376 protein-coding genes, 7 pseudogenes, 2 CRISPR repeat arrays and 1 riboswitch (2 of these 386 cut by a window edge) are annotated in these 461,373 nt (G+C 71.4%); of the genes and pseudogenes, 179 read left to right on the plus strand and 204 right to left on the minus strand.

The window, feature by feature from the left end; translation table 11 throughout:
• Nucleotides 1–95 carry the start of a TerD family protein gene (locus B7R87_RS25555; protein ID WP_006346154.1) on the minus strand. The gene continues 430 nt to the left of window position 1, outside the view, so 95 of the gene's 525 nt are visible here — the first part of the coding sequence; it begins with the start codon at nt 93–95; its stop codon lies beyond the left edge, outside the window.
• A gap of 120 nt (nt 96–215) precedes the next feature.
• Between B7R87_RS25555 and B7R87_RS25560 the strand changes: the two genes are divergently transcribed.
• The 3 genes and pseudogenes from B7R87_RS25560 to B7R87_RS25570 all read left to right on the plus strand — a co-directional run bounded on the left by B7R87_RS25560 (nt 216) and on the right by B7R87_RS25570 (nt 2,503).
• Nucleotides 216–821 (plus strand): YdbC family protein, encoded by a 606-nt coding sequence (locus B7R87_RS25560; protein WP_006346153.1) that lies wholly within the window; start codon nt 216–218, stop codon nt 819–821.
• A 107-nt stretch (nt 822–928) separates the two neighbouring features.
• Nucleotides 929–1,588, plus strand: a pseudogene (locus B7R87_RS25565) (histidine phosphatase family protein).
• A 12-nt stretch (nt 1,589–1,600) separates the two neighbouring features.
• Nucleotides 1,601–2,503, plus strand: a complete 903-nt coding sequence (locus tag B7R87_RS25570; RefSeq protein WP_006346152.1) for an ADP-ribosylglycohydrolase family protein — start codon at nt 1,601–1,603, stop codon at nt 2,501–2,503.
• Between the two features lie 131 nt (nt 2,504–2,634).
• Here B7R87_RS25570 and B7R87_RS25575 read toward each other — a convergent pair whose 3' ends face one another.
• Nucleotides 2,635–4,188 (minus strand): MFS transporter, encoded by a 1,554-nt coding sequence (locus B7R87_RS25575; RefSeq protein ID WP_040913903.1) that lies wholly within the window; start codon nt 4,186–4,188, stop codon nt 2,635–2,637.
• 123 nt (nt 4,189–4,311) lie between these two features.
• Here B7R87_RS25575 and B7R87_RS25580 point away from each other — a divergent pair, with 123 nt between their 5' ends.
• The 3 genes from B7R87_RS25580 (at nt 4,312) to B7R87_RS25590 (ending at nt 6,427) form a co-directional block, all read left to right on the plus strand.
• Nucleotides 4,312–4,986: a TetR/AcrR family transcriptional regulator gene (locus B7R87_RS25580; RefSeq protein WP_045852833.1), complete on the plus strand. Its 675-nt coding sequence runs from the start codon at nt 4,312–4,314 to the stop codon at nt 4,984–4,986.
• 52 nt (nt 4,987–5,038) lie between these two features.
• The gene (locus tag B7R87_RS25585) at nt 5,039–5,740 is read left to right on the plus strand and encodes a ribonuclease HII (protein WP_006346149.1); all 702 of its coding nucleotides are present in this window, start codon (nt 5,039–5,041) and stop codon (nt 5,738–5,740) included.
• An 81-nt stretch (nt 5,741–5,821) separates the two neighbouring features.
• Nucleotides 5,822–6,427, plus strand: a complete 606-nt coding sequence (locus tag B7R87_RS25590) for a hypothetical protein (RefSeq protein WP_040913897.1) — start codon at nt 5,822–5,824, stop codon at nt 6,425–6,427.
• Nucleotides 6,428–6,659: 232 nt separating this feature from the next.
• Here B7R87_RS25590 and B7R87_RS25595 read toward each other — a convergent pair whose 3' ends face one another.
• Both B7R87_RS25595 and B7R87_RS25600 read right to left on the minus strand, forming a co-directional pair.
• Nucleotides 6,660–7,277 (minus strand): hypothetical protein, encoded by a 618-nt coding sequence (locus B7R87_RS25595; protein WP_006346147.1) that lies wholly within the window; start codon nt 7,275–7,277, stop codon nt 6,660–6,662.
• 227 nt (nt 7,278–7,504) lie between these two features.
• Entirely contained in the window at nt 7,505–9,685 is a 2,181-nt protein-coding gene (locus B7R87_RS25600) for a RecQ family ATP-dependent DNA helicase (protein WP_006346146.1), read from the minus strand.
• 112 nt (nt 9,686–9,797) lie between these two features.
• Between B7R87_RS25600 and B7R87_RS25605 the strand changes: the two genes are divergently transcribed.
• The 6 genes from B7R87_RS25605 to B7R87_RS25630 all read left to right on the plus strand — a co-directional run bounded on the left by B7R87_RS25605 (nt 9,798) and on the right by B7R87_RS25630 (nt 18,242).
• Complete coding sequence (locus B7R87_RS25605) at nt 9,798–11,252, plus strand: DUF4192 domain-containing protein (RefSeq protein WP_233168925.1); 1,455 nt, start codon at nt 9,798–9,800, stop codon at nt 11,250–11,252.
• Nucleotides 11,253–11,426: 174 nt separating this feature from the next.
• Entirely contained in the window at nt 11,427–12,191 is a 765-nt protein-coding gene (locus B7R87_RS25610) for an NUDIX hydrolase (protein ID WP_040913896.1), read from the plus strand.
• 247 nt (nt 12,192–12,438) lie between these two features.
• Nucleotides 12,439–14,211: an ATP-binding cassette domain-containing protein gene (locus tag B7R87_RS25615; protein ID WP_006346143.1), complete on the plus strand. Its 1,773-nt coding sequence runs from the start codon at nt 12,439–12,441 to the stop codon at nt 14,209–14,211.
• A gap of 190 nt (nt 14,212–14,401) precedes the next feature.
• On the plus strand, nt 14,402–15,286 hold the full coding sequence (locus B7R87_RS25620) for a FadR/GntR family transcriptional regulator (RefSeq protein WP_063838379.1): 885 nt from the start codon (nt 14,402–14,404) through the stop codon (nt 15,284–15,286).
• Between the two features lie 360 nt (nt 15,287–15,646).
• Nucleotides 15,647–17,197: an RNA polymerase sigma factor gene (locus tag B7R87_RS25625; RefSeq protein WP_006346141.1), complete on the plus strand. Its 1,551-nt coding sequence runs from the start codon at nt 15,647–15,649 to the stop codon at nt 17,195–17,197.
• Between the two features lie 229 nt (nt 17,198–17,426).
• Nucleotides 17,427–18,242, plus strand: a complete 816-nt coding sequence (locus B7R87_RS25630) for a S1 family peptidase (protein ID WP_006346140.1) — start codon at nt 17,427–17,429, stop codon at nt 18,240–18,242.
• Between the two features lie 192 nt (nt 18,243–18,434).
• On the opposite strand, the gene B7R87_RS25635 is transcribed toward B7R87_RS25630, so the two are convergent.
• A complete protein-coding gene (locus B7R87_RS25635; protein WP_006346139.1) occupies nt 18,435–18,665 on the minus strand; it encodes a DUF7455 domain-containing protein in 231 nt (76 codons plus the stop codon).
• A 433-nt stretch (nt 18,666–19,098) separates the two neighbouring features.
• On the opposite strand from B7R87_RS25635, the gene B7R87_RS25640 reads away from it, so the two are divergent.
• The 3 genes from B7R87_RS25640 (at nt 19,099) to B7R87_RS25650 (ending at nt 23,191) form a co-directional block, all read left to right on the plus strand.
• Nucleotides 19,099–21,216: a DNA gyrase/topoisomerase IV subunit B gene (locus B7R87_RS25640; RefSeq protein ID WP_006346138.1), complete on the plus strand. Its 2,118-nt coding sequence runs from the start codon at nt 19,099–19,101 to the stop codon at nt 21,214–21,216.
• 104 nt (nt 21,217–21,320) lie between these two features.
• Nucleotides 21,321–22,490 (plus strand): sensor histidine kinase, encoded by a 1,170-nt coding sequence (locus B7R87_RS25645; RefSeq protein ID WP_006346137.1) that lies wholly within the window; start codon nt 21,321–21,323, stop codon nt 22,488–22,490.
• Entirely contained in the window at nt 22,487–23,191 is a 705-nt protein-coding gene (locus B7R87_RS25650) for a response regulator (RefSeq protein WP_006346136.1), read from the plus strand. The genes B7R87_RS25645 and B7R87_RS25650 overlap by 4 nt, the downstream gene beginning before the upstream one ends.
• A gap of 207 nt (nt 23,192–23,398) precedes the next feature.
• Here the strand turns inward: B7R87_RS25650 and B7R87_RS25655 are convergent, their stop codons facing one another.
• Together B7R87_RS25655 and B7R87_RS25660 are read right to left on the minus strand one after the other, a co-directional pair.
• Nucleotides 23,399–24,127, minus strand: coding sequence for a response regulator (locus tag B7R87_RS25655; RefSeq protein ID WP_006346135.1), 729 nt, complete (start codon nt 24,125–24,127; stop codon nt 23,399–23,401).
• Nucleotides 24,124–25,785 carry a sensor histidine kinase gene (locus B7R87_RS25660; protein WP_006346134.1) on the minus strand — a complete coding sequence of 554 codons (1,662 nt, stop codon included), beginning with the start codon at nt 25,783–25,785 and terminating at the stop codon, nt 24,124–24,126. The genes B7R87_RS25655 and B7R87_RS25660 overlap by 4 nt, the downstream gene beginning before the upstream one ends.
• 254 nt (nt 25,786–26,039) lie before the next feature.
• On the opposite strand from B7R87_RS25660, the gene B7R87_RS25665 reads away from it, so the two are divergent.
• Nucleotides 26,040–27,248, plus strand: coding sequence for a CobW family GTP-binding protein (locus B7R87_RS25665; protein ID WP_045852832.1), 1,209 nt, complete (start codon nt 26,040–26,042; stop codon nt 27,246–27,248).
• 68 nt (nt 27,249–27,316) lie between these two features.
• Here B7R87_RS25665 and B7R87_RS25670 read toward each other — a convergent pair whose 3' ends face one another.
• The gene (locus B7R87_RS25670) at nt 27,317–29,767 is read right to left on the minus strand and encodes a DNA gyrase/topoisomerase IV subunit A (protein WP_006346132.1); all 2,451 of its coding nucleotides are present in this window, start codon (nt 29,765–29,767) and stop codon (nt 27,317–27,319) included.
• A 263-nt stretch (nt 29,768–30,030) separates the two neighbouring features.
• Between B7R87_RS25670 and B7R87_RS25675 the strand changes: the two genes are divergently transcribed.
• From B7R87_RS25675 to B7R87_RS25690, 4 genes are all read left to right on the plus strand, one after another.
• A complete protein-coding gene (locus B7R87_RS25675) occupies nt 30,031–31,413 on the plus strand; it encodes a M16 family metallopeptidase (protein ID WP_006346131.1) in 1,383 nt (460 codons plus the stop codon).
• A gap of 26 nt (nt 31,414–31,439) precedes the next feature.
• Nucleotides 31,440–32,807: a M16 family metallopeptidase gene (locus B7R87_RS25680; RefSeq protein WP_040913893.1), complete on the plus strand. Its 1,368-nt coding sequence runs from the start codon at nt 31,440–31,442 to the stop codon at nt 32,805–32,807.
• Nucleotides 32,808–33,082: 275 nt separating this feature from the next.
• A riboswitch (cyclic di-AMP (ydaO/yuaA leader) is annotated at nt 33,083–33,245 on the plus strand.
• 13 nt (nt 33,246–33,258) lie between these two features.
• The gene (locus tag B7R87_RS25685; protein ID WP_040913889.1) at nt 33,259–34,086 is read left to right on the plus strand and encodes a M23 family metallopeptidase; all 828 of its coding nucleotides are present in this window, start codon (nt 33,259–33,261) and stop codon (nt 34,084–34,086) included.
• Nucleotides 34,087–34,346: 260 nt separating this feature from the next.
• Nucleotides 34,347–35,051, plus strand: a complete 705-nt coding sequence (locus tag B7R87_RS25690) for a GntR family transcriptional regulator (protein WP_006346128.1) — start codon at nt 34,347–34,349, stop codon at nt 35,049–35,051.
• A gap of 354 nt (nt 35,052–35,405) precedes the next feature.
• Here the strand turns inward: B7R87_RS25690 and B7R87_RS25695 are convergent, their stop codons facing one another.
• Nucleotides 35,406–35,687, minus strand: a complete 282-nt coding sequence (locus B7R87_RS25695; protein ID WP_040913891.1) for an HPr family phosphocarrier protein — start codon at nt 35,685–35,687, stop codon at nt 35,406–35,408.
• Nucleotides 35,688–35,899: 212 nt separating this feature from the next.
• Here B7R87_RS25695 and B7R87_RS25700 point away from each other — a divergent pair, with 212 nt between their 5' ends.
• The 4 genes from B7R87_RS25700 to B7R87_RS25715 all read left to right on the plus strand — a co-directional run bounded on the left by B7R87_RS25700 (nt 35,900) and on the right by B7R87_RS25715 (nt 42,238).
• On the plus strand, nt 35,900–39,583 hold the full coding sequence (locus tag B7R87_RS25700) for a bifunctional GNAT family N-acetyltransferase/acetate--CoA ligase family protein (protein WP_130585270.1): 3,684 nt from the start codon (nt 35,900–35,902) through the stop codon (nt 39,581–39,583).
• 57 nt (nt 39,584–39,640) lie between these two features.
• Nucleotides 39,641–40,240: a DUF5998 family protein gene (locus tag B7R87_RS25705; RefSeq protein ID WP_006346126.1), complete on the plus strand. Its 600-nt coding sequence runs from the start codon at nt 39,641–39,643 to the stop codon at nt 40,238–40,240.
• Nucleotides 40,240–41,442, plus strand: a complete 1,203-nt coding sequence (locus tag B7R87_RS25710; protein ID WP_006346125.1) for an alkaline phosphatase family protein — start codon at nt 40,240–40,242, stop codon at nt 41,440–41,442. Before B7R87_RS25705 ends, B7R87_RS25710 begins: the two co-directional genes overlap by 1 nt.
• A 127-nt stretch (nt 41,443–41,569) precedes the next feature.
• Nucleotides 41,570–42,238 carry a thymidine kinase gene (locus B7R87_RS25715; protein ID WP_006346124.1) on the plus strand — a complete coding sequence of 223 codons (669 nt, stop codon included), beginning with the start codon at nt 41,570–41,572 and terminating at the stop codon, nt 42,236–42,238.
• Nucleotides 42,239–42,284: 46 nt separating this feature from the next.
• Here B7R87_RS25715 and B7R87_RS25720 read toward each other — a convergent pair whose 3' ends face one another.
• Nucleotides 42,285–43,055: a VOC family protein gene (locus tag B7R87_RS25720; protein WP_045852830.1), complete on the minus strand. Its 771-nt coding sequence runs from the start codon at nt 43,053–43,055 to the stop codon at nt 42,285–42,287.
• 295 nt (nt 43,056–43,350) lie between these two features.
• On the opposite strand from B7R87_RS25720, the gene B7R87_RS25725 reads away from it, so the two are divergent.
• Together B7R87_RS25725 and B7R87_RS25730 are read left to right on the plus strand one after the other, a co-directional pair.
• A complete protein-coding gene (locus tag B7R87_RS25725) occupies nt 43,351–44,211 on the plus strand; it encodes a sulfurtransferase (RefSeq protein ID WP_045852829.1) in 861 nt (286 codons plus the stop codon).
• Between the two features lie 392 nt (nt 44,212–44,603).
• Nucleotides 44,604–44,963, plus strand: a complete 360-nt coding sequence (locus tag B7R87_RS25730) for a BlaI/MecI/CopY family transcriptional regulator (RefSeq protein ID WP_006346121.1) — start codon at nt 44,604–44,606, stop codon at nt 44,961–44,963.
• A 116-nt stretch (nt 44,964–45,079) separates the two neighbouring features.
• Here the strand turns inward: B7R87_RS25730 and B7R87_RS25735 are convergent, their stop codons facing one another.
• The gene (locus tag B7R87_RS25735) at nt 45,080–46,732 is read right to left on the minus strand and encodes a VanW family protein (RefSeq protein WP_233168927.1); all 1,653 of its coding nucleotides are present in this window, start codon (nt 46,730–46,732) and stop codon (nt 45,080–45,082) included.
• A gap of 1,315 nt (nt 46,733–48,047) precedes the next feature.
• Here B7R87_RS25735 and B7R87_RS25740 point away from each other — a divergent pair.
• The 5 genes from B7R87_RS25740 to B7R87_RS34180 all read left to right on the plus strand — a co-directional run bounded on the left by B7R87_RS25740 (nt 48,048) and on the right by B7R87_RS34180 (nt 71,996).
• Nucleotides 48,048–49,610 carry an NB-ARC domain-containing protein gene (locus B7R87_RS25740; protein WP_157997803.1) on the plus strand — a complete coding sequence of 521 codons (1,563 nt, stop codon included), beginning with the start codon at nt 48,048–48,050 and terminating at the stop codon, nt 49,608–49,610.
• 178 nt (nt 49,611–49,788) lie between these two features.
• Nucleotides 49,789–56,130 (plus strand): RHS repeat-associated core domain-containing protein, encoded by a 6,342-nt coding sequence (locus tag B7R87_RS25745; protein ID WP_130585272.1) that lies wholly within the window; start codon nt 49,789–49,791, stop codon nt 56,128–56,130.
• Nucleotides 56,131–56,259: 129 nt separating this feature from the next.
• Nucleotides 56,260–62,196, plus strand: coding sequence for an RHS repeat domain-containing protein (locus tag B7R87_RS25750; protein ID WP_006346116.1), 5,937 nt, complete (start codon nt 56,260–56,262; stop codon nt 62,194–62,196).
• Nucleotides 62,197–62,211: 15 nt separating this feature from the next.
• A complete protein-coding gene (locus B7R87_RS25755; RefSeq protein ID WP_130585273.1) occupies nt 62,212–70,845 on the plus strand; it encodes a proprotein convertase P-domain-containing protein in 8,634 nt (2,877 codons plus the stop codon).
• Between the two features lie 254 nt (nt 70,846–71,099).
• The gene (locus B7R87_RS34180; RefSeq protein ID WP_130585274.1) at nt 71,100–71,996 is read left to right on the plus strand and encodes a CHRD domain-containing protein; all 897 of its coding nucleotides are present in this window, start codon (nt 71,100–71,102) and stop codon (nt 71,994–71,996) included.
• A gap of 78 nt (nt 71,997–72,074) precedes the next feature.
• Here the strand turns inward: B7R87_RS34180 and B7R87_RS25765 are convergent, their stop codons facing one another.
• On the minus strand, nt 72,075–73,037 hold the full coding sequence (locus B7R87_RS25765; RefSeq protein ID WP_006346111.1) for an SCO0930 family lipoprotein: 963 nt from the start codon (nt 73,035–73,037) through the stop codon (nt 72,075–72,077).
• 331 nt (nt 73,038–73,368) lie between these two features.
• Complete coding sequence (locus B7R87_RS25770; RefSeq protein ID WP_130585275.1) at nt 73,369–75,051, minus strand: hypothetical protein; 1,683 nt, start codon at nt 75,049–75,051, stop codon at nt 73,369–73,371.
• A gap of 161 nt (nt 75,052–75,212) precedes the next feature.
• On the opposite strand from B7R87_RS25770, the gene B7R87_RS25775 reads away from it, so the two are divergent.
• The 3 genes from B7R87_RS25775 (at nt 75,213) to B7R87_RS25785 (ending at nt 85,856) form a co-directional block, all read left to right on the plus strand.
• Entirely contained in the window at nt 75,213–80,825 is a 5,613-nt protein-coding gene (locus B7R87_RS25775; protein WP_006346109.1) for a hypothetical protein, read from the plus strand.
• Between the two features lie 130 nt (nt 80,826–80,955).
• Nucleotides 80,956–81,252: a WXG100 family type VII secretion target gene (locus B7R87_RS25780; RefSeq protein ID WP_006346108.1), complete on the plus strand. Its 297-nt coding sequence runs from the start codon at nt 80,956–80,958 to the stop codon at nt 81,250–81,252.
• 62 nt (nt 81,253–81,314) lie between these two features.
• On the plus strand, nt 81,315–85,856 hold the full coding sequence (locus B7R87_RS25785) for an FtsK/SpoIIIE domain-containing protein (RefSeq protein ID WP_130585276.1): 4,542 nt from the start codon (nt 81,315–81,317) through the stop codon (nt 85,854–85,856).
• Nucleotides 85,857–85,922: 66 nt separating this feature from the next.
• Here B7R87_RS25785 and B7R87_RS25790 read toward each other — a convergent pair whose 3' ends face one another.
• Nucleotides 85,923–86,570 (minus strand): hypothetical protein, encoded by a 648-nt coding sequence (locus tag B7R87_RS25790; RefSeq protein WP_006346105.1) that lies wholly within the window; start codon nt 86,568–86,570, stop codon nt 85,923–85,925.
• Nucleotides 86,567–86,875: a hypothetical protein gene (locus B7R87_RS25795; RefSeq protein WP_130585277.1), complete on the minus strand. Its 309-nt coding sequence runs from the start codon at nt 86,873–86,875 to the stop codon at nt 86,567–86,569. Before B7R87_RS25795 ends, B7R87_RS25790 begins: the two co-directional genes overlap by 4 nt.
• 131 nt (nt 86,876–87,006) lie before the next feature.
• On the opposite strand from B7R87_RS25795, the gene B7R87_RS25800 reads away from it, so the two are divergent.
• The 4 genes from B7R87_RS25800 to B7R87_RS25815 all read left to right on the plus strand — a co-directional run bounded on the left by B7R87_RS25800 (nt 87,007) and on the right by B7R87_RS25815 (nt 90,571).
• The gene (locus B7R87_RS25800) at nt 87,007–88,002 is read left to right on the plus strand and encodes a DUF1996 domain-containing protein (protein ID WP_130585278.1); all 996 of its coding nucleotides are present in this window, start codon (nt 87,007–87,009) and stop codon (nt 88,000–88,002) included.
• Between the two features lie 68 nt (nt 88,003–88,070).
• Nucleotides 88,071–88,655 carry a sigma-70 family RNA polymerase sigma factor gene (locus B7R87_RS25805; protein WP_006346102.1) on the plus strand — a complete coding sequence of 195 codons (585 nt, stop codon included), beginning with the start codon at nt 88,071–88,073 and terminating at the stop codon, nt 88,653–88,655.
• Nucleotides 88,652–89,365: an anti-sigma factor family protein gene (locus tag B7R87_RS25810; RefSeq protein ID WP_006346101.1), complete on the plus strand. Its 714-nt coding sequence runs from the start codon at nt 88,652–88,654 to the stop codon at nt 89,363–89,365. Before B7R87_RS25805 ends, B7R87_RS25810 begins: the two co-directional genes overlap by 4 nt.
• A gap of 123 nt (nt 89,366–89,488) precedes the next feature.
• On the plus strand, nt 89,489–90,571 hold the full coding sequence (locus B7R87_RS25815; protein WP_100249071.1) for a phosphotransferase enzyme family protein: 1,083 nt from the start codon (nt 89,489–89,491) through the stop codon (nt 90,569–90,571).
• On the opposite strand, the gene B7R87_RS25820 is transcribed toward B7R87_RS25815, so the two are convergent.
• Both B7R87_RS25820 and B7R87_RS25825 read right to left on the minus strand, forming a co-directional pair.
• Nucleotides 90,561–92,882, minus strand: a complete 2,322-nt coding sequence (locus B7R87_RS25820) for an ATP-binding cassette domain-containing protein (RefSeq protein ID WP_006346099.1) — start codon at nt 92,880–92,882, stop codon at nt 90,561–90,563. The two genes, B7R87_RS25815 and B7R87_RS25820, sit on opposite strands and share 11 nt — an antisense overlap.
• Nucleotides 92,883–93,053: 171 nt before the next feature.
• Nucleotides 93,054–93,785, minus strand: coding sequence for a DUF4097 family beta strand repeat-containing protein (locus B7R87_RS25825; RefSeq protein WP_040913859.1), 732 nt, complete (start codon nt 93,783–93,785; stop codon nt 93,054–93,056).
• A gap of 253 nt (nt 93,786–94,038) precedes the next feature.
• Between B7R87_RS25825 and B7R87_RS25830 the strand changes: the two genes are divergently transcribed.
• Both B7R87_RS25830 and B7R87_RS25835 read left to right on the plus strand, forming a co-directional pair.
• Nucleotides 94,039–94,713, plus strand: coding sequence for a 4'-phosphopantetheinyl transferase family protein (locus tag B7R87_RS25830; RefSeq protein ID WP_040913869.1), 675 nt, complete (start codon nt 94,039–94,041; stop codon nt 94,711–94,713).
• Nucleotides 94,714–94,776: 63 nt separating this feature from the next.
• Nucleotides 94,777–94,995 (plus strand): DUF5988 family protein, encoded by a 219-nt coding sequence (locus tag B7R87_RS25835; RefSeq protein ID WP_006346096.1) that lies wholly within the window; start codon nt 94,777–94,779, stop codon nt 94,993–94,995.
• 128 nt (nt 94,996–95,123) lie between these two features.
• On the opposite strand, the gene B7R87_RS25840 is transcribed toward B7R87_RS25835, so the two are convergent.
• Together B7R87_RS25840 and B7R87_RS25845 are read right to left on the minus strand one after the other, a co-directional pair.
• Complete coding sequence (locus tag B7R87_RS25840; RefSeq protein WP_006346095.1) at nt 95,124–95,891, minus strand: thioesterase II family protein; 768 nt, start codon at nt 95,889–95,891, stop codon at nt 95,124–95,126.
• A 170-nt stretch (nt 95,892–96,061) separates the two neighbouring features.
• A complete protein-coding gene (locus B7R87_RS25845) occupies nt 96,062–96,604 on the minus strand; it encodes a PH domain-containing protein (protein ID WP_006346094.1) in 543 nt (180 codons plus the stop codon).
• 662 nt (nt 96,605–97,266) lie between these two features.
• On the opposite strand from B7R87_RS25845, the gene B7R87_RS25850 reads away from it, so the two are divergent.
• Complete coding sequence (locus tag B7R87_RS25850) at nt 97,267–100,020, plus strand: helix-turn-helix transcriptional regulator (protein ID WP_157997804.1); 2,754 nt, start codon at nt 97,267–97,269, stop codon at nt 100,018–100,020.
• Nucleotides 100,021–100,418: 398 nt separating this feature from the next.
• On the opposite strand, the gene B7R87_RS25855 is transcribed toward B7R87_RS25850, so the two are convergent.
• A complete protein-coding gene (locus B7R87_RS25855; protein WP_006346092.1) occupies nt 100,419–100,691 on the minus strand; it encodes an acyl-CoA carboxylase epsilon subunit in 273 nt (90 codons plus the stop codon).
• 203 nt (nt 100,692–100,894) lie between these two features.
• Nucleotides 100,895–101,773, minus strand: coding sequence for a metallophosphoesterase family protein (locus tag B7R87_RS25860; RefSeq protein ID WP_006346091.1), 879 nt, complete (start codon nt 101,771–101,773; stop codon nt 100,895–100,897).
• A gap of 462 nt (nt 101,774–102,235) precedes the next feature.
• On the opposite strand from B7R87_RS25860, the gene B7R87_RS25865 reads away from it, so the two are divergent.
• The 6 genes from B7R87_RS25865 to B7R87_RS25890 all read left to right on the plus strand — a co-directional run bounded on the left by B7R87_RS25865 (nt 102,236) and on the right by B7R87_RS25890 (nt 108,937).
• Nucleotides 102,236–103,192 (plus strand): siderophore ABC transporter substrate-binding protein, encoded by a 957-nt coding sequence (locus tag B7R87_RS25865; protein WP_233168929.1) that lies wholly within the window; start codon nt 102,236–102,238, stop codon nt 103,190–103,192.
• A 70-nt stretch (nt 103,193–103,262) separates the two neighbouring features.
• Complete coding sequence (locus B7R87_RS25870) at nt 103,263–104,225, plus strand: ABC transporter permease (RefSeq protein ID WP_006346089.1); 963 nt, start codon at nt 103,263–103,265, stop codon at nt 104,223–104,225.
• Entirely contained in the window at nt 104,218–105,216 is a 999-nt protein-coding gene (locus B7R87_RS25875; protein ID WP_006346088.1) for an iron chelate uptake ABC transporter family permease subunit, read from the plus strand. Before B7R87_RS25870 ends, B7R87_RS25875 begins: the two co-directional genes overlap by 8 nt.
• Nucleotides 105,213–105,971, plus strand: coding sequence for an iron ABC transporter ATP-binding protein (locus B7R87_RS25880; protein WP_006346087.1), 759 nt, complete (start codon nt 105,213–105,215; stop codon nt 105,969–105,971). Before B7R87_RS25875 ends, B7R87_RS25880 begins: the two co-directional genes overlap by 4 nt.
• 300 nt (nt 105,972–106,271) lie before the next feature.
• On the plus strand, nt 106,272–107,615 hold the full coding sequence (locus B7R87_RS25885) for an MFS transporter (protein WP_006346086.1): 1,344 nt from the start codon (nt 106,272–106,274) through the stop codon (nt 107,613–107,615).
• 155 nt (nt 107,616–107,770) lie between these two features.
• On the plus strand, nt 107,771–108,937 hold the full coding sequence (locus B7R87_RS25890) for a thiolase family protein (protein WP_006346085.1): 1,167 nt from the start codon (nt 107,771–107,773) through the stop codon (nt 108,935–108,937).
• A gap of 81 nt (nt 108,938–109,018) precedes the next feature.
• Here the strand turns inward: B7R87_RS25890 and B7R87_RS25895 are convergent, their stop codons facing one another.
• On the minus strand, nt 109,019–109,813 hold the full coding sequence (locus B7R87_RS25895) for an SDR family NAD(P)-dependent oxidoreductase (RefSeq protein ID WP_233168930.1): 795 nt from the start codon (nt 109,811–109,813) through the stop codon (nt 109,019–109,021).
• A gap of 204 nt (nt 109,814–110,017) precedes the next feature.
• Between B7R87_RS25895 and B7R87_RS25900 the strand changes: the two genes are divergently transcribed.
• Both B7R87_RS25900 and B7R87_RS25905 read left to right on the plus strand, forming a co-directional pair.
• Nucleotides 110,018–111,184 carry a thiolase family protein gene (locus B7R87_RS25900; protein ID WP_006346083.1) on the plus strand — a complete coding sequence of 389 codons (1,167 nt, stop codon included), beginning with the start codon at nt 110,018–110,020 and terminating at the stop codon, nt 111,182–111,184.
• Nucleotides 111,185–111,206: 22 nt separating this feature from the next.
• The gene (locus B7R87_RS25905) at nt 111,207–112,124 is read left to right on the plus strand and encodes an acyl-CoA thioesterase (RefSeq protein ID WP_006346082.1); all 918 of its coding nucleotides are present in this window, start codon (nt 111,207–111,209) and stop codon (nt 112,122–112,124) included.
• Between the two features lie 76 nt (nt 112,125–112,200).
• Here B7R87_RS25905 and B7R87_RS25910 read toward each other — a convergent pair whose 3' ends face one another.
• The 7 genes from B7R87_RS25910 to B7R87_RS25940 all read right to left on the minus strand — a co-directional run bounded on the left by B7R87_RS25910 (nt 112,201) and on the right by B7R87_RS25940 (nt 117,989).
• A complete protein-coding gene (locus tag B7R87_RS25910) occupies nt 112,201–113,400 on the minus strand; it encodes a CaiB/BaiF CoA transferase family protein (RefSeq protein ID WP_006346081.1) in 1,200 nt (399 codons plus the stop codon).
• The gene (locus tag B7R87_RS25915; RefSeq protein WP_006346080.1) at nt 113,397–114,554 is read right to left on the minus strand and encodes an acyl-CoA dehydrogenase family protein; all 1,158 of its coding nucleotides are present in this window, start codon (nt 114,552–114,554) and stop codon (nt 113,397–113,399) included. The genes B7R87_RS25910 and B7R87_RS25915 overlap by 4 nt, the downstream gene beginning before the upstream one ends.
• A gap of 44 nt (nt 114,555–114,598) precedes the next feature.
• A complete protein-coding gene (locus B7R87_RS25920) occupies nt 114,599–115,402 on the minus strand; it encodes an SDR family NAD(P)-dependent oxidoreductase (RefSeq protein ID WP_006346079.1) in 804 nt (267 codons plus the stop codon).
• 26 nt (nt 115,403–115,428) lie between these two features.
• On the minus strand, nt 115,429–115,860 hold the full coding sequence (locus tag B7R87_RS25925; RefSeq protein ID WP_006346078.1) for a MaoC/PaaZ C-terminal domain-containing protein: 432 nt from the start codon (nt 115,858–115,860) through the stop codon (nt 115,429–115,431).
• Nucleotides 115,857–116,312, minus strand: coding sequence for a MaoC family dehydratase N-terminal domain-containing protein (locus tag B7R87_RS25930; protein WP_006346077.1), 456 nt, complete (start codon nt 116,310–116,312; stop codon nt 115,857–115,859). The genes B7R87_RS25925 and B7R87_RS25930 overlap by 4 nt, the downstream gene beginning before the upstream one ends.
• Nucleotides 116,313–116,314: 2 nt before the next feature.
• On the minus strand, nt 116,315–117,502 hold the full coding sequence (locus tag B7R87_RS25935) for a lipid-transfer protein (RefSeq protein ID WP_006346076.1): 1,188 nt from the start codon (nt 117,500–117,502) through the stop codon (nt 116,315–116,317).
• A 157-nt stretch (nt 117,503–117,659) separates the two neighbouring features.
• On the minus strand, nt 117,660–117,989 hold the full coding sequence (locus B7R87_RS25940) for a winged helix-turn-helix transcriptional regulator (RefSeq protein ID WP_040913863.1): 330 nt from the start codon (nt 117,987–117,989) through the stop codon (nt 117,660–117,662).
• Between the two features lie 62 nt (nt 117,990–118,051).
• Here B7R87_RS25940 and B7R87_RS25945 point away from each other — a divergent pair, with 62 nt between their 5' ends.
• Entirely contained in the window at nt 118,052–118,924 is an 873-nt protein-coding gene (locus B7R87_RS25945; protein ID WP_006346074.1) for an NmrA family NAD(P)-binding protein, read from the plus strand.
• A gap of 103 nt (nt 118,925–119,027) precedes the next feature.
• A complete protein-coding gene (locus tag B7R87_RS25950; protein ID WP_006346073.1) occupies nt 119,028–119,249 on the plus strand; it encodes a hypothetical protein in 222 nt (73 codons plus the stop codon).
• Nucleotides 119,250–119,266: 17 nt separating this feature from the next.
• Here the strand turns inward: B7R87_RS25950 and B7R87_RS25955 are convergent, their stop codons facing one another.
• Nucleotides 119,267–119,728 carry a hypothetical protein gene (locus tag B7R87_RS25955; RefSeq protein ID WP_006346072.1) on the minus strand — a complete coding sequence of 154 codons (462 nt, stop codon included), beginning with the start codon at nt 119,726–119,728 and terminating at the stop codon, nt 119,267–119,269.
• Between the two features lie 136 nt (nt 119,729–119,864).
• Between B7R87_RS25955 and B7R87_RS25960 the strand changes: the two genes are divergently transcribed.
• On the plus strand, nt 119,865–120,437 hold the full coding sequence (locus tag B7R87_RS25960) for a MarR family winged helix-turn-helix transcriptional regulator (protein ID WP_006346071.1): 573 nt from the start codon (nt 119,865–119,867) through the stop codon (nt 120,435–120,437).
• 9 nt (nt 120,438–120,446) lie between these two features.
• On the opposite strand, the gene B7R87_RS25965 is transcribed toward B7R87_RS25960, so the two are convergent.
• A complete protein-coding gene (locus B7R87_RS25965) occupies nt 120,447–120,962 on the minus strand; it encodes an ATP-binding protein (RefSeq protein ID WP_107069926.1) in 516 nt (171 codons plus the stop codon).
• Nucleotides 120,963–121,108: 146 nt separating this feature from the next.
• Between B7R87_RS25965 and B7R87_RS25970 the strand changes: the two genes are divergently transcribed.
• The 3 genes from B7R87_RS25970 to B7R87_RS25980 are packed head-to-tail and all read left to right on the plus strand — an operon-like array spanning nt 121,109 to nt 122,392.
• Nucleotides 121,109–121,978 (plus strand): helix-turn-helix domain-containing protein, encoded by an 870-nt coding sequence (locus B7R87_RS25970; RefSeq protein WP_006346069.1) that lies wholly within the window; start codon nt 121,109–121,111, stop codon nt 121,976–121,978.
• The gene (locus B7R87_RS25975; RefSeq protein WP_006346068.1) at nt 121,975–122,166 is read left to right on the plus strand and encodes a DUF397 domain-containing protein; all 192 of its coding nucleotides are present in this window, start codon (nt 121,975–121,977) and stop codon (nt 122,164–122,166) included. Before B7R87_RS25970 ends, B7R87_RS25975 begins: the two co-directional genes overlap by 4 nt.
• Before the next feature lie 25 nt (nt 122,167–122,191).
• Complete coding sequence (locus tag B7R87_RS25980) at nt 122,192–122,392, plus strand: DUF397 domain-containing protein (RefSeq protein WP_006346067.1); 201 nt, start codon at nt 122,192–122,194, stop codon at nt 122,390–122,392.
• A 69-nt stretch (nt 122,393–122,461) separates the two neighbouring features.
• Here the strand turns inward: B7R87_RS25980 and B7R87_RS25985 are convergent, their stop codons facing one another.
• Complete coding sequence (locus B7R87_RS25985) at nt 122,462–122,665, minus strand: hypothetical protein (RefSeq protein WP_006346066.1); 204 nt, start codon at nt 122,663–122,665, stop codon at nt 122,462–122,464.
• 164 nt (nt 122,666–122,829) lie between these two features.
• Nucleotides 122,830–122,988: pseudogene (locus B7R87_RS33795) on the minus strand (XRE family transcriptional regulator); the annotation flags it as partial.
• A 193-nt stretch (nt 122,989–123,181) separates the two neighbouring features.
• On the opposite strand from B7R87_RS33795, the gene B7R87_RS25995 reads away from it, so the two are divergent.
• The 3 genes from B7R87_RS25995 to B7R87_RS26005 all read left to right on the plus strand — a co-directional run bounded on the left by B7R87_RS25995 (nt 123,182) and on the right by B7R87_RS26005 (nt 127,044).
• Nucleotides 123,182–123,808 carry an SAM-dependent methyltransferase gene (locus tag B7R87_RS25995; RefSeq protein WP_006346064.1) on the plus strand — a complete coding sequence of 209 codons (627 nt, stop codon included), beginning with the start codon at nt 123,182–123,184 and terminating at the stop codon, nt 123,806–123,808.
• 263 nt (nt 123,809–124,071) lie between these two features.
• A complete protein-coding gene (locus B7R87_RS26000) occupies nt 124,072–125,256 on the plus strand; it encodes a 4-hydroxybenzoate 3-monooxygenase (protein WP_233168931.1) in 1,185 nt (394 codons plus the stop codon).
• A 66-nt stretch (nt 125,257–125,322) separates the two neighbouring features.
• A complete protein-coding gene (locus tag B7R87_RS26005; protein WP_006346061.1) occupies nt 125,323–127,044 on the plus strand; it encodes a methyltransferase in 1,722 nt (573 codons plus the stop codon).
• A gap of 13 nt (nt 127,045–127,057) precedes the next feature.
• Here B7R87_RS26005 and B7R87_RS26010 read toward each other — a convergent pair whose 3' ends face one another.
• The 7 genes from B7R87_RS26010 to B7R87_RS26040 form a co-directional block, all read right to left on the minus strand.
• Nucleotides 127,058–129,343, minus strand: coding sequence for an AfsR/SARP family transcriptional regulator (locus tag B7R87_RS26010; RefSeq protein WP_233168932.1), 2,286 nt, complete (start codon nt 129,341–129,343; stop codon nt 127,058–127,060).
• 153 nt (nt 129,344–129,496) lie between these two features.
• On the minus strand, nt 129,497–130,369 hold the full coding sequence (locus B7R87_RS26015; protein ID WP_006346059.1) for an AfsR/SARP family transcriptional regulator: 873 nt from the start codon (nt 130,367–130,369) through the stop codon (nt 129,497–129,499).
• Nucleotides 130,370–130,511: 142 nt separating this feature from the next.
• On the minus strand, nt 130,512–130,973 hold the full coding sequence (gene lepB, locus B7R87_RS26020; protein ID WP_006346058.1) for a signal peptidase I: 462 nt from the start codon (nt 130,971–130,973) through the stop codon (nt 130,512–130,514).
• Nucleotides 130,970–132,889, minus strand: coding sequence for an ABC transporter ATP-binding protein (locus B7R87_RS26025; protein WP_006346057.1), 1,920 nt, complete (start codon nt 132,887–132,889; stop codon nt 130,970–130,972). Before B7R87_RS26025 ends, lepB begins: the two co-directional genes overlap by 4 nt.
• 6 nt (nt 132,890–132,895) lie before the next feature.
• Nucleotides 132,896–133,471 (minus strand): TlpA family protein disulfide reductase, encoded by a 576-nt coding sequence (locus tag B7R87_RS26030; RefSeq protein ID WP_006346056.1) that lies wholly within the window; start codon nt 133,469–133,471, stop codon nt 132,896–132,898.
• Nucleotides 133,472–133,487: 16 nt separating this feature from the next.
• A complete protein-coding gene (locus B7R87_RS26035; RefSeq protein ID WP_006346055.1) occupies nt 133,488–134,006 on the minus strand; it encodes a MauE/DoxX family redox-associated membrane protein in 519 nt (172 codons plus the stop codon).
• A 78-nt stretch (nt 134,007–134,084) separates the two neighbouring features.
• Complete coding sequence (locus tag B7R87_RS26040; RefSeq protein WP_157997805.1) at nt 134,085–134,252, minus strand: hypothetical protein; 168 nt, start codon at nt 134,250–134,252, stop codon at nt 134,085–134,087.
• Between the two features lie 294 nt (nt 134,253–134,546).
• Here B7R87_RS26040 and B7R87_RS26045 point away from each other — a divergent pair, with 294 nt between their 5' ends.
• Together B7R87_RS26045 and B7R87_RS26050 are read left to right on the plus strand one after the other, a co-directional pair.
• Nucleotides 134,547–135,176 carry a tetratricopeptide repeat protein gene (locus tag B7R87_RS26045; RefSeq protein ID WP_078902094.1) on the plus strand — a complete coding sequence of 210 codons (630 nt, stop codon included), beginning with the start codon at nt 134,547–134,549 and terminating at the stop codon, nt 135,174–135,176.
• Complete coding sequence (locus tag B7R87_RS26050) at nt 135,173–136,489, plus strand: glycosyltransferase (protein ID WP_006346053.1); 1,317 nt, start codon at nt 135,173–135,175, stop codon at nt 136,487–136,489. The genes B7R87_RS26045 and B7R87_RS26050 overlap by 4 nt, the downstream gene beginning before the upstream one ends.
• Nucleotides 136,490–136,501: 12 nt before the next feature.
• Here B7R87_RS26050 and rfbD read toward each other — a convergent pair whose 3' ends face one another.
• The 4 genes from rfbD to rfbA are packed head-to-tail and all read right to left on the minus strand — an operon-like array spanning nt 136,502 to nt 139,969.
• Nucleotides 136,502–137,446: a dTDP-4-dehydrorhamnose reductase gene (gene rfbD, locus B7R87_RS26055; RefSeq protein WP_045852814.1), complete on the minus strand. Its 945-nt coding sequence runs from the start codon at nt 137,444–137,446 to the stop codon at nt 136,502–136,504.
• Nucleotides 137,443–138,417, minus strand: a complete 975-nt coding sequence (gene rfbB / locus B7R87_RS26060; RefSeq protein ID WP_006346051.1) for a dTDP-glucose 4,6-dehydratase — start codon at nt 138,415–138,417, stop codon at nt 137,443–137,445. The genes rfbD and rfbB overlap by 4 nt, the downstream gene beginning before the upstream one ends.
• The gene (locus B7R87_RS26065) at nt 138,402–139,025 is read right to left on the minus strand and encodes a dTDP-4-dehydrorhamnose 3,5-epimerase family protein (protein ID WP_006346050.1); all 624 of its coding nucleotides are present in this window, start codon (nt 139,023–139,025) and stop codon (nt 138,402–138,404) included. Before B7R87_RS26065 ends, rfbB begins: the two co-directional genes overlap by 16 nt.
• Nucleotides 139,022–139,969: a glucose-1-phosphate thymidylyltransferase RfbA gene (gene rfbA / locus B7R87_RS26070; protein WP_006346049.1), complete on the minus strand. Its 948-nt coding sequence runs from the start codon at nt 139,967–139,969 to the stop codon at nt 139,022–139,024. Before rfbA ends, B7R87_RS26065 begins: the two co-directional genes overlap by 4 nt.
• Before the next feature lie 491 nt (nt 139,970–140,460).
• Here rfbA and B7R87_RS26075 point away from each other — a divergent pair, with 491 nt between their 5' ends.
• Nucleotides 140,461–141,921 carry a collagen-like protein gene (locus B7R87_RS26075; protein WP_198965079.1) on the plus strand — a complete coding sequence of 487 codons (1,461 nt, stop codon included), beginning with the start codon at nt 140,461–140,463 and terminating at the stop codon, nt 141,919–141,921.
• 247 nt (nt 141,922–142,168) lie between these two features.
• Nucleotides 142,169–143,425, plus strand: coding sequence for an FAD-dependent monooxygenase (locus tag B7R87_RS26080; protein WP_187144528.1), 1,257 nt, complete (start codon nt 142,169–142,171; stop codon nt 143,423–143,425).
• A 37-nt stretch (nt 143,426–143,462) separates the two neighbouring features.
• Here the strand turns inward: B7R87_RS26080 and B7R87_RS26085 are convergent, their stop codons facing one another.
• Both B7R87_RS26085 and B7R87_RS26090 read right to left on the minus strand, forming a co-directional pair.
• Nucleotides 143,463–145,250, minus strand: coding sequence for a cytochrome c biogenesis protein DipZ (locus tag B7R87_RS26085; protein WP_006346046.1), 1,788 nt, complete (start codon nt 145,248–145,250; stop codon nt 143,463–143,465).
• Nucleotides 145,251–145,426: 176 nt separating this feature from the next.
• Nucleotides 145,427–146,074 carry a fasciclin domain-containing protein gene (locus tag B7R87_RS26090; RefSeq protein ID WP_040913824.1) on the minus strand — a complete coding sequence of 216 codons (648 nt, stop codon included), beginning with the start codon at nt 146,072–146,074 and terminating at the stop codon, nt 145,427–145,429.
• A gap of 497 nt (nt 146,075–146,571) precedes the next feature.
• Between B7R87_RS26090 and sigK the strand changes: the two genes are divergently transcribed.
• The 5 genes from sigK (at nt 146,572) to B7R87_RS26115 (ending at nt 153,116) form a co-directional block, all read left to right on the plus strand.
• Nucleotides 146,572–147,159, plus strand: a complete 588-nt coding sequence (gene sigK / locus B7R87_RS26095) for an ECF RNA polymerase sigma factor SigK (RefSeq protein WP_040913823.1) — start codon at nt 146,572–146,574, stop codon at nt 147,157–147,159.
• Nucleotides 147,156–147,899 carry an anti-sigma factor gene (locus tag B7R87_RS26100; RefSeq protein ID WP_006346043.1) on the plus strand — a complete coding sequence of 248 codons (744 nt, stop codon included), beginning with the start codon at nt 147,156–147,158 and terminating at the stop codon, nt 147,897–147,899. Before sigK ends, B7R87_RS26100 begins: the two co-directional genes overlap by 4 nt.
• Before the next feature lie 214 nt (nt 147,900–148,113).
• Entirely contained in the window at nt 148,114–149,634 is a 1,521-nt protein-coding gene (locus B7R87_RS26105; RefSeq protein ID WP_006346042.1) for an alpha/beta fold hydrolase, read from the plus strand.
• Nucleotides 149,635–149,891: 257 nt separating this feature from the next.
• The gene (locus B7R87_RS26110) at nt 149,892–151,130 is read left to right on the plus strand and encodes a cytochrome P450 family protein (protein WP_040913822.1); all 1,239 of its coding nucleotides are present in this window, start codon (nt 149,892–149,894) and stop codon (nt 151,128–151,130) included.
• 75 nt (nt 151,131–151,205) lie between these two features.
• Complete coding sequence (locus B7R87_RS26115) at nt 151,206–153,116, plus strand: amidohydrolase (RefSeq protein WP_006346040.1); 1,911 nt, start codon at nt 151,206–151,208, stop codon at nt 153,114–153,116.
• 83 nt (nt 153,117–153,199) lie between these two features.
• Here the strand turns inward: B7R87_RS26115 and B7R87_RS33800 are convergent, their stop codons facing one another.
• The 6 genes and pseudogenes from B7R87_RS33800 to aztB form a co-directional block, all read right to left on the minus strand.
• The gene (locus B7R87_RS33800; RefSeq protein ID WP_233168933.1) at nt 153,200–154,063 is read right to left on the minus strand and encodes an alkyl sulfatase dimerization domain-containing protein; all 864 of its coding nucleotides are present in this window, start codon (nt 154,061–154,063) and stop codon (nt 153,200–153,202) included.
• On the minus strand, nt 153,969–155,213 hold the full coding sequence (locus B7R87_RS33805) for an MBL fold metallo-hydrolase (protein WP_233168934.1): 1,245 nt from the start codon (nt 155,211–155,213) through the stop codon (nt 153,969–153,971). Before B7R87_RS33805 ends, B7R87_RS33800 begins: the two co-directional genes overlap by 95 nt.
• A gap of 1,124 nt (nt 155,214–156,337) precedes the next feature.
• A complete protein-coding gene (aztD, locus tag B7R87_RS26130) occupies nt 156,338–157,540 on the minus strand; it encodes a zinc metallochaperone AztD (RefSeq protein ID WP_006346037.1) in 1,203 nt (400 codons plus the stop codon).
• A 105-nt stretch (nt 157,541–157,645) separates the two neighbouring features.
• Nucleotides 157,646–158,602, minus strand: a complete 957-nt coding sequence (gene aztC, locus B7R87_RS26135) for a zinc ABC transporter substrate-binding protein AztC (RefSeq protein WP_006346036.1) — start codon at nt 158,600–158,602, stop codon at nt 157,646–157,648.
• A pseudogene (locus B7R87_RS26140) lies at nt 158,599–159,833 on the minus strand (hypothetical protein). The gene aztC and the pseudogene B7R87_RS26140 overlap by 4 nt, the downstream one beginning before the upstream one ends.
• Nucleotides 159,830–160,753, minus strand: a complete 924-nt coding sequence (gene aztB, locus B7R87_RS26145; protein ID WP_078902091.1) for a zinc ABC transporter permease AztB — start codon at nt 160,751–160,753, stop codon at nt 159,830–159,832. Before aztB ends, B7R87_RS26140 begins: the two are co-directional and overlap by 4 nt.
• 14 nt (nt 160,754–160,767) lie before the next feature.
• Here aztB and aztA point away from each other — a divergent pair, with 14 nt between their 5' ends.
• Entirely contained in the window at nt 160,768–161,517 is a 750-nt protein-coding gene (aztA, locus tag B7R87_RS26150; RefSeq protein WP_045852812.1) for a zinc ABC transporter ATP-binding protein AztA, read from the plus strand.
• Between the two features lie 176 nt (nt 161,518–161,693).
• On the opposite strand, the gene B7R87_RS26155 is transcribed toward aztA, so the two are convergent.
• The gene (locus tag B7R87_RS26155) at nt 161,694–162,668 is read right to left on the minus strand and encodes a helix-turn-helix transcriptional regulator (RefSeq protein ID WP_006346032.1); all 975 of its coding nucleotides are present in this window, start codon (nt 162,666–162,668) and stop codon (nt 161,694–161,696) included.
• 79 nt (nt 162,669–162,747) lie between these two features.
• Between B7R87_RS26155 and B7R87_RS26160 the strand changes: the two genes are divergently transcribed.
• Together B7R87_RS26160 and B7R87_RS26165 are read left to right on the plus strand one after the other, a co-directional pair.
• Nucleotides 162,748–163,482, plus strand: a complete 735-nt coding sequence (locus B7R87_RS26160; protein WP_006346031.1) for an alpha/beta fold hydrolase — start codon at nt 162,748–162,750, stop codon at nt 163,480–163,482.
• A 26-nt stretch (nt 163,483–163,508) separates the two neighbouring features.
• Nucleotides 163,509–164,585 carry a winged helix DNA-binding domain-containing protein gene (locus B7R87_RS26165; protein ID WP_006346030.1) on the plus strand — a complete coding sequence of 359 codons (1,077 nt, stop codon included), beginning with the start codon at nt 163,509–163,511 and terminating at the stop codon, nt 164,583–164,585.
• Nucleotides 164,586–164,636: 51 nt separating this feature from the next.
• On the opposite strand, the gene B7R87_RS33205 is transcribed toward B7R87_RS26165, so the two are convergent.
• From B7R87_RS33205 to B7R87_RS26180, 3 genes are all read right to left on the minus strand, one after another.
• Nucleotides 164,637–164,858, minus strand: a complete 222-nt coding sequence (locus B7R87_RS33205; protein ID WP_052704605.1) for a Tn3 family transposase — start codon at nt 164,856–164,858, stop codon at nt 164,637–164,639.
• A gap of 78 nt (nt 164,859–164,936) precedes the next feature.
• Nucleotides 164,937–165,485: a L,D-transpeptidase gene (locus B7R87_RS26175; RefSeq protein WP_233168937.1), complete on the minus strand. Its 549-nt coding sequence runs from the start codon at nt 165,483–165,485 to the stop codon at nt 164,937–164,939.
• Between the two features lie 501 nt (nt 165,486–165,986).
• Nucleotides 165,987–166,388 carry a hypothetical protein gene (locus B7R87_RS26180; protein ID WP_130585279.1) on the minus strand — a complete coding sequence of 134 codons (402 nt, stop codon included), beginning with the start codon at nt 166,386–166,388 and terminating at the stop codon, nt 165,987–165,989.
• A 669-nt stretch (nt 166,389–167,057) separates the two neighbouring features.
• Nucleotides 167,058–167,930: a CRISPR direct-repeat array (repeat unit 29 nt; unit sequence CGGAACACCCCCACGCGGTGGGGAGGACC).
• A 91-nt stretch (nt 167,931–168,021) separates the two neighbouring features.
• A CRISPR array of direct repeats spans nt 168,022–171,146; the repeat unit is 29 nt; unit sequence CGGAACACCCCCACGCGGTGGGGAGGACC.
• 238 nt (nt 171,147–171,384) lie between these two features.
• Here B7R87_RS26180 and cas3 point away from each other — a divergent pair.
• Entirely contained in the window at nt 171,385–174,228 is a 2,844-nt protein-coding gene (gene cas3 / locus B7R87_RS26185; RefSeq protein ID WP_006346026.1) for a CRISPR-associated helicase Cas3', read from the plus strand.
• 146 nt (nt 174,229–174,374) lie between these two features.
• Here the strand turns inward: cas3 and B7R87_RS26190 are convergent, their stop codons facing one another.
• The gene (locus B7R87_RS26190) at nt 174,375–174,545 is read right to left on the minus strand and encodes a hypothetical protein (RefSeq protein ID WP_157997806.1); all 171 of its coding nucleotides are present in this window, start codon (nt 174,543–174,545) and stop codon (nt 174,375–174,377) included.
• A gap of 310 nt (nt 174,546–174,855) precedes the next feature.
• Between B7R87_RS26190 and casA the strand changes: the two genes are divergently transcribed.
• The 8 genes from casA to B7R87_RS26230 all read left to right on the plus strand — a co-directional run bounded on the left by casA (nt 174,856) and on the right by B7R87_RS26230 (nt 182,239).
• Entirely contained in the window at nt 174,856–176,442 is a 1,587-nt protein-coding gene (gene casA, locus B7R87_RS26195; RefSeq protein WP_006346025.1) for a type I-E CRISPR-associated protein Cse1/CasA, read from the plus strand.
• An 86-nt stretch (nt 176,443–176,528) separates the two neighbouring features.
• The gene (casB, locus tag B7R87_RS26200) at nt 176,529–177,179 is read left to right on the plus strand and encodes a type I-E CRISPR-associated protein Cse2/CasB (protein ID WP_006346024.1); all 651 of its coding nucleotides are present in this window, start codon (nt 176,529–176,531) and stop codon (nt 177,177–177,179) included.
• The gene (gene cas7e, locus B7R87_RS26205) at nt 177,176–178,309 is read left to right on the plus strand and encodes a type I-E CRISPR-associated protein Cas7/Cse4/CasC (protein ID WP_006346023.1); all 1,134 of its coding nucleotides are present in this window, start codon (nt 177,176–177,178) and stop codon (nt 178,307–178,309) included. Before casB ends, cas7e begins: the two co-directional genes overlap by 4 nt.
• The gene (gene cas5e, locus B7R87_RS26210; protein WP_006346022.1) at nt 178,306–179,076 is read left to right on the plus strand and encodes a type I-E CRISPR-associated protein Cas5/CasD; all 771 of its coding nucleotides are present in this window, start codon (nt 178,306–178,308) and stop codon (nt 179,074–179,076) included. The genes cas7e and cas5e overlap by 4 nt, the downstream gene beginning before the upstream one ends.
• The gene (locus B7R87_RS26215; protein WP_006346021.1) at nt 179,073–179,723 is read left to right on the plus strand and encodes a type I-E CRISPR-associated protein Cas6/Cse3/CasE; all 651 of its coding nucleotides are present in this window, start codon (nt 179,073–179,075) and stop codon (nt 179,721–179,723) included. Before cas5e ends, B7R87_RS26215 begins: the two co-directional genes overlap by 4 nt.
• A 56-nt stretch (nt 179,724–179,779) precedes the next feature.
• Nucleotides 179,780–180,721, plus strand: a complete 942-nt coding sequence (gene cas1e / locus B7R87_RS26220; RefSeq protein ID WP_006346020.1) for a type I-E CRISPR-associated endonuclease Cas1e — start codon at nt 179,780–179,782, stop codon at nt 180,719–180,721.
• Nucleotides 180,721–181,038: a type I-E CRISPR-associated endoribonuclease Cas2e gene (gene cas2e, locus B7R87_RS26225; RefSeq protein WP_006346019.1), complete on the plus strand. Its 318-nt coding sequence runs from the start codon at nt 180,721–180,723 to the stop codon at nt 181,036–181,038. The genes cas1e and cas2e overlap by 1 nt, the downstream gene beginning before the upstream one ends.
• 313 nt (nt 181,039–181,351) lie before the next feature.
• Nucleotides 181,352–182,239 carry a DUF5655 domain-containing protein gene (locus tag B7R87_RS26230; protein WP_040913819.1) on the plus strand — a complete coding sequence of 296 codons (888 nt, stop codon included), beginning with the start codon at nt 181,352–181,354 and terminating at the stop codon, nt 182,237–182,239.
• Between the two features lie 197 nt (nt 182,240–182,436).
• Here B7R87_RS26230 and B7R87_RS26235 read toward each other — a convergent pair whose 3' ends face one another.
• From B7R87_RS26235 to B7R87_RS26320, 18 genes are all read right to left on the minus strand, one after another.
• Nucleotides 182,437–183,813 (minus strand): DUF317 domain-containing protein, encoded by a 1,377-nt coding sequence (locus B7R87_RS26235; protein ID WP_153227295.1) that lies wholly within the window; start codon nt 183,811–183,813, stop codon nt 182,437–182,439.
• Entirely contained in the window at nt 183,810–184,907 is a 1,098-nt protein-coding gene (locus tag B7R87_RS26240) for a DnaB-like helicase N-terminal domain-containing protein (protein ID WP_006346016.1), read from the minus strand. The genes B7R87_RS26235 and B7R87_RS26240 overlap by 4 nt, the downstream gene beginning before the upstream one ends.
• The gene (locus B7R87_RS26245) at nt 184,907–186,157 is read right to left on the minus strand and encodes a DNA cytosine methyltransferase (protein WP_040913843.1); all 1,251 of its coding nucleotides are present in this window, start codon (nt 186,155–186,157) and stop codon (nt 184,907–184,909) included. The genes B7R87_RS26240 and B7R87_RS26245 overlap by 1 nt, the downstream gene beginning before the upstream one ends.
• Before the next feature lie 5 nt (nt 186,158–186,162).
• Nucleotides 186,163–187,029: an adenine nucleotide alpha hydrolase family protein gene (locus tag B7R87_RS26250; protein ID WP_100249062.1), complete on the minus strand. Its 867-nt coding sequence runs from the start codon at nt 187,027–187,029 to the stop codon at nt 186,163–186,165.
• A 111-nt stretch (nt 187,030–187,140) separates the two neighbouring features.
• A complete protein-coding gene (locus B7R87_RS26255; protein WP_006346013.1) occupies nt 187,141–187,875 on the minus strand; it encodes a DUF317 domain-containing protein in 735 nt (244 codons plus the stop codon).
• On the minus strand, nt 187,865–188,023 hold the full coding sequence (locus tag B7R87_RS26260) for a hypothetical protein (protein ID WP_157997807.1): 159 nt from the start codon (nt 188,021–188,023) through the stop codon (nt 187,865–187,867). The genes B7R87_RS26255 and B7R87_RS26260 overlap by 11 nt, the downstream gene beginning before the upstream one ends.
• 161 nt (nt 188,024–188,184) lie before the next feature.
• Nucleotides 188,185–189,000 (minus strand): hypothetical protein, encoded by an 816-nt coding sequence (locus tag B7R87_RS26265; protein ID WP_006346012.1) that lies wholly within the window; start codon nt 188,998–189,000, stop codon nt 188,185–188,187.
• Complete coding sequence (locus B7R87_RS26270) at nt 188,997–190,784, minus strand: type IV secretory system conjugative DNA transfer family protein (RefSeq protein ID WP_040913818.1); 1,788 nt, start codon at nt 190,782–190,784, stop codon at nt 188,997–188,999. The genes B7R87_RS26265 and B7R87_RS26270 overlap by 4 nt, the downstream gene beginning before the upstream one ends.
• A 25-nt stretch (nt 190,785–190,809) precedes the next feature.
• A complete protein-coding gene (locus B7R87_RS26275; protein ID WP_006346010.1) occupies nt 190,810–191,577 on the minus strand; it encodes a DUF317 domain-containing protein in 768 nt (255 codons plus the stop codon).
• A 577-nt stretch (nt 191,578–192,154) separates the two neighbouring features.
• On the minus strand, nt 192,155–192,997 hold the full coding sequence (locus B7R87_RS26280) for a DUF317 domain-containing protein (RefSeq protein ID WP_006346008.1): 843 nt from the start codon (nt 192,995–192,997) through the stop codon (nt 192,155–192,157).
• Nucleotides 192,982–193,614 (minus strand): hypothetical protein, encoded by a 633-nt coding sequence (locus B7R87_RS26285; protein ID WP_006346007.1) that lies wholly within the window; start codon nt 193,612–193,614, stop codon nt 192,982–192,984. The genes B7R87_RS26280 and B7R87_RS26285 overlap by 16 nt, the downstream gene beginning before the upstream one ends.
• A 340-nt stretch (nt 193,615–193,954) precedes the next feature.
• Nucleotides 193,955–194,758 (minus strand): DUF317 domain-containing protein, encoded by an 804-nt coding sequence (locus B7R87_RS26290; RefSeq protein WP_006346006.1) that lies wholly within the window; start codon nt 194,756–194,758, stop codon nt 193,955–193,957.
• Nucleotides 194,755–195,144: a hypothetical protein gene (locus B7R87_RS26295; protein ID WP_006346005.1), complete on the minus strand. Its 390-nt coding sequence runs from the start codon at nt 195,142–195,144 to the stop codon at nt 194,755–194,757. The genes B7R87_RS26290 and B7R87_RS26295 overlap by 4 nt, the downstream gene beginning before the upstream one ends.
• Before the next feature lie 273 nt (nt 195,145–195,417).
• Nucleotides 195,418–196,161, minus strand: a complete 744-nt coding sequence (locus B7R87_RS26300; protein ID WP_006346004.1) for a hypothetical protein — start codon at nt 196,159–196,161, stop codon at nt 195,418–195,420.
• Nucleotides 196,162–196,191: 30 nt separating this feature from the next.
• Nucleotides 196,192–196,884: a hypothetical protein gene (locus tag B7R87_RS26305; protein ID WP_006346003.1), complete on the minus strand. Its 693-nt coding sequence runs from the start codon at nt 196,882–196,884 to the stop codon at nt 196,192–196,194.
• Between the two features lie 19 nt (nt 196,885–196,903).
• Nucleotides 196,904–197,494 (minus strand): hypothetical protein, encoded by a 591-nt coding sequence (locus B7R87_RS26310; protein WP_006346002.1) that lies wholly within the window; start codon nt 197,492–197,494, stop codon nt 196,904–196,906.
• Nucleotides 197,491–197,916, minus strand: coding sequence for a hypothetical protein (locus tag B7R87_RS26315; RefSeq protein WP_040913839.1), 426 nt, complete (start codon nt 197,914–197,916; stop codon nt 197,491–197,493). The genes B7R87_RS26310 and B7R87_RS26315 overlap by 4 nt, the downstream gene beginning before the upstream one ends.
• A 149-nt stretch (nt 197,917–198,065) precedes the next feature.
• Nucleotides 198,066–198,794 (minus strand): hypothetical protein, encoded by a 729-nt coding sequence (locus tag B7R87_RS26320; protein ID WP_006346000.1) that lies wholly within the window; start codon nt 198,792–198,794, stop codon nt 198,066–198,068.
• Nucleotides 198,795–199,248: 454 nt separating this feature from the next.
• Here B7R87_RS26320 and B7R87_RS26330 point away from each other — a divergent pair, with 454 nt between their 5' ends.
• The gene (locus B7R87_RS26330; protein ID WP_006345999.1) at nt 199,249–200,124 is read left to right on the plus strand and encodes a hypothetical protein; all 876 of its coding nucleotides are present in this window, start codon (nt 199,249–199,251) and stop codon (nt 200,122–200,124) included.
• A 62-nt stretch (nt 200,125–200,186) separates the two neighbouring features.
• Here the strand turns inward: B7R87_RS26330 and B7R87_RS26335 are convergent, their stop codons facing one another.
• Both B7R87_RS26335 and B7R87_RS26340 read right to left on the minus strand, forming a co-directional pair.
• The gene (locus B7R87_RS26335) at nt 200,187–200,684 is read right to left on the minus strand and encodes a hypothetical protein (RefSeq protein WP_006345998.1); all 498 of its coding nucleotides are present in this window, start codon (nt 200,682–200,684) and stop codon (nt 200,187–200,189) included.
• 4 nt (nt 200,685–200,688) lie between these two features.
• Entirely contained in the window at nt 200,689–201,882 is a 1,194-nt protein-coding gene (locus tag B7R87_RS26340) for an MFS transporter (RefSeq protein ID WP_006345997.1), read from the minus strand.
• A gap of 215 nt (nt 201,883–202,097) precedes the next feature.
• Between B7R87_RS26340 and B7R87_RS26345 the strand changes: the two genes are divergently transcribed.
• Nucleotides 202,098–202,706: a DJ-1/PfpI family protein gene (locus tag B7R87_RS26345; protein ID WP_040913815.1), complete on the plus strand. Its 609-nt coding sequence runs from the start codon at nt 202,098–202,100 to the stop codon at nt 202,704–202,706.
• Nucleotides 202,707–202,912: 206 nt separating this feature from the next.
• Here B7R87_RS26345 and B7R87_RS26350 read toward each other — a convergent pair whose 3' ends face one another.
• The 15 genes from B7R87_RS26350 to B7R87_RS26415 all read right to left on the minus strand — a co-directional run bounded on the left by B7R87_RS26350 (nt 202,913) and on the right by B7R87_RS26415 (nt 215,466).
• Nucleotides 202,913–203,218, minus strand: a complete 306-nt coding sequence (locus B7R87_RS26350) for a hypothetical protein (protein WP_006345995.1) — start codon at nt 203,216–203,218, stop codon at nt 202,913–202,915.
• Between the two features lie 133 nt (nt 203,219–203,351).
• Complete coding sequence (locus B7R87_RS26355) at nt 203,352–204,482, minus strand: hypothetical protein (RefSeq protein ID WP_006345994.1); 1,131 nt, start codon at nt 204,480–204,482, stop codon at nt 203,352–203,354.
• 16 nt (nt 204,483–204,498) lie between these two features.
• Nucleotides 204,499–205,278 carry a DUF317 domain-containing protein gene (locus B7R87_RS26360; RefSeq protein ID WP_052704603.1) on the minus strand — a complete coding sequence of 260 codons (780 nt, stop codon included), beginning with the start codon at nt 205,276–205,278 and terminating at the stop codon, nt 204,499–204,501.
• A gap of 39 nt (nt 205,279–205,317) precedes the next feature.
• Nucleotides 205,318–205,839, minus strand: coding sequence for a hypothetical protein (locus B7R87_RS26365; protein ID WP_006345992.1), 522 nt, complete (start codon nt 205,837–205,839; stop codon nt 205,318–205,320).
• Nucleotides 205,840–206,024: 185 nt separating this feature from the next.
• The gene (locus B7R87_RS33210) at nt 206,025–206,543 is read right to left on the minus strand and encodes a hypothetical protein (RefSeq protein WP_040913814.1); all 519 of its coding nucleotides are present in this window, start codon (nt 206,541–206,543) and stop codon (nt 206,025–206,027) included.
• Nucleotides 206,544–206,628: 85 nt separating this feature from the next.
• Nucleotides 206,629–206,880 (minus strand): hypothetical protein, encoded by a 252-nt coding sequence (locus B7R87_RS26370; RefSeq protein ID WP_006345990.1) that lies wholly within the window; start codon nt 206,878–206,880, stop codon nt 206,629–206,631.
• A gap of 254 nt (nt 206,881–207,134) precedes the next feature.
• The gene (locus B7R87_RS26375) at nt 207,135–207,680 is read right to left on the minus strand and encodes a hypothetical protein (RefSeq protein ID WP_006345989.1); all 546 of its coding nucleotides are present in this window, start codon (nt 207,678–207,680) and stop codon (nt 207,135–207,137) included.
• Nucleotides 207,681–208,070: 390 nt separating this feature from the next.
• A complete protein-coding gene (locus B7R87_RS26380; RefSeq protein WP_006345988.1) occupies nt 208,071–209,585 on the minus strand; it encodes a VirB4 family type IV secretion system protein in 1,515 nt (504 codons plus the stop codon).
• A gap of 32 nt (nt 209,586–209,617) precedes the next feature.
• A complete protein-coding gene (locus B7R87_RS26385; protein ID WP_006345987.1) occupies nt 209,618–210,040 on the minus strand; it encodes a DUF6238 family protein in 423 nt (140 codons plus the stop codon).
• Between the two features lie 98 nt (nt 210,041–210,138).
• Nucleotides 210,139–210,282, minus strand: a complete 144-nt coding sequence (locus B7R87_RS26390) for a hypothetical protein (protein WP_157997808.1) — start codon at nt 210,280–210,282, stop codon at nt 210,139–210,141.
• The gene (locus tag B7R87_RS26395; protein ID WP_006345986.1) at nt 210,279–211,742 is read right to left on the minus strand and encodes an SCO6880 family protein; all 1,464 of its coding nucleotides are present in this window, start codon (nt 211,740–211,742) and stop codon (nt 210,279–210,281) included. The genes B7R87_RS26390 and B7R87_RS26395 overlap by 4 nt, the downstream gene beginning before the upstream one ends.
• Nucleotides 211,743–211,848: 106 nt before the next feature.
• A complete protein-coding gene (locus B7R87_RS26400; RefSeq protein WP_006345985.1) occupies nt 211,849–213,237 on the minus strand; it encodes an SCO6881 family protein in 1,389 nt (462 codons plus the stop codon).
• Nucleotides 213,238–213,270: 33 nt separating this feature from the next.
• Entirely contained in the window at nt 213,271–213,960 is a 690-nt protein-coding gene (locus B7R87_RS26405; RefSeq protein WP_006345984.1) for a hypothetical protein, read from the minus strand.
• A complete protein-coding gene (locus B7R87_RS26410) occupies nt 213,960–214,268 on the minus strand; it encodes a DUF6112 family protein (protein ID WP_006345983.1) in 309 nt (102 codons plus the stop codon). The genes B7R87_RS26405 and B7R87_RS26410 overlap by 1 nt, the downstream gene beginning before the upstream one ends.
• A gap of 76 nt (nt 214,269–214,344) precedes the next feature.
• A complete protein-coding gene (locus B7R87_RS26415; protein WP_006345982.1) occupies nt 214,345–215,466 on the minus strand; it encodes a C40 family peptidase in 1,122 nt (373 codons plus the stop codon).
• Nucleotides 215,467–216,007: 541 nt separating this feature from the next.
• On the opposite strand from B7R87_RS26415, the gene B7R87_RS26420 reads away from it, so the two are divergent.
• The 16 genes from B7R87_RS26420 (at nt 216,008) to B7R87_RS33215 (ending at nt 227,417) form a co-directional block, all read left to right on the plus strand.
• Complete coding sequence (locus tag B7R87_RS26420; protein WP_006345981.1) at nt 216,008–216,763, plus strand: DNA-methyltransferase; 756 nt, start codon at nt 216,008–216,010, stop codon at nt 216,761–216,763.
• A gap of 202 nt (nt 216,764–216,965) precedes the next feature.
• The gene (locus B7R87_RS26425) at nt 216,966–217,616 is read left to right on the plus strand and encodes a DUF4913 domain-containing protein (RefSeq protein ID WP_006345980.1); all 651 of its coding nucleotides are present in this window, start codon (nt 216,966–216,968) and stop codon (nt 217,614–217,616) included.
• On the plus strand, nt 217,613–218,077 hold the full coding sequence (locus B7R87_RS26430) for a hypothetical protein (RefSeq protein ID WP_006345979.1): 465 nt from the start codon (nt 217,613–217,615) through the stop codon (nt 218,075–218,077). Before B7R87_RS26425 ends, B7R87_RS26430 begins: the two co-directional genes overlap by 4 nt.
• On the plus strand, nt 218,074–218,700 hold the full coding sequence (locus B7R87_RS26435) for a DUF3631 domain-containing protein (protein ID WP_006345978.1): 627 nt from the start codon (nt 218,074–218,076) through the stop codon (nt 218,698–218,700). Before B7R87_RS26430 ends, B7R87_RS26435 begins: the two co-directional genes overlap by 4 nt.
• Before the next feature lie 429 nt (nt 218,701–219,129).
• Nucleotides 219,130–219,423, plus strand: a complete 294-nt coding sequence (locus B7R87_RS33815; RefSeq protein ID WP_006345977.1) for a hypothetical protein — start codon at nt 219,130–219,132, stop codon at nt 219,421–219,423.
• 45 nt (nt 219,424–219,468) lie between these two features.
• On the plus strand, nt 219,469–220,176 hold the full coding sequence (locus B7R87_RS26445) for a hypothetical protein (RefSeq protein ID WP_006345976.1): 708 nt from the start codon (nt 219,469–219,471) through the stop codon (nt 220,174–220,176).
• Nucleotides 220,177–220,338: 162 nt separating this feature from the next.
• Nucleotides 220,339–220,689: an SH3 domain-containing protein gene (locus B7R87_RS26450; protein WP_100249061.1), complete on the plus strand. Its 351-nt coding sequence runs from the start codon at nt 220,339–220,341 to the stop codon at nt 220,687–220,689.
• Nucleotides 220,690–220,753: 64 nt separating this feature from the next.
• Nucleotides 220,754–221,233, plus strand: a complete 480-nt coding sequence (locus B7R87_RS26455; RefSeq protein WP_006345974.1) for a hypothetical protein — start codon at nt 220,754–220,756, stop codon at nt 221,231–221,233.
• Complete coding sequence (locus B7R87_RS26460) at nt 221,233–221,655, plus strand: hypothetical protein (RefSeq protein ID WP_006345973.1); 423 nt, start codon at nt 221,233–221,235, stop codon at nt 221,653–221,655. The genes B7R87_RS26455 and B7R87_RS26460 overlap by 1 nt, the downstream gene beginning before the upstream one ends.
• Nucleotides 221,656–221,755: 100 nt before the next feature.
• Nucleotides 221,756–222,487 carry a winged helix-turn-helix transcriptional regulator gene (locus B7R87_RS26465; RefSeq protein WP_006345972.1) on the plus strand — a complete coding sequence of 244 codons (732 nt, stop codon included), beginning with the start codon at nt 221,756–221,758 and terminating at the stop codon, nt 222,485–222,487.
• The gene (locus B7R87_RS26470) at nt 222,484–222,969 is read left to right on the plus strand and encodes a hypothetical protein (RefSeq protein WP_006345971.1); all 486 of its coding nucleotides are present in this window, start codon (nt 222,484–222,486) and stop codon (nt 222,967–222,969) included. Before B7R87_RS26465 ends, B7R87_RS26470 begins: the two co-directional genes overlap by 4 nt.
• Nucleotides 222,966–223,802 carry a DUF317 domain-containing protein gene (locus B7R87_RS26475; RefSeq protein ID WP_006345970.1) on the plus strand — a complete coding sequence of 279 codons (837 nt, stop codon included), beginning with the start codon at nt 222,966–222,968 and terminating at the stop codon, nt 223,800–223,802. The genes B7R87_RS26470 and B7R87_RS26475 overlap by 4 nt, the downstream gene beginning before the upstream one ends.
• 22 nt (nt 223,803–223,824) lie before the next feature.
• Entirely contained in the window at nt 223,825–224,307 is a 483-nt protein-coding gene (locus B7R87_RS26480) for a hypothetical protein (RefSeq protein WP_006345969.1), read from the plus strand.
• Nucleotides 224,297–224,944, plus strand: a complete 648-nt coding sequence (locus B7R87_RS26485; protein ID WP_006345968.1) for a hypothetical protein — start codon at nt 224,297–224,299, stop codon at nt 224,942–224,944. Before B7R87_RS26480 ends, B7R87_RS26485 begins: the two co-directional genes overlap by 11 nt.
• 73 nt (nt 224,945–225,017) lie before the next feature.
• Nucleotides 225,018–226,775: a SpaA isopeptide-forming pilin-related protein gene (locus tag B7R87_RS26490; RefSeq protein ID WP_006345967.1), complete on the plus strand. Its 1,758-nt coding sequence runs from the start codon at nt 225,018–225,020 to the stop codon at nt 226,773–226,775.
• A gap of 324 nt (nt 226,776–227,099) precedes the next feature.
• Nucleotides 227,100–227,417, plus strand: a complete 318-nt coding sequence (locus B7R87_RS33215; RefSeq protein WP_198965080.1) for a hypothetical protein — start codon at nt 227,100–227,102, stop codon at nt 227,415–227,417.
• A 578-nt stretch (nt 227,418–227,995) separates the two neighbouring features.
• Here the strand turns inward: B7R87_RS33215 and B7R87_RS26500 are convergent.
• From B7R87_RS26500 to B7R87_RS26515, 4 genes and pseudogenes are all read right to left on the minus strand, one after another.
• On the minus strand, nt 227,996–228,706 hold the full coding sequence (locus tag B7R87_RS26500) for a type 1 glutamine amidotransferase domain-containing protein (protein WP_006345966.1): 711 nt from the start codon (nt 228,704–228,706) through the stop codon (nt 227,996–227,998).
• Nucleotides 228,707–228,775: 69 nt separating this feature from the next.
• Nucleotides 228,776–230,367 (minus strand): annotated as a pseudogene (locus tag B7R87_RS26505) (succinic semialdehyde dehydrogenase).
• Nucleotides 230,368–230,373: 6 nt separating this feature from the next.
• Nucleotides 230,374–231,299: pseudogene (locus B7R87_RS26510) on the minus strand (acetoacetate decarboxylase family protein).
• 106 nt (nt 231,300–231,405) lie between these two features.
• The gene (locus B7R87_RS26515) at nt 231,406–231,981 is read right to left on the minus strand and encodes a TetR/AcrR family transcriptional regulator (RefSeq protein WP_040913812.1); all 576 of its coding nucleotides are present in this window, start codon (nt 231,979–231,981) and stop codon (nt 231,406–231,408) included.
• A 203-nt stretch (nt 231,982–232,184) separates the two neighbouring features.
• Between B7R87_RS26515 and B7R87_RS26520 the strand changes: the two genes are divergently transcribed.
• Entirely contained in the window at nt 232,185–233,105 is a 921-nt protein-coding gene (locus B7R87_RS26520) for an NAD-dependent epimerase/dehydratase family protein (RefSeq protein WP_006345964.1), read from the plus strand.
• Here B7R87_RS26520 and B7R87_RS33820 read toward each other — a convergent pair.
• The 7 genes from B7R87_RS33820 to B7R87_RS26555 all read right to left on the minus strand — a co-directional run bounded on the left by B7R87_RS33820 (nt 233,069) and on the right by B7R87_RS26555 (nt 241,635).
• Entirely contained in the window at nt 233,069–233,719 is a 651-nt protein-coding gene (locus B7R87_RS33820; RefSeq protein WP_233169089.1) for a helix-turn-helix domain-containing protein, read from the minus strand. The two genes, B7R87_RS26520 and B7R87_RS33820, sit on opposite strands and share 37 nt — an antisense overlap.
• 313 nt (nt 233,720–234,032) lie before the next feature.
• Nucleotides 234,033–235,007 (minus strand): alpha/beta hydrolase, encoded by a 975-nt coding sequence (locus B7R87_RS26530; protein ID WP_040913811.1) that lies wholly within the window; start codon nt 235,005–235,007, stop codon nt 234,033–234,035.
• A 557-nt stretch (nt 235,008–235,564) separates the two neighbouring features.
• On the minus strand, nt 235,565–235,921 hold the full coding sequence (locus B7R87_RS26535) for a hypothetical protein (protein WP_006345961.1): 357 nt from the start codon (nt 235,919–235,921) through the stop codon (nt 235,565–235,567).
• A 206-nt stretch (nt 235,922–236,127) separates the two neighbouring features.
• A complete protein-coding gene (locus tag B7R87_RS26540) occupies nt 236,128–237,735 on the minus strand; it encodes a TniQ family protein (RefSeq protein ID WP_006345960.1) in 1,608 nt (535 codons plus the stop codon).
• Nucleotides 237,732–238,847, minus strand: a complete 1,116-nt coding sequence (locus B7R87_RS26545; protein ID WP_006345959.1) for an AAA family ATPase — start codon at nt 238,845–238,847, stop codon at nt 237,732–237,734. Before B7R87_RS26545 ends, B7R87_RS26540 begins: the two co-directional genes overlap by 4 nt.
• Nucleotides 238,844–240,970, minus strand: coding sequence for a helix-turn-helix domain-containing protein (locus tag B7R87_RS26550; RefSeq protein ID WP_006345958.1), 2,127 nt, complete (start codon nt 240,968–240,970; stop codon nt 238,844–238,846). Before B7R87_RS26550 ends, B7R87_RS26545 begins: the two co-directional genes overlap by 4 nt.
• Nucleotides 240,967–241,635, minus strand: a complete 669-nt coding sequence (locus B7R87_RS26555) for a TnsA-like heteromeric transposase endonuclease subunit (RefSeq protein WP_164516024.1) — start codon at nt 241,633–241,635, stop codon at nt 240,967–240,969. Before B7R87_RS26555 ends, B7R87_RS26550 begins: the two co-directional genes overlap by 4 nt.
• Nucleotides 241,636–242,000: 365 nt before the next feature.
• Here B7R87_RS26555 and B7R87_RS26560 point away from each other — a divergent pair, with 365 nt between their 5' ends.
• The 4 genes from B7R87_RS26560 (at nt 242,001) to B7R87_RS26575 (ending at nt 244,473) form a co-directional block, all read left to right on the plus strand.
• The gene (locus tag B7R87_RS26560) at nt 242,001–242,354 is read left to right on the plus strand and encodes a DUF317 domain-containing protein (RefSeq protein WP_006345956.1); all 354 of its coding nucleotides are present in this window, start codon (nt 242,001–242,003) and stop codon (nt 242,352–242,354) included.
• A 122-nt stretch (nt 242,355–242,476) separates the two neighbouring features.
• Complete coding sequence (locus tag B7R87_RS26565; protein ID WP_006345955.1) at nt 242,477–242,782, plus strand: hypothetical protein; 306 nt, start codon at nt 242,477–242,479, stop codon at nt 242,780–242,782.
• Between the two features lie 28 nt (nt 242,783–242,810).
• Nucleotides 242,811–243,551, plus strand: a complete 741-nt coding sequence (locus B7R87_RS26570; RefSeq protein ID WP_040913825.1) for a DUF317 domain-containing protein — start codon at nt 242,811–242,813, stop codon at nt 243,549–243,551.
• Between the two features lie 157 nt (nt 243,552–243,708).
• Nucleotides 243,709–244,473, plus strand: a complete 765-nt coding sequence (locus tag B7R87_RS26575; protein ID WP_040913810.1) for a deazapurine DNA modification protein DpdA family protein — start codon at nt 243,709–243,711, stop codon at nt 244,471–244,473.
• A gap of 114 nt (nt 244,474–244,587) precedes the next feature.
• Here B7R87_RS26575 and B7R87_RS33220 read toward each other — a convergent pair whose 3' ends face one another.
• The 9 genes and pseudogenes from B7R87_RS33220 to B7R87_RS26615 form a co-directional block, all read right to left on the minus strand.
• Nucleotides 244,588–244,749: a hypothetical protein gene (locus B7R87_RS33220; RefSeq protein WP_164516021.1), complete on the minus strand. Its 162-nt coding sequence runs from the start codon at nt 244,747–244,749 to the stop codon at nt 244,588–244,590.
• Nucleotides 244,750–244,795: 46 nt separating this feature from the next.
• Entirely contained in the window at nt 244,796–244,951 is a 156-nt protein-coding gene (locus B7R87_RS33825; RefSeq protein ID WP_006345951.1) for a hypothetical protein, read from the minus strand.
• Between the two features lie 356 nt (nt 244,952–245,307).
• On the minus strand, nt 245,308–247,035 hold the full coding sequence (locus B7R87_RS26585; protein WP_006345950.1) for a relaxase/mobilization nuclease domain-containing protein: 1,728 nt from the start codon (nt 247,033–247,035) through the stop codon (nt 245,308–245,310).
• Nucleotides 247,032–247,379: a plasmid mobilization protein gene (locus B7R87_RS33830; RefSeq protein WP_006345949.1), complete on the minus strand. Its 348-nt coding sequence runs from the start codon at nt 247,377–247,379 to the stop codon at nt 247,032–247,034. The genes B7R87_RS26585 and B7R87_RS33830 overlap by 4 nt, the downstream gene beginning before the upstream one ends.
• Before the next feature lie 654 nt (nt 247,380–248,033).
• Nucleotides 248,034–248,225, minus strand: a complete 192-nt coding sequence (locus B7R87_RS26595) for a hypothetical protein (protein ID WP_006345947.1) — start codon at nt 248,223–248,225, stop codon at nt 248,034–248,036.
• Between the two features lie 920 nt (nt 248,226–249,145).
• Nucleotides 249,146–249,569: pseudogene (locus tag B7R87_RS33835) on the minus strand (DUF2637 domain-containing protein); the annotation flags it as partial.
• A gap of 107 nt (nt 249,570–249,676) precedes the next feature.
• Entirely contained in the window at nt 249,677–250,348 is a 672-nt protein-coding gene (locus B7R87_RS26605) for a WhiB family transcriptional regulator (RefSeq protein WP_006345945.1), read from the minus strand.
• Between the two features lie 131 nt (nt 250,349–250,479).
• On the minus strand, nt 250,480–251,244 hold the full coding sequence (locus B7R87_RS26610; protein ID WP_006345944.1) for an ATP-binding protein: 765 nt from the start codon (nt 251,242–251,244) through the stop codon (nt 250,480–250,482).
• Nucleotides 251,241–252,263 (minus strand): hypothetical protein, encoded by a 1,023-nt coding sequence (locus tag B7R87_RS26615; RefSeq protein ID WP_006345943.1) that lies wholly within the window; start codon nt 252,261–252,263, stop codon nt 251,241–251,243. Before B7R87_RS26615 ends, B7R87_RS26610 begins: the two co-directional genes overlap by 4 nt.
• Before the next feature lie 721 nt (nt 252,264–252,984).
• Here B7R87_RS26615 and B7R87_RS26620 point away from each other — a divergent pair.
• The 5 genes from B7R87_RS26620 to B7R87_RS26640 all read left to right on the plus strand — a co-directional run bounded on the left by B7R87_RS26620 (nt 252,985) and on the right by B7R87_RS26640 (nt 257,947).
• Nucleotides 252,985–253,602 (plus strand): helix-turn-helix domain-containing protein, encoded by a 618-nt coding sequence (locus B7R87_RS26620; RefSeq protein WP_130585280.1) that lies wholly within the window; start codon nt 252,985–252,987, stop codon nt 253,600–253,602.
• 57 nt (nt 253,603–253,659) lie between these two features.
• The gene (locus B7R87_RS26625) at nt 253,660–254,190 is read left to right on the plus strand and encodes a hypothetical protein (protein ID WP_052704600.1); all 531 of its coding nucleotides are present in this window, start codon (nt 253,660–253,662) and stop codon (nt 254,188–254,190) included.
• A gap of 75 nt (nt 254,191–254,265) precedes the next feature.
• Nucleotides 254,266–255,456 carry an MAB_1171c family putative transporter gene (locus B7R87_RS26630; RefSeq protein WP_006345940.1) on the plus strand — a complete coding sequence of 397 codons (1,191 nt, stop codon included), beginning with the start codon at nt 254,266–254,268 and terminating at the stop codon, nt 255,454–255,456.
• A gap of 46 nt (nt 255,457–255,502) precedes the next feature.
• A complete protein-coding gene (locus B7R87_RS26635) occupies nt 255,503–256,633 on the plus strand; it encodes an FAD-dependent monooxygenase family protein (protein WP_130585281.1) in 1,131 nt (376 codons plus the stop codon).
• 330 nt (nt 256,634–256,963) lie between these two features.
• Nucleotides 256,964–257,947 (plus strand): IS481 family transposase, encoded by a 984-nt coding sequence (locus B7R87_RS26640; protein WP_130585460.1) that lies wholly within the window; start codon nt 256,964–256,966, stop codon nt 257,945–257,947.
• On the opposite strand, the gene B7R87_RS26645 is transcribed toward B7R87_RS26640, so the two are convergent.
• The 14 genes from B7R87_RS26645 to B7R87_RS26705 all read right to left on the minus strand — a co-directional run bounded on the left by B7R87_RS26645 (nt 257,944) and on the right by B7R87_RS26705 (nt 274,002).
• A complete protein-coding gene (locus B7R87_RS26645; protein WP_006345939.1) occupies nt 257,944–259,059 on the minus strand; it encodes a hypothetical protein in 1,116 nt (371 codons plus the stop codon). The genes B7R87_RS26640 and B7R87_RS26645 overlap by 4 nt on opposite strands.
• A 31-nt stretch (nt 259,060–259,090) precedes the next feature.
• Nucleotides 259,091–259,954 (minus strand): thiopeptide-type bacteriocin biosynthesis protein, encoded by an 864-nt coding sequence (locus B7R87_RS26650; RefSeq protein WP_006345938.1) that lies wholly within the window; start codon nt 259,952–259,954, stop codon nt 259,091–259,093.
• A gap of 14 nt (nt 259,955–259,968) precedes the next feature.
• A complete protein-coding gene (locus tag B7R87_RS26655; protein ID WP_006345937.1) occupies nt 259,969–261,204 on the minus strand; it encodes a lanthionine synthetase C family protein in 1,236 nt (411 codons plus the stop codon).
• Nucleotides 261,201–264,251 (minus strand): lantibiotic dehydratase, encoded by a 3,051-nt coding sequence (locus B7R87_RS26660; protein WP_006345936.1) that lies wholly within the window; start codon nt 264,249–264,251, stop codon nt 261,201–261,203. The genes B7R87_RS26655 and B7R87_RS26660 overlap by 4 nt, the downstream gene beginning before the upstream one ends.
• Nucleotides 264,252–264,329: 78 nt before the next feature.
• Nucleotides 264,330–264,524, minus strand: a complete 195-nt coding sequence (locus B7R87_RS26665; protein ID WP_006345935.1) for an FxLD family lanthipeptide — start codon at nt 264,522–264,524, stop codon at nt 264,330–264,332.
• Between the two features lie 71 nt (nt 264,525–264,595).
• On the minus strand, nt 264,596–265,816 hold the full coding sequence (gene fxlM, locus B7R87_RS26670; protein WP_040913801.1) for a methyltransferase, FxLD system: 1,221 nt from the start codon (nt 265,814–265,816) through the stop codon (nt 264,596–264,598).
• Between the two features lie 435 nt (nt 265,817–266,251).
• On the minus strand, nt 266,252–267,142 hold the full coding sequence (locus B7R87_RS26675; protein WP_006345933.1) for a hypothetical protein: 891 nt from the start codon (nt 267,140–267,142) through the stop codon (nt 266,252–266,254).
• The gene (locus B7R87_RS26680; RefSeq protein ID WP_040913800.1) at nt 267,139–267,735 is read right to left on the minus strand and encodes a CYTH domain-containing protein; all 597 of its coding nucleotides are present in this window, start codon (nt 267,733–267,735) and stop codon (nt 267,139–267,141) included. Before B7R87_RS26680 ends, B7R87_RS26675 begins: the two co-directional genes overlap by 4 nt.
• A 14-nt stretch (nt 267,736–267,749) precedes the next feature.
• A complete protein-coding gene (locus B7R87_RS26685; RefSeq protein WP_006345931.1) occupies nt 267,750–268,640 on the minus strand; it encodes a Scr1 family TA system antitoxin-like transcriptional regulator in 891 nt (296 codons plus the stop codon).
• Nucleotides 268,637–269,065, minus strand: coding sequence for an NUDIX hydrolase (locus tag B7R87_RS26690; protein ID WP_006345930.1), 429 nt, complete (start codon nt 269,063–269,065; stop codon nt 268,637–268,639). Before B7R87_RS26690 ends, B7R87_RS26685 begins: the two co-directional genes overlap by 4 nt.
• 151 nt (nt 269,066–269,216) lie before the next feature.
• Nucleotides 269,217–271,247, minus strand: a complete 2,031-nt coding sequence (locus tag B7R87_RS26695; RefSeq protein ID WP_006345929.1) for a lactate/malate family dehydrogenase — start codon at nt 271,245–271,247, stop codon at nt 269,217–269,219.
• The gene (locus tag B7R87_RS33840) at nt 271,235–272,395 is read right to left on the minus strand and encodes a hypothetical protein (protein WP_233168939.1); all 1,161 of its coding nucleotides are present in this window, start codon (nt 272,393–272,395) and stop codon (nt 271,235–271,237) included. Before B7R87_RS33840 ends, B7R87_RS26695 begins: the two co-directional genes overlap by 13 nt.
• 306 nt (nt 272,396–272,701) lie before the next feature.
• Nucleotides 272,702–273,190 (minus strand): DUF6302 family protein, encoded by a 489-nt coding sequence (locus B7R87_RS26700; protein ID WP_006345927.1) that lies wholly within the window; start codon nt 273,188–273,190, stop codon nt 272,702–272,704.
• Nucleotides 273,191–273,594: 404 nt separating this feature from the next.
• On the minus strand, nt 273,595–274,002 hold the full coding sequence (locus tag B7R87_RS26705) for an ATP-binding protein (RefSeq protein WP_006345925.1): 408 nt from the start codon (nt 274,000–274,002) through the stop codon (nt 273,595–273,597).
• A 206-nt stretch (nt 274,003–274,208) separates the two neighbouring features.
• On the opposite strand from B7R87_RS26705, the gene B7R87_RS26710 reads away from it, so the two are divergent.
• Together B7R87_RS26710 and B7R87_RS26715 are read left to right on the plus strand one after the other, a co-directional pair.
• Complete coding sequence (locus B7R87_RS26710; protein ID WP_006345924.1) at nt 274,209–274,889, plus strand: GntR family transcriptional regulator; 681 nt, start codon at nt 274,209–274,211, stop codon at nt 274,887–274,889.
• 330 nt (nt 274,890–275,219) lie between these two features.
• Nucleotides 275,220–276,452 carry a helix-turn-helix domain-containing protein gene (locus B7R87_RS26715; protein ID WP_040913798.1) on the plus strand — a complete coding sequence of 411 codons (1,233 nt, stop codon included), beginning with the start codon at nt 275,220–275,222 and terminating at the stop codon, nt 276,450–276,452.
• Between the two features lie 9 nt (nt 276,453–276,461).
• Here B7R87_RS26715 and B7R87_RS26720 read toward each other — a convergent pair whose 3' ends face one another.
• From B7R87_RS26720 to B7R87_RS26725, 3 genes are all read right to left on the minus strand, one after another.
• Complete coding sequence (locus B7R87_RS26720) at nt 276,462–276,719, minus strand: Thoeris anti-defense Tad2 family protein (RefSeq protein WP_157997809.1); 258 nt, start codon at nt 276,717–276,719, stop codon at nt 276,462–276,464.
• A 31-nt stretch (nt 276,720–276,750) separates the two neighbouring features.
• A complete protein-coding gene (locus B7R87_RS33845; RefSeq protein WP_078902082.1) occupies nt 276,751–277,074 on the minus strand; it encodes a DUF6087 family protein in 324 nt (107 codons plus the stop codon).
• Nucleotides 277,075–277,151: 77 nt separating this feature from the next.
• Nucleotides 277,152–278,147 (minus strand): methyltransferase domain-containing protein, encoded by a 996-nt coding sequence (locus B7R87_RS26725; protein WP_006345922.1) that lies wholly within the window; start codon nt 278,145–278,147, stop codon nt 277,152–277,154.
• 1,196 nt (nt 278,148–279,343) lie between these two features.
• On the opposite strand from B7R87_RS26725, the gene B7R87_RS26730 reads away from it, so the two are divergent.
• The 4 genes from B7R87_RS26730 (at nt 279,344) to B7R87_RS26745 (ending at nt 285,143) form a co-directional block, all read left to right on the plus strand.
• Entirely contained in the window at nt 279,344–280,297 is a 954-nt protein-coding gene (locus tag B7R87_RS26730) for a helix-turn-helix domain-containing protein (protein ID WP_006345921.1), read from the plus strand.
• A 513-nt stretch (nt 280,298–280,810) separates the two neighbouring features.
• The gene (locus B7R87_RS26735) at nt 280,811–282,724 is read left to right on the plus strand and encodes a hypothetical protein (protein WP_006345920.1); all 1,914 of its coding nucleotides are present in this window, start codon (nt 280,811–280,813) and stop codon (nt 282,722–282,724) included.
• Nucleotides 282,725–283,785: 1,061 nt separating this feature from the next.
• On the plus strand, nt 283,786–283,992 hold the full coding sequence (locus tag B7R87_RS26740) for a helix-turn-helix domain-containing protein (RefSeq protein WP_006345919.1): 207 nt from the start codon (nt 283,786–283,788) through the stop codon (nt 283,990–283,992).
• A gap of 164 nt (nt 283,993–284,156) precedes the next feature.
• Complete coding sequence (locus tag B7R87_RS26745) at nt 284,157–285,143, plus strand: tyrosine-type recombinase/integrase (RefSeq protein ID WP_006345918.1); 987 nt, start codon at nt 284,157–284,159, stop codon at nt 285,141–285,143.
• Between the two features lie 263 nt (nt 285,144–285,406).
• Here the strand turns inward: B7R87_RS26745 and B7R87_RS26750 are convergent, their stop codons facing one another.
• A complete protein-coding gene (locus B7R87_RS26750) occupies nt 285,407–286,756 on the minus strand; it encodes a class I SAM-dependent RNA methyltransferase (protein WP_006345917.1) in 1,350 nt (449 codons plus the stop codon).
• 187 nt (nt 286,757–286,943) lie between these two features.
• Nucleotides 286,944–288,983 carry an APC family permease gene (locus B7R87_RS26755; protein ID WP_006345916.1) on the minus strand — a complete coding sequence of 680 codons (2,040 nt, stop codon included), beginning with the start codon at nt 288,981–288,983 and terminating at the stop codon, nt 286,944–286,946.
• A gap of 254 nt (nt 288,984–289,237) precedes the next feature.
• Here B7R87_RS26755 and B7R87_RS26760 point away from each other — a divergent pair, with 254 nt between their 5' ends.
• Together B7R87_RS26760 and B7R87_RS26765 are read left to right on the plus strand one after the other, a co-directional pair.
• Complete coding sequence (locus B7R87_RS26760; protein ID WP_006345915.1) at nt 289,238–289,906, plus strand: potassium channel family protein; 669 nt, start codon at nt 289,238–289,240, stop codon at nt 289,904–289,906.
• Nucleotides 289,906–290,574, plus strand: a complete 669-nt coding sequence (locus B7R87_RS26765) for a potassium channel family protein (RefSeq protein WP_006345914.1) — start codon at nt 289,906–289,908, stop codon at nt 290,572–290,574. The genes B7R87_RS26760 and B7R87_RS26765 overlap by 1 nt, the downstream gene beginning before the upstream one ends.
• 803 nt (nt 290,575–291,377) lie before the next feature.
• On the opposite strand, the gene B7R87_RS26770 is transcribed toward B7R87_RS26765, so the two are convergent.
• The 11 genes from B7R87_RS26770 to B7R87_RS26820 form a co-directional block, all read right to left on the minus strand.
• The gene (locus B7R87_RS26770; RefSeq protein WP_006345913.1) at nt 291,378–292,394 is read right to left on the minus strand and encodes an ABC transporter ATP-binding protein; all 1,017 of its coding nucleotides are present in this window, start codon (nt 292,392–292,394) and stop codon (nt 291,378–291,380) included.
• 32 nt (nt 292,395–292,426) lie between these two features.
• A complete protein-coding gene (locus tag B7R87_RS26775) occupies nt 292,427–295,168 on the minus strand; it encodes an FtsX-like permease family protein (protein WP_130584676.1) in 2,742 nt (913 codons plus the stop codon).
• Nucleotides 295,169–295,331: 163 nt separating this feature from the next.
• Nucleotides 295,332–298,706, minus strand: a complete 3,375-nt coding sequence (locus B7R87_RS26780; RefSeq protein WP_130584677.1) for an ABC transporter permease — start codon at nt 298,704–298,706, stop codon at nt 295,332–295,334.
• A gap of 184 nt (nt 298,707–298,890) precedes the next feature.
• A complete protein-coding gene (locus B7R87_RS26785) occupies nt 298,891–299,724 on the minus strand; it encodes a DUF3159 domain-containing protein (protein ID WP_006345908.1) in 834 nt (277 codons plus the stop codon).
• A gap of 3 nt (nt 299,725–299,727) precedes the next feature.
• A complete protein-coding gene (locus tag B7R87_RS26790; protein ID WP_006345907.1) occupies nt 299,728–300,078 on the minus strand; it encodes an OB-fold nucleic acid binding domain-containing protein in 351 nt (116 codons plus the stop codon).
• A 232-nt stretch (nt 300,079–300,310) separates the two neighbouring features.
• Complete coding sequence (locus tag B7R87_RS26795) at nt 300,311–300,997, minus strand: response regulator (protein ID WP_006345906.1); 687 nt, start codon at nt 300,995–300,997, stop codon at nt 300,311–300,313.
• A gap of 217 nt (nt 300,998–301,214) precedes the next feature.
• A complete protein-coding gene (locus B7R87_RS26800; RefSeq protein ID WP_006345905.1) occupies nt 301,215–303,758 on the minus strand; it encodes a sensor histidine kinase in 2,544 nt (847 codons plus the stop codon).
• A 199-nt stretch (nt 303,759–303,957) separates the two neighbouring features.
• Nucleotides 303,958–304,698, minus strand: coding sequence for an ABC transporter ATP-binding protein (locus tag B7R87_RS26805; RefSeq protein WP_006345904.1), 741 nt, complete (start codon nt 304,696–304,698; stop codon nt 303,958–303,960).
• 211 nt (nt 304,699–304,909) lie between these two features.
• Nucleotides 304,910–305,695, minus strand: a complete 786-nt coding sequence (locus B7R87_RS26810) for a DUF3710 domain-containing protein (protein WP_006345903.1) — start codon at nt 305,693–305,695, stop codon at nt 304,910–304,912.
• Between the two features lies 1 nt (nt 305,696).
• Nucleotides 305,697–306,230: a dUTP diphosphatase gene (gene dut / locus B7R87_RS26815; RefSeq protein ID WP_006345902.1), complete on the minus strand. Its 534-nt coding sequence runs from the start codon at nt 306,228–306,230 to the stop codon at nt 305,697–305,699.
• Nucleotides 306,230–306,832: a PaaI family thioesterase gene (locus tag B7R87_RS26820; protein WP_006345901.1), complete on the minus strand. Its 603-nt coding sequence runs from the start codon at nt 306,830–306,832 to the stop codon at nt 306,230–306,232. Before B7R87_RS26820 ends, dut begins: the two co-directional genes overlap by 1 nt.
• 251 nt (nt 306,833–307,083) lie before the next feature.
• On the opposite strand from B7R87_RS26820, the gene B7R87_RS26825 reads away from it, so the two are divergent.
• Nucleotides 307,084–307,557, plus strand: a complete 474-nt coding sequence (locus B7R87_RS26825) for a DUF3093 domain-containing protein (RefSeq protein ID WP_040913791.1) — start codon at nt 307,084–307,086, stop codon at nt 307,555–307,557.
• A 136-nt stretch (nt 307,558–307,693) separates the two neighbouring features.
• On the opposite strand, the gene B7R87_RS26830 is transcribed toward B7R87_RS26825, so the two are convergent.
• The 4 genes from B7R87_RS26830 to B7R87_RS26845 all read right to left on the minus strand — a co-directional run bounded on the left by B7R87_RS26830 (nt 307,694) and on the right by B7R87_RS26845 (nt 311,271).
• Nucleotides 307,694–308,656: a hypothetical protein gene (locus B7R87_RS26830; protein ID WP_045852806.1), complete on the minus strand. Its 963-nt coding sequence runs from the start codon at nt 308,654–308,656 to the stop codon at nt 307,694–307,696.
• A gap of 13 nt (nt 308,657–308,669) precedes the next feature.
• On the minus strand, nt 308,670–308,966 hold the full coding sequence (locus B7R87_RS26835; RefSeq protein ID WP_006345898.1) for a DUF4193 domain-containing protein: 297 nt from the start codon (nt 308,964–308,966) through the stop codon (nt 308,670–308,672).
• A 409-nt stretch (nt 308,967–309,375) separates the two neighbouring features.
• Nucleotides 309,376–310,614: a sensor histidine kinase gene (locus B7R87_RS26840; RefSeq protein ID WP_006345897.1), complete on the minus strand. Its 1,239-nt coding sequence runs from the start codon at nt 310,612–310,614 to the stop codon at nt 309,376–309,378.
• 3 nt (nt 310,615–310,617) lie between these two features.
• Nucleotides 310,618–311,271, minus strand: a complete 654-nt coding sequence (locus B7R87_RS26845; RefSeq protein WP_006345896.1) for a response regulator transcription factor — start codon at nt 311,269–311,271, stop codon at nt 310,618–310,620.
• Between the two features lie 383 nt (nt 311,272–311,654).
• On the opposite strand from B7R87_RS26845, the gene B7R87_RS33225 reads away from it, so the two are divergent.
• The gene (locus B7R87_RS33225) at nt 311,655–311,822 is read left to right on the plus strand and encodes a hypothetical protein (protein ID WP_006345895.1); all 168 of its coding nucleotides are present in this window, start codon (nt 311,655–311,657) and stop codon (nt 311,820–311,822) included.
• Nucleotides 311,823–312,125: 303 nt separating this feature from the next.
• Here the strand turns inward: B7R87_RS33225 and B7R87_RS26850 are convergent, their stop codons facing one another.
• Nucleotides 312,126–312,935: an inositol monophosphatase family protein gene (locus B7R87_RS26850; RefSeq protein WP_006345894.1), complete on the minus strand. Its 810-nt coding sequence runs from the start codon at nt 312,933–312,935 to the stop codon at nt 312,126–312,128.
• A 125-nt stretch (nt 312,936–313,060) separates the two neighbouring features.
• Nucleotides 313,061–314,188 carry a ferrochelatase gene (locus tag B7R87_RS26855; RefSeq protein ID WP_130584678.1) on the minus strand — a complete coding sequence of 376 codons (1,128 nt, stop codon included), beginning with the start codon at nt 314,186–314,188 and terminating at the stop codon, nt 313,061–313,063.
• Nucleotides 314,189–314,407: 219 nt separating this feature from the next.
• Between B7R87_RS26855 and B7R87_RS26860 the strand changes: the two genes are divergently transcribed.
• Both B7R87_RS26860 and B7R87_RS26865 read left to right on the plus strand, forming a co-directional pair.
• A complete protein-coding gene (locus B7R87_RS26860; RefSeq protein ID WP_006345892.1) occupies nt 314,408–315,655 on the plus strand; it encodes an MFS transporter in 1,248 nt (415 codons plus the stop codon).
• Nucleotides 315,612–316,934, plus strand: a complete 1,323-nt coding sequence (locus B7R87_RS26865; protein ID WP_040913787.1) for a D-arabinono-1,4-lactone oxidase — start codon at nt 315,612–315,614, stop codon at nt 316,932–316,934. Before B7R87_RS26860 ends, B7R87_RS26865 begins: the two co-directional genes overlap by 44 nt.
• A 19-nt stretch (nt 316,935–316,953) precedes the next feature.
• On the opposite strand, the gene B7R87_RS26870 is transcribed toward B7R87_RS26865, so the two are convergent.
• The gene (locus tag B7R87_RS26870) at nt 316,954–317,913 is read right to left on the minus strand and encodes a hypothetical protein (RefSeq protein WP_006345890.1); all 960 of its coding nucleotides are present in this window, start codon (nt 317,911–317,913) and stop codon (nt 316,954–316,956) included.
• Nucleotides 317,914–318,368: 455 nt separating this feature from the next.
• Between B7R87_RS26870 and sepH the strand changes: the two genes are divergently transcribed.
• A complete protein-coding gene (sepH, locus tag B7R87_RS26875; protein WP_006345889.1) occupies nt 318,369–319,448 on the plus strand; it encodes a septation protein SepH in 1,080 nt (359 codons plus the stop codon).
• Between the two features lie 38 nt (nt 319,449–319,486).
• Here the strand turns inward: sepH and B7R87_RS26880 are convergent, their stop codons facing one another.
• Nucleotides 319,487–320,242, minus strand: coding sequence for a gamma-glutamyl-gamma-aminobutyrate hydrolase family protein (locus B7R87_RS26880; protein WP_040913788.1), 756 nt, complete (start codon nt 320,240–320,242; stop codon nt 319,487–319,489).
• Nucleotides 320,243–320,948: 706 nt separating this feature from the next.
• Complete coding sequence (locus tag B7R87_RS26885) at nt 320,949–321,887, minus strand: ParB/RepB/Spo0J family partition protein (RefSeq protein ID WP_006345887.1); 939 nt, start codon at nt 321,885–321,887, stop codon at nt 320,949–320,951.
• 152 nt (nt 321,888–322,039) lie between these two features.
• On the opposite strand from B7R87_RS26885, the gene B7R87_RS26890 reads away from it, so the two are divergent.
• The 13 genes and pseudogenes from B7R87_RS26890 (at nt 322,040) to B7R87_RS26950 (ending at nt 341,971) form a co-directional block, all read left to right on the plus strand.
• Nucleotides 322,040–325,732, plus strand: coding sequence for an AfsR/SARP family transcriptional regulator (locus tag B7R87_RS26890; RefSeq protein ID WP_130584679.1), 3,693 nt, complete (start codon nt 322,040–322,042; stop codon nt 325,730–325,732).
• A 232-nt stretch (nt 325,733–325,964) separates the two neighbouring features.
• Nucleotides 325,965–326,384 (plus strand): cell division protein SepF, encoded by a 420-nt coding sequence (locus tag B7R87_RS26895; protein WP_006345884.1) that lies wholly within the window; start codon nt 325,965–325,967, stop codon nt 326,382–326,384.
• Nucleotides 326,385–326,629: 245 nt separating this feature from the next.
• Nucleotides 326,630–327,892, plus strand: coding sequence for an AAA family ATPase (locus B7R87_RS26900; RefSeq protein ID WP_202489004.1), 1,263 nt, complete (start codon nt 326,630–326,632; stop codon nt 327,890–327,892).
• Complete coding sequence (locus B7R87_RS26905) at nt 327,889–328,308, plus strand: nucleotide pyrophosphohydrolase (protein ID WP_006345882.1); 420 nt, start codon at nt 327,889–327,891, stop codon at nt 328,306–328,308. Before B7R87_RS26900 ends, B7R87_RS26905 begins: the two co-directional genes overlap by 4 nt.
• Nucleotides 328,309–328,628: 320 nt before the next feature.
• Nucleotides 328,629–329,165: pseudogene (locus tag B7R87_RS26910) on the plus strand (DUF6099 family protein); the annotation flags it as partial.
• A gap of 712 nt (nt 329,166–329,877) precedes the next feature.
• Complete coding sequence (locus B7R87_RS26915; protein ID WP_006345880.1) at nt 329,878–330,801, plus strand: LLM class F420-dependent oxidoreductase; 924 nt, start codon at nt 329,878–329,880, stop codon at nt 330,799–330,801.
• A gap of 4 nt (nt 330,802–330,805) precedes the next feature.
• On the plus strand, nt 330,806–331,744 hold the full coding sequence (mmuM, locus tag B7R87_RS26920; RefSeq protein ID WP_006345879.1) for a homocysteine S-methyltransferase: 939 nt from the start codon (nt 330,806–330,808) through the stop codon (nt 331,742–331,744).
• Between the two features lie 116 nt (nt 331,745–331,860).
• Complete coding sequence (locus tag B7R87_RS26925; protein ID WP_006345878.1) at nt 331,861–333,459, plus strand: 3' terminal RNA ribose 2'-O-methyltransferase Hen1; 1,599 nt, start codon at nt 331,861–331,863, stop codon at nt 333,457–333,459.
• The gene (locus B7R87_RS26930) at nt 333,456–336,095 is read left to right on the plus strand and encodes a polynucleotide kinase-phosphatase (protein ID WP_006345877.1); all 2,640 of its coding nucleotides are present in this window, start codon (nt 333,456–333,458) and stop codon (nt 336,093–336,095) included. Before B7R87_RS26925 ends, B7R87_RS26930 begins: the two co-directional genes overlap by 4 nt.
• A gap of 147 nt (nt 336,096–336,242) precedes the next feature.
• Nucleotides 336,243–337,475 carry an arginine deiminase gene (locus tag B7R87_RS26935; protein ID WP_006345876.1) on the plus strand — a complete coding sequence of 411 codons (1,233 nt, stop codon included), beginning with the start codon at nt 336,243–336,245 and terminating at the stop codon, nt 337,473–337,475.
• A gap of 208 nt (nt 337,476–337,683) precedes the next feature.
• The gene (gene argF, locus B7R87_RS26940) at nt 337,684–338,697 is read left to right on the plus strand and encodes an ornithine carbamoyltransferase (protein ID WP_006345875.1); all 1,014 of its coding nucleotides are present in this window, start codon (nt 337,684–337,686) and stop codon (nt 338,695–338,697) included.
• Nucleotides 338,698–338,826: 129 nt separating this feature from the next.
• The gene (locus tag B7R87_RS26945; protein ID WP_006345874.1) at nt 338,827–339,654 is read left to right on the plus strand and encodes an enoyl-CoA hydratase family protein; all 828 of its coding nucleotides are present in this window, start codon (nt 338,827–338,829) and stop codon (nt 339,652–339,654) included.
• Nucleotides 339,655–339,667: 13 nt separating this feature from the next.
• A complete protein-coding gene (locus tag B7R87_RS26950) occupies nt 339,668–341,971 on the plus strand; it encodes a bifunctional salicylyl-CoA 5-hydroxylase/oxidoreductase (RefSeq protein WP_006345873.1) in 2,304 nt (767 codons plus the stop codon).
• Nucleotides 341,972–342,109: 138 nt separating this feature from the next.
• Here the strand turns inward: B7R87_RS26950 and B7R87_RS26955 are convergent, their stop codons facing one another.
• Both B7R87_RS26955 and B7R87_RS26960 read right to left on the minus strand, forming a co-directional pair.
• Nucleotides 342,110–342,919 carry a PaaX family transcriptional regulator gene (locus B7R87_RS26955; protein ID WP_006345872.1) on the minus strand — a complete coding sequence of 270 codons (810 nt, stop codon included), beginning with the start codon at nt 342,917–342,919 and terminating at the stop codon, nt 342,110–342,112.
• 15 nt (nt 342,920–342,934) lie between these two features.
• A complete protein-coding gene (locus tag B7R87_RS26960; RefSeq protein WP_006345871.1) occupies nt 342,935–344,551 on the minus strand; it encodes an AMP-binding protein in 1,617 nt (538 codons plus the stop codon).
• A gap of 96 nt (nt 344,552–344,647) precedes the next feature.
• Between B7R87_RS26960 and B7R87_RS26965 the strand changes: the two genes are divergently transcribed.
• The 8 genes from B7R87_RS26965 (at nt 344,648) to B7R87_RS27000 (ending at nt 352,269) form a co-directional block, all read left to right on the plus strand.
• Nucleotides 344,648–345,892, plus strand: coding sequence for an acyl-CoA dehydrogenase family protein (locus tag B7R87_RS26965; RefSeq protein WP_006345870.1), 1,245 nt, complete (start codon nt 344,648–344,650; stop codon nt 345,890–345,892).
• Nucleotides 345,889–346,287: a RidA family protein gene (locus B7R87_RS26970; RefSeq protein ID WP_006345869.1), complete on the plus strand. Its 399-nt coding sequence runs from the start codon at nt 345,889–345,891 to the stop codon at nt 346,285–346,287. Before B7R87_RS26965 ends, B7R87_RS26970 begins: the two co-directional genes overlap by 4 nt.
• 159 nt (nt 346,288–346,446) lie before the next feature.
• Nucleotides 346,447–348,174 carry an MFS transporter gene (locus tag B7R87_RS26975; protein WP_006345868.1) on the plus strand — a complete coding sequence of 576 codons (1,728 nt, stop codon included), beginning with the start codon at nt 346,447–346,449 and terminating at the stop codon, nt 348,172–348,174.
• A gap of 261 nt (nt 348,175–348,435) precedes the next feature.
• A complete protein-coding gene (locus B7R87_RS26980; protein ID WP_006345867.1) occupies nt 348,436–348,975 on the plus strand; it encodes a DUF2617 family protein in 540 nt (179 codons plus the stop codon).
• Nucleotides 348,972–349,397: a DUF4247 domain-containing protein gene (locus B7R87_RS26985; protein WP_006345866.1), complete on the plus strand. Its 426-nt coding sequence runs from the start codon at nt 348,972–348,974 to the stop codon at nt 349,395–349,397. Before B7R87_RS26980 ends, B7R87_RS26985 begins: the two co-directional genes overlap by 4 nt.
• A 110-nt stretch (nt 349,398–349,507) precedes the next feature.
• Nucleotides 349,508–349,945, plus strand: a complete 438-nt coding sequence (locus B7R87_RS26990) for a DUF350 domain-containing protein (protein ID WP_006345865.1) — start codon at nt 349,508–349,510, stop codon at nt 349,943–349,945.
• 17 nt (nt 349,946–349,962) lie between these two features.
• The gene (locus B7R87_RS26995) at nt 349,963–351,567 is read left to right on the plus strand and encodes a polyamine aminopropyltransferase (RefSeq protein ID WP_006345864.1); all 1,605 of its coding nucleotides are present in this window, start codon (nt 349,963–349,965) and stop codon (nt 351,565–351,567) included.
• Nucleotides 351,568–351,816: 249 nt separating this feature from the next.
• Entirely contained in the window at nt 351,817–352,269 is a 453-nt protein-coding gene (locus tag B7R87_RS27000; RefSeq protein WP_006345863.1) for a phospholipase, read from the plus strand.
• Nucleotides 352,270–352,338: 69 nt separating this feature from the next.
• On the opposite strand, the gene B7R87_RS27005 is transcribed toward B7R87_RS27000, so the two are convergent.
• Complete coding sequence (locus B7R87_RS27005; protein ID WP_040913755.1) at nt 352,339–353,163, minus strand: TetR/AcrR family transcriptional regulator; 825 nt, start codon at nt 353,161–353,163, stop codon at nt 352,339–352,341.
• A gap of 110 nt (nt 353,164–353,273) precedes the next feature.
• Here B7R87_RS27005 and B7R87_RS27010 point away from each other — a divergent pair, with 110 nt between their 5' ends.
• Nucleotides 353,274–354,206, plus strand: coding sequence for a daunorubicin resistance protein DrrA family ABC transporter ATP-binding protein (locus B7R87_RS27010; protein ID WP_006345861.1), 933 nt, complete (start codon nt 353,274–353,276; stop codon nt 354,204–354,206).
• Nucleotides 354,203–355,009: an ABC transporter permease gene (locus B7R87_RS27015; RefSeq protein ID WP_006345860.1), complete on the plus strand. Its 807-nt coding sequence runs from the start codon at nt 354,203–354,205 to the stop codon at nt 355,007–355,009. Before B7R87_RS27010 ends, B7R87_RS27015 begins: the two co-directional genes overlap by 4 nt.
• 123 nt (nt 355,010–355,132) lie before the next feature.
• Here the strand turns inward: B7R87_RS27015 and B7R87_RS27020 are convergent, their stop codons facing one another.
• The 6 genes from B7R87_RS27020 to B7R87_RS27045 form a co-directional block, all read right to left on the minus strand.
• Nucleotides 355,133–355,450, minus strand: coding sequence for a hypothetical protein (locus tag B7R87_RS27020; protein WP_006345859.1), 318 nt, complete (start codon nt 355,448–355,450; stop codon nt 355,133–355,135).
• Between the two features lie 688 nt (nt 355,451–356,138).
• On the minus strand, nt 356,139–356,900 hold the full coding sequence (locus B7R87_RS27025) for a nicotinamide mononucleotide transporter family protein (protein WP_006345858.1): 762 nt from the start codon (nt 356,898–356,900) through the stop codon (nt 356,139–356,141).
• Nucleotides 356,901–357,016: 116 nt separating this feature from the next.
• Nucleotides 357,017–357,475 carry a riboflavin kinase gene (locus B7R87_RS27030; protein WP_006345857.1) on the minus strand — a complete coding sequence of 153 codons (459 nt, stop codon included), beginning with the start codon at nt 357,473–357,475 and terminating at the stop codon, nt 357,017–357,019.
• Nucleotides 357,468–357,992, minus strand: coding sequence for a flavin reductase family protein (locus B7R87_RS27035; protein ID WP_045852804.1), 525 nt, complete (start codon nt 357,990–357,992; stop codon nt 357,468–357,470). The genes B7R87_RS27030 and B7R87_RS27035 overlap by 8 nt, the downstream gene beginning before the upstream one ends.
• 34 nt (nt 357,993–358,026) lie before the next feature.
• Nucleotides 358,027–359,373: an NtaA/DmoA family FMN-dependent monooxygenase gene (locus B7R87_RS27040; RefSeq protein WP_006345855.1), complete on the minus strand. Its 1,347-nt coding sequence runs from the start codon at nt 359,371–359,373 to the stop codon at nt 358,027–358,029.
• Nucleotides 359,374–359,416: 43 nt separating this feature from the next.
• Nucleotides 359,417–360,337 carry a ribokinase gene (locus B7R87_RS27045; protein WP_006345854.1) on the minus strand — a complete coding sequence of 307 codons (921 nt, stop codon included), beginning with the start codon at nt 360,335–360,337 and terminating at the stop codon, nt 359,417–359,419.
• 129 nt (nt 360,338–360,466) lie between these two features.
• On the opposite strand from B7R87_RS27045, the gene B7R87_RS27050 reads away from it, so the two are divergent.
• The 5 genes from B7R87_RS27050 (at nt 360,467) to B7R87_RS27070 (ending at nt 367,762) form a co-directional block, all read left to right on the plus strand.
• Nucleotides 360,467–361,453: a LacI family DNA-binding transcriptional regulator gene (locus tag B7R87_RS27050; RefSeq protein WP_006345853.1), complete on the plus strand. Its 987-nt coding sequence runs from the start codon at nt 360,467–360,469 to the stop codon at nt 361,451–361,453.
• Nucleotides 361,454–361,559: 106 nt separating this feature from the next.
• On the plus strand, nt 361,560–363,329 hold the full coding sequence (locus B7R87_RS27055; RefSeq protein ID WP_006345852.1) for a sensor histidine kinase: 1,770 nt from the start codon (nt 361,560–361,562) through the stop codon (nt 363,327–363,329).
• Nucleotides 363,326–364,069, plus strand: a complete 744-nt coding sequence (locus B7R87_RS27060) for a response regulator (RefSeq protein ID WP_006345851.1) — start codon at nt 363,326–363,328, stop codon at nt 364,067–364,069. Before B7R87_RS27055 ends, B7R87_RS27060 begins: the two co-directional genes overlap by 4 nt.
• A 185-nt stretch (nt 364,070–364,254) precedes the next feature.
• Entirely contained in the window at nt 364,255–365,022 is a 768-nt protein-coding gene (locus B7R87_RS27065) for an ABC transporter ATP-binding protein (protein ID WP_006345850.1), read from the plus strand.
• Between the two features lie 160 nt (nt 365,023–365,182).
• Complete coding sequence (locus B7R87_RS27070; protein ID WP_006345849.1) at nt 365,183–367,762, plus strand: ABC transporter permease; 2,580 nt, start codon at nt 365,183–365,185, stop codon at nt 367,760–367,762.
• Nucleotides 367,763–367,848: 86 nt separating this feature from the next.
• On the opposite strand, the gene B7R87_RS27075 is transcribed toward B7R87_RS27070, so the two are convergent.
• Entirely contained in the window at nt 367,849–368,772 is a 924-nt protein-coding gene (locus B7R87_RS27075; RefSeq protein ID WP_006345848.1) for an alpha/beta hydrolase, read from the minus strand.
• 255 nt (nt 368,773–369,027) lie between these two features.
• Here B7R87_RS27075 and B7R87_RS27080 point away from each other — a divergent pair, with 255 nt between their 5' ends.
• Nucleotides 369,028–369,936: an MmyB family transcriptional regulator gene (locus tag B7R87_RS27080; protein WP_006345847.1), complete on the plus strand. Its 909-nt coding sequence runs from the start codon at nt 369,028–369,030 to the stop codon at nt 369,934–369,936.
• Between the two features lie 79 nt (nt 369,937–370,015).
• Here the strand turns inward: B7R87_RS27080 and B7R87_RS27085 are convergent, their stop codons facing one another.
• Complete coding sequence (locus tag B7R87_RS27085) at nt 370,016–371,545, minus strand: helix-turn-helix domain-containing protein (protein WP_006345846.1); 1,530 nt, start codon at nt 371,543–371,545, stop codon at nt 370,016–370,018.
• Between the two features lie 381 nt (nt 371,546–371,926).
• A complete protein-coding gene (locus tag B7R87_RS27090; RefSeq protein ID WP_006345845.1) occupies nt 371,927–372,283 on the minus strand; it encodes a MerR family transcriptional regulator in 357 nt (118 codons plus the stop codon).
• Nucleotides 372,284–372,369: 86 nt separating this feature from the next.
• Here B7R87_RS27090 and B7R87_RS27095 point away from each other — a divergent pair, with 86 nt between their 5' ends.
• Both B7R87_RS27095 and acnA read left to right on the plus strand, forming a co-directional pair.
• Nucleotides 372,370–373,473 (plus strand): alkene reductase, encoded by a 1,104-nt coding sequence (locus B7R87_RS27095; protein WP_006345844.1) that lies wholly within the window; start codon nt 372,370–372,372, stop codon nt 373,471–373,473.
• A gap of 269 nt (nt 373,474–373,742) precedes the next feature.
• A complete protein-coding gene (gene acnA, locus B7R87_RS27100; protein WP_006345843.1) occupies nt 373,743–376,457 on the plus strand; it encodes an aconitate hydratase AcnA in 2,715 nt (904 codons plus the stop codon).
• Nucleotides 376,458–376,525: 68 nt separating this feature from the next.
• On the opposite strand, the gene B7R87_RS27105 is transcribed toward acnA, so the two are convergent.
• Nucleotides 376,526–380,395, minus strand: coding sequence for a GH92 family glycosyl hydrolase (locus tag B7R87_RS27105; protein ID WP_130584680.1), 3,870 nt, complete (start codon nt 380,393–380,395; stop codon nt 376,526–376,528).
• Nucleotides 380,396–380,960: 565 nt separating this feature from the next.
• Between B7R87_RS27105 and ngcE the strand changes: the two genes are divergently transcribed.
• The 9 genes from ngcE (at nt 380,961) to B7R87_RS27150 (ending at nt 393,618) form a co-directional block, all read left to right on the plus strand.
• Entirely contained in the window at nt 380,961–382,406 is a 1,446-nt protein-coding gene (gene ngcE / locus B7R87_RS27110; protein WP_006345841.1) for an N-acetylglucosamine/diacetylchitobiose ABC transporter substrate-binding protein, read from the plus strand.
• A gap of 97 nt (nt 382,407–382,503) precedes the next feature.
• Complete coding sequence (locus B7R87_RS27115) at nt 382,504–383,433, plus strand: carbohydrate ABC transporter permease (protein ID WP_006345840.1); 930 nt, start codon at nt 382,504–382,506, stop codon at nt 383,431–383,433.
• Between the two features lies 1 nt (nt 383,434).
• A complete protein-coding gene (locus B7R87_RS27120) occupies nt 383,435–384,376 on the plus strand; it encodes a carbohydrate ABC transporter permease (protein WP_006345839.1) in 942 nt (313 codons plus the stop codon).
• A 199-nt stretch (nt 384,377–384,575) separates the two neighbouring features.
• Nucleotides 384,576–385,772: an ROK family transcriptional regulator gene (locus B7R87_RS27125; protein ID WP_006345838.1), complete on the plus strand. Its 1,197-nt coding sequence runs from the start codon at nt 384,576–384,578 to the stop codon at nt 385,770–385,772.
• A 152-nt stretch (nt 385,773–385,924) separates the two neighbouring features.
• Entirely contained in the window at nt 385,925–387,040 is a 1,116-nt protein-coding gene (locus tag B7R87_RS27130) for a substrate-binding domain-containing protein (protein ID WP_006345837.1), read from the plus strand.
• A 170-nt stretch (nt 387,041–387,210) separates the two neighbouring features.
• Nucleotides 387,211–387,999, plus strand: coding sequence for an ATP-binding cassette domain-containing protein (locus tag B7R87_RS27135; protein WP_006345836.1), 789 nt, complete (start codon nt 387,211–387,213; stop codon nt 387,997–387,999).
• On the plus strand, nt 387,996–389,375 hold the full coding sequence (locus B7R87_RS27140) for a sugar ABC transporter permease (RefSeq protein ID WP_006345835.1): 1,380 nt from the start codon (nt 387,996–387,998) through the stop codon (nt 389,373–389,375). Before B7R87_RS27135 ends, B7R87_RS27140 begins: the two co-directional genes overlap by 4 nt.
• Nucleotides 389,376–390,037: 662 nt before the next feature.
• Nucleotides 390,038–391,963: a 1-deoxy-D-xylulose-5-phosphate synthase gene (dxs, locus tag B7R87_RS27145; RefSeq protein ID WP_006345834.1), complete on the plus strand. Its 1,926-nt coding sequence runs from the start codon at nt 390,038–390,040 to the stop codon at nt 391,961–391,963.
• A 134-nt stretch (nt 391,964–392,097) separates the two neighbouring features.
• Nucleotides 392,098–393,618, plus strand: a complete 1,521-nt coding sequence (locus B7R87_RS27150; protein ID WP_006345833.1) for an amino acid permease — start codon at nt 392,098–392,100, stop codon at nt 393,616–393,618.
• A 5-nt stretch (nt 393,619–393,623) separates the two neighbouring features.
• Here the strand turns inward: B7R87_RS27150 and B7R87_RS27155 are convergent, their stop codons facing one another.
• The 6 genes from B7R87_RS27155 to B7R87_RS27180 all read right to left on the minus strand — a co-directional run bounded on the left by B7R87_RS27155 (nt 393,624) and on the right by B7R87_RS27180 (nt 401,432).
• Entirely contained in the window at nt 393,624–394,010 is a 387-nt protein-coding gene (locus B7R87_RS27155) for a PIN domain-containing protein (RefSeq protein WP_130584682.1), read from the minus strand.
• A gap of 57 nt (nt 394,011–394,067) precedes the next feature.
• The gene (locus B7R87_RS27160) at nt 394,068–396,194 is read right to left on the minus strand and encodes a 3-hydroxyacyl-CoA dehydrogenase NAD-binding domain-containing protein (protein WP_006345830.1); all 2,127 of its coding nucleotides are present in this window, start codon (nt 396,192–396,194) and stop codon (nt 394,068–394,070) included.
• Nucleotides 396,191–397,408: a thiolase family protein gene (locus tag B7R87_RS27165; protein ID WP_006345829.1), complete on the minus strand. Its 1,218-nt coding sequence runs from the start codon at nt 397,406–397,408 to the stop codon at nt 396,191–396,193. The genes B7R87_RS27160 and B7R87_RS27165 overlap by 4 nt, the downstream gene beginning before the upstream one ends.
• Nucleotides 397,409–398,436: 1,028 nt before the next feature.
• Nucleotides 398,437–399,723, minus strand: a complete 1,287-nt coding sequence (locus B7R87_RS27170; RefSeq protein WP_130584683.1) for an HRDC domain-containing protein — start codon at nt 399,721–399,723, stop codon at nt 398,437–398,439.
• Nucleotides 399,724–399,801: 78 nt separating this feature from the next.
• The gene (locus B7R87_RS27175; RefSeq protein ID WP_006345827.1) at nt 399,802–400,467 is read right to left on the minus strand and encodes a response regulator transcription factor; all 666 of its coding nucleotides are present in this window, start codon (nt 400,465–400,467) and stop codon (nt 399,802–399,804) included.
• Between the two features lie 284 nt (nt 400,468–400,751).
• Nucleotides 400,752–401,432 (minus strand): DUF3000 domain-containing protein, encoded by a 681-nt coding sequence (locus tag B7R87_RS27180; protein WP_040913722.1) that lies wholly within the window; start codon nt 401,430–401,432, stop codon nt 400,752–400,754.
• A gap of 91 nt (nt 401,433–401,523) precedes the next feature.
• Between B7R87_RS27180 and hemE the strand changes: the two genes are divergently transcribed.
• On the plus strand, nt 401,524–402,588 hold the full coding sequence (gene hemE / locus B7R87_RS27185) for a uroporphyrinogen decarboxylase (protein WP_006345825.1): 1,065 nt from the start codon (nt 401,524–401,526) through the stop codon (nt 402,586–402,588).
• Between the two features lie 47 nt (nt 402,589–402,635).
• Here hemE and B7R87_RS27190 read toward each other — a convergent pair whose 3' ends face one another.
• Nucleotides 402,636–404,030, minus strand: a complete 1,395-nt coding sequence (locus B7R87_RS27190) for an FAD-dependent oxidoreductase (RefSeq protein ID WP_006345824.1) — start codon at nt 404,028–404,030, stop codon at nt 402,636–402,638.
• A 35-nt stretch (nt 404,031–404,065) separates the two neighbouring features.
• On the minus strand, nt 404,066–405,067 hold the full coding sequence (locus B7R87_RS27195) for a DUF4349 domain-containing protein (RefSeq protein ID WP_130584684.1): 1,002 nt from the start codon (nt 405,065–405,067) through the stop codon (nt 404,066–404,068).
• A 154-nt stretch (nt 405,068–405,221) separates the two neighbouring features.
• Here B7R87_RS27195 and hemG point away from each other — a divergent pair, with 154 nt between their 5' ends.
• Together hemG and hemQ are read left to right on the plus strand one after the other, a co-directional pair.
• A complete protein-coding gene (hemG, locus tag B7R87_RS27200; RefSeq protein ID WP_006345822.1) occupies nt 405,222–406,733 on the plus strand; it encodes a protoporphyrinogen oxidase in 1,512 nt (503 codons plus the stop codon).
• Between the two features lie 4 nt (nt 406,734–406,737).
• Nucleotides 406,738–407,451 (plus strand): hydrogen peroxide-dependent heme synthase, encoded by a 714-nt coding sequence (gene hemQ / locus B7R87_RS27205; protein ID WP_006345821.1) that lies wholly within the window; start codon nt 406,738–406,740, stop codon nt 407,449–407,451.
• 247 nt (nt 407,452–407,698) lie between these two features.
• Here hemQ and B7R87_RS27210 read toward each other — a convergent pair whose 3' ends face one another.
• The 8 genes from B7R87_RS27210 to B7R87_RS27245 form a co-directional block, all read right to left on the minus strand.
• Nucleotides 407,699–409,309 (minus strand): alpha/beta hydrolase, encoded by a 1,611-nt coding sequence (locus B7R87_RS27210; protein WP_006345820.1) that lies wholly within the window; start codon nt 409,307–409,309, stop codon nt 407,699–407,701.
• A gap of 116 nt (nt 409,310–409,425) precedes the next feature.
• Nucleotides 409,426–410,229: a TIGR04222 domain-containing membrane protein gene (locus tag B7R87_RS27215; protein WP_006345819.1), complete on the minus strand. Its 804-nt coding sequence runs from the start codon at nt 410,227–410,229 to the stop codon at nt 409,426–409,428.
• Nucleotides 410,230–410,343: 114 nt separating this feature from the next.
• Entirely contained in the window at nt 410,344–411,381 is a 1,038-nt protein-coding gene (locus tag B7R87_RS33230; protein ID WP_006345818.1) for a TIGR04222 domain-containing membrane protein, read from the minus strand.
• A gap of 126 nt (nt 411,382–411,507) precedes the next feature.
• A complete protein-coding gene (locus B7R87_RS33235) occupies nt 411,508–412,482 on the minus strand; it encodes a TIGR04222 domain-containing membrane protein (protein WP_130584685.1) in 975 nt (324 codons plus the stop codon).
• Nucleotides 412,483–412,670: 188 nt separating this feature from the next.
• Complete coding sequence (locus tag B7R87_RS27230; protein ID WP_130584686.1) at nt 412,671–413,627, minus strand: TIGR04222 domain-containing membrane protein; 957 nt, start codon at nt 413,625–413,627, stop codon at nt 412,671–412,673.
• A gap of 4 nt (nt 413,628–413,631) precedes the next feature.
• Nucleotides 413,632–414,933: a DUF692 domain-containing protein gene (locus tag B7R87_RS27235; protein ID WP_130584687.1), complete on the minus strand. Its 1,302-nt coding sequence runs from the start codon at nt 414,931–414,933 to the stop codon at nt 413,632–413,634.
• Nucleotides 414,934–415,135: 202 nt separating this feature from the next.
• Nucleotides 415,136–415,912, minus strand: a complete 777-nt coding sequence (locus B7R87_RS27240) for a DUF4142 domain-containing protein (RefSeq protein ID WP_187144604.1) — start codon at nt 415,910–415,912, stop codon at nt 415,136–415,138.
• Between the two features lie 229 nt (nt 415,913–416,141).
• Nucleotides 416,142–416,861: an aminoacyl-tRNA hydrolase gene (locus tag B7R87_RS27245; RefSeq protein ID WP_006345813.1), complete on the minus strand. Its 720-nt coding sequence runs from the start codon at nt 416,859–416,861 to the stop codon at nt 416,142–416,144.
• A 229-nt stretch (nt 416,862–417,090) separates the two neighbouring features.
• On the opposite strand from B7R87_RS27245, the gene B7R87_RS27250 reads away from it, so the two are divergent.
• Together B7R87_RS27250 and B7R87_RS27255 are read left to right on the plus strand one after the other, a co-directional pair.
• A complete protein-coding gene (locus B7R87_RS27250) occupies nt 417,091–417,765 on the plus strand; it encodes an AIM24 family protein (RefSeq protein ID WP_006345812.1) in 675 nt (224 codons plus the stop codon).
• 94 nt (nt 417,766–417,859) lie between these two features.
• Entirely contained in the window at nt 417,860–418,069 is a 210-nt protein-coding gene (locus B7R87_RS27255) for a hypothetical protein (RefSeq protein WP_006345811.1), read from the plus strand.
• Between the two features lie 9 nt (nt 418,070–418,078).
• On the opposite strand, the gene B7R87_RS27260 is transcribed toward B7R87_RS27255, so the two are convergent.
• From B7R87_RS27260 to zapE, 4 genes are all read right to left on the minus strand, one after another.
• Nucleotides 418,079–418,924 (minus strand): polysaccharide deacetylase family protein, encoded by an 846-nt coding sequence (locus B7R87_RS27260; RefSeq protein WP_130584688.1) that lies wholly within the window; start codon nt 418,922–418,924, stop codon nt 418,079–418,081.
• Between the two features lie 298 nt (nt 418,925–419,222).
• Nucleotides 419,223–420,584 (minus strand): alkaline phosphatase PhoX, encoded by a 1,362-nt coding sequence (locus B7R87_RS27265; RefSeq protein WP_006345809.1) that lies wholly within the window; start codon nt 420,582–420,584, stop codon nt 419,223–419,225.
• 212 nt (nt 420,585–420,796) lie between these two features.
• Nucleotides 420,797–421,222, minus strand: coding sequence for an OsmC family protein (locus tag B7R87_RS27270; RefSeq protein WP_006345808.1), 426 nt, complete (start codon nt 421,220–421,222; stop codon nt 420,797–420,799).
• A gap of 104 nt (nt 421,223–421,326) precedes the next feature.
• Entirely contained in the window at nt 421,327–422,460 is a 1,134-nt protein-coding gene (zapE, locus tag B7R87_RS27275; RefSeq protein WP_078902069.1) for a cell division protein ZapE, read from the minus strand.
• Between zapE and B7R87_RS27280 the strand changes: the two genes are divergently transcribed.
• From B7R87_RS27280 to B7R87_RS27305, 6 genes are all read left to right on the plus strand, one after another.
• Nucleotides 422,459–423,241: a pyrimidine reductase family protein gene (locus tag B7R87_RS27280; protein ID WP_130584689.1), complete on the plus strand. Its 783-nt coding sequence runs from the start codon at nt 422,459–422,461 to the stop codon at nt 423,239–423,241. The genes zapE and B7R87_RS27280 overlap by 2 nt on opposite strands.
• A gap of 107 nt (nt 423,242–423,348) precedes the next feature.
• Entirely contained in the window at nt 423,349–423,819 is a 471-nt protein-coding gene (locus B7R87_RS27285) for a hypothetical protein (protein ID WP_006345804.1), read from the plus strand.
• A 61-nt stretch (nt 423,820–423,880) separates the two neighbouring features.
• Nucleotides 423,881–425,290, plus strand: a complete 1,410-nt coding sequence (murC, locus tag B7R87_RS27290; RefSeq protein WP_006345803.1) for a UDP-N-acetylmuramate--L-alanine ligase — start codon at nt 423,881–423,883, stop codon at nt 425,288–425,290.
• A 26-nt stretch (nt 425,291–425,316) separates the two neighbouring features.
• A complete protein-coding gene (gene msrB, locus B7R87_RS27295; protein WP_006345802.1) occupies nt 425,317–425,730 on the plus strand; it encodes a peptide-methionine (R)-S-oxide reductase MsrB in 414 nt (137 codons plus the stop codon).
• A 64-nt stretch (nt 425,731–425,794) separates the two neighbouring features.
• A complete protein-coding gene (locus B7R87_RS27300; RefSeq protein ID WP_130584690.1) occupies nt 425,795–426,451 on the plus strand; it encodes a nucleoside/nucleotide kinase family protein in 657 nt (218 codons plus the stop codon).
• A 135-nt stretch (nt 426,452–426,586) separates the two neighbouring features.
• Nucleotides 426,587–427,594 carry a hypothetical protein gene (locus tag B7R87_RS27305; RefSeq protein WP_006345800.1) on the plus strand — a complete coding sequence of 336 codons (1,008 nt, stop codon included), beginning with the start codon at nt 426,587–426,589 and terminating at the stop codon, nt 427,592–427,594.
• Between the two features lie 19 nt (nt 427,595–427,613).
• Here the strand turns inward: B7R87_RS27305 and treZ are convergent, their stop codons facing one another.
• Nucleotides 427,614–429,371 (minus strand): malto-oligosyltrehalose trehalohydrolase, encoded by a 1,758-nt coding sequence (gene treZ, locus B7R87_RS27310; protein WP_006345799.1) that lies wholly within the window; start codon nt 429,369–429,371, stop codon nt 427,614–427,616.
• 141 nt (nt 429,372–429,512) lie between these two features.
• Nucleotides 429,513–430,403: a GNAT family N-acetyltransferase gene (locus B7R87_RS27315; protein ID WP_006345798.1), complete on the minus strand. Its 891-nt coding sequence runs from the start codon at nt 430,401–430,403 to the stop codon at nt 429,513–429,515.
• A 428-nt stretch (nt 430,404–430,831) separates the two neighbouring features.
• Here B7R87_RS27315 and B7R87_RS27320 point away from each other — a divergent pair, with 428 nt between their 5' ends.
• Nucleotides 430,832–431,404: a DUF1707 and FHA domain-containing protein gene (locus B7R87_RS27320; RefSeq protein WP_006345797.1), complete on the plus strand. Its 573-nt coding sequence runs from the start codon at nt 430,832–430,834 to the stop codon at nt 431,402–431,404.
• A gap of 51 nt (nt 431,405–431,455) precedes the next feature.
• Here B7R87_RS27320 and treY read toward each other — a convergent pair whose 3' ends face one another.
• Both treY and glgX read right to left on the minus strand, forming a co-directional pair.
• On the minus strand, nt 431,456–433,831 hold the full coding sequence (gene treY, locus B7R87_RS27325; RefSeq protein WP_006345796.1) for a malto-oligosyltrehalose synthase: 2,376 nt from the start codon (nt 433,829–433,831) through the stop codon (nt 431,456–431,458).
• Between the two features lie 142 nt (nt 433,832–433,973).
• Nucleotides 433,974–436,121, minus strand: a complete 2,148-nt coding sequence (gene glgX / locus B7R87_RS27330; RefSeq protein WP_006345795.1) for a glycogen debranching protein GlgX — start codon at nt 436,119–436,121, stop codon at nt 433,974–433,976.
• A gap of 433 nt (nt 436,122–436,554) precedes the next feature.
• Between glgX and B7R87_RS27335 the strand changes: the two genes are divergently transcribed.
• Both B7R87_RS27335 and B7R87_RS27340 read left to right on the plus strand, forming a co-directional pair.
• Nucleotides 436,555–437,805 (plus strand): SAV2148 family HEPN domain-containing protein, encoded by a 1,251-nt coding sequence (locus B7R87_RS27335; RefSeq protein ID WP_040913687.1) that lies wholly within the window; start codon nt 436,555–436,557, stop codon nt 437,803–437,805.
• A gap of 67 nt (nt 437,806–437,872) precedes the next feature.
• A complete protein-coding gene (locus B7R87_RS27340) occupies nt 437,873–438,610 on the plus strand; it encodes an exonuclease domain-containing protein (protein ID WP_006345793.1) in 738 nt (245 codons plus the stop codon).
• Between the two features lie 412 nt (nt 438,611–439,022).
• Here B7R87_RS27340 and B7R87_RS27345 read toward each other — a convergent pair whose 3' ends face one another.
• Entirely contained in the window at nt 439,023–439,874 is an 852-nt protein-coding gene (locus B7R87_RS27345) for a phosphotransferase enzyme family protein (RefSeq protein ID WP_130584803.1), read from the minus strand.
• A gap of 170 nt (nt 439,875–440,044) precedes the next feature.
• Here B7R87_RS27345 and B7R87_RS27350 point away from each other — a divergent pair, with 170 nt between their 5' ends.
• From B7R87_RS27350 to B7R87_RS27360, 3 genes are read left to right on the plus strand one after another with little or no spacing between them, the layout of a single operon-like run.
• Complete coding sequence (locus B7R87_RS27350) at nt 440,045–440,950, plus strand: carbohydrate ABC transporter permease (RefSeq protein WP_006345790.1); 906 nt, start codon at nt 440,045–440,047, stop codon at nt 440,948–440,950.
• On the plus strand, nt 440,947–441,816 hold the full coding sequence (locus tag B7R87_RS27355; RefSeq protein WP_006345789.1) for a carbohydrate ABC transporter permease: 870 nt from the start codon (nt 440,947–440,949) through the stop codon (nt 441,814–441,816). The genes B7R87_RS27350 and B7R87_RS27355 overlap by 4 nt, the downstream gene beginning before the upstream one ends.
• Nucleotides 441,813–443,126 carry an ABC transporter substrate-binding protein gene (locus B7R87_RS27360; RefSeq protein WP_006345788.1) on the plus strand — a complete coding sequence of 438 codons (1,314 nt, stop codon included), beginning with the start codon at nt 441,813–441,815 and terminating at the stop codon, nt 443,124–443,126. Before B7R87_RS27355 ends, B7R87_RS27360 begins: the two co-directional genes overlap by 4 nt.
• 157 nt (nt 443,127–443,283) lie before the next feature.
• Here B7R87_RS27360 and B7R87_RS27365 read toward each other — a convergent pair whose 3' ends face one another.
• Nucleotides 443,284–445,578: an MMPL family transporter gene (locus B7R87_RS27365; RefSeq protein ID WP_045852798.1), complete on the minus strand. Its 2,295-nt coding sequence runs from the start codon at nt 445,576–445,578 to the stop codon at nt 443,284–443,286.
• A gap of 219 nt (nt 445,579–445,797) precedes the next feature.
• Here B7R87_RS27365 and B7R87_RS27370 point away from each other — a divergent pair, with 219 nt between their 5' ends.
• Nucleotides 445,798–446,343: a DUF1697 domain-containing protein gene (locus tag B7R87_RS27370; protein ID WP_006345786.1), complete on the plus strand. Its 546-nt coding sequence runs from the start codon at nt 445,798–445,800 to the stop codon at nt 446,341–446,343.
• Nucleotides 446,344–446,355: 12 nt separating this feature from the next.
• Here B7R87_RS27370 and B7R87_RS27375 read toward each other — a convergent pair whose 3' ends face one another.
• From B7R87_RS27375 to B7R87_RS27440, 14 genes are all read right to left on the minus strand, one after another.
• Nucleotides 446,356–446,550 carry a DUF4236 domain-containing protein gene (locus tag B7R87_RS27375; RefSeq protein WP_006345785.1) on the minus strand — a complete coding sequence of 65 codons (195 nt, stop codon included), beginning with the start codon at nt 446,548–446,550 and terminating at the stop codon, nt 446,356–446,358.
• A 147-nt stretch (nt 446,551–446,697) separates the two neighbouring features.
• Entirely contained in the window at nt 446,698–447,477 is a 780-nt protein-coding gene (locus B7R87_RS27380; RefSeq protein WP_006345784.1) for a sirohydrochlorin chelatase, read from the minus strand.
• 8 nt (nt 447,478–447,485) lie between these two features.
• Nucleotides 447,486–448,391 (minus strand): ABC transporter permease, encoded by a 906-nt coding sequence (locus tag B7R87_RS27385; protein ID WP_006345783.1) that lies wholly within the window; start codon nt 448,389–448,391, stop codon nt 447,486–447,488.
• Nucleotides 448,378–449,184: an ABC transporter ATP-binding protein gene (locus tag B7R87_RS27390; RefSeq protein WP_040913675.1), complete on the minus strand. Its 807-nt coding sequence runs from the start codon at nt 449,182–449,184 to the stop codon at nt 448,378–448,380. Before B7R87_RS27390 ends, B7R87_RS27385 begins: the two co-directional genes overlap by 14 nt.
• A gap of 31 nt (nt 449,185–449,215) precedes the next feature.
• Entirely contained in the window at nt 449,216–450,325 is a 1,110-nt protein-coding gene (locus tag B7R87_RS27395; protein WP_006345781.1) for an aliphatic sulfonate ABC transporter substrate-binding protein, read from the minus strand.
• Between the two features lie 204 nt (nt 450,326–450,529).
• Nucleotides 450,530–451,909 carry a sulfate adenylyltransferase subunit 1 gene (locus B7R87_RS27400; RefSeq protein WP_006345780.1) on the minus strand — a complete coding sequence of 460 codons (1,380 nt, stop codon included), beginning with the start codon at nt 451,907–451,909 and terminating at the stop codon, nt 450,530–450,532.
• 2 nt (nt 451,910–451,911) lie between these two features.
• On the minus strand, nt 451,912–452,883 hold the full coding sequence (cysD, locus tag B7R87_RS27405; RefSeq protein WP_233168942.1) for a sulfate adenylyltransferase subunit CysD: 972 nt from the start codon (nt 452,881–452,883) through the stop codon (nt 451,912–451,914).
• On the minus strand, nt 452,850–453,383 hold the full coding sequence (cysC, locus tag B7R87_RS27410) for an adenylyl-sulfate kinase (protein WP_006345778.1): 534 nt from the start codon (nt 453,381–453,383) through the stop codon (nt 452,850–452,852). The genes cysD and cysC overlap by 34 nt, the downstream gene beginning before the upstream one ends.
• Nucleotides 453,384–453,439: 56 nt before the next feature.
• On the minus strand, nt 453,440–454,138 hold the full coding sequence (locus B7R87_RS27415; protein ID WP_006345777.1) for a phosphoadenylyl-sulfate reductase: 699 nt from the start codon (nt 454,136–454,138) through the stop codon (nt 453,440–453,442).
• Nucleotides 454,135–454,320, minus strand: coding sequence for a hypothetical protein (locus B7R87_RS27420; protein ID WP_006345776.1), 186 nt, complete (start codon nt 454,318–454,320; stop codon nt 454,135–454,137). The genes B7R87_RS27415 and B7R87_RS27420 overlap by 4 nt, the downstream gene beginning before the upstream one ends.
• A 91-nt stretch (nt 454,321–454,411) precedes the next feature.
• On the minus strand, nt 454,412–456,109 hold the full coding sequence (locus tag B7R87_RS27425; protein WP_006345775.1) for a nitrite/sulfite reductase: 1,698 nt from the start codon (nt 456,107–456,109) through the stop codon (nt 454,412–454,414).
• 682 nt (nt 456,110–456,791) lie between these two features.
• Nucleotides 456,792–457,358, minus strand: coding sequence for a GNAT family N-acetyltransferase (locus tag B7R87_RS27430; RefSeq protein WP_006345774.1), 567 nt, complete (start codon nt 457,356–457,358; stop codon nt 456,792–456,794).
• Between the two features lie 464 nt (nt 457,359–457,822).
• The gene (locus B7R87_RS27435; RefSeq protein WP_006345773.1) at nt 457,823–459,040 is read right to left on the minus strand and encodes a helix-turn-helix domain-containing protein; all 1,218 of its coding nucleotides are present in this window, start codon (nt 459,038–459,040) and stop codon (nt 457,823–457,825) included.
• 234 nt (nt 459,041–459,274) lie between these two features.
• Complete coding sequence (locus B7R87_RS27440) at nt 459,275–460,936, minus strand: acyl-CoA dehydrogenase family protein (protein WP_006345772.1); 1,662 nt, start codon at nt 460,934–460,936, stop codon at nt 459,275–459,277.
• Between the two features lie 17 nt (nt 460,937–460,953).
• On the opposite strand from B7R87_RS27440, the gene B7R87_RS27445 reads away from it, so the two are divergent.
• A protein-coding gene (locus tag B7R87_RS27445; protein WP_233168943.1) for a YihY/virulence factor BrkB family protein crosses the window boundary here: on the plus strand, nt 460,954–461,373 show its 5' portion. It continues 948 nt past the right edge of the window; the window shows 420 of its 1,368 coding nt (coding positions 1–420); the start codon lies at nt 460,954–460,956; its stop codon lies beyond the right edge, outside the window.

Genomic DNA, 461,373 nt, shown 5'->3' on the forward strand with positions numbered 1-461,373 from the left:
ACGATGTCGAGATCGTGCGGTGACCGTCCCAGGGGGCTCGGATCCCAGCGCAGGGCCACTTCGACCGTGCGGACGCCTTTGTTCGGGCTGCTCACCACATATCCCTTCCCCAACAACTGCCGGTAACTCTCCGTCCCTTGACCGTATCCGCTCGTGGGGCCGCGAGGCGAGGGAATGGCGGGTGTACGCCATGTTCCGGGCCGTACGATGGCGCGGTGCTGGTCAAGTGGATTCGCTGCACCGTGATCGACCGTCGTGGCTTCGATCGGGGGCAGCGGAAATGGGCGGGGCTGCTGGGTGAGCCGGGATTCCGGGGCCAGGGCGGGGGCTGGAGCAGGGGGCGGCCCCAGGTCGCGCATGTCTTCGCCTTCTGGGAGAGCCGGGCCTTCTACGACTCCTTCATGGCCCGGGCGCACGGCCGGCTGGCCTCCGGGCAGGCGGGAACCTACCGCGATGCCCAGGTCAGGCTCTTCGACCACCGCTTCGATGTGAAAATGGGCTTCGAACCGCTGTTCACGGGCGCCGATGTGGTGCGGGTCGCCCACTGCAAGGTGCGCGAAGAACGGGTCGCGCACTATGCGCTCATGCAGGAGAAGGTGTGGAACCCGGCGATGGCAGGATCGCCCGGGATGGTCCGCGGGCTGTTCGGCGAGGCACCGGGGAACGAGTTCCTCGTGATGTCGATGTGGCAGTCCGAGGCCGAGCACGGCAAGTACCGCAAGGAACGGGTGGAGCGGCTGCTGTCGCGGGCCCAGACGGAGGCGGACGTCGCGGCGCTCAGCGGAGACGTCGTCCAGCTCGAACCCTCGTGGACGGTCTGATCGCCGGATCCCGCGGCGGTGCCACGTTCCGGGCGTCCCTCCGGGGCGTACGCCGGATGGGCCGTCCCGGACGACCGGGGGCGCCGGGTCCGATCTAGGGTCGTGACATGGCACGACCGCGACGCATCGTTCTCGTACGGCACGGAGAGTCGGAGGGGAACGTCGACGACACCGTCTACGAACGCGAGCCCGATCATGCGCTGAGGCTCACCGCGACCGGATACGCCCAGGCCGAGGCGGCGGGTGCCGAGCTGCGTACGCTGTTCGGCCGGGAGCAGGTCAGTGTGTAAGTCTCGCCGTACCGGCGCACCCATGAAACGTTTCGTGCCTTCGGTCTCGACCCCGCCCGGGTCCGGGTCAGAGAGGAGCCCCGGCTGCGCGAGCAGGACTGGGGCAATTGGCAGGACCGGGACGACGTACGTCTCCAGAAGGCGTACCGGGATGCCTACGGGCACTTCTTCTACCGCTTCGCCCAGGGCGAGTCGGGAGCGGACGTCTACGACCGCGTCGGAGCCTTTCTGGAGTCCCTCCACCGGAGCTTCGAGGCCCCCGACCATCCGCAGAACGTGCTGCTGGTGACCCACGGGCTGACGATGCGGCTCTTCTGCATGCGCTGGTTCCACTGGACCGTGGCGGATTTCGAGTCGCTCTCCAATCCGGGCAACGGAGAGACCCGGATACTCCGGCTCGGTGAGAACGGCCGCTACACACTGGACCGGCCGTTCGCACAGTGGCGTACTCCCGAGCCGTACGGCATCACCGGTTAGAGTGGCGGGAAGATGACCGCTGACTCCCCTCACGAACGGCGCCTCGACCGCGCCCTGGACAGCCTGCGCGGACTGTCCGTGGGAGACGCCCTGGGCTCCCAGTTCTTCGTACCGTCCCATTCCCCCTTTCTGAAACGGCGCGCCCTGCCGCCCGGTCCCTGGCAGTGGACCGACGACACCGAGATGGCCTGCTCGGTGGTGGCCGTGCTCGCCGAGCACGGGCGGGTGGACCAGGACGCACTGGCGCACTCCTTCGCCGAGCGCCACGATTTCGACCGCGGCTACGGCCCCGCCGTCAACCGTATGCTCCGACTGGTCCGTGAAGGGGGCGACTGGCGAGAACTCGCCACAGGCCTTTTCAGCGGCCAGGGTTCGTGGGGCAATGGTTCTGCGATGCGGATCGCGCCCCTCGGAGCGTGGTACGCGGACGACCCCGAGCAGGCCACCCACCAGGCCGAGATCTCCTCGTACACCACCCATCAGCACCGGGAGGCCGTGGTCGGGGCGATGGCCGTGGCGGCGGCCGCGGCGCTGGCGGCGAACCCGGCGGGTGCCCCGCTGCCCGGCGAGCTGCTGGACGGTGTCATCGCGCTGGTGCCGCGCAGCGCGGTGGGACAGGGGCTGCGCCGCGCCCGCGACATGCTCGACTACGGCGACGCGGCGACCGTCGCCGCGGTGCTCGGCTGCGGGCGGCGGACCAGTGCCCATGACACGGTTCCGTTTGCCCTCTGGTCGGCCGCCCGGTCGCTGGGCGACTTCGAGCAGGCGTTCTGGACGACCGCGCAGGTGGGCGGGGATGTCGACACCACCTGCGCGATCGCCTGCGGAGTGGTTGCGGCCGGCTGGGGCGGGCGGCCGCCCCAGCCGTGGCTGGAGCGGACGGAGGCGCTGCCGGACTGGGTACCCGAGTCCTGAGCGCCCGCCCGTATCGGCATGCGGGCGGGTGCCCGGTCAGGGGGGGCCGAGAGGCGGTGCTCCCGGTGGCGGGGCGGCCGGGCGGAGCGTGTGCCCGTCCCCGCGCGGGGTGGTCCGCAGTTTCTCCCCGCCTACCCGATGTGGGCGCCGGGGCCGGTGCCACCGCTGAGGGCCTGAAGGTCGCTCTTGCGGACCCGGATGACGAACATCGCCGTCAGTACCGCCAGGGCGACCAGACCGACGCCCGCCCAGAAGGCGGTGGAGATGCCCTCGGCGAGCACCTGGTGACCCCAGGGCGCCGGCAGCTCTCCGGTCTTCTCCAGGGCTGCCTTCTGCGCCGGGGTCGAGTCCGCGAGGAAGGAGGGCAGCTGCTGCCGGGCCTCGTCCTTGCTGGCGGTGCTGAAGACGGTCATCAGGATCGACAGGCCCAGGGAACCACCGACCATCTGGGTCGCGTTGAGCAGGCTGGAGGCCGCCCCGGACTCGTGCGGTGCCACGCCCGAGACCGCCGTCAGGGTCGCGGTGACGAAGACCAGGCCCATCCCGAAGCCGAAGAGCAGCATCGGCCCCAGTACCCCGCCCACGTAGGAACTGCCCGGGCTTATCGCGGTCAGCCAGGTGATGCCCGCACCGGTGATGACCGCGCCGGCCACCAGGAACGGCTTGGGGCCGACGGTCGGCAGCATCCGGGACGAGAGGCCCGCCGCGATCACGATCATCACCGTGATCGGCAGGAAGGCCAGCCCGGCGCCGATGGGGCTGTAGCCGAGCACGTTCTGGACGAAGAGCACGATGAAGAAGAACATGCCGAACATTCCGGCGGATAGGCTCACCATGATCACGTACGTTCCCGAGCGGTTCCGGTCGGCGAACATCCGCAGCGGGGTGATGGGCTCCCGGACCCTCCGTTCCACCAGCACGAACGCGCTCAGCAGGGTGACGGCGAGAGCGAAGGCGAACAGGGTGAGACTGTCGGACCAGCCCTCCTCGGAGGCCCGGACGAAGCCGTACACCAGGGAGGCCATCCCGACGGTGGAGGTCAGGGCGCCGGTGAGGTCGAACCGGCCCGAGCTGCGGTCGGACTCGTCGATGAAGACCGGGGCCAGCACGGCTATGAGCACCCCGATGGGCAGGTTCACATAGAACACCCAGCGCCAGTCGAGCCATTCGGTGAGCATGCCGCCGGCGAGCAGGCCGATGGCCCCGCCGCTGGCCGAGACGGCGGCGAAGATACCGAAGGCCCGGTTCCGTTCCGGACCTTCCGCGAAGGTGGAGGTGATCAGGGCGAGTGCGGTGGGTGAGGCGATGGCGCCGCCGACGCCCTGCAGTGCCCGGGCAGCGAGCATCTGCCAGGGTTCCTGTGCGATGCCGCAGAGAAGGCTGGCGAAGGTGAACAGCAGTACGCCGGAGACGAAGACCCGGCGGCGCCCGAGGATGTCACCGATGCGGCCGCCGAGCAGCAGCAGTCCGCCGAAGGTGAGCGTGTACGCGTTCACCACCCAGGAGAGTTGGGCGGTGGTGAAGTCCAGCGTGCCCTGGATGTGCGGCAGTGCGATGTTCACAATGGTCGTGTCCAGCACCACCATGAGCTGCAAGGCGGCGATGACGGCGAGTGCCGCGCCCGGACGCCCCGGTCGGCGGGCCTCGCCCGCTCTGATGGGAGCCGAGAGCTGAGAGGTTGTCACGTGCATCCCCCACAGAAGTAAATAGTGAACGGACCCGTTCACTGTCATCCTCGACCGTAGAGAGTCCTCGCCAGTGAACGCAAGCGTTCACTAGAGATGTTTGTCCCCAACGGAGGCAGAAAGATGGGCAGTTCGGGATGGAAGGCCGCCGGTGAGGCGCCTTCCGTGACGCCGAGGCGACGGGGGAAGGTGCTGGAGTGCGCGATCCTCGACGCAGCCCTGGAGCAGCTCGGCACGGTCGGCTGGAGCGGGCTCACCATGGAGGGCGTCGCGGCCGGGGCCCAGACCGGCAAGGCGGCCGTCTACCGGCGCTGGCCGTCCAAGGCGGACCTGGTCGCCGATGCGCTCCGGGCGGGGATGCCGCCCCTCGACGAAGCGCCGGACTGCGGCGGGGTGCGTGAGGATCTCTTCCAGCTGTGCCGTGCGATGCGGGACGCCTTCTTCTCCCGGCCCGGGCTGGCCATCCGGTCCGTCCTTCACGAATGCGATCCGGCCACCGCGGAGAGATTCCACGCGGTGATCATGAGGCAGGTCGTCGAGCCGTCCGTCCGGCTGATCCGGGCTGTGGTGGACCGGGGTGTTGCCCGCGGGGAGGTCCGGGGGGACGCGATGGACGGCATGGTCTTCGAAGTGATCCCCGGGTTGATGATGTACCGCTCGAAGGTGTGCGGGAGCGAATGGGGGGATCGCGAGATCGCCGAGATGGTCGACGGGGTGATGATCCCCCTGCTGAGGTCGTGCGGAGAGCTTCGTGGTGTGGCCGGTGGGGACTGCGCGACAGGTGGTGCGGAACCGTGATCGGAATCCGGTTGTCCCCGGTGGGGGCGGGCGGCGTACCCTTGCTGGCGCCATGCCGTACGAACCACCCACTCATAGAGTCGAGCGCTCCATCCGGGCCACCACCGGAGCCAGGATCGTCGCCGGTGTCGACGAGGTCGGGCGCGGAGCCTGGGCCGGTCCCGTGACAGTGTGCGCCGCCGTCACCGGACTGCGCCGTCCGCCCGCCGGTCTCACCGACTCCAAGCTCCTTTCGACGAAGCGCCGTGAGGAACTCGCCGCCGAGCTGGAGACCTGGGTGACCGCCCATGCGCTCGGCCACGCCTCACCGGAGGAGATCGACGAACTGGGTATGACCGCTGCGCTCAGGCTGGCCGCGTGCCGGGCGCTGGAGGCCCTGCCGGAACGCCCGGACGCGGTGATCCTCGACGGAAAGCACGACTACCTCGGTGCCCCCTGGCAGGTCCGCACCGTGATCAAGGGGGATCAGTCGTGTGTGGCGGTCGCGGCTGCCTCGGTGATCGCCAAGGTGTACCGCGACGCGCGCATGGCGGAACTGCCGGAGGAGTTCGCGGACTTCGCCTTCTCCGCCAATGCCGGATATCCCTCACCCGCCCACAAGGCTGCCCTTGCGGAGCTGGGACCCACCCCGTACCACCGGCTGTCCTGGGCCTATCTCGATGCGCTGCCCCGGTGGCGGCATCTGAAGAAGGTCCGGACCGTGCCGGAGCCGACGACACCGGAGAGCGGGGGCCAACTCGGCTTCGACTTCTGAACCCAACCGCCACCAGGGAATTCGCACGTACGTGCCCACCCGCTGATGCCGGTCGAACCGGCATTTGATAGACATCCACTTATGCCTCTCCTTCCCGAGGAGTCTCAGATTCACGAGAGTGCCCAGGGTCCCCGCGCCACTCCGGCCGCCGGCCGCACCGCGCCGACCCCTCGTCCCGTACCCGGACCGCGTTCCACGGCATCGCCCCGCCCGGGGAGCCCCGGCCCGGCGAGGCCGGCGCCTCCGGCCCGTACGAACGCCCCTGCCGCGACGCCTTCCGCGCCGCAGAATCGTTCCCAGCCGCAGATTCAGTCGATCCCCGCTCCGGCGGACGGTGCGCTGGACGCGGCCGAGGAAGCGGTCGATCTGCTGCTCGACTCCGGGCGGGCGCCCGGAGACGTACTGATGCTGACCACCGGTGAGCGCCACCCGTGGGCGACGCACGAGCTGACGTTCGGCGAAGCCGCCTACTGGGCTCAGCACGATGCGGGTGACGACGTCTTCCATGCCGATGCGGGCGCCGTGGACCGGGCCGCGGTCCGGCCGGTGGTCGTGGTCGCGCTCAACGGAGGCGCCGACGACGCCGCTGCCCGTGTCCTGCCCGAGGCGCTGAAGAAGGCGTCGGCCCTGCTGATCGTGTGCGGCGATCCCCAGCGGATCAACGCCGTGCTCGGTGTGACGGTCTGACCTTCGCCCGTGACGGCCTCAAGGCCGGTGGGGGCTGCAGGCTGCCCGGAGCCGGTCTCCGGCTGTCCCGGTGGGGACAGCCGGAGACCGGGCCGGGGATGGCGTGAACTCGTATCTCCGGTGCCCGTCCCGAGCCGCGGATGCTTCGATGGGCGGCTCCGGCCCGGCGCGGTGTCCGGGCGGCCGGACACTCGGACGGTGCGGCATGCGGCCCTGGCGGTGTGTGCCGCCCTCAGCGGGCCGCCGTGCGCCGCAGGACCTCCGGAGAGCCGCCCGCGGTGCGCAGCTCGTAGGGCTCGGACGCCAGCGCGTCGGCGAGATCGCCCGGTACGGAGGTGGAGTTCGGCCGTCGGCCGCCCCGGCCTTCGCCGAACACCTGCCAGCCGCCCCGGGTCAGCGTGATGTAGGCGCCGCAGCGCAGGCCGTGCAGCGTGCAGGCGTCGCGCAGTCCCCACATCCACGCGCCGTCCTCCTCGGTCCACCGTTCGTCGCCTTCGCGGCAGTAGAGCAGGACGGCGGTGCGCACCGGAGCCCGGCGGCGGAGGTCGTGCGGGATGACCCGGCGGAGATGGGCCAGCAGGGCGTTACGGAACTCCCAGCCGTCGGCCGGTGCGGAGCGCCGGGCGAACGAGGCGCTCGCGGCCAGCCGTTCCTCGGGGTCGAGTACGGCGACAACGGCAGTGGAGGGGGTGGGCCGGTGGCGGGTGTGCAGTCCGCTGACCACTTCTCGGGGGTTGCGGAGCAGCGGGATCCCGGCCGCCGTCCACTCGGAGGGCTGGAGCATCCGGGCGAGACGGCTGGCGGAGCCGCTTGTCGAAGTGGCTGCGGACGAAGCGAATCCGAAGGTCACGATCCTCCCTTCGCATACGCGCCCACAGTGCGGGCAGGGTCGGGTGAGGGCGCACCGCGGCACAGCCCTTCAGACCACCGAGGGACCGCGCGGGGAGCATTTCAATTCTTCCTGGCTCGTCCGGATGCGGCAACGAGCAATTCGAATGCACTGGCAGGAATGGGCGGGTATGCCGTGGATATCCCTGCCCCCAGACTTCCCGGTGACCTCTATCGTGCCCATCGGCGTCATCCTTGAACCGCGAGGACCAGCGGAAACACCCCCTTCGCGCCGGATTTCCGCAGGAGCCGCGACGCGACGGCAAGGGTCCAGCCGGTGTCCGAAAGGTCGTCGACGAGCAGTACCGGGCCGTCGGCCGCCGCCAGAGCCGCGGCGAGGGGCGCCGGGACGGTGAACGCCTCGTGCAGTGCCCGTACGCGCTGGGCGCTGTTGGAGCGGGAGGGCCGGGCGCCCTCGCCGTCCGGCGTGTATTCGACGGAGCCCAGCAGCGGCATCCGGCCGATGTCGGCAATCCGGGCACCGAGCGATCCGATCAACTGCGGCCTGGTGCGGGAGGCGACGGTGACCACACCGGCGGGCCGGGCGGGGGCGTCCGGCGCCCCGGATGCCCAGCCGCCGGGCCCCTTGGCCCAGTCGGTCAGCACCGTCACCACGGCGTTCGCGACATCGTCGGGCACCGGAACGTCCGGCGCCTGGGGTGCCAGCATCGGGCGGAGGCGATTGCCCCAGCCGATATCGGAGAGGCGTCCGAGCGCGCGGCCGGGAAAGGTCTGTTCGCCTTCGGGGATCCGGCCCTTGAGGGGGACGCCGACCGCCGCGAGACCGGTGGGCCACATCCGGCGCGGCTCCACCTCGACACCGGGCCGCCCCAGCTCGCCGCGTGCGGCGTCCAGCGCGGAGTCGGAGACCTTGTCGCTGAACCGGCTGCCCGCGCAGTTGTCGCACCGGCCGCAGGGAGCCGCCTCCGCATCGTCCAACTGCCGGCGCAGGAACTCCATCCGGCAGCCCGTCGACAGCGCGTACTCCCGCATGGCCTGCTGCTCGACCTCGCGCTGACGGGCGACCCGGGCATACCGCTCCGCGTCGTACACCCAGGGGTGGCCGGTGGCGGTCCAGCCGCCCTTGACCCGCCGCACCGCCCCGTCCACGTCGAGGACTTTGAGCATGCTCTCCAGCCTGGTGCGCCGCAGGTCGACGAGGGGCTCCAGCGCGGGCAGGGACAGCGGCCGGTCGGACCCGGCCAGCACGTCGAGCGTGCGGCGCACGAGCTCCTCGGAGGGGAAGCCGACCGAGGCGAAGTACTGCCAGATGGCCTCGTCCTCCCGGCCGGGCAGCAGCAGCACCTCCGCGTGTTCCACCCCGCGGCCGGCCCGGCCCACCTGCTGGTAGTACGCGATGGGTGAGGACGGCGAGCCGAGGTGCACCACGAAGCCGAGGTCGGGCTTGTCGAAACCCATGCCCAGTGCCGACGTGGCGACCAGTGCCTTGACGCGGTTGGCGAGCAGATCGTCCTCGGCCTGCTGCCGCTCGGCGTTCTCCGTGCGGCCGGTGTACGAGGAGACGGTGTGGCCGCACTGGCGCAGATAGGCGGTGACCTCCTCGGCGGCGGCGACCGTGAGGGTGTAGACGATTCCGGAGCCCGGCAGCTCACCGAGGTGATCGGCGAGCCAGGCGAGCCGGGACGCGGCATCGGGCAGTCTCAGCACTCCGAGACTCAGGCTCTCCCGGTCCAGCGGACCGCGCAGGACGAGGGCGTCGGTCCCCGCACCGGTCCCCAACTGCTCGGCGACATCGGCCGTGACCCGGGCGTTGGCCGTCGCCGTGGTCGCGAGGACGGGGACGTCGGCGGGCAGCTCCGCCAGCATCGTGCGCAGCCTGCGGTAGTCCGGGCGGAAGTCGTGACCCCAGTCGGAGATGCAGTGGGCCTCGTCCACCACCAGCAGCCCGGTCGCGGCGGACAGCTCGGGCAGCACCTGGTCGCGGAAGTCGGGGTTGTTCAGCCGCTCGGGGCTGACCAGCAGGACGTCCACGTCGCCGGAGGCGATCTCGGCCCTGACCGTGTCCCACTCCTCCGGGTTGGACGAGTTGATCGTGCGTGCGCGAATACCGGCCCGGGCCGCCGCGTCCACCTGGTTGCGCATGAGCGCGAGGAGCGGAGAGACGATCACCGTCGGACCCGCGCCGCGCCGCCGCAGCAGGGACGTGGCGACGAAGTACACCGCGGATTTGCCCCAGCCCGTGCGCTGGACGACCAAGGCTCTGCGCCGGTGCGCGACCAGCGCCTCGACGGCCAGCCACTGGTCCTCCCGCAGCCTGGCCGCACCGGTCTGGTCGGAGACGAGACGGGCGAGCACGGCGTCGGCCGAGACTCTGAGGTCCGCGGGATCCGCGAGGTCTGCGTGGGTCATGGCTCCATGGAACCCGATGGCACCGACAGGAAGCGAACGCGGCCGCAAGCCTGTGGATAACGTTATCCACAGGGGTCGCGGGGATTGCCGCCTCCCTGCGACCGTCTGGGGCATGAACGAGCAGCGAGATTCTCAGAACGGTGCGCACCGCGCGCACGACATCGAAGCGGCGGGCGGCCCGGGTCCGCTCGGCGACGCGGGGCGGGCCGGAGGTCCGGACGAGCAGATCACCCTGCGCGGACCGGCCGAACTGGCCGACTGCCTGCCCTATCTGCTGGGCTACCACCCCTCCGACTCGGTGGTCCTGGTGGCCCTGCACGGCGAACGCGGACGGTTCGGCGGCCGGGTGAAGCTGGGCATCCCCGGGTCCCCCGCGGAATGGGAGCCGACCGCCCGGCAGCTCGCGGAGTGTCTGATCGAGACGAGCCGACGGCGGGACGGGCGCCCCGACGGCATCGTGCTCTTCCTCTGCAGGGAACCGGGCGCGGGCCAGACCGGGCGCGATGTGATGCAGTGGCTGCGCCCCTTCGCCCAGCGGCTGCGCACCGCCTGCGGCACCCTCGACGTTCCCGTGTTCGAGGCGCTGTGCATCTCCGGCGGCCGGTTCTGGTCCTACTGCTGCCCGGACGAGCGGTGCTGCCCGGCGGAGGGGGCAGCGCTGGTCACCCCCGGCACCTCCGTCCTGGCGGCGGCCGTGACCTATGCAGGGGTCGGACTGAGGGGGTCCCAGAAGCAGCTGGAAGCGCGGCTCGAACCGATTCCCGAGCCGGTCTCGGGTGGGCAGCGGCGCGCTCTCGACGACACGGGTGCGGACCTGGTCCGGGGCATGCTCATCGGCGGAAAGGAACGCAGGGAGATCGGTGACGACACGATCGCCCTGGCGAAGATGCTGATGGACCGGCTGGCCGCAGCGGAGCGGATCACGAGCCCGCCGTCGGCCGACGCGGCCGATGACCGGCTCATCGGCGACGACGAGGCGGCGTTCGTGATTCTCGGGCTCCAGGACCGGGAGACCCGCGACCGGGCCGCCGCCTGGATGGAGGGGCCGGACGCCGAACCCGCCCTGCGACTGTGGCGGGCCCTGGCCAGGCGCTGTGTCGGGCCCTACATCGAGCATGCGGCCGCACCCCTCACCCTCGCGGGCTGGGTCGCCTGGTCGACCGGCGACGAACCGGCCGCGAGGATCGCCCTTGCCGCGGCCCTGCGCAGCGACGCCGAGTACGTCTTCGCCCTCCTGCTCCACCAGGCGTGCAACGAAGGCGTGGAGCCGGAGGCCATCCGGAAGTGGCTCCGCCGGGCCGGGGCGGAAGCGCGCGACCGGGCGGACACAGACGCCGGGGCGGCCGACGAGGCCCCGGGTGCCGGGGCGCCGGACTCCGCGGAAGGCCCGGGCGGTCCCGCCCGGCCCCGGGTCCGGACGGTGCGCCCGGCCGGGGGCAGGCCGGCGGGCCGGGAGACGGCGGCAGGTCCGGGCAAGCAGCGACGTCCGGCGGGCACCCGGGGACGGGCAGCGGGTGGAGGCGGCCGCAGTGGCGGCCGGACGGAGGACGCCCTAGGCGATGCGTGAAGGCGGTGGTACGGGAGGCATCGGGCCGCCGCGACCGGCCCGATGCCCGACGGGGAGCCCGGCGGCCGTCAGCCGGTTTGACGGCAGAACGGACCGCGAGGAAGGAGGATCAAAGAAGCGGGGGAGAAGACGAAAGGAGTGTTTATCGTCAGGCAGACGACTATGATCACGGCCATGTCTCCCTACGACCCGTCGGCCTTTCCCCCCTTTGCTGTCACTGTCGATCTGGTCGTGCTCACGGTGCGCCGACACGAGCTCTGTGCGCTGGTGGTGCGCCGCGGGGAGGCGCCTTTCCAGGGGCGGTGGGCGCTGCCGGGCGGGTTCGTGAGGGCGGACGAGGATCTGGCGGGGGCTGCTGCCCGGGAGCTGGCCGAGGAGACCGGGCTGTGCGCCCATGACCCGGCGACGCCGGAGCTCGGCGGTGCCCATCTGGAGCAGCTCGCCACCTACGGCGCTCCCGATCGCGATCCCCGGATGCGGGTGGTCAGCGTCGCCCATCTGGTGCTGGCGCCCGATCTGCCCGCGCCCCGTGCCGGTGGGGACGCGCACGGCGCCCGCTGGGCGTCCGTGAAGGATCTGCTCGCCAGGGAAACGGAGTCGTTCCAGGAGGGCGACGAGCAGTCCGGACCACTCGCCTTCGATCATGCGCGGATTCTGGCGGACGGGGTGGAACGGGCCCGATCCAAGATCGAATACTCCTCGCTGGCCACCGCCTTCTGTACGCCGGAGTTCACCGTGGGCGAGCTGCGGCGGGTGTACGAGGCGGTCTGGGGCGTGGCCCTGGACCCCAGGAACTTCCACCGCAAGGTGACGGGTACACCGGGGTTCCTGGTCCCGGCGGGCGGGACGACCACCCGGCAGGGCGGGCGACCGGCCCAGCTGTTCCGGGCGGGCGGGGCGACGCTGCTCAATCCGCCGATGCTGCGCCCCGAAATCTGACCGTTCGGCCCGGAGCGGTCGGATGGCCGTCCGTTGGCGGTCGGGGTGGGCTCGGGTGGATTCGGGACGGGTCCACCACACGATCGCGGAGGGGGCGTGTCCCGGGCCCGGGGCCGCGGGGCCGGATGCGGCGTACGGAACGCCCGGGCAGAGACAATGCGCAAAAAGTCCGAAATGTCGAGTTATTGTGCTCGGTGCCCGCATGCCGCCGGGCGGCCTTCGAGGCCGCCCCTCCGTGGGAGACGCGATGCTCCAGGCCATCGGACTGACCAGCGCCCCCCGGCGGGAGCTTCCTCCCGCCGTCGACGACCTCTCCTTCGACGCCGCCCCCGGCCTGGTCACGGTCCTGCTCGGGGCCGAAGGGGCGGGCAAGACGACCGCACTGCGCCTGATGCTGGAGCTCGACGCGGGCCAGGGGGTCACGTACTACCGCGGGAACAGACTGGCCGACCTCGCACACCCCGCGCGCGAGGTGGGTGCCCTGCTCGGCGACGTACCCGGGCATCCGGCCCGGACCGCCCGGGGCCAGCTGCGGATGCTCTGCGCGGCCGCCGGGGTCCCGATGGCCCGGGCCGGGGAGCTCCTGGAGACGCTGGGACTCGCGGGCGTCGCGGACGAACACCTCGGTACGCTCCCGCTCGCCATGGACCGGCGGCTCGGGCTCGCCTCCGCGCTCCTGGGCGACCCCGCCACGCTCCTCCTCGACGAGCCCGCGAAGGGGCTCTCGCCCCGCGACCAGGCGTGGCTGTACGGCGCGCTGCGCGGCCACGCCGAACGCGGCGGGGCCGTGCTGTGCACCGTCGCAGACCCCAAGGAGGCGGCCCGGATCGCGGACCGGGTCGTCACCCTCGACGCGGGGCGCCTCGTCGCGGATCAGGACGGTGCCGAATTCGCCCGTACCCGGCTGCGTCCACGCGTCTCCGTCCGGACCCCGCACGCGGCACGCCTCGCCGACGTCGTCCACCGCGAGGCGCGCGCCGCCCGGCGCTCCGTCGAGGTCGTCACGGAGCACGGCGGGCTGCTGTCGGTGTACGGGAGCACCAGCGCCGAGGTCGGTGAGACCGCGTTCCGGCACGGCGTCCTCGTCCACCGTCTCGCCGACGAGACCGGCGACTGCCCGCCCGCTCCGGCCGAGGCGCGGCCCCGGCCCGGTTCCGCCGCCGAAGCCACCGAGCCCACCCGCGTCTCCCGGCTCCGCCGGGGAACCACCGAAGGGCTTCCCGGCACACTGCCCGTGCCCCGGCCGGTGACCAGCCCCGCCCGCCCCCTGCGCTACGAACTCCACCGTCTGCTGGGAGTGCGTACCGCCTGGTGGATCGCCGTCGCGACCGTACTCGTCTCGGTGGCCCTCGGACTGCTGCTCGCCCGGTCCCGGGACACCCCGGTGCAGGCCGCCGTCGCCGCCTGGCCCGGCTTCCTCCCGCTGCCCCCCGCCGCTTTCGCGGCCGGGCTGGTCGGCGCGCTCTCCTTCGGGGACGAGTTCCGCTATCCGGCGCTCGCAGCCGCGCGCGGCACCGTACCGCGCCGCATCGGCCTGCTGCTCGCCAAGCTCGCGGTGACCGCCGCCTATGCGCTGGTGCTCGCCCTGCTCGTCGCCGTCGCAGGTTTCCAGGCGCTCGGGCTGGTGTACGGCTCCGACGCGACCGCGCTGCCGGAGAACTGGCCCGCGCTCGCCGCAGGCTGGGGCGGGCTGGCGATCGGTTGCGCCTGGGCCGGGCTCCTCGCCGCCGGAACGTTCCGGTCGACGGCGGCCGGGGCCGCCGCCGTACTGGCCGTCCCGGTCCTCGTCACCCCTCTGGTCCAGAAGGCGCTGGCCGCCGCGTCGGTACGGTCCTTCGCCGGTCTCCCCGGCCGGCTCCGCGAGCTGACCTGGGTGCAGCTGCCGCATCAGGCGGACGTATGGCTGGTGGCGGGGGCCCGGCTGCTCACCCGGCCCGTCGGCATGGCACTCGCGCTGTCGCTGGCGGGACTCGTCTGCGCGTACGCCGCCATCGGGCTCCGTCGCCGGGTGCGGTGGTGACGGCCGCGGCCGGCTTCCGTGCGACCACCCACCACCCCTGCGATGATCCGCTGATCGGATCGACGGCACTCGGGGAAATAGCCACTTCTATCCGATAAGTCGTCAATTGTGGGGGAAGCGCCGATCACCCTTTCGTGTGCTTTTCACCAAAGACCTCAAGGCCCGCGAAAGCCGCGCCGACAAAGGATGCGTGAGTACCCTTGCGCAGACCATGATGACCGCCCGCCCCGCCGACTCCGGCCTCGCCGGTCCGGGCGAACTCGACCGATACTCCTACGCGGAGCCGCACGCCGCCGAGCGCGTCGCGCCTCCCGCGTGGGACGGCCCGGACACCGAGCTGGGCCGGGCCGGGCGCCGTGCGGCAGGCAGCCGGGGCCGTGGACTGCACGGCCAACTCGTTCAGCAGCTCGGTCAGATGATCGTCTCCGGCGATCTGGGGGCGGACCGGCCGCTCGTTCCGGAGGAGATCGGCCAGCGGTTCGAGGTCTCCCGGACCGTCGTCCGCGAGTCGCTGCGGGTCCTGGAGGCCAAGGGGCTGGTCAGTGCCCGGCCCAACGTCGGCACCCGGGTCCGGCCGGTCAGCGACTGGAATCTGCTCGACCCCGACATCATCGAATGGCGTGCCTTCGGCCCCCAGCGTGACGACCAGCGCCGGGAGCTGTGCGAACTGCGGTGGACCATCGAACCCCTCGCTGCCCGTCTGGCCGCGGGACACGGACGCGAGGACGTCCAGCAGCGGCTCGGCGACATGGTGGAGATCATGGGGCACGCCCTTGCCCAGGGCGACGGCATCACCTTCTCCCGGGCCGACGCCGAGTTCCACACCCTGCTCATCCAGCTCGCCGGGAACCGCATGCTGGAGCACCTCTCCGGGATCGTCTCCGCCGCACTCCAGGTGTCGGGCGGCCCCGTCACCGGCTGTGACCGGCCGAACGAGGTCTCCCTCGCCCACCACGCCCGGATCGTCGACGCCCTCGCCGCCGGCGATGCCGCCGCTGCCGAATCGGCAATGCGGCAACTGCTCACCGTCCACCCGGAGGTGGAACGCGTGGTGCCCGCGCCGCGTGAGCACTGAGCGCCCGGCCGCGGGGCCGGACGCACGGAGGCGTACGCACGCCGTGCCCGGATGTGCACGTGCCGCCGGATTCCGCGGGAATCCGGCGGCACGGTTGTGCGTAGAACATCCGATCTATCCGGTTCGCCCTTCTTGGGGTGTGACTCGGGCCACGTGGATTGGGCGTAACGCTCCTCGAAGCCGTGCGATGACCTAAGAGGTGACAGCCGAGGAGGGAATACGGCAGCCGTTGACGGCGCTGTTCTGTTCCGAGGTGTGTTCCGCCCGCGCCACCGGCACATCCGCAGCCCGGTGGTCGTCGGCTCCGGCCCGATCATGGGCTGAGCCGGAAGCCGTTTCCATCGTTCCGAGAGGTTGTTCGTGTCGGCCAGCACATCCCGTACGCTCCCGCCGGAGATCGCCGAGTCCGAATCCGTGATGGCGCTCATCGAGCGGGGAAAGGCTGATGGGCAGATCGCCGGCGATGACGTGCGGCGGGCCTTCGAGGCCGACCAGATTCCGCCAACCCAGTGGAAGAACGTTCTGCGCAGCCTCAACCAGATCCTCGAGGAAGAGGGTGTGACGCTGATGGTCAGTGCCGCGGAGTCGCCCAAGCGCTCCCGCAAGAGCGTCGCTGCGAAGAGCCCGGCAAAGCGCACCGCCACCAGGACCGTCGCCGCCAAGACCGTCACGACGAAGACCGTCGCCGCCACCGCGGCACCGGCGGCCGAGACCGTGGACGCTCAGACCGGCGACGACGCGACGGCGCCTGCCAAGAAGACGGCGGCCAAGAAGGCCACCGCCAAGAAGACGGTGGCGAAGAAGACCGCCGCGAAGAAGACCGCGGCCAAGAAGACCGCGGCCAAGAAGGACGCCGACGAGCCGGTCGACGGCGAAGAGCTGCTCGACGACGTCCAGCCCGGCGGCAAGGACGACGAAGAGGCCGAGGGCGAGAGCAAGGGCTTCGTCCTGTCGGACGAGGACGAGGACGACGCGCCGGCGCAGCAGGTCGCGGTCGCCGGTGCCACGGCCGACCCGGTCAAGGACTATCTGAAGCAGATCGGCAAGGTCCCCCTCCTCAACGCCGAGCAGGAGGTGGAGCTGGCCAAGCGCATCGAGGCCGGTCTCTTCGCCGAGGACAAGCTCGCGAACTCCGACAAGCTGGCGCCCAAGCTCAAGCGCGAGCTGGAGATCATCGCCGAGGACGGCCGCCGCGCCAAGAACCACCTCCTGGAGGCCAACCTCCGGCTGGTGGTGTCGCTCGCCAAGCGCTACACCGGCCGCGGCATGCTCTTCCTGGACCTGATCCAGGAGGGCAACCTGGGTCTGATCCGCGCCGTGGAGAAGTTCGACTACACCAAGGGCTACAAGTTCTCCACGTACGCCACCTGGTGGATCCGGCAGGCGATCACCCGTGCCATGGCCGACCAGGCGCGCACGATCCGTATCCCGGTGCACATGGTCGAGGTCATCAACAAGCTGGCCCGTGTGCAGCGTCAGATGCTCCAGGACCTGGGCCGCGAGCCCACCCCGGAGGAGCTGGCCAAGGAACTCGACATGACCCCCGAGAAGGTCATCGAGGTCCAGAAGTACGGCCGTGAGCCGATCTCCCTGCACACTCCGCTGGGCGAGGACGGCGACAGCGAGTTCGGTGATCTGATCGAGGACTCCGAGGCCGTCGTGCCGGCGGACGCGGTCAGCTTCACGCTCCTCCAGGAGCAGCTGCACTCCGTGCTCGACACCCTCTCCGAGCGTGAGGCCGGTGTGGTCTCGATGCGCTTCGGCCTCACCGACGGCCAGCCGAAGACGCTGGACGAGATCGGCAAGGTCTACGGGGTCACCCGGGAGCGGATCCGGCAGATCGAGTCCAAGACGATGTCGAAGCTGCGCCACCCGTCGCGCTCGCAGGTCCTTCGCGACTACCTCGACTGACCGGGACCGGCTGGTCCGGTCCTGCGGCGTCATCAGGGCCCGTGCCCCCTTCCGGGGGGTCGGGCCCTTCGCCGTACCCCGAGCGGAATGTCCACCTCCGCCGTCAGGAGGGCGGCATATTCCGGTCGAACGGACATCTGTGCGTCAACAGGGTGTGGTGCGAGGGTGCGCCGGACGGCTCGCTGACTGACGCTGAGTGGACGCCACTCACGCAGAGTCAGGAGACCGTATGCGCCCTCTTCTCGTCCGAGCCCTGACCGGAACGCTGGCCCTCGCCGCCACCGGGGGCGTGGCGCCCTTGGTGGAGCCGGTCCCCGCGGTGGCCGACAGCGTCGTCGTGGGCGGTTTTCCGGTACGGGTGTCGGATACGCCGTGGGTCGTCGCGCTCGCCAGCCGTGACCGGTTCGGGGGAACGCGCGCGGGCCAGTTCTGCGGGGGCGTGGTGATCGCGCCGACGAAAGTCATGACCGCGGCGCACTGTCTGAGCCGGACCGTGCTCGGCGGGGAGGTGAGTCAGGTGCGGGACCTGCGGGTGATCACCGGGCGGACGGAGCTGACCGCGTCGGACGGGCAGGAGATCGCCGTCAGCGAGAGCTGGGTCTCTCCCGCGTACAACCCCCGGACCAACAGTTCGGACCTGGCCATACTGACTCTGGCGGAGGCGCTGCCGGATTCCCGGGTGATTCCGGTCGCGGCGGAGGGTGACGAGGCGTACGTACCGGGAACGGCAGCCACGGTCTTCGGCTGGGGCGATACCGAGGGCAACGGCAGCTATGCCACCGCGCTGCGCGCGGCCGATGTCACGGTCCTGGCGGACCGGAACTGCCAGACGGCCTATCCAGGGGGGCTGGGCGGGCGCTACGACGCCTCGACGATGCTCTGTGCCGGAGACCTCCGGGGCGGCCACGACGCCTGTCAGGGGGACAGCGGAGGGCCGCTGGTGGCCCGGGGGAAGCTGATCGGGCTGGTGTCCTGGGGGAGCGGCTGCGGAAGGGCGGACAGTCCGGGGGTCTACACCCGGGTGTCGGCCGTACGCCTGCCGTAGCAGCGGGCCTCTTCCGGCCGGGCGGAGAGCCGTCCCGTCGTTCCGGCGTCCTGCTGTCCCGCCGACGGGACGGGTACCGCGCCCGACAGAAGGGCCGCCGGTGACGAGAGCGGGCGGTCACCCCTGCTGATGAGGGGTGACCGCCCGTCGGTCGGTCCTGGACCGGCCTTGGCTCGTCGTGGATGCGAGGTGTCAGTGATCCTCTTGCCCGGCACCGGCCGGCACGGCCGTGAGTCGGTCGGTCTCATCCTGTATTTCCGCGGCGATCTTCTTGAGTTCCGGCTCGAACTTGCGTCCGTGGTGGGCGCAGAAGAGCAGTTCACCGCCGCTGGTCAGTACGACGCGCAGGTACGCCTGGGCGCCGCAGCGGTCGCAGCGGTCAGCGGCCGTCAGCGGGCTCGCGGGTGTCAGAACAGTAGTCACGTCGCCTCTTCTCTAGCTCGACGAGCTGTCGTACCAGGGTCAACATCCAACCAGGCCGAAAACGTTCCCGCTCGGGGCTTTTCCTCGAAAGTTCCTTCCGAGGTGGCTGTCTGCTACCAGGTGGCGGCGAATGAGCCGTATTGCTGTGCTCTACGGGTTTCGCGTTGCTTGTCTCGGTCCGGCCCTCCCGGCTGGGTTGCCGGTGTTCATGAGGACGTGCCCGGAGCCTAAATGGTTCATGCCTGGAAGGGAACGTGATGTTCACGTCACCTCATCGGGCTATCGAACGTCCGTGCGATAATGGGCGGGGGCGGGAAAACCCGAGGGTGGCGTTACATCGGCTCTATCAGGGCTCGGTACCCTCTGACCGGCGACCGACGCCGGGCCCTTACCCCACTGGGCCACATCTGAAATTCAGCGAGGAGCGAACCGCGTGACCGCCGAAAAGTCCGGGCCGTCCACAGCTTTGCTGACAGCGGAGCGTGACGGCTCCAACTACACAGCGCGGCATCTCCTTGTTCTCGAAGGTCTCGAAGCGGTCCGCAAGCGTCCGGGCATGTACATCGGATCGACCGACAGCCGCGGTCTGATGCACTGCCTCTGGGAGATCATCGACAACTCGGTCGACGAGGCACTCGGCGGCTACTGCGACCACATCGACGTCATCCTCCACGACGACGGCTCGGTCGAGGTCCGCGACAACGGGCGGGGCATCCCGGTCGACGTCGAGCCCAAGACGGGTCTGTCCGGGGTCGAGGTCGTCATGACCAAGCTGCACGCCGGCGGCAAGTTCGGCGGCGGTTCCTACGCGGCGTCCGGCGGTCTGCACGGCGTCGGCGCCTCCGTGGTCAACGCGCTGTCCGCCCGGCTCGACGTCGAGGTCGACCGCAACAGCGCCACGCACTCCATCAGCTTCCGCCGCGGAGTGCCCGGGATCTTCACCGAGCAGGGACCCGAAGCGCCCTTCGACCCGGGGAACGGGCTCCGCAAGGCCAAGCGCGTCCCCAGGACCCGTACCGGTACCCGGGTGCGGTACTGGGCCGACCGGCAGATCTTCCTCAAGGAAGCGAAGCTCTCGCTGGAGACCCTGCACCAGCGTGCCCGGCAGACCGCCTTCCTGGTGCCCGGGCTGACGATCGTCGTCCGTGACGAGCGGGACCTGGAGGGCGAGGGGAAGAGTCAGGAGATCTTCCGCTTCGACGGGGGCATCAGCGAGTTCTGCGAGTACCTCGCGCAGGACAAGGCCGTGTGCGACGTGCTGAGGCTGACCGGGCAGGGCACCTTCAAGGAGACCGTGCCCGTGCTCGACGAGCGCGGACACATGACTCCCACCGAGGTCACCCGGGAACTCGGCGTCGACATCGCCCTGCGCTGGGGAACGGGCTACGACAGCAAGGTCCGGTCCTTCGTCAACATCATCGCCACGCCCAAGGGCGGTACGCACGTCACCGGGTTCGAACGCTCCGTGACCAAGACGATGAACGAGGTGCTCCGCTCCGCCAAGCTGCTGAGGGTCGCCGAGGACGACATCGTCAAGGACGACGCCCTCGAAGGACTCACCGCGGTCGTCACGGTCCGCCTGGCCGAGCCGCAGTTCGAAGGTCAGACCAAGGAGGTCCTGGGGACGTCGGCGGCCAACCGGATCGTGGCCAATGTGGTGGCCAAGGAGCTGAAGGCCTTTCTGACCTCCACCAAACGCGATGCGAAAGCACAGGCCAGGGCTGTGCTGGAGAAGGCCGTGGCCGCCGCGCGGACCCGGATCGCGGCCCGTCAGCACAAGGAGGCGCAGCGCCGGAAGACGGCACTGGAGACCTCGTCGCTGCCCGCGAAGCTCGCCGACTGCCGCAGCGACGACGTGGAGCGCAGCGAACTCTTCATCGTCGAGGGCGACTCCGCGCTCGGTACGGCCAAGCTCGCGCGGAACAGTGAGTTCCAGGCGCTGCTGCCGATCCGGGGCAAGATCCTCAACGTGCAGAAGTCGTCGGTCTCCGACATGCTGAAGAACGCCGAGTGCGGTGCGATCATCCAGGTCATAGGAGCCGGGTCGGGGCGGACCTTCGATATCGACGCCGCCCGGTACGGAAAGATCGTGCTGCTGGTGGACGCCGATGTCGACGGCGCCCACATCCGCTGTCTGCTGCTCACGCTCTTCCAGCGCTACATGCGGCCGATGGTGGAGGCGGGGCGGGTCTTCGCCGCGGTGCCGCCGCTCCACCGGATCGAGCTGGTCCAGCCCAAGAAGGGCCAGGACAAGTACGTCTACACCTACTCGGACAACGAGCTCCGGCAGACGCTGCTGGAGTTCCAGCGCAAGAACATCCGCTTCAAGGACTCCATCCAGCGCTACAAGGGTCTGGGCGAGATGGACGCCGACCAGTTGGCCGAGACCACGATGGACCCGCGGCACCGCACGCTGCGCCGGATCAACATCGGCGACCTGGACGCCGCCGAGCAGGTCTTCGACCTGCTGATGGGCAATGAGGTCGCGCCGCGCAAGGAGTTCATCACCAGCTCCGCGGCCACGCTGGACCGTTCGCGCATCGACGCCTGAGCGGTGAACCAACCCGGGGGTGGAGTCGAGGACTCCACCCCCGAGCCGATTCCGGGGTCCGCCCCCGCTCCGTAGCATCGAAGCACGGAGGAAGGGGGGACGCCGTGCTGAACCGGAACGAGATCGGATGGCCGGGGCCGGAGGCGCTGTCCAGGGTCGGGGTGCCGCGCTCGCAGGTGGTGCTCGACGTGGTCCTGTTGGGGGCTCTCGCGACCTGGGCGGTGTCCGACGCCTATGCCTCGGGGCACTTCGACGATCTGCTGCGGGTTCCCCTTCCGGTCCTTCTCCTGGCGTTCGGGGCCTTCCTCCTCTGCGTCTTCCAGTGCACGACGCAGCGGCAACTGCTTCTCCGGTCCGTGGGGCTGCTCGCGGTTCTGGCCGCGGTGGGATGGGTCGCGCTGATGACGGGGGCGGTGGTGATGGCGGCGGTGCTGTTGATAGCCGGCGCCGCGATGGCTGTCGAGCGGCTGCCCCTGTGGGCCGGGCTGCTGTGTGCGGTGCCGCTCGCGCACTTCTTTGCGATACAGATCCCGGAAGCCGACACGGTCGGGATCGCGGTCGCCATGGCGGGCATTCTGCTCGGCGGTTACGCCTTCCGGCTGGACGCGCAGGCGAGGGGAGCCGGGTTCCGGCTGCTGGCGCAGGAGCGGGCGGCGCACGAGGCCGAGGCGGTCTCGGCGGCCCTCGCCGAAAGGGCCCGGATAGCCCGGGAGATACACGATGTGCTGGCGCACAGTCTCTCGGCACAGCTGGTTCATCTGGAGGCGGCGCGCATCCGGATCGAGCGCGGGCCGGAGGGCCCGTTCCGTGACGAGCTGCTCGAACGGGTGACGGCGGCCCGGGGCATGGCGCGCAGCGGGCTGGTCGAGACCCGGCAGGCGCTCTCCGCGCTGAGGGGCGAGCTGACCCCGGTGGAGGAGTTCCTGCGGGAGATCGCCGCTGAGGAGGGCGCGGACAGTGTGGTCAGCGGTGAGCGGCTGTCGATGCCGCCCGAGGTGTCGCAGGCGGTGCGGCGAGTGGCCCAGGAGGCGCTCACCAATGCCCGTAAACATGCTCCCGGGGGCCGGGTGCGGCTGCTGTTCTCCTACGAAGAGCGCGGAGTGAGGCTGGAGGTGAGGGACTCGGGGGCGACTGTCCACAGGGGCGAGCTGAGCAAGTCCGGATCCGGCTACGGTCTCCTCGGGATGCAGGAACGGGCGGAACTGCTCGGCGGCACCCTGGAAGTGGGACCGGAGGGGGCGGGATTCATGGTGCGGTTGCGAGTGCCGGTATGAGCCGGGCGGGGGACGGAGCTGTCGACGAAGAGGCCGATGCGGTCCGGGTGGTGGTAGCGGACGACCAGGCGATCGTGCGCGAGGGGATTGTGATGCTGCTGGGGCTGCTCCCGGGGATCGAGGTCGTCGGCGCGGCACGGGACGGCGAGGAGGCCGTGGCACTGGTTGCGGAACTCTCGCCCGATGCCGTGCTGATGGACCTGCGGATGCCCCGCTGTGACGGGGTGTCGGCGACACGCCGGATCCGGGAGCAGTATCCGGGTACCCAGGTGGTGGTGCTGACGACCTACGCCGACGACGATTCGCTCTTTCCCGCGCTGCGGGCGGGGGCCCGGGGCTATCTGACCAAGGACGCGGCGGGTGAGGAGATCGTCCGCGCGGTCCGGGACGTGGTGGCCGGGAGGGCGGGGCTCTCGCCCGAGGTGCAGCAGAGGTTGCTGGAGCGGGTGACCGAGACGCCGGAGCCGCCGGTGCCGAAGCTGCCGGACGGGCTGACCGGACGGGAAGGCGAGGTGCTGAGCCTGATCGCGGACGGGCTGAGCAACACCGAGATCGCCCGGCGGCTGCATATCTCCGCGGCCACGGTGAAGACGCATATCAACAATCTGTTCGCCAAGGCCGGACTGCACGACCGGGCGCAGGCGGTGCGGTACGCCTATCGGACGGGGCTGGTACGGCCGCCGGGAGCGGACGCCATATAGGCAGGCCCTGTGAGCCCTGTGAGCCCTGTGAGTTGTGGGGGTCGTGAGGGTCGTGGAGGTTGTGCATCGTGGGAGTCGTGCGGGGTTCTGATGGGGCTGAGGCTCAGGGGGTGTTGGGGTTGGGGGCCTGTTCCCGCCTCTGCCTCTGCGCCTTGTCCCTGACGCTGCCGGTTCCGTAGCGGCGATCGGTGGCGGCGGTGGGGTGGGTCAGGTGCCCGGGGCCCATTCGTAGAGGTGTTCCGGGCGGCCGGTTTCGCCGTACTTCAGGCTCAGTCGTACGCGGTCGGTGCGCTCCAGCAGCTTCAGATAGCGCTGTGCGGTCTGGCGGCTGATGCCCGCCCGGTCGGCGATGTCCTGGGTGGAGAGTTGCCCGTCGGCGGCGAGCAGCACCTGCCGGACCACCTCGGCGGTGGTGCGGGAGTGGCCCTTGGGCAGGTCGGGGGCGATGGCACCGGCCGACAGTGCGCCGAAGATCCGGTCCACCTCGGCCTGTTCCGCCTCACCGCCCCGGCGCAGGGCGCGGCGGAGTCCGGCGTACGCCTCCAGTTTGGTGCGCAGACCGGCGAAGTTGAACGGCTTCACCAGGTACTGGAGCGCGCCATGGCGCATCGCCGCCTGCACGGTGGCCACGTCACGGGCCGCCGTCACCATGATCACATCCGTCTGGCGGCCGAGTCTGCGCAGTTCGCGGACGACCGCGAGACCATTGCCGTCGGGCAGATAGTGGTCCATCAGCACCAGGTCCACCGGGGATTCGGTGATCCGGGCGACGGCTTCGGCGGCGGAGTGGGCGGTGGCGGCGACCCGGAAGCCGGGCACCTTGGCGACATAGGCCGCATTGATTCCGGCGACCCGGACGTCGTCGTCCACGACGAGGACGTCGATCGTGATCTCGGGGCCGCCCGGGGCGGTCTCCGTCGCGGTCGCGCCGGTCATCGCAGCTCCCCGGCGGCGACGGGTGAGTTCTCCCCGGGTTCGGTCAGTTCGGAGAGTGCCTCGGGGAGGACGACGATGAACTCCGCGCCGCCGCCGGGCGCCTCCCGGACCTCGGTATGACCACCCTGTCGCTCCGCGAGCCGGCGCACCATCGCCAGGCCCAGTCCGCGCTTTCCATGGGCGGGCAGCTCCTTGGTGGACCAGCCCTCGGTGAAGATCTGCTCCCGGTGCTCCGGTGGGACGCCCGGCCCGCTGTCGGTGATTCGCAGCACGGCCGTGCTCCCCTCCGCATAGAGCTCCACCTCGACCCACGCGTCCTCGGACCCGGCGGCCGCGTCCATCGCGTTGTCGACCAGATTGCCGACCACCGTGACCAGCTCGCGCGGTTCCACCACCCGGTCGGGCAGCAGCGTCTCCGGCGCGATGGTCAGGGAGACCCCCCGCTCCGCGGCCACCGCCGCCTTGCCGACCAGGAGGGACGCCAGCAGCGGATCGTGGACCTTCTCGGTGACCTGCTCCGCGGTGGCCCGGTGCACGCCGACCACCTCGTTCACGAACTCCACCGCCTCTTCGTGCATCTCCAGCTCCAGCAGACCCAGCAGGGTGTGCATCCGGTTGGCGTGCTCATGGTCCTGTGCGCGCATGGCGTCGATGAGACCGCGGGTCGAGTCCAGCTCACGGCCGAGCCGCTCCAGCTCGGTGCGGTCGCGCAGGGTGGCGACCGCACCGCCGTCGTCGGTGGGCATCCGGTTGGCGATCAGCACCCGATGGCCACGGACGGTCACCAGATCGACCCCGGTGGCCCGGCCGGTCAGCACATCGGCGGTCCGGCCCTCGCCCAGGACCTGCTCCAGCGGCAGACCCCTGCCGTCGGACGCCAGACCGAGGAGCCGCTGCGCCTCGTCGTTCATCAGCCGCACCCGGCCCGAGGCGTCCAGCGCCACCACCCCTTCACGGATGCCGTGCAGCATCGCCTCCCGCTCTGCGAGCAGGGCCGAGATATCGGAGAAGGCCAGATCGTGCGTCTGCTTCTGGAGCCTGCGGGAGATCAGATAGGCCGCGATGGCGCCCGCGGCGAGCGCTCCGCCCGCATAGGCCACCAGACCGGGGATCGCCGAGAACAGCCGGTCGCGGACGCTGTCGTATTCGATGCCCACCGAGACCGCGCCGACGATATCGCCGTGGCTGTCGCGCAGCGGGACCTTGCCCCGGGCCGAGCGGCCGAGGGTGCCGCTGTCGATCTCCATCACCTCGTCGCCCGCGAGGGCGCGGCTGGGATCGGTGGAGACGACCCGGCCGATCTCCTCGGTGGAGGTGTGCGACCAGCGCACCCCGGTCAACCCCATGATCACGATGTACTCGGCATCGGTCGCCTTGCGGATCCGCTCCGCTTCGGCCTGGACCGGCCCGCCGGGGGTCGGACGGCTGCCGAGGAGCTTGTCGGCGATCTCCGGGGAGGCCGTGGTCTGGGCGATCGCCAGGGCCCGGCGCATGGCCTGGTCGTCGAGCTGGGCGCTGAGCGGCGCCAGGAAGAGCCCGGTCGCCAGCACGGTAACCCCGGTGGCGATCAGCAGCTGCATGAGCAGGACCTGCGAAAACACCCGCTGGGGCCAGCCGAGGCGGCGCCGGCGAGGAGGGGTGTACCGGTCGTTGCTCATGGAAAGAAACGGTACGGGGCACCAGGGCATTCGGGAAACGTTCCAGCGATGGGACTCAGGACACATCCGGCCAGAACCTTGTATTTGCGGAGATAAGGCTCCATTGTCCGGGACCGCCCCGGCCGGGCCCCGGCGGCGGGCCTATTCTGGGGCCCGCCGGGCCCGCGACGCCCCGCGGCTGTGCCCGTGCCCGTGCGGGACGCCGTACGGGCCCTGCACGCCCCCGAACCAGACCCCGCATCCGTCAGGGGCGGATGGAGAGCCCAGGTGACCTACGCGTGAGCCCGACCGAACCGAGCCCTCAGGAAGGCCCGGCCGCCGGGCGGATCCCCGTCCTGGTACTCGCCGGATTCCTCGGCTCCGGGAAGACGACCCTCCTCAACCATCTGCTGCGCAGCTCCCGCGGCACCCGGATCGGGGCGATCGTCAACGACTTCGGGTCCATTGAGATCGACGCCATGACGGTGGCCGGGCAGCTCGGGGACTCCACGGTCTCTCTGGGCAACGGCTGCCTCTGCTGTGCCGTCGACGCAAGCGAACTGGACGTCTTCCTGGAACGGCTCACCCGGCCCGCCGCCCGGCTCGATGTGATCGTCATCGAGGCCAGCGGCCTCGCCGAGCCGCAGGAACTCGTCCGGATGCTGCTGGCCAGCGACAATGAGCGGATCGTCTACGGAGGACTGGTCGAGGTCGTCGACGCGGCCGAGTACGAGGCCACCCGCGAGCGGCATCCGGAGCTGGACCGCCATCTCGGCATCGCCGATCTGGTGGTGCTCAACAAGACCGACCGTATCGACGGCGGCGAGCGGGAGAAGCTGCGGGCGGTGATCGGGACGCGGCTCGGCCCGGGCGCGGCGGTCGTCGAGTCGGTGTACGGGCGGGTCGATCCCGAGCTGTTCTTCGAGCCCCGGCCCGCCTCGGAACGCGTCGGGCAGCTCGCCTTCGACGATCTCCTCCACGACGAGCACGAGCAGGGCGCCGGGGGTGATCACGGCACGCATCTGCACGCCGCCTACGAGTCCGTCGCCTTTACCGCGCACCGGCCGATGCACCCCCGGCGCCTGCTCGACCTGCTCGACTCCCGCCCCGGCGGTCTCTACCGGATCAAGGGGTACGTGGACTTCGGGCCGGCCGACCCGGACCGCCGGTACGCGATCCACGCCGTCGGCCGCTTTCTGCGCTTCACGCCCGAGCCCTGGCCCCGGGACGCCCCGCGCCGCACCGATCTGGTGCTCATCGGCTCAGGTATCGACGGCCCGGCCCTGCTCGGCGGACTGGAGACGGCCCGGCGCACCGGCACGGACGCGGCACCCGACGAGCGGAGCATGTGGGGTGTGCTGCGGTACGTTCCCGAGCCCGCAGACCCCTCCGACGGAACCGACGGCACTGACGCCGCCGACGCCGCCGCCGATACCACAGGGGAGTATCAGGAGCCCGACGCGTCGTACGAGGGCTACCGCTAGCCGGTGCTCCGGGCGGCGGGGTGTACGGGCCGAACCCGGCCCGTACATCCCCGCACGCCTCCGGGGGATCAGAGCGCCGGGCCCGCCAGCACCGCGACGGACGACACCGGCGGGGTGCCCGATCCGTCCCGGCGCGGGTCCGGGTCGGGCAGTGCGGCGGGCGTCCCGTTCTGCTGGGCCGCCCGGGCCGGGGCCCCGCCGGCCCAGGCCAGCAGCAGCACGTCCTCGCCCTTCAGGAACCGCTGGCAGCGCACACCACCGGTGGCCCGCCCCTTGCGGGGGTACTGGTCGAACGGGGTCAGCTTGACCGTGGTGACCGAATCGTCCAGGGCGCCGGTCGAACCGGCGGCCGTGAACACCACCGCGTCCGCCGCCGGGTCGACCGCGGCGAAGGAGAGAACCACGGCACCCTGCCCCAGCTTGATCCCGGCCATACCGCCCGCGGCCCGGCCCTGCGGACGGACCTGCGAGGCCTGGAAGCGCAGCAACTGGGCGTCGGAGGTGATGAAGACCAGATCCTCCTCACCGGTACGCAGTTCGCTGCCGCCGACGATCCGGTCGCCGTCCTTGAGGGCCATCACCTCCAGCTCGTCCTTGTTCGCCGGATAGTCCGGCACCACCCGCTTGACCACACCCTGGACGGTGCCGAGGGCCAGCCCGGGGGAGTCCTCCGCGAGCGTCGTCAGACAGACCACGGTCTCGTCCGTCTCCAGCGACAGGAACTCGGAGAGCTGCGCACCGCCGGAGAGGTTCGGCGCCGACACCGTCTGCGGCAGCTGCGGCAGGTCGATCACCGCCAGCCGCAGCAGGCGTCCGGCCGAGGTCACCACGCCGATATCGCCGCGCGCGGTCGCCGCGACCGACGAAACGATCAGATCGTGCCTGGCCCGCTTCTCGGCCGGCTCCGGCAGCGGGTCACCGCTCGCCGTCCTGGCCAGCAGGCCCGTCGACGACAGAAGCACCCGGCAGGGGTCGTCCGCGACCTCCAGCGGCACCGCGGCGACCGGGACGGCCCCCGACTCCAGCAGGACCGTCCGCCGCTCGGTGGCGTACTTCTTGCCCACCGCGGCCAGTTCGGCGGAGACCAGCTTCCGCAGCTCGGCGTCCGACTCCAGGATCGCGGTCAGCTCGTCGATCTCGGCCGTGAGCCGGTCCCGCTCGCTCTCCAGCTCGATCCGGTCGAACTTGGTCAGCCGGCGCAGCGGGGTGTCCAGGATGTACTGCGTCTGGGTCTCGGACAGCGAGAACCGCGCCATCAGGCGCTCCTTGGCCTGCGCCGAGTTCTCGCTGGAGCGGATGAGCCGGATCACCTCGTCGATATCGACCAGGGCGGTCAGCAGGCCCTCCACCAGATGCAGCCGGTCGCGCCGCTTGCTCCGGCGGAACTCGCTGCGCCGCCGCACCACGGTGAAGCGGTGGTCGAGATAGACCTCCAGCAGCTCCTTCAGCCCCAGCGTCAGCGGCTGGCCGTCGACCAGGGCGACATTGTTGATGCCGAAGGACTCCTCCATCGGCGTCAGCTTGTAGAGCTGCTCCAGCACGGCCTCGGGCACGAAGCCGTTCTTGACCTCGATGACGAGACGCAGCCCGTGGGCCCGGTCGGTCAGGTCCTTGACGTCCGCGATGCCCTGGAGCCGCTTGGCGCCGACCAGGTCCTTGATCTTGGCGATGACCTTCTCGGGGCCGACGGTGAACGGCAGTTCGGTGACGACCAGGCCCTTGCGGCGCGGGGTGACGTCCTCCACGGTCACGGTGGCCCGGATCTTGAACGTGCCCCGGCCGGTCTCGTACGCGTCGCGGATGCCCGCCAGTCCCACGATCCGGCCGCCGGTCGGCAGATCGGGCCCCGGCACGTACCGCATGAGGGTTTCCAGGTCGGCGCCCGGGTGGCGGATCAGATGGCGCGCGGCCGCGACGACCTCGCCCAGATTGTGCGGCGGCATATTCGTCGCCATGCCGACCGCGATCCCGGAAGCGCCGTTGACCAGGAGGTTCGGATACGCGGCTGGGAGCGCAACCGGCTCCTGCTCCTGGCCGTCGTAGTTCGGGGCGAAGTCGACCGTGTCCTCGTCGATGGACTCGGTCATCAGGGACGTCGCGTCGGCCATCCGGCACTCGGTGTACCGCATGGCGGCCGGGGGGTCGTCATTGCCGAGGGAGCCGAAGTTCCCGTGGCCGTCGACCAGGGGGAGGCGCATGGAGAAGGGCTGCGCCATCCGCACCAGCGCATCGTAGATCGACTGGTCGCCGTGGGGGTGGAGGCGGCCCATGACCTCACCGACGACCCGGGCGCACTTCACATAGCCGCGGTCCGGGCGCAGCCCCATCTCGTTCATCTGGTACACGATCCGGCGCTGCACCGGCTTCATTCCGTCGCGGGCGTCCGGCAGGGCCCGGGAGTAGATGACCGAGTACGCATACTCAAGGAAGGAGCCCTGCATCTCGTCGACGACGTCGATGTCGAGGATCCGCTCCTCGAAGTCATCGGGCGGCGGGGTTTTGGTGCTGCGGCGGGCCATCGCGGCTCCTGCTCCTTCACGACCGGTCGGGTTCTGATGCCGACCATTGTGGACCGTGGCACCGACAACCCCGACCACCCCCCGCGAACACGCCCCGCGCGGGCGCACGGCGGCGCGCTCCGCTGCGGGCCCGCGCGCCGCGACTTCGCCCAGCGCGAACGAGCAGGCGGGCCGGAACTTCGCCACCTGTCAGCGCGCTTGCATACAGTGGCAGTCCTGGGGGGACCAGCTACAGCATCGCGATCGAAGGGACGTACATGCCCATGGGTCACACGGCCACAGCGCAGGCCGGTTCTGGCGGCCTGACAGCTACGGAGCACCGCCTGGCCAACGGCCTGCGCGTGGTGCTCTCCGAGGACCACCTGACCCCGGTCGCCGCGGTCTGCCTCTGGTACGACGTGGGCTCGCGCCACGAGGTGAAGGGCCGCACCGGCCTGGCCCACCTCTTCGAGCACCTGATGTTCCAGGGGTCGAAGCAGGTGCAGGGGAACGGCCACTTCGAACTGGTCCAGGGCGCCGGCGGCTCGCTCAACGGCACCACCAGCTTCGAGCGCACCAACTACTTCGAGACCATGCCCACCCATGAGCTGGAGCTGGCGCTCTGGCTGGAGGCGGACCGCATGGGCTCGCTGCTGGCCGCCCTCGACGACGAGTCGATGGAGAACCAGCGGGACGTCGTGAAGAACGAACGCCGCCAGCGGTACGACAACGTTCCGTACGGCACCGCGTTCGAGAAGCTGACCGCCCTCGCCTACCCGGAGGGCCACCCGTACCACCACACGCCCATCGGCTCCATGGCGGATCTCGACGCGGCGACCCTGGAGGACGCCCGCGCCTTCTTCCGCACCTACTACGCGCCGAACAACGCGGTGCTGTCGGTCGTCGGCGACATCGACCCGGAGCAGACCCTCGCCTGGGTCGAGAAGTACTTCGGCTCCATCCCCTCCCACGACGGCAAGCAGCCGCCGCGCGACGGCGCCCTGCCCGACGTCATGGGGCGGCAGCTGCGCGAGGTCGTCGAGGAGGACGTGCCCGCCCGCGCCCTGATGGCCGCCTACCGCCTCCCGCACGACGGCAGCCGCGCATGCGACGCCGTCGACGTCGCCCTGACCGTCCTCGGCGGCGGGGAGTCCTCCCGGCTCCACAACCGCCTGGTGCGCCGGGACCAGACCGCCGTCGCGGCCGGTTTCGGACTGCTGAGGCTGGCCGGGGCGCCGTCGCTGGGCTGGCTGGACGTGAAGACGTCCGGCGGGGTCGAGGTGGCGCAGATCGAAGCCGCCGTCGACGAGGAGCTGGCGCGGTTCGCCGCCGAGGGGCCGACGGACGAGGAGATGGAGCGGGCCCAGGCCCAGCTGGAGCGCGAGTGGCTGGACCGGCTGGGCACGGTCGCGGGCCGCGCCGACGAACTCTGCCGCTACGCGGTCCTCTTCGGCGACCCGCAGCTCGCCCTCACGGCCGTCCGGCGGGTGCTCTCCGTCACCGCCGACGAGGTGCGCGAGATCGCCGCGGCGCGGCTGCGCCCCGACAACCGGGCGGTGCTGGTGTACGAACCGGTGCCCGGCACCGAGGGGGAGACGGACGGGGACGCCGAGGGCGCCGCCGCCGACCGCAACGACAACGACGCAGAAGAGGGGGCGGACCAGTGACCGACGCCACCGAGCCGCTGATCACGATGGACTTCCACCCCCGGCCCGCCTCCGGGGAGCCCACCCCGTGGGCCTTCCCGGCCCCCGACCGCGGAACGCTGCCCAACGGGCTGACCGTTCTGCGCTGTCACCGCCCCGGCCAGCAGGTCGTGGCCGTGGAGATCAACCTCGACGCCCCGCTCGGCGCCGAGCCCGACGGTCTGGACGGCATCGCCACCATCATGGCCCGGGCTCTGTCCGAGGGCACCGACAAGCGGTCCGCCGAGGAGTTCGCCGCCGAGCTGGAGCGCTGCGGCGCCACCCTCGACGCCCACGCCGACCACCCCGGTGTCCGGGTCTCCCTGGAGGTGCCGGTCTCCCGGCTGCCCAAGGCCCTCGGGCTGCTCGCCGAGGCGCTGCGCGCGCCCGCGTTCGACGACGGCGAGATCAAGCGGCTGGTACGGAACCGGCTGGACGAGATCCCGCACGAGACGGCCAACCCGGGCCGCCGCGCCGCCAAGGAGCTGTACCGCAGCCTCTTCCCGGCGTCGCTGCGGATGTCCCGCCCCCGGCAGGGGACGGAGGAGACGGTGGCCCGGATCGACTCCGCCGGGGTCCGGGCGTTCTACGAGGCCCATGTGCGGCCCGCGACCGCCACGGCGGTCGTCGTCGGCGACCTGACCGGTGTGGACCTCGACGCGCTGCTCGCGGAGACCCTCGGCACCTGGCAGGGCGACACGGTGGCGGCCCGTGCACAGCCGGAGATCACCGCCGACGACAGCGGCCGCGTGATCATCGTGGACCGGCCGGGCGCGGTGCAGACCCAGCTGCTCATCGGCCGGATCGGCGCCGACCGGCACGACCGGGTCTGGCCGGCCCAGGTGCTCGGCACGTACTGCCTCGGCGGCACCCTCACCTCCCGGCTCGACCGGGTGCTCCGCGAGGAGAAGGGGTACACCTACGGCGTCCGGGCCTTCGCGCAGGTGCTGTGCTCCGCCCCGGACGGTTCGGGCGCCGCGCTGCTGGGCATCAGCGGCTCGGTCGACACCCCCAACACCGGCCCGGCGCTGGAGGACCTCTGGCAGGTTCTGCGCACCCTCGCCGAGGGCGGACTGACGGACGCCGAGCGCGATGTCGCCGTACAGAACCTGGTCGGGGTCGCCCCGCTGCGGTACGAGACGGCGGCGTCGGTCGCGGGCACCCTCGCGGACCAGGTGGAGCAGCACCTTCCGGACGACTTCCAGGGGCAGTTGTACGCCCGTCTGGCACAGACCGGGACGGTCGAGGCCACCGCGGCGGTCGTCAGCGCGTTCCCCGTGGACCGGCTGGTGACCGTGCTCGTCGGTGACGCCTCCGAGATCGCCGGGCCCGTCCGGGCGCTGGGCATCGGGGAAGTGACGGTGGTGAAGGGCTGACGGACCGGCAGCCGTACGGGTGGGCCGGGCCGGTCGGTCCGGTGGCCCGGCGGCACGCGGTTCGGCAGTGCCGGTGGTACGGGCGGAGCCCCGGGCGTTGCGCGTTGGTGCGCCGCGCCCGGGGCTCCGCTCCGTCAGCTGTCCGTTTTGGTGGGAAGTTGACCGGCATGGGCTGTGGCATGAGCAACAAAGAAGCCCGTTTGTTTGGTGATCGACATGCCGCCCGCCTAGCGTCGATCCGGCTGTTCGCCTGCAGGCGCCGCAAACCGCGGCACGGACAGCCATCGCCGAGTCCCCGCCGGGCGCGAGCCCTGGGGAGCCGGGGACCCATGTCCCCACCGGGGTGAATCGGACCCTTCGCAGCCCGCGGAGGAGCCGTAGGAGACCTTCCTCTCTCCGAACCCGTCAGCTAACCCGGTAGGCGAGAAGGAAGGAAAGGACCAGCCTCTCCATGGCGTTTGCCCGAACCAGTGGGAAGCACCGTGGCCCGAGCCGGATGACGCGCCGCAGCGCGAGCATCGCCGGAGCCGCGACCCTCGCCACCACCGGCGTCATCGGCACCCTCGCCGCCCCCGCGTTCGCCTCCGACGGCGACGGCCGGGAGCAGAACGGCGACCCGGGCACCCTGAGCGCCGAGGACACGGGCACCCTTCAGATCCTCGCCGCCGAGCAGCCCGGCACCCTGCAGCCGCTCTCCGCGTCGGATTCGCTCTCCGGCCAGGTCGCCGACCAGGCCCACGCCCAGAAGCAGCAGGCCGTGGCCCGTGCGCAGGCGGAGGCGGAGGCCAAGCGCGAGGCCGAGGCGCGGGCCGAGGCCGAGCGGGAGGCCCGTGAGCGCGCCGCCCGTGACGCCGAGCGCAAGCGGCTGCTCAACACCTGGACGTCCCCCGTCGAGGGTTCGGACGTCACCACCTCCTACCGGGCCAACAGCGCGCTCTGGTCCTCCGGTACGCACACCGGCATCGACTTCCACGCCTCGACCGGGACGAAGATCGTGTCCGTGGGCGCGGGCACCGTCGTCGAGGCGGGCTGGGGCGGGGCCTACGGCTACAACGTCGTCATCGAGATGCGCGACGGCTCGTACACCCAGTACGCGCATCTGTCGTCGCTCTCCGTCTCCGCCGGGCAGACCGTGATGCCCGGCCAGCAGATCGGCCGCGCGGGCTCCACCGGGAACTCCACCGGGGCGCACCTCCACTTCGAGGTCCGCACCGGCGCGGAGTACGGCTCGGACGTCGACCCGGTCTCGTATCTGCGCGGAAAGGGCGTCAGGGTCTGACCTCCCGGGTCCGCCCGCCCCGCTTGTATCGGGCGTAGCCGCTCCTCGGCTTTCTCGCCTGTTTTCGCTCGTTTCGCAGTGCCCCGGCGCCCGGCGCCGGGGCACTGCGCGTTTCGGCCTGCCGTGTTTCCCGGTGGCCGGAAGATATCCACGGTTTATCGGGGGCTGTCGGAATTTCCGGGTGCCTGGCATAGAGTCGTTCGGTAAATGCGAGCGGCTGCATTCCGTCGCTTCGTCCGGATCACAGCGGAGGTACGGGTATGCGGGTTCCCGCGCAATCGGTCTGCAGGGCGATTCGCGACGACATCGTCTCCGGGGTCTTCCCGCGCGGCGGTCGGCTGGCGGAGGAACAGCTCGCCCGGCGGTACGGGGTCTCCCGGGTGCCGGTCCGGGAAGCGCTGCGGACCCTGGAGTCGGAGGGTTTTGTCACCACCCGGCGCCATGCGGGGGCGTGTGTCGCCGAACCCACCGAGCAGGAGGCCGCCGATCTGCTGGAGATCCGGGCGCTGCTGGAGCCGCTGGCGGCGGCCCGGGCCGCCCGGCACCGTACGGAGGCGCATCTCAAGGTGCTGCGCGGTCTGGTGCGGCTCGGGCAGGAGCGGGCGGCCCGGGGCCAGGTGGGAGAGTTGCGGTCGCTGGACGGCTGGTTCCACGAGACGCTCGCCCAGGCGTCCGCAGGCTCCGGGCTGATCGCGCTGCTGCTGCCGTTGCGCCGGAAGATCGCCTGGATGTACGCGGTGGAGCCGGCGGCCCGGCGGCCCGTGGAGTCGTGGGCCGAGCACGGGGCGATCGTGGACGCCGTGGGGCGGCGGGACCCGGAGCGGGCACGGGCGCTGGCGGTGCTGCACATGGAGCGGGCGGTTGATGCGTACCGGCTGCGCTTCGCGGAGCGGGAATCGGGGGGCCGTGACGCGGGGGCGGGCGCCGGATCGACCGCCGGGGCGGGCGCCGCGGTCCGCCGCTGACCCGGAGTCCGGCAACATTCCGTCAACACAACATGCGATCGCATTTAACACGGGCGCGGTAGAAAAGAGCGGGGGCTATTCTTTTCCCCGGGTCTTCGGTGTTCCAGGAGTGGTCCGACGGGATTTCCCGTACCGGATTCCCGGGTGGGATCGGCGTGGGGTTATTGGGGTTATTCAGGCTTTCCCGGGCGGCTTCGGGGGCAGGGTGATCACCTGCGCGGTGTGCAGCCCTGTGCGGTGTGCGGTTCTCGGTGTGCGGCGGGAAAAGGAACAGGCGCCGATCCCGGCCGGGGGATCGGCGCCTGAGTTCCGGGACCGCGGCGAGGCGCGGCCGGGCCATGCGGCGGAGTCGGCTCAGACCGTCTCCGGAAGCTCCTCAAGCCCTTCGGCGACGAGCTTCGCCAGCTTGTCCAGGGCGGCGTCCGCACCTTCGGCGTCGGAAGCGAGGACGATCTCCTCGCCACCCTGGGCACCCAGACCCAGCACGGCGAGCATGGAGGCCGCGTTGACCGGGGAGCCGTCGGCCTTGGCGATCGTCACCGGGACACCGGAAGCCGTGGCGGCCCGGACGAAGATGGAAGCGGGGCGGGCGTGCAGGCCCTCGGCCCAGCCGACGTTGACGCGGCGCTCAGCCATGGTGTTGCCCTTCACGTTCAGTGGTTGTCTAGACCAGTTCCCGGTCAGTGTCTCACGGCGCCCCCGGTGCTCGTGCCGCCTCGGGGACGGGCCCGTGCACCCCTAGATTGCCCCGCCCCGCCCCCCGTCGCGAGCCGTGACCGGACGGCTGCGTCCGGCGAACGCCGGGACGAGCCCGCCGTGCTCCGCGGGCGCGCCGTACGCTTTCTGCCATGCAGACCGAGCGGGGCGCCGAGCGGGACGAGAGCCGGGACAACGGACCGGGAGCGGGGCCGGGGGCGGGCACCGCGGGGCCGGAGCCCGGCGCGGCCGGGCCCGGCCGGCCGGCCGCGGCCGAGCACGCCTACCCCGACCACTGGGAGGCCGACGTCGTCCTGCGGGACGGGGCGACCGCCCGGATCCGGCCCATCACCGCCGCGGACGGCGACCGGCTGGTCAGCTTCTACGAACAGGTGTCGGACGAGTCGAAGTACTACCGCTTCTTCGCGCCCTACCCCCATCTGTCGGCCAAGGACGTCCACCGCTTCACCCACCACGACTTCGTCGACCGGGTGGGGCTCGCCGTCACCGTCGGAGGCGAGTTCATCGCGACCGTCCGCTACGACCGGATCGACCGCACCGGGCGGCCCGCGAGCGCGCCCGCCGACGGCGCGGAGGTGGCGTTCCTGGTCCAGGACGCACACCAGGGGCGGGGGATCGCCTCGACGATGCTGGAGCACATCGCCGCCGTCGCCCGGGAGCGCGGCATCCGCCGGTTCGCGGCGGAAGTGCTCCCCGCCAACAACAAGATGATCAAAGTCTTCCGGGACGCCGGATACACACAGCGGCGCAGCTTCGAGGACGGCACGGTCCATCTCACCCTCGACCTCGAACCCACCGCGGAGTCCGTCGCGGTCCAGCGCGCCCGCGAGCACCGGGCCGAGGCCCGGTCCGTGCAGCGGCTCCTCGCACCGCGCGGCGTCGCGGTCGTCGGGGTCGGCCGGGCACCCGGGGGACTGGGACGGACGGTGCTGCGCGATCTGATCGCCGCCGGGTACACCGGCCGTACGTACGCGGTGAACCGCGCGTTCCCCGCGGACCGGCGGGAGATCGACGGCGTGCCCGCGTACCGCTCCGTCCGCGAGATCACCGGCCGGGAGGGCGCGGAGTCCGGGTCGCCGGTGGACCTCGCGGTCGTCGCGGTGCCCGCCGAGCGGGTGCCGGACGTCGTGACCGACTGCGGCGAGGCCGGGGTACGGGGACTGGTCGTGCTCAGCGCCGGATACGCGGAGAGCGGGGCGGCCGGACGGGCGCGCCAGCGCGAGCTGGTCCGCCGGGCCCGTTCGTACGGGATGCGGATCATCGGCCCGAACTCCTTCGGCGTCATCAACAACGCGGAGGCGGTACGCCTCAACGCCTCCCTCGCGCCGTACGCTCCGGCTCCCGGCCGGATCGGGCTCTTCACCCAGTCCGGGGCGATCGGCATCGCGCTGCTGGCGGCGCTGCACCGGCGCGGGGCGGGACTCCCCGGCGGGGCCGCTCCCGCCGGGCCCACCGGTGCTGCCGGTCCGGCCGGTCCGGCTGGTCCGGCTGGTCTCTCGACGTTTGTGTCGTCCGGCAACCGGGCGGACGTCTCCGGCAACGACATCCTCCAGTACTGGTACGAGGACCCGGACACCGATGTCGCCCTGCTCTACCTGGAGTCCATCGGCAACCCCCGCAAGTTCACCCGGCTGGCCCGGCGCACGGCCGCGGTGAAACCGGTCGTCGTGGTCAAGGGCGCCCGCCACAGCGGCAGCGAACCGCCGGGGCACGCCGTGCCGGTCGCGAGGATCCCGGACGCGGCCGTCGACGCGCTGCTGCGGCAGGCCGGTGTCATCAGGGTCGACACGGTCACCGAGCTGGTCGACGTCGGCCTCCTGCTGGCGGGCCAGCCGCTGCCCGGCGGGCCGCGCGTGGCGATCCTCGGGAACTCCGAATCCCTCGGCCTCCTCACGTACGACGCCTGCCTCGCGGAGGGCCTGCGTCCGCTGCCGCCGCTCGACCTGACGACGGGGGCCACCCCCGCCCACTTCCGGGCGGCCCTGGTCCGGGCCCTCGCGGCCGACGACTGCGACGCGGTCGTGGTCACGGCGATCCCCTGGGTGCGCGAGAGCGGTACGGACGAATCCGGCGACGGCGAGGAACTCGCCGGGGCGCTGCGGGCGGCGGCCACGGCCGCGCCCGGGAAGCCGGTCGTGGTCGTCCAGGTCGAACTGGGCGGCCTGACGGGCGCGCTCGCCTCGGGCGGCGGGCCCGCTGCGGGTGGCCGGGGTGCCGGGACGTTCGCGCCACCCGGGTACGACGGCTCCCCGGCTCCTTCCGCCGGTGCCGGTGCCTCCGGCGGGACCCGTGCCCCGGGTGACCGATCCGGGCGTCCCGGACAGCAGCCGGAGACGGGACCCGTGCCCGGATACCCGGACCCGGAGGCAGACGGGACGGGTGCGGCGCCGGAGGCGGTCGACCGCGCCGGGGCGCCGGGCGGCGCACCGGTCACGGCCGGTGGTGCGGGTGCAGGGACACCGGAGGCCGGACTCTCGGGCACGTCCACCGGGACGAGTGCGGCGGGAGCCGGGCCCGGCGGAACCGATGGCGCCGGGACCGGCGCGGTCGGAGCGGCCGATGGTACGAAGGCGGTTCCAGGAGCCGACGAGAGTACGGGCCCCGGGCGGCCGGCCGTGGCTGCCGCGGACGGTGGTGCCGGTGGTGCGGGGGAGGCCGCCGGAGGTATGGCGGCCGTCTCGGGCGGTGGTGCCGGTGGTGCCGTGGGTGCTGGTGGTTCGGGACGGGCTGCCGGGAAGCCTGAGACCACCGGTGCGCCCGAGGGCAGGGCAGGTGCCCCCACCGGTTCCGGGCGGGGCGATGGCAGGTCCGGGTCCGGGGCGGGTGTCTCCGCCGGTGCGAACCCGGCCGGTGGTGGGTCCGGGGCGAGCGCCTCCGCCGGTGCGAGCCCGGTCGACGGCGAGGCCGGAGGTCCGGCGAGCGTTCCCGGTGAGGAGGCCGGGGTGCGGGGGATTCCCGCGTACCCCGCCGCCGAGCGCGCCGTGCGGGCGCTCGCCGAAGCCGTCAAGTACGGGCAGTGGCGGCGCGAGGCCGCCACCGGCGGGAAGGTCCCCGAGTACGAGGACATCGACGAAGCCGGGGCCGCCGAACTCGTCGGAGGGCTGCTCGCCGGAGAGACCGACGCGCGCGGCATCACCCTCGCGCCCGGGGACGCCCACGCCCTCCTCGCCGCCTACGGGATCCGCGTCGAGCCCGCCCTCCCGGCGCCCGGGCCCGACGAGGCCGTACGCGCCGCCGAACGACTCGGCTACCCCGTGGCGCTCAAGACCACCGCCCCCCATCTACGGCACCGCGCCGACCTCGGTGGCGTACGGCTCGACCTCGGCGGCGAGGCACAGCTGCGCCGCGCCTACCGGGAGCTGACCGAACTGCTCGGCAAGCCCGTCGAGCTCCAGCCGGTCGTCCAGGCCATGGCCCCCCGCGGGGTCGACACCGTCGTCCGTGCCGTCGTCGACCCGGCCGTCGGCCCCTATCTCTCCTTCGGGCTCGCGGGCGTCGCCTCCGAGCTGCTCGGCGACACCGCGCACCGGCTGATTCCGGTCACCGACCGGGATGCCGCCGGGCAGATCCGGAGCATCCGTACCGCCCCCCTCCTCTTCGGCTGGCGCGGCTCCGCCCCCGTCGACACCGCCGCACTCGAACACCTCCTGTTGCGCGTGTCACGGCTGGTGGACGACCATCCGGAGGTCGTCGGCGTCGGTCTGGAGCCGGTGGTCGTATCCCCGGCAGGGCTCTCCGTGCTCGGCGCCTCGGTACGGCTCGCGTCCACCCCCGTACCCACCGATCTCGGCCCGCGCCGACTTCCGAGCTACTGAGCATCCGCTCGGCACCACGAGCGTCCGCCGCCCCCCGGGGCCCGTAGGATGGACCACATGGCGAAGACCGGTACGACGACCCAGGGGCTGCGCGCGGCGATCGAGCGCAGCGGCTACTACCCGGCTCTCGTGGCAGAGGCGGTGGAGGCGGCCGTCGGCGGCGAGCGGATCGTCTCGTACCTGGTCCACCAGGAGACGACGTTCGACGCCAACGAGGTCCGCCGTCATGTGACCGTCCTGGTCCTCACGGGCAACCGTTTCATCGTCAGCCACACCGACGAGCAGGCCGCCGACTCCAGCTCCCCGACGCCGTACGCCACCACGTCCACCGAATCGGTCAAACTCGACCGGATCTCCTCCGTCGTGGTCAGCCGTGTCGTCGCCAACCCCGAGTCGTACACCCCGGGCACCCTGCCCCGCGAGGTCGTCCTCACCATCGGCTGGGGCGCCGTCTCCCGGCTCGACCTGGAGCCCGCCGCCTGCGGCGACCCGAACTGCGACGCCGACCACGGCTACACCGGCAACTCCACCGCCGACGACCTCAGCCTCCGGGTCAGCGAAGCGGGCGACGGCCCGGACACCGTCCGCCAGACGCTGGCCTTCGCCCAGTCGCTCTCCGAGGCCACCGCCGCCACCCCGACGGCGGCCTCCCGCTGATGGTCCAGCCCGACACGGCGGCCTTCTGGCCGGACGATCCGCTGCCGCTGGCGGTCAACAGCGCACCGGTGCCCGAGTACGGCTCCGGATCCCTCGCCGATCTGCTGCCGACGCTCGCCGCCGGGCTCGGAGTGCCCGGTTTCACCGCGGCCATATCCGAACTCGTCCCGGCCGACCGCGTCTGCGTCTTCCTGATCGACGGCCTCGGCTGGGAACAGATCCGGAACCACCCGGAGCACGCCCCGTACCTCCACTCCCTGCTGCACACCTCCCGCGGCGGTACGGGCCGGCCGATCACCGCCGGATTCCCGGCTACCACGGCCACCTCACTGGCCTCCGTCGGCACCGGGCTCCCCCCGGGCCTCCACGGACTCCCGGGGTACTCGGTCCGCAACCCCGCCACCGGCGCCCTGATGAACCAGCTGCGCTGGAAGCCGTACACCGATCCGCACGCCTGGCAGCCCCACCCCACCGTCTTCGGGCTCGCCCACGAGGCCGGGGTCCGTACGGCCCAGGTGTCGTCCCCCCTCTTCGAGACCACCCCGCTGACCCGGATCGCGCTCAGCGGCGGAACGTTCCACGGCAGGCTGAGCGGCGAGGAGCGGATGGACCTCGCGGCCGAGCAGCTCGCCGCCGCCGACCGCTCCCTCGTCTACACCTACTACAGCGACGTCGACGGCATGGGCCACCGCTACGGAGTCGACTCCGACGCCTGGCGCGGACAGCTCGCCCACGCCGACCGGCTGGTCCAGCGGCTCGCCGAGCAGCTGCCGCGCCGTACCGCGCTCTATGTCACCGCCGACCACGGCATGATCGACGTGCCGTTCGACGAGGAGTCGAGGGTCGACTTCGACGAGGACTGGGAGCTGCGCGCCGGGGTCGCCCTGCTGGGCGGCGAGGGCCGGGCCCGTCATGTCTACGCCGTTCCCGGTGCCGCGGCGGATGTGCTGACGGTCTGGCGCGAGGTCCTCGGTGACCGGTTCTGGGTGGCGAGCCGGGAGGAGGCGATCGCGGCGGGCTGGTTCGGTCCGGTCGTCGACGAGCGGGTCCTGGGCCGGATCGGTGATGTGGTCGCCGCCGCCTGCGAGGACCTCGCCATCACCGCGTCCGTCCAGGAGCCCCTGGAGTCGGCGCTGGCCGGAATGCACGGTTCGATGACGCCCGCCGAGCAGCTCGTACCGCTGATCGAAATCCGCTCCTGATCCGAGGCCCGGCCCCGGGATCGGGTTCCGGGACCCGTCTCCGGCACGGGACGCCGTGCCCCGCCCCCGGTCCCGCCCCGTACCGCCCTCCCCTGTTCCACCACTGCCGAAAGGTCCTCAGCAACCCATGTCCGAGCTGGTGTTCTTCTCCGGAACCATGGACTGCGGCAAATCCACCCTCGCCCTCCAGATCGAACACAACCGGTCGGCCCGCGGCCTCCAGGGCATGATCTTCACCCGCAACGACCGTGCGGGCCAGGGCAAGCTGTCCTCCCGGCTCGGACTGGTCACGGATGCCGTCGAGGCCCCGGACGCCTTCGACTTCTACGCCTATCTCGTCGACCGGCTCTCCTCGGGGCTGCGCTGCGACTACGTCATCGCGGACGAGGCGCAGTTCTTCACCCCCGCCCAGATCGACCAGCTGGCCCGGGTCGTGGACGATCTGGAGCTGGACGTCTTCGCCTTCGGCATCACCACCGACTTCCGCTCCAAGCTCTTCCCCGGCTCGCAGCGGCTGGTGGAGCTGGCGGACCGGGTCGAGGTGCTCCAGGTCGAGGCCCTGTGCTGGTGCGGAGCCCGGGCCACGCACAACGCCCGGACCGTCGGCGGCCGGATGGTCGTCGAAGGCGCGCAGGTCGTCGTCGGCGACGTCAACGGCTACGACGAGGACGTCGTCGGATACGAGGTGCTGTGCCGCCGCCACCACCGGCGCCGGATGACGGCGGCGAGCGCCCGGGCCGCCGTGCTCTCCCCCGATGTGCTGCCGGTGGACCAGCCGGTCACCCCCGGACCCTGACGTCCGCCGGGCCCGGGGCATTCCCGGGCCCGGCGGACGTACCGGATCAGCCCGCGGTACGTACGACGGTGAACACCGCGCCCTCCGGGTCGGCCACGGTCGCCGCGCGCCCCCGGTCCCCGTCGGCCGCCGCTTCGACCACCCGGCCGCCCAGCTCCACCACCCGTCCGACGGCCGCGTCCACGTCGTCGACCTCGAACCAGGTCAGCCAGTGGGAGCCGCGGTCGCGCGGCAGCGCCCTGCCGACACCGCGCACCGCGGCCACCGGACGTCCGTCCGCGATCAGCGTCGTCCGGTCGGTGTCCGCCGCCGGATCACGCTGCTCCTCGTAGCCGAAGACCGTCCGGTAGAACTTGACGACCACCGAGGTATCGGCCGTCACCAGCTCGTTCCAGACCGGGGTGCCGTGGGTACCGTGTGCCGCGATGCCCAGATGGCCGGCGGCCTGCCAGAGTCCGAACACCGCGCCTGCGGTGTCCGTGACGATCGCCAGCCGCCCCGCGTCCTCGGCGTCCAGCGGGCCCACGCCGACCGTGCCGCCGCAGCTGCGCAGCTCCTCCGCCGTCCGGTTCACATCCGGGGCCGCCAGATAGGGCGTCCAGGCGACGGGCAGCCTCTGATCGGCGGGCAACCGCCCGATGCCCGCCACCTCCTTGCCGTCGAGCAGTGCGCGGACATAGGGGCCGAGCTGCTGTGGGCCGGGGTGGAACTCCCAGCCGAAGAGCGCTCCGTAGAAATCCGTCGTCGCGTCGGGGTCGTGCACCATCAGACTCACCCAGCAGGGTGTGCCGGGCGCATGCCGAGTCGCCTCGGTCATTGTCAATCTCTCCTCGGACCATCGTGGTGTCCGTGCGGGGGACGGGGCCTTGTGGATCAGGCCCGTGGGCGTGCGCAGCTTTCGTCCGGTGGGTTCCTGGCCGCACGTCCCGTGCGCATGCTTCCACTCCCCGGCAAGGACCACGCCCCGGCCGCGCCGCTTTTGGCGGGTTCCTGCCGGAGGTTGCCCACTTTGGTGAGTTTTAGGGCTTGCGGTGCGCGCCTGTTTCTGCGTGGTACGCCCTCCCGGGGCGCCCCGGGAGACCGGAGGGGCGGCTGTGGGCCAGGATGGCCGTATGACTGAGACACCGACCTCCGTACCCGTGCCGAGTCCGATCATCTCGGCCGCCGGACTTGCCGAGGCGCTCGCCGGACCCCGGCCGCCCGTGGTCCTCGACGTCCGCTACCGGCTGGGCGGGCCGCACGGCCGGCCCGACTACGACGCCGGCCATATCCCCGGTGCCGTCTTCGTCGACCTCGACGCGGAGCTGGCGGGGGTGCCGGGGGAGCGCGGGCGCCATCCGCTGCCCGACGTCGCGGACTTCGGCGCGGTCATGCGGCGGGCCGGGGTGTCGGCCGGGACGCCGGTGGTCGCGTACGACGGACATCTCGGCTGGGGCGCGGCGCGGGCCTGGTGGCTGCTGCGGTGGACCGGGCATGCGGATGTACGGGTGCTGGACGGTGGACTCGCCGCCTGGCGCGGGCCGCTGGAGAAGGACGCCCCGTCGCCGGCGGAAGGCGATTTCGAGCCCCGCCCGGGCGGGCTGCCGCTGCTGACCGCCGACACCGCCGCCGAGCTGGCCCGGACGGGGCTGCTGCTGGACGCCCGGGCGGGCGAGCGGTACCGGGGCGAGGTCGAGCCGATCGACGCGGTCGCCGGGCACATCCCCGGCGCGGTCTCCGCGCCGACCGGTGAGAACGTCGACGGCGACGGGCGTTTTCTGGCGCCCGCGGCGCTCACGGCCCGGTTCGCCGCGCTGGGCGAGGTGGAGCCGGGTGCGCGGGTCGGCGTCTACTGCGGCTCCGGGGTGTCCGGGGCCCAGCAGGCGCTGGCGCTCGAACTCGCCGGATTCGTACCGGCGCTGTACGCGGGCTCCTGGTCGGAGTGGTCCCGCGATCCGGCGCGGCCGGTGGCGACGGGCGCCCAGCCGGGCTGAGCCGCCTCCCGACGCCGCCCGGTGCGCTCCCGGCGTCTGCCGGTGTGTCGTGGCGGCGGTGCGGTGGGCCCGGGTTCTCGCAGGTCCTGCCAGGGGTTCTCCCGGGGATGATGTCGACGGCCCGGGCGTTGGCATGCGGTGACTCCGTGAACGGGGCGCTGATCCCGTCCGGGCGGCGGCAGTTGAACGCGGCCGGTGCGAGGGGTCCCGGAGGGGGCGGCGGGGAGCAACGGCGCCCGGCCCCCGGGGCGTTCATATGGAGCTAAATTACTACGTTGTGTAGACGTTTAGTGGATCACGGTACCGGGGGCTGCCGGGCGGGCCGGGCGGACTGGACGCCGGTGGCCGGGCGGCGGAACCCGGCCCGGTGAAGGTGGAGAGGGAGTACGGCGATGGGTGCGCTGGGCGAGCTGGAGGCCGAGATCATGGGCCTGGTGTGGCGGAGCGGCGAGCCGCTCGGTGTGCGGTCCCTGACGGACGCGCTGAACACCCGCCGCCCGCTGGCCTATACGACGGTCATGACCGTCACCGAGCGGCTGCGGGCCAAGGGGTGGCTCACCCGGGAGAAGGACGGCCGCTCCTACCGCTACAGCGCGGTGCGTTCGGCGGAGGACTACACGGCGGAGCTGATGGAGCAGGCCCTGGACGCCTCGGCGGACCGGACGGGCGCGCTGCTGCGGTTCGTGGACCGGCTGGACGCGGCGGAGGCCGCGGTCCTGCGGGACGCGCTGAAGCGCGGGGGCCGGGCGTAGGGTCCGCGCGCCTCAGCGCGTCCCGCAGGGCCGGTCCCGTTGCGCGAACGGCCGCCCCTGTCCACCGGATGCGGTGGGCGGGGGCGGCCGTCGGGGCAGCCCGGTGCGGGTGGAGGTCAGTCGCAGGTGACCTCGTCGCGCGGCGTGTAGCGGGTCTTGAACGGCTCCCGCTTCACTTCCTGGCCGTTGTCCATGAAGATCCGCTGGACCGTGACGTCGAAGCCCTCCAGCGGGGTCTGCGGCTGGCAGTCCTTCTCCGCTCCCGGGCGGGTGCCGGGCTCCTTCACATTGGTCCGGGGGCCCTTCTCGGCCTTGATCTCGTCGTACTTCTTGGTGCCGACGAAGGTGACCGTGACCGAGGTGTCGTTTGCGCTGGTCAGGATCTGGATGGCCTTGCCGGTGTCGTTCTTGAACCGGAGGTCCAGGCTGCCCCAGGCGACCGTCGCCTCGCGGCCCTCGGGGTAGCGCTCGATGTAGAAGGAGTGGGCGCCGTACTCGACGGGCTTGACCCCGGCGAAGAACATGGCGTTGAAGACGGCGGTGGCCACGGTCGACACCCCGCCGCCGGCCGCCTTCGTGTACTTGTCGTTGAGGATGATGATGCCGTCGGTGAACCCGTTCTCCTTGGTCCGCTCGCCGACGGTCTCGTTGAAGCTCCAGGTCTCGCCCGGCATCACCGTCGAGCCGTTGATCAGCTCGGCGGCCCGGCCGATGTTGATGCTGCGGTACGCGGCCTTCTCGAAGGTGGCGGTGAAGGACGACACCTTCTCCACCAGGCCCAGCTGGGCGGCGCTGGCCCGGGTCAGCTCGGGCTGCGCGGTGACCGTGGCGACCGGGCCCGTACGGGCGGCGGTGCCTTCCTTGGTCAGCAGGGGCATGACGGCGTCCGTCAGGGCCTTCGCGGTGATCTCCTGGCCGGGGGTGCCGTCCGACACCACCTCCACCTTCGCGCCGTTCAGCCGGAGCACGGCGTCCTTGGGCTCTTCGGTGGCGGCCGCGATATTGGGGGCGATCACGCGGTCCTTGAGCAGCTTCGCGCCGTCCAGCTTCGGGACCAGCTTGCCGTCGCCGTCGGGACGGAGGGTCAGATGGCGGCCGATCGCGCCCGTCGTGACCGTGAACTGCTTGCCGCCGGTGGTCAGTGTCACGGGGTCGGACACCGCGGGCCGGGCTATCTCGCGCATTGCGCGGTCGATCTCCTCGGCGCCCGTCTTCGGCTCGGTCTTCTTCACCGGGAGGTTCACCGGGGCCGCGGAGGCGGTGCCGGTGAAGGCGGTGCGCAGGGTCCCGACGGCATCGTCCACGTTCAGTGCCTGGCCGGTGACCGGGCGTACTTCCTCGGCCCGGCCCTGGGAGAAGGTGATGGAGCCCTCACGGACCGTACGGTCGTGCTTCTTCGCCAGGGTGGTGAGCGCGGTACGGGCCTTGTCGTCGTCCTGGCCGACCACCGGATCCACGGGGCCGCCGTCGGAGGAGAAGAGATTGCCGATGACCGTGAAGGGGTCCTTGTCGGACCGGGTCGCCTCGGCGGCGGTCTTCGCCGCGTCGAAGGAGAGCCCGGCCGCGGCGGGGTCGATCGTGTCCTTCTTGTCGCCGATGGTGACGGCGAGAGGGGTGCCGGCCGCGGCGGCCAGCTCCTTCTCCAGCTTGGTCCGGGCCTCCGACTCGCTGAGCCCGCCGATGTCGATGCCCCGCACCGTGGTTCCCGAGGGGACCTCGTCCCCGGTGAGAACCAGTCCCGCGACGTACAGGGCGCCTGCTCCCAGCACGGCGGCCCCGCCCACGGCGGCAGCGGGATGTATTCGGCGGCGCAAAGGGGACCCCCCGGAGTGAGCGGAATGTGTCCGGCCGGGCAGGGCCCGGCCAGGGGTGACGACTGTTAAGGACGTTACCGATGCCTGGGTAAGCGAACGGTAAATAATCCTACCTTTCCGGTATCGCCCCCCGGTGGGCGGGGTCGTCGACGGCCCGGGTGATCACCGCGGTGGCCCCGGAGGGCGTCGGCGGGGACCCGGGGCCGGGTCCGGGCGGATGCGTCCGGTGGGCGTGCGGATGGAGGAGCCCGGGGTCGAGCCGGGCGGAGAAGCGGTCCGGAAAGTTCCGTAGCCGCTCCGCCGTGACGGACGGCAGACCGCCGGGTGCCGGTGTCCGGGCGGCGGCTGCCCCGGCCGGTGCGGGCGGGGTCGGTGCCGGTCGGGGATCGTGCCCCCGCGGGGCGGGAATCGGCGGACATGAGCTACTACATCACGTAGAAGATTAGTGGTTCTTGGGTGTGTGGAGACCGGTGAGCGGTGGCCGGACCGGCTTCGGGAACGGGCCTTCCGGCGGTTGCTCGTGGTGGGGCGTCAGGGGCCGGGCGTACGAGGGGAGTCCGGGAGGGGCGCCGGGGTCCGGCTGTCGTCCGCCACCAGGGAGGCGCCGATGCGCCCGGCTCCGTGGAAGACGCCGGTGCAGCGCTTCGTCCGCGCCCCGGGACCGGACCCCGCCCCGAGGGAGCCCCGAAGGCCCCGTTTCAGAGGTGCGGACAAACCTTCGGACAATGTCCCCCCGGCGGCGGACAACCCTGGTGACGGCACCGGACAATCCCTGCCAGGAGCATTGTGTGCCGCTGTCCCGGGCTGTCCCGCGGGCCCCGGGGACGGTCCGGTGGACGCCGGGACGCTTTCCGCGGACTCCCTCCTCCGGGCGGGCTGTTGTAATGTCCCACCCAACTTTCACCGGAACATCGGTCGGCTTCCCCTCGGTTTCCTCCCTCCGGACTCCTCCGGCGGGTGCGGGAGAGCGGTCCGAGGCCCTCGGGCGGCGAGGGCGCCGGTGCCGGAACGGGATCCGCCGGGGCGTGGCCCGGCGGTCGCCCATGACTCTCCGACGGCTCCAAGGTTCTGCGATGTCCGACGGTGCCGCGACTTTTCGGCAGCCGCGGCTTCTGTGTTCACGCTTCACGGGATGCGACGACCGGCATCCCGCCGTACCGCGGCCGGGGCGCACCGGGTGACTACTCCGCCGGCCCTCTCCGGCCGGCCCGCAGGTCCGGCCGGAGCGCGGAAGGGCGGCGGGGCGCCCGGGAACAACAGGGGGAAGAACGTGACCGACGTCGATCCGGCACGTGCCGGTACCAGCGAGGAATATCTGCTGCTGTTGAGACAGCGCCGGGAAGTGGCCGGGCTGTCCTACCGCCAGCTCGAACGCAGGGCCCGCCGGGACGGCGGTTCGCTGCCGCCCAGCACCGTGGCCACCATGCTCCGCCGGTCCACCCTGCCGGGGCCGGATCTGATCGCCGTCTATGTCCGCGCCTGCGGCGGGGGTACGGCCGAGGTGGCCCGGTGGCTCGCGGCCCGGGCCCGGATCGCGGCCGCCGCGGTCGTACCGCCCGCGACGGAACCCGGCCGGGTGCGCCTCGAACCCGCCCCGCTCCACCGCGAGGCCGGCCCCGCCCGAGGTGCGGAAGGCGGGGGAGGTCCGGGCCGCGCCTCCGTACCGCCGCCGCGTCAACTGCCGCCCGCGATCGCGATGCCGGTGGCGTCCGCACGGGCCTGCGCCGAGCTGGACGCGGTGGCCGACCGCTGCGGCTCCGGACTGGCGATCGTCACCGGGCCGCCGGGGTCCGGCAAGTCGGCCGTCGCCGTCCACTGGGCGCACCGTGCCGCGGACCGGTTCCCCGACGGGCAGTTGTACGTCGACCTCCGCGGGCACCGCCCCGGCACCGGCCCCTTGAGCACCGCCGAGGCCCTCACCTATCTGCTGGTCGGCCTCGGGGTGCCCGCCGGTGCCGTGCCCGCCGACGATGCGCAGGCGGCGGCCGTCTTCCGGTCCCTGGTGGCCGACCGGAGGATGCTGGTGCTCCTGGACGGGGCGGTCTGCGCCGAGCAGATCCGGCTGCTGAGACCCGGCGGCCCGGACACCTGCACGGTCGTCACCAGCCGGGACAGCCTGGTGGGGCTCGCCGTCCACGACGCCGGACGGCCCGTACGGATCGGCCCCCTCGACCGGGAGGCCTCGGTCCGGCTCCTGGCCCGCGCCGCCGGTGACCGTGTCGTCGCCGCCGAACCCGGGGCGGCCCGGAGCCTCGCCGACCGGTGCGAGGGGCTCCCGCTGGCCCTGCGGATCGCCGCCGCCGCACTCGACACCGGGGCGCGGAACCCGATCGCCGGGCTCCTCGACCGGATGCGCGGGGAGGGCCGGCTCGACGCGCTGGAACTGCACTCGGACGGCAGCGCCGGTCTGGAGGCCGCCTTCGCGTGCTCCTACCGGGCCCTCGACGTCCCGCAGCAGCGGATGTTCACCCTGCTGGGCCTGTGGACGGAGCCGCCCGGTACGGATCCGGCGCAGGCCGCCCCCACGGTCCCGGCGCTGGCGGCGGCGGCCGGATTGACGGTCGCCCGGGCCCGTGCCGTCCTGCGCGGACTGGCCGACGTCCATCTCCTGGTCCGGCTGCCCGGCGACCGCTGTGCCCTGCCCGGACTGCTGCACGACTATGCGCTCCGGCTCGCCCACGAGGAGTCCGCGACCGTACCGGGGGCCGCTTCCGGGGCCGTACCGCCGCCCCTGCCCGCGGGTGTGCCGGGCATCGTGCCCGGGGTCGTATCGGGCGCGCCGCTCGACATCCGCCGGGTGCTGTTCCCGAGCCGCCCGGCCGCAAGGGTCTGACGGTACGGCCGGACCGGCCCCGCGCCTGCGGTGTCCGCCCGGCTCCACGGCTCCCGGGTGCGGGTCCGGGACCCCCTTCCCCAGGTCCCGGACCCGTGGGGCGCCGCGCTCCGGGGTGTTCGGATCCGTACGGAACAGTGCGCAACGGGCCCGCCCCACCCCCGCTTTCGGTGTTCTGGTGCCCCCACCCCTGTCCTTCGCCGGACACATCGAAGAGGGGAACACCATGCGCCTGCCTCGCAGGAAGCCACCGGGGCGCAGGCCCCGCACCAGAACCCTCCGCGACCGGATACCCCGCGTCCGTACGGTCCGCATCCGTTCCTTCAACGCCCGAACGGCCCGCAGTGGCGGGCCCTTCGGCTGCGGCCGCCGCCATCCGCTGCGGCGACTGATCGGCGCCGTCCCCACCCGCTTCGGAGTGGCCCTGGGCGTTCTGCTCGCCCTCCTGGCCTCCGTCCTCGGCGTCCCCGCCGCAGCCGTAGAGGCACCCGTCGACGAACGGCGGAAGCCCACCTGGTCCAAGAGCCGCCCCGTCACTTCGGTGAAGGGCCGGGAACTGCCCGCCCGGGCCCGGCCCGCGGACCCGGCCGAACAGCGCACGGTGAAGACCGTTCCGCGCCCCGCCCGGCCCCGCGCGGCGGGCGCCGACATCACCCTCGCACCCGGGTCCCGGTCGGCTGCGGCCGTGCCCGGAACACCGCTGAAGGTCCGCGCCGACGGTGCCGGTGGCCCCCGGCAACTCCGGGTCGACGTCCTCGACCCGGCGGTCGCCGACCGCGCGGGCGTCGACGGGCTGCTGTTCCGCATCGTCCGCACCGACGGCGGACGCACCACCGCGCCCGTGACCGTCGACGTCGACTACTCCGGATTCCGCACGGCCTACGGCGGCGACTACGCGTCCCGGCTACGACTGGTGCAACTGCCCGCCTGCGCCGCGACCACCCCGAAACAGCCCGCCTGCGGCCGTACCACCACTCTCACCAGCCGTAACGACCTCAAGGGCAGCACCCTCAGCGGTGCGGTCACCGCACTCGCCGCCCCCGACCGGACGGCGTGGTCCCGGCACCCGGGCAGCCTGCGGCCCGCCGCCGCCCTCTACGCGGTGACCTCCGCCCCCAACGGCGCCACGGGCAGCTTCAAGCCCAGCTCCCTCGCCCCCTCGGCGCTCTGGCAGGTCGGCCTCCAGTCCGGGGATTTCTCCTGGTCGTACCCGCTGACGCTGCCCTCCGTGCCCGGGCTCGAACCGGACCTCGCGCTGGGCTACGCCTCGGGCTCCGTCGACGGCCGTACCGCCTCCACCAACAACCAGCCGTCGTGGGCCGGCGAAGGCTTCGACCTCCAGCCCGGGTTCATCGAGCGGCAGTACACCTCCTGCTCCGGGGACACGGCGGGCGGCAACAACACCACCGCCACCGGCGACCTCTGCTACGCCTCCCCCAACGCGACCGTCGCCCTCCCGGGCGTCGCGGGCGAACTGGTGTGGGACGCCACCAAGCAGATCTGGCGCGCCGAGGAGGACGACGGCTGGCGGGTGGAGCAGCTGTTCGGCGCCGCCAACGGCGACAACGACGGCGAACACTGGCGGATGACGTCCCCCGACGGCACCCAGTACTACTTCGGACGCGCCACGGCCGCGAAGTCCGCCTGGACCGTGCCCGTCTACGGAAACCACAGCGGCGAGCCGTGCAACGCGGCCTCCTACGCGACCTCCTGGTGCCGGCAGGCGTACCGCTGGATGCTGGACCACGTCGTCAGCCGCAACGGCGACATCATGACGTACACCTACGACACCGAGACCAACCACTACGGCCGGGACAACACCCCGGCCGCCGCCACCCCGTACGTCCGCGGCGGCCACCTCGTGCGCATCGACTACGGGCTGCGCGAAGGGCAGACGGAGCCCGAAGCCCGGGTGCTGTTCACCACCGCGGACCGCTGTCTGCCGGGCTCCGCCTGCCGCCGGAGCGTGCCGAGCGAATGGCCGGACGTGCCGTGGGACCAGCAGTGCGACGGCGGTTCCTGCGCCGGTCAGACCACCCCCGCCTTCTTCGGCAGCAAACGCCTCGACAAGATCACTGCGCAGGTGCGGGACGGCGGCGTCTGGCAGGACGTCACGTCCTGGAAGCTCCACCACACCTATCCGGCGACCGGTGACGGCACCTCGCCCGGGCTGTGGCTGGCGTCGGTGACCCGGACGGGCCACGCGGGCACCGCCGTCAGCGAGCCGCCGGTCGACTTCGACGGGGTCCGGCTGCCCAACCGGCTCACCGTCGCCGACGGACTGTCGGTCATGAACAAATGGCGGGTGCAGGCCGTCACCGGCGAGACCGGCGGCCGGACCGCGGTCTCCTACGGCCAGGCCGCATGCAACCCCGCGGCCCTGCCCGCCGCCGACAGCAACGGCCGCACCTGCTTCCCCGCCTACTGGGTACCGCCCGGCGGCACCCAGCCCCAGCTGGACTGGTTCCACAAGTACCTGGTCAACGAGGTCCGCGAGATCGACCTCGTCGGCGGAGCGCCCGAGGAGGTGACGTCGTACGAGTACGTCGGCGCCGCCGCCTGGCGCCACGACGAGGCCGAACTCGTCCCGGCCGAACTGAAGACCTGGGGCCAGTGGCGCGGCTACCAGGGCGTCAAGGTCCGCACCGGGGCCGTCGGCAGCGTCCGTACGCTCACCGAGCACCGCTTCTACCGGGGCATGCACGGCGACAAGAACGCCGACGGCACGACGAAGAACGTCGTCGTCGCCGGAAAGCCCGACAAGCCGACCCTCCGCGGATTCGCCCACGAGGAGATCACCTACAACGGCGACGGCGGCCCCGAGATCGAACGCACCGTCAGCGAACCGGTCGAGATCGGCCCCACGGCCGAACGCTCCCGCCCCACCGGGACGCTGAGCGCCTACACCACCGAGGTGAAGCAGACCTACACCCGCACCGCGCTGGCCGGTGGAGGCAGCCGGGAGACCCGGGAGACGCACGAGTACGACCAGTACGGCGTCAACCACCGCACCTACGACCAGGGCGACCTCGCCGTACCGGGCGACGACACCTGCACCGACGTCGGCTACACCCCCAACCTCACCGATTGGATCATCGGTGCCCCGCACCGCGTCGCGACCGTCGGCCTCCCCTGCGGCACGGCCGCGCAGAGTGCCGACGATGTCATCTCCGACGTCCGCACCTACTACGACGGCTCCACCACCCTCGGCGCCGCGCCGTCCAAGGCGCAGCCGACGAAGGTCGAGGAGCTCTCGGAGTGGGCTGCGGGCGGCGGTACGTACACCACGGTCTCGCGCCACGCCTATGACGCGCACGGGCGGGAGACGGAGGAATGGGACGCGCTCGGGAACCGGGACGAGACGGTGTACACACCGGCGACGGGCGGACCGGTGACGGAGGTGCGCACGACCAACGCGCTGGGGCACGTCAGCACGGAGGCACGGCATCCGCTGCTCGGGGTGCCGACGGTGACCACGTCGCCCGACGGCCTGCGCACCAGCCTCGCCTACGACGCCCTCGGGCGGTTCATCCGGGGCTGGTCGCCGGGACGGCCCGTCACCCAGAACCCGGACACCGAGATCTCGTACCTCGTCCGGCCCGACGGTCCCACCGCGGTGACCACGAGAACCCTCCTCGGCAGCGGGCAGTACCGCAGCTCGTACAAGCTCTACGACGGCTTCCTGCGGCTGCGTCAGACCCAGGAGCCGTCGCCCCTGGGCGGCCGGATCGTGAGCGACGTCCTGTACGACAGCCATGGCCGGGTCGCCAGGACCAACGAGCTGTACCACAACGCGGGAGCACCGGGAACGACGCTGCTGGTGGTCCCCGACACCGCTGTACCGGCCCGGACGGAGTACGTCTTCGACGGCGCGGGCCGGGAGACCGCCGAGATCGACAAGGCGTACGGCACCGAACGGTGGCGCACGACGACCACCTACGGAGGCAACTGGACCCGGGAGGACCCGCCGCAGGGCGGAACGCCCACCACGACCTGGACCGATGCCCACGACCGCCGCACCGAACTGCGGCAGCACAAGAACGCGACCGACTACGACACGACCCGCTACACCTACACCAAAGCGGGCCTCCTTGCGACGGTCACCGACCCCGCGGGCAACGTCCGGCGCCACGTCCATGACGTCCGGGGCCGGGAGATCCGCACCGAGGACCCCGACAAGGGCACGCTGACCACGGTCTACGACGACGAGGACCGGCCGCTGTCCGTGACCGATGCCCGGGGGAAGACCGTGCGGACCGTCTACGACGCGTTGGGGCGCAGGACCGCGACGCACGAGAACTCGGCCAGCGGACCCAAACTGACCGAGACCGTCTACGACACCCTCGCCAAGGGGAAGCAGAACGCGTCCATCCGCTACGCGGGCGGCCAGGCCTACCGCAGCGATGTCATCGGCTTCGACGGGCGCGGCCGGTCGACCGGCACCGCCGTCACGATTCCCGCGTCCGAGGGCCCGCTCGCAGGGCGTTACGAGTCCCTGTTCACCTACAACAACGTGTCCCAGCTCACCGCCACGACCGTGCCCGGAGTCGGCGGCCTGCCCGCCGAGACCCTGGTCCAGGGCTTCGACGAGCTGGGTCTGGCCGCGACCCTCACCGGTCTCGACCCGTACATCAACATGACCGGATACGACGCCGTCGGCGCTGTCGCCGAATACATCCTCGGTTCGGCGGGCCGCCAACTGCGGCAGTCCTTCGAATACGAGAACGGCACCCGTCGGCTCCAGATCTCCCGTACCGAACAGGAGGGCCAGGCCGCGCCGACCGTCGAACGCGCCTTCACCTACAATCCGGCGGGCAACATCACCAAACTGACCACCGCCGCACTCGGCCGGGCCACCGACACCCAGTGCTACGGAACCGACTACCTCGAACGGCTCACCGAGGCCTGGACACCGGCCGGTGACTGCACCGCCCCGCCGACCACGGCCGGGCTCGCCGGACCGGCGCCGTACTGGCACAGCTACACCTTCGGCGTGACCGGCAACCGCACCGGCGAGACCTGGCGCAGCCCGGCCGGGAACACCACCCGTACCTACAGCTATCCGGCGCCCGGAACACCCCGGCCGCACGCCCTGCAGTCGGTCACCCACACCGGACCCAGCGGCACGCGAACCGACACCTACACCTACGACGCCGACGGAAACACCACCGCCCGCAACGTCAACGGCAACAGCCAGACCCTGTCCTGGGGTGCCGAAGGACTCCTGGCCTCGGTCGCCACGAGCGGGCAGACGACCGAATTCCTCCACAACGCCGAGGGCGACCGGCTGCTGCGCCGCGAACCCGGAGCGACCACGCTCTATCTGGGTGCCACCGAGCTGAAGCTGAACACCGCGACCCAGTCGGTGACCGGTACCCGTTCCTACGCGATGCACGGTGCCACCGTCGCCGTACGCACGCCCTCGGCACTGACCTGGCTGTCCGCAGACCACCACGGCACGGGGGAGACCGCGATCGACGACACCACCGGGCAGGCGAGCCACCGGCTGCACCTCCCGTACGGCGGACCGCGCGGCACCCAGCCGGGCAGCTGGCCGGCGGAGAAGGGCTTCGTCGGCGGCACCACGGACACCTCGACCGGACTGACCCATCTGGGCGCCCGCGACTACGACCCGCTCACCGGCCGGTTCGTCTCGGTCGACCCGGTCATCGACCACAACGATCCCCAGCAGATGAACGGTTACGCCTACGGCAACAACAACCCGGTCAGCTTCACGGATCCCGACGGTCTCAAAGCGAAGAAGAAGGCGAAGAGGCCGGCCGCGAAGCACGGAAAGAGCTCCCGGGCGACGAAGCCCCAGGTGAATCAGCGGGGCAAGGGATCGGCGGTACGACCGGTCTCCACGGTGTGCCACAGCGCGGCACAGTGCAAGGCAACAGAGGAGGCCAGGGCCGGGCAGTCGAAGACGAAACCGAAGCCGAAGGCTGCCTCCTGCCGGACCGAGAGGTCGTGCAAAGACAGCCGCACCACGACGAAGCGCCCGGTCAAGGTCAGGCCCTGCTCCAGCAGTGTTGCGTGCCCGGACGGTCGTGCCCCCACGGGGAACTCCCGGTCCGCGGGGGCCAAGTCGAAGGGGGCCGAGGGCGGTGCGAGGAAGCCCGGCGACCCCCTCAAGTACGCCGACAAGGCCGCGAAGATCATGGAAGGCGCGATATCGGCGCCCGAGGCCCAACTGCACCACTACAAGAAGCACCCGCCGGGCAACAGGTACGACAAGCTGGCGTACGACGATCTCAAGAAGTTCAAGACGGCGGCCCGATGGGTGCCGAAGGGCGTGGGGGCGCTGGGAGGCGTCGCCAGCTTCCTCGGCCACAAGGCGAACGGGGACAGCACCGGCAAAGCGGCCCTCAAGGCCGGTACCTCCTCCGTCGCGGGCATGGTGATCATCTCTGTCGGCTGCGCGTTCATCCCGCCCTTCGGCTGCCTCATCGGAGCCGGTGTAGCGATGATCGCCGGCGCCGCCACCGACGCGGCCATCGACAGCGCCTGGAAGGAGTAGCCCACCCGGTGTTCGGGATCGTTCGGACCCGTCTTCGAACCTCCCCGAACACCCCCTCGCCCCGCGAGGCTGACCGAGGGCCCGGCATCCGCCGTGGTCCTCGGTCGCCGTGTGTGGGGGAGGACCCGCATGCTCCAACTGCTCGCGCTGATGAGACGGCGGCGCGGAACGCTCTTCGCCGTCGTCGTCGCCGTCGTTCTCTCCCTGATGGCGACCGTGCCCGCGGGCGCGGTCGAGCCGCCCGAGTCCGGACGCGGGAAGGCGTCCTGGTCCGAGCCCCCACGGGAAAGGTCCGTCCCCGGCAAGGCCGCGAAGAAGGTGCCGCCGCCGCGGCTCGCCGTCACCGCGCAGGCGGTCGCCGCCCCGCCGAAGCCGGTGTGGCCCGTGCCGGGGACGGACACCCCCGCCGTCAAGGCGGCGGGAGCGCCGGGGACGGTCGAGCTGCTGGACCGGGCCGCGGCGCAGCGGGCCGGGGTCAACGGGGTCGTGTTCCGGGTGACGAAAACCGGCGGGCCCGTCACCGTCGACCTCGACTACTCCGGTTTCCGGCACGCCTTCGGCGGTGACTACGCCGCCCGGCTCCGGGTGATCGACCTGAAGACCCGCAAGGCCGTCCCGGCGAAGAACGACGTCGCCAACGGCAGGATCCGGGTCGCCGTCGACCCGCCGCGGGCGAGGACCGCGGCCCGCGGCGTCCCCGAGACCGGGTCCTACGCCCTGACGTCCGCCGCCTCCGGCTCGGCGGGCAGCTTCTCCCCGACCTCACTGGCGCCCTCCGCGACCTGGGCGGTCGGCATCCAGTCCGGTGACTTCTCCTGGAACTATCCGATCGCGGTGCCGCCCGTCCCGGGCATCGCCCCTTCCGTCGCGCTGTCGTACAGCACCGGTGCCGTCGACGGCCGCGTCGCCGCCACCAACAACCAGTCCTCGTGGATCGGTGAGGGCTTCGGCTACGAGCCCGGCTTCATCGAGCGGACCTACAAGCCCTGCTCGGAGGACGGCCAACCCGGCAAGGGCGACCTCTGCTGGGACCGGCACGCGGCCCACATCGCCCTGCCGGGGCTGACCGGCGAACTCGTCCGGGACGCCGCCGGAAGCGGCTGGCGGGTCGCCGACGACGAAGGCTGGCGGGTGGAGCTCCTCACCGGCGCCGCCAACGGCGACAACGACGGCGAACACTGGGTGGTGACCGGCCCCGACGGGACCCGGTACACCTTCGGCAGCACCGAGACCGCGAAGTCCGCCTGGACCGTGCCGGTGTTCGGCAACGACACGGGCGAGCCCTGCAACGGGCCCTCGTTCGCGACCTCCTGGTGCCGCCAGGCGTACCGCTGGACCCTGGAGACCGTCACCGGCGTCCACGGCGACCAGATCTCCTACTTCTACGAGACCGAGACCAACCACTACGGCCGGAACGCCACCCCGAGCGCCGCCACGGAGTACGTCCGCGGCGGACGCCTGGCGAGGATCGAATACGGCGGCCGGGCCGACGGCACCGTCCAGCCCACCGCCCAGGTGCTGTTCACCGCCGCGCCCCGCTGCATCCCCGGCACCCTCTGCGATCCGTCCGCCCCCGCGAGCTGGCCCGACACCCCCTGGGACCTGAGCTGCTCCGGCGGCTCCTGCCCGGCGGCCGGGCCCACCTTCTGGGGCACCCAGCGGCTCGCGAAGATCACCACCCGGGTGCGCGGCGCCACCGGGTTCACCGATGTCGACTCCTGGACCCTGGACCACGTCTTCCCCGCCACCGGCGACGGCACCAGCTCCACGCTCTGGCTGAACTCCGTCCGGCGCACCGGGCACGCCGGCGGCTCCACCGCCGCACTGCCGCCGGTGCGGTTCGACGGCATCCGGATGGCGAACCGGCTGGACGCCGGCGACGGGAGCCCGCCGATGAACAAGTGGCGGATCCGGGACGTCCACAACGAGACCGGCGGAGTGACCCGGGTCTCCTACGCCGTCGACCTGTGCAACGCGACCGCGCTGCCCCGCCAGGACCTCAACCCCAAACGGTGCTTCCCCAGCAACTGGCTGCCCGCGGCGAGCGGCGCGCCCCTGCTGCACTGGTTCACCAAATACGTCGTCACCCAGGTCGACGAGATCGACCTGGTCGGCGGCGCGCCCGCCAGGACCACCCACTACGAGTACACCGAGGACGATCCGGCCTGGCGGCACGACAGCGCCGAACTGGTCCCCGCCCGCTTCAAGACCTGGGGCTCCTGGCGCGGCTTCCAGCGCGTCAAGGTCCGCACCGGTGAGCCGGGCGGCGCCCGGACCCTGACCGAGCACGTCTTCTCCCGCGGCATGCACGGCGACCCGCTCGTCGACGGCACCCGCCGGACGGTGAAGTTCACCGTGATGGGCAGGGAGTACGAGGACAAACCGGGGCTCGCCGGATTCGCCCGCGAGACCATCACCCGCGACCCGGTGTCCGGTGCGGAGATCACCGCCGAATTCCACGAGCCCTGGCTGTCGGACCCGACCGCGGTACGCCCGCGGGAGAGCGGACCGCTGGAGGCCCGCATCCTCAAGGTGAACACCGTGCAGACCCGGACCGCCCTGCCCGGCGGCACCACGCGGACCGTCGAGACCCGCACCGAGTACGACGGCTACGGCAGCCCGGTGAAGGTCCACGACAAGGGCGACACCGCGGTGCCCGGTGACGACGTCTGCACCACCACCACCTATGTCCGCAACACCACGGCCTGGGTCCTCGACCGGCCGAGCCGGGTGGTGACCGCGGCCGCCGCCTGCCCGGCGACCGGCGGCCAGGACCCCGTACCGGCCGATGTGCTGACCGACGAGCGCACCTACTACGACGGCGCCACCGCCTTCGGCACCCCGCCCGTCAAGGGCGATGCGACCAAGGTCGAGGAACTCGCCTCCTGGAACGGCACCCAGCCGGTCTACGCGGTCAAGGAGCGCGCCGAGCACGACCGGCACGGCCGGATCACCGGGGCCTGGGACGCCCTCGATGCCAAGACCACCACCGCCTACGAACCGGCCGTCGGCGGGCCCCTCGCCAGGACCACGGTGACCAATCCGCTCGGCCATGCCACCGTCTCCGAGACCGAGCCCGCCCGCGGGCTCGTCACCGCGGACACCGACCCCGACAACCGCCGCAGCACCCGCACCTACGACGCCCTCGGCCGGTTCACCGCGGGCTGGCAGCCGGGCCGCCCCGCCACCTCCCCGCCGTCCGTGCGCTACGAGTACACGACCGCACCCGGCGCGCCCACCACCGTCACCACCCGCAAACTCCTGGGCGGCGGCGACTACATCGTCGGCCACACCCTCTACGACGGCCTGCTGCGGCAGCGCCAGACACAGGAACCGTCCCCGAACGGCGGCCGGACCGTCACCGACACCACCTACGACGCGGCCGGACGGATCACCGCCACCAACAGCGCCTACCACAACACCGGTGTGCCCTCGACGACGCTCCTGCTGACGGCGGCGGCGACCGTGCCCTCCCGGACGCAGTACACCTACGACGGCGCCGGACGCACCACGGCGGAGATCCTGCACTCCTTCGGCGCCGAACGGCACCGGACGACCTGGGCCTACCAGGGCGACCGGGTCCACGAGGACCCGCCCGCGGGCGGCACCCCGACCACCCGGATCACCGATGTCCGCGGACGGCTGCTGGAGCTGCGCCAGTACACCGGCGACGCCCCGGCGGGCGCCCACCTCACCACCGCCTACGGCTACACCAAGGCCGGGAAGCGGGCCTCGGTGACCGACCCTGCGGGCAACACCTGGCAGTTCACCTACGACGTCAGGGGCCGTCAGATCACGGCCGCGGACCCCGACAAGGGCACCGCGACCATGACGTACGACAACAAGGGCCGGCTGACGAGCGTCACCGACGCCCGCGGCACCACCCTGGCCCACTCCTACGACGCCCTCGACCGGCGCACCGGCCTCTTCCAGGGTTCGACGGCCGGTACGAAGCTCGCCGAGTGGACCTTCGACACCGCGCCCCGCGGCACCGGCCGCCAGGCGGCCGCGATCCGCTGGTCCGGCGGCGCGGCCTACCGCAGCGAGGTCACCGGCTACAACGACGTCGGCCTGCCGACGGGAACCGCCGTCACCGTCCCCGCGAACGAGGGCGCGCTCGCCGGACGGTACGAGACCACCGCCGGATACAACCAGGCCGGTCAGCTGTCGAGCCGTACCCTGCCCGCCGCGGGCGGACTGCCCGCCGAAACCCTGCTGACCGGCTACACCCCGACCGGACTGACCGACACCGTCTACTCCGACGCCGCGGCCTATGTCACCGGCACCACCTACCACGACACCGGCCGGGTACGGGAACGCTATCTCGGCGGCCGGGTGCTGCGGACGTACGCGTACGATCCGGCGACCCGGCTCGTCAACGGGCTCAGGACCGAACTGGACACCGGTGCCACCGCGATGGACACCACCCTCACCCACGACGCGGCGGGCAACATCACCGCCACCGCCGACGCGGCCTCCGGGGACCGGCAGTGCTTCCGCCAGGACTCCCTCGGACGGCTCACGGAGGCCTGGACGAGCACCGCGGCCTGCGCCGCGGGACCGAGCACCGCAGTGCTCGGCGGGCCCGCCCCGTACTGGCACGTCTACGGCTACGACACCGCGGGCAACCGCACCCGGGAAACCCACCGGACCGCGGCGGGCGACACCGTCCGCGACTACACCTACCCGGCGGCCGGGACCGCGGGCGCCCACCGGCTCCGGTCGGTGACCGGCGGCGGCACCACCGGCCCGTACGGCTACGACGCCGCGGGCAACACCACCAGCCGGCCCGGGCAGACCCTGACCTGGAACCCGGAGGGACGCCTCGCCCAGGTCGCCGCGGGCACGGTGACCACCGGCTTCGAGTACGACGCCGACGGAAACCGGCTGCTCCGCCGCGACCCGGGCAGCACCACGCTCTACCTCGGCGACACCGAGCTGAAGCTCACCACGGCCACCGGCGCCGTCACCGGCACCCGCTACTACACGGTCGACGGCGACGACGTCGCGGTACGCACCCCGGCCGGCCTCTCCTGGCTGACGGAGGACCACGCCGGCACCGCCGACGCCTCCATCGACGCCACCGACCTCACCACCACCGTCCGGCGCCATCTGCCCTACGGCGGACCGCGCGGCACCCAGGCCCCCAACTGGCCCGGCGAGCGGGGCTTCGTCGGCGGTACCAAGGACGCCACGACCGGGCTGACCCATCTGGGGGCGCGCGAGTACGACCCGGAGACCGGGGCGTTCCTTTCGGCCGACCCGATCCTCAACGCCGAGGACCCGCAGCAGCTCCACGGCTACGCCTACGCGGGCAACTCCCCGGTCAGCAAGTCCGACCCGACCGGTCTGACCGCCCAGCCGGTGACCGGTGCCGCCGGGACCGAGACCCCCTGGGACAGCTCGGTCACCGGATTCCGCACCGGCGGCGACCGCGGATTCGGCAGCCTGTACGCCACCCACGGCGCCGCGGCGGCCTCCGGCGCGGAGAGCGGCGGCGACGCGGACCGCGCGGACGCCGTGCTGTCCTTCGCGGACGACATCGAGAGCGGCCGCGGCGGCTGGGACCCGAAGGTGCCCAACGGATACACCAACCCGCCGGGCAGCCAGGCCCCGGGGACGGCACCGGGCACGCCGCCGGACGGCGGCCGGGGCACCGGCTCCTCCCTCGACGGTATCCGCGGCGGCGGGGCCGGGGTGCTGCCCGCCAACCCGGGCGGGCTCTACGAAGCGGGCGACCCCGACGACTTCTTCCCCTACGGCTACGCCCACGACCTGGCGGTCTACGAGCCGCCGAAGAAGACGCCCACCTGTTCCAAGGGCAAGGGCAAGAAGGGCTGCGGCGGCGGGACCACCAAGACGGGCGTCACGCGCCCGGTCAAGGAACCCACGGTCAAGCAGCTGCTCGGTGCCATCGCCGCCATGTTCGACCAGGTGATCAGGATCCTCAAGGGCGACAAGAAGGGACGGAACGAAGGCAAGGGCGACCGGACGAGGAAGCCCGACAACAGCAAGAAGTCCACCGGCGGCAAGAAGGCTGGCAGCGGCAAGAACAAGAAGAAGTAGGGGGAGGCGGCCGGGATGACGTTCTCAGACACCGCCGTGCGATTCCGTGTGGGCACCGTCGTCTCGGTCGCCGCCCTGCTCGCCGGCCTGCTCACCGCGGCCGGGCCGGCCGCCGCCCGGGAGGCCGGAGCCGCCGTCCGGCCCCCGGCCGCCGCGGCCCCGCAGAGCACGAAGACCGGACCCGCGGCCCCGCAGAGCGCGAAAGCCGGACCCGCGGCCCCCGCGAAGGCGAGGACCGCGGTCGAGAAGTCCGCCGGGGAACGGGCCCGGCGGAGCGGGAAACCCGTCGAGATCACCGAGCTGCGGACGCCGGAGAGCACGGTGTTCGCCAAGCCGGACGGTACGTTCCGCGCCACCGTCCACCGGCAGCCCGTCCGGGTCCGCACCGGCGAGGGCTGGGTGCCGGTCGACGCCACGCTCACCGTACGGCCCGACGGGACCGTCGGCCCGAAGGCCACCGTCGTCCCCGTCGCCTTCTCCGGCGGCGGCGACCGGGCCGCGCCCCTGGTCCGGGTCCGGCAGAAGGACGGCGAGTTCGGACTGGACTGGCCCGGGAAACTGCCCGTGCCCGTCCTGGAGGGCGATACCGCCGTCTACCGGTCCGTACTGCCCGGGGTGGACATCCGGCTGACCGCCGAGGCGAGCGGCTACACCCCGGCCCTGGTCGTCCACTCCGCGGCGGCCGCCCGGGACCCCCGGGTGCGCGCCCTCCGCTTCGGGTTGCACCGCAAGGGGACAGCCGCCGCGACCCCGCCCAGCACCACGGCCACCGCCGTACCCCTGGACCGCGGAGCGGCGGACCCGGCACGGGACGGCACGGCACGCAAAGCCGGACGGCAGCCCGCGGCAAAGGCGGCGGGACGGCTCCCCGTCACCCCGGTGCCCTGGCAGGTGTCCCGGACAGCGGTCCGGGTCGGCACCGGCGCCCTGGCCGGAGCGGTGCCCTCCACCGCGTACCCCCTGATGGTCGAAGGACCGGTCGAGCGGACCAAGCGGCTGCACTGGATGCTGCTCTCCCACAACACCCGCACCGGTGTGAAGGCGACCTACTGGGACTCCACCCACATCGGACAGGTGGGCCGGATCCTGAACGACGATCTGCGCTGGCGCTCCTACTACGAGATGGACACCACGGTCTTCGGCGGCAAGCGGATCATCACCGCCAAGTTCGCCGTCTTCCAGTACTGGGCGGAGTCGTGCACGCCCAAGCCGGTGGAGCTGTGGCACATCGACCGGATCACCTCCGCCACCACCTGGGACGCGACGGTCTTCCACCGGAAGCTCGGACAGTCGTCGCTGGGGCACGGCCACGACGAACAGCGGTGCGGGGGAGCGCCCATCGGCTTCGACGTCAAGGACCTGATGATGGAGGCCGCCGACCGGCGGTGGCCCACCACTTCCTTCGCCCTGCGGGCCCAGGAGAACCCGGACTCCTACGCCGCCCGCAAGTTCATGGACCGCTGGGCGCCCAACCACGCTCCACCGGTGATGGCACTCATCGTCGACTACAACACGGTCCCCGACCGGGCCGCCGATCTGACCGTCGGAGGCAAGAGCTGCGCGGCGGGCGAACCCGTGATCGGCCAGACCACACCGAAACTGACGGCCACCGTCACGGACCCCGACACGGTGCGGCACAACATCGAACCTTTCGCGGTGTTCCGCTGGTGGGAGGGGGCCGGGGCACCGTCCGGACAGGTCTTCCGGGCGGACCCGACCGAGCGGAAGAAGGGATCGGCGGAGCTGGACCTGAAGGCGCATCAAGCCCTCCAGGACGGTGTCACCTACACCTTCGGGGTCACCGTGGACGACAGGGTGGACGCCAGCGACGGCCGGCCGTGGTGCACCTTCACCGTCGACCTCACCCCGCCGACCACCCCACCGCTGATCACCTCGGTGGACTTCCCCGCGGCGCCCGCGGCCGGACCGCCCCTGTACACCGCGGGCAGGTTCACCGTCGACGCCCGGGGCGACTGGGACACCAGCGGATTCCGGTACGGATTCGGGATGGACGCGCAGTCGATCAGCACCGAACTGTCGGTCGGCACCGATGTCCCCGGGGGCACGGCGGTGATCAGCCATACCGCGGACCAGAAGACCGGAGCCTTCTCCACCAGCCTGCCGATGCTGCTGAAGGTGGTGCCGGTGGACCGGGCAGGGAACAAGGCGGAAGCCGAGGCCGTCTACGCCTTCAGAATCTCCGACCTCATCAAGCCGAACACGGCCTACGGTCTGTGGAGCGGCCGCTTCACCGGCGGCGGGGAGCTCGCCGACGGCCCCCTGGGCGGAAAGAACCAGCCCCGGTTCGACGCCGCGGTCTCCGGCTCCGTCACCCCCACCGCCGACCGTGCGGGCAACAACCCCGGCGCCGCCCGGTTCGACGGGGCGACGGGACACGCGGTGACCGCCGCCCCCGTACTCCAGAAGACGGCGCAGAACACCTTCGGCAGCTTCACCGCCATGGGCTGGGTGAAGCTCGACCGTACGCACACCGCCGCCACCGTCCTCAGCCAGGACGGCACCGACCAGAGCGGCTTCGCCCTCCGCTACCACCCGGCGCCGCGCTCCTGGGAGTTCGCGATGCCCCGCGGCGAGACGGGCACCGTGCAGGGCACCGCGACGGCCCGGTCGATCGCCTACCCCCAGACCGGGGTCTGGACCCATGTCGCCGGGGTGTACGACCACACCGCCGGGCGGCTGAGGCTGTACGTCAACGGACAGCAGGCGGCCGAGACCGCCCACACCAGCACCTGGTACGCGGCCGGGCCGACCGTCCTCGGCCGGGCCAGGTCCGGTGGGCTGCCGCGGGAGTTCTGGCCCGGCGATCTCAACGACCTCCAGCTCTACCCCTGGGCGGCCTCCGGCTTCGAGGTCCGGCACCGGATGAACGTCCGGACCGCCCACGGGCCCGAGGCGCGGTGGTCGTTCGACGAGGGACTCGGCCGCACCAGCGCCGATCTCTCGGACCAGGGGCACACGATCTCCCTCCGCGACGGCACCACCTGGGCGAGTCCGGGCCGCTCCGGCTCGGGCCGCGCGCTGCGGCTGGACGGACGCCAGGCCCACGCCTACACCGCGAGCCCCGTGGCGCAGCGCAGCCCGCAGAACACCCTCGGCAGCTTCACCGCCGCCGCCTGGGTCCGGCTGAACGGTCCGGCCGCCCCCGCGGCGGCGGTCAGCCAGGACGGCCGCCACGACAGCGGTTTCGTCCTCGGCTACTCGGCGGCGGCCCAACGCTGGACCTTCGGAATGAACCCGGCGGACGCACCCGAAGACACACCCGGCGTGTACGCGACGTCCTCAGCCGTGTCCCAGACCGGCGTCTGGACCCATCTGGCCGGGGTGTACGACCACGGCGCCGGGACGATGACGCTCTACGTCAACGGCAGACCCTCCGGAACCGCGGCGCACCGCTCCGGCTGGTATCCGGACGGAGCGCTCCAGGTCGGGCGGGCGAAGACCAACGGAACGCCGGACGCCTACTGGCCGGGGGTCGTCGACGACGTCGGGATCAAGGGCGAGGCACTGTCCGCGGCCGGGGTGAAGACGCTGGCGGGCGCACCGGAGTTCGCCCCCGGGGCCCGCTGGACCCTGGACGACACCCCCGCCGACGCGAAGGGGAACGGCCATACCCTCGCGCTGGGCAGCGGCACCAACTGGACCAGTGGAAAAAGCGCCGGCGGTCTCGCCTTCGACGGGCTGGAAGGCCATGCCTACACGGCGGGCCCGGTGGTCCGCCCCGACGCCGGGTTCACCGTCGCCGCCTGGGTGAAGCTCGACGTCATCGGCCGTACGCAGACCATCGTCAGCCAGGACGGCACCGACCGCTCCGGGTTCCGGCTGTCCTATGAACACGATCCGGCCGGTCCGGGGGCCTGGACCTTCGGTATCACCGGCAATGCGCACACCGGCGGCACGGTGCCCGACAAGGTCCTCAAGGCGACCACCGTCCCGAGAACGGGCACCTGGGTTCATCTCGCGGGCGTCTACCGGACGCCCAACCCCAGGGAGGACGAGCAGACGGGGGAGATGAAGCTGTACGTCGACGGGCGGCTCCAGGCTTCCGGCCCGTACACCAGCGTCGCGGTCGCCGGCGGAGTGCTGGCCGTCGGACGCGGTCAGCGGGGCGGCGGGGCGGTGGACGCACTGGCCGGCACCGTCGACACCGTCGAGGTCCGCCCCGACTCCGTGGAGGCCGATGCCCTCAGGGAGATGGGGGACCTCGAAGTCCGGGCCTTCATCAACAGCCAGACCACGCCGATCCCCGACCTGGGCGTGGTGGACAGCTCCCTGCCGGTTGCCAACCTGACCTCCGACGCGGTCGAGCGGCTGAAGGTCGACGTCGACATCGAGCACACCTACCAGGGCGATCTGAAGCTGGAACTGCTCGCCCCGGACGGCACCGTCTATCTGCTGGAGGACCTGCGGGGCAGCGGCGACGTGGACAGGACGACGAGGAGCTACGACCTCAACGCCGCCGCGGAGACCGCCAACGGCAGCTGGACCCTGCGGATCCACGACACCGTCATCGGTGACACCGGGATGCTGAAGAGCTGGGGCATCTCGGCTCCGTACCACGAGAAACCGCCCCCGGGCGTGCCCTGGGTCCCCCGCAACGGCTCCGCCTTCCAGGTCGGCGCAAACACCACCACCTCACGGTCGGTGACCGTCACCGGGCTGGTGGGCAAGGCCCCCAAGAACCTGACGCTCACGCTCAACCCGGAGCACGCCTACGCCGGTCCCGGCATCAGGATGGTCCTGGTCGAACCCGCCCCGGCCGGGGGCGGACAGCCGAAGGAGCACACGCTCTACGACGGTTCCCGCCCGCCCGCCACCGGTCCCGACGCCTGCACTTCCTACCAGCCGGATCCGTACATCCTGAAGAAGAGTTACGTCGTGGACGCCTCCGGGGCACCGGCGAACGGCGACTGGACCCTGAAGTTCATCAACTCCTACTCCGGTTCGGGCCCGAACATCCTGGGCTGGAGCCTGTTCTCACCGATCAGCCAGGCCGAGCCGACCAGAGCCCCCGACACCAAATTCGCCAACCCCGACAACAAGCCCATCACCAGCTGGGAGACCAACAGCTACGTCTACCCCTGCGGGCTGCCCGGCACCGACGCCCAGGACCTGCGGGTCACCGTCGATATCCGGCACCCCAGCCGGGGCGATCTGAAGCTGGAACTCAGCGGGGCGTCACGGACCCTCCTCCTGGAGGACGTCCCCGACTACGACACGGGGGACGACGTCCGCAAGACGTACACCCTCCACGGGGTCGCGGTCCCGCCCGACACCGACTGGACGCTGGTGGTCACCGACAGCAGGACCCCGTACGCGGGGGAGATCAACGAGTGGAGCGTGCAGGTGCTGCCCAGCACCCCGGCCGTCTTCAAGGACGGCTGGAAGGGCGAGAACCTCACCGACGTCCCCATCGCGGACGACGCCTGGAGCGAATCACCGATCACCGTGGAGACCGTGCCCGACAAGGGCACCCAGGCACCGAAGGCCTGGCAGGTGGCGGTCGCCCTCAAGCACACCCACCGCGGCGATCTCGCGCTCTATCTGGAGGCCCCGGACGGCGAGGCCTACCTCCTGGAGAACCTCACCAGAGGCGGTGGCGACGCCGACGACCTCACCAAGACGTACACCGTCAACGCCTCGTCGAAGAAGGCCGAGGGGGTGTGGAAGCTCCGCGTCCTGGACGCGGTCTGGGGCGACACCGGCATCATCGACTCCTGGAGCCTGACCCCGGCCTCCTTCGCCACCGCCCTGACCACCACCCCGGTGAAGTTCGCCGATCTGGCGACCGCCGAGAGCCCCCTGACCATCGCCGACGAACGGGGCAACGCGCCCAACGGGATGCAGGTCCAGGCCTCCATCGCCCACACCCGGCCCGACCAGCTCGTGATCACCCTGCTGGCACCGGACGGCTCCGCCTATGTCCTGCACGACAAGAAACCCGTCATGGGACCGGTGTTCGCGGTCGATGCCTCCACCGAGGCGCTCAAGGGGACCTGGAAGCTGAAGGTCCAGGACACGATCGCCGGGGAGGCCGGGTCCATCGAGTCCTGGGGCTTCGTCATGGCACCGCAGGTGGCCTGGGCGGAGCGGACCGGACCCGGGTTCGCGGTGCCCGACTCCGGTACGTACACCGGCACCGGATACAAGTACGTCAACGGGATCGCCGGGAACGCCCCGGCGGACCTGCGGATCTCCGTCTCGACGACGGCGAACCCGGGCTACCTGGACCTGGTGCTGGTCTCGCCCGACGGGACCCGCTTCCCGCTGCACAAGAAGGAAGGGACCTTCCCCGCGTACTGGACGGTCAACGCCTCCGGGGAGCGGGCCAACGGCTCCTGGGCACTGGAGGTGGCCCGGCCCGACTGGTGCTGCTCCTCGACCCGGATCGACTCCTGGAGCCTGTGGTCACCGGTGAACCGGACGGCGAACACGCCGGGACCGGTCGACAAGTTCGCCAACGGGACGGACAGCGCGATCCCCGACAGTTCCTGGAGCCCTGCGACCAGCACGGTCCATGCGGCCGGTATCCCCGGGAACGGGGCCCTCGACCTGAAGGTCACCGTCGACATCCGGCACCCCCGCCGCGGCGATCTCCAGCTGGTGCTGGAGGGCGACACCACGTACCCGCTGGAGGACGTCCCCGACACCGACACCGGCGCCGACGTCTTCAAGACGTACGAGCTGCGCGGGGTGGCCGACCGCGCCAACCAGAGCTGGACCCTCAGGGTCACCGACACCCTCACCGGAAACGCCGGAACCATCGACGGCTGGGCCCTGCAGATCCTTCCCAGCCCCCAGGCCACGGTGCCCGCGGGCTGGCGTGCCGAGAACCTCACCGATGTCTCCGTCCCCGACGACGGCACCGCCGAATCCCCGGTCACCGTCGCCGGGCTGGCCGGGGTGGCCCCGAAGGACTGGGAGGTGTCCGTCGCCCTCCGACACACCTACCGCGGCGACCTGCTGCTCCATCTCGTCGCCCCCGACGGCACCGCCTACCTCCTGGAGGACCTGGCCCCCGGCGGCGATACGGACGATCTGACCAAGTCCTATGTCGTCAACGGGTCGTCGGAGTGGGCCGACGGGGTGTGGAAGCTCAGGGTCCGGGACCGGGTCTGGGGCGATACCGGCCATATCGACGCCTGGAGCCTGTCCGCGTCCCCGACGGGCACGCCGGTGCCCGCGGTCGCCTGGCCGGAGCAGAACGGCTCCGCGTTCACCCTGCCTATCAGCAGCCCGAGTGTCGCCTCCTCGTACAAGACGGTCACCGGCATCGCCGGGAACGCCCCCGCGGAGCTGCGAGTCTCGGTGTCGACGACAGCGAGTCCGGGGGACCTGGAACTGGAACTGGTGGCTCCGGACGGCACCCGCTACCCCCTGCACAAATGGGGGGCGACCATCCCCCCGTACTGGACCGTGGATACCTCGTCCGAGACCGCGAACGGGCAATGGGAGTTGTGGGGCAAGGGACATGCGTCCTGCTGTGCGGCGTTGACGATCGACTCATGGCGGCTGTGGTCGCCCGTCGACCGGGCACCGAGCGCCGCCGGGCCGGTGACCAAGTTCGCCAACAGCACCGACCAGGCCATCACCGACGGGGACGGATCCGGCAACTGGATACGGGCCCAGGTCACCGGGATCACCGGAAACGCCCCGGCCGATCTGCGGGTCGCCGTCGACATCGTCCATCCCCGCCGCGGAGACCTCGTCCTCACCCTGCAGGCCCCCGACGGCACGTCCTACCCCCTGGAGGACTTCCCCGACACCGACACCACCGCCGATGTGTTCAAGACCTACATCGTCAACGCCTCCGCGGAAGTCGCCAACGGGTACTGGTACCTCGTCGTCCGGGACAACAAGACCGGCAGCACGGGCACGGTCGACGGCTGGAGCCTCAACATGGGCGGGCTGCGGACCGTGGTCCCCGGCACCCGGTTCGAGAACCCGGCCGACGTCGCGCTGGTCGACAACGGCACCGCCGAGTCGACCGTGTCCATCTCCTCCATCACCGGCCGGGCGCCCGCCGGGCTGAAGGTGCAGACGATCGTCCGCCATCCGCACCGCGGCGATCTGAAGCTGGAGCTGATCGCCCCGGACGGTACGCCCTATCTGCTGGAGAACCTGACCGGCTCCGGTGACGCCGACGACGTCGTGGACGAATACAGCGTCGACGCCTCCGAGGAACAGGCGGGCGGGACCTGGAGACTGCGGGTCGTCGACGGGGCGCTCGGGGACACCGGGCTGATCGACTCCTGGAGCCTGACGTTCCCCGCGCCGGTGAAGTACCACCGCAACGGCACGGTGACCGTCCCCGACGCGGGGGCGCCCGCGGTCAGCCAGATCCCGGTCCTGGACCGCCCCGGGAACGCGCCCGCCGATCTGCGGGTCGTCGTCGACGTGCGGCATCCGCGCCGGGGCGATCTGATCCTCCATCTGGTCGCCCCGGACGGGACGGCGTATCTGCTGGAGGACGTGCCCGACGCGGACACTGCCGCCGATGTCCGGCAGACGTACCGCGTCGACGCATCGGCCGAGGGGGCGTCCGGCAACTGGTCACTGCGGGCCCAGGACACCAGGACCGGCAGCAGCGGGAACGTCCAGGCGTGGAGCCTTCAGTTCGGAGGACCGTAGGCCGTTTCTGCGGAGACCGCGGCTCAGGGCCACTGAGGGGGAAGAGGGGTGTCGGCCGGGGGCCGGGTGAACCGGGGGCGCGCGTGGCGCGTGAACGGGGTGCCCGGGATTCCGGCCCGCCGCCGCACACCCCGTCGAGCGGGGGCAGGCGCTGTTCCGGGCGCCTGCCCCCGCTTCCGTACGCCCGGATCCCCATGGTTCCGGCACCGGGAGCGGGGTACTCACCGGCCCGCCTCCCCGAAGGAACCCACACCATGCCGATGCCCGCCCGCCGCCGGATCCTTCTCGCCGCCCACGCGGCCCTGCTCACCGCCGCCGTGACCGCCTGCGGCAGTACGAGCACGACGCCACCGGCCACCTCCGCCCCCGGGCCCGTCACCCGGCAGGCGCCCCCGGCCGCGGCGGCGGGATCCTCGCTGATCGCACGGCTCGGCGGTGGACAGGGGGCCGGAGCCGTCGCCCTGCTGCGGAGCGACGACGACCGGATCGTGTTCTCGCTCACCTGGAACGGATTCACCGCACCCCGGTCCGCCACCCTCCTCGGCAGCGACGCACGCCCCCTGGCCGAACTCTTCGGCGGACCGCTGCCCCAGGGCGCCCGGGCCGCCGCCGGGCGGGTGACGGTGACCGATCCGGCGCTCGCCGAGAAGCTGCGGGCCAGGCCCGGCGACTTCGCCGTCTCCGTCGCGGCCGACGGGCTGCCCGGCGGCACCCTCGCCGGGCCCGTCGCCGCCTCACCCACCCCCGTCGACCCGCTGGGCGTGATCCCGGGCGGCACCCTGCGCGCCCTCGCCGACGGACGCCAGGAGACGGCCGGCGGCGGACCGGCCGCGCGCGCCGACGACGACGCCAGGACCACCGTCTCCCTCAGCCCCGGCAACGGCACCCTCGGCTACGCCCTGGCCTGGGTCAACCTCGAACCACCGACGGCGGCCCACCTCCACCGGGGCGCACTCGGCCGCACCGGCCCGGTCGCCGTACCGCTGATCACCGCACCCCTGCCGCCGACGCTGATCGCCGTCTCGGGCACGGCCGAGGTCGAGGACACCGCTGTCCTGCGGGAACTGGCCGCGGCCCCGGGCGGCTTCTACGCCGATCTGCACACCCGGTCGTTCCCCGCGGGCGCGGTCCGCGGCCAGGTGTTCCGCTGACCGGACCCCGAAGCCGGGGAAAGGGGCGGGGCGGTTCCTGTGATGGGAACCGCCCCGCCCCTCGCCGTACCCCGGCCGCTACTTGGCCAGTGCGCCGTCCGCGCGGACCGCGAACCAGGTGCCGCCCACGCCCTGCCCCTTGGTCTCGCCCGGTGCCTTGTCACCGGTGAACCAGTACAGCGGCCAGCAGTCGACGGTGAGCTGCCGGGTGCCGTCGGGGCGCTTGTACTCGATGATCAGCTTCGGGTCGATGCCGGTGGCCTGCGCGACGGCGGCCTTGTCGAGCATCTTCGCGGGCCGCCAGGTGTCCAGGCACGGGCCGGTGCAGTTGGACTTCATCGGCCAGTCGGTGTCCTTGGTGAAGCGGTAGAGCGTCCGGCCCTTGCCGTCCCGGACGATCGGCCCCAGCTTCGCGTCCTTGCGGACCGAGAGCGGCGGCAGCGCCCCGGCCGCGTCACCCGTACCCGTACTCGTATCCGAGCCCGTGCCGGATCCGGCGGCGGCGCCCGCCTTGGCCTTGCTTCCGTCGGGGGCGGCCGCGAACCAGGTGCCGCCGACGCCCTGGCCGTTGGTCTGCCGCGGCGCGGTGTCCTTGGCGAACCGGTAGAGCGGCCACCCCTTGAGCGTGAGCTGCTGGGTGCCGTCGGCGCGGGTGACCTTGCCGAGCAGGGCCGCGTTCATCCCGTCGGCCGCCCTGGCATCCGCGGCGAGCACCGGCGGCCAGGCCTTCGCGCAGTCGCCTTCGCAGACCGACTTGGGCGGCGAGGCGGTGTCGCTGTCGAAGCGGTAGAGGGTGAAACCGGCGCTGTCGGTGACCACGGGGCCCAGCGGCCCGCTCGTCCAGATACTCAGCTTCCCCGCGGTGACGGGCCGTACCCCGGCGGCCTGGGCCGTACCACCGCCGGCCGGGGCCGCCGCCTGGGCGGCACCGGCCTTCTTCGCATCGCCGCCGTCCTTGGTCTCGCCGCCGCAGGCGGTCAGCAGGACGAGCGCGGCCGCGGCACCGGCCGCCGTCACCACGGTGCTCCGGAGATTGCGCATGATGGTCCCCTCGTTTCTTCGTCGGTTCTTCGCTGGTTCTTCGTCGTCCGGGCCGCCCCGGGGGCCGGGGAGGAGGCCGCCGGCCTCCGGGGCGGAGTCTGCCGAGCCGTCTCGGGACTCCCCGCGGTCCGCGTCCCTTCTGGCTTCCGGTGCGGACTCGCCATCAACACGGCCCGGGAATACGGGCGGTTCAGCCGGTCGAAGGGAAATGCAGATTTCTTTTCCGGTCCCTTCCGGAAGACTTCCCGGGGAAGGGAGGAGAGGGATTTCCGGTACGCCGGAAACGCCCTCGGCGAAACGAGCCGGGGCGTATTCCGGAAAAGGTCAGCCCCTAGATTCGGTCCGCCGCGGTCGGCTGCGGGGCCGGGACCGTCACCCGCAGGCCCAGCACCCCGAGGTCGACCGTGCCCTCGGGCTCCGCGTACCACCGCCAGTGCGCTCCCGGTACGTCTCCGGCCACCAGCGCCGTCCAGCCGCCGCGCGGCGACGCCAGTTCGGCCAGGGCCCGCGCCTCGTCGGCGTCCGGAGGGCGCAGCACCAGCAGAAAGCCCGCGACCGCGCCCCGGCCGCCCGGTGCGCGGACCAGACCCAGACCCAGGCCCTCCGCCGCCTCGAAGACGGCCTCGGGCGCCCGGTCCCGGACCTCGGCCAGCGACCGGATCCGCACCAGTCCGTGCAGCCCGGGCAGGGTGTCGGCACCGGGGTCGACGGCCACCACCACCGTGTTCTGCCAGGGGAGTTCCAGCAGCCCGTGGGCGAGCGCGGCGACCGTGTCCCGGGCCACCCGGAGATCGCCCCGCACACTCAGCGCGCCCCTGATACCGCCCAGGCCCACCATGATCTGGGCGCCGTGCTCGTCGACACCGACCCGGGCCAGATGGGGCAGCGCCGGTCCGGAGACCGCGTCACCGCCGGCCTTCGGCCTTCCGAGCGCCTCGGGGAGGCCGTCGCGCCGCCAGCTGTACGGGGTGACCTCGGTCCACGGCAGCGGCGCCCGGTCCGCGCCCGATACGGCCACCAGCAGCCCGTTGTCCTCCACCCGGACGGTGTGCACCTGCGGCGGGGCCGTGTCCCGGGCCAGTTCGTCCAGTGCCCCGCGGACCACGACCGGGGTACGGCTGTCGGCGGCGAGCCGCCGGGCCAGAGCCGTCCGGCGGCGGCGCCGCAGGGCGAGGGCGAGCGGGCGCGGCAGGCGGGGCCGCAGCATCCGGCCGGTCCGGCGCAGCCCGCGGCCCGCCGCCCGGAGCGCCCGGGCCAGTGCACGGCGGGCGATGATTCCCACGGTCAGCGCCGCGACCCCGGCGACCCCGCCGACGAGGAGCGGCAGGGGCACCCGGTCGCCGATGGACGCGAAGGGGTTGGCGGAGTTCGCGGCGCTCGTGGAGCGGGTGACGGCCGGTGCGGTCCCCGTGCCGGGCGGGGCGCCCGTCCCCGCCGGGGCGCCGTTCTCACCGGGCAGGGCGCCGAACTGCACGTCCTGGCCTTCGGCGTCGGCCGGCAGCCGCAGCGCGAAGCCGGGAACGACCTGTTCGGCGCCGAGGAAGAGCTGTCCGTCGGGCAGGGCGCGGCCCGTGTTGAGGACCAGGATCTCCTGGAACCGGTCGGGGTCGCCGAGGGTGCGCCCGGCGATACCGGCCAGGTCGTCCACCCGGCCGCCGTTCTCCTCCGGCGATTTGACCACGTAGTACTTGCTCAGTTCATTCGCCAGTTCAGTGGCCAGTTCAGTGGTCAGTTCTTTGGCCGGGGCGAGTCCGGGTGGCAGCGCGGGCGCGGCGGCGGGCGCCGGTCCGGGGGCTGCGAGCGGTGCGGCGGGTACGGCCGCCTGCGCGGGCGCGGGCAGCAGCAACAGCGCGCCGAAGGCCAGCACCGGCAGTGCCGCGCGCGCTCCACGGCGGCCGTTCGCCCGGAGCCGTACCGCCACGGCATGCGCAGCCGCAGCCGTAGTTGTAGGTGCGGCAGCCGCCGCTGTCCCGCCGCGCCCGTACCCGGGCGCTTCTCTGGGGTCGTCCCGCATCTTCCGTCTCCTCCTCCGCCGGTGGCCGTCGTGCTCGGGGGAGCACACGGGCTCCGCCGCGAACCGGTTCAACGGGCCGTTCCGGGCGGTGCTGAACCGGTCGCGGCGGCCCGTACGTGACTTGGCTCGGTGACCGGACCAGGAGGCCAGGAGGCGGGCAGATGCCGCGACGACACACCACGGGCTGGGAGGTCCTCGGCTTCGGCGAGGACCCGACGCCCGGGAACCCGGACGATATCCGCGTCCTCGCGGGGACCTACCGCGAACTGGGCGACCAGGCCGGGGAGGGCGTCGAACTGCTCCGCGGCGACGGGCGGATCCGCAACGGCAAGGGGCAGGCGATGGACGCCCTCCGGGAGCGGATCCGGGAGGTCCCCGGGATGCTGGAGCGCACCCGTGACTCCTTCCGGCGGGCCTCCGACGCCTACCGGGACTACGCCGGTGAGCTGGAACAGGCGCAGGGCATGCTCGACGAGGCGATCGACATCGGGCAGGCCAACGAGGCCCTGGCGAAGACCGAGGTGCCCGCGTCGGCCCCGGACGCCGCACCCGAACAGGTCGCCGCCGACGACGCCGAACGGGACCGGGTCGCGGGGGCCCGGGCCGAGCTGGACCGGGCCGTCGCCCTCGGGCGGCAGGCCGAGTCGCTGCGGTCCGGCGCCTCCGGCCGGGCCTCGGTCACCCTGCGGGACGCCGCCGACGACGCCATCGAGGAACGCGACCCCCTGAAGAAGATCGGGGACTTCCTCGCCGACAACCCGATCGTCGAGCTGATCGCCGGGATCGTCATCGGCATCATCTCGGTGTTCTTCCCCGTCATCGGGATACTCCTCGGTGCTGCGCTGCTCGCCTTCTCGGTGATCCGGATGGTCTCCCAGGGGAAGATCGACGTCGGTGAGCTGCTGATCAACATCCTGACCCTGGTGCCGGGCGGGGTGCTGCTCGGCGCCCTCGGCAAGATCGGGGCCTCGGTCGCCAAGGTGGCGAAACTGGCGCCGCTGCTGGCCAAGTTCGGCAAGGGGACGGGAACGATCTCGGCGGCCGTGACCAAGGCGCTCCAGGGGTCGACCGCCTTCCGGAAGTTCTTCGGCCCGCTCGGCAAGGGGATCGCCGGGCTGAAGACCAATCCGGCACTTGCCCTGGCCGGGAAGGTCGCGGTCGACGCCGGTACCGATTTCACTCTGGGACTGACCGCTTCGGCCATTACCGCGGGCGTCGAGAAGAAACCCCTGGACGTCAAGAACGCGGTCATCGGGGCGGCTATCGGGGCCGCGCTCGCCGGTGGTTTCGCCGCTTTCGGCGGTACGGCGCTGGCGAACAACGTCAAGAACGCCTTTACGGTGAAGGGGAAATTCAAAAGCAATATCGACAAGGCTTTCTCGAAGCAGAGCTTCGGCTTCGGGCCCGACGGGAAGTTCGCCTTCGGGAACCTGCTCTTCGTGGACGGGGTGGGATTCCCGCAGAAGACCGGATTCCACGGTCTCAAGGGCAAGACGTCGTCCAGCGCCGAGACCGGCGCGGTCTCCACCAAGATCACCACTCCGGAGGGGCTGGCGACGGAGACGAAGATCGACCCGGGTGCCCAGAAGCCGCCGCAGGACGGGGCCGCACCGCCGCCGGTCGTCACGGCGAAGACCACGACCCCGGACGGGTTCACCTCCGAGACCGGGGGCGGCATCAACACCATCACCTCGCCGGAGGGCGACACGGTGGTCTCCGACGGGACCACGACGACGGTGGAGACGCCCGTTCCGCAGGGCAAGAACCCGCTGACGACGACGTTGACGCCCGACGGCTTCACCACATCGGGGCCGTTCGGCGAGATCTCGAAGGGGCCGGACGGGACGACGATCGCGGGGCCCCGGCCGCCCGTACCCGAAGCCCAGGCCCCCGGCAACGGAAACGACGGCAACGCCAACGCACCCGGCAACGCCAACGCACCCGGCAACGCCGAAGGGATCGGGATCGGCAACAACCCGGTCAATGTCCCGGGCGCGGGCAACGCGGGCCCGGCGAACAACCCGGGCAACGCCGGTGACGGCGGCCAGCCGCCGCAGCCCCCGCCCCCGGCCCCTCCGAAGTTCGTCATCGACGCCGACGGCATCGGCACGCCCGGCGGTGGTCTGTCCGCCGGGGACAACGGCAGCTTCAACACCGTCACCACCGACACCGCCACCATCACCAACGAGAACAAGGTGATCGACGTCTTCGACCGGCCGGGCCCCGGCGACGGCGATCTGCCCGTGGTCTCCTTCACCCCCGGCACCGGCGCGATCACGGTCAACACCCCCGGCGACCACACCCTGACCACCACCCCCGGCAACCCGGGCCAAGTGACCGTCGACACCAACCAGGTGGACCTCGGAGCCAACGGCGGGATCACCTTCACCAACGGCGGCAACGGCCAGACCGTCACCCTTCCGCCGCCCGGTGCCACCGGCCCCGTGACCGTCCAGGACGGCCCCACGACCACGGCCATCGGCCTGGACGGCACTGCCACCGTCACCACCCCCGGCGGCCCCGCGACCTCCCTCGGGGCCAACGGATTCTCCACGAGCACCGGCGGCGCGAATCCGACCACCGTCGTCTTCGACGGCCCCTCCGGCACCCTCGGCGTCACCCCGGGCGGCGGTCCGAAGGTCACCGTGGACCCGGCGGGCGGTTTCGCCGTGGGCGGGGTGAACGGCACCGGCCCCGGCACCGGAACCTTCGGCGGGCCCGGCGGGAGCGTCGGCTTCGGGCCCGGCGGTCACACCCTCACCCCACCCGGTACGGACGGGGTCCCGTTCACGGTCGGGCCCGACGGCTCCTTCACCGGCGGCGGTATCCAGCAGGCCCCCAACGGCGCCGTCACCACCGGCGGAACGCCCTTCCCGACGAAGATCGCCCCGCCCGACGCGAACGGCCACACCGTCGTCACCTCCAACGGCCTCGACCTGACCGTCGGGGACGGCGGCGAGCTGACCGTGAAGGTCTACCAGCCGGGCGGCGAGATCACGGTGGAGCAGTACGGGGCCCAGCCCACCCTCACCCAGCCCGTGAACTTCGGCGACGCCGCCATCGGCGTCGACGCCACGGGCGGCCCGGTGATCACCGTCGACGCCGGGCAGGGCACCGTACTGACCGTGAACGGCGGTGTCTCCACCGTCGCTTCGGGCCCGTTCACCACCACCCACGGGCCCGGCGGCCTCAGCACCACCCTGCCGGGGATTCCCGGGACCGGGGGAGCGCCCGGCACACCGGGCGGGACGGTCTCCACCGGCCCGGCCGGCCCCACCACGATCACCCAGGGCCCCACCACAGTGACGACGAACCCCGTCACGGGCACCACCACCGTCAACAGCGGTACGGGCGGGCCGACCGTCACCGTCACCCCCGCCGACGCCGACGCGAACACCCCGCTCACCGTCACCACTTCGGACGGCACCGCCTCCACCCTCACCGACGGCGGGGCGCAGACCTCCTTCGACGGCGCACCGGTGGCCTCCGCGACCGTCGAGACCACCGCGGACGGCCCGGCCACCACCAGCGCGGCACCCGCGGGCGGCCACACCACCGTCACCCATGGCCCCGCCCACACCACCGCGGCCGACACCGACGGCGGGTTCACCGTCGACGACACCCAGGGCATCCAGTCCGGCGGGGCCACCATCGCCACCGGGACGGACGGCACCGGACTGCCCGCGGTCTCCGTCACCACGCCCGCCCCCGCGGGCGGAGCCGCGACCTCCACCGTCAACGGGAACGGCATCACCTCACCGGGCGCCACCGTCCAGACCCCCGCAGCGGGCGGTGTCGTCGTCACTCCGACGCCGGGCGGGGGCGCGGCACCGACCACGGTCGGCATCGCCCCGGACGGTGCGCTGCACATCCAGGGGCCCGGCGGCAGCACCGCCGATATCGCCCCGCTCGGCGACGCACCGGCCCAGGGCCCGAACCAGAACCCGGGCGGCGGGAACCCCGGCGGCGGGACCGTCCCCGGCGCCGCCAAGGTCACCAACGCCGACGGCGACACCATCGCCACCTCCGGCACCACCACCACCGTCGTCCAGAACGGTTTCACCACCACCTTCACCGGCGACGGGGCCAACGGCACCACGGTCACCACCGTCCACGACAAGAGCGGCACCGGGCATACGATCGCCGCCGACGGCGGACTCACCGTCCTGAACCCGCCCGGCCAGGCCACCATCACCGCGACCAGCACCGGCGGCACCGTCGTCACCCCGCCGAACACCGGCCCCTTCCTGGGCCATCCGGAGCTGGCGGGCGGCGGCAACACCCTCTCCAACGGGCAGAACGGGCAGCCGGGACCGACCGTCACCACCCCCGGCAGCGACCCGGTCGTGGACCCCGGCAGCACGGTCGTCCACCACCCCGGCCAGGTCAACGGCCTCGACGGTGTCGTCACCGTCACCCACGGCCCGGCCACCGGCTCCTTCGCCCCCGGCGGGCCGACCGAACTCAATCCCTCCGGAAACCAGGTGGGCGGGCAGACCATCGACACGGCGGGCAACCCGGTGGGCGACCAGCCCGGCCAGACGAAGATCAGCACCGTCACCGGCGACGGCCAGGGCCAGATCTCCGTACCCGCCTTCGACGGCGCGGGCACGCTCCAGCACGGCGGCTTCTTCGGCGGCCCGACCACCATCGACACCGGCACCACCACCATCACCAAGACCACCGACGGCAACGCCGAGAACGTCAGCACCCCGGGCCAGAAGTCCGGTGTGCTCGACGGACCCGCCAACCCCGTCGCTCCGGCCCCCAAGAACCCGCCCGTCTTCACCGTCGGCGGCACCGACACCAACGGCCCCGGCGTGGAAATGCCGCTCAAGGGCGGCGGAGCCACGGTCCACGGCGGCGACTTCGACGTGAAGGCGGTCGGCGGCGGCTCCTTCGAGGTCTCCGTCCCCGGCGCGACCGGCGGCGGAGCCCAGGACTCCGTCGTCGTCAACGCCGACGGCAGCCTCACCGGACCGGGCGTCGTCCAGCCCCCGGCCGCCCAAGGCGGACAGCTGCCACCGCCGACCATCACCCTCGGCAACGGCGCCGTGGTGACCGCGGGCACCCCGCCCACCTTCACCCCGCCGGCCAACGGCGGCACCACCACCCTCACCTTCAACACCAACAACGGCACCGCCACCACCCACGACCCCGCCACCGGGATCACCATCGTCCAGCAGCCCGGCGGCACGGCCGAGTTCCAGAACACCGCCGGAGGGCAGAACACCACGCTGACCCTCACCCCCGGCGGCGTCAGCGGCACGGTCACCACCACCGGCGGCAACCAGCCGGGCACGTACACCGTCGAAGCGGGCAGCAGCGGCGCCGCGCAGATCACGGACCCCGCGGGGCAGCCCGTCGCGCTCGACCCGGGCGGCTCCTTCCACGAGCAGCACTCGCCGTCCCACGACTACGACGCGCACGTCAACGCGCCCACGGCCACCACCGAGTACCACGAGTACGGGTACGAGGCCGCCACCAACGTCATCAAGGGCGTCCTCAGCAGCATCGTCAACGTCGCCCACCAGGTGAACAACCAGGGCGCCGACTTCGACACCGCCGTGCAGAACGCGGCCGTCGGACTCGGCAACGGCGTCCCCAACGCCCTCGCCAACAAGGCGCTGGAGAACAAGTACGGCTTCAAGACCGGCGGACTGGAGACCGCGCTGGCCGCCATCCCGACGAAGACCATCCACAGCCTCGACAACAACCAGGACACCGGCTACGTCAACCCCAAGCCCGATCCGGCCCTCACGTCCGGCGGCTGAGCAGCCCCCGCGGGACTGAACCGGACCGCCCGTCCGCACGTGTTCCCGGTACCCACCCGCCGTCCGGCCCGCCCGGGGCCGGACGGACGGCCCGGGCACCCACCACCCCACCCGATTCCGGAGGAACCCCATGGCCGACTACATCGTCAACGACGAGAAGCTCAACCAGACCGCAGCCAGCACCATGAACCAGTACGACACCGCCGTCGCCCAGCTCCAGGCCATCCAGACCGAGCTGAGGTCGCTCGCTGCCGACGGCTACAACACCCCCCACGCCAAATCGGACTTCATCCCGTTCGTCGAGGAGTTCTTCCGCGGCTACGACTCCGTGGTCCAGGGCCTGGTCGGCATCTCCAAGTACGTCAAGGCCGTCGGGGACGGCTTCTCCCAGCTCGACCGGGACCTCGGCGCCAGCCTCCGCGGCTGAGCCGCACCCCTGCCCCCGGGCCTGCGGCCCGCAGTCCCCCAGCCAGCGCGAGGAGGAGCACCATGCGGCTCACCGTCACCGTGGCCGACCCCGATCCCGCCCCCGACGTCGATACCGAGGGTCGCAGCGCGGATTTCCTGATCGACACCGATCCCCGGGTGCCCGCCGGTGATCTCGCGGCGGAGCTGTTCCGGCAGTTGCACGGCCGCCCCGCGGCCACCGCGCCGGTGCTCCATCTCGGCGCCGAGCCCGTACCCGCCGACCGGCCCGTCGGCGAGGCCGGACTGCTGCCCGGCGGGGTCCTCGGCCTCGGCGCCCCGCTGCCGCTGCCCGGCCGCGAACCGGACGGCACCGCCGAACTGCGGGCCGTCGGCGGCGCGGACGCCGGAGCGGTGTTCCGGCTGCCGCCGGGGGAGTACGCCGTCGGGGCGGACGTCTCGTGCACCGTACGGCTCACCGCCGACGGCCTGCCCGGAACGGCCGCCCGCCTGCGGATCGGCGCCGACGGCAGCGCCGAGGTCCGGTCCGTACCGGCCGGGGCGGAGCCCGTACCGTACGGAGCGGAGCCGGTGCCGTACGGAGCGGAGCCGGTGCCGTACGGGGACGGCGCCCGGTCCGAGCGGCACACCGTCCTGCTCGACGGCGAACCCGCCCCCGACTGGACCCCCTTCCCCGTCGGCGGCATCCTCACCGCAGGACCCGTCCTCCTCGAACGCACCGAACCCTCCCGCCCCGACGCCGCCCTCCAGCGCTCGGACGACGGCACCGGACTCGACTACAACCGCCCGCCCCGGCTCCTCCCGCCGCCCGTGCAGGACCGCTTCCGGATGCCCGGGCGCCCCGCGAAACCGCCCCGGAGCCCGCTCCAACTGGTGATGATCTTCGCCCCGCTGCTGATGGCCCTGGTCTTCGTCGTGGTCCTGGGCAACGCCCGGTTCCTGATCTTCGGACTGCTCTCCCCGGTGATCGCCCTCGCCTCCCAGCTCAGCAGCAAACGCCGGGGCAAGGAGAGCTACGAGGACCAGCTCAAGGAGTACGAGGCACGCCGCGCCCGGCTGGACCGCGACGTCGCCGCCGCCGTCACCGCCGAGGAACGCGCCCGCCGCGCCGCCTGCCCCGACCCCGCGGCCGTCACCCTGATCGCCACCGGCCCCCGCCAGCGGCTCTGGGAACGCCGCTGGCGGGACCGGGACTTCCTGCTGCTCCGGCTCGGGGTCGCGGACCGGCCCGCCCATCTGGAGCTGGAGGACCCCGACGAGGCGGAGCACCGGCGCAGGATCGTCCGGACCACCCACGCCGTCCCGGTCGCGGTGCCGCTGCGGACCGCGGGGGTCGCCGGAGTCGCCGGGGGAGCGGCCGCCGCCCCTCTCGTACGGTGGCTGATCGGCCAGGCCGCCGCCCTGCACAGCCCCTCCGATCTGCGGATCTGCGTACTCTCCGGCAACCGTGACCGGCTCGGGGACGCCGACCGCTGGTCCTGGCTGCACTGGCTGCCGCACGCCGCCCCCCTCGGCGACGGTCTGCTCGGCACGGCGGGGACGTCCGCCGAGTCCACCGGCCGCCGCATCGCCGAACTGGCCGTCCTCGTCGCCGCCCGCCAGGAGGCCGGAGACCGGGCGCCGCGCGGCGGGGCGGCCGGGGAGCCCGATGTCCTCGTCGTCCTCGACGGCGCCCGGCGCCTGCGGTCGCTGCCCGGGATGATCCCCCTGCTGCGGGAGGGCCCCGCGTTCGGCGTGTACTTCCTCTGCGTGGACGAAGAGGCCCGGCTGCTGCCCGAGGAGTGCCAGGCCGTCGCCGTGGCCGACGCGGGCGGCCCGGGGCGGCTCCGGGTGGAACAGGCCGACGCCGACCCCGTGGACGACGTCCTCATGGACGCGCCCGGCCCGGGCTGGATCAACGGGATCGCCCGCTCCCTCGCCCCCGTACGCGACGTCGGGGACGACACCGAGGAGAGCCTGCTGCCGGTCGCCGCCCGACTGCTCGACGTCCTGGGCCTGGAGCCGCCGACCGGCGACGCGATCGCCGCGGGCTGGACCGCCGGGGGCGGCCGGTCGACCCGCGCCGTCATCGGGGAGGGCGTCGACGGCCCCTTCGCGGTCGATCTGGCCGCCGACGGCCCGCACGCACTGATCGCGGGCACCACCGGCGCCGGGAAGTCCGAACTCCTCCAGAGCCTCGTGGCGTCGCTCGCCGTCGCCAACCGCCCCGACGAACTGAACTTCGTCCTCGTCGACTACAAGGGCGGCAGCGCCTTCGCCGAATGCGAGGACCTGCCGCACACCGTCGGCATGGTCACCGACCTGGACACCCACCTCGTGGAACGGGCCCTGGTGTCACTGGGCGCCGAACTGAAACGCCGCGAACGCATCCTCGCCGCCGCCGCGGCCAAGGACATCGACGACTATCTGGAGAAGCGCACCCGCACCCCGGGGCTCGGGCCGATGCCCCGGCTGGTGCTGGTCATCGACGAGTTCGCGTCGATGGTCCGCGAACTCCCCGACTTCGTCACCGGACTGGTCGGCATCGCCCAGCGCGGACGCTCCCTCGGCATCCACCTCGTCCTCGCCACCCAGCGGCCGTCCGGCGCCGTCACCTCCGACATCCGCGCCAACACCAATCTGCGGATCGCGCTGCGCACCACCGACACGGGCGAGAGCCGGGACATCATCGACGCCTCCGAAGCGGGACGGATCTCACCCCGCACCCCGGGCCGTGCCTACGCCCGCCTGGGCCACGCCGCCCTGCTGCCGTTCCAGACCGGCAGGATCGGCGGCCGCCGGATCCAACCGACCGCCGCGACCGCCGACGAGCCGGACCCGCCCCGGGTCACGGAAATGGCATGGGAGCTGCTCGGCGAGCCACCGGCCCCCGCCCCGGCGGGGGAGCGGACGGCAGTCGTCCAGTCCGTCACCGATCTCGCGGTCCTCGTCGAAGCGGTACGGGAGGCCGCGGCCCGGCTCGACCTGCCCGAGGCCCGCCGCCCCTGGCTGCCGCCGCTGCCGGAGCTGCTGACCCTCGACGAACTGCCCGGGCCCGGCGCCCCGGACGCCCGGGACGGGTCCCTCGCCCCCGTCCCGTACGGCCTCGTCGACCTGCCCGACGAGCAGGACCGCCGGCCGCTCCTCCTCGACCTCGACACCCTCGGCCACCTCCATCTCATCGGCTCGCCGCGCGGCGGCCGGTCCCAGCTGCTGCGCACCCTCGCCGCCGCCGTCGCCCGCGCCCACAGCAGCGCCGACGTCCATCTCTACGGACTCGACTGCGGCAACGGAGCCCTCGCCGCCCTGGCCGGGCTGCCGCACTGCGGAGCCGTCGTCGACCGCTCCCAGTCCGAACGGGTGGCCCGGCTGCTGACCCGGCTCGCCGAGGAGACCGCCCGCCGGCGCACCCTCCTCGGCCGTGCGGGCACCGCCGACCTCACCGAACTGCGCCGGAGCCTGCCGGACGCCGAACGGCCCCCGCACGTCCTGCTGCTGATCGACCGCTTCGAAACCTTCGAGAGGGACTTCGGCGCCTATGACCAGGGCGCCGTCCTGGACACCCTCCTCGCCCTGCTCAGGGAGGGCGCGAGCGCCGGAATCCATGTGGTGATCACCGGGGACCGGGTGCTGACGCAGAGCCGGTTCGCCGCCACCACCGAGGACAAGCTGGTGCTCCGCCTCAACGAGCGCAACGACTACGCGATGGCCGGGCTCAGCCCCCGTACCGTGCCCGCGACGATGCCGCCGGGCCGTGCGATCGACGTACGGACCGGCCGCAGCACCCACCTCGCGCTGATCGCCCCCGACCCCGCCGGAGCGGCTCAGGCGGAGGCGCTCGCCGCCCTCGCCGAGCGGGTACGGGACCGGGACACGGCCGTCCCCGCGGCCCGCCGCCCCTTCCGCGTCGACCTCCTCCCCTCCGAGCTGAGCTTCGACGACGCCTGGTCGCGGCGCCCCGCCGAAGCCTCCCCGCTCTGGGCGATGGCCGGAGTCGGCGGCGACGAACTGACCGCGATCGGCACCGACCTCTCCCGGGTGCCGTCGTTCCTGATCGCCGGACCGGCCCGGTCGGGCCGGAGCACGCTGCTGCTCACCATGGCCCGCTCCCTCCTCGCCCACGGCACCGGAATCGTCGTCGTCGCGCCCTTCGCCTCCCCGCTGCGTGCCCTCGCCGGACGGCCCGGCGTCGCCGCGGTGTTCACCGAGGCCGACCCTTCCGTCGCCGCGTTCCGGACCGCGCTCGGCCGGATCGACAGCCCCGCGGGCGCCGTCCTCGTCGACGACGCCGACATGCTCATCGGCGCCGAGATCGACGGCGATCTGTCGGCACTCGCCCGCGGCAGCGCCGGGGACGGCTGGGGACTGGTCGTCGCCGGGAACAACGAGGCCCTGTTCAGCGGAGTGCCCGGCTGGCACGCCCTCGTCCGCCGCAACCGCTGCGGCGCGCTCCTCGCCCCGCGCGCGCTGGGCGACGGCGAGATCCTCGGGCTGCGGGTGCCGCACGGGCTTCTGGGCGCCGACACCGAACCGGGCCGCGCCCATCTCCACCTCGGCGACGGCCGGTTCCGTACGGTACGGGTCCCCGCCCCGGCCCCCGACGGCGCCGCCGTACCGACGGGCTGACCCGCCCGCCCCGCACGACCGGGGCCCGGACCGCACCAGGGCGGTCCGGGCCCCGTACCCGTACCCTCAGCCGTCGTTGCCGTCGGCGTCGGCATACTCGAACGAGAACGTGGCCGTGACGGCGGAGAAGAGGTCGTACAGCGGGTCGGCGAGCGGCAGATTGGGGCTGTAGCCGGTGATCACCAGCACCCGGCGGGACCCCGGCACCGGAACGACGGTGTGCATCACCAGCATCCGGTACGACACCCCGTTCGCGGCATCGGCCTCCTCCACCCCGGTCAGCCGCCCCACCGGGCCGATGCCCGGCAGCTCGACGGTCGTGAACTGCCGTTCGCCCCGCCCCCCGCGGCGCCGCCCGGTCGCGGAGAAGTGACGGGCCAGCTCATGGGCGGTGAAGCTCTCACCCGGCGGCGGGGTCAGCCGGAAGATCATCATCCCGGCCAGCAGCAGCCCGTCCTCGAACATGCCGGTGATACCCGAGGCATAGACCGCCCCGTGCCGCCGGGCCGTCGCGAGGATCCGGCGGGCATTGCGGAACGTCGCGTTGATCAGCTCGCGCTCGGCCCGGTCCGGGGACTGCCGCAGCATCGCGGCGCGCACCGGGGCGAGCCCGTCCCCGTCCAGGTCGTACTGCGTCCAGGTCTCCGGAACGGCGATACCGAAGGAGTCCGGCTCCCGCAGCACCGCGGCCGTCCCGCTGCCGTTCCCGGTCATGCCCCCGCCCCCTGCGGTGCCGCCGGGGTGCCCTCGTCCTTCAGGGACGAGGCCATCTCCCGGTCGGCGTCCGCGAAACCCTTCACGACCATGTCGCAGCCCTCCTTCAGCCCCTTGCACTCCCGCTTGAGCTGGAACCGCCCGTCGTTCCACGCCTCGTCGAAATCGCGCCCGGCGGCGGCGAGCGGCGGCCCCACGGCGACCGCGTCAAAGCCCGCGGCCCGGGTGTCGATCAGCTCCATCACCCGCCCGATGAGCTGCCCCATCCGCTCCACCTCCGCTCCCGGCATATCTATTTCGGCCATCGTCGGACCGCCTTCCCCGGTATCCGGACCCGGCGGGAACTCCCCGCCGCTGCCGCGCACACGGACGGCGGAACGGAAAGGTTCAACGGCCGCTTGTTGAACCGTCGTTCAGAAGCTGGAACCCTGGCGGGGTGGGGATCCGACTCCGTTCCACCAGACTCTCGCCCGCGCGCCAGACGGTCGCCGCCGCGTTGCTCGTCGCCGTCGTCGTCACCGCGGTCGTCGCCAACCGCCCGGCCGGGGCCGGGGACGGGCCGCCCGGCGGCGCCTACGTCCCGTTCGCCGCCCTGCCCGCGGCCGCCCCCGAACCCCGCCCCGGGCCCGACGCCGCCACCGGCTCCTGGACCGTGGAGTGCGGCCGCAACGAACGCGGCCACTACAACACCGACAACGTGGTGACCTCCCCCGGTCTGGTCGGCGGCGCCCACCACACCCACGACCACGTCGGCAACACCACCACCAGCGCCCTCTCCACGGACGCAAGCCTCGCCGCCGCGCCCACCACCTGCACCGGCGGCGACCGCTCCGCCTACTTCTGGCCCGTGCTGCGCCGCCTCGACCGCAAGGGCGCCGACGCCGGTTCCCACGGCGGCGGACGCCACGGGAACACCGGCCGGATCCTGGTGCCCTCCGAGGTCCGTATCGCCTACCTCGGCAATCCGGCCGGACAGGTGCTCCCGTACCCCGCCGGACTGCGCATGATCACCGGGGATCCGGTGGCCGCCACCACCACCGACACGAACGTCCGCGCCCGCTGGGGCTGCTCCGTGGACCCCGGCCGCTCCACCACCCGCTACCCGCGCTGCCCCGAGGGCAGTGCCCTCACCCGTACCCTCTCCTTCCCGAGCTGCTGGAACGGGCTCCACCCCGACAGCGACAACCACCGCACACACATCGTCCACCCGGACCCGGCCGGGACCTGCCCGCCCGCCACCTTCCCGGTGCCACGGCTGCGGATCACCCTCTCCTACGAGCTCCCCGACGGAGTGCCGTTCGCCGTGGACTCCTTCCCCGAACAGCGGCGGGACCCCCGGACCGACCACGCCATGTACGTCGGAGCCCTCCCCGAACGAGCGCGTACGGAGATGGCCGACTGCCTCAACGAAGGCCGTCACTGCCGGGGTTGAACCGTCCGCCGCTCCCGGCCGTGTTCAGCGCAACGGACCGGCGGAGGACGGATGGACGGAGTGAGTGGATGGCCGCACTGTGGTCACGCGCCCGGCAGAGGTCGAGCGACGAAATACTGATCCGGGCGCTGTACGAGGAGCACGGCAGGGCGCTGCTCGCCTACGCTTCGCGGCTCACGGGCGACCGGGCGGCGGCGGAGGACGTGGTCCAGGAGACGCTGATCCGGGCCTGGAAGCACCACGAGTCGCTGACCAACGGCAAGGGCTCCGTCCGCGGCTGGCTGCTGACCGTGGCCCGCAATATCGTCACGGACCGCTGCCGCGCCCGCGCCGCCCGCCCCACCGAGGTCGCGGAATCCCCGGCGAACGGGCCGGTCGAGGGCGACCACGCGGAGGCCGTCGTCGACTCGATGGTGGTGCTGGAGGCACTCGACCGGCTGTCCCGGGACCATCGCGAGGTGCTGGTGGAGCTGTACTTCCAGGGCCGTACGGTCACCGAGGCGGCCAAGGTCCTCGGAATACCGGCGGGAACGGTCAAATCCCGATCACACTATGCCCTGAAGGCATTGAGAGAGCTGTACACCGGGAACGGTGAACCGAGGCAACCCGAAGGCAAGAGCCGGCTGGTCGTGGTGAAGGAGGCGGCGGCATGAGCATCCAGCAGCACGACAGCGCACTGCTCGGCGCCTATGTGCTCGGCGCCCTCGACGAAGAGGAGAACCGCGAGATCGAGGCCCATGTGGCCGGCTGCGAGGGATGCCGGATGGAGGTCGAAGCACTCAGGGAACTGGAGGCCACGCTCGGCGAGTTGCCGCCGGAGGCGTTCCTCGAAGGACCGCCCGAGGACGGCGATCTGCTGCTCGGGAGGACCCTGCGCCGGGTCCGTGCCGAACGGGACAGGGCCGAGACCCGCCGCCGTACCGTGCTGGCCGCGGTCGCGGCGGTCGCCGCCGTCTCCGTCCTCGGCGCCGGCTTCTTCCTGGGCCGGGGCGCCGACGAGGAGAAGACGGTGGTGCAGCCCCGGGTCACGGTCACACCGGTGGCCCCGGCCCCGCCCGCGGGCGTCAGGGTCGCCTCCGCGACCGATGCCGGGACCGGCGCCCGGATGGCGGTCCGGCTGACCCCGGCGGCCGACTGGGTCCGGGTCAACGTCGCCGTCGGCGGCATCCCGGCAGGGGAGCTGTGCCGGTTGCTGGTCGTCTCCAGGAGCGGGAAGACGGAGGTGGCGGGGAGCTGGACGGTCGGCAGCGCCGAGAAGGGCTCCAACCTGGACGGCTCGGCGGCGATCCCGGCCGCGGAGGTGAAGGAGGTCGTCGTGGAGAACGCGGCGGGCAAACGGTACGTGGTGGCCCGTATGGCGTGACGGCCCGTTGGGAGCGCGAGGCCGGGGACCGGGGCGGGCGCCGAGCAGGCGCCCGCCCCGGGCGTTCCGCCGCCCCCGGAAAAACCGTTGCGGCCCGCCTGACCCCCGTGAAGGGTGTGCTGCATGATGCAACTGACGGAAATAAGCGGACTTGCGCGGTATGTCAATGAGGACTGGCAGTCGCCGGTGGCCGATGCCGTCGCCGCCCGGTGGGGGATCGCCCCCGGGGTCGCGCGCTGGTGGCGGTCGAGCGCCTCGCACGTGTTCGTCGTCCCCGGCACCCCGGAACCGGACACCGCCCGGTATCTGCGGTTCGTACCCGAACGGTACGCGGCCTACGGGCGGTTCGGGACGATCGCCGCCCTGATGGACCGGCTGCACGACAGCGGTCTGGCGCTCGCCCCGCCGGTCAGGTCCGCCGGGGGCCGCCTCGTGGAGACCGTGGAGACACCGATCGGGACCGTACGCGCCATGTGCCTCACCGAGGCACCCGGCGAGGAGACCGGAGTCGAGGAGCTGACCGTGGCGCAGGCACGGGCCTGGGGCGCCCTCCTCGCGGACACCCACCGGCACGCCGCCGCACTGGACCCGGGGGTGACCGGCGCGCTGCCGCGTCCGCTCGACACGATCGCCGGAGCGGCCCGCCTCTATGCGGACGACACCGAACTCGCCGCGGCCGTCACGGAGCTGGCCGCCCGCCTTGCCGGTCTGGCCCGCGATCCGGAGGTGTACGGCGTGGTCCACGGCGACTTCGAACTGGACAACCCCGCCTGGGAGAACGGGACCGCGACCGCCTTCGACTTCGACGAGGCCGCGCTCTCCTGGTACGCGGCGGATATCGCCCATGCGGTCCGGGACCTCACCGACGAAGGCCGCTCCGACCCGGCCCGAGCCGGGCTTCTCGACTCGTTCCTGGCCGGCTACCGAGAGGTCCGGCCCCTGCCCGGGGCCGGACCGGACGAACTGCTCCTGTTCGCGGGCGCCAACGCGGCCCGCAGCCTGGTCGAGCTGCATCCCGTGTTCGCGACCCTCGACGAAGGCCGCCCCGACGACCTCGACGGGCTCCGGGCGGATCTGGCCGGACACCGCGACGAGCAGCGCCGCATCGTCATCGCCGCCGCGGGCCTGCCTCCGGCGGCCGCCGACGCCCGCCGTCCCCACCCCCCGTGGGGGAACGGCGGGCGTCCGGGCGGGTTCAGCCGTTGACGTACGACCCGAGGTGGCGGGCCGTCAGGGTGTCCCCGGCGGTGACGAGTTCGCGGGGGGTGCCGGTGAAGACGACCTGGCCGCCGTCGTGACCCCCGCCGGGGCCGATGTCGATGATCCAATCGGCGTGGGCCATGACGGCGAGGTGGTGTTCGATCACGATGACCGAGTTCCCGGTGTCCACCAGCCGGTCCAGCAGCGCCAGCAGTTTGTCCACGTCCGCGAGGTGGAGACCGGTCGTGGGCTCGTCGAGGATGTACGTGGACGATTTCTCGGCCATGTGGATGGCCAGCTTCAGCCGCTGGCGCTCACCGCCGGAGAGGGTGTTCAGCGGCTGGCCGAGGCGGACGTAGCCCAGCCCGACGTCATGGAGCCGGCCGAGGACGGTACGGGCCTGGCCGGAGACGAAGAAGCCGTGCGCCTCCGCGATCGGCATCTCCAGCACCTCGCTGATGTTCTTGCCGCGCAGGGTGTAGGTCAGGACCTCCGGGGTGTACCGCTTGCCCTCGCACTGCTCGCAGACCGAGGCGACCCCGGCCATCATCGCCAGGTCCGTGTAGACGAGGCCGACACCGTTGCAGCCCGCGCAGGCCCCCTCCGAGTTGGCGCTGAACAGGGCGGCCTTGACGCCGTTCGCCTTGGCGAAGGCGTTGCGGATCGGGGCGAGCAGCCCCGTGTAGGTCGCCGGATTGGAGCGGCGCGAACCCCGGATCGGGGACTGGTCGGCGACGACCACGCCCTCCCGGTGGGAGAGATGGCCGTGGATCAGGGAGCTCTTCCCCGAGCCCGCGACCCCCGTGACCACCGCGAGGACCCCCAGCGGGACGTCCACGGAGACGTTCTTGAGGTTGTGGAGGGTGGCGTTCTCGATGGAGAGCTTGCCCTTCGGCGTCCTGACGGTCTCCCGCAGGGCCGCCCGGTGGCCCAGATGGCGGCCGGTGAGGGTGCCGGACGTACGCAGCCCGGCGACATCGCCCGCGTACCCGATCAGCCCGCCTTCGGTGCCCGCGCCGGGCCCGAGGTCGACCACATGGTCGGCGATGGCGATGACCTCGGGCTTGTGCTCGACGACGAGGACCGTGTTGCCCTTGTCCCGCAGCCGGACGAGCAGACCGTTCATCCGCTGGATGTCATGGGGGTGGAGACCGATCGTGGGCTCGTCGAAGACATAGGTGACATCGCTGAGCGGGGAGCCCAGATGCCGGACCATCTTCACCCGCTGGGCCTCGCCGCCGGAGAGACTGGAGGAGGTGCGGTCGATGCTGAGGTAGCCGAGGCCGATCTCGACCAGCGAGTCGAGGAGTCCGTGCAGACTGCCGAGCAGCGGGGCCACGGCCGGGGCGTCCAGCTTCCGCACCCACTCCGCGAGGTCGCTGATCTGGAGCGCCGAGCACTCGGCGATGTTCAGACCGCCGATCCGGCAGGAGAGCGCGGCCTCGTTGAGCCGGGCGCCGCCGCAGTCGGGGCAGGTGCGGAAGACGACGGCGCGGTCGACGAAGGCGCGGATATGGGACTGCATCGCCGCCCGGTCCTTGGCGAGGTACGTCCGCTTGATACGGGTGATCAGGCCCTCGTACGTCAGCGTGCTGGTGTCGACCTTGACCTTGGTGAGCGGCCGGTGGAGGAGATCGGACAGCTCGGTCTCGTCGAAGTCGCCGACCTTCTTGTCCGGATCGTAGAAGCCGGAACCCGCCATCACCTTCCACTGCCAGGAGTCGACGGGGAAGCCGGGGACCAGGATCGCGCCCTCGTTGAGGGACTTCGACCGGTCCACGACCTCGTCGACGTCGACGTCGGAGACCCGGCCGATGCCCTCGCAGCCCGGGCACATGCCTTCGGCGTTGTTGAAGCCGAAGTGGTGGGAGGGGCCGACATACGGTTCACCGAGCCGGCTGAAGACGATCCGCAGCATGGTGTACGCGTCGGTCGCGGTGCCGACCGTGGAGCGCGAGTTGGCGCCCATGCGCTCCTGGTCGACGACGATCGCGGCGCTGAGGTTCCGCAGCGCGTCCACCTCCGGACGGCCCACCGACGGCATGAACGACTGGATGAAGCTGGTGTACGTCTCGTTGATCAGGCGCTGGGACTCGGCCGCGATCGTGCCGAAGACCAGGGAGGACTTCCCGGAACCCGAGACGCCCGTGAAGACCGTGAGGCGCCGCTTCGGAATGTCCACGGAGACGTCGCGCAGATTGTTCTCACGGGCCCCGCGCACCTCGATGACGTCATGGCTGTCGGCGAGCGGGACATTGCCGGGGCCGGTCCCGTCGGGGCTGCTGCTGTGCTGGTGGAACGTGCCGTCGGCGGGCATGGCTGGACTCTCCTCGGGCTGGGCAGGGGAGCGCACGGGGCGGCGGCGGCGGGCCGGGCCCGCGGCGCTCGGAAACCTTTACTCTACCCTCATTGGATACACTGTACGCAGATCATGGCGGGCCGCATCCGGACCGGCGGAGCGCAGGCGCCGGGGATGCTCCTGCAGGCGTCAGGAGTCCTGGAGCAGGATGTCGCCGTCCTTGGAGCGGAGCGTGATCCCGTGGCGGGCGGCCGGGTCATGGGCCATGTCGACGTCCGTATCGCCGCCTTCGGAGGCCACCGACACCTTGTAGCGCCCCTTCGGGACGCGCAGGTTGATCCGGCCGCCGTCCGTGCGGACCGTCGCGGAGACCGGGGTGCGGGCCGTCAGATGGACCGTGCCGTCCGTGGCCTGGGCCCGGACCGGGCCGCCCTTGATGTTCCGCCCGGTGATCCGGCCCTTCCCGGTCACCACCTCGACCGCCCCGGTGACGCCGTTCATCTCGATACGGCCCGAGCCCGTCGTCACCCGGACCGCGCCGACCTGCGAGAGCTTGACCGTACCGCCGGAGACCTTGCCGCGGACGGGGGTGCCTTCGGGCACCTCCACCTCGTACTCGGCCGTACAGTCCTTGCCGCAGCCGCCGAGGACCAGAACGCCGTTCTCGACGCGGTACGTCGGCTTCTTCGGCCGGTCGCCCTTGTAGTCGACGCGGCGCTCCAGGGTGAGCGGGGCGCTGCCCTTGCGGCCCCGGACGGTGACATCGCCGGAGCCGTCCAGCAGCACCGAGTTGATCTTCCCGGAGAGGGTCGTGTTGTCGTCGAAGCTGTCGCCCCGGGTCATACCGCAGCCCGACAGCCCGGTCGTCACCACCCCGGCCACCGCCACCAGCGCGATCCGGCGCAGTCGCCGACGACGCATGAACGTCCCCCGTCCCCTCGGTCAACGGCCCCTTTGCCGGGGCCTGTTCGGCGCCGCGGGGACCTCCCTGTCCGACGCTACCGTGCCCGCCGCCGGACTGCCACGGTGCAGGTCCCGAGGGCGGGGCGGGACGGTGAAGAGACTGGCTAGGGGGCGCCTAGGGGTGTCGCACCCGTGGCGGCGCTGCTTACCGTGCTGGAGATTGCCCGTGGAGGACGATCGGCCGGGCACCGGAACATCGGGGAAGCTGCTGATGATCGAACGGATACTGCCCGACAGCGTGATCGCGTACGAGACGCTGACGGACCCGCCGGACGCGGTGCTCCTCCCCGAGGAGGAGGCCCTCGTCCGGGGAGCCGTGCCCAAACGGCGCGACGAGTTCAGGACCGGCCGCCACTGCGCCCGCCGGGCGCTCGCGGGACTCGGCTTCGCGGATCAGCCTCTGCTCCGCGGGCCCAAGGGTGCCCCCTTGTGGCCCGAGACGGTGGCCGGGAGCATTACGCACTGCGACGGATACCGGGCGGCAGCCGTCGCCCTGACCGAGGACGTCGTCTCCCTCGGTATCGACGCCGAACCCAACCAGCCCCTGCCCGAAGGGGTCCTGGAGGCGGTGGCGCTGCCGGAGGAGCAGGTCCGCATCAAGGAGCTGCTCCGCGGCCGGCCCGATGTGCGCTGGGACCGGCTGCTGTTCAGCGCCAAGGAGTGCATCTACAAGACCTGGTACCCGATCACCCGCCGCCCGCTGGGGTTCGAGGAGGCGACCGTCGACATCGACCCCGTCGGAGGCGGGTTCACCGCACGACTGGCGGACCGCAGCGTCCGCGGCGTCCCGGGCGCTCCCCGGGAGTTCACCGGCCGCTGGACGGCCGGTGGCGGGCTGGTCCTCGCCGCGATCGTCCGGCCCGCCGGGCACCGAACCGGAGCCTGATCGTCCGTCCCCGGCGGACGGCGCCGGAATCCCTCGACGCACAGCCCAGGAAGGAGCACCGCCGTGAGCCCGACCGAGCCGAATGTGGTTCTACGGGGCGGAACCTCGCCCTATCTCCCCGAAGTCCAGCGCATCCGCCGCGTGTCCGACACGGACGACACCCTGAAGCTGCTGCTGGGCAACCGCTACGAGCACTTCGAGCCCACCGGCGAGAGCGAACTCCACCAGGGCGTCGCGCTCCAGGTCTTCCGCTGGGTCGGGAGCACCAAGCCCGCCGAGTGACCGGGCCGCCCCCGGCGCCGTACCGTCGACGGTACAGCGCCGGGGGCGCCGCGCATCCTGATGCGGTGGGACGCAACGGCGGCGGCCGGAAGCCTGAAGGCTTCCGGCCGCCGCCGTCCCGTGGGGGGTCAGTGCGCGGAACCCGCCCGATGTCCGTCCAGATGTTCGGTGATCATGGCGAGGATCTGCGGTACGCAGTCGTTCAGGTAGAAGTGGCCCCCGGGGAAGACCCGGTAGTCGAAGGCGCCCTTGGTGTGGCCCTCCCAGGCCCGCGCGTCCGCCACGGTCGCCTTGGGGTCGCTGTCGCCGATCAGCGCCGTCACCGGGCAGGTCAGCTCCCGTCCCGGACCGGGGTTGTACGTCTCCGCCGCCTTGTAGTCGTTGCGGATCGCGGGAAGGATCATCCGGAGGACGTCCTCGTCGCCCAGCAGCGACGAGTTGGTGCCCGCCAGCGCCTTGATCTCGGCCACCAGACCGTCGTCGCCCCGCTCGTGGACGGTCTCCGGGCGGAACCGGGACGGCGCTCGCCGGCCCGATACGAACACCCCGGTCGGCACCACCCCGGCGGCTTCGAGCCGCAGCGCGACCTCGTAGCCCAGCGACGCGCCCATGCTGTGGCCGAAGAGCGCGAGCGGCCGGTCCGCCCACGGCAGCACCTCCCGCGTGACCGCGTCGGCCAGTTCTTCGATGGTCGGAATGCCCGGCTCGGACATCCGGTCCTGACGGCCCGGGTACTGGACCGCGAGCACTTCGACCTTCGGTGACAGCGCCCGGGACACGGGAACGAAGTAGCTGGCCGAACCACCGGCGTGCGGCAGGCAGACCAGACGGGTCCGGGCGTCCGGCGCGGGGTGGTAGCGCCGTATCCAGAGGTCGTTGGTGGAGGGGGAGGGCATGGTCGAAGGGTGTCCTTTCGCTCTGCGTCAGCCCGGCGGCGGGTGCCCGCCGTGGACGGCGCCGCCCGCGCGAGGGAGACTTCCGCGGCTCCCCCCTCCCCAAGCTGCCAGGCCCCGAGGCGCCCGGACAACCCCTGCCTTCCCCTACGGGGGTGCCCGGCCGGGGGAGTTCAGGTCGCGTCACCCGGGGTGGCCTGCGTGATCAGGGTCAGCTCCTCGGCGAGATCACGGGCGAGTCCGTGTGCCAGTCCTTCGATGCGGACCGCCCCCGCGGCCGAAGCGGTGGTGACGATCAGGGTCGACAGCCCGAACGCCCGCTGGAGCGGCCCGCGTACGGTGTCGACGGTCTGGATGCGCGACAGCGGTGCGATCCGCCACTCCTGCCACGCCCAGCCCGCCCGGGTGAACACCGCTTCGCCGGTGGTCTCCCAGCGGTGCACCCGGTACCGCCAGGACGGCATCACGGCCGTGTAGAGCAGACCGGGCGCCGCGATCAGGACCGCCGAGAGCAGCAGCCAGAAGCGGGCCGGGGCGATCAGCAGTCCGAGCAGGGCCAGGACCAGCACCGGCGGCAGTACGCCGACCAGGGCCCGCACCGTCCACCAGGCGACCGACCGCCGGTCCACCGCATGGTTCGGCGGGCGCAGGGCGAGCCGTGCCGAAGGCCCGCCCGCGGTCGTGGGACGGGCGTCGGTCGTTGCGGGATCGGCCATCGTCAGCTCCGGGAACGGGTCGCAGGGGATACCAGGGGAACGCTAAGCGGTTCGTGTCCGCAAGCGCCCGGCGCCGTACGAAGATCACCCGGAGTCACCGGCGAAAAGATCTTTACCTTCGCCGGCGGGGCCCCGGACAAGAACCAAAGGGGGGCGCAGTGAGGGGAAAGCGGGAGTTCCCGGAGCGGATCGTCCCGCCGGGGCGCTTCGATGCGGTCCCGCGGGCTTCGGCGCGACCCCCGGACGGCCACTCCGGCGGGCGCGCCGATGCCCGGTCGGACGCCCGGTCCGGCACCCTTTGCTGTCATGACACGTCCGCGTCAACGGACCATCCGGCGCCGGACCGCGGGACATACCGTCACGACCGCTGTGACCTGCGAGGCAAAGGGTCCCGGTGGTCGGCCGCCGGAGCCCCTTAGGGGTGTCCGGAGGGTAGGGGTAAGGGTTTACAGGGGGATCCGCCTGAGGTTAGTGTGTCAATTGAGCACGGCTGCCCGAAGAAGTTTATTCAAATTAAAGAGAACAATTAAAATTCAGTTGACGGTTGTACAGGGCAAGGCGTTGGAGATCCGTCTTGGAATGCCTGGCAGTGTACAGTCCGTTGCTGTTTCGTTTGGCCATGGTGCGGTAATGACGGGGGAAAGGCGTCGCCTGTGGTATTGGTGGAACGTTCGCGTGAAATAAGACTATTTGACGAGCTGTTCGCCGATACCGCAAGAGGTAGCGGCAAAATCGCGCTCGTCACCGGAGCCGTGGCGAGCGGGAAAACAGAATTACTCCATGCCTTCGCCGACCGCTGTATCGCGAGGGGCGGCATTCTGCTGTCCGCCACCGCGGCCCGGGAGGACCGCGGTGTGCCCTTCGGGGTGCTGAGACAACTCCTGGACTGGGTACCGTCCGCGGGCCGGCTCGTCGACGAGCTGTCGGCACCGCAGGTGAGCAGCGAGACCCTGCGCGAAGTGGGCACGCTGGCGCTCCGGCTCTCCGACGAGGCACCGTTGCTGGTGGCCGTCGACGACGTCCACCACGCCGACGAACAGTCCCTGGACTGCCTGCTGCGCCTGGTGAAACGCATCCGCTCCACCCGCGTGATGCTGGTGCTCGCGGAGTCCACCCAGGCCTGGTCGGTCCATCCGGCCTTCCGGATCGAACTGGTCCGGCAGGCCCAGTTCCGCCGGATCCGGCTGGCGCCGCTGACGGTGGACGGGGTGGCGGAGATGCTCTCCCAGCACCTCGGGCAGGCTGCCGCATGGAGCCTGGCCCAGGAGGCCCACCAGGCCACCGGCGGAAACCAGCTCCTGGTCAGAGCACTGATCGAGGACTACGCCGATGTCGTCGAGTTTCCCGACTACATGAGCCGCCCGATGGGGGAGAGCTTCCGGCAGGCCGTCCTCGCCTGTCTCTACCGCAGCACCCCGGAGACGCTGGAAGTGGCCCGGGGCACCGCCGTTCTGGAGACCACCGGCTCACCGGCCGGCGTCGCCGAACTGCTCGACCGGGACCCGGAGGTGGTCGAGCGGGCGCTCCACGCGCTGCAGGCGGCGGGCCTGGTCGAGAACGGACGGTTCCGGCATCCGCTGATCCGCGCCGCCGTCTACGACGATCTCGACCCCGCCCTGCTGAAGGAGCTGCACACCCAGGCCGCCCGGCTCCTGCTCGACGGAGCGGGCTGTGTCACCGATATCGCGGACCACCTCGTGGCCGCGAAGCAGGTCAGTGCCGACTGGGCCGTGGCCGAACTGGAGCGCGCCGCCGAACGCGCCCTGGACGAGGACGACGAGGAGTCCGCCGTCCGGTACATCGAGTTCGCGCTCTCGATGTCCGCGAGCCCCCGGCAGCAGGCCTCCCTGAGAATGCTGCTGATCAGGGCCGAGTGGCGGACCAGCCCCGAGACCGCCGCCCGCCATCTGGAACCGCTCTACCAGGCGCGGCGGGAGGGCCTCCTGAGCGCCGAGCAGACCGCCGCACTGATGCGTGCGGCGATGTGGCACGGACACGTCCAGGACGCCGGAGAGCTCATCGGCGACGTCACGGGCGCCCGGCCCGAAGCCGGGGCACGCGCGGACCCCTTCCTCGTCAGCACCCGGAACTGGGTCAAGTTCGCCTGTCCCCAGTTCCTGCCGCTCGACGCCCGCGACGACGCCCCGGCGGCCGGCCAGGTGCCTTCGCCGCCCGGACAGCACGCCCAGGCCGTGGCCGCGCTCAGCACCGTCCTCGGCCAGGGCCGGGACGAGAACGGCAGCTGCACCCGGATCGCGGAACAGATCCTCCAGACCTCGTCGCTGTCCGACGTCTCCCTGGAAGCGGTCATCGCCTCCCTGCAGATCCTGATCTACGCCGAGCAACTGCCCCTGGCCGCCCAGTGGTGCGACGCGCTGCTCGCGGAGGCGGACGCACGCGGAGTGGTCTGGTGGCAGGCGGTGCTCTCCTGCTGCCGGGCCGAGATCGCGGTGCGCAACGGCGAACTCGTGGAGGCCCAGAAGCACGCGCTCCGCGCCCTGAAGCTGATCGGGCTCCGCGGCTGGGGCGTGGCCGCGGGCCTGCCCCTGGGCGTCCTGGTCGACGTCGCCACCTCCATGGGCGACTTCGACACTGCCCGCCGGTACCTCAAGGAACCGGTGCCCGATGCCATGTTCCAGACCGTGTACGGGCTCCCCTATCTGCGGGCCCGGGGCCGCTACTACCTGGCGACCGACCGGCTCCAGGCCGCTCTGGTCAACTTCCGCTACTGCGGCGAGCTGATGACGGCCTGGAACCTCGACGCCCCGCCCCTCATCCCGTGGCGGAGCGACATGGCGGAGGTCTACCTCCGGCTCGGCGACCACGAGCGGGCGCAGCAGCTCGCCAAGGAGCAGATGCTGCGCTCCGGTTCGCGGACCTCCCGTACCTACGGCTATTCGCTGCGGGTGCTGGCGGCGACCGCGGGGCACCGGGCCCGGCTGCGCATCCTGAAGGAGTCCGTCGAGGTCCTCCAGGCGCGCGGCGACCGGCTCACGCTCACCCAGGCGCTCTCCGATCTGAGCCGTGCCCACCAGATGCTCGGCGAGTTCAACAAGGCACGGGTGCTCTCGCGCCGGGCCGGGCGGCTGGCCAAGGAGTGCCGGGTCCAGCGGATGGAGACCGAGACCGCGACGGTGCAGGAGAAGCCGCTGATGATCGCGCCGCGGAGCAGGGAAGGCTGGTCGCCGCCCACGGCCTCCCTGGCCCGTGCGGCGGAGGTGCTGACCCTCTCCGAACGGCGGGTCGCCGCCCTGGCCTCCCTCGGCTACACCAACCGCGAGATTTCCGGGAAACTCCACATCACGGTGAGCACCGTCGAACAGCATCTGACCAAGGTATTCCGGAAACTGAAGGTGAAGCGGCGGACCGACCTTCCCGTCGATCTGGAATTCCAGGGCAACGGCTCGGCCTGCTGACATCGCTGTCGGGTAACCGGACCTCCGGTTTCCGTTCCGTGCCCCCGGGTGGATTTCCGCCCGGGGGCACGGTCCGTTCCGGAGGAGGGTTTTCCGGTACGGCGAGAAGGGGCGCCGACCGGGCCGCGGAGGCCGTTTCGGCGGTGGGCGGAGCCACGGGAAGGACGGACCCGGGGCTGGGCCGTGCGGGTGGTTCGGCCCCCGCCGACCCCCTGAAGCAGTTGAACATTTACATAGCCACGTATCTTCTCGGCCATTCCGCCGCGATCCCCGGGCGGCTCCGGACCGGAACCCCTGTCCGGCCCCTGGTAGGGGGTGGGACAGGGGTCTCGTCCGCCCGGCGCCCGGACCCGGCTTCAGGCCTTCCGCGGCCCCGTCTCCGCCGGTCCTTACAGGGTCTAGCGGTGCCGCCAGCTGTGCGGGGCGCGGAAGCCCGAAGTGGGTCCCGGACGGTGCCAGCGGGCGCTGGAGCAGCGCAGGCCCCCGGATCCGGCCGGTGGCGCGCCCGCGGCGCGTGCCAGCAGCAGCGCGGTGACGGCGGCGAGCTCCTCCGGCGCGCACTCGCCCTTCTCCACGCGCAGCAGGGACGGGTCGGTGGTGGCGGCGTTGTCGGCGGGAACGGTGTTGGCTGTGCTGTCGGTGTTGGCTGTGTTGGTGGCGGGGTGGGTCATGGGGTACGTCCTCCTGTTGGCCCGGCCGTTCTCCCGGCTGTTCTCCGGTCGTTTCCCCGGCCGCGCCCGCCCGGCCCGCCACGATCCGGCAGCAGGCCGCGCTCGGCCGACAGAAGGATGACCGGAATATCCAAAGCGTTGCATATCGGGACGGAGTGCGCAGCGCCAACGCCCGGGGGAGGGGGTCGGCGGCGGCCCCCGGATCAGGCGCGCAAACCGGTCCCGGCGGCTGCCACGGGTGCGGCCGCGGGCAGGATCTGCACCAACTGCCCCGGTCTGCCGGTCCGGCGACGCCACTCGCGCGGATAGCCCAGGGAGACCTCCTGATGCGGTACGCCGTCGACCCGGATCGTGCGGGGGATGTGCAGATGCCCGTAGACCACGGACCGGGCCCGGAACCGCACATGCCAGTCGGCCGTCGCCGTGGTCCCGCACCACAGGGCGAACTCCGGATGCCACAGCACCCGGGTGGGCTCGCGGACCAGGGGAAAGTGGTTGACCAGCACGGTCGGCAGTTCGTCCGGCAACTCCGCCAGTCTGGCCTCGGTCCACCGGACCCGGGCCCGGCACCAGGCCTCCCGGCTGGGGTAGGGGTCGGGATGGAGCATGAATTCGTCCGTGCAGATCACCCCGGCGCGCTCGGCCTGTTCGAGCGCCGCCTCCTTGGTGTACGTACCGTCCGGGCGGAAGCTGTAGTCGTACAGCAGGAAGAGCGGGGCCACGGCGACGGGGCCGCCCTCCCCTTCCCAGACCGGGTAGGGGTCCTCGGGGGTGGCGACGCCGAGCCCCCGGCAGATCTCCACGAGATGCCGGTACCGCTCCTCGCCGCGCAGGCGTACGGGGTCCTCCGGGGCGGTCCACAGTTCGTGGTTGCCCGGTGCCCACACCACCTTGGCGAAGCGGTCCCGCAGGGTCCGCAGGGTCCGTTCGACCTCCGAGACGATTTCCCCCACATCACCGGCCACGATCAGCCAGTCCTCGTCGGACCCGGGCCGCAGGCCGTCGGCGATCTTCCTGTTCTCCTCGTAGTGGACGTGCAGGTCGCTGATGGCGAGGAGTTTCCCCGGCCGGGTCTCACGCATCAATGGCTCCGCTGGTTCCGCGTGTTCGGAGGGACGGTTCCGGCCCGGGCGCGGACAGCGGCCGGGGCGACGGGCCCGCTCCCCTCGTCAGCCGTACCCGCCGGCCCCGCCACGGCAGCCGCGCCGGGCCCGTGGAGCGGCCGAACAGGGGGGCCGTCAAGCCGACTTCGCCCTCTCGGAGACTATCGACGCCACTCCGGTACGGGGCACCCCTAATCCCGGTCCGTACACCCCCTGACATGGGGAGAGCCCGAGTTGTCCGACGGCCCCCGCGGGTTGGGGCCGGGTGCGGGTCGCGGAGAATGTCCCGGCTAGGTGCCCTATGCAATGAACGAGTGAAGAGTTAGGTTAGGCTAAGCAAAGTCTGAAGCTCTTCGCGGCCTCGTCGTCCTACGGCGGGGCTGCCTGTCCGTCCCGGGAGACCCCGCCGTGCGTTCCGTCCGTTTTCGCAAGAGCATCGTCGTGACCAGTACGGTCCTGTGCGCCGGAGTGGTGCTCAGCGCCTGTGGCAAGTCCGACAGCGGTTCGGACTCCGGCAAGAGCCACGGCAACGTCACCGTGACGACCGCCAAGGGCGAGGTCGAGGTCCCGCTGAAGCCGGCCAAGGTCGTCGCCCTCGACAACACCTCCTTCCTGACGCTCAAGGCCTTCGGCATCAAGCCGGTCGCCGCCCCCAAGGGCCTGCTGCCCAACGAGGGCTTCGAGGACTGGCAGAAGGACTCGTCCATCAAGGACGCGGGCATCCACCACGAGCCCAAGTTCGAGGCGATCAACGCCACCGAGCCGGACCTGATCATCGGCGGCTACCGCTTCGGCGAGCACCACGACAAGCTCTCCAAGATCGCCAAGACGATCGACATCGCCCCCTCCGACGAGTCCAAGGAGGGTTACGTCAACGCGCTGAAGGCGCAGACCGTGACCCTCGGCAAGATCTTCGGCCAGGAGGACAAGGCCAAGGAGATCGTCGCCGCTCTGGACAAGTCCCAGCAGGCCGCCACCGCCGCCACCAAGGGCGAGAAGGTCTTCCTCGGCGTCGCCAGCGCGGGCAAGATCGACAACGGCGCCAGCCGGATCGGCCGCCTCACCCAGCCGCTCAACCTGAAGAACGTGCTCGACGCCGGGGGCAAGAAGAGCACCTCCGTGCACGACAACTCCGGACTGGCCCCGGAGACCATCGCCAAGCTCAACCCCGACTGGGTGATCCTGCTGGACCGCGACGCGGCCGTCGGCGCCGAGGAGGGCACCGTCGCCGTCCCCGCGAAGAAGGTCGTGGAGGGCATGGAGGCCTGGGACAAGACCACCTTCCGCAGCAAGGACCAGGTCATCTACCTGGACAACAACTTCTACCTGACCGAGGGCATCCAGGCCTACACCGAGGCCTTCGACCAGGTGGCGACCGCGTTCGGCAAGACCGGCTGACACCCTCCACGCGCCGCCGCGGCCCCGGGCACCCGCCCGGGGCCGCACCCACACCCGTCCCGGAAGCCCGATGCGCCGACTCCCGATCCTCCTGGCCACGCTCGGAGTGCTGGCCCTGATCGTCGTCTCCCTCTTCGTCGGGAGCTACGACATCGACCTGCGGTCACTGTTCACCGACCCCGAGGCGCGGCGGATGTTCTTCATCTCCCGCGTCCCCCGGACCCTCGCGCTGGTGCTCGCCGCCGCCGCGATGGCCGTCTCCGGCGTGATCATGCAGATGCTCGTACAGAACCGTTTCGTCGAACCGACGACCACCGGCACCAGCGAATGGGCCGCGCTGGGCGTTCTGCTGCTCACCCTGCTCGCCCCGGCGGCCTCCCCGCTGCTGAAGATGGGCGCCGCCAGCGCCTTCGCCTTCCTCGGCGCGATGGTCTTTCTCTTCGTCCTCCAGCGGATCGCGCTCAAGTCCCAGGTCATCGTGCCGATCGTGGGCATCATGCTGGGCGCCCTGATCAGCTCGCTGACGCTGTATCTCGCCTCCACGTACCAACTGCTCCAGACCCTCGCCACCTGGCGTTCGGGCGGATTCAGCTCCGTGGTCCGCGGGACGTACGAACCCCTGTGGGTGGTGGGGATCATCGTGATCGGGCTCTATCTGGCCGCCGACCGGTTCACCATCGCCGGACTCGGCCGCGACACCGCCACCAGCCTGGGACTGCCCTACCGGCGCATCATGTTCATCGGTCTCACCATGGTGGCCCTGGCGACCGGTGTGACCACCGTCGTCGTCGGCTTCCTCCCCTTCCTGGGGCTGATCATCCCCAATCTGGTCTCCATGGCCCGCGGTGACGACATCCGCAGCAATCTGCCCTGGGTGGTCCTCAGCAGCGTCGCGCTGATGATCGCCTGCGATCTCGTCGGGCGGACCCTCGTCGCCCCGCTGGAGATCCCGGCGACCGTGGTCCTCGGCGCCGTCGGGGCCGTGGTGTTCGTCGCGATGATCCTGCGTCAGCGGAAGAAGGCCCATGTCTGAGACCCGAATCGCCGCCCGCCCGGCCGCACCGGCCCGGCGGTCCCTGCCCGTGGCCGCCCGGCTGGCCGTCGCCGGGACGATCGCCGCCACCGCGGTCGTCTGCTACCTCTTCCTCTTCATCCAGGGCTCCTTCGACTTCGCCTTCGAACGGCGGCTGACCGTCATCGGCACGATGGTCGTGGTCGCCTTCGCCCACGCCGTGGGGACGGTCGTCTTCCAGACCATCACCCACAACCGCATCCTCACCCCGTCCATCATGGGCTTCGACGCGGTCTACATCCTGATGCAGACCCTGCTCGTCGCCTTCTTCGGCGGCAGCGTGCTCGCCGCGACCGACGGGATGCCCAAACTCCTCACCCAGACCCTGCTGATGGTCTGCTTCACGATGCTGCTGTTCCGCTGGCTGTTCTCCGGCCGCGGCGGCAGCATCCATGTGATGCTGCTGGTCGGCGTGGTCCTCGGGCTCGCCTTCCGCAGTGTGTCGGACTTCCTCCAGCGGATGCTCTCGCCCAGTGAGTACGACGTGCTCTCCACCCGGCTCTTCGGGCGGCTCACCAGCGCCGAAGCGTCCTATCTGCCGCTGGCGGCAGGCGTCTGCCTGATCGCCGGAGCCGTGGTCTGGTACCGCTGCCACCGGCTCGACGCCCTGCTCCTCGGCCGGGACGCGGCCACCAACCTCGGCATCGACCACAAGCGCGAACTGACCGTGATGCTGCTGGTGGTCTCCCTGCTGATCGCGATGTCCACCGCGCTCGCGGGCCCCATGACCTTCTTCGGCTTCGTCACCGCGATGCTCGCGTACCAGATGACGGGCACCCACCGGCATGCCGCCGTCCTCCCGATGGCCTTCTTCATCGGGGTGATCACCCTGGTCGGCGGACAGTTCGTCCTGGAGCACGTCTTCTACGCCTCCGGCATGCTCACCGTCGTCATCGAGTTCCTCGGCGGGGCGGTCTTCCTCCTCCATCTCCTCCGGAAGGGCACCCTGTGATCGAGTTCACCGACGTCCGCAAGGCGTACGGAGACACCGTCGTCCTCGGCCCGGTGTCGGGCCGGATACCCGCGGGCGGTGTCACCTCCCTGGTCGGCCCCAACGGCGCCGGGAAGTCCACCCTCCTCACCATCATGGGGCGGCTCGCCGAACCCACCTCCGGCACCGTGACCGTCGACGGGATCGACGTCCACCGGGCCCCGTCCCGGGACGTGGCGAGGACCCTGTCCATCCTGCGCCAGGAGAACCACTTCACCGCCCGGGTGACCGTACGGGAACTCGTCTCCTTCGGCCGCTTCCCGCACAGCCGCGGCCGGCTCACCAAGGAGGACCGGACCCATGTCGACGACGCCCTCGACTTCCTCCACCTCGGCGACCTCCAGCACCGCTATCTCGACCAGCTCTCCGGCGGTCAGCGCCAGCGCGCCTATGTGGCGATGGTCCTCGCCCAGGACACCCGGTACGTCCTGCTCGACGAGCCCCTCAACAACCTGGACATGAAGCACTCGGTCCGGATGATGAGCCAGCTCCGCCGCGCCGCCGACGAACTCGGCAAGACCGTGGTCCTGATCGTCCACGACATCAACTTCGCCGCCACCTACTCGGACCGGATCATCGCCCTGCGCGACGGCGGGATCGCCGCCTCCGACACGGTCGACGCGATGATGCGGGCCGAAGTGCTCAGCGACGTCTTCGACACCCCCGTACGGATCCACGAGGTCGACGGCGTGCGGACGGCCGTCTACTACCGCTGACCCCGCCGTCCGACACCCCCCCCACACGATGGGCCGCGCCGACCGGCGCGGCCCATCGCCGTACCCCCGCCGGACGGCACTCCACCGCACCCGCCATCGCGCCGTCACATCCCCTAGGTGAATAGCTGCTAACCATCGTCAATCTCATGATCGACAGAGAAAGCCTTGTGAGAGGGCTTGTCGTGGCTTGTTTGTGATGCTTCTCTTTCTCTCGGTGAGAGGCCTGGCCCCGGATCGGGCGGTATCCGAACCGATCGCGTCGTGCCTGCCGTCCCCTTCCGACCTCTCCGAGGGAGACCCATGACCGTCGATGTGGACCGCACTGCCGACCCCGCCTCCGGGCCCCCTGCCGAACGGCCCGCGGGCCCGGGCGGGCGCCGCGCCTGGCTGGTGGTCTGGGTCCTGGTCCTCGTGCTCGTCATGAACTACGCGGACAAGATCGTCACCAATATCGCCGGGCCCGCGATCATGAGGGATCTCGGCATCGGCGAGGCCAGGTTCGGGGTGATCCAGGCGAGCTTCTTCGCCCTGTTCGCCGTCGGCGGGATCCTCGGCGGCTGGCTGATGACCAGGATCCGGCCGTGGATCCTGCTGCTGATCACCATGGTCGTCTGGTCCCTCAGCCTGCTGCCGATGGGCTGGCAGGTCGGCTTCGGCACCATGGTGGCGATGCGCGTCCTCCTGGGCTTCGCGGAGGGGCCGACGACGGCCCTCGCGATGTACATCGCGCACACCTGGTTCCCGCCCGAGAAGCGGGCGCTCCCCAGCTCCGTGATCATCGCGGGCGCCACCCTGGGCGCGGTCATCGGCGCCCCCACCCTGACGTGGATCGTCGCGGACTACTCGTGGCGGGCCGCCTTCGTCGTCCTGGCCGTCGCCGGAGCGGTGGTGGCCGGCATCTGGCTGGCCGTCGGGCGCGAGGGGGACCAGGGCGGCACCGCCGCCCGCGCCGCCGGGAGCGTTCTGCCGCTGCGGGTCCCCCTGCGCGTTGCGCTCACCACCGGGTCGGTGATCGGCATCTCCCTGATGTTCTTCGCCGCCTACGCCTCGACCGCCCTCAAGATGACCTGGCTCAAGCCCTATCTGGAACAGGGGTTGGGCTACGGCGAGCGGGCCGCGGGCAATCTGACCGCCCTGCCCTATCTCGGCGGCACCATCGCCGTGATCGCCATCGGCTTCGTTTCCGCCGCCCTGACCCGGCGCGGGGTGAGCAACCGGGCCTCCCGGGGCGTTCTCGGCGCCTCGCTGCTCATCGGGTCCGGTGTCCTCCACCTCGTCTGGGCGCCGCTGAGCGCGGGACCGCTGCACATGGTGCTGCTGGTGATCAGTGCCTCGCTGGGTTCGGCGGGGTACGGCGCGGCGTTCGCCGCGATCAGCGATGTCGCCCCGGTCGAACAGCGCGGTGTCGTGCTCTCCGCCGTCACGGCCTTCTACGGGCTGGGCGGGATGCTGGCACCGCTGGCCCTCGGCGGCATCGTGGAGGGCGCGGCCAGCAAGGCCGCCGGGTACACCACCGGATTCACCCTGGTGGGCGCCCTGCTGGTGGTCGGCGGAATCGTCGGGATGCTGCTCATCAACCCCGAACGGGACGCGGCCCGGCTGGCCGCCTTCGCCGCCGCGGAGGAGGAGCGGGCCGGAAAGTAGCCGGGACCCGGGCGGGCGCGCTGGCGGCGCCCGCCCGAACGTGTTCCTTGTCAAAGTTAGCGCAGCTTCACTTGTGCTTGCTTGTTCCCTACTCTGTCAGGAGATTGAGAATCAACGGCAGGTAAGTACATCCTCTCGCAGGAGTGGGAGCACCCATGCGTGACGCAGTCATCGTCGACGCCGTCCGGACTCCGGTCGGCAAACGGGCCGGGGCCCTGTCCGGTATCCATCCCGTGGATCTGTCGGCCCATGTCCTGACCGCCCTGGCCGGGCGGACCGCCCTCGACCCGGCGGACCTGGACGACGTGGTCTGGGGCTGTGTCAGCCAGATCGGTGAACAGGCCTCCAATATCGGCCGGTACGCGGTGCTGGCGGCCGGCTGGCCCGAGGAGGTGCCCGGGGTGACCGTCGACCGCGCCTGCGGCTCCTCGCAGCAGGCCGTGCACTTCGCGGCCGGTCTGGTGGCTGCAGGCCAGTACGACCTGGTGATCGCCGGGGGCGTCGAGTCGATGAGCCGGGTCCCGATCGGCGCCGCGCGCAACGCCGTCGAGTACGGCCGGCCCTTCGGCCCCGCGGTGCGCGCACGGTACGGCGTCGACGAGTTCAACCAGGGGCTGGGCGCCGAGCTGATCGCGGAGCGGTACGGATTCAGCCGGACCCGGCTCGACGAACTCGCCCTGGAATCGCATGCCAAAGCGGCCCGGGCCACTGCGGAAGGCCGTTTCGAGGCCCAGTTGGCGCCGGTGGTCACCACCGCCGACGACGGCTCACTGCGTACGTTCGCCGCCGACGAGGGCATCCGTACCGGCTCCACCCCGGAGAAGCTCGCCGCCCTCGCCACCCCGTTCAAGGAGGACGGCGTGATCAGCGCCGCCAACTCCTCGCAGATCTCGGACGGCGCCGCGGCCCTGCTGATCACCACGGGTGAGATCGCCGCGCGCCGCGGCTGGCGGCCGATCGCCCGGGTGCACACCGCGGTGCTCGCCGGTGCCGACCCGGTCACGATGGCCCTCGGCCCCGCCCCGGCGACCGCCAAGGCCTTGAAGCGCGCCGGTCTGTCGATCGGTGATATCGGGGCCTTCGAGATCAACGAGGCCTTCGCCCCCGTCACGGCCGCCTGGCTGGAGGAGACCGGAGCGGATCCCGCGCGGCTCAACCCGAACGGCGGGGCGATGGCGATCGGCCATCCCCTCGGGGCCTCGGGCGCCCGGCTGATGACCACGCTGGTCCACCATATGCGGGACAACGGCATCCGGTACGGGCTCCAGTCCATGTGCGAGGCGGGCGGTATGGCCAACGCCACCATCGTCGAACTGCTCTGACGACACATCCGCTGAGGCGTACGGGGGTGCCACCAGCCGGTGGCACCCCCGTACGCCTCAGCTCCCCGGCGACCTGTGGGGTTACACCCGGGCGCCGTCGACGACGAGGCACTGGCCGGAGACGTAGTCGGTCTCCGGAAGGCAGAGCACATAGACGGCCCCCGCGGCCTCCTCGGGGGTCCCCGGCCGCCCCAGGGGGATGATTTTCGAGGCCATGGCGGCCTTCTCCGGGTTGAGGCCGACCTTGATGTCCCGGCCGTCGATCGACAGGGTCGCGTTGTCGGCGGCGGTGGCCTCGGTCATCCGGGTCAGCACATAGCCGAAGGCCACGGCGTTCACATTGACCCGGTAGCGGCCCCACTCCTTGGCCAGGGTCTTGGTCAGACCGATCATGCCCGCCTTGGCTGCGGCGTAGTTGACCTGCCCGAGATTGCCGTAGTAGCCGCTGGTCGAGGAGATGTTCACAACCTTGCGGTGGTACGGGACCGGGTTGGCGCGGAAGTACGGCAGGGCCGCGCGCAGGATCTTGAACGAGGCCGTCAGATGCACGTCCAGGACGGTGTGCCACTGCTCGTCGGTCATCTTCTGGATGACGGTGTCCCAGGTGTAGCCCGCGTTGTTGACGATGATGTCGAGCCCGCCGAAGTGCTCGACGGCGGCCTCGGTGAACCGCTCGGCGAAGCCCTCGTCGGTGACCGAGCCCACGCAGGCCACGGCCCGGCCGCCTGCGGCCCCGATCGCCGCGACGGTCTCCGCGGCGGGTTCGGCGTCCAGATCGTTGACCACGACCGAGGCCCCCTCGGCGGCCAGTTTGAGGGCGATCGCCCGTCCGATGCCCCGCCCCGAGCCCGAGACGATCGCGACCCTGCCGTCCATGGTTCCCATGGCGAGCCCCGCCCTTCCACTCCGTGAGATGCCTGCACTTCAGTTATGGAAGATTCACTTTTTCTGTGAACGTCCCTGGTGTCAAGGGATCCAAGGGGCTAGCTTGAGTTCGTAAAGATTCGCTAACAGCCTTATCGGCCCATCGGCCCATCGGCCCATCGGCCCAGCGGCCGTCGAACGGCAGGGAGAGACCCCATGCGTGACGCAGTCATCGTCGACGCGGTGCGAACCGCGGTCGGCAAACGGAACGGTTCGCTCGCGCAGCAGCACTCGGCGTCCCTCTCGGCGCACGTCCTGACCGCGCTCGCCCAGCGGACCGGACTCGACCCGGCCCTCGTCGACGATGTGATCTGGGGCTGTGCGGGCGCGGTGGGCATGCAGACCGGCTGCGTCGCCCGGGCCGCGGTCCTCGCCGCGGGCTGGCCCGAATCGGTGCCGGGCGTGACCGTCGACCGCCAGTGCGGCTCCTCGCAGCAGTCCGTGCACCAGGCCGCGGCCGGTGTCGTCTCGGGGCAGTACGACATCGCCGTGGCGGGCGGCGTGGAGGTCATGAGCCGGATCCCCCTCGGCACCACCCGCCTCGACGGCAGCTTCGGCGAACCCTTCGGCCCCGACGTCTGGAAGCGTTACGGCGACGTCCGCTTCCACCAGGGACGGGGCGCGCAGCTGATCGCCGACGAGTACGGCATCACCCGCACCGAGATGGACCGGCACGGACTGGACTCCCACGCCCGCGCCGCCCGCGCCGTCGACGAGGGCCGCTTCACCGGCCAGATCGCCCCGATCACCGTCACCGGCCCCGACGGCACGGAACGCGTCTTCGACACCGACGAGGGCATACGCCGCAACTCCACGCTCGAAGCCCTCGCCGCCCTCAAACCCGCCTTCGGGGACACCGGTTCGATCACCGCGGGCAATGCCTCGCAGGTCTCCGACGGCACCGCCGCCCTGCTGATCACCACCAGCGAGATCGCCCGCGCCCACGGCTGGCGGCCGATGGCCCGGATCCATACGGCGGTCCTCGCCGGCACCGACCCCGTCACCATGCTGAAGGGCCCCATCCCCGCCACCGCCAAGGCCCTGAAGAAGTCCGGTCTGTCGATCGGAGACATCGGGGCCTTCGAGATCAACGAGGCCTTCGCCTCGGTCACTCTGGCCTGGCTGCGGGAGACCGGCGCGGACTACGCCCGGATGAACCCCCTCGGCGGGGCGATGGCGATCGGCCACCCCATCGGCGGCTCCGGCGCCCGGCTGATGACCACCCTGGTCCACCATATGCGCGACAACGGCATCCGCTACGGCCTCCAGTCCATGTGCGAGGGCGGCGGTATGGCCAATGCCACGGTCCTCGAACTCCTCTGACCCCGGAAGAGGAGTGCACCCCATGACGACCACACCGCACCACAGCCCCCCGCCCCCCGGCCCGGGAACCGCCCCCGGCGGGCCCGGTACGGACCTGCTCGGCTTCCTCACCCTGGAGCGCACGGAGCGCGACCTCTTCCACGGCTGGTGCCATGCCGCCCTGCCCCGGCGGGCCTTCGGCGGACAGGTCGCGGCCCAGGCGCTGACCGCGGCGGGCGGCACCGTGGACGACGACCGGCGCGTGCACTCCCTGCACGGCTACTTCCTGCGCGGCGGAAACCCGGCCCGGCCCATCGCCTACCGGGTCGAACGGCTGAAGGACGGCCGCGGATACGCGTCCCGGCGCGTCACGGCCCTCCAGGGCGACGAGGTGATCTTCACCCTCTCCGCCTCCTTCACCCGCCCCGAGGACATCCCCGGACGGCATCTCGCCATGCCGCCGACCACCCCGCCCGAGGAGCTGCCCAACGCTTTCAGCGCCTGGGCCGCCCGGGACCCCGAAGGCTTCGAGCGGTTCGAGATCGGCCGGGTCCTCGACGTCCGCCGGGCCCCCGTCGACCGGCCGGAGCGCGACGGGGGCACCGAACAGCGGCTGTGGATCCGCTCCGCCGCCCCGCTCCCGGACGCGCCCCTGGTCCATATGTGCGCCCTCACCTACGCCTCGGACCTGATGCTCGCCCCGGTCGCGGCCCTCGACGTCGAAGCACCCGGGGTGCTGCGCTCGGGCCCGGACTCCTCGCACCACTTCATGGCCTCCCTCGACCACGCCGTCTGGTTCCACCGCCCGTTCCGCGCCGACGACTGGCTGCTGGTGGTCCAGCGCGGCCCGACCGCGGGCGACGGCCGGGGCCTGGTGCACGCCGGGTTCTGGTCCCGGGACGGCAGGCTGGTCGCCTCGGTGGTCCAGGAGACGGTGCTGCGCCCCCGCCGCAGCCCATGACCCCATGGGTGGTACGACGGCCGGGGGCCGGGACACCCACCGTGTCCCGGCCCCCGGCCTCGTACTTCCGCAGGCGTCAGCCGATGACGCCCTCACTGCGCAGCGCGGCCAGCTCGTCGGCGCCGATTCCGGCCTGCCGCAGTACCTCGTCGGTGTCGCTCCCGGTCACCGCGGCGGGCCGCGGTTCGGGGGAGGGGGTGCCGAGGAAACGCGGTGCGGTCCCCGGCTCCGGGTAGCCGTCGGGGGTGATCCGGTACGTGCCGCGGCCCGCGTTGTGCGGATGGCGGGCGGCCTCCGTCCAGTCGAGCACGGGCGTCACGCAGGTCTCCGTACCGTCGAAGCGGGCCGTCCAGTCGTCGCGGGTGCGGCCCGCGAACACTTCGGCCAGCTTCGCCGCCATCGCCGGCCACGCCCCGCGGTCGTGCTGCCGCGCGAACAGGGGATCGCCGGTGAGCCCGAGCACCCGCAGGGTCTCCGCGTAGAACTGCGGTTCCACACAGCCGACCGCCATGTGCAGTCCGTCCGCGCAGCGGTAGGTGCGGTAGAAGGGGGCGGCGCCGTCGAAGAGGTTGGAGCCGCGGCCCTCGGTCCACTGGCCGGTGCGCAGCAGCCCCTGGAGCAGCGCGAGCTGGATCGCGGTGCCGTCGGTCATCGCCGCGTCCACCACTTGGCCCCGGCCGGTGGTCCGGGCCGAGTACAGGGCGGCGCTGATGCCGAGGGCCAGCAGCAGACCGCCGCCGCCCATATCGCCGAAGAGGTTGAGCGGGACGACGGGATCGCCGTCGGCGGGTCCGATCTGGGCCAGGGCCCCCGCGACGGCGATGTAGTTGATGTCGTGGCCGGGGGCCTGGGCCAGCGGTCCGTCCTGTCCCCAGCCGGTCATCCGCCCGTACACGAGCCGGGGGTTGCGCTCCAGACAGGGGCCGGGTCCGAGACCGAGGCGTTCGGTGACGCCCGGGCGGAAGCCTTCGATCAGGGCGTCGGCGCCGTCGATCAGCTTTCCGACGAGGCCGACGCCCCGGGGGTCCTTGAGGTCGGCGGTGACGGAGCGGCGGCCGCGGTGCAGGATCGGATGGCGCGACGGGCTGCCGTGCTCGGCCGGCCGGTCGACGCGGACGACGTCGGCGCCGAGGTCCGCGAGGATCATCCCGGCGAACGGCCCGGGGCCGATCCCGCCGAGTTCGACGATCCGGACGCCCGCGAGCGGACCGCCGCCCCCGCCGGACGGCCCGGTGGCGGACCGTCCGGCGGGGGCGGCATCGGCGGTGGGCGTCACAGACCGAGGTCCTTGGCGATGATGGTCTTCATGACCTCACTCGTGCCGCCGTAGATCCGGTTGACCCGGGTGTCGGCGTAGAGCCGGGCGATCGGGTACTCCAGCATGTAGCCGTAACCGCCGTGGAGCTGGAGGCATTTGTCGATGACCCGGCCCGCGGTCTCGGTGGCGAAGAGTTTGATCTTCGCGGCGTCGGCGGGGGTCAGTTCGCCCGCGTCGTCGAACGCGATGCCCTGGTCGACCATGGCCTGGAGGGCCGCGACCTCGGTCGCGCACTCGGCCAGGACGAACTTGGTGTTCTGGAAGGCGGCGACGGGCTTGCCGAAGACCTGGCGCTCGGTGACGTACTCCTTGGCGAACCGGATCGCGGCGGTCGCGGCGGACACCGCGCCCACACTGATGGAGAGCCGCTCGCGGGGCAGGTTCTGCCCGAGGTACGAGAAGCCCTCGTCCTGCTTGCCGAGGAGGTTCTCCACCGGCACCTTCACCTCGTTGAAGGCCAGTTCGGAGGTGTCGGAGGAGCGGAGGCCGATCTTCTCCAGCTTGCGGCCGTATGCGAAGCCCTCGCTGTCGGTCGGGACGACGAACAGGCTCAGTCCGTGCCTGCGGTTCTCCGGCGTCGCCGGGGAGGTACGGGCGGCGACGATGCACAGCTCCGAGTTGCGGGCCCCGGTGATGAAGGTCTTGGAGCCGTTGAGGACGTAGTGGGTGCCGTCGTCGGAGAGCTTCGCGGAGGCCCGGATGCCCGCCAGGTCGGAGCCCGTACCGGGTTCGGTCATGGCCACGCAGAGCATCAGCTCACCGGCGGCGACACCGGGCAGCCACCGCTGCTTCTGCTCCTCGTTCGCGAGGTTGAGCAGATAGGGCAGGACGATGCCGGTGGAGACCGAGTAGTGCCCGAAGGAGACCGCGGCCCTGGCGGACTCCTCGGTGATGATCGCCTGGTACTTGTAGCTGGTCTCGCCCGCGCCCCCGTACTCCTCGGGGATGTCGAAGCCCATCACGCCGAGCGCGCCGAGCTTGCGGAAGAGATCACGGTCGACGAGGTTGTCCTGCTCCCACTGCGCGAAGTGGGGCTCCACCTCTTTGACGATGAAGTCCCGGATCATCGCCCGGAACGCCTCGTGCTCCTCGGTGTAGATGCTGCGCTTCATGACCATTCCTGACGGTGTGGGAGGGGTACGGGGTCGGGCGGGGTTCAGCGGGAGGCGCCGTCGACGTTGAGGACCTGTCCGGAGACGTAGTCGGCGTCGGGGGTGCAGAGCAGATAGATCGCGCCCGCGGCCTCGGCGGGGGTGCCGGGGCGGCCGAGCGGATGGGTGCGCTTGACGGCCTCCATGATCTGCGGCGAGACGCCGACCTTGATCCGGCGGCCTTCGATCTCGACGAAGGTCTCGTCGGCGGCGGTGGCCTCGGTCATCCGGGTGAGGATGAAGCCGAAGGCGACGCCGTTGACGTTGACCCGGTAGCGGCCCCACTCCTTCGCCATCGTCTTGGTGAGACCGATGACACCGGCCTTGGCGGAGGAGTAGTTGGCCTGCCCCGGATTGCCGAAGACACCGGAGACCGAGGAGACGTTGACGACCTTGCGGTGGTACGTCGTCGGGTTGGCCTTGATGAAGGGCTGGGCGGCGCGCAGGATCCGGAACGGCGCCTTGAGGTGGACGTCGATGATGGCGTCCCACTGCTCGTCGGTCATCTTCTGGATGACGGTGTCCCAGGTGTAGCCCGCGTTGTTGACGATGATGTCGAGTCCGCCGAAGCTGTCGACCGCGGTCTGGACGAACCGTTCGGCGAAGCCTTCTTCAGTGACCGAGCCGGTGCAGGCCACCGCCTTGCCGCCGGCCGCGGTGATAGCGGCGACGGTCTCGTCGGCGGGCTCCTTGTCCAGATCGTTGACGACGACGCTCGCGCCTTCCGAGGCCAGCTTGAGCGCCACTTCACGGCCGATGCCGCGGCCGGATCCGGAGACGATCGCGACCTTGCCGTCCAGGGTTCCCATGATGTGCGTCCGTCCTTCTCTGAGGTTCAGTCGGTGGTGACGGTGGCGCGGCCCTGGAGGGTCACGCTGCCGTCGGGCAGGCTGACGGTGAGGTCGAGACGGGCCAGACCGTCCTCGACGGAGACGACGGTGCCCCGGCAGACGGGGGTGGTGTTGACCGGCGTGATCGCGGAGAAGCGCACCCCGTACTCCCGGATCCGGTCCTGCGGCACCCAGTCGGTGAGCAGCCGCCCGAGGTAGGCCATGGAGAGCATGCCGTGGGCGAAGACGTCGTCGATGCCGACCGCCCGGCAGGCGTCGATGTCGATATGGACCGGGTTGTGGTCGCCGGATGCGCCCGCGTAGAGCGCCAGCGCGGTGCGGGTCACCTTGGGTGCTTCGAGGGTGAAGGTGTCACCGGGCTTCAGGGCGGTCTTCTGGGCGGTCTTCAGGACGGGCTGCGGTACGGAGCTGGTCATCGGGCCGCCTTCGGATCGCGTACGACGGTGGTGCTGGTGAGGGTGGCGACCGGAGCGCCGTCACGGGTGACCCGGGTGGTGCGCACGATGAACTCCAGCGCCCCGCCCTTCTTGCTGTAGACGTCCGTCACCTCGGTGGCGAAGGCCAGCTCCTCGCCCGCGTGCACGGGGGAGTGGTAGGCGAACTCCTGGCCGCCGTGGAGGATCGTGCGGACGTCGATCCCCAGATCCCGCAGGAACTTCCCGCGGTCGGGGTTGTCCATCTCCAGACAGAAGAGGAAGGTCGGCGGGACCGGCAGATCGGGGTATCCGGCCGCCTTCGCGGCGTCGGTGTCCGTGTACACCGGATCGTGCTGTCCGGTCGCCCCGGCGAAGAAGCGGAGCCTGCCGCGCTCCGCCGAGGTCCGGAACTCCGGGTACCGGGTGCCGATGAGGGAGGGGGAGAGGGGCATCGTCAGGAGACCTTCTCGAAGAGGGTGACGACTCCGGCGGTGCCGAGGCCGAGGTTGTGCTGGAGGCCGAGCCGGGCTCCGTCGACCTGACGGGCACCCGCCTCGCCGCGGAGCTGCCAGGTGATCTCCGCGGTCTGGGCGAGACCGGTGGCACCCAGCGGATGGCCCTTGGAGAGCAGTCCGCCGGAGGGGTTGGTGACGATCCGTCCGCCGTAGGTGTTGTCGCCGTCGCTGATGAACTTCTCCGCGCCGCCCTCCTCGCACAGGCCCAGGCCCTCGTAGGTGAGGACCTCGTTGACCGTGAAGCAGTCGTGGAGTTCGACGACGTCGACATCCCGCGCGTCGACCCCGGCCCGTTCGTAGACCTCCGTTGCGGCGGCCCGGGTGACATCGGTGCCCACCAGGGACATCGCGCTCTTCCTGGTGAACACGTCGTCGCTGTCGGAGTGCAGCGCCTGCGCGGCAATAGCAACCCGCGGGGCGATTCCGTTGGCCCGGGCGAACTCCTCCGAGCAGACGACGGCCGCGGCGGCACCGCAGGTGGGCGGGCAGCACTGGAGCCGGGTCAGACCGCCCGCGACGACCGGCGAGCCCAGCACGTCGTCCAGGCCGATCGGATCGCGGAAGACGGCGTACGGATTGTTGGCCGCGTGCCTGCGGGCCTTGACCGCGACCCGGGCGAAGGTCTCCGGGTGCGCGCCGTACTTCTCCAGGTACTCGCGGCCCGCGGCGTCGAAGTACTGGGGGGTGCCCGGGAGGGCGGGGTCGAGCGGATAGACCTCCTCCAGGACCTCCCGGAAACCGGTCAGCGGATGGGGCCGGTCGTTCCACTTGGCGCTCAGCGCCCCGGGCGGCATCTGCTCGAAGCCGACGGCGAGGGCGCACTCCACGGCACCGCTGCGGACGGCCTGGTGGGCCAGCCAGAGCGCGGAGGAGCCGGAGGCGCAGTTGTTGTTGACGTTCAGCACGGGGACCGCCGTCCGGCCGAACCCGTAGACCACGCGCTGGCCGCAGGTCGAGTCGCCGTAGACGTACCCCGCGTACACCTGCTGGATCCGGTCGTACGGAAGGCCCGCGTCGTCGAGTACGGCCCGGACCGCGCCGCGGCCGAGTTCGTCGTACGTCGCCCCGGCACTGGGCTTGCGGAACGGCACCATCCCGACGCCCGCCACGAGCACTCTGCGCGCCATCGACCCTCCCTGGAAGTTGGTTATCGCTGATTCACTTTTACGTCCATCCTCCCCGGTGTCAAGGGTAGATCGTGAACAGATGAGGTTTCCGGTGGCATAACGAAACCCGCCCGCCGGACAGTGGTCCGGCGGGCGGGTCGGGTGGTGCGCGGGCGGTTCAGTCCGCCGGGGTCCCGGCGGCGGGGACGGCGGCTGCCCAGGCGGCCATGGCGTCGAGGACGGGGCGCAGCTCCCGGCCGAGGGGCGTCAGCTCGTAGACCACGCGCGGGGGGATCTCGGCATGGGCGGTACGGGTGACGATGCCGTGGGTCTCGAACTGGCGCAGCCGGCTGGTCAGCGTGTGCGGGCTGATACCGGGCAGGGTGGCGCGCAGCTCGGTGAAGCGGTGGGGGCCCCGCAGCAGCTCGCGGACGATCAGGGTGGCCCAGGGGCCGTCCAGCAGAACGAGGAAGCGGGCGACTCCGCAGGTGGGCAGGGGAGTGGTCATGATGTGATCGTATGCCATTAGTGCAGTTGATGTAACCGGTGCATCGTATGCACCATAGGCTCATGAGCTATGTGATCCACGGCGCCACCGGCGCCCAGGGAGCCCCCGTACTCGCCGCCCTCCGGGCCGCGGGCAAGCCGGTGACGGCCGTCACCCGCGACCCCGGGAAGCTGCCCGAAGGCACCCCCGCGGTCGCCGCCGACTACGCATCCGCCGAAGAACTGGCCCGCGCCTACGAGGGCGCCGACGGCGTCTTCGTCCATCTGCCGCTGGCCGCGCCTGACGACCGCCTCGCCTACGCCGCCCATATTGCCGCCGCTGTCGCCGAGGCCCGTCCGGCCCGGGTGGTGATCTCCACCAGCGGCTCCTTCGCGGACGCCCCGGACGTCGCGGGTGGGACGTCCCCGGTCCCGGCGGACCCCGCGGTCGCGCGGCTGATCGAAGGGGTGGCCGCGAGCGGGGTGTCGTACGCGGTGCTCGCACCCAAGCTGTTCCTGGAGAACCTGCTGCTGCCGCCGGTCGTCGGCGCGGCCCGGGAGGAAGGCGTCCTGCGCTACCCGATCGGCACGGACTTCCCTGTGTCCTGGGTGTCCCACCTCGACGTCGCCGACGCGGCGGCCGCCCTGCTGGAGCGCCCGGACCTCACCGGCACGGTCCCGGTCGGCCAGTACCCGCCCGTCACCGGCCCGCAGCTCGCCGAGGCGTTCGGAGCCCGGTTCGGCCGTGGGGTGACGTACGAGGCGATCACGCCCGACGAGTTCGGCGCCCTGATCGCCCCGCTGCTGGGCGAGCCCACGGCGGCCGGAGTCGCAGCCCTCTACCGTACGATCGCCACCCTCCCGGACCATGCGATCACCCCGGCCCGCTCGGCGGAAACCCTGCTGGGCCTCGCCCCGCGGACCACCGGCGCCTGGCTGGCCGACCTGGGCATCTGACGGCACCGCCAAGCGGTGGGGAACCTTCCGCGGCGGGTGATCGTCGTGTGGGACACGGGGCCGGGTATCCGGCTCCGTGTCCTTCCCGAGGAGGCTGCCCGCCATGGAGCCGACGAACGACAAGAACGCCCTGGAGACCACTCTGAGCGACGGCCGTAAGGTCACGCTCTCTCTCGGCCCGACGGACGCCCCGTGGGCCGAGGGCGGCGTCGCCGCGCTGCGCCCGGTCGCCCCCACCCACACCACCAGCGCCGACAACCCGCCGCCGCTCCCCGAGGAGCCCGCGGTCCCGCTCAACGTGGCGATCATGGGCCTGGTCGTCTGAGATCCGAAAGAGACGACCTAAGTCGGGGCGGTGGCCCCGTAGGCGGTTGCGGCCGCCAGCACGGCCACCGCCCCCAGCCGTACCTGCCAGCCCGGTACGAAGAGCGCCGCGGCCACGGCGTACGGCACCCCCGTCAGGGCGATGCGGGTACCGGCGCTGCCCAGTTCGCCGCCCTCGGTGTAGAAGGCCACCCCGGCCCCCGCACCGAGCGTGCCGAGGACGAAGACCATGACGGCCCAGCACAGCCGCCCGCCCAGGGACGCGCAGATCGGCAGCATGGTCCGCACCGGTGCGACCGTCGTGACCAGCAGGCCCAGTACCAGCGGCACCCCCAGGGCGGCGATCGGTACCGCCGCACCGACCCCACCGCCCCAGCCCGCCATCAGTAGCCAGAAGCCGAGCATCGGCATCGCCGCAGTCATCGCCGCCCAGACCAGCAGGAGGTGAAGGGCGGTCGGTTTGGCCTTGTCACGCGTCATAAAGCGGATCCTGCCAAGCCCGGGCCCCGGGGCACATGAGTTCCCGTACTCAGCCCGGACGGCCGACCGTCCCTCCCCGGGCAGCCCGACGGCTCCCCCCTTGACGGAACTCCCGCAATTTCGGTATCACTTCATTATGAAGCACGTAACTAATTCCGACGAGCTGAACCATGATGCCGAAGGGCTGCTCTACGACCCCCAAGTCCGCACGTCCGCCGCCTATTTCGCCTCGGGCGGCTCCACCAGCCGTCTGGAGGCGGCCGCCGCGGCCCGCGCCGCCAACAAGACGCTTGAGCGGCTGCGCACGCTGGGCTCCGAGGGCCGGGGCCTCAGCACGGGAGCCGTGGACGTCCTGATCCGGCTGCGCACCCTCGGAGCCGACGGCGCCCACCTCGGCGAGCTGGCCCGCTCCGCCGGCATGACCCCCCGCAACGCCACCGGTCTGGTCGACACCCTCGAACGCGAGGGCCTCGTCCGCCGCGACCCCGACCCCGCGGACCGCCGGTCCGTCCTCGCCCGCATCACCCCCGCCGGACTGGCCTGGCTGGACGACTTCCGGATCCCGACGCAGCGGGCGATGGCGGCCCTGTTCGACGGCTTCAGCGAGCCGGAGCTCCATCAGCTCCGCCACCTCTGCCTGCGCCTCGTCCGGAACCAGCGCCGTATCACCGCCCACCTCACCCCCGCCGAGCGGGACGCCCTGGACTGACGGACGCCGTCATGCGCGCTCGGGCCGCGGGACCAGGTACTCCGCCCAGACCGTCTTCCCCGGTCCTTCGGGGCGCGGGTGCCAACCCCAGCGGTGGGCCAGCTCCGACACGAGGAGCAGCCCCCGCCCGCCCTCTTCGAGCCCCGGGTCCACCAGGGCGTCGGGCTGCGGCGGCAGCCGTTCGCCACGGGTGTCGGTCACCTCGACCCGGGCGACCGGATCGGGCAGGGAGGTCGGGCGGAGCCGCAGGTGGAAGTCCCGCCCCGGGACATGGCCGTGCCGGACGGCGTTCGCGATCAGCTCGGCCGAGATGAGCACGATCGCCTCGTGCGGGGTGGTGCCGTACGGGATCCCCCACTCGTGCAGCCGCACGGCGACGAGCCGCCGGGCCAGGGAGGCGCCCCGGGGCGTGGAGGTGAACGGCATGGCGAATTCGGGCCCGTACGGTCCGGCCCCGGTGCTCAAGTGCCCGCCGGTGCCGTGGGGATAGGCGGTACGGGCGGGGCTGTGGGGGTTGTTCATCATGGCCACCACGGTGCTTGCGGTGGCGTAGCGTGACCAGTGGTGACGCACCGACGCGAGCCGCTTGTACGTGCCTTGTCGGCGCCCGTACGCAGGGCACGGCGTGACCGCGCCCATGCGGGGGCGTTGAGCCGAGGAGGCGGTGCTTCATGGCAGAGAACAGGACAACTTCGGGTGGCGTCGAAGACGCCGACAGCGACGACGGCCGGACGGCGGACAAGTCGGCCCAGGGTGTGGTCACGGCCTTCGGTCGGACCATGAAGACCCTGCGGATCCGGGCCGGTCTGGAACGCGAGGAGCTGGGCAAACGCCTGGGCTACTCGGCGTCCACCATCGCCTCCTTCGAACAGGGACGACGCATTCCGCCGCCGAGGGCGATCGACCGGGCGGACGGGGAGCTGGGGGCGGACGGGCTGCTGACGCTGTGGAAGGAGGAGGTGGAGCGGGCGCAGTACCCGTTGTTCTTCCAGGGAATGGCGCAGTTGGAGAAAGAGGCCATTGAGCTGCTCTCGTACGACACCCTCATTGTGAACGGCCTGCTCCAGACCGAGGAGTACATGCGAGCGGTACTCGCCATGCGGCGCCCGCCTCAGGATCCGGAGACCATCGAGCAGAGGGTGACCGCACGACTGGCCCGACAGGACATTTTTGACCGCCGTCCCACGCCTCTTCTGAGCTTCGTCATGGACGAGTCGGTTCTTCGCCGCAAATATGGAGGCGGGCAGGTACTACGCGGCCAGTTGGAGCAACTCCTGCTGCTCGGCCAGAGGCGGAACGTCGAACTTCAGATCATGCCGCACGACTTGGAGGAAAGTGCGGGCGCGGACGGTCCCTTCACCGTAGTCACGCGTACGGACGGCAAGAAGTCTGTGTACATGGAAACGCAGGGCATCAGCACCTTGGAGACGGGCCCTGCCCGTGCCGCCCTGGTTGCCGCGCGCTATGGGATTATCCGCTCGCAGGCTCTCACCCCGCGGGAGTCGCTGAAGATCATCGAAGAGTTGATGGGAGAGCTATGAACAACGCTGAGTCCCTCGCCTGGTTCAAGAGCAGCTACAGCGGCTCTGAAGGCGGCCAGTGCGTGGAGGTGGCGGTGTCCGGCACGAGCGCGGTGTACGTGCGGGACTCCAAGGCCGCAGTTGGGCCGACCCTCCGGGTATCACGTGAGGCCTGGGCGGGGTTCGTCGGGCTTGCTGCCTCCAAGTAGCCCGTTTAACGGAGAGGTGAGAGCTATGAACAACGCCGAGCCCCTCGCCTGGTTCAAGAGCAGCTACAGCGGAGCCGAAGGCGGCGACTGCGTCGAGGTCGCAGCGTCCTGCACGGGCGCGGTGCACGTCCGGGACTCCAAGGTGGCGACCGGGCCGGTCATACGGATGTCGCCCGAGGCCTGGGCGGGGTTCGTCGGGCTTGCCTCCTCGGAGCAGCGCATCTGACGGCAGTACGTACGCCGGAGCCCTGCCACCCCATTCCGGGTGGCAGGGCTCTCGCGCGTACCGAAACGCCTACTGCGGGGCGATGTTGAAGACCCCGCACTGAACCGACGGGGAGAGCAGCAACAGGGCTTCGTTGCACGCCGAAACGATGTCGGTGTGCTCCTCCGTGGTGATGATGATGTCACCGAACTCGATCGCACCGGCGGTGGTCGCGGTGCCGGCCACGGAGGCGGCGGCCAGGGCCAGGGCGGCGAGGGCAGTACGGATACGCATGGTCACGTCCTTCGGCGGGGCTCGGTGCCGCTGACTGCGGTACCGCCCCCAGCGATCCCCGCCCCGCCGCCCCCGGACACCGGTTCCGAGGTTTCACCCCCGTTCGGACGCGGCGGCGCGCGGTCGTCCAGGTGAGCCGGGGGTACGGAAGCGCGAGGGGGCGGTCACCCGGCGGGCGTGGCGCGCAGATGCGCGCGGGTGCCCTGCGGGCCGAAGAGGATCAGGAGTTCGACCGCGCCGCCGTCGGCGCTGCCCAGCCAGTGCGGCAGGGCGGTGTCGAACTCGGCCGCCTCGCCGGGCGAGAGCGTCAGATCGCGGTCGCCGCCGCCAGCGCGGCGAGCGTGATCCCGCGTTCCCGGCGCAGCGCCCGCAGCCGCGGCCCGACCGCGGCGAGTACGTCATCGTCGTCCCCACTCGTGCCTTCCATCGTGCCATCTTGCCGGAACGGCAAGATTCCGTGCCGGATCGCGGGGCGTCCGCCCACACTGTCCATCCGCCCGGCAGAAGGAGAGCCCGATGAGTACGGACGAAGCGCTCACGTTCTGGGACGGCTTCTACGCCTCCCGTACCGAGGCCGTGGATCCGCGGCCGAACGCCCGCCTCACCGAGACGGTCACCGGCCTGCCGCCCGGTGACGCCCTGGACCTCGGCTGCGGCGAGGGCGGCGACAGCCTGTGGCTCGCCCGCAACGGCTGGCGCGTCACCGCGGTCGACGTCTCGGGCGTCGCCGTCGAACGGCTGGCCCGGCTCGCCCGTACCGGCGGACTGGAGGGAGCGGTCACCGCCGAACGGCACGATCTGCGCGCGACCTTCCCCGGCGGCACCTTCGACCTGGTCAGCGCCCACTATCTGCACACGCCTCTGGACCTGGACCGCTCGGCCGTCCTGCGGTCCGCCGCCCATGCCCTGCGCCCCGGCGGGCGGCTGCTGGTCGTCGACCACGGGTCGACCGCCCCCTGGTCGTGGAACCAGGACCCCGATATCCACTACCCCACCCCGCAGGAGGTCGCCGCGGGCATCGGCCTGGACCCCGCGTCCTGGACGGTCGAGCGCACCGATGTGCTCCGCCGGACCGCGACCGGCCCCGGCGGGCAGACCGCCGAAGTCGTCGACCACCTGCTGCTCGTCCGCCGTACCGCCTGATACCCCGCACCCTCCGAAGGAGACCCCGCGGCCCGCCGTCCGGCGGGTCGGCCATGCGGTCGGACCCACCGGACGCGCCCCCCAGCACGTTGACGGTGGACAACTGTTCGCCACCGCGGCGGCCATGGCCGCGAACCGGGCCGCCGCCCGGCCCGGCGGTACACCCATCGACCGAAGCGATCCTCCCTTGTCCCGCCATTGCGCCCAAACGGGTGAATGTCGCGCATCAAGGGATTTACGACTGCTTATGATCCGCTTCTGTGATGGAAAGTCAGAGGGCGGACACGGTCCGTGACATGGCCGATGTGATCGTCCTGGGGGCCGGCCCCGCCGGGCTGCTCCTCGGAAACCTCCTGCTGGCCGCCGGGGTCGACTGCGTCGTCCTGGAACGGTCCGCCGAGGCGGACGTCCGGACCCGGGCACGCGCCGGGTTCCTCGCCGCGAACACCGTACGGATTCTGGACCGCCACGGTCTCGGCGACGGGCTGCACCGGTCCGGCCGGACCCACTCCCTCTGCGAATTCCGCACCGGGGACGGCCGGTTCCGGCTGGACTACGGCAGCCTCGGCCGCGGCGAGCGGCACACCGTCTACCCCCAGCAGGAGCTGGTGGGGGATCTGCTGACGGAGTACACCGGCCGGGGCGGGCGGATCCGCTTCGGAACCGAGGCGCTCGCCGTACGGGACGCCGACGGCGTACGCCCCTCGGTCACCGTCCGCGGCCCCGACGGCCGCCCGGGCCGCTGGCAGGGCCGGTACGTCGCGGGCTGCGACGGCCGCCACGGCGCGGCCCGCCGCTCCCTCCCGCCCGGAGCGGTCCGGCGGCACCACCGCGACCACGGGATCTCCTGGCTGGGGCTGCTCGCGGAGGCGCCGCCGAGCCTCGACGCGGTGGGATACGCGGTGCACCCCGCGGGGTTCGCCGGGCATATGGCCCGTACGGCCGACATCACCCGCTACTACCTCCAGTGCCCCCGGGGGACGGCGCCCGACGACTGGTCCGAGGACCGGATCTGGGCCGAACTGGAGCTGCGGATGCGGGGCCCCTTGCGCCGGGGCGCACTGATCCAGCGCACCGTGGTCGACCTGGAGTCCGACGTACTCGAACCACTGCGCCACGGCAGCCTCTTCCTCGCCGGTGACGCCGCGAGCCTGCTCAGTCCGTCCGCGGCCAAGGGCGCCAACCTCGCGGTACTGGAGGCGGAGCTGCTCGCCCGTGCCCTCACCGACGACCTTCTGCACGGCGACTCCGAGGGTCTCGACGCCTACTCGGCGCGATGCCTGGCCCGGATCCGGCGGGCACAGGACTTCTCGCAGTGGATGATCCGCCTGCTGCACGACCTTCCCGAGAACAGCTCACAGCACCACATCCGGCGCCCCTGCCTCGAAACGCTCCGCACCTCGCGCGCCGAACAGGACTGGTTCGCCGAGCAGTACGTCGGCGTCTGAACCCCCGCACCCCGCGCTCCGAACCACCGAACCACCGAACCGCCGAAACCTGAGGACACCCCTCCGATGAAGCCCCAGACGCCGACGATCCCCAGCGACGCGGCCCGCCTGACCGCCGCGGCCGACTTCGTCAGGGAGCACGACACCGCCGCCCTGCTGTCGCTGCTGCTCCCCGGCCTCGATGCCCTGGAGGCCCGGGCCCTGGAGGACCGCTGCCACTTCTCGCACGCCGCCCTGCTGGTCTTCCCTCCCGACCCGGGCACCCTCCGTGCCGAACTGGCCGCCTGCGGACTGGCCGCGGACCCGGACGCCGAACCCGTACCGAGTGTGGTCGTACGGGACCGGCTCGCCGCACGGCACCGGCGCGAGGCGGCCGGGCTGGACGTCCGCATCCTGCGCCCGTCGGTTCCCGGGCCGGGCGCCGAGCACCGTACGGTCGAAGTCTTCGCGCTGACCGTGCCCCCCGGCTCCGGACTCGCCGCCGTCGCCGCCGACGAGCGCGCCCGAGAACACGAGGCCCATCTCGCCTTCGAGGTCGAACGCCCGGACCCGCTGGTACTGCGCGGCATGGGCGCGATCCTCACCCGCCACGGAGCCGTCCCCGACGGTGGCGGCTACAACCCGCACGAGGACGGCACGGTCTTCTACTTCACCGCACCCGACGATACGAAGACCGGATACCGCAGGGTCGAGCTGTACGCGCCCGGCGACCACCGCGAGGTACTGGCGGCCCATCTCGCCGCCCCCGGCGAGACCCCGCCTGCCGAAACGCTCCTGCGCCTGCTGACCGGCGCCTGGAGCACCCAGGCCTTGGCGGGCTTCGCCGCACTCCGCATCCCCGACGCCATGACCACGCACACGTCCCTCGCCGCCGGGCCCCTCGCCGCCCGGACCGGCACCGACCCCGGGAGCCTGGCCCGGCTCCTGCGCTATCTCGGGATGCTGGGCGTGGTGACCGGCGACGAGGAGAACGGCTTCCGGCTCACCCCGGTCGGCGCCCTGCTCCGCGCCGACGCCCCGGGCTCCCTGCGGCCCCTCGCCCTGCTGTACGGCGGCCCGTTCTACGAGTCCTTCGCCGCCCTCGGCCACACCCTCCGCACCGGGAAGACCGCCTTCGACCACGTCTTCGGCGCCCACCACTTCGACCACTTCGCCCGCCACCCCGAACTCGCCGGGCTCTTCGACCGGTCGATGGCCGCCAGCACCCGGATGTTCGAACCCCTCGGCGGCCATCCCGTCATCACCGCGGCGAGCACGGCGGACCGTCCCGGCACGGTCGTCGACATCGCGGGCGGCAACGGCGAACTGCTCGCCCGCCTCCTGACCGCGCACCCCCGCCTCCACGGCACCCTCCTCGAACGGTCCCACGCCGTCGAAGCCGCCCGCCGCACCCTGGCCGCCGCCGGGTGCGCCGACCGGTGCACCTTTCTGACCGGCGACTTCGCCGACGTACCCCCGGACGGCGACGTCTACGTCCTGTCCCGCGTGCTCCACGACTGGGACGACGAACGCTGCACCGAGATCCTCCGCCACTGCGCCCGTGCCATGCCCGCCGACGCGGACCTGCTGATCGTCGAACGCCTCCTCCCCGCTGACGTCTGCACCGGCGGATCCCCGTCTCTCGCCGTGGCGTGGGACCTCCACATGATGTGCAACGTCGGCGGCAGGGAACGCACCGAGGCCCACTACGCCCGCCTGCTCGCCGCCGCGGACCTCACCCTGCTCTCCACCACCCCGCTCCCGCTGGAAGGCAACGTCCTCCACGCACGCAGGACCGCCCGGCCCTGACCGTGCCTCGCCGTCAGCCCGCGTGATGGGCCAGCGGCCACGGGCCCTCGTCGTACGGGTGCGGCCTCCCCTTCGCGGCTCGCAGCGCGGCGCGCCGCAGCGGGAGGGGCACGGTCGTCCGGACCGCCGGATCGCCCGCGGCCTCGGCCTCCGCCGCGGCCAGGGCGTGCTCGGTCAGCCGGATCCACTCCGACCGGGGGAGCCGGTGGTGCAGCAGCTTCCGCAGCCCTCCGACCAGACGCCCGGCATAGGGGCGGGGCCCCTGCTCCGCCGCCTGGACGACGACGGCCGCGATGTCCTGCCACTCCGCGTCGAACCAGGCGTAGGCGTCGGCGGAACAGGTGAAGGTACGGGGGTTCGCGCCCGCGACCGCGGCCCCCGCGGGCTGCCGCGGCAGATACAGCCCGCACGCCTCGGTGGCGTTGACGATGCCGTGCAGATAGTGGTCGAGGAGGCGCCGGACGGCCGCCTTCCGCTCCGCCCGGCTGTCCTCGGCCGCCGCCCGCTGCCCGGCGTACTCGTGCACCAGATCGTCCCAGGTGAACCGGCCCGGCCAGGTCTCGCGCAGCAGATGCAACCGGACCACGGGCCGCAGGAGTTCCTCCAGCCGCCGCCGGTCGACGCCCGTCACCGCCGCCGCGGCGGCCACCGAGAACCCCTTCCCCGGCATCAGCCCGAGCAGCCGGAACGCCCGTCTCACATGCGCGGGCAGGGCCTCGTACGACAGGTCGAGAGCGGCCCGTACGGCAACGTTCCGGTCGCCCTCGACATAGAGCCGGGCCAGTCGGCCGCGATCGGCCAGGGCCCGCACGTACGCGCCGATGCTGTTCGGCTCCCGGTCACCGATCCACGAAGTGGCGACGCAGAGCGCGAGCGGGAGGAAGTCGCAGAGCGCGGCGAGCCGCGCCGCCGCCTGCGGTTCGGCGGCCACCCGCGCCGGGCCCGAAGCGGCCCTGATCAGGTCGAGAGCCTCCGCACTGTCCAGGACCCCGCAGGTCAGCCGGTGCGCGCTGTCGAGGGCGACCAGCCCGTCCAGCCGGTCCCGGCTCGTCACCAGGGTCAGGGAACGGGATGTGCCGGGGAGCAGCGGACGCACCTGGGAAGGGTCGGCGACATCGTCGAGGACGATCAGGACCCGGCGGTCCGCGAGCAGAGTGCGGTACAGGGCGGTCTGGGCGTCGAGACCGGTGGGGATGTCCGGGGGCCGGCACCCGAGGCCCTGGAGCAGCATGGGAACCGCTTCCTCCGGGGCCATCGGGGGAGAGTCGTGGAAGCCCCGCATGTCGAGGTACAGCTGCCCGTCGGGGAAGTGCCGCGCCGCCAGATGCGACCAGTGGAGCGCGAGCGCCGTCTTTCCCACCCCGGCGGCCCCCACCAGCAGGACGACGGGCTCCGCCGCGGCGAGCGCCTCGTCCATGCGGCGCATCGAGTCCGCCCTGCCGACGAACCGGTGGGTCGCCGCCGGGAGCTGCCGGGGAATCACCCCGGCGGCCCCCGCCCCGGACTCGTGTTCCTGGTACCCCCGGAACTTTCCGGCCGGGGCCGCCCCGGTCCGGGCCCCGCCCGTCCCGCCCAGCAGCCGCCGGTGGAGTTCGCGGAGTTCGGCCGTGGGCTCGACACCGAGTTCGACGATCATGCGCTTCCGCAGCCCCGCGTACACCGCCATGGCCTCCCCGGTCCGGCCCGCCTTGTGCAGTGCCGTCATGAACAGGGCGTGCGGACGTTCGCGCAGCGGATGCTCCGCCACCAGCCGGGCCAGCTCGGCGAGGGAGGACCGGTCCCGCCCCAGCATGTTCCCGGCCTCCGCGCGGCCCTCGACGGCCGTGATCCGGAGTTCGTCCAGGCGGAACTGCTCGGCGGGGGCCGACAGATCGGGGTGCGGATCGCCCCGCCACAGGGTCAGCGCCCGTTCGAAGCTCTCAAAGGCCTCGTTCCAGCCGCCCGCGGCCGCGGCCCGGGTGCCGTTCTTGATGAGGGACTCGAAGGCGAGGAGGTCGAGCCCGTCGGGGCCCACCCGGATCACGTATCCGGGGCTCTGCGTCACCACCAGCCGCGCGCCGACCGGGCCCAGGGCCCTGCGGACCTCGGTGACGAGGGACCGGACCCGGGCCGCCCCCGATACCGGTGGGTGGTCTTCCCACAGGCGGCTCACGATGCGCTCGACGGACACCACACGGTTGGCGCTGAGCAGCAGAACGGTGCACAGGGAACGCTGCCGTCCGGTGAGCGGAACGACGGACCCCTCGACCTCGACTTCCAGGGAACCCAGCAAACGGAAGTGAACTCGGGAGTTTTGCACCCTTCGACCGTAACTCAGGACTGAGGGCATGATCAACGGCTCTACGGCTCTGACCTGCGGATTATGCCTGTGCCGGGCATCCTGCGGGGTCCTGCGGGCCGTCGCCCTATGGCCTTCGAAACGAGAACCGGAGGGCCGGGAAGGGTACTTGGTTCAGGCCGATTGCGGAGTCCGGTGGCTGCAGGCCCCGTCCGGGTCCCGGGTGAACGCGGCCGGGTGCCCGACCGCATGGGTGCCGAAGGAGCGGCGGCCCGGCCCCTCGGCCGCATGGTCCAGCCGGGGATCGCGCCGCAGGATCCGGCCGTGCAGCTCCGCCAGGGAAGGGCCCGGCCCGTCGCCGAGGCGCGCCACCATCCGCGCACGGACGAGCTGGAAGTGGTCGAGGGCCTCCGCCTGGCGTCCGCTCCGGTACAGGGCGAGCATCAGCAGCCCCGCCACCCGTTCGTCCAGCGGATGGGAGAGCGCGAGCTGCTGCAGGGCGGGCAGATGCTCGGCATGGCGTCCGGCCCGCATGCCGAGTTCGGCCCGGCCGGTCAGCACGGCGCGGTGCTCGTGTCTGAGGGTGACCCGGACCGACCGGGCCCACGACGAGTTCAGATCCGACAGGGGATCGCCGCGCCACAGGGACAGCGCCTCGTCGAAATGCCGCAGGGCCCGGTCCGGGTCACCCGCCCGTTCGGCGTCCTTCGCCCGCAGCACGGACGTACGGAACCGGTGGAGGTCGACGGCTTCGTGCGCGACGGCCAGAAGATATCCGCCCCGCCGCCGCACCACGGCGATACCGTCGGCCGGCTCGGCTCCGCACCCCAGCGCCTTCCGCAGCCGGGTGGCGTGGACGTACAGCGTCTGCCGGGGGTGCTGGGGGGCCTCGTGATCCCACAGCCGCTCGGCCATGGTCTCGTCCGTGACGAAGTGGTTCGGACGCCAGGCCAGCGAGGCGAGGAAGTGGCGGGCGCTCTCCGGGAGAACGATCCGGTCACCGGCGGGCGTATGCGCCTCGACGCAGCCAAGGAGCTGAATATTCATGGGGGGCACCTGCTGTTCGTGATCTGTGCTGGTGCCCCCAATGTGCAGTCCGGTGCGAACGGTCGGCGCATGGATCCCGCATGGCCGGGAAATAAACCCGCCGCGACGGTGTGATGGCCGGGTCCGGCCGTGGCTCCCCGGCTCAGATCCGTCGCCGTACGACCCCGAGCACCCGGTCCGCCGAGAACAGGCCGAGCTGCCGGGAGTCCACGCTGAACGGCGGATTGTCCCCCAGCAGATACAGGCAGCCGGGCGGAATCCGCTCCGTCTCCCCGGAGTCCGTCACCCGGAGATCACCAGGACCGGCCTCCACCCGCTTGATGACCCACCGGTGCCCGTCCACCGCGGCGCGCCCCGGCCCCGGGCGGGCCGAGGGAACCCCCCTGAGACGGTCCTCGCCACTGGGCTGCTCGACCACGACGACGCTCCCGCGCCGGGGCGTCGCGCCCCGCCGTACGATCACCCGGTCCCCGGGCCGGAAGGCCGGCTCCATACTCGGCCCCCGGACCGTGACCGCCACATACCGGCGGCGCAGCGACCACAGCACCCAGCCTGCCGCGCCGGACGCGGCCGTCGCGGCGGCGATGACGGCTCCCCGGCTCACAGCGCGGCTCCCGCCATCGGCGCCTCGTCCGATTCGCCCTGGTATCCGGAGGCCTGAAGGGTGAACAGGCGGGCGTACTCGCCCCCACCGGCCATCAGGGAGGCATGGTCCCCCTCCTCCGTGATCCGGCCCTCGGACAGCACGACGATACGGTCGGCGTCCCGCACGGAACCCAGCCGGTGCGAGATGAGGACGCTGGTCCGGCGCGCCCGGAACTCCCGCAGCCCCGTGTGCAGGGCGTACTCGGCCTCCGCGTCGAGCCCGGACGCGGGCTCGTCGAGGATCAGCAGATCGCGCCCCTCCCGCAGCAGCGCCCGGGCCAGCGCCAGACGCTGGAACTGGCCGCCGGACAGAAGCACCCCGGTCGTGTCGTTCTTGTCTTCGGCTTCGGACTCGGAATCTTCGGATGCGGCTTCGCCGCAGTCCTGGAAGAAGGTGCGCGTCACCATGGTCTCGTAGCCCCGGGGGAGCGCGGCGACCGTCTTGTGCACCCCCGCCCGCTCCGCGGCCCGGACCAGACGCGCGGGATCGTCCAGGGCCGTGAGGTCCCCGACCGCGATGTTCTCGCCTGCCGTCAGGTCGTAGTCCATATAGTCCTGGAAGACCGCGCTCATCCGCTGCCGCAGCTCCTCCGGCGCGACGTCCCGGATGTCCACACCGCCCCACAGGACGGCACCCCGGGTCGGGTCGTAGAACCGGCAGAGCAGCTTGACCAGGGTCGATTTGCCCGCACCGTTCAGGCCGACCAGGGCGAGACTCCGGCCCGCGGGGATCCTGAGGTCCACCCCGCGGAGAATCCACGGCTGGTCGTCCGCATATCGGAACCAGACGTCCCGGAGTTCGATGTCGCCCGCCGGTGAGGCGAGCGCCCGGGGCTGCTCGGCCCGGACCAGATCGGGCGGCATGGTCATCACGGCGTGATAGTGCCCGAACAGGGTCAGTGCCTGGTGCGCGCCCGCCGCATCGGCCGCCAACTGGGCGACGGCCGCCTGGACCCCCGTCACCGCGGCGATGAAGATGACCACGTCTCCCGTCGTCAAAGTGCCCTTCAGCGCGGCGTGTACGGCCCAGGCGAGGCCCGCGCCCGAGACCACGGCCGCCAGGAGCGCCAGCAGCGACTGGGTGCGCAGCTCACGCCGGTCCGTCGACCGCTGCTCCGCGTTCGCCGCCAGCCGCTCCTGCTGCATCCGGCCGAGGAGGAAGCCCCCGATCCCGAACAGCCGGACCTCCTTGGCCGCGTCCGCGCTGGACAGCAACTGGTCGTAGAAGATCTCGCGCCGCTCCCGCGGCCCGATCCGCCACAGCATGTCCGCCCGACGGCGCGACAGCATGATCTCCGCCGCCAGCACCGGCACCGCGGCGGCCAGCAGGAACACGCTCATGACCGGTGCCAGGACCAGCAAGGAGCCCAGGAAGCCGCCGATCGTGACGCCGGAACGGAGCAGCCCCAGCGCCCCGTCGAGCACCTGGTTCGGCGAGGTCTTGCCGGACTGCTTCGCCAGCCGCAGCCGGTCCAGGAACACCGGATCCTCGAACCGCGACATACCGACCGACCTGCCCACGGACCGGAAGAGCCCGCCCTGCGCGACGACGGTGGTGGCCCGCTCCAGCTCGGCCCGGAGATACCCGGCGGCCTGCGGAACCACCGCCTGGGCGATACCGCAGAGGGCCAGCCCGGCGACGAGCCCGGTCAGCGTCCCGGCCGGTCCGCCCCGGGTCAGCGCGTCCAGGGTCAGCTTGGTCAGCCAGCCCAGGGCGACCGGCAGCACACCGGTCAGCAGACCCAGCGCCGCATAGGCGGCCACCTTCCCCGGGGCCGCGCTCCAGCTCAGCTTCAGAGCGGCGGGAAGATGCCGTCCGGGCCCGGGCGTCCGGCGGCGGGCCGGGGCGCCCGCCCGCGAGTTCTCCTGCGGCATACCGCGTCAGCCGCCGACGGCCACGGGCGCGAGGACTCCGCCTCCGGCCTCCATGAGCCGCCCGGAGTCCGCGGTGGCGACCGCGACGGTTCCCCCGCCGTCGACGACGATGTACGTGGGGAAGATGACCACGCCGAGTTCCTTCTTCAGCTCCGCCGCGGTCCCGCCCTCGGGGAAGACCCGGCTCAGCCCGTTCAGCTCCGACCGATAGAAATCGGTACCCGACGCGTCCCCGCCGATGACGGAGAAGACCCGGCTCTCGTCCACACCCGTCTCCGCGAGGAACTCCTTCAGCACCGGCAGCTGTTCCTTGCAGCCGTCGCACTCGGCCGACTGGAAGGTCAGCACCCAGGGCGCCCCGTCGCCGAGCGGAAGCTCGACGGCCGTACCGTCGGCGTCTGTCAGCGCGGGCACCGCGGGAACGACGGTACCGGGCAGCGGGGAGAACGGCGGCGGACCGCCCGCCACCCGCTCCGCGACCCAGGGGTCGAGAATCTTCTTCACCCGCAGCGCAACGGCCAGGGAAAGCGCGCATGCGACTGAGGCCACCAACAGGGCGACTGCGGAGAGCGCGATGCCCATGTGTGCATCCTTCGTGTCAGTTCTTCTGGGAGAAACGGAACAGAGCGGCGAGTTCGCCGAGATGAAGCAGGGTCACACCGACGACGGCCGCGGGCGCCGCGACCAGCGCATAGTCGACCGGCCCCGGGCCTTCCGACGAGGCGGTCGCCCACCAGGCGCCGGCACAGATCACCAGCAGGACGGCGTTCCGTACGAGATGCGCCGCCGAGACCTCGCTGCCCGCACTGCCGACGCAGCCGCAGGAAACCCCCGGGCGCGAACGCAGAATCCGCCACAGGTACACGGTGAATGCGAGAAGCATCAGTCCTGCCGCGCCGAAACCGGCCCACACCGGATGGCGCAGGAACAGCGCGAGCGCGATGCCGACCTCCAGTACGGGTATCGCCAGTGCCACCGCAAAGGCGGAGCGCCCGAAAGCGGGCACGGTCAGTACGATGTGCCGTTGGAATGTGCGGAGATCGCGGAATTTCAGTACGGCTGACCATACGAATACCGCCGCCAGACAGATCTGGCCGAATGCGCCTATCGCTTGCATCTTTCCTCAGCGGGTTGCCGGCCGTCCGGGCCGGGCGGCCACCGTGACCCGGCGGATCACGGTGGCCGCCCCGGTCAATCAGCTACAGCGGATCTTGCAGTCCTCGTACTGGCAGCAGTGCCGGACGTAGCCCTGGCTGCCGGACCCGGCGGTGTCCTTCCAGCAGGACTTGGGGCAGCGGGCAGCGGCCTCCGCGTAGGTCTGGGGGAGAAGCTTGTCCGCGAGCATGCGCAGCGTCTTCGACATATCGCTCTCTCTTTCCTGAGGGGGTGGCTCGGTCTGCCGCCCCGTTTCCTCCGTCAGTATTTCCCGGCGTTCTTTCCAAGGGATTTCCATGAACTTTCCCGGAGCTTTCCATGAACTTTCCCGCTCCGTTTTCAGAAGGCCGCGGCAAGGATCGGAGGCCGTACGGAGCCCGGTCCGGCTCACTTTGCGTACGTTCGAGTGGTCTACGGGAAGCCGTAGCCCTGAGAGCTGACGGCACGGCACCCGCGTCGTTACCTTGACCGCCGTATCGGATATCGACCTGAGCGGTGGCGCATGCGAAGTATCTGGATGGCCGTCGGCGCGGCACTCACGCTCGTCGTCGGCGGACTCGTCTGGGCCGTCATGACGCATGCGGGCCCGGCCGCCGAAGGTGCCGCCGCCGACGGCGTGAACAGCGAAATCAGGACCGACGCCCTGCTGGAGTCCGGTCTGCTGCACTTCCGGCACCGGGACCTCCCCCAGGCGAAGGCCGCTTTCGAACACGTCCTGGCCCTGGACCCGGAGAACAAACTCGCCTGGTACAACCTGGGCGTCCTGGCCCAGGACCAGGGACGCAGATCGGACGCCCACCGGGCCTACGACGCGGCCCTCAAGGCCGACTCCGCATACCCCTCCGCACTCTTCAACAAGGCCCTGCTGCTCAAGGCGAGCGACCCCGACAAGGCGCTCGGACTTCTGCGGCGGGCCGTCGCCGCCGACCCGAAGGCCTCCACCGCCCACTTCCACATCGGCGAGATCCTGGCCCGCAAGGGCCGGGAGGACGAGGCACGGAACGCCTATCACCGGGCCGTCGGGCTCGACCCCGCCCTGCGCTCCCAGGTCCCGGCGGCCTTCCGCCCCGCATCCGGTGAGAGCGCCGAAGCCGCCGTGAACTCCGACACCGAGGCAGGTAGCCCCAGATGACGCCGACCGCGACCCCCAGATTCTCCGTCTTCACCCCCAGCCACCGGCCCCGGTTCCTGGACGAGTGCCTGGAGACCCTCCAGGCGCAGTCCTGCGGGGACTGGGAGTGGATCGTCCTCCTCAACAACGGCGCCAGGTGGCGGCCCGAACAGCCCGACGAGCGGGTCCGCGTGGAGATCGCCGACGAGCTCCGGGGCGTCGGCGCGGCCAAGCGCCGGGCCTGCGAACTCGCCCGCGGCGAGATCCTCGTGGAACTCGACCACGACGACCTGCTGGCCCGCGACTGCCTGGCCGAACTGGCCCGGGCGTTCGACGAGAACCCGGACGCGGTCTTCGCCTACAGCAACACCGCCCAGATCACCGAGGACGGCGGGCGGGACGACTCCCGGTTCAACGAGGAGTACGGCTGGCAGTACGAGGAGGTCCTCGTCGACGGCCGGCAACTGCTGGCCGCCAGGACCATGGCACCCACGCCGCACAACGTCTCGTACATCTGGTACGCCCCCAACCACGTCCGCGCCTTCCGCCGGGACGCCTACACGAAGGTCGGCGGCTACGACGCCACCCGCACGGTCCTCGACGACCAGGACCTGATGTGCCGGCTGTTCCAGGCCGGCGACTTCCACCACATCGAACGCTGCCTCTACCTCCAGCGCATGCACGCCGGGAACACCCAGCGCGACGCCCAGGTCAACGCACACATCCAGCAGGAGACGGTCGCCCTCTACGACAAGTACGTCGAAGCCAACGCCCTGGCCTGGAGCCGGCGCCGCGGGCTGCTCGCGCTCGACCTCGGCGCGGCCCACCGGAAGCCCCCGGGCTATCTCGGCGTGGACCAGCACCCGGGGGACGGCGTCGACATCGTGGCCACGCTGCCCGACCCGCTGGACCTGCCCGACGACTCGGTCGGACTGATCCGCGCGGTCGACTTCCTGGAGCACGTACCCGCGAAGGTGCCGCTGATCAACGAGCTGTACCGGCTGCTCGCACCCGGCGGAATGCTGCTGACCACCACGCCCAGCTCGGACGGGCGCGGGGCCTACCAGGACCCCACCCACGTCGCGTTCTACAACGAGAACTCCTTCTGGTACTACACGGACGACCAGTACCGGGCGTTCGTCCCCGAAATCGAGGCGCGGTTCCAGAGCTCCCGGCTGGTGACGTACTTCCCGACCGAGTGGCACTCCTCGAACAACATCTCCTACGTGGTGGCGAACCTCATCGCCATGAAGGAGGGCGCGACCCGCTGCGGCGGACCACTGCTGGTCCGGGCCGGTACCGGGGCCCGCGCCGAGGCCGTCACGGCGGGATGAGGGCAGCGGCTGTCACACCGGAGTGAGAGCGGTGGCCGCGGCCCGAGCGGCGGCCACCCGTTCCGCGAACCCCGGAGTGTCCAGGGCCGCCGCCAGCTGGTCCCGCCACTCCGGCTGGCAGGGGAGCCCGGCGCGCGCCCAGCCGCCGTGCCCCAGCACCCCGTACGACGGCCGGACCGCGGGCCGCGGGAAAGCGGCCGAGCCGACGGGGCGCAGCCGCCCGGGGTCGAGCCCGCCCAGCCGGTACACCTCCCGGGCCAGCCCGTACCAGGTCGTGGCCCCCGCAGCCGTACCGTGGTAGACGCCCGCCGGGGCCCGTCCGGCGAGCGCCGCCCGGCCCAGCGCGGCCAGCTGCCGGGCGAGCGCCGACGACGAGGTGGGCTGGCCGTACTGGTCCGCGACCACGTCCACGGTCGCCCTCCGGCAGGCCAGTTCGAGCATCGTCGCCACAAAGCTGCGGCCGTGGGTGCCGTACAGCCAGGCGGTACGCACGGTGTAGCCGGTGTCCGGGAGGAGTTCGGCCACCGCGCGCTCCCCGAGCAGCTTGCCCCTGCCGTACGCGTTGAGCGGCCCGGTCTGCGCGTCCTCGGCATAGGGGCGGCCGCCGTCACCGGGGAGTACGTAGTCGGTGGAGACGTGCAGCAGGACCGCACCCGCTTCGGCGCAGGCCCGTGCGAGCTGCCGTACGGCCGTGCCGTTGACGGCGGTCGCCGCCGCCTCGTCCGCCTCGGCGCCGTCCACATCCGTCCAGGCGGCGCAGTTGACCACCACACGGTGCGCGGCGACGGCGGCACGCACGGCCCCCGGGTCGGTGATGTCGAGTTCGCTACGGGTCCGGCCCGTGACCTCGGTGCCCGGAACGGAGGCGAGTTCCGCCAGGATGTCCCGGCCGAGCATCCCGCCCGCGCCGGTCACCAGCCACGGGACGCTCCCCGCCGTCGCCGCTGTTCCTGTCATGCCTGCTCCGACCGGGCCCGGAGCGGCTCCCACCAGTGGCGGTGCTCGCGGTACCAGTCGACCGTGGCCGCGAGCCCCTCCGCGAACGGCACCACCGGCAGATAGCCGAGCTGCTCCCGGATCTTGCTGTCGTCCAGGGAGTAGCGCAGGTCGTGGCCCTTGCGGTCGGGCACCGCGACGACCCGGTCCCAGTCGGCGCCGACGGCGTCGAGGAGCAGCCCGGTGAGCTTGTGGTTGCTCAGCTCGGTGCCGCCGCCGATGTGGTAGACCTCACCGGGCCGGCCGCTCAGGAGGACGAGTTCGATACCGCGGCAGTGGTCGGAGACGTGCAGCCAGTCGCGGATATGGCGGCCGTCGCCGTAGAGGGGAACGGTCAGCCCGTCGAGGAGACGGGTGATGAACAGCGGAACGACCTTCTCGGGGAACTGGTGGGGGCCGTAGTTGTTGGTGCACCGGGTGACCACGACGTCCAGACCGTGGGTGCGGTGGTACGAGAGGGCGAGCAGATCGGCCGCGCCCTTGGACGCGGAGTAGGGGGAGTTGGGCGTGAGCGGCCACTCCTCGGTCCACGAGCCCTCGCCGATGGAGCCGTACACCTCGTCCGTCGACACCTGCACGAACCGGCCCACACGGTGGCGCAGCGCCGCGTCCAGCAGGACCTGGGTACCGGTGACATTGGTACGGACGAAGGGCCCGGCCCCCCGGATCGACCGGTCCACATGCGATTCGGCCGCGAAGTGCACCACCGCGTCCTGACCCGCCATCACCTCGTCGACCGCACCCGGATCGCAGACGTCGCCGCGGACGAAGCGGTAGCCGGGACAGTGCGCGACGGAGGCGAGGTTCGCCTCCACCCCCGAATAGGTGAGCGCGTCGAAGACCGTGACCCGTGCCGACGGATCGGCCCGCAGCAGGCGTCGGACGAACTCCGAACCGATGAACCCGGCCCCGCCGGTCACCAGGAGACGCATGTTTCCCCCCGGGTTCCGGACCCCAGCCGCCGCCGGTACGCGACGCACTCCTCGTAGGAGGGCAGCAGGCCCAGCCCCCGGGCCTCCGCCAGGGTCGGCGCGGCGGCGTCCTTCTCGGACAGCTCCGGGACGAGATCGGCGGGCCAGTCGATCGCCAGCTCCGGATCGAAGGGGTGAATCCCGAACTCCCGCTCCGGCGCGTACCCCTGGGAGCAGAGGTAGACCACGACCGAACCCTCCTCCAGCGCCATGAACGCATGGCCGAGGCCCTCCGACAGATACACGGCCCGGTGCTCCCGGTCGTCCAGACGCACCGCCTCCCAGGCGCCGAAGGTCGGGGAGCCGGTGCGCAGGTCCACGACCACGTCGAGCACAGCTCCGCCGACGCACGTCACGTACTTGCCCTGCCCCGGCGGGACCGCCGCGCAGTGGATGCCCCGCAGGGTGCCGAGGCTCGACCGGGAGCAGTTGGCCTGCTCCAGTTCGAGCCGGTGACCGGTCAGCTCATGGAACGGCCCGGCCTTGAACCACTCATGGAAGCGTCCCCTCCGGTCCGAGTGGACCCGGGGGTCGTCCACCCAGGCGCCTTCGATCCCCAGCGGTCTCATCCGTAGTGCTCCTTTCGCCGGGCGACGGCGGGTTCTTTCTGCAATTCGCCGCCCCGCGGCGAGACGACGGAGCACCGGCCGTCGTGGTCCAGCAGGTCCAGCAGGTACTGCCCGTATCCGCTCGTGAGGAGCGGCCGGGCCAGGGCGCGGAGCTGGTCGTCGTCGATCAGGCCGGACCGCCAGGCCGCTTCCTCCACACAGCCGATCTTGAGACCCTGGCGCTCCTCGACGACCCGGACGAACTCCGACGCCTGCACCATGGAGGTGAAGGTCCCGGTGTCCAGCCAGGCGGTGCCCCGGTCCAGCCGGGTCACATGGAGTTCACCGGCCTCCAGATAGGCACGGTTGAGATCGGTGATCTCCAGCTCGCCCCGGGCGCTGGGCCGCAGCCCGCGCGCGATCTCCACGACGCGGTTGTCGTAGAAGTACAGTCCGGGCACGGCGTACCGGGACCTCGGAACTGCGGGCTTCTCCTCGATGGACAGCGCCCTGCCGTCGTCGTCGAACTCGACCACGCCGTAGGCCGAGGGGTTCGCGACCTGGTACGCGAAGACATGGCCGCCGTGCGTCCGGCTCTCCCGCGTCAGCCGAGCACCGAGCCCCGAGCCGTGGAAGATATTGTCCCCGAGGATCAGCGCGACCGAATCGTCCCCGATGAAACCGGAACCCAGCAGAAACGCCTGGGCGATTCCCTCCGGGCGTTCCTGAGTCGCGTAGTCGATGCGCAGACCGAGCTGGGATCCGTCCCCGAGCAGCGACCGGAACTGCTGCTGGTGCTCCGGGGTCGTGATGACGAGAACCTCACTCACCCCCGCCAGAATCAGGGTGGCGAGCGGGTAATAGACCATCGGCTTGTCGAAGACCGGCAGAAGCTGTTTGGAGACCGCACGGGTCAGCGGCCAGAGCCGCGATCCGGTACCACCGGCCAGCAGAATTCCACGCATGGGCAGTCAGGGGCGCGGTGTCGGTACGGACCCGCTTCCCCGCCCCCCTTTCCCTCTGATGGGACGCGGAGCGGGGCGCCTTTCCCCCGTACGGCCTACCGGCGGCCTGGTCGGCGCGGTCCCACCGAGGTTGCCCCGCAGGGGGCTTTCACCCGGAGGGCGGGACCGGAATTCAGGACGAACCATGAGGGCCACCGTAGAGGAAGCACCACGCCTCCCTATTCCGGCGCTCGGCGAACTGACGGCCGTTTGATTCTGTTCACCGCATTGCCTCTCCACTCGGGTGACATTCGGGGCCGCCGCGAGCCGTATGCGCCGCCGACTCGGCCCGCTGCTGAAACTGACCCGGTTCATCATCCTCTAAGAACGTCGCACAAATTGCGTCGTCAGATCAACGGCTGCCCTTCACGGCGGCCGTGCGGTGCCCTCCGGCTGCCTTTCGTCCGGCCGTCGCGCTCCGGCACCGCCTTTTCCTCGCGAAAGGAACTCGGGTGAACAGAAGAACCATCAACCGGAACCGGGTGAGAGCCGTCACCATGGTTTCGGTGGGTACCCTGACCGCCGTGCTCAACGTCGTACCGAGCGCGGTGGCCGTCGCCGATGCCATCGAGCGCTCCGGCCCCGGGCACAGCCTGGGCGTGCCGGGACCGAACGGTGCCGTGTCGTCGAACGGACAGGCCGAGCGCACCGTCATGACCGGTGAAGGCAAGGACGGCGGCAAGGGCGGCAAGGAACACCGCGGCCCGCAGGGCCCGAGAGGTCCGCAGGGTCCCCAAGGCCCCCAGGGCACGCAGGGTGCGCAGGGCGAACCGGGGGAGCAGGGCCCGCAGGGCGCCAACGGACGCCGGGGCCCGCAGGGTGCGCAAGGTGCCCAGGGCGACACCGGCGAGCAGGGCCCCCAGGGCGCGAACGGCGCCAGGGGCCCGCAGGGCACGCAGGGTACGCAGGGCGACCCGGGGGAGCAGGGGCCGCAGGGCGCGAACGGTGCGCGGGGTCCGCAGGGAACGCAGGGCACGCAGGGAACGACCGGGGCGCAGGGCGCCACCGGAGCGCAGGGTACGCAGGGCGCTCAGGGTGCGAACGGGACCCAGGGCACCCAGGGAACTCAGGGAACTCAGGGCACTCAGGGCACCAACGGAGCCCAAGGCACGCAGGGTACGCAGGGCACTCAGGGTGCGAACGGTGCGCAGGGTTCCGCCGGTGCTCAGGGAACTCAGGGCTTCCAGGGCTTCCAGGGCGGCGACGGGGCCCAGGGCACGCAGGGTACGCAGGGCGCTCAGGGTGCGAACGGCACTCAGGGCACGCAGGGCACGCAAGGCACCCAGGGAGCAACCGGTGCGCAGGGCGCCAACGGCACCCAGGGCACCCAGGGCGCAACCGGCGCGACCGGCGCGCAGGGTGTGCAGGGAACCCAGGGCACTCAGGGCGCCAACGGGGCCCAGGGTACGCAGGGCGCTCAGGGTGCGAACGGCACTCAGGGTGCCAACGGTGCGCAGGGCACGCAGGGTACGCAGGGCACCCAGGGTGCAACCGGTGCGCAGGGCGCCAACGGCACGCAGGGCGCGACCGGTGCGCAGGGCACCCAGGGTACGCAGGGCACCACCGGCGCACAGGGCGTGCAAGGCACCCAAGGCACCCAGGGGTCCACCGGCGCTCAGGGACCGCAGGGTCCGGCAGCGCTGAGCACCTATGTCATCAGGGGCCCCCAGGCCATCCCGGTACTCATCGGTGTCGGCGTGACCTCGACGGCCAACTGCAACGCCGGTGACGTGGCCACCGGCGGCGGATACGACACCTTCGGACTCCTCAGCGCGATCAACATCATCGAGAGCGCGCCGATCCCGAAGAGTGCCGGCACCCAGGGCGTGGCGGCCACCGGTTGGCAGACCCAGGCATCCGTCACCGTCCTCGGCGGTGGATTCCAGTCCTACGTGGTCTGCCTGCACCAGTAGTTCCGATCGGGCCACGAGCTCCGGGCCACCGCTCGCCCCCCCGGCGGCGGTGGCGCGGCCGATGCCCGCGATCAGGGCCGGTGACCGCTGCCATCACCGTTGTGTATTGGATCTTCCGGGGCCGGTGGGCCCACGCTGGTGCGGAGTCGCGCGGCCGGGGTCGGGTTTCCCCGGGAACGCGATCCACATCACGGCCGACGGGTGGGGCGAAGGCCCGCGCGGCCCGGCGAGAGGCAGGGGCAGAGCGGTGCGAACAACCGTGGTGGGTGGGGGCATAGCCGGGTTGACCTGCGCCCTGAGCCTGCATGCTGTCGGTGGGGACCCCCAGGTGTACGAGGCTGCACGGTCCGTCGAGGCGGTCGGCGTGGGAATCAACCTGCTGCCGCACGCCGTCCGTGAGCTCGCCGAACTCGGCCTGGCCGATGAACTCGCGGCCATCGCGCTGCCCCCGCACCGGCTGAGCTACCGCGACCGCGCGGGCAGGGTGGTGTGGGAGGAACCCCTCGGACCGGCCGCCGGCTACCACTGGCCGCAGTACTCCGTGCACCGGGGACGCCTCCAGACGCTGCTGCTGGCGGCGGTACGCGACCGCCTGGGACCGGACGCGGTCCGTACCGGTCTGCGCTTTCAGCACTTCGAGGAGAGCCCGAACGGCGTTCGGGCCCACTTCCTGGACCGGACGAGCGGCCGGACCGTGACCGGGGACGCCGATGTGCTGGTCGGCGCCGACGGCATCGACTCGGTGGTCCGCGCCCGGCTCTACCCGCACGAAGGCCCCGCCCGCGGGACCGGAGTTCATATGTGGCGCGGGGTCGCACCCCACCCGCAGATCCTCGACGGCCGAACGATTGTGGTCGCCGGGGGTACCCCGGGCGACAAGTTCATCGCGTACCCGATCGGTGACCCGGCGGCCGAGGCCGACGAAGCCCTGGTGAACTGGGTGCTGGAGGTACGGCCCGGACCGTCCGCCCGGCTTTCGGGCGGCCTCCCCCGCCGTATCACCGTGGAGGAAGCCCGGGCCCGGCTGACCTCCTGGGGCCTCCCGTTGACCGACCCGGCCGTTCTGGCCGAGCGCTCCCCGGTGATCGCCGAGTATCCGATGCTCGACCGCGACCCGCTGCCCCGCTGGAGCTTCGGACGGGTCACCCTGCTCGGTGACGCGGCCCATCCGATGTTCCCCATGGGCATGAACGGCGGATCGCAGTCCATCGTGGACACCCGGGTACTGGCCTGGTGTCTGGCCCGGGAGAACGACCCGGTGACCGCACTCCGCCGTTACGACGACATCCGCCGGCCCACCGTCAACGCCGTCGTGCTCGCCAACCGGGAACTGGGACCGGAGGAGATCATCGCGCGGGCCGAGGAGCACGGCGGGCCGCTCCCGGCCCCCCGGGCCGAAGCGATCGCGAACCGCTACCGGGAGCTGGCCCGGGCCACGGTGGCCCAGGTCAACACCACTGCGTCATGGACGACCACGCGCCGTACCCCGAGCCCGGCACCGTGAGCCCCCTGGCGATCCGCACCACTTTCCGTCGGCCGGGTCAGCCGAAGGTCAGGGCGTATGCCTGGAGACCAGTCCCGAAGCGGAGTTCGAGGTGTGCCGTGCGGGCCTTCTCGTGGTCGGTGAGCCGGTGGAGGGCCGGTGCCCCGGAGACGGTGAGGGTGCGGACGGGTTTGCCGTCGACGAGGACGGTGACCGTGCCGGTTCCGGCGAGGACGAGATTGGCGTTGCGGGCCCGGTAGCGGAGGGCGAGGCGTGCGCCGGGACCGGCGGTGAAGTGTTCGTATCCGGCGGTCCAGATGCCGTCGAGGGAGATGCGGTTCAGGGGCAGGGGCCGCTCGGGGAAGCGGTACGCGGTGGGTTCGCCGTCGACCAGGGGAGTACCGGTGTAGCCGCGGATGCGCTGGGTGCTGAGGTAGGTCTCCGGGGTCCGGTCCTCGGTGAGGTCGTCCCCGGCGCGGCCGGTGGGTTCGGGGAGGGTGACGGTGGGGTCGGCCCGGCGGAGCAGGTCCCGGATCATCGTCTCGGTCCGGTCGTACTGGCCTTCGCCGAACTTGAAGTAGCGGACGGTGCCTTCGGCGTCGATGAGGTATTTGGCGGGCCAGAAGCGGTTGCGGTAGTTGCTCCAGGTGGTGAGGTCGTTGTCGAGGGCCACGGGCCAGGTGACACCGAGCTTCCGGGCGCCTTCGGCGACGTTGCCGCGTTTCTTCTCGAAGACGAACTCGGGTGAGTGGACGCCGATGATCCGCAGGCCCGAGTCCCGGTAGGTGCGGTCCCAGTCGCGCAGATACGGCGCGGCCCGCTGGCAGTTGATGCAGGAGTAGGTCCAGAAGTCGACCAGGACGACCTTGCCGCGCAGGCTTTTGAGGTCGAGGGGCCGGTTGCCGGGGGTGTTCAGCCAGGAGTCGATGCCTTCGAGGGGCGGGGCCTGACCGCAGGAGCGCAGCTCGTCGGCGCCGTCCTCGCAGCGGGAGAGTTCCTTGTTGGAGTCGTCGTAGAGACCGGACAGCTTCTGCCGGGCGATCCCGCTGTCCTCGACCTTCCGCTGGGCGGCGGCCGTGTAGTCGGGCAGGGCCCGCTGGAGGGCGGTGGTGAGGTCGAGGGCGAGCGCCGCGCCCAGCGCGATCATCAGCAGTCCGGCGGTGATCCGCAGTCCGCGGGCCCGGGTGCGGAAGGCGGCGACCCGTGCGGCGATACGGCGTCCGGCGAGCGCGAAGGCGAGCAGGGGGATCGCGGTGCCGACGGCGAAGGAGAGGGTGAGGGCGACGATGTCCGCGCTGATCTCGCCGCGGGCACCGGCGACGGTGATCGCGGCGAGGACCGGTCCGGCGCAGGGGACGTAGAGCACTCCGAGGCCGAGCCCGAGAACGAGCGCGCTGCCCTCCTTGTTCACCTGGCGCTGCGGGATCCGGGAGAACGGCTTCTCCAGCAGCCGCTCCACGGGAGGGAAGACCAGTCCGAGGCCGATCAGGATCAGCAGGGCCAGGCCGGTGAGGCGCAGGATGTCCTCGGGCAGTCCGAGCGCGGAGATGATCGTGACGCCGAGCAGGGTGAAGAAGCTGAAGCTCAGGACGAGCCCGGCGACCACGGCGTACGGGCGGCGGTTGCGCGGAGGGCGCGGCGCCCCGGACGGCGCTTCGAGGAGGACGGCGCCCGCCGGGTCCGTACCGGTGGCCCTTCTTCCCGCGCTCTCCGCCGGTGACGGTTCCCCGGCCGTGCCGCCGTCTGTGCCACCGGCCAGGAACACGACCGGGAGCACGGGAAGGATGCACGGTGAGACGGCGGTGATGAGGCCGCCGAGCAGACCGATCAGGGCGAGGGTGAGCATGGTGACCGCCTTGGCTGGGGGAGAGCCCGATGGCGTCCCCTTCTGACGGTCATTCGGACCCGTACCCCGCCCGGATGGCACCGCATCCGCCTGCGGCAGCAAACGGCCGGTGGCCGGTACCCCCGGAGAGAGGGGGCACCGGCCACCGGCCGTCGCAGAGAGCTGAGAGGTGCCGGCTACTGGGGCATCAGCACGGTGTCGACGATGTAGACGGTGGCGTTGGAGGTGCCGACATTGCCGCAGACGACGGAGGCGGAGTCGTTGACCCGGTACGACTCGCCGGATCCGCTGGTGGTGACCGCGCCCTTCTGCAGCGTCTCGAAGGAGCCGTTCGCCAGCTGCTCGGGTGTCAGGTTCCGGCCAACGACGTGGTAGGTGAGGATATCGGTGAGCAGCTTCTTGTCGGCGAGGACCTTGTCGAGGTCGGCCTTCGGGATCTTCGCGAAGGCGTCGTTCGTCGGAGCGAACACCGTGATGCCCCGCGCGTTGTTCAGGGTGTCCACCAGCCCGGCCTGCTTGACCGCGGCGACCAGCGTGGACAGGGCGGGGTTGTTGGAGGCGGCGGTGGCGACCGGGTCCTTGGCCATTCCGTCGAAGGAACCCGCGCCCTCCTTCGGAACTCCGGCACAGGCCGGGCCGAACGGCTGACCGGGTGTCATCGCATCACTCGCCGGGGCCTTGTCGGCCTCGGCGGCCTCCTCGGACGCGGGGGTGGAAGCGGCCTTGGTGTCCGAGCCGGAGTCGGAACACCCGGCCAGCACCAGGGGAAGCAGCACGGCAGCGGCCACGGCGGTCGCGGTACGGGCGGCACGCATACGAATCATGATCAGGATCTCCTGTTGAGCGGGGAGTTCCCCGGGACGGGGACTCGGCGGAGGTACGGCTGCCGGGCCCGGCCCGCCCGGGGAGGCGGGAGGGACATGGAGCGCACACCGGGTGGTGCCCCCCGTTCCGTCCGCCTCAGCAGGCCGCGATCGCGCCGGAGAAGGTGGCCGTGGGCCGGCGCACCCGATGGGGTGCCGCCGGTGCCGGGAGGGCTCCATGCCCCGTATTCGCAGACACCCGCCCGCCGGATGGGTCGGTCATCCCTTCCGGTGAATCACGGTCGCGCGCTGACCCGGCAGACGAGAGCGGTCCTGGTACGCCCACCCATCCGCACCCCGGTCCGCTACGAAGACGCACCAGGAGGCGACCGCACCGCGGTCGTCGGCCACGCCCCTTGCCAGCCGGCGATAAGGAACCTCATGCGATCGACAACCCGCTCCAGGGCGGCCGACCCGGGCCTCCCCTCGGCCCGGGCGGCACAACCGGAGCCCGCCCGGTGAACCGGCCGCTCCCTTGCAGCGCCACAGGGCCCACCGGCCGCAGCGATCTCCCCGCGCTCATGCAGCAGGTCGCCCGGGGCGACAAGGAGGCCTTCTCCTCCCTCTACGACGCCCTCGCGCCGCTGGTCTTCGGGATCGTCGTCAAGGTACTGCGCGACCGGGCCCAGTCCGAGGAGGTCGCCCAGGAAGTCATGATCGACCTCTGGCGGCAGGCCGCCCGCTACCGGCCGGACGCCGGCGCCGTCACCACCTGGGCGGCGACCATCGCCCACCGCCGCGCGGTGGACCGGGTCCGCTCCGCCCAGGCGGCCGCCGACCGCGAACAGGCCCAGGCCGCCCGTGAACACCGGACCGCGTTCGACGAGGTGGCCGAACAGGTCGAGATCCGCCTGGAGAGCGAACAGGTACGCCGCTGTCTGCGCGGCCTGACCGAACTCCAGAACCAGGCCGTCACCCTCGCCTACTACCGGGGACTGACCTACCGGGAAGTCGCCGAAACGCTCCGCACACCGCTTCCCACCATCAAGACACGCATGCGCGACGGCCTCATCCGGCTCCGCGACTGCATGGGGGTGAACACATGAAACAGTCCGCTTCCGATATCCACACCCTTGCCGCCGCCCACGCCCTCAACGCCCTCGAAGGCGCCGACCGCGAGGCCTTCGCCCACCATCTGCACCAGTGCGAACCGTGCCGCCAGGACGTCATGGAGTTCGAGGCCACCGCCGCACGCCTGGCTGCCGCCACCGCCCAGCCACCGCCCCCGGCCATGAAGGAACGAACCCTCGCTGCCGTCGACGGGGTCCGCCAACAGCCCCCGCACCTGAAGGCCCCGAAGACGGGCCCCGGTTTCTGGCGGCGCACCGGCATGCCCCTCGCCCTTGCGGCGAGCCTCGCCGCGGCCGCGTCGTTCGCCGGACTCGCCGTCCGGGAGCACCGGACGGGCGAGGAACAACGGCAGCGGGCGGACCAGAGCCGGCAGAGCCTCGACGACATCAGCACCGTACTGGCGGCGCCCGACGCCCGTACCGTCCACGGCAGAACCGCAAGCGGAGCCCTCACCACGGTCACTGCCTCCGCGAGAGAGAACCGGGCCGTCTTCACCGCCACCGCCCTGCCCGCTCCCGCCCCGGGCACGACCTACCAACTCTGGCTGAGCCACCGGGGCATCATGCGCCCGGCCGGTTTCATCCACCGGAACGGCACGGTCCTCCTCGCCGCCCGCCCCGCCGGGGCCACCGCCCTCGGACTCACCGTCGAACCCTCCGGAGGCTCACCCCGCCCCACCACACCTCCCCTGCTGCTGATGACCCTGCCCACGTGACACCCCCCGCGGCGCCCCGAGCTGCGTGCAGAGCACCGGCTGACCACCCATCAACAACCCGGTGTGTCCGTTGCGTCGGTGAAACAGAACGGAAGGGCAGCTGATGCCGGATCCCTGCGCGGTGGATGTGCGGGCCGCCGATAGTGAGCAGGTCCGCGGAGGTCGCGGACCTCCCCACCTTCCCCTCGTACGGAGGCCTCTTCCCGTGTCACCGATGACCCGTCACCGCAGTGCCGAGCAGCCCCGCCGGGCCGTGATCGCGCGCCGTCCCGCCCTGGCCGTCTCCGCGGTCGTACTGGCCGGACTGCAGGCGAGCACCGGCCTCGCCGCAGCTCAGAACGGCGGGCAGCCCGCCGGACCAGGACTCGACTGGCAGCTCTGCTCGACCGCGGCAGCGGGCTGGCCGCTGGCGAACGACACCCGCAGCGAGTGCGCCGAACTGACCGTACCGATGGACTACGCAAAGCCCGGCGGCCGGAAGATCACGATCGCGGTGAGCCGCGTCAGGGCCGCGGAACCGCGGACATCCGCGGCACCCGTCGTCTCCATTCTGGGCGGCCCCGGGTTCTACAACATCACCAACCCGGCGACGATGACACGGCGCGGGCTCGCCACGCTCAACACCGACCGCGATTTCATCGGGCTGGACCTCCGCGGATCCGGATACAGCGACCACATCGCCTGCACCGAGAAGCCGACGGCCGAACCGGCACCGACCGCGCCGGAGAAGAGCATCAAGAAGGCCGACTTCGACCAGCAGGCCGAGTTCAACAAGCGCTGCGCGGCCGTCGACCCTGAGTTCGTACGGCAGATCACCCCGGAGAATGCCGCCCGCGACATCGACCGGCTGCGGGCCGCGCTCGGCACGGAGAAGATCAGCTTCTACGGGTCCTCCTTCGGCACCGCCGTCGGACTGGCCTACCGTTCCCTGTTCGACCGCCGTACGGAACGCATGTGGCTGGACTCGGTGATGCCCCCGAAACGCCACTGGCCCACCATGGACGGTGAATCGGAGGTGATCGCAAAGCCGGTCGCCGCCGCGTTCGTCACCTGGCTGGCCCGGCGCGACGGCGACTACCGGTGGGGTGCCGACGAGGCCACCGTCCACCGCCGGCTGGGCGCTCTCCGCGGCGAACTGGAGCGGAAGCCGCGCACCACCGGCGGGGCGCGCCTGGCCGGGGACTGGGTGATCGACCAGGTCATGCGCCCCGAGGAGGAGTGGGACGCCGCGGCGAAGAACCTGGCCGCGGTCCGCGACGGCGGCCATCCGGCCACCTCGCGGGCAGCCACCACCGCGGCGGTACGCCCCTTCGGACTGGGCAACCCGCGCAGCCCGTTCAACAACCTCCAGTACAACGCGATGCTCTGCAACACGGCCTCCGCGAGCCGCAGCTTCGGGGAACTGTGGGGGGCCCGCGAGGCCCGCCGCAAAGCCGATCCCCTGACGGGAGGGACGCAGTTCAGCCCCTGGTGCGCGAAGTGGCCGCTGACCGCCCCGCCCGCCGAACCCACGCACGGCACCAGCGCACTCCAACTGTCCGGCCACCTCTACGAGGGCGTCACCCCCTACGCCTGGGCCGAACAGGCCAGGGACGCCCACGGCGCCACCCTGCTCACCGTGCTCGACGACGGACACGCCTCCCTGCCCGATACGCCGGACTGCGCGGAGAAGGCGGTCACCTTCTTCCGTACCGGCGGGAAGGCAGAGGGCACCTGCGGCGGCCGGAACCCCTGACGGGACCCCGGGCGCAAGCGATCCCGGCAGCCGGGGACGGGCAAACGTTCGAGCAGCCCCGAGTCGGCTCGGAAATCCAGACAAGAGGCTGATTTCCCTCTATGCGATCCGGAGCGGGCGCAGCACAATCCCCGGTACCGATTCCCGGCCGTCGCCGCGAAGTCCGTCCATCCACGCATCGGCGCGACCCGGCGCCCGGGAGCGCACCTGGTGGCCGCTCCCGCCGACGGGCCGCGCCCGCGTGACCGGAGGTGTTCATGACCACCAGCCACGAGGTTTCCGTTCCGGTCCTCGACAGCGACGGAGGTGACCGGCTGTACGAGCAGATCGAGGAACTCCGCGCCACCGGGCCCGCCGTGCGGGTCCGGCTGCCCCAGAACGTCGTCGCCTGGTCCGTCACGCGCGGAGATGTCGTCAGGCGGCTGGTCACCCATCCCGACGTCACCAGGAACGCCCGTGACACCTGGACCGGTTACCAGCCCGGCGCCGTCCCCTGGCTCTCGCCCTGGGTCGACGTCCGCTCCATGGCCACCTCCGAGGGGGCCGAGCACACCCGGCTGCGGAGGCTGATCGGCCCCGCTTTCACACCGCGGCGCATGGAGTCGCTGCGGCCCTCCATCGAGGCCATCGTCACCGACCTCCTGGACGGTCTGGAAGCCCGGGAGGACGGCGCGGCAGTGGATCTGCGGGCGCACTTCGCGCACGGTGTGCCGACCCAGGTGATCTGCGACCTCTTCGGCGTTCCCGAGGACCAGCGCCCCGACATGCTCGCCGTCGTCGACGCGATCCTGGCCACCGACGTCCCCCAGGAGCAGTCGGAGCGGGTCATGAGCGGGCTCTACACCACCATGCAGCGCCTCGTGGAGACGAAGCGGCGGGAGCCCGGCGACGATATGACCAGTCTGCTGCTCACCGCCCAGGAGGGGGACCGGCTCACCGAGACGGAGCTGATCTCCACCCTGCTCCTGATGATCGGCGCCGGGAGCCAGACCACGATCGCGCTGATCGGAAACGCCGTCCGGGCGCTTCTCACCCACCGCAGGCAGCTGAACGCGGCCCTGGCCGAGCCCGCCCGCTGGCCCGCTGTCGTCGAGGAGACCCTGCGGCTCCATCCGCCGGTCGTCCATCTTCCGCTGCGGTGCGCGATCCGTGACATCGACCTCGGCGAGGGCGTCACCATTGCGGCCGGGGAAGCCATTCTCATCGGGTTCGGGGCGCACGGCCGGGACCCGTCGTCCCACAGCGCCGCCCACGCCTTCGAGATCGACCGCGTGGACCGGGACCATCTGGCCTTCGGATACGGCATCCACTACTGCCTCGGCGCCCCGCTCGCCCGGCTGGAGGCCGCCATCGCGCTGCCCGCCCTCTTCGACCGCTTCCCGGACATCGAGCTCGCGGACGAGGCGAACGCCCCGGCCCCGGTGCCGTCGTTCATCGGCAACGACGTCCTCGCCCTGCCCGTACTCCTGCGCCCGCCGGGCCGGGCGGCGCGCTGAGCCGACCGTCGGCGCCTGCCCCGAGCTGCCGAAAATGGTTCGCGGGAAGCCGAGTTGGATGATCACGTTGGCGGCATGGAACAGAAACTCTCCCGACGCCGCATGCTGCTGTCCGCAGGGGCGGCCGCAGGTGCCGTCGCACTCGTGCCGAACGCCGCCACTGCACTCCCGTCCCCCGCCGGCTCTCCACCGGCGGGGGCGGCCGTCCCCGGAAGGCGTTCGGCCGCGCTCGTGATCCACAACGCCCGGGTGTTCACGGGGGCGCGTGGAGAGGGGGTACGGGAGGCGGTCGCGGTGGGGCGGGACGGGCGGGTGCTGGCGACCGGGTCGGACCGGGAGCTGCGCCGGTACGCGGGCCGCGACACCGAGCTGGTCGACGCCCGGAAGGGCACCGTGATGAGCGGGATCGTGGACGGACACGCCCACCCCGTCGCCGCCGGAGCCGCGACGCTCAACCCGAGCCTCGGATATCTGGAGCTGACCGTTCCCCGGTTGCGGGAGCTGCTGCGGGGATTCCTCGCCGACCCGGCGCACGGAGGCGAGCCGGACGGCTGGCTGGTCGTGGCGGACTGGAACCCGGTGGGACTGCTGCCCGCCGGGACCGTGCCCCACCGCACGATCCTCGACGCGCTGCCCACCCGGCGGCCCATCGCGCTCCTCGGCACCGACGGGCACAACAGCTGGGTCAACGGGCGGGCGCTCGAACTCGCCGGAATCACCGCCACCACCCCCGATCCGCCCGGTGGCGAGATCGAACGGGACGCCGACGGCGCGGCGACCGGACTGCTCAAGGAGGAAGCCCAGGGGCTGGTTCACCGGCTGCTGCCGGACCACCCGATCGGGAAGGTGGTCGAGGCCACCGCACGAGCCCTGCAACAGGCCGCCGCCCAGGGGGTCACCGGGTTCCTGGATGCCTCCGCCGACGAGTGGCACCTCGACGTCTACACCGAGCTCGCCCGCACCGGACGGCTTCCGCAGCGCATATCGGCGGCACTGCGGCTCGACGCCCACGAGATCCGCGACCCCCGCGAAGGGCTGCGGTGGCTGCGGGAAACCCGGCGCCGGTACGCGGACGTCCCCCGCCTCGACCTGCGGACGGCGAAGGTGTTCGTGGACGGGGTGATGGAGTACCCGGCCCGGACGGCAGCACTCCTGGAGCCGTACTTCGACGGCTCGGGGCGGCCCACGGACCACCGCGGGGAACTCCAGCTGGAGCCGGACGACTTCGCCCGCCTCGCGGTGCTGCTCGACACCGAGGGCTGGCAGATCCACGCCCACGCGATCGGCGACCGGGCCGTCCGCGTCGCCCTCGACGGGTACGAAGCCGCCCACCGGGCGGGCGGACGGCGCGGCAACCGCCACACCATCACCCACCTGCAACTCGTCCACCCCACCGACGTCCGCCGTTTCGCCCGCCTCGGAGTGGTGGCCTCGATGCAGCTCCAGTGGGCCATGCGGGACACCTGGACCGTGGACGCCCTCCTGCCCTACATCGGCCCCGAACGGCACCGCCGGCTCTTCCCCGCCCGGAGCCTGGAACGCCACGGCGCACTGCTGGCGGGCGGATCCGACTGGCCCGTCGACCCGCTCGGCGTCTGGAATCAGATCCGTACCGCCGTCGACCGGGAAGGGGCCGACTCCGACGGACCGCTCCACCCCGAACGCGAAGGCATCCGACGGACATCCGCACTGCGGATGCACACCGCCGGCGCCGCACACCAGCTCCGGGCGGACCACCGCACCGGAACACTCGTCCCGGGCCGCGCCGCCGACCTCGTCCTCCTCGACCGGGACATCACCCGCGTACCGGTACCCGAGATCAGCGGCACCGAGGTACGACTGACCCTCGTCGGAGGCGTCCCGGTGTACGAGGCCGGCACAGCGGCCGGAAAGGCCGCACGGGCCCGCACCGCCGCGGCCACGGCACGACGCCCCGCCGGCACGGACCGGCACCGGGCATGCGGAGGATGCACCCGGAAGGGATGAGTGTGCCGGGCGAACCCTGCCCGGCACACCCGCGAACTGTGCTGTTCCCGGCGGTGACGCCGCCCCGGGGTGCGAGGCGCTGGTCAGGGGGTGGCGAGGCCGAACCAGTACTCGAAGGTCACCAGCAGGCCGTTGAGGGTGTTGAGCGGGTCCAGAGAGCCGGTGACGACGGTGAGTTCGCCGTCGGCCGAGAGCTGGTCGGGAGTGGTCTGCGCGATGGCGAGAGCGTTGAGGCCGGACCGGGTCACGGTGTAGGCGGCGTCCGCCTGCGCCGGGTCGGTGGAGCCGGGGGTGTACACGAGGACGCCGTTGCGGATTCGGAGCGTGCACGAGGTGGGGTCACCGGTGAGACCGCCGGTGATCTCGAAGCCGAGAGTGAGGGGGCGGGCGGCGGCTTCGGGGCCGTTGAGGCGGATGCCGAGATAGTCGAAGAGCATCTCCAGCGGCATCGCTTCCAGCACCGGCTGGGTGATGATCTGCGGGGCGGGGAGGTTCGGCGGGGTGCCGTCGGCCGGCCGGGTGCGCAGTTCGTGCGCCGCGGCCAGATAGAAGTTGCGCCAGGGCCCGCTCTCGGCCTGGTAGCCGAGCTGTTCGAGGACATCCGCCTCCAGGGCGCGGGCCTCCTGGTGTGTCGGGTCCGCGAACACGGCGTGGGAGAGGAGTTCGGCGGCCCACCGGTAGTCGTCCGAGCTCTTCGCGTTCTCGAACGCCTGCCGGGCCAGCTCCACGACCTTGGCCGCACCGCCCATCGCCTGGACGTAGCGGGGGCCCGACTCCTCGGGCGGCAGCGGGTGCAGATGGGCCGCGTTGCCGTCGTACCAGCCCAGATACCGCTGGTAGACGGCCTTGAGGTCATGGTTGACCGTGCCGTAGTAGCCCCGGTTGAACCACTGCCCCGTCAGACTCCCCGGAACACTGCCGTCGAGGTCCTCGGCGATCTCGGTCATCGTCCGGCCCTGGTTCGCCAGCCGCAGCGCCTGATCGTGCAGGAACCGGTACAGGTCCGCCTGGCTGGTCAGGAACGACACGATCGCGTCCGGCGACTCCTCGGTGTTCCACCGGGGCCAGAAATGCGAGGCGAACAGCGTCTTCGACCGGTCCCCGTACCACTCCACCGACTGGTTCAGATACTGCGACCACCCCTTTGCGTCCCTCACCTGGGCGCCGCGCAGGCTGTAGAGGTTGTGCAGGGTCGGGGTGGCGTTCTCCGCCATGCACAGCGCCTGGACGTCGGGCAGATAGAAATTCAGCTCCGCCGGGGGCCTCCGTGCCCGGGGTGAGCTGGAACTCCAGGTTCACCGGCCCGAAGGCGACGACGTGACCGGGCTGGGCGACCTCGGGAGTGACGGTGCAGGTCGGGGGCAGCAGGCCGGTGGCGCCCGCGGACATGGTCTTGCCCAGGCCCGCGTCCACCTGCCCCTTCTCGGACCGCTCCAGCAGCGTGCCGTACATGAACATCGCGCGGCGCAGCATCGCGTTGCCCGCGTAGACGTTCTCGCTGACCGAATGCTCCAGGAAGCCCTCGGGGGCGATGATCTCCACCCCGGTCGGCACCTGGCCGTCCTCGAACAGGCCCAGCACCCCGCCGTAGTGGTCGATATGGGAGTGCGTGAAGATCACCGCACAGATCGTGCGCTCCTGGTCCCTGAGCTTCCGGTTCTCCCGGTAGAGCTTCCAGGCGGCTGCCGCGCACTCCTCGCTGATCAGCGGGTCGACCACCACGACCTTGGGGGACACCCCGGTGGGGTCCTCCAGGAAGGAGATGTTCGACAGGTCCATCCCGCGCACCTGGTACACGGCGTCCGGGACGACCTCGAACAGGCCGGTCTTCATGTTCAGCAGGGCGTTGCGCCACAGGCTCGGGTTGACCGTGTCCGGAGACGCTCCGGTCAGAAACGTGTAGGGGGCCAGGCTCCAGGCGGGGCCCGGGCCGCCCGCCCGGTCAACCGCGAAATCCGGAGGCAACGGCGAGATCAGCCCCTGCGCGGCGAGCGCCGACTCCGGGTCCTGATCATCCGGCGGCACCACCACCGCCGCGTTCAGATCCCTCGTCAACGGTGTCGCGGGCTGGGGGGCATCGGACGGCAGACCAGTCAACGGACTCTCCTTCCACCAGGCAGGGCACACCCCGAAACGTCAACGGAGCAAACCCCGCGAACGGTCCCCGGAGTCTCCAGGGAACTCGAACAGGGCTACGGAATGCAATCGTCTGACTACGGAAGCGTTCTGCTCGTCGACTACCCCCAAAGGACCCGGAGCCAGCCACCCGGCACCACAGGACGGCCGGAACTGCCGGGTCGGCACCGCCGCTCAACGGCGCCGCGGGGGTTCGGGCCCGTCCGGCGCAGGCAGGAGGTTCCGCCGCGGGGTGGCGGAAGCAGATGGCATCAACGCGGGCCCGAGGGCAGAGACCCGCCCGTCCGAAAAGCGGCGATGCCGTCGCCGTGGACCGCCCGGCCGGACTGTTGTTGCCCCTCCGAGCCCCCTCGGCCCTCGCACCACCGTCGCCGTCACGCACGGCCCGCAACGGTCCGGTTCCCCTGGGAATTCACTCGTTCAGGTGAGCGCCATCGGGTGGAGGCCCCGCGAGGCGCCGGTTCCCGCAGGCTCTCTGCCACGTGCTCGCGGCTCCTCGGGCGAACGCTGCGGCCCCGTACCCGGGAGGCCGCCCGTGACCCCGGACGAACTGCTCCGGCTCGCCGCCGAGCCGCAGCCGCTGCCCCCGTCGAAGCTCTGACGGAGCAGCCGTCCTCCGACCGGGTACCGGCGACCCGATCCGCACCGGATCCGTACCACCGGTCCCCTGTCCTCCCGGCCCCCTTCGCGCGCCACCAGCTCGTCACACGCTCTGTCCCTTCGGCACTCCCACCCCATCAAAGGACGCGAACGCGATGACCGACACCCTTCGGGATCGAGGTCGGGCACGGCGACCTCGCGCTCAGCGTCTGGTTCCAGCAGCCCCGGGCCGAGATCACCGCCAAGTACACCCTGGCCTGCCTTCCGCTCAACCGCGGCGGACTACGACACGACTACAGCCACGTCTACGTCATGCCCCATGTGACCCGGGACCTCATCGACGAACTCCTCACCGACCTTGCCCGCCCCGGAGCCTTCGACCGCACCGTCGAGGAGGGGGCCGTCCGCCCGCCCCTCCCCGGACCAGGCTGACTACTCGGCCTACCGCACGGGTCCGGCTGCGGTGTTCCGGCACCGGGGTCCGGTCAGTGGTCAGTGGTGACGCCGGTCAGCTCGTTGGTCTCCTCGGGCAGGGTGGCGGTTGCCTGCTTCTTGCCCGATGCGATGTCGAAGGCATGTATCCGGCGCTCGGCGGGTTCGCTGATGTAGGCGGTGTGGCCGCGGACGAAGAGGACGGGCCGGGGCTGTTGCCAGTCCAGGGGTTCCTTCCATGCTCCGACTGCCGGGATGCTCCTGGTGACCTCTGCCTTTCCGGGGTCGATGATGTGCAGGGCGCCGTCGGTGCCGAGGACGAGTGCTTCGCCGTGCGGGCCGCGGGCGAGGGAGCGGAACGAGTAGCTGGTGCCGAGGTCGACGAGGCGCAGTGTGCCGGTGCGGGTGTCGATGAGGGAGACGCGTTCGGGGCGTTCCCGCTCTGCCTCGGGATCGGTCTTGTAGTCGCCGAGCAGGATCGGGGAGGCGTCGCTGCCGGCCTGGTTGCCGATGCGGCCGTACGGGTCCGGGGATTCGACCTTGGTGAATGCGCCGTTCCGGTAGATCAGGGCGCCGTCCTCGCAGCCCACGGCTATGGCCTCGCCCCGGGCCGCGGCTTCGCCGTGGACGCCGGGGCAGTTCTCGCTGCGGGCAATCTCCTTGCCGTTCTTGTCGAGGACGACGGCACCGGTGCGCTTCTCCTCGTCGCCGAGGGTGGTGAGGAGTTCGCCGTTCTTCAGCTCGACGGCCACGCCGTGGTGCGGCTTGTCGGTGGTGTGGGTGCGTCCCTTCGGCTTGGTACCGGTGGCGAGGTCGTCCGGGTCGAAGACGTGGATGTCTCCGGTGCCGTCGGTGAAGAGAGCGGTTCTGCCCGCGTGGCGGACGACATGGCCGGGCTTGGCCCCCTTGAACTCGATGCCGGTGAAGGCCCCCGCGGAGGTGTCGAGGACACGGAAGCCGGTGTCGGTGGAGACCATGACATGGGTGTCGTCTCCGGCAGGGTTGACGCGGTTGAAGCCGGGCAGGCCGACGGTCTTCGCCGGCTTGAGTGTCCGGCCGTCCAGGATGTAGAGGCCGCCGTCGAACGTGGCGACCAGCGGGTCCGTCACGGTGACGGGGGAGCCGCCCGGCTTCCTGTCGGTCGTGGTGGCCGAGGTGTCCGTCTTCTTCTCTCCGCCGCAGGAGGTGAGGACCATGGCGGTCGCGAGGGCGAACGCGGCACCGGTGGCGGTGCGGCGGCGTACGGTTGTTCTCACTGCTGGGTTTCCTTTCTTCGCCGCAGGGTGCGGCGCGGGGCCGCGAGTTCGCGGCGTGATCGTGCGGGTTTCAACCGGTGGCGGTTCGGCCCGCGGGAGAACTCGTCAACGTGGGGTGAGGCCGCTGATCAGGGCCTCGGTGTTGGCGCGCATCATCGACAGGTAGGTGTCCGCTCCGCCTCCCTTGTCGGTCAGTGACTCGGAGTGGAGCCCGACGACGCGTACGTCACCTCCCATCTCCTCGCGCAGGACCTCCGCCAGGCGTTGGGGGCGCGAGGAGTCGGCGAAGATCGTCCGCACTCCCGCGTCCCGCATCGTCCGGGTGAGGGAGTGCAGGTCGGACGAGCTGGGTGAGGCGAGCGTGGTGCCGCTCGGGATCACTGCTCCGACCACACGGAAGCCGAAGCGGTCGGCGAGGTAGCCGAAGACGTGATGGTTGGTCACCAGCGCCCGGCGGTCCACGGGAATGCGGTCGAAGGAGCGCGTCATCCAGGAGGTGAGGTCCGCGAGCTGTTGCTCGTAGCGCTGCGCGTTGGCACGCACGGCGTTCCGGTCGACGCCGGTCACGTGCTCGGTGATCCGGTCGGCGATGAGGCCGACGGCCTTCCGTACCCGGTCGGGGTCGGTCCAGAAGTGCGGGTCGGGCTCTCCCGCGTCACCGTGGGTGCCGCTGTCGGCCGACCGGTAGGTGAGCGGGTCGGCGGCGGCGCCGACCTCGAAGACGGGCACGCCGGACCGGCGGGCGTTGTCGACGTGCCGCAGGACGTTCTCCTCCAGTCCGAGCCCGTTGAACACCACGAGGTCGGCCTGTTCGAGGGTGGCCGCCTCGGCCGCGGACAGCCCGAAGGAATGAGGGTCGGCGTTGGGTTTCATCAGGACGGTGACTTCGGCCTCGGTCCCGGCGATCTCGCGGGTGATGTCGCCGAGGATGTTGGTGGTGACCACGATCCGGGGCCGGTCGCCGCCGGTGGAGCAGGCGGGGAGGGCCACGAGTCCGAGGAGGAGGCCGAGCAGGAGCGCCAGGCGGCGGCGGTACGGGCGCGGGGTGTTCGTCGTGGTCATCGGCCGGTCTCCACCATCAGGTCCGGGCGGATGTCCAGGTCGAAGGAGCGGGCGATCCGCAGGGAGTCGTTGTAGTCGATCTCGGTGATCCGCCGGCCCTCCGGGTCACTGATGTAGGCGCGGCTGTGGTCCACGGCGATGTCCGGAACGCCTGCCTGCCCCGCCCGGGCGCCGTCACGGGAGGGGGCGGCGCCGAGGGCGGCCCGGGCGGTGTGTTCGCCGGTCTCGATGTCGAAGCCGCGCAGGGTGCCGTCCGTGCCCAGGGCAAGCAGGGGGCACCCTCGCCGGCGGTGTTGGCAGCGAGCACGGGACCCGTCTCCACCCGCTTCCAGGTGCGTTCGGCCACGTCCAGGACCCAGACGGAGGTGTCTCCGGCCAGGGCCGTGAGGGTGTCGCTGCCGGGCCGGGAGCGGAAGTCGCGGGCCCGCTCGTCCACGGGCACGTCCTCGGGGTAGGGAATGCCGACCGCCGAGAACTTCCCGCCCTGCAACCGGATGAGCACGGCTCCGTCCGCGCAGCCGAGGACGACGCCCCGGCGGGTCACGGCGTCACCGCGCGGGTCACGGCAGGAGGTCGCCAGTACCTCCTTCTGCCGGCCCTGGCGGTCGAGCACCGATATCCCCGTTCCTCCGGGGCCGGGAACGGCCAGGAGGTGTGCACGGAAGGGGATCACGGCGGTGTGCCGCCCGGGGAGGCTCAGGGCCGCATCCGTCTTTCTCTTCTCCAGGTCGCCGCGAGGGTGGAGTGTCGTCCCCTGCTCCGGAGTCGTCACGGCGGTCAGGGCCTCGTCGCTTCCGATCCGGGCCACTCCCCGGGTGGCGATCCGCCCGACGGTGCGAATGTCCGCGCGGTAGTAGTGGACGTGGTCGCCGTGGTCCACCGTCCAGGCGCCGCTGTCGAGTACCAGGACGCCGCCGGAGGTGTGGAAGTAGCCGAACCGGCCATCGGTGGTCAACGCGGTGACGCCTTCCACCGCCGGAACCGTGTGTCTCTTCCCGGTGATCAGGTCGAGGACACGGGTCCGGCCGGTGGTGGATTCGCTCACGACCAGACGTGACTGCTGTTCGGCCGATTCCTCGGCCCCTTCGACGTAGCCGTGGGGTGCCGGATCCGGTGGCCCCGGCTCGTTCCCGGATCCACCGCCCGCCGTGCATCCGGTCGCGAGGGCGGCCGTGAGGACGAGGGCGATCGGGGCAAGGCGGCGGGCCGGGACCCTGGTGCGGATGGTCACGATGCGTGGGCTCCCATGTCTGCTGCGGGTCGGGGGTCGGGGACCGCGGGGTACTCCTGTCCGGCGGCCCTCGGCACGGCGGCGGTCCCGACGGGTCGGTGTGCGCGGCGGGAGCGGAGCGCCGCGGCCGTGCGGGAGAGGAAGAACTGGGCCACGGCGAGCGCCGCGATCGTGGCGCCTGCGGCCGTGTCCAGGTGCCAGGACAGGAGCAGTCCGAAGAACGTGGCGCTCGCCCCCAGCAAGGCCGCTCCGACCATGACGGCGGGCACGCTGCGAGCCCACGGGAGTACGGACGCGGGCGGGGCGATGAGCAGACCGAGGACGAGCAGGGTCCCCACGATGTGGAACGAGGCGACAATCGCCAGGGTCAGGAGGCCCAGCAGTACGGCGTGTGCCCATCGCGGGCGCAGTCCCAGGGTGTGCGCCTTGCGTTGGTCGAAGGCAAGCGCGAGGAAGGCCCGGTGCCCCAGGGCGGTAACGGCCACCGTCGCGCCGAGGGCGACGGCCAGGACGAGCAGGTCGTCCTGGCCGACGGCGAGGACGTCCCCGAAGAGGAAGCCGGTCAGGTCGACGGCGAAGGACTGGGACCGGGACACGATGATGACGCCCAGCGAGAGCATCCCCACGTAGAGCAGCCCGATGCTCGTGTCCTGTGAGAGGCGCGGCGTCCGCCCGATGAGCGTCACCCCGGACACCATCACGGCGGCACTCGCCGCGGCTCCGACCAGGGGACTGCCTCCGAGCAGTGCCGCGACCGCGACGCCCGGCAGCAGTCCGTGGGACATCGCGTCACCGAGGAAGGCCATCCCCCGGAGCACCACCCAGGTTCCGGCGAGCGCCGTCGCAGCGGACACCAGCAGCCCTGCTACCAGGGCTCTTTGCACAAAGGTCACCTCAAAGGGACCGATCAGCCACTCCATGCGGCCACACTATAATGAAAATGATTATCACTACAGACAGGATTCTCGCCGTGCCTCTGCCTCCTCGCCCTCCCCGGGTCCGCCTGACGGCGGTCGACGCCGGATACGGCCGCCGACCCGTGCTGTGCGAAGTCACCCTGGACATACCGGCGTTGGGTGTGACCTCGCTGACCGGGCCGAACGGCAGCGGCAAGTCGACGCTGCTGGGTGTCATCGCCGGAGTGATCCGCCCCACATCGGGAACCGTGCACCACGGCAGCGGTCAAGCCCCCGCCTTCGTCCCGCAGCGCAGCACTGCCGGGGACATGCTCCCGCTGACCGTCCGGCGAACCGTGGAGATGGGCCGCTGGCACGCCCGCGGGCCGTGGCGACGCCTGACCAGCAGCGACCACAGCGCCGTCGACGAGGCCCTGGACCGGCTGGGCATCACGCATCTCGCCACCCGCCAGCTCGGCGAACTCTCCGGCGGCCAGCGCCAACGCGCCCTCATGGCCCAGGGAACGGCCCAGCAGTCCGACCTGCTCCTGCTCGATGAACCCTGCACGGGACTCGACCCGGAGGCACGGCACGGCATCGAGCATCTGCTGGCCGACATCGCCGCGGAAGGCACCACCGTCGTCCAGGCCACCCACGACCTCACCGCGGCCCGCGCCGGACACCACTGCCTGCTCCTGCGCGACGGCCGGCTCGAAGCGGCAGGAGCCCCGGCCGACGTACTGGCCCCCGCACTCTCGGCCGGACCCGTCCACCACCGGACCGAGTGAGGCCGGCGCTGCAGGCCGGACCCTTGGTGCCCGCCCCGCTCCGTGCCCGGCCGGGCGGTGCACCCCGAGTCCCCTTCGCGGGTGTGACCGAGATACGCGTCAAAGGGGCCCGGCGCCGGTCAGGTACCGCGCCGCGCCCGCTCACCTCTCCGGCACTGCCGCAGTAAATCCGGCATCTACTGCGGTAGTTCTTCCGGCCTTCGTCGGGCGGCTGCGGTGAGTTGGTCGGCCAGATTCTTGAGCGCCTGCCGTAGTTCGTCGGGTTGGTGGATGGTGAAGGGCCATTCCAGGGAGGCGAGCAGGTGGGCCATGCCGTCCAGCCGTTCTGCCCGTGTGTGCAGGAGAACGCCGGTGGGCCGGGCGGTGAGGGTCACCGCTGAGCCGGGCAGTCGGCGGGCGATCTCATCGAGGGGGCCATGGATCGTCACCTCGACCCGCCAGCGGTAGGGCCCCTGGGCGAGGGTCGAGGTCAGGTGGGCCACGGAGTCGAAGCCGTCGGGTGCGGTGAAGCCGTCGGCTCGGGGGGTGACGGAGGCGATGCGGTCGATGCGGAAGGTGCGCAGGCTGTCGCGGAGGTGGTCGTGGCCGACGACGTACCAGCGGCCGGTGTGGAAGACCACGCCGTAGGGGTCGATATCGCGTTCGGTGTGTTCCCGGCGCCAGGACCGGTGGCTGATGGCGACGGTCGTGCGGGCGCGGGACGCCTGGGCCAGTGCCAGCAGGACGCCGGTTCCGGGTGCCTGCCCGATCACGGCGTCGGCGGTGAACGAGAGGGTGTCCCGCATGGCGGCGAGCGGTTCGCGCAGGGCGTGCGGAAGCACCCGCTCGATCTTGGCCAGGGCGCCGGCACTGGCGGGCGCGGCGGTGCCCATGCCCAGACGTTCTGCCGCGAGCAGGCCGAGAACGACGGCGAGAGCCTCGTCGTTGGTGAGGACCAGAGGTGGCATGCGGTAGCCGCGGGCCAGCCGGTAGCCGCCGTGGCGGCCGCGTTCGGCTTCCACGGGGATGCCCAGGTCCCTCAGGTGGGAGATGTACCGGCGCACCGTGCGGACGTCGGTGTCCAGGCGGTCTGCCAGCTCCGCCCCGGTGAGCCGGGCGTTGGACTGGAGGAGTTCCAGCAGGGTCAGCACACGGGTCAGGGGATGCGACATGGATCACTCGGCATTTCAGGGCGGATTCTGTCCTGTATCGACTTTACGCTCCCCGCAGCACCTACTTCCGGGAGATCACATGGCCACCTTCGTACTCGTTCCCGGCGCCTGGCTCGGGGCGTGGGCCTGGGAAGACACCGTCCGCGCTCTGCGGGAGCGCGGCCACACGGCGCTGCCGCTGACACTGACGGGCCTGGCCGAGCACGCAGACCGGGGCGGAGCCGAGACGGATCTGGACACGCACATCGCGGATATCACGGGATTCGTCGAGCGGAACGAGCTGCGCGACGTCACGCTGGTCGCCCACAGCTACGCGGCGGCCCCGGTGACCGGGGCAGCCGGTCGTCTCGGCGACCGGCTGGAGCGCGTGGTGTACGTGGACAGCGCCCCGTTCGCCGCGGGCATGTGCATGCTCGACCTGATGCCGCCGGAGGCAGCGGACCAGCTGCGCCGGCAGGTCGGAGCTTCCGGCGACGGATGGCGGCTGCCGGTGCCGCCCTTTGAGGTCCTGGGCTTGTCCAGCAGCCTCGACGGGCTCGATGAGGGCCGGCGGGACATTCTGCGCGCGGGTGCCACCCCTCAGCCGTTCGGCACCTTCACCCAGCGTCTCGCCGGCCCGGCCGGGCCCGGTCCCGGTGTGGACCATGTCCTGGTTGCTTGCCATGACTTCACGGGACTGCTGGAAGCCGGGGTGCCGATGCTGGCCTACCTGAACCAGCCGCCGTGGCGACGCTTCGACCTGCCCACCGGACACTGGCCGATGCTGTCCGCGCCCGCCGAACTCGCCCGTGTCCTCGACAAGGCCGTCTCCTGACCGCGCCGGCCGAGAGGCACAGCCCGATGCCCGACCACGAGAGCGTCCGCAGGCTGCGGGCCTGTGCGCAGGCCCTGGCCGACGGTGCACGGGAGACCTCTGCCGAGGCGGTCGTCCGACGAGTCTTCGCCATCCAGGCCCAAGACGCCACGGCCGCCGACCTGGGCATCCGGGTACGCGGGTCGAACATCACCGCCCAGGCCATCCGCACGGCATACGAGGACGAGCGGAGCATCGTCCGCAACTGGTACATGCGCGGCACCCTGCACACCATCCCCGGCGACGACGCCCACTGGGTCTTGCAGTTGCTGTCCCCGCGCGTTCTTGCCGCAACCGGCCGCCGCTACCAGCAGCTGGGCCTGGGCGACGATCTGCGCCGGCGCGCCGGCCAACTCGTCCGGCGCGTTCTTGCCGCGCACGGCCCACTCACCCGGGCCGAGCTGACCGAGCGCCTCACCACCCTCGGTATTCCACCGGACGGGCAGGCGCCGTTCTATCTGATCCGCCATGCGGCACTCACCGGCATCCTCTGCCATGGCCCGCAGCGCGCAGGTGAGGCCACATATGTGCTGCTCGACGACTGGCTGCCCTCCACCGGGCGCTTCCGGCGGGAGGGCGACGATGCTCTTGCCGAGCTGGCCCGCCGCTACCTGGCCGCGCACGCCCCCGCCACCTTGGAGGACTTCGCCGCCTGGTCCGGACTGCCGGTCACCTGGGCCCGCAGGGCCTGGAAAATGCTGGCGGAATCCGGCGTGATCACCGAGTACGGCGCGTTGACCGTGCTCGCCGGGCGGGTGAAAGAACTCCCGGGCCCGTCCGACCCCCCGGACGTTCGCATGCTGCCCGCCTACGACAACTACCTGATCGGCTACCGCACTCGCGAGCTGTCCGTCCCTGCTCTCCACCAGGCCCGCGTCCGGCCGGGAGGCGGCCTCATCCGCCCCACCGTCATCGTCGACGGCCTGGCCATCGCCACCTGGACCCGTGGCCCCGGCTCGCGCTCCCTCCAGGTGGATGCGTTCGAACCCGTCCCGCCTCGGTTCGAGCAGGGTATCGACGTGGAAAAGGAGGCCGTCGTCGGCTTTCTGCGGCCCGCCCCGTAGCCGACCCGCATCCCGATCCCCAAGGGCGGCCGCATAGGCGAGAACGTCGGGTCAAGCGGCCTGACCGAGGTCGGCGGCGATCAGACCCTGCTCACGCGGCGGGGTGAAGTCGACGTCAGGCTCCTGCTCCACGGGGTGTTTGTCGGCGATGACGCCGCGGTTGCCGAAGCCGATCCACTGGGAAAACCGGTTGAACGACTCGACCTTGTTGGTCGCCGCGGCCACCCGCCGCCGCAACGGCGCGTCCGAGAGGAGGCGCAGCCGGCGAGTCACGGTCCGGTCCTGAGCGGGACCGCCACGCGCTGACCGGATGCCCGCCCTCCGGACGTGGCGCCGAAGGCCGCCCCGTGGTCAGTCGCCGGTGCGCCGACCCCAGACGTAGACCTCGTCGCCCAGCCGCAGCCCGTTCCACAGGGCCTTCGCGTCGTCGTAGCGGAGATTGATGCAACCGTGGGAACCGGGGTCCTCCCAGATATTGCGGTAACTGCCGTGCAGGGCCTGCCCGCCGTCGAAGAACTGGGCGAACGGCATCGGCCCTTCGTAGAGCGTCGACCAGAACTCCTTCTGCCGGTCGAAGATCGTGTGCCACCCCGTACGGGTCGGAGAGTCCGCCGACCCGGTACGCGCCGGAACCGGCCGGAAGATGACCCTCCCCGCGTTCTCCACCCACAGGATCTGCCGGTTCATGTCGACACACACCACCACCCCGGACGTGTCCGGGCACCCGGCGATCGCATCCCCGTCGGCCACCGCCCGCTCCCACATCACCGCGCGGTACGTGTACAGGCCCGCGTACCCCTGATCCGGAACGATCCCCAGCTCCCGCTGGAATTCCCGGATCACCTCGCAGTCCCCGGCGGACTGGACACCGTCCACCACCAGCCCGAGATGCTTCTCCACCTCCGCCTGATACGGCCCGGTCGTCACCGTGCACGCCCCTGCATCCCGGGGCCGTGAAAGCGTCGGCCCGCGGGGTGATGCGGCATCCTGAACTCGGGGGATCCGACCGGACCAGGACCGCGGTCCGTCCTCGGTCTGCCGCGCCGCCGAGCCGGCGGCGTCGGCCGGAAGGCCCGCCAGCAACACCAGGCCCACCGCCCCGGCCAGCCCACGGAGACCAAACGCCCATATTCGGAACCTGGTCATCTACACGCTCCTCGACCCTCGGACCGACCGCTCTCGGGCCCGGGAGCGGACAGACATCGTCAGAAAGTCATGGACACGGACAGCCGCACGGCAAACCGACACCCGGACGCCTCACTCTTCTGCATGGCAGAGCCACCCCCATGGCTCAACCCTCAGGAGCGTCATGGAGCGCGCGGCCGGCCGGCCCACGCCACCACACCGTGTTGCTCCACCCCCGCGAGCAGGGCTTCCGCGGGCTTCACTGTCGTGATGCGCTCATGACGCCCCTGGTGCCGTCGGGGTCCGCTCGACGGGCGAGGCGCAGGCCGAGGCCACCAGGGCACGCAGTTGGCGTGCGGGACCCGGGAGAGGACGCGCGCGCTCCGGAGCGGCCGGCGCCGCTTCGCGGTGGTGACGGATCCGGGCTTCGGTGTACGCGACCGCATCTGCTTCGTACAGCAGAACCCGTACGGCCTCCGGCGATGGCGGCTGCCCGACGGCCGTCCGGCACAGCCGGGCGAGCCTGCCGTCGGCGGAGGTGACCGAGTGCAGTGCGGCGACGACGGGGAAGGTCTTCGTGCCGCGTACCAGGTCCACCGCGTCCGTCTTCCCCTCCGCGAGGGCCAGGTACTCCGACTCCGTGAGGTCCGGTTCCGACTCCGCTGCCAGATCCGCCATCTGACCCGCGCGCGGCGCCGGCAGTACACCGCCGCCCCCCGTCACGCCCGCCGACTGCACATCACGCACAGCGGCAAAACCGCAGTTCAGGAGCTCTTTGCCGCCGGTTCGAGGATCGCCACGCACTCCACGTGGTGCGTCATCGAGAAGACGTCGGCTTGGGTCTGGTTGAAGATAAGTGCAGGTCAGAGGCTATTTGGTGAGCGCGGTTGCGGCGGATTCTGGGTCACGAGCGTCATATGAGCGTCAAGCGCAAGAGGGCTCAGGCGAGCGCCGGGGTTCGGTGCCGGCCGTCGTTCGAGCCGGGTCTTCACTCTGCGTGAAGGGCGCCTGTAGCCGTCATTCCCTCAGTGCCGTAGGCGGTTGCGTCCCTTCCTGCGGTGGTGGTGCGACAAGGAGTAGTGCACCGAGCCGGATCGTCCTGATCAGTTGTCGCGGAAGAGACCAGTCAGGTCTGTGACCTGCCGTGTTTGCTGGTACCGCGCAGCTGACCTGCACAAATGTTCTTTCGGTTGTTTCATGGTCATGGCCGTTGATGCAGCCGGAAGTCCCAGATAAGTCCCAGGGGAATCCCGCTGCCCGTCGTCACTCTCTTGGCTCTATGCAGAGGATGGGGGTGCGGTGTGGGCTGGTCCGTGTCCGTACGCGGTGAGGAGAGCAGCAGGAAAACGGAACACCCCCACGCGGTGGGGAGGACTTCGCGGTCGTGGCCTGGAAGTCGGCCACCTGCGGAACACCCCCACGCGGTGGGGAGGACGCGGCGGCGTTGTCCCGCGGCGACGTGCCCAGCGGAACACCCCCACGCGGTGGGGAGGACTCCCGCCGGGTTTCTTGCTCACTGGTTCCCGCCGGAACACCCCCACGCGGTGGGGAGGACGAAGCGTCGGCCATGGGTCTGATCGCCGGAACCGGAACAACCCCACGCGGTGGGGAGGACCGGTCATGAACCCTCCCTCTCGGCCAGCAGTGCGGAACACCCCCACGCGGTGGGGAGGACGGCACGAGCATGTTCATGGGCTCGGAGTCTCTCGGAACACCCCCACGCGGTGGGGAGGACGGAAGCCGCCATCTCCGACGAGATCGCCGACCACGGAACACCCCCACGCGGTGGGGAGGACTCCATCAACGGCATGAAGCGCATCGCCAAGAACGGAACACCCCCACGCGGTGGGGAGGACAGCGGGACGCCGAAGAAAGACATCGACATGACCGGAACACCCCCACGCGGTGGGGAGGACGCATCCGGGTCGTCGGAGATGGCCACGGTCGCCCGGAACACCCCCACGCGGTGGGGAGGACGACGACCTCCTCCGGTGTCCACCGGCGGAACTCGGAACACCCCCACGCGGTGGGGAGGACTGACGACCCCGTTTCGGGCAGTGCCTGAATGGCGGAACACCCCCACGCGGTGGGGAGGACCAGAGCACGTCGAGGTTCTCACGGTCGACAGCCTGGAACACCCCCACGCGGTGGGGAGGACTTGTCGAGCCCGGCCTGGATACGGGCGAGGGTCGGAACACCCCCACGCGGTGGGGAGGACCATGAGGGCACCGTACGGGCCCTCACCGCCGCCGGAACACCCCCCACGCGGTGGGGAGGACGTCCCCGGCCAGACCATCGGCGTACCGGACCCCGGAACACCCCCACGCGGTGGGGAGGACACCCCGGGGGAGATCACCATCGGCGGTGAGGACGGAACACCCCCACTCGGTGGGGAGGACCACGCGGGTCACCTTGTCGTCGTCAACGTCGACGGAACACCCCCACGCGGTGGGGAGGACTCGGTGCGGACGTTGGCCTCATCGAGCCGCACCGGAACACCCCCACGCGGTGGGGAGGACCAGGCGCGCCCGCAGATCGGTCACCTTCCAGCCGGAACACCCCCACGCGGTGGGGAGGACGCGCTGGACCATCCCCCGGTCATGGTTCTGCGCGGAACACCCTCACGCGGTGGGGAGGACGCAGCAAGCTCATCGACCTTGTCCCCCCTGTCCGGAACACCCCCACGCGGTGGGGAGGACGTGTGCGCCGCCGTCCCGAACTCGTAGGCGGGCGGAACACCCCCACGCGGTGGGGAGGACAACGGGAGCATGCGGAACAAGGCCTGCGGCTGCGGAACACCCCCACGCGGTGGGGAGGACCCACCCCGAGCGCGGCGCTCTCCGGACTGCTGCGGAACACCCCCACGCGGTGGGGAGGACGCGGGGGTAGGGTCGGTCACTGGTGCGGGCTCCGGAACACCCCCACGCGGTGGGGAGGACCGCGGCCCGGCGGATGTCCCGCTTTGAGAGGGCGGAACACCCCCACGCGGTGGGGAGGACGATGGGTCGACCACACGTACATCACCATCGAGCGGAACACCCCCACGCGGTGGGGAGGACCTCCGGTGGCGGTTCCTGCTGACATCCATAACCGGAACACCCCCACGCGGTGGGGAGGACTCGCAGCGCGCAACCAGCACAGCGGAGCGCACCGGAACACCCCCACGCGGTGGGGAGGACGCCAGGGCCCTCGGCTCGGCCGACCGGCAGGTCGGAACACCCCCACGCGGTGGGGAGGACCTGCTCCACGTACTGGTCCAGTCGGCGGCGGGACGGAACACCCCCACGCGGTGGGGAGGACCTCGTTCCCCCCTGGGCACTCCCTTGGAGCCAACGGAACACCCCCACGCGGTGGGGAGGACCGCCCTGTGCGTGTGTTAGTCCTGGTAGCTGTGCGGAACACCCCCACGCGGTGGGGAGGACCCAGCGCCTGGGGGTGGGAAAGCTCCATCAGCCCGGAACACCCCCACGCGGTGGGGAGGACCGCGGGGCCGGTCGGGGTCTGCGGTTTCAAGGGCGGAACACCCCCACGCGGTGGGGAGGACCTTGTTGTCGTAGATCTCGACCATGGGAGGCTCCGGAACACCCCCACGCGGTGGGGAGGACCGGGCCGTAGTTAACGACGACCGGCCCGAAAGTCGGAACACCCCCACGCGGTGGGGAGGACCCCCGGAGCACCCATGCCCCGGGACCGCACCCGCGGAACACCCCCACGCGGTGGGGAGGACCTGGCCCCTGGTCTGGGCGGAGCAGGCCGGGTTCGGAACACCCCCACGCGGTGGGGAGGACCGTCAGGGGGACAGCACGAAGGCCGGCGTTCGACGGAACACCCCCACGCGGTGGGGAGGACCCCCGCCGCCGCACCCTGCCCCTCCTGCGGCGCCGGGACACCCCCACGCGGTGGGGAGGACCTCCGGCGGGTAGAGCGCCAGCTCGCCCTGTGTCGGAACACCCCCACGCGGTGGGGAGGACCGGCTGCTTGGCCGACTCAGCAGTGCGCAGTGCCGGAACACCCCCACGCGGTGGGGAGGACCCGGCTGCGGTATTCGGTGCCCAGGTAGTGCACCGGAACACCCCCACGCGGTGGGGAGGACCGAGGGCCGGATCCGTGAGCACATCCACAAGGCCGGAACACCCCCACGCGGTGGGGAGGACCGGGTCCGCCGCCGACACGGGCTCGGCGGGCGGCGGAACACCCCCACGCGGTGGGGAGGACCCGGGCCCCGCTGCCCCCGGAGAACGCGGCGGACGGAACACCCCCACGCGGTGGGGAGGACCATCATCGCCGCCCGGGCCGAGTACCTCGGCCTCGGAACACCCCCACGCGGTGGGGAGGACCTCCCACCCGTCCTTCACCGCCGTGCCACGTGCCGGAACACCCCCACGCGGTGGGGAGGACCCATCTGTGCGGCCCGGGCGATGGTCCACTCGACGGAACACCCCCACGCGGTGGGGAGGACCATTCCATGGTGCTGGTCATGCGGTGTCTCCGTCGGAACACCCCCACGCGGTGGGGAGGACCAAGGGCGCGGGCCGACGCGGCGCGGATGCGGTCGGAACACCCCCACGCGGTGGGGAGGACCGCGGCCGGTGGTTGCCGAGGGCTCCCGCCCGTCGGAACACCCCCACGCGGTGGGGAGGACCGCATCGCCGAGGCGGCCCTGGCCCGCCTCGACCGGAACACCCCCACGCGGTGGGGAGGACCGTGGTGGTGACTGTGGACTTCGGCGCCGGTGTCGGAACACCCCCACGCGGTGGGGAGGACCTCACTGTCGAACGGTTCGCGCTCGACACCTGGCGGAACACCCCCACGCGGTGGGGAGGACCGCGAGATCACCCTCACCGCCTGGCACAGGCTGCGGAACACCCCCACGCGGTGGGGAGGACCGTGATCCGCATGACTGGCGGTCTGGCCGTCGACGGAACACCCCCACGCGGTGGGGAGGACCGCCTCGCCACGGTGGGTGTACATCCACGTCACCGGAACACCCCCACGCGGTGGGGAGGACCGCTCGCGAGCAGGCCGAAGGGCTCGCCGCGTACGGAACACCCCCACGCGGTGGGGAGGACCCGCACCTGCCCCGTACAGCCCGAGTGCGCCGCCGGAACACCCCCACGCGGTGGGGAGGACCGCCGAAGGGCTCGACGCCCGGATCCACGCCCTCGGAACACCCCCACGCGGTGGGGAGGACCGCGCCGCTCGTGGCGATGAACGCCGCCTTCGACGGAACACCCCCACGCGGTGGGGAGGACCGTCGTAGGCCAGGCTGAGGGTGACGGCCTCGTCGGAACACCCCCACGCGGTGGGGAGGACCGCCCACCATCCGCACATCAAAAACTGCCCAGACGGAACACCCCCACGCGGTGGGGAGGACCAGGCCCTTCAGCCACGAGACCATCGCGTTGGCCGGAACACCCCCACGCGGTGGGGAGGACCCCTTTCTGACCTGCACGTTAGGAGTGGCTTTGCTTTGCCTTTGCTGATCGCATTGTGCCTCCCGGATGCAGTTTCCTCACTGTAGCTGCGGATCCCGTGGGGTATCGCGGGGGCTGGTGGTTGTGATGGCGGGTGCTGTGAGGGGCGGAATGCTTCGGTCTGTGGTGTGGATGGGGCCCGTTGTCGGTGCGGTCTGCTTGACTCATTGGCTGGCGATCGCGTGAGGGGTTGTGCGGGAATGGGTGTGCCCAGGGCTGTGGCGGATGAGTCGATTTGGGCGAAGTCGCGAGGGCTGGATCCGGGGCTGCCTCCATACCCGCTTGTCAGGCACTTGGCTGACGCCGCTGCCATGGCGCTGCATTTGTGGGATGTCTACTTGTCGGACGGCCAGCGAAGGACTATTGAGCGGGGCTTGGGTCTGGCCGGTGAGCCGGAGCGGGCGCGGAGCCTGGTCGGCTTGTGCGCCGGGCTGCACGATATCGGGAAGGTATCGGGGTTTCAGTTCTGTTCCCGGCATGGGCGGGAACATCTTGGCACTTCGTTTGCATCGGGTCGGCGGGGGATGGAGGCTGACCGTCTTGGTCACGATGTGGCCGGAATGGAGGCAGCCGCAGAAGTTCTGGAGGTTCTCGGCTTCGACGTGGAGGGGTCCTGGGCGACGGAGCGCGTCGCCGAGATCATTGGTGGGCATCATGGACGGTTCCACCGCAATGAGGCTTGGGGGGATTCACCGTTCCTGGGCGGGCTCGCCTGGTCGCAGCAGCGCATCGCTCACGCGTCCGCTGTCCACGGAGTGCTGGGCGCACCGGTTCCGCCGTCTTCGTTCGACGCGCCGGCTGCCGTGCTGGTGACGGGAGTGGTGATCCTGGCGGACTGGCTGGTCAGTCAGACGCACTATCTGCGGACGCGGCAGAGGCAGCTTGCATCTTCGCTGGAGGCGCACTTCGCCCGGTCCGTCGCGGACGCGCCCGGCCTGTTGGAGGGTGCGGGGCTGGTACCGGTCTGCCTGGAACATGTGGGCTTCGGTGAGGCGTACGGGATCGAGGGCGGCCCGAATCCTCTGCAGCGGTCGATCATGGAGGAGCTGCCAGGCGCCGTGGCCGGCGGCGGTGGACGCGGTGGCGTCGCGTTGATAACGACTGCTCCGGGAGACGGGAAGACCGAAGGGGCGCTGACGGCCGAGAAGGTGCTGGCGGAGGCTTTCGGCACGCGTGGGCTGGTGTTTCTGCTGCCGACGACGGCGACAAGCGATCAGATGTACGGGCGGGTGTCGAAGGCTCTGGTGCGGCAGTCGGGCCAGGGGGCCGGACTGACCCTCGTCCATAGCATGGCCTGGCTGAACAGCGCCTATTCGGACGAGGAGTTGGATCCCGGTTCGGGCGTGGTGACGTGTGACGGTGACGAGTGTGCGGCCGGGAGTTCGCGAGCGGAGGCGGACATGCGCCCGCGCCGGTGGCTGCGCGGTCCGAAGCGTCCTTTGCTGGCGCAGTTTTCCGTGGGGACGGTCGACCAGGCGCTGATGGCTGTGCTGCCGGTACGGCACAACGCGCTGCGACTGCTGGGATTGTCGGGGAAGACGGTGGTCGTCGACGAGGCGCACGCGTACGAGCCGTACATGCAGGTGCTGCTGGGCCGGCTGCTGAACTGGCTCGGTGTGTACGGCGTGCCGGTGGTGCTGCTGTCGGCCACGCTGCCGGTCTCGGTCAGCGAGCGGCTGCTCAAGGAGTACCTGGACGGCTCGGGGGCGGACTGCGAGAGCCGGGAGGACCTGCCTTCTTCGGCACCCTATCCGGGCTGGTTGTACGTGGACGGTGCCACGGGGCGCCGCACGCCGATGTCCGGCCGGCGGAGGCGGGAGCAGGCGGCCGAGCGGAACATGGAACTGGGTCTGCGGGTCGAACCGGTGGGTGAGCGAGGCAGGCTGGCGGTTGTCGAACGCCTTGTGGAGCCGGTGGCCCGGGGCGAGGGTGGCAGTGCGCTGGTGGTGTGCAACACCGTGGGCGACGCTCAGGAGACTTATCGCCGTCTGCGGGAGCGGTTCGACGACCGGTCCCACGAGGACGGGGGAATCGTGCATCTGCTGCACGCCCGGTTCCCCGGAAACGTCCGCGAGGCGCGGACCCGGGGGGTCACCGACGGTCTCGGGCGCGTGGGGCCGCGACCCGAGCGCCGGATCGTGGTGGCCACGCAGGTCGTGGAGCAGTCCCTCGACCTGGACGCCGACCTGGTCGTGAGCGACCTCGCCCCGCTCGCCCTGCTCCTGCAGAGAGCCGGCCGGTGCTGGCGGCACGAGAACTGGTGGGCGCGCCATGGATATCCCGGGGACCGCGGCCGTCCCGGCTGGGCGCGGGCGCCGCGGTTGGTAGTGCTCGACCCCCTCGTGGGAACCGGTACGGTCCCGAAACGATGGGGCGAGGTGTACAGCGAGTACCTCCTCCGCTTGACGTCTGCCCGGCTCCGGTCGCTCGACGGCGGGGTGGTGTCCATTCCGGATGATGTGCAGGAGCTGGTCGAATCGGTTCACGGGACCGGCGTGGAGTCCTTCGACTGGGACGCCCCGGGCGGCGAGTACCAGCAGTCCTGGGCCGCTCACGCCGGAACGGAGGCGGCGGAACGGGGCCAGGCCGCCTTGGTTGCCGTACCCAGGGCGCGGGAGGTTCGCGGGCTGCACGACCTGCACAAGCTGCCCGGCACAGAAGACGAGTGGGAGGCCGCCACACGTCTGGGCGCACCATCACTGCGCCTGTTGTGTGCCTATGTCCAGCAGAACGGGAGGGCGACGCTCGATCTCGCCGGCACCGAGCTGCTCCCCGACCCGCCGAAGGAGCAGCAGGGGGACACCAGCATCCCGGTGGCCGCAGTGCGGGCGGTCATGCGACGCACCATTCCGGTGTCGGCGGACTGGTTCAGGAGCGCGGAGGCGAACGGGCTGGTGAGCCCGCCGGGATCATGGGAGGGACACCCGATGCTGGGGGACGTCCGCGTCCTGTATCAGCCGGTGCGCAACGGTCAGGCCCAGACGGTCGACATCGGTGGCATGATCCTGCGCCTGGACGTGGACCTCGGCCTGGTCCGCGCCTGACATTACGGGCGGCGCGGTTCGGTCGGGCGCCCCCACTAAGGCGGGGAGTTGTGCGCAGACCTGAACTGCCCGGGCCCTTCCACCGGAACACCCCCACGTCTGCGGGGATCGCCAGTGGGATCGGCATGGGTGGCGGACTGGCAGCGTCAGTGTGTCAGACGGCGGAACGTTTCGGTCGCGGTGAGCAGCAGCATGCTGCAGGCGCCGACGGTGGCGGGATCGGGCCTGGAGGCGAGTACGACGACGATCACCGCGATCACGATGACCGCCGGGGTAGTGGCGCTTGTCCACGGGCGGGTTAAGACGGGCGGCTGCATGGCTTCTCCTGAGTGTGCGGGTGGTGGTACCACCACCCGATGCTGGGCTACCGGCCCGGATCCTAAAGGCGACAGGAGTGGCTGCACAACCGTCCAACTACCCCTGAAACCCTGGCCCTTCCACCTTCACTGCATCGTTTTGAACCTTCTGCGTGACGGTGTGGCTGCGGCTTTACGGACGTTTCCAGGTCGGTTGTCAGTGGTGGCTGCTTGAATGTCGGCACGGCTTCCCCCGGCGGTTTGGCGGGAGTTGTCGCATGCCTGGAAGTGCGGTCCGGGCTGCGCCGGAACGAGGATGGGGCGGTGGTCGATGCTGGGGTACGACCTGAGGGACGAACCATGGATTCCCGTACGGTTGCGGTCCGGTGAGCAGATGCGGTTCGGCTTCCGGGAGCTGTTGCGGCGGGCTCACGAGATCGCGGACCTGGAGCTTCCGGTGCCGCCCGCGGCATCGGGCCTCCTGCGGATTCTGGCGGTGATGACCGCCTCGATCGGTGGACAGAGGGGGATGCGGCTCGACGGTACCGGCACGGCACGTGACGCCGCGTCCTGGTACGCACTGCGTCAGCGCGTACTGGACCAGGGGCTGTTCGATCCGGAGGCCGTCGACTCGTACTTCGACGACCCGAGCAGGTCAGGGCGATTCGATCTGTTCAGCGATGACTATCCGTTTCTTCAGGACCCCCGTCTCCTGAAGGAGTGTGTGGACTCCAAGGGGGCACCGAATCCGTCCGGGGTGAACAAGCTGGTCTTCGGCCGCCCGACCGGCATCAACGGAGCAGTTCTGTTCGGGCACTTCACGGACAGGGAACCGGTCCCAGTTCCCGCCGCCGAGGCGGCCTGGCATCTGATCGCCCAGCTGTACTTCGGGCCGTCGGGCCAGTGCACACCACGGCGGATCACAGAAGAGCGGGCCGGCAGCGGGGACGCGGCACCCCTGCGGAAATCCATCTCCTACTTCCCCTGGGCACCCGACCTGTTCACGACTCTGGTACTGGCTGTGCCCAGCCCTCAGACCGGTGCCGACCGTGAAGCCCAGGACTTCGCCGCGTGGGAAGGGGAACTTCTCCACCCCCTGAAACCGCTGCCGCCGCCGACCTCGCCGAGGCGTCTGCTGACAGGACGCTTCCGGCACGCGGTGCTGCTGGTGCCGTCGGCCGACCGCCGGACGGCCACGGACGCCTACATCACCTGGTCGACGCACGACAAGCCGGCCCCCGCCTGGGACCCGTTCCAGATCCTCGAGCGCCGCAAAGACGGGGAGTTCCAGCCCCGGGAGGCGGACGGGGCGAGGGCACTGTGGCGGGACCTGGACTCTCTCCTGCTGAAGGACAGCCGGAGGGACGTGCAGCGGCCGCCCGCGCTCGAGTACCTTCCCCGGAACCTGCGGTCGCAGCTCCGTGTCCGCGCCTACGGCTTCGACCAGGACGGCCAGCAGAAGGACAGCGTCTGGTTCCAGGCGACGACTCCGCCGGTTTTGCAGTGGCAGGAGGAAGCCGACCGTGCCATGGCGTATCACGTGCGGCGCTGCCATACCGCAGCCGAAGAGACCGGAGAACGGCTGGAGTTCGCAGCCATGGTCGCCTGGCGCATCGCCTCCGACTCCGGCACCGACATCTCACCCAAGGCCAAGATCAAGATCGACCGGCGCAAGCCCGGGCCCTGGGCGGCGGCCGCCCGGTCCCTCTACTGGCCCGCCGCCGAAAGGGAGTTCTGGAAGCTCACCGCACCACAGGAGGCTGCTGACCCGGTCGAGCGGCCCTTCGTGCAAGCCGCCCTCGACTGCCTGGACGAAGCGATCGGCCCGGCCAACCGAGCCGACATCCGCGTGGCCCGCGCCCGCAATCGCGCCCGCGCCATCCTCCTCGGCCTCCTGCCCCGCCCCGCGGCGGACTGACGGACCGACCTCCGGCCGCACCCGATCCGACGCTCACGGCGTCGAGATCGGCGCGCGCACCGATCCCACCGCTTTCGAGGAAGCCAATGACCAGTACTCAACCCGCGGTCACCGTGCCGAAGAAGAGGGAGGAACGCACTCCCGAACGCTTCGTCGCCTACATCGTCGGACTCTGCGAAGCCCCCAGGACACGGGCGGAACTGCGCCGAGGTCTCGGGCTGCCCGTCGAGCGCTGCAACTACCTGCACCGCTACCTGGTCCCGTGGACCCATGACCGCGACGACCCGGCGAAGAACATGCATCCCGCCACCAAGCGGGCCCACTACGCCGTCGCCGCACTGATCGCGGCCCGCCCCCGCGTGGCCCGTGCCCCCCAGCCCCTCAACGGCGCGGCCGGTGATTCCGGGGAGTCCGCGCGCCGGGTGAGAGCGGATCTGGGCGTCTCGCTCGGACAGGCCGTATCCGCGAAGGTGATCAAGCCGGCGACAGCAGAGAGCACCCTGCACCTGATGTCCCGGCAGAGCGCGGACTCCGTCCACTCGACACTGCCCTCCCTGACCCGGCAACTGCTCAGCGGCGGAATCGCAGTGGACTGGTCCGTCCTTCTGGACGACCTCGCCTGGTGGGACCTCAGGCGCGACCGGATCGGTTCCCGCTGGCTGGAGAGCTACTTCCGTACTGCCTATCCCGAGAACGACACCGAGACCCCCAGCACGACCGAGGAGAACGAGCGATGACCCTCTACCTGGACCTGAGCGTCCTGCAGTCCGTTCCGGCGGCAAACCTCAACAGGGACGACCTCGGCTCCCCCAAACAGGTCCGCTACGGCAGCACCCCCCGCATCCGCGTGTCCAGCCAGTCCTGGAAGAGGGCCATCCGCCACGGCGTCGAGGAAGACCTCGGAGAGAAAGCCGCCCGCACCCGCCTGGTACCCGCCCAGGTAAGCAAGGCCCTCGCAGGCGACAGCCACAACTGGCCTGGCGCACTTGCCGAGTTCGCCGGACAGCAGGTCGCCGCGAGCGCAGGAAAGAAGGGCATCGGCACCGAGAAGGAAGGACACACCTCCGCCCTGCTGTTCGTGCCCGAGGCCGCCATCACCGAACTGGTAACCGTCTGCACCGAACACCGCGACGCCCTGGAACAGAACCTCGGAAAGAAAAGCCCTGGCAAAGTACTCCCCCCCGAGCGCATCGAGGCCATCCTCAAGCGCCGCACAGCTTCCATCAGCCTGCTCGGCCGGATGCTCGCCGAACTCCCCGGCGCCAACGTCGACGGCGCCGCCCAAGTCGCCCACGCCTTCACCACCCACACCGCCGAGCCCCAGCGGGACTACTTCACCGCCGTCGACGACTGGCACGGCCAGGCCGACACCGGAAGCGCACACCTCGACACCGCCGAGTTCAGCGCGGGCGTCTTCTACCGCTACGCCACGGTCAACGTCGCCGACCTGGTGACCAACCTGGACGGCGACACCGACGCCGCACGCACGGTGCTGACTTCGTTCGCCGAGCACTTCCTGTACTCGCTGCCCCAGGCCAAACGCACCAGCTCCGCCCCCCACACCCTGCCCGACCTCGCCTACCTGGCCGTCCGCAAACACCGGCCGATCTCGCTCGCCGCAGCCTTCGAAACCCCGGTCACCGCCCACAACGGCGGCTTCTCCCAGCCCTCCCGCACAGCGCTCGCCAAGTACACGGAGAACATCAACCGGCTCACCGGCAACCGCGGCCGAGACTTCCACGGGCACGCCGCCATCAACCCCGACGAACAGCTCGCCGGACTGGGCGAAAGCCACACCTCCTACGACACGCTCATCAGCACGGCCGTGGACGCAGCCTTCCCGGCAACCTCCGGTGACGCAGGATGAGCGGGCTGCTGCTACGGCTCGCCGGCCCCCTCCAGTCCTGGGGCGAACGCTCCGCCTTCACCACCATCAGGGACACCGCTTCCTTCCCTACCCGCTCCGGCCTCATCGGCATGCTTGCCGCGGCGGAAGGCATCAGCCGCAACCAGGGAGGGCTGGAGCGCTACGACGGCCTCCGTTTCACCATCCGCACCGACCGCCCCGGCCACCGCCTCGTCGACTTTCACACCGTCGGTGGCGGCCAGCCGAAAGCCCGCACCGCCGCAACCAGCGGCGGCAGCAACAAAGGCGCGGCCGTCATCACCCGGCGCCACTACCTGAGCGACGCCGTCTTCGTCGTCGCCGTCACCACGCCCGACGAAAAGACCGCAACCCGCCTCGCCGAAGCCCTCGACCGCCCCCACTGGGCCCCCTACCTGGGACGCCGCTCCTGTGTACCCGACGAACCACTCGTCCTGCGCTGCCACGCCCCGGACCCCGAAGAAGAACTGCTCACCCGCGTCCCACTCGCCCGCACCACACCACCCCACCACGGCGAAGACACCGTCGGCGTGGAGTTCCTCTACGAATCCGCACCCGAAGACCCCGCGCAGGCGGCCGACACCATCGACGTCACCGACATCCCCCTCAGCTTCGCCCAGCACGCACGCGCCCACGGCGTACGCCGACTCCACCGGGTCACCAGGCAGCTGCCCCTCGGCCTGACCGGGCCCAAGAGCGAACTGCAGGACCGCCTGATTGAATACGCCCGGACCGAGGAATCCGCATGAACGACCACCCCGTACTCGCACGCATTAGCCTCAACCCGCACAGCCGCGAGGTCCAGCGCGACCTCCGCGACGCCACCCAGATGCACCGCACCGTCATGCGCATGGTTCCCGACGGCCTCGGCGCCTCACCCCGCCACCGCGCCGGACTCCTGTACCGGGTGGACGAAACCGACACCGCCAGCACCCTCCTTGTCCAGGCCCACCGCCTCGACCCCGCCGGACTCCCCAACGGATACGGCCACGCACAGATCAAAAGCCTCGCACCCATGTTCACCGCACTCCGGGCCGGACTCCCGGTCCGATACCGCATCGTCGTCAACCCCTCAAAACGCGAACGCCCCCCACACGCCGACGTAAACATCCGAGGCCGGATCGTTCCCCTCTCCGGAGCCGACGCCGACCAGTGGTGGCACCGCCGGGCAAACACCGCCGGCCTCGACCTCCACATCATCACTCCCACCAACGTCCATCCCGTGCGCCCCCGAGGCGCCGAAGCCCCTCCCATGCGGCACAGCCTCCTCCGCTACGACGGCACCGCCGCCGTCATCGACCCCGCCGCCCTCACTGAAGCCCTCCTGAACGGCATCGGCCGGGCCAAACCCTACGGAGCCGGCCTCCTCAGCCTCGCCCCGGCCACCGCCTCATGAACCCGCCCGGCCGCAACAGCGACGCCCGCCGACGCCTCGCAGCCCCGACCCTCGCCATGCTCCCGCGCGTCGCAGACTCCCTCTCCTTCCTCTACCTCGACATGGTCCGCGTCCTCCAGGACGACACCGGAGTATGCGCCCAGATCCAGGCCAGCGACGACCGCACCGACACCGTCTACATCCCCACCGCCGCACTCTCATGCCTACTGCTCGGCCCCGGCGTCTCCATCACCACACCGGCACTCACCACCCTCGCCCGCCACGGCACCAGCGTGGTCTGCGTCGGAGCAGGCGGCGTACGCGCCTACGCCGGCATCCTCCCCGACTCCCTCACCACCCACTGGCTCGAGCAACAAGTCACCACCTGGACCGACCAGACCCGACGCCTCGAAGTCGCCGTCCGCATGTACCGGATGCGCTTCCACGACGCCGAACTCCCCGACACCGTCACCCTGGAACAACTGCGCGGCATGGAAGGCCAGCGCATGAAGACCCTCTACAAAATCCTCGCCCAGCAGCACGGCATCGGCCGATTCCGACGCAACTACCACCCCGACCAATGGCACGCCCAGGACCCTGTCAACCTCGCCCTGTCCTCGGCCAACACCTGCCTCTACGGCATCGTCCATGCAGCCCTGCTTGCGCTCGGCCTCTCACCGGCACTCGGATTCGTCCACGCAGGCAAACAACATGCCTTCGTCTACGACATCGCCGACCTCTACAAAGCCGAAACCACACTTCCCCTCGCCTTCGCACTCCACCAGTCCGGCAACCCTGAACAGGACGCCCGCCGCCGGTTCCGCGAGAACCTACGGCTGCTGAAACTACTCCCGCGCATCGTCCACGACGTACAGTCCCTGCTCACGCCCGGCAGCCCGGTCACAGCCGATCAGCCAACCCCGGCCTCGGAACGACGGGACACCGAAATGGTGCACCTGTGGGACCCCAAGCGAGGAGTCCTCCCCGCAGGAGTTAACTACGGCTCGGGAGAACAGTGATGCCGTCCATGCTCGTACTCGCCACCACCGCCGTCCCCGACCACTTGCGCGGCGCCCTCAGTCGATGGACCACGGAAGTCGTCCCCGGGATCTTCGTCGGCGCCGTTTCTACCCGAGTGCGCGACCACCTGTGGCAGGCCGTCACCGACACCGTCGGCGACGGCGCAGCAATTCTCGTCCACCCGGCCCAGACCGAACAGGGTTATGCCATCCGGACTGCAGGCAGCCGCCGCAGAGTACCCATGGACTTCGACGGCCTCACCCTCATGCGAATGACAGCCGCACCAACAGGCGAGGAGAACCGCAGCCCTGGCTGAAGCGCGGCCCGGAAAGGATTCGGACTCTCGGGGCCCAGTCGCCGAACTCGCGCTATAAGGAAACGTGGCGTCCCTGAAGAGCCACGGCTCCGGAGGCCGTTGGCTGATTCCGCGTTTTCCCAGGTCAGCACCTTATCTGACGCCTCGCCAGGGATGCGATCCCGCGAATATCCCGCCAAGAGGAAATGCCCGATGATGCGCTTTGTGTCCATATTGTAGCGCTTTCCCCGCCAGGAAGGCTCGTGTGGTCAGGCGCGAAATAATCCAGCCCTTGTCCTCGTTGCGCCCTGGAGATGATCTCTGATAGGGGGCGATGGGTCTGAGGCTGTTCAGTATAAGGTGCGACGTGACGGAGATCACGCCGCGTCTGGCGGAGGTTGAGGCGGATGTTCAGGGCCTGGTCGAGGCCCACATGGAGACGATGCTCGGGGTGCGGTTCCTGGCGAGTGAGTACAGCACCGGTTCCGTCCACGGCGGGCGGATCGACTCGCTGGGCCTCGACGAGAACGGGTCGCCGGTGATCGTCGAGTACAAACGTGCGACGGACGCCGGGGTCATCCACCAGGGCCTGTTCTATCTGGCCTGGCTGATGGACCACAAGGCGGAGTTCCAGCGCTTGGTGCGCGACCGGCTCGGCTCCGAGGCGGCCGGGCAGATCCTGTGGAGCAACCCGCGGGTGGTCTGCGTCGCCGGCGACTTCACCCGCTACGACGTCCATGCTGTGCGCGAGCACCGGCGCAGCATCGACCTCGTCCGCTACCGCATGTACGGCGATGACCACATCGCACTGGAGACCGTTGCCTCTGTCGCAGGGCATGCCGGAGTGCCCCGCCGCCGAAGGGGTGCGGGTGCTGCTGCAGCGTCGCCTCGCCGGGCGGCCGGTGGGGCGATGGCCGACCTCTCGGCGGCCGTGGGTGAGGTGCTGCTCGGTCTGGGGGGCGATGTGGCGGCGGTGCGGCGCAAGCAGTACACCGCCTACCGGCGGCTGCGGAACTTCGTCTGCATTCCGCCGGCGCGGCAGGACAAGCTCCTCGCCTACGTGAAGGTTCACCCGGGTGCGGTCGATCTCGTGCCAGGGTTCACCCGGGATGTGACGGGGCTCGGCCATCACGGCACGGGGGACCTGGAGGTCCAGCTCCGGTCCGAGCGGGACCTGGAGCGGGCCGGGGAGCTGTTCCGCCTGGCGTACGCGGGGGCGTAGCGGCGAACAGACCGGGCGCGTTCTTCGTGGCCGTGTGCTGTTGTGCCTGGTGATCGTGCCGGTGGCCTTTCGACGGTGCGGACAGTGGGTGGCGGTGGAGTAATCAATGGTCCAGGGGATGCCCGATTTCGCGAACCGGGCATCCCCTGCTATAAGTCCGCTGCATGGTCGGGTTACCGGGGTGCTGTCGACCGGGGTCAGCGTCCCTGCGCGGGGGCGGAGGGCGATCGGGGCGGCGCGGGGGCGACGGCCCAGGTACGTCGAGGCGGTGCGGGGTTGGGGCGGGGTGTGTACAGGGGAGCGTTGTAGGCGAGTTCGGCCGCGAGGTCCTGCAGGAGGGCTGCGGGGGCGTACGGGGACAGGCGGATGGCCCAGTTGGGCCGGTCGGGGTTGCCGCTCCACAGGGTCCAGGCGGGGTGGGGGTGTATGACGAGCGGGTCGAACCGCACGCCGGCCTGGTGGGGGCCGGGTGGGGTGAGGGTGATTCCGTGCCCGTCGGCGATGTGGGTCCAGCCGGCGTCACCGAGGGGGCGGGTGGCTTCCGCGATGGTCTTCTCGGTGACCGGTGTGGGGCCGTGCCCCCACGCGTCGTCCCCGTTGGTGAGGCTCTCGAGCAGGGTGCTCATGATCGGGGCGGGAGTGCCGGCGGTGGCGGTGGCGTGCCACAGGCGCTCGCCGACGGGAGTCTCGTAGGCGGCAACGGTCCAGGCGGTGTCGCTCCGGTGGCGGACTTCGTGGTCGAACTCGACGCGAATGGTCTGTGATTCGTGGACGGCGTAGGTGCAGTTGTCGTCCCAGGTCCGCCACTTCTCCCACTCGCCCTGGGCTTCGAGGAACGAGGCGAGGACGGCCTCGTGGTCCTCCAGCGCGGGGACGCGGGCGGGCGCGGTCTCCGGAGAGGTTCCGGTCGGCTCTGACGCGGTGGCCGGACGCGGACCGGCGAGGGCTGCGGCTGCGGCGCGTTCGGTCTCGGTGGCCGGTGCGGGGCCGGGGCGGACGGCGACCGAGTAGAGCCGGTGGAATTCCGCCACGGCCTCGGCCTCGGTGCCGTGCACGCCGCTGATCTGCCTGAGGTGGTCTTCGCCGTGGAGGTGGAGGTGGCGGCCGTCCTGGTGGGTGCCGACGGCGACGGTGGTCCACCCGTCGTGGGCGTGCAGGTGGATGGTGAGGCGGCCGGAGGCGATGTCGTCGTGGATCTCCTGGGCCGCTGCGCTCACTTCCCGGACCTCGTCGCGGGTCAGCCAGTCCATGGGGTAGTTGCCCCAGGTCCACTCGGTGTCGATCTCCTCCTGGAGCGCGGGTTCGATCACGGTGTGGCAGCCGTGCCGGGCGAGGTCTTCGGCGGCCCGGGCGGCGTAGTAGGGCTCCTCCCGGTCGATCCGGGCCAGCACCATCACCCCCGGCTCGGCGGCGGTGTCCCGGAAGCCGCGGGCCAGGAGGATCTCCCGCGCGGCGGTGTTCTCGGAACCGGTCAGCGTGGCGGTGACCGCCGGCTGGTGGTCCGGGTAGAGGGCTAGACGGACATGGACGGCGGGCTCGGGGTGGGGCATCGGGCTCTCTCGGCTTGGGTTCATCGGCCGGTCCGCACGGTGCTGGCCGGCTTTGTTCGGGGTGACCGGGGACCGGCGCGGGCTGCGATGGACGTGGGGGCGGGGCGGGTGGCGTGGTGCCAGCGGGCGCGGACGGCGGTGAGGTCGGCGAGGGCGCGGCGGCTGCCGGTGACGAGCTGGTGGACGCTGTTGGCCGGGTCGTCGGTGTACGCGCGGATCCGCAGCCCGGCGGCACGGGCCTGGTGGAGCAGGGAACGTCGCAGGACCCGTTCGCCCCAGTGTTCCGCCGCGCCGGCGGGGGTGGTCAGGAGGTCGAGGACCTCGCGCGGCGGGAGGGGCGGGATCAGACCGTGGTGCTGGGCTTCCCAGAGCACGGTGACCGGGTCGACCGCGTCACCGCAGTGGGCGAGCTGGGCGACGCACCGGAAGAGCTGCCCGTACAGCGGGGTGGCGAAGTCGTCGGCCTGGAGCCACCGCATCGCGGTCAGGGTCTTGGGGTGGGCGACAGCGCAGGCGAGCAGGGCCCGTTCCTCGTAGGCCGCCTCGTCCCCGCGGCCGTGTTCGGGCGGCGGCGGGAGCGGGGTGCGGGGCAGCGAGCCGGGGTGCGGCGGGAAGAGGCTCGCGAGGTTGTCGAGGAACCCTGTGAGGGCGTCCGCGTGGGCCATAGCGGTGGTGGCCGGGTCGGGCGCAGTCGGGTCGGTGGCGGCCTGTGTCAGGTGCTCGGCCTGGGCACGGAGGGTGCGGCGGGCGTGGCCGGCACGGACCATTCGCGCGTATGCCGGGGCGTGCTCGGGCACGGGGCAGAAGCTGACCAGGGTGTGCAGGTACGGAGGCTGCAGACCGGGTGACTGCGCGCGGGCCCGGGAGTGGACGGCCGTGATCCACGCGGGCTCTTTGGCGTGGACGGCCGGGGTGGGCGGGGTGAGGCCGGTCATGGCCGCGAAGACGGCGGCGTGCGCAGGGCTGGCGAAGTGCTCGGGGGCCAGCGGGCCGATGGTCTTGAGCCGGTGCGGGTCCAGCAGCAAGGCTCCGAGGAGGGCCTGTTCGGCGTGGTGGACCGGTGGATCGGGCGGGATATCGTCGAGGTCGAAGTCCTCGCCGGAGGTGGGTCCGGGCATCAGGCCGCCAGGGTGAAGTCGTCGCGGGTGAGGGTCCGGCCGACGTGCGGGGCCAGCAGATGCACCGCCAGCCGCGGGGGGACAGCGTTGCCGATCTGCGAGAACTGCTGCCCCTTGTTGCCCTGCCACGGATACGCGGCCGGGAACGTCTGCAGCAGGCCGGCCTCGGCGGCGGTGATCCGGATCGACTCCACCGCACCCCCATCCGCCGCCTCGGCCTCCCAGACGCACTCGTTGGCCCGGTGCCCGAAGAACAACGTTCCTGCCGGCTCGCTCACCGGCCGGACGGTGGCGTTGGACTGGTTGTTGCTCCGAAGACTCCACGACCAGCGGTGTGCCTCGGCGGTGAACGTGGGTGCCGGGGCATCGGCGGGCCGGTTCTCCCGGGCACCGTGCCGCTGGGCCCAACCGGATCCTTCGCGGCGGGAGGCGAGCACCAGGCCGGAGTCCCGGCGTGCCGTCCAGGTTCCGCGGTCGCGGGCGTCGGCCAGGGCCTTGCGGGAGCCGGAGGGGAAGGGCTCCGGCCCGCCCCCGGGTCCGCCGCCCGCGCACACGGTCGGCACCGGACGGTCGGTGGCGCCCCAGCCCAGGGCCTCGGCCATGCTGACCCAGCGGTCCCGGCCCGGTCCGAACAGCGATTCGGGCTCGGCGACGGCGGCGTGCGTCGGCGGCGGAGGTGCTGCGATCCGCGTACGGGAGGCGAGGAGAATCGCCCGCCTCCTCGTCTGGGGGACCCCGTAGTCGGCGGAGTTCAGGATTCCGGTCCAGACCGAGAATCCCCAGGTGCGGAGCATCTCGGCGTACTGCTTCCACAGGGGGAGGACGTGGGGGACTTCCTCCATGGCCACCCACTCCGGTTCGCCGCTCCGGTGGAGGGCGTGGAGGTAGCGCATCGGCTCGGCCGCCAGCAGCGATCTTTCATCACGGCACGCCGTGAGGAGCTGTTCGCGGGTGTCGCGTCCGGCGGCGAGGTCGGCGACCGCCTGGTGGACCAGGGGCTGGTCGAGCAGACCGAGGCGCTTGCCGGCCATCGACCACGCCTGGCACGGCGGGGACGCGATCAGCCCTACCACGCGCCCGGTGAAGACCCAGGTTGGGTATTGGGCGATGTCGGTGCGGATGGTGAGCAGCCCGGCGGCGGCCCGCGTGCGGCAGGCCCACTCGTCCCATTCCAGCCCGACCTCCCGGATTCCCCACCGGTGCAGGGGGACCGACCATCCGCCCGGACCCGCGAACAGATCCAGCACGATCCGCCTCACGCGGCCAGTCCGAAGTCGTCCCGCACCGGGTCGGAGCCGCGGCAGGCCCACGGGGAGCAGCCGTCCGCCACGCCCTCTTCCAGCTCGGCTGTGTCCAGGCCGCCGATCTCCTCCTGGAGGGCGGCCCATTCAGCGGCGGTGACATGGTCGATCGGGGCCTGGTCGAGCGGGACCCGGGAACGGTGCAGGAATGCCTGCCCCAGCAGCTTGTTGCCCGTCGCGTTCGCCCGTGCATTCCCCTCGCGGATTGCCGCATCGAATTCCACAACATCCGCCCACTCGTCCGGGCTGTGGTCCCGGATGGCACGCCACTGGGCGTTTCCGTGGAAGGGACATCCCAGGCACGAGGATTTGGGTGTCTCGGCAAGTCCGATCGAGGTCAGGTAGCGGACGCAGTCGGCACGAGACCAGTCCATATCCGTGATGAGAGGATGCCGGTTTCGCATGTACTTGACGTCGGCGTCCTTGGCCCGGTGGAACTCATCGGTGGAGATTCCCACCCACTGCTCGACGAACACCCCCTTCGGTATTCGGGAGGGGTAGGGATGGCCGAGAAGCTCGCGAACCTGCCTCTTTATTGGCTTTATTTTATATTGGCCGGTGCACTGCCGCCGGGTCATTCCAGGCTTGCCGTCTTTATTGAGAATGTAGAGCGGCATACTGGCGAACCGGTGTTCCGGGTCGAGTGCGTCGTCTCTGATATTTCCGGAGGAGACCCGCAGGATGGGTATCCCGGCGGGTTGTGCTATCTCGCGTTCCAGACGGTCGAGGTGGTCGTAGACCGCTTTCGGCTCCCAGCCGGTATCGGCAAAAATCGCGCAATCGACCTTGGGGAGAACGCCGCGGGCGGAGAGGGCGAGCATGGCGCTGGACTGAATACCGGCGCCGAGAGAGACGGCGCGGAAAGCGGGAGTTGCGGGAATCGTGGTTCCTTGTTGGTCAGGGCGTAGGCTCCTGGCGAGCGCGGGGGATGGTCAGCGGCGGCGCTGGCGGTCGAGCTGCGCCAAGGAGTGATCAAAGTGAGGGTTGATGACAGCCCTGCGGACCGGGGTGATCAAAGCGCTGTGTTCGTACCTTGTGCTGAGGGGCACGTCGGCGAAGGCCCGTTCGACCGCTGTCTTCGTGGCCAGGTGGGCGAAGAAGTTCCGGACGAGTCCCTCGGGGGCGTCGCGGGTGAAGGCGGCCAGCGGCTGCTTCTCGAAGAAGGCGTGCCAGGCCCGCCAGGTGATGTCCTCGCCGGGCGTGTGCAGGAGCTGGCAGTACCAGTCGGGTGAGGTCAGGCCGCCGCTCTCGATGGACCAGCCGTTGAGCGCCGCCAGCTGGTCCATGGGCATATCTGTGATCGGGATGCGCTCGGCGTTACGGGTATCGCCGAGCAGCTGGGGCAGTGCTTGGGTGACGGCGGCGACCGCCTCCAGCGGGGCCTGGTGGCTGAACTGCACTTCCCAGTACGGGTCGTGGTGCGTGATCGTCCAGCACTGTCCAAGGGGATGGACGGGGTCGAAGTCGCAGAACATGCTGCCGTCAGGGCTGTCGATCTTGAGGTGTCCGGTGGTGGCGTCATGCTGCGTGGACCAGCCGAAGAGGTGGATCAACGGGCCGATCGCGTCGGCGAGCCGGTCGCCGGCACCGGCCATGTACCGGGGGGAGACCATGACCCGGTCGTCGGGCGCGTATTCGGCCGCCGGCGGGAGGTTGTCAGCGGGCATGGAGTTCGGGGTCCATCCGGGTGCGGCTGGTGACCCCGGCGTTGGTCTGCGACTGCTGTGCCGTACGGGGACGAGGGGAGTTGGGGGCGGCGAAGGTCCAACCGTCGTCGGTGGAGGTGATGCACTCGTGGTGAGCGATGGAGAACAAGGGGGGATCCTCGGGGGCGGGGGCGGGGTGGGTCAGGTAGCGAGGCCGTACTCGTGCGGTTCGGGCGCGGGGCGGGCGGGTGCCGGGCTGAGGTTTTGCCCTCGGGGCGGGGCAGGGCTGTCCAGACCTCTGGGCTTGTACGGAGCGGGTACTTTCCTCGGTCAGCAGCGGCCGGCTCGTCGTCGGGGTGGAGGCGGAACGGGCGCAGCAGAAGGTGTGGAGCCGTGGACCGGGTGCGCGAGGCTGCTCAGCAACGCAGCGCGTCCTGCGGGAGTGAGGCGGATACGCCATGTGCAGGCGCGGGTGTAGCCGTTGTCGTACTGGACGAGCCCTCTGTTCACGAGAGTGTTGACCGTTCGCATGGTCAGACGGAGGTCGCTGTTGTTGAGCAGGATCGTGGACGGGCCGACGGCAGCCAGTGAGAGGTGTCCTTCGGCGGTGGCCCGCAGCGCGGCGTTCTGGAGAGGGGAGAGGGATCCCTGCCGGGTCGCGGCGATGTCCTGGATGGTGGCCGTGTGCGGGACGGCGTGGGTGAGGGCGGCGGCGGCCTGTACGCAGGTGGCCGGTACGAGAGTGAGGAGGCTGCGGGCTGCACGTGTCCGCTGGTGGGCTGCGGACCACAGCTTGTGATCCCACTGAGCGCTAGTGGTGCTGGTCTCGGGGCTGTCTGGTCGGCGGCCGTGCGTCACCAGGGCTTCACCGAGTTGCTCGCCTGCGAGCCGGGTGTGCTGGGTCACGGCATGCAGGGCGGTCCGGGCTTGCGTCAGGGTGGGGTGGGTGTGGCTGAGGATGTGGACGGCGTGATCCCACTTGGCCAGGTCCCGGGCGAGTTCCTCGGCGGTACAGATCTGCGCCGACATCACGGTCATGGTCAGGTCCTCATTGCGTTCCAGCAGGTGGAAGGCGTCCGAGAGACAGGTCGCCTGGTCGGCCAGGACCAGCAACTGGCCCAGGGCGAGGGGCGGCCGATGGGTCATGCGGCCTTCCCGAAGTCCGGCTTGGTGGCTTTGGCGATGGCGCGGGCGGTGATCGCCTTCGACGCGCGGGCGGACGCGGCGGACAGGGTGTCGGCGTCGGGCTCCTGGTACCAGGGCCGCAGGTCGAGCATCGCGGCCCGCATACCGGTGCCGAACAGAAGCGCGGTGCCCTTGGGCAGAGCGCGGATCGCGTCCGCGGGCAGGATCCGTTCCTGCCGCATGCTGATGCTCGTGGAGGTCCCGGAATCGGAGCTGGAGGTCGACTTGGTTTCGACGTCGTGGTCGCCGATCAGCCTGCTCAGCTTGTCGGCGAAGTCGGGGTCGTCGATACCGGAGCCGATGACCTTGATCGTCGCGGCGGACCACATGGCGTCCATGCCCGCGTCGCCCCAGACCTTCTGGCCCTGGCGGTAACTCTGGAGGATCGTCATCGGGATGATTCCGCGGGACCCGAGGTGCGAGTACAGGTCCGGAAGGTCTGAAATTTTGCACACGTTGGCGGCCTCGTCGAGGATCGCCAGCATCGGCGGGTCCAGTCGCCCGCCGGCGCGTTCGGCCTGGGCGGTGGCCGCCCGCATCACGGAGTCCGCGCACGCGGCGATCAGCGCGGACGCTCCGCCGCCGCCGTCCTTGGACAGCAGGAACAGCGTGTCAGAGCTGGTCACGAACTCGGCGGGCCGGAACTCCGCGATCTGGTCCTGGGGGGTGACCCAGGCGGCGATCTCCGAATTGAGGAGGGCGGCGGCGTACTGGCGGGCGGTCTCGTAGATGCCGTCGCGGGTTTCCGGCGGTCCTTCGACTGTGCCCTTGAGCTGGGCGGCGACGGCGGTGAAGCCGTGGTCGCGCAGGATGTCGAGCGGGGCGCGGTTGGCGGGGAACGCGAGCCAGTCCATGACGTCGGTGATCGGCCGCTCGTCGAGGGCTGCGGCCAGGAACAACTGGCTGAGGATGTTGGATCCGGCCTTGGACCAGAAGTCGCCCTGCTGGCTTGCGTCGACGGACGCGGCGAGGAAGTGTCCGGCGAGCCGTCCGGCGCCGTCGAGGGATTTCGCGCCGGCGAGGGGGTTCCACCACATGGTCCGCTCCGCGTGGGCGATCTGCTGTGGGTCCATGGACCACACCCGCCCTACCTCGGACCGCGGGTCGTAGGTGGCGGTGTAGGCGTCGCCCGCGGCCTTGTTCGACGTGAGGAGGACGGGGCCGGGGGCGGCGAGGATGCTGGGGATCGCCAGCGAGGTGGTTTTGCCGGAGCGGGGGGCCATGATGGCGACGGCGACGTCCTCGTACCCCATCCGTACCTCGGTCCGGGTGCCCTGCAGATTGCCGAGAAGGATGCCGGTGTCGGACGGGGCGATGGTCTTCGCGTCCTTGAGGCTCGGCCGCAGCGAGCGGGCCTTGGCGGTCATCGCTTTGGCGAGCAGCGGTTCGATGTCCTTCGCCTTCGCCGTTCCTTGGACCTTCCGGGTGCGACCGCTGCTGTTCTTGCGACGGTTCCAGGCCAGGGCGGCGATCACGCCGAGGGCGATCAGTACCACGGCGGGGGCGATCCGGGTTCCCACGAGCAGGGACGTTTCTCCCAGGCCGGGCCAGAGCCGGTCGGGGTGGAGGAGGGCGTCGGCTGGCTGGTAGGGGGCCTGGGGGCCCGTGCCGGTGAGCCAGGTGGTCGCGTTGCCGCTGACCCAGGCGAGGTTGGCGGCTGGGATGACGACGGCGAGGACGCCGAGGAGCGCTTTGAAGGCGAGGTCGGTGCCGTCGCTGGACGAACTGGAGGGGGTGCTGGGCAAGCGGTGATCCAAACAGGGGGTGAGGTCAGCGGGGACGGTGGTGCGGCGGGGGAACACGCGGGGCCCGCGGCGGGGTGCCCGCCGAAGGCAAGCCCGGGGCGGTGAGCTGCTGGACGCGCTGCTCCAGCGCGCGGGCCACCTCGTCCGCCGGGACTTCGCGCCGGGTGGTCTGGGAGCGGCTGACGGAGGGCGGCAGATGCAGCGGGTTCCGGGCCAGCGGCGCCGGGTCGGCGAGAGCGCGGGTGAACCCTGCGATGAGGTGCGGTGGCGTGTGCTCGCTCAGGAAGGCGCGCCACAGGGGGACGCCGTTCCTCCGCTCCCGGGTCGTGACGAGCCAGCCGGCGGAGCCCTTCTCGGGGTTGTGCGTGATCGTGGTGAGATCGTCCGGGGACGCGAGTCCGCTGGCATGGGGCCTGGAGTTCCACCCCCTGTCCAGCAGTGGTGCGTACGGGTCCGGGCCAGCCGGGGCGGCGTGCGGCTGGATCAGGGCGTCGGTGAATCCGGCGATGATTTCGACCGGTGTCCGGGCGCCGAAGGTGGCGGACCATGCCGGGGTGGTACTGGTCCGCGTGTGGTGCACGGTCCACCACATGAGGTCGTCGGGATCGGGCTCCAGGCTCAGCAGCATCCGCTGGTCGGGGCTGGACAGCAGGACGCGCGGTTGCAGCGGGTCGTGGCCGTAACTCCATCCGCCGGCTCGGTGGAGGGGGACGGTGACCCAGCCCGGGTCCCCGCCGCCGGCCAGCGCCCGCGGGGAGATCAGGGCCTGTTCGACGGTGATCTTCTCTGTCACCGGCGGGCCGCCGGGGTACTGGAGGTGCTGGTTACCGGCGGGGCGGGGGTTGTGGTCTGAAGCCGGGTTCGTGACGGTCCTGCGGCGGCGCGGATGTCGAGGACGGTCTGGCCGTGCAGGGCCCACAGTTCCAGGAGGGGCCAGGCCGCCGCATCCCGCTCGGTGGTCGCGGTGTCGTACGCGGGGGTGCCGGGGTGGGCGTTCGGCGGCAGGCTGTCGAGCTCCTTCTCCCAGGAGGCGTGGACGGCGTCGAGGCCGTGGGTGGCCGAGGTGAGGATGCCGAGTTGGGAGACCCAGCCCGGGCGGGCGCCGTGTGCCTGTGGGAGGCGGTTCTCGGCCGAGGCGATGAGACGGGTGGCGAGCCGGGAGACCGGTTCGTACGCGGCCCAGGCGGCTGCGGACCGCTGCTGCTCGGCTTGCTGGTGGGCCTGGTCGTCGTACGGCCAGCCGCTGGGATCGGTGTGGGTCTCTTCGTAGGTCGACCACGCGCTGTGGAGCTGCTGAATCCGGGTGAGGAAGCCGGCCAGAAGCTCGTCGGGGTGTGGGTCGGTTCGGTGGTGCTGGGGGGTGATGGTGGTTACCGGGCCTGTCGTACGGGGGCGGACGGGGCGGGGGGCGTGGATGCGGGGGTGTTGGTGAGGGTCTTCTTCGCCCGGCGGCGGGCGGCCTGCACCAGGGCGCGGACGGTGTCGATGCGGTCGAGGTGGGACTGGACGTACGTGGTCGCAGTCACGCTGCTCTCGGTGCGCCGGGCGCTGTAGTGCCCGGCGTCTTGCTGCCAGTTGCGCTGCAGCGGTGCCGGGTCGACGAGAGCGGTGACGAGACCGTGAACCACATGTGGAGGTGGGGCGTGGGCGATCCACGCCGTCCAGATGGGCGGGCCGTAGCCGGGGTCGGAGCGGACCTCGATCCGCCACGCGGGTACCTCGTCGGCCTCGTCACAGATCGGCCGCTTCTCGATATGGACCGTTCCGTCCGGGGAATGGGCCTCGTCGCCGTTCATAAGACGGGTGTGGGTCCACCCGGCGTCGGCCAGAACGGCCCACACATCGGGCAGGTCCGCAGCTGGCGGGGCAAGAAGAACCTGGTCGGTGAAGCCAGCCAGGATTTCGACCGGAACGGCCCCGAATGACGCGTACCAGGTCCCCTCGGCATGGCTGCCGTCCAGGTGCCAGCCCAAACGGGGCGATCCCGGCCCGGGCTCGTGCCGGAGCCGGTATCGCAGGTCCGGGCTGACCAGGTCGACGACCGGTGCGAGCGGGTCGGAGCGGAGTATCCATCCGGCGGCGGCCAGGGCGTGGGTGACGTGCCGCGCGTCACCCGGCCCGGCCAGATACCTGGGCGACACATCGTCGAGCAGGCGGCCGGTGTGGTCGCCGGTGAACAGATCCAGCTGCTGCCGCTTCAGCAACGAGACCACCCCGTGACCCCGCCGGAGACCAGGCGCAGCGCCGGATTCGGCGCCGGGGGAGGGGCGGTGCCGTGGACGGTGGTGTTCAGTTCGGTCACTGCGGATCCGCCGCCTGCCCAGACGTCGAGTGCGGGCCACGCTTCGTCGAAGAACTCCGTCACCGACAGGTCGACGCTGGCCAGGTTCGGATTGGCCGCACCCGTCAGGTGTTCACGGAGCTCGCGCATGAGGCGGTCGTGCCCGGCTTCGAGGGTGTCGGCCGCGCGGGCCAGGGCGGCGATCTTCGAGGCCCAGGCAGGCCGGGACTCCTGCGGAAGCATGTCGAGCTGAGCGGTCGCGGTGGTCAGGAGCGCGTCGGCATGTGATCGGACGGGCAGGTACGCGTACCACAAACTGCGGTCGCGGCGGTGGGCTGCCCAGCCGTATCCCTCGGTGTCGAGGAGGTGGCCGTCGTCGTCCTGCTCTTGGGCGGGGTCCTGGTCGCAGGTGTGTATGGCTTCCGCCGCTGTGCGGAGGAACCGTTCGAGACGGTTGAGATGCTTCGGGTTGTGTGTAGCGGGCAGAGGGACTGCTCCTTGGTGGTCGGGGCTGTGGCGTACGGCTCCTCGGTGTCGGACGGGGTTCACGATGCCGATACCGTCGATGGGAATGGGGCGTTGAGAGCGCTGGCTTTCTCTGGGTGCGCTGTCCGTAAGCGGCGGCACCGTGCCGATGAAGCGGGCCGTGCAGCGGGGGTCGGTGGTGCGGTCGGGAGGAGACTTTCGCGCTTGTCGGCCGGATGGACCCCTGCCGCTGTTCCCGGCTGCCGTTGTCGTACGGGGAGCCGTTCTGCGGTATCGGTGCGGCACCGTGCCGACGCACGCGACACCTCGCGGACGAACCTCTCCGATTCGTCGAAGTCTGCATGGGTGCCGTGAACGTGCGTCTCATCGGCATCCTGAGCGCCGGGCAACAGGAGGGTGGGGGTCAGCGTCGCCTGGTCGCGTGTCCGTCGGGTATGCGGGGTGCGGTGGTGACGGGGCGGTGGCGGGGGCGTGCTGTGGTCCAGGCGTTACGGGCCCAGGCGGCGGCGCGGGCGGCGTTGAGCCTCGCCTGCTGCCAGGTCCCCAGTTGGGCGGGAGTGACGGAGACCGATGTGGTGCGGATCCGGCTGCTGGGCGGGAACGTGCCGCGCCGGCGCAGTACGGGCTTCGGGTCGGCCAGTGCCGTGCTGAACGACTCGATCAGGTGCATGGGCGTGGTGGGGGTGAAGACCGCTTGCCAGGTGGTGCCGTGCTCGGTGCGGGCCGACGCCCACCAGTGCGCCTCGCCGGGTGCGGACTGGTGGAACTGCAGCCAGACGTCCTTGTCGGGGCTGACGGCGGTGACATGCCGGCCGGGCTGGGCCTGCCAGCCCTGGGCATCGAGGGGGGCCCACGGGTTGGGGGCGTGGGCGGCGGCTGGCTGGGTGAGCGCGTCGGTGACCCCGGCGACGATCTCGACGGGTGTCCGGAGACCGAACGTTGCCTTCCACGCCGCCTGGTGACCTGACGGTTTGCCTTCGATCGTCCAGCCGCCGGGTGGGGTGGCCGGGTCGAACACGACCCTGACGGTTTTCGCCGGGTTGTGGAAGACGATGGGTCCGCCGGTCTTCGAGCGGTCCGTCCAGCCGGAGGCGCGCAGGAACTCGGTGGCGTGACGGATGTCGCCGGTGCCTGCGAGGTAGCGGGGCTCGATCAGGTAGTGCTGCCCGGGACGGTGCCAGTCGGCCTGTTGATTACGGTGGTTCACCGGTGCCGCCTCGTGATCAGGGGCGAGGCGGACTTCGCCATCGGCGGGGAGGCTTCGGGCGGCTCGGGGTGGGCGAGCTGCTTGAGGGTGTCCGTGTGCTCGTCCAAATCTGTACCGATGCCGTACAGCTCGTTCGCGGCGCGGCCGAGGGCGAGCCACACCTCCGGCGCCAGCTCACCGGCCTCGGCGTGCTCCTGGGCGAAGTGGGAGCCGGTGGCCACCAGCGTGGTGAAGCGCCCGAGGACACCTTCGTCGGAGTCGAGGACCGTGGCGATGATCTGGGCGGCCAGCGGCGGTGGAGCGGCGATGAGATGTTCGGCGAGCTGGTCGATTCTGCGGGCGATGTCACCGGCGAGCCGGACGGGATCAGAGGCGGGGTGGGGCACAGTCCTCCCGGGGGAGCGGGGGCGAAGGGGGGTGGTCAGAAGTCCTGACGGTGGCGGGTGGGGATCGGCCCCCAGACGGTCGGGATGGCCGGGACGGCCCGCTCCGGACGACGGGAGCGGGGCGCGGGGGTGCGCTGCGGTGCGCGGGCCAGGCGGGCGGCGAGGCGGCGCAGCCGCGACAGAGCCGCCGACAGCGGGATGGGGGCGGGAATGGGAGTCTCCGAGTGGGGGTGTGGTTGGACTTGCCGACGGCGACGGCATCTGTTGCGTGGGTCAGCGCACGCGGGCGGCGGGGCGGTTGTGGCGGACCGGGGTTGCGGTGGCCGTGTCCGGGCCGGTGCGGGGGGCGGGGTGGCGCAGGGCGAGATGGGTGCCGTGGGTGGCGAGCCGGGCTCCGACGGCGCGGACGGCCTGTGCCTGCAAGGCGGTGTCGTCGCCGTTGAGCACGAAAGTGTGTCCGGTATCGGACGGGACGAAGCCGTGCTCGGTGAGTACGGTCCGTACGGCTTCGGATACGTCGGCGGTGGCGTGGAGATCCGGCCCCACCCAGGTCAGGGTCACCGGGGTCCGGGAGTTCAGGCGGGCAGCGTTGTCCTGGACTTGGGCGAGGGCAGCCTCGTAGCGGGGGAGCAGTCCGGTGGCGACGGCGTCGGCCGCGGCAAACGGATCGGCGGGCACCACGACACCATCGGGTTCCCGCACTCCCTCGAAGGCGGCCGGCGGCAGTGGTGGGGCGATGGCGGCGACGAGGAAGTCGTCCTCGTGGCTGGGCCGTCCGGTGACGTAGAGGCGGGTGCCGTCGTCGCGGGCGAGGATCGCGTCGTGCCCGAGGGGGTGCCGGGCGATGGCGTCGGCGACCGTATCCATGTCCCACACCGCCCCGGCCCGGTTCATCTGCTCGGCCCTATTGGCGTGTTCGCGGTGGTCAACGGTCCAGTGGCCGGGCAGCTCGCCGGCGAGAACGGTGGCGAATCCCTCCACGTCGTGCTCGAAATCGTGGTCGTGCTGGTGGCGCATGGGCTCCTCGGGGTGAAAGGAAGGAAGAGGTCAGCGGTGCCGGGCCGCAGGGGGCGCGGGCGCCGGTGGGGGCGGGGGAAGTGGAGGGCAGGCGCAGACGGCGGATGCTTCCCGCTCGTTCTCCGGAACCTCGCCCGCGCACACCGACCGCCTGGGGTGGGGTGTTCTGCGGTCGGCGAGGTCGGTGCGGATGGTGCGCAGGTCGGCAGAGATGGTGCCGAGCCCGTGATCGGCGAGGTAGTACAGGCGCTCCGCGGCCGGCCGGTCGGCGGGGCCGCCGAGGTCCTGGTGGAAGTCGGCCGCGGCGGTCAGGACGTCGGCGAGGCCGGCGAGGACGCCGTCGTATCCGGCGGTCACTTCGGCCAGGATGTCGGCGACCTCGTCGCTGCTGGTCGCCCTGCGGATGGCGGCAGCGAGGTTGCCGACCTGGGCGCCGAGGGTGAGGTCGGAAACCTCGCGTGTGTCGGTGTCGAAGGCCCGGTCGCATTCCATCGGGATGCCGGCGGAGCGGAGGCGCGCGACGGCCCGGGTCGCGAGCCGGGTCTCCTCCTGCGGGGTGAGGCCGGTCGGCAGCCGGTGGTAGAGCTCGTGGACCCGGGCCACGGGAACGAAACCGGCGCGCTCCAGGATGCCGTGGGCGTCCGGGCCGCCGCCGCGCGCGAGGACCTCGTCCGAGTGCGGATCGCGCCGCAGGCTCAGGAAACGGTCGGCAAGAGGCAGCATGACGGTCCTTCCTGATCGGTCAGCGGCGGCCCGGTCCCCGGGTGGGAGGCGCGGTGGGCGGGGCCGGAGGTGGAGTGGCCGGGTGAGCCGGGATCAGGCGGAAATCGTGCTCGACACGCCGGATTTGGTTCATGACGGCGCGCAGCGGATCGGCGGGCAGTTGCTGCCAGGCGCCGTCGAGCCGGATCAGATTGGCCAGCAGATCGAGGCGGCGGGGCCGGGCCTGGAAGGCGACCCACTGGCACCCCTGGTCGTCGAGGGGCGGCGCCAGACCCGCGGTGATCGCCAGACGGTGGGCGATGGTCGCCCACTCCGCAGAGCCCAGGTCCCGGTCGGCGGGGTGCAGATCGACGCTGAGATGGAAGACGGGCTCCCTCACGCCCAGGTTGTCGGTGGCGAACGGCCACTCGAAGGTCGGGTCGTCCAGATGATTGATCCAGTCCACGGGCGTCCAGTGCCGCTCCTCGCCCTGTGTGTAGTCACCCAGCCGGTCCCAGTACGCGACCACCAGCTCCTGCCCCGATCCGGAATCGTCGCTGAGGGCCCGGCCCAGGGCTTCCTCGACGGGAAGGTAAGCGCTCAGACTCCGCTCCCACAGAAAGGCGATCACCGCCCGCCCCGGGCCGTGTCGTTGGTGTGGACGAGCTGGGCCAGTTCGGTGAGGGTGTACCAGCCGCAGTCCACCGGCCCGCCGGCCGCGGGGATCTTCGGGAGGATGCGGTCTTCGAGGGCGCGCTGGTGGCTGAGGCAGTCCCGGCACAGCCGGGAGGTGTGGATCATGTAGCGGGGGTGGGCGGTGATAAACGTCCGCGTGCCGCCGCGGGGGTTGCGCAGCCTCCAGCCGTCCTCGTCGGTCGCGGTGTGCCACGACGGGGTCACCACCGTCATCGTCTCACCCCACAGCTCACCCCCGGCTGCGCCCTTGACGACGGTCACCTGATCACCGGGACGGAAATGCTCGTGGGTGATGTCCCGTTCGGGGGTGATGGTGTCGGCGGGAACATAGGGCGGGCGGGAAACGGGATCGGGCACGAAGAGGTCCTTCCAGCAGGGCACGGGCGGCGGTGGTGGGGATGATTCAAGGGTCCGCACGATCCCCGATTTCCCGAACCGGCCACCGTCGGCTATAAACCCTGAGCCATCCGCGCGGGTGCTTCGAACGGCGTTGCTAACCGGCTGTTTCAGTGGTGGTGTGCGCGGACCGTGGCCGGAGGCGCGGTGGCGGGGAGCGTCGTGGTGAGGGGCCGCTGCCCGGGGCCAAGCCGGTGGGGTGCTGGTGTGTGGTGGGGTGGAAGGACGGCCACGGTGGAGGCCAGGTCCTCGCCCGCGTCTTTGAGTTCGGCGGTGAGGGCGGAAATCTGGTGGGCCAGAGCGCCGAGCCGTCCGGCGACGCGTTGTGCGTGCCGGGTGTCCAGGGCCTGGGCGAACTCGGCGCACAGGGTCACGAACTCTTCGAGCTGGACGAGCTGGCCGCCTGTGGGGCCGTCGCGGCCGACGACCAGGTCGATCGCCTCGCCCACGTCGCATGCCCGCCGGGCCTGGCGAACATCGTGGATCAGATGCCCGAGACTGATCTCGGGGGTGGGGACATGTGGCGTGGACGGGCGGAGTGCTCCGGGCATGACGGGTGGGGGGCTGGCGTCGATGGCGTCCGTCTCGTCCCAGTAGTGGCCCAGGACCTGCAGGTCTGGGCTGTCGAGGTCTCCGGCGAGCGCGACGCAGGTGAAAGTGTCGTCCTCGTGCTGGAGGGCGGCGATGGTGATGAGCCGGTGATCGGTGTCGTACCAGGACTCGTACGGGTCCAGCCGCCCGGCCGCCCTCGCCTCCCTGGCCATCTGGGACCACTTGCGCTGTTCGGCCCCGGACAGGGCGGAGTTCGGTGGGGTGTTGTCGGTGATGACGGTCTCCAAGGTGTCGATGATTCAGTGCCCTACCCGGTGCGGGTTTTCGGTTCCCCGGTCGGATTCGGTTGCGGCGTTGAGGAGTTCGGGGAGGTCTGCGGGGTTGGTGTCGCGCTGGTCAAGCCACCATCCGGCGCGGGTGGAGGCCGTTGTTCGGCGGCTCGGCGGGCGGCCAGGCGCTTTTTCCGGTCGGCGGAGATGCGCCAGCTTGGGTGACGTATCAGCAGTCGGTGCATATCTGCATTCGACTCCTAGCCGTGTGGAGGAGGTGGGGCGCGGCGTGGCTAGTGCGACGAGTGTCATCCTGCTGGGGCTTATCGCCACCAGCCCGTAGTGCCGTCTGCCGACGTGCTGGTGTGGTGGCCCGAGATTGATTGCTGAAATGCCTTGCCGTCGGCGAGCCAGGGAACTGCCTGCGGTCTCCGCCGGGCGTTGTCAGTGGCAGGAGCTAGCGTTCTGCAGCATGATCACAGATACTTCCCCCGCGCTTGACTGGACCATGCTGGGCCAGTCCTTCGCAGCCGCCCACGCCGAGCTGGACTCCAGTGACTATCTCCTCCCGGTTGAGGCAGGGCCTGAGAAAACCCTTCCCCTGCAGAAAGAAGTAGTTGACGCTGCCGAACCCGAGGGAGCCGACGAGAAACGTACCCAGTGGCTCCGCGCCGTCGACAACATACGAACCTATTTCGGGCACGAGGCGACTAACTTCACCCCTTGGCTCGCCCGGCGGCTCGGCATCGTGCAGCGCGCGGCTTGGTTCGAAAACCCGCTCAAGCTCGTCGGAACCGAACAGAAAATTGCCGGATATCGCATCGACATTCTTGCCAAGACCCAAGTAGGCGATCGCGACCGCTTTGTGGTCATCGAGAACCAACTGGAGCGTACGGATGCGGACCATCTGGGACGTCTCATCACCTGTGCAGCAGAAGTGGAAGCCAGTCATGCCGTATGGATCAGCGCGGAATTCAGGGATGACCATCTGAAGGTCATGGAAGCCCTTCAACAGCACCACAGGGACTGTTCGTTCATCCCACTGCTGATCAATGGGGCCGTGACGGACGGTGGTTGCGCTACCTTCGATCTCGTGCCGCCCCCCACATACCCGAGTCCTGAAGATCACCTGCGCGAGAGGCTTCACCTTGCGCTGCGCCAAGCGCGAGATGTTCATATGACACTGAAACGGGTTGGGGACTTGATATCGGCGAATCCCGAGGTGGACTTCACTCGATATCGCCGCCTGATCACGGAGGCCGGTTTGTGGAGCTACTACGCCGACGGATTGGCTGACGGCCTCTTGGAAACTATTCCCGAGGAGCGCCGCAAGCAGCCGGTGAGCTAGACCGGTCCCCCTGTGCCATTGATGATTCTTTGGCTGGGGAAGGCTGCGTCTCGGTGGAGGGGTCAGAGAAATGGATTCTCGGTTCCCCGGTCGGATTCGGTTGCGGCGTTCAGGAGTTCGGGGAGGTCTGCGGGGTTGGTGTCGCGCTGGTCGAGCCACCATCCGGCGCGGGTGACGGCGCGGATCTGTTCCTCCAGCGCGGTCCAGCGGGTCTCGTCCCAGGAGCCCTCGACGGCCAGGGCGGTGTGCGCGGCGGTGGTGAGCTGGTGGCGGCACCGCTCACCCCAGCCGAGGATCTTCTCTGGGCCGTCGAGCGGCGGCATGCCGAACCGTTCCGCCCACTCGGTCGCGGCTTGCTGTTCGGCGGCGCGGCGGGCGGCCAGCCACTCCTTCCGGTCGGCGGAATCGCCGGCTTGGGTGGCGCGCCAGCAGTCGGTGCAGTCCCGGCCGGAGAGCCAGCGGGAGAAGGCGGCACGCCGGTCGGCCGGGCGGCCGGAGAGGTCGTGGGTCCATTCGTGTCCGCAGCTGTGGACGACGTCCCAGGAAGTCGGAATGGTCATGGAGTTACTCCTTCAGGTTGGCCAGGTGGTGTGATCCGTGGGGCACGCGGTGGTGTTCGCCGGCCTGTCGGAGGGCTGCTGCGAGGGTGAGTGCGGTGCCGAGTGCGGGGAGGGCGGGTCCGCCGAGGGGGTGTGAGCCGAGCGTTCCGGCGAGGGCGGTGCCCAGGGCGTGTCCGGTGCCGCCGGCGAGGATGAGCCACGCGTAGGCTTCCGCCCGGCGTCCGGGCGGGGCGAGGGTCTGCACGGTGATGATCACGCTGGTGGCGACGATCGTGTGGAACACGCCCGGGGCGGCCACTGCCGCCACGGTGACGCCGGTCGCGGGGTGGTGGTGTGCGGCAAGCAGGGGGAGGAGCCAGGCTGCCTGGAGTCCTGCCGCCCCGGTGATCAGATGTCGTCGGGGGCTTCCGCGCTGGAGGCGGCGGGCGAGCAGGACGCTTCCGGCCAGGGCGCCGAGGGAGAAGACGGCCGGGACGAGTCCGGTGAGGGCGGGCTCGCGGTGTTCGTCGGCGAGCTGGACGGCCCAGACGTTCATCGCGCCGGTCGCCAGCCCGCCTCCGGCCAGGACGGCGACGAGGCGGCCGAGCCAGGCCGTGAGGAGCTGCCCGGCCCGTTGCGCGGGGCGGTGGGCGGGATGCCAGGCCCGTGCCGGGGCGGAGGTGATCACGCCCGCTGTCCCGGCCAGCCCGAGGACGGCGGCCGTGGCCAGCGCGGTCTCGGGTCCGTACAGGGCGGAGAGTCCGCCGGCGAGGAGGGGGCCGGTGATGAAGACCAGTCCGGAGCAGGTGCTGTCCAGGACGGCCACGGCCCGCCGGTCGCCGGGATCGGCCAGCAGCCGGGGCCACAGGGCCCGCAGGCCCGCTTCCAGCGGAGGCGCCGACAGGGCCGCGGACAGCACCGTCACCGACATCGCACCCAGGTGGTGTTGAGCCGCCAGCGGGAGACAGACGAGAGAGGCGGCGTTGAGGACGGCGCCTGGTCCGGAGACCCGCACGGGCCCGTACTGGTCCAGGAGCCGTCCCTTGACGGGTTGGGACAGAGCTGCGGTCAGCGAGTACAGGGCGCCGAGCAGTCCGGCCGTGGTGAGGGAGCCGGTGGTGTGCGTGACGAGGAGGATGACCGTGACCGGCACCATGACGGTAGGCAGCCGCCCGACCATGGTCGCGGTCAGCAGCCGCACCACATGGGGCCGGGACATGACCACCCGCACAGGGCCGCGCGGTGATGTGGGCGGTTGTTCGGCGGAGCGTGGCGGAGAGATGGAAGGACTTTCGGGTCGGGAGGGGAGGGTGGGGCGGTGGGCGTGTGGTTCCGGCCGGCTGCTCCGGGGTGTTACGCGGGTGAGCACGATTGGCTCTCGACGTGGAACCGGACGGCCGCGAGACTGGGGCATCCGTACTTCCAGGAGTAGTGATGCAGGTAGCCGTGGTCACCTTCGACGGGTTCAATGAACTCGACAGTTTCATCGCCTCTGCGTTGATAAACCGGTGCCGCAAGGACGGCTTGGAAGCCTTCGTAGCGACGCCGACCCCGGTGGTCACGTCGATGAATGGCGTGGAGGTGACCGGGCAACGCCCGATGGAGTTCGTGAACGAGGCCGACGTCGTGCTGATCGGTAGCGGGGTGAAGACACGTGACGTCATCGCCGACGACCGGTTGATCTCCAGGCTGCCGCTCGACCCTTCACGGCAGCTGATCGGGGCGCAGTGCTCCGGCGCGCTGGTACTCGCCAGGCTTGGGCTGCTGGATGGCATGCCCGCGTGCACGGACATCAAGAGCCGGCCCTTTGTCGAAGCCTGCGGCGTCACCGTGCTGGACGCGCCTTTCCACACCGAGGGCAACATCGCCACGGCGGGCGGCTGCCTGGCCTCCCAGTACCTCGCCACGTGGGTGATCACCCGAATGCTCGGAGAGGACGCAGCGCGCGACGTCATCGACTACGTGGCCCCTGTCGGCGAAAACCGGGAGACCGTCGAGCGCGCCATGCGTGCTGTCCACGCGGGCGGGGTTGCCAGGCGCTGACGCCCGGCGATCAGAGCTTACGAGCTTGAGCACGGTGCGGGCCCAGTCGCATCCGGGACCGGCGGGCACGGCGACGAGCCCGTCCTCGGGGCTGAGGTGGAGGGCGATCTCGGCGCTGGTTGGCAAGGGGTTGCTCCGGAACAGGTAGTAGCGAGGGGCGTCGCGGCTGACCCTGTGGCGTCCGTGAGGCGACGGCGACGGGATGGTCAGCGGCTTCTGCCCGCACGCCGCACAGCCGTCGCCGCGTCTGCGGGCACCGGGGCGGACACGGGCGGGGGCACCGTGGTCTTCAGATGGGGTGAGCGGGAGGCGGCTGCGCGGGCGAGCCGGGTCTGCCGGGCGGTGGCGAGCCGCTCCGACAGGTCGGGTTCGGGTTCGGGCGCGGGGTCGAGGGTGTAGTCGGCGTGGACGGTGAACCCTTGGGTGCGCAGGTCGTGGACGGCCTGGCGGGCGCGCCGTACCCCGTCGCGGCCGGGGTCGGTGAGCCGGTAGAGGCCGGGCCGGCCGGGCACGGTCTCGAACTGGAGGCGTGTCAGGTACCAGTCGGCGATGTGGGCGGGTATGTCGGCGCGGAAGGCCGCGACGATTCCGTGCTCGGGATGGGTGCCGATGTGGAACTGGGACAGCGGGATACGTCCTTAACGATCAACGGTGGCGGGCTGGTGCGGGGGCCGGCGGCAGGGCGGGCGTGGCGGGTGCCGGGGCCGGGGCGCGGCCCGGGGCATTGGTGTGGGTGTGGTGCAGGAGGGTGTCGCCGTGGGCGAGCACGGATTCGATCACCGGGCGGATGGTCCGGTTGCGTATGGTTTTCAGATCGGGGATGTCGCCTTCGGGCGTCGGGGCGTGCCGGGCGGTGCTCGGCAGGCCCTGCCATCCGTCCACGACCCTGGCGCCGACGGAGAGGGCGGTGGCGAGGTCGGTGATGGCTGTCGAGTCCTCCGGGGGGAGGGGGCCGCGTCGGCTGTGCTCGATGAGGGGCGGGGCGTGTTTGACGATGTTGAGGACGTCGTACCAGGCCACGTCGATGAACCGGTCCTCGTCCGCCGGGCCGGGGTGGGGGACAGTGTGCTGGAGTTCGGTGTGTTCGTCGCGGATCCGGGCCAGGGCGGAGGCGACGACCGTGCTGCGGCGGGTGCGCAGGGCCTGGTGGTAGGCGGGCAGGTACCGGTCGACGATCGTGGCGGCGGCCCGGTACGGGTCCTGGGGCAGGACGATGCTCGCCGGCGAGTACGGGTTCTCGAAGTTGTCGTCGAACCCGTCGGACGCGAACGCGCCGATCACATACCCGGCGGGGTGGCCGGGGCGTTCGACGAGCAGCAGGTCGACGCCCGCGGCTGCGTTGGTGAGCTTCGCGGCGTGGGTGACCTGTCCGGCTCGGACGGCGCGGGTGAGTTCGCCGGAGTCCCACAGCCACGGCACCAGGTCCTCCTGCCAGAGCGGGTGGCTGTAGATCTCGACGGTGGGGACCCACGGTCCGGGGAGCTGGTGGGCGATGGTGTCGGCGATGTTGCCGAGGTAGGGGCGGGTACTGGTGACGACGGCGGCCCGGTGCCGCCGTGCGAAGTGGACCAGCGTGGTGAGCGCGAGCTCTGCTGCCTTCAGGTCGGCGGCGGGGCGGGTGTAGACCCCGTTTCCGGTCCGCTGCCATCCGGCGGCCCGCAGGGCGGTTTCGGCCCACTTGTACTGCTCGCCGGTGGCGACGGCGGCGATCTCGGCTCCATCACGCAGTGAGAGGGTGATCCGGGCGGGCAGCGTCGAGGCGGTGTGCGAGGTCAAGGTCCTTCTCTCCGCTTCACCGTGCCTTCGCGCTGCCCCGGGCGGGGCCCGGAGTGTCGGGAGGCAGACCCGCCGCTGTACTGCCTGGCCTGGTGGCGCGGACGGGGCGGGTTGTGGTCAGGGGGGCGAAGGCGGGGTGGAGGGCGATCCCGGCCGACCGGATCAACGGTTCGGACGACAGCGTCTGCTCCAGGGCCGAGGTGACGACGAACAAGGGGGTGTCGTGGGTGAAGGAGACACTCCACAGGGATCCTGCGGGGTGGGTCGCGAAGAGGTGCCAGGCGATGTCCGGGTCGTCGCGCTGTGGTTTGCCCGGGTTGTCCGGTGCGTGCTGAAGTGCTGCGGCGTATCCGTCGGTGGACCTCATGCCGGCGACGCCCGGTCCGTGGACGAACTCCCAGTCCTCGCCGTCGACGAGCAGCGCGATCTGCGGTTCAGGGGTGGCGGCGATGTCGTAGACGAGATGGTCCGGGTCGGTCTCCAGTGCGGTGGTGATGGTGGTGGTGAGGGCGGTGAGGATTTCGACGGGGGTGTTGCCGGCGATGTCGGCCCGCCAGCGGGCCGGGGCGCCGGGGCCGGTGTGGGCGGTGACGATCAGGTGCGGCCGGAAGCCCTCGGCGGCCTGGTCGTGGCGCAGGACGATGCGCTCGCAGGGGCTGGTGACGGCCGTTGTCGGCCCGTCGGTGGTGAGGGTCCAGCCGGTGCTTGCGGCGAGCGCGTCGAGGTGTTCGCGGTGGTCGGAGAGGGGACTGGCCGCCAGATAGCGGGGAGTCACCTCGTACAGGTCAGCAGGCACACGGGGTCCAGGGCGGTGGGAGGGCGTATCGGGGAGGGTTTACCGGCGGGCGGTGCGCTGTGGGGCGCCGTCGGCCGTCGGCGGCGGTGCGGTGGGGGCGGGTGTGGGCCGGCGGTCGGCGACCGGGGCGGGGAGGCCGGGTGCCCAGTGGGCGGGGTCGTCGCTGATGGTGGACAGCGGGTCGGTGTCCCAGCGGACGAGAGGACCGCGCTCGTACTCCGTGACGGCGACGACCTCGAGACCGTAGGGATGCAGGATGTAGCCCCACTGCAGGTCCATGTCGGCGGCCGTTGTTTCGGTGACCGTCATACGGACCGGTGGTGACCCGTCCGGGGTGATGAGGTGGTCGAGGGTGCGGCTGGGCCACAGCTCTCCGCCGGTCAGGAGGGTGACGGTCTGGACCGGGGCACCGTGGAGGAGGTCGCTGCCGAGTTCGTCCCAGCCGACGGCGACGTCGTCCACGAGGTGCCGCGTCATGACGGTCAGATTCCGGCCGAAGCGGTACTGGAAGGCGGTGAGGAGCAGGGGGAGTTTGGAGGCGGGTGTGCCGTCGAGGTGCACGTAGATACCGGTGTATCCGTCGGGTGTGGGACGGGCGATGAACGAACGGGTCGTCAGGGATCTTCTCCGGAAAGTTGCGATGGACTGCCGGCCGGTGGCCCCCTTGCCTGGGGCTGGGGGCCACCGGCGGCGTTTCAGGCGTGGCGCGAAGAGACGCGATTGGGCACAGGCGTCGGTGTCATGGGCTATCGCCTGGGGTGCGGCCCCGGGGGGCCGGTTGCGGGGCGAGGCGGGCTCGGCGCGGGTGGGGCCGGTGGTGCGGGCGGGGGAGAGTAGAAGGAACGCAGGGCCGAGAGAGCGGCCGCGTCCGTGGTGGCCATGACAGCCAGGCTGTGGCTGGCGGCGTCCCGCAAGAGGCGAGGTGGTGAATTTCTCGGTGCACTGCGGAGCTGTCCGCGCCATTGGGCGGCGGCCAGCAGGTAGTCGCTCACCGCGCTGAGTACGGGTTCCACGGTGTCAAGGAGCCGGTCGGTGACAGCGTGGGCTTCGGCCGGATTGCCGGCCTCGGCAAGGGCCGCGAGATAGGGGGCCAGGTCCGGCGCGGTGAGCGGTTCGACGGGCAGGGGGTGCCGGGTCAGGAACGCGGCGGTGTCCCGGTCCGCCCAGCGCAGCAGATCGTCCCGTGCAGGGATACCGAGACGGGCCGCGCTGATCTGCTCACTGGTACGGTCGGCGTTGTTGTAGAGCGCGAAGTCTTCGTTCATGGTCTTCCGGGGAATCACACCGGCCGGTCCCGGGTGGGCGCCACCGCGAAGTTCTTACGGGGGCGGGGCGGGGGTCGGGTGCTGGTCAGGACGTCCGGAGGCCGGGCTCTTCGGGCTCGTGGTCGGTCCAGCCGAAGGCGCTGCGTTCGAGGTCGCCGAGGTGGACGATGCCGGTGTGGGTGCGGAAGGCGTCGATGCGCTGGTCGACGTAGTCCTGGACCTCGTCGTCCGCTCGGTCGACGCGGGACCGGTTGCGGCGGGAGAGGCGGGACCATTCCAGGAGGTCGGAGTCGGTGGCCCGGTCCATCCACACCCAGACCCCGGTGCCGAGCTTCACCAGGTCACGGGGGTGGAAGAGGGTTCCGGTGCGACGGCGCCGGGGGTTTCGGTGTTCACCGAAGCCGGTGACGAGACTCTGGGCCAGCCGGTCGAGAGCCGCGGCCTTGACGTGGGTGTCGAGGTCTTCGCTGGTGAGCTGTTCGCGGACCGCGTCGGTCAGACGGCGCTTGTGGAAGCGTCCGTCGGCGTCGGTGAGTTCGACGGCACTCTGCTCGACCAGGTGCTGCAGACGGGCGTGTGCGGTGGTGGGTATCAGGGGAGGTCACGCTCCTGCCAGATCTGGTCCATTTCCGTGAGCGCGGTCATGGCGTGGGCGATGGTCTCGCGGGTGATGGGTGTGCCGGAGGCGAATGCGGGGTCGTAGCGGCTGAAGGTCCGGGTTCCGCGGGCCTGGGCGAGGGGTGGCACGATCTCCTCCAGCAGCCGGGTCGCGACCCGGCGCTGCCGCTTGTCCTCCTCGACCCGCGCGGTGCGCTCGGCCCACGCCCCGGCGAGCGTCAGGTCGCCCTCGATGACTCGGTCGGCCAGTTCGGGGTCCTCCTCCCGCAGGCGGGCGAGCTGCACCTCGGCGCTGTTGGCCTTGGCCTTGTTCTCCTGCGCGGTGGCGTACGCCTCTTTCAGTCCCATGGCGCCGGCGATGACCGGGTCCACGAGATCGGGGGCGTGCTGGAGGACCATGCCGGCCCGGCCCATGACGGCGACGGCGACTCCGAGCTGTTCCCCGAGGGAACGCGCGGTCTGTTCCCTGGAGGAACAGCGTTCTTGTTCCCCCAGGGAACGGGCCTTGACCGAGATCATCGCGGCCTGACCCTTGGTGAGGCTGCGGCGCCGGAGGTTGACGGACAGGACGTAGATGTCGGGGTCGTTGCCCTCATAGGTGATGAAGGCCGGTTCGACGTGGGCCTGTTCGCAGGCGGCGAGCCGTCCACGGCCGTCGAGAATTCGTCCGTGACTGTCCAGGACGATGGGCTGCAGCAGTCCGTTGTCGCCGATGTCCTGGGCGAGGGCGGCGAGGTCGTCCTCGTCGAGCGGCGGAAGGAGGGAGGTGGTGGGGTGAGATTCTATGTTGTGCTCCTGTGGCGGTGTGATCAGGCTTGGCAGGGCTGGGTGTGGTGTCGGTGTCTGCGGGTTTACCGTGGGTTGTCCGGGCGGTTCGGGGTGCCGGGGGCTTGTTCGTCCGGCGGGGTTCTAGTGCATGCGGGCGTCGGTGTCGAACAGGGTTCGTTCGTGCGGGTGCAGAAGATGTTGAACGATGAATGACCGTCCGGCGACGCGCCATAGGCCGCGTCCGCGGTTGAGGTGGGCGATCGCCTGGGTTTCGACGGTGGTGAGGCCGAGGAGGCTGGCGGCAGCCTGCAGTTGGTCGTTTTCCTGGCGGTAGATGATGCGGGTGGAGCAGTCGGCGAGGAGTCCTTCGGCGAGTGCGCGTCCGCGGGATCCGGCGTCGCCCGCGGTGAGCAGGTCGGACAGCCGGTGGATCACCATCAAATTGGCGATGCCGAGACCGCGGGAGAGTTTCCACTGGGACTGCATGCGCTGGAGGAGCCCGGGGTGGCGCATGAGGCGCCAGGCTTCGTCGTAGACGATCCACCGTCGTCCGCCGTTCGGGTCGGTGAGTGCGCTTTCCATCCAGGCGGAGGCGCAGGTCATGGCGAGGACGAGGGCGGTGTCGTCGCCGGAGCCGCCGAGGCGGGACAGGTCGATGGTCAGCATCGGCGAGTCGGGGTTGAAGACAGCGGTGGAGGGGGCGTCGAACATGCCGGCGAGGTCGCCGTGGACGAGGCGTCGCATGGCGTGGGCGAGGTCGCGGGCGGCGTCGCCGAGGCGCCCCGACATGGCCCCGCCGGCGATGTCGAGGAGGCCGGGGTTGTTGAGGGTGGTGGCGATGTCGCCGAGGAGCGGGGTCCGCCCGGTGGCGGCGGCCTGGGAGACGACCGCGTCGAGGGCGACGTCGAGCGCGGTGTGTTCCATCGGTGCGAGGTCACGGCCGAGGACCGTCCGCGCCAGCGAGCCGAGCAGCAAAAGGCGACGCTTGCGGATCTCGCCCGTCCACTCCTCCTCCGGCACGGATACCGGCCGGGGTGCGGCGTCGAGGGGGTTGAGCCGTCCGGGGAGGCCGGGGCCGAGGGCGATGGAGGTGCCGCCGAGCGCGGCGGCGACCGGCGTCCATTCACCCTTCGGATCACAGGGGACGTAGACCCGGTAGCCGAAAGCGATGGAACGCAGCGCGAAGCTCTTGGCGAGTGCGCTCTTGCCCTGTCCGATCACCCCGGCGAGCAGCACATTGGGGTTGGTGAACCCTTCGACGCGGCCGTAGAGGGTGAACGGGTCGAAGGAGAAGGCGGCTTCGGCGTGGACGTCGCGGCCGATGTAGATGCCGTCGGCGCCGAGTCCGCCCTCGGCGAGGAACGGGTACGCGCCGGAGGCGATGGCGGTGGTCATACGGTGTGCGGGGAGCTTGAGCCGGGATCCGCGGGCCGAGGCGGGCCCGGGCCGTCCGGCGAGCCCATAGAGAGGTGCGGGCAGTGGCTCCTCGACCGGAACGGTTCCGTCGGGGTGGGCGGTGGCGCGGTCTCGGGCCTTGGCGGTGGCTTCGGCGAGCTGGCGGCGGGCCTTGCGGCGGCCGGCGCGGTCGGCGCCGTGCGGAGTGAACAGCGGACTGGCGGAAGCTCGGCGGGCTCGACGGTCGGGCCGGTGGGACATCGGGAGGGTTCCCTTTCGGCGGTGCTGTCCGCTCACGAGGCGCGGGTGTGGTCGGCGGGGGTGGTCTTGCGGCGGACGGCGTGGCCGGTGGCGAGGTGCCGGTGGCAGATCGTCAGGAACGGCGGACCCTTCGGCAGCCGCTTGGGGTCGCAGGCGGCACCCGAGGTGCTGTCGGTGCTGGTGGGGAGGGTGTGGAAGGCGTCGTGGACCGCGCTGCTCGCCTGCCACAGGTGGGTGTGGGCGGTGGAGAGGAGGCGGCCCGCAGCCGGGTGCGGGGGCCGGGTCGTCCCGGCGAGCCGGTCGAGGAGCTGGTGGAGCGCGGTGAGGTGGGCGTGGAGGGTGTCGAGATGAGCCCGGTCCGCGGGCCGGTCCGCGCCGGTGCGGATGTGGTGGCGCAGACCGGCGGTCGCGGCACGCAGGAACGGCAGCCCATCCGGGGGTGAGGGTGTGGTCAAGGTGTCCTAACGGCCGAAGGCCAGGTGTAGGGCGGAAGCACGCGGCGGGGTGGTGTGCGGTGGGATCGCTTGCTCGGCGACCTCAGACGTCTCTCGTCTCAGCCCGTGTAGTCGTCGTATGCGCGGTATTCGTCACTGGTGTCGCGGAGCTCCGCCTCGTGGATCAGCCGGAGTTCCAGGACTTGGCTGGTCAGGTTCCGGATCTCCGGGGCGAGCTCGTCGGGCGCGCTGGTGGCGTTCACAGGGCGATGCGGGCGAGGGGGAGGGCGCTGGTGGTGAGGGCGGCGGGCTGCTGGTAGTCCAGGCGGCGGAGGTCGACCTGGGCGGATCCGGCGGCGGTCTCAATGGCCGCGCAGGCGGCGTCGAGGAGAGCGTCGGTCTCGGCGGAGACGGTGAGGAGTCCGGTGAGGTCGACGTCGGCGTGTCCGGCGATCAGCTGCCGCTCCCGCTGCTTGGCGTCGGCGTACTCGACGCTGTCGGCTTCGGAGTCGACCATGCCGCGCCTCCTGCGTTCGTTGGCGTCGGCGACGATGCTGGCCTTGGTGCGCTGGACATCCCGCAGCGCCGCCTCCAGCTTCTGCGGCACATATATAAGGGAGAGGGACCGTCGGACTCCGGCGGAGAACATCAGCCCGTGCAGGAACCCGGGGGACGATTCGGTCCTGGGCCAGTTCTCGATCCAGTAGGTGGCGTGCCGGGCCGTATCGGTGATGACGCGGTCGTGTTCCTCGATCTGGACGACGGGCCCGGCCGCGGCGGGGTCTGCCTCGGCCTTCCCGCTGTCGGACCACTGCTGGAGGCGGGCGAGCGCGGCCGGGTCGTAGGTGGTACGGATCACGGCGGCGATCTCGTTCGCGGTGAGCCAGCCGGTCACGGTCAGCCCGGCATTCCGGACGGCCTGGGCGACGGAGGCGGTGGTCTGCTCCATCACGGTGAACGCCCCCGGCAGACCCCCGCCGGCCTGGGAGACCAACCGCTTGGCGGCGCGCAGGTCGAGAGAGATCGCGAGGTACGCCTCGTGCGGAGCGGCGGCCGGGCCGGCCGCAGCGACGAGGTCCGTATACACCTGTCCCGCTATGGGGGTGTTGGGTTGGCCGCGCCGGGTCCAGTGCCGTGCGAGGGTGTCGCCGGAGTCGGGGACGGTGCGCTCCAGGACCTGGACCGCCGCGATGTTCCCGTTGCGGGAGATGCTCGCCAGCGCGCGGCCCCAGCCGTTCACGTTGGCGTTCTGGGTGGCGGGGTCGAGGAGGGCAAAAGCCCTGCTGGAGACGCGGGCGATGGCGGTGAGGGTACGGCGGTGGGGGTCGTAGACGGAGGCTGCTTCGGAGCCGTGCGGGGTGACGACGCGGAGGGACGCGTTGGTGCCGGGGAGGTGGAGGACGCCGTTCTGGCGGGGCCGGGAGACCGGCCGGGCCAGCCACAGGGTCTGTCCGGTACGGCGGCGGTAGGCGTAGCGCAGGACGACCGGTGCCCAGTCGATCAGGGACCGGCCCCGGCGGCGGACCAGGACGAGGGCGGCGACCGCGGCCCACACCGGGGCGAGAGCCGCGGCGCCGGTCAGTCCGGTGGACACCACGGTGACCATCAGCAGGGCGAGCGCGGCGGAGGTGAGCAGGAGCTGGGGCAGGGACAGCCCGAGGAGGATCCCGCGCCGGGAGCGGTGCGGGAACTTGACCGTAAGCGGGGCGACAGCATCAGACAAAGGGGGGAACCGTTCCGGAGACGCGGGGCGGACATGGGGCGGAGCGCCGGGGGCGGAACACCAGAGGTGGTGCTGTCCCGCCCCCGGCCGCATGTGAGGCGAGGGGCTAGTCGCCGGTAGGTGACGGACCGGAGGGACGCGCGGTGTCCTCCGGTGCGGGCGGGGCGCCTTGCGGGGGCGGCGACGAGGCACCAGTCCCCGGCAGGGACTCACCGGGAGCGCGGGTGTTCACGGCGGGCTCGGTCGCTCTGGGCCCGGGCTGGGCGCCGGTGGGGTCGGACTCTCCAGGGCGGCGGTCGCTGGTGGCGGACCGTACCGCCTTCTCCAGAGCCTGGACCGCGGTGTCGACGCCGGGCGAGAGGCCGCCGGTTCCACCACTGCTGGCGCTGTCCTGCCCGGCCTGGTCTGTCCCGCCTCCGCCGGTGTCACCGCTGGTGGGCATGGAGGTGGAGGCGATGTCGCCGGGAAACTCCGGAACGTCGGGTCCCTGCGGCGCGGCACCACCGGCTGCTGCTCCGGCTCCGCCGGTCGCTGCCGTCGCGGCGGCCTTCCGCGCGGCCTGCTCAGTGTACTGGCGGGCGACTTGGGCACCGGCGCCGCCGGCGCGGTGGATCGACTCGCCGTCGGTGCCCTCGGCCGCCCAGTGCACGAACTTGAACGTCGCGTAGGGGCTGAGCAGGACGAGGCACATGATGACGATGCCGGCCATGACGTCGGCGAGAGCGGCGATACCGTCCTCGGGGTCCGTGTTGCCCATGGCGGACGCGCCGAGGAGGAAGATCACCGTCATCACCAGCTTGGAGACGACGAGGGTGGCGGTGGCCTCGATCCAGCCGCGCCGCCACCTGCGGGTGGCTTCCCAGCCCCCTCCGGCCGCCGCGAACACCGCCAGGGTGACCAGCACCAGGATTCCGACTTTGCGGACCATCATCACGCACCAGTACAGGAACGCGCCGGCGGCGGCTCCGAGCGCGGCGAAGGTGGGCACCAGCCAGCCGAGTCCGGACAGGGCCCCGATTTGGCTGACCTTGACCATACGGCGTACGGAGTCCTCGACCGAGGTGTTCGCGGCTCTGAAGAGTCCGTCCGAGAGGGCGTCGACGACTTCGATGGCGACCGTGGTCAGGGCGATGGCGGTGAATGCGAACAGCACGCCGCTGGCCGTGCCGGTGAACGCCTGACTGAGGGCCTGGCCGTCGCGTTTCATCGCGGCCCGCACGAGCTGGGCACAGAACGTCGCCACGAGGACGACGAGGCCGATGGGCAGCAGGAGTTCGTAGTTGTCGCGGAACCATCCGGCATTGAGGTCGATGCTGGTGGTTGCGTTGACGGCGTCGGCCGCGAGCTCGGCTGCGGCCGCGGCCAGTTCGCCGGATGATTTCGCGATCCAGTTGCCGATGCCCTCGGTGATGGCCTTGCCGGGATCGGTGACGAAGTCGATCGCGTCGGCTGCGTCGCAGATCTTGTCCGCGACCGGGAGGGAGCAGAAGTCCACTGACGGGACCTCCTTATCTGTCAGGTCAGTGGGCTAAGGGGCAACGCGGGGCGCGATCGACACGAGACCGCAGTACGTGCTCGGCCGGCACTGGACGGCGAGAGTGACCGCACGGTCCTCCGCGCCGCCCCCGCCGTCCTTCCAGCCGATGGTCTGCTTGCCGGTGACGGTGACCGCGTAGATGTACGCCTCGGTCAGCGCGGCCGGGTCCTCGGCCAGTGCCTGCTTGAACGCCGACGGGAACTTCGCGGTGGAGACTGTGGCGGTGGCGTGCTGGGCGTTGTCCCGCATCCGCGACCACAGCACCGGATCCGGCACTTGGGACCGGATTCCGGGCCAGTCGGTGTACTTGGTCTCCGGGGACATCCAGCCGCGCATCCCGGCAAGCTGCTGGTCACGGCCAGTGGTACGGGTGTCGTACGACCAGAGCATCCCGGCGGCGGCCCGGGCGTAGGCGAGGGGATCGTCGAGCCGGGGCGGGGCCGCCACCGAACCCGTCCCCGATGCAGGTGCCGAGCCGGGGTGGTCCTTTGTGGCGGGGGTACTGCTTGCCGGGGCGGCGGGGGTGGTGTCACGGTGTTGGTCCTGGTCGCCGGTGGTCCAGGCGACGAGGGCGGCGAGCGCGACCAGCACGGTGATCGCGACCGCGACGGCGGTGATCCGCCGGCGGGGCGACCAGTGGCCGGTGTGGCGGTGGAGCACGGGGGTGCGGGATCGGTTCATTAGTTGACCTGGGTCCCCAGGTTGCTGAAGAACTCGACCACGCCGTTCGCGGCGCCGAGGCCGAGCGCGGCGCCGGCGCTCACGAGGGCGCCCTTCTTGCCGTTGGACTCGGCCTGGTGACCGCCGGAGTGGTGGCCCCAGGCCCACACACCGAGGGAGACGGCCAGGGCGCCGACCACGGCCACGATGCCGAAGAGATTGATGCTGCTGACGACGTCCTTGAGGACATCCAGACCGGGGAGGCCACCGTCGGCCGGCTTGATACCCGGGTCGAAGGCGAGATGGGCCACACGGTCGGAGACGGACATGGGTATGACGGGACTCCTTGCGTACACAGGCCGTTGACCTGTGGGACTGTGAGCGGAAGGGAAGAGGGGAAGAGCGTTAGAGGACGCGGCGGACGGTGAGGATCTTGGTGTCCGCGACGGGCTCGATGCGCACGACGGTCCCGGTGCGGGGGGCGTTGATCAGCAGTCCGGAGCCCATGTAGAGGCTGACGTGTTCGGGACGGGCGGCGGTGCCGCGGGAGAAGATCAGGTCACCGGGCCGCAGGGTCTTGGCGGAGACGGCTTTGCCTTCTTCGACCTGTGTGTATGTGGTGCGGGTGAGGGTGACGCCGGCGGCGGCGTACGCCTGCTGTGTGAGCGAGCTGCAGTCGCACCGTCCCATGGGGTCGGGGCCGCGCGGGTCGGTGCAGTAGCCGCCCCACTGGTAGGGGGTGCCGAGCTGGCTCATCGCCCAGCGGATCGCCTTCTGGGCCCGCGGGTCGGCATCCTCCGGTATCTCATACCCCGCAGGTACGGTGCCGGGCGGGATCGGCCCGAACCCGCCGCCATCCTCACCGGGTACGCACTCGGTGGAGCCCTCGGCGGGCTGACCTGGCGTTTCGTCGGATCCTTCGCCCCGGTCGGGGAGGACCGCCACGATGGCTTTCTGGAGGGCGCGGGAGAGCGGTTCCCACTGGGCGTAGGCGTCCGGGTATCCCGAGCGCTGGACCGCCTGGGCGGCCTGGGTGATCGTCATCGACTCCCACCCCGCCACCTTCAGCAGTCCCTCGTAGAACTTGGTACTGGAGTAGACAGGGTCGCGGATCTGCTCCGGCGTTCCCCAGCCCTGGCTCGGACGCTGCTGAAACAGGCCGAGTGAATCCCGGTCGCCGTAGTTGAGGTTCCGGAGCCGGGACTCCTGGAGCGCGGTGGCCAGCGCGACGACCTGCCCCCGCTCGGACACCTCCATGGAAAGGCCGGTGGCGACGATCGTCTTGGCGTGGGGGATCTGCTCGTCGGGCAGTTCCAGGCCCTCGATGCGGATGTTGGTGTCCACGCTCTCGCCGGTGAGGATCGCGGCGACCTGTTTGGCCACCGCGGCGGTGTCGATGTCCGAACTGGGCACACAGGAGTTGATGGTGATCGCGGCGCCGCTGCCGGCCGCGGCGACGACGGCGACACCGGCGATCAGGAGAGGGGAGAGGCAGAACACACCGACGGCGGCGGCTGCCCCCTTCACCTGGTCTCGCCTCCCGTACGGCGGGCGGGGACCGGTGGCCCGATGTCCGGTGGTTCAGGGCATGGGTGTGTCACGGAAGGTCTCTCAGAGGGGTGAGGTTCCGGCCGTCTGGTGTCCGCGTATGCGGTGGAAGGGGGACGGCTGGTGGTGGGCGGTATCGGGGCTCGGGGTGGGGTGCGAGTTGCCGCTCGTGGCCCACGCCGGGCGGAGGTCAGGTGTGCGGGAACACAGGGCCTCCGGGGGCAGAAGGAAAAGGGGGGTGGGTTGGGCAGCGGCGGTGTTCGCCGGCCCGGTTCTAAAACTGTAGGGCCGGATCCCCGGTTGGCGAAATAGTTCCCGCGCGGGACCTGTCACCCATGGATCGGATCCGGTGGCGATAGCGGTCAACCGGGGATCGTGCCCTACAGTTTTTCTTATCCCCCAGCACGCCCTTCCACGGTCATGCGGGCTTCTCCCTGCCCGCGTGTAGCCCGTGGACTCCTTGTGTGGCGCCGAGGGGGATTCCCTCATCCTGTTCCCGACTTGATTCCGGGGTTCCCTTTTGCCTTTTTCCCTCCACCAGGGCGACGCCCTGTCTGTCCTGTCCGGGCTGCCGGACGACTGTGTCGACTCCGTCATCACCGACCCGCCCTACAACAGTGGCGGCCGGACCGCGAAGGAAAGGACGTCCCGGACCGCGCGCCAGAAGTACACCTCCGCCGATGCCGGGCACGAGCTGCCGGACTTCACCGGCGAGAACATGGACCAACGCAGCTACGGTTTCTGGCTGACCCAGGTCATGACTGAGGCCCACCGCCTCACGAAGACGGGTGGCACGGCGTTGTTGTTCACCGACTGGCGTCAGCTCCCCGTCACCACGGACGCGATCCAGGCGGCGGGCTGGCTGTGGCGCGGCGTTCTGGCCTGGCACAAGCCCCAGGCCAGGCCCCAGAAGGGCCGCTTCACCCAGAATTGTGAGTTCGTCGTATGGGCGTCCAACGGACCGCTCGACGCCTCCCGGAACCCCGTCTACCTGCCCGGCCTCTACAGCGCTTCGCAGCCATCGGGGAAGAACCGGCAGCACATCACCCAAAAGCCCGTCAGCGTGATGCGTGAGCTGGTGCATATCTGTCCGGATGGCGGCACCGTGCTCGATTTCTGTGCTGGCTCCGGCTCGACGGGGGTCGCGGCCCTGCTGGAGGGCCGCGACTTCATCGGCGTCGAGAAGACGAAGCACTACGCGCAGATCGCCGCCGGCCGGCTCACCGAAACCCTGCAGCAGACCCGTACCCAGGACGACTTCGTCCTCTCCGCCTGACAGAGCCAGACCCGTGCGGCACGGGCCGCAATCCCGCACCTCGTAAGCCGGCCCGTGCCGCAGGTGCCGGTGTTATATCAGCCGGTCCCCGGCTGGTGAAATCGGGGATTCGCCGGACCCTTGAAACCGCCCCCCGGTTCGCTTCGGTTCAAGGAGACCTGAATTCTTGTCCAACCCCATAGATCCCCTCGACGAAGGGGAGATGGAGCCCATCCGGTTTCCCGAGTCCGGTCGGGAAAGCATTGAGGCGGATGTCCGCAGGCTCATGGACCGGACGGCGGAGCAGGCGCAGCAGCTCGACAGCCTCTCCGCCGGGCCCGGGGCGGACTCCGCCCTCGGCCCCGGGCCCGGGCTCGGTCCTCGTTCGTCGCCGTTTGCCGGTTTCGGTCTCGCGGGGTACCCGGGAATGCCCGGTATGCCTCCGCCGCCCCCTCCGCCTCCGGAGCCGAAGCCGATCCTCGAACTCGACGGCGAGCAGCTTGAGGACGAGGTCGATGCTCTGACCGACTGGGTCGACGGTTTCCTTCTGCCCGCCTACGGGGCGGAGGTCACCACTGCGGCGCCGTGGTGTGACCGGTGGCAGGAGCACCGTGATGTGATCGGGTGGCTGCATGCCCTGTGGATGGCCTACCAGCAGCACAAGGAGCCCGATGCCGGGCTGTCCGGGATGCTGGTGTGGCACCGGGACTTCCTTACCCACACCATGGCCGCCGTACGGGCTCCCGGCGGGCCGTTGTCGGCCTGTATGACCGATCCGGACCGGCCCGCCCACCGGCTGCTGCCCGGCCCCAAGCCCTCCACCCGCACTCCGCGGCCCGCCCCGGCGGACCAGTCCGGGGAGGCCAGTTCATGACGGCGATCCGGTCGGGGCTCAGCCTTGACCCGCGGGTGGTCACCGACCTCCTGGGTGCGCCCGAGGCGGTGCGCGAGCACGTCCTCGCCCGCCTGCCCGGGCTGACCACCGGCACAGCACCGGGCGGCGTCCGCCTGCCGGGCGGGCTGTCCGGCCTCCGCGAACTGCCGCTCGGCGACCAGGCTCAGTGGGGCCTCGTCTACATCCAGCGCCCTGCTCCGCCGTCCTCCGCGCACCGTACGGAGGTACATGTCGTGGCTGTCCGGCCCGCCGGTCCCCGGCTGCACGAAACGGCCCGCGCCCGGCTCGGCTTCACCCGCCCCCTCGGCGCTATGGCCCACGCCTCCCGCACCCGCTCCCCCCAGCTACCGCTCCGCCACTGGGCGACCCCAGCACGCCCTCCGCTTTCGCGGCCGGCGCTTCCCCTGTCCCCGCCCACCCCGAGAGGTCCCGTACTTTGACGAACCCGTTCCCGTTCCCCACTGATTTCGATCTCGTTGCCGCCGCTGTGCTCAGGACCCCGCTGCCCCGGGAGCTGCCCCGTCACCGGGCGATCCTCGACGCCGCCCTGACCGTCCAGCGCCTCGACGCGCAGATCTTCGGACCCGACAGCCCCACCGAGGACGAGGTCCTGGCCGATGCCGATCTGGCCGAGGAGATCACCGGCCTCCTCGTCGACCGGCTCGCCGCCGGACGCCAACTGGCACTCCTGCTCTCCGCAACCTCCTGCCCCTGCAACGCCTCCGACGACGGCGCGGACGACGCACCGGATCCCAGCGACGAGGGACCGGAGTTCCTTTCCTGCCCCGCCGGGCCGCAGTCGCCCGGCGTTCTGGATGCGGCGCTCGGGGCCTTCGCCGATTTCGGGAACCCCGACGCCCTCGCCTCCGCCGACCTGGTCAACGCGCTCCGCACCCGGCCCGGTACGGCGGAGGGACGCTGGCGCTACGCCGACCTCACCCCTGCCCGCCTCGCCCAGCTCCTGGCCCCGTATGAGATCCAGAGCCGTGACATCACTCTCCCCGACGGGCGGCGCCGCAAGGCATACCGGCTGTCGGCGCTCCGGTCCGCTGCGGACCGATGAACTGTGCCGTTCCTGGCACGAAGCCCACGTTCCGTACGCCGGTGACGACGACGCTGACTGATCTCGACCACCGGATCGAGGCCGCCGTCAACCGCAGCGTCGATACCCTGTGGGGCCAGCGGGACCGCGGCCTGCTCGACGGGCCCCTCTCCGCCCTGACGGGCGCCCACCATACCCTCGCCCAGGCGGAGTGTGGCGTCACCTTCTACCGCGAGCTGCTGCACCGGCTCGCCAGCGGCGAGTACCCGGTCGACAAGGCGCTGCTGGACCGCGTGGAGCGCACTGCCGGCCAGCTGCGGGACGCGGTCCGTCAGCGGGATGCCGCCCGGGCCGGGGCGCTGACCGCGCTGGAGAGGGCCGAAGCCGCCGTCCGTACGACGTCGCCCGTCAGCGCCGTGGTGGAGCTGTCTGTCGCCCCAGGATCAGGCCGTGCTGCTGGCCATCGCCCAGGGCGCCAGGCTCCGCGAACTCCTGCTCACTCAAAGGGTATCGGTGGTGACCGCATCCGGCACCCGGATCGGTGCCGAGATCCTGCGCCGACTGGAGGCGGACGGGCTCGTCGAGCGCGACACGACCCACCCGCTCCACGCCGGGCAGCCCGTGGCCCTCACCGACGCCGGACGCACCGCGCTCTCCGCGCCCCGCCCACCGGCACCACCGCCTGCCGCGCCATCACCGCGGGTGGGCTCCTGGCCGACCCCGGCCGCACGCTTCCGCCACTGAACCGCACCGCCTGGGCCCCGTTGTCCGGAGGCCCTTGGGAGGCCCATGCCTGACGATCCGGATTTCCGCCTCGACGGCTACAAGGCGGCCGGTGACCAGATCGAAGACGCTTTCATTCACTACATCGGCGTCTTCGACTTCACCGGGCTCGCCGAACACCACACCCCCGACGGTCACAGCTACTACGTTCTCCACGGCGGGCCCGCCATCGTGGTGCTCCCCGGCGAGCCCCAGCTCGTCGCCCTGCACATCCAGCGGGACTCCGAAGCCGGGGTCTACCGGTTCGAGCACGCGAGGCTGCCGCTGGCCGCGATGGCCCAAAACTGGCTGATCGCCCGCGGCTGCCCCAGAGAAGGCATCCGAATACCTCCGGGTGCGGGGGCGGTGCCGGCCGACGCCCGGACCCGTGCGCTGGAAGAACAGCTCGTCGACGACCGCGACTTCGCGTTCCTCGCCAGCTACACCCACGACTCCTCCACGACCCAGGAGACCACTGTCCTGCTGCGCGCGGTCGACGAGACCGAACCGCTGCCGTTCCGGGTGCTGCTGGAGCGCGTCGACACCACGGCCCGGTCGCGCACCCTGCGCGAAGGCGCCTTCCGGGCCTTCGGTCACGCCACCTCCTGGTGGGAGACCCACTGGCGCGGCCATTCCCCGGAACTCCCCTTTGTTTCCCGCCGCGCACCTGGCCGCAGGGCACTGCCCGCGGGCCCGGTGTCGGCCGACCCGTGGTCCCCGGGCCGGGCCCGCTGACCCCCCGCCGTTCGCCATACGCCGCCCACGGGCGGGCGGCGAAAGGTATCAGTACTTTCCCGGTTCGTGAAACCGGGGATTCTCCGGACTCTTGAAAAGGCACCGGACGCCGTTCCCTCCGGGCCGATTTCCGCATGTCCATTACTCGTTAGGAGATCCCTCATGCCTATTCGACGTTTTACCGTCACTGCCGCCGTGCTGGGCGGACTCGCGCTCCCGCTGCTCGCGGCCCCTTCGGCGACCGCCGCAGTCCCGTCGGCCCCGTCCGTTGTCACGGCTGTCTCGCAGCCCTGTGAGCGGCCCGGGCGCTGGGTGGTCGGCACGAAGGCCGTCACGATCCGCTCCAAGGCGACCACCGCCTCGACGGCCGTCGGCATCCTCTACAAGCACCACAGCTTCACCGTCCACAAGACCAGCGGCGCCTGGCACCACATCACCGACAAGACCACCGGGGTCAGGGGATGGGTGAGCGCCAAGTACGTCTACCGCACCGTCCGCATGTGCCTCAACTAACCCCTCTCGGGCCTGTTTCTTCAACCCTTCCAATTCCCGGCAGCGACATGTGAAAGGAGTTCCTGTGGACGACGACGCCGACGTGATGCGCGTCTTCACCCGGCGGATCGAGGAACGGTTCGGGATGGGATTGTCCGCGCTGCGGCGGGCGGTCGCCGCAGCGCCGCACGCGAGTCCGGAGGCGGTGGAGGCCGTGCGCTGGCACGGCCTCCTGGCCACCGCGCAGAGTGCGCTGGAGCGGGCCGAGGACGCGCTCGTCGCCGTCCTCGACACCTCACCCACCCCTGCTGACCTGGTTGAGGACCACGAGCGGGTCATGCTGTTCGCCAGCCGCGTCAACGAGGCGCTCGGGATCCGGGACGGCCGCGCGACTGTTCTCCGGTTCCTCCTCGACCCCGACACCCCGGGCACCCATGGTCCCGCGGCCTGGCGCGGAGCCGTCGCCGCGCACCGCCGGGGCAACCCCGCGCTGCCGACCACCACCCCGACCGTGCCGCACGCGCCCTCCGCGCTCGCCCCGGTCCGGCGCGGGAAGGCTCGCTGATGAACGGCCGGCCGACCGCCCGGAGTCTGGGCGAGCGCATCGAATCCCTCTACGGCCGGCCCCTGGCCGAACTCAAGGATCATGCCGACCACCACCGGTCCGGGGGCAGCATGCTCGCCGCCCTCCTCGCTGGCCTGACCGATCTCCAGCTCGCCGAGCGGGGGATCACCTTCCACCGCGACCGGCTGCTGCACCTCGCCCGGCCGGACCGCACGATCGGGACGTTCGACGCCGGTCACCTGCTCGACAACGCCCGCCGCATCGGTGAAGCGGTCGCCGTCCGCGACGCCCACGCCCGGACCCTGACCGCGGTCCTCGACAGCCTCCGCCCCGCCCCCGCGGCGGAGGCACCCGCCGCCGTACCGGCACCACCGGCGCTCCCCGTGCCCGCCGGGTCAGCCCACGCGGCCCGCACCCTCTGAACACACCCCGCATCTCTTCGCGCTAGGAGTTCTTCCCCTGACCACGCACGCCCCCGCGCCCGCCCCTGCCGATCTGTCGCGCGTCACCGAAACGCTGTCCATGCTCACCCCGCGCTGGACCGTCCATCTGGTGCTGGTCGTGGCCGAGCAGCCGCTGCGCTACACGGAGATCAAGCAGCGGATGCGGATGTCCGACGGCCAGCTCCACCCCAAGCTCCGCCAGCTCGTCGATCTGGGGCTGGCCGACCGTACCGAGCACGGTGTCCGCCATGTCGCCTACGGGCTCACCCGCCGCGGCACGGATCTGCTGCCGGTCCTGGCCGCCATCGCCACCTGGGCCGACACGCATCTGGAGCAAGCTCCCGACCCGGCACCCGAGACGGGGGTGTTCCGGCGGGCCCGTGATATCGAGGACGCCCTCGTGCTGATCGCCGCCCGGCACGCCACGCCGATCCTGTGGACGCTCGCGGTGCGGGGAACCGCCACCGCCGCCACGGTGGCCGCCGACGCGATGCCCGGTCACCGGCTCAGCTCGGTCTACCCCCGGCTGCGGCAGCTCGTCGGCGACGGCCTCGCAGAAGCGACGGACGGTACGTTCCGCCTCTCCGACTCCGGCCGCGCCCTGGCACCCGTCTACAGCGCGATGGCCGCGTGGGCGGCCGGACGCCCCCTCGCCGGCGCCGCCGCCCACCCGCTCCGCGGAATGCCCACGATCCAGACCCGGCTTCCGGCTCCCGCCATCACGACCGCATGGCGCGCGGCCGATCTCTTCTCCCACCAGCCCCCCGCCCGCGCCTTCGCGGGCGCACCGGCAGGAGGCCACCGCCGATGACCACCACCAGCATCCCGAACTACGACCGGCTCGCCCGTACCGTCGCCGTGCTGTCCGACCCGGGATTGATCCGGCTGATCACCGAGATCGACGACCACGGCCCCGTCCCGAGGGCTGGCCTCGCCCGCACCTTCCCGGACCTGCCCCGCCACGAACTCCTCCGGGCCCGCGACACCGCCCGCGATCTCGGACTCATCAGCACCGGCAGTGGCGCGGGGCACGGAGCATACAAACTCGCCGGCCGCGGGGCTGATCTTGCGGAGCTGTACGACCGGGCAGCCCGCTGGGCCCGCGCCCGCGACCTTCCCGCGCGTGACTCCAGTTTCGTCACCCGCGTCCGCACCACCCTCGACCACCTCACCCGGCCCGGCCACCACAACGAGACGGCGGCGTCCGGGGCCGGCCATCTTCTGGACGCTCTTCTCGGGTGGACCGCGGTGACCCCGGGCGTCGCCCACCGGATCCTTCCGGAGGCGGCATGACGATGAGTGATCCGGACGACGTGTACGTCCACCCCCGCTATCTCGCAGGGTCGACCTCGACCGGCGACCCGGGGCTGAGACCGGCGCTCGACGCCGGCTGGGAGATCAGCCACGACGAACTCGGCAACGTGTTCGTCCCCGCCCCGGACCAGCGGATCCGGATCGGCTACCTGCCCGAGGACGACGACGCCCTGTGGAAGATCGCCGCCTACCAGCAGCCGTTCGCCACACCCCGCTGGGCGGCGGCCTTCAGCACCGAATGCCCCACGGAGTTCATCACCGCCTTCACCACCGCCCTCGTCCCCCTCCACACCCAGGACGACGCGTTTCTCCACGAAGGACTCGGCCGCGCCGACGACCCCCACCCGGTCCTCTCCCCCCTGACAGACGCCGACTGGACGGTGACCGACAACTGGTGGATCAGCGAGACGACCTCCCCCGACGGCCTCGCAGGCGCCTGGTACCGCCGCGGCGCCCTCGACCACAACAACGAGCTCACCAGCAACAAGACCCGCTGGCAGATGTGGGGCGGCACCGGATACGCCAGCTGGTACGCCGTCTTCTCCACCCACACCCCCAGCCGTCTCATCACCGCCACCGCCACGGCGCTCGCCGACCCCGCACCCGTCCTGCGCTGGAAAGACGGCCTCCGGCCCAACGACCCCGACCACGTCACCATCACACCCGTACGCCCTCCCGCGCCCACACCACTGGACATCCTCCGCGCCCGGCGCCCCGCCCCGGCTCCGCGGACCGTGGCGGTCCCGCGCTGGTCCACCAGCACCCCCTCCGCCCCCCTGCCCCGCCCCTCCCGCCCCGCAGCCCGACGCTGACCCCGCCCATTCGGAGCATCTGTTGTCCCTGCACACCGAGGAGTTCTTCACCACCGCACTTCCCCACCGGCTCGACGGATCCACCGTCGGAGACGCGTTCTACGCCCAGGCCCCCGACCGGGGCATCCGGCTGAGGATCGACTTCTACGAGACCCGCCAGCACACCTACGGCGGCCTGCGGCTGTCGGTGATTCATCCCGAGAAAGGTCGGCTCGACACCGCGATCCTGTCCTTCGCCGACCACGGCACCTACCGCGCCCGCGACCTCCGCACCGGCACCCTGCCCGGCACCAGCGGATACGCCACGATCCGCAACTTCCCCCACGACGAAACCCACCGGCCCTGGAAGGGCGGCGACTTCGCCACCCTGGCCGACGCCGTCCACCGCTACGCCCGCACCTGGGGTATCCCCCTAGCCAGGCCCGCAGCCCGTACGGCCCCGCGCACCACGGCACCGGCAGCCACCCCTTCCCCGGCCGGAGGGACCACCGCCCGTGCTCGATAACCTCCTCCACGAGCTCCACACCCACGGCATCCGGCCGCACGTCACCGGCCACCGCCCCGGCACACCACCCTGGACTCAGGCCGAGTTCACCCTCGGCCCGGTCGCGGTCCGCCTGTTCGACCACCACGAGCCGTCCCGGACCACGGTGGAGATGCGCCACCTCCCCGTACGGCACATCCCCGCCCTCCTGAACGCCGTCGGCGCCACCCCCGACCCCGAACTGCTCGACTTTCCTTCCCTGCCGGAGGACTTCGAGGGCGAGGCAGCCCGGTGGCTCGCCGACCAGATGGGCAACACCCTGGGGATGGTCCGCAAGTGGCCCGTCCCCGGGGCGGAGAACGACGCGGACCCCGCCTTGTACACCGACCACTTGTCCACCTGCTGGTCCGGCCCCGCCTGGGCACTCCTCGAACTATCCGGACCCTCCCTCCACGCCCCCTGCACCCTGCGGATGGGCCAGCTCACCGACACCACGGTCCACGCCGTCATCACCACCCTCACCCGCACCGCGCCCCCCCACGACGCCGAAGACGTCCACCGGTCCTGCCCGGCTACCGCCGGTACTCACGGCCGAGGCCAGATCCACCCCCGGCCCCAGATGACCTGTCGCCGTGCCACCCGACCTCCTTCCCCGTAGGGTCGCCGCCGATCGCCGCTGACAACCACCCCTTCCGATTCCTGATGAGCCCGACGTAGGAGCACCACCCCTTTTGCACGCACCCCTCACCCGCGGCGTCCGCCGCCCCCTCGCCGTCGCGGTTGCCGCCGCCGTCGCGGGCACCCTCGCCACCGCACCCCCCGCCATCGCGGCGGACCATTTCGGACCCGGCTACGCCATCCCCGACGCCGACGGAAACCCGGGCGCGAGCCACATCGGTGCCTACGGCCCGCCCGGCCCCCAGGTCGCGGGCGACCGGCAGACCTACTGTGCCGATCCCGAGAAGAAGGGCCCCCACCAGGCCGACGGCTACAGCACCCCCAGGACGGTCACGTCCTGGACCTCGTCCGTCACCGGCAAGCCGGTCCCCAAGGCGAACATCGCCTACGCCTCCTACGTGATCGGCAAGTACGGGCAGACCAGGGACGACGCGCAGGCGGCGGCCGTGGACGCTGCCGTCTACGAATGGCTTGCCGGCGGTACCTACGCCCTCGACGGAAAGCGCGGCCAGGAACGCTTGTCGTATCCCGTGGTGTCTGCGACGTCCCGCACGCTCGCCCAGAAGTACGTCGCCGAAGCGGCGAAGTACGCGGGACCGTACCGGCTCGAGATCACGCCCTCGGCGACCACCATCCACACCGGCACCGAGGTCACCGTGGACGTGGAGGTCATCTCCACCCTCACCGGCCGCCCGATTCCCGGCGTCGCCGTCAAGATCACCGGAACAGGGGCCACGGCCGCCGGTGGGACCGTGACCACGGGCAAGACCGGTGCCGCGGAGTGGGCGTTCACCGCGTCGAAGGAGGGCACTGCGACGGTCTCCGCGACCGCGACCGGCCTGCCGGGATCGGAGCTGAAGGTCCTCACCCCCAACAACTCCCAGGCGCAGCGGATGCTGCTGGCGGGGGACACCACCACCGCCAAGGACATGGCCGCCGTGAAGGTCGACCAGGCGCCCGGCGGCGTCACCATCCACAAGGAGAACCCCGAAGGTGACGTACTCGTCGGCGCGGTCTTCCAGCTCCTCGACAAGACGACCGGCAAGCTGGTCGCTGAGGGCAAGACGGGCGAGAAGGGCGTGCTGGTCTTCGACGGGATCGCCCCCGGCACCTACACCCTGCGCGAGACCGACACCGGCGACACCGATCACGACCTCGTCCCCGACCAGGACATCACCATCGTCTCCGGCCGCACCGCCCAGGCCAACCCGGTCACGATCGTCGACCCGTTCAAGGACGCCGACCTCCTCCTCCGCAAGACTGACAAGACCAGCGGCAGGGCACTGACGGGCGCCGTCATCAACATCGCCGAGAACACCGTCAAGGACGGCGAGGACGCGCCCGGCAAGCAGATCCTCTCCCTGACCACCGGCAAGGACGGCACCGCGAAGGCGAAGCTCGATGTCAAGCTCCGCTCGGGTTCCCGCTATTGGGCCACCGAGGTCACCGCCCCCGACGGCTACCAGCTCGACGCCCAACCCATCCCCTTCACCGCCAAGCCCGGCGAGACCGTCACCGTCACGGTCCCGAACACCCCCGAACCCACCACACCGCCCCCGACCACTCCGCCCACCACACCTCCGGCGACACCGCCCACGACCCCGCCGACCGTGCCGCCGAAGCCGGAACCCCCCAAGCCGGAAACGCCGCCCGACCCGTCCGGGAGCCTCGCCCACACTGGCGCGGACACCGCCCCCTGGCTCATCGGCGGCGCCGCCGTCCTCCTCACCGCCGGAGTCGGCGCCCTGTGGGCCACCCGCCGCCGCACCACCCACAACACCACCACAGGAGACGACCAGCACGCGGCCTGATGTCCCCGGCCGCGCCGTAGCCGGCCCACCGGCACCGTGGAACCCGAGCACCGTCCGACCCGAGAGGGCCGGGAGGAACCGAAAGGCTTCCTTCCGGCCCTCTCCGGTGTACCGGACCAGCCAGGACGCCCAGGTGCCGTGGAGGGCCCTCCCCGCCGGCGAGCGCCGGCCGTCCCCGCCGCACGCCGACCGGCACACGCCAGGTCGGCTTGTCCACCTTTCCGCTGGTTCGAATCGCGGTGATCTCTCGGTGTCACCGCAACGGACACCACCGCCATGCCGTTACGCGTGATCTGCACGCTCTCAGATGGGACACTTGGCCACATGAAAGAGGTGCGCTGCGGGCGATGCGACAACATCATCGGCATGGGATGCGCCTGCCCTCCTGACGGCAGCGTGCCCAAGGCGCGCCCGGAGGAAAGACGTGTTCGACAGGAGTGGCGGCGGTTCCCCGGCACCGCCATCCTGATCAAACGGGATGGCAAGGCGCACGTTCCAGGTGCCTGCGATCACATGACGGAAGACGATGTGCAGCCTCCGAAGTGGGGCTGGATTCTCGATCCGCCCCCAGGAGATTGGGGCCGTATCAGCGAAAGCTGCCCGGCAGTCGCCAATGGGGGAACGCGCAGCTGCGGGCGATGAGCCGTTGCACGACGTGCATGGGGACTCTCGGCGGCTGATGATCTGCAGGGCCTGCTGTGCTGTGGGGTAGCTGACCAGAGGGCCGACGGCTTGCCGTCGGCCCCCGTGCGTTTCGTGGTTCCGGGCACGCCAGACGCGGCACGACTCGGTCCGACGGCAAAGCGAATGGGTTGGATGTAGGCTCTCCCGGCTCGCGGCATTGGGCGTCCCGTTGACCAGCAGCTCTTCCTCAGTCTCAAGTTGAGGCCACTGACGGCCTGTCTCACGACCGCGTCATTTCCTCGTTCGCTTCGTTGCGCTGGGCGCAGGTCGACCGGGCCCGCGCTGAGTCTGTGCGTGAGGCAGGTAATCCGTTGCTGACCATGGTTGCGTCGGAGGACTTCGCAGGGGCGCCGTCTCAGGCCCCCGGCAGGCTGGTGGCGGTACCGGTCTGCCGGGGGAGCGCTGGCGGTCCGGCGAGGCCGACGGTCGCGGACGGGTGGTTGACCGCCCGGCCGTTCTGTCGTCGCCGGTATGGAGCGCGTCCTTCAGCGACATCCGTCCAGGAGCCTTCCGTCACCGGAGGGTTGCGTCTCGACTTACCGTCGCTTCTTCGACGTGTTGCCCTCGATGGCTTCGACGACCTTCTTCGCTGTGGCCTTGGCCGAGCCCGGGTTCTGGCCGGTGACCAGGTTGCCGTCGGTCACGACGTAGGAGACGAACGGCAGTGTCGCCTTCTCGTAGAGCGCGCCGCGCTGCTTGGCCTTCTCCTCGGCGTTGTAGGGGACCAGTTTGTCGACGCGGGCGAGGACCTCCTCGGTCCAGGCGAATCCCGTCATTTTGCGGCCGGCGATGAGGTAGGAGCTGTCTGAGAGCCGGGTGTTGAGCAGGCCGCAGTAGCCGTGGCAGACCGAGGAGACGATGCCGCCGCGCTCGTAGATCTCGCGGGTGATGCGCTGCAGGCCCTCGCTGTCGGGGAAGTCGTACATCACCGCGTGACCGCCGGTGAAGTAGATCGCATCGTACGCGGACGGGTCGATCTGGTCCGGGCTCGCCGTGTTCTCGAGCATGGCCATCTTTCCGGGGTCGGCGTGCCATGCCTTGGCGGTCTTGTCGTAGTTCGGGAATTTCAGTGCACGCGGTTCGAGCGGCACAGGGCCGCCGGCCGGGCTGACGAGCGTCTGCTCGTAGCCGTGCTCCTCGAAGATGTGCCAGGCGTGCGTGAGCTCGGAGAGCCACAGGCCGGTGGTGTGGGACGGGTCGTCGTAGTGGCCGACGTTGGTGACGACGTTGAGGACGCGCTTGGTCATGGCTGATCTTCCCTCGTGCGGACCGGGATGGAGTGGAGGCGGGCCGTCGTAGCCGGAGCCAGTGGTCGGTCAGCGGACGCCCAGGGCACGCAGCGTCTTGAACGCCCGGGTCAGGATCCGCGCCCACTGCTCGTGCTCGACTCTGCTGGGCGGGGTGAAACCCTGGAGGCGCTGGTGGGCGACCGTCTGGGCTTCGGTGTACTTGAGCAGCCCGTCGGCGCCGTGACGGCGGCCGAGGCCCGAGTCGCCCATGCCGGCCATGGGTGCGTCGATGCTTCCCCAGGCGGCGGCGAACGCCTCGTTGACATTGACGGTGCCGGCGTGCAGCCGTGCCGCGACCTTGCGGGCCTCGGTGCCGTTGCGACCCCAGACGCTTGCGTTGAGGCCATACGGCGTGGCGTTGGCCATCGCCACCGCCTCGTCGGCCGACCGGTAGCGGTAGCGGTAGACCGACACCACGGGGCCGAACGTCTCGTGGTCGAACAGCGTCATCTCAGGGGTCACATCGGTCAGGATCGTCGGCTCGTAGAACAGGGGCCCGAGGTCGGGCCGGGCTTTGCCTCCGGCCAGTACGGTCGCGCCCTTCGATACCGCGTCGTCGACGTGCGAGCTGACGGTCTCGAGCTGCGAGGGGGTGGTCAGCGAGCCCATGTCCACCGAGAAGTCGCAGGCCGCACCCAGGCGCATGGCCCGGGCACGGTCGGCGAACGCGGTGACGAACGCGTCGTGGATCTCATCGGCGACGTAGAGCCGTTCGATGGACACGCACAGCTGGCCGGCCGAGGGGAAGCAGGCGGCGACCGCGCCGGTGGCGGCCTTCTCGACGTCGGCGTCGGCGAGGACGACCATGGCGTTCTTGCCGCCGAGCTCCAGGGACGCGCCGATCAGCCGCTCACCCGCGTCGCGCGCGATCTGGCGCCCGCTGGCGGTGGAACCGGTGAACATCATGTAGTCCCCGCCGGCCATCAGCGCGTCTCCGATGGAGCTGCCACGGCCGACCACCATCTGCCAGACGTCGGGTGGCAGGCCGGCCTCGCGCATCAGGGCCAGTGCCCACAGTGCGGTCAGGGCGGTCTGGGTGTCGGGCTTCTGGACGACGGCGTTGCCGGCCATCAGGGCCGGGATGGCGTCGCCGGCGGCCATGCTGAGCGGGTAGTTCCAGGGCGATATGACGGTGACGACGCCCTTGGGTGGTGCAGCTCGGTGGTGTGGGTCAGCATCGGGATCGCGCCCTTGCGGCGCTTGGGTGAGAGCAGCCGCCGTGCGCTGCGCGCGTAGTAGCGGGCGGTGATCGCGATGTCGCTCACCTCGAGGAACGCGTCGCGGCGGGTCTTGCCGCTCTCGGCCTGCATCAGGTCGAGGGCTTCCTCCTGCCGCTGGAGGACGAGGTCGTGGAAGCGCAGCATGATGCGCTTGCGGTCGGCCACCGGGGTGGCCGACCAGCCGGCTTGCGCGGCGCGTGCCCGGGCGAAGGCGTCCTGGACGTCGTCGGGGGTGGAGATGGGCAGGTCCGCGAGCGGTGCGCCGGTGTACGGGGAGGTCGTGGTGACCCGCTGGGCGCGAGTACCGGCGGCCACCAGGGCGGCCAGGCGGGCGAGCCGGGCCGGCGTCAGCGTTGCCGGGAGGGCGGCCTGGGGGTGGCTGGTGTTCGTGGTGGTCATCTTGTCTCAGCTCCGGTCCTGGAGGGAGGTGGGCACGGGCATGTGCAGCGCCAGCTGGCCCTCGGTGGTGACGTCGAGCTGGATCGTCCGGATCGGCTTCAGCGAGCGCAGGTCGTCGCTCATCCGGCCCTCGCCGAGCCGCAGGTCCAGGCCGCGGGGGAACCGCGTGGTTCCCGAGGAGAGCATGTTGATCTGGCTGGTCGTGGAGTGCCAGGCGCCGTCGATCGTGGTGTAGGAGGCAGGGTCGAGACGTGTGCGCCGGTGGGCCGCGCGGTCTGCTTCGGGGAGGGCGCCGACAGAGCGAGGTCAAGGCCGCCCCGCTCGTTGGCGACCCTGGCGGAGGTGCGCGCGGTGTCGATGTCGACGTCGAGCCCGGTAACCCACTTGGGGAACCCGTAGCCGTCGTGGCCACGCACCTGCGCGATCTCGGTGTTGACCGGGAGCGAGAGTACGTAGGAGTGCAGGGAGTCATTCTTGAGCCCGGCGACCAGGTCGAACAGGCCCAGCCCTCCGTGCCGGGCCGGCTTCACGGCGATACCGACCGCGGCCTCGGTGTAGAAGTCGATGTCGCACACGTCGTACCGGAAGGCCATCACGGAGACGATCCCGAGCCCCGGGGCGATCTCGAGCGGGTCCAGTTCCCGGGGCAGGCGGGCCCGGATCGCCCTGGTCGGCGCGAGCATGGTGAGCCGGGTCGTGGAGATGCGGTAGTAGAAGTTCGGCGTCAGCGTGGGCCCGATGCGGGAGTCCACGCGGCTCTTGGGCATCCGGCGGAAGAAGTCGACACTGCTGACCCGCGGGTCCTGCTCCACCTCGTCGAGGTCGGTGTCCATGCGGAACCGGTCATAGAGGCCGCCTTCGGGGACGGTGATGAGACGCCCTCCGAGAGCGACCTCTACGGTCCGGTCGGTCAGCTTGCCGGTCGATGCCATGAGCCCTCTCCTCCGATGTAAGCGGTGTCAACACCGAGGATTGCACGGCATGTGAGCACCGTCAACACTGGAGAGCGCCAGGCGTGCGCCGGGTGGGCGCCACGCGTCAGGGGCCGACCGACGTGATGGCGAGGAAGGCGCTGCGCACCCGGTCGGCGACCTCCTTGCTCGACCCGGCCTGCAGCTTGCCGTCGAGGTAGAGGCAGGCCAGCCCGTGGGCGAGTCCCCAGCCGGCCGTGGCCAGAGCCGAGGCGTCCGCGTCAGGGAGGACGCGATCGAGCGCGTCGGCCAGCAGCTCATGCAGGGCGTCCGCGGCCTTGACCCGCTCGTCGGCGGCGTCGTCGCACGGCTTGCCGAACATCACACGGAACAGGGCCGGGCGCCGCAGCGCGAAGTCGACGTAGGCGACGGCGAACTCGGCCAGGTCCGGGAGAGCGGCGGGCAGGTCCTGCCCGCCGCCCAGGTCGGCCAGCAGGTTCCGGAAGCCCTCGACGGCGAGCGCAGACTCCAGGGCGTCGCGGTCCTTGAAATGGCGATACGGCGCAGTCTGCGACACACCGGCCCGGCGTGCGACGGCACGCAGCGAGAAGGGCTCGCCGCTCTCCAGCATCTCCATCGCGGCCGACAGCAGCGCCGCCCGCAGGTCGCCGTGATGGTAGCCACTCTTTTCCAATGTTGACACCGCTTACTTCATCCTCCTACGCTGTGTTAGCACCGTAAACATAGCTGATGTCCGGTGGAGCCAGGTGCCCCCGGCTCGGCCAACGACCACGTCGGCTTGGTCCGCATCCCGGCCACGTTGGTCGACCGCATCGTCACGTGGCGGTGCGACGCTGCTCGCAGGTGAGCTGCCACCACCCGCACCATCCACCTCAAGGAGACCCCATGCAGACCGTCCTCGGCGCCGGCGGGCCGATCGCCGACGAGCTCGTGAACGAGCTCCACCGCAACCACACCAAGGACATCCGCCTCGTCAGCCGCAAGCCGTCGAAGGTGAACGACACCGACGAGCTCATGGCCGCAGACCTCACCGACGCCGACGCCACCAGCCGCGCCGTCGCGGGCAGCGACATCGCCTACCTCACCGTCGGCCTGCCCCTGGACTCGGAGCTGTGGGAGCGACAGTTCCCCGTCATGATGCGCAACGTCATCGACGCCTGCGCCGAACACGGCACGAAGCTCGTCTTCTTCGACAACACCTACATGTATCCCGGAACGCCGACGCCCCAGACCGAGTCGACAGCATTCGCGCCGGGCGGGCGCAAGGGACGAGTCCGCGGACAGATCGCCACCATGCTGCTTGAGGCCATGCGGGCCGGACGGGTCGAAGCCCTGATCGGCCGCGCGCCCGAGTTCTACGGTCCCGGCCGGACGAAGAGCTACACGAACTCGTTGGTGTTCGACCGGATCAAGGCGGGCAAGCGGCCGTTCGTCCCGGTCGACGCCCAGGCCAAGCGGTCCCTGATCTGGACCCCCGACGCGAGCCGCGCTCTCGCTCTGCTCGGCAACACTCCGGATGCCTACGGCCAGACGTGGCACCTGCCCATCGACCCGGACCGGCAGTCCTACGCCCAGCTCATCAAGACCGCCGACGAGGTCACCGGCCGCAAGATCGGCTACACGGTCCTGCCGATGCTCGCCTTCGGCCTCGGGCGCCGCTTCGTCAAGCCGCTCGACGAGATGTACGAACTGCTCGTCCGCTACCGCGACGACAACATCTTCGACAGCTCGAAATTCGCGGCCCGCTTTCCCGAATTCCAGGTCACGAGCTATCGGGAGGGAGTGGAGCGGATCCTCGCCGACTGACCCGCCGACGAGTACTCCCGCCGATCGACGCGTGCCGCGATGCCGAACCGGCGCCGATACTCCGACGGCGTCACGCCCGTGGCGCGCAGGAAGAGCCGACGGAAGTTCGATGCGCTCAGGTAGCCGAAGCTGCGGGGGATCTGAGCGACCGGCTCGCTGGTCAGCTCCAGCTCGCGAGCCTTGGCAATGCGCGCCACCTGGAGGTATTCCGTCGCGGTCAGGCCCGTAGCCTCCTTGAACCGCCGCCGGCCGGTGCGCGGGTGCATGGCCGCGGCCCGCGCGAGGTGGTCGACCCACGCCAGGATCCCCGCGGCCATCATGACTTCGACGTCATCGATCACCATGCGTGAGGCGTCCACACGAACCTTCCACCACGGACTTCGAGAGGGCATGCTGAGCCCGACCGTGACAGGTCCGCACGTCGACGAGACCGGAGCGTGGGTCGTCGGAGAGGTCCGTCTGCTGGAGTACGCCGACTGCCAGGTGTCGGCGATCCACGGCCTGCGGGACATCTTCCGTGTCGCCAGCGAGTTCGCCGTGACGTCGGCCGACCCTGCGAGCGTGATCCGGGTCAGCACCTGGGCGGTGTCCGCCACCGACGACGGGCCGGTCATGGTGTGCACCTCGGACACTCATCCTGAGCTCGCGCACCGGCTCAGCCACGTCGTCATCCCGCCGAGCCTCGTCGTACCCGAGCTGATGGTGTCGGTGGGCGAGTTCACCGATGGGCTCGTCGGCCTCCGGTCCGAGGGCACCAGGCTCTGTGCCGTGTGCGCCGGTGTCTTCGTCCTCGCCGAGACGCAGCTGCTCGACTGCCGGGACGCCACGACCCACTGGGCGTTCGCCGAGGAGCTGGCGCGCCGATACCCAGCACAGCGATGGGGCGGCAGACCCTGTCGCGTCTGCCGCCCATGTTCCTGGATGCGGTCACTCCTGCTGGAGCGCCTCTCGCAGCGCGTCGACGGACAGCTTGCGTGCGACATTGGTGGCCGGGGTGTCCCGCAGTCCGTCCAGCAGCATGAAGTCGTGGACGGTCCCGCTGATGCGGACGGCCGTCACCTCGACGCCGGCCTCACGGAGCTTGTTGGCGTACAGCTCGCCCCCGTCCCGCAGGACGTCGGCCTCCGCCGTGATGACGAGGGCGGGCGGCAGCCCCTCAAGGTCCTCAAGGGTCGCCCGCAGCGGCGAGGCGTACTTCTCCTCGCGCTTGGCTTCGTCGGTCGTGTACGCGTCCCAGAACCACTTCATCCCATCGCGGGTGAGATAGTAGTGCTCCGCGAACTGGTGGTAGGACTGCGTGTCGAAGTCCGGCCCGGTCACGGGGTAGAGCAGGATCTGCGCCTTGAGCGCGAGCCCGCCGCGGTCCTTGTTCATCTGCGCGAAGACCGCGGACATGCATCCGCCGACCGACTCGCCGGCGACGGCGACGCGGGAGGTGTCGAGGCCATGGTCGGCGCCGTTGTCCCGCAGCCACTGACCGACGGCGTAATTCTGCTCGACCTGCGTGGGGTACCCCTTCTCGGGCGCCCAGTCGTAGACCGGGAAGACGCCGGCGGCCCCGGCTCCGACGGTGAGCTCCCGGAAGAGGCGGTCGTGGGTCTTGTCGTCGCCGAAGACCCACCCGGCACCGTGGATGTAGAAGACCACGGGCAGCGGGCCCGTGGCGCCCTTGGGCTTGATGATGCGGGTGCGTACGGTGCCCCACTGGCCGGCGTCGACGTCGACCCACTCCTCGTCGACGTCCGGGCGCTCGACGCCTTCGCCGCTCTGCAGGTCGCTGAGGATCTTGCGCCCCTCTTCGGGCGGAACCTCGTAGATCCGCGGGTGCGGGTCGGTGGCGTCGGCGAGCTCCTTGGCCTCAGGTTCCAGGTACGGGGTGGTGGGGGCTGGAAGGTCGGACATCGCTGATCCTTTCCTCGAATGCCGGGTCGCTCGCGTCATGGACGCTACAAACGGATCGCATACAGACCAAGTGCCGCGAACGACTCCCTTCGAGGTGATCGCGACACCCACCCTGAGGTGTGATCCGATGAGCGGTACATAGGGCGGGCCGGTAACAGGAGCCCCCGGAATGCGGCCCGACGGGGACTCCATCGTCAGCAAGCCCCAGTCGCAGCGCGTAGCGGCACGTCCACGGGCGCTGCTTGTGCATGGAATGGGCATGGCGTATTTCCGGTGAGAAGCTCCCCCTGCCAACAGGGTCCGGCACGTCGATGTTGATCGCATTCGCTGATGCGGGTGGGAGTGGTGTGCCGCATACACACTGAGCGGGACCGGCCGTGCCGATTCTGAGTCCTCTGTGCACCATCCTCTGTTCACAGTCGGCGCCGGAATCTTCCTGGTGGGCGGATCGGTACATCGTTCTCAAGGAAGGCGCCACGCACGGTAGCCCGGCTATTCCGGGCCGGCGTCAGATGGTGGACCATCGCTCCGCTCTGTCAGTGCGACCCCGGTTCTTGTCACTTTCTCCTGGGGCGGCCCGGATAGAACCCGGCGGGGCGGAGTTGGACGTCGTTCTTCAGCAGGGCCAGGCGCACGGTGGCGAGGGTGGTTCCTTCACGGTCGGCGATGTCCTGGAGCGACAGGTGGTCGTGCTCGTACCAGGTACGCCATTGCTTGATGCGCCGGGCGGTTTGCTGGGTTCGGCGAAACTGCGGCGGGCTCCAGTCCACCGGGTGCTCGGCAAGCAGGTAGATGACATGCGCGGTGGTGGTCTTCAGCGTGTGTGCGAGCTGGGCGACGGAGAAGTCGCCGACGGGCGTTGCCCGGTGGAGTTGGGCGGCGGTGATGCGTGCGGGGTCCGGCCCGGGGAGCACGAGGTGACGCAGTGACCGCGCGGGGAGGCACGGTGCCCACTGGAGGGGTTCGTTGATCTTGTGTTCGTCGAGCAGGGTGCGGGCGGTGTGGCGGAGCAGTTCGGCTTCGGCGGGCAGGATCCGCCAGCGGAAACGCTGGTACTGCTGGCGTTGAGAGGCGGAGGTGGGGGCGATGTCGGGGTGGGCGAGGTGGGCGGGGGATCCGGTCAGGACCTGGAAGATCCAGCGTTGGGCGTGCGCGGCGCCGGGGGTGTGGTTCGAGCGCAGCCGGCTCTGCAGGGTCCGCCAGACCTGGGGGTCGAGGAAGTGGGCGCGGGGGTGAACAGGGTGCGGCGGCGGTGGTAGTCGATCGGGGCGCCGTGGGTGTCGAGGTGGTCGGCCAGCAGGATCAGCGCGTGCAGGACGTCGGTGCAGTCGTCACGCCGGGTGAGGTCGGCCAGGAGAGTGGAAACGTTGTGGCTGCTGACGGTGGTGCCGGTCAGGCGGGTCGCGGCGGCGATGGAAGTCGCGTTGCCCACCAGGAGGCAGGCCACGGCGAGGAGTTCGTCCGCGCGCCGGGCCACTGGTTTGCCGTCCGGGTGCCGCGGAGACAGCCGCAGGGCCCATGCGGGCCACAGGGCGGTGGGCAGCATACGGGCCCGCACGTCCTGGTCGGCCGGTGGGCGGGTGGAGTGGATGGCGGTGCGGTGGCGCAGTCGGGCGACCGGCATGATCTGTGCTTCCCGGCTGTTGCGCAGGGCTGCTTCCAGTGCCGGGGAAACGGTTCCGCCGAGGCCGACGATGTTGCCGGGGTGGAGCTGGCGGCGGGTGGCGGCCACCCGGTCAGTTAGCCACTGCACGGCGCTGCCCGCGGCGTGGATGTCCGCGGCCTGCAGGACTCGGATCGCCGCCGCGACCGCTATGGCAGTCGCTGCGGAATCAGCGGGGGCAAAGTAGCTGTGCCGGTCCACCCGCCGGGTGTCCGGGGTGCGCTGCGACGTGGTGGGCAGCGGGTCGGTGCGGTAGCGCTCCAGCTGGTCCAGTACGTCGGCCGGGGCCATCGGCTGCAGATCGGTGGACGTTGCATGGTTGAGGACCAGCGCTCCCAGACACTTCGCGTCGCGCAGCACCACCCCCAACGGCGCCCCCGCCGGCCCGTACAGCGGCCAGCACACCGCACGGTCCGGGGCCACGAGGAGGGTCTCGATCAGGCGCTGGGTCTGCGACAGAGGGCCGTCGGGTGCGATCGCGGTGACCGGGGCGGCGGCGAGGCGGTGGTGGCAGCGGCGGGGACGGGGTCCGGTGCCCGGTGCTGCGCTCGCACACAGCCCCGGGCGGGGAGTCTCACCGCGGGGGTGGGCACGCAGGCGCGGAATGTGCCCGCAGGCGGGGCAGCGGTCGGCGAGCAGAACGTGGTGGCGGGTGCAGGCGAAGGACCAGCCCAGGCGCCAGGTCACCTGCCAGCGTCCACCGCTCTCCTCCAGGCAGGCGGGGCAGAAGCGGGAGCCCGAGCGCCCCCACAGCAGTTGCCGGTGCACCTGGCGCCGTTCGGTGAGGATCACCACCGCGTGCCCGTCGAAGGGCTGCAGCGTCATCTTGGTGAGAACCGTCTCGGGTACCCCGGTGGCCTGGGCGATGGCGGCCAGCTCCTCCCGGGCGGCCAGGGTGGTCCAGCGCGGCAGGACCGGGGCGGCGAGGGCCGGGTCACGGTTGGGCAGGCCCAGCGCGCGGAGCACGTCGGTGAAGGGGCAGTGCAGCTTGTGGGCGAGGAATTCCTGCCAGGAGTCCAGCGCCTCGCCTGGATGCGGTGCGTACCGCAGCGGCAGAGTCCTCATCGGGAGCCCCGGGTCCGGCGTGGCCGGCTGGTGGCCTTGCCCGCGTGCAGCGCATAAGTGAGTTCCCGGCGGGCCTGTTCGGCGGCAGTGTCGTTCTTGACCTGGTCGAGGAGGTCCTGGGTGAGGCGTTCGGTGCCGGTGCGCTGGGCGCGCTGGCAGCCGCGGTTGATCAGTGTCATCAGCGAGCCGATGTGTCCGGTGCTGCGGGCGAAGAGGTAGTCCGACAGGTTGTCGGCGAGCATGCCGGGGTGGGTGTCGGCCAGGACGATGCGCTGCTCCAGGGCGAGGAGGAGCTGCCGCCAGTGGCGGCGGCCTGGCTCGGTGTCGATGGTGAAGGGCGGCATGTCCAGGCGGGTGGTGCGCCGCCCGGTCTGGGCCAGAGCTGTCTCGCCGACGGTTTCGCCCTCGCTGAACAGGCCCTTGTCGGCCAGGCCCACGCCGACCTTGAGGAGGGTGACGGGGAACTCGTTGGCGATCCATTTGAGGTGGTTGCTGACCTCGATGCCGCTGGTGTTGCGCCACTTCAGGAAGTGCAGGTCGTCCAGGACGAGCAGTCTGACCTCGCAGGACAGGACACAGTCCAGGGCCTGCAGGCCGAGCTGGGCGGCTGTGGAAGTGACTCTTCCTGGGTGGCCGAAGAACTCCAGCATGGCCCGGTTGAGGTCCTTCATCCCCGTGTTGCCGGTCAGCCCCACCCGGCACACCGGCCACCGCTCGTGCCCCAGGGCGGTGAACTCGCCCAGCTCGGCGATTTCCCGGCGGTGGAACTCGCGGGCGAACGCCAAGACGGCGGTCGTCTTGCCCAGGCCCGGGAACGCGTCCACGGCCACGGCTCCCTTGGCCTTGTCGCCGTCCTGCACGTTGCTGTCGAGGATGTCCCACAAGTCCTCGTGCAGTGCTGCCAGTTGTGGGGTACGGATCGGCCCCAGGTTGGCATGCCATCCCCGGCGCTGCCGGTTGTAGGCGTCTCGCTCGTCGACGGTCAGGGCGGCCAGCTCGGACCGGTTCAACGCCTGCGGCTGGTCACGTCGGGGCGTGTCGACGAACGCTTTGAAGTCCTCTTTGCGTGACAGCGCCAGATTCCCCGGGTCCAGCCGGGGCGGGATGCTCACACGTCCTCCAGCGCGTCCGCGTAGAAGCCGCCGTCGCCGTCCAGGTCGTCCGCCGCGTCATCGTCCCCGCCCTCAACGGCTTCCTCCCGCAGTACGGGTGCTGCCACCGATTCGCTGCCGTGTCCCAGGGCGCGGCGTACGGACGGCAGCGCAGCAGGTGCGAGCTCCTCGGTGGCCGGCAGGTCGATGCCTGCCTGTTCGCGGGACAGGCGCAGGGCCATGCGCCGTTCGGCGAGCGTGGTGCCCAGCCCCAGGTTCCACCGATCCAGCAGGCCCGCGACTGCGAGCCGGTCATCGGGGTAGCGGTGCTTGGCCGCGGCCAGCTTCCGGGCGAAAGCCAGCGCGTCCTCGCTCAACGGCATCCGGGCAGCCGGTGCGTGTTCCCAGACAAGGGTGTGCCAGGCGCGGGTATCAGGGTGGCGGAAGAAGATTCGGGTGATGTCGTCCGGGTCGACCTGGAACGGCCAGCTGTTCTTTCCCGGCCCGTCGTACGGGCTGCGGATACCCGGGGCGGGGAGACCTGGCCCGCGGTAGCGGCGCCGGTCGATTTCGACGCCGTAGTGCTGGACCGTGCGCCACTTCGTCGCCAGGAACTCAAAAGCGAGGCAGGGGTCCCGCGGCACTTCGATGTATCCGGCGCGCGCCATACCGTGCTCGAACATCTGGGCTGGCGACATCCGCAGGCCCGGCACCCCCGGATCGACCAGACCAGCATGCGGGCGGCAGTGGTACACCACCGCGACCCACTCCCTAATGATCGCCTCCAGCTCGTCGAGGAAGAAGAACGCATCGCCTTCCGGGTTCTCACCGCGCGAGTGGATGTCCGGCCCCTTGTAGCCGGGCAGCGCCTCCAGCAGGCCCTCGCGCAGGGAGCGGAAGAACCGCTCCACCGGCCCTTTGTCCCGGCCCGTGCGCAGCCGGGCCGGCTGCAGGGAGATGCCCATCCGGCGGCACACGCTGGTCAGATGCTCCGAGACGTACACCTTGCCGTGATCGACCACCAGGGTCTCGGGCACCACCGGCGGCGAGGCCAGCCCCGCACCCGTCGCGCCCTCGACATCGACCAGGACCGCACGCGGGATGCCATGCTCGGGCCAGAGCGCACCCCGCGGCCAGTCCCGCCCCGCAGGCCGCGGCCGGAAGCACTGGAACAGCACCGCGCTCACATCCACCGCCTTCGTAGACACCGGCGTCACCCGAAGACCGGTGATGCAGCGGGTGTACCAGTCCATCGCCACCGTCAGCTCGGCCTGTACCCACCGCAGCGTGAGCGGGTCGAACGCGAACACGTCCAGCCGGGTGGTGTCCATCAGCATGTACTCGCCCGGCCGCGTCGGCCGCAGCTTCCCGTACGGGCCCTCGGGCCGGTCGGCGATGTCCCGATTCCGCTTCGCCGCCAGCCGGAACAGCGGATGGCGGCGCTCCAGCTCAGAAAGAATCCGGTAGGCCGTCGCCTGGCTCGGGAGACGAACACAATCGGCGCCGTGGCGGGCAATCACGCGAGCGCGGGTGCGCTCGATCACGATCTTCCGTGTGGGTGTCGACTCGCCCAGGTGCTCGGCCATCACTTCCAAGGCCGCTTCCACCCATCGTTCATCGGCCTTGGCGGTTGGCCCCCGGGACTGCTTCTTCTTCGCTGCCAGCCCGGCTTCGCCGTGCCGCCGGAAGTCAGCCACCCACTGCTTGACGGTGCGGACGTGGATCCCCAGTTCCTTCGCCTTGGCCGTGTACTTGGGTTCCACCGGCCCGCCAGGCACGTAGTCGCGGCGAGGTTCCCCATTGCCTGCCAGCTCAGGGCTCCCTGAGCGGAAGCCCGTCAGCAGCTCCCGTACATGTCCGGCCCGTTCCAGGACCTGACTTCGTTCGCTCGCCTGCAGCTGGTCCAGAACCACCGAGGCAATCTCTTGGTCATCGTCCGCCGACGGGCCGGGCTGATCGGCGATGAGGGCCGCCCGGTCGGAGAACAGGAGTTCTTTCAACGACAAGCGCAGAAGCCGCCCCCGCTCGTCCTTGAGGACCACCTCGTTACCGGCTGCCGTCGCGGCCATCTCCACCACCTCGACGCTCTCACTGTCGTAGCGGAATCGTGTTCCGACCCCCACCCGGGCCCCGGCCCCGCTCACGCTGTCCGCCGCAACAGCCGCGAGGGGGCCAGCGGCTCGCCGAGGTCTACCCGCAGCTCATGCGTCCACAACAGGTGGTGGACTGCAGCGCGGACACAGGGCCCCGGCCAGCGGGGAAGTTGCTGCACCGCAGCATCCAACGGCACTCCGTCGAGGTCGGCCAGGCGCAGTTCGTCGAGTACCTCAGGACGGAAGAGCCAGTCGCGGCGGAAGCCAGCCAGGAAGCGGATGTTTTCCAGTTCCGCTTCCGGCGGTTCGCTCCAGATCTCGTACCGCCAGCCCCGGGCCTCCACCGCCCGCCGGGTCCAGTCGAAGGTGATCGCCACCTCTGGCCTGGTCAGCTGCCGGTGCGGCTTGACGTCCACCACCACCGGCCCCTGGCCGGTGATCAGCAGATAGTCCGGGATATGGCTTCGGACCGTGGCCCCCGCCATGGTCTTCATCAGGAACGGCTGGGCCACAATGCCGTGCACGAGCGGGTCGAAGTCGGCGTAGAGGAGTTTCGTCAGCTCCAGCCGTGACTCGTAGATCACCTGCTCACGCATGGTCGCTGCCCAGTAGCTTCCGGAATAGTGCCTCTGTCCTCGGTGCCACCGGAACGTCCGCCACGGAGTCGCCGACCTCAGCAGGTCGACGGACACTGTTGTCCACGACAGGTCCTCCACGAGCTTGCCGTGGGGAAAGCGAACGCTGACTTCTACGGCGGGATCGTCCACGACGCACCCCCAGCTCGGGCAGTACCTGCAAACCCCACGATCCCAGCCGCAACGAAGCGGGCAGGCCGAACTGACCTGCATCGCCCGAAAGAGTGAGTCCTCTGAACAGCGATTCTCAGCAAGTCACCACATGTGGCCTCGCTGTGCTGTCGGCGCGGAGAATATGGCGCCGGTTCTGAGAACCCACATTGGATGTCAACGGACAGTTCGCCCGGGGCAGACAGGAAAGATCCCGCAAGGACTGGAAGAACCGCCAGGGGCATGTCAACGTAGACGACTTCCCCGGAAACCCGCAGTTCAGAGAAGGGTTTGCCGTGACCGTCGATATCGCCCCGCCCGCATTCTCCACGACTGTCGAGGCCCTGCGGCTGCGTTCCTGGCAGCTCGGCCCGGGCCAGCCGGCCGCGGTGCTCGACCAGTTCTCCGACACCGACTTCAAACTGGTCGTCGACGACCGCGCCGACGTCCACATCAACAGCAGGGATGGCCGTTTCCACCTGGGCTGGTTCCCGGGAGGCCGTCCCGGGACCGACGGCGAGGGCTGGAAACTTGCCGTCACCGGGACAGCCGAGGTTCCCGGCTACCAGGTGTCCTTCGACACCGAGACCCCGGCGCAGATCGTGGCCGCCGCCGTAGCGGCCGTCCTCACTACCTCTCAGCCGCGCTGACCCCGCCGACCGGGCCGCCGGCTCGCTCGTACGGTTGCCGGGACCGGAGTTCACGCGGCACTCACTCGCGGCCCGTACCCAGCCCCCGGCATTCGCACCCCTATGTCCAAGGAGATCCCTCGGTGAATCCGCAGTCCCCTGATGTCCCGGAGATGACGGTCGGCGATCTGATCGACCGCCTGTCCGCCCTCGACCCGGCCGCCCCGGTGCGGCTCGCGGTTAACCCGTTTTTCCCCATGGCCCACACGATCGCCGGCGTGGTCGAGGCCCGGGACGAGACCGGAGAACCCGTGGTGTTCCTTGCCGACTCCGGCGATCAGCTCGGGCCCCTGCCCCCGCAGGTCGCGGTCCGGCTTGCCTGGCAGGAACCGACCACAGCTCCCGCGCGCTCGCGCCGCAGGGCCACCCGCCCTGCCGCGGGCCAGTAGGTCGCACAACGAGCAGGAGGAAGAGCCGCTGAACCCCCACCACCCCCTCGTCCCCTCCCACAACGACCCGTCGGGCCGCGACCTGTTCTGGGTTGTTCCGCGCCACCTGGCCGGCGACGACGGCATTCTCGCCGAACAGGTCGGCGCCACCCTCACCGGCCTGGGCTGGCGGATGTGGCCGACCAGCCGCAGCACACTCCTCTATACGAGTCCGGACGGACTGTGCGGCGCGGAATGGGTGCGCGCCTGCTATCCGATCGAGCTCGGCGGACTCCCCGTCGCGTGGCAGATCACCGCCCGCGCCCACCCGGACAGCGTGCTGCGCGAATGGAACGTCTACATCACCGAGGGCGTCCCGCACGAAGCGGTCGCCGACTTCCTCCTCGCCCTGAACGCCCGCACCGAACCGACTGCTGGCTTCACCGGGCCCCACACCGTGCTGGACGCGCTCGTCGCCCAGGGCTGGCTCCTCGATATCGACCACCCCGCCACCACCGCCACCGCCCCCGACCTCGCCGCCACCGTCTCCCTCGAAGCCATCCCCGAGCACGTCTTCGACGCCGACCCCCGCCCCGGCCTCGCCGGCTGGCAGGCATGGGCCGACCCGTGCACCGGCACCGGACTGCTGTGGTGCGCCACCTTCAGCGCCAGCGTCCCCCACGACCTCGTCGCCGCCTTCGCCTCCTCCCTCGCCTCACCCGCCCCCGTACCCCGCCGCACCCTGCCCGACGGCGCCCGCGACCGGCTCACCGTCATCCCGCCCGGCTGACCGGGAGCAGTCTCCCGGCGGGACCGGGCTCGGACCGCCCGGCCGGCCCGCCGCGAATCGTCTTCCCCTGAGAAGCACCTCCGTTCGGGACGCTCCTGTCCCGAAACTGTCCCCATCCTGTGGAGGCAACATCGCCCTTCCCGCCCCAGCGCCACCTCTGCCGACGTTCTGGCTCGGTGCGCACCGTCCGTACTGGCTCAAGCAGACCGATGTACCGCTGTTCATATCGAACCGCCAGCTCGCCCGTGTCCGGACGCTCCCGCGGGCTCTCGGCCCGTGGGCACTCGACAGCGGCGGCTTCACCGAGATCACCACATACGGCGAATGGCGCACCACACCCCGGCAGTACGTCCGCCAGATCTATCGGTACCGCGATGAGGTGGGCCGACTTGCCTGGGCGAGCCAGCAGGATCTCATGTGCGAGGAAGGCGCGCTGCGCATGACCGGCCTGTCCATCGACAAGCACCAGGAACTGACCGTCGCCAACTTCCTGACGCTGCGCTGGCACGCCCCCGACCTCCCGATCATCCCCGTCCTGCAGGGCTGGCTCCGGCCCCACTACGAGCGCTGCGCCGAGAAGTTCGCCGCGGCCGGGGTCGATCTCACGAAGGAGCCCCTGGTCGGCGTGGGCAGCATCTGCCGCCGGCCCGGCACGTTCACGGCGGGCTGGATCCTGGAAGACCTGCACGCCATGGGCCTGAAACTGCACGCCTTCGGCTACAAGAAGACGGGTCTCGCCGTCTCGTGGCCGCACGTGGCCTCCGCCGACAGCATGGCGTGGTCGAAGGCCGGCCGGTACGAGCGCGTTTGCGGCACCCACAACAGCGAGGCCAACTGCCTCACCTACGCGCGGAGCTGGCGCCGCGACCTCCTGGGCCACCTGTCCGAGGCCCGCGCCGGTACGTACCACCGGGTTCGGTGAGCTGCGGGCGATGACGGCCCGCGACGTGCATCCTGCACCCTGACGTCAGACCCGCGGCATTTCGAACGCGAATGGGCCGGCCCCCGCAGACTGCGGGGGCCGGCCCATTCGCGTTCAGGCTCCCGGGGCGGCCTCGGCGAGCGCCTTCTCGACGTGGGTATCGACCAGGGCCGGTGAGCCCGAGACGACGACCAGCACCGTCCCGGCGCGGACAGCAGTCTGCTTGACGACGCTGTCGCGTCCGGCAGCGGTGAACATCGACAGCTGCGACCACACATGGTGCCGGTCGGGCTCGGTGTCGCTGCATCGGGGATGTGGGTGGTCATTGGCCGAGGAAGCGGATCCAGTCGTCGAGGCTGCCGTGGTCGTGCGTCATGGTGCCGCTGTTGCGGTTGAACCAGCCCGTGTCCAGGCGCGTGTGCTGAGTGAGGTGTCCGGCGCGGCACCGCAGCCACACCTGGCCCTGCGTGCTGAGCACGATCCAGTCGCGGTAGGCGTCGCACCCGGAGCAGGTGACGATCTCGCTGCCCTCGACGACGGGACGGCGCCAGGGGCATCATCATCCCGGACATCGGACGCAGGGACGGCGCGACGAAATCCGGCGTCAGGAAATCGTCCACCACCGCGGCGGGCCCGGAGGCCGCAGCCGTCGCAGCTGCCCGCTCCCGCTCCCGTGCCTCCTCCAGTTCCAGTTCTTCCACAGGGCACGGAAGGCTCTGGAAGTACTCCCACGTCGCCAGGCTGGCCTGCCGCAGCTCCTGGCGCTCCCGCGCCTCACGCTTGCGCTTGAACATCCCGTTCCCCTTTCCCTCGACCGTCTACTGATCGTGACGCTCATCTCACCCTTCGCGGCTGGTCGGAGGGCTTGGCGGGCATGGCGGCCGGGCCTCGCGGCGACGGCCCGGCGGGCGCGCCGGCCGGGGGCAGAGCGGTATCGGCAGGGAGGCCGGCCATGCGGCGCAGCCGCCACACCAGCACCTCGGTGACGCATTCGGCGGTGTCGAGTTCGCGGTGTCCGGCGGCTTGGCTGAGGAGGCGTACGGGGTCGTGGCCCGAGGTCTGGGTGTCGGCGAGGGTTGCGGCGAGCGCGGGCCAGGCCGCCTCGCCGAGGACCTGGTCGGCGAGCTCCTGCGGCAGTGCGGCCCGTACGACCGCGGCCTGCCGGTGCTGGATAGGCAGCGCGAGCCGTCGGCCCCGCTCCCGGAGCGCGGCGATCGGGTGTGCGGCGGCTTGCTGATAGGCGGCGCGCAGATGCGTGGCGGCCTCGCGGGCTGCGGCGGCCTGCTGCGCGTGCCCTCTCCGGGCGTGCCAGTGCGCGGCGGCGGTGACCAGGAAGACCGCCATGTCGATGACCATGGCCGTGGTCGCGCCGTCCTCACCCCGCCCCAGCGCGGGCCCGCCATAAGCAAGGTCCCGGGCGGCCCGGCGCAGCGCCCGGCCGTGCCCGGCGGCAGCCCTGACGTGGGACCGGGTCGCCCGCTCGAACGCGAAGGCCGCGTCCCGCAGCTGCTGGCGTGTATGCGCTGCGCTCGTCTTGGCCAGGGCGTCGAGGACCTCCCCGGCCCCGGCCAGCTGAGCCGCCACCGCGGTGTCGTCGCCCTGGTCGACCACCAGCACCGCCCGCCACACCGCCTCCGTCGCACGGCGTCGCGCTCCCGCCGGACCGGTGACGGGCACAGGCCGCAGCCCCACGGGCTGCTCCTCGGTGTTTTCCACCGGGGGCTCGTCGGGTGTGGTCCAGCGTTCGCGGATGCGGGGGAGGGAGAGGTCGGGGGCGAGCTTCGACCCCGAGTAGAAGACCGGTTCTCCCTTTCCGTTGCGGTCGTCGGGGAGGGCGACGGTGTAGCCGAGGAGGTCTCCCGACGGCGCGACACGCTGCCGGACGAGGAGTCCGGCGGCGGCGAGCCGGTCGAAGAACTCCGTCTCGTCCTGGGTGCCGGCGACCGCCCGGCGGACTGTCTCCCGCAGTTCCTCCCGGGGGGTGCGCTCCCTCTTCTCCCTCGTGGCTTTGTGGCGTTCGGCGCTGGTCGGCCGCCGGGCTGCGGTTCCGTCACCGGCGTTGAGCCGGCGGAGTCCGTATTCGGCTTCGATGAGGCGGGCTTCGGCCTGGCCGCGGGCGGCGTCGTTGTTGAGCCGGGGGGTGCGCCCGTCCTCGCGGGCCAGGGTGGCGATGATGTGGATGTGGTCGTCGGCGTGCCGGACGGCTGCCCAGCGGCACCCGGCGTTGTCGCCGGCAGGGGCGATGCCGGTGGCCGCGACCATCCGGCGTGCGATCTCGCCCCACTGCTCGTCCGTCAGGACCGGGTCCTCGGGTGCGGCCCGGAGCGACAGGTGCCAGACGTGGGGCTTCCCGCGCCGGCCTCCGGCTGCTTCGACGGGCTGGTCGAGGAGCTGCTGGAGGTCGGCGTACGTCGCGTCGGGGTCGCGGCCGGGGTCGGGGGCGAGGCTGTCCCAGGCCGCGACCAGGTGAGGGTCGGTGTGCTCCTCGTGCGTGCCGGGGCCGTAGAGGTAGTAGAGGAGGCCGATGGTGCGTGTCCCGCGTTTGTGGACCCGGGGGATCATGTCGGGCCGGCTTGTCGTACCTGCTGCTGGGTGAACTCCTCAATCCGCCGGGCGGCTCGGCGGACGGCCTGGAGGACTGCTTCGGTCTGAGGGGCGTCGGCTCCGGAGTTGAGGGTCTTGGCGACCTGGTTCAGGTTGTTGCCGATGTGGCCGAGGTGACGGCGCAGCGCGAACAGCTCGGTGAGCATCTCGCGTTCTTCGGCGACCTCGGCGGCCGTGCGCGACAGATCACGGGCGGCTGCGAGAGCGGCGTGGGCGAGGAAGCCGGACGGCGTCATGGAACACGCTTCGGCGGCAGCGAGCAGACGCTTCTTCTCGTCGTCGCTGAAGCGGCTGGCGATCATGTGCACGCGCTTGTCGGCGGGCTTCTTGCGCGCACGATTACGGCGTGGCGGGGGCGGAACGCTGTCTGTGTGCGTGCAGTTGGACGCGTGACACGGCTCGGGCGTCTCCTCCTCCGGATGAGGGCCGCCCCCGGCCTCATCCGCCCGGACCCGCGCCCCCCGGCGCGGGTCCGGCCCCGCCACCCCCGGGGCGGGGAATCCATAAGTAGCACTCCCGACGGGAGTGCTACTTATGGGATAACTTGCTCGTTCCCGGGTTGAGTTGGTGGTTGGCGAACCCTGGTCGGAGGCTGGCGGGACGGGTGGGTTCGTCATCGGATACGGCTCCCGCGGGTGCGGGCGTGTGCCTGGAGCTGGGCGGCGAGGTGTAGCACGTCGACCGGTCCGGCGAGGACCCGGACCGGCGCGGTCGGGGTCCGCTGGACAAGCCACTGCCCGGTCGGCACGTGGACGGCGGCGTGGAGCAGCCCGTGGTGGACCAAAGTGTCGGCCCACGCGCCGGCCTCGGCAGCCGTGACGGGCGCCCTACGGGGGTCTCGGGGGGACATGGGGATCTCCGGGGTAGAGGGGCGCGGTGCCCGGCACATGGCCGGGGTACCGCGAAGGAACAGGGGCGAGGGGGGCCTTCTGTGGGGGAGGTGGGGGTTCGGCTGGTCAGCCGCATTCCCGGCAGCGCTCGAAATGGCGGGACAGGGCGCGGGCCATGGCGTGCTTGGCGCCGATGGCGCGCTTCGCGCTGACCTTCCCCGAGACCTGGTTCGGGTGACGCTCGGCGTGGTTGAGCAGGCCCTGGATGTCGCGCTCGTGTCCGGCTCGGATGCGGGTGAAGCGGTGGCAGGTCTTCATGGTCTATCGGGTCTTTCGCTGGGAGCGGGGCAGGTGGGCGAGGGCCGGGTCCTGGTAGAGCCGGGTCTGCAGTTCGGCGAAGCGCTCGTTGCTGATCTGGATGGACTGGGCGCGGAGGTAGGGCCGGATGACGCGGCGGGTCATCCGCCCCTCGGTCAGGGCGGCGGTCCGGGCGAGCTCGACGAGGCGCTCCATCGGCACCGGTTCGTCCTCGCCTTGGTCCGCGATGGTGGTCCGCGGGCGCTCCCGCACGATCACGGTCTGGTCCGCGGCGGTGGTCCGCTGATGGTCCGGCCCGGTGTTCGGCTGGTCCGCAGCCTTCCGATCCTGGCCTGCGGGCGGTTGGTCCGCCGGTGTGTGATCGGTCTGGTCCGGGCGGTGGTCCGCGGCGGACCGGTGGCGGGAGCTGCGGCTCACCCGGTGGTCCGCGCCGCCGCCGACGCTCGGACCGGGGGGCGCGGGCTGCGTGGTCCGTTCGTGGTCCGCGGGCTGGTCTGCCGCCTGACCTGCGGTGATGCTGGCCCGCAGTGTGCCGGTGCCGTGGTCCGCGCCCGGCTGGTCCACAACCTCGGTCTGGTCCGCATCGGTGGTCCGCTGGTGGTCCGGTCCGGCGTTCGGCTGGTCCGCAGCCTTCCGATCTTGGTCCGCGCCCGGTTGGTCCGCGGGGTTGGTCCGCTCCGGAACGGGCGCCGGGTGGTGGTCCGCACCGGTCGGCGCGTGGTCCGCGTCGGCGGTGTTCGACTGGTCCGTCGCACTGCTGCTGGTCTGGTCCGCGACCCTGGGCCAATCGTCCGGCCCGGTGCTGTGGTCCGGTCCCATGGCGGTGTTGGTCCGCTGCTCCAGGGCACCATGGGTATCGGTGGCCATGGCGAGCATGACGGCCGGTGCTGGGGCGACTGCTGGCGTCTCGATGTGATCGCCAGGGTGGGCGACGAGCCGGTGGATCTGGCGCATGAGGACGCCGAAGGCGACCAGGGCGGCGGTGGGCGGGACGGCGGCGACCACGTAGTCGAGGACGGGGACGGAGCCGCCGTTGCCGGTGCTGCTGACGCCGGCGATGTTGAGGGCGATCGACCCGACCGAGCCTGCGGCGGTCAGGGCGATGGCCCACCAGTCGACCTCCTTGCGCAGTCCGGCGCGCAGCATCAGCAGTTCGCCCGCGACGATCGCGGCGTCCAGGGTCGCGGGCCAGGCCCACTGCCGGGCAGGCGAGTGCCCGAGCCCGTGCTGCCCGGCGACCTCCGCGAGGTGGGCGTAGGAGAGCCAGAACGCGGCGCCCGTGAGGGCGATGATCACCACGCCCGCGGTGACGAGGGTCCACTGCTCGGCGGACTGCCGACTCATCGTGCGGCCTTCCGTCGCCGTGGTGGAGGAGCCGGGGGAGACGGGAGCCGAGGGGTGAGGGGCACTGATGGCGGAGACGGCGGTGTCGGGCGGGGTGGTGCGCGGGATCATGCGGCCTTTCCGAGCGCGGTGATCAGGGCCTGGGTGTGGATGTGCCGGGCGACCGGGGAAATCTCCTCCGCGGGCGCCTCGTCCTGCTCGGCGTCCTCCGTATCGTCGTCGCTCCCGGAATCCTGAGCTGGCGTGCCGTCCTCGTCCTGGTCCCCGGCGGTGCCGTACAGGCCCCAGTACCGGTCGCGGTCGGCGAGGGCGTGCGCTGCCTCGCGCATCAGGTCGCGGGCGTAGTCCAGGTCGAGCCGGAGGGTGTGGGCGAGGCGTTCGGGGCTCCAGCCGCGGACGTAGGCGTGGCGGGTGACGGCTTCGCGCTCCGCGGTCGAGAGGTGGACGTCGCGGCCGAGGAAGGCGGCACGAACCCGCTCGTAGTCGAGGCGCGCGTGGAGCTTGGCCTGCCAGGGGCGACGTTCCTTCTCGGTCGTTCCGCCCCAGACGCCCTCCTTGGAGCCCTGCTCCAGGGCGGAGTTGAAGCACGCTTTTTTGACCGGGCATCCGCCGCAGATGAACTTGGCCTGGGCGATGGCCTTGTGGTCGCGGGGCAGGGGGAAGAACAGCTTGTCGGCCTCGGCGGGAGACAGGTCGCGGCAGGCGCTGCGGGCGTGCCAGCTGTGGTCGGCGATTCCGCGCAGGATCGGTCGGTCGTCGTTGGTGGTGATGTAGCGCAAGGGGTTCTCCGGGTACGCCTCGCCGGGCCGGCGGCACGTCTGCGACAGAGGCAGGGTCTGCGGGCTTCGGGCGGGGCGGGCAGGGGCGCGGGGCGGGTGCCGCGCCGGGCGGGAGGAGAGCGGGGGAGGGGTCAGCGGCGCTGGAAGCGGCGGTCGGGGCCGGCCACTTCGATCGCGGTGCACATGCCGGACAGGCGGGACAGGAGCCTGTCGCCGAGCCGGTCCCGCAGCACCGGCTGGCGCGGGTCCGCCTCGGGGTTGCGTACGGGGGCGAGGTTGCTGGTGATCAGCGTGGGGAAACGATTCTGCGCGCGGTGGTTAAGCAGCCGGAAGGTGATCTCCTCGGTCCACTCCGAGTTCTTCGCGGCGCCGAGGTCGTCCAGCAGCAGCACCGGGATCCGGGTGTAGCGGCGCAGCAGCTCCTCCGGGTCCGGCCCGGTGCGGGAGCGCAATTCGCCGTAGAGGTCGGCGGCGGTGGTGGCCAGCCACGGCACCGCGCACCCGGCGGCGGTCAGCGACCGGATCGCCCCGAAAGCCTCGAAAGTTTTTCCGCTTCCGGTGGGGCCCCAGAGCAGCAGCGAGGGGCCGCGGGTGATCACGCGGCGCCCAGCGGTGCCGTAGTGGGCGTGCCGGTCACCGGCGTAGGGGGCGGTCGCCGCCTCCGCGATGGTCCGCGTCCAGGCGACGACCTCCGGGTGCGAAGCGAGGGCCTCCCGGTAGTCGTAGGGGATCCGCCGCTGGGCGGCCTCCAGCGCCGGGACCGGCTCCGGCACGTTCGGCGGCAGCGGGGTGGTGGGGTCGATGCCCCGCTCGGCGAGCCGGGCCTCCAGGCGGGCGCGCAGCCGGTCCCCGATCGCGGGCTGCGGGTCCTTCGAGCGGACGAGGGTGCTGGTCACAGGCTGCCTCCGAACGTCGTCGGCTCGGGGGTGGTCGGGTTGAAGTACGGCCGGTAGGCGGCGGTGCTGGCCCAAGGGGCCCCGCCGAAGGCGGCACTCGGCGCCCCGGCGCCGACTAGGGCGGGCGGGTTGACGACCTCGTTCACCAGGCTCGGCAGCACGCTCGGATGCAGGCCCTTGGCCCGCAGCCGCTCCATCGCCGCCCGGATGTCGGCAGGCTTGAAGCCCTCGTCGAGCAGCCCCCGGATCTTCCGGCCGAGCAGGCCGACGACATCGCCCGGCGGGCGCTGCTGGCAGTCCTTCACGTACTCGGCCACCAGCTCCTGTGCGGATACCTTCTCCGGGGCGGCGTCGGGTGCGGGCGCGTCGCGCCCCCTACGGGAAGATCCAGGATCCAAGATCCTAGATCCAGGCCGTGAGTCCTCACTGAATCCAGCGACGAATGTGCCCTGAGCTGCGGCTTTTCCAGGCCGTGGGTCCTGGTCGCCGGTTGGCTCCGGAGCCGGGTCCAGCGAGACCGACGGACCGATTGCCGCGCCCTCCCGGTCGGCTGGACGGTCATCCACAGGTGTCGCAGGAGGGGGCGCGGGCGCCGCCGCAACGGTCGGGTGCACCGGTGCACCGGCGGGCGCGGGGCAGGCGCCCTTCTCGCACCGGCCGCAGCTCCGGTGACCCTGGTGGCCGGAGCACCGCGGCAGCCTCGACTCGCTGGCGCGGTTGATCTTCTGGTGACGCTCCCACGTCACGATGTGGAGGTACGTACGGCCGTCGCAGCCGGTGTACCGGCAGATCAGCCCGGCGGTGGCCAGCTCCTCCAAGTCCTGCGCGACGTGCGCGGGCGTGTGCTCCTGCCGCAGGGCCCAGATGCGCCCGGCGATGATTGCCGGGTGATCCCGGAACCGGCCCTCGTCGTCGGCCTGGGTGAGCAGCCCGACGAAGGTCACCAGCGCCGTCACGGAAACCGTGGCGATGTCCTCGGACTCCCATATTTCGGGCTTGATGGTGCGAATCCGGGCCATCAGACGACACCCCCGACGGGGGTCGTTACGGGGCGGGCTGCCGCACCGGCCGGGAACCCCGGCCTTCCGTGCAGGGCAGGAGGCATGTAAGACTCTCCTCTGAGGTATTGCCGCACCAGGTGTCCTCTGGGAATGGGGCTGGTGCGGCACTGGGCGAATCGGGCCCTTGCCGGGGCACGAGACGCGATTTCAAGTCGGTCGGCGTCTGAGAGGTTCGAACTCTCAGGCGCCGCCGTCGTTCTGGTCACTTTTCTGCGGTGCCGCGTTCGCTGCCGGGCGGCCTCTTCATTTCAGGGTTCGTGGCGGGCTGGTTCCCAAGCAGGATCTGCTCGGTTCAGCAACACACCACAGACCCTGCCCGGAAGTCCATACATAGCTCTTGACCGCCGTACAGCTCTGAAACGCAGCTACTCCCACGGCCCTCTGCGGTACGGGTCCGCTGTCCGGTGCCCCGTCGGCCGACTGGACATGCAGCCGCTGCCCTCGGGACGTCACCGAGTCCAGCAAGGGCGTTTTCCAGTCAGGAAGTCGGGGGTGAGGGATGGGTTCTGTGGTTGCACAGTGCGATCTTGCACCCGCATCCCGTGCGCGTCAACAGTCGAATGATTGCATCAACCATCGGTGGCGTGATCTAGTGTTCCTGCTGGTCACAGGCTATGTGGCCGTCAACAGCCGTTGATATGGCCGCCATGGCCGCCCTTCGACACTGCTGGGAGCATCCGTGACTGACGGATACCGACAACTAGCGGCGAGCCTCCAGGAGATCACAACGCTCCTGCCCGAAACAGGACTTGACCAACAAGGGGTGTTCGACCTCAATCACCTCTCCTACGAAACCTCGCTGTCCGAGACCGACCTGCGGTCCCTGCTTGCGGGGCAGCAGATCCCGCAGCCGGGGTTCGATGCCGAGGTTCAACGCCGCATCCGGTTCCTGACCGAGACGCGGCAGTGCGAGTACGAGGGCGAAGACGGAATCCTCCGGCGTCGGCCGTACACCCGTGCGGAGATCGCCGACGGGTGCGGCATTACCCAGGCGTGGCTCAGTCAGTTGCTGATCAAGCCGAAGATTCCCAAACTAGCCCATTCCAAGGCGATAGCGGACTTCTTCCGCGTTCCGGTGGAATTCTTCACCGACGAGCCGCCGAGGGCGTTGGCGCGAGTGCTCACCAGGGACGTGACCCCGCGCCTCCGCAGCCTTGCTGCGGGCGCCGCTGACACTGTCACCACCCCTGCCGCTATGAGAATCGCACTCCGGCTCGGGGACAGGGAGATGGACCCTGAGGCCGAAGCCGCGCTCATGCTGTTCATCGACCGCATCGCCGCAACACCGAAAACCTGACCACGCCCGCGAAGCCGACTACCGACCGTCCGCAGAGCTTCTTCCGGTGGAGCCCCCGTGAGCAAACGCAAGATGACCCGCCTGCGAGCCCAGATCATGGCCGGCATCCAGCCAGTGCCGTCCGACGCCGACGCCCTCTTCGAATCCATCCGGGCCTACCTGGAGACCCGCGTCGACGTTCCCGTCGACCTCCGATTCGAGACCTTCCCCGACCGGACAGCCAGCGGACTCGCCATCACCCTCGACGACCGCATCATCATCGTCGTGGAACGCAACACCACCACCCTCCACCAGCTGGTCATCCTCTCCCACGAGATCTGGCACGTCCTGATGGGGGAGTGCCACGCTCACCCACTCCCCGAAGCCACCATCGCCGCACGCGGCCTCACCGACAGACTCAACCTCGATGTCGGCACCCTCAAGGCCCTCGCAGCCCGGTCCCACACCAGCAACGCTGGAGAGGAGGCAGACGCAGAAACGTTTGGCCTCCTGCTGGGCACAGCGTTCCGCCCCTATCTCGAAGACCGCCCCGCCTCCGAAGGGGTCGCCGCACGCATCCAGGCCAGCCTCGGCCACCGGATCCCCTAGCGTCCCCGCCCCCTGGCCGACCCCGCCCCCACCACCGGAACCGCACATGCACCACGCCTCCCCCCTGCCAATCCGATGACCGCAGGAATCGCCTACGCCATCCCCGCCGGCGTTCTTCTCGCCACCACCCTGATCAAACTCGCAGCCCTCGTACGGAACCCCCGTGACGTCTTCCTGCGCTCGATCTGCGCGGTACTTGCGGTCGCCTTCCTCGTCTTCGCGACCGCCGCCCCGCCCGTGCTGCGCGTCATCAACGACCTGAGCGGCATACCTAACCTCGCGGCCCCCTTGGTGTACTGCGTCCTGACCGCGTTCTCCGGATCCAGCATCGTCCTGTTGATCTACTGGCGTGACGGCGACACCGACAGCACCCGCCGATCCACCCGGCTATGTCTCGGCGCTTACGGCGTGGTCGTGGTCGCCCTCTGGGTGCTGTTCATCCTCGGGGACGCACCGGTCGAGCGCCTGCGCGACCTCGACACCTACTACGCGAGCACGCCTTTCATCCGCGAGATGATCCTCCTCTACCTCCTCGCCCACACCATCGCAGCCGTCACCATGACGCTCTTGTGCTGGCGCTGGTCCCGGCAAGTCCGCGGCGCGCTCCGCGCCAGCCTGCTCACGGTCGCCGCCGGATCCGTTCTCGCTTTCGGTTACGACATCCTGAAAGTAATCGCCATCGTCGCCCGGTGGACAGGCGCTAACTTCGACTGGCTCTCCACCGACGCCGCCTTCGCGATCGCGGCGGTATCAGCAGTGCTGACCGGCGTGGGCTTCCTCATCCCCACCGTGAGCCAGGGAGCGATGTCGCGCTGGCGCACCGGCCGCCACTACCACGCCCTCAGGCCGCTGTGGACCGAGCTGCGTCCCGAAATCCCCCCGACCAGTGCCGCCCCACTGCCGTGGTGGTCCTCCACAGACCTGCGCCTGCTCCAGCGCGAGCGCGACATCCATGACGCCCTTCTCCGGCTGGCACCACACTGCGACCGCACAACCGCACAACGGGCCTACCAATCCGCCCTCGAAGCAGGGCGCTCGCCCGCCGCCTCCTGCCTCGAAGCGGACGCCGCCGTCATCACCGCCGCCATCGTCGCGAAAACCCGCACAGCACCACCGCTCGCACCCCCGGACCGCTGGACCGTGAAGTCCGCAGACACCGCTATCGGTCTCATCCGCCTCTCCCTGGTCCTGCGCCACTCACCCCTCGTAGCCCAAGCACAACAAAAAGGCCCATCACCGCGCCGGACCAAAGAGCCGAGCCCGTGAGCAGCCCCATTCACGATGATTCAGTCAGCCAGCGAAAGGAAAAGGTATGAGTCCGGCGCAGACCTACGACGGCATCGTCATCGGGGGCGGATTCACAGGGGCTCTCGCAGCGCTGGCATCCATCCGCGGAGGAAACCACGTACTGCTGCTCACCGGCGACAAAGAAGGCAAGGCCGACGAGTACGCGAACACACCGCACCTCCTCCCGTGGGGGAGTCTCCACGACGCCGATACGTGGGCCCCCGGCCTAGGAGCCCAACTCCTCGACGCCGGCGCCAGCCCCATACCTCTGCCGGAAGGACTCGTATCCTCCGGCGCACCGGCGCCACGCTGGGGCACCTCGCACCCGAAAGTACTCTCCTGCACCCGGCAGCTATTCCGGACCACGCTGCATGCGAACCTCGCTATGGAGCACGGATTCTATGGCCATCTGTCCGTCCGGAATGGGACTGCCGTAGGGCTCCTCGGATCACGCCGCGAGGTCACCGGGGTGCGCGTGAATTTCGATGACGGCGCGACAGAGGAGGTCCACGCACCGCTCGTCGTCGACTGCAGCGGCCGGTCATCCGCCGCGGACTGGTTGACCGCCCTTGGCCTGCCACCCACCCGGCAAACAACGCAAAGAGCGGCACTGACGTACACTCAACAGGAATACGAACTTCCTGGAATGCCATCCCATATTGTGTGGAACCCATCCATGATCCTTGCCCCAGTGGAAGACCGGAAGTGGGTCCTCACATGCTCCACGGAAGCATCGGTCGAGAACCCAGCTTCATGGCGGACCTTGAGCGCCGGAATTTCGCACATAGCCCAGGCCGACCCTGTCGGCGATCCCGATTTGGTCCGTATTCCGCCCCGGCGTATCCACCATTACGATGAGCAGCTCTGCTGGCCTAGGGGATTCCTCGTCCTCGGCGATGCTGTCGGCACTCAGAACCCTCTGAACGGCACAGACGCCGAGATCGCCCAAGCGATGGTCGAGACATTCCATCAGGAACTTTGCAGGGGCGGAATCGCTCACCCCACCCTTGCGGAACGTACCCAGGCTGCAGTTAACCACCTCAGCTCACGAGCATGGGGTCTGCCCGTAGAGAAACCCACCCGGAACAAGTGGGCCAGCGCCAGAAAGGCGGGAAGAGAAGTAAGCCGTCCAGGCATTCCCTTCCGATGGTGTTAATGCCGTCTTTGTGCGTGTGGCGGGGCCGCGTCCCACCGGTGCGATGCCGGGCGCCGACGACCGGTGCCGGGGTCTGTCCGGTGACGCTGTCGTCCGGGCGGCGCGCGGTGCCGTCACCTGGCCTGTACGCCGCCAGTAGCCGGTCCTGGGCCGGAGAGGCAGCCTGTTCTTCACGCTCCCGGGCCCGGTCGAGGACGGAGCGGGCGCTGCCGGACCCGCGATCTAGATGTATTGACCACGAGTGTTGTTAACGGTTCCGGGTCTTGATCATGGCGAAGACCTCCGGTGTGGTGGAGGTGTCTAGGCTCCACACCGCACACGGAGGTCTTCGTGTCCCACCGTAATGCCCGGCTGACCGTTCACGGCAGGCGGATCCTGGTCGAGCGTGTTCTCGCGGGCCGTCCGGTCGCGCATGTGGCGGCCGAGATGGGCATCTCCCGGCCGACCGCGCACAAGTGGGTCCGCCGGTGGCGGGCCGAGGGCGACGCGGGTCTTCTCGACCGCTCCAGCCGCCCGCGCACGACTCCGCACCGCACCCCGGCCGTGACGGAAGACGAAGTGTGCCGGCTGCGGACCGAACGCAAGCTCGGCCCAGCCCGCATCGGGCCGATCCTGGGCCTGCCCGCCTCGACCGTGCACCGGATCCTGGTCCGCCACGGTCTCAACCGGCTCGCCTGGCTCGACCGCCCCACCGGCGAACCGGTAAGACGCTACGAACGCGCCCGCCCGGGCGAACTGGTCCACGTCGACATCAAGAAACTGGGCAACATCCCCGACGGCGGCGGCTGGCGAACCGTGGGCAGAGCCGCCGGCGAAGCACACCGCCAGGCAACCACCGATGCCCGCAAAAGCAGCAAACCGGTGATCGGCTACTCGTTCGTCCACTCCGCCGTCGACGACCACTCCCGCCTGGCCTACAGCGAGGTCCTGCCCGACGAACGCCAGCACACCGCCGCAGGCTTCTGGCAACGCGCGAACGCGTTCTTCACCGCCCACGGCATCACCGTCCAGCGGGTCCTCACCGACAACGGCTCCTGCTACAAAGCCCGGCTGTTCACCCGGACCCTGGCCGCCACCGGCATCACCCACAAGAAGATCCGGCCCTACCGGCCACAGACCAACGGCAAGGTCGAACGCTTCAACCGCACCCTCCTGGACGAATGGGCCTACCAGCGGCCCTACCACTCGAACGACGAGCGGACCCGGGCCCTGGCAGACTTCCTCCACACCTACAACCACCACCGCAGCCACACCGCCCTCGGCGGACACCCACCCATCAGCCGCGTTAACAACCCTGCGGGTCAATACACCTAGAGCGGTGGGAGGGTGGGCCGAACATGGACAGTCCTTCGGATCGTACGGTCGCTTGTGCTCACCGCTGCCATTAGCAGTTTGCGCAACTCGTCGGGGAGCCTTCCAGCCCCGAGGGAGCACGCGCCCAGGATCTCTCGGCACTCCCCTTGCTGTTCCGCAGAGGCGAGGGCGTTGAAGAGGGGATGCCGCAGATTCTCTAGGGCGGCGTATCCGTCGTTCTGCTTGGTCGCCCGGTGATGCAGTTCATTTGCGATGTGACGGGCGGTGGCGATGTCGGCTCCGATGACGTCTAGGATCGTCAGTCCGAGTCGGATGTTGAAGATGGCCGTGCCGGGTTCGGGTTCCAGTCCGCCGTACATGCCCACCAGGTTTTCCACATCGAGGTCGGCGGTTTGCTGAGCGGCGCGGCGGCAAAGCGCAGTGAGGCACGCCGTCACGGCTTGTTCCCACGGTTCGCCGGGTGTGGTGGCGTGGAGGAGAGCGGTGGCGTGGACGGGGTCGTCTGCGGTGAGTGCGGCGAGAACGGCGACTTGGCGTCCGTCGAGCATCCGCTTGCCCATGCCACGGTGTTTCTGGATGTGGGTGAGCGCGTCGTTCCACCGGCCTTGGGTGGTGAGGGCCCTTGTTCCGTCGGCGACTAGAACTGTCCATAGCCAGGTCCGGACTTCGTGGCGGTCCTCGGCCGTCGCGGTCAGGCGTGCGGGGACGGTGACGCGGCCGAGCTGCACGTCGGTACCCATACTGACGGCTTCATACAGCGCGAGGAGGTGCTGTCGGGCGATGTCTCCGTTCCTCGCGCGGATGTGGAGCCGGGCGAGGTTGACGACGGGTTCCAGCGCCCGGATGGCGCTCGGGCCGGTCAGCGGGCAGGCGTGGAGGTAGGCGTCCGCGTGCCGATGACACAGGTCACGGGCGAGGGTGGGAAGACCGAGGTCGGAAGCGAGGAGGGCCGACTGGTTGTAGACGGCTGAGGCTCGTGACGGATCGTTCTCCTTCGCTGCTGTCCGGGCGCGGTCGAGCAGTGCGTGGATGCGCTCATGGACCGGTGGGCAGGCGGGGCGAGGCCGGGCGATGAGTGGAAAGCGCTGGGCGATGGGGTCGTTCGGGCGCATGGTTCCCCTGTGGGCGAGCGGGCCGGTGTTGTCAGCGGGCGGACTGGGCGGGGTCGGGAGCGCCGGTGTCCGTGCTCGTCGCGGCAGCATCGTTGTGAGCGGTGGGGTCGGGGCCGAAGACGACTTCGTTGGCGGTGGCGGCGAGGGCGGCCTGTGTGGCGTACGGCAGGCCGAGGCGGTTCCACGCGAAGATCACATGGTGGGCGAGGACCTCCCGGAGTCCTCGGTGGAGGGCTCCGGTGGTGGCGAGGGTGCTGAGTTTGTGCCCGGCGGTTGTGTAAGCACGGGCCCATTCCCTGGTACGGGCCAGGGGGCCGTTCTCGGAGGTCTGGTCGTCCGTATCCACGGTGAGCAGTCGGTGTACGGCGGCGCGTTGTCGGGTGGTGCTCCGTCGGCCGACCGGAAGGAGGCGGTGGGCGGCGACGCGGGCCCAGACGTCACCCTGTTCGTACCAGTCGAGGCCCGCCGTGCGCATCAGGGCGGTGCACAGCAGGAGCGATATCTCCCGGCGGTGTCCACCCACGGGGTGGTGCTCGTCGCGGAGGTGGGTGAGCAGTCCGCGGCTGTCGTGGTGGAAGAAGCGGTGGGCCGTTTCCATGGCTTCCGGTCCGCCGAAGGCGTGGATCTCGGGTTCGTAGACGGCGGGGGTCCAGCCGGTGATGTGACCGGCGGTGGTCAGCGCGTCCAGTTCCCGGCCGTTCTGTGGATCGGACTCGGCGGATGGCAGGTAGCGCAGGCGCCAGCACGGGCGTTTACGGATGTGGAACCACGAGGTGATCGCGCCGTCGTCCTCGGCGGCGAACAGGATCGGGGCGAGGTGGGTCAGGGCGGTCTGTTCGGATCTGTTCCAGTCGGGGAAGGAGATGTTCACCTGCTGCCACGCGGGGCTGTCCATGTCGTCTCCAGGGTTCAGGCCAGGGCGAGGAAGGTATCCCAGTACGGGGCGGCGACGGTTCCGGTGCCGACGGTGTGCAGGACCAGGGCCGCTCCGGCGGCGCCGTCGAGGAGTTCGGGGTTGCGGTCGGACTGGTCGAGCGCGGCCGTCAGCCTGTCGATCATCTGCGGCAGCTCCGCCGTGATGGCCGGGCTTCCGGTCTGGTCGGCTATCCGCCACGCGGCGTGGAGCAGGCCGGCCGTTCCGTGGCACAGCCCGATGCCGGGGATCCGGTCCAGTTGGGCCGGGTCGCGCAGGGCGGCGAGCATCGCGTTCTCGGCGGCGCGGACGCGGGCGGGCTCGTGCAGCGCGAGACCGGCGAGTTGTTGGGCACGGGCGGTGCCCGCCACTCCGTAGCACCAAGACGGCCGGGGGCGGAGAGCCGGTTCGACGTGCCCCTCTGCCGCTTGGTCGAACGTGATGAACCCCGGCCACCACGGTTCGGTGTCGTCGCCCTGCCGCCATTGGTCGGTCCAGGCGCAGATCCGCCCGGCGGCGTCGGCCAATCCCGGGACGTCGGCACCGCGCAGGAGCGCCAGCGAGATGACGGACAGGGGCGCGCCGATGCCGTGGGCCAGTCCGAAGTTCCCGTGACCTCCGGGGAAGTCCGGCGTCGGCTCGCCATTGGGAGAGACGCCGGTCCACCACGGAGGCAGGGCGTCGCCCCGGCGCGAGGGGGGTTCGGTCAGGCGTACGAGGTAGGCGAGCGTATCGGCGGTGATCTCGTGGTCCGGGTGGCGGGTGAGGTGATGGGCGGCGAACCCGGTGAGCCCCCGGATCAGGTCGAATTCCTTCATCTCGGGCCGTTCGCCGCGGTTGATACGTGCGTGGGCCTCGGTCAGACGGCGCCGGGTGATTGAGATGGTGGCGTCCTCCAGCTTCTCCAGCGCGTTGCGGTAGCGGTCGGTCGAGCCCGCGGCGGTCTGCAGGACGAAGGCGAGGGCCGGGGCACCGAGGTAGAGGCCCGCGTTGGGGGCGGCGGTGAGGTCGTCGGAGGCGGCCTGGGAGATCCAGGTTCGGGCGGTGTCCCAGTCGCCGCGCCCGGCGTGAGCTCGTACGACGTGGAACAGGGCGATGCCAGCCGCACCCCTGGCCAGGGACTGCGGCCACGCTCGGCCGCCGCCGCCAGCTCCGGGCCCGGTGAGGTGGGGGTCGGCCAGTTCGGCGGCTAGGGCGTCGGCGGCGGCCAGCGCCTTTGGTATCGGTTTCACGACCTGGTCCTTCCTCGTGCGGTCCAGCTCAGGGCGGCGGCGCGGGCGAGGTGCAGGCACTGGCCTTCGGCGTCGAGGTCGATCCCGGCGACGCGGGTGTGGTGGAGATGCAGCAGCTCGGGCAGCAGGACATTCACGTCGGTGGTGCCCGCCGTGTCGAGCACAGCCCGGTAGCCGGCCAGCGTCTCGCGCCGCTGGGCCCACGCGGCGGCGATCCGCTCACCGCCGGGATACCGGGTCAGGGCGTCGTGGCCGTACGGGTTGCCGAGGGCGACCGCTTGTTCGTATACGCCGCGGGTGGGGGCGGTGCTGGTGGTGCGGGCGTGGTGGATCAGCCAGGCCATCGCGTCGGCCGAGTTCCCGAGCAGGCCGGTCGTGAGGTCGATCATGCTGGTGGCGGTGACGGCTTGGGCGTCGAGGCCGCTGTTCGCCGTGCTGGCGGCGAGCTGCGCGGCAGCGGCCTCGGAGTCCGCCGCGAAGAACGCTTCGGCGGCGTCGATCGCCGCCGGCCCGCCGAAGCGGGCGGTCTCGGGGAAGTCGGTGTCCCAGCGCACCCGGGAGATCAGCCCGGCCCGGCGCAGTGCCCGGGTCCAGCCGCCGATCGCCGCCGGGGCGCCCTCGGCGTGGTCGGCCGGTACGACGAGCCGGAGCCGTAAATGCTCGTCGGGGTCGCGGTAGGGCAGGAACCACCACCGGGTCGTACCGCCGATTTCCGACAGCAGTTCGGGCAGACGGCCCAGGATGCCGCCGTGGCGTTCGGGGCGGGCGTAGAGCTGAAAGTGGAACCTGCCATCGCAGCCGGGGAAGTGCCCGTGCCCGTCCGATGTCCCGGTCTCGCGGTCCAGCCACCACGGTGCCCTCCGTCCCGGGCCAGTTCGGGCGAGAGGAATGACCAGCTCGTGGGGGCGCCCGCCGATCCACCCCGCGTCCGGGGCCGCCTCCACGCGGAGCACGGCAGTGCCCGAACGCTGTACCTGCGCGCGAAGCAGCACCCGGTGCGCCGGTTCATCCAGGTCGAGACGGAGGCGCTGGTCGCCGTCGCCGACGTACACCGTGCTCGGGACGGCGACCTGTTCCCGCCACGCGGCCAGGGAGGAGTCCCACCGTGGCTGGTCCGCCTCGCGGTCGGCGAGGTCGGCGGCGGTGAGCAGCCACCGGGCCGGGGACAGGATCGTGCGGCCGTAGCGCACTGCGGGAAGGTACGGCAGCGTTGTCGCGGCTCCCCAGTCGAAGACCGCGCACGGGGCGCCCATCGCATGGGTGGCCTCGGCCAGGAACCGGACCAGCGGATGGGTGCGGTGGACCGGCTCCACCGCGTTGAGGGTCACGAACTCCAGCGGGCGCCGCCGGGACCGCGAAACCAGGTAGAGGCGGTGGACATCGGCGGTCACCGCGATGTCGTCCAGGAGCACTCGCTCCCCGGTGTGCTTGTGGCACTCGCCCCCGACGAGGACCGCGGGCATCACGGCCGGGGCGCGGGCGACGTTCTCGGTGGATGCGTGGAGCGGGGGCACGGATATCTGCACGGGCAGGGCGCCGTCGGTCGCGGTCGCCGCCGTCGCGTACGCCTTTGCCATCCGCTCGCGATCGTCGGCGTCGAGGAGGTGGAGGAACCGTCCGGTCACCGTCCCAGCGGTCCGGGACACCCCGGTGACCGCGAGCGTGAACTCCCCGTCCCCGAGGGCGTCGGTGCTGGCGGCGTTGATACGGGCGATCAGCTCCGTCGTCGGCTGAACGCCGATGTCGGGACCGATCAGGGTGAGCACGTTGATCATGGCATCGTCCACCACGATCTCGTGCTGCCGGCGCAGGGCCGCGTTCTGCGCGAGCGCCAGCAGTTTTCCGTCCCTCTCGGTCAGCGGGGCGCTCGCCGGGGCGGGCGGTCCGCCGAGGAACCCGGCCGGGTAGCCGATGCCGGTGTCACCGTCCACCGCGTTCAGGACCGGGACAAGGGCGCGCGGGCCGTACCGTTCCAGGAAGCGGCTGTGCCAGTTCGCCCATGCGCGGCTGAGGAACGGTTGGCGTGCCAGACGTACGAGTGCCGTCGCGGCCCGTGCCGCTTCGTCGGCGACCGTGGTCGGGACCGTCGCCTCCCCGTCGATCCGCAGGTCGGTCCGGAGTACCGGTGCGGTGCCGGGGGCGATGTGGCGCATCTCGGCGGTGAGCTGGGCCCGTTGTTCGCCGTATTCGGGGGAGGTGTGGGGCCGGGCCAGAGCGTGGGTGAGAGACCGGAGCCGCGCGACGGTGGCGCCGGCCGGCTGGAGGTTCCCGGCTTCGGCCGCGTCGAGGGCGTTCAGAAGGTGGTTCAGCGGGTTCGTCGTGGTCATCGGGGCGCGGAGATTCGTGACCAGGAGGCGCTGGGCAATCAGATCCGCCAGCAGCTTGGCGATCACCTCGGCGGGCACGCGGGGGAAGTCGCCGGCCAGCTTGGCGGCGAGGTCCGTGACCCGGATGGGATGCCGGGCCGTAGCCAGGGCCGAGGTGACCGGCGAGGTGGCGCGGACCTCTACCCGGGCCGGGGCGCCGCCCGAGCCGCCGGTGCCCCGGTGGTCGAGCACCCAATGCCCGTCCTTCTCCGCCACCAGCGAATGGGTCCGCACCATCAGGCGCGGCAGCAGGGCTCGGTCCGCTTCCAGCCGCTCGATCACCGTGGTCAGCCACACCGCGTCGGCTCTGACGACGGCCCGGTGCCCGGAGCCGATACGCACCGTCGCCGCGTCGGCCAAGCTCACGGGTGCCACTCCGGCGAAGAAGCCGAACGGGGTGGCCCTGCTCGACGCCCGCAGCAGATACCGCAGGACGGCGAACATCGCCTTCCGTACGACGCGTTCGGGCAGGTCCTGTTCATCGCGGATGTCCCGGACGCGGCGGGCCAGCGCGGGACTGGCCTGCTCCAGAGCTTCCGCGAAGCCGGGTATCCGAAGGGTTCTCTCCAGCCACGCCCGCCAAGAGTCCGCGTCTCCGCCCGGGTCGGGCCACGGCTGGACGAGTTCGTCCGGGTCCCAGGCCCCGGCCCGCAGCAGCGCGGCATCGACGTGCGCGTACACCGGCAACTCCCCTTCGTGGAGCGCGGTGCCCGGCCGGCCGAAGTCGGCCGGGCACCGCGGTTCAGTCCTTCGTGCCCGCTACGGGCAGGTGGTCGAGCAGGCGGACTCGCAGGTCACGCCGCAGCCGTCGTCGGTCATCCGGATGAGCCGGTCGGCCGACGGGCCGGACTCCACGATCGAGACATCCAGGTCCCAGTCCTCGAAGCTCTCCTCCTCGCCCGCGTTCTGCGGGTGCGGCGCTAACGCCGCATCTTCGATCTGCTGTACGGACACAACAACCTCCCTGATAGTTGGGTGGTGCGAATGCCCCGTGCCCCCGTGACGTGCCGCAGGGGCCGGGGAGCCTACGACCAGGAGAAGGCGACGGCGCCAAGCCGCTTCGCCACAACCCCCTGGGACGGTTCAGCCGTACCGGCGGGCATCGGCCGGTACGAGATACGGGCAGCCCCGCGCCGCTGGTGGTCCGACGCCCATCGGCGAAGCAGCTCGACGTAGCGCGCGGCGACCTGTTCGGCGTCGGGACCGTGGGCGAGGACACCGCTCTCGAAGCCACCAGTCTCCTCGTTCGCTCGCTTCGTGCGGTAGGCAAAGCTGCCGCCGCTGACCAGTGCCGGGACGCCGCGCGTCACCGACAGAGCGAGAAGCCCCTGATCGACCAGGTCCTTGCTGCCGTGGAGCATCACCATCTCCGGCGTGTTCGTCGCCAGGAACAGTTCCAGCTCGTCCGGCAGATCGAACGCTGCCCCAGACCACACCTCCAGCCGGGCCGAGCGCACAGCGGCGGCCAAGGCGTCGGTGTCGAAGTCCTGCTTCTGATCATCGACGCGCAGGGCGAGGCCATCGGTGACGTGAACGAGTCGCTCGGTGTACGCGCTGGCACCCTGCATGGGCACGAAACCACACAGGCGGTAGCTGTCGCTGACCAGCTCCGCTTCCCGGCCGCCGGCCCGGTCGAACGCGATCGACCGGGTCAGCCCGCGCATCCGGAGCGGGACGACGATCCGGCCGCGCTCGGAGAGCTGGTCCAGCCACGCCGACGGGAGGTCCCAGGCCCCGGCGGTGACGATGATCCGGTCGAACGGAGCCAGCTCCGGTACCCCGACGGCGGCGTCGGCCCGCACCACCTCGACCTGTTCGTACCCAGCCGCGTCCAGACACTTCCGGGCGCGCTCGACGATCTCCGCGTCGATGTCCACCGAGATTGACGCGCCCTCTTTGCCGACCAGCTCGGCGATCAGCGCGGCGTTATAGCCACCGGAGCCGACTTCGAGGACCCGCATGCCGGGCTCGATTCCGGCCTGCTCCAGCATCACCGCCTGGATGTGTGTGGCCGACAGCGAGCTGAGTGCCGTACCGTCCTCGTCCCGCTTGATCACCAGGGCCTGGTTGGCTGCGTACGCGGCCTTCAGCGGCTCGCCGACGGCGAACAGATGCCGGGGCACAGCGGCCACCGCGTCGGCGACGGAGTCAGAGGTGATCGCCCCCAGATCGCGCAGCTCACGCACCATGGCCGCCCGCAGCGAAGCCGCTTCCTCATCAATATTCTTGTCTCGTACCGTAGTCACTTCGTCACCCTACCGATCGTGTTTCGTCGTCTAGTCGCATTGCCGGAATCACCGCGACTCCCCAGGAAGACCGCCCCGAACGGACGCGCAGGGCGGCGCGCATCGGTTGGTGAGCTCGGGCTCGGAAGCGGACGGGTGCACGCGAACCCTTGAGATTCGGATGATGGTCGGGGCCCGCTGGTCACATCGGCCATTGCATGCCGATTCTTGTAAGTGCAGCCGACGTCCCGGAGGAAGCCGTCCGCGATGCCCGTCCAGGGCCTCGACGTCCGCGAGATCGACGGACTCGGTCCCGTCCCCACAACCCAGCCCTCGCCCACCAGCTCCAGGACCTCATCGCAAACACCCGCTGACGGTGAAGGCGTGAGGCAGCGAGGAGACCACGGTTCTGAGTGAGCGCGATCAAGCCTCACTGGTAGCCCGGAGCGCCGTCTGCTACATCAGTTCACGCAGCCATTGGGCGAGTTGGAGGGCTGTGGGTCTTTGGGGCTCGGGTGCCCAGAGGACGGTTGCGAGGGCTTCTTCGAGTTCGGGCCAGGCTGTCAGGGTGCTTCGGGGCATGATTTCGGTGAGGAGGACGCGGCGGAGGTAGGTGGTCGGGAGGCCGCGAGTGCTGGCGATTCCGGCTTTGGTGAAGTCGTGGTGCCAGGTTCCGCTGGAGGCCCACCACAGGCTGGCTGCCAGCGTGTACGTGTCATCGGACTGCGTTGTGTACGCCGGTGCCGTGGCGTCCTCGGCTCGGGCGAGGAGTTCGGGGGACGCAAGCTGGACGGGTCCGCCGCGGAAGCGTCCGGAGGGGCGCAGGTGCTGGTGGTGTGAGGTCCAGGTGACGTCCAGCAGGGCGATGTTTCCGTCGGGTTGGTGGATGGCGTGGTGGGGCTGGATGTTGCCGTGGACCCAGCCGGCCTGGTGGAGGCGTGCGACGGCTGCGGCCAGAGCGACGGCGGCGGCGAGGGGTTCGCGTCGTTCCCAGGAGCCTTCGCGGGCGGGTTCGAGGGCCTTCCAGGTGGTGGGGCCTTCGAGCCATGGGGTGATGAGCCACGCGATGGTGCCGAGGTGGCCCGAGACGGCGTGGCGGCCGTAGGAGAGCGCGGGAACGGCTGTACAGGTTCGTCGGAGGGCGGCGGTGTGCCGGGCGAGGACCGCTGCCCCGTCGTGGGTGCCGACGCGTACGGTCCAGGAGCCTTGCGGGCCTCGGGTCCGCCACGTCGTCTGGCGGCGGTTATGTGCAAGCAGAGCCCACTCGGCGGGGGTTCCGGCGAGGCGTTCGGCTTGTCGTCGGCAGGGTTCCGGGATGGTGTCGAGCTGCGGGACGGTACGGGTCATATCCGGCTCCCGGGTCCGGTGTTCTGCCGGTGGGGCATGCTGTCGGAGGGCAGGAAGGCCCAGTGGGGCAGTACGTTCAGCCGTCGGCCGAGGTCCGCACGAAGACGCTTTTTCAGGTTGGTGAGGGTGAGGTCTACTGCCGTGGAGTCGATGGGTGTGCTTGCCGACTGCAGTTCTGCGAACCAGCCCCATGACTCGGCGCGCTCCAGGGTGATGGTGGTGTGGTCGGGGCCGGTCGGGGTTTCGATGGTCCAGTGCTCGACTTCGATCTTCACTGTGACGAGGAGGTGTGCGCCGAGCCGGTCGAGGAAGGCGCCGGTCTCCTCGGGGTCGTCGATTCCGATGTCGATCGTCTCGCGGGTTGCCTCGGCTTGTCGGGAGGCGGGGCTGCACCGGGTGTGGCGCAGGGTGTGGTCGGTGCTGTGGTGCCGCAGTTCGATCCAGTGGGTCAGGTCGTGCGGTTCGCCGAAGGTGCCGGGGGGCCGGTAGTAGGAGTCCAGCCGGAAGTCCTCGCCGGTCAGATGGGCCCCGGCCATGGTGAGGGCGTCGCGGACGTGATCGGCGTCGTGTCCGAGGTGGTATCGCTGTAACACGATGCTCTCCTTGGTCAGCAGGGCGCGGGGCTCCGGGGACGGAATGAGCGGGCTGTGGCTTTGGTGTCCGCGGGCGGTTGTGCCGGTAGTCCGCGGCGTCGTGCGTGGTGTTGCTGGGCGGCTCGCAGGACGTCCAGGCTTTCGGTGCGGGGTAGTGCCTGGGTGCGGCAGGTATCGAGGACGGCGGGAATCACCGACTGTTCGGGGGTGGGGTACCAGGCGCCCAGGGCGAGGGTTTCGGCGGAGTCGAGGGGTGTGGGCCGGAACCAGTACTGGGCGTAGACGGTGGCGGGGTGGGGCCGGAGGTGGGTGGCGAGCCGGCTGGGGCCCCAGGGGATGACGTGGATGGGCGTGTACGGGGCCAGGCCGATCAGATGGTCGATCTGTTCGGCGGCGATGTCGGGACCGCCGAGCTGGTAGAGCGCCATCTCGCCGAGATAGACCATGAGCTTCTTTCCGTGCCCGGGATGGCGGAGAGCGCGGGAAGGGCTGTGGAGCGGTATGTCGCCCGCTTCCCGGAGGGCCTGTTGGTATCCGGTGGCGCGCAGGGGTGCGGGGATGGTGTCCAGGGCGGCGAGGACGAGGGTCCCGGACAGGGATTCGAGGGCCGCGAGGCGGTCGTAGGAACCGGTGCCGTAGTCCCGTACGGAGCCGGAGCTGTGGGCGAGTTGGAGGAGTTCGCAGGCATGGACGGGCCAGTCGGGCGCATACCGTTCGATGATCCGATGGATGACCGGTGCCTCACGGGGGGTACTGCGGCCGGTTTCGGCACGGTGCAGGGCCCGGGTGCTGATTCCGGCCTCGGTGGCGAGCTGCTGGGCGGTCAGGCGGTGGGCCTGGCGCATGGCGCGCAGGACGGCGCCGCCGACGACGGGCCCGGGGCGGGGCCGGGCCGAGGCCGTCATAGTGCCCCTTCCCGACCGGCCGTGCTGCAGGCCTGGTCGATGTGCTGTTGGACGGGGGCGTGGAACCCGCCGGGGACGAAGGCGGGGAGCTGGGCGTAGGGGACCCAGGCGACACCGGCGATCTCCGCGGCGCTGGGCCGGTGAGCCGTCTCGGCGACGGCGGTGCAGAGCACGTAGTGGATCAGGCGGCCTGTGGTGGGGTGGACGCGGGAGCCGAGGAGGTTTACGGCACGGACACGGAGACCGGTCTCTTCCTCGGCTTCGCGGACGGCGGCTTCCTGCGGGGTCTCATGGTTTTCGACTTTTCCGGCCGGGAGCTGCCAGGTCAGCCCCGGCTCGGGTACGGCGCGCAGAACCAGGAGCAGTCTGCTGTTGTTGATGATCACCGCAGCCGCGATTTCGGGCTGGGTCGGGCGTGGCGGCACGGTGGCGTGTTCCTCCGGGGACAGGTCGGTCCAGGGGGTCGATCAGGGCTGGGGCCGGCCCCGGTCGCCGACGGCAGCGCACTGCGGTCGGCGACCGGGACACGGTCCTCGTGGGGGCGGCTGCCGCGGGACGTGCCCGCGGCGGCGGGTTCTACAGTTCGTCCAGGAGGCCGGAGTTGGCCTGGACGTCGTGTGTCAGGACCAGGCCCTGCCGGGGCAGCGCCCCGAGGGCCGCAGCGAGGGCCTCGCGCTGCACGGCCGCGGCGGGTGTGGTGTCGATCAGACCGAAGACGTCGGTGTAGCGGTCGTCGGACGCCGGGGTGAAGAAGTCACCCGCCGAGACTGTACGGCCGGCGGCATCGGTGAGGGCGGGCTTCGCCGCGGGGTCGATCCCGGGGAAGAGCACCCGGGCCGCGTAGCCGGTGGTAGCGAGGCCGAGGCCGAGCCACGGGAGCTGGTCGGGGAAGAACTGCACCTTCAGCTCCTTGCCCGCGGGGCTTCGCAGCGGCTGCCGTGAGCCCTCGGCCAGGGCTGCGGTGACGGCCGCGTTCTGGGTGGGGTGCATCTGCTCCCCGGCGAGGACGCGGGCCCGTACACCGTCGTACTCCCCGAGGGCGTCCAGCAGCCCGAGTCCGATCGCGGCCGCGGACGGCCACGGCAGAACCCGGACCCGGGTGTTGTCCTCCAGACGGGCGAAGACACGGTCGTTGGCCAGCAGCCTCCAGTTCCCGGACCGGGCCAGGGCCAGGGCCGTCGTGGTCTTTCCCGCGCCCTTGCCGCCGAGCACCAGCACCGTTTCACCGTCGCCCCGCACGGCCGCGGAGGCGTGGAGGACGTGCCAGCCGGCCTCGTGCAGCTGGGCGCGCATCAGTTCCCGGGCGACCCGCGCCGCCGCGGTGGCGACCGCGGTCTCCGTGCACCCGACGATGTGCATGCACCGATCCTTGGGGCGGTAGTGGTAGGCGAGGTCGAGACCGGGGTGCGCGGCGCTGACGGTCCCCTCGGTGTCGTCGTGCCGGTACACCATCACCGCCCCGGCGAAGTCGGCGGAGTCGTTCGGGTGGTCGGTCACGCTCTGCACGAGCCGGGACACCGCACCGGGGTCGACATGGGCGTCGACGACGGGGCCGTCACCGTCGCGCGGCGGTGTGGCCGTTTCGGTGGCGTCCCACCAGGGGCGGACGTAGCGGGCCGCCCACCGGGGGACGGCCGCGGTCTGGCTGGTGACGGTTACATGGTGACCTGCGGTGGAGATACGGGTGTGCACAGGGGTCTCTTCTCGTGTGATGTGGTGCCGGACGGTGTGGAAGGCCGCGCGGACCTTGTCGGCCGCGGCGGCGTGACGACGGCGGTGTTCGGGGCCGAGGCCCGGGTCGAGGACGACGCCCTGACCACCGATGAACCGGACGGGGACACCGGTGCAGGATCCGTCGTGGGGTGTGGAGAGTTCGACGGTGCCGTCGACGAGGCCGAGGGCGTGGTGAAGGGCTGAGAGGACGGCTCCGGCCGGACCGGACCGTGCCCGCCCGAGCCCCTCGTTGATCCGCCGGGGCCGTTCGGAGAGCGCCGCGCGGGCCACGGCCGGATCGACCTCGACCGGGGCGCCGCCGACGGTCGTCATGCAGGGGACGGCGGCATCGCCGTGCTCGCCGACGACCCGGCCCGAGACGGCCGAGACGGATACGCCGTGCATCCCGGCGAGCGTGAGCCGCAGCCGGGCGGTATCGGTGGCGGAACCGACACCGTAGACCCGGCTCACCCCGGATGCCCGTGCGAACAGCCAGGTCATGGGGTCGACGGGGTTCGTCACCACGATGACGGGCCCGTGGTATCCGGCGAACACCCGGCCCAGACGGGCGATGAGCGGAGCGTTCACCCTGAGCCCGGCCATCCGCACATCGCGGACGGCGGTGTTACTGAAGGCGGCCCGCGGGCAGACGACTACCGCGTCGCAACTCAGCATCTCGGCTACGGGCACGTGGGCGAGCCGGGTCGGGGAGTTGAGGAGGACGGCCAGGTCTTCCAGGTCGGCGACGAGTGCGTCCGCCGACCTTCGGGTCCGGGAAGTGACGAGGATCGTGTCGGTCCAGCCGGCCGCGGTCAGCAGGGTGCCGACCGTGTGCCCGACCGCCCCGGCACCGATGATCCCCACACTGTCGATCCGGACGCTCACCACCGACACCGGCTGACTGCCGTCGCCGTGTTGTCGAGGACCAGAGGCCAGAGTCGTTGTCCGTCGGTGACGGCTTCCAGCGTCCGGCTGTTCCGGTCCAGCAGTCCGGTCACCAGACTCTCCGCAAGGTCGACCCGGTCCAGGTGAACGGGGAGCGGCAGCAGAGCGGGAGCCGTGCTCACGGTATGGAGGACGGATGCCGTGTCCATCGCCCAGAGGAGCACGAGCTGCCACAGCCATCGGGACGGATCCGGCGTGGCGCGGGCCAGGGCGAAGGCGAAGTCTCCTACCCCGGACACGATCCGCTTGGCACTGCGGGGCCGTGAACCGCACAGGTGCAGCAGCAGACGCGAAACCAGCTTCGCCGCGTCGAGAATCACTGGTCCGCAAGTCAGCCCGGGATCGAGGAATACCGGTCGGCCCGCCCCACCCGTCACGAGGATGTGCTCCGGCTTCAAGTCCCCGAACACCACCCCCCGGCCCTCACCACCCGGGTCGGGGAGCGCAGCGGCCAGCGGAAGCAGCCGCTCGACGACGGTCCCCAGCACACCGTCCGGCTTCGGCAGACCGGTGAACTTCCGGGCGAACGTCCCGGGGATCGTGCATCCGGGGGTTGCGGTCTCCCTGACGATGCGCGCGGTCGCGGGCTGGGCCAGTGCGTCCAGGGCGCGCACCACCTGTGTCAGCAGATCACCGGTCTGTGTCGGGCGCTGGGCCACCAGGTCGGCGAGCGTCCGGCCTGCCGCCGCCTCGGTGAACAGGACCGCGTTCCGCAGCGCGGGCCGTGGCGCGCCGAGGCCCGCGCTGTGCAGGAGTCCGTAATGCACGGCCTGGCGCTCCAGCAGATTCCCTTCGCCGGCCTCGTAGACGGCCTGGGCCTCCTGCACATCGCCCCAGGTGCCGTGCGTGCCACGCAGGACGGAAGCAAGGGAGACGCCGAGGAACTCGAACTTCGCGACGTACGGGCGCCGGTCGACCGCGAGCTTGCAGACGTACGACGTTATCGACGGAACGTGCTCGCCGAGCACGACACCGGCGCCCGGCCACTGGCCGGCTGCTGCAGCAGCCACCCGGGTCCGGGCGTAGCGCAGGACGTCGTCCACCGGCAGCGGCCGTGCCGGAGCCGGGACGGGAATGGGGTGAGGGGGTAAGGCCACGATCATCTCCTCCACACAGGAGACCGAAGGGATAGAAACGCGCAACGGTCGAGCTCGCCACGAGGCGAAGCCCGGCTCGGGCAAGCAGGAAAGAGCCGTGCACAGGCCGGAGGCGGGGCTACAGTCCGGCTCTCTGGAAGGCCGCGAACAGCCAGCCCAGGACGACACCGGTAAACGTGCACGTCAGAACGATCAGAACGAGGCCAAAGCCCCAGGCACGGACGCTCTGGTCATGCCCGTTGCGCAGAGCCCGGCGCGGATGAGTCACCCAGCCGCACAAACGACGGGCCAGCGAAAAAATCGCGCTCACGACCGGCCCCCGGACAGCGCCGGGGGAACACGCCCGGACCACGAGACCGGGCCGGTCGACAGCGCGGAATGCACGGCCCGGGACAGCACGCCGACGAAGCCTGCGATCGCGTCCTCGCTGTAACCGTAGAACCGGCCCAGTACCTCATCGTCGTCGACACCCGGAGCACGCTCCCCCCACACCACGGTGTGACAGGTATCGCGGTCCTCGGACCAACGCATCCGGACCCCGGGGAACCCGCCCCGGCCCATGAGAAGCGCGCGGACATCAACGGCCAGCACAACGTCCGGGCACGACACGAAGCCGCCTCGGCGCACCCCGCCGACCGGTACGGCCAGCCACTCCCCACGTCTGCCGTAGAGGGTGACGGCCCTGGCCAACAGCGTGGGATCGGAAAGGCGGTCGCGGAAGTAGGCGTACTCGGAATCGGCCCGCGCGGCGGGCCGGAGCCGTAACCGGGGGAGACAAGCAGAGGTGGTGAACATGGATTTCTCTCAGGTCAACGATGGAATTTAGGAGTTCGGGCGCCCGGCCGCCGCCGCATCAGAGTGCTGACGGCGGCCGGGGCTCCCACCGAGGGGAGCGGCAGGAGCGGTACCCCACGCAGCCTTCCCCGGGGCCGAGGCACGACGGCCCGCACACAGAGGAATCGGCACAAGGGGGTACCCCCTCGAAGACCAGCCCCGGGAAGCCTGGACATCCGGGGCCGGCCGGTCACAGCAGACGGTCCGAAACCTCGCCCGACGCCTGCGGCACGGCACCGTCCGCCAGAACCCGCAGCACAGGCACAAGCCCGGCCGGGATCCAGATGATGTCTGGCCAGTCCGGAGGCTGGCGTCCAGTGCGGTGCCCCAGCCCAAGGTCCGTGCCAGCCTCGGCCAACTGGCCCTCATGGCAACTGGTCATAGGAATCGCCTCCCTGTCCTGGTACGGAGAGGGAGCACCAGATCAACTTTCCACTGGAGCTGACACCCCACCTGTGGGCCACTGCGGCAACGATGTCCAACCCACGGCCGTTCTCGTCCTCAGGTCTCGCCCTACGAGGGGTCGGCGCTTCCGAAGACCCATCGACGACTTCGATACGCAGCTCATCGGCCGCATACAGACACAGACTCACCGGGCCGACGCCGTGCCGGACGGCGTTGGTGACCAGTTCGCTCACGAGCAGCGCCGCGTCATCAGACAACGGAGCTAGACCCCAGGCCACCAGATGCTGCGTCGTGAGTCGACGTACCCGTGCGACCTGGACGTCGTCAGTGGGAAAGGTCACTTCGAAGTCGTGGATAGCGGATCGCATCGCGTACCTCCGTCAAGAGAGGGACAGGCCCGGAGCACACAGCTGTTGCGCACGTCACGGAGACCCCAGGGGCAGCCCCTGCGCCAGGCGTGGCGAGGTGACCACTTCCTATAGGAAGTGCTTCCTGTAGGAAGTTAGGGGAACGGTCCGGTAGCGTCAAGGCGCTGATATCCGATAGGAGATTCGAGGAGCTTGAAGGAGGCGCGATGGCGGGGACCGTAGCCCGGATGGTTGCGTACATCACGGAACGCATCGAAGGAGGAACACTCAGAGCGGGCGAACAGCTGCCGTCGACGCAGAGCCTGATGCGACAGTTCGCCCTGAGTGACAACGCCGTCTATCGCGGCATTGCACTCCTCAAGGCACGTGGCCTGGTTGATGGCCAGCAGGGCAAGGGGGTCTTCGTCGCCGATCGAAGGAAGCTGATCACTGGTCTCCAACGGATCAACAGTGGCATCGCCCAACAAGGTGAGACGATCGACCACAAGAGCAGCACGCGCGTGCAGGCACCGGACTGGGTGGCCGCATACCTTGGTGCCGGCGAGTGCATCCTCCGTGTCCGTACCGTAAACCGCGGGGACACCATCCTTCAGGCATCCCAGTCTTGGGTGCACCTCTCGGTCGCTGACTTCGTTCCAGAGATCGACGAGCCCTACGCATGCGATCCGACGTGGCAAGCTGTCTACCAAGACCGATCCGGCTACCCCGTCGATGTTGCTTCGAAGACGGTCCAAGCCCGGACGACAACTGCCGAAGACCGCACCGCGCTTGGTCTCAAGCGCGACGAAGCAGTTCTCGTAATGCGCAGCGTCTACGTCACTGGAAACCAGGTCGTCGGCGTTGGTGAAGGCGTCTACGCTCCTGGACATCCAGTAGCGATTGCGTAACCACCACCACGTAGATGCCGACCCACGGCAGGCTGGCTGTCTGCGAACTCCGCCGACAGCCGCCTCTGCTCGTGGAAGACTTCGGTACTTCCGAGTGCGAAGGCGAACAGGGAGACTGGTCACACAGGGCTTCCACGACCCGGTCCGGTCCAGATGCCGCACGCTCGCGTCACCCATCACATTCAGTGACCGTGCCACTCATACATCCTGGCGCAACGACATGTCCCCAGAGTCCACCCAGCAGGATCCTGGGTGCCATATGCAGAATCTGGGTACGGTACCCACGACTTGCCCTTCTGGGCTGGCTGTCTGTCGGCGTACCGTCGGAATATGACGCTCAGCAGTGGTGAGTCCGTGGGTTCCACAGTCAGAGCGGCTCGCATCATGGCGAAGTTGACTCAAGCTCAGCTCAGCAAGATGTGCGCCATCAGCCAGAGCAGCGTCTCCCGTATTGAGAGCGGAATCCACCTTCCGACTACCCCAGAGCGTCGAGCCCTGGCAGACGCGTTGAAGGTCCCGCCCTCGATGCTCGGATTAGGGACGGAGGCTGAGAACGGCGAAATGAGTGAGGACGACATGCGTCGGCGCGATCTGCTATCAGCCACCATCGTCTTGGGGCTCGGTTCCACCCTTCCTGGAAGCGCCACGGCGGTCCCAGCTTCCTGGGATTCGGTCCTCCTCCAGCAGTACGACGCCAGTCCCATGTCACCTGTGCAGATTGAGGCTTCCTTAGCTGCCGGGATCCAGCACTACGCAGACGCCCGGTACACGGAGGCCGCCCAGGCTGTTCCCGATCTGGTGTCGGCCGCAGAACGGCACGCCCGGACGGCACCAGGCGTTGCCTCAGCCACCCTGCTGAGCCGGACGTACGTGCTGGCGACCGCCGTAGCCGTCAAGGAACGCGGAGACATCGCGCTGGTGACCTCCGACCGAGCAGTCCACGCCGCCCACCGATCTAAGGACCCGCTTGCCACAGCGATGGCCGCCCGCGCTCAGGTCATCGTCCTGCGCCAACGCGGCCACCACACCCAAGCTCGCCAGGTCGCCAACGCCGCGATGAACGACCTGGTCGCCGAACCAACGGCGCGGCCCGTCGTAGCACACATCGCCCTCGAAACTGCGTACGGAACCGCGCAGGCCGGACGCACCAGCGATGCCCTTGACCTCCTCAGCCACGCCCGCAACCTCGCTCGTCAGGGCCCCGCTGTCACTCACTGGCCTGACCATGCCGGCCCTCTAACCCCGGACCAGCTCGACCGCTACGCGCTGTGTGTGCACCATCTCCTTGGTGACACTCGGGCGGCGCTCCAAGCCGCCAACAGAATCAACGTCAGCGCGATGCCCACCGGGGAACGCCGTGCCCGGGCCCGGCACGACACCGCGAAGCTCTACCAAGACCTCGGCGAACTCCCCACAGCACTCGCCCTGCTACGCGACCACGAGACCGAAGCCCCACAGGACGCTCGCCGCAGCTCGTTGCGCCGGATGATCTCTGGCATGCTCGCCACCAGCCCCAGCCTGCCAGGGCTTCGCCAGCACGCGCTGCTCGTCGGAGCCATCTGAACACCACACCTACGTACCGAAGTCCACGATCTCCCAGTCGTCGGCATTCAGCGCGTCAAACGATGGAAGCCATGGCTCCGCACCCCCACGCTCTCCCTTATGCGGCCGAACGAACACGGCGTAGCCAACGAAATCACGGACCTCGCCATCCGGGGTCCGTTTACTCGACGGCGGGACCCAATAAACGTACTTGCCGGGTTCTAACCAGCTCGCTCGGGTGATGCAACACCCGCTCTTGAGCGCCCGCAATGCTTCGGAGTAGTCCATGCTGTCCACCGTAGGGTGAAGCATCCCCTCTTCACGATGCTTCGCCTGCTCCGCTAACGCCTGCATCGTTGGCCAACTCGTCCTGGGCCGGTCCCAAGCCCAACCACTCCCGGGCTGCCGCGAGCGTGGGGGCTGTACCGACCACCTGGTAAGTGAACCCGTCCCACTTCTCCAGGATCCGCATCTCTTCCGGTCGGACGTGACTGGCACCACCGTGTACCGGGTGATGGCGTCGATGGACTTCCTGTGGCGGGCGACGTCGTTTCCTGTATGCCGCGAGAGGGTCGTCGGCGTCCGGCAGCGGGGTTGCCCGGGACGGTTGGTTGGAGGAGCCGGGTCGGCGGTGCTTGCCCATGGAGTCGATCGTCCCAGAGCCCTCTGCGGCCGCGCCCAATGACGCGTTCAGCCATCGGCGCCGTCCGGCAGGAGCATCTACAGCGTGGCGGACCACCTGCCGCGGGACAGGGTGGTCCGGCCGTCCGGGGCAACGGTCACCCGGGCGTGGTGGATCGGCAGTTCTCCCCAGGTGTTGAGACGGTCGCGGATCTTCTCCAGCAGCTCCCACAGCCGGCGGGGTCCGCCTTGGTGAACAGCGGTTGGTGCGTCGTGGCGGCTGGGCGCAGTGGCACGGGCCCAGGAGCCGTCGGGGTGGGCCATGCGCAGGGTGACTGTGCCGTCGTCGTGCTGGTGGATGCGGTGGTCGATGCCGGGGGCCTTCAGGTGCAGGTTCGACTGGACGTCCCAGGAGTCGGGGACGTACAGGAGGGGGTAGGGGCTGGTGGTGATGGTCTCGCCGTCGCCGTCCGCCTTCTCCCACACGTCGGTCACGGGCAGAGTGGGGTGGTAGTCGTCACCGGCCCGGGTGGCCATGAACGACGCCTTGTCCGGGGTGACGTAGCCGCTCGCCCCGCCATCTTCGGTCTTGTCGGCGACGACGAGCAGGCAGGTGCCGGCGATGGCCGTCACCAGCCTTCCCCCGGGGCGCAGCGCGGTGAGCCAGGAGGCGGGGACAGTGCTGACTGCCACGGCGGACACGATGCGGTCGAAGTCGGCGGGGAGTTCGCCGGTGATGTCGCAGACGGTGGTGTGCGGGCGGAGGCCGATGTCGTTCAGCCGGTCGGTGGCGGTTTGAACCAGGTAGGGGTCGATGTCGATGCTTGTCACCTGGGCATCGCCGAGGCGGTGACACGCGAGGGCGGTGCCGTATCCGGTACCGGTGGTGACCAGGAGGCGCGAGGTGTCCGCGAGAGCGGCGTGCCGGTACATGGTCACGACCAGGGAGGGCAGGGTCGAGGAGGATGTCGGCCACCGGCCGTAGGGGACGACGGTGCCCGGGGCGGTGAGGTCGGCGTGGGCAGTTCCGATCCGCGTGACCAGCGTGGTGTCGGAGTACGCAGCATCCAGCCACGCCGTATCGCCGCCGCGCATATCCTCCGCGGCCTCTACTACGGCACCGGCACCTGTGACCCTTCTCGTCATATGGGCCCAGGAGCGCTTGTGAAGCATCCGGCCCGACGGCACGGTGCCTGCGGGACCCGGGAGCCCGGTGGGCTGACGATCTCGTGGTGTTCGGCCCCGCCATTCTGACCGATGCCATTCGCGTGGCGAATGCATCGGACTCGCTGTTGACCGTGTCAGGGCACAGTGTGTCCGGAGATTGCTCTTTTAGCAGGTCCGCGCAGCATCTGCGGTGTTTTCCGCGGAAGACCGGAAATTTTCAGCTCCGGAAGATAACGAAAGGATTGGCCGTACTGCGGTGATCCAGGAGATGGGTGCCTATATGACATACGCCCAGATTTTCGCACCAGTGCAGGACGTGGGTAGCGTCACCACAGGCGCGTGCGGGGTTCGCAACCTGGTCGCCAAAACTCTGTTCGAACCCCGCACGCGCATTCCCATCACACCCAGAGGAGTAACCCGTGGGATTACCTGCCCCGTGGCGTCGGATGAAACCGGTCACCGGCCACCGTGGTGCTCGCCATCGTACCGGCCGTAACAAAAAGTTTCGTTACGGGAACCTCTTTGGCAAGAGCACGCGGCCGATGGTCGTCATGATTCTGGCCACCAGTTGTCTTCTCCTTGTCGGGCCGCCCGTTCACATCTCCCTCGGCATCGACCCGTTGGGCGTGGCCGCCGGTACCGGGCTCGGCATGGCGGTTGGCAGGTCCGGAACGCCGCGGCACAGGCGCTGATCCGCACCCCCGGGGGCGGGCCACCCGGCTCGCTTGTTCGGCCGGCATCGGCGGCCCGCCCCTTCTTCCGGTCGCAACGCGCCTTGGTCTCCCCTGAGGCGCGTAACGAAACTCGGCAGATTCAGCCCCTCCCGCAGAGATGTTTCCCGACTTGAACCCGTTTTGTGACACCTATGGACGGTTGCAGTGAGTGATCTATGTGAAAGCTGCGAGACTCCTCTCAGCAGCGCCACCGCACGGAAGGGACGACCACGGAGGTTCTGCAACGATGCCTGCCGCCAAGCAGCCCACCGGGCACGCAGAAGTGCAGTGGTCGAGTCCGCATCAGCAGGGACACGGCCCATCGTCTACACCGAACTCGGCCCAGCAGCCGACGGACCGGTACCCCTCGCGTCCCGGAAGCCATCCCCCGGAGAAGCACTACTCCGGGAAATGCTCAAAGGCGTTCAGGACGAGGCGCGCGACCTCAGCCGAGCCGTCACAACGCTCGATGTCGAAGAGCAGCTGCGGCGCGTTGCGCAGCTTCAGGAGCAGGTCGACGGATTGGCTTCCGGCTTCATCGGACGCGCCCGGCACCACCGGGTCACCTGGGTGACGATCAGCGCCATCTTCAAGATCAGCGAGGACACCGCCCGCCATCGGTACACGGAGCGTCTAATCCTGCGCCGTCTCGGGCAGTTCTCCCGTCGCCCCTTGCCTTCCTCTCTACGCGAGCTGTTCACCACCAAGCCTCCCGTACCACTCCACTCCGCGGAGGCTTCCGCGGCAGGGCAGACCGGCGAGTCTGCCCTCGACGAGTCCATTCCCATAAGAGAACCCACCGGGGCAGCCCTCAACCGCCTCGCCCCCGTCCTGTCCATGCTCGTAAGGACCGCCCGCCTATCGAACAAGGAAGTCAGTGACCTCATCGGCTGCTCGGGGTCCTACCTGTCGCGCATCCTCAGTGGCGAACGCGTGCCCACCTGGGCCCTCACCCAAAAGATCGCCCGTGCCTGCGGAGCCGACCCCGAAGTGCTGCGAGCCGTCTGGGAGTCCGAGAAACTCAGCAGCAGGTGCCGTGACATCCATTACATCGACTACGCGGGAGATCGCGGACAAAGCGCCGCCGAACGACTCCGCAAGGCAATTAGAACCCTTCACCTGCGAGCGGGGCGCCCCCAGCCTGAGGATATAGCAGTTGCCAGCCGGTGGGCCCTTTCATTCACCGATGCCGACGGAATCCTCAAGGGTCATAATCTGCCCACCTGGGAATCTCTGACAAACTTCATCCTCACGCTGGGAGGGAAACCCTACCAATTCAAGGAAATCTTCAACCAGGCCGAAGGTGAGATCAGGACCGAAGGCGCCCTCCCTTCGTCCGCCTCTGGAGAATTACCGCTCGACTAGCTTCCCGGCTGGCCTGACGGCCGATCAGTGCCTCTGATTAATTATCCATCCCGTACTCGGAAATCTACCGAGGAAATCATCCTGCAGAACACCTCAAGGTGCCGAGCAGCTCGACGGAAGCCAGACCGGAAGCGTGGACGACGAGATCGCAGACGAGCTGTATGGGTTGCCGCGGACAGAGTTCACCGCAGCGTGGGACGCGCACGTCGCAGGCGCTGGCAAGGACGGACCACCCCGGAACGCACCAGCCAGATGCACACCGACCTCGCCCGCGCCTGATGGCAGCACGGCAAAATCGAACAGACTACCCGGGAACTCCTCGCCGTCCTCCACGTCAGCCCCGCCGAAGTCCGCGACCGCCCCTCCATCCGCACGATCGTCACCGACCTGACCTCCCATCACCCCCACACCACCGGCATCCGCGAGCTGGCACTCGCTCTCGCCCGCTGAACGGCTGCGCCGGTTGGGAAACCGCCCCGATGTCGACCCGATCCGTTCGGAGTCTCCCCCGCGATGACCTGCCCTCAGCACCAGAACCAGCCCTTCCGGGAGCTGCGTGGGTTGCTCGAATGCTCCGACCGGAGGTACGCCGATCCGCTGCGCGTTGGTCTGGTCACCGCGGCCGAGGAGATGCGGAACTGGCTTGGGCACGGCCGTGCGTATGAGCAGCGCCATCACAGGGACGCCTGGCGCTCCGTCATCGCCGATCTCCGGTACGCAGCCACGTTGATCGGGCCTCGTCTCCAGCAGGTAACGGCACCTCTGCTCCAGAGCACTGCGGACAGCCTGCCGGACCTGATCACCGAGGTGGGCGACCTGGACCCCAGCGTGAAGGCCGCTGCCCAACAGGTATGCTTCGTTCTTCTCCAGCGGCTCCAGGCGCCGGAGGTCCTCACCGCGACTTGGGACGACCTTGTTTCGGCCTGCCAGGGAATGGAGCAGGACGCTGACTTGGTCATGGTTCGGCGGGATCTCCTCCTTGATCTTTTCCGCCTCACCGACCGGGACACCCGAGCGCTCGCCCGGCAGCTCGCCGGCATCCTGGGCGACCAGCCCGGTTGCATCGCCTCCGCGCACGCAATGACCGACGGATCAGGACCCGAGCCACGGACCGTCGATCGCCCCACCTGTCTGCGGCACGCCGGACTCAGCGAGCAGGACCGGCTGAGCCTGTGCCGCGAGCTCATCGCCGTACAGCCGAAGCCCGCGCGCCACGTCGTCTGGTTCGCGGTCTCGGGCCTCCCGTACAACCCGCCGGGTCGGATCGGGGAGCAGATCCAGTTCCATACCGCCGGCTGGCTGGCCGTGCTGCGGGAAGCCAAGAACCGCAACGGCATCGGACTGCCCGGAGAACTGCTCGACGACGGCACCGGCGTACGCCTCGACGACCTGCCGGGTGGCAGGGACACCTATCTGGCCCGGGTGGATCTGCGGGACGGCTGCTGGAACGATGTCGAGGCACAAGCCCGTCGTCTCCTCGAACAGGTTTTCAGCGTACTGGCGCACTACGGCGCAGACGCCCACCCGCAAGTGCGGAACTCGGAGGGCTTCCTCCACGTGCGCGACGGCAAGCTGGCCGGCCGACGCTACAACCCGAGCTTCCCTCCCGATCACAACAGCACCGCGCGAGCCGCCAACAACGCAACCCGCCTGATGACCCATCTCGCACGGAGCGGGAACACGGACGGCCTTCCGGACGACCTCGACGCCCTGCGCAAGATGGAACGCTCCGACGACCGCGTGGCCCTGGCCCTGGCCCAGAACATTCTCGAAAACCGATTCAGGAGCCTCGGGATCAACCGCCGGTGGGAGAAAGGCCGGGAAAACGAAGTCGCGTACGGCTGGTACTCCTACGCCAAGGAGTTCCTCGCGGACCGGTGGGCCAACGCCTCACTCTCCGCTAACCTGGGTGACGCGGCATACGGAGCCTTCTTGGAAGCGCTGCAAAGCCCCGAAGCGCGGAAGCGGTTGGCAGACATCCGCAGCAAGCTGGTTACATCCCGGAACGGCCCAGCCGTCCTCGACCGCAGCGGATTCATGGCCGCCCTGCCCGCGGTGCTCGCCTGCGCGCCCCCTGTACCTCACACCCTGCGGCAACTGCACACACTTCACCACAGGGTCGCCACGCCGGCCTCCAGGTCCCGGTGGGTCAGAGAGGTACAAGATCGCTTCGACCTCGGCGTCGACCGCTTCCGCCGAATCCGCAACGCCCACCAGCACGGCGGCCCTGCCGCCACGGAAGGGGCGATGGACAGCGTGCGCGACCTCGCCGCATGGCTCGCACGAGCCGCTATCGAGGTCACCGCCGACTCCGCCGCCTGGGGTGACTCGTCCCACACGGCCCACAAACATCACCGGCAGCAGATGCGCGAGTGGCGCCAGGACCTGGTCACGGCCACTGAGCTGGACCAGATGCAGTGGCCGTGACCACTCGGGACTACCGTCGCCGGAAGAAACCGAGGCGCGTGATCTCATGTACGAGGTCGGGCAGCTCGCGCACCACCTCCGCGCGGTGCTCTGACACGGTGCCCGCCACCACATGACGGACGATCCGCACGACTCCCCCCCCACGATGAACGCGATCACCATGAGGCCCAGGACGGCCAACAGCATGACGATCAGCCAGACGGGAAGTTCCATCGACGTCTCCTCGACAACACGATCTGACCCGCGTTGTCGGAGCGGCTTCCCGCCATGAGGAACCAGCCGGGCTCTGAATCGGAATGATCCAGACCGGTTACGGCCAACCATCGGCAGGGTTGGCTCCTTACAACGTGTCCCGGCGTGGCCTCGAACCACATCCGCCGGCCGACCCGACGTGACTTCGCGTCTACGCGGCCTCCGAGGCTATCGCAACGGGGAGACTCCTCGCGGACATCTTCGGACAGGCCGCGCACGGACGGGCGAGGCACGGGCATTGAGCCCTCTGAGAGCTGTCCCGTAGATCCGTAAGGGTTCCCTGCGGTCCGGGCGACCACTGGGCCGTAGCAACGCGGTAGTTCACCGCACTCTGCTGCAGAAGTTGATCCCCGCACATTGCAAATGCTCCTGCGAAGCCTGTCTTCCCATCCGCAGGATTTACTCCGCCAGGGGGGCGTTGGGCGATGTACTGACGTGACGTGCGGAGATCCGCTCACGGCAGACAGGGAAAAGACCCCGATGACTGGAATTCAGCCCACGGCTATGTCAACGTACAACACCTCCTGATGAAAGACCGACAAGCCATAGGTCTGACCAACGGCCTTCTGGTGACCTTTCAACATCTGGCGCTGATTCCGATCCCCCGGATCGGAAGGCGTGCTGAGTGGCGGACTTATAGCCGACGATCGCCGGTTCACCAAACCGGTGATCGTCCGGACTCTTAATAGTGTTCGTCCGGACCTGCTTGGCGGTGGAGCCGCAACGAACGACAGGGCAGCACCGCACTGTGATCCGGGGTGCCGGGCTTGCCACTGCACAGCCCGCTCCGACCACTGAAGGACACCCCGATGTCGCCCCGCTTGCTCTCCATCCCCTCCGTCGCCGCAGCCCTGGATGTCGACCGGCGTACCGTCTACCGCTTCATCGCCGCCGGTGAGCTGGACGTCGTCGACCTCCGCACAGGTCCGGGGCGCTCTCGCGTGCGTGTCCCCGCCACCAGTCTCGACGCGTTCATCTCCGGTCGGATGACCCCGACCACTCTTCCCGGCCGCTGACTCCGGCACTCACCATCACCCCACGATCAGGCAAGGAGTGGATTCCCTCGTACCTCCGTAAGTTGAAGTCCGGAAATTGGCAGTGCACGGTTCGGAACACCGCGGGTGACCGATTCAGTGAATCGTTTCCTCTGAAAGAGAAGGCCCGCTCCTGGGGCCTGGAGATGGAAGCCAAGCTCCGGCGCGGGGTCCTGCGCGACCCTCATATCGGGCGAATGAAGTTCGCCGAGTGGCACCAGAAGTGGTGGAACGCCCGAGTGGTGGAACCGCACACCCTGCGCGGCGACGCCTCCAGCATCAAAAATCACATCACGCCGTACTGGGCCGACTGGGAAATGCGGGCCATCTCCCGCATCGACATCCAGGGCTGGATACGTGCCCTGATCGAGAAGGGCACCGGGGCTTCGGCGATCCAGCGTTCCTACAACCTCATGTCCTCCATCATGCGCGCGGCCGTCGACGACGACATCATCGCGGTCAGCCCCTGCCGCAGCATCGACCTGCCCACCATCGCCACCAAACCCCCGGAATGGTTCGCCCTCGACCAGGCCCAGAGCATCCTGGACGAACTCCCCGCCGCTTGGCGCACCATGTGCCTGCTCGGCTTCTACACCGGGCTCCGCTGGGGCGAACTCACCGGACTCCACCACCACCGCATCGACCGCCGCCGCTCCCGCCTCTTCGTCGTCGAGGTCAACACCAAGAGCGGCATCAAGGAATACCCCAAGAGTTCCAAGAGTCGACGCGAAGTCCCCCTCCCGCCCCACGTCCTGGACGCCCTCGAACGGCACATCCACCGCCTCGAACGCGACGCCGTGATTTTCACCACCATCACCAAGGGCCGCGCCGGCCGACTCCTCGACGACGGCAACTGGCGAACCCAGACCTGGTGGCCCGCAGTCGACAATGCCCGCTACTTCGACACCGACGGCGACCAGCACCCCGTACCGCACTACCCGCCCCACGCCATGCGCCACACCTGCGCCTCATGGCTCGTCCAACGAGGCGTCTCCCTCTACGAAGTCCAGCACCTCCTCGGCCACGAAAGCTTCCAGACCACCCAGCGCTACGCCCACCTCCAGCCCGACGCCCACAAGACCGTTCTCGGGGCCTGGGAGCGGCTTGAGACCCCGCTCACCCTCGCCGCGTAGAGCGCAGCACGTGAACCGGCCCCTTCCTCCCGTCCCGGACGGGAAGAAGGGGCCGGTTCGCTGTCCGTCCAGCGCAACGGGGGTGCCCGCAGACGATGTATCCGAGCGTCAGCGTCAACACTCAGTAACGGAAATCCGCTGGTCAGAATGGCGCCAGACCAAGATCAACGAGCGTCAAACGAGCGTCACGAGCGTCATTTCAGCGTCAAGATATCGCTCGTAACGCCCACAATGCACATAATGCGCATCGGTAAAACCGCAGGTCAGGAGCCCTTTGCCGCCGGTTCAAGGATCGCCACGCACTCCACGTGATGCGTCATCGGGAACAGGTCGAACGCCCGCAGCGTCCGCGTCCGGTAGCCCTCCTCGCGGAAGTACGCCAGATCGCGCGCGAGCGCCGCCGGGTCGCAGGCGACGTAGGCGATGCGGCGGGCCGCGAGGGACGCCAGGTGGCGGACCGTCTGCTTGCCCGCGCCCGCGCGCGGCGGGTCGAGGACGATCAGGTCCGTCTCCGTGATGCCGGTGCGAGGCAGGACCCGGTCCACACGGCCGTGTTCGATCCGGACCCGCGGCAGGTCGTCCAGGTTGTGGCGGGCGTCCTCCACGGCGCGCTTGGAGGATTCGACGCCCAGCACCGCGCCCTGCTCGCCGACGCGTTCGGCGATCGCGCCCGCGAAGAGGCCGACCCCGCAGTAGAGGTCCAGCGCCGTCTCGCCCTTGCGCGGCATCAGGCCCTGCATGACGGCCTTCACCAGGGTGTCCGCGGCCTGCGGATGGACCTGCCAGAAGCCGCCGTTGCCGACGCGGTACGTCCGGCCGTCGGCGCGCTCGCGGACGAAGGCGCGGCCGTGGACGCGGTGGACGCCGGCATCGTGTTCGTCGACCCGGAGTACGGACACCGGCCGGTCCAGCTCCACCAGCGGCAGCCGGGCGCCCGGACGCGGCGTGAGGACCACCTGGCGGTCGTGGGAGCCGGTCGCCGCGATCGCCTCCACGGAGGCCATTCCCGGCCACTCCCGCTTCTCCACGCCCAATTCGTCGACGCCGGGCGCCGCGATCATGCAGTGGTCGATCCGCTCGACCTCGTGGGAGCGGTGGCGGCGCAGTCCCGCACGGCCGTCGGTGTCGATCGCGTACTGGACCCGGGTACGCCAGGCGGGCACCTGTCCCGCCGGGAGCTTGTCGCCCTCCGCGGGCATCACCGTGCCGTCCCAGCCGGCTTCCTCCGGCGTCAGCCCCGCGAGCCGCTGCAACTGCTCGGCGATCACCTCGCCCTTGAAACGCCGCTGCGCGCCCGGCTTCACATGCTGCCAGTCGCAGCCGCCGCACCGGCCGGGGCCGGAGAACGGGCACGGCGCCTCGACCCGGTCCTTGGCGGGTGCCAGGATCCGTACCGCGTCCGCCCGCAGGAAACGCGAGGTCTCGTCACCTTCTGTGATCTTCGCGATCACCTTCTCGCCGGGCAGCGAGTGCCGGACGAAGAGCACCCGGCCCTCGTCCGTGCGGGCGATGCAGTGGCCGCCGTGGGCGACGGGCCCGACCTCGACCTCGTACTCCTCACCCACCAGAGAGGGGGCGGAGACGGACGGGGTGTCGGACGTGTCGTGCGGCATGCGGTTGGCTCCAGAGGTTTCACGCGCTTCACGGCGGGGCAGCCCACCAGTCTACGCGGGCGGAGAGGCGTCGGCGCACCGCCGTCCGGCCGGTCCGCGGGGGAGCAGTGCGCCTTCCTCGGCCGGTCCGCCGCCAGCAGTGCCCCCGCCCCGCCGGTCCGCCGGGAACAGCGCCCCCGGCCCCGTACTACTTGCGCGTGCCCGTCTCCCGGTCCACCGGCCCCCGCCGTACCGAACCCGGCGCGCTCCAGTCCTGCCGCTTGCGCGCCCGCTCCTTCGCCGCCTCCGACGACACGAGCTGGTACGGCACCGAGGTCACCATCACGCCCGGGGTGAACAGCAGCCGGCCCTTCAGCCGCAGCGCGCTCTGGTTGTGCAGCAGATGCTCGTACCAGTGCCCCACCACGTACTCCGGGATGATCACACTGACCACGTCCCGCGGGCTCTCCCGCCGCAGCCCCTTCACATATTCGATGACGGGCCGGGTGATCTCCCGGTACGGGGAGTCGAGGATCTTCAGCGGGACGTTGATGTTCCGCCGCTCCCACTCCTCGCGCAGCGCCTTGGTGTCCGGCGGGTCGACGTTGATGCTGAGTGCCTCCAGCTTGTCGACCCGCATCAGCTTGGCGTACGCCAGAGCCCGCAGCGTCGGCCGGTGCACCTTCGACACCAGCACGATGGCGTGCACCCGCGAGGGCCGCACACTGTCGTCGCTCGGCCCCTCGGCCGCCGCGATCTCCGCCGCCACCCGGTCGTAGTGCCGCCGGATCGCGCTCATCACCCCGTAGAAGAACACCATCCCCAGCAGCGCCACCCACGCCCCGTGCGTGAACTTGGTCGCCAGCACGACGACCAGCACCAGCCCCGTGAAGAACGCCCCGAAGGCGTTGATCGCCCGCGAGCGGATCATCCGGCGGCGGCGGGCCGGGTTCTTCTCCGTCTTCAGATGCCGGTTCCAGTGCCGGACCATGCCCGTCTGACTGAGGGTGAAGGAGACGAACACCCCGACGATGTAGAGCTGGATGAGCTTCGTCGAGTCCGCCCCGTACGCCCACACCAGCAGTGCCGCCGCGCCCGCCAGCGCGACGATGCCGTTGGAGAAGGCGAGCCGGTCGCCGCGGGTGTGGAGCTGGCGCGGCAGATAGCGGTCCTGGGCCAGTATCGAACCGAGCAGCGGGAAGCCGTTGTACGCGGTGTTCGCGGCCAGGAAGAGCACCAGCGCGGTCGCCGCCGCCAGCAGGACGAAGAGGAACGTCCCGTCCCCGAAGACCGCGGCCGCGACCTGCGAGATCACCGGATTCTGCACATAGTCGCCGCCGACCGGGACCCCGTCGCGCAGCAGCTCGTGCGCCGGGTCCTCCGCCATCCGTACGTCGGAGGCCATCGCCAGTCCGATGATCCCGCAGAACATCGTCACGGCCAGCGCGCCCATCAGCGCCAGGGTCGTCGCCGCGTTCTTCGACTTCGGCTTGCGGAATGCGGGTACGCCATTGCTGATCGCCTCCACCCCGGTCAGTGCCGCACAACCGGAGGAGAACGCCCGGAGCAGCAGAAAGACCAGCGCGAATCCGGCGAGACCCGCCTCCTCGGCCTTCAGCTCCAGACCGGCGGTCGGTGCCTTCATCGTCTCGTCGAGTACGAGCCCCCGGTACGCGCCCCAGGCGATCATCCCGAACACCCCGACGACGAAGACATAGGTCGGGATCGCGAAGAGCTTCCCCGATTCCCGGACGCCGCGCAGATTCATCAACGTCAGCAGCACGATGATCGCGACCGCGCAGAGAACCTTGTTCTCCACGACGAACGGGATCGCCGAGCCGAGGTTCTCCACCCCGGACGAGATCGACACCGCCACGGTCAGCACGTAGTCCACCAGCAGCGCGCTGGCGACGGTCAGACCGGCCTTGGGGCCCAGATTGGTGTTCGCGACCTCGTAGTCGCCGCCACCGCTCGGATAGGCGTGCACGTTCTGCCGGTACGACGCGACCACCGTGAACATCAGCACCACGACCGCCGCCGCGATCCACGGGCTGTAGCTGTACGCCGACACACCCGCGATGGAGAGCACCAGCAGCACTTCGCCCGGTGCGTACGCCACGGAGGACAACGGGTCGGAGGCGAAGACGGGCAGCGCGATGCGTTTCGGGAGGAGCGTTTCTCCCAGGCGGTCGCTGCGCAGGGCCCTGCCGATGAGGATCCGTTTGGGCAGGTCGGTCAGTTTGGACACGGAGAGGATCGTAAGCGTTCGAATGAGCCGGACCCACCCGCCGCCCGGGGAGTGGGCCGGAATCTGTGCTTCCTGTGGCGCCGGGGGTCCCTTGGGGCACCGCGCGTGTGTAGCTTTGGCCGCGGTCTGAGACCCTTTAATCCCGGAGACCTTTAAGTCTCGGTAAAAACTGGAAGGGCACTCCGGGTGAATGTGCGGGAAAGCACATAAAGTCCAAAAAACGAGTAAAGAATATGGACGGTGGAAGGACGGTCGTGCACATCGTCATCATGGGTTGTGGGCGAGTGGGAGCCGCTCTCGCGCAGACCCTGGAGCATCAGGGGCACACGGTCGCCGTGATCGACCGAGATCCCACGGCCTTCCGCCGCCTGGGCTCCGGTTTCGGCGGCCGCCGGGTCACCGGTGTCGGGTTCGACCAGGACACCCTGCGCGAGGCGGGCATCGAGGAGGCCGGTGCGTTCGCCGCCGTCAGCAGCGGTGACAACTCCAACATCATCGCGGCCCGGGTCGCCCGCGAGATGTTCGGCATCGAGAACGTCGCGGCCCGTATCTACGACCCCCGGCGCGCCGAGGTCTACCAGCGCCTGGGCATCCCGACGGTCGCCACCGTCCGCTGGACGGCCGACCAGATGCTGCGGCGGCTGCTGCCGTCCGGCGCCGAACCGCTGTGGCGCGATCCCAGCGGGGGAGTGCAGATGGCCGAGGTGCACACCTCGTCCGCGTGGATCGGCCACAAGATCAGCCGGCTCCAGGACGAGACCGGGGTGCGCGTCGCGTTCCTCACCCGGCTGGGCGAGGCGGTCCTGCCGACCTCGCAGACCGTGCTGCAGGAGGGCGACCTCGTCCACGTGATGATGCGTACGGACGAGATCGAAAAGGTCGAGGCGGCCTTCGCCGAAGGCCCCGAGGAGGGCGGTCACTGATGCGGGTCGCAATCGCCGGAGCCGGCGCAGTGGGCCGTTCCATCGCGGGTGAGCTGCTGGAGAACGGACACGAGGTGCTCCTCGTCGACAAGGCGCCGACCGCGATCTCCGTGGAGCGGGTGCCGCAGGCGGAGTGGCTGCTGGCCGACGCCTGCGAGATCACCTCCCTCGACGAGGCGGCGCTCCAGCGGTGCAACGTCGTCATCGCGGCCACCGGAGACGACAAGGTCAATCTGGTGGTGTCGCTGCTGGCGAAGACGGAGTACGCGGTTCCGCGGGTCGTCGCCCGGGTGAACAACCCCAAGAACGAGTGGCTCTTCAACGAATCCTGGGGCGTCGACGTCGCCGTCTCCACCCCGCGGCTGATGTCGGCCCTGGTGGAGGAGGCGGTGAGCGTCGGTGACCTGGTCCGGCTGCTCCGCTTCAGCCACGGCGACGCCAACCTGGTCGAGCTGACGCTGCCGCCGGAGTCCGCGCTCGCGGGGACCAGGATCGGCGATGTCGCCTGGCCCGAGGACACCTCCCTCGTCACCATCATCCGCGGTTCACGGGTGCTGACCCCGAGCCCAGAGGAGACCCTGGAGGCGGGCGACGAACTCCTCTTCGTCGCCGCGCCCGCGCGCGAGGAGCAGTTGGAGGACCTGCTCTCCCCGCGCAACGAGATCTGACGTACGGGCGTACGGGCCGCGGGCGGGCGCGCGATCGGGGCCGGTCCCTGCGGGTGGGGCCCCGCCCGTCCGGGCTCCGAGGCGCCCGGGTTCGGCAGGGCCGGGGCCGTACTCCCGTAGGTCACGAGCCGGTGATGCGGCTACGGCCACCGGTTGGTGCTCTGCGCTTCCGGTTGTCGGTACGGGGCCGGACCGCCCGGCGGCCCGTACGGTGCCCCGCCCCCGGCATCCGGCCGCCCGGGACCGGGCCCGAGGCGGCGCTGCCGGCGACACCACGGCGGACACCACGGCGGCGGGCCCCCGGCGGCACGGCCTCGGCCGAGGTGGCGGCCCACCCGGCCGCACGGAGAGCGCGGTCGGCCGACGGCAGCTCCCGGGCGGTGCGGCGCACGCTCTTTCCGGCGGTACGGAGTCGGGCCTTCCGGTGGTACGGAGTCGGGGGACCGCCTCCGGCACACCCGCCGCCCGGCGGCAGCCCCGGGCCGCCCCCGAGGCTCGGCCACCTTCCGGTTCCGGTCCCCGTTGACCGGACGTCGCCGGGCGGGGCCGCGGACGGTCATCGGCACCGCTGAGGGAGACCCGACCCCGGTGGCCCTTACCTTCCGCCGCCTCCCCTGCTTTTCCCGCCGCCGGCACCCGGTCCTTCCCCGGAGAGGTTCCGCCGGCGCGTCCCAGGTGGCCCTGCCTTCCGCCGACGGCACCCGGCTCTCCCCCGGAGGGTTCCGCCGGCGCGTCCCCGACGGCACGGGCACCGGCGTCCCTGTCCTTCCCGCCGCCGACGGCACCCCGCCCTCCCCGGAGGGTTACGCGTCGTCCGGCCACACCCCGATGTGGTCCCGTTCCAGCTCCAGCATCACCCGGTCCCGCATCCCCAGCGCCTCCGTGTACTCCGCGGGCAGCTGGAGCCGTCCGGCCCGGTCGAGCATCGCGTACTCGCGCGCGACCAGCGACTCCTGACCGGTCGCCGAATCGACCTCCGTCCGCCGCAGGATCTCCGTCGACGTACGGCCGTCCCGGATCGCGACGGTACGGCGGACCTCCGACGCCACCGTCTGGTCGTGGGTGACGATCACGACCGTCGTCCCCAGCTCCTCGTTCGCCCGCCGGAACGCCGCGAAGATCTGCTCCGCCGTATGCGAGTCCAGCTCCCCGGTCGGCTCGTCCGCCAGCAGCACCGACGGCTCGTTCGCCAGCGCCACCGCGATCGCCACCCGCTGCTGCTGACCGCCCGACATCTGGTGCGGCCGCCGGTCACGGCACTCCGCCACGCCCATCAGGCCCAGCAGCAGCTCCACCCGGGCCGTCTTCGCCGCCCGGCCGCGCATCTCCCGCGGCCCGTCCCGGCCCCGCAACTGGAGCGGAAGCGCCACGTTCTGCGCCGCCGTCAGATACGGCAGCAGATTCCGCGCCGTCTGCTGCCAGACGAAACCGACCACGTCCCTGCGGTAGCTCAGCCGCTCCTTCGCCCCCATGGCCAGCAGGTCGTAGCCCGCCACCGAGGCCGCGCCCGCGGTCGGCACGTCGAGGCCCGCCAGAATGTTCATCAGGGTCGACTTCCCGCTGCCCGACGCGCCCACCAGGGCCATCAGCTCCCCCTCGCGGACGAGCAGGTCGAGCCCCTGGAGGGCCTGCACCTCGACACCGTCCGCCGAGAAGATCCGGACCAGCCGGTCACAGGTGATCAGCGAGCCGTGCCCGTACTCGGGGCCCTCGCGCCGGGCCGTGACCCGCTCCTCCAGTTGCTCCAGCGTGGCCGCGGAGGACGCGGCCGTACTCGTGCCCGTACCCCCGCTCGCGGCCGCACTCGTACCCTTACTCACACTCGTACTCGTACTCGGACTCGTCGCGTCCGTCATCGTGAATCTCCCACCCTCAGTTCGGTCGTCGAGCTACGCCGGGTGGTCAGCCAGGCCTGGACCGCGGCCACCCCCGCAGCGAGCACCACCACGCCCGCCCCCGGCAGCAGCAGGCTCCAGGCGTCGACGGTCAGCTCCACCGGCACCCGGGACAGCGTCGTACCGCCCGAGGCATGTGCCAGTCTGCGCAGGTCCACTCCGGGGGAGAGCACCAGCACCACAGCCCACCCCACCAGGACGCCCCCGGCTCCCGCCAGTACCGATCCCGGCAGATTCTCCAGCACCAGCAGTCTCCGGCCCTGACGCCGGGTCAGGCCCATCGTGCGCAGCCGGGCCAGCAGCGCGATCCGCTCCGGAGCGGCCTGGAGCAGCGACAGCAGCAGCGCCAGCACCGCGTATCCGGCCGCCGCGGCCACCGCGACCGCGTAGACCCGCTCGGCCCCGGTCTGCACCGGGGACTCCGCGAACGCGGCCCGCTCCTCGGACCGCAGCGCCACCCGCGCCTCCCCGGACCCGTCCGCGCCCCCGACCGCCGCCCGCAGTGGTCCGCCGGCCACCGAACCACCGCTGACCAGCAGGGTCGTCGCGCCCTTCGGACCGGTCAGCGCGGCCGCGTCGACCAGGACGAAATCGCCGTCCGACAGACCGGGCGTCAGCTCCCGCACCGCGGCGACCCGGACCGTGAGCGCGGCGCTCAGCGGGCCGATGGTCCTCGGCCCGCTGCCGAGCCGCTCCGCCGCCCCGGGCGATACGACCACGGGCAGCGGCCCCGACTCCGGTTTGCGCAGGGCGTCCGCCGGGAAACCGCCGAGCCCCGTGGAGCGCGCCAGCCGGGCGTACGCCCCCGGCTCGACCGCCAGCAGTGTCACGCCCCGGGCATCGTCCCCGTCCCGCAGGCTCAGATCCGTCTCCCGGTACACCTCCACCACACCCGTCACGCCCGGTACCTTCCGTACCGCCTCCGCGACTCCCTTCGGCAGGGCCCCCGCGGACTCCACCCGGGCATCGGCCCCGACCGACAGCACGGCCGCCCGGTCCCGGGCGTCCTCGACCCCCGCGAGCACCGAACCGCCGAACGCCGTCGTCACCAGCGCCAGCAGCAGCGCGAGCAGCGGCAGCACGGTGGTCGCCGGGGCCCGCCCGGCCCGGGTCAGGGCCAGGAAGCCGATCGCGCCCCGCCGCCGCGCCAGGGGCAGCGCGGCGAGCCGCAGCGGCAGCGGATACAGCCGTACGAGAACGAGCGCGGCCACCACGCCCAGCAGCACCGGAGCGGCGCTGACCAGCTGGTCCACGCCCTGCTCGGCACCGTCGGCGGTACCCCGTCTGCGCAGGGCCACCACCGCGGCGACGGCCAGTGCGAGCAGCGTCAGTTCGGCCACCGTACGGCGGCGGGACGGCCGGGCCCGGACCACGTCGTCGCGCCCCCCGGACGGCCGCGGTCTGCGGTGCTCCAGTACGGCCCGTAGCGGCAGCGCACCACAGGCCATGACCACCACCAGCACCGTGGCCACCACCGGGGGCCACAACCGCCCCTCGGGAAGCAGGAGTACGGCGAGCGCCCCTCCGGCCACCGCGGCGGGCACCGCCGGAACCGCGACCTCCGCGAGCAGCCGGCCCACCGTCCCCGGCATCGAACCGCCGCGCGCCCGCAGCAGCGCCAGCTCGGAGCGGCGCCGGGCGGCCGCCAGACCACCGGCCGTCAGCAGCACCACGCCGATCACCCCGCCGACGCCGAAGGCGGCCACCGAAACCACCGGACCGATGGCGCCCCGCACCTTCGCGTACTCCTCGAAGATCCCGGACAGCCCGGTCGTCACCTGGAGTTCGGGCCCGACCGCCTCCCGCAGCTCGGAGAGCACCGGACCGCTTTCCACCGCGGCCACCGCCCCCCGCGCCCCGTCGAGATCGTGCGCACCGAGACCCCGCGGATCCACGGCGATCTGCCAGTACGGCTCCGCCTCCTCCTCCAGGGCCAGCAGCGCCCCGGCGGATTCGGGCGCCAGCAGCAGGGCCCCGTGCCAGTACGGCTGGGGCGGCATCTCGGAGGTGTAGAGGTACGAGGGGGTCCGCAGGACCGGTCTGACCGACCAGTAGGCCCCGGCGGGGCGTACCGGCTCCACGATCCCCGTCACCGTCACGGCCAGCGATTCCGTGCTGCCCCGGGGAATCCGGACGACCGTTCCCACCCGGATGCCGAGCGCCTTCGCGGTCGCCGCCGTCACCACGGCCTCGGTGGCCGGGGCGAACGGCCCGGCGGCGCGGGGCGCCGGAAGCCGCCCGGACCGCACGGTCGCGTGCTCGGCCAGTCCGGCCTGCGCGGCGAGGGTGAACGCCGGAACACCGCCGTCCAGTTCGACCAGTCCGGGTCCGTGACCCCGCATCGGACGCTGGGTCCGCACCCCGTGCGCCGACTCCCGGGCGTCCGCGCGCAGCGGCCCGGGCAGGTTCGCGGTGATCCGGCGCTGCCGCTCGGACAACTCCCGCGGGCTCACGGCCTTCCCCAGCGCCGGATCCGCCGGGTCGTACGGAGACTGCGGTGGGGCCGTGAATTGGAGCGTGCTCTGGTCCGCCGCGGCCACGGCGAGGCCGTGGCGCAGCCCTTCGCCCTCGTAGGCGTCGACCGCGCGGGGGAAGGCGGCACAGAGGAACGCGGTCAGGCCGACGAGCACGAACAGCGCGACGGCGGGCAGCGGCGCCGTCCGCAGCCGGGTCCGCACCCAGGGCGCGACGGCCCTCATCGCACCCACCGCCCCGGCAGCGATACCGGCCGGCCGGCCGCACCGCACACCACCGCGGGCGCCCCGGCGCTCCGGAGCCCGGACGACCCCGCCGGCGTACGCCCGCTCCTCCGGTCCGGGCCCGCGCCCCGGGACCGCCGTCCCGTCACCGTCGCAGTCACCCTCACTCGCCTCCTTGCACCCGCAGCGCCGCCGCCGGTTCGGTCCTTCGCAGCATCAGCGCCGCCACGATCAGCACGGGGGCCGCCGCGACACCCACCAGCAGCAGGGCCACCCGGCCCGGGGGAAGTTCCACCAGCACCTCGGGGACCGGCCGGGCCGCCCCGCCCGTCAGGACGATCAGCGGTACGACGGCACGGGTCAGCACCGTCCCGAGGGCGGCCCCGATCAGCAGCCCCAGACCGATCAGCACGGACTGCTCCACGGCCAGCAGCCGGGCGGGCAGCCGCCGGGGCGCGCCCAGCGCCCGCAGCACCGCGAACTCCGCCGCACGCTCCCGCAGCGCCCCCACCGTGCCCACCGCGAAACCGACCGCGGCCAGCAGCGCGGCCACCGCCGCCGTCGCGAGCAGCGCCGACTGCGGGCCCGCGCCCAGCGGATCCTCGTGCAGCTCCCGCGCGATCTCGTCCCGTACCAGCACCTGCGAAGGGTCGATCTCGGCCCGCTCCCGCAGCACCGCCGCGACCTTCGCCGCCTGCCCCGGCTCGGTGAACAGCCACCACTCGCCGGGACGGAACGACGCATCGGGCCGCTCGGCGAGCACCCGGTTGACCGCCCGCAGGTCGAGCAGCAGGGCGCCGCCGTCGAGTTCGGGCCGCGGCGCGGCGGAATCGGCGGCACCGGGCCCGGTCGTCGGTACGGCCTCCAGCACGCCCGCGATCCGGACGGTGATGTCACCGCCCTGCATCGGCACCTGAATCCGCGAACCGACCTTCGCGTCGGAGGCGGCCAGGAAGGACTTCGTCGCCAGCGCGAGCGGCTGCGGCGCCGGCGGGCGTACCGCCGTGACCCGGACCGTGACGGAACGCGCCGGGCCCCAGCCGTCCGTGTACTCCGCGGTACCCGTGTGGTAGCGGAGGTCGACCGGAGCATCCGGCGATGCGGTCACCTTGCTGACGGCGGGCCGTACGGCGGCGGGGTCGGCGTCGGCCGTACCGGCGGCGGCCGTGGCCCGCCAGGACAGCCCCTCGGGTACGGCCACCGGCCGCGCGGTCCCGTCCGGACCCGCCGCCCGGATCGCGCCGACGGTCAGCCTCTTGGGCGCGACCCGGTCCGGGAAGCCCTCCTCGTCGAACTCGACCGCGGTCAGCGCCAGCGGCCCCGCGGGACGGCCGACGGGCGCATCGGCGGCCTTCGCAAGGTCCAGTGACACCCGGTGCCGCTTGCCGTCGGGGAGCAGATTGCTCAGGGGGAGGCGGTACGGGACGCCGTAGCGGTCCTCCACGGTGACCGTGGCGGACAGCCCCCGCTCCCCGAAGGTACTGGCGTCCAGGGCGGCGGTGCCGTGCGGCCCGTCATAAGCCCCGCCCAGGGTGATGTCCAGCTCCAGCCGTTGGGTCCGGTCGGGCAGCACCACCCCGGCGCGCGGTTCGTCGGGGGTCCGCAGCCCCCCGACCAGAGCGTGCGGATCCCCGTCCGCCGCGAGGTCGTCCCGCAGCGCCGGTCCGCCCCCGGCCCGCCCGTGCGCCGACGCCCGCCGGATGTCCAGGGCCAGCACGGTCGCCTGGCGCCCGCCGGTCAGCGGCATCGTCTGCCGGGCGGCGGGGGCGGCGATCCGCAGCCCCGGCATCCCGTCGTACACCCCGCCCTGCCCGAACTGGACCGTGCCCCCGCCGAGCACCCGCACCGGCGCGCCCGCCCGGAAGTCGGCCTGATCGTCCTGCGAACGGTCCCACGAAGCGCTCTGACCGATCGCCAGCATCCCCAGCGCGACCGCCAGCACCAGCAGCAGCGCCGGGCCCGCACCGCGCGCCGGGCGGCGGCTCAGCTGCCAGCCCGCGAGCGCCGACGTCAGACCCCGGCCACGGACCGCCCGCCGCTCGGCGAGCCGTGCCGCGGGCGGCAGCAGCCGCAGCGTCAGTACGGTCCCGGCCAGCAGCGCCAGCGCCGGGGCCACCACCAGCAGCGGGTCGATCCCCAGCGCGCCGCCGCGGTCACCGCTCAGCGCCCCGCTGCCCGACGTCCGCCGCTCCAGCTGCCAGTACGCCACCCCGGCGACCGCGACCAGCGCGATATCGGCGCCCGCCCGCACCGGGGCGGGCAGCGTACCGGCCCGCCCCCGGGACCGGCGGGCCGCACCGATCGCCGGAGCCACCACCGCCGCCGCACAGGCCAGCGCCACCAGCGCGCCCACCAGCCAGACGGAGGCCGTCGGCGCCGTGTCCACCCGCAGCCCGATCCTGGCCGGCAGCCCCTGACCCGCGAGCAGCGCGGTCAGCGGACCGGCGAGCAGCGGCGCACCGATGACGGCGGGAAGCGCGAGGAACAGGGCCTCCAGGGCCGACAGGGCCGCGATCCGGCCCCTCGACGCACCGCGTGCCAGCAGGACCCGGGTCTCGGTCTCCCGCTCCGTACTCAGGAGCCGGGCCACCAGCAGCAGCGCGTACCCGGCGAGCAGAACGAGCTGCAGCGAGACGATCAGCAGCGTCGCCCGGGCCACCAGCAGCGCCCGCTCCATCCGGTCGAGGACCTCCGGCAGGGACGTCTTCGCCACCACCCCGCCCTTGAGGCCGGGCTCCGCGGACAGTACTTTCTGACTCTGGCGCGCGGACGAGCGGAGCGTGTCGATCCGGTCGGCTTGCAGGGCGGAGAAGTCCGCGGTCGCCAGCCAGGACGGACCGCTCTTGGCGATCCGCTCGGAGGCGAAGGCCCGGGGGTCCGCGAGCAGCGGACCGTAGGTGGTGAACACGTCCGTACGGACGCTGCGGCCGCGCAGTTCGTCCAGTTGCCAGTACGGATCATTGCGGTCGTGGACCCGGTAGACCCCGGCCACCCGGATCTGCACCGCGGGTCCGCCGAGGCGGCTGGCGAGGGTCAGCACCCGCGGTCCCGCAGTCAGCTTCAGGGCCCGCGCGGCCGCCTCCGGCAGTGCCACCTCGACCACCGGGCCCGCAGCCGGGCCGGAGGGCCAGGCCCCCGACACCAGCCGGACCCGGGAGCGGTCCACGACCGCCAGCATGGTCAGATCCGGTTCGCCCTGGCGGGCAGCGGGCGGCTGGAGCGCCCGGGGGAGGGAGTAGGGCGCGGACCGCTCGAACGGCCGCAGGGTGACGGGCAGTCCGTCGAAGGCCCGCTCCGCCCCTCGCTGCGCGCCCCGCTCGGCGGCGGCCCGGTCCGCGGAGGAGTCCTCGGAGGTGATGATCAGCGAGGCGGCGGCCGCGTCCCGGGACTGGAGCGCATGGCGCAGTCCGGCGTCCCCGACGGAACCGGCGAAGGCGGCGAGTGCGGCCAGCACCGAAGCGGTGAGCAGCACGGCGAGCAGTGCGGCGGACAGCAGCAGCCGGTGCCCGCGCGCACGGTGGAACAGAAACGCCGTCACCGTTCATCCCCCTGTAGCCCGGTACGGGCTGCCCCCGAAACAACTTTCGAGCTGGGATCGTTGCAGAGGGCACCGGGGGGAAGCACGTGAGGGCCCCGGAGTTGATCAGATCGTGACCGTCGGGGGAAGCGTTCTCAGCGTTCGACGAGAAGCGCCCCCCGCCCGGCCGGGAAACGCTTCCTGCTCAGCTCTCGGGCTGCTCGGCGACCCGCGCGGCCTTGCGCTCCGCCTCGGCCCGCTCCTCCGCCTCCATCTCCGCGAACACGTCGATCGGCGGCGGCGCCTTGGCCAGGAAGACCCAGGTCAGATAGACGGCCAGCAGGAACGGCGGGATCTTGAGCGCCACCAGCACCCAGCCCAGCTCGGTCGTATCGGCCCACCAGTAGAGCGGGAAGAGGATCGCGCACTTGGCGAGCAGGATCGCGCCCCAGGCGTAGCTGGCCTTCGTGTACGCCTTCTTGCGGCCCGGATTACGGGTCCGCCAGGACATGTTCTCCTTGAAGACTGGGCCCAGCATCAGCCCGATCAGCGGCACCCCCGCCACCGCGGTCGCGACGTACGCCACGCCGAGACCCAGGGTGTAGAGCATGCCCGGCAGATAGAAGTCCTTCGCATTGCCGGTCATCATCGCGAAGACCACACCGAAGGCGACGCCGAAGACCCCGCTGAACGCGTGCTTGACCGTGCCCTTGAGGACCAGCCGGGCGGCGACCAGCACCAGCGCGACCGCCAGTGCGGCGATCGCGGAGGCGTGGAGGTTCTGGTTGATCGTGTAGATGGTGACGAACAGCAGACCGGGGACGACCGTCTCCACCATGCCGCGGATACCGCCGAAGGCATCGAAGAGGGCGGCCTCGGTGACCGCCCTGACATCGGCCTCGTCGGGGGCCGCGGCGCCTGCCGGGGCTCCGTCCGGACCCTGTGCGCCGGACACCGGCGAGCCCGCGGAGGGCAGGTCCGATGCAGAGGACGCCGGGGAGGGGGAGGGGGTGGTGGTCGGCTTGTCGAAAGACGTCACCGGCTACTCCTGTCCGAGCGGTCGGAGTTCGTATTTGGGGTTGAACAGCACACGACGGCCGTGGCTCATGGAGATCCGGCCCGAAGCTATGAGTCTGCGGCCCGGCTCGATGCCCACGATGGAGCGGCGGCCGAGCCACACGATGTCCAGCGGGGCCGTGCCGTCGAACAACTCGGCCTCCAGGGCGGGCACCCCGGCCCTGGGACGCAGGGTCACCGTCCGCAACGTACCAGTGACGCGGACGATCTGGCGATCCGTGCATTCGGCGATCCGGGTGCACCCGGACACCTGTGCGTCCACCCGCAGTTCCTCCGACTCCAGGTCCTGCCGCGAACTGGCCAGGCGGTCGAACATACGGCGGAGACGGCCGACCGGTTTCGGGTCCGGACCTGCCGGTCCGGACCCGGGTCCGGAACCGCTTCCGGACGTCCCGGATGGAGGTGCGCTCATGCAGCAAGCGTACCGGCCCCGGCCGGAACGCCACCCGGCGCGGCAAGCGCCTGTGGACAACTCCTGGACACCCGATGAACACCGGCCACCCGGCCACCCGGCCGGCCCGGGGCCGTCACCGGCGGCTACCGGCGCACTACCGCTCGAAGCGGTAGCCCATGCCCGGCTCGGTGACGAAGTGTCTCGGGTGCGACGGATCGGCCTCCAGCTTCCGCCGCAGCTGGGCCATGTAGACGCGGAGGTAGTTGGTCTCGGTCCCGTAGGACGGGCCCCAGACCTCCTGGAGGAGCTGCTTCTGGCTGACCAGCCGGCCGGTGTTCCGGACCAGCACCTCCAGCAGATGCCACTCGGTCGGGGTCAGCCGGACGTCCCGGCCGTCGCGGTTGACCTTCTTCGCGGCCAGATCGACCGTGAAGCCGTCGGTCTCGACGACGACGACGTCGTCATCGCCGCCGCCCACCGGCTCGGCCCGGCGGACCGCCGCCCGCAGCCGGGCCAGCAACTCGTCCATCCCGAAGGGCTTGGTGACGTAGTCGTCGGCGCCCGCGTCCAGCGCCTCCACCTTCTCGTCCGAGGTGTGACGGGCGGAGAGCACCAGGATCGGGACCCGGGTCCAGCCGCGCAGACCCTTGATGACCTCCACCCCGTCCATATCGGGCAGGCCCAGGTCGAGTACGACGACATCGGGGTGACGGGCGGCGGCCAGCTGGAGCGCGGTCGCCCCGTCGGGCGCCGCGTCCACCTCGTACTTGCGCGCCTTCAGGTTGATCACGAGGGCGCGTACGATCTGCGGCTCGTCGTCGACCACCAGCACCCTGGTCATGCGCGGCCTGCCTTTCTGTCCTTCAGCTGTTGCCTTGTTCGCGTGGTTCGCTTCGTTCCGGGCGCCAGGGGCGCCCGCGGCGCCCGCCGGGAGCGCCGTGTCCGCGGGGCTCACGGCGCACCGCCGCCGCCCGGGGCCCACCGGGAGCCACGGCCCGGGTCCGGCCCGGTCCGCGAGCCGGACCCCGGCACCGGAGCGGCGCCCCCGGCGCTGCGCGTCACGAGGTGACCTGCGCAGGGAGATCGGGGGTCGCGGGTTCCGTCCCCGGGGCGACCATCAGGGTCAGCACCATGGTCATTCCGCCGCCCGGGGTGTCCTCGGCCGTGAGCGTGCCGCCCATGGCCTCCACGAAACCGCGGGCCACCGCCAGTCCCAGTCCCACCCCCGCGCCGCGCGGAGCGTCCCCGTACCGCTGGAACGGCTCGAAGATCCGCTCCTTCTCGTCGTCCGGCACCCCAGGGCCCCGGTCCGCCACCCGGACCTCCACCCGCCCGCCCAGGGTGCTCGCCGCCACCGTCACCGGGGTCTCGTCCGGGCTGTACTTGACGGCGTTCTCGACGATGTTCGCCACGGCCCGCTCCAGCAGCCCCCGGTCGACGGTGACCATCGGCAGCGTCTCCGGAATGTCCAGCTCGACGCTCTCGTCCGGCACACCGACCAGCGCCATGGGAACCACCTCGTCGAGATCGGTCACCCGCATCAACGGGGTGACCGTACCCGTCTGGAGACGGGACATGTCGAGAAGATTCCCCACCAGCTGGTCAAGTCTGTCGGCACCGTCCTCGATGCCCTCCAGCAGTTCGGCCTCGTCCTCGTCGGACCAGGCCACATCGTCCGATCTCAGCGAGGTGACGGCCGCCTTGATCGCCGCGAGAGGGGTCCGCAGATCATGGCTGACGGCGGCCAGCAGCGCGGTACGGATGCGGTTGCCCTCGGCGAGCCTGCGGGCGCCCTCGGCCTCCCCGACCAGCCGCTGGCGGTCGAGGACCACGGCCGCCTGGGCCGCGAAGGCGGCCAGCACCCGGCGGTCCTCCGCGGGCAGCACCCGCCCCGACAGCGCCAGCGCCATGTGGTCCCCGACGGGCATGTCGACATCGGCGTCCTCCGGCCGGACGACCGAACGGGGGCCGACGCTGCCCGCCGTGGTCCACGGGTCCACGTCGCTCTTCCGCTCCAGGAGGGCCACCGACTCCATGCCGAAGGTCTCCCGGACCCGCTGCAGCAGCGCGTCCAGTGAGGTCTCCCCGCGCAGCACGCTCCCGGCGAGGAAGGACAGGATCTCCGACTCCGCCCGCAGCCGGGCCGCCTGATGGGTGCGGCGCGCCGCCAGATCCACCACGGAGGCCACCGCCACGGCGACGGCGAAGAAGATGACGATCGCGACGATGTTCTTCGGGTCGTACACGGTGAGGGTGTGCACGGGCGGGGTGAAGTAGTAGTTCAGCAGCAGGGACCCCACGGCCGCCGACGCCAGGGCCGGCAGCAGCCCGCCCAGCAGCGCCGCCATCACGGTGGCGAAGAGGAAGAGCAGGACGTCGTTGGCGAGCCCGAGGGAATCGTCGAGGGCCCTCAGCAGCAGCGCCAGCAGGACGGGGGCGGCGACGCCGACCAGCCAGCCCGAGACGATCCGCGACCGGCCGAGCCGGGCGCCGCGCGCCACCGGAAGCCCCCGGCCCTTGCCCGCCTCGTCGTGGGTGACGATGTGGACGTCCAGATCGGGCCCGGAATCCCGGGCCACCGTCGCACCCACCCCCGGGCCGAAGATGTACTGCCAGGTCTTGCGTCGGCTGGAGCCCAGCACGATCTGGGTGGCGTTCACCCCGCGGGCGAACTCCAGCAGCGATGAGGGGATGTCGTCGCCGATGACATGGTGGAACGTCCCCCCGAGGTCCTCCACCAGGGTCCGCTGGACCGCCAGCTCCTTCGGTGACGCCGCGGTCAGACCGTCGCTGCGGGCGATGTAGACCGCGAGGATCTCACTGCCCGAGCCCTTGGCCGCCATCCGTGCCGCCCGGCGGATCAGGGTGCGCCCCTCCGGCCCTCCGGTCAGCCCGACGACGATCCGCTCCCGGGCCTGCCAGGTCGAGCGGATGTTGTGCTCGCCCCGGTACTGCTGGAGGTACTCGTCGACCCGGTCCGCCACCCACAGCAGCGCGAGCTCCCGCAGCGCGGTCAGATTCCCGGGCCGGAAGTAGTTCGACAGCGCCGCGTCGACCTTGTCCGGCTTGTAGATATTGCCGTGGGCCATCCGGCGGCGCAGCGCCTGCGGCGCCATGTCGACCAGTTCGATCTGGTCGGCCCGCCGCACCACCTCGTCCGGGACGGTCTCCCGCTGCCGTACCCCCGTGATCGACTCCACGACGTCGCCGAGTGACTCGAAGTGCTGGATGTTGACGGTCGATATCACGTCGATCCCGGCCGCCAGCAGCTCCTCCACGTCCTGCCAGCGCTTGGCGTTGCGCGAGCCGGGCACGTTCGTATGCGCCAGCTCGTCCACCAGCGCCACGGCGGGGCGCCGCTCCAGGACGGCGTCCACGTCCATCTCGGTGAACACCCCGCCGCGGTACTCCAGCTCGCGGCGGTGGATCTGCTCCAGACCGTGCAGCATCACCTCGGTCCGCGGCCGGTCGTGGTGCTCCACGAAGGCCACCACACAGTCCGTGCCCCGCTCCACCCGGCGGTGGGCCTCGGAGAGCATCGCGTACGTTTTGCCCACACCCGGCGCCGCGCCGAGGTAGATCCGAAGCTTGCCGCGTCCCATGGCCCCATTGTCTTTCAGGAAGGCGATCAGGCGTTCCGGCCGTCACGCTCGTGCGCTGCGATGACGATACGGCGCGGGAAGCGGGCAAATCGGGCGGGGTGGTGGGGTCGGAGACGGTATTGACGCGATTCTGATGCGCGCCTCCCCGGGGCCGGCCCCTCCGCCCACCTGCGGCAGAGCCCGCCGGCCCGGCCCGTGGTCAGTGTTCGGTTATCTCTCCGTCGTGCAGTTCCAGCACCCGGTCCGCCAGACCGAGGAGCTGGGTGTCGTGGGTGGCGACGAGCGCGGTGACCCCTTCGGCCCGGACGACCGCCCGCAGCAGCTCCATCACCGAGAGCCCGGTCTCGGCGTCGAGCTGACCCGTCGGCTCGTCGGCTATCAGCAGGGCGGGACGGTTGGCGAGGGCCCGGGCGATGGCCACCCGCTGCTGCTGTCCGCCGGAGAGCTCCGTGGGCCGCTGGGCGGCGTGATCCGCGAGACCGACCAGCGCGAGCAGCAGCTCCACCCGCTCGTCCCGCTCCTTCACCGGCGCCCTGCGCAGCCGCAGCGGCACCCCCACGTTCTCCGCGGCCGTCAGGATCGGGATCAGCCCGAAGGACTGGAAGACAAAGCCCATCCGGTCGCGCCGCAGTGCCAGCAGACCGTCCTCGTCCAGCCCGGCCAGGTCCGTACCGTCGAGGGAGATCCGCCCCTCGTCGGGTTCGTCGAGACCGCCGACGAGATTCAGCAGCGTCGTCTTCCCCGATCCCGACCGGCCCTTCAGTGCCACCAGCTCGCCCCGGGGCACCTCGAAGGAGACCCCCCGGAGCGCATGCACCGCGCCCGCCCCCGAGCCGTACGTCCGGTGCAGATTCTCCACCCGCACCATCGGCCCGCCGGCCACCGCACCGCCCGGCCCGTCCACCACGGCCGCCGTACCGCTCCGCCCGTCGCTGCTCATCCTTGCCCCCCGGTGGTTCCCGTCGTCCTCCCGGACCGAGCGTCGTGGGTACGGCCGTACAGGCTCCGCACCCGCGCACGGCCTGTCCGTCCCCACCGCTCATCCGGTGTTTTCGGCACAGTACGGGGAAACGGCGACGGGCCGCACCCCCCTGTGGACAACTCGGGGTGCGGCCCGTCGGATGCTTCGGCGCCGAGGCCTTTCGGCCAGGTCAGCGGACTTCTGTGATCTCCGGGCCCCGCTGGAGCTGCCCCATGCCGCCGGAGAAGCGGGAACCGGCCTGCTCCTCCTGCTGGACGCCCTCGGGCACCATCTGTGCGTCCTCGGGGAGCTTGAGGACGATCGGATCACGGGGTGCCATCGGTCCGTCACCGCGGACGACGACCGTGTCGCGGAAGATCTGCTCCAGCAGACCGGCGGCCTCGGGCTGAACCGCGCCCTGGCCGGAGATCACCCCGCGCAGGAACCAGCGCGGCCCGTCGACGCCGACGAAGCGCACCAGCTGCACCCCGCCCGTACCGTCCGGCAGCTGCACCGGCACCTGTGCCCGCAGCTCCCAGCCGAGGGGACCCTCGACCTCGTCGATCACGCCGCCCTGCTGGGTGATCCCGCCGGCGATCTCGTCGCGGACCTCTCCCCAGATGCCTTCCTTCTTCGGCGCTGCGAAGGCCTGGAGCTGAACGGCGCTGTCCCGCAGGACGACCGTCGCGGCGACGATCGCGTCACCGGCGACCTCCACCCGCAGTTCCATGCCCTCGACCCCGGGCACGAACAGTCCGCCCAGGTCGACCCGCCCCTCGGCGGGCTTGGACACCTCGGAAAGGTCCCAGGGGCCGTCGGGCCGCGGGGCCGGAGGAAGGTTCACCCGCTGGGGTGCGACATCGTCGGCGTCCGCGCCGGCTTCGTCCGGCCCGTCCAGGGCCGCGTCGACCTGCTCGGTCTCGCCCGCTGCGTCCGCGTCCTCCGCGGAACCACTCTTCTTGCGACGTCCGAACACGTCACTGTCCTTCCCGGTCGGATACGACGGAAGCGTATCTGTTCCCACCCGTTGAGCCATCCGTTGTGCCGCCCACGGCGGCATGACCGCCGGTGGACCCGAAGCCCCCCTCGGCCCGTGCCGAGCCGGGAAGCTCCGCCACCTCGTGGAAGCGCACCTTCTCGACCTTCTGGACGACAAGCTGGGCGATACGGTCGAAGCGCTCGAACCGCACGCTCTCGCGCGGGTCGAGATTGACCACGATCACCTTGATTTCCCCACGGTACCCGGCGTCAATCGTCCCAGGGGCATTCACAAAGGCTACTCCGCAGCGGGCCGCGAGGCCCGAGCGCGGATGGACGAAGGCGGCGTACCCGTCGGGCAGCGCCACGGAGATCCCGGTCGGCAGCACCGTCCGCTCCCCGGGCGCCAGGACGGCGGCCTCGCAGGTCACCAGGTCGGCCCCGGCGTCGCCCGGGTGCGCGTACGAGGGCAGCGGTACCTCGGGGTCGACCCGGCGGATCAGCACATCGAGAGGGCTGAGGGGGCTGGACATCAGGGGTTCACCTCGAAAGCACGTGCGCGACGAATCTGGTCGGGGTCGGCCATGGCGGCCTCGATCTCCTCGGCGCGGCCGTTGTCGATGAAGTGATCGACCTTGACCTCGACGAAAAGGGCGTTCGCGCGGACGGCGAGCGGCCCGTCGGGACCACCGATCCGGCCCTCCGCACGAGCGTAGAGCTTCCGTCCGGCCACCGCGGTCAGCTCGGCCCGGAGGAACAGCAGGGTGCCGACGGGTACGGGGCGGACGAAATCGGTCTCCAGCCGGCCCGTGACCGCGATCGTCCGCAGCAGCCAGGTCAGGGAGCCCAGCGATTCGTCGAGCGCGGTGGCCAGCACCCCGCCGTGGGCGAGCCCCGGGGCGCCCTGGTGGGCGGGCTTCACCGTGAACTCGGCGGTAATGCTCACGCCCTCCCCGGCCCGGGCCGCCAGATGCAGTCCGTGCTCCTGGTCCCGCCCGCAGCCGAAGCACTGTTCGTAGTGGGTACCGAGCAGTTCACCGGGCGCGGGGGCGTCGGGATGGCGTACCGGTGGTACGGCATCGGCCGGAGGCGTCACGGCCGAGGGGCGGGCGGCCGCCGGGCCCGGTTCCGGCACGGGGTCCGGCCCCGGTGGATTCGCAGTGCTCACAGGCGCAGACCTTACCCGCGGTCGGTCCCTTGCCTCACGTGAGCACCGTCGTCCGCCCGCGTACGCCCGGCTCGCACCGGCAGCACACCGCCGACGGCCGGGTGGCATCTCGTACACATGTGCCCACGACCCGGTGGGTCCGGGGGGCCGTCGCCGGTGGCGCGGCGGCGCCGTACCCCCACGAGGAACGCCCCGCAGGCCGTGCCAAGCTTGACCGTATGCAGCCCCCCGCCCCGGCCGCCGCGCCGCGCTACGAAGAACGACTGACCGCCCCGGCACTGTGGTGGGTGATCTGCGGCCTGCTGGGCCTCACGGGCGGGCTCACGGTCTTCCCGGTCGGCCTGCTGCCGACGATCGTCGCCGTGATCACGGTGACGCTGCTGTCCGGCGCGCTGGTGAGTTCGTACGGCAGCGCCCGGATCCGGGTGGTGGCGGGGGCTCTGGTCGCCGGGGACGCCCGGATTCCGCTGACGGCCCTCGGCGAGCCCGAGGTGCTCGACCCGGAGGAGGCCCGTGCCTGGCGCTCCTACAAGGCGGATCCCCGGGCCTTCATGCTGCTGCGCAGCTATGTGCCGACGGCGCTGAAGGTCGAGGTCACCGACCCGGCCGACCCCACTCCGTACGTCTATCTGTCCACCCGCGATCCCGAGGCCCTGGCCGCGGCGCTGTCCGGCCGACCCGCGGGGGAGTAACCGCGGAAGCATTCCGGAGCCGCCCCGGCGGGGCATCCGGGCCCGGGCACGACAGAGGTGCCCGTGGCGCGCAGAGGGGGAGCGGGGGCCGCTGCGGGCCCCCGTTACAGGTCATGACGGAAAGCGGTAAGAGGTCTCAGCGCTCCAGCTCGTGGGCCCGGTGACCCGGCTCCGGAGACAGCTCCAGAGGCTGCTGCGGCTGCTCCAGGGGCGGCAGCTCCAACGCGTCCCACGACACCCGGCGGACCCGCAGGTCCTTACGGATGCGCTCGGCGAGCTGCCGGGTGTCCCGGCGGTTGATCACGGCGCCCACGGCCGCACCGATCATGAACGGCAGCAGATTCGGCAGATTCCGGATCATGCGCTTCATGATCTGCTGGCGCAGTTCGCGCTTCAGCCCGCTGCTGACCAGCGCTGCGTTCTTGTACGTCGACGGCTTGGTCACGTCGATGCCGCGCTCTTCCGACCAGGTGGTCAGATAGACGGCACTGCGCTCCTTGAGCGTGCCCGGCGGACGCTGGCCGTAGACCTCGTACAGCTCGGCGATCAGTTTGAGTTCTATCGCGGCCACACCGGTGATCTCGGCGGCCAGTTCTGCGGGCATTGCAGGGGGTACGGGCAGCATCGCCGCAGCTCCCACGCCCGCGCCCACGGTCGCGGTCCCGTTGGCCGCGCCCGCGACCAGCTTGTCGGCAAGCTGTTCGGGGTCCAGGCCCGGGAACTGTGACCGGAGGGTCGCCAGATCGCGCACCGGGATGCGCGGGGCGTTCTCGATGATCCGGTCGGCGAGATAGCCGACGGCCGCCCGGGCGCTCTGCCCGCTTCTGCGGACGCCCCGGCGCATACCGGCCAGCCGGCCGGCCTTCTCCGGAACCTGCTCCGCCGCCGCGTCCGCAGCCGGGGGCTGCGACGGCACGGGGAGTGCGTCAGGCGAGGCCGAGGGGCCTCGCCCGCCCTCTCCCACGGCATGGGGCAGGAGGGCGGCCGAGTGCTCGCCCAGGGGCTCAGGAGCCCCGGACGGTCCCGTACCGCCCTGATGCGTCTCCGACGGCTTCAGCCGCCCGAAGCGCCGCTTCCTCGACGGTGTCTCGCCTGCCACGGCCGACCGGACCTTACTCGCAGTCGCGGCAGATCGGCTGGCCGTTCTTCTCACGGGCCAGCTGGCTGCGGTGGTGGACGAGGAAGCAGCTCATGCAGGTGAACTCGTCGGCCTGCTTGGGCAGCACCCGGACGGCCAGCTCCTCGTTGGAGAGGTCCGCGCCGGGCAGCTCCATGCCCTCTGCGGCCTCGAACTCGTCGACGTCGACGGTCGAGGTCGACTTGTCGTTCCGGCGGGCCTTCAGTTCCTCAAGGCTGTCCGAATCGACGTCGTCGTCGGTCTTGCGTGGGGTGTCGTAGTCCGTTGCCATGTGTCGCTCTCCCCCTCTGGGTGTGATTGCGGTGTCTCCAGCGCACGTAACGCGTGAGAGGCCGGACTTGTGCCCGACCTGAGGCGGAGATTTTGCCTCACATCAAGGTCTGTTACTCAATCGACACCCAACCGGATCCCTCGGGAGTGATCGGGTTGGATGGCGATGGGGACCGTACACGATCCGAAGATTGCAGCTCACGGGCGCCACCCCGTGTACTTCCCGTGATCCGGACCCCCGGAAACCCGGACTTTTACCGGCTTTCCGGAAGGAGCGTGATCACGGAGAGTGGATGGTCCGAAAATCGTCCCTGTGATTGATCACACACGGACAACCCTGGAACAGGTCCCGAAAATTCCGCCCAAAGCGAACGGATTTTCTCGTCCCGAGGACCGGCCCCGTCGGACATTCAGAGCGGCAGCGTGACGCGCATCACGAGCCCACCGCCCTCACGGGGCTCCGCGATGATACGGCCCCCGTGGGCCCGGACCACCGACCGGACGATCGACAGGCCGAGTCCGACGCCCTTGTCGCTGCCCGTCCGCTCCTGCCGCAGCCTGCGGAAGGGTTCGAAGATGTTGTCGGTCTCGTACGCCGGGACCACGGGCCCGGTGTTCTCCACCACCAGCTCGGCACGGCCCGTTCCGGTCCGGGTGGTCACCTCGACCCAGCCGCCGTCCGGCACGTTGTACCGCACGGCGTTCTGGACCAGGTTCAGGGCCACCCGCTCCAGTAGTACGCCGTTGCCCGACACGACCGCGGGCTCGCGCTCCCCGCGGATCTCCACACCCCGCTCGGCCGCCTCGCCGCGGGTCTGGTCCACCGCCCGGGTCGCGACCTCCGCCAGATCGACGGGTTTGTGCTCGACGATCTGGTTCTCGCTCCGGGCGAGCAGCAGCAGCCCCTCCACGAGCTGCTCGCTCCGCTCGTTCGTGGCCAGCAGCGTCTTGCCGAGCTGCTGGAGCTCCACGGGGGCGCCGGGATCGGAGAGATGCACCTCCAGCAGGGTGCGGTTGATCGCCAGCGGCGTCCGCAGCTCGTGGGAGGCGTTGGCGACGAACCGCTGCTGGGCGGTGAAGGCGCGCTCCAGCCGGGCCAGCATCTCGTCGAAGGTGTCCGCCAGCTCCTTCAGCTCGTCCTCCGGCCCGTCGAGCTTGATCCGGCGGGACAGGTCCGAACCGGCGACCTGGCGGGCGGTACGGGTGATCCGGCCCAGCGGCGACAGCACCCGGCCCGCCATCGCGTAACCGAACGCGAAGGCGATGATGCTCAGCCCCAGCAGGGCGAAGAGGGAGCGGCGCAGCAGGTCGTTGAGCGCCACCTCGCGCTGGTGCGCGAAGCACTGCGTGAGGGCGGAGGTGAACTCCTCGCTCGTACCGTCGGCGGGCAGGTTGCAGCCGCTCGTCGTCTCCTGGAACTTCCCGGAGATGATCTTGAACGGCAGATTGCTGTTGCTGCCGTCGTGCAGTGCCTGGGCGGCCAGCAGATAGATGATCGACAGCAGCAGGATGCCCGCGATCAAGAACATCCCGCCGTACAGCAGGGTGAGCCTTATCCGGATCGTGGGCCGCAGCAGCGGGCGGACCGGAGTGCGCGGGTCCCAGGAGGGCTTCGGGGGCACCTTGGGCGGTGCGGGAGCGGCGGGCACGGGTCAGATCCGATAGCCGGAACCCGGCACGGTGACGATCACCGGCGGCTCCCCGAGCTTGCGGCGCAGGGTCATCACGGTCACCCGCACCACGTTCGTGAACGGATCGGTGTTCTCGTCCCAGGCCTTCTCCAGCAGCTGCTCCGCCGAGACCACCGCACCCTCGCTGCGCATCAGCACCTCCAGCACCGCGAACTCCTTCGGCGCGAGCTGGATCTCCCGGCCGTCCCGGAACACCTCGCGGCGGTTCGGGTCCAGCTTGATCCCGGCGCGCTCCAGCACGGGCGGCAGCGGCACCGTGGTCCGCCGCCCCAGCGCCCGCACCCGGGCGGTCAGCTCGGTGAATGCGAACGGCTTGGGCAGATAGTCGTCGGCGCCCAGCTCCAGGCCCTCGACCCGGTCCGAGACGTCCCCCGACGCGGTCAGCATCAGCACCCGGGTCGGCACGCCCAGCTCCACGACCTTGCGGCACACGTCGTCGCCGTGGACCAGTGGCAGATCGCGGTCGAGCACCACCACGTCGTAGTCGTTCACGCCGATCCGCTCCAGCGCGGCGGCCCCGTCGTACACCACGTCGACCGCCATGGCCTCCCGGCGCAGCCCGGTGGCCACCGCATCGGCGAGCAGCTGCTCGTCCTCGACGACGAGTACGCGCACGTCGCGATCCTTCCCTTGGCCCCGTCGACCCGATCGGGGCATGTCCGTGCACTGTCTGTGCGCTTCCATCCTGCCCGTTACGCGCGTAAACCGGCTGTAAGGCGGGATGCTCCCGCCTTCGGAGCCGGAGCCGAGGTGCCGGGCGGTGCGGGAATCAAAGGATTTCCGGCGGAGTTGAGGTTTCTCTGAGGGAAGGCCGGGGGAGGACGAGAAGACACCCGAGATCACGCCCTGGAGGGCGCACCCCCCGTATGCGCCCGTCCGCCGCCGGAAGCGACGCAGGACGGCGCCGGCCGTGATCGACCCGCCCCCGTCCGCGGCTGCCCGCGGCGGAGGGCACTCAGGCACACCCCCGTGCCACCACCCACGACGAGGGGGCGCATATGGACGCATTCACCGCAGGACTGCTACAGCGCATAAAGGCCACGGAAACCGACCTCACCCTGGCTCGCGAGACCGGCGACGACTTCCTCGCGGATGTCGAGCTGGCCGAGCTGGAAGACCTCCGGCGGCTGGCCGCCGAGCACGGCGTGCGGGTCGAAGCGGCCTGACCCGTCCGGCCCGGCGCCCGTCCGCACCCGTACCCACACCCACCACCGGCCCACGCCTGACGCACGACTGACGCACGCCCGACCCACGCCTCAGCCACGACTACGCACGACTGCGCGTGAACCGTAGACATCGGTGGGTCCGGCACCCGACAGGGGCCGGGCCCACCACCGTACGAACCCCGGGGTTTCCCCGGGACCGCGGACGGGCGCCGCCCCGGTCCATCCGCCCGGTGCGGCGCCACACCGTCCCCGGGCGGACATCTGCCGATGGCCGTAATCCGACGGCGGCGCCCCGGTCTCCGGTCAGTCGTGCCAGGCGCCGAACTCCTCCAGCAGGCCCTGGAGCGGGCCGAAGACCCCGGGGACGGCCGCGACGGCCAGCTCGTACGAGGGAGGGCTCCCCGGGCGGCCCCCGGTCTGCGCACCGGCCTCCCGGGCGATCAGATCGCCCGCCGCCAGATCCCAGGGGTGGAGCCCCCGCTCGTAGTAGCCGTCCAGCCGGCCCGCCGCCACATCGCACAGGTCCACGGCGGCCGAGCCGCCGCGCCGGATGTCCCGCAGCTTCGGAATCAGCCGCTCCGCCACCGCTGCCTGATGGGTGCGGACCTCGGCGACGTAGTTGAAGCCCGTGGCGACGAGTGCCTGGTCCAGCGGCGGCGCCGGACGGCAGCGCACCGGCCGGTCGTTCAGGAAGGCACCCCCGCCCAGCACGGCCCGGCTCGTCTCGCCGCGCATCGGAGCCGTCACCACCCCGACGACCGTCTCGCCGTCGCGCTGTGCCGCGATCGACACCGACCAGGTCGGCAGCCCGTAGAGGTAGTTCACCGTGCCGTCCAGCGGATCCACGACCCAGCGGATGCCGCTGGTCCCCGTGCTGGAGGCACCCTCCTCGCCCAGGAATCCGTCGTCGGGCCTGCGCTCCGCCAGAAAGCCGGTGATCAGCTTCTCGGCCGCGATGTCCATCTCGGTGACCACGTCGATCGGGCTGGACTTGGTCGCCGCCACCCCCAGATCGTCCGGACGGCCGTCGCGCAGCAGCCGGCCCGCCCGGTCGGCGGCCTCCAGGGCCAGGGCGAGCAGTTCGGACAGGAGCGGGTCACTCGTGGTGGTCACGGCCATTCCTCACGGTCGGCACGGGAAGGAGGCGAGAAGGAGACGGGAACGGAGACGAAGGCGAAACCGGAGGCGAGAAGGAGGCGGGAACGGAGGCGAGAGGGGGACAGCACGGGGGAGCGGCGTCATGCGTACGGATCGTCCGCACCGGCCGCCGCGGGCCGCGCGACCCGCGCCGGACAGCAGCCCACCGGGCAGACGTCGTGCGACGCCCCCAGCGCGCCCAGGGCACACGGCCGCACCGGCTCGCCGCGCTCCGTCGCCGCCCGCTCCAGGACCAGCTCCCGCACGGCCGCCGCGAACCGCGGGTCCGCGCCGACCGTCGCCGACCGGCGCACCGGCAGCCCCAGCTCGGCCGCCTTGGCCGCCGCTTCCGTATCGAGGTCGTACAGCACCTCCATATGGTCCGAGACGAACCCGATGGGCACCATCACGGCCGCCGGGGCCCCCGCGCCGTGCAACTCCTCCAGGTGGTCGCAGACGTCGGGCTCCAGCCAGGGGATGTGCGGGGCGCCGCTGCGGGACTGGTAGACCAGCTCCCAGGGGCGGTCCGCACCGGTCTCCGCACGGACGGCGTCCGCGATCACCCGGGCCACGTCCCGGTGCTCCCGCAGATACGCCCCGCCGTCGCCGTGCCCCTCCACCGGGCCGGAAGCGTCCGCCGATGCCGTGGGGATGGAGTGCGTCGTGAACACGAGGTGCGCGTCCGCGCGCAGCTCCTCCGGCAGGTCCGCGAGCGCCGCCAGCACCCCGTCGACCATGGGCCGCACGAACCCGGGGTGGTTGAAGTAGTGCCGGAGCTTGTCGACCCGCGGCGGCTCCAGCCCCTCCGCCCCCAGTGCGCCGAGTGCGTCCGCGAGGTTCTCGCGGTACTGGCGGCAGCCCGAGTACGAGGCGTACGCGCTGGTGGCGAGCACGGCGATCCGGCGGCGTCCGTCATGGACCATGTCCCGCAGTGTGTCGGTCAGATACGGGGCCCAGTTTCTGTTGCCCCAGTACACCGGCAGGTCCAGGCCGTGGTCCGCGAAGTCCTTGCGGAGCGCGTCCAGCAGCGCACGGTTCTGGTCGTTGATCGGACTGACGCCGCCGAACAGGAAGTAGTGCTCCCCGACCTCCTTCAGACGCTCCCTGGGGATGCCCCGGCCGCGTGTCACGTTCTCCAGGAACGGGACCACATCGTCCGGTCCCTCGGGACCGCCGAAGGAGAGCAGGAGCAGGGCGTCGTACGGGGTGGGGTCATGCAGGTCGGACATGAACCGATCCTCCCACCCGGCACCGACAACGCCGCACCCACCCGCCGCCACGACCCCCGTACGAGGCACCTCCACCCTGCCGGGAACCCCGCACGGGCGAAGGTCGTTCCAGCTCACGGACCGATTTCCGGGAAACCCCGGTGCGCGCGGCCGATCCCGGCGCGTAATCTGTCATCGCCACTGATACGCCTTACCGGACCTGTCCCACCGGAGCCCGTGTTGCCCAGTCCCTACCGCGCCATCTTCGCCGCCCCCGGCGCCAAGGCGTTCTCCGCCGCCGGACTCGTCGGACGGCTGCCGCTGGCGATGACCGGCGTCGGAGTGCTGGCGATGATCTCCGAGCTGACCGGCCGCTACCGGCTCGCCGGTCTGGTCGCGGCGACCATCGCCCTCGCGGCCGCGGCCCTCGGCCCCCAGATATCCCGGCTGGTCGACCGGCACGGCCAGACGAAGGTGCTCCGCCCGGCCACCCTGGTGTCGGTGGCCTCGGGGACGGGCCTCATCCTCTGCGCCACCGCGGGCGCCCCGGTGTGGACGCTGTTCGTGTTCGCCGCCGGCGTCGGCTGCGTGCCGAGCGTCGGCTCGATGGTCCGCGCCCGCTGGGCGGCGATCTACCAGGGCCGCGGGGAGCTGCACACCGCGTACTCCTGGGAGTCCATCGTCGACGAACTCTGCTTCATCGCCGGACCCCCGCTGGCGATCGGCCTGTCCACCGCCTGGTTCCCGGCGGCCGGTCCGCTGCTCGCCGGTCTCTTCCTGATGACCGGAGTCTTCTGGCTGACCGCCCAGAAGGCCACCGAGCCGATCCCGGCCCCGCGGGAGCACCACACGCCCGGCTCGGCGATGGCCTCGCGCGGCCTCCAGGTCCTGGTGGTCACCTTCGTCGCCACGGGCGCCATCTTCGGCTCGGTCGAGGTGATCTCCGTGGCCTTCGCCGAGGAGCAGGGCAACAAGGCCGCGTCCAGCATCGCGCTGGCGGTCTACGCCGCCGGTTCCTGCCTGGCGGGACTGGTCTTCGGACTGCTCCGCCTCAAGGGCTCGCCCGGACGTCGTTGGCTGCTCGGCGTCTGCGCGATGGCCGTGAGCACGATCCCCCTCCTGTTCGTCGGGAACCTGGTCGCCCTGAGCCTGGCGCTGTTCGTCGCGGGCCTGGCCATCGCCCCGACGATGGTGACCACCATGGGGCTGGTCGGTTCGCACGTCCCCTCCGCCAAGCTGACCGAGGGGATGACCTGGGTCAGTACGGGCCTCGCGGTCGGCGTGGCGCTGGGCTCCGGCGCGGCGGGTGTCGCCGTCGACGAATGGGGTGCGCAGACCGCGTACGGCGTCCCGGGGGTTGCCGGACTGCTGGCGGCCGTGGTGGCGTTCGTCGGATACCGCCGGCTGAGCCGGCCGGCGACGACGCGGGAGGGGCAGCGGGTCGATGAGCACGATCAGCACGCAGAGCGGGACGCGAACCTGGCGTAACTGGGCGGGGACCGTCACCGCCCGCCCCGTGCGGGAGGCGATGCCCGCGTCGGCGGACGAGGTCGCCGCCGCGGTACGGCGGGCCGCCGAGGACGGCCTCCGGGTCAAAACGGTCGGTACGGGCCACTCCTTCACGGCCGTCGCAGCCACCGACGGGCTGCTCATCCGTCCCGATCTCCTCACGGGCATCCGGCGGATCGACCGCGAGGCCATGACGGTGACCGTGGCCTCCGGCACCCCCTTGAGGCGGCTCAACCAGGCCCTCGCGCGCGAGGGCCTGTCGCTCGCCAACATGGGCGACATCATGGCGCAGACCGTCGCCGGGGCGGTCAGCACCGGCACGCACGGCACGGGCCGGGACTCCGGTTCGCTGGCCGCCCAGATCCGCGGCCTGGAACTGGTCACCGCCGACGGCTCCCTGCTGACCTGCGACGCCGAGACCCGCCCGGAGGTCTTCGCCGCCGCCAGGATCGGCCTGGGCGCCCTCGGAGTGATCACGGCAGTCACCCTCGCCGTCGAACCGCTCTTCCTGCTGACCGCACGGGAGGAGCCGATGACCTTCGGCCGGGTGGTCGCCGAATTCGAGGAGCTGCACGCGGAGAACGAGCACTTCGAGTTCTACTGGTTCCCCCACACGGACAACTGCAACACCAAGCGCAACAACCGCAGCGCGGGACCCCTGATCTCACCCGGTGCGCTCCTCGGGTGGATAGACGACGAACTCCTCTCCAACGGCCTGTTCCAGGTGGCGAACTCCGTCGGCCGGGCCGTCCCCGCCGCGATACCGCCGATCGCCAGATTCGCCAGCCGGGCCCTGTCCGCCCGTACGTACACCGACATTCCCTACAAGGTCTTCACCTCCCCCCGCCGGGTGCGCTTCGTGGAGATGGAGTACGCGCTGCCGCGCGAGGCCTGTACGGCGGCGCTGCGCGAGGTCCGGGCGATGATCGAACGCTCGCCGCTGAAGATCAGCTTCCCGGTCGAGGTACGGACCGCCCCCGCCGACGACATCACCCTCTCCACCGCCTCCGGGCGGGACAGCGCCTACATCGCCGTCCATCTGTACCGGGGGACGCCCCACCGGGCCTACTTCACGGCGGTGGAGCGCATCATGACCGCGCACGGGGGTCGGCCGCACTGGGGCAAACTGCACACCCGGGACGCGGAGTACCTGGCCGCGGCGTACCCGCGGTTCGGGGAGTTCACGGCGCTCCGGGACCGGCTCGACCCGGAGCGGCTGTTCGGGAACGACCATCTGCGGCGCGTGCTGGGCGACTGAACGGGCCGCAGGGGGCGGGTCATCCGCCGCCGGCCGCGCTCCCCGCTGTACCGGCGCCGGTACCCGTGCCCGTACGCGAACCGGATTCCGCTCCCGGGCCCTTGGAGCCGCCGTCGGTGCCGGTGGCCGTTCCGGGGGCGGTGCCGCCCGTTCCGGGGGCTTCCGTGGTCGGAGGAGTCGGGTCGGGTGCCGGCGGGTCCGGAGTGGCGGACGGTCCGGGGGAGGGCTTTCCGCCGGACGGATCCGGCTTCCCGGAGCCGCTGTTCCCGTTCCCCTCCCCGTCGGGCGTCGGACCGGCCGGCCCCTCGCCGGGCGCGTCCTCCCGCTCCGTACGGTCCCCGGTTCCTTCCTCCGGGCCGGAGGAAGGAGCGCCGGGCCGCGGGGAGGTGTCGCCGCCGCCACCGGAGCCGCCGCCTCCGGAGCCGCCCCGCACGACCGAGCCGACCGTGGTCCCCGGGCTGCCGTCGAGCCCGGAGCCGGAGAGCACTTCGTATCCGGTGATCCCGGTCATGGCGACGCCGAAGACCACGGCGGCCGCGGCGGCGGGGCGCTTCCACCCCCGCATCCGGGTGCCGTGGGTGGTGGCGGCACCGAACTCGCCCGCGGGCGCCGCCGACAGGGACCGGGACGACGGCAGGGACGGCGGCAGGGACGGCGGTACGGGCTCCGCCGGGGGAGGCCGCCTCCCTCCTGCGGGGGTCCGTGCGTCACGGAGCTGGTCACCGGTACGGCTGAAGAGATGCTGGATGAGCGGGCCGCCGCAGGTGGCCACGGCGCTGACCACGCCTGCGCCGACGATCGTGCCGTACACCCCGAGTCTGGAGGCGAGTACGGCCGCGGCGACCGCGGCCAGCACGCTCGCGGCCACCTGGGGCACGCTCAGGTCGAGCCGTCGCTCCGCCTGTTCCCGGGGCTCCCGGGAGGGGTGCGGACGGCCCGGATCGAACCGGCTGCCACCGGTTTCCGGCCTCTGATACATCGTCTGTCCCTGCTCGCCCTTCTGCGGAGTCCGTACACATGAGGGACAGATGGGGCGAAGTGAATAGTTCCCTTTGGGGAGATTCTGTGAACCAAGACACCTGTCTCACTCGTTCGGCGGACGGTCGCGCCGTCCGCCGTGAACTTCGGTGGCGAGGCAGTCCACCCTGATGGCCCGAATGGAGTACTGTGGCCAGCCTTGGGCCCGGACTCCCTCATGGGTGCCCGGATCCCGGGAAATGGGGGCCGAAAGCGGCGCTCGATCCGGCGGCGTCGCAATACCGCGCGGAAATCTGCACGCAGAGTGATTCTGTGATCACGCTGAGTGGCCAACAGGTAACCGTGCCACAGTGGCGATCACGGGCCTGTGCCCGACACGCCGGAGCAACTCGGCAAGGTTGTGGCAGGCTGCACCCGGGCAGGCCACACTCGACTAGCGGAAGCAGCGACGCACAGGTGACGTCGGCAGGCACCACCCGGGAGGTCCCCATGCCCGAACTGCGTGTCGTGGCCGTCTCCAACGACGGCACACGACTGGTGCTCAAGGCTGCGGACAGCACGGAGTACACCCTTCCGATCGACGAGCGGCTGCGGGCCGCCGTACGCAACGACCGCGCCCGCCTCGGCCAGATCGAAATCGAGGTCGAGAGCCACCTCCGTCCCCGGGACATCCAGGCCCGGATACGCGCGGGAGCCTCGGCGGAGGAAGTCGCCCAGATGGCGGGCATCCCGGTCGAACGGGTGCGCCGCTTCGAGGGCCCCGTGCTCGCCGAGCGGGCCTTCATGGCCGAGCGCGCCCGCAAGACCCCCGTACGACGCCCCGGGGAGAACTCCGGGCCCCCGCTCGGCGAGGCCGTCCAGGAACGGCTGGTGCTGCGCGGTGCGGAGAAGGACACCACCCTCTGGGACTCCTGGCGGCGTGACGACGGCACCTGGGAGGTGCTGCTCGTCTACCGGGTGGCGGGCGAACCCCACTCCGCGAGCTGGACGTACGACCCGCCGCGCAGGCTGGTGCAGGCCGTCGACGACGAAGCGCGCGCGCTGATCGGCGAGACGGACGACACCATCGCCGCGCACGAGGCCAGCGTTCCGTTTGTGCCGAGGATCGCCAGGCTGCCCCGGGACCGGCCGCTGGACCGGACCCTCGACCGGGCGCCGGACCGGTCCGCCGGGCCGGCGGGCGGTGGTGCCCCGGCGTCCGATGACGGTGAGCGGGACTCGCTGACGAGCCTTCTGGAGGCCGTGCCGAGCTTCCGGGGCGACATGGTGGTTCCGGAGCGGCCCGTGCCCGCGGAGGCCGAGGAGAGCGCCGTGGAGCCCGAGGCGGAGGAGACGGTCGCGCCCGCGGCCTCGGCCGGCGCGGGATCCGCGTACGCCGATGTGCTGATGCCGCGTTCGGTCGCCGGCCACCGGGACCGGCTGATCGGGACCACCGACCGGCAGGCCGAGGCGGACGGCGTCCGTCCGGGACGGCGTGCCGCCGTCCCGAGCTGGGACGAGATCGTCTTCGGTACGCGCCGCAAGAAGCAGGACTGACACCGGCGGCGGCCCTTCCCGGGCCGCCGCCGGGACGGTCATGGACCGGGAGCGCCCGCCGCGGCCCGGACGAAGGCGTCGAAGATGCGCTGCTGGGCTGGGTCGTCGTGCGCCGTGTCCTCCGGATGCCACTGAACCGCGGTCAGCCAGTCCTGCGCACCGACGAGTTCCAGCGCTTCCGCCGTGCCGTCCGCGGCCCGTGCCGTGACCCGCAGTCCGTCGCCGAGCAGATCGACCCGTTGCCGGTGGTGGCAGGAGGCCCGCACCGTCTCGTTTCCGGCGATCCGCGCTATCCGGGAACCGGGGCGCAGGGTGACCGGGTGGAGCAGCTGCCGGTGGCCGGATTCCGTGCCGGGCGCGTCCTCTTGAAGGGTGCCGCCGAGCACGGTGTTCACGATGTGGAGCCCGCGGCAGACCGCCAGGATCGGCAGCCCGGTGCGCAGCGCCTGACGGGCCAGTTCGAGATCGAAGCCGTCCTGCTCGGCGTCGTCCCCGGTGGAGCCCGCCGCCCCGTGGTTCGGGGAATCGTCGTGGAGCGTGCCGTTCCCGGTGTAGCGGTGCGGTGCGAAGTCCCCGCCGCCGGGCAGCAGGACCCCGTCGAAACGGGCGAGCCGGGCCGCCACATCGTCCGCGTAGGCGATTCCGCCCGGTGCGTACGGATGGAGGGTGACGGGCTCACCGCCCGCCCGCCACACCGCGTCCACGAGCGGGCGGGCACTGACCACGGCGGTGTCCGGAAGGACCGGAGCCGACGGGGAGAAGCGGGCGGGGACGGCGATGAGGGGTCTGGGCAGGGTCACGGGCGGATCCAGGGGCTCGGTGCGGGGCCGGGCCGTCTCCGGACGGCCGCGCCGGCCCTCGGTGGGAAGGGCTGTGGTGAACGACCGGTTTGAGGGGGGCGTGGTTGCGCCGGGGGAGCGGAATGATTCCGGACTCCTGCGCGGAAGGGGTGGTCACGCGTTTCCGGCCGGTCGGCGGCGGCCGGGGTACGGAGCCCCGGGACGGTTGTCCGTACCGGGCGACATGGCACGGGGCGAGGCCGGCCGGGGCCTTCCTGACGGCCGCGCCGCTGTCCCCCGGTCCTTTCCGGGCCGGGTACCGCGGGAGGCGAGCGTACGGAGGCCGAACGCCCGGTCCTGGCGGGGCCGGTGGGCGGGAAGGGGCCCGGCCGGACCGGAGCGCATGCGGTCGGTACGGGCCACCGTCGGCGGCTGTGCGGGACGGACCGTCCCGCACAGCCGCCGACGGTGGCGGGTCGTAGTCCGCCGGTTCCGGTCGGCGGATCACGACACTGTCGGGTTTGCTCAGTCGGGCGCAGATCGGCTCATGTCTGCTCTGAACGCATCAGGTTGCACCAGGTTGCATTAGTGGGGCGTGTTCGGATCGGATCGGATCCGGGGCGATCGGTTCCGACCAATGCTGTGCGGCTCTGTTCGCTTCGACGGTCTCTTGTGCCGTCACTGCGGTCGGTACGGGGTCGCTGCGGGTGTTCCGGAAAGGTCAGACCTGGCGGGGTGCGGCCAGCCGCCGTGCCGCCCTGGCCTCCTTCTCCGCCTCCTGCCACAGCCGCTGGAGCATGCGCCGCCGCTCCGAGGGGCGCATCCGGGCGATCGCGATCTCCGCGCAGGCCACACCGTCGGCCCAGGGCATCGTCACGATCCCGCGCTGGCGCGGAATTCCGGCCATGGTCCCCGGTGCGGCGTGCACCCGGGCCGGATGCCGGTGGTCGGACGTCCGCGCGCCCCGCGCCTCGGTGTTCCGCGAAGCCGAGGCCGCCGCCCTGGCGTCCGCCCGCTGCTTCTGCTGCTGCGGAGTCAGCCGGGAGAGATTGCGCACATGGACGACCTTGCGCCGGCCCGCCAGCAGGTCCGCCTGGAGTTCCGGGCCGAGTTCGAGGACGGAGAGCTTGGAGGAGATCGTCGACTGGGCGATGCCCAGCCGCTTGGCGGCCTTGTTCTGGGAGCCGTAGAACTCCACCAGCTTCTTCAGGGCGTACGCCTGTTCCAGCGGGTTCATATCGTCCCGGTGGACGTTGGCGACGAACGCCGCCTCCAGGAGGGAGCGGTCGGTCGAGACGAGGGCGTCGTCCACACTGACGCGGACGCTGGCCAGCCCCGCCTTGCGCGCTGCCTCCAGCCGGCGGTGGCCGTCGACGACGATGTAGCGGGCGCCCGGGTCCAGTTCGGCGGCACGGGACGGTCGTTCCCGGACGTACGCCTCGACCGAGGCCACCGTGATGGCGTTGACGAGGCCGATCTCCCGGATGCTGGTGGTCAGCGGTTCGAGGTCGCGCAGGGCCTCCCGAGGGTTGTCGGGATTCCGGCCGATGGAGCCGAGAGTCAGCTCCGACGGCTGCCCGTCTTCGGTGTCCTGGTCCGTGGCACTCTGGGATCGTGTCTGGTGCGTCCTGTCGGTCTCGATGAACATATCGGAAGACATGCAGGTGAGCCCTTTCCTCTTACGTGCCGCCCGGGTTCCCCGTGTTCAAGCCCGAGCAGACGTCAAATGTGCCAGGCCGCACCGGCCAGAGCTTGGCCAACTGATTGCCAAACGCTTGCCACGGAGCGGGGTGATTGCGGAGGATTCACGACATGACCGATGGGGGAATGCGGTTCCGGATCCTCGGCGGCCTGGAATGGACCGTCGACGGCGCATCGTTGCGTATCGGGCGGCGCCGTGAACGGCTGCTGCTCGGCCTGCTGCTGCTCGATGTCGGACGGGTGGTTCCGGCGAACCGGCTGATCAGTCTGCTCTGGGACGAGGGGCAGTCCCCGTCGAGCGCCCGGGGCAGCCTTCAGGTCCATGTCTCACGCCTCCGCGGCCGGTTCACGGCCGAGGACGCCGAGCACTACGGCTTCGCGCTGGTGAAATCGGGCGACGGCTATCTGATCGAAGGCGATCCCAGCGCCGTCGACCTGCACCGCTTCCGCTCCCTGCTGCTCCGCGCCGAACGCGCCGACAACCTCGACGAGCGGCTGAAGCTGCTGGACGCGGCCCTGGCCGACTGGGGCGGACCGGTGCTGGCCGGCACCGCGCCCGAGGGGCTGGTGCGCCGGCTGGGCGCCGGTTTCGAGGATTCGTACATCTCCGCGGTCACCCAGCGCGCGGAGACCCGGCTGCTGCTGGGCCGCCGCGAACTGGTGCTGGAGGACCTGGCGCGGGCCACGGCGGAGCATCCGCACCACGAGCGCCTTGCCATGCTGAGGATGATCGCGCTGTACCGCGCGGACCACCGCGGCGAGGCGCTGGAGGTCTACAACGAGACCCGCACCCGGCTTGCCGAGGACCTCGGTCTGGACCCGGGCGCCGACCTCCGGCATGTACAGAACATGATCCTGCGGGCCGATCCCCTGCTGCTGGACGATGCGGTCGTGCCCCGTACCGAACGTGCCCGGGGCGATGTCTCCGGCCGTGCGGGGTGGTTCCTGGGCGCGGTGCCCAATCCGCGCGCCGGCGGCGCCGGTGAGCGCGTACCCGGTGACAGGCCCGGGAGCCCGCAGCTCCGGTCCGGCGGCGGTACGGGCGCGCGCGGGGGAGCGGAATCTCCCGCGGGCTCATGGCGGGAGCGCGGACCGCATACGGGCGGCGGCGGAGACACCGGCGGGCGCGCGGGCGCGGACGAGGGCGCCCGCCCCGGGCCCGAGGGCGACGGCGCACGCGGCCGCCCCGCCGACCGCCGGAGCGGCGCCGGGCCCGACCACGGACACGCCTCCCTCCGTACGTCCGGTCACGGTCACGGCCTTGCCGACGGCCAGGGGCCCGTTCCGGGCCACGGCCACGACCACGCGCGCTCCCACGACGACTATGCGGCGGGGCGCGTACGCCCCGAGGCCGAATCGGTCCAGCGCCAGTCCCGGACCGGGGCGTTCATCGGCCGGGCCAAGGAACTGGCCCTGATGGGGCGGCTGGTCGAGGAGGCCAGCGGCGGTTCCGGAGTGCTGATGATCGTGGGCCCCGCGGGCAGTGGCAAAACCGCCCTGGCGCTCCACTGGTGCCGCAGCTCGCGGGAGACCTTCCCCGACGGCCAGCTCTTCCTCGACCTGCGCGGCCACAGCGACGAGAGCCCGATGCGCCCCAAGGAGGCGCTGTCCGGCCTGCTCCGCGCCCTGGGCATCCCGTACCAGAACATTCCGCATGAACTAGCCGAAATGGCGGAGCTGTACCAGAGCACCCTCGCCGACCGGCGCGTCCTCATCGTTCTCGACAATGCGGAATCGGCGGATCAGGTACGGCAACTGCTGCCGTACGACACCGGATGCCTCGCGCTGGTCACCAGCCGCAACCGGCTGGGGTCGCTGATCGTGACGCACGGCGCGTCCATGCTGCCGCTCCAGCCACTGGCGTCCGAGGAGGCCAAGGCGCTGGTGCGCAGTGTGGTCGGGGCGCGCCGGGCCGAGGCGGAGCCCGAGGCGCTCGGAGACCTGGTCGCGATCTGCGGGCGCAGTCCGCTCGCGCTGCGGATCGCCGCCGCCAATCTGGCCCTGCACCCCGACAGCCTGATCGCCCACCACGTACGGGAGCTGCGGTCCGGGAATCCTCTGGAGACGCTGGCGGTGGCGGGCGATCCGGACGCGGCGGTGCGCCGGACGTTCGAACTGTCCTACCGGCGGCTCGACCCGGACGCACGGGACGCGTTCCGGCTGCTGGGGATCCTGCCGGGGCCGGTGACGACGGTTCCGGCCGTCGCGGCGCTCCTCGGCCGCTCCGTCGCGGCCGCGAGCGGACTTCTCGACCGGCTGTTCGCGGAGCATCTGGTCGAGCGGATCGGCCGGGACCGGCTGCGGCTGCACGATCTGATCTGGTGGTACGCACGCCTCCTGGTGGAAGCGGGGGATCCCATTCCCGTTCAGCGGGAGGCCCGTCGTCGGCTGCTGCGCTGGTACGCGGTCTCCGCCGACTCCGCGGCCCGCTGCCTGTATCCGCAGATGCTGCGCCTGGAAGTGGCCCCGGTGGGAGCGGACGCCCGTACCGCCACCTTCGACGACCCGCAGCGCGCCGCCGACTGGTTCGACGCGGAGCACGCGGACCTGGTGCGGCTGATCGAAGCCGAGGCGCCGGGAGACGGCGGTACGGCAGCACAGACGGCAGCAAAGACCGCCGGAGACGGTGCCTCCGATTCCGGTCCGGACTCCAGCGTGTGGATCATTGCCGACATCCTCCGGGGCTACTTCTGGCTCCGCCGGCACACCGACTCCTGGGCGGCGGTCGCCACGGTCGCCCTGCGGACCGCGCACGAGGCCGGGGACTTCCGCGGTCAGGCCGCGGCCCATCAGAGCCTGGGGCTGGTCAGCTTCACCCGCGGGGACCTGGAACTGAGCCGTAATCACTTCGAACAGGCCATCGAGTTGGCCCGGCGGGCCGACTGGGGTGTGGCCGAGTCCGTCGCGCTGTCCAACCTCGCGGGCGTCTCGGGCGATCTGGGCCTGCTCAGCCAGGCCGCCGAGTACTACGGCCAGTCGATCGCGATCGACCGCAAGCTCCGCCGCAGCCCCTCCCAGCCGTTCCTCGGGCTCGGTGAAGTGCTGCACAGCATGGGACGGTTGCGGGAGGCGGAGCGGCTGTGCCGCCGCGCCCTCGCGCTCTCCCACAAGATCGGGGCACCCGACAGCCCCTCGCGGATCAGCTGCACCCTGGCGACGATCTCCCTCGACCTGGGTCTGCTGGTGACGGCGCAGGAACTGGCCATGACCTCCCGCAGGGGCTTCCAGGCCATCGGGAACCTCCCCGGCGAGGCCGAGGTGCTCAGTGTGCTCGCCATGATCGGAGCGGAGGCGGGCGACGGACAGGGCGCGCTGCGGGCCGCACTGACGGCGTGCCGGCTCAGCCGGCGCTCGGGGCGGCCGCGGCTGCGGCTCGACGCGATGATCGCGATGGGGCACGCCCGCTACCAGCTCGGCCAGTACGACCGGGCCTTCGAGCACTTCCGGATCGCCCGGGAGGCGGCCGAGGACATCGGCTACCTCAAGGGGCGCACGATGGCCCTGCTCGGGCTCGGGGTGTGCGCGGCGCGCATTCACCGGCCGCTGGAGGCCCTCGGGTACGCGGCGTCGGCCCTCAGCCTTGCCAAGGAGTCCCAGCTCCGGCTCCAGGAAGGGCAGGCGCAGGCGGTGATCGCCCTTTCGCAGGCCGCGTGCGGGGACCCCGTATCGGCGGCGCGGGCGGGGCGACTGGCCGAGGACATCTACGCGGCAACGGGCTACCGGCCCCTGCATTCGCCGTTCGGGCGCCCGATGGAAGGGCTTCCTTCGGAGGACGAGTTCCCGGAGCTGTGCCTGCCGAGCTGAGCGCGCGGCCCTGGACAGTGCCCTGGTCAGGGCCGCTGTCAGTCCCGCCGCCAGTGCCGTTGTCAGTGCCGTTGGATACGGTTTCCGAAGCCGGGACGGATCCGGCGGGGCGGCGCGGGGTTGCGCCGGGGGCGGACGGCGGAGCCCGAGCCGTTCGGCCGACGGTGAAAGGTGCGTGGCCCATCCGTGTCGCTGTTTGGGCCGAACGGGTGAGGGGCGGGAGGATGGGGTCATGAGCAGGTACGAAAGGTATGACGTCACGGACGAGCAGTGGGAGGGCCTCGCGCAGGTCGTCCCCTTGCGCGGCCGTGACGAATGGCCGTCACGGGTCGACCACCGAACCGTCCCCCAGGACTATGCGGCCGCGCGTCAGCGCCGGTTCATCGTGCTGCGGGTGCAGATCTTCGCGGACGCGCGGGAGGTCGCGGAGTATCTGGTCGGCGGGATCCCGGTACTCCTCGACCTCACGGGCGCGGACACGGACGTGGCGAAGCGGATTCTCGACTTCAGCAGTGGTGTCGTCTTCGGACTCGAATGCGGGATGCACCGGGTCGACCGGAACGTGTTCCTCCTGGCCCCGGCCGGTACCGAGGTCGACGGCATCACCGAGGCCGCGACCGGCACGTTCACGACCACGCGGCCCCGCGCCTGACCCCCGGCTCCGCTGCCGGGCCTGCTGCCGGGCCTTCCGGGGGCCGTGCTGCGTCACCGGCTCCCGGTACCGGCGGTCCGGGGGCGGTCAGTTCCGGTGTCCCTGGTGTGCCTGGTGTGCCTGGTGTGCGTGGTGTTCTCGGGTTGGCCGCGATGACGGGGCGTGCGGGCCCGGGTCGCCCGTTCGTAGGAAGGCAGCGGCGGCGGAACGGTTCGGCGCGCGGGGTGCTGCGTACCGTCCGGCGCATGAACGACAACGGTCCGCTCGTCACCGAGCCGCGCTCCGCTTCCGGCCCCGGCACGTCCCCCTCCCGATCCGCCGCCGGATCCGCACCCCACGGCGGTCACGCGGCACCCGCCGCCGTGGCGGCCCCGTCCCCACCGGTAGCCACCGCGGTCCGTCCGACCGTCACCGAGGTACGGCTCTCCGCCTTCCGGACCCATCGCAGCGCCGTCTTCCGGCTGGCCCCGCTGACGTTGATCGCCGGGGCTAGCGGCAGCGGGAAAACGAGTGTCTTACAGGCGTACGAGGCTTTGGGCGGTCTGGCCGGTGGTGCCCCGCTCGGTGAGGTCTTCGCCGATCCGGAGTCTTGTGTTCCGGAGTGGGCGGAGGCGGATGCGCAGGGCCGCCGTGGCTTCCGCATCGGCTGTACGGTCGACGGCCCTGCAGGTGCCGTACGGCTGGATGTGGCCGTCCAGGCCGAACCCCGGCTGAGGATCGTCGGAGAGCGGCTGACCTGCGGTGGGAGGGTGCTGCTCAGGACGGCGCTGCGGGATCCCGAGCGGTCGGCGGTCCAGGCCGAGTGGCTGACCGCGGGGTCCGTGCCGGTGACCCGGGCGCCGCTGCCCGACGACCGGCTGGGCACCGCGCTGCTGCCGCTGCGGGTCGCGGGCAAGACGGAGGGGCAGTTGCTGGTGCTCGCCGCCGCGGAACAGGCCGTGGTGGCGCTGCGGTCGGTCTTCGCCTGCGACCCGAGGCCGTGGGGAATGCGGCGTCCGGTGGCGGCGGACGACGGCCGGCTCCGGCGGAACTGCGAGAACCTGGCCGGGGTGCTCCACCGCACCCGGGATCAGTGCGCGAGGCGGTATGCGAGGCTGACCGCCGCGGCCCGCGCCGGCTGCCGGGGAGAAGTCGCCGGACTGGCGGTGGAGCAGCTGCCCGACGGGATGCTGCGGGCGCTGCTGGACCGGGGTCCGGGGAGGGCCGCGACGCCGGTGGAGCGGCTCGGCGAGGGTGAACTGAGGTTTCTCGCCCTGGCGCTGGTGCTGCTCACGGGGCCCGGGGTGCTGGCCGTGGACCGGGCCGCGGAGATCCCCGACGCGTACCAGTCCCTGACCGTCCTCGCGGATGGCTTCGACCGCGCGCTGGACGCGGGGCAGGCCAGGGAACTGGTGTCGCTGGCCGCCGAGACGGCGGCGCGCGGGCATGTGCGTCTGGTGGGGGCGGTCTGCGACGCCTCGTTCGCGCGCGGGGTCGAGGGCGTGTCGGTGGTAGATCTGGTGCCGTGACAACACGGAGCAGCGGTACGGATGACGGTGACGGCGGCGGGGCCGGGGGCGGGGGCGCGGAGGGTGCCGGTGGTACGGAGGGCGGGGAGCGGGCCGGTGGGCTCGACGTCGCGGGGCTCCAGCGCCGCTTGGTGGAGTTCGCCGAGGCGCGGGACTGGGGTCCGTACCACACGCCGAAGAACCTCGCCGTGGCGCTGAGCGTGGAGGCGGCCGAACTGGTCGAAATCTTCCAGTGGCTGACGCCGGAACAGTCGGCGGCGGTCATGGAGGACGACGGGACGGCGCACCGGGTGCGGGACGAGGTGGCCGATGTGCTGGCGTACCTCCTCCAGTTCTGTGCGGTGGTCGGGGTCGATCCGCTGGCGGCGCTCTCGGACAAGATCGACCGCAACGAGTCGCGCTTTCCCCGGAGGTGATGGGGTGGTCGCCCGGGCAGGGCCTGGTGCGGCGGACCGGCGCCCATATCCCCGGGCGCCGGTCCGGGGGCGGCGCGCCCGATGCTCGACTGTCCGGGATTGCCGGGGTTTTGGGAGTTTTCGGGGGGTGTTGAGAGTGGTGAGGGCTCTGGTGTCGACCTGTTTGGATCATGGTTTTGTCACTCTCCGGAGTTATCGAGTTGTTCACATCCGACTTCCTGTCCATAGATTTCCGATTTCCTCTGGCTTTTTGACTCAAAGCCCTTCACGCTGGGTAATGAATCAGTGGGCAGACAGTCGTACGATCGGGGGCGGCGTACATGGACGCGGAACGACTCATCGACCTGAGTCGACACGCCCTTGCGCGAAGCAGGGCGGTTGCGGAGGTAGTGGCCGAGGCAGGGCAGGCACAGCTGCTTGCGCAGGCCGTCGGCGGACAGTTGGTGGCCTTCGGCCCGCCCGAGCTCAGCCGGGACGCGCGCGGCCTCGCCGAGACCGGCGGCCCCGGGGACCGGGACGGTACGGGCGCGGCGGAGGTGATGAGGGCCGGGAGCAGAGCCGCCCGCCTCACGGGGATCGACGATCCCCGTGAGGCGCTGATCGCGCTGGGAGCGCTCCTCGCCGATGTGGGCATCGCCCTCGTCGGGGTGGCCTGCGCCACCGACGAGGAGGGTTTGTACTGGCACTGCGTCGAGGCGATGGACGCCGCCGACGAAGCCGGTGACCGGGTCCGGGCCATGCTGCGCAGACTCTCGGCCGCGGATCTGGCCGGACGGGATCTGCGCAGGCCTCCGGGCGTGGTCGGGGAGCGGGCGGGCCCCTGGGACGGCGGGCCGCTCGCCGGAGCGAACGGCCCTGCCGGACCGTCGGGCGACGGCAGGGTCCGGGAGCGGAGCGTCGAGCGGGGAGCCGGAGGGACAGCACGGAGCGGTGCGCTGCCGGTGGAGTCCGAGCGGCGCAACGGCCCGGCCGTTCGGGACGGCTGCGGGCATGCCTCCGGCGCGATCGGTCAGGCCCCGGCCCGGCCCGCGCCCGTCTCCCCGTCCGTCTCCGGAGCCGATTCGGTGCTGCGCACTGCTGCCCGCCCCGCGCCCGTACCGCCGTCCACCGCTCCGTCCCGGACGGACGGGCCGGTTTCGTGCCATGTGCCGCTGCCGCCCCGGGCCGGCCGGCGCGGCGGACCCCAGGCTCCGCGCCCGAGGACGGCCGGGTATCCGGACGGACCGTCCGACGGAGCGCCGGACCACGGAGGCGCGCCGGCCGTCCCGGACACGGCCGACTCGGCGGCGGGTTCCCCGTGACCGGTCGCCGGAACTGCGACGGGTCCCACGGCCGGTCACGGCGGAGCGCCGAGCGGCGCGGTCTGCCGGGCGGGGCCGTGAATCCGGACGTCGAGGGGCGCAGGCTCGCCGGACGGGCCGTGCCGGACGGGCCGTCCCGTACCGCGGACCGACGGCCCGGAGCGGGTGCCGGGGCCCACCCGACCGGTGGGTTTCATCCCGCCGCACGGGCGGGCCGCGGGTGAGGGCGGCGGGCTGCGCAGACCCGACGGGGTGCAGGATGGAGGGTATGGAACTCCGCATCTTCACCGAACCCCAGCAGGGCGCGAGCTACGACACGCTGCTGACCGTCGCCAAGGCCACCGAGGACCTCGGCTTCGACGCCTTTTTCCGCTCCGACCACTATCTCGCCATGGGGTCCGCCGACGGGCTGCCCGGCCCGACCGACGCCTGGATCACCCTGGCCGGGCTCGCCCGGGAGACCAGCCGGATCCGGCTCGGGACGCTGATGACGGCCGGGACGTTCCGGCTCCCCGGAGTCCTCGCCATCCAGGTCGCGCAGGTGGACCGGATGTCGGGCGGCCGGGTCGAACTGGGACTGGGCGCCGGCTGGTTCGAGGAGGAGCACAAGGCGTACGGCATCCCCTTCCCCAAGGAGAAGTTCGCCCGGCTGGAGGAGCAGCTGGCCATCGTCACCGGGCTGTGGGACACCCCGGTCGGCGACACCTTCTCGTACGACGGCACGCACTACCGGCTCACCGACTCGCCCGCGCTCCCCAAGCCCGTGAACGGCCGGGTGCCGGTGCTGATCGGCGGTCACGGGGCCACCCGCACCCCCCGCCTGGCCGCGCGGTACGCGGACGAGTTCAACATCCCCTTCGCCTCCGTGGAGGACACCGAGCGGCAGTTCGGGCGGGTCAGGGCCGCCGCCGAGGCCCAGGGGCGCGGTCCCGACGAGCTCGTGTACTCGAATGCCCTGGTGGTCTGCGTCGGCCGGAACGACGCCGAGGTGGCGCGACGGGCCGCGGCGATCGGCCGGGAAGTGGACGAGCTGAAGACCAACGGGCTGGCGGGTTCGCCCGCCGAGGTCGTCGACAAGATCGGACAGTACGCCGCCGTCGGCTCCTCCCGGATCTACCTCCAGATCCTCGACCTGTCCGACCTCGACCATCTGGAACTGATCTCTGCCGAGGTCCAGTCCCGACTGGGCTGAGCCCGTGCGCCCCGCCCGCCCGCTCGCCGAAGCCCTCGCCGAAGGACCCCTCGTCCTCGACGGGGGCCTCGCGAGCCGACTGGAGGAGCAGGGGAGCGACCTCTCCGGAGAACTCTGGTCGGCCCGCCTCCTGACGGAGGATCCGGGCCGCATCGAAGCCGCGCACCGGGCCTACGTCCGGGCGGGCGCGCGGGTGCTGATCACCGCGAGCTACCAGGCCTCGTACGAGGCGTTCGCCCGCCGGGGAATGACGAGGACGGAGGCCGGGCGGCTGTTCGCCCGCAGTGTGCGGCTCGCCAGGGCCGCGGCCGAGGAGACCGCCGACGAGGTGTGGGTCGCCGCCTCCGTAGGGCCGTACGGAGCGGTGCTCGCGGACGGCAGCGAGTACCGCGGCCGTTACGGACTCACCGTCCGGGAACTGGAGCGGTTCCACCGGCCGCGGGTCGAGGCACTGGCAGCCGCGGACCCCGACGTCCTGGCGCTGGAAACCGTTCCGGACACGGACGAGGCGGAGGCCCTGCTGCGGGCCGCCGAAGGCTGCGGAGTGCCCGTCTGGCTCTCGTACACCGTCAGCGGTACCCGGACCCGCGCCGGACAGTCCCTGGACACGGCCTTCGGACTGGTCCGGGGCCTGGACCAGGTGATTGCCGCCGGGGTCAACTGCTGCGAACCGCCGGACACCACCGCGGCCGTCACCCGGGCCGCCCGGCTGACGGGCAAGCCCGTCGTGGCCTATCCGAACAGCGGCGAGGCATGGGACGCCCGGCGCCGGGCCTGGACCGGCCCCGTCACCTACAGCGCCCACCGCGTGGCCGACTGGCTGGGCGCGGGTGCCCGGCTGGTCGGCGGCTGCTGCCGGATCGGACCGGGCACGATCACCGATGTCGCCGCCGCCGTCTCGGCGTACGGACCGGGAGCGGGCGGCGGGGCGGCCCGGGGCTGAACTCCGCCCCCGGACCCGAGGCGAGGGGGGCGAGAAGGGGCGGCAGGCGCCGCCCCTCCCCGGAGCGGGGCAATATTCCCGGCAACCGCAGTCCCGAACCCTCCATAATCGGTCAGGTGTTCTTGACGATCCGAACGACCGGTACCACCGAACGTCCCGCCACCGACCTGGGCTTTCTGCTGCACAAGCACCCCGGCAAGGCGCAGTCGTTCTCCACCTCGCACGGGCGGGCGCACGTCTTCTATCCCGAGGCGTCCGCCGAGTGCTGCACGGCCGCACTGCTTCTGGAGGTCGATCCGGTGGCGCTGGTGCGGCGCAGCAAGGAGAAGGGGCGCGGCGGCGCGCCCGATGCCGCCCTGGCGCAGTACGTCAACGACCGCCCCTACGCTGCCTCCTCCCTGCTGGCCGTGGCGATGAGCACGGTCTTCAGGAGTGCCTTGCGCGGACAGTGCGCTGCCCTCCCGGAGCGGGCAGAGACCCCGATGCCGCTCCGTATCGAGGTGCCGGCCCTCCCCGCCCGCGGCGGCCCCGAACTGGTCGCCAAGCTCTTCGGACCGCTGGGCTGGACCCGGGTCGAGGCCCGCCCGGTGGCGCTGGACGAACAGTTCCCCGAATGGGGCGACTCGCGTTACGTACAGCTGGTCCTGGAGGGCGAACTGCGGCTCTCCGACGCGCTGCGGCAGCTGTACGTCCTGCTCCCGGTCCTCGACGACGCCAAGCACTACTGGGTCGCACCGGACGAGGTCGACAAACTGATCCGGGCCGGCGAGGGGTGGCTCGCCGACCACCCCGAACGCGCGCTCATCACCAACCGCTATCTCTCCCGCCGCTGGAGCCTGACCCGGCAGGCCGCGGAACGGCTGGAACTCGTCCGGCTGGCCGAGGCCGAGCACCTCGACGTCGAGGACGTCGACAACGCCGTGGACGAGACCACCGACACCGAGGAACGGCCCGTTCCGCTCGCCGAACAGCGGCGGGAGGCGATCGTGGCGGCACTGCGAGCCGCGGGCGCGAGCCGTGTCCTCGACCTGGGCTGCGGACAGGGCCGGCTGGTGCAGGCGCTCCTCAAGGACGTCCGCTTCACCGAGATCGTCGGCGTCGACGTCTCCGTACGGGCCCTGACGGTCGCGGCACGCCGCCTCAAACTGGACCGCATGGGCGAACGGCAGGCCGGCCGGGTGACCCTCCTCCAGGGGGCGCTCACCTACACCGACACCCGGCTCAAGGGCTACGACGCCGCTGTGCTCAGCGAGGTCGTCGAGCATCTCGACCTGCCGCGGCTGCCCGCGCTGGTGTACGCGGTCTTCCGCTCGGCCCGGCCCGCCACCGTCGTCGTGACCACGCCGAACGTCGAGTACAACGTCCGCTGGGAGACCCTGCCCGCCGGACACGTACGCCATGGGGACCACCGCTTCGAATGGACCCGGGAGGAGTTCCGGGCCTGGGCGGACGAGGTCTGCGTACGGCACGGCTACACCGTGGCGTACCTGCCGGTGGGAACCGACGACCCCGAGGTGGGCCCGCCGACCCAGATGGCGGTCTTCACCCGTACCGACGAGGACGGCACCCCCGGCCGCGGCAACGGCCGCACCGGGAACACCCGTACCGAGAACGTTCCTGTCGAAAGCACCCACGACACCCACGACACCCGCGACACCCGCGACACCGGCCGTACCGGAGACGACGGCAGCGAGAAGGAGGCGAAGGCCGCATGACCACCCCGCACAAGACCGGCACCACGGGCACCACCGGCACCACGGGCGTCGCGGCCCCCGTGGAGACCGCGCCCGGTACGCCGGCGGCACGCCGTCTCCCGGTCACCGACCTCTCCCTGGTCGTCCTCATCGGCGCCAGCGGCTCCGGCAAGTCCTCCTTCGCCCGCCGCCACTTCAAGCCCACCGAGATCATCTCCTCGGACTTCTGCCGCGGCCTGGTCGCCGACGACGAGAACGACCAGTCGGCCAGCGGCGACGCCTTCGACGTCCTCCACTACATCGCGGGCAAGCGGCTTGCCGCCGGGCGGCTCACCGTCGTCGACGCCACCAACGTGCAGACCGAGAGCCGCAAGCAGTTGGTGAGGCTGGCGCGCGAACACGACGTCCTGCCCATCGCCGTCGTGCTCGACCTGCCCGAGGAGGTCTGCGCCGAGCGGAACGCCCTCCGCCCCGACCGGGCCGGAATGCCCCGCCGGGTCATCAAACGCCACCGCGCCGAGCTGCGCCGCTCCCTGCGCGGTCTGGAACGCGAGGGCTTCCGCAAGGTGCACGTCCTGCGCAGCACCACCGAGGTCGACGCGGCCGAGATCGTCATCGAGCGCCGCTTCAACGACCTCCGGCACCTCACCGGCCCCTTCGACATCATCGGTGACATCCACGGATGCAGCTCCGAGCTGGACACCCTGCTCGCGAAGCTCGGATACGAGAACGGCGCCCACCCGGACGGGCGGACCGCCGTCTTCGTCGGAGACCTGGTCGACCGCGGACCGGACAGCCCCGGCGTCCTGCGGCGGGTGATGTCCATGGTCGGCTCCGGCAACGCGCTCTGCGTCCCCGGGAACCACGAGAACAAGCTCGGGCGTTACCTCAAGGGACGGAACGTCCAGCACACCCACGGACTCGCCGAGACCATCGCCCAGCTGGAGCAGGAGGACCGGAAGGACCCCGCCTTCCGGGAGCAGGTGCGGGTCTTCATCGAAGGCCTGATCAGCCACTATGTGCTCGACGGCGGCGCTCTCGTCGTCTGCCACGCCGGACTGCCGGAGAAGTACCACGGCCGCACCTCCGGCCGGGTCCGCTCGCACGCCCTCTACGGGGACACCACGGGCGAGACCGACGAGTTCGGCCTGCCCGTCCGCTACCCGTGGGCGGAGGACTACCGCGGCCGGGCCGCCGTCGTCTACGGCCACACCCCCGTGCCCAACACCTCGTGGATCAACAACACCATCTGCCTCGACACCGGTGTGGTCTTCGGCGGGAAGATGACCGCGCTGCGCTGGCCCGAGCGCGAACTCGTCGACGTACCCGCCGAACAGGTCTGGTACGAGCCGGTCAAACCGCTCCTCACCGAGGCGCCCGGCGCCCGCGAGGGACGGCCGCTCGACCTCGCCGACGTCCAGGGCAGGCGGGTCGTCGAGACCACCCATCTCGCCCGGATCGGCGTCCGCGAGGAGAACGCGGCGGCCGCCCTGGAAGTGATGAGCCGGTTCGCCGTCGACCCCCGGCTGCTCACCTATCTCCCGCCGACCATGGCGCCGACCGCGACCTCGAAGGAGGACGGCTATCTGGAGCATCCGGCCGAGGCGTTCGCGCAGTACCGCGACGACGGCGTCGCACGGGTCGTCTGCGAGGAGAAGCACATGGGCTCCCGGGCCGTCGCCCTGGTCTGCCGGTCCGCAGCGACCGCGCACGACCGCTTCGGCGTCGGCACCCCGGACGGCACCGACGGCCCGACCGGTGCGCTCTACACCCGTACCGGCCGGCCCTTCTTCGCCGACGAGGCCTTCACCGAACAGATCATCGGACGGCTCCGCGAAGCCGTGACGGCTGCCGGCCTCTGGGACGAACTGAACACCGACTGGCTGCTGCTGGACGCCGAGCTGATGCCGTGGTCACTGAAGGCATCCGGCCTGCTGCGCGGGCAGTACGCGGCCGTGGGCGCCGCGGCGGGAGCCGTCTTCCCACAGGCCACAGCCGCGCTGGAGGCGGCCGTGGCCCGGGGCGTCGACGTGGGCGGGCTGCTCGCGGCCCAGCGGGAACGAGCCGTCGACGCGGCCGCCTTCACCGAGGCCTACCGCCGCTACTGCTGGACGACGGACGGTCTGGAAGGCGTGCGGTTCGCACCGTTCCAGATCCTCGCCGTCCAGGGCCGCTCCCTGGCGGACGTCCCCCACGACGAACAGCTCGCCCTGCTCGACCGGCTGGTGGCACACGACCCGACCGGGCTCGTCCGGACCACCCGGCGGCTGATCGTCGACACCGGCGACGAGGAATCCGTCCGCGCCGGAACCGACTGGTGGCTGGCGATGACCGAGGAGGGCGGCGAGGGCATGGTGGTCAAGCCGCTCCGACCGCTCGCACGCACTCCGAAGGGCGCCCTGGTCCAGCCCGGGATCAAGGTCCGGGGCCGGGAGTACCTCCGGATCATCTACGGACCGGAGTACACCCGTCCGGTCCACCTCGAACAGTTGCGGAAGCGCTTCCTCAACCACAAGCGGTCGCTCGCCCTGCGCGAGTACGCCCTCGGCCTGGAAGCGCTGGACCGGCTCGCCGCCGGGGAGCCGCTGTGGCGGATCCACGAGGCGGTCTTCGCGGTGCTGGCCCTGGAGTCGGAGCCCGTCGACCCCAGGCTCTGACCCCACTGCCGTCCGAGTCCGGTGCGGTGCGTGAGATGCGCACCGCACCGCCGTCCCGGGCCGCCCCGGGCCGCCGGGCCCGGACGGTCGTACGGCGGTGCCGGTGTCCACCGGGTGAACGGCCGCGCGGGCGGTGAGGATAGGGACATGGGATTCCAAGTCGACTCCGAGACCGGGCGGCTGCGCCGGGTCGTACTGCACCGGCCCGATCTGGAGCTGAAGAGGCTCACACCCGGAAACAAGGACGCACTGCTTTTCGACGACGTGCTCTGGGTCCGCCGGGCCCGGGCCGAACACGACGGATTCGCGGACGTCCTGCGCGACCGCGGCGTCGAGGTCCACCTCTTCGGGGATCTGCTGCGCGAGTCGCTGGAGATCCCCGAGGCGCGGGCACTCGTCCTCGACCGGGTCTTCGACGAGAAGGAGTACGGGCCGCTCGCCACCGGCCATCTGCGCGCCGCCTTCGACGAGATGACCACCACGGACCTGGTGGCGGCCCTGGTCGGCGGGATGACCAAGCGGGAGTTCCTCGCCGGGCACCCCGAGCCCACCTCCGTACGGTTCCACGCGATGGAACTGGACGACTTCCTGCTCGACCCGCTGCCCAACCACATCTTCACCCGCGACACCTCGGCCTGGATCTACGACGGCGTCTCCATCAACGCCATGCGCTGGCCCGCGCGGCAGCGCGAAACCGTCCACTTCGAGGCGATCTACACCCATCATCCGCTCTTCACCGGGCCGCAGGCCGGACCCTTCCACCACTGGTCACACGGACAGGCCGACTACCCCTCCACCATCGAGGGCGGGGACGTCCTCGTCATCGGGAACGGCGCCGTCCTCATCGGAATGAGCGAGCGGACCACCCCCCAAGCGGTGGAAATGCTGGCCAAAGGGCTGTTCGCGGCCGGCTCGGCCCGGACCATCGTGGCCCTGGACATGCCGAAACGCCGGGCCTTCATGCATCTCGACACCGTCATGACCATGGTCGACGGCGACACCTTCACCCAGTACGCGGGACTCGGCATGCTCCGCTCGTACACGATCGAACCCGCGGAGGGCCCGCAGGCCCTGCGCGTCAGCGACCATCCGCCCGAGCAGATGCACAGCGCCATCGCCGCCGCGCTCGGGTTGAAGGAGATCAGGGTCCTGACCCCCACCCAGGACGTCCACGCCGCCGCCCGCGAACAGTGGGACGACGGCTGCAACGTGCTGGCCGTCGAGCCCGGGGTGGTGGTCGCCTACGAACGCAACGCGACCACCAACACCCATCTGCGGAAACAGGGCATCGAGGTGATCGAGATCCCGGGCAGCGAACTGGGGCGGGGGAGGGGAGGGCCCCGGTGCATGAGCTGCCCCGTCGAGCGCGATGCCGTCTGACGCCCGGCCCGGAGCCCCGTACTGCTCCCTGTCCCTCCCCTTCCACCCCGCCCCTTTTTTCCCTCCGCCCCCGCCATCCGGTCCGCTCGGTCGCGGATCCCGTGCCGCCGGGGGTTTGTCCGCACCGGTCGGCGGACATTCTGTATAGTGATGCAGGTGGACGTATACACTTCCATGACCACTACCGCGACCGAACCAGGAGCACGCGATGGCGATACACCTCGAAGGCCGCCACTTCCTCAAGGAGCTGGACTTCTCCGCCGAGGAGTTCCGAGGACTCGTCGACCTGGCGGCACGGCTGAAGGCGGCCAAGCGGTCCGGCGGTGAGCAGCAGTTCCTGCGCGGGAAGAACATCGCCCTGATCTTCGAGAAGCCTTCGACGCGGACCCGCTGTGCCTTCGAGGTGGCCGCAGCCGACCAGGGTGCCTCCACGACCTACATCGACCCGGCCGGATCGCATATCGGGCGCAAGGAGACCGCGGAGGACACCGCCCGGGTGCTCGGCCGGATGTTCGATGCCATCGAGTTCCGCGGCGACGCGCAGTCGACCGTCGAAGAGCTGGCGGAGCACTCCGGCGTCCCCGTCTACAACGGCCTCACCGACGACTGGCACCCCACCCAGATGCTCGCCGATGTGCTCACCATGACCGAGCACAGCGACAAGCCGCTGGAGGAGATCGCCTTCGCCTACCTCGGCGACGCCCGCTTCAATATGGGCAACTCCTATCTGATCACCGGCGCCCTGCTGGGCATGGACGTCCGGATCGTCGGCCCCCGGGCGTACTGGCCCGCCGAGGAGATCCAGCTCCGGGCCCGGGAGATCGCCGCGAGCAGCGGGGCCCGGATCACCCTCACCGAGGAGGTTGCCGAGGGCGTCCGCGGCGCGGACTTCGTCGCCACCGACGTCTGGGTGTCGATGGGCGAGCCCAAGGAGGTCTGGGACGAGCGGATCAAAGCCCTCGGGCCGTACGCGGTCACCATGGACGTCCTCCGCGCCACCGGCAATCCGGACGTGAAGTTCCTGCACTGCCTGCCCGCATTCCACGACCTCGGGACGGTGGTGGCCCGCGATATCCACGCGTCGCACGGCCTGACGGAGCTGGAAGTGACGGACGAGGTCTTCGAATCCACGCACTCCGTCGTCTTCGACGAGGCGGAGAACCGGTTGCACACCATCAAGGCGGTGATGGTTGCGACGCTCGGATCGGGCGTCAACGGCTGACCCGGCCCTGCTCGGCGCGACGGTGATGCCGGATATCGCGCGCTCGTGACGGAAGTCATGGAACGGTGATAGCTTCGGAAGGAGGCAGAGGCGGGGCAGCGGTACCCGCCGCCGGAGGAGGCCCCTTCCATGAGCCCCTTTACCGGATCCGTCCAACCCACCGAGGAATGGCGCCATCTGAGGCTCTCGGTCGACGACGGCGTCGCCACGGTGACCCTCGCCCGCCCGCAGAGGCTCAACGCCCTCACCTTCGGCGCCTATGCCGATCTGCGCGATCTCCTCGCCCAGTTGACACGGGAACGATCCGTGCGGGCACTGGTGATCGGCGGTGAGGGGCGAGGCTTCTGCTCGGGCGGCGACGTCGACGAGATCATCGGTGCCACCCTTGCCCTGGACACCGCGGAACTCCTCGACTTCAACCGGATGACCGGCGCAACCGTACGAGCCATCCGGGAGTGCCCGTTCCCCGTGATCGCCGCCGTGCACGGAGTGGCCGCAGGGGCCGGTGCCGTCCTCGCCCTCGCCGCGGACTTCCGGATCGCCGACCCGACCGCCCGATTCTCCTTTCTCTTCACCCGGGTGGGCCTGTCCGGCGGAGACATGGGCGCCGCCTATCTGCTGCCCCGGACCGTCGGCCTCGGCCACGCCACCAGGCTGCTGATGCTCGGAGAGCCCGTCACCGCGGCCGAAGCGGAACGGATCGGACTGATCAGCGAACTGGTCCCCGAGGGCACCGCCGGGGAACGCGCCGCCGCCCTTGCGGCCCGTCTCGCCACCGGACCGGCACTGGCCCAGGCCCAGACCAAAGCACTGCTCACGGCCGAACTCGACATGCCGCTGGCCGCCTCGGTGGAGTTGGACGCCGCCACTCAGGCCCTTCTGATGACCGGCGCGGACTATGCCGAATTCCACGCCGCCTTCACCGCGAAACGCCCACCGCAATGGCACGGACGATGACCGGGCACTGGCCGTGACCGGTCGCCGGTCCCGGCCGCTGCGGATCGCCGTCATCGGTGGCGGCCCCGGCGGGCTCTACGCCGCCGCCCTGCTGAAACGCCACGATCCGCGCCGGACCGTCACCGTCTGGGAACGCCGCACACCCCGGGACACCTTCGGCTTCGGGGTCGTCCTCTCCGACGAAACGCTCGGCGCGATCGAACACGCCGACCCCGCCGTCCACCGGTCCCTCCGCCGGGAGTTCGTACGCTGGGACACGATCGACATCGTCCACCGCGGCCGGACCCTCACCACCGGCGGACACGGCTTCGCCGCCCTGGGACGGCAGAGACTGCTGGCCCTCCTCCACCGGCGCTGCACCGAGCTGGGCGTACGACTCCGCTTCCGTACCCCCGCACCGCCCGCCGCCGAACTCGCCGCCGGCCACGACCTCGTCGTCGCCGCCGACGGAGCGGGCAGCGGCACCAGGGAGGCGGCCCCCGGGGCATACCGGCCCACCGTCACCACCCACGACTGCCACTACCGCTGGCTGGCCGCGGACTTCGCGTTCGACGCCTTCCGCTTCGAGACCGCCGAGACCGAGTTCGGAGTGATGCAGCTCCACGGCTACCCGTACGCTCCCGACGCCTCCACCGTGGTCGTCGAAATGCGGGAGGAGGTGTGGCGGGCGGCAGGATTCCACACCGAACCGGCGGACCAGGGGCCGGCCTGGACCGTCGACCGCTGTGCCGAGATCTTCGCCGGAGCCCTCGGCGGGCGGGGGCTCCGGCACGGCGACTCCACCTGGACCGCGTTCCGTACCGTCGTCAGCGAACGCTGGACTCACGGCCGTACCGTCCTCATCGGAGACGCGGCCCATACCGCCCACTTCTCCATCGGCTCCGGCACCAAACTCGCCGTCGAGGACGCCCTCGCGCTCGCCACCGCCGTCGAGGAGCACCCGGTGCTCGACGAAGCGCTCGCCGTGTACGAGGCGGAGCGCCGACCGGTCGTCGAGTCGACGCAGCGCGCCGCACTGGCCAGCCTGCGCTGGTTCGAACAACTGGGGACGTACACGGCACAGCCCCCTCGGCAGTTCGCCTTCAACCTGCTGACCCGCAGCCGCCGCGTCACCCACGACAATCTGAGACTGCGGGACGCGGCGTTCACCACGGCCGTCGACCGCGACTTCGGCTGCCCTCCCGGCACACCCCCGATGTTCACCCCGTTCCGGCTGCGCGGACTCACCCTGCGCAACCGGATCGTCGTCTCCCCTATGGACATGTATACGGCGGTGGACGGCGTTCCCGGCGACTTCCACCTGGTCCACCTCGGGGCGCGGGCCCTGGGCGGAGCCGGGCTGGTGATGACCGAGATGGTCTGTGTGAGCGCCCGGGGGAGGATCACCCCCGGCTGCGCCGGGCTGTACAGCGAAGAGCAGGCGGCGGCCTGGCGGCGGATCACCGGCTTTGTACGGGCCGCAGCGCCCGGTACGGCGATCGGCGTCCAGCTCGGCCACAGCGGACGCAAGGGTTCCACCCGGCGGATGTGGGAAGGGACCGACGAGCCCCTCCCCGACGGCAACTGGCCCCTGGTCGCCGCGTCCGCCCTGCCGTACCGGCCGGACGGCCGGGTGCCCACGGCACTGGACCGGGTCGGCATGACCGCCGTACGGAGCGCCTTCACCGCCGCCGCGCGCCGGGCCGCCGACGCCGGGTTCGACCTCCTCGAACTGCACTGCGCACACGGCTATCTCCTCTCCGGATTCCTCTCGCCCCTCACCAACCGGCGCACCGACGGCTACGGAGGCGATCTCGCCGGACGGCTCCGCTTTCCACTGGAGGTCTTCGACGCGGTAAGGGACGTCTGGCCCGAGGAACGGCCCATGACCGTCCGGATCTCGGCGACCGACTGGGCGCCCGGAGGCACCTCGGACACGGAAGCCGTGGCGATCGCCGCGGCCTTCGCCGCTCACGGAGCCGATGCGATCGACGTCTCCACCGGACAGGTCGTAGCGGACGAGCAGCCCGAGTTCGGGCGGTCGTACCAGACTCCGTACGCGGACCGGATCCGCAACACCCTGGGGGTGCCCGTGATCGCCGTGGGGGCGATCTCCTCCTGGGACGACGTCAACTCACTGCTGCTCGCGGGCCGGGCCGATCTCTGCGCACTGGCCAGGCCCCATCTGTACGACCCGCACTGGACGCTGCACGCGGCGGCCGAACAGGGTTACACCGGGCCGGGCGCGCCCTGGCCCCTGCCGTACCGGGCGGGCAGCCGCAGACCGCCGACCGGGCGCACGGAGGTGCCCCGGCCGCGGCCCGGCGGCTCCGGCTGACGGTGACCCCGGGCGGCGGCAGCGGCAACGACGGCAGGGGATCATCCATCGGTCGAACATGTTGGCGACAACTCGCCAGAAGGGTTCGAAGACCGCCCGAGCGAGGGACACTCTCCGTAGTGAGTGGCGGGACTTCCGTCACTCCCGGTGGACGAAGGAGGCGCCGGTTTCCCGCAGCAGATCGTGCACCTGACGGAACACCCCGGCGGAGCGGCCGCCGGGCCAGCCTTCCGGCAGGAGTTCGATCGGAAGGCCCGGATCGGTGTAGGGCAGTCGCCGCCAGGAGTCCAGGGCGAACAGGTAGTCCCGGTAGGCGTCCTCGGCCGATCCGGCCCGCCCCGACGACCACCGGCGGAGCACGGGCTCGTGGGAGTCGAGGAACTCCTCGTGCGCCTTGGCGACGGCGCCGAGGTCCCACCAGCTCGCCACGGCTTCGGAGGTCGCGGCGAAGCCGAGGTGGGTACCGCGGAACAGCTCGACGTACGGGTCGAGCTGGAGCCGGCGCAGGGTGTGCCGGGTCTCCTCGTACAGCCGGGCGGGGGCGACCCACACCCCCGGTGCGGCCGTGCCGAAGCCGAGCCGGTGGAGGCGGGAGCGGAGCAGATGGCGCTTGTGGCGTTCGGTCTCGGGCACGGAGAAGACGGCCAGGACCCAGCCGTCGGAGAGAAGGGGGGTGCGATGGTCGTAGATGCGGCGGTCGCCGTCGTCGAGAAGCTGGTGGGCGTCCTGCGACAGTGCGTAGGCCGCCGAGCCGTCCGGAGTCCGCGCGGACAGCAGCAGACCGCGCCGTTTGAGCCGCGAGACGGAGGAACGCACGGAGGGCGCGTCGACACCGAGCGCACCCATCAGTCGGATGAGCTCGGCCACCGGGAGCGGCCCCGGGCGTTCGCGCCCGTAGGCGCCGTAGAGGGTGACGATGAGCGAGCGGGGGGTGTGCTGGTCGGCCACGTGATCACTCTAGGCTCAGTTTCCGGCCCGCAGCCGGAAGCGCTGGAGCTTGCCGGTGGGCGTGCGGGGCAGCGCGTCGAGGAAGACGAAGGCGCGGGGGCATTTGTACGGGGAGAGTCTGGCGCGGACGGCGGCACCGAGCGCATCGGCCGTGGCGTCGCCCGGCGGGACACCGTCGCGCAGGACGACATAGGCGACCACGATCTGGCCGCGCAGCTCGTCGTCCCGGCCGACGACGGCCGCCTCCATCACATCGGGATGGTGGAGCAGCGCCTCCTCCACCTCGGGCCCGGCGATGTTGTAGCCCGCCGAGATGATCATGTCGTCGGCGCGGGCGACATAGCGGAACCATCCGTCGGGCTGTCGGACGTAGGTGTCGCCGGTGAGGTTCCAGCCGTCCCGGACGTACTCCTGCTGACGGGGGTCGGCGAGATAGCGGCAGCCGACGGGGCCGCGGACGGCGAGCAGCCCCGGGCTGCCGTCGGGGACGGACCGGCCTGCCGCGTCGACCACACGGGCCTGCCAGCCGGGGACGGGGAGGCCGGTGGTGCCCGGCCGGACGGCTTCGTCGGCCGCCGACAGGAAGATATGGAGCAGCTCGGTGGCGCCGATGCCGTTGATGATGCGCAGGCCCGTCCGTTCGTACCAGGCCTGCCAGGTGGCGGCGGGCAGGTTCTCTCCGGCGGAGACGCAGCGGCGCAGCGAGCGGAGGTCGCAGCCCCGGGGATCGGCCAGCATCAGGCGGTACGCGGTCGGCGCGGTGAACAGGACGGTGACCCCGTGCTCGCCGATCGCGGGCAGCAGCTGCTCGGGGCCCGACCGCTCCAGCAGCAGGGCGCAGGCCCCCGCGCGCAGCGGGAAGACGACGAGCCCGCCGAGGCCGAAGGTGAAGCCGAGCGGAGGGCTGCCGGTGAAGAGGTCGTCGGGGGAGGGCCGGAGCACCCGGGCCGAGAAGGTGTCCGCGACGGCCAGTACATCGCGGTGGAAGTGCAGACAGCCCTTGGGCCTGCCGGTGGTGCCGGAGGTGAACGCGATCAGGGCCACGTCGTCAGCCGCGGTCGGGACCGCGGGGGCGGGGCCGGCCGGGGCCCGGGCGGCCAGCCGGAGCAGATCGTCGGAGCCGTCGCCGCCGAAGGGGGTGATCCGGAGGCCGGGCAGCCGCGCGGCGCGCAGTTCGGCGAGGGAGCGGACATCGCACAGGGCGTGGCTGACCCGGGCCAGTTCGCCGATGGCAGCCAGCTCTTCGGCCCGGTGCTGGGCCAGTACGGTCACCGCGATCGCGCCCGCCTTCATGACGGCCAGCCAGCAGGCCGCGAGCCAGGGGGTGGTCGGGCCGCGCAGCAGGACACGCCCGCCGGGGACCACGCCGAGACGGCTGCCGAGGACCCGCGTGATCCGGTCGACTCGGTCGCGCAGCTCTCCGTACGACCAGGTCTCGCCGGTTGCGGTGCGGAAGGCCGGGCGGTCGGGGCCGAAGCGCTCGATGGTGCGGTCGAGGAGTTCATGGCCGCAGTTGAGCCGGTCGGGGTAGGCCAGCTCGGGCAGCTCGAAGAGGAGGTCGGGCCAGTGCTCGGCGGGCGGCAGCCGATCGCGCGCGAAGGTGTCGAGGTGGGCCGAGGGTGTCAGCTCCATGGTGCGCCCCCTTCTCGTGGTGGGGTCGTGCAGGGAGCGTATCGTTGTGATGACGACAGTCAACTGTCCGCGATAGCTGAGATGTATGGGGGACGGATGCCCGTATTCTCCCTTGATCCGGTACAGACCGCCTGGTGTGCCGAACTGCGTGAGCTGGCCGTCGGGACACTGCGGCCGCTGGCGGCCCGCGGTGAACCCGGCAGGGTCAACCGCCCCTTGCTGGCCGCGCTCGCCGAACGGGGACTGCTGAACAGGATGTTCACCGGACCGCCGGGCGTGTCGCCCGGAGGCTTCCCGGGAGCGGGCGGCGGCTTCGCGAACGGGGGCGGGTCGGCGGTCCCTGGGGAGGCGGGGCGGGCGCTGGAGCTGTGTCTGATGCGGGAGTCCCTGGCATACGGCTGTACCGAAGCGGAGACCGCGCTGGCGCTCCAGGGGCTGGGCGCCTGGCCGGTCGCCCGTGCGGGTACCCCGGCCCAACGGGCCCGCTGGCTGCCGGAGGTGACGGCGGGCCGGGCCGTCGCGGCCTTCGCGCTCAGCGAGCCCGGGGCCGGATCGGATGCCGCGGCCCTGGCGCTGCGGGCCGTCCCGGATCCCCGGACCGGCCGGGACGGCTGGCTGCTGACCGGCGAGAAGCAGTGGATCTCCAATGCGCCCGAGGCCGACTTCTACACCGTCTTCGCCCGGACGGCCGAGGGCATCGGCTCCCGGGGGATCACGGCCTTCCTGGTGCCCGCCGACCGGCCCGGCCTCTCCGGGAGCGCCCTGGAGATGCTGTCGCCCCACCCCGTCGGCCGTCTCGTCTTCGACGGCACCCCGGTCACTGCGGCCGATGTCGTCGGAGAGCCCGGGCGGGGGTTCCGGGTCGCGATGGACACCCTCAACCTCTTCCGCCCCAGTGTCGGTGCCTTCGCCGTCGGTATGGCGCAGGCCGCACTGGACGCGACCCTCGCTCACACCGCCGCCCGTACCGCCTTCGGCGGCCCGTTGAAGGACCTTCAGTCCGTCGCCCATCAGGTCGCCGAGATGGCCACCCGTACCGAGGCCGCCCGGCTGCTGGTGCTGAGCGCGGCCGCCGCCCATGACGCGGGGGATCCCGAGGTGCCCCGGCGCTCCGCGATGGCCAAGCTGTTCGCCACCGAGACCGCGCAGTACGTGGTGGACACCGCCGTCCAACTGCACGGTGCACGGGCCTTGCAGCGAGGGCATCTGCTGGAACACCTCTACCGCGAAGTGCGCGCCCCGCGGATCTACGAGGGTGCCAGCGAGATCCAGCGCTCCGTCGTCGCCAAGGCGTTGTACGCCCGGGATTCGGCGGCCGGGCGGCGGGGGAGCGGGACATGAGCGTGCACCGGACCAACCCCGACGGCCTCGCCCCCGCCTCCGGGTTCTCGCACGCCGTCACCGCCACCGGCTCCCGGCTGGTGTTCCTCGCCGGGCAGACCGCGCTCGACGCCCGGGGCACGCTGGTGGGAACGTCCCTGCCCGAGCAGTTCGAGACCGCCCTGGCGAATCTGCTCGGCGCACTCGCCGCGGCCGGAGGCGGCCCCGCCGATCTGTGCCGGGTGACCGTCTACACCACGGACGTCGGCGCCTACCGGTCCCAGGCCGCGGACCTCGGCCGGATCTGGCGACGGCTGGCGGGCCGTGACTATCCGGCGATGGCGCTGATCGGGGTCGTACGCCTCTGGGACGAACAGGCCCTCGTCGAGCTCGACGGAACGGCGGTCCTCCCCTGAGCCCGGAGAACCGGCCCCGGTCCGGCCGGGAGGTGATCGACTGGTGGTGCCCCACGGCCGGGCTTAGGGTCGATGGGTGGACGCGGCGCACCGAACGCGCGCCGCGGGCCGCCCGGCCGTACCCTCGGCCGACCCCTCCCGGGGAGGGCACGGCACATCATGAGCAGTCCCCACTCCCGAGCGCCGCGGGTCACGACCGCCGCGCCGGGCCGGACCGGCGGCGACGGCAAAGGCATCGCCCTGCTCGTCATCGCCTCCTGCCAGTTGATGGTGGTCCTCGACATCACCATCGTGAACATCGCCCTGCCGCATATCCAGAGCGCCCTCCACTTCTCCACCACCGACCTGTCGTGGGTGGTCAGCGCCTACACGCTCACCTTCGGCGGTCTGCTTCTGCTCGGCGGGCGGACGGGCGACATCCTCGGCCGCCGGCGGATGTTCATGGTCGGCGTCGCGCTCTTCGCCGTCGCCTCCCTGCTCGGCGGACTCGCCCAGGACTCCGGTCAGCTCCTCGCCGCCCGTTCCCTCCAGGGTGTCGGCGGGGCCATCGCCTCCCCGACCGCTCTCGCCCTGATCACCACCACCTTCCGCGAGGGGCCCGAGCGGAACCGGGCGTTCGGAGTGTTCGCCGCCGTCTCGGCGGGCGGCGGGGCGATCGGGCTGCTGGCGGGCGGCATCCTCGTCGAGTGGCTCGACTGGCGCTGGGTGTTCTTCGTCAACGTTCCGATCGCCGCACTGATCCTGCTGGCCACCCGGCGCCATATCCCCGAGTCCGAACGGCATCCCGGGCATTTCGACATCGCCGGAGCGCTGACCTCGACCCTCGGCATGGTCGCCCTGGTGTACGGCTTCATCCGGGCCTCCCAGCACGGCTGGAGCGACCGGTTCACCCTGGCCTCGTTCGGTGCCGCGGTCGTACTGCTCACGGTGTTCCTGCTGGTGGAGCGGCGCTCCCGGCAGCCGATCACGCCACTGCACATGTTCGCCGAGCGCAATCGGGCCGGGTCCTACGCCATCATGCTCTGCCTGGCCGCCGCGATCTTCGGCATGTTCTTCTTCCTCACGCTCTACGTCCAGGACGTCCTCGGCTTCAGCCCCCTCACCGCGGGTCTGGCGTTCCTGCCCGTCAGCGTCCTGATCGCGGTCGGCGCCACCGTCACCTCCCGGCTGCTGCCCCGCTACGGCCCGAAACCGTTCATCGTCTGCGGCGCGCTGCTGGCCGCGGGCGGGCTGAGCTGGCTGAGCCTGATCGAAACCGACTCGACCTATGCGGGCAGCGTGCTGGGCCCGATGCTCGTCTTCAGCGCCGGGATGGGCATGCAGTTCGTCTGCCTCACCCTGACCGCGGTCTCCGGCGTCCCCCGGCGCGAGACCGGCGCGGCCTCAGGGCTGCTGAATGCTTCCCAGCAGGTGGGCGGTTCGCTGGGTCTCTCCATCCTGGTAACTGTTTTTGGGACGGCCAGTGCGGACGAAGCCCGCCGGTTGCTCCCCGCCTTTCTGGCGCAGGCGACCCCGGCCGAGCAGCTCACCTTCAGCCGGACCGGGCAACTGCCTCAGCCGTGGGGAGCGGAGGTCCTCACCCACGGGATCGCCATGGCGTTCGTCACCGCGACCGTCTTCGCCGTGATCGCCGCGGTGATCGCCGTGGTCGTCATCCGGATCCGCGCCGCCGACCTCGAACGCCTCCAGGGCAGCGGCCCCGAACCCGATCCCGAACCCGGCCCCGTTACCCCTCCCGAGCCCGGCTCCGCTCCCGGGCCGGACCCCGGCCCCGATACCGGCCCCGAACCCGGTACCGCCTCGGACCCCGAGCCCGGCTCCGATCCCGGGCCGGACCCGAATACAGGCCCCGCCCCCGGCTCCGGCCCCGGACCCGGCAGGGTCTGAAGCCTCTGGCCGACAGTCGCGCCCAAGGGCCCGGATTCCGTGATACACGCCTCTGACCAGGCATGGAGCGAGGGTCGGCCCCCGACCTCAAGAGATCGTGCACGCGAGTTGTAGCATGCTCCGCGGCAAGCTTGCGCGGTAGTGAAGCACGGGGGGCGTGACGATGGGGGACAGGGCTGCCGTACTCATGGGTACGGCTGAAGGGAACGCCCCGCCGTACACCAGCACCCCGGCCCGGGGCCACCGTACGGACGGCAGCGCATGAGCGCTCGCGCCCTCGCCACCCCGTACCAGGACACCGACGCCGACCAGCTCTCCTTCGCCCTCGGCCATCCCCCGATGGCGGCCCTCGCCGTCCGTGAACTCACCATCGGCGGGCTCGCCGTCCAGCTCCGGCTGCTGGGCGCCTCGCACCAGGTCTTCGCCGGACCCGTTGCCGAGACCGTGGCATGCCTGCCCGGCGGCGCGGGGGGTCTGCCGGACACCGTCCGGGAGATCGACGGCTGGCAGTATCGTTTCCGCGCCCAGGTGCACCGCTATCCGCCCGAGGAGTTCACCCGGCGGGTGGCCCGGGTCGTGCAGTGCGCCGAAGCCCATCCCCATGCCCTGTACGGGGTCTTCCCCGGCGATCCTGAGGCGGTCACCGCCCTGACCGTCGACGCCGGAACCGGCTCCGGTACCGGCCTCGGGGGCGACGGCACCGGCGCCCCCCTGGGCACCGGGCTCAACTGGCGTACTTGGCATACCTACCCGCAGAGCCGCCGGATCGTGGCGACGCACTCCCGGCTGGAGGCCCGATGAAGACCGCCCTACGCATCAGCGTGATACTCCTCGCCGCGGCAGCGCTCACCGGCTGCGCCGGCGACGACGACGACAGTTCCTACGACGCCACGCACTACAACGACGTACCGATCCAGTGGATCCGCGGAGAGTACACCCCCAACGCCGGAGGCTACGTCGACCCCGTCGACGTACCGAACACCGTCGCCGACGAGATCCACACCAACACGGCTTCGCGCGACCGCGTCTCCGCCGAGAGCACGGTCTACCTCCGCTACGACGACGACATCGTCGCCGTCACCAAGCAGCCGCGCGGCAGCCTCATCGAGATCCAGGACTACCGCTCCGGCTACTCCCGCTGGCAGCACCATCTCCGCACCTCCTCCTGGCCCGACCCGGTGAACCAGAGCTTCCGCGGCGGGGGCCCCGGCTCCGGCAAGTGAGCCCCGCCCGCGCGGCCCTTCCGCCGAGCCCGTCAGCGTGACGGTGCTGCCGAGCCCGTAACCGCGACCGTTCCCCGAGCCCGTAACGACGTCCCCCGAAAGGCACCCCCGTGGCAGAGATTTTCGAGTCGGCAGGCACCGCCCTGCTCTACGGACTCGTCGGCTTCGTCGTGATGGCGGCCGGTTTCATCGCCCTCGACCTGGTCACCCCCGGCAAGCTCTTCCATGTCGTGTGGTCGGAGCGCAACCGGGGTGCCGCTGTGCTGCTGGCCGGTCAGACCCTGGCGATCGGCCTGGTCATCGAGGAGTCCATCCGGGCCAGCGAATCCGAGCAGGGCCTGGGCTACGGCCTGGTCAGCACCCTGCTGTACGGAATGGCCGGGGTGGTCGTGATGACCGTGATCTCCCTGGTCGTCGGTCTGCTGACGCCCGGCCGGCTCGGTGCCGCCGCCCTGGAGGACAACGGCGGCCGCCCCCATCCCGCCGCCTGGGTGATGGCTGCCACCTATCTCGGCGCGGCCTTCATGGTCGGCGCGGCCGTCTCCTGACCCCGGCCGGGCCCACGATGAGCACCACCACGGAGGAGCGCGCCGTACCGACTGCCACGGAGGAGCCGATGCGCATCCCCACCTCCCGGGGTGCGCGGTTCCTGCTGATGCTCGCCGTGTTCATCTGCGCGGCCTGCGGACTGATCTACGAACTCGCGCTCACCGCGCTCGGCAGCTACCTCATCGGCAACTCCGTGATGCAGACCTCCGTGGTCCTGTCCGTCATGGTCTTCGCCATGGGCATCGGCTCCCTCGCCGCCAAACCGCTCCAGAAGCGGGCGGTCGGCGGCTTCGCCCTCGTCGAGGGCGCCCTGGCGCTCGTCGGCGGACTGTCGGTACTGATCCTCTACGTCTGTTTCGCCTGGCTCCGCATCTACATGCCCGCCATGATCGTGGTGTCGTTCGTGGTGGGCCTGCTGATCGGTGCCGAGATCCCGCTGCTGATGACGCTCCTCCAGCGCATCCGCCGCCAGGAGGCGGGCAGCGCGGTCGCCGATATGTTCGCCGTCGACTACATCGGCGCCCTGGTCGGCGGGCTCGCCTTCCCCCTCCTCCTGCTCCCGGCCTTCGGCCAGCTGAAGGGTGCCCTGGTGGTGGGGGCCGTCAATGCGGTCGCCGGGGTGATCGTGGTCCTGTGGATCTTCCGGCGGGAGACCCGGCGGATCGTCAGAGCGGGCCTGCTCGCCGGGATGGCGGCCGTACTCGCCGTACTGGGCACCGTCTACGTCCTCGCCGACGAGATCGAGGTAACGGCCCGGCAGCAGCTCTACCGCGATCCCATCGTGCACGCCGAGACCACCCCGTACCAGGACATCGTCCTCACCCGGTCCACCGCGTTCACCGGCTCGCCCGATCTGCGGCTCTTCCTCAACGGCGATCTCCAGTTCTCCTCCGTCGACGAGTACCGCTACCACGAGAGCCTCGTCCACCCCGCGATGGCGGGCCGGCGGTCCTCGGTGCTGATCCTCGGCGGCGGTGACGCGCTCGCGCTGCGCGAAGTCCTCCGCTACGACGATGTGCAGCAGGTCACCCTGGTCGACCTGGACCCCGCGGTGACCGAGCTGGCCCGGACGTACGGACCCCTGCGGGAACTCAACGGCGGTGCGCTCGAAGACCCCCGGGTGACCGCCGTCAACGCCGACGCCTTCAACTGGCTGCGGGACGCCCGGCAGCGCTACGACGCGGTCCTGATCGACTTCCCTGACCCCGACACCGCGTCCCTGGCCAAGCTCTACAGCGTGGAGTTCTACCATCTCCTCGGCCGGGTGCTGAACCCCGGCGCACGCGTTCTGGTGCAGGGCGGATCACCGTTCTTCGCCCCCAAGACGTACTGGTCCATCGTCGAGACCATCACCGAGGCCGGATACGCGACCACCCCCTACCAGGCGGACGTGCCGAGCTTCGGCAACTGGGGTTTCGTCCTGGCCACCCGGGGCAGGGACGCCGCCGCCCCCGTCCTGCAACTTGCCTCCGACGCACCCCGACTGCGGTTCCTCGACTCCGCGGTCCTGAAGGCCTCGACCGTCTTCCCCGTCGACCGGCGGCCCCGCGAGGTACGCGCCAGCACGCTGATGGACCCGGTGGTCCTGGAGTACACGCGCCGGGAGTGGCGGGACTACTGAGCCGGACGCGACGGGTGCCGGTCGGACGAGCGTTCAACTGGTGAGGAGCGGAAGAAGTTTGCGCGGTACGTTCCCGGTGGAGCCGTAACCGCAGGCCTCCGGGGGTATCCCCGGAGCAGCAACTTCCTTCGCGGGCCCCTGGATCGGGCGGTCCGCGCGTTCCTCCGCCTCGCACCCCCGCATCCGGGGGCCGGGGTCCCTGTCCCGACCGCCGCGCGACCCCCGCGGCGGCTCTGCGAAAGGACACCCATGCGTCGTACGCTCTCGGCCACCCTCGCCACCGCGGCATCGGCCGTGCTGGTGGGCACCGTCATGGCGAACCCCGCCCATGCCGTTCCCGCGGACAAGCCGCAGATCCTCTCCCAGTGGACGCAGACCAGCGCGAGCAGCTACAACTCCTGGTCGGCCGCCCGCGGCAACCAGGGCGCCTGGTCCGCGTACCGCTTCGACTGGTCCACCGACTACTGCTCCAGCTCTCCCGACAACCCCTTCGGCTTCCCCTTCCAGAACTCCTGCGCCCGCCATGACTTCGGCTACCGCAACTACAAGGCGGCCGGCTCCTTCAGCGCCAACAAAGCCCGGCTGGACAGCGCCTTCTACGAGGACCTCAAGCGGGTGTGCGCGGGGTACGGCGGAGCGACCAAGGTGACGTGCAACAGCACGGCCTGGACGTACTACCAGGCGGTACGAGCCCTGGGCTGACGAGCCCCGGTGTACGTACCGGCGGGCCGGGTCCGCGATGCGGCGCGCGCCGCGGACCCGGCCCTTCCCTCAGACGTCCACCGCCCCGCCCGCCGACCGGACGTGGCTCTCCACCCCGTCCAGCAGCCGCCGGAGCCCGAAGTCCAGGCTGGGCGCGATGTCGTTGTACGCGGTGTCACCCGGCTCGAAAACCCCCGACACCACCAGCCGTGACAGGGCGGGGAACCGGCTGCCGTCCATGAGTTCCCGCATCGCGCGGGCGTAGTTCTCGCCCATCTCCTCGACGGACACACCGGTACGGTCCGGAGCCTGCGCCAGCTCCAGGGAGGTCCGGGCCAGATCCCGGACGGCACCGGCGACGAACATCGCCAGATGCAGCATCTCGTCGTCCGCCAGGCCGATGTCCGACAGCTCCTGGAGCAGGGCTTCGAGCCACCCGAGCTGGTTGGGCCCGAGCGGCGGGGTGCTGATGGTGACGTCCAGCAGCCAGGGGTGCCGGTCGTACACCTTCAGTATCGACCGCACCCAGTGGTAGACGCCCGCCCGCCAGTCCGGTCCGTCAACCGGCCCGTCAGCCGGTCCGTCCGCGGGGATCCCCGTCTCCGCCCGGCCCGGCGGCGGACCGATCGCCCGGTCGTACACGATGTCGACGAGCTGCTCCTTGCCGGGGACATAGCGATAGAGCGACATGGCCGTATAGCCGAGGCGCCCGGCAACCTGCTGCATCGAGATGCCGTCGAGCCCCTCCGCGTCCGCGATGGCGATGGCCGTCGAGGCGATCTTCTCCACCGAGAGCCCTCTCTTGGGACCCCGGGACGAGCGCCCGGGGTCGTCGCCCCACAGCGCCTCCAGGGTTCTGGCCCGGCTCTCCTTGGACTTTCGACTCGTGCTCATCGCTCTCCGTGATCGGGTTGACAGTGTCGGTGGAAACCCTGTATCGCTTATACCTGAGTTTACGCCATATACGGTTTCTGATTTCTGAAACATGGGGGAGTTGTGTCGGCATGGCCGTCAGTTATGCGATCGAAGTGAAGGGGCTGCGCAAATCGTTCGGCGCCGTGCCGGTCCTGACCTCGGTCGACCTGCGCGTCGAACGCGGGACGATGCTCGCGCTGCTGGGACCCAACGGTGCCGGAAAGACCACCACGGTCCGGATCCTCACCACCCTGCTGGCAGCCGACGGCGGTACGGCGCTGGTGGAGGGCCACGATGTCGCCCGCGATCCGCGGGCCGTACGCCGGCTGATCGGAGTCACGGGTCAGGCCACCGCCGTGGACGAACTCCTCACCGGCGAGGAGAACCTGGAGATGATGGCGAGGCTCTTCGGCCTCCGGACCCGGGCCGCCCGCCGCCGCAGGGCCGAACTGCTCGCGGAGTTCGGTCTGGAGGCCGTCGCCCGGCGGCCCGTCAGGACGTACTCGGGCGGGCTGCGCCGCCGTCTCGACCTGGCGGTCGGACTGATCAACCGGCCGTCGGTGCTCTTCCTCGACGAGCCGACCACCGGTCTGGACCCCACCAGCCGGGCGACGATGTGGGAAACCGTCCGCCGACTGCTGGCCGACGGTACGACCATCCTGCTGACCACGCAGTATCTGGAGGAGGCCGACCAACTGGCCGACCGGATCGCGGTGATCGACGGCGGCCGGGTGGTAGCCGAGGGCACCGCGGCCCGGCTGAAGAGCCGGATCGGTGCCGAACGCGCGGAGCTGTCCTTCGCCGCCGCCGATCTGCCCCTGGCGCGGCGGCTGTTCGCGGGCGACTGGCGCGGCGGGGACACCCTCAGCGTCCCGGTGGACGGTGCCGCGGACGTCCGCCGACTGCTCAACAGGGCTGCGGAGAGCGGCGCCGAGGTCACCGGTCTGGCCCTGCACCGGCCCAGCCTCGACGACGTCTTCGCCGAACTGACCGGCGCGGGCGTCCCGGCGGTGCGGTCATGAGCCGGGCCGCCGCACTTTCGTCCGATACGGGTCGCGGCGGGCCCGGGGCGGTCGTCACCGACTGTCTGGTGCTGACCCGCCGCAGCCTGCGGCATCTGACCCGGAGCCCGGACGAGATCGTCCAGGCCGTCGTACTGCCGGTGATGCTCCTGCTGCTGTTCCGCTTTCTGTTCGGCGGCGCCGTCGACACCGGCGGGCCCGGCTATGCGAACTATCTGATCGCCGGCGTCATCGTGCTCTCCGTGGCGTTCAGCGCCTCGTCGACCGCCGTCGGAGTAGCCGACGACCTCCGCAACGGCCTGGTCGAACGGTTCCGTACGATGCCGATGTTCGGCGCGGCGGTCCTCGTCGGCCATGTCGTCTCCGCCGTACTGCGCAATGTCCTCGCCGTGGTGCTGGTGACCGGCGTCGGCCTGCTGGTCGGCTTCCGGCCCCAGGCCACCGCGGCCGAGTGGCTCACCGCCGGGGGGATCCTGCTGGTCTTCATGTTCGCCGTCGCCTGGCTGGGGGCCCTGATCGGAACGGTCTCCGCGGGAGTCGAGGCGGCGGGCGGCTATGCCATGATCCTGGTCTTCCTGCCGTACGCCAGCAGTGCACTGGTCCCGTCCGAGACCATGCCCGGGGCGCTGCGGATGTTCGTGGACCACCAGCCGTTCACCCCGGTGGTCCAGGCGGTACGCGCGCTGCTGATCGACCTTCCGGCGGGTGACGCCGTCCTGGCCGCCTTCGCCTGGTGGGTACCGATCCTGGTCCTCGCCGCCGCCTTCACCGTGCACCGCTTCGCCCGCCGGACCGGCGGGTGACGCCGGACCGCCGCCGCCCCCGTCACCGTCCCGGCGACCGCCACCCCTGACCGGCGGACGGATGCCGCCGCGGGGCGCCGCGGCGGCATCCGTCGTTGTGCTGCGTGCTGTGTGCTGTGTTTCTCAGCCGTTGACCCAGAGTTCGGCCCGGCCGTCACCGAGCGGACGGCACTGCGTCGACACCAAGTCGCCGACGCTGAGGGAGGCGAGGTAACAGGCCTGGTAGCTGGGGTACGTGGCGACATAGGTCCAGGCGCTCGCCGTCGCCGCCGCCGGGGCGGTACCGGGGGTGGCGGCCGAAGCGGCGGCCGGAAACGTGAGAGCGGCCGCGGCTGCGAGCACCGCTGTCGCGGCGAAGCGGCCGAGAGTGCGCGACGAGCCGACTGCGCCGACCGAGCGGACTGCGCTGGGGGAGCGGAGGGTGCCGATTAAGGGGGACATGCTTCTTTCCTCTCGACAGGGCCCTCTCGACAGGGCCCGGACCGGCCGGGACCGGCGGGAGCGGACCGGAAGACACAGTGGAAAATCGACATGTTCATGCTTGATGCGGGGGTGTCGGGTGTCAACGACGGAGTCCGGAGTGAAGGCCGGGACATCCGTTCGGGCCGGGCTCGGGGGCGGACGGTCCGGTCTCCGGCCACCACGGTTCACATGCCCCTCGGCTGCGGTAACGCGCCGGTGGCGCACAGTCCGCGGTACGGGCGGCGGGCGCCCGGCCCCGGCCGAGGCGAACACCGCGTGGGCTGTACGCAGTTGAACAACGGCCGGGCCACGACGGCCGAGTGAGGTCCCGGCGACGGCCCTCGCGGCCGGGCGAGACCATGGCCCGCGCCGAACAATGGCCCGCACCGCGGCAGTCCTCGCGGCCGGGCGAGAACCACGGCCCGTGCCGAACTCGGGCCCGTACCACGGCGGTCGCCACCGCCCCACCGGCGGGGGCCGTACGCCCCGGCGGGGACGCGGACCGGGCCCGGTCGTACGCATGCCGCCGTACCCCCTCCGGTCTGCGCCTTTGCAGGCCGAAGGGGGTACGGCGGCGATCGGTCGGCCGGTCTGCCCGACCGGCCGGCTGTTAAGTTTCCCGGGCTTTCGCCGGACACGGCCGGCCGATTCCTGTGCACGACCGCGATCACCGGTCGTCGGCGGCCCCGGGCCCACGTGCCGATTCCGTGCCCGCCAGGGGAGCGGGCGCCCCCGCGGCCGGAGCCGCCTCGCTCCGGCTCTCCACCACGACCGCCGACTCCAGCGGCGAGGCGATCTCCTGGGCCTTGCTGCGGGACGCCCAGTCGCGGATACCGATGACGACCATCACGAAGAAGATCGCGTACACGATTCCGGAGAAGTACAGCTCGGAGTGGATCGCGAGCGGCACCCCGACCAGGTCGACGGCCAGCCAGGCGAACCAGAACTCCACGTACCGCCGGGCCTGGGAGTACATCGCCAGGATGGAGCCGACGAAGATCCACGCGTCGGCGAGGACCATCCACCACGGGGCCCCCGGGTAGAACGACGCGTCGGTCGCCTTCAGCAGGGAGGCGAACGCGAAGGTGCCGACGACCATGATGGTGAGCAGGACGACCCGCTCGCGCCACGACGCCCAGCGGACGTTGATCGCGCCTTCCTTCTCCCGGCTGCGGCGCCACGTCGCCCAGCCCCACGACGCCGATGCTATGATCACAACTTGCCGTGCGGCGTTGCCTCCGAGGTCGACGTTCAGACTCGCGATCAGCAGCAGCACCGATCCGAGGATCTGCACCGGCCAGGCGATCAACAGCCGCCGCAGCGCCAGCCACACCGTCGCCAGGGCCAGGATGTTGCCGAGGAAGTCGGACCAGTAGACGTCCAGGCCGAAGAAGCTGAATTGCTCGTTCAGCCACGAGAATGCACTCATTACTCACACCTTTGTTCGTACGGAGCAAGGCTGGGAGTGGGGGGTGTGGCCCGGAACGGGCCGTTCAGGGAGCAGGGAGTCCGGCTGTGCGCGCCGAGCCCGTGCAGAGGGACGTCTCAGACGGAGACGGTTTTCCGGTACGCGGCGAGTGCGCCGGTGAGGATGCGGCGCCCCCGGCCGGAGGCCAGCAGGGCCTCCGACCACAGGACGTCCCGCCGGGCGGCGCATACCAGATCGTCGGGCGACGCGAACTTCACCGTGTCCCGGATCCGTGCCACGAACCACAGTCCGACGCGCTCTCCGTAGAACTCGTCGGCCGTGTCGTGGCAGTACACCTCGACATGGACTTCCGTCGTATCGCAGAAAGTGGGGTTCGACCCGATGCTGATCGTTCCACGGTGGACGACGCCGCTCGCAAGGCGTACGACCCAGCCGCTGTAGATCGCGGGCGGTGGGATCCGCGAACCCGGATCCGCCGTGACGTTCGCGGTGGGGAATCCGAGCCCGCGGCCCCGGCCGGCACCGTGCACCACCGCACCCGTGAGGTGCACGATGCCGGTCGGGGTGTCAGCCATGGGGAATGAGCTCGCGGAACTGGCTGGTGTGGAAGACGAGCGGCTCCACACCGGAGAACAGCTCGGCCGTCAGCAGCTCCATCAGCACGATCTCGTGATCGCCGCCGTCGTAGACCGCGTTCACCCGGGCCGTCAGCCAGAGCGCGGCGTCCCCGATCAGCACCGCGCCGTCGGGCGTCGACTGCCAGGAGACGCCGTCGAAGCGGTTGCCGTTCCGGGACGCCAGCCGCCGGCACAGCGCCCCCTGACCGTGGCTGAGCACGCTCAGCCCCAGCACGGGCGCCTCCGCGAGGAGCGGCCACGTGGTCGACGTACGGGCCACGCTGACCGCGGCCATGGGCGGTTCCAGCGAGATCGACACGAACGAGCTCGCCGCGAACCCGACCGGCTCGTTCCCGCGCAGCGCGCCGATCGCGACGACACCGGTCGGGTAGGCCCCGAACGCCTGTCGCAGCGTTGCCCCGTCCAGCTCCGCCGGCGCCGGCACCCGGGACGGGTTGTGGGCAGACGTGGCCATGTTGCTCACCATCCTCTCCTCGCGCGTTCCGTACTCAGTGCCGGTACCGGGCCGCCGGGTGGCTGTCCGGCAGCGCGCTGTCGGACGCCCCGGTGAGGCGCTCGCGCAGGCTCTCGCCCTCCGTGTACTCACCGCGGAAGACCCCGCGGGACCGCAGGATCGGCAGGACCGACTCGACGAAGTCCGTCGTCGAGGTGGGCTGGACCGTCGGGGAGAGCAGGAAACCGTCGAGGTCGGCGCCCTCCGCGAGCGCACAGATCTCGTCCGCGATCTCCTCCGCCGTACCGACGACCGGCCGCGCCCCGACCCCGTGGGTGTGCCAGTCGGCCAGGACATCGCCGACCGTCTTGTCCGCGAAACGGGCCACCTGGGTCTGCGACAGCTCGGTGGACAGCTCCGCCATGGGCGTCTCGGGCGCATACGACGAGAGGTCGAGCCCGGTGAACATGGCGTAGCTGGCGACGGTCACCTCGGAACGCTGGGCGTCGAGGATCCCCTGGTAGCGACGGTGCGCATCCTGCGTCGTCGCACCGACGACACAGGAGAACGCCGACATCACCTTCACGTCGTCGGCCCGGCGGCCCGCCTTGACCGCCTCCTCACGGATGGCGGACGTGTGCCCGGCGAGCTGCGCGACCGAACCGCTGCCCACGAACATGCACTCGCCGTGCCGGCCGCCGACCCGGCGTCCGGCCGGGGACGCCCCGGCCTGGAACAGCACCGGCGTGCCCTGCGGGGAGCGCGCGGTGTTGCCGTACCCCTCCGAGCTGAAGAACGGACCCTTGTGGGTGACGAGGTGCACCTTGGACGGATCGGCGAACCGCCCCTCCTTGTCCTTCTCCAGCGCGTCCGGCTCCCAGGCGCCCTCCCAGTACTTGTAGACCAGCTCCAGGAAGTCCTCGGCCATCCGGTAGCGGTCGTCGTGCGCCACCATGTCCATACCGAAGGCCTTGACCGCGGTGTCGGCCGTGCCGGTCGTCACGATGTTCCAGCCGATCCGGCCGCCGGAGAGCTGGTCGAGCGTGGCGAGCCGGCGCGCGAAGGCGTACGGGGGCTCCACCAGCACCGAGCCCGTCATCACGAGACCCAGATTGGTCGTCGTGGACAGCAGCGCGGACGCCACGACTATCGGGTCCAGCCGCGGCAGGTCGAGGGTCTCCTCCGTGGCGATCGCCGGGCGGGTGCCGTCGATCTCCGACCAGCCCCAGGCGTCGGCGAGGAACAGGAAGTCCAGCTTGGCGTCCTCGCAGACGGCGGCGAGGTCGCGCCAGTACTCCAGGGTGTCGAAGAGGTGCCGCCGGCTGTCGGGGTGGCGCCAGGTGGCCGTGCCGCTCGCGTTGGTCTGGGCGTTCTCGAAAACGCCGATCTTGAGGTTCCTCATGGGTGGTTCTCCGTAGTGCTGGTGGGTGACCCGTGGGGTGGTGTCAGAAAGCAGAGGTGACCGCGGGTGCGTCGAGCTGTGCCGCGTACGGCATGGAGGTCTGTGCGCCGAGGCCGGTAGTGGTGTACGAGGCCGCCCGCACGGCGCGCTCCACCGCGGCCGGCAGGTCCGTACCCCGTCCGAGGGCGTCCGCGAGGGCGCCGCAGAAGGTGTCGCCTGCACCCACGGTGTCGACGGCGTCCACCACGGGCGCGGGGATGTGCATGGTGTCCGTGCTGTGTGCCTCTTTCAGTACGGCTCCGTCCGCCCCGAGCGTCACCACGACCGCCCGGCACGGGAGCGCGGCGCGTACCAGCAGCTCCCGGGCCTCGTCGACGGTCGCGGGCGGTTCGGTCCCGAGCAGCGAGGCCAGCTCGCCGCGGTTGGGGACGAGGACGTCGACGGCGGCCAGGACCTCCGGGCCGGCCGGCCGGGCGGGCGCCGGGTTGAGGACGACGAAGCCGCCCTGGTCCCGGGCCCGCAGGACCGCGGCCGCGACCACCTCGGGCGCGATTTCGTTCTGGACGAGGACGATCTCTCCGGGCGACCGGACGAGCCGGGCCGGCAGGTCCTGGACACCGAGTTCGGCGTTGGCCCCCGGATTCACGACGATGGTGTTCTCGCCCGCGTCGTCGACGACGACCGCGGCGATCCCGGTCGTGGTCCGCTCGTCCGGCAGTACGGCTTCGACGTCCACGCCTTCGGCCGTGAGCGCGTCGAGGATGGCGGCCGCGTCCGCACCGACCCGGGCGACGAGACGCACCCGTGATCCGAGCCGGGCGGCCGCGACGGCCTGGTTGGCACCCTTGCCGCCGACACCCTCCACGAAGCGTCGCGCGAGCACGGTCTCACCGGGGTGCGGCAGGTCCTCGACGGTCAGGACGAAGTCGCGGTTCACCGAACCGACGACGGTGATGAGCGACATTTGGACTCCTTGGGAGAACGATTTCCGACATGCTGTACCAGGGTTCCCGCGCCGTCAAGTAGCCTCGTGCTTCCTGATCGCCCCGACGCCGTGGCGCATCCCCGCCCATCGACCGAGAAGGATCCCTACGTGACAGCGCCCCGACTCATCGACGTGGCCGAGGCCGCCGGGGTCTCCCGCGCCACGGCGTCACGTGTGCTCGCAGGCACGCCGCGGAACGTCGATCCCGAACTCGCGCGCCGCGTCGAACAGGCGGCCCACCGGCTCGGCTACCAGCCCAACCAGTCGGCACGGGCGCTTCGCACCGGCGCGACCGGCACCATCGGCGTCGTGGTCCCGACGCTGGCCAACCCGTACTTCGTCCAACTCGCCGACGCCATCGCCCAGCAGGTGCGCGCCGCGGGCGGCACGCTCGTGGTCACCGACGCGGCGAACGACACCGCCATCGAGGCCGAGCAGATCGACACCCTGCTCAGCGGCCGGGTGGACGGCCTGTTCGTCGTGCCCGTCTCGGCCGACGCGTCCGGACCCGCGATCCGCGATGCCGCCGCCCGCCGTCCCGTCGTCCTCTTCGACCGGTGGGCGAAGGAGTCCGGTACCGTCGCCGTCACGCTCGACAACAAGTCCGCGGTACGGCTTCTGGTCGGCCATCTGGAGAGCATCGGCAGGCGCCGGATCGCCCTCGTCGCCGACCAGGCGTCCTCCTCCGGTGCCGAACGGGTCGCGGCCTTCACCGAGGCGCAGGGCCCCGACGCCACCACCATCCTGCTGCCCGGCTTCAGCACCGACGGGGGACGGGTGGCGGCGCGCCGCATCATCGAACAGCGCGACCGGGTCGACGCCGTCGTCTGCGGCGCGGACGTCCTCGCCGTCGGACTCGTGAGCGCCCTGCACCGCTCCTCGGTCGCCGTGCCCCGCCAGATCGCCGTCACCGGCTTCGACGACACCGAGATGCTGAAGCTCCTCGACCCGCCCATCACCTCCATCCGCCATCCCCTGTCGGCCATGGCCGAACGCGGTCTGACGCTGCTTCAGTCCCCGGCGCGCGAAAGGGCGGAGCGGATAGAGCGGTTCGCTCCCCGGCTCGTCGTCCGCGCCTCGACCGACGAATCCTGACAAACGCCGATGGACGCTGACGGAAACTGGCGAACGCCGACGGATACTGACGGAAACTGACGAACGCCGACGGATACTGACGGACGGTCATGGCAAATTCTGACGAATGGTCAGCCGGTTGACGGCCCCCGCCTCCCGCAGCCCTTTCACCGCCCCCGGCGAAAGGGGCCGGGGCCTGTGGCGCGCGCTCGCCGAAGCGTTCGGCGGCGGTCTGCTGATACTCCTCGTCCTGCTGCCCGAACCACGCCTCGGCGGCTCGCTCCCGGCACCTGCCGTGCTCCTTCTCGGCACGGTCGCCCTCACCCTGCTGGCCGTCCGCCGCCGCTACCCGGTCACCAGCCTGCTGGGCACGGCAGTCGTCCTCGGGCTGCTGCCGCCCGCCGGGCTCCCCGCCGCCGTGACCGCGTACACCACCGCGCAGCACCAGGCGTCCCCGCGGCGCCGCACCACCGCCCTGACCGCTGCCGCCGCCCTGACGGTGCTGGCCGGCGCGGCCTCCGCCCCGTACACCGGGCTCGGCGGCCACCGGTTCGGGCTCGCCGTCGGTGCCGTACTCGCCGCCACCACCCTGATCGTGCCCGCCCTCGTCGGCACCGCGAACGGACAGCAGATCCGGCTGCTGGGGGCCCTGCGCGAACGGGCCGTCGCCGCGGAGGAGGTCCGCCGGCTCACGGACAGCGAATCCCGCATCCACGAACGCTCCCGGATCGCCGCCGAGATGCACGACCTCGTCGGCCACCGGCTCAGCCTGGTCTCCCTGCACGCGGGCGGCCTGGAGATGGCGCTCCAGAAGGAGTCCCCCGAACTGCGCGACGAAGCGGAACTGGTACGCCGCTCCGCCCGTGACGCGATGCGCGAACTCCGCGAAGTCCTCGGCGTCCTCGGGCCGTTGGGGCGGGACACCGGGCCCGGCACCCTGACCGAGGCGACGGGCACCCGCTCCGATATCGAGGCCCTGGCCGAGGAGTCCCGCCGGGGCGGTATCGCGCTCCGCCTCGCCTGGGACGGACCCGACCTCGACGGCCGTCCGGCCCGGGTCCGCCGCGCGGTGCACCGGGTGGTGCGCGAATCCCTGACCAATGTGCACCGGTACGCCCCCGAGGCACATGTCACCGTCGCGGTCACGCACACCGAGGACCTGGTGGAGATCGTCGTACGCAACGGGCGGCCGCCCGTGACCGCGGACGCGCCGACCGGTCTGGGCACGGGACGGGGTCTCGTCGGGCTGCGGGAGCGGGTGACGCTGCTCGGCGGCGCGCTGGAAGCGGGGCCGACGCCCGGAGGAGGCTTCGCGGTCACCGCCCGTATACCGGCCCGGCCGGACCCGGAAACCGTACGCGCCGACACCGCCCCGGACGCCCGGGGCAGCGGCCCGGACGCCTACGGCCCGGACATCGCACCCGGCACCGGCCGGGCCGCCGCCGGTGTCCACCGCAGGGCCGTGACCGCCCTCACCGCTGTCCTCGGCCTCGCGGGCGTCGGGGTGATGATGGTCCTCGGCCTGGTCCTCGTCAGCTCCGCGAGCACCGAAACCGACGGCTCCGGTCTCCCGGACCCGCCCCGGATCGGCATGTCCCGCCAGGAAGTGGAGGACCTGATGTACGGGGACTACGCGCTGGCCCGCGCGGCGGCCACGGGCCGGGAGCCGGCCCGTCCGGCACACGTGACGAGCTGTATCTATCCGGCGGAGCCGGACGACGTCTTCGTACCGGCAGCCGGGAACCCCGGCACCGGAGGGGCCGCGGCCGAGCGCGCCGTCGAGGGCCCGGGGCACTTCACGATCACCCGTTACTGTTTCCGCGACGACACATTGGCCGCGATCGACCGCTTCACCGTGCCGGTGATGCCGCAGACGCAGCCCAGGGAGTCCCCATGACCGAACCCGTCCCCGCCGGGTCCCTCCCCTCCGGGTCCCTTTCCGCCGGGCCCGGCGACCGCCCCGTCCGGGTACTGCTCGCCGACGACGAGGAGCTGATCAGATACGGCGTCCGGCTGATCCTGCGCCATGCCGACGGCATCGAGGTCGTGGGCGAGGCGGTGAACGGCGAGGACGCCGTCCGGGTCGCCGCCGAGACCCGCCCCGATGTGGCGCTGGTCGACATCCGGATGCCCGTGCTCGACGGGCTCGCCGCGATCGAAGGGCTCCTGGCGCTGCGCCCGCAGCCGCGGGTCGTCATGCTCACCACCTTCGGCGACGAGGAGAACGTCACCGTCGCACTGCGGGCCGGTGCCGCCGGATTCCTCCTCAAGGACGAGGGGCCGCAGGAGCTGATCCGCGCGGTGCGGGCCGCGTCCGCGGGCGACGCGGTCCTCTCGCCCGGTGTGACCGGCACCGTCATCGAGCGCATGCTCGACGGCGACGCCGGTTCGCCGGGGGCCGGGCGGACGCCGTCCCCCGACCCGGGCACCGGCGGGCGGCTGGCGTCGCTCACCGGACGGGAACGCGAAGTCCTGACACTGCTCGGGCAGGGCCTTGCGAATGCGGCGATCGGCCGGCAGCTGGGCATCGGTGTGGGCACGGTGAAGTCCCACGTCAGCGCGATCCTGGAGAAGACGGGCACGGACAGCCGGCTCCAGGCGGCGGTACTGGCCTACCGGACGGGGCTGGTGACCTGAGCGGCGGGCGCCGGCGCCGTCTCTGCCGGAAGACAGATCCCGCCGTCCGCCCCGAGGACGACGCCCGCCCCCGGACCTGTCTTCCGGCAGACGCCGCGTTCACACCCTGAGGCCGACGGTCCGCGGACCGGGCGCATCGAGGATGGAAGCCGTACCCCCGTCCTCCCCTCGCCGTTGGAGCCGCCATGCCGATCCGGACAGCCGCGTCCCCGCCCGCCCACCGTCCGGTGGCCTCCGCCGCCGGGGCCACCGGGCTCACCAAGGTGTACGGCGAGGGCGAGACCAGGGTCGTCGCCCTGGACTCGGTCTCGGTGGAGTTCGGGCGCGGCCGGTTCACCGCCATCATGGGCCCCTCGGGCTCCGGCAAATCGACCCTGATGCACTGCGTGGCCGGCCTGGACTCGGTCTCGGCGGGCTCCGCGCGCATCGGTGACACCGAACTGTCCACGCTGAACGATCGGCAGCTCACCCGGGTACGGCGGGACAGCGTCGGCTTCGTCTTCCAGGCGTTCAATCTGCTGCCCACACTGACGGCGCTGGAGAACATCACCCTGCCGATGGCCGTCGCGGGCCGCCGACCGGACCGGCAGTGGCTGGACCTGGTCGTGGCGAAGGTCGGCCTCTCCGGACGCCTCGGCCACCGCCCCGCCCAGCTCTCCGGCGGACAGCAGCAGCGCGTCGCCGTGGCCCGCGCCCTGGTCTCCCAGCCGGAGATCGTCTTCGCCGACGAGCCCACCGGCAATCTGGACTCCCGCGCCGGAGCGGAGGTCCTCGGCTTCCTTCGCGATTCGGTACGGGACCTGGGCCAGAGCGTCGTGATGGTCACCCACGATCCGGTGGCGGCCTCCTACGCGGACCGCGTGGTCTTCCTCGCCGACGGCCGGATCACGGACGAACTGCTCAACCCGACCGCCGAACGCGTCCTCGACCAGATGGTGCACTTCGGCGCCTGAGCCCGGTCCGGGCGATCTGGCCGTACCCGCGACGCCGGGTCCCCCTGGACCCGGCGGCCCGAGTGGTCCCCGCGCGCATCGCCGGAACCACCCGATTACTTCCCCGCACCCGCACCCCCACCCCACCCCACCGCACCCGCATCCCAGAAGTGGGCCCATCATGCTCCGTACCGTCCTGCGCAATGTCCTCGCGCACCGAGCCCGACTGGGCATGACCGCCCTCGCGGTGATGCTCGGCGTCGCCTTCGTCTCCGGCACGCTCGTCTTCGGTGACACCGTCGCCCAGGCACTGCGCGGGGCCGCCGCCAGGAACCTCGACGACGTCGCCGTATCCGTACAGGCCGAATCCGTGCCCGCCCCGGACGGTACGGCGGGCAACGGCCGTTCCACCGCGCTGACCGACGGCCTCGCCGCCCGGGTCCGCGCCGTCCCCGGTGTCCTCTCGGTACGTTCCGTCGTCAACGGCACCGCGACCCTGGCGGCCGAGGACGGCCGGCCGCTGAACGCCGACAACAGTTGGCAGAACCTGGCGACCAACTACATACCGGACACCCGGCCCGGCGGCCGGGACAGCCGCTTCCCCCTCGAAGCGGGCCGCGGACCGGCCGCACCCGGCGAGATCGCCCTCGACCGCCGTACCGCCGAGAAAGCCGGCTACGGCATCGGAGACACCGTGCGCTTCGCCGTCGACGGCCCCACCCTCACCGCGAAGCTGGTCGGCACGGTCCGCACCGACGACCCGCGCGTGACCGCCGGCGGCACCCTCGCACTCTTCGACACCCCGACCGCGCAAGAGCTCTTCCTGCACCGGGGCCGGTTCGACGAACTGGCCGTCGCCTCGGCACCCGGTACCGACAACGAGGAACTCACCAGGACCGTCGCCGAACTGCTGCCCGCCGACACCCTCACGGTGACCAGCGGCGCCCGGCTCGCGGACGAGCAGGCGAAGCAGATCGCGGAGAACACCAAGGGGCTCACCCGCATGCTCCTGGCCTTCGCCGGGATCGCCCTGTTCGTCGGCACCTTCCTCATCGCCAACACCTTCACCATGCTGATCGCCCAGCGCAGCCGGGAGACCGCGCTGCTGCGCGCCGTGGGAGCCTCACGCCACCAGGTGGTCCGCGCGGTCCTCGTCGAAGCCGCCCTTCTCGGACTCGTCTCGTCGGCCGCCGGATTCGCCCTCGGTCTGGGGATCGCCGGCGGACTGGGCCCCTTCCTCAATGCGAGCGGAGCGGGCCTTCCCGACGGCCCCCTGGTGATCTCCACGGGCGCCTGGGGCTGGTCCCTCGCGGTCGGTGTCGGCGCCACGGTCCTCTCCGCCTGGCTGCCCGCCCGCAAGGCGGCACGGGTCGCCCCGGTCGAAGCGCTGAGCACCGTCGACCAGGCGCCTCCGAAGCCCGGCATGCTGCTCCGCAACACCTTCGGGGGGCTGATCGGCGGTACGGGAGTCCTCACCATGCTGTACGTCTCCACCCAGACCGACGGTGTCGACAGCAACCTCCTGATCGCCGCGGTGGGCACGGTGCTCACGCTGACCGGTGTGATCGTGCTGGCACCACTGCTGTCCCGGCCGCTGGTCCTGCTCGTCGGTGTGTTCGCCGCCCGGCCGTTCGGCGCCGTCGGCATGCTCGCCAGGGAGAACGCGCTGCGCAATCCGCGCCGTACCGCGGCCACCGCCTCGGCGCTGATGATCGGACTCGCCCTGATCACCGCCCTGAACGTGGCCGGCGGCTCCACGGAGGCGGCCCTCAGGGACGCGGCCGTACGCGGACTGACCGCGGACTACAAGGTGTCGTACGCCGGATCCGGCGGCATCGACCCCGCACTCGCCGCACGGGTCGCGAAGGTGCCCGGCGTCGGCGGCACCGTGCCCGTCGCCTCCGCCGGTCTCGAAGTGCGCGGCGAGTGGAGCACCCTGACCGGCGCCGACCCGCAGCGGCTCGGCACGGTGTACGACCTGAGCTTCCGCAGCGGCTCCCTCGCGGACCTCGGCCCCGACAAGGTCGCGCTCTCCGACGAACTGGCCCGGCGGACCGGCCTGTCCACGGGCGCCGCTTTCACCGCCACCGTGGGCTACGGCACCGATCTGCAGAAGAAAACGCTGACCGTCGCCGGTGTCTACCGGCACACCCGGGCCGTCGGAGACGCCCTGGGCACCATGGGCGACGTCCTTCCGCATACCGGGGACGGGAAACTCGACGCCGTACTGGTCAAAACGGCACCCGGCCACGGCACGAGCGGTCTCGACCAGCACATTCGCAGCTCCCTCGGCAACAGCCCCCTCCTCCAGGTGCAGAACCGGAAGGAGCTGATCGCAGCGGAGGCCGGCATCGTCGACGAGATGCTCGGCATGATGTACGGGCTGCTCGGCATGACCGTCGTCATCGGAGCCCTCGGAGTCGTCAACACCCTCGCCATGTCGGTCTTCGAACGGACCAGGGAGATCGGGCTGCTGCGCGCGATCGGCCTCGACCGCCGGGGCGTGCGGCGGATGGTCAGCCTGGAGTCGGTGGTGATCTCGGTGTTCGGCGCGGTCCTGGGCATCGCCACCGGAACCTTCCTCGCCTGGACCTGCGGCAGCCTCACGGAAACCGCGCTCCCGACCTACGAGACGGTACTGCCGTGGGCCCACCTCGCCCTGTTCCTGCTGCTCGGCCCGGCGGTCGGCGTCCTGGCGTCGATCTGGCCGGCCCGCCGGGCGACCCGATTGAACATGCTGCGGTCGATCAACGGCCGCTAGCACGCCACGGCGGGACTCCTCACCGCCGCACCACCGCACCGCCGCTCCGACGTGCGCGTCCTGGGCGGCCGGAGCGGCAGCGGTTCTCAGAGGTACTTGTTGTAGAAGGGGATCAGGGCGTCGAGCGCGCGCCCGGTCGCCTCGGGCTTCCAGTAGAGGTCGTAGTGGGACTCGCCGGGGACGACGAGGATGTCCTTGTGCTGGGAGCGGGCGCGGTGGAAGAGGTCGAACCCGTCGCGGTAGGAGCCGAATTCGCCGGGGACACCGCCGACGACGATCTGGAGGGGCTGGGTGAGCAGCTGATCGGCCAGGTGGAAGGCGTCGTAGCCGAGCGCGGGCCCCATATGGGAGAACAGGGAGCGGGTGAGCCCGTTCGGCTGCCGGCCGCGGGAGGTGCGGTAGTACTTGGTGGCCTCGACCACGTCGAGGCCGGTGATGCCCAGCTCCGCGGCCTTCTCGGGCGAGGCGGGCAGGGCGTCGCCGACCACCGGGTCGGCTCCGCGCGCTTCGGCGGTCCGCTGCGCGGCGACGGCGTCGAGGGTGGCGATGGCGGCGTCGGGCGACAGATCGCCCTCGCGCATCATGCGGCCGAAGTTGACGGCCGCGACCGTGCCGACGGCCTTGAAGCGGCGGTCGGTCATCGCCGCCGTGACGGCGTAGCCGCCGCCCCCGCAGATGCCCAGCACACCGATACGGTGCTCGTCGACGTACCCAAGGGTCACCAGATAGTCCACCGCGCAGCGGAAGTCCTCCACCCGCAGCCCCGGGTCCTCGACAAAACGCGGCTCTCCGCCGCTGGCGCCCTGGAAGGAGGCGTCGAAGGCGAGGACGACGTACCCCTGGGCGGCGAGACCGGCGCCGTAGACCTGGCCCGAGGTCTGCTCCTTGCAGCTGCCGATCGGGTGCGCGCTGACGACGGCCGGGTACGTCAGGGACGGATCGAACCCGTCGGGCAGGTAGAGATCTGCGGCGATATCGAGATCTTTGTTCCTGAAGGTCACGGATTCCATGGCAAAGACGTCTTTCGGTCGGCTCCGGATGCGGGAGGCAGATTCCTGTGATCTGCCGGTGCCTGTGCCCGCGCGCTCGGCATGAAGGGGCGCTGCTGGGCCGCCGGATCCCCGGCTCGGCTCTCCCTCACTCTCCCACCGCCGTTCCGGCCCTGCCAGGGCGGAGCCGTTCCGGGGCATCCGGGTGAGGGGGAACAAACCTGCCCACCCGGATACGAGCCCCGCGCACCGCGGGTGCGCGACAATGGACACACCATGACCAGCAGGGACCGCGGCCGCAGCAACGACCTGGGTGCGTTTCTGCGGGCCCGGCGCGCAGAGGTCACGCCGGAACAGGTCGGACTGCCCGCCGTCGGGCACCCGCGCCGGGTGGCGGGCCTGCGCCGCGAAGAGGTCGCCCTGCTGGCCGCGATCAGCACCGAGTACTACACCCGACTGGAACAGGGCCGGCTGTCCGGCGCCTCCGCCGCCGTTCTGGCAGCCCTGGCCGCCGCCCTGCGCCTGGACGATGCACAGACCAGCTACCTCCACCGCCTCGCCGGCAGGACCGCCGCCCCGGCCCGGGACCGTTCCGTAGAACGCACTGCGCCCCGGGTCCCCGACCGGACCCGGCTCCTGCTGGACAACCTCCGTGACACCCCGGCCATGGTCCTGGACCCCACCATGTCCGTACTGGCCTGGAACACCCTCGCCGCCGCCCTCTACGGCGACTTCTCCGCCCTGGCACCGGCCGAGCGGAACCTGATGCGCCTGGCCTTCCTCGATCCCCTCATGCGCGACCTGTACACGGACTGGGAGGACAGCGCACGCGCCTGCGTCGCCTATGTCCGTATGGACGCGGCCACGGAGACTGCCGGTCCCGAACTCCAGGCCCTGGTCGGTGAACTCTCCGCCCGCGACGCCGACTTCCGCCGCTGGTGGGCCGCCCATGACGTCGCCCACAAGACCTTCGGCACCAAGCGCTACCACCACCCCGTCGCGGGCGACCTCACCCTGGACTGGCAGATCCTCGCCCTCCCCGACCCGCGGCAGTTCCTGATGGTCCTCACCGCCCCCACCGGCACGCCCTCCCACCGGGCGCTGCGTCTCCTTGCCTCCCGGGCGTCCGACCGGCCGGAACCCGACCCCGGACACCTCGCCTCCGGCCCGTCGGACACGCTGTAGACCGCCGCGCCCCGTTCCGGCCCGCTGAACAGCGGGCCGGAACGGGGCGCGGCGGCACCATGTATCCGGTGTCCGGATGTCAGATGTCGCGGAAGATTTCGATCTGCGCGCCCACCGAGTTCAGGCGCTCCGCCAGCTCCTCGTAGCCGCGGTTGATGACATACACATTGCGGAGTACGGACGTGCCCTCCGCCGCCATCATCGCCAGCAGCACCACCACCGCGGGGCGCAGTGCGGGCGGGCACATCATTTCCGCCGCGCGCCAGCGGGTGGGGCCCTCGACGAGGACGCGGTGGGGGTCGAGCAGTTGGAGACGGCCGCCGAGGCGGTTGAGGTCGGTGAGGTAGATGGCCCGGTTGTCGTAGACCCAGTCGTGGATCAGGGTCTGGCCCTGGGCGGAGGCCGCGATCGCCGCGAAGAACGGGACGTTGTCGATGTTCAGGCCGGGGAACGGCATGGGGTGGATCTTGTCGATCGGCGCCTCCAGTTTGGAGGGGCGGACCGTCAGGTCGACCAGGCGGGTGCGGCCGTTGTCCGCCGTGTACTCGGAGGAGCGGTCGTGGTCGAGACCCATCTCCTCCAGGACCGCCAGCTCGATTTCGAGGAACTCGATGGGCACCCGGCGGATGGTCAGCTCGGACTCGGTGACCACCGCGGCGGCCAGCAGGCTCATCGCCTCGACCGGGTCCTCGGACGGGGAGTAGTCGACGTCCACGTCGATCGTCGGCACACCGTGGACGGTGAGGGTGGTGGTGCCGATGCCCTCGACCTTGACGCCCAGCGCCTCCAGGAAGAAGCAGAGGTCCTGGACCATGTAGTTGGAGGAGGCGTTGCGGATGACGGTGACGCCGTCGTGGCGGGCGGCGGCCAGCAGCGCGTTCTCGGTCACCGTGTCGCCGCGTTCGGTCAGGACGATGGGCCGTCCGGAGGACGTCGGGCGCTCGACGCGTGCGTGGTAGAGGCCCTCGGTCGCGGTGATGTCGAGGCCGAAGCGGCGCAGCGCGATCATATGGGGTTCGATCGTCCGGGTGCCGAGGTCGCAGCCGCCCGCGTACGGCAGCCGGAAGCTGTCCACGCGGTGCAGCAGCGGGCCGAGGAACATGATGATCGAACGGGTGCGGCGGGCGGCCTCGGCGTCGATGGCGTCCAGGTCCAGCTCGGCGGGGGGCACGATCTCCAGGTCCATGCCCTCGTTGATCCACCGGGTACGGACGCCGATGGAGTTGAGGACCTCCAGCAGCCGGTAGACCTCTTCGATCCGGGCCACCCGGCGCAGCACCGTACGGCCCTTGTTGAGCAGGGAGCCGCAGAGCAGGGCGACACAGGCGTTCTTACTCGTCTTGACGTCGATGGCGCCGGAGAGCCGGCGGCCGCCGACGACCCGCAGATGCATGGGTCCGGCATAGCCGAGGGAGACGATTTCGCTGTCGAGGGCTTCCCCGATCCGGGCGATCATCTCAAGGCTGATGTTCTGGTTGCCGCGCTCGATGCGGTTGACCGCGCTCTGGCTGGTGCCGAGCGCCTCGGCGAGCTGGCTCTGTGTCCAGCCGCGATGCTGTCGGGCGTCACGGATGAGCCTGCCGATGCGTACGAGGTAGTCGTCTGCCATGCGGTTGAGGTTATCTCAGATATGAGATGAGGCGCGCGCTGGGGGTGTCAACCGGGTGAGTCGGCGCGCCGGAACCGCCGCGGTTATGACGGTCCGTCGGCTCGGCGCCCCGGGCAAGTGGAGGGGGCCCATCCGGGTGTTGTGCCGGGTCTTCTGCCCTTTGGTCGTGGGTCCATGCCGGGTTTTCTGTGGCGTGCGTCGCAGGAGTTGGGGGGCTAATGGGGTTGTTTGTCCGAGTTGGGCAGTTCGGTGGGTGCGGTGCTCGGCGGGGTGCCGTCCGTCCGGTCCGTCCATATATATGTCCGGGTCCGTGCCGGGTCGCACCCCGAATGCGCCGTGCGAGTGGACCGCGGGAGCGCCCCCCCGTGGCGCTTCGTCGCGCTATCCCCTCGCCGCGCCGATGACTTCGTCGAGAACGTCCCGGGACCGCATCAGCTCCCCGATCAGCCCGTCGATCCGCTGCCGCTCCTCGGTCAGCCAGACCACCAACTGGGGCGTCGCCGTCTCCGCCGGGCCGCCGTCGCTGTCCCGCATGCACGGCAGCACCCGGCCGATCATCTCGGTGTTCAGCCCGGCCGCGAGCAGCTCCTGGATATGGACGACCCGGTCGACAGCCGCCTCGGAGTAGTCCCGGTGGCCGCCGGGGGTACGGTCGGAGGCCAGCAGTCCCCGCTTCTCGTAGTAGCGCAGCGACCGTTCGCTCACGCCCGTCCGCCGGGCCAGTTCACCGATCCGCATCCCGCACCCCCCGTCTCCGGCGCCCGGACGCCGTACCGTACCGGCGACTTGAACCTGACACCCGTGTCAGATTTTACGGTACGGGCATGACGAACTCGCCCCTGTTCACGCCCTTCGCGCTCGGCTCCCTCCACCTCCCCAACCGCATCGTCATGGCCCCCATGACCCGCTTCCGGGCGGCCGAGGACGGCACCCCGCTGCCCGTCGTCGCCGACTACTACGCCCAGCGCGCGAGCGCCGGACTGCTGATCACCGAGGGCATCTGGCCGAGCCGGGCCGGGCAGGCGGGCTGGCGGATGCCCGGCCTGGAGACCGTGGAACACATCCGCGGCTGGCGCGCGGTCACCGAAGCCGTGCATGCGGCGGGCGGCCGGATCTACGCCCAGCTGATGCACGGCGGGCGGCACGGACACCCGCTGTCCCGGCTGACCGGCGATATCCCCGCGGGCCCCTCCGCCGTGCCGTTGCCGGACCCGGTCCATGTCCGCGACGGCGGCAAGGCGGATCCGCCGCTGCCCCGGGAGATGACCGCGGACGAGATCCGGCAGGCGGTACAGGACCATGTCGCCGCCGCCGGCAACGCGATCGAAGCCGGTTTCGACGGCGTCGAACTCCACGGCGCCAACAGCTACCTCATCCACCAGTTCCTGGGCGACAACACGAATCTCCGGGACGACGCCTATGGGCGCGGCAGCGTCGCCGACCGGATCCGCTTCCCCCTGGAGGTCGTGTCCGCCGTCGCCGGCGCGATCGGCGCCGGGCGCACCGCACTGCGGCTCTCGCCCGGAAACCCGCAGGAGGGCATGGTCGAGAACGACCCGGGCCCGGTCTACCGCCCCCTCGTCACCGAGGTGAACCGGCTCGGCCTCGCCTATCTGCATCTGATCGACGACGACCGCTACCCCGCCCTCGCGGAGCTGCTGCCGCTCTGGGACGGGCCCGTGATCGCGAACATCGGCGAGAACCGCGAGCCCACCAGCAAAGAGGGCGGCGAGGCGGTCCTCTCCGATGGCGTGGCCGATCTGGTCTCGTACGGCCGCTCCTTCATCGCCAACCCCGACCTGCCGGAACGCTTCGCCACCGGTGCGCCCCTCGCCCGTGTCGACTGGCCCCACCTCTACACCCACGGCGCCCGCGGCTACTCCGACTACCCCCGCCACGCCCCCGCCCCGACCCGGGTGGAGGTCTGAGCCCGGCCCGCGCGCCGCGCCGGTACGGACCAGGCGGCCGGGCCCGTACCGGCCCATGAGTGACGGCGGACACCCCCGCCCCCGGGTGCCCGCGCATGACCGTGCCGCGGTGATGTACTAGAGTTATCTCGACATCGAGATAACTGCCCGGGCGTACCGCAGCCGCCATCCCGGTAAGGCTTACCTAACTTAGCCCTACCTTAGCGGATCGGCGAGGGCCGTGGCGGCAGCATGGACGTAGTACGCGCACTTTGATGAAGGAGACTGTCGTGTCGGCGAACAGCTTCGACGCCCGCAGCACGCTGCGCGTGGGTGACGAGTCGTACGAAATCTTCCGGCTGGACAAGGTCGAGGGCTCCGCGCGGCTGCCCTACAGCCTGAAGGTGCTGCTGGAGAACCTGCTCCGCACCGAGGACGGCGCGAACATCACCGCCGACCACATCCGGGCGCTCGGCGGCTGGGACTCCCAGTCCCAGCCCAGCCAGGAGATCCAGTTCACGCCGGCCCGCGTCATCATGCAGGACTTCACCGGTGTGCCCTGCGTCGTCGACCTCGCCACCATGCGCGAGGCCGTCAAGGAGCTGGGCGGCGACCCGGCGAAGATCAACCCGCTGGCGCCGGCCGAGCTGGTCATCGACCACTCCGTCATCGCCGACAAGTTCGGCACCAACGACGCCTTCGCCCAGAACGTGGAGCTGGAGTACGGCCGCAACAAGGAGCGCTACCAGTTCCTGCGCTGGGGCCAGACCGCCTTCGACGAGTTCAAGGTCGTCCCGCCGGGCACCGGCATCGTCCACCAGGTGAACATCGAGCACCTGGCCCGTACCGTCATGGTCCGCGGCGGCCAGGCGTACCCGGACACCCTCGTCGGCACCGACTCGCACACCACCATGGTCAACGGCCTCGGTGTGCTCGGCTGGGGCGTCGGCGGCATCGAGGCCGAGGCCGCGATGCTGGGCCAGCCGGTCTCCATGCTCATCCCGCGCGTCGTCGGCTTCAAGCTGACCGGTGAGCTGACCCCCGGCACCACCGCCACCGACCTGGTGCTGACCATCACCGAGATGCTCCGCAAGCACGGTGTCGTCGGCAAGTTCGTCGAGTTCTACGGCGAGGGCGTGGCCGCCACCTCCCTCGCCAACCGCGCCACCATCGGCAATATGTCCCCCGAGTTCGGCTCCACCGCTGCGATCTTCCCGATCGACGACGAGACGCTGAACTACCTGCGGCTCACCGGCCGCTCCCAGCAGCAGGTCGCGCTGGTCGAGGCGTACGCCAAGGAGCAGGGCCTCTGGCTGGACCCGGCCGCCGAGCCGGACTTCTCCGAGAAGCTGGAGCTGGACCTCTCCACGGTCGTCCCCTCCATCGCCGGCCCGAAGCGCCCGCAGGACCGCATCGTCCTCGCGAACGCCGCCGCGCAGTTCGCCCAGGACGTCCGCAACTACGTCGACGACGACGAGGAGGCGGGCAAGGAGTCCTTCCCGGCCTCCGACGCCCCGGCCTCGGCCAACGGTGTCCCGTCCCGCCCGACGCAGGTCACGGCCCCCGACGGCACGACGTACGAGATCGACCACGGCGCCGTCACCGTCGCCGCGATCACCTCCTGCACCAACACCTCGAACCCGTACGTCATGGTTGCCGCCGCCTTGGTGGCCAAGAAGGCGGTCGAGAAGGGCCTCACCCGCAAGCCGTGGGTGAAGACCACCCTCGCCCCGGGCTCCAAGGTCGTCACCGACTACTTCGACAAGGCGGGCCTCACCCCCTACCTCGACAAGGTCGGCTTCAACCTCGTCGGCTACGGCTGCACCACCTGCATCGGCAACTCCGGCCCGCTGCCGGAGGAGGTCTCCAAGGCCGTCAACGAGCACGATCTGGCCGTCACCTCGGTGCTCTCCGGCAACCGCAACTTCGAGGGCCGGATCAACCCCGACGTCAAGATGAACTACCTGGCGTCCCCGCCGCTGGTCGTCGCCTACGCCATCGCCGGTTCGATGAAGGTCGACATCACCCGTGACGCCCTGGGCATCGACCAGGACGGCAAGCCGGTCCACCTCCAGGACATCTGGCCGTCGGAGGCCGAGGTCAACGACGTCGTCGCCAACGCCATCGGCGAGGACATGTTCAACAAGTCCTACCAGGACGTCTTCGCCGGAGACGCCCAGTGGCAGGCGCTGTCCATCCCGACGGGCAACACCTTCGAGTGGGACGCCGAGTCCACCTACGTCCGCAAGCCCCCGTACTTCGAGGGCATGCAGATGGAGCCCTCGCCGGTCACCGACATCGCCGGTGCCCGGGTGCTCGCCAAGCTCGGCGACTCGGTCACCACCGACCACATCTCCCCGGCCGGTGCCATCAAGGCCGACACCCCGGCGGGCAAGTACCTCACGGAGCACGGCGTCGAGCGCCGCGACTTCAACTCCTACGGCTCGCGCCGTGGCAACCACGAGGTCATGATCCGCGGCACCTTCGCCAACATCCGCCTGCGCAACCAGATCGCGCCGGGCACCGAAGGCGGCTTCACCCGCGACTTCACCCAGGACGGCGGCCCGGTGTCGTTCATCTACGACGCCTCCCGCAACTACATCGAGCAGGGCACCCCGCTGGTGATCCTCGCGGGCAAGGAGTACGGCTCCGGCTCCTCCCGCGACTGGGCCGCCAAGGGCACCGCGCTGCTCGGCGTCAAGGCCGTCGTCGCCGAGTCGTACGAGCGCATCCACCGCTCCAACCTGATCGGCATGGGCGTCCTCCCGCTGCAGTTCCCGGAGGGTGCCAGCGCCGAGGCGCTCGGCCTGACCGGCGAGGAGACCTTCTCCGTCTCCGGTGTGACCGAGCTCAACGAGGGCACCACCCCGCGCACGGTGAAGGTCACCACCGACACCGGTGTGGAGTTCGACGCGGTCGTCCGCATCGACACCCCCGGCGAGGCCGACTACTACCGCAACGGCGGCATCATGCAGTACGTCCTGCGGAACCTGATCCGCGGCTGACGCGCCACCGGCACGACGAGGGCCGCACTCCCCGGTTCGGGGGGTGCGGCCCTCGGCCGTACCGGGGTTCAGGCCAGCAGTTCGACCTCCGCCAGCAGCACCGGGCCGCCGCCCGCCGCCACCAGCCGGTAGCGGTCGTACGCGGCGGGCCGGGCGACCGTGAACACCCGGGTCTGCCGGTCCCAGGCGAAGGACTCACCCGACCGCCGGTCCACCTCCCGCCAGCTCTCCCCGTCCCGGGACCCCTCCAGCACCCACCCCGACGGCGCCTTCGCCCGCTCCGCCGAGGTCAGCGTGTACTGCACGGCCCGGGTCGGCCCCGCCACCGCGAGGTCCACCGCCGAGAACTCCGCCGACGTCGCCGAGGTGTCGTCGGTCAGCGCGCCCCCGGGCCGGACCGCGTCCCGCCGCGGTACGGGCACCCGGTCGTCCGCCGTGATGGAGACCGGCGCGGCGCCCGGGCCCGTACCCCAGGACGACGGCCGCGGGCCCATCGCGAACTCCAGCGTGCCGCCCCGGGCGATCGCGGAGTGCGGCAGCGCGGTCGATGTCCACCGCTCGCCGTTCACCTTCAGCCCCTGGACGTAGACGTTCTCCGCGCTGTTCTGCGGCGCCTTCACCACCAGCTTCCGGCCGCTCCCCAGATCCACCGTCATCCGGGTGAAGAGCGGTGAGCCGATCGCGTACTCCCCGCTGCCCATGACCAGCGGATAGAAGCCCAGAGCCGAGAAGAGCCACCACGCCGACTGCTCGCCGTTGTCCTCGTCGCCGTGGTAGCCCTGACCGATCTCGCTGCCGGTATAGAGCCGGGAGAGCACCTCCCGCACCTTCTCCTGCGTCTTCCAGGGCTGGGCCGCCGCGTTGTACAGGTACGGGACGTGGTGGGCGACCTGGTTGGAGTGCCCGTACATGCCCATCCGGACGTCCCTGGCCTCCGTCATCTCATGGATGACCATGCCGTACGAGCCCTGGAACTCGGGCGACGCGGTCTCCGGAGTGCTGAAGTACGTGTCGAGCTTGCGCGCGAGACCCGCCCGGCCGCCGTAGAGATTGGCCAGGCCCCGGCTGTCCTGGACCGCCGTGAAGGCATAGCCCCAGCCGTTGGTCTCCGTGTAGTCGTGGCCCCAGACCCGGGGGTCGTACCGCGCGCTCGGCACCCGCCAGCCGCCCGCCGGGGTCCGGCCCTGGAAGAAACCGGCGTCCCGGTCGAAGAGGGCGGTGTAGTTGCGGGCCCGGTTGAGGAAGTACGCGGCTTCCTCCCGGTAGCGCGCCTTCCCGGTCTGCCGGTGCAGGGCCTGCGCCATCTTCGCGATGCCGTAGTCGTTGAGATGGCCCTCCAGGGACCAGGAGAGGCCCTCGTGGACGGCGGTCGAGGCATAGCCGGTGAACGGGGAGGTCTCCATGCCCTTGCGGCCCACCCCGGACATCGGCGGGACCACGGTCGCGTTCTTCAGCGCCGCCTCGTACGCGGCCGCCGCGTCGAAACCGCGCACCCCCTTGACGTACGCGTCCGCGAACGCCACGTCCGAGCTGGTGCCCGTCATCAGATCGGCATAGCCGGGGGAGGACCAGCGGGAGATCCAGCCGCCGTCGCGGTACTGCTGGACGAAGCCGTCGACCAGCTCGCCCGCCCGCCCCGGCGCGAACAGGGAGTAAGCGGGCCAGGTGGTGCGATAGGTGTCCCAGAAACCGTTGTTGACGTACACCTTGCCGTCGGAGATCTTCGCTCCGGTACGGGTCGGGGTGTCCTCGGAGACCATCGGCGCAAACGGGCTCGCGTACTGGTAACGCGGCCGGGACCGGGTGCCCGTCTGCTCGTAACCGGAATTCGGATAGAGGTACAGCCGATAGAGGCTGGAGTAGAGCGTGACGAGCTGGTCCTCGGTGGCGCCCTCGACCTTCACCCGGCCCAGCAACCGCTCCCAGGCCTTCTTCGCCCGCTCTTTGACCTGGTCGAAGCCGGTTCCCTCGGGTATCTGGTCCGCCAGGTTCTTCTTCGCCTGGTCGATGCCGATCAGCGATGTGGCGATCCGCAGATTGACCGTACGGTCCGCTCCGGCATCGAAGCGGAAGTAGCCCCCGACGCCTTCGGCGGACGAGTCGACGACCGGCGCGTCGAAGACGCCGTAGACGAAGAGCCGGGTCGCGCCGGCCGAGAGACCGCTCTTGACGTCCGAGTAGCCGGTGAAGGAGGAAGTGCCCGGGTCGAGGGTCAGACCGCCCTGCCGGGTGATGTTGTCGAACACGATGCTGGCATCGTGCCCGGGGTAGCGGAAGCGCATCGCCGCGGCATGGTCGGTCGGCGCCAGCTCGGCCTTCAGACCGTTCTCGAAGGTGACGCCGTAGTAGTGCGGGCGGGCGGTCTCGTTCGTGTGGCGGAAGGCGAGACCGCGCTCGTCGCGGCCGGTGGGCGGGGCGCCGGCCGCCGCCGACGGCATCACCTGGAAGGTCTGCCGGTCACCCATCCAGGGGCTGGGCTGGTGGCTCGCGCTGAACGCCTTGACGACGGGCAGATTCCGCTCGTCGTTGCCGCGCTGGTACTCGTACAGCCAGCTCGTCGAGTCGGCGAGGGTGACCGGGGTCCAGAAGTTGAAGCCGTGCGGCACCGCGGTGGCGGGGAAGGTGTTCCCGCGGGAGAACCAGAAGGCGGAGTTGGTGCCGCGGGTGGTGACCGCGTAGTCCACCACGCTCTCCCGCTTCTCCGCCGGAGGCTTCGGGGCGATCCGGATATCGTCCAGCCAGCCCTGGAACTTCGCCGGACCCCGGACGGAGTCGTAACCGACCAGGATCCGGTCGACGGTCTTCCCGGCGGCGACCGTGCCGACGGCGGCGGAGACCGCGTTCCACTGGTTGACGTAGAGCCGTTTGGCATCGCCCTGGCCCTGCGGGGTCAGCGCACCGCCGTGGGCGTCGGTCGCACCCAGTCCGCTCAGATAGGTGCCGTCGGTGAAGGCCAGATCGACGGCGACATGGGTGGCCGGATAGTTCGGATCGGTCTCCGGCATCGACGGGAAGATCCGGTACGACAGCTCGGTGTCCCGGCCGACCGGGGTGTGGACGTCGAAGACCTTGTTGTACGAGTACGCCCGGCCCGCGGCCTCGTGGGTGCCGGTGTAGCGCAGCGCGCGCAGCCCGGTGAAGCCCGCGTTCGGCTTGGCCGTGGGGGAGGAGCGGGGGCCGCGGTCGACCAGGGAGCGCATATCGGCGGGCGGCGGCGGGGCCGTACCGCCGTCGGAGAACTGGACGTCGGCGAGCTGGGTGAGCCCGGCGCCGTTGTTGCGGGTGATCTCCAGCCGATAGCGGGCGTACGGGACGATATCCGCCGGGTTCCCGATTTCATAGGTTCTGGTGTGAAAGCGTTCGGGGAAGGACTCGCCCTCGCGCCGGTCCAGCACCCGCCATTCCCGGCCGTCCACCGAGGCTTTGAGAGTCCAGTCCAGGGGATCGCGTTCGGGATGATCATTGGCCGAGGTCAGGGCGTACCGGGCGACGGTCACCGGGGTTTCGGTGTCGAACTCGACCCAGGAAGTGCTGGCGAATTCCAGCCATTTTGTCGTCGGCTGGAGATCGACCAGATTCTCTTTCACCTCGCCGCTGTTCGCGTTCTCCCCGCTCGCCCGGACCGTGATCACCCGGTCGGTGACATTGCCCGGGATTCCAGCGGTGAATCCGCCGTTGACACCTGATGACCGCTTCTCTCCGTCCACCCCGACTTCGACGGTATTGCGCCAGTCCGGCGGGCGCTCGTCCGTCTCGAAGGAGGAGTGGAAGGTGCGGTCGGCCGGATCCGCGGAAGCGGCCGGGGGCCGGGCGGCGGCCGGCTGGGCGGTGAGGGCCGACGCCAGGGTCAGCAGGGCGGTGGCGGCGGCGACGGCCGCCGTGCGGAGCGGTCGCCGGTGCGGTGCGGCCGGCCTGAGCCGGTGTCCGGGTCTGGCCATTCACGGGCCCTTCTTCTGGAGGAAAGCCCCTGTTCGGGCGGCGTTACCCCGATTGGCAACGTTGTCAGAATGCTGCGCAGGCTCCAGTAGGAAGGGGAGTGACCTGCGGTGTCAAGGGTGTTGACGCGCCATCGGACAGCTATAGCCGGGTGGTGCCCTTGGAATCAGCCATTCCGCGAAGAATGATCAGGTCATGCGCGCATCCGCATGTCAGGAGCGCGTTGGGCGAGATATCCGAACGGTCTCAACTAGGGAAAGCTTGACGGTCAACCTTGCTCTTGATCTTGCTCCCCTTGAGGGAAGTGGACTATACCTGTCGGCGTCCGGGCGACATGTCGATGAGACCGCTCGGGCCAGGGGGAACAAGGCCTGTGGGCTGTCGCGTGCCGTAACGCGGCCACTGCTGCCGTGGTCTCCCGGAGAAAGGTGCACTACCCAAGCTTCACTGAGTTTCCCTGCGGGAAATCACAGCAATTCACCGCGGTGGCGGGGCCCTGCGCCGGGAGGCGACACGGACGGGCGACTTGTTCACCGCCTGAGTCCTGATGAAGGCGAGGACTTGAGCATGGGATCCACCTCCGCCAACGACAACGGGGGCCTCGGCCGCCGCAAACTGATCCAGCGCTCCGCGGCGCTCGGTCTGCTGACCGTCCCCACCGTGAGCTTTCTGTCCGGCTGCGCCAGCGGTGACGGTGACAAGAACGAAGAGGTCAAGCAGGGCACCAAGTCCGCGAAGAACCCGCTCGCGGTCAACGAGTCGGCCCCGCTCGACTTCGTTCTGTTCGACGGCGGCTTCGGCCAGCAGTACGCCAAGGACGCCGTCAAGATCTACGAGAAGAACTTCCCCAAGGCCAAGGTGAAGTTCCATGCCACCCAGGCCATCCAGACCGAGCTCCAGCCGCGGTTCAACGGCGGCACCCCGCCGGACCTGATCGACAACTCCGGCAAAGAGCAGATGGACATGGGCGCCCTGGTCGGCCAGAACCAGCTGACCGATCTGACCGCGCTGCTGGACGCCGCCTCCTACGACGACCCCAACAAGAAGGTCCGCGACACCCTGCGGCCGGGCATCGTCGAGATGGGCCAGTTCGAGGGCAGCCAGGTCTGGATGCTCTACTACGCCTACACCGTGTACGGCGTGTGGTACTCGAAGAAGCTGCTGGACTCCCTTGAGGTCACCTACCCCGAGACCTGGGACCAGATGCTCGCCGTCTGTGCGAAGGCCAAGGCCAAGGGCATCGCCGCCTGGACGTACGCGGGTGTCCACCCGTACTACATCCCCTTCACCCTCTTCCCGATGATCGCCAAGCGCGGCGGTGCCGATGTGCTCAAGGCCATCGACAACCTGGAGCCGAACGCCTGGAAGCACCCGGCGGTCAAGGACTGTTTCGAGGCGTACTACGAGCTGAAGAAGAAGGGGTACGTCCTCGACGGCACCCCCGGTCTGGACCACATCCAGTCGCAGACCAAGTGGACCGAGGGCAAGGCGCTCTTCATCCCCAACGGCTCCTGGGTGGAGAACGAGGCGTCGAAGACCATGCCGAAGGACTTCGACCTCGCCGTCGGCGCCCCCACCGGCATCGACGCCAGTGACAAGATGCCCTTCGGCACCCTCTGGGCCTCCGGCGGCGAGCCGTTCATCGTCCCCTCCAAGGCGAAGAACAAGGAGGGCGGCATGGAGCAGCTCCGCATCATGCTCAGCGAGGCCTCCTCCAAGGGCTTCACCCAGTCCGTGAAGTCCCTCAGCGCCTTCAACGGCGGCACCGACGGCATCGACCTGACCCCGGGCATGAAGTCCGTCGTCGCCACCCTGGAGAAGGCGGGCACCAATGTGGTCAACCCGCGGATCGGCGACTGGTACACCGTCCTTCTGAAGGAGAAGATCGGTACTGCCGGTCTGGGCGAGATGATGGCGGGCCGGCTCACCCCCGCCGAGACCATCAAGCGCATCCAGGGCTTCGCCGACGAGACGGCGAAGGACGCCTCCATCAAGAAGTTCAAGCGCCAGTGAACCCTGTCGGGGCCCCGTCCGGCCGACCGGGAACGGGGCCCCGGCTCTCCACACGGCACCAGCGGTGCTTTCCGCGGGAAGATCGGGGTCGGTAGGAATGCAGCACGGCAAGTACCGTTTCATCGCGGGGTTCCTGGTGGTACCCCTGGCGCTCTACGCGCTCTTCGTCATCTGGCCGTTCATCCAGGCCATCTTCTACTCGTTCACCAACTGGACGGGCCTGAGCCCCGAGTTCAAGATGATCGGCTTGGACAACTACTCCAGAATGCTGGAGGACGACGTCTTCTGGAAGGCGCTCCAGCACAGCCTGGTCTTCGCGGTGGTCCTGCCGCTGGTGACGATCGGACTCGCGCTCTTCTTCGCCTTCATGATCAACGTCGGTGGGCGCCGGAGGAAGGGAGCCGCCGTCACGGGAGTCCGCGGCTCCGGCTTCTACAAGATCGTGTACTTCTTCCCGCAGGTGCTGTCGATCGCGATCGTGGCGCTGCTGTTCAAGTTCGCGTACAACCCGTCGGACGGCGCCATCAACTCCGCGCTGAAGGCCGTCGGTCTCGGCAGTATCCAGCCGGAGTGGCTCGGCGACCCCGATCTGGCGCTGATCTGTGTGATGGTCGTCCTGGTCTGGTCGACCGTCGGCTTCTTCGTGGTCCTCTTCTCCGCGGGCATGGCCTCCATCCCCCGGGACTTCTACGAGGCGGCGCTGCTGGACGGCGCCAACCGCTTCACCACGTTCTTCCGGATCACCCTGCCGCTGCTCTGGGACACCGTGCAGTCGGGGTGGATCTACATGGGCATCCTCGCGCTGGGCGCGGAGTCCTTCGCGGTCGTCCACATCATGACCGTGGGCCCGAGCGGCGGCGGCCCGGACTACTCGACGATCGTCCTGCCGCTGTACGTGTACCAGAAGGCGTTCGGCCCCGGCCAGGCCGCCTACGCGACGACCATCGGTGTCGCCCTGCTCCTCGTCACGCTGCTGTTCGCGGCCGTGGTGATGCGGCTGGGCCGGCGCGAGCGGCTGGAGTTCTGAGATGAAGACGACAGACACCATTCCCGAGGGCGTGGCGGGCGACGGTCCCGAGCCGGCTCCGGCGGCCACCGCCCCGGAGCGCGAGGGATCGCGCTCCGCGCCGGCGGCGGAGAAGGGCGAGGGCCAGGTCCTCAACGTCTTCTCGCACGGCATGCTGATCCTCTGGGCTTTCATGGTCGTGATCCCACTCCTGTGGGCGGTGATGAGCTCCTTCAAGACCGACAAGGCGATCTTCACCGAGCCCTGGTCGCTGCCCGACAAGCTGCACTTCGAGAACTGGTCGCGGGCCTGGACCGAGGCGCATATGAGCGACTACTTCCTCAACACCGTGATGGTGGTGGGCGGTTCGCTCGCGGGCACCCTGCTGCTGGGGTCGATGGCGGCGTACGTACTGGCGCGGTTCGAGTTCCCCGGCAACCGGTTCATCTACTTCCTCTTCATCGGAGGGATGAGCTTCCCGGTCATCCTGGCGCTGGTGCCGCTCTTCTACGTACTCCAGAACATGTCCATGCTGAACACGCTGCACGGACTGATCCTGGTCTACATCGCCTACTCGCTGCCGTTCACCGTCTTCTTCCTGACGGCCTTCTTCCGGACCCTGCCGTCCTCGGTGGCCGAGGCGGCATTCGTGGACGGCGCCTCGCACACCAGGACGTTCTTCCAGGTGATGCTGCCGATGGCGAAGCCCGGACTGATCAGTGTGGGCATCTTCAACTTCCTCGGCCAGTGGAACCAGTATCTGCTGCCGACCGTGCTCAACACCGATCCCGAGCGGAAGGTGCTCTCGCAGGGCCTGGTGCAGCTGGCCGTCAGCCAGGGGTACAAGGGCGACTACTCGGGCCTCATGGCCGGTCTGGTGATGGCGATGCTGCCCGTGCTGGCCGCGTACATCATCTTCCAGCGGCAGGTGGTGGCCGGACTGACGGCGGGCGCGGTGAAGTAGCCCGGCCGACCACCGGCGCCGCACCCACCCGCGCCGCACTCTCCCGCGCCCCCCGGGGCGCGCCGCATACGGACGCCCCTCGGCTGAGGTCCCGCCGGGGGGCGTCGTCATGGTGAGTCCAGCTCTTGACGCGATCCTCCGGGAAGGGTCAGCTTGGAGTTCACAAGTTGTACGCAAGAGCGGTGGGAGTGGTGAGTCCATGGAGACGCCGGGTTCGCAGACGTCCCTGCACCGGGCCAATCTGGAGCGGGTGGTGCGGGCGGTCCGGATGGCCGGATCGCTGACCCAGGCCGATATCGCCCGGAGCACCGGACTCTCCGCCGCCACCGTCTCCAATATCGTCCGCGAGCTGAAGGAGAGCGGAACCGTCGAGGTCACCCCCACTTCGGCGGGTGGCAGACGGGCCCGGTCGATCTCCCTGAGCAGCGATGCGGGCGTTGTCGTGGGGGTTGATTTCGGCCATACGCATCTGCGGGTCGCGATCGCCAATCTCGCCCATGAGGTGCTCGCCGAGGACGCGGAGCCGCTCGACGTCGACTCCTCCGCCGGTACGGGCTTCGACCGCGCCGAGCGGATGGTCGGCCGGCTGATCGCGGCCACCGGCGCCGGTCCGGGCAAGGTGCTCGGCGTCGGGCTCGGAGTGCCGGGGCCCATCGACGGGGAGTCCGGGGTCATCGGCGCGACGTCCATGCTGCCCGGCTGGGTCGGCTCCAACCCCGGCAAGGAGATGTCCGAGCGGCTCGGCGTTCCCGTCCATGTGGACAACGATGCCAATCTGGGGGCGCTGGGGGAGCTGGTCTGGGGCGCCGCCCGGGGCGTGGCCGATCTGGCGTACGTCAAGGTCGCGGGCGGTGTCGGGGCCGGTCTGGTGATGGGCGGGCGGATCTACCGCGGCCCCGGGGGAACGGCGGGCGAGGTCGGCCACCTCACCCTCGACGAGTCCGGCCCGGTCTGCCGCTGCGGCAACCGCGGCTGCCTGGAGACCTTCGCCGCCGTACCGTACGTGCTGCCGCTGCTGGAGCCCGCGCACGGGCCGGGGCTGACCATGGACCGGGTGGTCGCGCTGGCCCGGGAGGGCGATCCCGGCTGCCGCCGGGTGATCGCGGACACCGGCCGGCACGTGGCGGTGGGGGTGGGCGCGCTCTGCAATCTGCTCAATCCGCGGGTGGTCGTGGTCGGCGGGGAGATCGCCGAGGCCGGTGAGCTGCTGCTGGAGCCGCTGCGCTCCGCGCTGACCCGTTACACGATCCCGACCGCGGCCCGGCACCTCACGGTGGTCAAGGGCGCGCTCGGCGCCCGGGCCGAAGTCCTCGGCGGGATCGCCCTGGTGCTCAGCGAAATGGGTGAACCGGCCCTGCTGCCGGGGAGCGCCCCGGGTATCCGACCGGTTCTGTGAATCGTCTTCACCGGAAGAATACATCTTCACTTAGAGAACGCATGGCACCGTTGTCATCTCGTTAAGGATTTACTCCTTGACGCTGGCTGTGGGGCGGAGTTGACTGCCTGCCACCTCGGCCGCACCGGCGCGGCCTCGTCAGGGAGGTATGGATGAACGCATATCTGCGTCGTGCCGCGGTCGCCGCCACCGCCGTCGCGACCGCGGTGGGCCTCGCCGCCTGCGGCAGCGCCAAGGAGGCCGGAGACCGGGCCAAGGAGACGGAGAAGTCCGCCGGAGGCGACGAGATCACCGTCGGTCTGCTGCTCCCGGAGAACCAGACCGCCCGCTACGAGAAGTTCGACAAACCGCTCATCGAGAAGCGGATCGGTGAGCTGACGAACGGCAAGGGCAAGGTCGTCTACGCCAACGCCAAGCAGGACGCGAACCTCCAGACCCAGCAGGTCGACACGATGATCACCAACAAGGTCGACGTCCTGGTGCTCGACGCGGTGGACGCCAAGGCGATCGCGGGCGCGGTGAAGAAGGCCAAGGGGGCGGGCATACCGGTCGTGGCCTACGACCGGCTGGCCGAGGGACCGATCGACGCGTACACCTCCTTCGACAACGAGGAGGTCGGCCGGGTCCAGGGCGAGGCCCTGCTCGCCGCCCTCGGCGACCGGGCGAAGTCCGGGAAGGTCGTGATGATGAACGGCTCGGTGACCGACCCCAACGCCGCCCTGTACAAGAAGGGTTCGCACTCCGTCCTCGACGGCAAGGTGGACATCGGCAGGGAGTTCGACACCAAGGAGTGGAAGCCGGAGAACGCCAACTCCAATATGGAGAGCGCGATCACCGCCCTCGGCAAGGACAAGATCATCGGGGTCTACTCCGCGAACGACGGAATGGCGGGCGGCATCATCACCGCACTCAAGGCCGCCGGGGTGACCAAGCTGCCGCCGGTCACCGGGCAGGACGCCGAACTCGCCGCCGTCCAGCGCATCGTCGCCGGTGAGCAGTACCAGAGCGTCTACAAGCCCTACTCCGGAGAGGCGAACGCCGCCGCCGAGATGGCCGTCGCCCTCGCCCGCGGCGAGAAGCTCGGCGCCGTCGCCAAGGACTCCGTGGACAGCCTCACCACCAAGGGCGTCCCCTCCGTACTCGTCGAGGTCGTCTCCCTGACGAAGACGAACATCAAGGAGACCGTCCTCAAGGACGGCATCTACACCCTCGACGAGATCTGCACCCCCAAGTACCGGGCCGCCTGCGGCGCGCTGGGCCTGGTCTGACGAAGAGTGCCGTCCGGCCCGAGGGCGCCCGGGCCGGGGCGGCCGGGGCCACCGGGCCCGCACCCCGGCCGTGAACCCCGGCCCTGAACCCCGTCCGGCCCTGCCGCGGCCGAGCCGCCGGCGGCGGGCCGGGACATACCCCCACCCCCGCCGGTCAGGCGGCGAAGGAGTTGGTCGACGTGTCCGCTGCGCCCGTGCTGGCGTTGCGAGGGATCTCGAAACGTTTCGGTGCCGTCCAGGCGCTCACCGACGTGGACCTGGAGGTCCGGGCCGGAGAGGTGGTCGCCCTCGTCGGCGACAACGGCGCCGGGAAGTCCACCCTCATCAAGACGATCGCCGGGGTCCACCCCGTCGACGAAGGAACCGTGGAGTGGGACGGCCGTCCCGTCCGCATCGACCGACCGCACGACGCCCAGCGGCTCGGCATCGCCACCGTCTACCAGGACCTGGCGCTCTGCGACAACCTCGACGTCGTCGGAAACCTCTTCCTCGGCCGGGAGCTGCGGCGCGGAGGCGTCCTCGACGAGATCGAGATGGAACGCCGCTCCCACGGGCTCCTCACCGATCTCGCCATCCGCATCCCCAGCGTCCGCATCCCGATCGCCTCACTCTCCGGCGGCCAGCGCCAGACGGTGGCGATCGCCCGCTCCCTGCTCGGCTCGCCCCGGCTGGTGATCCTCGACGAGCCGACCGCCGCACTCGGCGTGGAGCAGACGGCCCAGGTGCTCGACCTGGTGGAGAAGCTGCGCGAACGCGGTCTCGCGACCATTCTCATCAGCCACAACATGGCCGATGTGAAGGCCGTCGCGGACCGGGTCGCGGTACTGCGGCTGGGCCGCAACAACGGGGTGTTCGAGGTCGGGAGCACCTCCCAGGAGGAGATCGTCGCGGCGATCACGGGCGCGACGGACAACGCGGTCACCCGGCGGGCGGCGCGCAGTGAGGAGCCGGTCCGATGAGCGCGGAGCAGACGTCCCCCCGGAAGGCGTCCCCGGCGGAGCCCGGTGACACCGGGGCCGTACCCCTGGCGAAGGAGCCCCGGACCCCCGGGGAGAGCGGACCTCCGGCGGTCGGAGCCCCCGCGGTCGGAGCCCCGGCCCCGGCCCCCGACGCGATCACCGCCGTCGACCCCCGGCTGCTCGTCCGGGAACAGGGCTTCGCGGGGTACGCCGCCGAGTTCGCCCGCCGGATGCGCTCCGGCCAGCTCGGCTCCGTACCGGTCATCGTCGGGCTGATCGTCATCTGGACCACGTTCCAGTCCCTCAACTCCGCCTTCCTGTCGGCGCAGAACATCTCCAATATCTCCGTCGACATCGCGGGCACCGGCCTGATCGCCGTCGGTGTGGTCTTCGTGCTGCTCCTCGGCGAGATCGACCTCTCCGTCGGCTCGGTCAGCGGACTGGCGGGCGCCGCCTTCGGGGTGCTCAACATCACCCACGGCGTCCCCGAGTGGCTCGCGCTGATCCTGGCCGTGCTCTCCGGCACCGCGGCCGGTCTGGTCCACGGCTTCTTCTTCGCCCGGATCGGGGTCCCCGCCTTCGTCGTTACGATGGCCGGGCTGCTGGTGTGGAACGGTCTGATGCTGCAGATCCTCGGCGCCAACGGCACCATCAACCTCGACGACTCCGGGCTGGTGGCCAAGCTCACCACGTACTACTTCTCCGATATCGCCGCGGCCTACGGGCTGGCGGCGGCCGTCGTCGCCGGATACTTCCTCGCCGCCTTCCTCGGAGCGCGCCGCCGGGACGCCGCGGGCGTGCCGTCGCGCCCGCTGAGCGAGCTGCTCCTGCGCACGGGCCTGCTCGCGGCGGTCTGCTTCCCGGTCGCCCATCTGCTCAACCAGTACAAGGGGCTGCCACTGGCCCTGGTGATCTTTGTGACAGTGGTGGCCGGGACGGACGTGGTGCTGCGGCGGACCGCGTTCGGCCGCCGGGTCTTCGCCCTGGGCGGCAGCATCGAGGCGTCCCGGCGCGCCGGAATCGACGTAGCAGGGGTCCGGACGGCGGTCTTCGCCATCGCCGGAACCCTGGCCGCCATGGGCGGGCTGATGCTGGCCTCGAAGATCAACGCGGCGAACCAGGGGGCGGGCTCCGGCGATCTGCTGATGAGCTCCATCGCGGCGGCGGTGATCGGCGGTACGAGCCTGTTCGGCGGGCGCGGGCGGACCTGGTCGGCCCTGCTGGGCGTGCTGGTGATCGTCTCCATCCAGAAGGGGCTCCAGTTGGAGAGCATCGCCGAACCGGTGAAGTACATGATCACGGGTGGGGTGCTGCTGGCCGCCGTGGTGATCGACTCGGTATCGCGCCGCACCCAGAAGGCCGCGGGAAGAGCCTGACGCCTCCGGCGGCACCCGCGCGGATCCGGGTCGCACCGCGCCCGCCCGGTCCGCTCCGGCCCCGCACCGCGCCCGCTCCGTCCGGCCCGGGCCCCGCACCGCACTCCGTCTGCGGCCGTACGGGTGACGGCCCGGCCCGGCCCGGCTCCGCGGCCGTACCGCGCCGGGGGCGAGCGCACCGCACATCGGCCGCTGCCGGGTCCCGGCCGGGCGGCGGCCCCGGAGGGGCGGGAACGTCACCGACGGTCCCCGGCCCCCCGTGCCGGCCCCGCCCCCGTGCCGGCCCGGCCTCCGGTGCCGGCCGGGTTCCGCGCCTGCGAGGGATACGGCCCCGTACCCCCTCCGCCCGGTACGGGCCGGGCGCCCCGGACCGCCCCGCCGCCGCGCCCGGAACCGGTGAGACCTCCGTCACACATCCCCGTCGCGTATCCCCGCCGGACGGCGCCCCGGCACCGTTCAACTGTGGGGGCGTTCAGTTGTTCGCGAGGTGACGGCCCGCCCCTTCGGTCGCGCCGCAGAGCCCAAACACTAGACTCGGTCAGATCACCACGAACGACGGCGACGATTCGACCAGCCAAGGGCCGCTGTCCCGCCGATCCCGCGCCCACCGGGGATCACGGCACTGCCCTCAGACGCCCAGCTCAACACGCAAGGAGGCACGGGTGACGCTGCTTACCCGTATCAGGGGACCGCGCGATCTGGACACGCTCAGCCCGGAGCAGCTCGTCAAGCTGGCCGCGGAGATCCGGACCTTCCTCGTGGACGCGGTCTCCAAGACCGGCGGCCACCTGGGCCCCAATCTGGGTGTGGTCGAGCTGACCATCGCCCTGCACCGGGTCTTCGACTCCCCGAGTGACCGGATCCTGTGGGACACCGGCCACCAGAGCTATGTGCACAAGCTGCTCACCGGCCGCCAGGACTTCTCCCGGCTGAAGATGAAGGGCGGGCTCTCCGGCTACCCCTCCCAGGCCGAGTCCGACCACGACGTCATCGAGAACTCGCACGCCTCCACGGTCCTCGGCTGGGCCGACGGCATCGCCAAGGCCAACGAGGTGCTCGGCAAGGACGACCATGTCGTCGCCGTCATCGGCGACGGGGCCCTGACCGGCGGAATGGCCTGGGAGGCGCTGAACAACATCGCCGCCGCCAAGGACCGTCCCCTGGTGATCGTCGTCAACGACAACGAGCGGTCCTACGCGCCCACGATCGGCGGCCTCGCCAACCACCTCGCCACCCTCCGTACCACCGACGGGTACGAGCGCTTCCTGGCCCGCGGCAAGGACCTCCTCGGCCGCACCCCCGTCGTCGGCAAACCGCTCTACGAGACGCTGCACGGCGCCAAGAAGGGCCTCAAGGACTTCATCGCCCCCCAGGGCATGTTCGAGGACCTCGGCCTGAAGTACGTCGGCCCCATCGACGGCCACGACCTGGAGGCGCTGGAGTCCGCGCTGGCCCGCGCCAAGCGCTTCAACGGCCCGGTGATCATCCACTGCCTCACCGAGAAGGGCCGCGGCTACCAGCCCGCCCTCCAGGACGAGGCCGACCGCTTCCACGCCGTCGGCAAGATCCACCCCGACACCGGGCTGCCGATCGCCTCTTCCGGCCTCGACTGGACGTCCGTCTTCGGCGAGGAGATGGTGAAGCTCGGCGAGGAGCGGCCGGACGTGGTCGCCATCACCGCCGCCATGCTCCAGCCCGTCGGCCTGGAAAAGTTCGCCAAGGCCTTCCCCGACCGGGTGTACGACGTCGGCATCGCCGAACAGCACGGCGCGGCCTCCGCCGCCGGCCTGGCCACCGGCGGCGTCCACCCCGTCTTCGCCGTCTACGCGACCTTCCTCAACCGCGCCTTCGACCAGGTCCTGATGGACGTCGCCCTGCACCGCTGCGGCGTCACCTTCGTCCTCGACCGGGCCGGTATCACCGGCACCGACGGCGCTTCCCACAACGGCATGTGGGACATGTCCATCCTCCAGGTCGTCCCCGGTCTGCGGATCGCCGCACCGCGCGACGCCGACCAGGTGCGCGCGCAGCTGCGGGAGGCGGTCAGCGTCGACGACGCGCCCACCGTCGTCCGCTTCTCCAAGGGCGCGGTCGGCCCCGCGGTCAAGGCCGTCGGCCGGATCGGCGGTATGGACGTGCTCCGGGAGCCCGGCACGGACACCCCGGACGTCCTCCTCGTCTCCGTCGGCGCGCTCGCCCCGATGTGCCTGGAGATCGCCGGCCTCCTCGACCAGCAGGGCATCTCCACCACCGTGGTCGACCCCCGCTGGGTCAAGCCGGTCGACGAGGCCCTCGTCCCGCTCGCCGACCGCCACCGGGTCGTCGTCACCGTCGAGGACGGTATCCGCACCGGAGGCGTGGGCGCCGCCGTCGCCCAGGCGCTGCGCGACGCGAACGTCGACGTACCGCTGCGCGATTTCGGTATCCCGCCGCGCTTCCTCGACCATGCGTCCCGCGCCGAACTGCTCACCGAGATCGGGCTGACCGCGCCCGATATCGCCCGCCAGGTCACCGGGCTGGTCTCCCGGCTGGACGGCCGCTTCGACGAGAGCGCCGAGACCGAGTCCGCGGAGCCGGTCCGCGACTGACGCGTACGGGCCCGGTGGGACCACCCCTGACGGGTGGTCCTGCCGGGCCCATTCGCGTGAAACCCACCCGTACGGACCCTTCCGGACCACCACTCGTCCCGATCATGTCGGGACGACACCTGTGGAGGTCCCCGGTGAGCACAGAGACCGACCCCGCGCCCAGGGCGGGCGCGTTCCGTACGAAGACCGTCGAGCAGTCCATCCGGGACACCGAGGAGCCCGAGCACGCGCTCAGGAAATCCCTCTCCGCGCTCGACCTCACGGTCTTCGGCGTCGGCGTCATCATCGGCACCGGCATCTTCGTGCTGACCGGGGCCGTCGCCAAGGAGAACGCGGGCCCCGCCACCTCACTCGCCTTCGTCGTCGCGGGCGTCGTCTGCGCGCTGGCCGCCCTCTGCTACGCCGAGTTCGCCTCCACCGTGCCCGTCGCCGGATCCGCCTACACCTTCGCCTACGCCTCCCTCGGCGAGCTGCCCGCCTGGATCATCGGCTGGGACCTCGTCCTGGAGTTCGCCCTGGGTACGGCGGTGGTCGCGGTCGGCTGGTCCGGCTATCTGCGCTCCCTGATGGAGAACATCGGCTGGCAGCTCCCCGACGCCCTGTCCGGCACCAACGACATCACCGGTTTCGGCTTCGACCTGCTGGCGTTCCTGCTGGTGCTGGCGCTCACCGCGGTACTCGTCGCCGGAATGAAGCTCTCCGCCCGGGTCACCAGCCTGATCGTGGCCATCAAGGTCGTGGTCGTACTGATCGTGATCGTCGCCGGATCCTTCTTCATCAAGGTCTCCAACTGGGACCCCTTCATCCCCCCGGCCCAACCGCAGACCGGCGAATCCGGCCTCCAGGAACCCCTGGTGCAGCTGCTGTTCGGCTACGCCCCCACCAACTTCGGCGTCCTCGGCATCTTCACCGCCGCCTCCGTCGTGTTCTTCGCCTTCATCGGCTTCGACGTGGTCGCCACCGCCGCCGAGGAGACCCGGCTGCCGCAGCGGGACATGCCCCGCGGCATCATCGGCTCCCTGTTCATCTGCACCGTGCTCTACGTCGCCGTCTCCATCGTCGTCACCGGTATGCAGCACTACACCGACCTGTCCATCGACGCACCGCTCGCCGACGCCTTCAAATCCACCGGACACCCCTGGTACGCGGGCGTCATCAGCTTCGGCGCCGTCATCGGCCTGATGTCGGTCTGTCTGATCCTGCTGCTCGGCCAGACCCGGGTGTTCTTCGCCATGAGCCGGGACGGGCTGCTGCCGCGGTTCTTCTCCGTCACCCACCCCACCTTCCGCACCCCCTACCGCGCCACGATCCTGCTCGGCGTCGTCATCGCGATCGTCGCCGGATTCACCAACATCCAGGAACTGGCCGTGCTGGTGAACATCGGCACGCTGTTCGCGTTCGTCGTGGTCGCCCTCGGCGTGCTCATCCTCCGCCGCACCCGCCCCGACCTGCCGCGCGCCTTCCGCACCCCGCTGGTGCCCTGGCTGCCGATCGCCTCGGTCGCCGCGTCCGTCTGGCTGATGCTCAATCTGCCCGCCGAGACCTGGCTGCGGTTCGGGCTGTGGATGGCGCTCGGCGTGATCGTCTACTACGTGTACGGGCGCCGGCACAGCCGCCTCGGCAAGCGCGCGGAGGACGAGCGCACCCCCGCGTAGAGCCCTCAGGGCCCGTAGACCGCCCGTGGGCCGACCGTCCGGCCGCCCGCGGCGGTCACCCGCTCGCGCAGCCCCCGATCTGCCGTGACGACCACACACGGCCGCTCCGGGGCCGCCTCGGCGACCAGCTCGGCGATCCGGTCGTCACCGCTGCCGGGCGCCTCGTCCACCCGGACGCCCGGCACCGGGGCCGTACCCCGCGCCGCGCCCTCCACCACCAGCACGATCTCCAGCGGACCCGGCACCCCCGGCAGGCCGTTGTCCGCGTACGGCACCAGCCGGTCCCGCAGCCTTCCGGCCGCGGCGCGCCGGTCCCGCCACCAGCCGTCGGGCACCGAGCCCACGACGTTCGCGCCGTCGACGATCAGCAGAGTCACCATCACCGGTCCCATCAGGCAACGGAAAGGGGCCGTACGGAACTGATCCGTACGGCCCCTTCGTACACCACGCTACGCGGGCACGCTCGCCACACCCGGCGCCAGGAACGGCTTGCCGTTGACCCGCTCGGACACGCCCTCACGGTCGAGGTACGGGGTGATGCCGCCCAGATGGAACGGCCAGCCCGCACCCGTGATCAGACAGAGGTCGATGTCCTGCGCCTCGGCCACGACGCCCTCGTCGAGCATCAGCCCGATCTCCTGCGCCACCGCCTCCAGCACCCGGGCCCGTACCTGCTCCTCGGTCAGCACCGCATCGCCCTGCACCAGCAGCGCCGCGACCTCCGGGTCCAGCTCCGGCCGCCCGGAATCGTAGACGTAGAAGCCCCGCTTGCCCGCCTTGACCACCGCGGCCAGATTGGGGGAGACCGTGAAACGGTCCGGGAAGGCGCGGTTGAGGGTCTCGGACACATGCAGACCGATCGCCGGGCCCACCAGCTCCAGCAGCACCAGCGGCGACATCGGCAGACCCAGCGGCTCCACCGCCCGCTCCGCCGTCGCCACCGGAGTGCCCTCGTCGATCACGTTCTGGATCTCGCCCATGAAGCGGGTCAGGATCCGGTTCACGACGAACGCCGGGGCGTCCTTGACCAGGACGGCCGTCTTCTTCAGCTGCTTCGCCACGGCGAAGGCCGTCGCCAGCGACGCCTCGTCGGTCCGCTCCCCGCGGACGATCTCCAGCAGCGGCAGGATCGCCACCGGGTTGAAGAAGTGGAAGCCGACGACCCGCTCCGGGTGCTTCAGCTTTGACGCCATCTCGGAGACCGAGAGGGAGGAGGTGTTGGTCGCCAGGATCGCGTGCGCCGGGGCCACGGCCTCGACCTCCGCGAACACCTGCTGCTTGACGCCCATCTCCTCGAAGACGGCCTCGATCACGAAGTCCGCGTCGGCGAAACCCTCCGCCTTGTCCAGGACACCCGTCACCAGGGCCTTCAGCCGGTTGGCCTGGTCCTGGTTGATCCGGCCCTTGCCGAGCAGCTTGTCGATCTCGGCACGGACATAGCCCACGCCCTTGTCGATCCGCTCCTGGTCGATATCGGTCAGCACGACCGGCACTTCGAGGCGGCGCAGGAACAGCAGCGCCAGCTGGGAGGCCATCAGGCCCGCGCCCACCACGCCGACCTTGGTGACCGGGCGGGCCAGGCTCCGGTCCGGGGCGCCCGCGGGCCGCTTGGCGCGCTTCTGCACCAGGTTGAAGGCGTACAGACCGCTGCGCAGCTCACCGCCCATGATCAGATCCGCCAGCGCCCGGTCCTCGGCGTCGAAACCGGCCTGGAGGTCACCGTCCTTCGCGGCCGCGATGATCTCCAGGGCGCGGTAGGCCGCCGGAGCGGCACCGTGCACCTTGGCGTCGGCGATCGCCCGGCCCCGGGCGACGGCCGCGTCCCAGCCCTCGCCGCGGTCCACCTCGGCCCGCTCCACCACGGTCTCGCCGCGCAGGACCGAGGCGGTCCACAGCAGCGACTGCTCCAGGAAGTCGGCGCCGTCGAAGAGCGCGTCCGCGATCCCCAGCTCGAATACCTGGCCGCCCTTGAGCTGGCGGTTCTGGTTGAGGGAGTTCTCGATGATCACCGTCACTGCACGGTCCGCGCCGATCAGATTCGGCAGCAGCGCACAGCCGCCCCAGCCGGGCACCAGACCGAGGAAGACCTCGGGCAGCGAGAACGCCGGGACCGCCCGCGAGACCGTGCGGTACGTGCAGTGCAGCCCGACCTCGACGCCGCCGCCCATCGACGCGCCGTTGTAGTACGCGAAGGTCGGCACGGCGAGCCCGGCGAGCCGCTTGAAGACGTCGTGGCCGCCCTTGCCGATGGCGAGCGCGTCCTCGTGGCGCCCCAGCAGCTCGACGCCCTTGAGATCGGCGCCCACGGCGAAGATGAACGGCTTGCCGGTCAGCCCGGCACCCACGATCTCACCGTCCGCGGCCTCCCGCTCGACCTGGTCGATCGCGGCATCCAGGTTGGCCAGCGACTGGGGGCCGAAGGTGGTCGGCTTGGTGTGGTCCAGACCGTTGTCCAGCGTGATCAGCGCGAAGCGGCCGGCGCCGGGAAGCTCCAGATGGCGTACGTGCGCGGTGGTGACGACCTCGTCCGGAAACAACTCGGCCGCGCCCTTGAGCAGTTCGGCGGTGGTGCTCACTTGTCCCCCTCGAAGTGCGGGTTCTCCCAGATGACGGTGGCGCCCATGCCGAAGCCGACGCACATCGTGGTGAGGCCGTAACGGACCTCGGGCTGCTCCTCGAACTGCCGGGCCAGCTGGGTCATCAGCCGGACACCGGAGGAGGCCAGCGGGTGGCCGAAGGCGATCGCGCCGCCGTACTGGTTGACCCGCGGATCGTCGTCGGCGATGCCGTAGTGCTCCAGGAAGGCCAGCACCTGGACCGCGAACGCCTCGTTGATCTCGAACAGGCCGATGTCCCCGATCCCCAGACCCGCCTGGGCCAGCGCCTTCTCGGTGGCCGGGATCGGTCCGTACCCCATCACCTCCGGCTCCACCCCGGCGAAGGAGTAGGCCACCAGGCGCATCTTCACCGGCAGGCCGTTCGCCCGGGCGAACTCCTCGGAGGCGATCACCGCGGCGGTGGCGCCGTCGTTGAGCCCGGCGGCGTTGCCCGCCGTGACCCGGCCGTGGGTACGGAACGGGGTCTTCAGCCCGGCCAGGTTCTCCAACGTGGTGCCCGGGCGCATCGGCTCGTCCTGCGTGGCCAGGCCCCAGCCGGTCTCCCCGCCCTCGGGGCTGGTGCGGCGGATCGCGACCGGCACCAGATCCTGCTGGATCTTTCCGTTCGCGTACGCCTTCGCCGCCTTCTCCTGGGACCGCACGGCGTACTCGTCGGCGCGCCGCTTGGTGATGGAGGGGTAGCGGTCGTGCAGGTTCTCCGCGGTCATGCCCATGAAGAGGGCGGACTCGTCGACCAGCTTCTCCGAGACGAACCGGGGGTTCGGGTCGACGCCCTCGCCCATCGGGTGGCGGCCCATGTGCTCCACACCGCCCGCGATCACGGCGTCGTACGCGCCGAAGGCGATCGACCCGGCGGTCGTCGTCACGGCGGTCAGCGCGCCCGCGCACATCCGGTCCACCGAGTAACCCGGCACGGACTGCGGCAGCCCGGCGAGGATACCGGCGGTCCGGCCGATGGTCAGCCCCTGGTCACCGATCTGCGTGGTCGCCGCGACGGCGACCTCGTCGATCTTCGCGGGGTCGAGGGCCGGGTTGCGGCGCAGCAGCTCCCGGATCGCCTTCACGATCAGATCGTCGGCGCGGGTCTCGTGGTAGATGCCCTTCGGGCCCGCCTTGCCGAACGGGGTGCGGACGCCGTCGACGAAGACGACGTCCCTGAGGGTACGAGGCACGATGGCTCTCCTCCAGGTGCGGGGTGGCACTGCTGCGGGTGCGCTGAGCGCGCGCTTGCCTCATGCTACTTACCGGTAACCCCGGTGCCCACCCCTTGCTCTGCGAGCGGCGTCACATTCCCGGGTCCTTGCGCCTCGGGCCGCGGCCCGGGGTGGGGGTTTCCCGCGGGGGCGCCTCCCGCTGGGGTTGCTCGCCCCGGGGTCCCCGGGGGCCCGTTGCCCGCGGGGTGCTGGTGCTCCTGCGCCTCAAGCGCCGGCGGGGCTGAAAGATTGGGTGACCGTTGCTCCGTGGTGTAGGTCGCCGGTCCTGCCGGGTTCGGGTGGGTCGGTGGCCTCCGGGCTCACCTCCTCGCAGACTGCGATGCACCGCCCCGAAGCGCGTCCGGCCTTTTCGCAGCCTGGCCCCCAAAGCTGCCTTTGGGGGTACCCCCAGCGGGGGGCGACCCTGCACCCCCCTCCCACGTGATCCCGACCTGATCAGGCGCCCAAGGTCCCCGAGTTGTCGCGCGTCACCGGGGAGGGGAATCTCTCCTGATCACCGCCCCGGAAGACACCACCCTCTCGGGGCACAGGCACCCCCGAAGGCTCCTCCGCCCCGTGGTGGGTGACTGAGGAAACTCCTCGTCCCCTTGGTCAAGTCGGGTGTCTCGGGAGGGGGGTGCAGGGTCGCCCCCGCAGCGGACCTGCGACAAGCACGGCTCGCCGGAGGGCAGTGCATCGCAGGCCGCGAGGAGGTGAGCCCGGAGGCCCACGACCCGGCCGCACCCGACAAGACCCCGGGCCTACCCCACGGAGTGACGCAACTCGACCACCGGAGGACCCGCACCCCGCAGGAGCGAACAGAACAAGAAAGGGGCGCGAGGAACGGCGCGACCAGCCACACACGGCCCGCAGCCGGAAAGCAAACCCCGCCGGGCGCGGCGCTCGCCGCCGCGGTGGCAGCACCCCCAGGCGCGGGAGCCCGTGTGGCCCCACCTCGGGGGCCTGGGGGTACAGGCCCCCGAGCGGGAGGCGCCCCCGCCCCCCGGTTACCGCCCCGGAGGGGTCAGGGCCCTGGAGAGGGGGACCGAGGTCAGGGTGGATTGCCAGGGGCGGGCGCCCAGCGCCGAGAGCGCCGCCGCGACCGCGTCCGGGCTCGTGTCCGCCGGCGGCTCCCAGCAGATCCGCCGCACCGTGTCCGGTGAGATCAGGTTCTCCTGCGGCAGGTTCAGCTCCTCCGCGAGCGCCGAGACCGCCGTCCGGGCCGCGGAGAGCCGGGCCGCCGCGGCCGGGTCCTTGTCCGCCCAGGCCCTCGGCGGCGGGGGGCCGGTCATCGGCTGGCCGGGCTGCGGCAGCTCCACGTCCGGCAGGGCCCGCGCCCGGTCGATCGCGGCCTGCCACTGTTCGAGCTGGCGCCGCCCCATCCGGTGTCCGAAGCCGTTGAGCCCGGCCAGGGCATGGGTGTTCGGCGGTACGGCCAGCGCGGCCTCGACGATGGCCGCGTCACCGAGGACCTTGCCGGGGGAGACGTCGCGCCGCTGGGCGATCCGGTCCCGGGTGGTCCACAGCTCCCGTACGACCGCCATCTGCCGGCGGCGGCGCACCTTGTGCATACCGGAGGTGCGGCGCCAGGGGTCCTTGCGGGGGGCGGGCGGCGGGGCGGTGGCGATGGCGTCGAACTCCTGCCGGGCCCATTCCAGCTTGCCCTGCCGGTCCAGCTCCTTCTCCAGCGCGTCCCGCAGGTCGATCAGCAGCTCGACGTCGAGCGCGGCATACCGCAGCCAGGGCTCGGGCAGCGGCCGGGTGGACCAGTCGACGGCGGAGTGGCCCTTCTCCAGGGCGTACCCGAGGACGGATTCGACCATCGCGCCGAGGCCGACGCGGGGGAAGCCGGCGAGCCGCCCGGCCAGCTCGGTGTCGAAGAGCCGGGTGGGGACCATGCCTATTTCGCGGAGGCAGGGCAGGTCCTGGGTCGCGGCGTGGAGGATCCACTCGGTGTCGGAGAGTGCGTCGCCGAGGGAGGTGAGGTCGGGGCAGCCGACGGGGTCGATCAGGGCGCTGCCCGCGCCCTCGCGGCGCAGCTGGACGAGGTAGGCGCGCTGGCCGTAGCGGTAGCCGGAGGCGCGTTCGGCGTCGACGGCGACGGGGCCGGTGCCCGCCGCGAATGCGGCGACGACGGCCGCCAGTGCTTCGGCGTCGGCCACTACCGGGGGGATGCCCTCGCGGGGCTCCAGCAGGGGAGTGGGGCTGTCTTCGGCTGCGACGCCGGCGTCCGGGGGAGCGCCCCCGGCGGTTCGCAGTGCGGTCTCTGCTGCGGGGTTATGGGCGTCGGTCACGTGTCAAGGGTATCCGTGAACCCGGCGCGCCTGTCGACGGAAACGATCCGCCGACAGGCGCATGGGGGAGCGAAGGGGTCAGTGGATGATGCCCGTGCGCAGGGCGACGGCGACCATTCCGGCCCGGTCGCCGGTGCCGAGCTTGCGCGCGATCCGCGCCAGATGGCTTTTCACGGTGAGCGCCGACAGGCCCATGGAGACGCCGATGGCCTTGTTCGACTGGCCCTCCGCCACCAGCCGCAGGACCTCGACCTCGCGGCCGGAGAGCTCCCGGTAGCCGCCCGGGTGGCTGGGGGCACCCGGCGGACGGCGGTGGCCGAGCCGGGCCGCGGCGGCGCCGATGGGGGCCGCGCCGGGCCGGGTGGGGTGCCCGATGTTGGTGCGGGTGCCGGTGACGACATAGCCCTTCACCCCGCCCGCCAGGGCGTTGCGGACGGCGCCGATGTCGTCGGCGGCGGAGAGGGCGAGGCCGTTCGGCCAGCCCGCGGCGCGGGTCTCGGAGAGGAGGGTGAGCCCGGATCCGTCGGGCAGGTGGACGTCGGCGACGCAGATGTCGCGGGGGTTGCCGATGCGGGGGCGGGCCTCCGCGATGGACGAGGCCTCGATCACGTCCCGGACGCCGAGCGCCCACAGGTGGCGGGTGACGGTGGAGCGGACGCGCGGATCGGCCACGACGACCATCGCGGTCGGCTTGTTCGGACGGTAGGCGACCAGGCTTGCGGGCTGCTCGAGAAGGACGGACACCGGGCTCCTCCTGGGGGGAAGGTGCGGGGACGGGGCCGGCTCGGGGATGAAGCCGGGGCATTCCGTGAAGTTAGGGTCATTGACCTCTTCGGCAGCCCGTCGGGTGTCCTTTAGGGAATGATCACTATTCAGTGAGTAACAATTGGTGCAATTCGGACGTGTGCTCGATCATCCTACGAGTGATCTCCCCGGCCCCGCGCAGCGCGGCGGGCAGCAGCACGGACGGAAACGGCCGCGCGGCCCGGGAGGAGTATCCCGGGCCGCGCGGCCGTGCCGTGACGCCGTCAATCCCGGCGGTGCTGCGGTCCCCGCCGCTGCGGCAGGCTCACCACCCCCGTCACCGGCTCCGGACCGCCCCCCGGGGCGGGGGGCAGCCCGGCGAGCTGACAGAGCAGATCGCACCAGGCCGCGAGGTGTGCGGCGGTGTCCGGGACCCCGCCGGGACCCTCCTCGGGCGTCCAGGACGCCCGGATCTCGATCTGGGTCGCGGGGCGCCGCGGCGAAAGTCCTCCGAAGTAGTGAGAGCCCGCCCGGGTGACGGTCCCGCTCGCCTCCCCGTACGACAGCCCGCGAGCCTCCAGCGCGCCCGTCAGCCACGACCAGCAGACCTCCGGCAGCAGCGGATCCGCGGCCATCTCCGGCTCCAGTTCGGCCCGGACCAGGGTCACCAGCCGGAAGGTGCCGTGCCAGGCCTCGTGCCCGGCCGGATCGTGGAGCAGCACCAGCCGCCCGTCCGCCAGGTCCTCGTCGTCCTCGACGACCGCCGCCTCCAGCGCGTACGCGTACGGCGCCAGCTTCTGCGGGGCGCGGGCCGGGTCCACTTCGATCTCGGGGCGCAGCCCGGCGCCCCGCAGTGCCTCCACCGCCCGCCGGAACGCCCTCGGGACGGTGTCGCCCTCCGGGGCGCCACCGTCCGGGTGTGAATGTTCAGCATGATCGGAAAAACGTCCCTGAGCCGCAGCCATGCGGGGAAGACTAGGCGGAACGCGGCTTCCGCGCAGGGAAGGACACCCGGGCCGGTCCGCTGCTTTTCCCGGCCGTGGGAGGATTCGGTGCGTGAGCGCCGACGACCGCCCCCTGGGCCAGCAGCCGAAGACGTACGATTCAGCCTTTCTGAAGGCCTGCCGCCGTGAGCCGGTGCCGCACACCCCGGTCTGGTTCATGCGCCAGGCGGGGCGCTCGCTGCCGGAGTATCTGAAGGTCCGTGAGGGCATTCCGATGCTGGAGTCCTGCATGCGGCCGGAGCTGGTCAAGGAGATCACCCTGCAGCCGGTGCGCCGGCACGGCGTGGACGCCGCGATCTACTTCAGCGACATCGTCGTCCCGCTCAAGGCCATCGGCATCGACCTCGACATCAAGCCCGGGGTGGGGCCTGTCGTCGCCGAGCCGATCCGCAGCCGCGCCGACCTCGCCAGGCTGCGGGATCTGACCCCGGAGGACGTCTGGTACGTCACGGAGGCCATCGGCCTGCTGACCGAGGAGCTGGGCGGCACCCCGCTGATCGGCTTCGCGGGCGCCCCGTTCACCCTCGCCAGCTATCTCGTCGAGGGCGGCCCGTCCCGCAACCACGAGCACACCAAGGCGCTGATGTACGGCGATCCGGAGCTGTGGGCGGATCTGCTGGACCGGCTCGCGGAGATCACCTCCGCCTTCCTCAAGGTCCAGATCGAAGCCGGTGCGAGCGCCGTGCAGCTCTTCGACTCCTGGGTGGGTGCCCTCGCCCCGGCGGACTACCGGCGTTCGGTGATGCCCGCGTCCACCAAGGTCTTCGACGCGGTCGCCGGATACGGGGTGCCCCGGATCCACTTCGGTGTCGGTACGGGCGAGCTGCTCGGTCTGCTCGGCGAGGCGGGCGCGGACGTCGTCGGCGTCGACTGGCGCGTCCCCCTCGACGAGGCCGCCCGCCGGGTGGGCCCCGGGAAGGCGCTCCAGGGCAATCTGGACCCCGCGGTGCTCTTCGCCCCCCGCGAGGCCGTCGAGACGAAGACCCGCGAGGTGCTGGCGGCCGCCGCAGGTCTGGAGGGCCATGTCTTCAACCTGGGCCACGGCGTCCTGCCGTCGATGGACCCGGACGCGCTGACCCGTCTCACCGAGTTCGTCCACACCGAGACCGCCCGCTGACCGGTCACCGCCGGGCCCGGGCCGTTGCGCCCGGGGCCCGGCGGGTCTCAGTCGGCGGTGAGGGCACTCACCGCCTTGCGGGCCGCGACCAGGACCGGGTCCCACACCGGTGAGAACGGCGGCGCATAGCCGAGGTCGAGCAGCGTCATCCGCTCGACGGTCATTCCGGCCGTCAGCGCCACCGCCGCGATGTCGACCCGCTTCGCCGCGCCCTCCCGGCCCACGATCTGGAGCCCGAGGAGCCGTCCCGCGCCGCGCTCCGCGAGGATCTTCACCGTCATCTCCGAGGCGTCCGGGTAGTACCCGGCCCGGCTGGTCGACTCGACGGTCGCGGTGACGTACTGCAGTCCGGCCGCCGCCGCGTCCTTCTCCCGCAGCCCGGTCCTGGCGATCTCCAGATCGCACACCTTGCTGACGGCGGTGCCCACGACCCCGGGGAAGGTGCCGTAGCCGCCGCCGATGTTCGCGCCGATGATCTGGCCGTGCTTGTTGGCGTGGGTTCCGAGCGGGATGTACCGGTCCCGGCCCGACACCAGGTCGAGGACCTCCACACAGTCCCCGCCCGCCCAGATCGCGTCCCGGCCGCGGACCCGCATCGACAGGTCCGTCAGCAGCCCCCCGTGCTCCCCGGTGGGCAGCCCGGCGGCCCGGGCGAGCGTGGTCTCCGGTGCCACCCCGATCCCGAGGACGACCACGTCCGCCGGATACTCGGCGTCCGCCGTCGCCACCGCGCGTACCCGTCCGTCGTCGCCGGTGCGGATCGCGGTGACCTCGGCCCGGTTGACGGTCGTGATGCCGAGACCGTCCATCGCCGTGTGCACCAGCCGCCCCATATCGGGGTCGAGGGTCGCCATCGGCTGCTCGCCGCGGTTCAGGACGGTGACCTCGAAGCCGCGGTTCAGCAGCGCCTCGGCCATCTCGACACCGATGTACCCCGCGCCCACGACGACCGCCCGGCGCCGCCCCTGCGCCCCGCCCGGCGGGCCCAGGGTCTCCAGGGTGCCGAGGAGGGCCTGTCCGTCGTCGAGGTTCTGCACCCCGTGCACCCCGGGCGCCCCGATCCCGGGGATCGGCGGGCGGACCGGCCGCGCCCCGGTGGCGATCACCAGCCGGTCCCAGCCCGTCCACGACTCCGCGCCGCTCTCCAGGTTCCGGGTGCGCACCCGCCCCCGGTCCGGGTCGATCTCCACGACCTCCGTCCGCATCCGCAGGTCGATCCCGCGGGCCCGGTGCTCCTCGGGCGTCCGGGCGATCAGCTCGTCCCGCCCCGCGACCTGCCCGCCGATCCAGTACGGGATCCCGCACGCCGAGTACGAGGCGAAGTGACCGCGCTCGAAGGCGACGATCTCCAGCTCGTCCGGCGTGCGGAACCTGCGTGCCTGCGACGCGGCGGACATGCCCGCCGCGTCGCCCCCGATGACCACCAGTCGCTGTGCTGCCATGGGACACACGCTACGTCGGCCCGCGGGGCCGGGTGTCAGCCCCGGTCCGGTCCGGCGCCCGCCCCCTCTTCGACAGCGGGCGCGGGCTCGGGCGCGGGCTCGGATTCGTGCCGGGCGCGCCGGGCCCGCAGCGCCCGCCCGTGCAGCCACCACCACAGGGCCCCGCCCAGTGCCAGGACCACCAGGAACGGCAGCACCGCACTAAAGACGACCACAATCCACAGCACCACCGTCACCAGCGCCTGCCAGCCGCCGGAGAGGGCGTCGAGCACCCCGGGGTCGTCCTTCTTCGCCGGCTTCTCGGCGCGCGGTGCCGGCTCCTGGTAGTCGAGGGTGATCGTCGACAGGCTGGACCGGTTCTTCAGCGATGCCTGCTGGGCAAGGAGCGACTCCAGATCCGCCTGCCTGCGGCCCAGCTCGGCCTCCAGCGACACGATGTCGCTCAGCTTGTCCGCGCGGTCCATCAGCTCCCGTACCCGCGCCACACTGGCCCGCTGGCTGGCGATCCGGCTCTCCGTGTCCACGACCTGGCCGGTGACGTCCTTGGTGTCGGATTCCAGGGCGAGCAGCCTGCCGCCCTTCGACAGCGCGGCGAGAACCGCGCCGTACCGCTCCTGCGGCACCCGCAGCACCACCCGGGACGAGTCCGTGTCACCGCGGTCCGAGCCCGTTTCGAACCCCGACGACTCCTCGCCGACGTAGCCGCCCTCGGCCTCGGCGACCCGCCGGGCGTGCGCGGCGGCCTTCCCGACGTCCGCCACCTCCAGCTGCAGTTCGGCGGTCCGGATCAGGTACGGGACGGCGGCCGGGACCTTTCTGCTCTCCGTACCGCCGGCGCCCGGCTTCCCGGCCGGATCCGTGGTCTTCGCCCCTCCGGGTGCCTCCGCGCGGCCCGCCCCCGCCCCGGTCTCCGGCGCGGCGGCCGCCTTCTCGTCGTGGGCCGCCGCGGACTTCTCGTTGTCGGATGCCGCGGAGCAGCCGGAGACCGCCAGGATCCCGGCCGCCGCCAGTGCCGCGAACACTCGTCGATGACGCATGTCTTCCCCCTGCGCGGAACCGGAGGTCCGGCACCGCATCGTGTTCCGTCGTTCGGTGCTACTCCGACGGAGAACCACCCGCGGACCGTTTCCGTCCGGCGGTCCCGAACCGGTCACGTTCGGGACTCGGAACGGCATTTGAGAGAGTGGGGGCATGGATTCCGCGCACCGCGGCGGCGCAGGTACGGCCGCCGCCCCCGGCACACAGACCGCCCCCGGCACCAGCGGCGGGGGTACGCCCCCGGGCCGTGCCGTCGTCGTCGGCGGCGGTATCTCCGGGCTGGCCGCCGCCCACCGGCTGACCACCGCGGGCTGGCGGGTCACCCTGCTGGAGACCGCCGCCGTGCTCGGCGGGAAGCTGTCCCTGGGCGAGATCGCGGGCGTCCCCGTCGATCTGGGCGCCGAGTCGATGCTCGCCCGCCGCCCCGAGGCCGCCGATCTGGCCCGCGCCGCCGGACTCGGGGACCGGCTGGAGGCCCCGGCCACCACGACCGCATCCGTCTGGACCCGAGGCGCCCTGCGGCCCATGCCCCGGGGCCATGTGATGGGCGTGCCCGCCGACGCCGGATCCCTGGCCGGACTGCTCACCCCCGAGGGCGTGGCGCGCATCGCCCGGGAGCGCGAGCTGCCGCCCGCCGCCGTCGGCGACGACATCGCCATCGGCCGCTATGTCGCCGACCGCCTCGGCGAGGAGGTCGTCGACCGGCTGGTGGACCCGCTCCTCGGCGGGGTGTACGCGGGCGACGCCCACCGCATCTCGATGCGGGCCGCCGTCCCCGCGCTCTTCGAGGCCGCCCGCAGCCACCCGTACCTCCTCGACGCCGTCCGCGCCGTCCAGGAAGCGGCCGCGGCCCGGCAGCAGGCCGGACCCGTCTTCCTCGGCCTCGACGGCGGGATCGGCACCCTCCCGCTCGCCGTCGCCGACGCCGTCCGCGCGGCGGGCGGCGAGCTGCGCACCGGCACCCGGGTCCTCGGCCTCGGACGGGGCGCCGACGGCTGGCACGTACGGACCGACCGCGGCGAGACCCTGACCGCCGACGCCGTCGTCCTCGCGACCCCCGCCTGGTCCACGGCCGAACTGCTGTCCGCGGAGTCCCCGGCGGCCGCCGCCGAACTCGGCCGCATCGAATACGCCTCGATGACCCTGATCACCCTGGCGTTCCGCCGCGCCGACCTGGACGCCGCGGCCCTGCCGGACGGCAGCGGCTTCCTCGTCCCCACGGGCGAGGGCCTGACCATCAAGGCGTCCACCTTCTCCAGCCGCAAATGGCGGTGGACCGACGAAGCCTCCGCCGCCGAGGGCCTGGCCGTTCTGCGTACCTCGGTCGGCCGCTACGGCGACGAGGACCATCTGGACCGGGAGGACGGCGAACTCGTCGACGTGTCCCTGCGCGACCTCGGCACCGCCACCGGGCTCGCCGCCCGGCCCGTCGCGAGCACCGTGACCCGGTGGATCGGCGGACTGCCGCAGTATCCCGTCGGCCATCTCGACCGCACCGCGCGGATCCGCGCGGAGGTCGCGAAGCTGCCCGGGCTCGCGGTCTGCGGAGCTGCGTACGACGGCGTCGGCATCCCCGCCTGCATCGCCGACGGACAGCGCGCGGCGGACACGGCCGCCGCCATCCGGACCCGGGCGACGGACGCCGGAAGCGACGCGGGACAATGACCTCATGAGTGCGCCAGAAAAGATCCCGAACGCGGGCAAGAAGGCCAAGGACCTCAACGAGGTCATCCGCTACACGCTGTGGTCGGTCTTCAAGCTCCGTGACGTACTGCCCGACGACCGCTCCGGCTGGGCCGACGAGGTCGAGGAGCTGTTCGCGAAGCTGGCCGCCGAGGACGTCACGATCCGCGGCACGTACGACCTCTCCGGGCTGCGTGCCGACGCCGACGTGATGATCTGGTGGCACGCCGAGACCGCGGACGAGCTGCAGGACGCGTACAACCGCTTCCGCCGCACCCGCTTCGGCCGGGCGCTCGTCCCGGTGTGGTCGAATATGGCGCTCCACCGGCCCGCGGAGTTCAACAAGTCCCACATCCCCGCCTTCCTGGCCGACGAGCGGGCCCGGGACTATGTGAGCGTCTACCCGTTCGTCCGCTCCTACGACTGGTACCTGCTGCCCGACGAGGACCGGCGGCGGATGCTCGCCGACCACGGGAAGATGGCCCGCGGCTACCCGGACGTACGGGCCAACACAGTGGCGTCGTTCTCCCTCGGCGACTACGAGTGGCTCCTCGCCTTCGAGGCGGACGAACTGCACCGGATCGTCGACCTGATGCGCCATCTGCGCGCCTCGGAGGCCCGGATGCACGTCCGCGAGGAGGTCCCCTTCTACACCGGCCGGCTGAAGTCCGTGGCGGACCTGGTGGCGGACCTCGCCTGACGGGCGGACCCCGGGACCCCCGGCAGTGGCCGGGGGCGCGGGCCGGGGCTGTGCTGTCCCGGGGGGGGCGACCCCCGGACCCCCGGCCGTGGTGGTCGGGGGCGTGGTCCCTGGTAAGAACGCGGTTGCTGCCACAAGCACGCCCGCGGCCTGAGAAGATGCTCGGCGGAGGAGGTCCGGGGGCGGCACCGCCCCCGGAAGACCGGGGACGGGTCCGCACGGGACCCGGGCTCCGTGACCCGGAAGATCAGACGGCGGGGCGCAGCGGCTGCGGCCGCAGCGTCCGCTGTTCCAGCGACACCGGGTCGGGCTCCGGGTGCGGCGCGCACGATGCGCGCCGCACCGGCGCCTCGCCGCGCAGCAGATAGTCCTCCAGATAGGCGTTGACGCAGTCGTTCGCGCCGCCGCCGACCCCGTGCGTGCCCGCGTCCTCCTCCGTGATCAGGACCGAGCCCTTCAGCCTCCGCGCCAACTCCTTCGCCCCTTCGTACGGGGTCGCCGCATCGTGCTCCGCGGCCAGGATCAGCACCGGCGGCAGCGCGCCCCAGCGGGTGCGTACCTCCAGCGGCTGCTGCCGCGGCGCCCGCCAGAACGCGCACGGCAGGTTCATCCAGGCGTTGTCCCAGGTCTCGAACGGAGCCTTGCGGGCCAGCGCCGTATTGTCCCGGTCCCACACCTTCCACTCGGTGGGCCAGGGCGCGTCGTTGCAGAGGATCGCCGTGTAGACGGCGTTGGAGTTCTCCGACTCCGCCGCCCACTCCTTCTTCGGTGCCGCCTGCCGGATCAGCGGCTTCTCATTGCCCTTCAGATACTCAGACAGGGCCGACGCCCGGGCCGGCCAGTAGTCGTCGTAGTAGGCGGCGCCCAGGAATGCGGACTGGAGCTGCGCCGGGCCGACGATCCCGCCCGCGGGCTCCTTCGCGACCCGGGACTTGGCCTCCTCGTAACGGCGGGCCACCGCCCCGGCGGTGGTCCCCAGACCGAACGTGTCGTCGTGCCGGGCCACCCAGGCCCGGAAGTCGGCCCAGCGGCGTTCGAACGCGAAGGACTGGTCCAGGTTGTTGCGGTACCAGATCTTGTCGCGGGCCGGATGCACCGCCGAGTCGAAGACCATCCGGCGGACGTGCGAGGGGAACAGCGTGGCGTACAGGGCGCCGAAGTACGTGCCGTAGGAGGCGCCCATGAACGTCAGCCGCTCCTGGCCGAGGGCGGCGCGCAGCACATCGAGGTCGCGGGCGTTGTTGAGGGACGTGTAGTGGCGCAGCGCGTCGCCCGTCCGCCGCGCGCAGCCGTCGGCGTACTCCCTGGCCTCGGCGATCCGCGCCCGCTTGAACGCCGGGGAGGGGTGCGTCTCGGACGCCGTGGGGGCCCGGACGGACTCCTCGGCCTCCTGGCACGACAGGGGCGCGGAGCGGCCGACGCCGCGCGGGGCGTAGCCGATCAGATCGTAGGCGCGGGCGATCCGCTTCCACTCCTGGAGCTGTCCGGCGAGCGGGAAGTACATGCTGGAAGCGCCCGGGCCACCCGGGTTGTACACCAACGCGCCCTGGTAATCGCCGGATTCGCCGGTCGCCGCGATCCGGCTGACCGTCAGGGCGATCCGGCGCCCGCCGGGTTCGGCGTAGTCGAGGGGGACCTCCACCGTGCCGCAGGTGACGGTCTCGGGGAGCCCCTCGGCGGCCGGGCAGTCCCCGAAGGCGATGCCCCGTTCGGCGGCCCGGGCCGCGGCGACGGCGGTACCCCGGGCCTCCGGCGTCACGGCGTCCCCGGAGCCGCGGACCGCGGTACCCGTCGCGGGCGTCACCGTCAGCGCGGACAGGACCAGTGAACCGAGACCGGCCACCAGCCCGTACCCCACCCCTTTACTCGTCACGTTCCGGTTCCCTTTCTGCGGACGGACGGCACATGCCATGCGGTCAAGGGATTTTTCGGGGTATGTGTCGAGCTGTAAAGCACCTTTGTGGGGTGTCGCGTTCAATGCCCCCGATGCGCCGTACGGGTATCCGCACGCTCCCGCCGGCCGCTGGTGAGCGCCCGGCGCAGCAGGGGGTCCTCGATGGCGTCGGGACCGGCGACCGCGATCGCGGTGAGCCGTCCCCGTTCGGTGCCGTCGGCCGTGGTGATCAGCCCGGCCAGCAGCCGTCTGCCTTCGGGGGAGGCCCAGCCCAGATAAGGCCGTACCTCGGCCCGCCCGATCAGCAGGGCGGTCAGGGTGAGCAGCAGCGGCAGCGCGAACCAGGGGAGCAGCGCGCTGCCGGGAGCGCCCCCGCCGGGCAGGGCGAGGGCGGCGACCGTCAGCACGGGGACGGCGAGGGCGGCGGCGCGGACCTGGCGTACGGCCGCGGCGGAACGGGCCCGGGAGGTGTCGGGGACGGCGAGCCCGGCCCCTTCCAGCGACGCGGCGATGGCCCGTACGGCATCGGCGGATCCGGCCGCCCGCCGTACCGCGTCCGTACGGGCCTGGTGGCCGGCCGGTCCTATGGCCCGTATCACCGAGCGCTCCAGCACATTGTCGGTGTCCGCGTCGACGACGGTCGCCCAGCCGGTGTGCGCGAGCAGCAGTGCCCGGCGGCGGTGCATGGCGACCAGGGTGACGTCCATGACCCGGCCGGGTCCGCCCGCGAGGAAGGCGGCTTCGAGGAGGGTCAGTTCGCGGTCCCTCGGCCGGGTGGAGCGGCGGGCCTGGTGCGGGGCGGCGGCCACGGCGGCTCGGCAGAGCCGCACACAGGCCGCGCCCGCGGCGGCCCAGGCGAGGGCCAGGAGGAGGATCCGGAGCATTGGCGTGTTGTACGCGAAGAGGGGGCCCGGCCGCCACGGGTTTTCCGCCGCCGTCCGGCGTGGGGGGTGGCGGCCGGGAGGTTCCGTACGGCTCCCGCCGCCCGGCGTCCGGTGTCAGATCCCTCCGCCGCAGCCTCCGCCCCCGCCCCCGCAGCCTCCGCCCCCGCAGCCTCCGCCCCCGCAGGACGAACCTCCGCCTCCGCCGCCGCAGGACGAGCCCCCGCCCCCGCCGCCGCAGGAGGAAGCCCCTCCGCCGCCGCAGGAGGTGGAGGACCCCCCGCCGGATCCGGACGCTCCCCCGCAGGAGCCGCTGCCGTGGCCGTTGCCGCACCAGGCGACCGGGGCGGTGCCGCTGCCGGGGTCCGGGACGATCACGAGCGGTGCGAAGGCAGCCGCGGACACCATCAGATCCCGGAGACGTCCGTCGGTGATCTGGGAGGGGCCACGGAGCGCCACCTGGACCCCTTGCCGGGGGTCGCGCTCCACCCGGGCGTACTCGCCGAGCGCCCGCAGCCCTGCGGCGCTCACTCTGTCCTGGGTCCACCGCGCGCAGTATCCGGCGATCACCGCACCGGGCACGGCCGAGAGCGCCACCAGGAAGAAGAACAGGGACCCGTACGGGTCGGGGCCCGGTCCGAAGGCGAAGACGAAATTGAGGACGAAGGCGACGGGCACGCTCAGTACCAGGGCGGCGGTCTGGATCCCGGCCCAGCGGTGCACCGCCCGCCGGGCGCCGGGCCGCGCGTTCAGCAGTCCGCGTCGGGCGAGTTCGTCACCGATCTCCTGGACCGCGGGGGAGGTCATGGCCGTCTCCCGCAGAGTGGTCAGCGCACTGTTGTCGGCCTCCCGGGCCAGGTCCAGCACGGACCGGAGCACAGCGCCCTGCGGCGCCCGGCTTTTGAGCACCACGACGATCCCGGGCTGCACCACGTCGATGTACCCCTGCCGGTGGAGTTCCGCGACGGCTGCGTCCACGACTCGTGCGGGGCCGCCGCTGAGAAAGGCGGCCTCGTAGCGGTTGCGGATCGGCCGGCTCCGCTTCCGGTGGCGGAGCGGCCGGCGCGGGCCGACCGCCGCCACCGCGACCAGCAGGGCCAGGGTGACGGCGGCAACGGCGAGTCCGGTGTACCAGGCGATGCTCATGGAGGTCATGGGCCTCTTCTCCTCTCACGGTGAAAGGTGGTGCCGGGCGTGCCGGCCCGCGGCCGGTGGTGGACGGGCCGGCGGTCCGGAGCGGCCGGCCCGGCGGAAGTCACCGGGCCGCCGCTCCGGGACGGGTCAGGCTCCGCCGCCTCCGCAGCCGCCCCCGCCACCTCCTCCTCCGCCGCAGCCACCACCCCCGCCACCGCCGCCTCCGCAGCCACCCCCGGAGCCGCCACCACAGCCTCCGCCTCCGCAGCCGCCGTCACTGCCCCCACCGTCGTCGGCGGTTCCGCACCAGGTCGGCACGAACGCGGCGGTCGGGGAACCGTTGGTCCCGGATATCGCGTAGGAGGTCAGCGGGATCGCCGCCGCGGCGATCATCAGATCCCGCACGGTCGTGTCGGTGATCGCCTTCGGGCCGCGCATCGCCACCTTGGCCGACACCCGGCCGTCGACGCGGTGGCCCATGACGTACACCTTCAGCGTGCTGCGCCCCTCGGCGGTGAGCCGTCCCCGGGTCACCTGTCCGCACCGGCCGGTGACGATCACTCCGATCACGACCACGGGCGTCAGGAAGACCACGGCGCCCGGCTCGTCCGAGACGCTGAGGTAGATGGTGAGGCCGATGGCGGCCGGAGCGGCGAGGAACAGGGCCAAGAACTGGATCTTGGCCCAGAGGTGCACCGCCCGGCGGGCCGCGGACGGCGGTGCCAGCAGGCCTCGGGAGTGGAGCCGGTCACCGATCCCCTGCACGGCGGGGGAGAAGGCCACCGCCCTGCGCAGGGTGGACAGGACGCTGTTCTCGGTGCTCCGGGCCAGGGCGAGGGCGGCCTTGGGGACGTCCTCGCCGGCGCCGCCGCGCAGCACCGAGACGGTGCCGGGGCGCGCCACGGCCAGATACTTCTTGTCGTGCAGATGGGCGATGACGGTGTCCGCGACGCGCAGCGGACCGCCGCGCAGGAAGGCCGCGTCGTAGACGTCGATGACTCCCGTCGTGGAGACCCGGCCGCCGTGCGGGCGGGCGCGGGTGGCGAACGCCGCACAGGAGAGGGCGACGGTGAGCGCGGCGACGACGAAAACCGCCACGACGCCGATGGTCTGGAGGTCCATGGAATGTCTCCCCGTTGATGAGGTCCGGGCCCGGTCAGCGACCCGGCGCAAGGAAAGTGCACGAGAAGGGATGAGCAGGGAGGAAAGGGGTGGGTGAGGTGTACGGGGGAGCGGGGGCCGGTGTTCTCAGGTGTACGGCTCCGGGCCCCGCCCCGGGCGGGGCCGCCGGACTGTGCCCCGGAGTGCGGTCAGCCGCAGCCGCATCCCCCGCAGCCGCCGCACCCCCCGCCGTCGCCGCCACTGCTGCAGGAACCGCCGCCCCCGCAGCTCGAAGTGCCGCGGTTGTCCTGGCTCCCGCCGCAGCTCGTCGCGGTGCCCCCGCCTCCGCACCACGACACCTGCTCCCCGGCGAGTGCCGGGCCGGCGGCGACCGCGACGAACGCCGTGGTGGCCGCGGCGACCAGCAGGGTGCGGATCGTCTTGTCCTCGACCCCGCCCAGCCCCATGATGGCGACCCGCTCCGCCGGGGTGGCCGGATGCCTGTTCTCCGAACGGTGGAAGGAGAGCGCCCTGGCACCGTTCCCGGTCAGCCGGGCCGCGACGTTCTGGCCCACGACGACGGCCAGGAACCAGCCCACCAGCAGCCCGGGGCCGACCCGGAGCAGGAAGAGATCGCCCACCTTGCTCCAGTCGGTGTCGCCGACGAACTCGGTGACGACGTAGGCAGCGGGTATCGCCAGCAGGAACACGATCTTCTGGATCCTGGCCCACCGGGCGAGGACCCGCAGATCCCGGCTGGGGGCGACCAACAGGCCGTTGCGCGCCAGACCGTGGCCGATCCGCTGGACCGCCTCCGCACGTGCGGCCGTGTGCCGCAGGGTGTTCAGCGCGCCGTTCGGCGCGCTCTCGGCGGCCTCCAGGACGGCCCGTTCCACGGGGTCGTGGGCTTCGGCGCGCTCGATGGTGACGAGGCCGGGCTCGGCGATCCTGATCCGTCCGTCGTCGCTCATCGTGGCGAGCGCGGCGTCCACGGTCCGCAGCGGGCCACCGTTGAGGAACGCGGCCTGGTAGGGGTCGTCGATCTTCACCTGCCGGCCGTCACCCTGCCGGTGGCGGCGGCGGGATACGACGCTCTCCACGACCAGCCAGACCGTGAGCACACCCACGACGGCGTTCACGAGCACGGCGACGGTACCGATGGCCATGCGGTCACCTCCTGACGAGTGCGGCGCGTGCCGCACGGACGATCCGGGCCGACCGGCGCCGGGGCCGTAGCCCGGCCCGCTCCTGCCACCAGTGGGTCAGTTGTCTGCGGACCCGCTCGTCCGCGGGCCGCCCGGCGGCCAGCAGATGCTCGGCGAAGGCCATCGCGTCGCGCCGGTATCCCGCGTGCATCGGGCGGCCCCTGGCGTAGGCGAGGAACATGCTCCGGTAGTCGCGGCCCAGGATCTCCGGCAGCTGCGGCGCGATCCTGGCCACCACCTGCGCCCGCTTCGCCGCCAGCGCCCGGCTCTGCACCCGCAGCCGGCGCTGGTCGAACTCCTCGGGCGCGGGCGTCCCGGCGACCAGTGCCGACAGCAGCGCGGCCTGCGCTATGCCCAGCCGCTCCCGCGCGTCCGCCGGGGCCGGTGCCACAGCCGGGGGCCGGGGGGCGGGAGCGCCGGTGGCCCGCCCGGCCGGAGGTGCGGACCGCAGTACCGTACGGACGGACTCCAGCTCCGCCACCAGCTCGGCCTCCGGCGGGAAGTCGTCGTCCCGTTCCAGCAGCACCCCGGGCGGCGAGATCCGGGAGGTCAGTTCGCGCAGCACGTCGAGCACCGGCTCGGACACCGGATGGGCGTGGGTGTCGTGCCAGACCCCGTCGCGCTCCACCCCGCCCGCGACATGGACGTACGCGATGGCCTCGACCGGCAGTTCGTCCAGGGCCTTCGCCGGGTCCTCGCCGCGGTTGACGAAGTTGGTGTGGAGATTGGCGACGTCGATCAGCAGGCGCACCCCGGTCCGCTCGACCAGCTCCGCCAGGAACTGCCCCTCGGTCATCTCCTCACCGGGCCAGGAGATCAGCGCCGCGATGTTCTCCAGCGCCAGCGGCACCGGCAGCCCGTCCTGCGCGATCCGCACGTTCTCGCAGAGGACGGCCAGAGCGTCCCGGGTCCGCGGCACCGGCAGCAGATGACCGGCCTCCAGCTGCGGTGAGGCCGTGAGCGCACCGCCCGCTCGGACGAACGCGATGTGCTCCGTGACGAGCGGGGAGCCGAGGAACTCCGCACGCTCCGCGAGGTCCGCCAGCTTCTGCTCCGACGGCCGGTCGGCGCCGCCGAGGCCGAGGGAGACACCGTGCGGGACGACCGTGACGCCCCGGGCGCGCAGCCGCTCCAGCGACGCGGGCAGATGGCCTGGGCAGACGTTCTCGGCCACCACCTCGACCCAGTCGACACCGTCGAGGCGTTCCACGGTGTCCGCGATCTCGGGCCGCCAGCCGATGCCGGTGCCCAGTGTGCCGTGCCGCATGGTTCCTCCCCCTGGTCCCCTTCTCCGTACATCCTTCCGGTGTGTACGGGGGACATGGCCCCGCCGGGCGGCGGTGAATCCCGCAACAGGGACGTTCAGAGCAGGAATTGAGGTTCCACCCCACGGGGAACGCGACCGAACCGCAATCCTCGGGTGACCGGCGGCGTTGCCGGAGGTGCCCGAGGGGCGGTTGCGGAAGGCGCTACGGAGTCGGCGGCGCCGGGCGGGCGGTGTCGATCGCGGTCGGCGGCCCGGGGCGGGGCGACGGCCGGGACGTATAGCTCAGATCACCGGACGGCACCGCCGGGTCCGGAGCGGCCGGAACCTCCCCGTCCGGCGCGGGCGGCCCGGTGGGGCTCGCCGCCGTCCCGTCCGCCGCCTCGTGCGCGAGGGCGTCGAAGTCGACCCGGCCGGTCGCCTCCAGCATGGTGATGTGGTCCAGCACGGTCTGGTTGGCGTCGGTCGCCAGGTGGCGGATCAGGGTGTTGCGCGTGGTGTGCCGGACCTGGGCGACCAGGGCGAACACCTTGCCGTGCGCGATGCGCAGCAGATTGGCGAACTTGCGCTCGTACTCCGCGCCGCGGGCCGCCGACAGCTCCCGCAGCCATCCCTGCTGCTGCTCGTTGGGCTGGTTCGGCAGCTCGACACCCAGCTTCGCCGCCACGTCCCGGGCCCGGGCGTCCAGATCGGCGTGGCCGACCACCAGATGGTCGCCCGCGTCCCTGATCGCCTGCGTCGGGGCCCGTTCGACGGCCTGCTGTCCGGCGGGCAGCTCCCACAGCCCGGCGAGCCGGACCCGGACCAGGAAGTCACGGTCGGTCGCCGACAGCGGACCCCACCGGGTCGGGACGCTGGAGGAGTCGAGCCGGTCCCGGCCGGTCCCCGAGCGGTCCGCGTACGACCACACCGGGAACAGCAGGGCCCCCACGGTGGCGACGATGCCCGCGATGATCAGAACCGTCCCGTTGATGTGCCGCACCACATCTGCCTCCCCAGCCGGTGTGCCCGTGGCCGACCACCGCCCGCGGACGGGATACCGCCGCGGATTCGATGCCGGTGAGGGATACGTAACGCGGCCCGCGCACGTTCATCACCGGTCCACCACGGATCCGGTACGCGGCCGAGGGCCCCGGACCCGGAGGGCGGCGCGGCTTCCAGGGTCCGGCTTCTACGGCGCGGCTTCTACGGCCCGGCCCGGGGCCCGCGGGTCACCGGGTCCGGAGGGCGGGATGGTCCGCGACGACCGTGGCGGAGCCTGCCGGGATCTCCGTGAACCCCGCATCCCGCACCACCGGCAGCCCGGCCGCGACCAGGGCCGCGAACCGCTCCCGCGGCGCCGTGCGGACGGCGAGCGCGAAGCCGTCCGCCTCCCACGCCTTGCGCTCCGTGTCGTTCAGCTCCCACCAGGCGAGCTGGGCGCCGTGCCCGGCCTGGGCCATCGCCTTGCCCGCCGACATCTCCACATCCGGATTGAGCCAGAGCACCGGCCGCAGTGGATCGGGGTCCGCCGGGGGCAGGGGATCGTCGAGTTCGGTGCCCGACACCTGAAGCTTCACCAGCTCCTTCGGCCAGCCGTCCAGCGGTACGGGCGGATAGACCCGCACCTCGGCCGCGGCACCGGTCACCGTGATACCGGGCAGCCCCCCGGCCCGCCGCCACTCCGCGCCGCGCGCCCGCCGCACCACCTTGCGGATCCGGGCGTCCTGCCAGTCCCGCATCGCCCGCGCCCACGCGCCGTCGCCGTGGGAACGCTCGTCGGCGAGGATCACGAGGACCGCGCGGGCAGCCGTCTCCAACGCGTCCGTACGGGCCGGGGGAGCGGTCTTCTCGATCCGGGCGACCAGCGGCAGCACGAACTGCCGGGCCTCGTCGCGGTCGGTGCTCTCGTGGCGGAAGGGGCTGTCGGTGCCATGGGATTCGCTGCTCACCCCGTCCAGTCTGCCAGCCCGGCCGATACCGGCCGCCCCGGGCGGGCGCAGGGTACGGGTCCGCCCCGGTCCCGGCCACCGGGCGCCCGGACCGAGGTCCGGAGCGGACGGTTCCCTGCCCCGGCAGTGCCTGTGGAAAGCCCGTGGACAGCCCGCGGAAAAGCCGGTGGCAGGGCCACCGGTCCGAAAATCTTGGCGGAATAGGCCCATCCGGGTGAGGATGCGGCGTATGAAGAGCGACCTTTTCTCCTCCGAGAGCCTGGCCCAGCCCGCGACGGCCCCGGGCATGACCCTCCAGAACGCCAAATCGGTCAAGTACACCGTCAACGGTGAGATGCACGCCCGCCAGGGCTCGATGATCGCCTTCCGGGGCAATCTCCAGTTCGAGCGCAAGAGCCAGGGCCTCGGCGGCATGCTGAAGCGCGCCGTGACCGGCGAGGGGCTGCCGCTGATGGTGGTCTCGGGGCAGGGCGAGGCCTGGTTCGCCCACGAGGCCGCGAACTGTTTCATCGTCGAGATCGAGCAGGGCGACGCGCTCACCGTCAACGGCCGCAACGTCCTCTGTTTCGACGCCACCCTCTCCTACGAGATCAAGACCGTGAAGGGCGCGGGCATGACCGGCGGCGGCCTCTTCAACAGCGTCTTCACCGGTTACGGCAAGCTCGCCGTGATGTGCGAGGGCACCCCGATCGTGATCCCCGTCTCGCCCCAGCAGCCCGTCTACGCCGACACGGACGCCGTCGTCGGCTGGAGCGCGAGCCTCCAGACGTCCCTGCACCGCTCGCAGTCGGTCGGCTCGATGATCCGCGGCGGCTCCGGCGAGGCCGTGCAGCTCAAGCTCGAAGGCGAGGGCTTCGTCATCGTCCGCCCGAGCGAACTGGTACCGCAGAAGACCGGCAACTGACGTACCGGTGGCACGGTGAGGTGCGCGGGGGGCCGGTTCCCGGGACCGGCCCCGGCGCCGCGCCGGAGGATCCCGGCCACGTACCCTGGGCCGTATGGACGCATCGTCGTACTGCGCGGGCAGCGGCACCGGCGGCGACCGGTCCCGGCCGGAGCCCGCAGCGGATCCCGGGCCGGACGCTTCGCCCCGTGCCGAGTGCGTTCTCTGCCGGGAACCCACCGAGTATCCGGAGTCGGTGAAGGGCATCACCCTCTGCCCGGTCTGCGAGTGGCAGGAAGCCCAGCGCACGGCCTGCTCGGGCTGACCGCGGCCGTCAGCGCCCGGCGCGCATCAGCTCCGACACCTTCACCATCCGGTAGCCGCGCTTCCGCAGCTCGGGCACGATCTTCCTGATCGCCGCCTCCGTCGTCGGGGCCGCGCTGCGGGTGCAGTGCAGCACCACCACCGACCCCGGGCGCACCCCTTCCAGCACCTGCTCGGCGACCGCGTCCGCGTCCGTCGCGAAGGCGTCCCCGCCGACCACGTCCCACTGCACCGCCGTCACACCGGCCGGGCCGAGCGCCCGCAGTGCCGCGTCGTCGTAGCAGCCGCCGGGGAAGCGGAAGTACGGCACCACCCGGCGGACGCCCGCCGTCCGGAACGCTGCGAAGGCCCGGTCCACATCGGCCTTCCTATCCCGCGCGGCCAGTACGGGCAGCCCGTAGCAGGGCTCCTTGAAGGCATGGTGGCTGTAGGAGTGGTTGGCCACCTCGAAGAGGGGGTCGTTGCCGATCGCCTTCGCCTGGTCCGGGTACTCCTCCGCCCAGCGGCCGGTCATGAAGACCGTCGAGGGGACGGAGAGCGTACGCAGGGTGTCGATGAGCGCGGGATGGTCGAAGCGTTCGCCGCGCGCGGCCCTCGGCCCCTGATCGGCGGTCATATCCGCGTCGAAGGTGAGGGCGACCGTCTTGGCCGACCGGTCGGCGGGCACCGCGGACCGGGAGAAGACGGGGGCCGCCCCGCCCGGTCCGGCGGCGAGGGTGGGCGCCCCCGCGCCGGACGGCGCGCCGGCCTTCGTACGCGCCGGGGCCGGGCCCGCCGGGGAACCCTGCTCTCCTGCGCAGCCCACGAGAACGGCACCGGCCATCGCCACGGCCGCGAACCAACGCACTCTGATCATCACAAAAGGGAACTTAAGTGATGATCGCGGCGAGGGGTGGTCGTATCGCCGCTGTGTCGGGATCCCGGCCGGACCGTCCACCCGAGCGGGTGCGCGAGCGGTCGGGGCGGTTCGGGCCCGGGGGCGGCCGACGCCCGGCCGGAGGGCGTCCCTCCCTCCGGCCGGACGGGTTCACCGGCCCTTGCGGGCGGCTCCCTGCACGCCTGCCCCCGGGCCCGGGCGGCCATGCGCGGCGTGCGGAAGTACGCCGGGGCGCCCCGGGCGGGATGCGCGCCCCGGGGCTTTCCTCAGGGGTGGGTCAGTCGTGCCAGGGGCCCGTGATCGCGAACGTCGTGCCCGGGCGGTAGCAGTTGACGTACATCGTCTCGCCGTCCGGGGAGAACACCACCCCCGCGAACTCGCCCCACTCGGGCAGCTCGGGAGTGCCGATGTTCTGCCGGTTGCGGGCCATCTCGTAGATCTCGCCGCGGCGCGACACACCGTAGACGTGCTGGGCGCCGTCGCCGTCCTCGCACAGCATCAGATTGCCGCCGGGGGCGAGGCAGATATTGTCCGGGGACTCGCCGGGCGTCTGGATATCGGTGTTCGGTCCGAAGACCACCACCAGGGTCACCCTGCGACGGTCCGGCTCGTACTTCCACACCTGGCCGAAGTGGTCGGCCGCGGCACCCTGGCGGGTGCGGGCGTAGCTGGAGACGAAGTAGACCGAACGCCCGCCCCACCAGGCGCCCTCCAGCTTCTGGGCGCGGGTGATGCCCTTGGGGCCGTAGTCCTGGGAGCGTACGGAGGTCTGCACCGCCTGGCTGTCGGGCACCGGCACCCACTCGACCCGGTCGAACGACGTCCCGGGCTCGGTGACCGCGGAGAGGTCGGGCACTCCGGGTACCCGCATGGCCTCCAGCTCGCCGCCCGCGTGCAGCGACCCGCGGCCGCCGAGGGGGCGTTCGGGGAGGAAGCGGTAGAAGAGGCCGAAGGGGTTGCGGGCGTCTTCGGTCTCGTAGACGATCCCGGTCCGCGGGTCGACCGCGACCGCCTCGTGGTCGAACCGGCCCATCGCGGTCAGCGGTACGGCGCCGGATCCGAACGGGTCGGCGCCGTCGACCTCGAAGACGAAGCCGTGGTCCTTGGTGTAGCCGTTGGTCCCGGCGCGGCTCTCGTCCTCCTCGCAGGTCAGCCAGGTGCCCCAGGGGCTGGGCCCGCCCGCGCAGTTCACCGCGGTCCCGGCGATCGCGACCCGCTCGGAGAGCACGTCCCCGTCGCTGTCCAGCTCCAGGACCGTACAGCCGCCGGTCGCCGCCGGGTCGTAGGTCAGACCGGGCACGGCGGGGACGGGCAGCGGGTCTCTCGGGTCGTTCTCGTGGTTGCGGACCAGATGGACCCGGCCGCGGCGGCCGCGGAACGCGGCCATGCCGTCGTGGTTTCCGGGGACCAGGCCCTCCCCGGAGCGCAGTGGTTCGCCCTCCCGGGACAGCACCCGGTAGCGGAACCCGGCCGGCAGGTCGAGCAGTCCGGCCGGATCGGGGACGAGGGGACCGTAGCCGCCGCGCCCGTGGGCGGCGGCCGTGCTCGCGAAGAGTTCGGAGAGGGCTCCGGCGAAGGCGACGGAGGCGCCGAGTGCGCCCGTACGGGCGAGGACGCTGCGGCGGGTGGTTTCCGGCATGGGGCAACTCCCTGTGGCGGACAGAGAAATGGCAGACGGAGGGGTGGTGCGGGGGATGGTGCGGGGGGTGACGTGGGCCACAAAAAAGTGACCCGCACGTGTGTAGCACGCACCTGGTGGGCGCGTGAACCGTGCGGGTCACTGGGAAAGCTGTGTCGTCTGAAACTGTACGTACGCCGGAGGATCTTCAGCCGATTCCTCCGGCGGGGGTGTCAGACCAGTTCGGCGGTGAGGGTGATGGTCGTGCCGGTGAGGGCCTGGCTGACCGGGCAGTTCTTCTTGGCGCCCTCGGCCGCCTCGGCGAAGGCTTCGGCGTCGATGCCGGGAACCTCGCCGCGGACCGTCAGGTGGATGCCGGTGATGCCCTCACCGGGCTGGAACGTGACGTCCGCCTTGGTCTCCAGACGGGTGGGCGGGTTGCCCGCGCCCGCCAGACCGTGCGAGAGCGCCATCGAGAAGCAGCTGGAGTGGGCGGCCGCGATCAGCTCCTCCGGGCTGGTCTTGCCGTTGGCCTGCTCGGCGCGGGAGGGCCAGGAGACCGGCTGGGTGCCGATGCCGGAGGAGTCGAAGGTGACGTTGCCCGAGCCCTGGAGGAGGTTGCCCTCCCAGACCGTGTGCGCCGTGCGAGTCGTGGCCATGCTGTGGAATCCCTTCTGGTGGAAAGCTGGTTGCGCCTCGAACCTACTGGTCGGGGCCCGGACGCGGGAAACCCGGCGGGAGCCGCCGGGCCCGGCCCGGTGGCTCAGGAGGCGCCGTCGGTGTCCCCGAGGGGCTTGGCGTCCCGGGCCAGCGCGGTGAGGCGGGAGATCGCGCGGTAGTACTTCTTGCGGTAGCCGCCGCGCAGCATGTCCTCGCCGAAGAGCCGGTCGAAGGGGACCCCGGAGGCGATCACCGGGATCTCGGCGTCGTACAGCCGGTCGGCGAGCACCACCAGGCGCAGTGCCGTCGACTGGTCCGGTACGGGCGCGACCCCGGTGAGGCAGACCAGCCGGACGCCTTCGATCAGGGCCCCGTAACGGCTGGGGTGCACCTGGGAGAGGTGGCCGAGCAGATGGGGGAAGTGGTCCAGGGAGGCACCGGACGTGGTCCGCGCGGTCTTGGCGACGACCTCGTCGGCGTACGGCGGCGGGGCTTCGGGCAGCCCGCGGTGGCGGTAGTCCTCGCCGTCGATGCGGAGCGGCTGGAAGTGTGCGGACAGCCCCTGGATCTCGCGGAGGAAGTCGGCGGCGGCGAACCGGCCCTCGCCCAGTTTCCCGGGCAGGGTGTTGGAGGTGGCGGCCAGGGAGACACCGGCCTCGACCAGCTTCGACAGCAGCGACGACACCAGGACCGTATCGCCCGGGTCGTCCAGTTCGAACTCGTCGATGCAGAGCAGCCGGTAGCCGCCGAGGACGCGGACGGTGTCCCGGAAGCCGAGCGCGCCGACCAGGTTGGTCAGCTCCACGAAGGTGCCGAAGGCCTTCTGGTGGGCGGGAACGGGGGCCGCGTGCCAGACGGAGGCCAGCAGATGGGTCTTGCCGACGCCGTAACCGCCGTCGAGATAGACGCCGCGCGGCCCGGTGGGCGCGGCGGGCTTGCGGGAGAACCAGCCCCGGATACCGCCGGGGTCCCGGCGCTCCGCGCCGACCCCGGCCGCGAAGGCCGCCAGCCGGGTTACCGCGTCCGCCTGGCTGGGGTGGTTCGGATCCGGGATGTAGGTGTCGAAGCGGACCCCTTCGAAGCGCCACGGCGGCTCCAGCTCGTCCACCAGTCTCTCGACGGAGACCTGCGGCCGGCGCTCGCACAGGGAGTGGGGCGGGCCGGGTTCTATGGGGCTGCTGGTGGCACGAGTCGACACAGTTCCCCACTGTAAGCGCCGTGCGAGACTGCAGGACATGCGACGCCTGCTCCCTGTGACCGATCAGACAGCCGATGACGACCGAGAGTGGTCGCTGGAGGAGCTGGCCGAGCTCTACTCCTACCCGGAGCCGGATGCGAAGCAGGGCGGGGCGCCGGGGGCGTGGCTGCGCGGGAACATGGTGTCGTCGCTGGACGGCGCGGCCCAGCACGACGGTGCCTCGCAGCCGCTGTCCGGACCGGCCGATATGCGGATCTTCGGGGTGCTGCGGGCGCTCTGCGACGTGGTGATCGCCGGTGCTGAGACGGTCCGCCGCGAGGGCTACCGGCCCGCCAGGGCCCGCGAGGCCTTCGCGGCGCGGCGGGCGGCCGCCGGACAGACCCCGGCCCCGGCGATCGCGGTGGTCAGTGCCTCCCTGGAGCTGGACTTCACGGCGCCGCTGTTCACCGAGCCGCTGGTGCCGACGCTGATCCTGACGGGCGCCGGGGCGCCCGCCGAGCGGGTCCGGGCGGCCCGGCTGGCGGGCGCGGACGTCGTGCAGGCCGGGGACGGGCCCGGGGTGGACCCGGCGGCGGCCGTCGCGGCGCTGGCCGAACGAGGGCTGACCCGCCAGCTCACCGAGGGCGGCCCGAGGCTGCTGGGCCGGTTCGTGGCGGCCGGGGTGCTGGACGAGCTCTGTCTGACGGTGGCGCCGGTCCTCACGGCGGGGGACGCCCAGCGGATCACGAACGGCCCCGGAACAGCCGTACCCGAACGGTTCGCACTGGTGTCCGTACTGGAAGAGGCGGGCTTCCTTTTCACCCGATACCGTCGCATCTGACAATCAGCGGAATTTCCCGTTCCGGTTAGCTTCGGCTGGGCAGACTTACTCCCACAGACCCCGTGCGGTCACGGGGAAGGATGGTTTCCGCAGAAGGGCTCCTGAACGTGTTCACAAGCGTACTGATGATCGAGCAGCCCCTGACGTCCGCCGATGTGGATTTTGTGACTACCCTCCACGGCGACGAGGCCATCTCGTTCGTCGTGCTGATGCAGCCGCGCGGTGCCCAGGCCGACGTACTGCTGCGGGCCATCGACGACGTGGCCCTCGGCGAGCTGAAGGACGCCGTCCACGAGGGCGGAGAACCCGAGGGGAAGGACGCGATCGCCCCGGCGGAGCTGGCCCTGGAGCACTCCCTGCGGGCCCTGCGCGCGGCCGGCTCCGAGGCCGTGGGACAGGTGGTCGAGAAGCACCCGCTCGACGTGCTGAAGACCGTCGTCGAGGATTCCAACGCCGACGAGGTCATCGTCCTGACCGAGCCGCACTACGTGGAGGAGTTCTTCCACCGGGACTGGGCCTCCCGGGCACGCCACAAGGTCGGCGTCCCGGTGCTCAAGCTCTTCGCCCACAACGAATAGGGTGGTGGCCCGGCCGGAACAGCGACCGGCCGGGCGACCCCGTAAGGAAGGCAGAACACGCATGGCATCCGCCATCCCCACCGCCATGGAACAGCCCCACTTCATCGGCATCGGCGGTGCCGGGATGTCCGGCATCGCCAAGATCCTCGCCAGCCGTGGGGCGAAGGTGGCGGGCAGCGATGCCAAGGAGTCGCCCACGGCGGACGCCCTGCGGGCCCTCGGGGCCACCGTCCACATCGGCCACCGGGCCGAATATCTGGCCTCGGGCGCGAGCTGCGTCGTCGTCTCCAGCGCCATCCGCGCCGACAACCCCGAGCTGCTGCGCGCCGCCGAACTGTCCGTCCCCGTCGTCCACCGCTCCGACGCGCTGGCCTCCCTGATGGACGGGTTGCGCCCGATCGCGGTCGCCGGCACCCACGGCAAGACCACCACCACATCCATGCTGGCCGTCGCCCTCACCGAGCTGGGGCTCGACCCCTCGTACGCCATCGGCGGCGATCTCGCGGGCCCCGGCACCAACGCCCGGCACGGCGAGGGCGAGATCTTCGTCGCCGAGGCCGACGAGAGCGACCGCAGCTTCCACAAGTACGCCCCCGAGGTCGCGATCGTCCTCAACGTGGAGCTGGACCACCACGCGAACTACGCCTCCCTCGACGAGATCCACGAGTCCTTCGAGACCTTCGCCGGACGGATCGTCCCCGGCGGCACGCTGGTGGTCTTCGCCGACCAGGACGGCGCCGTCGAACTGGCCCGGCGGGTGCACGGCAGGGACGGGCTCAAGGTCGTCACGTACGGCGAGTCCGCGTCCGCCGACGTCCGGGTGGTACGGATCGTCCCCGAGGGCCTGACCAGCTCGGTCACCGTCGTCCTCGACGGCCGCGAGCTGACCTTCACGGTCTCGGTGCCCGGCCGCCACTACGCCCTCAACGCCGTCGCCGCGCTCACCGCGGGCGCCGCCCTCGGCGTCCCGGCCGACGAGCTGGCCGGGGCCATCGGCGCCTACACCGGTGTGGGGCGCCGCCTCCAGCTCAAGGGCGAGGCGGCCGGGGTGCGGGTCATCGACTCCTACGCCCACCACCCGACCGAGATGACCGCCGATCTGGAGGCGATGCGGGGCGCGGCCGCGGACTCCCGGCTGCTCGTCGTCTTCCAGCCGCACCTGTTCTCCCGCACCCAGGAGCTGGGCAAGGAGATGGGCGAGGCGCTGGCCCTCGCCGACGCCTCCCTGGTGCTCGACATCTACCCGGCCCGGGAGGACCCGATCCCCGGGATCACCAGCGCCCTGATCGTCGACGCCGCGCGGGCCGCGGGCGCCGGGGTCACCCCGGTCCATGACCGGGAGACCGTGGCCGCCGCCGTCGCGGGAATGGCCGGACCCGGTGACCTCGTTCTCACCATGGGCGCCGGAGACGTGACCGACCTCGGTCCGGTGATCCTGGACCGTCTCTCCGGCCGGACTCCGTCCCCCTGAAAAGTCGACCCGAGGAAGCGGTTCCCATGGCGTACGAGATCGACAAGCCGGACGAGCAGTGGCGCGCCGAGCTGAACCCCGCCGAGTACCAGGTGCTCCGGCAGGCCGGTACCGAACCGGCGTTCACCGGTGAGTACACGGACACCACCACCGAAGGCGTCTACTCCTGCCGGGCGTGCGGGGCGGAGCTGTTCCGCTCCGACACGAAGTTCCCCTCCCACTGCGGCTGGCCGTCCTTCTACGACCCCAAGGACTCCGACGCGGTCGAACTGCTCCAGGACAGCTCCCACGGCATGGTCCGTACGGAGGTGAGGTGCGCCCGCTGCGGATCGCACCTCGGTCATGTGTTCGAGGGGGAGGGTTATCCGACCCCGACGGACCAGCGCTACTGCATCAACTCGATTTCCCTGAAGCTGACGCCGGACGGCGCCGAGGGCTGAGCCCGCCGCGGCCCCGGTGGGCTCCCACCGGGCGGGAAGCCCCGCCCGGTGGGACAATGCCTCCGTGTCCGACGCCCCAGACACCTCCGACGTTCGTTTCGCCCCGCTGCCCGCACCCCTCGTCGAGCGCGCCCGCGCGCTCGCCCGGGACGGCAGGCGGGTGCTCGGCATCGCCGGAGCGCCCGGGGCCGGGAAGTCCGTGCTGGCCGCACGGCTCGCCGCCGCGCTCGGCGGCGACCGGGCCGTCGTCGTCCCCATGGACGGCTTCCACCTCGCCCGGGCGGAGCTGGTACGGCTCGGCCGCGCCCACCGCAAGGGCGCACCCGACACCTTCGACGCCCATGGATATCTGGCACTGCTGGCCCGGCTGCGCGCCCCCGAACCCGGGGTCACGGTCTATGCGCCCGCCTTCGACCGCGCCCTGGAGGAGCCGGTCGCCGGAGCCGTACCCGTACCGCCCGAAATACCGCTCGTCGTCACCGAGGGCAACTACCTCCTCCACGACGACGGCCCCTGGGCCCGGGTCCGGCCCCTGCTCGACGAGGTCTGGTACGTCGAACCCGACGACACCGACCGGGTCCGCCGGCTCGTCGCCCGGCATATCGCCTTCGGCCGGGCGCCCGAGGACGCCCGGCGCTGGGTGGACCGCTCCGACGAGGCCAACGCCCGGCTCGTGGTCCGCGGCCGCTCCCGCGCCGACCTCGTCGTCCCCTCGTACTGAACGGGTCCCGTCCCCGCCCCGCCCACCGGGGGCTACCGATGCGTACGGTGGCGTTGAACGGATCTTTGCCGACCCGGACGACCGGGGTCGGTAGTCTCGGACCGATGCGGGCCGGTCGAGTGGGAGGCGGTTGACGTGGGCTTGTTCCGGCGCGGGCCGAGGCGCGACAGCAGCGAAGCGCCCCGGGACCCCAAATTCCCCTATCTCTCCGCCGACGAGGGCGACCGCTTCCGCGCCCAGGTGCGTGAGGCCTTCGCCGAACAGGGCCTGGAGGTCACGGTCTACGCGGACGTCGTCGTCGACAGCGCCGGACGCCAGTTCGGGCTGGTCAATCTCGCCGCCGTCCTGCACAACGACGACCGGGGGCCGCGGGCCTGGGCCGAACTGGTCCGCCGCCATGTGGGCATGGTGCTGCGGACCATGGACGCGCCCTCCGCCCTCGACACCCTCTCCACCGAGCAGATCCGCTCCCAGCTCTACCCCCGGGTGCTCAGCGCCGACGGCTTCGACCGGGACAGCTTCGGCTACGCCCGCGCCCTGGCCCCCGGACTCTACGAGGTCCTCGCGCTCGACCTCCCGGAGAGCGTCATGATGCTCACCGACGAGGCCCTGGAACCCCTCGGCAGGCTGCCCTACCTGCGCGAACAGGCCCTCTACAATCTGCGCGGACTGCCCCTGGAGGGCCACGAGACCGTCAAGGGCGACAACGGTCTGCGCTTCGAGGTCGTGGCCGGGGACTCCTTCTACACCGCCAGCCGGGTGCTGACGCTGGAGAGCGTCGTACGGGATGTCACCGGCGGCACGATGACCCCCGACGGCGCGCTGGTCGCCTTCCCCTTCCGGCACCGGCTGGCCTTTCACGTCATCCGGGACGCCGGACTGATCCCCGCCCTCAACGCCATGACCTCCTTCGCCGCCTCCGGTTACGCGGACACCCCGGGGGCCATCTCCCCGTACGTCTACTGGTGGCGCGGCGGCACCCTCACCCAGCTCAGCGACCACGACCGGGACGGCGCCGGAGCCTGGTCCGGAGGCGACGACGGCCGCGGTCGGGACGGCGGCGACGGTCTGCGCATCGTGGTCGGTGAGGACTTCCAGGAGCTGCTGGAACGTCTCGTCGGCGACTGCGACGACCCCGACTGACCGCCCCGGGCGCAGGCGCTCACGGCGTCCGGACCACCGCGCACGACTCCGGTCCCAGCTCCAGGTCCCCGGCCGGGTCCGGGCCGGGCGACGGGTTCCAGGAGGCCAGCACCCGGGCGTCCGTGCCGACCGGGAAGCGGGCCGGGGTGCGGCCCAGGTTGTACAGGATGCGCAGTTCGCCGCGGCGGACCGCGTAGCGGTCGGTACCGCCGGAGGTGTCGTACGAGACGTCCACCGTCGCCTGGTCGGGGTCCGTGAGGTCGGGCTGGGCACGGCGCAGCGCGATCAGCTCCCGGTGCCAGGCCAGCAGCCGGGCGTGCGGTTCGCGGGTCCGCTCGGCGCGGTCGAGTACGGAGCGGTTCCGGGTTTCCGGGTCCTGCGGGTCGGGGACCTCGCCGGCGGACCAGCCGTGGGCCGCGAACTCGGCCCGCCGCCCCTCCCGTACCCTCCGGGCCGTCTCCGGGTCGGTGTGGTCGGTGAAGTACTGCCAGGGCGTGCCCGCCCCCCATTCCTCGCCCATGAACAGCATCGGGGTGAACGGCCCGGTCAGCACCAGGGCCGCGGCGCAGGCCAGCAGCCCGGGGGAGAGCAGCGCTGACAGCCGGTCCCCGGCGGCCCGGTTGCCGATCTGGTCATGGCTCTGGGCGAAGCCCACGAAGCGGTGGACGGGCCCGGCCAGGGTGTCCACCGGGCGTCCGTGGGTGCGGCCGCGGAACGAGGAGTACGTACCGTCGTGGAACCAGACCCGGGTCAGGGAGCGGGCCAGCGCGGCCCGGGGGTCGGCGGCGAAGTCCGCGTAGTAGCCCTGGGACTCGCCCGTCAGCAGGGTGTGCAGCCCGTGGTGGAAGTCGTCGTTCCACTGGGCGTGCAGCCCGAGGCCGCCCGCCGTGCGCGAAGCGGTGGTCCGCGGGTCGTTGAGGTCGGACTCCGCGATCAGGAACAGCGGCCGCCCCAGCTCATCCCCGAGCCGGTCGACGGCCGTCGACAGCTCCTCCAGGAAGGTCAGGGCCCGCTCGTCGGCGAGCGCGTGCACCGCGTCGAGCCGCAGCCCGTCCAGCCGGTGTTCCCGCAGCCACATCAGCGCACTGCCCAGCAGATACTCCCGTACCTCGTCCGAGCCGGGCCGGTCCAGATTGACCGCGGGGCCCCAGGGGGTGCGGTGGGCGTCCGTCAGATACGGGCCGAAGGCGGGCAGCTGGTTCCCGGACGGGCCCAGGTGGTTGTGGACCACGTCCAGCACCACCCCGAGGCCGTGCCCGTGCGCCGCGTCGGTGAACCGTTTGAGCGCCTCCGGCCCGCCGTACGGTTCATGGACCGCCCACGGGGCCACCCCGTCGTACCCCCAGCCGTGCACCCCGGGGAACGGGCAGAGCGGCATCAGCTCCACATGGGTGACGCCCAGCTCCGCCAGCTCCCCGAGGTGCCCGGCGGCGGCGTCCAGGGTGCCTTCGGGGGTGAAGGTGCCGATGTGCAGTTCGTACAGCACCGCCCCGCGCAGCCCCCGGCCCGGCCACGGGTGCCGCCAGGTGTAGCCGTCCGGGAGGAAGACCGCGCTGGGCCCTTCGGGCCCGTCGGGCAGGCGGCGCGAGCGCGGGTCGGGCCGTACGGGACCGCCGTCGACGGCGAAGCCGTAGCGGGTGCCGTCACGGGCGGGCGCCTCGGCCGTCCACCAGCCGGGGCGCTCCGGATCCGGTGCCATTGCCATGGATACACCGTCGCTGTCGAACCGCAGGGTCACCCGTTCGCGCGCGAAGGGCGCCCACACCTCGAACCGCACCGGGCAACCTCCTCGTGCGACGGTCTCCCGGGCCATCCGGACCATCCTGGCCATCCTGACAAGGGGTCGCCGTGGGCGCGCGCCGTACGGAGGACGGTGGGGGTACGCGCCCCGGGAGGCGCGCACCCCCACCGGACGGTGTCAGTCCGCCGGGACCAGGTCGATGCGCTCCTGGATCACGGGGAAGCCCGCGCGGGCGAAGTGCTTGGCCATCGGGACGTTCGGCTGGTCCGTCGCGCCCAGCACGGACTCGGCGCCGTAGCCCACCAGATCGTGCAGGCACTCCACCAGCAGGTCGTACGCATAGCCGTGGCCGCGGGCCTCGGGGAGGACCCCGATATAGCCCACCGCGGGCCCCGCCGGGACGTGCAGCGGGATCTGCAGGCCCACCCTTTCGCCGTCGGCGGTGTACGCCAGACGCCACCATGCGCGCGGGGAGGGTGCCCAGTGGAAGAACTCCAGCTCCTCCCGGGCCGCCCGGTCGAGACCGCCCTGTTCGATCGCGCGCAGGGCGTGCGCGTCCAGGGTCACCGAGTGGACCCGGCGGAGGACGTCGAGGATCACCTCGTCGTCGGGCTCGGGGCGGAACACCAGCCGCCCGGGGCGCTCCGGCAGGCCGTTCCCGGGGGTCCAGCGGTAGCGGTAGCGCTCCACGAGCACCCGCATCCCGGCCGCCTCGGCCGCCCGGATGCGGCTCTCGCCGGCCGCCCTGAGCGCGGGGTCCTCGCGCCAGCCGGGCGGCAGCAGCAGGTCGTAGCCCACGGACCAGGGCGCGCTGCGGAGCAGTTCGCTGCCCGCCTCCTCCTCGCCGTCGGCGAAGTCGAACCAGTTGAGGTTGACGGGGGAGGTGTCGTCGGGCCCGCCCCACCAGGCGGCCCGGGCGACGACACGGCCGTCGCGCAGGGCGATCCGCTGCCATTCGGGGCGGTGGGTGATGTCGGACAGGGTCCGGCCGATGCCCAGCGGGTCGGGCAGGGTGTGGAATAGCTGGGCGTCGCTCGTGGAGAGCGCGCGGATGACCAGTTCGGTCATGAGAGGGATTCCTCCGGAAGGAAAGCGGAACGATGGTCCGCGCTCCCGGGAATCAGTCGGTGGACGCCCGATGGACAGGGAGGGAGCGCGGGATGTGGATGAACTGCACGGCACTCGCCTCCTTCCGTTCGGTGTACGGCGTCGTGATCACGTTAACCGGACGGAGGCGGCGGCGTCCAGCGCCTTTTCCGGCGGGCGGTCGGGCGGGTGCGGTCGGCTCGGGGCCGGGGGCGGTGCCGTCGGTGCCGTACACCCGGCGCTGGACCGCCTGAACCGCCTGAACCGCTGACCTGCCTGAAACACCGTCACCGGCCTTGTGGCGAAGCTGTGCCGGAACTTTTGCTTCCGTGCAGGTCAGATCAGTGCGCCGGGTGATAGCGCATGCCGTTTTCTGGACACCCCGCCGCCACCGGGCCGACAATTGCCGGGTGACCTCCTCCCTGCCGTCCCCGTCCCCGGGGTTCTCCGGACACCCCGTTCCCGTGCGGCCGTCCGACGCCGAACGGGACCGGGTGGTGGACGTCCTCCGGGAGGGTGCCGCCGCGGGCAGGCTCTCCCACGACACGTTCCTGCGCCGGATGGAGCTGGCGCTCGCGGCCCGCAGCCCCGAGGAGCTGGCGGTCCTCACCGCCGACCTCCGGGCCGACGAGCCGGGGCTCGCGGTGCGGCTCGTCCGCTCCGTCGGCGGGGTCTCCGCGTTCGTGGTCAGGCTGCGCCGCGCCTGGACCGCCGAGAAGCTGCCGCCGCTGCTGCTGCCGGAACCCGGCCCGTACCCCCTGCGGATAGGGCGGGACCCGGGCAACGGACTGCGGCTGACGCACGAGAGCGTCTCCCGCGCCCATGCCGAGCTGAGCCTGCGCGGGGCGGGGTGGGTGCTGCGCGACCTCGGCTCGATGAACGGCACGACGGTGAACGGGCAGCGGGTCGCGGGCGCGGTGCCGGTGCGCGACGGGGACGTCGTCTCCTTCGGGCAGATCGCCTTCCGGCTCACCGCCCGCTGACACCGCCCCCTCGGGCTGCCGCCGCCGCGGCTCAGCGGTCGTCAGCGGTCGTCAGCGGTCGTCGCCGTCCCGTTCCCGGACCAGCAGGGCCACCGGGCCGTCCAGGAACAGCTCCGCCGCCGCCACCCGGCGGCCCCCGCGCACCTCCCGGCCGGACAGCGCGTCCGCCCAGACCCCGTCCGGCAGCTCCACCTCCGTACCCCGCCAGCCGCCCGCCCGCTCCAGCCGCAGGGAGAGCCGGGTAACGGCCGCCACCACCTCACCCGTACGGCAGTACGCCACACAGTGCCCCTCCGCCGGGCCGGACACCGCCAGCGGGGTGTACGTCCCCGAGGCGCCGAACACCTCGGGCCGCTCCCGCCGCAGAGTCAGCGCGGCCCGGGTCAGCGCCGTCTTCGCGGTGGCCGGCCCCTCCTCGAAGGGAGCCCGGTTGTCCGGGTCCACCAGCGCCCGGTAGTCCCGCTCGGTGCCCTGATAGACGTCCGGCACCCCCGGCATCGTCAGCTGGAGCAGCACCGAGCCCAGGACGTCCGCCCGGACGTACGGCTCCAGCTCCCTGGCGAACGACGCCACCGAGTACAGCGGGGGACCGGCCGGGCCCGCGGCCACGAACGCCGCCAGGGCCGCTTCGTACGCCTCGTCGGGCTCCGCCCAGCTCGTGCGCAGCGCCGCCTCCCGCGCCCCCTTCAGCAGCGCCGCCCGCAGCCGCTCCTCGTAGGGGAAACCGAAACCGAGCGCCGTCTGCCACGCCGCCCACGCCAGCTGCGGATCGGGTGCCCGGCCGCCCGGCTGCCGGGCCGCCTCCGCGGTCACCCGCTCCAGGAAGCCCGCCCACAGCTCCGGAGCCTGCGACAGTACGGCGATCCCGGCCCGCACATCGGCGCTGCGCTTGGTGTCGTGGGTGGTCAGCACGGTCCCGTTGGCGGGGTGGTCGCGGGCGATCCGGCGGGCGTAGGCATGGAACTCCGCCGGGCTCACCGCCGGGCGGGCCGGATCGCCGCCGACCTCGTTCGCGCTCAGCAGCGGGGTCCAGCGGTAGTACGCGGTGTCCTCCACCGACTTGGCCCGTACCGCCGACGCGGTCTGCGCGAACCGGGCCCGGAACGCCTCCCGGTCCGGGCCGTCGCCCGCCCGCCCCAGCGCCAGATCCCGTACCGCGTCCACGGCCCCCGCCTCCTCCGCGGATGCGAACACGGTCTTCGCGGCGACCGCGGCGGCCGGGGTGAGCACCTCGGACGCCGTGCTGCCACCGGTCCGGTACGGCCGGTACACCGGCAGCCGGACCAGGAGTTCGCGGATCGCGGTGGACAGCGCCCACGGCGCATGGTCCCGCAGCGCGGGGTCGGCGGCGCAGGCCCGGACCGCCAGCCGGGTCAGCGCCGCGAGCTCCGACCCCAGCTCACGACCCGCCGTCCGGTGGGCGGCGCGGAGCCGGGTCGGCTCCCAGCGGCCGCCCCGGTCGGCGGGCAGACCGGTGAACTCCCGGTACTGGAAGGCCAGTTCCGCCGCGCCCTCGGGATCGGTGAACAGTCCGTCGATACGGTGCAGCGCGTCGTACCCGGTGGTCCCGGCCACCGGCCAGGACGCCGGGAGCTGCTCCTCCCCGGTGAGGATCTTCTCCACCACCGTCCAGCAGGCCCCGCCGGTCGCCCCGGCGAGCCTGCGCAGATAGGCCTCCGGGTCGGCGAGCCCGTCCGGATGGTCGACCCGCAGCCCCTCCACGACCCCGTCCCGCACCAGCTCCAGGATCTTGGCATGGGTGGCGTCGAAGACCTCCGGATCCTCCACCCGGACCCCGATCAGCTCCGCGACGGTGAAGAACCGCCGGTGGTTCAGCTCGGTACGGGCCAGCCGCCACCAGCCCAGCCGGTACCACTGGGCGTCCAGTACGGAGACCAGGTCCGCGGGCCCGACACCGGGCCCGGTGCCGGGGCGCAGGGGGAAGCGGTGCTCCCCGTACGCGACGGTGCCCCCGGCGTCCCCCGAGATCCGCAGCCGCGGCAGCTCGTCCCCGAACCGCCCGGCCAGCACCGGCAGCAGCAGCCGTCCGCCGCCCGCGTCCCAGTCGATGTCGAACCAGCGGGCGTACGGCGAGTCCGGGCCGTGGCGCAGTACGTCCCACAGGGCGGGGCTGTGGCGCGGCACCAGCGCCATGTGGTTGGGCACGATGTCCACGACCAGGCCCATACCGTGCTCCCGGGCGGCCCGGGCCAGGGACCGCAGGCCCTCCTCGCCGCCCAGTTCCTCCCGGACCCGGGTGGGGTCGGTGACGTCGTAGCCGTGGGTGGAGCCCGGGACGGCCTCCAGGACCGGGGACAGATGGAGATGGGACACCCCCAGCCCGGCGAGGTACGGCAGGACGGCGGCGGCCCGGGCGAACGGGAACGCGGGCTGGAGCTGGAGGCGGTAGGTGGAGGTGGGCGTCATACCGGTGTCCGTACCCGCACCCGGCGGCCGGGCGGCCCCGGCGGGGCCGTACGGGTGAGCGGAGCCGCCGTGCCCTGGGCCGTGTCACGGGGGCGGGGACCGGTCCGGAGCGCGTTGCCCCCTCGCCGTACCCCCCGCCGGGTCACACTGGCCGCCGCAGCACCACCAGACTGTGGCTCCGGCGGCGCAGCCGGGCCCCCGCCGCGACCCGCTGGCCGCCGCCCGGCGGAACGCCCTCGGGACGTGCGGTGTCCACGACCGTCCGCCAGCCCCGGCCGTGCTTCGCCGGAACCGTGAAGTCGAGATCCTTCGGGCTCGCGTTGAACATCAGCAGGAAAGAGTCGTCCCGGATCCGTTCCCCCCGCGGCCCCGGCTCGGAGATCGCGTCGCCGTTGAGGAACACCGACAGCGCGCCCGGCCGGGCCGCCTGCCAGTCCCGCTGGGTCATCGGCTCGCCCTCCGGGGTGAACCAGGCGATGTCCGTCAGCGCGCCCGGCGCACCGGGCGTGCCGTCCGGGCCGTCCACCGGCCGCCCGCGGAAGAAGCGGCGGCGCCGGAAGACCGGATGGTCGCGGCGGAGCCACACCATCGTCCGGACGAACTCCTGCAGCGGCTGCTCCCCGGGGACGGCGGTCTCCCCGGGTTTGGGCCAGTGCACCCAGGACACCTCGCCGTCCTGGCAGTACGCGTTGTTGTTGCCGTGCTGCGTCCGGGCGAACTCGTCCCCGTGGCCCAGCATCGGCACCCCCTGCGAAAGCAGCAGCGTGGCCAGGAAGTTCCGCATCTGACGGGCCCGCAGCTCCAGCACCGCCGGATCGTCCGTCTCGCCCTCCACCCCGCAGTTCCACGACCGGTTGTGGCTCTCGCCGTCCCGGTTGCCCTCCCCGTTGGCCTCGTTGTGCTTGGTGTCGTACGCCACCAGATCGTGCAGGGTGAAACCGTCGTGGCAGGTGACGAAGTTGATGGACGCCAGCGGGCGGCGGCCGTCGCACTGGTAGAGGTCCGACGAGCCGGTCAGCCGGGACGCGAACTCGGCCAGCGTCCTCGGCTCACCGCGCCACAGATCCCGGACCGTGTCCCGGTACTTGCCGTTCCACTCGGTCCACAGCGGCGGGAAGTTCCCCACCTGATAGCCGCCCTCGCCCACGTCCCACGGTTCGGCGATCAGCTTCACCTGACTGACCACCGGATCCTGCTGCACCAGATCGAAGAACGACGACAGCCGGTCCACCTCGTGGAACTGCCGGGCCAGGGTCGCCGCCAGATCGAAACGGAAGCCGTCGACGTGCATCTCCGTCACCCAGTACCGCAGCGAGTCCATGATCAGCTGCAGTACGTGCGGAGACCGCATCAGCAGCGAATTCCCGGTGCCCGTGGTGTCCGTGTAGTGCCGCCGGTCCTCGGCGAGCCGGTAGTACGAGGCATTGTCCAGGCCCCGGAACGAGAGCGTCGGGCCCAGATGGTTCCCCTCCGCCGTGTGGTTGTAGACCACATCGAGAATGACCTCGATACCGGCCTGGTGCAGCGCCCTCACGGCGTGCTTGAACTCCAGCACCTGCTCGCCCCGCTCGCCCCAGGAGGCATAGGCGTTGTGCGGGGCGAAGAAACCGATCGTGTTGTAGCCCCAGTAGTTGCGCAGCCCCGCGTCCACCAGCCGGTGGTCCTGGACGAACTGGTGGACCGGCATCAGCTCCAGCGTGGTGACGCCCAGCTCCGTCAGATGCGAGATCACCGCCGGATGGGCGAGCCCCGCATAGGTGCCCCGCAGCTCCGGCGGCAGCTCCGGATGGAGCATCGTCAGGCCCTTCACATGGGCCTCGTAGATCACCGTCCGGTGGTACTCCGTCCGGGGGGACCGGTCGTCCCCCCAGTCGAAGTAAGGATTCACCACGACGGACGCCATGGTGTGCCCCGCGGAGTCCAGGACATTGCGCGACTCCGGCCGCCCGAAGTGGTAGCCGTACACCGGCTCGCCCCAGGTCACGGCCCCGCTCAGGGCCCTCGCATACGGGTCGATCAGCAGCTTCGACGCATTGCACCGATGCCCCTGACCGGGATCGTGCGGACCGTGCACCCGGAAGCCGTACCGCTGCCCCGGCATCACGCCCGGCAGATACGCGTGCCGGACAAAGGCGTCCGCCTCGCGCAGCTCGACGCGCTCCTCCGAGCCGTCGTCGTGCAGCAGACACAGCTCGATACGCCGCGCCGCCTCGGAGAACACCGCGAAATTCGTGCCGGCGCCGTCGAAGGTGGCACCGAGGGGATACGCCTGTCCCGGCCAGACCTGCATGCAGAACTCCGCCCCTTCCGCGATCCGGGCGGGTGGGGGGACAGGGGCCCGGATCCCGTCCGAACGTACCGTGAGCGCCCCCGGCGCGCCCCCCGGACGGCGCGCCGTCAACGGCACGTTCCGATCCTCACCCGTACGGCGTAAACCGGCCACCGTGGGGGCGGCGCGCCGCGCGCAGCCCCTAGTTGCCCGCACCTGCTCCGGGCCCGCGCCCCGGAGCCCGCGGGGCCCGTCGGGCCCGGACCCGGCGGACGCCGCGCCCCGAATCCCCCCTGACTCGCTATGAATCCGCTCACTCCCGGCCGACTTGGCCGGAATAACACCCCTGGAACAGAAGGCAGTTGAAAAGGGACCCCGGCGATCCGGCTGCACCTCCTCATGCTTGCGGAGTAGTCTGCGTTGATCTTTGGTGGGGGACGGGAAGGGGACGCCGGTGAGCTCGGGAGGGCTGGAGCTACCCCCCGGTGACAGCGGTCACGAGGGGGATCCCGCCGATGTCCCGCCGGGAGCGGTGTCCCTCGCCAGACCGCTGGAAATCGGGGCGGAACTCGACTGGGACGCCGAGTCCTGGGCCGAGGTACGGACCCGCGCCCAGCGCGCGGGACGTGCGTACATCTGGCTGAACCTGGTCGAACAGCGGCTGCGCGCCGTCGTCGCCGCCGTCCTGCGGCCCGTGTACGAACCCGTGCACGGCGACGACTGGGTCATCGCCGCCGCCGGACCCGCTGGACAGGAATGGGTCCAGCGGGCCGTCGCGGTACGGGAGGTCTCCCGGCGCAAGGGCTATCTCCTCGACCCCGCCGACGACAACGTGCTCTCCTTCCTGACCCTGCCCCAGCTGCGGGAGCTGATGGTCCAGCACTGGCCCTGCTTCGAGCCGTACCTCGACGACCGGCGCGACGTCGAACTCGCCCTCGACGAACTCGAAGTCACCCGCAACGTCGTCTCCCGCAACCGGGCCCTCAACGAAGCCGTACTCGCCCAGGCGGAACGCGCATCCGCGCGCCTCCTCGACATGCTCGGCAGCGGCACCGCGACCCGGTCGGCCGACCGGCTGCCCGTCGACGCCGTCGAAGACCTCGTCGGCGACCGGTACGCCGACGTGGTCTCCGTCCACCCCGACCGGGTCCGCCTCCAGCGCCAGCTCCCCGCCGAAGACCTCTTCGGCGGCGCCCGCCGCCTCGACGCCATCGGCATCGGGCTGAACCTCCTGGTCCAGAACTTCTCCGGACGCCGGCTGGTCCGCCTCGCCGAAAGCGGGGCCCGGGTCCGGCTGCTCTTCCTCAACCCCGCGAGCAGCGCCGTCAAACGGCGCGAACGGGAACTCGGCCTCAGAAAGGGTGAACTCAGCCGCACCGTGGAGATGAACATCCTCCATATGCGGCGGGTCCGCTCCCTCCTCCGCGACCCCGGCGCCTTCGAAATCCAGGTCTTCGACGAGACGCCCCGCTTCACCGCCTACCTCGTCGACGGCGACGGGCCCGACGGGATGGCCGTCGTCCAGACCTATCTGCGCACCGCCCGCGGTATGGAGGCACCGGTCCTGGTACTCCGCGGCGGCCGCCGCTCCGTGGTCCGGGCCGGACACCCCGGCGATCCCGGCGACCCCGGAGAGCACGGACTCTTCCAGACCTACCGCGAGGAGTTCGAGTCGGTGTGGTCCGACTCCCGCCCGGTCTCCTGAGTGTCAGTGGCACATGACAGGGTGAGAAGCATCCGGGGGAGCAGCACCACGAAGGAGGGGGTCCACCATGACCTGGCACACGGAAGAACTCGTCGGCTTCGACCTGGAGACGACGGGCACCGAGCCCTGGGAAGCGCGGATCGTCACCGCGGCCGTCGTCCGCACGGTTCCCGGGGGCGCGCCGCGGCGCCGGGTCTGGCTGGCCGACCCCGGCATCCGGATCCCCGAACAGGCGTCCGCGATCCACGGCATCACCACCGAACGCGCCACCGCGGAGGGCCGGCCCGCCCGCGAGGTCGCGGACGAGGTCGCGGCCGAACTGTGCGGGCACTGGGACCGCGGGGTGCCCGTCGTGGCCTACAACGCCTCCTTCGACCTCACCCTCCTCGGCGCGGAGCTGGCCCGCCACGGGCTGCCGTCCCTCACCGAACGGCTCGGCGGGCGGACCCCCGGGCCGGTCGTCGACCCGCTCACCATCGACCGGGCCGCCGACCGCTACCGCAAGGGGAAGCGCACCCTGGAGGCCGTCAGCGCGGAGTACGGCGTGGCCCTCGCCGACGCGCACGACGCGACGGCGGACGCGGAGGCGGCGGTCGCGGTGGCCCGCGCGCTGGCGGCCCGTCACCCGTCGGTGGCCGCTCTCGCCCCGGCGGAGCTGCACGAGCAGCAGATTCGCTGGTACGCGACATGGGCGAAGGACTTCGAGTCGTTCCTGCGCCGCAAGGGCGACGCGACGGCGGAGGTGGACGGGACGTGGCCGTTCCGGGATGCCCCGGTCGCCTCCCGCGAGGGCGCCTCCCGCTGAGGGGCGCTTCGTTCCTGCGAGGGCGCCTCCCGCTGTGGGGCGCTTCGTTCCTGCGGGGTGCGGGCGCTTCGGTGGTCGAGTCGCGTGACTCCGTGGTGTAGGTCGCCGGTCCTGCCGGTGCGGGTGGGTCGGTGGCCTCCGGGCTCACCTCCTCGCGGCCTGCGATGCACTGCGCTCCGGCGAGCTGTGCTTGTCGCAGGTCCGCTGCGGGGGCGACCCTGCACCCCCCTCCCACGTGATCCCGACTTGACCCCGTGGGCAAGGATGTCTGTCCGCCGCAGGCCCTTCACCTGACGAGGCCGGAGAGGGTCTTTAGGGGCGCGGGGAACTGCGCGAACGGCCCACGACGGCCCGCGGGCGGAAAACCAACCCCGCCAGGCACGGCGCTCCCTGAGGAGCCGCAGCACGCTCCTCAGAAGGGGAACCAGCGGATCTCCGGGTCGGCGTCGCGGAGGGAGTTCACGCGGCGGATGAACTCCTCCCGTGCCTTCGGGTTCGTGGGGGCGTGCTGCGCCACCCACGCACAGCTCGCCGTCTCCCGCGCCCCGCGCAGCACCCCGCACCCCTCCCAGTCGCGGACGTCCCACCCGTACGCGGTGACGAACTCGTCGTACGCCTCGGGCGGCAGCCCGTACCGGTCCCGGGACAGGGCCATCACGACGAGGTCGTGCTCCCGCAGGTCCGCGGAGACGGTTTCCAGGTCGACCAGGACGGGACCGTCCGGGCCCACATGGACGTTCCGGGGGAGGGCGTCCCCGTGGATGGGCCCCGGCGGCAGATGCGGGGTCAGCGCCGCGGCCGCCGCGGCGAAACCGTCCCGCCGCTCCCGGAGGAACGCCGCGTCCGCCGGGTCGATCGCGTCCCCCGCCAGCCGCAGCCACCGCTCGACACCGCCGAGCAGCTCCCGCGGCGGCAGGGTGAGACCGGCCGGCGGCGCCAGCGCGTGGACGCGCCGCAGCAGGGCCGCCAGATCCGCCGGGCCCGCGGGGCGCACGGCGTCCGGCAGCCGGTGCCAGACGGTGACGGGATGCCCCTCGACGAGCCGTGCGGTCGGCTCCGCGGGACGTACCGCCGGTACGTCCGCGCCCGCCAGCCACATGCCGACGGCAACTTCGCGCTCCGCCCGCGCCAGCAGCTCCGCCGTCCGGCCGATCTTGACGACGAGGCCGTCCACCGCGAAGACCGCGTTCTCCCCGAGGGAGAGCAGTGTCCCGTCCGGCAGCCCCGCCGCCGCGAGGACGTCCCGTGCCCGTTCCGCGTCCACCGTCGCGTCCGCCGCCTTTCCTTGAGTCACCCCTGCGAACACGCCAAAGTGTCGCATCCACGGCAGGCGTCCTTGACGGGCCCCCGGCAGCTCAGGACCATGACCAGGGCCCGCGAGGGTGAGGGCGGTCACACCGCCATCCGCTGCCCGAAGGCGAAGGAGCCGGCTCGGTGACAGACGCGACGACGGTTCCGCGGCCCCGCCGACTGCTCGACCACGGTGCCTGGTTCCTCGTCCTGCCCGCCCTGATCCCGATCCTGGTGCTGAGCGTCGGCCCGCTGCTGTACGGGGTGGGGCTCGCGTTCACCGACGCCCAGGCGGGCCGTACCGAACCCACCGAGTGGATCGGCTCCCTGAACTTCCGGGACCTGCGCCGGGACACCCTCTTCTGGGAGTCCTTCGGCATCGGCCTGGTGTGGGCCGTGGGGGTGACCGTCCCCCAGTTCCTCCTCGGCCTCGGGCTGGCGCTGCTGCTCACCCAGAAGCTGCGGCTGCGCTGGCTGGCCCGCTCGCTGGCGATCATCCCCTGGGCGATGCCGGAGGTCGTCGTCGGCATCATGTGGCGGCTGGTGTACAGCCCCGACGCGGGGATCCTCAACGAGACCCTGCGCGACTTCGGCTTCGGCGACGGCCGCGACTGGCTGACCGGACTGGGCACCGCTCTGCCCGCGGTGATCGTGGTCGGGATCTGGGCGGGACTGCCGCAGACGACGGTCGCCCTTCTGGCGGGCCTCCAGAACACCCCGCGCGAACTCCACGAGGCGGCCGCACTGGACGGCGCGGGCGCCTGGCGCCGGTTTTGGGCCGTCACCTGGCCCGCGCTCAGACCCGTCGCCCTGGCGATCACCGCGCTCAATCTGATCTGGAACTTCAACGCCTTCGCCCTGGTGTGGGTGCTCACGGCCGGCGGGCCCGGCGGCCGGACCAGGCTGCCCACCCTCTTCGCCTACGAGGAGGCCTTCCGCTACGGCCAGTTCGGCTACGCGGCGGCGATGGGCTGCGCGATGGTGGCGGTGATCTCGGTGGTGCTGGCGGTGTTCCTGGTGGGCAGGCTTCGAGGAGGGGAAGAGAAGTGACCCGTACCGCCCCGGCGGCACCGCCGCGGACCCGTGAGCTGCGCCGGGCGTTCGGCCGCGCGGGCCAGTACCTCGCCCTCGCCGCCTATCTGCTCTTCCTCGCCCTGCCGTTCCTGTGGCTGCTGTCCACGGCCGTGAAACCGGCGAAGGAGCTGGGGTCGCTCCATCCGGCGTGGATCCCGGACCAGCCGACCCTGGAGAACTTCCGGCAGGCCTTCGACGAGCATCCGCTGCTGCGGGCCGCCGGGAACAGCCTGCTGGTGGCGGTCGCCGCGGCGGTGATCGCGGTGCTCGTCGCGACCCCGGCGGCCTATGTCATCGCCCGCACCCGCGGCAGGTCGGCCACGCTGGCGACCGGCTGGGTCGTGGTCAGCCAGGCCTTCCCCTTCGTCCTGCTGATCATTCCGCTGTTCCTGGTCCTGAAGAACCTGCGGATGATCAACACGCTCTGGGGTCTGGTGCTGGTGTACGTGGTGTGGGCGCTGCCCTTCGCGCTCTGGATGCTCGCCGGGTACGTCCGGGCCGTACCGCGGGAACTGGAGGAGGCCGCCGCCGTCGACGGCGCGGGGAGGCTGCGGACCCTGGTGTCGGTGACCGCGCCCCTGCTGGCGCCGGGGATCGTGGTCACCGCGATGTTCGCGTTCATCATCGCCTGGAACGAGTTCTTCTTCGCCCTGGTGCTGCTCAAATCGCCGGAGAAACAGACACTGCCGGTGGTGTTGACCCACTTCCTCGGCGCGGAGGGCGCCGCCGACCTCGGACCGCTCGCGGCGGCCGCCTTCCTGGCCACCCTCCCGTCGCTGGTGATCTTCGCGCTCATCCAGCGGCGGATCACGGGCGGCGTGCTCGCGGGAGCGGTGAAGTGAGGGGCGGCGCCCGGGTCCGTACCCTTGCCGCCGCCGTACTGGCGCTGTTGCTCGCCGTGACGACCGCGGCCTGCACCGGCGGCGGCGAGGACGCCGGGGACGGCACGATCCGGCTCCGGTTCCTCTCCCTGGCCTGGCAGAAGGAGTCCGTCGACGCCAACAGGCAGTTGGTACGGGAGTGGAACGCGGCCAACCCCGGCGTCCGGGTCGCATACGTCCAGGGCAGCTGGAACAGCGTCCACGACCAGCTGCTGACGTCCTTCGAGGGCGGGGAGGCCCCCGACGTCATCCACGACGCATCCGACGACCTCGCCGACTTCGCCTACGGCGGCTACCTGGCCGATCTGCGGACGCTGCTGCCGGAGCGGCTGACCTCCGACATCCCCCGGGCGAGCTGGGAGACGACGACCTTCGGGGAGGGCGTCTACGGCGTGCCCTTCCTCCAGGAGCCGAAGGTGCTGATCGCCAACCGGAAACTCGTCGAATCGTCGGGCATCCGGCTGCCGACCGCCGAACGGCCGTGGACCTGGGACGAGTTCCGCGGCGTCGCGCGGGAGCTGACCCGGTCGATGGGGAAGGGGCGGTACGCCGTCGCCTGGCCGCTGAAGGAACCGGTCGCCACCACCCTCAACCTCGGACTGTCGGCCGGCGGGCAGCTCTTCCACCGGGAGGCGGGCGGCAAGGTGCGGATCCGCTTCGGTGACGGCGACGCCCTGGTCCCGGACGTCATCCGCGACCAGGTCAACGAGGACCGTACGGCGTCCCGGACGATCCTCGGCTCCGGCGGCTCCGACGCCCTGCCCGGGTTCTTCGGCGGAAAGTACGCGATGGTCCCGCTCGGCTTCTCGTACCGCCAGCAGATCGCCCAGCAGGCGCCCGAAGGCTTCGAGTGGACCGTACTGCCGATGCCGGTCGGCCCCGGCGGCGCGGTGCAGGGCGTCAGCCCGCAGACGCTGTCGATCGCGGAGGACACCCGGCACAAGCGGGAAGCCGCCGCGTTCATCGACTTCATGCTGCGGCCCGCGAACATGGTCCGGCTGGCGAAGGGCGACTGGATGCTGCCGACGGGCAACGCCGCCCTCGCGGATCCCGCCCTGCGCGCCGAGAAGGACGGCTGGGCGGTGGGCACCGCCCTGGCGCGGGGCCTGCGCTCGGCACCGGCGCAGTCCGTGCGCGGCTATCCGGAGTGGAAGGACAAGGTGGCCACGCCCGCCTACCAGGAGTACTACAGCGGGGCGATCGGGGAACGGGAACTGAAGCGCCGCCTGGAACGCGACGGCAATCTGGTCCTGGCGCGCTACCAGAGGTAACGCCGATGACTTTCCGCGTGCGGTGACCGTCGCGGTGCGGGGATGTTCCAGGGGCGGTGATTTCTTCAGGTGCGGTGCGGTGGTGGATCGGGGCGCAGCCCACCGGGCGGGCCGGAGAACAGTCTCCGGCCCGCCCGCCCCCCGGCAGGGAGCCGTGCTACACCCGCACCGGCACCTTGCGGTCGCCGTCCGCCTCCGGGGCCGCGCCCTGCGGCTCGTCGTCCTGCGGCTCGTCGTGCGTCATGTCCGGCAGCCAGTGCAGCCAGCGCGGGAAGTACCAGTTGCGCTCACCGAGCAGGGCCATCACCGCCGGGAGCAGCACGCCGCGGATCACCGTCGCGTCGATCAGCACCGCCGCGGCCAGACCCACACCCATCTGCTTCATCGACTGCATCGACAGCGTCCCGAAGATCGCGAAGACGGCGACCATGATGACGGCGGCGCTGGTGACCACGCCCGCCGTGGTCACCACCCCGTGGGTGATCGCCTCAGGGGTGCTCCGGCCGCGGACCTTCGCCTCCCGGATCCGGGAGACCACGAAGACGTGGTAGTCCATCGAGAGGCCGAAGAGGATCACGAAGAGGAACAGCGGCAGCCAGGCGACGACCGCCCCCACGCCCTCCGCACCCACCAGGGAGGCGCCCCAGCCGTGCTGGAAGACGATGGTGAGGATGCCGTACGCGGCCGCCACGGAGAGCAGGTTGAGCAGGACCGAGGTGATCGCGATGGTCACCGAGCGGAACGACAGCAGCATCAGGACGAAGGCGAAGACCACGACGAAGCCGAAGACCGGCGCCACCGATGCGGTGATCTGGTCGGTGAAGTCCTTCGACCCGGCGACCTGGCCGGTGATCGGTGCGTCCACCCCGGAGAGGGAACCGAAGGCCGCCGGCCTGACCTTGTCGCGCAGCAGGTCCAGGCTCTTCTCGGCCCGCTCCTGGTCGGAGCCGCCGACCAGCGGCACCGAGATGAAGGCGACGTTCTCGGCGGCGTGCACGGTGACCTCGACCGGGCCCTCGGAGGCGCCCGACGACACCGCTTCCTTGGTGAACCGGTCGATCGCGGACTTGACCGCCGCCCCGTCGATGTCGGAGGCGCGGACCACGACCGCCGCGGGCTCCGCCCCGCCGGGGAACGCCTCGTTGAGCCGCTCGTACGTCGCCACGATCGGCATCGACGAGCCGAACTCCTGGTCCAGCTTCAGCTCCTGGGTCTTCATCCCGACCGCGGGCAGCGCGATCGCCGCCAGCACACCGGTCGCGATCACCAGGGAGGCCACCGGACGCCGCAGGACCCGGCCGAGGACCGCCCGCCAGAACCGGCTCTCCCCGTTGCCCTTCTTCAGCTTGGCGAGGAACGGCACCCGGCCCTTCTCCACCCGGTCACCGAGGAGCGACAGCAGCGCGGGCAGCACGGTCACCGAACCGACCATGGCGACGGCGACCACGATCAGCGACGCCAGGCCCATCGACTCGAAATCGCCGACCCCGGTGAACAGCATGCCCGCCATGGCGATGCAGACCGTCACACCCGAGACCACCACGGCCCGGCCGCTGGTCGCCGCCGCGATCCGGATCGCGGTCTCCTTGTCCCGGCCGGCCGCCCGCTCCTCGCGCTCCCGCCGCAGATAGAACAGGCAGTAGTCCACACCGACGGCCAGACCCACCAGCAGCATCACCGAGTTCGCCGTATCGGACATCGGGACCACATGGCTGACCAGGCCCATCAGACCCATCGTGGCCATGATCGCGGTGATCGCCAGGACCACCGGGATCAGCGCCGCCACCAGGGCGCCGAACGCGATCAGCAGAATGCCCAGGGCGACCGGTACGGCGGAGTACTCCGCCTGCTTGAAGTCGTCACCGAACGCCTTGTCGAACGTGCGGTTCATGCTGGCGCCGCCGATCTGTTCGATCCGCAGCGACTCGTGCTGTTCCTGCACCTTCGCCACGGCCTTCAGCAGCGGCTCGACGCGGTCACCGGCGGTTTCCGGGTCCCCGCGGACATCGAACTGGACGAGGGCGCTGCGGCCGTCCTTGGAGATCGCGCCACTGGAGTACGGGGAGACGGGCTCGGTCGCCTCACCGGTCGCGGCCACCGCCTTCATCACCGCGTCCACGGCCGACCGGAACACCGGATCCGTCGCCGCCGGACCCTGGGCACCCCGGGCCGATATCAGCACCCGCTCGGTCGCCGGGTCCTCGATACCCGCCTCGTCGATGATCCTCGCGGCCTGGGAGGTCTCCCCCTTGAGCTGGTCGGTCGGCTTCAGCTTCTCCTGGCCGACCGCCGATCCGGCGAACATCGTCACCACGACGAACAGCACCCAGACGCCCACCGCCGCCCAGCGGTGGCGGGCGCTCCAGCTCCCCGCCCGCGCGGCCAGACCGCGAGGCCCGGCGTGTGCGGGGCGCGTTCTTCCCGCCGCCCCCGTGTTCCCTGTCAGACCCATGACCGACCGTGCCCTCCCCGGCATAACGTCGGCTCCGCGCCGACGACTTCACGTCTCGGAACACGACGCTAGGGGCGGTGGCGGGCCGCCGGATCCGCCTCACCGGTGAGCCGGGAGGCCCCGCTCTCATCCACCGGTACCGGTCGGGCCCCCGAGCCGGAGACTCCTGGCCCCTTACACCTATCGGTCCTGTCGGTGGGGCGGCCTACGCTGAGCGGTATGAGCACCGGATACGCGGCCCTGCTGCGGGGGATCAACGTCGGAGGGCACCGCAAAGTGCCCATGGCCGAGCTGCGTGCCGTACTGGAAGGTCTCGGGCACGGTGCGGTCGGCACCTATCTCCAGAGCGGCAACGCCGTCTTCACCAGCGACGCCACCGACGAGGACGCCCTCGCCCGCGCCCTGGAGCAGGCGCTCGAAGAGCGTTTCGGCTTCACCGTCGACTGTCTGGTGCGCGGCGCCGGATATCTGCGGGCGATCGTCGACGACTGCCCGTTCCCGGCCGCGGAGCTGGAGGCGAAGCAGCTCCATGTCACCTACTTCTCGGCGCCCGTGACCGCCGAGCGGTTCGCCGCCGTCGACCGCGGCGCCCATGCGCCCGAGGACTTCCGGACCGGCGACCGGGCCCTGTATCTCTATGCCCCCCAAGGTCTCGGCCGCTCCAGGCTCGCCGACGCCCTGGCCCGGCCCGCCGTCACCAGGGGCCTCGTCGCCACCACCCGTAACTGGAACACCGTCGTCAAGCTGGCCGAGCTGACCGGCTGAGGACCCGGGGGTTCAGTGGTGGCGGCGGGAGTCCCGGCGGAGGCTGAAACCGCCCGGGAGACGCACCGAGGCGCTGCGCCCGCCGCCGCTGTGCCGGGTGACGTGCGCCCGCCGGCCGCCCAGCGACCAGGACCAGCCGTGGGAGCTGACGGTGACGTGCAGCAGCTTCGGGATCACGGTGATCCGCTTGTGGTAGTTGAACGGCATCTCGGGACTCCTTCACCGGGGGCGAGGCTTCCATGGTGCGGTATCCGCACCCGGTGCCCGTCACCGGTCCGCCACGATCCTGTCACCACCGGCCCGCGGGACCTGCCGGGCCGACCCCGAGACGGCCTCGGGGTACGGGCCCGCGGATCAGGCGGTAACCCCGAGACGTCCGAACGCCGCCGGAGCGGCCTCCGCCGGGCGTACGGCCTGCTCGTACCGGTGGACGATCAGCTCGGCCAGCTCCGGGCAGGGGCCCAGCACCTCCGCCAGGACGTCCGCGTCACGGGCGCCCTCGGCGATCCGGTCCGGCAGCCTGCCGGGGGCGATCACATACGGGGCGACGGCCACCCGGGCGCAGCCGTCGGCCCGCAGCATGCGTACGGCGTCCTCCGTACGCGGAAGGGATGCGGAGGCGAACGCAGGCCGCACGGAGCACCAACCGGTGCGCCTCAGCTCCCGCGCCATGGCTGCGATCGCTGCGATCGCCTCCGGGTCGGTGGAGCCCGCCGAGGCCAGGACCAGCCCCGTCGAGCGTCGTGCGGCGGGGGTCCGCCCGGCCCCCGCCTCGTACAGCCGCCGCCCGACCGCCGCGGTCAGCAGCGGCGACGGGCCCAGTACCCCCGCCTGCCGGATCCGCAGTCCGGGCAGTGCTGCCGACGCCTCCGCCAGTACGGCGGGGAGGTCGGACTTGGCGTGGAAGGCCCGGGTCAGCAGCAGCGGCAGCGCCACCACTTCGGCCCCCGGGTCCTCGGCGGCGATGCGCTCCAGCACCTGCGGTACCGAGGGCGCGTTGAAGTCGAGGAACCCCGTCTCCACGGGGAGCCCGGGCCGCAGCGACCGCACCCGGCGCACCAGGGCATGGACGGTCGCGGCGTGCCGCGGATCGCGGCTGCCGTGGGCGACGACGAGGAGACGGGGTCCGTACACGGCGTGGCTCAGTTCTTGACGAGGAGACCGCGGCCCCGCAGGACCGCCCGCTCCAGCGGGCTGAAGACCAGCAGGTCGATGGCGATACCGACGACGAGGATCAGCAGGATCGCCAGGAACACCCCCGGCATGTCCGAGTTGTTGCGGCCGTTCTCCAGCAACTGGCCCAGACCGAGGCCGAGGTCCGGCGACGAGGCGATGATCTCCGCCGCCATCAGGGACCGCCAGGCGAAGGCCCAGCCCTGCTTGAGCCCCGCCACATAGCCCGGCAGGGCGGCCGGCATCACGATGTACCAGGTGCCCTTGAGACCGGTGGCGCCCAGGGTGCGGCCGGCCCGCAGGAACAGCGGCGGGACCTGGTCCACCCCGGACACCAGCCCGTTGGCGATGGACGGGACCGCGCCGAGCAGGATCACCGCGTACATCATCTGGTTGTTCAGACCCAGCCAGATCACCGCGGGCGGCACCCACGCCACCGAAGGCAGCGACTGGAGACCGGAGAGGATCGGCCCGATCGCGGCCCGGACGAACTTCACCCGGGCCACCAGCAGACCCAGCGGCGTACCGATGGCCAGGGCCAGCAGGAAGCCCGAGAAACCGCGCGAGACACTCGTCCACACGATCTCCAGCAGGGTGCCCTGCAGCCACAGGTCGGACACGCTGTCCCAGACCGCGGACGGCGCGGGCAGACTGCCCTCGTCGGTGACCTCCGCCCACACCAGCGTCTGCCAGACCGCGATCACCAGCGCCACCGCCGTCAGCGGCGGCACCACCTTCGTCAGCAGCACCTCCCGCAGCGACGCCCGTCCGGTCTCCACGGTCTCCAGGGCGTCGAGCCCCGCGGCGAGATCGTGCGTTCCCCCGTCGCCCCCGGCACGTTGCTTCGCCGGGGACGGTGTCTCAGTTCTGACCATGTCGGCGGATCTCCCCCCGCAGTTCCTCGGTGATCTCGACGGACAGCTCGGCCACGGCCGCGTCCTCGATACGGCGCGGCTGTTCGATGCCGACCGACCACTCCCGGGCGATCCGCCCGGGACGCGACGACAGCAGCACCACCCGCTCGGCCAGCCGCACGGCCTCACGGACGTTGTGGGTGACGAAGAGCACCGACAGCCGGGTCTCCCGCCAGATCCGGGTCAGCTCCTCGTGGAGCACGTCCCGGGTGATGGCGTCCAGCGCCGCGAACGGCTCGTCCATCAGCAGCAGCTGACTGTCCTGGGCCAGCGCCCGGGCCAGCGCCACCCGCTGCCGCATACCGCCCGACAGTTCGTGCACCCGCTTGCCGTAGGCGCCCGACAGCCGCACCAGCTCCAGCAGCCGCTCCGCCTCGGTGCGCCGCTCGGCCTTGGCGACTCCGCGCAGCCGCAGCGCCAGTTCGATGTTCTTGCCCGCCGTCAGCCACGGGAACAGGGCGTGCTCCTGGAACATCAGCGCGGGCCGCCCGCCCGGGGTCTCGATGGTCCCGGCACTGGGCGCGTCGAGCCCCGCCACCAGATTGAGCAGGGTCGACTTACCGCAGCCCGACGCCCCCAGGAGGGTGACGAACTCGCCCGGGGCGACATCCAGGGAGATGTCGTCGAGGACGAGTTGCCGTCCCCCGGGCGTCGCGAAGGACTTCGAAACGTGCTCGATACGGGCCGCGTATCCGGCCGGGTCGGTCCCGGCGCCGGCCGCCGTCCGGTCCTTGGTCACCGTGGTGCTGGCCATGGTCGTCACCTCCTGGGAGCGTACGTACGGCTTACTTGACGCCGAGTCCGGCGTCGGCTGCCTCGGGGGCGCCCTGGGCCTTCAGCACCTTGTTGAGCAGGCTGAGGTCGTAGATCCCCACCAGGTCGGGCTTCTCCAGGAGCCCGGCCTTCACGGCGTGGTCCGCCTGCGCCTGCAGGGTCGAGGCCAGCGGGTCGTCGAGGAACTGGATCGACGGCCAGGCACCGTCGATGATCTCGGCGGGCAGTTCCTTGCCGCTGAGCGCCTTCAGCTTGGCGTTCGCGGACGCCTTCGCCTTGTCGGGGTTGGCGTTGATCCACGCATTGGTCTTCACCGTGCCGCGGACGAAGGCCTCCACCACATCGGCGTGGTCCTTGAGGAACTTCTGGCTCACGATCACATGGGTGATCACGAACTTCTTCTCCGGCCAGATCGTGGCCTCGTCCAGCAGCACCTTCGCGCCCTGGCTGACCAGCCGCGACGCCGTCGGCTCCGGCACCCACGCCCCGTCGATGGAGCCCGACTTATAGGCATCCGGCGTGATCTTGTTGTCCGTACGGACCACGGAGACGTCGCCCTTGCCGCTCTGGGCGTCGGTCTTCCAGCCTCTCTCGGCTATCCAGTTGAGGAAGGCCACGTCCTGGGTGTTGCCGTGCTGCGGGGTGGCGATCTTCTTGCCCTTGAGATCGTCGAGGGTCTTGATCTTGGCGGGGTTCACCACCAGCTTCACTCCGCCGGACGCCGAACCGGCGACGATCCGCAGGTTCTTCCCCTTGGACTTGGTGAAGCCGTTGATGGCGGGGGAGGGGCCGATGAAGCCGATGTCGATGGAGCCCGCGTTCAGGGCCTCGATCTCGGAGGGGCCGGCATTGAACGTCGTCGACTTGATCTGGGTGCCGCCCAGCTCCTTCTGGAGGATGCCCTCCTGCTCACCGACGAGGGCGGTGGCATGCGTCAGATTCGGGAAGTAGCCGAGGCGGACGGTGTCGGCGGAGAGCTTCTTGCCCTTGGCGGCGGGGGCGGTCTTGTCGTCCTTGGAGTCGGAGCCGTAGCCGCAGGCGGCGAGGGTCCCGATCAGCAGGGGCAGCGCCGCGGCCGCGGCGAGGGAACGGCGGAGGGTGGTGGTGCGAGTGGCAGGCACGCGAGGGAATCCTCTCGTAAGCCCCGGTGTCCACGCCGTGGCGGCGCGGCCGGGACGCTATCGGTGGTCGGTCTTCGTTTCCAGCGGGCACGGATCGGCAGTCGGGTCATCGCGCACATCGCACGACACCCCCCGACCCTGCGCCGAGAGTGCCGCTGCCCACCCGGCCGCCCTCCTTGGCGAAGGTGGCGAACACGTCCGTCATCAGAAATCCCACTCCGCTTCATCGCCCTGACGGGCTTCGGGGTCCGCCGCTGCGGCGGACCGGTCGTTGGTGGCGAAGGACTCCCCGGCCATACCGGCGGCCAGGGTGGTGCCGTCGGCCGGGTCGATCAGCAGGAACGAACCCGTACGCCGCGAGTCCGCATAGGAGTCCAGGGCGATCGGCTCGGCGGTCCGCACCTTCACCAGGCCGATGTCGTTGGCGGTCAGCCGCCCCGGCTCCGCATGGTGCGAGAGGTCGTCGAGGGTCACCAGAGCCGGGATCTCCTTGACGATCGCCTTCACCGTGCGGGTCGTGTGCTTCAGCAGCACCCGGTGCCCCACGGTCAGCGGGGTGTCGGCGACATGGCAGACCGTCGCCTCCACATCCTGCCCGGACGGCGGGACATCGCCGCTCGGCACGATCAGATCGCCGCGCGACACGTCGATGTCGTCCGCCAGCAGCAGGGTCACCGACTGCGGCGCCCAGGCGACGTCCACCGCCTCGCCCAGCAGGTCGATGCCCTGCACTGTGGTGGTCCGCCCGCCCGGCAGCACCGTCACCGGCTCCCCGGTACGGAACGTGCCCGCCGCGATCTGGCCCGCGTACCCCCGGTAGTCCGGGTGTTCGGCGGTCTGCGGCCGGATCACGTACTGCACCGGCAGCCGGGCGTGGCAGGCCGCCAGATCATGGCTGACCGGCACCGTCTCCAGATGCTCCAGCACCGTCGGACCGCCGTACCAGTCCATCACCGCCGAAGGCTCGACCACATTGTCCCCGGCCAGCGCCGAGATCGGGATCGCGGTGACCTCCGGGACGCCGAGAGCGGTCGCGTACGCCGTGAACTCCTCGGCGATCGCGGCGAACACCTCCTCCGCGTACCCCACCAGGTCCATCTTGTTCACCGCGAGCACCACATGCGGCACCCGCAGCAGTGCGGCCACGGCGGCGTGGCGGCGGGTCTGCTCCACCACCCCGTTCCGGGCGTCGACCAGCACGACCGCGAGATCGGCGGTGGACGCCCCGGTCACCATGTTCCGGGTGTACTGCACATGCCCGGGGGTGTCGGCGAGGATGAATCGCCGGCGGGGCGTCGCGAAGTAGCGGTACGCGACGTCGATGGTGATGCCCTGCTCGCGCTCCGCCCGCAGACCGTCGGTCAGCAGCGCCAGATCCGGCCCTTCGCCACCCCGGCTGCGGGAAGCGTGCTCGACCGCCTCCAACTGGTCGGTGAGCACCGACTTGGAATCGTGCAGCAGCCGCCCCACCAGGGTCGACTTCCCGTCGTCGACCGAGCCCGCGGTGGCGAACCGCAGCAGCGTCGTCGCCGACAGCAGCGCCTCCGCAGCGCCCCCGCCGTCGGTGATATCGGTGGATGTCATGATCAGAAATAGCCTTCCCGCTTGCGGTCCTCCATCGCCGCCTCGGACAACTTGTCGTCCGCGCGGGTCGCGCCCCGTTCCGTCAGCCGGGACGCCGCGATCTCCGCGATGACCGCCTCCAGCGTGACGGCGTCCGAGTCCACGGCACCGGTGCACGACATATCGCCCACCGTCCGGTAGCGCACGGTCCGCCGCTCCACCTGCTCGGCGTCGGTCGGCCCGCCCCAGTCGCCGCCGGTCAGCCACATACCGCTCCGCTGGAACACTTCGCGCTCATGGGCGAAGTAGATCTCCGGCAGTTCGATCTTCTCGCGGGCGATGTACTGCCAGATGTCCAGCTCGGTCCAGTTGGAGAGCGGGAAGACCCGGACGTGCTCGCCCGGCGCGTGCCGGCCGTTGTACAGCTGCCACAGCTCGGGCCGCTGCCGCCGCGGATCCCACTGCGAGAACTCGTCCCGCAGCGAGAACACCCGCTCCTTGGCCCGGGCCTTCTCCTCGTCGCGCCGACCGCCTCCGAAGACCGCGTCGAACCGCTCGGCCGCGATCTTCTCGGTCAGCGGCAGGGTCTGGAGCGGATTGCGGGTGCCGTCCGGACGCTCCCGCAGCACCCCCCGGTCGATGTAGTCCTGGACCGATGCCACATGCAGCCGCAGCCCGTGCCGGGCCACCGTCCGGTCCCGGTACTCCAGCACCTCGGGGAAGTTGTGCCCCGTGTCCACGTGCAGCAGCGCGAACGGCACCCGCCCCGGGGCGAACGCCTTCAGCGCCAGATGCAGCATCACGATGGAGTCCTTGCCGCCCGAGAAGAGGATCACCGGACGCTCGAACTCGCCCGCCACCTCCCGGAAGATATGCACCGACTCCGACTCCAGCGCGTCCAGATGCGACAGCGCGTACGGACTGTCGTTCAGCCCCTGGGCCGCAGCACCCGTTCCCGCGCTCACACCAGACCCCTCTCGGCCAGCAGACCCCATACCGCGTCCGCGGATTCGGCGACGGTCTGCCGGTGCGATTCGATCCGCAGGTCCGGCGCAACCGGTGCCTCGTACGGATCGTCCACACCCGTCAGCCCGCTGATCTCCCCCGCCGCCTGCTTGGCGTACAGCCCCTTCACATCCCGCTCCGAGCAGACCTCGACCGGAGTCGCCACATGCACCTCGGCAAAGCCGGTGCCCGCGGCCTGGTGCCGCTTGCGGACCGACTCCCGGCTGTCCGCGTACGGCGCGATCACCGGCACCAGCACGGTCACCCCGTGCGAGGCCAGCAACTCTGCGACGAAGCCGATCCGCTGGACGTTGGTGTCGCGGTCCTCCCGGCTGAAACCGAGACCCGCCGACAGGAACTCGCGGATCTCGTCACCGTCGAGCACCTCGGTGCGCCGGCCTCCGGCGCGCAGCCGTCCGGCGACCTCGTGCGCGATCGTGGTCTTGCCGGCACTCGGCAGGCCGGTCAGCCAGATCGTGGCCCCGGTCATGTTGATTCTCCGATTCGTCGTAGTGGCGGCTTCAGCCGCCGGTCGGCCGCAGGCGGTCAGCCGTGCAGTCCGCACTCCGTCTTCGCGCGTCCGGCCCAGCGGCCGGACCGGGCGTCCTCGCCCACTGCCACCCGGCGGGTGCAGGGGGCGCAGCCCACGGAGGCGTACCCGTCCATCAGCAGAGGGTTGGTCAGCACGCCGTGCTCCGCGACATAGGCGTCCACGTCGTCCTGCGTCCAGCGGGCGATCGGGGCCACCTTCACCTTGCGCCGCCGCTCGTCCCATCCCACCACAGGGGTGTTCGCCCTGGTCGGGGACTCGTCACGGCGCAGGCCCGTGGCCCAGGCGTCGTACCCCGCGAGCCCCTCCTCCAGCGGCCGCACCTTCCGCAGCGCACAGCAGAGGTCGGGGTCGCGGTCGTGCAGCCGCGGACCGTACTCCGCGCCCTGCTCCGCGACGCTCTGCCGCGGTGTGAGGGTGATCAGGTTCACGTCCATCACGGCCTCGACGGCGTCCCGGGTGCCGATGGTCTCCGGGAAGTGGTAGCCGGTGTCGAGGAAGACGACGTCGACACCGGGGAAGGCGCGGGACGCGAGATGCGCGACGACCGCGTCCTCCATGGAGGACGTCACACAGAACCTGCCGCCGAAGGTCTCGGCGGCCCAGGAGAGCACCGCGAGCGCCGGGGCGTCCTCCAGTTCACGGCCGGCGCGTTCCGCCAGCTCGCGTAGGTCTCCGGTCTCCGTGACCGTCATATCGCGTCCTTTCCCCCGTCGTCACCGCCGTGGCGCAGCCCCCGGGACAGCAGCCCCAGGAACTTCAACTGGAAGGCGCGATTGCAGCTCGCGCACTCCCAGGCACCGTGCCCCTGCTCGGAGGGGCGCAGATCCTCGTCCCCGCAGTAGGGGCAGTAGAACGGCGCCGCGCGCTCGCTCATGCGGCACCTCGACGGTTCGCTTCTCCGCCCGCGCGGCGCAGAGGTGCGGCATTCGTCTTCGTCTGCGGGCCGGTGGCCGCGCGTGCGCCGCTCATGAGAGCGATTCCTCGGAGGCCCGAGCCGCCCAGGTCGCGAACCGCTCGCCGTCCTCGCGCTGCTCCTGGAAGCGGCGCAGGACGCGCTCCACGTAGTCGGGGAGGCCGTCCGAGGTCACCTTCAGACCGCGGACCTTGCGGCCGAAGCCGGGGTCGAGGCCGAGCGCGCCGCCCAGATGGACCTGGTAGCCCTCCACCTGCCGGCCCTCGTCGTCGAGGACCAGCTGGCCCTTGAGACCGATGTCCGCCACCTGGATACGGGCACAGGCGTTGGGGCAGCCGTTGATGTTGATGGTGATCGGCTGGTCGAACTCCGGGATCCGGCGCTCCAGTTCGTCGATGAGGGAGGCGCCGCGCGCCTTGGTCTCGACGATCGCCAGCTTGCAGAACTCGATACCGGTGCAGGCCATCGTGCCCCGCCGGAACGGGGACGGGGTGACCCGCAGGTCCAGCGACTCCAGGCCCTCGACCAGCGAGTCGACCCGGTCCGCCTCGACGTCGAGCACGAGCATCTTCTGCTCGGCGGTGGTCCGTACCCGGCCGGAGCCGTGCGCCTCCGCCAGATCCGCGATCTTGGTGAGGATCGTGCCGTCGACCCGGCCCACGCGCGGGGCGAAGCCGACGTAGAACCGCCCGTCCTTCTGGCGGTGCACGCCCACATGGTCCCGCCACTCCTGCTCGGGCCTCTCGGGAGCGGGCCCGTCGACCAGCTTCCGCAGCAGGTACTGGTCCTCCAGCACCTGACGGAACTTCTCCGCACCCCAGTCCGCGACCAGGAACTTCAGCCGGGCGCGGTTGCGCAGCCGGCGGTAGCCGTAGTCGCGGAAGACGGAGATGACGCCCTCGTAGACGTCGGGGACCTCGTCGAGGGGAACCCAGGCGCCCAGCCGTACCCCGATCTTGGGGTTGGTGGAGAGACCGCCGCCGACCCAGAGGTCGAAGCCGGGGCCGTGCTCGGGGTGGTTCACCCCGACGAAGGCGATGTCGTTGATCTCGTGGGCCACGTCCAGCAGCGGCGAACCGGAGATCGCGGACTTGAACTTCCGCGGCAGGTTGGAGAAGTCCTTGTTGCCGACGATCCGGCGGAGGATCTCGTCGATGGCGGGAGTGCCGTCGATGATCTCGTCCGCGGCGATCCCGGCGACCGGCGAGCCGAGGACGACGCGGGGGGTGTCACCGCACGCCTCGGCGGTCGACAGGCCGACGGCCTCCAGCCGCCGCCAGATCTCCGGCACGTCCTCGATGCGGATCCAGTGGTACTGGACGTTCTGGCGGTCGGTGATGTCGGCGGTGCCGCGGGCGAACTCCTGCGAGATCTCGCCCACCACCCGGAGCTGCCGGGTCGTCAGCCGTCCGCCGTCGATGCGGACCCGCAGCATGAAGTAGCGGTCGTCCAGCTCCTCGGGCTCCAGGATCGCCGTCTTGCCGCCGTCGATCCCGGGCTTGCGCTGGGTGTACAGACCCCACCAGCGCATCCGGCCGCGCAGATCGGCACCGTCGATGGAGTCGAAGCCCCGGTGGGCGTAGATCGTCTCAATGCGTGTCCGCACATTGAGACCGTCGTCGTCCTTCTTGGTCTGCTCATTGGCGTTGAGCGGGGTCAGATGGCCTACGGCCCACTGTCCCTCGCCGCGGTGGCGCCCGGTCTTGCGACGGGACGCTGCGGGAGCGGGCTTGTCCGGTGTGGCGGCCATGGCGGTGTGTCCTTCGGGGCAACGGGAGGGCGGCTCACAGCCGCACACGCGCCGGGCCGCGCGACGGTGCGCAGGGTGCGGGTGTGCGGAGAGAAGCAGGTGTGTCAGGTGTCTACGGGCGTGGTGCGGCGGAGTGCAGGCGGAGTTCGTGCAGACGCGCAGAGGGGCGAGGCAGAAGGATCAGCGGAAGAGGCGGATCGAGTGGGGGAACTGCTCGGCTGTCGGCTACCGGTGGGGGCGGCTGTGCTGGGCTTGTCAGCAGGCGGGACAGATGGCGCTGGACATGCGGCCGTGGTCGACGTGCCGCCGACTCACCAAGGCAATTCCAACCCGAGACATGACGGAAGCGTGGCACGCGCATCCGATGAGCGTCCACCATCATCCGTATGGTGGACGTCCTGGTCTCGCCTGGTGAGATGGTGTGGCGGCGGTCACTGTGCGCGCCGAGGGGCTCGGCCGGCGGCCGCGGACCGGGGCGGCGTCCGGGGGCTCGGGCGATGGCTGCCGGGCCGGGCCGGGGAGGTTCCTCCGCCGGGCTCGACCCGGTCCGTCCGTACTATTCGTACTATCCGAACTGTCTGTACTGTGCCGGGATGTTGGGGAGTGTTCGGGTGCGACCCGAGGTGCTGCGGGGTGCTCGGGAGTGCCCGGGGTATCCGGGACCGCCCGGGCGTGCCGGGCGTCAGCTGTGGGCGCCGGGCCACGGGCCGGGGGTGGCCTTCTCCGGCTCCTCCGTCACTTCGGTGTCGAAGAGCGTGAAGCCGCGCCGGAGGTAGTTGTCCATGGCGTGCGGCCCGTCCTTGGAACAGGTGTGCACCCAGACCCGCTTCGTCGGGGTGAGCCCCGGCCAGCGGTCCGCCAGGTCCCAGGCGCGGGCGGTGGCGTAGCTCAGGAGGTGCCCGCCGATGCGGCGGCCCCGGAAGGCGGCGATCAGCCCGAAGTAGAGGATCTCCACATTGCCGTCGTCCTGCGCCTGCAGTTCGGCGTAGCCGGCGGGGGTGCCCTTCTCGTACGCCACCCAGGTCTCCGTACCGGGCTTGCCGAGCACGGCCTCCCACTCGGCGTACGTCATCCCGAGCCGGTCGGTCCAGGTGACGTCCCCGCCCACGGACGCGTAGAGGAAGCGGCTGAACTCGGGCGACGGGGTCCCCGACCGGACGACGGCGACATCGGGCCCCGCGGGGGCGGCGGGCCGCAGATCGGCGGGCGAGGTCTGTTCAAGGGACCAGGTGGTGACGGTGATGCTCATGGGGCCAGGGAATCACGGTCCGGCCCCGGGCCGGAAGGGCCGTTGTGCCCACCGCGGCCCGCGGGCCGCGGAGGCGGGGTGGCGGGTCGGGCGGGGGTGGTGCGGTCCGCCGGGTCCCGGATCCGGGCAGACACACGGACCCCGGCTCCCGTGCGGGTACGAACGCTTCCGCGCCGCGGTGTCGTAGTCGCGGTCGTAGTGCCCCCGCCGCCGGGCGCCGAGCGGCCCCCGGCGGGGGTCCGGTCGGCGGGCAGCCGTCCCACGGGCCGGACGGATGGTCCGGCGCCGCGCCGCACGCCGCGGGCCCCGGGTGCTCCGGGGGCCGGGAAAGTTCGCCGCCGCGTCCACGGGCCTGTCCCCTGTATGACGGAGGCCGCCGGTCCGCCCCCGGCCGTGGGCGGGGGCGGGCGTAGTGGCAAGGGAGGGCGGTACGGACGCGGGGCCGTTCCCCCGGCCGTCGGAGGCTACCCGTGGTGGACCTCGACCTCGATGGACTCCGCGAAGCGGTACGGGCGGCTCGTCAGCACCTGGGGAAGCTGCCGGCGCAGCCGGGACATCTCCGCGCGGACCGTCACCGTCCGGGTGGGGTCGCCGAAGAGTTCCGCCGCCAGTTGGGCCGCGCTCAGACCCTCCCGGTGCGCCGCCAGCCGCCCCAGCAGCTCCGCATGGCGCGGGCTCAGCTCCTGGACCCAGCTCCCCGCCGCGCCGTGCACGGTCGCCGACGCGCGCGGCAGGCGCGTCAGATCGACCACCACCCGGGAGACCGGGCCGGGGCCTCCCGGTTCGGTCACCCGGATCAGCCAGCCGCCGGGCACCGGCTCCAGATCCGCCGTCCCGAGCGGTGTGATCCAGTACCGGCCCGCGGCCGCGGCCCGGGGCAGCTGGAGTCTGCCCTGCGGCGGGGGCATGCCGATCACCGCCGCGGGCCAGCCGTTCCCGTCGGTCACCACCGCCCGCCCCGTCAGCCGCCCCAGCAGCGGCGCCGCCACCGCCCGCAGCTTCTCCAGGGCCGTCAGATGCGCCAGGCGCAGTTGTGCCTCGGCGAGCCGGGTCACGGCGGTCACCAGGGGCAGGGTCGTCGGATGCGCCGTTCCCAGGGGGCCGCAGACGTTCACCACGCCGAGGAGCCGCCCGTTGCGCGGATCGGTCACCGGTGCCCCCGCGCACGTCCACGAGTGGTACGCGGCGACGAAATGCTCGGCCGCATGCACCAGGACCGGGCGCCGGGCGACCAGGACCGTCCCTATCGCGGTCGTCCCCGCCAGCGGTTCGCTCCAGTCGGAGCCGACGACGAAACCGTGGGCGTCGCCCTTGCGCAGCACCGCGGCGGTGCCCTCGCGCCAGAGCAGCTTTCCGTCGGCGTCCGCGACCGTCACCACGTGCTGCGCCGCGTCCGCGACGCCCACCAGGCCCTCGCGGAGCACCGGCAGCACGGTCCGCAGCGGGGATTCGCCGCGCCGCCGTTCGACCTCCTCGCGCGGCAGCAGCCCCGCCCGGCCGCCGTGCTCCGGGTCGAGCCCGGCCCGCAGCAGCCGCTGCCACGACTCGCCGATCTCCGCCCGGGGGCCGAGCGCCGACCTCCGCCCGCCCAGGACGGCCTCCCGTACGCCCTTGAGCACTCTTCCGGCCTCGGCCGGGTCCATCGCGGTGAGTCCGGCCGGGTCGATCGGCGTGGTGTGCACGGCGCGGGGGTCCTCCTCGGGCGGTACGGATCGCGTACCGCGATGCGGCGATAGGTCGCAAGAGTGTTGCAACCCTCTGCAACCCTCGCGAATGGGTGCGCTGGTGTACGAAGGTGTACAGCGCCGGGGTGGTGCCGTGTCGGCGCAGCACCACCCCGGCCATGATCATCTTTGACCGGCCGCCCCCGCAACAACAACGGCCAAACCCTTTTGACCGGCTGCCCTCAAGGCCGCTCAGACCACCGCCCGCGCCCGCTCCACCACCGCGCCCGTCGCCAGACCGCGCGGCAGCGTGCCGAAGGCCGTACCCCAGTCGCCGCCCAGCCGTGAGGCACAGAACGCGTCCGCCACCTCCGGCGGCGCCCAGCGCACCAGCAGGGACCCCTGGAGCACCAGGGCCATCCGCTCCACCAGCCGCCGCGCCCGGCCCTCGGCGCCCTCCAGATCGGCCAGCTCCGTCAGCAGGCCCTTGATCGCCCCGTCCAGCCGGTGGTCCGCGCCCCGGGCGAGGCCCACCTCCCGCAGGAAGGCGTCCAGCGCCCCCGGCTCCCGGGTCAGCGCCCGCAGCACGTCCAGCGCCTGCACATTGCCCGAGCCCTCCCAGATGGAGTTCAGCGGCGCCTCGCGCAGCAGCCGCGGCATCCCCGACTCCTCCACGTACCCGTTGCCGCCGAGGCACTCCAGCGCCTCGCCGACCATCGGCGTACAGCGTTTGGTCACCCAGTACTTCGCAGCGGGCACCGCGATCCGCAGCAGCGCCCGCTCCGCCTCCGTATCCGCGTCGTACGCCGCCGCCAGCCGCATCCCGAGGACCGTCGCCGCCTCCGACTCCAGGGCCAGATCCGCCAGCACGTTCCGCATCAGCGGCTTGTCGATCAGCGGCCCGCCGAAGGCGTTGCGGTACGCCGTGTGGTGGATCGCCTGCGCCACGGCCTGCCGCATCTGCGCCGCCGAGCCCAGGACGCAGTCCAGCCGGGTGGCCGCGACCATCCCGATGATGGTGCGCACCCCGCGGCCCTCGTCACCGACCCGGCGCGCCCAGGTCCCCTCGAACTCGACCTCGGCCGAGGCGTTGGAACGGTTGCCCAGTTTGTCCTTGAGGCGTTGGATCCGGAACACATTGCACACCCCGTCCGCCAGCACCCGCGGCACCAGGAAGCACGTCAGCCCCTCCGGTGCCTGTGCCAGCACCAGGAAACCGTCCGACATCGGCGCCGAACAGAACCATTTGTGCCCCGTCAGGACGTACTCCCCGGCCCCGCCCGCCAGCGCCTCGGCGCGGGTCGTATTCGCCCGGACGTCGCTGCCGCCCTGCTTCTCCGTCATCCCCATGCCGAACAGCACGCCCGGCTTCCGCTCAGCGGGCAGCAGCTCCTGCGCGTACCCGTGCGAGGTCAGCCGGGGTTCCCACTCGGCCGCGAGCGCCGGATCCGCCCTCAGCGCGGGTACGGCCGCATGGGTCATCGACAGCGGGCAGCCGTGCCCCGCCTCCGTCTGGGCCGTCACCAGGAATCCCGCGGCGCGCCGGACGTGCCCGGACGGGCGGCTCCAGGCGTCGGTGAGCCCGGCGCCGACGGCCCGCCCCAGCAGCCGGTGCCAGGCGGGATGGAACTCCACCTCGTCGATCCGGTTGCCGTAGCGGTCGTGGGTCCGCAGCTTCGGGGGGTTCTCGTTGGCGAGCCTCCCCCACTCCTGCGCCTGGGCCGAGCCGGCTGCCCGGCCCAGCTCGGTCAGCTCGGTCGTGACGGTCTCTGCGAGCGCCGCGCGGGGCGCCTCGGGCAGATCGGCGCCCGTATGCCGCGCCACCGCCTCCGTCAGCGCGCGGTCGGACCCGAAGACGTCGTATCCCACCAGGGGCGGAGCCTGGTTGGTCACTGTGTGGGTGCTGGTCGCCATGCGGATACGGTAAGGAGGTGCAGGCAGCAAATGAAACACCCGAACGGCATTCGGGGCGGCTCCATCGGGCCCGGGTCCTCTACCGCAACGTCTCCAAGCGGAAGATGGTCTGGCTGCTTCTGAAGGACACCGTCAACTCGTGCATCGAGTACCGGATCCTCGGGCTGGCGGCGGAGGCGGCGTTCTTCACCCTGCTGTCGCTGCCGCCCCTGATGCTCGGTCTCCTCGGCCTTCTGGGTTACATCGACTCGTGGACCGACACCACCACCGTCGCCTCCATCGAGAAGAACATCCTCAACGCGGTGGGGACGGTGCTCTCGGAGCGGGGCGTCAACGAGATCGCGAAACCCCTGCTGGCCGACGTCACCCACGGCGGCCGGCCGGATCTGATCTCCCTCGGCTTCGCGATCGCGCTCTGGTCGGGCTCCCGCGCGGTG

The sequence above is a fragment of the Streptomyces tsukubensis genome, assembly GCF_003932715.1.
Lineage (GTDB): Bacteria > Actinomycetota > Actinomycetes > Streptomycetales > Streptomycetaceae > Streptomyces > Streptomyces tsukubensis.

Coding starts and splice junctions, on each gene's coding strand:
- B7R87_RS25570 (WP_006346152.1), top strand. CDS start 1,601: ATGACCGCTGACTCCCCTCACGAACGGCGCCTCGACCGCGCCCTGGAC.
- B7R87_RS25580 (WP_045852833.1), top strand. CDS start 4,312: ATGGGCAGTTCGGGATGGAAGGCCGCCGGTGAGGCGCCTTCCGTGACG.
- B7R87_RS25585 (WP_006346149.1), top strand. CDS start 5,039: ATGCCGTACGAACCACCCACTCATAGAGTCGAGCGCTCCATCCGGGCC.
- B7R87_RS25590 (WP_040913897.1), top strand. CDS start 5,822: ATGCCTCTCCTTCCCGAGGAGTCTCAGATTCACGAGAGTGCCCAGGGT.
- B7R87_RS25600 (WP_006346146.1), bottom strand. CDS start 9,685: ATGACCCACGCAGACCTCGCGGATCCCGCGGACCTCAGAGTCTCGGCC.
- B7R87_RS25605 (WP_233168925.1), top strand. CDS start 9,798: ATGAACGAGCAGCGAGATTCTCAGAACGGTGCGCACCGCGCGCACGAC.
- B7R87_RS25610 (WP_040913896.1), top strand. CDS start 11,427: ATGTCTCCCTACGACCCGTCGGCCTTTCCCCCCTTTGCTGTCACTGTC.
- B7R87_RS25615 (WP_006346143.1), top strand. CDS start 12,439: ATGCTCCAGGCCATCGGACTGACCAGCGCCCCCCGGCGGGAGCTTCCT.
- B7R87_RS25630 (WP_006346140.1), top strand. CDS start 17,427: ATGCGCCCTCTTCTCGTCCGAGCCCTGACCGGAACGCTGGCCCTCGCC.
- B7R87_RS25650 (WP_006346136.1), top strand. CDS start 22,487: ATGAGCCGGGCGGGGGACGGAGCTGTCGACGAAGAGGCCGATGCGGTC.
- B7R87_RS25655 (WP_006346135.1), bottom strand. CDS start 24,127: ATGACCGGCGCGACCGCGACGGAGACCGCCCCGGGCGGCCCCGAGATC.
- B7R87_RS25660 (WP_006346134.1), bottom strand. CDS start 25,785: ATGAGCAACGACCGGTACACCCCTCCTCGCCGGCGCCGCCTCGGCTGG.
- B7R87_RS25665 (WP_045852832.1), top strand. CDS start 26,040: ATGGAGAGCCCAGGTGACCTACGCGTGAGCCCGACCGAACCGAGCCCT.
- B7R87_RS25670 (WP_006346132.1), bottom strand. CDS start 29,767: ATGGCCCGCCGCAGCACCAAAACCCCGCCGCCCGATGACTTCGAGGAG.
- B7R87_RS25675 (WP_006346131.1), top strand. CDS start 30,031: ATGGGTCACACGGCCACAGCGCAGGCCGGTTCTGGCGGCCTGACAGCT.
- B7R87_RS25680 (WP_040913893.1), top strand. CDS start 31,440: ATGGACTTCCACCCCCGGCCCGCCTCCGGGGAGCCCACCCCGTGGGCC.
- B7R87_RS25685 (WP_040913889.1), top strand. CDS start 33,259: ATGGCGTTTGCCCGAACCAGTGGGAAGCACCGTGGCCCGAGCCGGATG.
- B7R87_RS25690 (WP_006346128.1), top strand. CDS start 34,347: ATGCGGGTTCCCGCGCAATCGGTCTGCAGGGCGATTCGCGACGACATC.
- B7R87_RS25695 (WP_040913891.1), bottom strand. CDS start 35,687: ATGGCTGAGCGCCGCGTCAACGTCGGCTGGGCCGAGGGCCTGCACGCC.
- B7R87_RS25700 (WP_130585270.1), top strand. CDS start 35,900: ATGCAGACCGAGCGGGGCGCCGAGCGGGACGAGAGCCGGGACAACGGA.
- B7R87_RS25705 (WP_006346126.1), top strand. CDS start 39,641: ATGGCGAAGACCGGTACGACGACCCAGGGGCTGCGCGCGGCGATCGAG.
- B7R87_RS25710 (WP_006346125.1), top strand. CDS start 40,240: ATGGTCCAGCCCGACACGGCGGCCTTCTGGCCGGACGATCCGCTGCCG.
- B7R87_RS25715 (WP_006346124.1), top strand. CDS start 41,570: ATGTCCGAGCTGGTGTTCTTCTCCGGAACCATGGACTGCGGCAAATCC.
- B7R87_RS25720 (WP_045852830.1), bottom strand. CDS start 43,055: ATGACCGAGGCGACTCGGCATGCGCCCGGCACACCCTGCTGGGTGAGT.
- B7R87_RS25725 (WP_045852829.1), top strand. CDS start 43,351: ATGACTGAGACACCGACCTCCGTACCCGTGCCGAGTCCGATCATCTCG.
- B7R87_RS25730 (WP_006346121.1), top strand. CDS start 44,604: ATGGGTGCGCTGGGCGAGCTGGAGGCCGAGATCATGGGCCTGGTGTGG.
- B7R87_RS25750 (WP_006346116.1), top strand. CDS start 56,260: ATGCTCCAACTGCTCGCGCTGATGAGACGGCGGCGCGGAACGCTCTTC.
- B7R87_RS25755 (WP_130585273.1), top strand. CDS start 62,212: ATGACGTTCTCAGACACCGCCGTGCGATTCCGTGTGGGCACCGTCGTC.
- B7R87_RS34180 (WP_130585274.1), top strand. CDS start 71,100: ATGCCGATGCCCGCCCGCCGCCGGATCCTTCTCGCCGCCCACGCGGCC.
- B7R87_RS25765 (WP_006346111.1), bottom strand. CDS start 73,037: ATGCGCAATCTCCGGAGCACCGTGGTGACGGCGGCCGGTGCCGCGGCC.
- B7R87_RS25770 (WP_130585275.1), bottom strand. CDS start 75,051: ATGCGGGACGACCCCAGAGAAGCGCCCGGGTACGGGCGCGGCGGGACA.
- B7R87_RS25775 (WP_006346109.1), top strand. CDS start 75,213: ATGCCGCGACGACACACCACGGGCTGGGAGGTCCTCGGCTTCGGCGAG.
- B7R87_RS25780 (WP_006346108.1), top strand. CDS start 80,956: ATGGCCGACTACATCGTCAACGACGAGAAGCTCAACCAGACCGCAGCC.
- B7R87_RS25785 (WP_130585276.1), top strand. CDS start 81,315: ATGCGGCTCACCGTCACCGTGGCCGACCCCGATCCCGCCCCCGACGTC.
- B7R87_RS25790 (WP_006346105.1), bottom strand. CDS start 86,570: ATGACCGGGAACGGCAGCGGGACGGCCGCGGTGCTGCGGGAGCCGGAC.
- B7R87_RS25795 (WP_130585277.1), bottom strand. CDS start 86,875: ATGGCCGAAATAGATATGCCGGGAGCGGAGGTGGAGCGGATGGGGCAG.
- B7R87_RS25805 (WP_006346102.1), top strand. CDS start 88,071: ATGGCCGCACTGTGGTCACGCGCCCGGCAGAGGTCGAGCGACGAAATA.
- B7R87_RS25810 (WP_006346101.1), top strand. CDS start 88,652: ATGAGCATCCAGCAGCACGACAGCGCACTGCTCGGCGCCTATGTGCTC.
- B7R87_RS25815 (WP_100249071.1), top strand. CDS start 89,489: ATGATGCAACTGACGGAAATAAGCGGACTTGCGCGGTATGTCAATGAG.
- B7R87_RS25820 (WP_006346099.1), bottom strand. CDS start 92,882: ATGCCCGCCGACGGCACGTTCCACCAGCACAGCAGCAGCCCCGACGGG.
- B7R87_RS25825 (WP_040913859.1), bottom strand. CDS start 93,785: ATGCGTCGTCGGCGACTGCGCCGGATCGCGCTGGTGGCGGTGGCCGGG.
- B7R87_RS25830 (WP_040913869.1), top strand. CDS start 94,039: ATGATCGAACGGATACTGCCCGACAGCGTGATCGCGTACGAGACGCTG.
- B7R87_RS25840 (WP_006346095.1), bottom strand. CDS start 95,891: ATGCCCTCCCCCTCCACCAACGACCTCTGGATACGGCGCTACCACCCC.
- B7R87_RS25845 (WP_006346094.1), bottom strand. CDS start 96,604: ATGGCCGATCCCGCAACGACCGACGCCCGTCCCACGACCGCGGGCGGG.
- B7R87_RS25855 (WP_006346092.1), bottom strand. CDS start 100,691: ATGACCCACCCCGCCACCAACACAGCCAACACCGACAGCACAGCCAAC.
- B7R87_RS25860 (WP_006346091.1), bottom strand. CDS start 101,773: ATGCGTGAGACCCGGCCGGGGAAACTCCTCGCCATCAGCGACCTGCAC.
- B7R87_RS25870 (WP_006346089.1), top strand. CDS start 103,263: ATGCGCCGACTCCCGATCCTCCTGGCCACGCTCGGAGTGCTGGCCCTG.
- B7R87_RS25875 (WP_006346088.1), top strand. CDS start 104,218: ATGTCTGAGACCCGAATCGCCGCCCGCCCGGCCGCACCGGCCCGGCGG.
- B7R87_RS25885 (WP_006346086.1), top strand. CDS start 106,272: ATGACCGTCGATGTGGACCGCACTGCCGACCCCGCCTCCGGGCCCCCT.
- B7R87_RS25890 (WP_006346085.1), top strand. CDS start 107,771: ATGCGTGACGCAGTCATCGTCGACGCCGTCCGGACTCCGGTCGGCAAA.
- B7R87_RS25895 (WP_233168930.1), bottom strand. CDS start 109,813: ATGGACGGCAGGGTCGCGATCGTCTCGGGCTCGGGGCGGGGCATCGGA.
- B7R87_RS25900 (WP_006346083.1), top strand. CDS start 110,018: ATGCGTGACGCAGTCATCGTCGACGCGGTGCGAACCGCGGTCGGCAAA.
- B7R87_RS25905 (WP_006346082.1), top strand. CDS start 111,207: ATGACGACCACACCGCACCACAGCCCCCCGCCCCCCGGCCCGGGAACC.
- B7R87_RS25915 (WP_006346080.1), bottom strand. CDS start 114,554: ATGAAGCGCAGCATCTACACCGAGGAGCACGAGGCGTTCCGGGCGATG.
- B7R87_RS25920 (WP_006346079.1), bottom strand. CDS start 115,402: ATGGGAACCCTGGACGGCAAGGTCGCGATCGTCTCCGGATCCGGCCGC.
- B7R87_RS25925 (WP_006346078.1), bottom strand. CDS start 115,860: ATGACCAGCTCCGTACCGCAGCCCGTCCTGAAGACCGCCCAGAAGACC.
- B7R87_RS25930 (WP_006346077.1), bottom strand. CDS start 116,312: ATGCCCCTCTCCCCCTCCCTCATCGGCACCCGGTACCCGGAGTTCCGG.
- B7R87_RS25935 (WP_006346076.1), bottom strand. CDS start 117,502: ATGGCGCGCAGAGTGCTCGTGGCGGGCGTCGGGATGGTGCCGTTCCGC.
- B7R87_RS25940 (WP_040913863.1), bottom strand. CDS start 117,989: ATGACCACTCCCCTGCCCACCTGCGGAGTCGCCCGCTTCCTCGTTCTG.
- B7R87_RS25945 (WP_006346074.1), top strand. CDS start 118,052: ATGAGCTATGTGATCCACGGCGCCACCGGCGCCCAGGGAGCCCCCGTA.
- B7R87_RS25950 (WP_006346073.1), top strand. CDS start 119,028: ATGGAGCCGACGAACGACAAGAACGCCCTGGAGACCACTCTGAGCGAC.
- B7R87_RS25955 (WP_006346072.1), bottom strand. CDS start 119,728: ATGACGCGTGACAAGGCCAAACCGACCGCCCTTCACCTCCTGCTGGTC.
- B7R87_RS25960 (WP_006346071.1), top strand. CDS start 119,865: ATGAAGCACGTAACTAATTCCGACGAGCTGAACCATGATGCCGAAGGG.
- B7R87_RS25965 (WP_107069926.1), bottom strand. CDS start 120,962: ATGATGAACAACCCCCACAGCCCCGCCCGTACCGCCTATCCCCACGGC.
- B7R87_RS25970 (WP_006346069.1), top strand. CDS start 121,109: ATGGCAGAGAACAGGACAACTTCGGGTGGCGTCGAAGACGCCGACAGC.
- B7R87_RS25975 (WP_006346068.1), top strand. CDS start 121,975: ATGAACAACGCTGAGTCCCTCGCCTGGTTCAAGAGCAGCTACAGCGGC.
- B7R87_RS25980 (WP_006346067.1), top strand. CDS start 122,192: ATGAACAACGCCGAGCCCCTCGCCTGGTTCAAGAGCAGCTACAGCGGA.
- B7R87_RS25985 (WP_006346066.1), bottom strand. CDS start 122,665: ATGCGTATCCGTACTGCCCTCGCCGCCCTGGCCCTGGCCGCCGCCTCC.
- B7R87_RS25995 (WP_006346064.1), top strand. CDS start 123,182: ATGAGTACGGACGAAGCGCTCACGTTCTGGGACGGCTTCTACGCCTCC.
- B7R87_RS26000 (WP_233168931.1), top strand. CDS start 124,072: ATGGAAAGTCAGAGGGCGGACACGGTCCGTGACATGGCCGATGTGATC.
- B7R87_RS26005 (WP_006346061.1), top strand. CDS start 125,323: ATGAAGCCCCAGACGCCGACGATCCCCAGCGACGCGGCCCGCCTGACC.
- B7R87_RS26015 (WP_006346059.1), bottom strand. CDS start 130,369: ATGAATATTCAGCTCCTTGGCTGCGTCGAGGCGCATACGCCCGCCGGT.
- B7R87_RS26025 (WP_006346057.1), bottom strand. CDS start 132,889: ATGCCGCAGGAGAACTCGCGGGCGGGCGCCCCGGCCCGCCGCCGGACG.
- B7R87_RS26030 (WP_006346056.1), bottom strand. CDS start 133,471: ATGGGCATCGCGCTCTCCGCAGTCGCCCTGTTGGTGGCCTCAGTCGCA.
- B7R87_RS26035 (WP_006346055.1), bottom strand. CDS start 134,006: ATGCAAGCGATAGGCGCATTCGGCCAGATCTGTCTGGCGGCGGTATTC.
- B7R87_RS26040 (WP_157997805.1), bottom strand. CDS start 134,252: ATGTCGAAGACGCTGCGCATGCTCGCGGACAAGCTTCTCCCCCAGACC.
- B7R87_RS26045 (WP_078902094.1), top strand. CDS start 134,547: ATGCGAAGTATCTGGATGGCCGTCGGCGCGGCACTCACGCTCGTCGTC.
- B7R87_RS26050 (WP_006346053.1), top strand. CDS start 135,173: ATGACGCCGACCGCGACCCCCAGATTCTCCGTCTTCACCCCCAGCCAC.
- rfbD (WP_045852814.1), bottom strand. CDS start 137,446: ATGACAGGAACAGCGGCGACGGCGGGGAGCGTCCCGTGGCTGGTGACC.
- rfbB (WP_006346051.1), bottom strand. CDS start 138,417: ATGCGTCTCCTGGTGACCGGCGGGGCCGGGTTCATCGGTTCGGAGTTC.
- B7R87_RS26065 (WP_006346050.1), bottom strand. CDS start 139,025: ATGAGACCGCTGGGGATCGAAGGCGCCTGGGTGGACGACCCCCGGGTC.
- rfbA (WP_006346049.1), bottom strand. CDS start 139,969: ATGCGTGGAATTCTGCTGGCCGGTGGTACCGGATCGCGGCTCTGGCCG.
- B7R87_RS26085 (WP_006346046.1), bottom strand. CDS start 145,250: ATGCTCACCCTCGCCCTGATCGGTCTGCTCGGCGGCCTCATCACCGCC.
- B7R87_RS26090 (WP_040913824.1), bottom strand. CDS start 146,074: ATGATTCGTATGCGTGCCGCCCGTACCGCGACCGCCGTGGCCGCTGCC.
- B7R87_RS26100 (WP_006346043.1), top strand. CDS start 147,156: ATGAAACAGTCCGCTTCCGATATCCACACCCTTGCCGCCGCCCACGCC.
- B7R87_RS26105 (WP_006346042.1), top strand. CDS start 148,114: ATGACCCGTCACCGCAGTGCCGAGCAGCCCCGCCGGGCCGTGATCGCG.
- B7R87_RS26110 (WP_040913822.1), top strand. CDS start 149,892: ATGACCACCAGCCACGAGGTTTCCGTTCCGGTCCTCGACAGCGACGGA.
- B7R87_RS26115 (WP_006346040.1), top strand. CDS start 151,206: ATGGAACAGAAACTCTCCCGACGCCGCATGCTGCTGTCCGCAGGGGCG.
- B7R87_RS33800 (WP_233168933.1), bottom strand. CDS start 154,063: ATGACCGAGATCGCCGAGGACCTCGACGGCAGTGTTCCGGGGAGTCTG.
- aztC (WP_006346036.1), bottom strand. CDS start 158,602: ATGACCACGACGAACACCCCGCGCCCGTACCGCCGCCGCCTGGCGCTC.
- aztB (WP_078902091.1), bottom strand. CDS start 160,753: ATGGAGTGGCTGATCGGTCCCTTTGAGGTGACCTTTGTGCAAAGAGCC.
- aztA (WP_045852812.1), top strand. CDS start 160,768: ATGAAAATGATTATCACTACAGACAGGATTCTCGCCGTGCCTCTGCCT.
- B7R87_RS26155 (WP_006346032.1), bottom strand. CDS start 162,668: ATGTCGCATCCCCTGACCCGTGTGCTGACCCTGCTGGAACTCCTCCAG.
- B7R87_RS26160 (WP_006346031.1), top strand. CDS start 162,748: ATGGCCACCTTCGTACTCGTTCCCGGCGCCTGGCTCGGGGCGTGGGCC.
- B7R87_RS26165 (WP_006346030.1), top strand. CDS start 163,509: ATGCCCGACCACGAGAGCGTCCGCAGGCTGCGGGCCTGTGCGCAGGCC.
- B7R87_RS26180 (WP_130585279.1), bottom strand. CDS start 166,388: ATGGCGGATCTGGCAGCGGAGTCGGAACCGGACCTCACGGAGTCGGAG.
- cas3 (WP_006346026.1), top strand. CDS start 171,385: ATGGGTGTGCCCAGGGCTGTGGCGGATGAGTCGATTTGGGCGAAGTCG.
- B7R87_RS26190 (WP_157997806.1), bottom strand. CDS start 174,545: ATGCAGCCGCCCGTCTTAACCCGCCCGTGGACAAGCGCCACTACCCCG.
- casA (WP_006346025.1), top strand. CDS start 174,856: ATGCTGGGGTACGACCTGAGGGACGAACCATGGATTCCCGTACGGTTG.
- casB (WP_006346024.1), top strand. CDS start 176,529: ATGACCAGTACTCAACCCGCGGTCACCGTGCCGAAGAAGAGGGAGGAA.
- cas7e (WP_006346023.1), top strand. CDS start 177,176: ATGACCCTCTACCTGGACCTGAGCGTCCTGCAGTCCGTTCCGGCGGCA.
- cas5e (WP_006346022.1), top strand. CDS start 178,306: ATGAGCGGGCTGCTGCTACGGCTCGCCGGCCCCCTCCAGTCCTGGGGC.
- B7R87_RS26215 (WP_006346021.1), top strand. CDS start 179,073: ATGAACGACCACCCCGTACTCGCACGCATTAGCCTCAACCCGCACAGC.
- cas1e (WP_006346020.1), top strand. CDS start 179,780: ATGCTCCCGCGCGTCGCAGACTCCCTCTCCTTCCTCTACCTCGACATG.
- cas2e (WP_006346019.1), top strand. CDS start 180,721: ATGCCGTCCATGCTCGTACTCGCCACCACCGCCGTCCCCGACCACTTG.
- B7R87_RS26230 (WP_040913819.1), top strand. CDS start 181,352: ATGGGTCTGAGGCTGTTCAGTATAAGGTGCGACGTGACGGAGATCACG.
- B7R87_RS26235 (WP_153227295.1), bottom strand. CDS start 183,813: ATGAACCCAAGCCGAGAGAGCCCGATGCCCCACCCCGAGCCCGCCGTC.
- B7R87_RS26240 (WP_006346016.1), bottom strand. CDS start 184,907: ATGCCCGGACCCACCTCCGGCGAGGACTTCGACCTCGACGATATCCCG.
- B7R87_RS26250 (WP_100249062.1), bottom strand. CDS start 187,029: ATGCTCGCCCTCTCCGCCCGCGGCGTTCTCCCCAAGGTCGATTGCGCG.
- B7R87_RS26255 (WP_006346013.1), bottom strand. CDS start 187,875: ATGCCCGCTGACAACCTCCCGCCGGCGGCCGAATACGCGCCCGACGAC.
- B7R87_RS26265 (WP_006346012.1), bottom strand. CDS start 189,000: ATGACCCATCGGCCGCCCCTCGCCCTGGGCCAGTTGCTGGTCCTGGCC.
- B7R87_RS26300 (WP_006346004.1), bottom strand. CDS start 196,161: ATGCGCCACCAGCACGACCACGATTTCGAGCACGACGTGGAGGGATTC.
- B7R87_RS26305 (WP_006346003.1), bottom strand. CDS start 196,884: ATGCTGCCTCTTGCCGACCGTTTCCTGAGCCTGCGGCGCGATCCGCAC.
- B7R87_RS26330 (WP_006345999.1), top strand. CDS start 199,249: ATGATCACAGATACTTCCCCCGCGCTTGACTGGACCATGCTGGGCCAG.
- B7R87_RS26335 (WP_006345998.1), bottom strand. CDS start 200,684: ATGACCATTCCGACTTCCTGGGACGTCGTCCACAGCTGCGGACACGAA.
- B7R87_RS26340 (WP_006345997.1), bottom strand. CDS start 201,882: ATGTCCCGGCCCCATGTGGTGCGGCTGCTGACCGCGACCATGGTCGGG.
- B7R87_RS26345 (WP_040913815.1), top strand. CDS start 202,098: ATGCAGGTAGCCGTGGTCACCTTCGACGGGTTCAATGAACTCGACAGT.
- B7R87_RS33210 (WP_040913814.1), bottom strand. CDS start 206,543: ATGAACGAAGACTTCGCGCTCTACAACAACGCCGACCGTACCAGTGAG.
- B7R87_RS26375 (WP_006345989.1), bottom strand. CDS start 207,680: ATGATCTCGGTCAAGGCCCGTTCCCTGGGGGAACAAGAACGCTGTTCC.
- B7R87_RS26380 (WP_006345988.1), bottom strand. CDS start 209,585: ATGTCCCACCGGCCCGACCGTCGAGCCCGCCGAGCTTCCGCCAGTCCG.
- B7R87_RS26405 (WP_006345984.1), bottom strand. CDS start 213,960: ATGAACCGATCCCGCACCCCCGTGCTCCACCGCCACACCGGCCACTGG.
- B7R87_RS26410 (WP_006345983.1), bottom strand. CDS start 214,268: ATGTCCGTCTCCGACCGTGTGGCCCATCTCGCCTTCGACCCGGGTATC.
- B7R87_RS26425 (WP_006345980.1), top strand. CDS start 216,966: ATGGAGCCCATCCGGTTTCCCGAGTCCGGTCGGGAAAGCATTGAGGCG.
- B7R87_RS26430 (WP_006345979.1), top strand. CDS start 217,613: ATGACGGCGATCCGGTCGGGGCTCAGCCTTGACCCGCGGGTGGTCACC.
- B7R87_RS26445 (WP_006345976.1), top strand. CDS start 219,469: ATGCCTGACGATCCGGATTTCCGCCTCGACGGCTACAAGGCGGCCGGT.
- B7R87_RS26450 (WP_100249061.1), top strand. CDS start 220,339: ATGCCTATTCGACGTTTTACCGTCACTGCCGCCGTGCTGGGCGGACTC.
- B7R87_RS26460 (WP_006345973.1), top strand. CDS start 221,233: ATGAACGGCCGGCCGACCGCCCGGAGTCTGGGCGAGCGCATCGAATCC.
- B7R87_RS26465 (WP_006345972.1), top strand. CDS start 221,756: ATGCTCACCCCGCGCTGGACCGTCCATCTGGTGCTGGTCGTGGCCGAG.
- B7R87_RS26470 (WP_006345971.1), top strand. CDS start 222,484: ATGACCACCACCAGCATCCCGAACTACGACCGGCTCGCCCGTACCGTC.
- B7R87_RS26475 (WP_006345970.1), top strand. CDS start 222,966: ATGACGATGAGTGATCCGGACGACGTGTACGTCCACCCCCGCTATCTC.
- B7R87_RS33215 (WP_198965080.1), top strand. CDS start 227,100: ATGAAAGAGGTGCGCTGCGGGCGATGCGACAACATCATCGGCATGGGA.
- B7R87_RS26500 (WP_006345966.1), bottom strand. CDS start 228,706: ATGACCAAGCGCGTCCTCAACGTCGTCACCAACGTCGGCCACTACGAC.
- B7R87_RS26520 (WP_006345964.1), top strand. CDS start 232,185: ATGCAGACCGTCCTCGGCGCCGGCGGGCCGATCGCCGACGAGCTCGTG.
- B7R87_RS33820 (WP_233169089.1), bottom strand. CDS start 233,719: ATGACCGGCCCGTCGTCGGTGGCGGACACCGCCCAGGTGCTGACCCGG.
- B7R87_RS26530 (WP_040913811.1), bottom strand. CDS start 235,007: ATGTCCGACCTTCCAGCCCCCACCACCCCGTACCTGGAACCTGAGGCC.
- B7R87_RS26540 (WP_006345960.1), bottom strand. CDS start 237,735: ATGAGGACTCTGCCGCTGCGGTACGCACCGCATCCAGGCGAGGCGCTG.
- B7R87_RS26585 (WP_006345950.1), bottom strand. CDS start 247,035: ATGATCCCCCGGGTCCACAAACGCGGGACACGCACCATCGGCCTCCTC.
- B7R87_RS33830 (WP_006345949.1), bottom strand. CDS start 247,379: ATGATCGCCAGCCGCTTCAGCGACGACGAGAAGAAGCGTCTGCTCGCT.
- B7R87_RS26595 (WP_006345947.1), bottom strand. CDS start 248,225: ATGAAGACCTGCCACCGCTTCACCCGCATCCGAGCCGGACACGAGCGC.
- B7R87_RS26615 (WP_006345943.1), bottom strand. CDS start 252,263: ATGGCCCGGATTCGCACCATCAAGCCCGAAATATGGGAGTCCGAGGAC.
- B7R87_RS26630 (WP_006345940.1), top strand. CDS start 254,266: ATGACCGCAGGAATCGCCTACGCCATCCCCGCCGGCGTTCTTCTCGCC.
- B7R87_RS26635 (WP_130585281.1), top strand. CDS start 255,503: ATGAGTCCGGCGCAGACCTACGACGGCATCGTCATCGGGGGCGGATTC.
- B7R87_RS26645 (WP_006345939.1), bottom strand. CDS start 259,059: ATGCGCCCGAACGACCCCATCGCCCAGCGCTTTCCACTCATCGCCCGG.
- B7R87_RS26650 (WP_006345938.1), bottom strand. CDS start 259,954: ATGGACAGCCCCGCGTGGCAGCAGGTGAACATCTCCTTCCCCGACTGG.
- B7R87_RS26675 (WP_006345933.1), bottom strand. CDS start 267,142: ATGACCCGTACCGTCCCGCAGCTCGACACCATCCCGGAACCCTGCCGA.
- B7R87_RS26685 (WP_006345931.1), bottom strand. CDS start 268,640: ATGACGGCCTCGGCCCGGCCCCGCCCCGGGCCCGTCGTCGGCGGCGCC.
- B7R87_RS26700 (WP_006345927.1), bottom strand. CDS start 273,190: ATGTTCACCACCTCTGCTTGTCTCCCCCGGTTACGGCTCCGGCCCGCC.
- B7R87_RS26705 (WP_006345925.1), bottom strand. CDS start 274,002: ATGCGATCCGCTATCCACGACTTCGAAGTGACCTTTCCCACTGACGAC.
- B7R87_RS26710 (WP_006345924.1), top strand. CDS start 274,209: ATGGCGGGGACCGTAGCCCGGATGGTTGCGTACATCACGGAACGCATC.
- B7R87_RS26715 (WP_040913798.1), top strand. CDS start 275,220: ATGACGCTCAGCAGTGGTGAGTCCGTGGGTTCCACAGTCAGAGCGGCT.
- B7R87_RS26720 (WP_157997809.1), bottom strand. CDS start 276,719: ATGGACTACTCCGAAGCATTGCGGGCGCTCAAGAGCGGGTGTTGCATC.
- B7R87_RS33845 (WP_078902082.1), bottom strand. CDS start 277,074: ATGGGCAAGCACCGCCGACCCGGCTCCTCCAACCAACCGTCCCGGGCA.
- B7R87_RS26725 (WP_006345922.1), bottom strand. CDS start 278,147: ATGCGCGGCGGCGATACGGCGTGGCTGGATGCTGCGTACTCCGACACC.
- B7R87_RS26730 (WP_006345921.1), top strand. CDS start 279,344: ATGCTCAAAGGCGTTCAGGACGAGGCGCGCGACCTCAGCCGAGCCGTC.
- B7R87_RS26735 (WP_006345920.1), top strand. CDS start 280,811: ATGACCTGCCCTCAGCACCAGAACCAGCCCTTCCGGGAGCTGCGTGGG.
- B7R87_RS26740 (WP_006345919.1), top strand. CDS start 283,786: ATGTCGCCCCGCTTGCTCTCCATCCCCTCCGTCGCCGCAGCCCTGGAT.
- B7R87_RS26745 (WP_006345918.1), top strand. CDS start 284,157: ATGGAAGCCAAGCTCCGGCGCGGGGTCCTGCGCGACCCTCATATCGGG.
- B7R87_RS26750 (WP_006345917.1), bottom strand. CDS start 286,756: ATGCCGCACGACACGTCCGACACCCCGTCCGTCTCCGCCCCCTCTCTG.
- B7R87_RS26765 (WP_006345914.1), top strand. CDS start 289,906: ATGCGGGTCGCAATCGCCGGAGCCGGCGCAGTGGGCCGTTCCATCGCG.
- B7R87_RS26775 (WP_130584676.1), bottom strand. CDS start 295,168: ATGAGGGCCGTCGCGCCCTGGGTGCGGACCCGGCTGCGGACGGCGCCG.
- B7R87_RS26790 (WP_006345907.1), bottom strand. CDS start 300,078: ATGTTCGACCGCCTGGCCAGTTCGCGGCAGGACCTGGAGTCGGAGGAA.
- B7R87_RS26795 (WP_006345906.1), bottom strand. CDS start 300,997: ATGACCAGGGTGCTGGTGGTCGACGACGAGCCGCAGATCGTACGCGCC.
- B7R87_RS26800 (WP_006345905.1), bottom strand. CDS start 303,758: ATGGGACGCGGCAAGCTTCGGATCTACCTCGGCGCGGCGCCGGGTGTG.
- B7R87_RS26805 (WP_006345904.1), bottom strand. CDS start 304,698: ATGAGCAGCGACGGGCGGAGCGGTACGGCGGCCGTGGTGGACGGGCCG.
- dut (WP_006345902.1), bottom strand. CDS start 306,230: ATGTCCAGCCCCCTCAGCCCTCTCGATGTGCTGATCCGCCGGGTCGAC.
- B7R87_RS26825 (WP_040913791.1), top strand. CDS start 307,084: ATGCAGCCCCCCGCCCCGGCCGCCGCGCCGCGCTACGAAGAACGACTG.
- B7R87_RS26835 (WP_006345898.1), bottom strand. CDS start 308,966: ATGGCAACGGACTACGACACCCCACGCAAGACCGACGACGACGTCGAT.
- B7R87_RS33225 (WP_006345895.1), top strand. CDS start 311,655: ATGGACGCATTCACCGCAGGACTGCTACAGCGCATAAAGGCCACGGAA.
- B7R87_RS26855 (WP_130584678.1), bottom strand. CDS start 314,188: ATGTCCGACCTGCATGACCCCACCCCGTACGACGCCCTGCTCCTGCTC.
- B7R87_RS26865 (WP_040913787.1), top strand. CDS start 315,612: ATGAGCACGATCAGCACGCAGAGCGGGACGCGAACCTGGCGTAACTGG.
- B7R87_RS26870 (WP_006345890.1), bottom strand. CDS start 317,913: ATGTATCAGAGGCCGGAAACCGGTGGCAGCCGGTTCGATCCGGGCCGT.
- B7R87_RS26885 (WP_006345887.1), bottom strand. CDS start 321,887: ATGTCTTCCGATATGTTCATCGAGACCGACAGGACGCACCAGACACGA.
- B7R87_RS26890 (WP_130584679.1), top strand. CDS start 322,040: ATGACCGATGGGGGAATGCGGTTCCGGATCCTCGGCGGCCTGGAATGG.
- B7R87_RS26895 (WP_006345884.1), top strand. CDS start 325,965: ATGAGCAGGTACGAAAGGTATGACGTCACGGACGAGCAGTGGGAGGGC.
- B7R87_RS26900 (WP_202489004.1), top strand. CDS start 326,630: ATGAACGACAACGGTCCGCTCGTCACCGAGCCGCGCTCCGCTTCCGGC.
- B7R87_RS26915 (WP_006345880.1), top strand. CDS start 329,878: ATGGAACTCCGCATCTTCACCGAACCCCAGCAGGGCGCGAGCTACGAC.
- B7R87_RS26930 (WP_006345877.1), top strand. CDS start 333,456: ATGACCACCCCGCACAAGACCGGCACCACGGGCACCACCGGCACCACG.
- B7R87_RS26935 (WP_006345876.1), top strand. CDS start 336,243: ATGGGATTCCAAGTCGACTCCGAGACCGGGCGGCTGCGCCGGGTCGTA.
- argF (WP_006345875.1), top strand. CDS start 337,684: ATGGCGATACACCTCGAAGGCCGCCACTTCCTCAAGGAGCTGGACTTC.
- B7R87_RS26945 (WP_006345874.1), top strand. CDS start 338,827: ATGAGCCCCTTTACCGGATCCGTCCAACCCACCGAGGAATGGCGCCAT.
- B7R87_RS26960 (WP_006345871.1), bottom strand. CDS start 344,551: ATGGAGCTGACACCCTCGGCCCACCTCGACACCTTCGCGCGCGATCGG.
- B7R87_RS26965 (WP_006345870.1), top strand. CDS start 344,648: ATGCCCGTATTCTCCCTTGATCCGGTACAGACCGCCTGGTGTGCCGAA.
- B7R87_RS26970 (WP_006345869.1), top strand. CDS start 345,889: ATGAGCGTGCACCGGACCAACCCCGACGGCCTCGCCCCCGCCTCCGGG.
- B7R87_RS26975 (WP_006345868.1), top strand. CDS start 346,447: ATGAGCAGTCCCCACTCCCGAGCGCCGCGGGTCACGACCGCCGCGCCG.
- B7R87_RS26980 (WP_006345867.1), top strand. CDS start 348,436: ATGAGCGCTCGCGCCCTCGCCACCCCGTACCAGGACACCGACGCCGAC.
- B7R87_RS26985 (WP_006345866.1), top strand. CDS start 348,972: ATGAAGACCGCCCTACGCATCAGCGTGATACTCCTCGCCGCGGCAGCG.
- B7R87_RS26995 (WP_006345864.1), top strand. CDS start 349,963: ATGAGCACCACCACGGAGGAGCGCGCCGTACCGACTGCCACGGAGGAG.
- B7R87_RS27000 (WP_006345863.1), top strand. CDS start 351,817: ATGCGTCGTACGCTCTCGGCCACCCTCGCCACCGCGGCATCGGCCGTG.
- B7R87_RS27005 (WP_040913755.1), bottom strand. CDS start 353,163: ATGAGCACGAGTCGAAAGTCCAAGGAGAGCCGGGCCAGAACCCTGGAG.
- B7R87_RS27010 (WP_006345861.1), top strand. CDS start 353,274: ATGGCCGTCAGTTATGCGATCGAAGTGAAGGGGCTGCGCAAATCGTTC.
- B7R87_RS27015 (WP_006345860.1), top strand. CDS start 354,203: ATGAGCCGGGCCGCCGCACTTTCGTCCGATACGGGTCGCGGCGGGCCC.
- B7R87_RS27020 (WP_006345859.1), bottom strand. CDS start 355,450: ATGTCCCCCTTAATCGGCACCCTCCGCTCCCCCAGCGCAGTCCGCTCG.
- B7R87_RS27025 (WP_006345858.1), bottom strand. CDS start 356,900: ATGAGTGCATTCTCGTGGCTGAACGAGCAATTCAGCTTCTTCGGCCTG.
- B7R87_RS27030 (WP_006345857.1), bottom strand. CDS start 357,475: ATGGCTGACACCCCGACCGGCATCGTGCACCTCACGGGTGCGGTGGTG.
- B7R87_RS27035 (WP_045852804.1), bottom strand. CDS start 357,992: ATGGCCACGTCTGCCCACAACCCGTCCCGGGTGCCGGCGCCGGCGGAG.
- B7R87_RS27040 (WP_006345855.1), bottom strand. CDS start 359,373: ATGAGGAACCTCAAGATCGGCGTTTTCGAGAACGCCCAGACCAACGCG.
- B7R87_RS27045 (WP_006345854.1), bottom strand. CDS start 360,337: ATGTCGCTCATCACCGTCGTCGGTTCGGTGAACCGCGACTTCGTCCTG.
- B7R87_RS27055 (WP_006345852.1), top strand. CDS start 361,560: ATGGTCAGCCGGTTGACGGCCCCCGCCTCCCGCAGCCCTTTCACCGCC.
- B7R87_RS27060 (WP_006345851.1), top strand. CDS start 363,326: ATGACCGAACCCGTCCCCGCCGGGTCCCTCCCCTCCGGGTCCCTTTCC.
- B7R87_RS27065 (WP_006345850.1), top strand. CDS start 364,255: ATGCCGATCCGGACAGCCGCGTCCCCGCCCGCCCACCGTCCGGTGGCC.
- B7R87_RS27070 (WP_006345849.1), top strand. CDS start 365,183: ATGCTCCGTACCGTCCTGCGCAATGTCCTCGCGCACCGAGCCCGACTG.
- B7R87_RS27075 (WP_006345848.1), bottom strand. CDS start 368,772: ATGGAATCCGTGACCTTCAGGAACAAAGATCTCGATATCGCCGCAGAT.
- B7R87_RS27080 (WP_006345847.1), top strand. CDS start 369,028: ATGACCAGCAGGGACCGCGGCCGCAGCAACGACCTGGGTGCGTTTCTG.
- B7R87_RS27085 (WP_006345846.1), bottom strand. CDS start 371,545: ATGGCAGACGACTACCTCGTACGCATCGGCAGGCTCATCCGTGACGCC.
- B7R87_RS27090 (WP_006345845.1), bottom strand. CDS start 372,283: ATGCGGATCGGTGAACTGGCCCGGCGGACGGGCGTGAGCGAACGGTCG.
- B7R87_RS27095 (WP_006345844.1), top strand. CDS start 372,370: ATGACGAACTCGCCCCTGTTCACGCCCTTCGCGCTCGGCTCCCTCCAC.
- B7R87_RS27105 (WP_130584680.1), bottom strand. CDS start 380,395: ATGGCCAGACCCGGACACCGGCTCAGGCCGGCCGCACCGCACCGGCGA.
- ngcE (WP_006345841.1), top strand. CDS start 380,961: ATGGGATCCACCTCCGCCAACGACAACGGGGGCCTCGGCCGCCGCAAA.
- B7R87_RS27115 (WP_006345840.1), top strand. CDS start 382,504: ATGCAGCACGGCAAGTACCGTTTCATCGCGGGGTTCCTGGTGGTACCC.
- B7R87_RS27120 (WP_006345839.1), top strand. CDS start 383,435: ATGAAGACGACAGACACCATTCCCGAGGGCGTGGCGGGCGACGGTCCC.
- B7R87_RS27125 (WP_006345838.1), top strand. CDS start 384,576: ATGGAGACGCCGGGTTCGCAGACGTCCCTGCACCGGGCCAATCTGGAG.
- B7R87_RS27130 (WP_006345837.1), top strand. CDS start 385,925: ATGAACGCATATCTGCGTCGTGCCGCGGTCGCCGCCACCGCCGTCGCG.
- B7R87_RS27140 (WP_006345835.1), top strand. CDS start 387,996: ATGAGCGCGGAGCAGACGTCCCCCCGGAAGGCGTCCCCGGCGGAGCCC.
- B7R87_RS27155 (WP_130584682.1), bottom strand. CDS start 394,010: ATGGGACCGGTGATGGTGACTCTGCTGATCGTCGACGGCGCGAACGTC.
- B7R87_RS27180 (WP_040913722.1), bottom strand. CDS start 401,432: ATGGCTGCGGCTCAGGGACGTTTTTCCGATCATGCTGAACATTCACAC.
- B7R87_RS27190 (WP_006345824.1), bottom strand. CDS start 404,030: ATGGCAGCACAGCGACTGGTGGTCATCGGGGGCGACGCGGCGGGCATG.
- B7R87_RS27195 (WP_130584684.1), bottom strand. CDS start 405,067: ATGCGTCATCGACGAGTGTTCGCGGCACTGGCGGCGGCCGGGATCCTG.
- hemG (WP_006345822.1), top strand. CDS start 405,222: ATGGATTCCGCGCACCGCGGCGGCGCAGGTACGGCCGCCGCCCCCGGC.
- hemQ (WP_006345821.1), top strand. CDS start 406,738: ATGAGTGCGCCAGAAAAGATCCCGAACGCGGGCAAGAAGGCCAAGGAC.
- B7R87_RS27215 (WP_006345819.1), bottom strand. CDS start 410,229: ATGCTCCGGATCCTCCTCCTGGCCCTCGCCTGGGCCGCCGCGGGCGCG.
- B7R87_RS33230 (WP_006345818.1), bottom strand. CDS start 411,381: ATGACCTCCATGAGCATCGCCTGGTACACCGGACTCGCCGTTGCCGCC.
- B7R87_RS33235 (WP_130584685.1), bottom strand. CDS start 412,482: ATGGACCTCCAGACCATCGGCGTCGTGGCGGTTTTCGTCGTCGCCGCG.
- B7R87_RS27230 (WP_130584686.1), bottom strand. CDS start 413,627: ATGGCCATCGGTACCGTCGCCGTGCTCGTGAACGCCGTCGTGGGTGTG.
- B7R87_RS27235 (WP_130584687.1), bottom strand. CDS start 414,933: ATGCGGCACGGCACACTGGGCACCGGCATCGGCTGGCGGCCCGAGATC.
- B7R87_RS27250 (WP_006345812.1), top strand. CDS start 417,091: ATGAAGAGCGACCTTTTCTCCTCCGAGAGCCTGGCCCAGCCCGCGACG.
- B7R87_RS27255 (WP_006345811.1), top strand. CDS start 417,860: ATGGACGCATCGTCGTACTGCGCGGGCAGCGGCACCGGCGGCGACCGG.
- B7R87_RS27260 (WP_130584688.1), bottom strand. CDS start 418,924: ATGATCAGAGTGCGTTGGTTCGCGGCCGTGGCGATGGCCGGTGCCGTT.
- B7R87_RS27265 (WP_006345809.1), bottom strand. CDS start 420,584: ATGCCGGAAACCACCCGCCGCAGCGTCCTCGCCCGTACGGGCGCACTC.
- B7R87_RS27270 (WP_006345808.1), bottom strand. CDS start 421,222: ATGGCCACGACTCGCACGGCGCACACGGTCTGGGAGGGCAACCTCCTC.
- B7R87_RS27280 (WP_130584689.1), top strand. CDS start 422,459: ATGCGACGCCTGCTCCCTGTGACCGATCAGACAGCCGATGACGACCGA.
- zapE (WP_078902069.1), bottom strand. CDS start 422,460: ATGTCCTGCAGTCTCGCACGGCGCTTACAGTGGGGAACTGTGTCGACT.
- murC (WP_006345803.1), top strand. CDS start 423,881: ATGGCATCCGCCATCCCCACCGCCATGGAACAGCCCCACTTCATCGGC.
- msrB (WP_006345802.1), top strand. CDS start 425,317: ATGGCGTACGAGATCGACAAGCCGGACGAGCAGTGGCGCGCCGAGCTG.
- B7R87_RS27315 (WP_006345798.1), bottom strand. CDS start 430,403: ATGACCGAACTGGTCATCCGCGCGCTCTCCACGAGCGACGCCCAGCTA.
- treY (WP_006345796.1), bottom strand. CDS start 433,831: ATGACGCCCACCTCCACCTACCGCCTCCAGCTCCAGCCCGCGTTCCCG.
- glgX (WP_006345795.1), bottom strand. CDS start 436,121: ATGCAGGTCTGGCCGGGACAGGCGTATCCCCTCGGTGCCACCTTCGAC.
- B7R87_RS27340 (WP_006345793.1), top strand. CDS start 437,873: ATGACCTGGCACACGGAAGAACTCGTCGGCTTCGACCTGGAGACGACG.
- B7R87_RS27365 (WP_045852798.1), bottom strand. CDS start 445,578: ATGGGTCTGACAGGGAACACGGGGGCGGCGGGAAGAACGCGCCCCGCA.
- B7R87_RS27370 (WP_006345786.1), top strand. CDS start 445,798: ATGAGCACCGGATACGCGGCCCTGCTGCGGGGGATCAACGTCGGAGGG.
- B7R87_RS27375 (WP_006345785.1), bottom strand. CDS start 446,550: ATGCCGTTCAACTACCACAAGCGGATCACCGTGATCCCGAAGCTGCTG.
- B7R87_RS27385 (WP_006345783.1), bottom strand. CDS start 448,391: ATGGTCAGAACTGAGACACCGTCCCCGGCGAAGCAACGTGCCGGGGGC.
- B7R87_RS27390 (WP_040913675.1), bottom strand. CDS start 449,184: ATGGCCAGCACCACGGTGACCAAGGACCGGACGGCGGCCGGCGCCGGG.
- B7R87_RS27400 (WP_006345780.1), bottom strand. CDS start 451,909: ATGACATCCACCGATATCACCGACGGCGGGGGCGCTGCGGAGGCGCTG.
- cysD (WP_233168942.1), bottom strand. CDS start 452,883: ATGGGGTCTGCTGGCCGAGAGGGGTCTGGTGTGAGCGCGGGAACGGGT.
- cysC (WP_006345778.1), bottom strand. CDS start 453,383: ATGACCGGGGCCACGATCTGGCTGACCGGCCTGCCGAGTGCCGGCAAG.
- B7R87_RS27415 (WP_006345777.1), bottom strand. CDS start 454,138: ATGACGGTCACGGAGACCGGAGACCTACGCGAGCTGGCGGAACGCGCC.
- B7R87_RS27420 (WP_006345776.1), bottom strand. CDS start 454,320: ATGAGCGAGCGCGCGGCGCCGTTCTACTGCCCCTACTGCGGGGACGAG.
- B7R87_RS27425 (WP_006345775.1), bottom strand. CDS start 456,109: ATGGCCGCCACACCGGACAAGCCCGCTCCCGCAGCGTCCCGTCGCAAG.
- B7R87_RS27430 (WP_006345774.1), bottom strand. CDS start 457,358: ATGAGCATCACCGTCACCACCTGGTCCCTTGAACAGACCTCGCCCGCC.
- B7R87_RS27440 (WP_006345772.1), bottom strand. CDS start 460,936: ATGGCGACCAGCACCCACACAGTGACCAACCAGGCTCCGCCCCTGGTG.